Genomic DNA, 457,680 nt, shown 5'->3' with positions numbered 1-457,680 from the left:
GCTCGGCGACCTCGATCTGGGTGGCGTGCGCGCGCATCGCGGCGGCCTTCGCTGCCGCGAAGCCGGTGCCGTCGATCTCGGTGGTGACGATGGGGTCGTCCACCACTCCCGGCACATCGGTGACGCTCGCGGCCTGCCGGAACGGCAGCCGTCCGGGCTCGGCGAGGTCGCGGCGGAGCCGGCCGAAGCCCTCCAGGAGCACCCCGCGCGGCACCCGGTTCCAGTAGACCTTGTCGATGTCCCAGGGCGCGCCCAGGTCGGGGCGGAAGTCCGGGTCGGCGGTCAGTCCGGCGGCGCGCATGGCGACGCGGTGGGCCTGGATGTGGTCGGGGTGGCCGTATCCGCCGTTGGGGTCGTAGGTGACCAGGACCTGGGGGCGGACCTCGCGGATCACCTGGACCAGGTGGGCGGCGGCCTCGTCGACGTCGGCGGACCAGAAGGCACCGGGGCGCTCGTTCTGTTCGACGCCCATCATCCCGGAGTCGCGGTAGTGGCCGGGGCCGCCGAGGAAACGGTGGTCGGTGACGCCGAGTTCCTTCATGGCTCGGGCCAGCTCTGCCACCCGGTGCGGGCCGAGCGTGTCGTCACGGTCGGGCGCGAGGTGCGCGAGAGCGGACGGGATGACCTCGCCCTCCTCGCCGAGGGTGCAGGTCACCAGCGTCACCCGCGCTCCCTCGGCCGCGTACTTGGCCATGGTCGCGCCGTTGTTGATCGACTCGTCGTCCGGGTGCGCGTGCACCAGGAGCAGTCGGCGGGTGGGCAGATCCGTCATGGGGCCCACCCTACGAGGCCCGCGGACCGCGCCCGTGCCGGGCGCGGTCATTCACAGGAACGGCCGGACCTCGGCCGGAGGCGTCGGAGCTCTCAGAACTTGATGCTGCCGATCATGCCCGCGATGTTGGTCGTCAGCTCGCTGATCGTCGGCGCGATGGTCGAGGAGGCGAGGTAGAAACCGAGCAGGATGCAGATGATCGCGTGTGGTGCCTTCAGCCCTGACTTCTTGATCAGGATGAAGACGATGATCGCCAGCAGCACCACCGCCGAAATCGAGAGTGCCACGGCGGCTCACCTCCAAAAAGTTCCCTGGGACCTGGGGAGCGAAGCGGTTGTCGCAGTTGTCGAGGGCTGACGGCGGGGCCGTCGTCAACCGGTGACGTGGGTGACGCAGTTGTGAATCCATACAGCGGCCAGCAGGTTCATACCCACCCAGCGGTAGTGATCATAACTATCCATACGCGCGCATCGATCGGCGCACGGCCGCACAAGGGGGCGCATGGCCAATATGGTCGGAGCATGACGACCCAGCCCGAGTCCTTTCCTCGCCGACACGCCCGGACACAACGTTTCACCCTCGGCGCGCCACGGGCGTTCTCCGTCGCGCCGGACGGTTCCCACGTGGTGTTTCTGCGGTCCTCGTCCGGCTCCGAGCGGGCCAACAAGCTCTGGGTGCTGGACCTCCGGGACGGTACGGAACGGGTGGCGGCCGACCCGGGCGCGCTGCTCGCCGGCGCCTCGGAGGAGTTGTCGGCCGAGGAGCGCGCACGCCGTGAGCGCCTGCGCGAGGGCGGCGCCGGGATCGTCGGCTACGCCACCGACGCGACCGTGGAGTTGGCCTCTTTCGCCTTGTCAGGGCGGCTTTTCCTGGCCCAGCCGCGGGCCGGGACGGCACGTGAACTGCGTGTCCCCGGACCGGTGATCGACCCCCGCCCCTCCCCCGACGGCCGGTATGTCGCGTACGTGGCCGGAGGCGCGCTGCGGGTCGTCGAGGCGGAGGGCGGCGCGGACCTGGCGCTCACCGAGGCGGGCCCGGAGAACGTCACCCATGGTCTGGCCGAGTTCATCGCGGCCGAGGAGATGGGCCGTTCCCGTGGTTTCTGGTGGGCACCGGAGTCGGACCGGCTGCTGGTGACGCGCGTGGACGACACGCCGGTGCGCCGCTGGTGGATCTCGGACCCCGCACAGCCGGAAAGGGACCCGCAGCGGGTCGCGTATCCGGCCGCCGGGACCGCCAACGCGGATGTACGGCTCTTTGTGATCGACCTCTCCGGGACCCGCACGGAGGTGGTGTGGGACCGGGTCCGCTACCCGTATCTGGCGCATGTGCACTGGTCGGGGGCGGGTGCCCCGCTGATCCTGGTGCAGGCGCGGGACCAGCTCAGCCAGCTGTTCCTGGCCGTGGACCCGGACTCGGGGGCGACCCGGATGGTGCACGCCGACGAAGATCCACATTGGCTTGATCTTTTCCCCGGGGTGCCCACCTGGAGTCCGTCGGGGCAGCTCGTGCGTGTCGCGGACGAGGGCGGCGCGCGGGTGCTGGCGGTCGGCGAACGCCCGCTGACGGGCCCGCAGTTGCATGTCCGCGCGGTGCTCGACGTGTCCGACGCCGATGTCCTGGTCTCCGCGTCGGCCGGTGAGCGGGCCGCCGCCCCGGAGATCGGTGAGATCCACGTCTATCGGGTGAACGAGCTGGGGGTGGAGCGCGTCTCGCAGGAACCCGGCGTGCATTCGGCGGTGCGTGCCGGGGGCGTGACCGTGCTCGTATCGGCCGTACCGGAGCGGGCGGGCGCCCAGGTGCGGGTGCTGCGGGACGGCAAGTCCGTGGCCACCGTGGCGTCTTACGCGGAGGATCCCGGTATGTCACCGCGCGTGCGGTTTACACAGGGGGGCGCACGCCGCGTACCGTGCGCCCTGCTTATGCCGAGTGACTACGACGGGGTCACCCCCCTGCCCGTCCTGATGGACCCCTACGGCGGTCCGCACGGCCCCCGGGTGGTCGCGGCCCACAACGCCCACCTCACCTCGCAGTGGTTCGCCGACCAGGGCTTCGCGGTGGTGGTCGCCGACGGGCGCGGCACCCCCGGCCGCTCCCCCGCCTGGGAGAAGGAGATCGACGGCGACTTCACGCTCTCCCTGGACGACCAGGTGGACGCCCTGCACGACCTCGCGAAGTCCCATCCGCTGGACCTGTCCCGGGTGGCGATCCGCGGCTGGTCGTACGGCGGTTGGCTGGCGGCTCTCGCGGTGCTGCGCCGCCCGGACGTCTTCCACGCGGGCATCGCGGGCGCCCCGGTCACCGACTGGCGGCTGTACGACACGCACTACACCGAGCGGTACCTCGGCGATCCGGCGAAGGCTCCGGCGGCGTACGCGAGGAGTTCGCTGATCGCGGACGGCGCTCTGTCCGCGCCCGCCGAGCCGCACCGCCCGCTGATGATCGTGCACGGCACCGCCGACGACAACGTGGTCTTCGCCCACGCCCTGCGGCTGTCCTCCGCGCTCCTCGCGGCCGGCCGCCCGCACGAGGTGCTGCCGCTCTCCGGCGTCACCCACATCACCCCGCAGGAACAGGTCGCCGAGAACCTGCTGCTGCTCCAGGTGGACTTCCTGAAGCGCTCACTGGGGCCGAGCTAGCCGGCAACCCGCACCGGCACGGGCACAGGCACGGCAACGGGCCGGGGCTACATGGCGAGCCCCGGCCCGTTTACGGCACCCGCACGGCCGTACGCGTTTTAGATTCGCGCGTCCGTATATCGGAACGGCGACAGTCAAGTTGCCTGCGTGTTAACGCGGTTGGTGCGCATTTGTGCGCCTATTCCGCCCCATCCGTATGATCGTCCGTCGACCCGTCCGCCGGCACCACCCGCTTCTCCTCCGCGAAGTGGCAGGCCGAGTCATGGGCCGCCGGGCCGGTGGTGAGCCGGAACTCCGCCGGGACCGCGAGGAGCGGGACCTCCAGCGCGCAGCGCTCCTGGGCCTTCCAGCAGCGGGTGCGGAAGCGGCACCCGGACGGGATGTCGGTCGGCGAGGGCACATCGCCGAAGAGGATGATCCGCTCCCGGTGCTCGCGGGCCTCCGGGTCCGGGACGGGCACGGCGGACAGCAGCGCCTGGGTGTAGGGATGCGTCGGATGGTCGTAGATCTCGGCGTCGCGGCCGATCTCCACGATCCGTCCGAGGTACATCACCCCGACCCGGTCGGAGATGTGCCGCACGATCGACAGGTCGTGCGCGATGAAGACATAGCTCAGTCCGAACTCGCCCTGGAGCCGGTCCAGCAGGTTGATGACCTGGGCCTGGACGGAGACGTCGAGGGCGGAGACGGGTTCGTCGGCGACGATGATCTCGGGGCGCAGCGCCAACCCCCGGGCGATGCCGATGCGCTGGCGCTGGCCGCCGGAGAACTGGTGCGGATAGCGGTTGATGTACTCGGGGTTGAGGCCGACCACGTCGAGGAGTTCCTGCACCCGGCGCCGGCGGTCGCCCTTGGGCGCGACCTCGGGGTGGATGTCGTACGGCTCCCCGATGATGTCGCCCACGGTCATCCGGGGGTTGAGGGAGGTGTACGGGTCCTGGAAGACCATCTGGATGTTGCGGCGGACGGTCTTGAGGGCCTTGCCGGAGAGCTTGGTGATGTCCTCGCCCTTGTACTTGATCGACCCGGCCGTCGGCCGCTCCAGATTGACCAGCATCTTGGCGACCGTCGATTTGCCGCAGCCTGACTCGCCGACGATGCCGAGGGTCTCCCCCGGGCTCAGGGCGAAGTCGACGCCGTCGACGGCCCGCACCGCGCCGACCTGCTTCTTGAAGAGGATGCCCTGGGTGAGCGGGTAGTGCTTGACCAGGCCGCTGACCTCCAGAATCGGCTCGGCCTCAGCGGTCGTGGTCATCAAGGCACTCCCTCCAGAAATGGCAGGCGCTCGTCCGGATCCCGGCGGCCGGTTCCACGTCGTACAGCGGGGGTACGTCGGTGCGGCACAGGTCGCGGGCCATCGGGCAGCGGGGGTTGAAGGCGCAGCCGGGCGGGATGTTCATCAGGTTGGGCGGCAGGCCCTTGATCGCGTACAGCTCCTGGCCCTTCTGGTCCAGCCTCGGGATCGAGTCGAGCAGGCCGCGGGTGTACGGGTGGGCGGGGGCCTTGTAGATGTCGTGGACCGGGGCGGACTCGACGATCCGGCCCGCGTACATCACGGCGATCCGGTCGGCGACGTCCGCGACGACTCCGAGGTCGTGGGTGATGAGGACGAGACCCATACGCAGTTCGCGTTGCAGCTCGGCCAGCAGGTCCATGACCTGGGCCTGGACGGTGACGTCCAGCGCGGTCGTGGGTTCGTCGGCGATGATCAGCGCGGGCTCCAGGGCCAGCGCCATGGCGATCATGATGCGCTGGCGCATGCCGCCGGAGAACTGGTGCGGATAGTCCCGGACCCGCTCCTTGGCGGCCGGGATGCGGACCCGGTCCATCAGCTCGACGGCCCTGGCGCGGGCGTCCTTCTTCGACATGCCCCGGTGGACGACGAACATCTCGCCGAGCTGGTCGCCCACGGAGAGAACCGGGTTGAGGGAGGACAGGGCGTCCTGGAAGATCATCGCCATCTCGGCGCCGCGGATCTTCCTTCTCTCCTCCTCCTTGAGCTTCAGCAGGTCCTGGCCCTTGAAGAGGATCTCGCCGCCGGTGATCCGCCCGGGGGGCATGTCGAGGATGCCCATGACGGCCTGCGCGGTGACCGACTTCCCGGACCCCGACTCCCCGAGCACGGCCAGTGTCTGCCCCTCGTCCACCCCGTAGTCGACGCCGTTGACCGCCTTGGCGACCCCGTCCCGCGTCCGGAACTCCACATGCAGATCACGCACTTCGAGCAGCATGACGGCGGCTCACCTCAGCTTCGGGTCGAGGGCGTCGCGTACCGCGTCGCCGAGCATGATGAAGGCGAGGACGGTGATCGCCAGGGCGCCCGAGGGCCACAGGAGGGCGTGCGGGGCGTTACGGATGTAGGGGGACGCGGCGGAGATGTCGATGCCCCAGGAGACGCTGGGCGGCTTCAGCCCGACGCCCAGGTAGGACAGGGTCGCCTCCAGGGCGATGTACGTGCCGAGCGCGATGGTGGCGACGACGATGACCGGGGCGACCGCGTTCGGGGTGATGTGGCGCAGCAGCATGCGGGAGTTGGAGGCGCCGAGGGCGCGGGCGGCCTGGACGTAGTCGTTCTGTTTGGCGGTGATGACCGAGCCCCGGGCGATCCGGGAGATCTGCGGCCAGCCCAGGAGCACCATGAAGCCGATCACCGGCCAGATGGAGTTGCTGGTGACCACGGACAGCAGCACCAGACCGCCGAGGACCACCGGGATCGCGAAGAAGACATCGGTGATCCGGGACAGGAACGAGTCCGAGTAGCCGCCGAAGAACCCGGCGAGCCCGCCGAGCACCGACCCGAGGAGCGCCACCCCGAGCGTGGCGCAGACGCCGACGCCGATGGAGATCCGCGCCCCGTAGACGGTCCGGGTGTACACATCGCAGCCCTGTCCGTCGAATCCGAACGGATGGCCGGGCTGTGCGCCCTCCTGGGCCTTGGACAGGTCGCACTTGAGCGGGTTGCCGGAGGCGATCAGCGACGGCCAGAGGGAGATGACGACCAGGAAGAGGATCACCAGCGCCGAGAAGATGAAGACGGGGTTGCGGCGCAGATCGCGCCAGGCGTCGGACCAGAGGCTGCGGGCCTTGTCGGAGGAACCGGAGGCGTCGGGCGGGCCGCCGGCCACCAGGTCGTCGCCCAGTCGCTTCTCCAGGGTCTCCCCCTCGGTGGTGGCGAGATCCATGGTCCCGTCCAGGCCTGTCGCGGCGATCGCCCCGTCCTCGGGGGCGCGCTGGCCGCCCGAGACATGCGGCTCCTCGGGCTGCGGCTCAGGCATAGCGGATCCTCGGGTCGAGTACGGCGTAGAGGAGGTCGACGATCAGGTTGGCGGCCAGGAACACCAGGACAAGGACGGTCACGAAGCCGACGACGGTCTGGGTGTTCTGGCGGAGGATGCCCTGGTAGAGCTGGTAGCCGACGCCGTGGATGTTGAAGATCCGCTCGGTGACGATCGCGCCGCCCATCAGCGCGCCGATGTCGGTGCCGATGAAGGTGACCACGGGGATCAGCGAGTTCCGCAGCAGGTGTTTGCGGATGACGCGATGCCGGGGCAGGCCCTTGGCGACGGCGGTGCGGACGTAGTCGGCGCGGGTGTTCTCCGCGATGGACGTCCGGGTCAGCCGGGTGACGTAGGCGAGGGAGACGGAGGCGAGGACGAGCCCGGGGACGATCAGTTCGTCGAAGGGCGCCTCGGAGGAGACCGAGGGCCGGATCCATCCCCATTCCACGCCCAGCAGCAGCTGGAGCAGCAGACCGGTGACGAAGGTGGGGACGGAGATGACGACCAGGGTGACCACCAGCGCCCCGGTGTCGACGGGCCGCCCGCGCCGCAGCCCGGTGACGACACCGAGGGTGATACCGATGACGATCTCGAAGAGGATCGCGACGATCGTCAGCCGGATGGTGACCGGGAAGGCGGAGGCCATCAGCTCGGTGACCTCCTGCCCGTTGAACGCGGTGCCGAAGTCGCCGGTGAAGACATTGCCCATGTAGGTCAGGTATTGCTGCCAGACGGGCTTGTCGAGGCCGAACTCGTGGCGCAGCTGGGCGGCCGTCGCCGGATCGCACTCCCGGTCGCCGCAGAGGCCCGCGATGGGGTCGCCCATCACGTTCACCATCAGGAAGATCAGGAGGGTGGCGCCCACGAAGACCGGGATCATCTGGAGCAGGCGCCGGACGACGTACCGTCCCATACGGACTCCGGGGGTAGTGGGCGGGCGCCGGGAGCGCCCGACCCGGTCGGCTCAGCTGACCTTGATCTGGTCGTACACCGGCACGCTGAACGGGTTCAGGGAGACGTCGGAGAGCCGCTCCGAGTAGCCGGCGCTGCCGTTCTGGTACCAGAGCGGGATGGCGGCCATGTTGTCCCGCACGACCTCCTCGGCCTGCTGGAACGTCGACACGGCCTTCGCCGTGTCCGACTCGGCGTTGGCCTCGTCGACGAGCTTGTCGAACTGGGCGTTGGACCACTTGCCGTCGTTGGAGGAGGCGTTGGTGTAGTACAGCGGCTGCAGGAAGTTCTGGATGAGCGGGTAGTCCATCTGCCAGCCGGCCCGGAACGGACCGCTCATCTTGCGGTCGGTGATCTGGTTGCGGAAGTCGGCGAAGGTGCCGACCGGGTTGCCGACGCACGCCTTGTCGTTGTCGAGGGCGTTGTTGATGGAGTTGCAGACGGCGTCCACCCACTGCTTGTGGGAGCCGGTGTCCGCGTTGTACGTGATCTTGACCTGGCCGCCGGGGAGGCCGCCGCCCTCCTCCACCAGCTTCTTGGCCGCCGCCGCGTCGTACTCGCAGGCGTCACCGCACAGGCCCTCCTTGTAGCCGCCCTCCTCGCCGAGGACGGGGGAGGTCCAGTCGGTGGCGGGGGTGCGGGTCTTCTGGAAGATGGTGTCGGTGATCTGGTCGCGGTCGATGGCCCGGGACAGCCCCTCGCGGACCTTCTCCATGCCGTCCTTGCCCCACTCCTCGTCGTAGAACGGGAAGGACAGGGTCTGGATGATGCCGGCCGGGGTGTTGATGTACCGGTCGCCGAGGTCGGCCTCGACGTTCTTCAGCTGGGCGGCGGGGACGTCGTCGACGAGGTCGAGGTTGCCGGCCATCAGATCGGTGTAGGCGGTGTTGTTGTCGGTGTAGACCTTGAGATCCACTCCCCCGTTCTGTGCCTTGTCCTCACCCGGGTAGTCGTCCCACTTGCGCAGCGAGAGCTGGGAGCCCTTGGTGTAGGAGTCGACCTCGTACGGGCCGTTGCCGACCGGCTTGGCGACCCAGGCGTCGTGGTCGGTGAAGAACGACTGCGGCAGCGGGGCGTAGGCGTTGTAGCCGAGGGTGTCGGGGAAGGTCGAGAACTTCTGGGTGAGTTTGACGGTGAAGGTGTTGTCGCCGGTGACCTTCAGCCCGGAGAGGGTGTCGGCGGTCTGCTTGCCGCCGTCGTCCGGGTGCGTCTTGTCGTAGCCCTGGATGTACTCGAAGAAGTACGCGTTCTTCTGGTTGTTCTCCAGGCTCGCCCCGTAGTTCCAGGCGTCCACGAAGGACTTGGCGGTGACCTTCTCGCCGTTGCTGAAGGTCCAGCCGTCCTTGACGGTGATGGTGAAGTTCTGCGAGTCGCTCGTCTCGATGTCCTCGGCGAGCATGTCCTCGGCCTCGCCGGTCTTCGGGTCGTACTGCTTCAGCCCCCGGAAGATCATCGACAGCACCTTGCCGCCCTGCACCTCGTTGGTGTTGGCCGGCTCCAGCGGGTTCTGCGGGTCGCCCCATGAGGAGCTGAGCACCGCGCCGGTGTCACCGGTGCCGCTGCCGCCGTCGCCGTCGTCGTCGCCCCCGCCTCCGCAGGCGGTCGCGGCGAGAGCGACCGCCGCCGCGCCGGCGATCCATCGGGCGTGCGTGGCTCCACGCATGGGGGCCTCCTCGTCGTGCGTGCGCGATGTTCTTGTTACCGGACAATATCGGCGCGTTTCCGGCATAGCGCACATCTGGGGAGCCGTTCGGGGGTGCGTGTTCGGGCGCGGGTCCGGTGGGGGTTGCCCGCGCAGTTCCCCGCGCCCCTTAAGAGCACTGGGGCGCCCCGGATCTTTCAGGGACGCGGGGAACTGCGCGAGAAGCCCCACCGGCCCCGCACCCGCCAACAAACCCCCACCCCCCACCCCTCCCGCGCACCCACATCCCGAAGAGCCGGTAAGAGAAGAGGTTCGCCCCGGTAAGAGCCGGTTCGGCAGTCCCCCTCCTCTTGGTCAAGCCCTCCCCGAACGCATTGACCCACCCCCGGCACCGGTTGAAAGGTCACGTCATGGGGACCTCGCCACCACTCACCGCCACCCCCGTCGGGACGGCAGCCACCACCCTGCCCCGGCCCACCCGCACCAGCTCCCCAGGCCGCATCGCCTGGCGCCGGTTCCGCCGGGACCGCGCCGGGGTCGTATCGGCGTACGTCGTCCTGCTGTTCTTCGCCGCGGCGATCGCCGCGCCACTCATCGCGAAGGTCTACGGCAAGGACCCGTACACAACGTACGGGCAGAACCGGCCGGGTCTGCTGAACCAGTTCGGTTTCCCGATCGCGCCGAACGGCGGGGTGAGCGGCGACTTCTGGTTCGGCGTCGAGCCGCAGCTCGGCCGGGACGTCTTCACCCTCCTCCTCTACGGCATCCGCAACTCGCTGCTGATCGCCACGGTGACGACCCTGCTGGTCACGGCGCTCGGCATCGTGGTGGGGGTGACGGCGGGCTATCTCGGCGGCCGGATCGACAACGCCGTGGGCCGGATCGTCGACATCCTGCTGGCCTTCCCGTCCACGCTGTTCTTCATCGCGATGTGGCCGGTGATGATCTCGATCCTGGTCCCGCCGGACGAGAACACCCCGACCTGGCTGACGGTGGTGAGCCTGATCTCGGTGATGACGGCGTTCGGCTGGGCGCCCATCGCCCGGCTGCTGCGCGGTGAGGTACTGGCGCTGCGGGAGCGGGAGTTCGTGGAGGCGGCCAAGGTCACCGGCACCTCCGCGGCCCGGATCGTCTTCCGTGAGCTGCTCCCCAACCTGTGGACGCCGGTCCTCATCCAGGCGACCCTCGCGCTGCCCATGTACGTCACCACCGAGGCGGCCCTCGCCTTCCTCGGCGTCGGGCTCAGCGACCCCACCCCGGACTGGGGCGTGATGATCCAGCGCGGCGCGCAGGTCTACCAGAGCGACATCACGTACATGCTCTTCCCCGGCCTCTCGATGGTGATCTTCGTGATCGCCTTCAACCTCCTCGGCGACTCGGTCCGCGACGCGCTGGACCCGAAGACCAGACGCTGAGCCCGCTTCCCACGAGCGCCCCTCCTCCCCCGTGGCGGGGCCCCTTCTCCCTGATTCAGGCAGGACACCCATGTCGATCTCCCGCAGAAACTTCGTCATCGCGAGCTCCGTCGCCACGGCCGGCGGCTCCCTGCTCCTCGGCGCGTGCAGCAGCGGAGGAGGGGGCGGTGCGACGGGGGGCGGCGCGGCCTCCGGCTCCGCCGCCACTTACTCCAAGGTCGCGGTGGGCACCGCGGCGGACTCCACCGGGCCCGCGCCGGAGATCGCGGGCGCGCGCAAGGGCGGCGCGGTCCACCCGATCGGCCCGGACGACTTCTCCCACCTCGACCCGCAGCGGATCTACTTCGCCTGGAACTCCACGGTCGCCAACCTCTACGTCCGCTGTCTCACCGGCTACAAGATCGCCACCGACGGCTCGATGAAGCTCGTCGGCGACCTCGCCACCGACACCGGCACGATGTCCGACGACGGCAGGACCTGGACGTTCACCCTCAAGGACGGCCTGAAGTGGGAGGACGGCAGCGAGCTGACCGTCGACGACGTACGCCACGGCATCGAGCGCGGCTTCGCGAGCTTCACCACCGAGGGCGCCACCTACGTCCAGACCTGGCTGACCGGCTCGAACGACTTCCGCAAGCTCTACAAGGGCCCGTACGGCGGCAAGCACCTCTCCTCGGTCGTCACGGACACCGCGAAGAAGACCATCACGTTCCATCTGAAGACCGCCCGCCCGGACCTCAACTGGGCGCTGGCGATGCACTCCTACGGTGCCGTGCCGGTCGCGCGCGACACCAAGGAGAAGTACGACAAGGACCCGGTCTCCTGCGGCCCGTACCGCATCCGGCAGCACTCCGTCGACAAGTCCCTGACCCTGGTGCGCAACACCCACTGGGACCCGGCCACCGACCCGATCCGCAACGCCTACCCGGACTCCGTGGTCTTCGAGTTCGGCCCGGAGTCCCTCCAGGCCACCGACCGGCTGATCGCCGACTCCGGGACCGACCAGTACGCGGTGATGGCCTACAGCGGGGTGCCCGCCGAGCGCGTCCAGAAGGTGATCAGCGACTCCGCGCTGGAGTCCCGCACGATCGACGGCCTGCTGACCGGCCTGTACTACTACGCCATCAACTGCCGCCGCATCAAGGACGTCCGGGTCCGCCAGGCCCTCAACCACGCCTGGCCGCTGGAGCAGATCCGCTCCATCTACGGCGGCCCGTCGGCCGGTGACTACGCGACCACGATCCTCAGCCCGGACATCGCGGGCCGGGTGAAGTTCGACGTCTACGGCAAGCTGAAGAACCCGCGCGGCGACACGGCGAAGGCCAAGTCCCTGCTGAAGGAGGCCGGCAAGCTCGGCCAGAAGATCGTCTACACCTATCCGCAGGGCGCCAACGACGCCTACGACAAGACCAAGGTCGTCATCGTCAACGCCCTGAAGGAGGCGGGCTTCGACCCGGTCGTGAAGGCGGTGGAGTCGACGAGCTACTACGACCAGGTCGGCCAGATCGACAACCAGTTCGACGTGATGTGGTACGGCTGGTCCCCGGACTGGCCCGCCGCCTACACCCTCATCCAGCCTCTCTTCGACGGCACCACGATCGCCGACAACGCCCCCGACGTCTCCCAGCTGAACGTGGGTTGGGTCAACGCCGCGATCAAGAAGAACACGACCATCACGGACACCGCGAAGGAGGAGGCGGCCTGGGCCGCCCTGGACAAGGAGATCATGGCCAAGGAGGCGCCGATCATCCCGGAGACCTACCAGCGGCGCTACTACCTGTACGGCTCCAAGGTCGGCGGCGCCCAGTTCGACCCGCTGTTCTCGGCGTTCATCGTCTACAAGCTGTACGCCAAGGCCTGAGCCGGCCCGGGACCCCTGCCGCCATGCTCCGCTTCATCGCACGCCGAACGCTGAGCGCGCTGCTGATCCTCCTCATCATCAGCGCCATCACGTTCCTCCTCTTCTACGTCGCCCCGCGCGACCCCGCCCGCACGGCCTGCGGCAAGCTCTGCACCCCGCAGACGCTCGCCCTGGTCCGGCACAACCTCGGCATCGACGATCCGCTGCCCGTCCAGTACTGGCACTGGCTCGCGGGGGTCTTCACCGGCCGGGAGTACACCGGGCTCGGCCGGTGCCCGGCCCCCTGCCTCGGCTACTCCTTCACCAACCACGAGCCGGTCCTCGGCCTGATCACGGACCGCTTCCCGACCACGCTCTCGCTCGCCCTCGGCAGCACGGTCGTGTTCGTGGTGTTCGGCGTGGGCACCGGCATGATCGCGGCGGTGGCCCAGGGCCGCCCCCTGGACAAGATCGCGTCCTCGGCGTCCCTGGTCGGTTCGTCGCTCCAGATCTACATCATCGGTGTGGTGGCGATGTACTACCTCTCCGACCAGTGGGGCCTGCTCCCCCGCCCCTCGGACGCGGTCGGCCTGACCCAGGACCCGCTGGCCTGGTTCAAGGGCCTGCTCCTGCCCTGGCTGGTCCTGGCGATCATCTTCACCGCCAACTACACGAGGATGACCCGCTCCCAACTGGTCGAGACCCTTGCCGAGGACTATGTCCGCACGGCCCGCGCCAAGGGCATGTCCCGCTCCACGGTGTTCTTCCGCCACGCCTGGCGCGGCGCCATGGGCCCCATCGTCACGATCCTCGGCCTCGACCTCGGCTATCTCCTCGGCGGCGCCATCATCACCGAGGAGACCTTCGGTCTGCACGGCATCGGCGCCCTCTCCATCAAGGCCGTCCGCGACAACGACCTGCCCCTGCTCCTCGGGGTCGTCCTCGTCGCCGCGGCGGCGATCGTGGTGGCGAACATCGTGGTGGACGCGGTGTACGCGCTGATCGATCCCCGGGTGCGGCTGGCGTAGGACCGGAGGGGGCGGGCGGCCCTCGGGGTCAGCCCGACTCCCCCCGCTCCACGCAGAACTCGTTCCCCTCGGGGTCGGCCATCAGCACCCAGCCGCCGCCGTCGGGGCGGGTGTGGTCGGCGACCACCCGGGCGCCCAGCGCGAGCGCCCGCTCGACCTCCTCGGCGCGGGTGCGGCCGTGCGGCCTGAGGTCGAAGTGGATCCGATTCTTGGCCGACTTCCCCTCGGGCACCCGGACGAACAACAGCCGCGGCCCACCCGCCGGATCCGCTATCAGCGCCTCCGGATCACCGGGCTTGTCGTCGTCGTCCAGGGGCCGACCGAGCAACTCGCTCCAGAACAGCCCGAGGTCGTACGGGTCGCCGGTGCAGTCGAAGGTGAGGCTGTGGATGGCGGGGGGCGTGGGGTTCAACTGGGTCTCCGTCGTGAGTGGGTGTGCGGGGTGACTGTCCGTGCTTGTCTCAGCCGCGCACCAGGCTCTCGACCCTGACAGCGGCCCGCCACCGATTTCCTGACGGAGCCCCTGCGGCGTATCGCCATTGTGAACAACCACTCGCCGACGTCGACTTGAGGAAAGAATTGAGCATTGCAGCTTCCCCCGTTTGCATGACCCATGGCCGGTAGTAGTGAGACATACATCTCACTAGCGGGGAACAAAGGGAAGTAAACCGCCCCATACCCTCGGGCCGAGACTTCACCCCATCCCTTTTGGCCACTTTATTCATCCACGTCCAGGGCATATGAATGAGGCAAGAACTTCGGCGCGGCGCGCCCCACTTGCCTTTTCAACGGTGCGCCAGCCAATCTTCTGCCTACACCAGCACGGCCTGACGACCACGCAAACAGCGTCGCCTGCACCGGTGTTGACCATCTGAACGGGGGTTCTGATGAACGGTGTTCACCTTCACGGCGCTTTGCACAGGCACCGACAGGTTCGCGGCTGCCGACGCTGAAATTCCTGTCGCGAGAACCAAAAAGGTCCGCGAAGGCAGCTGCACCACGCACCCGGCATGGGGCCGTGCACCCTCGCTCACATCTTTCGATGCTCAGGCTAGCCATGCCCTAGGGCATGGCCTGCAGACGGGAATTCCATGAAGAGACTTGTAAGTTCCGCACTCACGTCCGCCGTTATGGCCGGCGGTCTCGTGGGTGTCACCGGATCGCCCGCCTCCGCCGCGTGCGCCCCGGAGCCGGTGCGGAAGTACGCCATTTCCAAGAAGTCCACGGTGTACAGGGGAACGAACCTGAAGAGCACGTGGATGGACATGCGCAGCGCTTCAGAGGTCACGGTCAGCTACAACAAGAGCAGCACGGCGACCGCGAGCGTCAGCGGTACCGCCGGCATCGAGGCCGAAGCCGGCGTGATCTTCACCAAGGCGAGTACGTCGTTCAGCGTGACCGTGGGCGGCGAATGGTCCAGTTCGAAGAGCTGGAACTACGAAATGAAGGCCAAGAAGGTCAAGGGCAAGAACCAGGTCCGTATGCGGCTCTACCACGAGGCCAAGAAGTTCAGGGTGGGCAAGAGCATCACCACCAACAAGCCCAACTGCAAGGGCAAGACCACCAAGCACGTGTGGAACAAGACCATCGTCGCGCCGACAAAGCGCAGCAGCAACGACTTCTGGCGCCTGGAGTACAGGAAGGTCTAGTAGAGGCGCCCTTGAGGGGACCCGGGCGAACCGGCTCCGGTCGGCGTGACCATAGGGCCTTCACCAAGGGCACCTGAGCAGACCAAGAACGAGGTGGGCCCGTCTGCCGAACCCCCGAACCGACAGTTCGGGGTCACCCGGCGACGGGCCCACTTGTCTGAAGTCGACCACGGGCAGGTCGATGACAAATGTTCGGTCAGTCCTTCTTGACCTTCGCTTCGGACTCGACGGCCGCACTGTCCTCCAGTGCCTTCAGCCCCGGGTCCAGCACGACGTCCTCGGCGCGGGCCTCGGTCGTCGGGTCCTCCGGGAAGTGGCAGGCCGTCAGATGGCCGTCCAGGTTGCCGGAGAGCTGGACCAACGGCGGCTCCTCGGAGGCGCACTTGTCCTGCGCCTTCCAGCAGCGCGTACGGAAACGGCAGCCGGACGGCGGCGCGATCGGCGAGGGCACGTCACCGGCGAGCCGGATCCGCTCCTTCACCTCCACCTCGTCGTCGATCGCGACCTCGGGCACCGCGGACAGCAGGGCATGCGTGTACGGGTGGCGGGGCCGGTTGTAGAGCGAGTCACGGTCGGCGACCTCGACGATCTTGCCGAGGTACATCACCGCGACGCGCTTCGAGAAGTGCCGGACGATGGCGAGGTCGTGGGCGATGAACAGGAACGCGATGCCCAGCTCGTCCTGGACCTTCTGGAGCAGGTTGACGACCTGCGCCTGGATCGACACGTCCAGCGCCGAGACCGGCTCGTCCGCGACGATCAGCTTCGGGTTCAGGGCGAGCGCGCGGGCGACCCCGATGCGCTGGCGCTGACCGCCGGAGAACTCGTGCGGGAAGCGGTTGTAGTGCTCGGGGTTGAGGCCGACCAGCTCCAGGAGTTCGCGGACCTTGTTCTCCCGGCCGCCCTCGGGGTTGATCCCGTTGACCTCCATCGGCGACTTGATGATCGTGCCGACCGTCTGCCGCGGGTTCAGGGAGGAGTACGGATCCTGGAAGATCATCTGGATCTCGGACCGAACCGGCGCCAGCTGCTTGCGCGAGGCGTGGGTGATGTCCTGGTCCTTGTAGGTGATCTTCCCGCCGGTGGGCTCCATCAGCTTCGTGATCAACCGACCGGTGGTCGACTTGCCACAGCCGGACTCACCGACGAGGCCGACGCTCTCGCCGACACCGACGGTCAGGTCGATGCCGTCCACCGCCTGGACGGCACCGACCTTGCGTTTGATCGGGAAGCCGCCGTAGATGGGGAAGTGCTTCGTCAGGCCCTCGACCCTGAGGAGTGTTTCGGCCGCGGTGTCCTGGGAGCCCTGCTGTGCGGGGAGGGTGAGGTTGTCGCTCATGATCTCGGTTCTCCCTAGCGCAGCCGGGGCTGGATCTTGTCGATGAAGATGGACTGCTTCTGGTCCGCCGTCAGATGGCAGGCAGAGGCGCGCCCCTCGCCGAGCGACGGCCGCTCGGTGCTGCACCGGTTGCCGGTGACCTCACCGGTGAACGCGCAGCGCGGGTGGAACGGGCAGCCGGTGGGCGGGTTGAGCAGGCTGGGCGGGGAGCCGGGGATCGGGGTGAGCGCCTGCGCGGTGTCGCCGCCGAGGCGGGGCATCGAGCTGAGCAGACCCCAGGTGTAGGGGTGTGTGGGGTTGCGCAGCACCTCACGGACGCTGCCGCGCTCCACGGCCCGGCCCGAGTACATCACCAGCAGGTCGTCGGCCATGTCGGAGATGACGCCGAGGTCGTGGGTGATGAAGATGATCGCGGAGCCGAACTCCTGCTGGAGGTCCTTGAGCAGGTCGAGGATCTGCGCCTGCACGGTCACGTCGAGCGCGGTGGTCGGCTCGTCCGCGATCAGCAGGTCGGGGTCGCAGACCAGGGCCATGGCGATCATGGCGCGCTGGCGCATACCGCCGGAGAACTGGTGCGGGTAGTCGTCCACCCGTGTCTGCGGGTGCGGGATGCCGACCTTGGCCAGCATCTCGATCGTCCGCTGCCGGGCCTCCTTCTTGGAGGCGCCAGTGTGCTTCATGAACGGCTCGGCGATCTGCCGGCCCACCGTGTAGTACGGCGAGAGCGCCGTCAGCGGGTCCTGGAAGATCATCGCCACCTTGTTGCCGCGGAGCTGCTCCAGCTCCTTCTCCTTGGCGGTGACGAGTTCCTTGCCGTCGAGGACGATCTCGCCCTCGACGGTGGTGGTCTTGGGGTTGTGCAGACCGAGGACGGTCAGGTTGGTCACGGACTTGCCGGAGCCCGACTCACCCACGATGCCCAGCGTCTTGCCGCGCTCGACGTCGAAGGAGAGCCCGTCGACGGCCTTGACTATGCCGTCCTCGGTGGAGAACCGCACCCGCAGGTCGCGGACCGAGAGGAAGGCCTCCGGCCCGGTCGGGGCCTTCTCACCTTCGGTCTTGGTCAGAGTGGTCACGGTATTTCTCCTAGCTGAGGCGCACGCGCGGGTCGATGTAGGCGTAGGCGATGTCCACGATGATGTTCAGCATCAGAATGAAGAACGCGCCGAACAGCATCACCCCCATCGTCACCGGGATGTCCTTGCCGAGCGAGGAATCGACCGAGAGACGCCCGAGACCAGCCAGGTCGAAGGTGAACTCCGTGACCACGGCGCCGGACAGCAGCGCGCTCAGGTCCATGCCGATGATGGTGACGATCGGGATGAGTGAACCACGCCAGGCATAACGGAAAAATACGTACCGCTGCTTCATGCCCTTGGCTCGGGCCGTGCGGACGTGTTCCTCCGACAGCTGCTCGATCATCGTCGAACGGGCCATACGCGTGTACTGGGCGGTGAAGATCGTGGCCATGACGGCCCAAGGGATCAGCATGCCCATGAACCAGCCGACCGGATCCTCGGTGATCGGAACGTACGAGGGACTCTCCATCCAACCGGTGCTGTAGACGAAGATGCCGAGGACGATCGGGCCGAGGAAGTAGATCTGGAACGAGCTGAGGACCATTGAGGCACCGCTGACGGCCTTGTCGACGGCGGTGCCGCGCTTCCAGGCGGCAAGCAGACCAGCGCCGAGGCCCAGCACCAGAAAGATGACCAGACCGCCAATGGTCAGCGACAAGGTGAGCGGGAAGCTGTCGACGATGGAGTCCCAGACGAACTCACCGCTCTGGAAGGACACGCCCAGGCAGGGCGCGGAGCAGTGACCCACCGGGAAGTCCCGGCCGAGGACGATGCCCGACATGAACTCCCAGAACTGCGTGGTGATGGGCTTGTCGAGACCGAGGTTCTCTCTGATGACCGCGATGTTCTCGGGGGAGCAGTTCTTGCCGCAGGACAGCTGCGCGAAGTCTTGGGGGATCGTATAGAACAGGAAGAACGTGAAGGCGCCGATCAGGAACATGATGACGAAGGCGCCGATCAGCCTGCGGATGAGGAACTGAAGCATGGCGGGTGGATGCTCTCTTCGAAAACGCGGCGGTCGGAGGGGGTGGAACCGACCGTGGGGGTGCGCTCCGCCTGGCGCACACCCCCACGGGTCAGCCGGACTGACGGATTACGGCTGCTTCAGGAACAGGTCGTTGATGTCGATGTAGCTCGACTCCGTGCTGTACCGGGCACCACCGATGTTCGATCCGAAGAGCTGGATCTGCTTCGAGTAGTAGACCGGGGCGGCCGGGTTGATCTCCTCCACGATGCGGTGGTGAGCCTCTTCCCACGTCTTGGCCGCGGCCTCGGGCTCCTCGGTCAGCGCCTTCTTGATGAGGGCGTCGACCTTGTCGTCCTTGATGTGCGAGTAGTTCGAGCCACCGTCGGCGACCAGGGTGCCGTCGTAGACGGGGGTGATGACCGTGGACGGGGAGGACCAGTCCTGGCCCCAGCCGGTCATGTAGATGTCGTACGGGTTGTCCAGCTTGCCGACCTGCTCGTAGAAGCTGGCCCGGTCGATCTCCTTGGCCTGGACGTCGAAGCCGATCTTGGCGAGCGCGTCCTTGATGATCACCTGCTGGGCCTGGCCGCGCGGGGTGTTGGAGTAGGCGTAGCTGAGCTTCGTGCCCTCCTTGACACCCGCCTCCTTCAGCAGCGCCTTGGCCTTGTCCAGGTCACCGTTGGGCTTCTTGGTCTTGCCGAACGGGTCGTAGGACGCGTCGTAGCCCGGCAGGGTCGGCGCCATCAGACCACCGGCGATCTCACCGCCGTAGCGGCCACCGTCGGCCTGGACCATGGCCTGGGACGGGATCGCGTAGGTGATCGCGTCGCGGACCTTCTTGTCCTTCACCGCGTCGGCGTCGAGGTTGAAGGTCAGCTGCCACACGTAGGGCTGGTAGCCCTGGATGGTGCGCTTCTTCGTCTCGGCGTTACCGATGACCGTCGACATCTGCGCCGGGTCAACAGAGTCCGTGAACTGGATGGCGTTCTTGGCCTCACCCTGGTCGGCGATCAGACGCTTGGTCTGGCTGGCCTGCTTGATGGTGGTGGTGAACTGGTAGCCGTCGACGTACTGGTGACGCACCGAATCCGTCTTCGGGTCCCACTGGTCGTTCTTGACCAGGGTCAGCGACTTGCCGGCCTTGTAGTCGGAGATCTTGTACGGGCCCAGGGCGGCCGGGGCCTTGTCGTACTTCTCCTTCGTGTCCTGCTTCTCGGGCACGATGGCGTAGCCGGCCATGGCGAGGGCCTGCGGGAGGTCCGGGCGCGGCTGGTCGAAGTGGAAGACGACCGTCTTGTCGTCCGGGGTCTCCAGCACGGAGTCCGGCAGGTGCTTGCCCTTGTACGGGCCGTCCGGCAGCGCCTTGCGGTAGTCGGAGCCCGACAGCCAGCTCTGGACGTACGTCGGGCCGTCGAAGATGACCTTGGAGTACTGACGCTCGATGGTGTGGCGGATGTCGGCCGAGGTGATGGCGTTGCCGTCCTCGTCCTTGATGCCGTCCTTCAGCGTGTACGTCCAGGTCTTGCCGCCATCGGAGGACGTGCCGGAGTCGGTGGCGATGTCACCGACGACCGTCAGGTTGCCCTTGTCGTCCTCCTGGTAGTTCGTCAGGCCGCGGTGGAGCAGGTTGGCGATCTGACCGGCGTCGGAGACGTAGATCTGGCCCGGGTCCAGGTGGGTCATGTCGGACTGCGCGTACACATTGATGACACCGCCGGACTTGGCGCCCTTGACCTCTTCGGCCGGACCGGTGGAGGCGGCGGCGTCGCCGTAGGCGACAGGCTTCGACTGCTCGGCGGCGTCTTCCTGGGACTTGGAGTTGTCCTTCGTGTTGCTCTTGCCGTTGTCCGAGCAGCCGGCGAGCGCCAGCGAGCCGGCCACGAGCGCCACAGCCACGGCGCGCGTGGTGCGGTTTCTGATGGGCTTCATGATGCCTATGCACCTACCTGTCGATAGTTGTCCACGAGTACTGCCTGACGGCCCGGGCGGACCCGGGTCGGGGGCGGCAGTCCCCCCACCCACCAATGGACGATTACCGTCCGGTCTTGGGGTCGAAAGCGTCCCGGACGGAGTCGCCGAGAAGGTTGAAGCAGAGCACGAAGACCACCATGGCCACGCCCGGGAAGAACATGAACATCGGGTCCTGCTCGTAGACATCGGCGCCGACGGCGAACATCCGGCCCCAGTCGGGGGTGGGCTCGGGGAAGCCGACGCCGACGAACGAGAGGAAGGCGATGGAGAGGATCGTGCTGGGCAGGATGTACGTGCCCTGCACCAGGATCGGGGTGACGATGTTCGGCAGGATCTCCTTGCGCACGATGCGCCAGGGCGAGGCCCCGGACACCTTGGCCGCCTCCACGAACTCACGCTCACGCAGGGAGAGCACCGAGCTGCGCACCAGACGGGCGAGGCCCATCCAGCCGAGGAACCACATCACCAGGACGATGGCCACGGCCCGCAGATAGGTCGGCGTCTCGTCACGCGGGTCGACGAAGAGCGCGGTGACGACCGGCATGAAGGCGATGAAGAACAGCTGCTGGGGGAAGCCCAGGAAGAAGTCGGTGATCCGGCCCACCCAGTAGTCGACACGACCGCCGAAGTAGCCGCCGATCATGCCGATGAGCACACCGGTGACCACGCTGAACACGGTGACGATGACCGCCATGTACAGCGACGTCCGCATGCCGTACAGCAGCATCGTGAACACGTCGCGGCCCAGCTTCGGCTCGACGCCGAACCAGAAGTCACCCGACATGCCACCGAAGGAACCGGTGGGCATCGCGAAGTCGTCGAGCAGGAACGGGAAGTCGGGCTCCTGCGCGTACAGCGTGTAGGGGTTCTTGCCGTACAGGCTCGCGATCACCGGCGCGAGCGCGGCGATGGCGAAGAAGAAAATCACTACGCACGCGGAGATGACTCCCGTACGGTCACGCTTGAACCGTTGCCACATCAACTGGCCGGGGGAACGACCCTCAAGCTTCTGTTCACCCTTGGCGACCTCGGCGGTCGCCTCGAGCTCGGGGTCCAAGGCGACCGTGGACCCGGAGCCCTCGGCCTTGGTTGGACTGGTCATGTCTGTTCTTCCCCCGGGGGGTTGGAGAGTTGAGCGCAGCACAGTTACCGGCAGGTTCTGTGGTTTGGGGGAACTTTCGCCAAATGGGTCAACGCGCGTCAAGGGCGGAAGGCATAGGGATCTCCCTACCGTCCATATTTTGAGCAAAAATTGCAAAGATTGACACCTGGTCGCGCTTGACAAGCGGTAAGAGAAACCGGCGAAGCGGACAATCGGGGTACGATTTTTGTTTACATGTCCGAAACTTGATCGCCGGGACACCGATATCCGAACAGCGCTTCACAGCTCGCAGACAGTCAACGGAACGGTGGATCCGCCCCCGTGCGGGCAGACCGGAAGCCCGGCCCTCCAGAGTACGGAGAACCGGGGCTTCACAGACAGGTGTTGACGGAACGTCAGGTACTTCGGGAACGTCAGGACGTCCGGTGGATCAGCCGTGCTTGGCGCGGCTCGCGGCCCGCGCGCGCTCCCGGGCGTCCAGGTTGACCTTGCGGATGCGTACGGCCTCCGGGGTCACCTCGACGCACTCGTCGTCGCGGCAGAACTCCAGGGACTGCTCCAGGGAGAGCTTGCGCGGCGGGACGATCGCCTCGAACGAGTCGGCCGAGGACGACCGCATGTTCGTGAGCTTCTTCTCCTTGGTGATGTTCACGTCCATGTCGTCGGAGCGCGAGTTCTCACCGACGATCATGCCCTCGTACACCTCGGTGCCGGGGTCGGTGAACAGCACACCGCGCTCCTGGAGATTCGTCATCGCGAACGCGGTGACGGCGCCGGAGCGGTCGGCGACGAGCGAGCCGTTGTTACGGGTCGTCAGCGTGCCGAACCACGGCTCGTGGCCCTCGTGGATGGAGTGGGCGATGCCCGTGCCGCGTGTGCCGGTCAGGAACTCCGTACGGAAGCCGATGAGGCCGCGGGACGGGACGACGAACTCCATGCGGACCCAGCCGGAGCCGTGGTTCGACATGTTGTCCATCCGGCCCTTGCGGACACCCATGAGCTGTGTGACCGCGCCCATGTGCTCCTCGGGCACGTCGATCGTCATGCGCTCGACGGGCTCGTGGACCTTGCCGTCGACGTCCTTGGTGACGACCTGCGGCTTGCCGATGGTCAGCTCGAAGCCCTCGCGGCGCATCTGCTCGACCAGGATGGCGAGCGCCAGCTCACCGCGGCCCTGCACCTCCCAGGCGTCGGGACGCTCGGTGTCGAGGACCCGGAGGCTGACGTTGCCGACCAGCTCGCGGTCGAGGCGGTCCTTGACCTGGCGGGCGGTGACCTTGCGGTCCTTGACCGCGGCCTTGTTCTCCGCGCCCTTGCCCGTGCCACCGCGGCCGACCAGCGGCGAGGTGTTCGTGCCGATAGTCATGGAGATCGCCGGCTCGTCGACCGTGATCAGCGGCAGCGCGATCGGGTTCTCGGGGTCGGCGAGGGTCTCGCCGATCATGATGTCCGGGATACCGGCGACGGCGCAGATGTCACCGGGGCCGGCCACCTCGGCGGGCTTGCGGGTGAGCGCCTCGGTCATCATCAGCTCGGTGATGCGGACGTTGGACATGGTGCCGTCGCGCTTGATCCAGGTGACGGTCTGGCCCTTGCGCAGCTCGCCCTGCTCGACGCGGAGCAGCGCGATACGGCCGAGGAAGTTGTCGGCGTCCAGGTTGGTGACGTGGGCCTGGAGCGGCGCCTCGATGTCGTACTTCGGGGCCGGGACGTGCGACAGGATCGTGGAGAAGAACGGCTCCAGGCTGTTGCTGTCGGCCGGGACGGTGCCGTCCGTCGGCTTGGTCAGCGAGGCGACACCGTCACGCGCACACGCGTAGACGATGGGGAACTCGATCTGGTCCTCGTCGGCGTCGAGGTCGAGGAAGAGGTCGTAGGTCTCGTTGACGACCTCGTCGATGCGCGAGTCCGCGCGGTCCGTCTTGTTGATGCACAGGATGACCGGCAGACGCTGCTGGAGGGCCTTGCGCAGCACGAAGCGGGTCTGCGGCAGCGGACCCTCGGAGGCGTCGACGAGCAGCACGACCGCGTCCACCATCGACAGACCGCGCTCGACCTCACCACCGAAGTCGGCGTGGCCGGGGGTGTCGATGATGTTGATGGTGATGACGTCGCCGCCATCCTTCGGGTGGTACTTCACCGCCGTGTTCTTGGCGAGGATCGTGATGCCCTTCTCACGCTCCAGGTCGTTCGAGTCCATCATGCGGTCGTCGAGCGACTCGGCGGCGTGCGCGGCGAAGGCACCGGCCTGCTTGAGCATGGCGTCGACCAGAGTGGTCTTGCCGTGGTCGACGTGGGCGACGATGGCGACGTTGCGGATGTCGTGACGCGTTTCGGTCACAGCCATAGTGAGGCGCTTCTCCCGGAGTGTGCGGACGGCCTGCGCTGACGTCTGTGCTGACATCTGTCGCGCGGACCCTGCCGGGCTGGACACGCCACGGCCTCACCCCATCGTACGGGGCCGCGGACGCGCGGGCTCCCCGGGCCGGTCCGGGACCGGCCCGGGACGGGCCCGGGACCGGCCCGGCCCCAGCTCGGCGGGTCCCCGGTGTGACTCAGACCTCCCCGGCCGCCGCCCGCGAACCGGCCGGACACAGCTTCTCGGCGGCCACCCGGCCGGCCTCGCCGTCCGGCGGGGTGTCGCAGGACAGGAACCCCTGACCGGCCTTCTCCCAGGTGCGGACATGGCCCCGCACCGGCTCGGCGTCCCCGCAGGTGTAGGCGAAATCGGCGTCGACGAACCCGATCTCCTGCCAGAGGTAGTACGCGCCCTCGAGTTCCCCGGCGTGCCAGCCGAAGGCCGTCTCCTCGGGCACTTCCTCCTCGTCCGGGCCCGCGAGCGGTTCCTCCGCCTTCAGATGCGCGCCCAGCGCCTTGATCACCCGGGCCGGAGCCACGCCCCGGGGCGCGCCGGTGACCGTGGGCCGGTGGACCGCCTCCGTGTCCAGGGGCTCCAGCCGGGTCTCGTAGGAGTCCGTCCCCTTCGCGAAGGTGACCGGCTCACCGAGCGCCGTCAGCCCTGTCCGCTGCCGGACACCGGACCAGGCGTACGCGCCGTCCGCACAGGACGACACGGCCCGTGCGCTCCCTTCGCCCCCGCCGGCCCCGTCACCGGACCCACCGGTGCAGGCCGTCGCCCCCACCGCCACCACCACCAACACAGCCGCCGCGCGACTCCGACCCACCGAGCCGTATCCCACCCGGTCCCTCCCCTCCCCGTACGTCGGCCGCCGCCCGCGTGGATACGGGGCGGCGGCCGAGGTCTCCGGGGAATGATCTCCTATTTCTCCGTCGGTCGCGCCGGGCCCTTCGCCCCCTTCTTCAGGAAGCCCATGTCCTCGTAGACGGGGGTCTGGAAGCCGAAGGCGCCCGCGTTGGCGAGGGTGGTGCGGGCGGCGACGAGCTGGGGCCGCTGGTAGAGGGGGATGGATCCGGCGGCGGCCCAGATACGGGCGTCCGCCTTGCGGATCAGGGAGCGGGTCTCGGACTCGTCGAGGCTGGCCACGGCCTGGTCGAAGAGCTGGTCGACCCGGTCCGTGCCGACGCGCGTGTAGTTCTGCTCCACGCTCAGCGAGCCGTCGGCCGCGGGCACCGGCTTGGCGTAGATCGGCCGGGCGTCGGTGGCGGGGTACGCGGAGGCCGGCCAGGAGTACAGCGCGAGGTCGTACTGCCCGTTCGCGATGTGGTCCTTGAAGTAGCTCTCGTCGGGGACCTTGGTGATCTCGGTCCGGATCCCGACGCGTTCCAGCATCGTCGCGATCCGCTGCCCGACGGCCCGCAGCGACTCCGTGCCCGGTCCCGACGGCAGGACGAACCGCAGCGTCAGCAGCTTGCCGTTCTTGGCGAGCGGCCCCCGCGCGGCGTCGGCGGGCGCCCGCGTCCCCTGCGGGGCGTACGCGCCGGGCGCACTGCCCGGCTTGAACTGCTTGCCGTCCTGCGCGAGGTTCTCGTCGCCGTCGTACGGCTTGTTGTCGTCACCGACGACGTACGTGCTCTCGTCCTCGGAACCGGAACCGGAACCGGAACCGGAACCGGAGCCGCGCTTCCCCTCGCCCTTCTCGTCCTGCTCGTCCTTCTCCCCTTCCGCGCCGGCCGCCTTCTTGCCCTCCGGGACGGGCTGGAGGGGGCCGCCGCGTTCCCAGCCGGCGTCGGCGAGGAGGGCGCGGGCCTCGTCGGTGTCCTGGCCGCCGAGGGCGCCGCTGTTGTCGGCGTAGGCGGCCTGCCCGGCGAGGGCGAGGTGGCTGCCGACGGGTTCCGCGGGCAGGCCGAGGGGCTCCAGGACGAGGGCGGCCAGCTTCTCCCGGTCGATGGCACGGGCCACCGCGCGGCGGACGCGCTCGTCGGAGAGAGGGCCCTCGGAGCCGTTCAGGGCGAGCTGGGTGAAGGCGGGCTCCAGGGACCGGCGGACGGCGAAGCCGCGCAGCGCGGACTGCTGGGCGGTGTACTCGGCGACCGCCGCGCGCCGCTTCTTCCGGGCGCCGGCCTCGTCGTCCGCGGCCTCCTCGTCGGAGCCGTGCGCGACGGCCCAGGACCGCATCGACTTCGCGGGGGTCAGACCGGCGTCGGGGCCGTGGGCGGCGGGGGTGCCGTCCTGGCCGAGAGGGCTGTCCTCGGAGAGCGGACCGGCGCCCTGCGACTTCTTCGCGGGGGCGGCGAGCATGATCCGCTCGGCCTGCTCCGAGTCGATCTCGGCGATGTCGACCTTGCCCTCGGCCAGCGCCTTCGCGCGCTCGGCACGCGGCACGGCACGCAGCACCAGCTCGGAGAGCTTGGCGGTGCGGCCCCACCAGCGGGGGTTGCGGGCGAGCGTGACCTCGCCGTCCTCGCGGTCGATCTCCTTCAGCGCGAAGGGACCGGCGGTGACCTTGAGCTTCTTGCGGGCGCCGTCGTTGAAGGCGTCGGGCGTGCCCATGACCTGCTTCGGGTACAGCGGCGAGAACAGCGACTTCCAGTCGGCGTACGGACGGGCGAAGGTGACCCGGACCTCCAGGTCGTTGTCACCGCGTTCGATCTTCTCGATGCGCTCGTACCCGGCGTTCCTGGCGGTCCAGTACGCGGAGTCCTTGCCGGACAGGGCCCGCCACTGCGCGGCGAAGTCGGCGGCGCCGATCTCCCGGCCGTCGCTCCACACCGCCTCCTGGTGGAGCTTGTAGAGGACGACCTGCCGGGGCTCGCGCTCGACGACCTTCGCGGACTCCAGATAGTCGGAGTTGATCTGCGGGCGCCCGCTGGTGTCGAGGCGGTACATCGACGGCAGCACGGCGCCGGCGATCCGTGACGTGGCCGGGTCGGCGTCCGCCTGGAAGGTGTTCAGCGTCTCCGGTACGGCGTCCACGGCCCAGCTCAGGGTGCCACCGTCGGCGACCAGGTTCCGTGCGGCGGGCGCGATGTCCTGCTCGGCGACGGGTCTGCCCGCCGGGTCCTCCTCACCGCATCCGCTCAGCAGGGGCATCGTGAGCGCGCCGACGGCCAGGAACGCGAGTGAGCGGCGCAGGGCGCGCGGTCGGACACGGTCGGGTCGGACGCGGTCGTGACGATCGCGGTCGTGGGGAATCGGCATCACTGCGACCTCCTCGCTCCGCGGTGGGAGAACGGGGACGGGGGTGGCTCTGATCACGTTCGGCGGTATATGGAGCTGATCAGACGGATGCGGCCCACTGAAGAGGACGGGGTCCCTGCGGGGTGGCCGACACGACGGGGGGTGCGGCGGAACCCACCCGTTTGGACGCGCCGCCCCTTCGGGTGGGCGCGGGTGGGGCGTACGTCGGGTGCGGGTGGGTCGTACGTCGGGTGCGGGTGGGTCGTACGTCGGGTGCGGGTGGGTGGGGGCTGGTCGCGCAGTTCCCCGCGCCCCTGAAAAGCAGGGGCTGCGCCCCCTGCTTTTCAGGCCCACCGCCGGTCGCCTTTCAGAGCCGCGGGGGCCTGGCTCTTTTAGGGCAAGGCCGTGAAGTTATGGGCTGATCGTCGGCGTCAAGATGTTGATGCTGAGGGTGGCTGTGTAGGTGCGTCGGTCGATATTGAGGCTTTTGTAGGCGTATCGGGACAGGGGTCGTTTCACTGCGCGGGGGCTGATGCGGAGGCGGCGGGCGGGCATGAGGTGTTCCAGGACGGTTCGGCCGATCGTCCCGACGAGGTCGATCGTGGTGCCGGCGATGATGCCCGCGGCCTGGACGATCTGGTCGCGGGCGCATCGCAGGGCAACGCTGAAGCTGGCCCGGTCCGGGTCTGTTCCGGGTGTGGCCCCGGTGGCGTCGGCGATAGCGATCCGCAGGGCCTGGTAGGCGCTCAGCAGGGCGTAGACCTCCTGGGCGATGCCGGGCGGAGTGGTGGAGCGCAGGACCCGCCGGCCCAGCATCGTTTTCTTGATCGCGAAGTAGGCGGACTCCACTTCCCACCGCTCGTGATACAGACTGACCAGGTCGGATGCCGGGTAGCGGTGGTGGTCCAGGAGGTTGGTGGCCAGCCGGTAGAGCCCGGTGCGGCGGCCCTGGCTGGTGGTGACGGTGATCTCGCATTCGATGATGCGGACCTCGAGGGCGCCGAAGCGGGAGAGGTGGGAGCCGTCGCCGAAGCGGGCCAGGACGGGAGGTTTGCGGGTGGCAGTGATGCGTGCGAGGAAGGAGGCTTCGGTGGCGGCGACGGCTGTCAGGAACGCGTTGCCCGAAAAGCCCCGGTCCAGCAGGACGATCATTCCGGCGTGCAGGGAGCGCATGAGCCGCCTGCCGTGTCCGGTCTCTCCCTGGGAGCGCGGTCCGAAGGCGGCATCCAGGATCGCCCGGGTGCCACAGGCCACCAGCGCGGTCAGGCAGATCTGCGGGTAGCCGGCAGTTCCGAACCGGTTGGACCCCTTGCCCAGACGGGCCCGGTGCGGCGGGCTGTCGGGAACGTCGAGGTAGGTGCCGTCGATCGCAACGGCCAGCAGGCCCTTGAAGCGGGCGCCGCGGGTGCGGATCACCGTGGCCGGCCCGCGCAGCAGATCGAACAGGGCCCGCATGGGCCGCACGCCCAGACGCCTGCGGGCGTCCCAGAGCCCCGCGCCGGTGATCTTCACGACCGGTATCGTCTCCAGCGCGGCGGTGAGCCTGCGCCAGACGGCCAGGTAGCCGCAGTCCTCGAACAGGGCCGCGGCCAGCAGCAGGTAGACCACCACCCGGGCGGGAATCTTCCGCAGCCGTTGCTGGACAGCACCGGTCTCGGCAAGGACCGCATCGACCATCTCGAACGGGATGATCCGGGTGAGTTCCCCCAGATGCCCCGGGGCGAACACGCCCTTGGCTACCGTGATTTCCCGCGTGATGACACACTGATCGGACAGCGGAGCCTCCGGTCCTGTGAACGGCTGTCTTGGTCGACTGCCAGTTCTACCGGGGCTCCGCTTCCCACGTTCCAAGAAGCCATAGAACCAGAGCGCACTTGCCAACGCTCCCAAAGCCCTAACTTCACGGCCTTGCCTTTTAGGGGCGCGGGGAACTGCGCGACCAGCCCCCACCCACCCGCACCCGCCCAGGAATCCGCCCCCCCCCGACCCCCCGGCGCAAAAGAAACCCGCACACCGCTTCCCACCGGCCGGTGTGACGCGCAACACTCGCAGGCGCATGAACGTTGCCGCCTTGGGGTCCCGAACCCCGTGAAAGCGAGGGCAAGTCATGTCCGTGCACGACGACTTGGCGTCGGTCCGGCGCTGCCTGGACGAACTGACCCGGTCCGTACGCCGCCTGGAACAGCAATTCGGCGGCAGCGGCCTGGAGATACGCCGCGTGCGAACCGACGCCGACCATCTGCGCGAGAGCATCGCGCTGCTCGGCGAGGCCGCCCCCGAACTGGCCAAGCCACGCCGCCCCGAACTCGTCCCCATCTCGGACACGCCGTACGACAGTTCCCTGTGGACGGACTCCGACGACGAGGGGCTCGGCTCCCGCGACCGCCGCGCTCCCTGACCGCCGCCACCGCCACCCCGGCAACCGAAACCAGAACCGACACCGAAACCAACCAACCGCCCGACCGGGAGTCCCCCGTTGGCCACTGGTACGGAACCACCCGCAACAGAACCCCATCCACAGCGCGGCGGCGTGCGGACCCGTACGCGCGCCGCGATCTCCGCCCCGCATCTGCGCACCGACCGCTGGTGGCTGGCCCCCGCGGCGACGGCCGCCGGACTGTTCGCCTTCATCGTGTACTCGACCTGGCGGGCCTTCGCGGACGAGCACTACTACGCGGCCCCGTACGTCTCGCCGTTCTACTCGCCCTGTCTGGCGGAACGCTGCGAGCCCATGCACGGCGGCCCCAACTGGGAGATCCTCGGCGGCTGGTGGGGGCTCTCACCGGCGATCATCATCCTGATCTTCCCGCTCGGCTTCCGCCTGACCTGCTACTACTACCGCAAGGCCTACTACCGCGGCTTCTGGGCCTCCCCGCCCGCCTGCGCGGTGGCCGAGCCGCACAAGAAGTACTCCGGCGAGACCCGCTTCCCGCTGATCCTGCAGAACCTCCACCGGTACTTCTTCTACGCGGCCCTGCTGGTCGCCGGCATCCTCACCTACGACACGGTCCTGGCCTTCCGCGACGAGCACTACGAGTGGGGCCACATGGGCCTCGGCACCCTCGTGTTCCTCGTCAACATCGTGCTGATCTGGGCGTACACCCTGTCCTGCCACTCGTGTCGGCACATCGTCGGCGGCAAGCTCAAGCACTTCTCCAAGCATCCCGTGCGCTACCGGATGTGGCAGTGGGTCGGGAAGCTGAACGCCCGCCATATGCAGCTGGCCTGGGCGTCGTTGGTGAGCGTGGGCCTCGCCGACTTCTATGTGTACCTGGTCGCGTCCGGCGCCTTCGACGATCCGAGGTTGTTCTGATGTCCGTGGTCGAACGACAGGAGTGGGACGTCGTCGTGATCGGCGCCGGCGGCGCCGGTCTGCGCGCCGCGATCGAGGCCCGTGAGCGGGGCGCGCGTACGGCCGTGATCTGCAAGTCCCTGTTCGGCAAGGCCCATACGGTGATGGCCGAGGGCGGCATCGCGGCGGCCATGGGCAACGTCAACTCCGGTGACAACTGGCAGGTCCACTTCCGCGACACCATGCGCGGCGGCAAGTTCCTCAACCAGTGGCGGATGGCCGAGCTGCACGCCCGCGAGGCCCCGGACCGGGTGTGGGAGCTGGAGACCTGGGGCGCCCTCTTCGACCGTACGAAGGACGGCCGTATCTCGCAGCGCAACTTCGGCGGCCACGAGTACCCGCGCCTCGCGCACGTGGGCGACCGTACGGGCCTGGAGCTGATCCGCACCCTCCAGCAGAAGATCGTCGCGCTGCAGCAGGAGGACCGCGAGGAGACCGGTGACTACGAATCCCGGCTGAAGGTCTTCCAGGAGTGCACGGTCACCCGGGTGTTGAAGGACGGCGAGCGGGTCTCGGGGGTCTTCGGCTACGAGCGCGAATCCGGGCGTTTCCTCGTCCTCGAAGCGCCCGCCGTCGTGATCGCCACCGGCGGCATCGGCAAGTCCTTCAAGGTGACGTCGAACTCGTGGGAGTACACGGGCGACGGGCACGCGCTGGCCCTGCTCGCGGGCGCGCCGCTGCTGAACATGGAGTTCGTGCAGTTCCATCCGACGGGCATGGTCTGGCCGCCGTCGGTGAAGGGCATCCTGGTCACGGAGTCGGTGCGCGGGGACGGCGGGGTGCTCCGGAACTCCGAGGGCAAGCGGTTCATGTTCGACTACATCCCGGACGTCTTCAAGGAGAAGTACGCGGAGTCCGAGGAGGAGGGCGACCGCTGGTACGAGGACCCGGACCACAACCGGCGTCCGCCGGAACTGCTGCCGCGTGACGAGGTGGCGCGGGCCATCAACGCCGAGGTGAAGGCGGGCCGCGGCTCGCCGCACGGCGGGGTCTTCCTGGACGTGTCCACCCGTATGCCGGCGGAGCGGATCCGACGCCGACTCCCGTCCATGTACCACCAGTTCAAGGAGCTGGCGGACGTCGACATCACGGCGGAGGCGATGGAGGTCGGGCCGACCTGTCACTACGTGATGGGCGGTATCGCGGTCGAGTCGGACACGGCGGCGGCCCGCGGGGTGCCCGGTCTGTTCGCGGCCGGTGAGGTGGCCGGCGGCATGCACGGCTCCAACCGGCTGGGCGGCAACTCCCTCTCCGATCTGCTGGTGTTCGGCCGCCGGGCGGGTCAACACGCGGCCGAGTACACGGCGGGCCTCACCGGCGCACGCCCCCCGGTGGACGACATCCAGATCGACACGGCCGCCGCCGAGGCGCTGCGCCCGTTCTCCGCCGAGGGCCCGGCGCCCGAACAGTCCGAAGGAGCTACGGGTCGGCCGCCGGAGAATCCGTACACCCTCCACCAGGAGCTCCAGCAGGCCATGAACGACCTGGTCGGCATCATCCGCCGCGAGGGCGAGATGGGGCAGGCGCTGGAGAAGCTGGCCGATCTGCGGGTACGGGCGCGCCGGGCGGGGGTGGAGGGGCACCGGCAGTTCAACCCCGGCTGGCACCTCGCCCTGGATCTGCGGAACATGCTGCTGGTCAGCGAGTGTGTGGCGAGGGCCGCGCTGGAGCGTACGGAGTCCCGTGGCGGCCACACGCGCGAGGACCATCCGACGATGGACCGCGACTGGCGCCGGATCAACCTGATCTGCCGGCTCGCCGACCCGATGGGCGGACCGGAGACCTGGGATCCCGTCGTCGGCCAGATCGCCCTCACCCGTGAGACCACCGAAGCCATCCGTCCCGACCTGCTCGCCCTCTTCGACAAGGAGGAGCTGGTCAAGTACCTCGCCGAAGAGGAGCTGTACGAGTGAGCAGCTACGAGGCCCGCTTCAAGGTGTGGCGGGGCGATGTCGAGGGCGGCGGCCTGAAGGACTTCAAGGTCGAGGTGAACGAGGGCGAGGTGGTCCTCGACATCATCCACCGCCTGCAGGCCACCCAGGCCCCCGATCTCGCCGTCCGCTGGAACTGCAAGGCGGGCAAGTGCGGTTCGTGCTCGGCGGAGATCAACGGGCGCCCCCGGCTGATGTGCATGACCCGGATGTCGGTGTTCGAACGGGACGACACGATCACCGTGACCCCGCTGCGGGCCTTCCCTGTGATCCGCGACCTGGTCACGGACGTCGGCTTCAACTACACGAAGGCGCGGGAGGTCCCGGCGTTCGTGCCGCCGGCGAAGCTCGGGCCCGGCGAGTACCGGATGATGCAGGAGGACGTGGACCGCCCGCAGGAGTTCCGGAAGTGCATCGAGTGCTTCCTGTGCCAGGACACCTGCCATGTCGTCCGCGACCACGAGGAGAACAAGCCAGCCTTCGCCGGCCCGCGCTTCCTGATGCGGGTCGCGGAACTCGACATGCACCCGCTGGACGCGGCCGAGGACACCGGCCTCGACCGCAAGAGGACGGCCCAGGAAGAACACGGCCTCGGCTACTGCAACATCACCAAGTGCTGCACGGAGGTGTGCCCCGAGGGCATCAAGATCACGGACAACGCGCTGATCCCCCTGAAGGAGCGCGCCGTCGACCGCAAGTACGACCCGCTGGTGTGGCTGGGCTCGAAGATCAGGAGGCGCACGTCGACGACGCCGGACCGGTGAGCCGAGGGTGAGGGTGAGGGTGAGGGTGCCGGTACCGCTGTTCGTCAGCGTGTCCCGCGTCCCACCTTCCCTCACCCTCACCCCCGTGCTCGTGCTCGTGCTCGCGAACGAGGCGATCACGACATGCCCCCGCCACCGTCACCAGCCTCCGTCTCCCCCGCTCTGCCCCATCCCGCTCGCGACCGTCCCACACCGGCCATACGCTCACAAATGTGACGTCGCGTCCGAGAAGAGGCCGAGCGCGAGGCGCCACGTCGCACATAACCGTGCGCCTGGCCCACACCGCGTTCGGCGGCCTCGCAGCCATCGCCTGGCTCCTGCTGCCCACAACGACCGAGCCGGCCGAGAGCCGACCCACCCCACCGCACCCCGCCGCACGCCCCGTGGCCCGCGTGGCCACGGAGACGGGCGGTCGCGCGGCGATTCCGGTCGGCCCGGCAGGGTCTGCGGCCCCGCCGGTGCCGTCGGCCCCGCAGGCCGTCGGTACGGGGTCCCTGGTCGCCTCGGACGGCGAGGCGGCTCCGGGGGACGGTGAATCCTCCGGGGTGGATCTGATCCTGCCGGTGGCCGCCGCCGGTGCGGCGGTGGCGGTGGCCGCGTACTCACTCGTACGGCGCCGACGCCGCGCCCGGCTGCGGACGACCCCGACCGGCGCCTTCGCACCACCGACCACCCCGCTCCCCGACCTCCACCACCGTGCCGAGCGCCTGCTGGTCGAGACCGACGACAGCATCCGCACGAGCATGGAGGAACTCCACTTCGCGGCGGCCGGACCGGGCCACGCGACGGTGCCCCTCGGCGACGGACCGTCGAACCCCACCGAGCCCCCCGAGGCAGGCCCCACCGCCGCACAGGGCACCCCCGAGCCACCCCCGAAGGAACCGGAACCTGCCGACGCCACCGAACCCCCCACCGCCGACGCCGAGCCCCCCACATCGGCCCCCACCGACCCCACCGAGGCGCCCCCGGGCGGAACCGCAGGGCCGCACCCCCGGCAGGCGGTCGGCGTGTCCCCGTACGGGCCCCTCCTGCTGGACCCCGCCAAACCCTTCGCGGAGACGCCCGCGGCGCGGGACGCGGTGCAGCCGTTCGTGGAGGCTCTGGCGGATGCGCGGGGGGAGTTGGGGGCGGCGTTCAGCGCGGGGCTGCGGCTGGACGAGGGGCGTGGCGCGCTCTCGGCCGACGAGGAACGCGCGTTGCTGGAGGAGATCCTCACCCGGTGCACGACGGCACAGCGGCGGCTCGACACCGCGACGCCCGCCTTCGATCAACTACGCGCCCTGGAAAGGGACATCACCCCCGCCCTGGAACACGCGGAGACCCGCTTTCGCGAGCTGACCGGCCGTACGGCCACCGCGGCCTCCACCCTCACCGCCCTGCGCGACACCTACGCCCCGGCCGTCTCCCTCCCCGTCACCGGACATGTCGAACAGGCCAAGGACCGCCTGGTCTTCGCCACCACCGAGCTGAACCGGGCCCGCCAGGCCGCCTACCCGGGCGACCTGGGCACCGCCGCCGTCCATCTGAGGGCCGCCGAGGGCGCGATCGACCAGGCGGACCTGTTCGTGACCGGCGTGGAACGGCTCGCCACCGAGCTGGCCCGCGCCACCACCGAGCGGGGCACCCCGCCCACCGGCCCGTACGACGACCCCGGCGACCCCCGCGACGCCCGTGGCGCCGTCCTCACCGCGGCCGACTTCGTCACCACGCACCGGGCGGCGGTGGGCGCCCAGGCCAGGACCCGGCTGTCGGAGGCGGAACGGCACTTGGCGCACGACCACACCGAGCGGGCCCACGCCCTCGCCCAAGAGGCCCGGAAACTCGCCGAGCAGGACGTCCGGGCGTACGGCAACCCGTACGGCGGCCCCGTCGGCGACGGTCTGGCCGGTGCCCTCCTGGGCGGCATCATCCTCGGCGAGCCGCCCGACGGCACCGGCCGAGCCGACCTGCGCGGCCCCGCCTGCTTCGGCGGCACGGCGACCCGAGCCCGCAGAACAGCGGGCGGCCAGTTCTGAGCGAACGGCTCCACCCGCTAGAACAGGCTCAGCAAAGCCTCCGCCGGATCCGTCAGCCCATGTTCCCCACCCGGCAGCGGCAGTTCGAACCACACCGTCTTGCCGCGAGGGGTCCGACGGGACCCCCACGCCGCCGAGAGCAGCCCGACGAGCTGCAGCCCGCGCCCGCCCTCGTCCGTGTCGCGGGCCCGGCGCCGGCGCGGCTGCACGAGCCCCGCGTCCCACACCTCGCAGACGAGTGTCCGGTCGAGGAGGAGCCGGAGCCGTATCTCGCCCTCGCCGTACCGCAGCGCGTTGGTGACCAGCTCGCTGACCAGCAGTTCCGCCGTGTCGATGAGGGGTTCGAGGTCCCAGGCCTGCAGGCGGGCGCGGGCGTACTCACGGGCGCGCCCCACACTGCGCGGCTCCCGTGGCAGCGTCCAGTCGCCGACGGAGTCCTCCGGCAGCCCCTGGACCCGGGCCATCAGCAGCGCGATGTCGTCCTCGCCGTGGTGGGTGTCGAGGGTGTTGAGGACGTGGTCGCAGACGTCCTCCAGCGACCGGGGTGTGTCGGAGCGCAGCGCGGTCGGCGGCTGGGCGGGGTCGGTGAGCGCGCCGACGAACGCCTGGAGGCCCTCGTCGAGGGGATGGTGGCGCGATTCGACCAGTCCATCCGTGTAGAGCGCCAACAGCGCGCCTTCGGGTAGTTCGACCTCCACCTCCTCGAACGGCTCGCCGCCGACCCCGAGCGGCATGCCGGGCGGCACGTCGAGCATGAGCGCGCTCTCGCCCGGTTCGACGAGCACCGGCGGCAGATGGCCGGCGTTGGCGAAGGTGCAGCGCCGAGTCACCGAGTCGTAGACGGCGTAGACGCAGGTGGCGAGGTAGACCTCGGAGAGGTCCTTGTCGCGGGGCCGGCCTGCGGTCGTCCGGGAGGCCGACTGGACACCGCCGGGGGTGCCCAGGCCCCGGGCGATCTCGTCGAGCGCCGAGAGGACCTCGGCGGGTTCGAGGTCCAACAGGGCCAACGTACGAACGGCCGTACGAAGTTCGCCCATCGCCACCGCTGCCCGCAGTCCGCGGCCCATCACGTCGCCGACGACGAGTGCCGTGCGGTGGCCGGGGAGTTCGATGACGTCGAACCAGTCGCCGCCGACCTCGGTGGCCGCGTTGCCCGGCAGATAGCGGCAGGCGATGTCGAGTCCGGAGGCCTCGGGGTCGCCCGGCGGCAGCAGGGAGCGCTGGAGGATGAGGGCGCGTTCGTGCTCACGGCGGTAGAGGCGCGCGTTGTCGATGCAGACGGCGGCGCGCGCGGCAAGTTCGACGGCGAGACCCCGGTCGCGCTCCCCGAACGGCTCGCTGCCCTTGGTGCGGGAGAACTGCACGAGTCCGACGACGGTGTCGTGCGCGACCATCGGCACGGCGAGCGTCGACTGGATCAGGCTGCCGTCCTCGGGCACTTGCTGGGGGCGGGCGGTGCGCAGGGCGTCCGCGCAGGGCGAGTTGAACGGGTAGTGGTGGACGGCGCCGACGCTCACGGGGGCGGGTCCGCCGACGAAGGGCGCGTCGGAGACGGCGCTGGCGAAGGCGACCCGGCGCAGTTCGGCGCTGCCGTCGGCGAGTCCCGGCGGGGTCTCGTCGCCGACCAGGAGTCCCTGGTAGAGGTCGACGGTGGCGAGGTCGCAGAAGCCGGGGACGACGACGTCGAGGAGTTCGCGGGCGGTGGTCTCCAGGTCGAGGGAGTTGCCGATGCGCGTCCCGGCCTCGTTGAGGAGTGCCAGATTCCGCCGGGCGGCAGCCGCCTCACGGGCGGCGGAGCGGCGGGCCGTGATGTCGGTGGCGAGCCAGGCGATACCGATGGGGCGGCCGGTGCCGCTGTGCACGCGGAAGAGGTTGATGGACCAGTGACGGCGCTCCTCGGAGCCGGGCACGAAGCCCGTGATGTGCATGTCCGTGATGGAGTCGCCGGTCTCCATGACCCGGCGCAGGGTCGCCTCGACCCGCTCGGCCTCCGGGGACCGGAGATAGTCGTGGACGCCCCGGCCGCGGTGGTCGTCGACCTCGCCGCCGTAGATGGAGGCGAAGCGCTGGTTGGCGCGCCTTACCCGAAGATCGGTGTCTATCAGAAGGAACCCGAAAGGAGATTGGCCGAAAATGGCCTGCGAAGCGGCAAGGTCGGTCTCTATCTGGCGCAGGGTCCGGACGTCCACGACGATGCACACGGCGGCCCGTTCGCCGCCCTCCACGGTGGTGGGCATCACATAGACCTCGGCGAGCCCCTCCACCCCCTCGGGGCCCGGCACCCGGAAGGGGACCACTCCGGTCCACTCCCGGCCGTCGAGGACCTCGGCCATCTTCCGCTGGCCCTCTTCACGCCGGTCGGGGTCGACGAACGCCTCGATGGGGTCCATCCCCACGGCCCGAGCCGCCGTGATGCCGAACAACTGCTCGGCCCGCAGACTCCACTGGTCGACGAGTCCGTCAGGACCGATCGAGAACGAAGCGACCTTGATGTAGTCGTACATGGACCCGGGCGGGCTGGTCTGCCACATCGAGTCACCGGTCCCGTGACCACCCATGACACCCGCGCCACCGGTCGAACGACCAGCCACGGCACCCGCGCCGCCGGCTCCCTGGCCACCCACGGCACTCGCGTCGCCGTCGGACACGCCGGCATCGCCACCGCGCGCTCCGGACACACGACTTCCGGGGGACCGGCTTCCTGAAGCCCGCCCCTCGGACGCGCGGCCCGTCGGGTCGCCGCCCGTTCTGTCGCGTGCGGCCCCGCTGTCGCGAGTGGCTCCGCCCAGGCCGGAATCTTCTGCGGCCTCGGGCCTCGCGCGGTCCGACGGGTTCTGGGAACCCGTGGACTTCGTGGCCTTCGCTGGTATCTCGCTCACGCGAACCGTCCCCTCCAGCTCACCGCGTCCGGCTTCGGTCACCAGGGGCGGCTGCCCGCAGTATCCAGCACTACGGCGCCGCACAACACGGTGTTCACGATCACAGCACGGTCCCGATCGTTTTTGGACCGGCCGGAACATACTCCCAAGTCTTCTAACCAGGCGATGCCCCCTCGAATCAAAGACTCCAGCCAGCGCTACTGGCTTGAACCAGTCGGTCGCACGCGCGCCCCGGGGAGCCGCCCCCTACCCCGCCCTTACGCCGTGGACTCCCGCCGTGCACCAGGACCTTCGCCCCGTACGCCCACCGGGCCGCTCAGCCGGGAACCGCCAGCTCGAACCAGACCGTTTTGCCCGACTCCCCGGGGCGGGTACCCCAGGCCCGGGAGGAGCAGGCCACCAACTGCAGACCCCTGCCGCTCTCGTCGTCGAGCTCGGCCGCGCGCTCCCGCGGTGGGTCGGGCAGCGGGTCGGAGACCTCGACCAGGAGTGCGCCCGAGGGGCCGGCGGGACGCACGAGCCGTACTCCGATGGGTCCCGTGGCGTGCCGCAGCGCGTTGGTCACCAACTCGCTCACCAACAGGGTGGTGATGTCCGCGAGCACGTCGAGCCCCCACGCACGCAGTTGCCCTCGCACCACCGCCCGAGCGCCCCGCACCGCCCCCGGCTCCGCCGGGAAGGTCCACTCGGCGCAGTCGTCTCCGCTGTCGGTCACGCCGATCACTTCCCAGTCCAGAAGCAGACCCTGTCCGGTTTCATGGGGTTAATGGGCACATACCCGATATCCCGCTCGAAGTACCGCGCACGAGGGCGCACTGTGGCACGAACGGCGTAGACAAGAGAAGAGCACAGCGCAAGAAATCACGAGATCCCACCGCCCGGACGGCACCCCCGCCCTCAAGGGGCACGGGGAACTGCGCGACCAGCCCCCACCGAACCCGCACCAGCCCACCCACCCGGAACCACCCGCGCGAAGCGCGACCGCGAAGCGCGAAGGGGGCGAAGGGGCGCAGCCCCTGGAGGATGGGACGGGTAGGGGCGGCGGGGGCGAAGAATCCAGGCGACCGGCGGCGGCACACCCACCCGCGCCCCACCCGTCAGCCCCCGTTCCCCCAGGCCATCCGCGCCGCCTCCATCACCGCCGGCACATCCTGGTCCAACCAGTCGACATCCCACACCTCGTCCACGGTCAGCCAGCGCAGCTCATCGTGATCCTCCAGCGGCCGAGGCTCACCGGACAGCAGATGCGCGATCCAGACCCGCAGCACATACCCCGGCCGTACCTCCCACTCACCGGGCACCCGCTCCGCGGACTTCGCCTCGACACCCAGCTCTTCCCGCAGCTCACGCACGAGCGCCTGTTCCGGCGGCTCACCGGGCTCCACCTTGCCGCCCGGCAGTTCCCAGCGTCCGGCAAGCTCAGGCGGTGCGCTGCGGCGCGCGGCGAGCAGTCGCCCGTCGTTCAGCAGAGCGGCTCCCACCACCACGATCGGTTCGGTCATGCGCGGGAGCCTACGGGAGCGGACACGGACGCCGGGCGGGGTGAATCAGTTACTCCCACTCTGCCCGTTCTGGCCGTTCTGCCCGACGCGTTCGACCCAATAGAGCTGCTTGTGGCCACGACTGTCGAGACTGTCCGCGATCTTCTGCGCCTCGGCACGCGTCGCGTACCTGCCGACCCGGTAGCGATTGCCGTTGTCGTCCTGCCTTACGACGAGCCAGGGAAGAGTGATCGTGCCGTCGTTCATCGACCCCCACCGCTCCTTCCCGCCCCGGCACGCCCAGGTCCCACCCCCGGATGCCGCCGCGCCCCGCCACCTAAGGAAACCGCAATCCGCATATGCCCGAGCGTACGCCTAACCTTTACGCAGCGAATCCGCCTTTTCACAAAGAGGTACGCAACCAGCCAAGACGAGGGGGGCGCACCCCGCCGAACGCGCCGTCGATCACTACTCGCGCGCCCCCCAGCGCTCCAACGAGCAGCGGCACAGCGCCGTTCGCACGAAACGGGCCGCTACCGGACGTCATGGTGACCTGGCGGCAAGAACGACCGAATTCGAACTACGTTCGGACGAAATCCCGAGGCTCCGACAAGTCCAACTTCCCTCCGGCAAGGGCCACTTGACCCATGCCCCCGTCATCGTCCCGTACACACGGAATCAGCCGGTTTCCGAACTTCCGGTAGTACGGGGTCACTTCACCGGCAGGTGGTACGCCACCTGATAGCGGTCCGCCGGGACCACCACGTCGGCCGTCTCCACCGGGCGGCCGGAGGCGAAGTACGTGCGGTGGACGACCAGGACGACATGGCCGGGGACGCCGCCGAGGGCGAGCAGTTCCTCGGCGAGGCCGGGGCGGGCGCCGACCTCCTCGGTGACGTTGTCGACGACGACGTCGATGGCCGCCATGCGCTCCACGACGCCCATGCCACCGAGGGGCCCCTCCTCGGGAAGCATCACAGGGGTGCGGCCGGTGACGGCGAGGGGCTCCCAGGAGGTGGAGAGCATCATCGCCTCCCCCGCGTCCCGGAAGGTGTACCGGGTGCACATCACACGGTCGCCGATCTGGATCGCGAGCCGCTCGGCGATCGTCCGGCCCGCCTCGACCTGCTCGCTGCGCGACTCCCAGGTGCCGCGCGCCGCGACGTCGGCCTGCTCCTGCCGGAAGGGCGTGGCACCACCGGCGGGCCGGAACCCGGAGCGGGAGACCCGACGCGGCACCGGCCGCTCCCGCACATACGTGCCCGAACCCGAGCGGCCCTCCACCAGCCCCTCGGCCATGAGCACCTTGCGGGCCTCCAGCGCGACCGTGTCCGAGACGCCGTACTCCTCGCGGATACGGGCCTGGGAAGGGAGACGGGTGTGCGGCGGCAGCGATCCGCTCACGATCTTCCTGCGGAGATCACCCGCGACACGCAAGTACGCCGGCTGCTCACCGAAAGTCACTGGCCGCTCCCATCTGGATGTACAGACAGCAACAGCGTGGCAACCGTGGGTTCAGCCGTGCAAGCAAAGGCCAGAGAATCACTCGATGTGATGACATGTGGCCGGTGAGGGCTTTACGCAGGCACTTTCTCCCCACTATGGGTGCCGTCACACCTGTGCGTCGGGCCCGTCCTCGCCGCCGCCCGCACCGGTGTCCTCGTCCTCGTAGACCGGTGCCTCGGTGGCCAGCCCCAGAGCCTCGCGCGCGGTGACCGCCTTCGGGCCGTCGGTCAGCCGGTGGGCCTTGTCCCAGTGGGCGGTGAAGTCGTCGGCGTCCCTCGCCCCGCTCGCCGCCTCCCACTCCTCGCGCGCCCGGTCCAGGGCGTCGGCGTAGTCGGTTACCTCCTGCTCGACGGCCGGCTCCCAGTCGTGCGCGCGCAACGCGGACGTCTGCCGCTCCAGGGCGCGGACCACCTGCGACGCCCACTCGCGGTGCCCGGTCAGGTCGTCCTCCACGTACTCCGTGTCGGGCATCGTGTCGAAGGCGTCGTTGAGGATCGCGTCGGCCTCCAGGAAGGCGAGCTGGTCCTCGTCGAGGGTCGTCCCGTCCTGGCGCAGCGAGCCGGTCAGGCTGCCCTCGGGGTCGACGTTGCCGAACATGCAGGTGACCTCGCGGTCGCCGTACCGCCAGCTCTGCCGGGTGGGCGTGAAGTAGTAGACGTCGACGTCGGCCGGGAGCGCCCAGGCGTCCATCGCGTACGCCTCCAGGAGCGTGTAGCACTCGTCGTCGGCGGCGTCGGTGACCGCGTCGTCGCCCGGGAAGGCGCCGTCCGGCATCGTGAAGTCGGCGAACACCTCCGCGTCGTGCGCACCGTCGCACGGCACGATGTCGACGTCGTAGGCGTATCCCTCCAGGGAGCCGCTCGGCGAGTCGAAGCACTCGCCCTCGGTCACCGAGAAGGTGCCGCCCGCGCCGTTCGCCGCGTCGCGGACGCCGTCCCACGCGTCGCGCGCGCCTCCCGTGGCGAACGCGAGCGCCAGCAGCAGCGCGCCGATCGTCGAGAGCACGATTCCGGCCACCGCCATACCCGTGCCGCGCTCCCCCTTCCGCCGGATCTGCACCAGCGCGAGGACCCCGAGCAGCAGCCCGACGCCCGGCAGGAAGCAGAGCAGCCCGAGCACGAGCGCGGCGATCGCGAGCCCGTTGACGGGCGCCGGCGGCGGCACCGCCGGATACGCCTGCCCCCAGGCCTGGCCCCAGTGCTGGTACGGCCGGGGCCCGAGGGGTGGGGGTGTGGCCACAGGTACGGACACTCCTTGCGCCGAGCAGAGTCGGAACCCACGGAGGCGGAACGCACAGGGGCGGAACCTACCGAGTGGGAACCCATGAAGTGGGAACTGACGTACGACTTGGCGCATCGTAAGCGGGTGAGGGGGGTGGGCGATACGTCCCGCCCGTCATGACGCACCGTCACCGACCGTCCCGGTCACCCCACCCGGCCCCACTAACCTTCGTCCATGACCCCTCTGCCGGATCGCTTCTGCCCGACGGACGGCACCCGCGTCCCCGCCGCCTCGCTCGCCTGGTGCTGCCCGGCCTGCCGCGGCCCCCTGGATCTGGACTTCGCGCCCACACCCGCGACGCTCAAGTCCCTGGCCGGCCGGGTGAACTCGCTCTGGCGCTACGCGGAATGCCTCCCCCTGGCGGCGCCCACGGTCTCCCTGGGCGAGGGCCGGACCCCGCTCGTCGAGCTGAAGGACGGCATCCGGGCCAAGCTCGACTTCCTCATGCCGACGCTCTCCTTCAAGGACCGGGGCGCGGTGCTCCTGGCCGAGCTGGCCCTGCGGCTCGGGCCCCGGCAGGTGGTCGCCGACAGCAGCGGCAACGCGGGCACGGCGGTCGCCGCGTACTGCGCCCGCGCCGCGCTGCCCTGCACGGTGTACGTCCCGCTCGGCACGTCGGACAAGAAGCTGGAGCAGATCCGGGCGCACGGCGCACAGCTCCGCGTCGTCGACGGCGACCGCGAGGCCACGGCCCGCGCGGCCCGGGAGGCGGCGGACGCGGACGGCGTCTTCTACGCCTCGCACGTCTACAACCCGTACTTCCTGCACGGCACCAAGACCTACGTCCACGAACTGTGGGAGGACCTGGGCGGCCGGCTCCCCGAGGTGATCGTCGTCCCCGTCGGCAACGGCACGCTGCTGCTGGGCGCGGCCCTCGCCGTCGCCGAACTGCACGCGGCGGGCCTCATCGACCGTCGGCCCGCCCTCTGCGCCGTCCAGTCCGCCGCCGTGGCACCCCTGGCCCACGCCTGGACCGAGGGCGCCGACGACCTCGTCGGGAACACGCCCGTGGCATCCACCTTCGCCGAGGGCATCGCCGTCCCCCGCCCGCCCCGGGCCCGCCAGATCCTCCGCGCCGTCCGCGACTCCGGCGGCACCTTCCTCACCGTGACCGAGGACCAGATCCGCCACGCCCAACTCGACCTGGCCTCCCGCGGCCTGTACGTCGAGTCCACGGGCGTGGCCTGCTGGGCGGCCGTACGGGAGGGGGCGCTCGGGGCGCGCACAGCGGTGGTGCCGTTGTGCGGCGCGGGGTTGAAGACGGGGTTGGCGGGGAGCTAGGCCCGTCTGGGCGTCAGTACGCCACGTACAGCATCAGCGCGAGAAACCCCGCGCCGACCGCCGTCAGCAGCATGCTGCTCCGCTTGTGCCCGACCCAGAGCAGCAGCGCTCCGGCGGCGACCGCCAGTACCCGGAACTCACCGTTGAACACGACGAGCACGCCGAATATCGCCAGTGCCACCCACATGTGCTCCCCCTTCCCCCGCCTGTCTCCCTGCCTGCTTCGCCCGCCTTTCCAAGGCTTCCCGCGCCGGGTGATCGACACCCCCGAAGCCACGCGTCCGTGTGGCTTGTCGACGCCATGGCGCGGACAAGCCACGGCACTTCGTTGCCGCGGCTTTCTCCCGTCTGCCACGTTGCTTGTCGTGCATCCCAGACCCCCCATCAGTTCATTCGCTGCGGAGGCGACAAGGTGATACCCCTTCGAAGAGCACGGGTCGTATGTGCGACGTCCTGTGCGGCGCTGGCGCTCGTCGTGGCGGCCTCCCCGCCCGCCTCACCCTCGACAACCGCGTCCCCCACGACGGCCGCACGGGCCGGTGACGCCGCCCAGACGCCGCGCGGCACCCTCCTGCCGAGGGCGGTGACGCTGATCACCGGGGACCGGATTCTCGTGGACGGCGACGGCGGCCTCGCCTCGGTCGTGCCTGCCGAGGGCCGTGCGGACATCGGCTTCCGGGTCGAGGAGTCCGGCGAGCACCTGTACGCGATCCCCGCGGACGCGGAGCGGTTGATCGCACAGGACAAGCTGGATCTTCGTCTGTTCGACCTCAGGGCACTGCTGGACGCCGGGTACGACGACACACGGCGCGCCGGCCTCCCGCTGATCCTCGGCGGGAACACCTCCACGTCCTTCTCGGCGTCCCGGCTGGGCGCACAGCCCGTTCCCGAGGGGACGGTCGTCAAGAAGAGGCTTCCGGCCGTCCAGGGTGCCGCCGTCGAGGTCAGCAAGAAGTCGGCGAACGAGCTGTGGGAGACCCTCACCCGCCCGAGCGGCTCCGCCGCGGCGGGCGAGCAGCGATCGGCGGCGTCCGGTATCCAGGGGATCTGGCTCGACGCCAAGGTGAAGGCGACACTGGACCGCAGCGTTCCGCAGATAGGGGCGCCGAGCGCGTGGGCGGCCGGTCACACCGGCAAGGGTGTCGAGGTGGCCGTCCTGGACACCGGCGTGGACAGCACCCACCCGGACCTGGCAGGCAAGATCGTCGAAGCGAGGAACTTCACCGCCAACGCCGACGCGGTCGACCACCACGGCCACGGAACCCACGTGGCGTCGACCATCACGGGCAGCGGCGCCGCGTCCGACGGCAAGTACAAGGGAGTCGCCCCCGACGTCGGCCTGCTGATCGGCAAGGTGCTCAGCGACCAGGGCGAGGGCACCTCCTCGGGCATCCTGGCGGGGATGCAGTGGGCGGTCGACCAGGGCGCGAAGGTCGTCAACATGAGCCTGGGCGGCGCGGACAGCCCTGGCACCGACCCCTTGGAAGCCGCGGTCAACCGGCTGTCCTCCCAGCACGGCACCCTGTTCGTCATCGCCGCGGGCAACGACGGCGCCAAGGGTGACGGTCTGGTCGGCAGCCCGGGCAGCGCGGACACCGCGCTGACGGTGGGCGCCGTCGACGACTCCGACACCCTGGCCACCTTCTCCAGCACGGGCCCCCGCACCGGCGACAACGCCGTCAAGCCCGACATCACCGCCCCCGGTGTGCACATCGCGGCGGCCCGCGCGGACGGCACCGCGCTGTGCGAGAACGCCTGTGTGCAGCCCGGCGACGGTCCGGTCGACGACCACCACACCGCGGCGTCGGGCACCTCCATGGCCACGCCGCATGTCGCCGGGGCGGCGGCGCTCCTGGCGAGCGCGCACCCCGACTGGTCCGGACAGCGGCTCAAGCGCGCGCTGATGGCCTCCGCCCGGCCCGGTGCCGGTCAGGGCGCGTTCCAGCAGGGCGCGGGCCGTGTCGACGTCGCCGCCGCGCTGGACGAGCGGGTGACCACCGAGCCGGCCTCCGTGTCGTTCGGCCTCGCCGTCTACCCGCACACCGACGACGCACCGGTCGGCAAGACCCTGACGTATCACAACGGCGGTGACGAGGACGTCGTCCTCGACCTGAACGCGTCGACGACCGACCGCTCCGGCCGGCCCGTCAACGAGGGCACCTTCACCGTCTCCCCGGAGCAGGTCACGGTCCCGGCCGGCGGCACCGCGGCCGTCAAGGTCGTCTCCGACACCCGGGTGGGCTCGGTCAACGGCCAGCTGTCCGGCACGGTCACCGCGTCGACGGGATCCACGGTGGTCGCCCGTACCCCGCTCGGTGTCGTCCGCGAGGACGAGGCCTACGATCTGACGCTGCGCCACATCGGGGCGGACGGAAACCTCCCGGTGACCGCGAACACGAGCGACACCCTGCTCGACGTCAACACCGGCAGGCAGTACACCGTCTTCCCGAAGGCGGACGGCACCTCGGTGGTGCACGCCCCCCTCGGCACCTACTACCTCAAGAGCAGCATCAGCACCCGCCGGCCGGACGGTTCGTACCAACGCGCGGTCCTCTACCGGCCCGAGTTGGTCATCGACAAGGAGACGACCCTGACGCTGGACGCCCGCGTCGCCGAACCGCTCAAGGTCACCCTGCCCGATCCGGAGGCCACGACGGCGTACGGCAGCCTGGCCGTCCGGAGGGTCATCGCCGACGGGCAGCGTAGCTGGACGACGTACTGGCCGGGCGCGTTCGACCGGATCTCGTTCGCCCAGATCGGCGACGGCCCCAGCGTCGGAACGCTCCAGGCGATGATCGGCGGCGTCTGGGCCAGCCCGGAGGCGGACACCGGCGGCACCCCTCCGCAGTACCACCTGGCGTACTCGCTGCCGACCAAGCCGTACGCCGGCCTCAGCCGCGACCTCGACAGCGACGACCTGGCGCGCGTCGACAGCACCCTCGGCGCCAGCATCGGCAGCAAGGCGGCGTACATCAACTCGGTTCCGTACGCGCCCGACGGCATGACCTCCGCGGGGGTCGCCATCCTCAACACCGCCGCCCTGCCTCGCGTACAGGTCGACTACGTCAACACGGACGACGCGGTCTCCTGGGGCTTCAGCGTGACGCACACCAGCACGTTCGGGCAGATCGAGGCCATGTACTACAGCCCGGAGCAGCGGTACCGGCCCGGCCGGACGTACCGGACCAGCTACGGAGTGGGCGTCTTCGGCCCCGGACTCGGCTCGTCCGACGGCCGCGGCAGCTTCGTCACCGGGGGCTGGGGGCTCTTCCGCACCGGGGACACACTCCGGATGAGCCTGCCCGCCTTCAACGACGGCTTCGACCACCCGGGCGTCACCATCGGCACCGCCCGCACCACGCTCGTGGCCGACGGCACCACCCTGGTCGACGCCCCCTATGTCCCGTCCTTCCGCGTCGGCGTCCCTGCCGGTGACGTCGGCTACACCCTGTCCACCGAACTGCGGCAGACCGGCATCCACGACGTCTCCACCCGGATCGCCTCCACCTGGACCTTCCGCTCCGCCACGGTCGCGGACGACACCCGGCGCATTCAGCTGCTGAACGTCCGTTACCGGCCGCGCCTCGCGGCGGACTCCAGCACGACGGCGGGCCGGCCGGTCCGGGTACCGGTCGCCGTCGAGGGGGCCCGTGGGGGCGTACGGTCCCTGACCGTCGACGTCTCGTACGACATGGGCAAGACCTGGCAGCGGGCGCACGTCCGCAAGGACCGGGCCCTCCTGCTGCGGCCCCCCGCCGACGCCGAGTCCGTGTCCCTGCGCGCCAAGGCGGTGGACCGCAAGGGGAACACGGCCGAGCAGACGATCATCCGCGCCTTCGGGATCACCCCGAACGACGACTGATCATCCCCGCACCCGCACCCGGCCCGGCCCGGCTCCTCCCCTCCCCGGAGTGGTGGGGCCGGGCCGAGCGCCGCCTCGCCCCGGCCGCCGGAGACCTATGCTGTGCTGATCGATCCGATGCTGGGCGGAAGGAGCACGGTCCCGATGCTGGCTGGTCTCGGCCTGGGCCCCGTCGAGGAGGACGTCTACCAGCACCTCGTGGACCGCGGCGAATCCACCACGGCGGCGCTGGGCGCGGCCCTCGATCACCCGGCGGACGCCATCGCCGAAGCACTCGTCGGCCTCGCCGGCCGGGGGCTGTTGACCACCACACCCGACGAACCCGACCGCTTCGTGGCGGGCCCGCCCATCGTCACCCTGGGCTCGCTGCTCGCCGCCCGGCGCGACGAGTTGCACCAGGTGGAACTGGCCATCACCGAGCTGGCGGAGCGTCACCGTGCCGCCGCCAACCGCGACATGGGCGGACTCATCGAGATCGTGACCGGTGTCCAGCCGATCAGCCGACGGCTGTTCCAGGTCCTGGAGTCGGCCGACCACGAGATATGCGGCTTCACCAAGTCCCCACCCGTCGCGGTCGGTCCGAGGGACAACCCCGCCGAATCCGTCGTCGCGGGACGGGGGCTGAGGATGCGCACGGTCATCGAGCAGTCGTATCTGGCCGACCCCGACTCCACGGCCGACATCGACCAGGCCCTCGGCCGCGGCCAGGAGATCGCGATCGCCGCGCAACTGCCCGTATCCATGATCATCGCGGACTCGGCCATCGCGCTGGTGCCACTCCTCGCCGGCCCGCAGGAGACCCCCCGGGCCGTCCTGATCAGCTCCAGCGGCCTGCTCAGCCCCCTGGTCACGCTCTTCGAGAAGACCTGGGGCGAGGCATATCCGCTGCGCCCCCGGGCCGAGAACGCCGACGCCGCGCACTACGCGGAGGGCGGCCCCGGCACGGCCCGGCTCTCCCCCCTCGACGCCGCGATCCTGGACCTCCTGCTGGCCGGGCTCACCGACCGTGCCGTGGCCAACAAGGTCGGGGTGTCCCTGCGCACCGTCACCCGCCGTATCCGGCACATGATGGATATCGCCGGCGCCGACAACCGCATCCAACTGGGCTGGCGCGCGGCACAACGCGGCTGGATCTGACCGCACGACAGATCACCCGCCACGCCCACAGCCCTTGCCGCGGCCCTTCCAGAAAACCCCTCCGGCTCCGTCCTGGTGGGCCGCGGAACCGACACGAACCCCGCCGTCCTCCACGCGGCGACCATCCGCCCTTTCGGCGATGTCGGGCTGCGCACAGCTGTCCTCGCCGCCGGCCACGCCGACGGCGTCCTGGTCGAGCCCTCCGCCCGGGCGTCATCGGCGTCACACATCGCCCGGACCCTCCTGCACGTACGGCACCGACTGCTGACGCCGAGCGGCGCGGAGGACCTGACCGAGGAGGAAATCGCTCGATCCGTCCGGGACTTCGCCAGATGACGACCCCGGATGCCCTACCACGGTCCCGCTCGCGGGGCACGGGAAGAACCGACGACTGATCCGGGCGGGCACGCTGCCGGTGGGCAGGGGGACACCGGTGGCCGCAGGGCGCGCCGAGGGACACCGGGGGACCCCTCATGCCGCCAGATCAGCTACGGGTTGGAGTTCACACGGTGAAACGGAACGTTCACGCCAGGGCTCCCACCTGCGAAAACGCCGACTTTGGCGATCGAATCCAGCACGCATCCAGCACCGTGGAAAAGCATCCGGCGCGGTAAGACTAACGAAACGTTGTGTACACATGGGACACTCGGTACCCTTGAGCGCATGACACAGCCGCTGCCCGTAGAGTCCATCCGCGATGTCCGCGCGCACCTGGCTGAAGTCGTGGAGCGGGCCGACCGCGACGACGTGCCCACGGTTATCACTCGCCGAGGTAAGGAGGTCGCCGCCGTGGTGTCCATCGAGGTGCTGCGGAAGTACCAGGAATGGGAAGAGCGCGAGATCAACCGGATCATCGACGAGCGCATGGCCAGCCAGGCGCCCGGCATCCCGATCGAGGACATCATGAGGGAGACGCTGGCGCGCAGTGAGTGAGTACCGCACCGTCTTCCGGCCGGAGGCCCAGTCCGAGCTCCGGAAGATCCCCCGGGACATGGCCCTCCGCGTTCTCGCCAAACTGACGGAACTGGAAAGCGACCCTCTCGGCTTCAACACCACCGCACTCGTGTCCCAGCCCGAGCGTCGCCGCCTGCGAGTCGGGGACTACCGGGTCGTCTACACCATCGACAACGGAGAACTGGTGGTGTGGGTCGTGCACGTCGGGCATCGCTCCACGGTTTACGACACCTGACCCTGCTGACCCCACGTCAGAATATCCAGCACTCATCCAGCACGGGCATGACGAAGGGGTCGGCTCCCGCAGGAGCCGACCCCTTCTGAGCTGCATGCCTGCCAGGTCAGCGACGTGGTGTTATTTCATCCGCTCACACGTTGAAGCGGAACTCGACGACGTCCCCGTCCTGCATGACGTAGTCCTTGCCCTCCATGCGGGCCTTGCCCTTGGCGCGGGCCTCGGCGACGGAGCCGGTTTCGACGAGGTCGGCGAAGGAGATGACCTCGGCCTTGATGAAGCCCTTCTGGAAGTCGGTGTGGATGACACCGGCCGCCTCGGGGGCCGTGGCGCCCTTCTTGATGGTCCAGGCGCGGGATTCCTTGGGGCCGGCCGTGAGGTAGGTCTGCAGGCCCAGGGTGTCGAAGCCGACGCGGGCGAGGGTGGCGAGGCCCGGCTCCTCGGCACCGACCGACTCCAGCAGCTCCATCGCGTCGGCCTCGTCCAGCTCGGCGAGGTCCTGCTCCAGCTTGGCGTTGAGGAAGATCGCCTCGGCGGGGGCGACGAGGGCGCGCTGCTCGTTCTTGAAGTCCTCGTCCGTCAGCTCGTCCTCGTCGACGTTGAAGACGTACAGGAACGGCTTGGTGGTGAGCAGGTGCAGGTCGTGGAGGAGTTCCTCGTTGCCCGAGCCCTGCACGATGCCCTGGGAGAAGAGGGTGTCGCCCTTCTCCAGGATCTCCTTGGCGGCCTCGACCGCGGCGACCTTCGGGGCGATGTCCTTCTTGATGCGCGACTCCTTCGCCAGGCGCGGCAGGACCTTCTCGATGGTCTGCAGATCGGCGAGGATCAGCTCGGTGTTGATCGTCTCGATGTCGTCCTTGGGCGAGACCTTGCCGTCGACGTGGACGACGTTCTCGTCCTGGAAGGCGCGGATGACCTGGCAGATCGCGTCCGACTCGCGGATGTTCGCGAGGAACTTGTTGCCGAGGCCCTCGCCCTCGCTGGCGCCGCGCACGATGCCCGCGATGTCGACGAAGTCGACGGTCGCCGGGAGGATCTTCTGCGAGCTGAAGATCTCGGCCAGCTTCGTCAGGCGCTCGTCCGGGACGCCCACGACGCCGACGTTCGGCTCGATCGTGGCGAACGGGTAGTTGGCCGCCAGCACGTCGTTCTTGGTCAGGGCGTTGAACAGGGTCGACTTGCCGACATTGGGCAGACCGACGATTCCGATCGTGAGCGACACGTTTGCGACTTCCCGTTGCGTAGGTGGGCCAGGCGGCCGGTCCCTCAGTTTACGGCGTGCCGACACCCGGCCCGGCGAGGTATCGAACGCTTGGCCAAGGTCCGCTCAACGGCGTGTCTGTGAACCCATTCGGCACATTAACCGACCTAAGTTGGACGAGTGGATCAGCAGCAGAGCGCGTACCTCCCTCGCACCGGGCCGCAGCGTGGCGTTCCGCCCCTTCCCCCGCAGGCGGGGAGAGGGAGCCGGGTTCCCGGCGCGGGCGGGCCGCGTCGTGCTCCGGTCGCGCGCGGGTCCGTACCGCTGCCGGTCCGAGCCGTGCGGAGCGCCGCGCGGGCCGTGCGCCGGATGCCGAACCCGCGTCTGACCGGGCTGGGCTGCGGGTTGTTCTGCGGGGTGTCGATGTTTGTGCTCGCCGGCCTCGACCGGCTGCTGTTCGGCGCCTCCGCCGCCCTGTACGGGGTGCTGTTCCTGCTGGTCAGCGCGTTGAGCGCGGTGTGGGTGCGGCGCGGTGACCTGGCGAGCGCGCCCGTGGTCGTACCGATCGCCTTCGCCGCCGGTCTGCCGCTGCTCGCCGAGGGCGAGGGCGGACTCGGCGGCCATCTGATGGCCCTGGTCACCGCCCTCGCCATGCAGGCGGGCTGGCTCTACGGCGGCACCCTCGTCGCCGGCGTCATCGTGACCGTACGCAAGCTCCGGCTGATGGCCCGCCGGGCGGCCGAACGGGAGTGGGAGAGGGAATGCGAACGGGAGAGGGCTGAGCGGGTCGGCCGGGTGCGGGTCGGCGGGCAGGGGCGGGGCGGGGCGGCCGGTGGCCGGCCGCGGCCTCCGGCCGAGCGCCGGGCGGCCGGGCCCCGGGCGCCGAGGCCTCCGGCCCAGCCCCGCCGCACCGTGCCCCGGGGGTAGTCGGCGCTCCGCGCCGAGGGCTGCGACAGGCCGTCGTTCAGCTGCGGCGTCGTCGTGGCCGGCCGCGCAGTGCCCCGCGCCCCTTCAGGGCCGCGGCCGATGCTTTCTAGCCGGCCTTCGCCGCCCTCATCGCCGCGCCGACGATGCCCGCGTTGTTCTGCAGCTGGGCGGGGACGATCTCCGCTCTGATGTCCTCGATGAGGTGGAGGAACTTCGCGGACTTGCGGCTGACGCCGCCGCCGATGATGAACAGCTCGGGCGAGAAGAGCATCTCGACATGGGCGAGGTACTTGGTGACGCGCTTGGCCCAGTGCTCCCACGTCAGCTCGTGGTCGTCCTTGGCCTTGGTGGAGGCGCGGGTCTCGGCGTCGTGGCCGTGCAGCTCCAGGTGGCCCAGCTCCGTGTTGGGGACGAGGACGCCGTCGGAGAAGACGGCGCTGCCGATGCCCGTGCCGAAGGTGAGCAGGATGACCGTGCCCTGACGGTCGCGCCCGGCGCCGAACTGGACCTCGGCGACACCCGCCGCGTCCGCGTCGTTCACCACGGTCACCGGCAGACCGCCGAGCCGGTCGCCGAGGAGAGCGCGCGCGTCGGTGTCGATCCAGCTCTTGTCGACATTGGCCGCCGTACGGATCGTGGCACCGCCGGTGACCACGCCGGGGAAGGTGATGCCGACCGGGCCGGTCCAGCCGAAGTGGTCCACGACCTCCTTGACCCCGTCGGCGACCGAGTCGGGCGTCGCGGGGTGCGGGGTCAGCACCTTGTACCGCTCGTCCGCCAGGTCGCCCAGGTCCAGGTCCACGGGAGCGCCCTTGATCCCGGAACCACCGATGTCCACGCCGAAGATGTGCATGGCCCTACGTTACGTCGTACGACTGACAGTCACGTTGTCGAGGTGCCCCACCGCCGCCGGGCGCCGCGATCCTCACGCGCCGCCACGCGTACGGCCCCGGAACCTTCACGTTCCGGGGCCGTACGGGGTGTCGGGTGTCCGGGGCGGTCAGGCGCTCCGGTCGGTGCGCTCGGCGACGAGCGACGCGGCCTCCTCGCGCAGGTCGCGGCGGAGTTCCTTGGGCAGGGAGAAGGTGATCGACTCCTCGGCGGCCTTGACCAGCTCGACGTCCTCGTAGCCGCGCTGGGAGAGCCACTCCAGGACCTCTTCGACGAGGACCTCCGGCACGGAGGCGCCGGAGGTGACGCCGACGGTCTCCACGCCCTCCAGCCAGGTCTCGTCGATCTCGCTCGCGTAGTCCACGAGGTACGCCTCGCGGGAGCCGGCGAGCTTGGCGACCTCGACGAGGCGGACCGAGTTGGAGGAGTTGCGGGAGCCGACCACGATGACCAGCTCCGCCTCGGCGCCCATCTGCTTCACGGCGAGCTGGCGGTTCTGGGTGGCGTAGCAGATGTCGTCGCTGGGCGGCGAGATGAGCAGCGGGAACTTGTCCTTGAGCGCGCCGACAGTCTCCATCGTCTCGTCGACGGAGAGCGTGGTCTGCGACAGCCAGACGATCTTCGAGGGGTCGCGGACCTCGACCTTGGCGACGTCCGCGGGGCCGTCGACCAGCTGGATGTGGTCCGGTGCCTCGCCCGAGGTGCCGATGACCTCTTCGTGGCCCTCGTGCCCGATCAGGAGGATGTCGAAGTCCTCCTTGGCGTACCGGATGGCTTCCTTGTGGACCTTGGTGACCAGGGGGCAGGTGGCGTCGATGGTGGCGAGCTTGCCGCGGGCGGCCTCGTCGTGGACGGTCGGGGCGACGCCGTGCGCCGAGAACATGACGATGTTGCCCTCGGGGACCTCCTCCGTCTGTTCGACGAAGATGGCGCCCTTCTTCTCCAGGGTCTGCACGACGTACTTGTTGTGGACGATCTCGTGACGGACGTAGATCGGGGCCCCGTACTGCTCCAGGGCCTTCTCGACGGCGATCACCGCGCGGTCCACACCCGCGCAGTAGCCGCGCGGGGCGGCGAGGAGGACACGGCGGCGGCCAGGCGAAGCGGTCATGTCTTCCATCGTAGGGGGTTCCCCTGCGGGGCCTTCGCCGACGGGGAGCGCGGGCGGCGGCTTCAGCGGTGGGGTGCGTCTTCGGGTGCGGGTCCGATGGGGCTTCTCGCGCGGTTCCCCGCGCCCCTGAAAGATCGGGGGCGCCCCCAGGTTTCAAGGGGCGCGGGGAACCGCGCGAGCGACCACCAACCACCCGCACCCGCCGACGCGCAGACACCCCCACCCCCTCCCGCGCTCGTCGGCGGCTTGGTCGGCGGCTCTGTCCGTGGCCCCCGCTACCCTCGCCGCATGGCACTCAACACGTCCGCCGAGTCCCCCCTCCCCGTCGGCGAGGTCTCCCGGCTCATCGGCGGCTGGATCGACCGGCTCGGCGCGGTGTGGGTCGAGGGGCAGATCACCCAGCTGTCGCGCCGGCCCGGCGCGGGCGTCGTGTTCCTCACGCTGCGGGACCCCTCGCACGACGTCTCCGTGGGAGTGACCTGCTACCGCCAGGTGTTCGACTCGGTGGCCGACGTGGTGAGCGAGGGCGCCCGGGTCGTCGTCCTGGCGAAGCCCGAGTGGTACGCGCCGCGTGGCCAGCTGTCGCTGCGGGCCACCGAGATAAAGCCGGTCGGGGTCGGTGAACTGCTGGCCCGGCTGGAGCAGTTGAAGAAGTCGCTGGCCGCGGAGGGGCTGTTCGCGCCGGAGCGGAAGAAGGCGCTGCCCTTTCTGCCGCAGCTCATCGGGCTGGTGTGCGGCCGGGCCTCGGCCGCCGAGCGGGACGTGCTGGAGAACGCCCGGCACCGCTGGCCGGCCGTCCGCTTCGAGGTGCGCAATGTCGCCGTGCAGGGAGTGCACGCGGTGCCGCAGGTCGTGCAGGCGGTGAAGGAACTGGACGCCATGGAGGGTGTGGACGTCATCGTCGTGGCACGCGGCGGCGGCAGCGTGGAGGACCTGCTGCCGTTCTCCGACGAGCAGCTCGTACGGGCCGTCGCGGCCTGTCGTACGCCGGTGGTGTCGGCGATCGGGCACGAGCCGGACACCCCGCTGCTGGACTATGTGGCGGACCTGCGCGCGTCCACGCCGACCGACGCGGCCAAGAAGGTCGTGCCGGACGTGGGCGAGGAGTACGAGCGGGTGCGGTGGCTGCGGGACCGGGCGCGGCGGTGTGTGGAGGCGTTCGTGGAGCGGGAGGAGCGGGGGCTCGCGCATGCGCTGGCGCGACCCTCGATAGAGGATCCGCACCGCATGATCGACGAGCGCGCCGACCATGTGGCCTCGCTGCTGGACCGGGGCAGGCGCTGTCTCGGGCACCATCTGGACCGTGCCGTCTCGGAGTTGACGCACACGCACGCGCGCGTGGTGGCCCTCTCCCCGGCGGCGACGCTCCAGCGGGGGTACGCGGTGCTGCAGAAGGCCGACGGGCATGTGGTCCGCGCGCCCGGCGAGGTCGGGCCGGAGGAGGCGCTGCGGGCGCGGGTGGCCGAGGGCGAGTTCGTCGTCCGGGTCGACGGGAACGGGACTGTCGGAGGGGACGCATAAGGTGGGCCGCATGACCAGCAACGTGAGCGAGGCCGACGGGACGACCGGGACCTCCGAGGCCGACCGCGCCCTCGGGTACGAGCAGGCGCGGGACGAGCTGATCGAGGTCGTCCGGCGGCTGGAGGCGGGGGGTACGACGCTGGAGGAGTCCCTCGCCCTGTGGGAGCGCGGCGAGGAGCTGGCCAAGGTCTGCCGCCGCTGGCTGGACGGCGCACGGGCACGGCTGGACGCGGCACTCGCGGAGGACGAGGACGGGACCGGGGGCGGCGACAAGGGCGCGGGCGCCTAGGTCGGCCGATCCGCGCCCACGGGCCCGTGCCGTCACTCCGTCCTGAGTGCCTCGGCCATCTTGGTCAGCTGGGCGAAGGACGCGGAACCGGCGACCACGGTCGTGGAGCCCTGGTTCTCCAGGACCAGGGCGTCGTAGCGCTCGCCCTCGTACCGGGTCCAGGTCTCGTCGTTGATCTCCTGCGTGGTCCCGGTCTTCTTGGCGTCCTGGGTGGCGTCCGCGATGAACCGGGACGGCTTCTCGGCGGACTGCTCGACGCCCACGTACTGACCGTCGGGGTCGTGGAACCCGAGGTGCCAGTGGTCGGACTCGTCGCCCCGGAAGCGGACGGAGGTCGCCTTCCAGGCGCTGGGCAGGCCCTCGGGCGCGGCCACCGCGTACGAGGCGGCGCGACGTGCCGTCAGCAGCTCGACCCGGTAGTCGACGCGCTTCAGCTCCTGCTCGGTCTCGTCATGCGGGATGAAGAGATAGATGACCCATGCCGCCAGCACGATGAGCCCCAGGGAGAGGACCATGTCCCGGACGGTCTGCTTGCCTTTCATACCTGCCACGCCCTCATCGTCGCAGGTGCACCGGTCCGCTCATCCGTGGGGTCCCCTGCTCATTTTGTCGGACTGACGATAGAGTCGGGCGGAACCCTCATCCGGCCGTCGCCGTATCAGAAAGGTGCGCTCCGATGACCGAGAATCACCATCTGCCGTCCGAGCTCGAAGTCCCCTCCGAGGCCCCCGACCGCAACCTCGCCCTGGAGCTCGTCCGGGTGACCGAGGCGGCGGCGATGGCCGCGGGCCGTTGGGTCGGCCGCGGGGACAAGAACGGGGCGGACGGAGCGGCCGTGCGCGCCATGCGGACCCTCGTCTCCACCGTGTCGATGAACGGTGTCGTCGTGATCGGGGAGGGCGAGAAGGACGAGGCCCCGATGCTCTTCAACGGCGAGCGCGTCGGTGACGGCACCGGCCCGGAGTGCGACATCGCCGTGGACCCGATCGACGGGACGACGCTCACCGCCAAGGGCATGACCAACGCGATCGCCGTGCTCGCGGCGGCCGACCGGGGCACGATGTTCGACCCGTCGGCCGTCTTCTACATGGACAAGCTGGTCACCGGGCCCGAGGCGGCCGACTTCGTCGACATCGACGCGCCCGTGTCGGTGAACATCCGCCGGGTCGCCAAGGCGAAGCGGACCGCGACCGAGGATGTGACCGTGGTCATCCTGGACCGGCCCCGGCACGCGGGGATCATCCAGGAGATCCGGGAGGCCGGCGCGCGGATCAAGCTGATCTCCGACGGGGATGTCGCGGGCTCGATCCTGGCGCTGCGCGAGGGCACGGGCGTCGATCTGCTGCTCGGCGTGGGCGGTACGCCCGAGGGCATCATCTCGGCCTGTGCGGTGAAGTGCCTCGGCGGCACGATCCAGGGCAAGTTGTGGCCGAAGGACGACGCGGAGCGGCAGCGGGCGGTCGACGCGGGGCACGATCTCGACCGGGTGCTGACGACGGACGACCTGGTGTCCGGGGAGAACGTGTTCTTCGTGGCGACGGGTATCACCGACGGCGAGTTGCTGCGGGGGGTGCGGTACCGGTCGGAGACCGCGACCACCGACTCGATCGTGATGCGGTCGAAGTCGGGGACGGTGCGGCGGATCGATTCGACACACCGGCTGAGCAAGCTGCGGGCCTACAGCTCGATCGACTTCGAAAAGCCCAAGTAGGCCGTGGGCCGGGGCGGTTCCCCGCGCCTCGGAAGGACCAGAGAGCAGGGGGCGCCCTCTTGTGCGGAGAGGGCGCCCTTTGGTCAGCCTGCCGCCGCTATCGGGCCGTTCGTCCGTGCCGTCTTCTTCAGTTCGAGGTCCCGGCGGCGCCTGCGGGCCAGCACCACTCGGCGTTCGGCCGCGGTCAGGCCGCCCCAGACTCCGTAGGGCTCGGGTTGCAGGAGTGCGTGTTCCCGGCACTCGACCATGACGGGACAGCGGGCGCAGACGCGCTTGGCGGCTTCCTCGCGGGAGAGGCGGGACGCGGTGGGTTCCTTGGAGGGGGCGAAGAACAGCCCGGCCTCGTCACGCCGGCACACGGCCTCCGTGTGCCACGGGGCGTCCTGATCCCTGTCTCGCACTGGCACCCGCTGGGGCGGAACGGCAGCGACCTGCAGGGACGAATGCGGCGGATGCAGCACGGTCTACTCCTGACGACGGCTTCGCGAGCGAGAGACGATGCAGCAAGGCCTACCCGCTGTGCGCGGGCCTATGCACTGAGTCCCGATCCGCTGGAATTCGCCGTCAACACCGCCTGGTCACAAGCGGATCAGATCCTTTCGGGTGGGGTGCGGGGGGAGTTCGGGCCCGGTCGGATTCACAGGCGTCAACGGTCCAGGCGTTTGCGCAAATGGCCGTACGCGCCATGGGACATGTGGTCGGCGACCCGGCCGAGGAGGTCGGCGATCGCCTTGCCGCGCTTGGGCCTCGCCTCGATGCTCCCGAGGACGGCGAATCCGTCCACATAGACCACGGGGGCGTCGGCCTCGCCCGAATCCAGCGCGTCCACCTCGAAGTTGCCGAGGACGCCGGCGCCGCTGCCGCGCAGCGAGACGTTCTCCGGGACGCGGATCTCGACACTACCGAAGACCGCGAACGCCTTGATCATCACCTGGCGGTGTTCGAAGAGGGCCTCGCTGAGGTCCATCTCGACGCTGCCGAATATCGCGTACGCGTGGATACGGCGGCCGGGCCGCCAGCGGCCCTTGCGCATGGAGGCGCTGAAGACGGCCATCAGACGGTCGTCGGGGTCGATGGGGATGGCGCCGGGGGTGGGGCGGCTGGGGGCGGACGAGACGGGCGCGTACGGCGCCCGGGAGGCGTGGGCGGCGGGCAGGTCCTGGATGAACACGTCCAGTTCGCCGACCGTCTTGGCGGCCAGCACGCCCTCGACCCGCTCGGCGTGCTCGTCTGCGGTGAGGCGCCCCTCGGCGAGAGCGTCGCGCAGGATGTCGGCGATGCGGTCACGGTCGGCGTCCGAGGCGCGCAGCTCGGCGACGGAGGCACGCGGTTCGGGCTGCTTCTGAAGGTCCACCGCAGCAGCGTACCGAAACACGATAGATCGCGATAGCCCCTCCTCGCGCCCTCCCGGATCGAACTGAGCCTTACCTCACAAGCCCGCCCCCTCGGGCAGGTCCTACGCTGGTGGACGCTGCCGATGGAGGCCAGCCGCGCTGTCTTGTCGAGTGAGGAATGGGCGACATGCCTGAGTTCGAGTACACCGATCTGCTCCCCATGGGAGAGGACACCACCCCGTACCGGCTGGTGACCTCCGAGGGTGTCTCCACCTTCGAGGCCGACGGGCGGACGTTCCTCAAGGTGGAGCCGGAGGCGCTGCGCAAGCTGGCCGCCGAGGCGATCCACGACATCCAGCACTATCTGCGCCCGGCGCACCTCGCGCAGCTCCGCCGGATCATCGACGACCCCGAGGCGTCGTCCAACGACAAGTTCGTCGCGCTCGACCTGCTGAAGAACGCGAACATCGCCGCCGCCGGCGTGCTGCCCATGTGCCAGGACACCGGCACGGCGATCGTCATGGGCAAACGCGGGCAGAACGTGCTCACGGAGGGCGGGGACGAGAAGGCCCTGTCGAAGGGCGTCTACGACGCGTACACCAAGCTGAACCTGCGCTACTCGCAGATGGCTCCGCTCACCATGTGGGACGAGAAGAACACCGGGTCGAACCTGCCGGCGCAGATCGAGCTGTACGCCACCGACGGCGGCGCGTACAAGTTCCTGTTCATGGCCAAGGGCGGCGGTTCGGCCAACAAGTCGTTCCTGTACCAGGAGACGAAGGCCGTCCTGAACGAGGCCTCCATGATGAAGTTCCTGGAGGCCAAGATCCGTTCGCTGGGTACGGCCGCCTGTCCGCCGTACCACCTCGCGATCGTGGTGGGCGGTACGAGCGCCGAGTACGCGCTGAAGACCGCGAAGTACGCCTCCGCGCACTACCTGGACGAGATCCCGGCCGAGGGGTCGCCGCTCGGGCACGGGTTCCGGGACAGGGACCTGGAGGAGAAGGTCTTCGAGCTGACGCAGAAGATCGGGATCGGGGCGCAGTTCGGCGGCAAGTACTTCTGCCACGACGTACGGGTGGTGCGGCTGCCGCGGCACGGCGCCTCGTGCCCCGTCGCGATCGCCGTGTCCTGCTCGGCCGACCGCCAGGCCGTCGCGAAGATCACGGCGGAGGGCGTCTTTCTGGAGCAGCTGGAGACCGACCCGGCGCGCTTCCTGCCGGAGACGACCGACGAGCACCTCGACGAGGCGTCGGACGTCGTGCGGATCGATCTCAACCAGCCGATGGACGACATCCTCGCGGAGCTGACGAAGTACCCGGTCAAGACCCGGCTGTCCCTCTCCGGGCCGCTGGTCGTGGCCCGGGACATCGCGCACGCCAAGATCAAGGAGCGGCTCGACGCGGGCGAGGGGATGCCGCAGTACCTGAAGGACCACCCGGTGTACTACGCGGGCCCGGCGAAGACCCCCGAGGGCTACGCGTCCGGCTCCTTCGGCCCGACCACGGCCGGGCGGATGGACTCCTACGTCGAGCAGTTCCAGGCGGCCGGCGGGTCCAAGGTGATGCTGGCGAAGGGCAACCGCTCGCAGCAGGTCACGGACGCGTGCGGCGCGCACGGCGGCTTCTACCTGGGCTCCATCGGCGGCCCGGCGGCGCGACTCGCGCAGGACTGCATCAAGAAGGTCGAGGTCGTCGAGTACGAGGAGCTGGGGATGGAGGCGGTGTGGAAGATCGAGGTCGAGGACTTCCCGGCGTTCATCGTGGTCGACGACAAGGGCAACGACTTCTTCCAGGACCCGGCACCGGCACCGACGTTCACGACGATTCCGGTGCGGGGGCCGGGGCTGGCGTAGCGGACCGACCCGGCCGTCGCGCTCACTCGCACGGGCGACGGCCGGGAACATCGCGCTCGGGCGGGACGCTGTACGGGGTATGAGTGACTACCGCGTCGAACACGACTCCATGGGTGAGGTCCGCGTGCCGGCGGACGCCAAGTGGCGGGCCCAGACCCAGCGGGCGGTCGAGAACTTCCCCGTCTCGGGGCAGCACATCGAGCGCGCCCATATCGAGGCCCTGGCCCGGATCAAGGGCGCCGCCGCCAAGGTGAACGCCGAACTGGGCGTGCTCGACAAGGACATCGCGGAGGCGATCCGGGACGCGGCCGAGGAGGTCGCCCAGGGGCGCTGGGACGCGCACTTCCCGGTGGACGTGTTCCAGACCGGGTCCGGGACCTCGTCGAACATGAACACCAACGAGGTCATCGCCACCCTGGCGAGCGAACGGCTCGGACGCGACGTGCATCCGAACGATCATGTCAACGCGTCCCAGTCGTCCAACGACGTCTTCCCGTCCTCCATCCACATCGCCGCCACCGCCGCCGTGACGCGTGAGCTGATCCCCGCCCTGGGGCATCTCGCCGACGCGCTCACCCGCAAGTCCGTGGAGTTCGCGGATGTCGTGAAGTCCGGTCGTACGCATCTCATGGACGCCACACCGGTCACTCTCGGCCAGGAGTTCGGCGGGTACGCGGCCCAGGTGCGGTACGGCGTCGAGCGGCTGGAGGCCTCCCTGCCCCGGCTCGCCGAACTCCCCCTGGGCGGCACGGCGGTGGGCACCGGCATCAACACGCCGCCCGGGTTCTCCGCCGCCGTCATCGAGGAGGTCGCGCGGACCACCGGGCTGCCGCTGACCGAGGCGCGGGACCACTTCGAGGCGCAGGGCGCGCGGGACGGGATCGTCGAGACGTCCGGGCAGCTGCGCACGATCGCCGTGTCGCTGACCAAGATCGCCAACGATCTGCGGTGGATGGCGTCGGGGCCCCGGACCGGTCTCGCGGAGATCTCCCTGCCGGACCTCCAGCCCGGCTCCTCGATCATGCCCGGCAAGGTCAACCCCGTGATCCCGGAGGCCGTGCTGATGGTCGCCGCGCAGGTCACGGGCAACGATGTGACGGTCACCACGGCGGGCGCGTCCGGCAACTTCGAGCTGAACGTCATGCTGCCGGTCATCGCCAAGAACGTCCTGGAGTCCGTCCGGCTGCTCGCCAACGTCTCCCGGCTGCTCGCCGACCGGACGGTGGACGGGATCGTCGCCCACCGGGAGCGGGCCCGTGAGTACGCCGAGTCCTCGCCGTCCGTGGTCACGCCGCTCAACAAGTACATCGGGTACGAGGAGGCCGCGAAGGTCGCCAAGAAGGCGCTGGCCGAGCGCAGGACCATCCGGGAGGTCGTCCTCGCGGGCGGATACGTGGAACGCGGCGCCCTCACCCTGGAGCAGCTGGACGAGGCGCTGGATGTCCTGCGGATGACGCGACCGTGACCGGACGGCGAGTTCCGGCCGTCCCAGGTGTCACCCGGGTAACCGATTCCCGCCAAGGCGTGAACCGTGAGCGGTACCGCAGCGTCATATGCGCATGACACCTAATATCTGCGCATGGGAGACGACGGAGTGGTGAGACGAGCGGAAGCGGGCGGGTCGACGGGGTTCTGGGAGCCGGGGAGTCAGATCCTGTGGCGCTACCGGGAGAACGGCGGCGAACGCTTCCATATCGCGCGCCCCGTCACGGTCGTACGCGACGACGAGGACCTGCTCGCCGTGTGGCTGGCGCCCGGCACCGAGTGCGTACGACCGGTACTGGCGGACGGCAGCTCGCTCAACTCGGAACCGCTGGACTCCCGGTACAAGAAGCCGCGCGGCGTACGGCTCGGCCGGTGGTCCGGCACCGGGGTGCTCAAGCTGGCGCGGCCGGGCGACCCGTGGTCGGTGTGGCTGTTCTGGGAGCAGGGTTGGCGTTTCAAGAACTGGTACGTCAACCTGGAGACTCCGCTTGCCCGTTGGGACGGCGGGGTGGACTCCGAGGACCACTTCCTGGACATCTCTGTGTACCCGGACCGGTCCTGGAACTGGCTCGACGAGGACGAGTTCGCGCAGGCCCAGCAGGACGGCCTGATGGACGCGTCGGCGGCCGACCGGGTACGGGAGGCGGGCCGGTCCGCGGCGGAGGTGATCCGCGCGTGGGGCCCGCCGTTCGCGGACGGCTGGCAGCACTGGCGCCCGAATCCGGCATGGGGAGTACCGTCTCTCCCGGACGACTGGGACCGTACGCCCGCGCACTTGTCCTCATGAGACTCTTGATACGCCCCCGGTCCGCAACCGTAGGATCGTCCTCCGCAATAGTTCACAGGGGCAACTCCCGCAGTTCGGGCAGGGCTTGACCGTACGTCACCGAGGGGCGGCAAGACGTGATCAAGGGGTACGAGGGTTACACCGGGACAAGCCGGAGACGGCCTGACGGACGGGCAGTACTGTCGTTCGACGAGCCCGCCGGTACCGTGTGTGGCACAGGAACTGCCTCTGACCACGCGGGAATTCCGTTCCCAGGACACGTAATCCGGGTATCGGCCTTTCTGCGGGACGAAGTATCGGGTTTGCGGGACGCACTGCGCACACGACGCGCAGTCCCGGACGGATGGATTCGACACGCGTGACGGAGCACCCCACCTCCCACGAGCGCCCTCAGAGCGGCGCCGGCCCCACGGACCCCCGCGGGGCGCTCCTGCGTACCCAGGAGCCGATGCGAGCCGCGCCCGCCGCGGCTTTACCGGCTCAGGCGCGCATGGGTGACGCCCCGGCCGAGCCGGGCACCGCGGCCTCGTGCGCGAAGAGCGGACAGGCCCCCTCGGAGCACGCCCAGCCGGCGGTCTCCGAGCACTCCCAGCCCGCGGCGACCGAGCCCGACCCGCACCGCCCGCGGCCCGCGCCGGAGACCATCCCGGCGCAGCCCGGCGGTGACCCGGACCGCTCCGGCGGCACCGGGAGCGGTCTGGAGCGGCGCAGCGGGCAGGGTGTGGCGCCGGGCGCCCCCATGCCCATGCGGCGCGACGGCGACCGGCTGCGCTTCGTGGGCGCCGCGACCCGGCGGATCGCCCGGGGCATCGACCTGGACGAGATCGTGATGGGTCTGTGCCGGGCCACCGTGCCGACGTTCTCGGACGCGATCCTCGTGTATCTGCGCGAGCCGCTGCCGGTCGGCGACGAGCGGCCCACCGGGCCCATGGTGCTGCGGCTGCGCCGCACCGACCGGATCCCCGAGGAACGGGACACCGAGAGCGGCTTCATGTCGGCCGCGCTCCAGCCCGAGCCCGTCGATCTGGCCGTGGTCACCGTCACCGCCGAGCAGTGCGAGGTGCGTCCCGGCGGGGCGCTCGCCGAGGTGCTGCGCGGCGTACGGCCGGTGTTCGCGGACGCGCCCGCCGCGCACGACGCGCTGCCGGAACTGCTCGGCCCGGAAGCCGAGTTGACCGTGCCGACCGGTCAGCGGGCGATCCTCGCCCCGCTGCGCGGCCGGCGCCGGGTGATCGGCGCGGCGGTCTTCCTGCGCCGCCCGGAGCGCGCGGCGTTCGAGCAGGACGATCTGCTGGTCGCCGCCCAGCTCGCCACCCACAGCGCGCTCGGCATCGACAAGGCGGTGCTCTACGGCCGCGAGGCGTACATCGCCGACGAACTGCAGCGCACGATGCTGCCGGAGGCGCTCCCGAAGTGCACCGGCGTACGGCTCGCGCACCGGTATCTGCCGGCCGCCGAGACCGCGCGGGTCGGCGGTGACTGGTACGACGCGATCCCCCTGCCGGGGAGCCGGGTCGCCCTGGTCGTGGGCGATGTGATGGGTCATTCGATGACCTCGGCCGCGATCATGGGGCAGCTGCGGACCACCGCGCAGACGCTGGCGGGCCTGGATCTGCCGCCGCAGGAGGTGCTGCACCACCTCGACGAGCAGGCGCAGCGGCTCGGCACGGACCGGATGGCGACCTGCCTGTACGCCGTGTACGACCCGGTCTCGCACCGGATCACCATCGCCAACGCCGGGCATCCGCCGCCGGTGCTGCTGCATCTCGGCGGACGTGCCGAGGTGCTGCGGGTGCCGCCGGGCGCGCCGATCGGTGTGGGCGGGGTGGACTTCGAGGCGGTCGAGCTGGACGCGCCGGCCGGGGGCACGCTGCTGCTGTACACCGACGGGCTCGTGGAGTCGCGCCTGCGGGATGTGTGGACCGGGATAGAGCAGTTGCGGGAGAAGCTGGCCGCGACCGCGCAGCTGACCGGGCCGGATCATCCGCCGCCGCTGGAGGCGCTGTGCGACGAGGTGCTCGACATGCTCGGTCCGGGGGACCGTGACGACGACATCGCGCTTCTTGCCGCGCGGTTCGATGGGATCGCTCCCAGCGATGTCGCGTACTGGTTCCTGGAACCGGAGGAGATGGCTCCGGGGCGGGCGCGGCGGTTGGCACGGCACGCGTTGTCCCGGTGGGGCCTGGAGGAGTTGACCGACTCGGTCGAGCTGCTCATCAGTGAGGTCGTCACCAACGCGGTGCGGTACGCGACCCGGCCGGTGACGCTGCGGTTGCTGCGGACCGATGTGCTGCGGTGCGAAGTCACCGATGACGTGCCGCAGTTGCCCCGGCTTCGGCAGGCCCGTGCGACGGACGAGGGGGGCCGTGGGCTCTACCTGGTCAATCGGCTGGCGAAGCGGTGGGGGGCTACTCGGTTGAGTGCGGGGAAGGTTGTGTGGTTCGAGCTGAACCAGGCGTGAGCGCTCCGCTGGGGTGCGCGCTCCGCTGGGGTGCGCCGATGAGAGCTCGGGGGCGGGTGTGCTCTGCGGGCTGCGGGTTCGTCGTGGCTGGTCGCGCAGTTCCCCGCGCCCCCTGAGGGGGCCTGCGGCCACCCTCAAGTGCGCGAAAGGGCGCCCGGTGAGTTCACCGGGCGCCCTTTGCTGTCGGCTGCGCTAGTCGTCCGCCTGTGGGTCGTTCGGGTCTGTCGGTAGTTCGATGCCGCCGTCGTCCGTCGGGGTTTCCTCGGGGGTCGTCTCCGGGGTGGTCTCCGGGGTCGTCTCCGGAGTCGTCTCCGGGGTGGTCTCCGGGGTCGTGGGGGCCTCGGTCGTCGGTTCCTCGGTGGTGGGGGTCTCCGACGGGGTCTCGGACGGGGAGGTCGAGGGGGTCGGGGACTCCGTGGGCGCGACCGCGGCACCCTGCTCGGTGTCCAGGTCGAACTTGGTGGTCTTGCCCATGACGCCGAAGGTGTAGGTGGCCCAGATCTGGGCGGGGAAGCCACCGCCGTTGACCCGGGGGACGCCGACGGCGCCGTACATCGGGACGTGCTTGCCGTTCTTGCTCATGTCCTCGCCGAAGAGGCCGACGGAGGTCACGAGGTTCGGGGTGTAGCCGGTGAACCAGGCGGAGCGGTTCTTGTCGGAGGTACCCGTCTTGCCGGCGACCTGCTGCCCGTCACGGGAGGGGTTGTCGCGGACCGACGTCTTCGCCGTACCGTCGTCGACCACACCGGTGAGGACCGAGGTGACCGTGTCGGCGGCCTCCTCGCTGATGACCCGCTCGCCGATCGGGTCGGCGAACTGGACTTCGTCGTCCCGGCGTTTGGCCTCGGCGATGATGGTCGGGGTGACCTTCTTGCCGTGGTTGTCGAGGGTGGCGTAGATGCCGGCCATCTCCAGTGGGCTGGCGCCCATGGAGCCGAGGGTCTGGGCGGGGACCGCCTCCATGCCCTCGGTGTCCATGCCGAGCTTCCCGGCGACCTCCATGACCTTCTCCATGCCCACGTCGACGCCCATCTGCGCGAAGACGGAGTTGATGGACTTGTTCATGGCGGTCTGCACGGTGACATCGCCGTAGTCGACGTTGTCCTCGTTCGGCGGGTTGAAGCCCACCGCGGTGCCGTCGTCCATGACCTTGTGGCCGCTGTCACCGTCGTAGACCGTGCTGGCGGTGATCGGGTCGCCGTCCTGGGTCTCGGCGGCCTCGTCGATGGCCGCGGCGAGGATGACCGGCTTGAAGGTCGAGGCGGGCTGGTAGTCCCGGCGGGTGGCGTTGTTGGTGAAGTGCTTCACGTAGTCGACACCGCCGTACAGGGCGACGACCTTGCCCGTCTTCGGGTCGACGGAGACGGCGCCGGCCTGGATGTACTTGTCGACCTTGCGATTCTTCGGCTCCAGCTTGCTGGTGAGGCGTTCCTTGACGGCCTTCTCCAGCGCGGCCTGCTTCTTCGGGTCGATGTTCAGCGTGATCGTCCAGCCGCGCAGGTCGATGAGCGCCTTGGCCTCCTCGGTGTTGTCCGCCTTGCCCGAGGCCACGAGCTGCTTGGCCAGTTGGTTGTTCGCGGCCTCGACCAGGTAGCCGTTCTGGCCGGCCATGCCGGCGGCGGCCTGGGGCTCCTTCGGCTTGGGGAGCTTCATGTCCGCCCGCTCCGAGGCGGTCAGCTTCTTCATCTCGACCATGTTGTCGAGCACGTAGTTCCAGCGTGCCGTGACCAGCTTCCTGCCGGTTTCGGTGGCGGTGGACAGGTCGTACTGACTGGGGGCCTGGAGCAACGCGGCCAGGTAGGCGCCCTCCTCGACGTCCAGGTCCTTGGCGTCCTTGCGGTAGTACGCCTGGGCGGCGGCCTGGATGCCCCAGGCGCCGCGGCCGTAGTAGCTGGTGTTGATGTAGCCGGCGAGGATGTAGTCCTTGGACTCCTCGCGCTCCAGCTTCAGGGAGATGACCAACTCGTTGAGCTTGCGGGTCACCGTCTGGTCTGACGTCAGGTAGTAGTTCTTGACATACTGCTGGGTGATGGTCGAACCACCCTGCTTGCCCTTGCCGGAGAGCGTGTTGATCACACCACGCGCCATGCCCTTGAAGTCGACGCCGGGGTCGTCGTAGAAGGTCTTGTTCTCAGCAGCGACGAAGGTCTGCTGAACCTTCTTGGGGACCTTGTCGAGTTCGATGATCTCCCGGTTGGTGTCGCCGGTGCGGGCGAAGATCTTGCCGTTGGAGTACCGGTAGACGTTGCTCTCCTGCGTCGCCTCGGGGTTCCCCTTGGGGATGTCGATCATCAGATAGAGCACGATGAACGCGCCCATACCGAGCAGGCAGACACCGAAGAACGTGCCGAGGATCTTCTTCCAGGTGAAGAGGCGGCGCAGGAAGCTCTTCTGCTGTGACTTCTTGCCACCGCCCTTGGCCGCCGCCCTGGCCGCCGCCCGGCCGCCGCCCTCGGGCGAGCCTATGACCGTGGTCGTCGCGCCCGCTTCGCCCCCGGACGAGCGCCCCGGCGCCGCGCGGCGACCGCCGCGCTGCCGCGCTCGTCTTTCATCCGCTCGTCCCATGGCTCCGGTCCGCTCCGCATTCTGCTCGGTCTCATACGTCACTCGCGTCTTGTCGGCTCAGCAAGCTAACACCGAGGACTATGACAAGAGGGACTCGGTCCGCCCTGTGGCGGCGTGACAAAGCGCACGCGAAGCGCGCGCCCATAGACCTCATCCCACCGGAACGGACGTTCCAGCAGGGCCGATGGTTGCCCCACCAGGCCCATGAGTTGCCGCCGCACCCCCGCCGTTCCCAGTGACAGAACCGTGACAATCGGCCCTGACCTGCGCCCCGTCCCCCTGCCACGGCCATCTATACACGGCATGTATACGTGCCGTGTATACCCCCTGTGTACAGTCGTGCTCATGTCCATCGGTCACACCCTCCTGGGACTCCTGGAGTCCGGGCCCCGTCACGGTTACGACCTGAAGCGGGCCTTCGACGAGAAGTTCGGTCACGACCGGCCGCTGCACTACGGCCAGGTCTACTCGACGATGTCGCGGCTGCTGAAGAACGGCCTCGTCGAGGTCGACGGCATCGAGCCCGGCGGCGGCCCCGAGCGCAAGCGGTACGCGATCACCGAGGCCGGCATCACGGATGTCCAGCGGTGGCTCGCGACGCCCGAGAAGCCCGAGCCGTATCTGCAGTCGACCCTCTACACGAAGGTCGTCCTCGCCCTGCTCACCGACCGGAACGCGGCCGACATCCTCGACACCCAGCGTTCCGAACACCTGCGCATGATGCGCATCCTCACCGACCGCAAGCGCAAGGGCGACCTGGCCGATCAGCTGATCTGCGACCACGCCCTGTTCCACCTGGAGGCCGATCTGCGATGGCTGGAGCTGACCGCCGCCCGACTGGGCAGACTGGCCGAGGCGGTGACCCGGTGACCGCGACTCCCCCCGCCGGCTCCCTGCTCGTCGCGACCGACCTGCGCAAGACGTACGGTCCGACCACCGCGCTGGACGGCGCCGGGTTCTCCATCCACCCGGGCGAGGTCGTCGCGGTGATGGGCCCCTCCGGCTCCGGCAAGTCGACGCTGCTGCACTGCCTCGCCGGGATCGTGCCGCCCGACTCCGGCTCGATCACGTACAACGGCCGTGAGATGGCCACCATGAACGACGCCCAGCGCAGCGCGCTCCGGCGCAGCGAGTTCGGGTTCGTCTTCCAGTTCGGCCAGCTGGTGCCGGAGCTGACCTGTGTGGAGAACGTCGCGCTGCCGCTGCGGCTGAACGGCGGCTCCCGCAAGCAGGCCGAGAAGACCGCCCTCGGCTGGATGGAGCGCCTGGAGGTCGACGACCTCGCGCGCAAGCGGCCCGGCGAGGTCTCCGGCGGTCAGGGCCAGCGGGTCGCCGTGGCACGGTCGCTGGTCACCAACCCCCGGCTGCTCTTCGCGGACGAGCCCACCGGAGCGCTCGACTCGCTCAACGGCGAGCGGGTCATGGAACTGCTCACCGAGGCCGCCCGGTCCACCAACGCCGCCGTCGTCCTGGTCACGCACGAGGCGCGGGTGGCCGCGTACTCGGACCGCGAGATCGTCGTACGGGACGGGAAGTCGCGGGACATGGAGCGCGTCGTATGAGCTCGGCCATGGTCCGCCAGTGGTACCGGGATCTGGCGTTGGGAGTGCGGTTCGCCTTCACCGGGGGCCGTGAGGGCTGGGTGCGGGCCGTGCTCACCGCGGTCGGTGTCGGCCTCGGGGTGGCGCTGCTGCTGCTCACCGCGGCGGTACCGAACGTGCTGACCACCCGGGACGCCCGGGAGGAGGCCCGGCAGGACCGGGGGATCGGCTATCTCGACGACAACGCCAACTCAAAGCCGACCGGCAAGAGCCTGATCGTCGCCGACACCGACACCGAGTACAAGCATCTGGAGATAAGGGGACGGCTCCTCGAACCCGAGGGCGCGGACGCGTCGCCGCCACCGGGGCTCGGGAAGTTCCCCGCGCCGGGCGAGATGGTCGTCTCCCCCGCCCTCGCCGAACTGTTGAGGTCCGACGCCGGGGAACTGCTGCGCGACCGGCTGCCGTACAAGGAGGTGGGCGGCGTCGGCGAGGCCGGGCTGATCGGCCCGGGGGAACTCGCCTACTACGCCGGTGCCGACGGGCTCGCCCAGCGGATCGACGGCTCGGTGGTGGCCCGGATCGAGGCGTTCGGGACCTCCACGGTCGATCAGCCCGAGGAGGAGCTGGACCCGATCCTGCTGCTGCTCATCCTGGTCGTCTTCGTGGTGCTGCTGATGCCGGTCGCCGTCTTCATCGCCACGGCCGTACGGTTCGGCGGCGAGCGGCGCGACCGCAGGCTGGCGGCGCTGCGGCTGGTCGGTTCCGACGGGCGGATGACACGCCGGATCGCGGCGGGCGAGGCGCTGGCGGGTGCCGTGCTGGGGCTGGCCTTCGGCACCGGGTTCTTCCTGCTGGGCAGGGAGATCGCCGGTTCGGTCGAGGTGCTCGGCGTCAGTGTCTTCCCGAGCTATCTGGACCCCTCCCCCGTTCTCGCGCTGCTGGTCGCGCTGACGGTGCCGGCCGCCGCCGTCCTCGTCACCCTGTTCGCGCTGCGCGGCGTCGTCATCGAACCGCTCGGCGTGGTCCGTACGGCCAAGCCCGCGCGCCGCAGGCTCTGGTGGCGGCTGCTGCTGCCGCTCGGCGGCCTCGCCCTGCTCTACCCGATGGTCGGCCAGGGGTCGGAGAACGGGGAGTTCAACGAGTACATGGTGACCGGCGGTGTCGTCCTGCTGCTCTGCGGCATCACCGCGCTGCTGCCGTGGGTCGTCGAGGCGTTCGTCGCCCGGCTGGGCTCCGGCGCGCTCTCCTGGCAACTGGCCGTCCGCAGGCTTCAGTTGAGCAGCGGCTCGGCGGCCCGCATGGTCAACGGCATCGCGGTGGCGGTGGCCGGCGCGATCGCGCTGCAGATGGTGTTCGCCGGGGTCGAGGGCAAGTTCACCGCGTCGACCGGACAGGACCCCACACGGGCCCAGCTGGAACTCGCCCTGCCGGTCGGCCTCCCGGTGAGCACCGCGGGCGAGGAGCTGAAGCGGGCCAAGGGAGCGGAATCCACCGCGGCGCTGTCCGACACGGAGGTCTCCTCCACCGCCAAGGACCCCGACGAGTGGGGGTACGTGACCGTCGGCGACTGCGCCGCGCTGCGCGAGCTCGTGAAGATCTCCTCCTGCCGTGACGGCGACGTCTTCACGGTGGGGGCCTCGGAGGACCCGGTCGCGGCGAAGCTCATGACCCCCGGGAAGACGCTGTACTTCGACGCGTCCTACAGCGGGGAGGAGCAGGGCGCCGAGATCGCCTGGAAGCTGCCGGAGACGGTACGGAAGGTGACCGAACGCACCGATTCGCTGCTGCCCGGGATGACGGGGATGCTGGCCACTCCGGGCGCCCTGCCCGCGGGGGCGGAGGACGAGCTCGACAGCACCGTCTACGTACGGACCGACCCCTCGGTGCCGAACGCGCTCGACGAGGTGCGCAACGCGGCCGTGGCGATCGATCCGCTCATCCGGACCTGGGAGTGGGAGTCGACCACGCGGGCCGACGAGTTCACGGACATCCGCACCGGTCTGCTGGTCGGCGCGTCCGCCGTGCTGGTCCTGATCGGCGCCAGCCTCCTCGTCTCCCAGCTGGAACAGCTCCGCGAACGCCGCAAGCTGCTGTCGGCGCTGGTCGCCTTCGGTACGCGGCGCCGCACACTGGGCCTGTCCGTGCTGTGGCAGACGACCATCCCGATCACGCTGGGCCTGATCCTCGCCTCCACGGTCGGACTGACGCTGGGCGCGGTCCTGCTGAAGATGACGAACGTGCCGGTGGGCGTGGACTGGCCGAGCGTGCTGTCGATGACCGGTATCGGCGCGGGCGTCGTCGTCCTGGTCACGGCGCTGAGCATGCCGCCGCTGGTGCGGATGATGCGGCCCGAGGGGTTGCGTACGGAGTAGCAGCCGCAGCGGTGCGGGGAGTAGCCGGTGCCGGGGAGTAGCCGGTGCCGGGGTGTTCCCGCGGCACCGGCCACACTGGACCGACCGACCCCGTCAGCCGCTCGCCCGGGAATGAGGACGCCATGTCGCTCGACACCTTGAGGTCCGCGATTCCGGACTACGCCAAGGACCTCCGCCGCAACCTGGACGCCGTCCTCGGCGACTCCTCCCTGTCGGAGCAGCAGCTGTGGGGGACGGTGCTGGTCACAGCGATCGCCTCGCGTTCGGCGATCGTGCTGCGGGGGCTGGGGCCGGAGGCCAGGGCGCGGTTGTCGCCGGAGGCGTACACCGCGGCGAAGTCCGCGGCGGCGGTGATGGCGATGAGCAACGTCTTCTTCCGTACGCGGCATCTGCTGTCCGATCACGCGTACGGGGAGCTGCGGACGGGGCTGCGGATGAACGTCATCGGTGATCCCGGGGTGGAGCGGGTCGACCACGAGTTGTGGGCGTTCGCCGTGTCGGCCCTCAATGGGTGCGGGGCGTGTCTGGACTCGCACGAACGGGCGCTGCGGGCGGCCGGCGTGAGCCGGGAGATCGCGCAGGAGGCGTTCCGGGTCGCTTCGGTGGTGCGGGCGGTGGGGGTCACGTTGGAGGCGGAGGCGATTCTCTCCGATTGAAGTGCTCTCCCGACTGAAGCCGGGAGATTTCTCCCGACTGAAGCCGGGAGATTCCTGCTTACCTCGCGGCAGCGGGCTTGACGCGCTTCGCGCGCCTGACGACTGCCCTCCCGGCAGCCGGGACGAGCGCGAGGCCCGTCCGGTACAGGTGCAGGACGTTCCGGGCCGCGTTGTGGTCGGCGTTGCCCGACCAGCCGCAGTCCGGTGTTCTTGCACACGAACACGGCCTGACTCTCCCGGCTGCCGAGCGTGGTGAAGCCGCACGCTGAGCGGCGTCGGGAGGTGCCGGGGGCAGGGACCTTGCGCAGGGTGCCGCCGAGCCGAGCGGTCTTGTACGCCAGCATGGTGACGGTGCGGCCCCATGCCTCCTGGCAGATGGAGCGGTTCAGCCCAGCCTTCTGGGCGACGTTCTTCCCCGGTTCCTCGATGGTTCCCCTGGCCGACTTGACCATGTTCGTGAGGGTGAGTGCTTCGACGACGACGGTGCCGTAGGTGCGAGCGATGGCGGTGGTCGTCCGGTGCTGCCAGTCCAGGGCCCGGCGCTTGGCTTTCGCGCGGAGTCCTGCGATCTGGTCGTAGGTGCGGTGCAGCCGGCGGCTGGTGCGCTCGCCGGGCCTGCGGTGCCGCTTGCGCCGTGCGGCGCGCTGCTCCAAGTGCAGGAGCCTGGCCTTCTCCTTCTCCGTCAGCCATTCGCCGTGCTCGTACGTTTCACCGTTCGAGAGGGCCAGGGGCACGGTGACGCCTACGTCGATGCCGGCGTCCGGCCCCTGGTGGGGATCGGGCTTGGCGTCCAGGGTCTGGACACGGAAGGCGATGCGCCAGCCGAGCGCGTCCTTGATCAGTCGTGCCCCGGTGATCCGGTTCTCAACGCCTGCACGCCTGCCGACCGGAAGGTCTTTCGTCCACCGGAAGCGGACCCGGCCCACCTTGGGAATGTTGACCATGCCCCAGCGGTGGTGCACGCGGGTGATGTTCAGGTCCCGGCCCTGCGGGATGTCCACGGACATCACCGTGCGGAAGCGGCCCTTGAAGTTCGGGGCGTCGGCGCGGCCCTCCCAGCAGTTCTTCCACGCCCGGAAGTACGTCTTGAGTACCGCTTGCGCGGCCTGGGCGGGCAGGGCGGCCAGGAAGTCGATGTCCTGGCGGGCCTGCCGGATCGCGGCGTCCGCGTTCGCGAGTGTCCGCTTCTCCTTCGGCGTCATCTGCCACCACGCGTGCAGCAGGTTCCACATCGTGCGGGCCGCGTGCGCCTGGTCGTCCGTCTTCAACACCTCGGCAGGCGACAGCGCGAGCCGGGCACGGTGCCCGAACTTCCGCTTGACCAGGGTGCTGTGACTCACAATCGAAAACCTAGCATTGGTTTATGTCACCGCGCTGGAACCCTAATCCCGATGTCAGAACCGGTCGCCATGTTGTCCACAGCCTGCATGCTCATTTGGTTTTTGTCACCAAGTACAGGCGGAATGCGCTCACCGACGCCATGCTGACCCGCACCGAAGAGATCATGCGGGAGGTCTGCACCGACTTCGAGGCCGAGCTGAAACAGTTCAACGGCGAGCAGGACCACGTCCACCTGCTCGTGCACTACCCGCCCAAGGTCCAGCTCTCCAAGCTGGTCAACTCCCTCAAGGGCGTCAGCTCCCGCAGGCTCCGCCAGGAGTACGCCAGCCACGTCCGCCGATACCTGTGGGGCGGACACTTCTGGTCCGGCTCCTACTTCGCAGGATCATGCGGCGGGGCACCCCTGACCGTCGTCAAGCAATACATCGAGAACCAGCAGCGCCTCGTCTGACCGCCGCCCCTGAGGCGCAGAGCACTCCGGCGCTTCGCCCTTCCGGGCCAAGGATGGCCTTCACCCCCGCCCTGAAGGGCGGAGCACTGGCCAAGATCAGAGGTAGGACGGGTCCGTGGGCGGCTGCGGGTGGTGTGTGGTTGCTCGCGCGGTTCGCCGCACCCCTGAAGGAGCCTGCGGCTCTTCAGAAAAGCCGTGGCGCGCCCCGGCCCGACCCCGGAAGACTTCCGCCCATGGCCTCCCTCCCTCCCCTCCCCTCCCCCTCCTTCGAAGAGCTCGTCACCGAAGGTGATGCCGTGCCCACCGAGGGGTGGGACTTCTCGTGGTTCGAGGGGCGGGCCACGGAGGCTCGGCCTTCATGGGGGTACGCGCGGGGGATGGCGGAACGGCTGGGGCGGGCCTCGGTGGCGCTGGACATCCAGACCGGGGGTGGGGAGGTGCTCGCCTCCGCCCCCCGCTTCCCGGCGGTGACCGTCGCCACGGAGGGCTGGCCGCCGAACGTCGCCAGGGCCACGGCTCTGCTGCGGCCTCGGGGCGCGCTGGTCGTGGCCAGTCCGGAGGACGCGCCGCTGCCGTTCGGGGACGCCGTGTTCGACCTGGTCACCAGCAGGCATCCGGTGCGGGCCCACTGGTCGGAGATCGCCCGGGTGCTCACGCCCGGCGGCACGTACTTCGCCCAGCACATCGGGCCGAGCAGTGTCTTCGAGCTGATCGAGCACTTCACCGGGCCGCTCCCGGAGGAGACCCGAAGCGGCCGCCACCCGGACCGCGAGCGCGCCGAGGCCGAGGCCGCCGGACTGGCGGTCGTGGATCTACGGGCCGAGCGCCTCCGCATGGAGTTCTACGACATCGCCGCCGTCGTCCACTTCCTCAAGAAGGTCGTCTGGATGGTGCCCGGGTTCACCGTCGACGCGTATATGCCGCAGCTTCGCTCGCTGCACGAGCAGATCGAGAGCGAGGGCCCCTTCGTCGCGCACAGCACCCGGCATCTTTTCGAGCTCCGCAGGCGGGACGGGCGGTGAGGTACTTGACGCCTTTGTCGGCGTCCACATCGTTATCGCCCTCGGCTTGGCTTCCACGGGTCTACTCGCGTAGGTTCGGACCAAGGTAATTCGCGTGAGCAAAGCTGCGCGGTGCGGCGTCGCGCGGTGGAGGGGGCTGCGCGAAGCCGCGCGCCGGGGTGGGGGCGTCAAGGGGGCGTTCCGGGTGGGGGTCACCCACACGGGGGCGTGGAGTCTCTCCTCCTCGGAAGTCGCAGGAACTCGCACAAGAATGCGCAAACCCCATATTCCACGCTGGATCTCTTCATTCTTCCTTGGAATCCGCCGGGATTCGGCCATGATCACCACTCGATCACACCCTGAATGAACGCTTCCGCACTCACCGCCACGCTGTCGCCCGGCTCCGGAGAGTAGTTGTGGCACGCCGATGCACGCAGCATCACTCACGAAGGGTTATGGTGGAAACCCCCCCTCGGGCCGGTCCGTCTCCCCCCCACGGACCGGCCCGTTTTTTCTGCCCGGAAGTCGACCCTCCGGCTGCCGGAAGCCGGCCCGGCGTCCGCCGGAAGCCGGTGTCGCAACCGCCGGAAGTTCGGCCCCCGGGGAGTCCGCCCCCTCGGCCCCGGGGCCGCCCCAACCCCGCACACCCCTTGGCGGAGTTGGCCTCCAGCCCCGGTAGGCTCTGCCAACCAAGGGGACTGCCACCGCATCGGAGGGGCTGGAACACGTGAACCTGCGCGACACACTGCGCGGCCTGTTGGTCAAGGTCTACGCACGCAGGGTCGAGGGTCACCTCGACCACGCCCAGGTGCCCAAGCACATCGGCGTCATCGTGGACGGCAGTCGACGCTGGGCGAAGGCCGCGGGCTCCACCACCATGGAGGGCCACCAGGCCGGCGCCCACAAGATCGAGGAGTTCCTCGGCTGGTGCACCGAGACGGACGTGAAGGTCGTCACGCTCTGGCTGCTCTCCACCGACAACTTCAACCGGCCCAAGGAAGAGCTCGTCCCGCTGCTGGGGATCATCGAGGACACCGTCCGCTCCCTCGCCGCCGACGGCCGCTGGCGGGTGCACCACGTGGGGGCGATGGACCTGCTGTCCCCCGGGATGCAGAGCGCGCTCAAGGAGGCCGAGGAGTCCACCTCGGACGTCGACGGGATACTGGTCAACGTCGCCATCGGGTACGGCGGACGCCAGGAGATCGCCGACGCGGTGCGTTCGATGCTCCTGGAGGCGCAGGACAAGGGCACCTCGATGGACGAGCTCGCCGAATCCGTCGACATCGACATGATCGGCCGGCACCTGTACACCGTGGACCAGCCCGACCCCGATCTGGTGATCCGCACGAGCGGCGAGCAGCGGCTGTCCGGATTCATGCTCTGGCAGACCGCCCACTCGGAGTACTACTTCTGCGACGTCTTCTGGCCGGCGTTCCGGAAGGTCGACTTCCTGCGCGCGATGCGCGACTACGCGGTGCGACACCGCCGCTACGGAGGCTGAAACTCCGCATTACGGGTGAGGTGCGCATCACCCCCATCGGGACAGAAGTAACGAGGAGTTCACCGGGACGCCGTCGTACCGCTTGGCATGGCGGCGCATGTTCGAGGGCATAAGCCAGTCAGGTCGACACCCGAACCACGGGTGTCGGATCTCAGCGGGCGGCTCGGGGCCGTCCGCCCGGGAGGCCCTTTGCACCAGCCCGATCGTGCGGTCACAGCACGGACGAAGCAGCGGAGGGCCGGTCATCGGCCCGTGCAACGGCGCCGACGACCGGCCCAGTTCGAACCCGTCGCTCCCCGACCTCATCCGAGGGGGTACGTCCTTCCGTGGTGACCAGCACAAAGCGCCGTATGCCAGACCGGCGCACCTACGTCCTCGACACCAGCGTCCTGCTGGCCGACCCGAACGCTTTGAGCCGCTTCGACGAGCACGAAGTCGTGCTGCCGATCGTCGTGGTGACGGAGCTGGAGGCGAAGAGGCACCATCCCGAACTCGGCTACTTCGCCCGGCAGGCCCTGCGCCTGCTCGACGAGTTCCGGGTCCGGCACGGCCGCCTCGACGCCCCCATCCCGATCGGGGAACTCGGCGGGACCGTGAGGGTCGAGCTCAATCACTCGGATCCCAGCGTGCTGCCGAGCGGCTACCGCCTGGGGGACAACGACTCCCGCATCCTGGCGGTCGCCCGCAATCTGCAGGCCGAGGGATTCGATGTCACCGTGGTGTCGAAGGACCTCCCGCTCAGGATCAAGGCGTCCTCCGTGGGTCTCCTCGCCGAGGAGTACCGCGCGGAGCTGGCCATCACGGACGCCTCCGGGTGGACCGGGATGTCCGAGCTGACCCTGCCGGGCGAGCAGGTCGACATCCTGTTCGAGGAAGGGTCGATCTATGTCCCCGAGGCGAGCACGCTGCCCGTGCACACCGGTCTGACGATCCAGTCGGAGCGCGGCAAGGCCCTCGGCCGGGTGACGCCCGACGGGAACATCCGCCTCGTGCGGGGCGACCGGGAGGCGTTCGGCATCAAGGGCCGCAGCGCGGAGCAGCGCATCGCGCTGGATCTGCTGCTCGACCCGGACGTGGGCATCCTGTCGATGGGCGGCCGGGCCGGCACCGGCAAGTCGGCGCTCGCGCTCTGCGCGGGCCTGGAAGCCGTGCTGGAGCGGCGCCAGCACCAGAAGGTGATGGTCTTCCGGCCGCTGTACGCGGTCGGCGGGCAGGAGCTGGGCTATCTGCCCGGCTCCGAGTCCGAGAAGATGAGCCCCTGGGCGCAGGCGGTCTTCGACACGCTCTCCGCGGTCACCAGCCGCGAGGTCATCGAGGAGGTCACCGCCCGCGGGATGCTCGAGGTCCTGCCGCTCACCCACATCCGCGGACGCTCGCTCCATGACGCGTTCGTGATCGTGGACGAGGCACAGTCACTGGAGCGGAACGTCCTGCTGACCGTGCTCTCCCGCATCGGCGCGAACTCCCGGGTGGTCCTCACCCATGACGTGGCCCAGCGCGACAACCTGCGCGTCGGCCGCTACGACGGGGTCGTCGCCGTGGTCGAGAAGCTGAAGGGCCATCCGCTCTTCGCCCACGTCACGTTGACGAGGTCCGAACGATCCCAGATCGCGGCCCTTGTGACCGAAATGCTGGAGGACGGGCAGATTTAGCCCACCCCGCGGCCCCAACCCCTGGGCGCCGTCCGGCAAAAGGTTCAGCAGCCTAGCCGGGCGGCGCCTTGGCGTGTGCGGCTTTCCTTGAATCTCTCGCGTCAAACGAGGTGTGAGCTTTCACACTCACCACTGAATTGCCTCGCGGTGTCGGGTTACGGCAGAGTCTCATTTCTGTCAGGCCCCGCATACGACATACCTGTACCCCTACACCTGTACCCCTGGGGGTACCGCCCACGCCCTTAAGGCAGTGGGGGAGGTACGGAACAACAGCAGTACCGGGCTCCGTCCGGATCAACTCCATAGCGTCGTCGTATGCCGCCCGAGCACCATGGGACGCTCCCCGCAAGGGAGTTGCCCATCGGGCCCGCGCCTCCGTGACCCCGCAGTTGGGAGGCCAGCGTCAGGGGCACGATTGCGTCCGCCAGGGTCACCGAGGCGGGTGATGCTGGAAGGAAACCGTGTGAGCCGGATTTCGGTCCGGGGATTCGCAGTGGCCTCGGCCACCGCGGTCACCGCAGTCGGCAGTGTCGTCGGAGTTGCCTCGGGCAGCACCGCCCAGACGACCGCTGACGACGCCGAGGCGGTCGCGAACGACACCACGTTGCTCGCCGACATACCCGTGGGCCAGCAGGCCCAGGTACAGGCCGCGTCCCTGACTACTCAGGCCGACGCCCAGGCCATCGCCGCCGACGCGAGCGCCCGCAAGAACGCCGAGGAGACCGCCCGCAAGAAGGCGGCCCGGGACGCGATCGACAAGCAGAAGGCCGCGGAGAAGGCCGAGCAGGAACGCAAGGCGAAGGAAGCGGCGGAGGCGGAAGCCGAGGCCAAGTCCGAAGCCGCCGGTTCGCTCGGTGACATCCCCATCCAGAGTTCGTACACCATCGCCGAGATCCAGGCGATGGCGAAGGCGGTCGTGGCCAGCGACCAGTGGACGTGTTTCAGCAACATCGTGAACCACGAGTCCACCTGGAACTACAAGGCCGTCAACCCCTCCTCGGGTGCCTACGGTCTCTTCCAGGCGCTGCCCGGCTCCAAGATGTCGTCCGCCGGTTCCGACTGGCAGACCAACCCGGCCACGCAGATCAAGTGGGGCCTCAACTACATGGAATCGCGCTACGGCAGCCCGTGCGAGGCCTGGTCGTTCTGGCAGGCCAACCACTGGTACTAGGCCGGTTCACCGCCGGGTGCCCGCCACTCGGCCGCTCAACCTTCCGAAGCCCTCCACCGTCCTTTGGTGGGGGGCTTCGGGCATGTACGGTCGGAGCCGCCGAGAGGAATCGCGGCCTCCGGGAGGAGTGGTGACCAGCAGGGGCGACGGGGGAAGAGGACGGATGATGTCGCGGGTTCCCGGGTGGCTCGGCCGGATCGGCGCCGGACTGAGCGGGTGGGGCGAGCGGTTGGAGCGGCGCCGGGCGGAGATCGAGTCGGAGGGGGCGGGGGCGGGGGCGGGCGACGGCCGGGAGGACGACGGTCGCAACTCCGGTGACGCCGGCTCCGGGGGCGCCGAGGAGACCGGGAGTGGGGACGGCGACGGCCACGGAGACGGCCACGGCGGCGGTGCGGGCGTCTCGCCGGGCTCCCCCGCCGGCGCGGCCCCGGCCCCGGCCCGTACGGACGCGCCCGTACTCCACACCCGGCCCGACCCCGCGACGGCCGTGCCGTGGGGGATGCGGGTCGCGGCGGAGGCCGGGTGGCGGCTGCTCGTTCTCGCGGGCACCGTCTGGGTGTTGATGCGGATCATCAGCTCCGTACAGCTGCTGGTGCTGTCGTTCACCACCGCGCTGCTCGTCACCGCCCTGCTCCAGCCGATGGTGGCCCGGCTGACCCGGTACGGCGTACCGCGCGGCCTCGCCACGGCCCTGTCGGCCGTCCTCGGCTTCGTCGTCATGGGGCTGATCGGCTGGTTCGTCACCTGGCAGGTCATGGAGAACATCGACGACCTCTCCGACCAGATCCAGGACGGCATCGACGAGTTGCAGCGCTGGCTGCTCGACAGCCCGTTCCATGTCACCGAGAACCAGATCAACGACATCGCCAAGAACCTCCGCGAGGCGATCAGCGACAACACGGACACCATCACCTCGGCCGGACTGGAGGGTGTGACCGTCATCGTCGAGGCGCTCACCGGCATCCTCCTGACGATGTTCTCCACGCTCTTCCTGCTGTACGACGGCAGGCGGATCTGGCAGTGGACGCTGAAGCTGGTGCCGGCGGCGGCCCGGCCGGGGGTCTCGGACGCCGGGCCGCGCGCCTGGCGGACGTTGACGGCGTATGTGCGCGGCACGGTGATAGTGGCGCTGATCGACGCGATCTTCATCGGCCTCGGGATCTACTTCCTTGATGTGCCGATGGCCGTCCCGCTGGCCGTGTTCATCTTCCTGTTCGCCTTCATCCCGCTGGTCGGCGCGGTCGTCTCGGGCGCGCTGGCGGTGGTCGTGGCGCTGGTGACGCAGGGCGTCTTCACGGCCGTGATGACACTGGTCGTGGTGCTCGCCGTCCAGCAGATCGAGGGGCACATCCTCCAGCCGTTCATCCTCGGCCGGGCCGTACGGGTACACCCCCTGGCAGTCGTCCTGGCGGTTGCCGCCGGTGGCATGATCGCGGGGATCGGGGGCGCGGTGGTGGCCGTGCCGCTGGTCGCGGTCACGAACACGGTGGTGGGGTCGTTGCGGGCGTACGCGGACGAACGAGAGCGGGAACGGGTGGCCTGAACGTGGCGCGCCTCGCGCAACCACGTTGCACGCGCAACGCGTTATGAGAAATCATGTTCGAAGATTCTCAGGCGCGTTGTGGGGGTGGGGCATGACGGGGTGGGACATCTCCTCGTCCGGCGTCCAGTTCGTGACCTCGCTGGTCGAGGACGCGATGGACGACCTGGCCAAGGACGTCAAGGCGTACGGCACGGACGTGGCGAGCGCCGCCGAGTCCGCCGGAACGATCAGCGGGGCGTACTGCGGGGCGCCGGAGACCGGGGCCGTCGGCGCGGCGCTGGCGTTGTTCGTGGAGGGGACCGCGAAGGACGTGCTGTTTCTCGGAGCGCGCGCGGCGAAGTCAGTGAGCGGGGCCCGGACCGCCACCGGATACTACGAGGGCGGAGCCCTGGAGATGGCGGCCACCGCACAGCGGAACGCGCTCGCGGCACCGAAGGTGGAGTTGCCGGGCAAGGGCAGCGGCGAGGGCCGAGAAGGCGGCGCCGAGTGATCGAGCCGGCCGGCATACCCCAGTTCACCGGCGACTTCGGGCAGTTGGAGAAGGACGTCACGGCGCTGCGGGTCGATGCCAGTGGCATCAGCAATGCCGGCGCGGACGTCCACTCCCGCTTCCAGGCGCTGGGGGCGTACTACATCGCGCCGGAGGCGGACGACCTGTTCGCCACCACGGAGCCGGTGATGAGCGGGGCGTCCTCCTTCGCGGAGCAGCTGGAGGACGTCGCCGACGCCCTGGAGACGTACTGCGCCGAGGCCCGGCCCCCGGCCGAACGGCTGGCCCGGCTCCAGCAGGACGCCTACGCGTTCGTCGAGAGCGTCGACGGCGACGACGAGTGGACGCACGACGAGGACAAGGTCGAGCGCCATCAGAAGCTGCTCGACGACGTGGCCGCGGCGGAGGCCGCCTTCCGCGCCGCCGAGCGCCGGACGGCCAGCACAATCTCGGCGCTGGTCGGCGGACCGAAGTTCGTCGCCGACGACGGCAGCCACACCGTCAACGGCCGGACGGTGATGTACGGCTACGACCTCGGCGCGCTGAGGCAGGCCGAGGAACTGCCCTGGGGCAGCCCTGTCGAGGAGTCCCACCACGCCTGGGAACTCGGGCACTGGGGCAAGACCCTGGTCTGGGACGGCATCTACAAGGACAACATCGAACCGGCCGTCACGGGTCTGTACGACCTTGCCACGTTCGACGGCGAGGCCTGGGGCGGCGTACGGGACGTATTGACCGGCATCGGTGTGTACACCATCACTCCGTACGACGCCTTCATGGACTGGGCGATCGGACCGGACGAGGAGAGCGCCGACGAGGTGCGGGGAAAGCAAGCGGCCAAGGAGTTCGCGAAGGGCCTGGTCGCCTGGGACACCTGGGAGGAGAACCCGGTCCGGGCCTCCGGCACGGTGATCTTCAACGCCTTCACCCTTGGGGCCGGTTCGTTCACCCGGCTGGCCAGGGGCGCGGAGGCCGGGAGTGGTGTGGCCAAAGGCGCGGGTGCGGCAGCGAAGATCGGCGAGTATCTCGACCCGGTCTCGGCCGCGCTCAAGGTCGGCGGCAAGACCGTGGACACCATCCCCCGGCTCTCCGACATCACGGCACGCCTCTCCACCAGCCTCGGCGCCTCGACGGGCTCCTCCCGCGCGACGAGCGTCCTCGAACTCGACGACGGCTCGAAGGTGCGCATCGAGGACGGTGAGTTCATCCATGTCGACAGGGACGGGAACGTCGTGTCGGACACGGGGCCGAGGGAAGAGTCGGCTGCTGAGCGGGGGGTTGCTGGGGAGACTGCGGAGCGGCAGCCCGAGTTCGCCGGAGTGGGCGGCGGAGGCTCGCACGAAGCCACCGGCCACGGCGGCGGGAATTCCGCGTCCGAGGCCCGCCACGGCCCGTCGCACAGTTCGGCGGCAGGCCGCGGAAACGACGATTCGAGCCCTGCGAGGAACACCGCCGGACACTCTTCGGACTCCGGAGATTCGTCAGGGAACAACCGGCACTCGGCTGTTCCGTCAGAAGGCGCCTCTCTCGGCTCGGAGAGGGGAGGCGGGAGCAACTCCGGTGCGGGGCAGGGCGATACGCCTTCGGGGGGCGGCACTCCTCCCCCGGCGAAGGAGTGGCAGGCGGGCGACGATGTCATCGGACCGGCCAGAGGAAAGACGCTTCTGTACCCTAATTCTCGACACGACCTCAGCGGTGTGCGCAGCGGCCGACCCGACACCGAAAACACCGTGATCCTCCCCGAAACGAAGGAAAAGGTCCGTCAGGACATAGCGGAAATCGCCGCAGGGCGCGCCCAGTTCGACCCGCACAGTCAGCGTTACGCCGTCAATGGCAGGCGCTATGTGGTCGAGCCGCACGGCCGCATATTCCCGGTGGACGGCCCCGGCCTCGTCCCGTTGAATCGCGTCGAGTACACGGCGCTCAAGTCCATCATGAGAGTCGATGGCGACATGAGTAAACTCCAGACCATGTTCAGCAAGGACCCCAAGTTCAGCCAGAATCCGCAGGCCATCGAGACGGCCCTTGCGCTGTACAGGAAGTACTACTCATGATGTACGGCTTCATGACCATCGGCAACGGGCTTCCAGAACGGCTGCCCGCGATTCTCGCGGAAGCCTTCGGAGCACAACTCGCCGAGATCGATGTGTCGGAAGCCTCCGAACTGGAGGACCGAAACTGGGACGCGACGCTCACCTGTGAGTACGAGCACCTCACGGGAGACCTGAACTGGTCTCTGAGCGTATACGCAGGCGATGAGGTGACGCATCAGCCTTCCGATGAGCAACTCGCCCTGCACTTCGCCCGCTGCCTCTCGGCCCCGGTTTTCTTCGAGTGGGACGGCGCACTCCCATGGATTCGGAAAGTCGCCTTGCCGTCGGGCACGACGACACTGGCACGAGTTCTCCAATCGGATTGCTCGGGATCGGATGCTTCCGTCGAGTCGGCAGAAGCACCCATCGCGGCGTTCCCTCATCTTTCCGTCCAACGATTCCCGGAAGTAGTGAGGGCTTTCAATATCCAAACGCCGTTGACCGACTCGGCAAGACTGACCGAACCCGACGAAAAGCCCGTTTCCATCAGAGCCCTCCTGGGGAACTGGGAGCGTCTCTGTGTACGTCTGCGCTCCGGCTGGCCGCCCGATGGCTGGTATTCAGCCGATCTCTACCAAGAGGATCTGGAATTCCGCGATCAGCTCGACTCTGCTGTCAGCGAGCTCTCTGAAACTGAGAGAAAAGCCGCCGAAGCCGCTGTGCGTGAACTCGACGCGGTCTACCGCGATCTAACGGTCGACGATCAAGGTCTCGCTTTGACGACCGCGGTGAAGCACGAGGTCGGCGACCTGAACGGCCGCGCCTGGTACTGGCATCGTCGGCCCACGGAGCTGCCGTGGGCCAGGGTCTAAGAATCAGATCGACTGGAAGAGGCCCAGAACCGTGACCAAGGACGTCATAGCCCTGACGCCGACGATGCCGGATGTGCGGACCGTGTTGGCGGGGCTCTACGCGGGCGGGCCCGGTCTCGGGGTGAAGGGGTCTGCTGAGGGGGCTGTCATGCAGCTCTGTGCGCCTGGTGGGCGGGCGTTGGTGTCGGTGGAGGTGCCGGTTCTGATTCAGGTGCCTGGGGAAGTCGGGCGGTTGCTGGGTTGTGAGGTGCCGGACGGGCCGGTGTGGTGGACCGAGGCGCGGGCGTCGACGGCTGTCGCCGAGGGGGAACGGCTGGCGGGCTCGTTCGCCGGGCGGCTCGCGGCCGTGCTCGGCGGGGTCGTCTGGCCGCCCGGAGCCGCCACCACCGAGGTCGTCCCGCTCACCACCGATGTCTCGGCCGTACCGGTACCGGACACCGCCGTCCCCGCCGTGGACGTCCTCACCACCTCCACTGCGGTGGTCATCCAGGACCGTCCGGTCGTCTCCATGACCACCTGGCTCTCCGACGCGCTGCGCGCCGCGACCGCCGCCGACCGGGCGCTGCAGATCGTCACCCCGCCCACCACCCGCCTGACCCTCGCCACGCGCACGGCCCTGCGAGGCCTGCCCAACCGGTGGGTCGTCCAGCATCCCGACCACGGCTACTACGATGGCTTGTCGGGTGCCGTGCTCCAGTGGCGGAACGGCACCTTCGGCCCCGTACGCGACGAGGACGGTACGACGCTCGCCGCCCGCGCCTTCAGTGACCCGGACGGCTCCGGTGAGCGGCAGCTCGTCGTCCAGCTGCGGTTGCGCCACGCCCCGGACGAACGCCTCGTGCTGGGCGGCGCGTTGGAGGCGGCCTGGCGGCGCCTCACCGGTGAGCCACCGGTCGGCTGGAGCACCGCCGAGCCGGTCAACCTTCCTTGGAACGCACGCCAGTTGACCGAGCTTGCCCGCTCCCGGGCTCCTCGACCCACGTGGCTGGTCGCCGTCGGACACCCGGACCGGCCGGCGATCGCCACCGTTCGCGTCAGCCGTACGCCCGCCGGGGTCGAGGAGGACGTCACCCTGACGCTCGGTCACGGGCCCGAGGAGACACCGCCTCTCGACGCCGTCGAGCCGCTTGCCGCGGCGCTCGCCGCCGGGCGCGGCCTCACGACCATGCTCGTCTCTCTGCGGGCGGGCCGTCGCGACCTGACCGTTCCGCCGCACGTCGCGGCTCCGCCGGTCCCCGTCTCCTTGACCGTCGGGGCGGAAGCCGTGCGGGAGGCCGGGCTGGCGAACGGTCGGCGTCCTACGGATTCGGGTCCGGGTCCGGCTTTGGCTCCGGTGGGCGTCCCGCCGGTCCCGTACGGGCCCTCGTCCGCCCCGGCGCTCCACTATCCGCTGGGCGACGGCAGCGATCCCGGGGCCTGGACGCGGTTCCAGGTGCTCGCCGACCGGCTCCGGAGCGTGGACGTGGGCGGGGGCTGATCAGAGTGTGACGCGCCCGCCCAGCCCGTTCATCCACGGCGGGGGGCCTGGCGGGCGGCGTTGCTTTGCGGGGTGCTCAGGCCCGCTGAGGCGAATGGTTCGGCACCTTGGACACGCGGCCTGGTGGAACGGCCCCGGCCTGTGGTTGCGCCTCGACAAGGTTGCGGGTGTCGTGTCCGGATCCGGAACACCCTGCGCGTCTCGGACAGGCTCCAGACCGAGTCACAGCGTGCCAGTCTCCAAGAGTTCACGGATCGTGTCGCTCTTTCGACGCACGATGATTCGGCCGTCCCCATCGCTGTACACGACGACGGCGGCCCCTGGTGACAGCCCAGCCTCCGCGAGTACCCCCAAAGGGATCTGGACGGTGCCGACTCCGGAGAGGGTGGCCTCTGCTGGTTCCCTGATCATTCGGTCAGTGTGTCATCAAATGTTCCGACCTCAATCCCATCCGCTCGATCATCCAGTCTCGATGGATCGGCTTCGATTTCCCCCACTGGCTCCGACTCAGGAACGGCACTGACGCGCTGCCCGTCTCGGTAGTACCGCCACGCGCTCCGATACGTGTCGGGCCTGTCGTCGTACATGATCACGTAGCCCATGAGGGCGACTACCTGCCACTTGTCCGTTATCTCGGCGGATACGAGCTGGAAGACCTCGTCGGCCGTCATTCCCGCTGCCGGAACGTGGACACGCCGGGTCGTGAAATCCGCCGTCTTCCCGTATCGGAAGTTGTACGGGAGCCCGCCCTTGATCGTCTCCAGGAGTGCGTGCAGCGTCATCTCGCCCGCCCTCAGTCCCTCGATCGGTCGGTCCAGGTCGATGGGGAAAGCGACGTCGAAGTGGTTCTGCTTCAGGACCGTGCTGTCCCGCTGACGGCCAGGGTCCTTGTTCCCGAAGCCGTTGTTGTTCCATGGGATGTTGCCCATGCCCTTGTGATGGCTGATCAGCAATTGTTCGGGGGCGAGGGCGGAAAAGTCCTCCGCCACGTACAGGCACGAGAAGGACATCTCCGCCAGAGAGATGTTGCGACGCCCGGAGATCTTGCGGAGGTGATGGCGAAGGCGAGCGGGCAGAGACTTGTCGGCCTTGCCGACGTAGACGAACGCGCCGTTCAGGTAGAGCTGGTAGACCCCGGGCTTCTCCTTGAGCCGCGCGATGCTTTCCTCTATGAGGGGAGCCCTGTCCAGGCCCTCAAGTGCGGCGGCCAGCTGGTCACCGAGCGCCTTGGTGATGCTCAGAGTGAAGTCCTTGTGGTACTGCGTCTCGTCGTCGGAATCCACCACCGGCGCCATCCGTCCCTCTCCCTTGGTCGACATGATCCCGGAAACCCTATCGGTGACTTGTGCACGCGGCCGAACCGTCAGCTCGAAGTGGCTTGAAGATCGACAACTCCGCGGTATGCTTTCGAAATGGCTGAACTGCACGAAGGATCAAAGAAGGACCGCACGGGTGTCGAGCTCTTCGCTGGCGCTGGCGGCCTGGCCATGGCCGTCCATCGCGCCGGGTTCCGTCCCTTGCTCTTCAACGAGTTCGCCAAGCGAGCCTGCGAGACCCTGGAAGCCAACGTGGCGCGGCGACTCCCCGACGACCAGAGGCCGACCAGCGCCCCCGGGCCCGGCGAGAGAGTGCCGCTCATCGCGGGCGATGTCCAGAACCTCGACATGGGATACCTGGCGGGCCAGGTCGACGTACTCGCTGGCGGCCCTCCTTGCCAGCCCTTCAGTCTCGGCGGTGTCGCCAAGGGCGACGAGGACAAGCGGAACATGTTTCCGCAGCTGTTCAGAGCTGTCCGTCAGATTCAGCCGAAGGCCGTGATCTGCGAGAACGTGCGCGGTTTGCTAAGGCCCTCTTTCAAGCGCTACTTCGACTACATCCAGCGCGAACTGGAACTTCCCTTCGAGGAGCGAGCCGAAGACACCAACTGGGAGCAGCACTACGAGTCCCTGCTGGAGCGGCGCGAGGAAGAGCCGGACGACCCCAAGAAGCGGTACGACATCGTCATGATGCCGGTGAACGCCGCCGACTACGGGGTGCCCCAGATCCGCCACCGCGTGATCATCGTCGCGTTCCGTCGCGACCTGAATGTCGATCGCGAGTTGTTCAAGGGGCTCGTGAAGAGGACGCACTCCGAGACGGCCCTTCTCCGTTCCATGGAGGAGGACGGGGACTACTGGAAGCGCTACCCCAGCGTCCCAGACCATGTGAGGGAGCGCGTCATCGCCCGTCTCCCGAAGACCATGCCGATAGACGACGGGCTACTCCCCTGGTACACCCTGCGCGACGCGATCGCCGGTATCGGCGACAACAAGCCCCTGCCGGATGTTCCAGACGAGTGGTTGGATCGCACCGAGCACTTCCTAGGCGGCTTCACGGAACACATCGGCTGGCCTGGAGCCCGCATTTACGACGGGCACACTCCCAATGAGCTTGATCGCCCGGCCAAGACCGTCAAGGCCGGCGTACACGGCGTGCCCGGCGGCGAGTCGGTCATGCTCCTCGACGAGTTGGTAGCTGATGAGGCCACCCCTGGAAGCGTCCGGTACAAGCACAGGTACATGACAGTCCGCGAGACCGCCCGTGTGATGACCTTCCCTGACACGTGGGAACTCAGGGGCCCACGAGGAGAGAAGATGCGCCAGCTCGGCAACGCCGTACCCGTCGCCCTTGGTGAGGTCTTCGCCAAAGCTGTCGCGGCCGTCCTGGACGAGGCGGAGGAGCGTCAGAAGTGACCAGCGACTCCGATAGGACGCAGAGCGGTTGGAGGCACGATGCGCCGCCGGATCGGGCATGGAAGGGACGCCCTGGCAGGAGCCGGAGCACCGCTGCGGCGGAACAGGACAGAGCAGCCGGTGGTCGCCACAAGCGTTCCGTGGATCTTGGCGGGGGGAGATTCGCCAGAGCCTCGGTGGAACTGAAGGTGCTACCTGACACTCGACGCATTCGCGCGTACCTACGCTGGTCCGACGGCGGCAAGTCCCCTGCCCGGTACCTCGGACAGGTCGAGCACGCGAACCGGGCCGCGAATCTCGCGGAGGGCTGGAAAATGGCCTGGGAGAAGGGACTTCTCACAGAAGAGCCACCGGCGGAAGGCTCGTGGGCTTCCTCCCCGGCGGTACGCGCCGCGATGCGAGCCAATCGGAACAGGGACACCCGGCCCGAGCTGCGGCTCCGGTCCCTACTGCATAAGCAGGGTCTTCGCTACCGCGTGGCGGCGCGGCCACTACCCGAACTGCGACGAACCGCCGATGTGCTTTTCCCCAAGTCGAAGGTCGCGGTCTTCGTCGATGGCTGCTACTGGCACGGATGCCCCGAGCACCTTCGGGAGTCACGCAAGAACGCCGAGTTCTGGCGCGACAAGATCGAGGGCAACCAGGCCAGGGACGCGGAGACGGACCGCCTCCTCCGAGAAGCCGGCTGGACGGTCGTGCGCGTCTGGGAGCACGAGGATCCCGACGCGGCAGCCGCGCAAGTCATCAGCGCTGTACGGACACTGGTTGACAAAACGGGATCAAGCGAAACATAACTTTTTCAGCATGGACGAATGGCGCATCTCATTTGCGATGCGCAAGCACCCAAGCCTGGCAGCACTTTGCGGGCTGAGTCAGCGGGTAAAATCTCCCGCATGATTCCCAGCCCCGATGGCGCGACGCCTCTGCAATTCAACCCGCTGGGTATTGACTTGCTCAGCCGCAATCTTCGAGAGGAGATGAACAGACGCCCGCGCACACCCTTGGACAAGGTCCAGACATTTCCGGGCGCAGGGCTATATGCGCTTTACTACAAGGGCGATCTCGACATCTATCACGGATTGAAGGGTTCCGATGTGCCCATCTACGTGGGGAAGGCTTCGGCCGGCGACAGCAATTACGGAGATCCGCCGAATCTGACCGAACCCAAACTTTTCAGCCGAATAAAAGATCATCGAAGAAGCATCAACGAGGCAGGTAATATCGACGCCTCGCATTTCGATGTCAGATATCTAACCCTCGATGATATCTGGATCGTTCTGGGAGAGCGGGCCCTTCTACGTAGCAATAGCCCTGTCCTCTGGAACACCATGATGACTGGCTTTGGAGGAAACCCGCCGGGCCAGGGACGGAGGAACGCCCGCTCGGTCTGGGATTCGATCCATCCGGGACGGAAGCGGGCAGCGGGACTCCTCTGCAACCGCAGTTACAGTAGTGCCGAAATGAGCAATCTCATCTCCGCAGCAATCAGCATCTCACTGATGCCAGCGGACGAGCTACGCGACAAGGAATTGAAGGAATTTCGCAACCATCCTGCGAAAATGATATGGCAGGAAGCGAAGGGCGCCGGGAACGAACCCAAGTCTCTCCTTGTCTTCCGGGAGGATGTGTTCCTGGAAGAGAATAACCGATTTGGAGTAGATCTCAGTACTGTTGAGTGGGAGTTGGCCGAAATACCAGAGCCGACCACAACAGAAATTGCCGCGCTCGACGCTCCCGAGGGATGAAGGTAGCGGAATTACTGAATGCCACAGAGCCGCGCGACGGACACTCACCGCAAGGGAGGGTCGGGGCACACCAGGCTTGTCCCGTTCACATGTGAACGGGACAGGCGGGAGTCCTGGCCGTGCGGGCCGACTGCCGTCAGGGCTGTCGGCGACGGGGTGGATCAGCGTCCGGTTCGGCACGGCTCTGGTCGGTTCGGCCGTCCGGTGGGACCCGGTAGACCCGGAGGGTCATTTCGGACGGCTTCCGGGCCGAGTCCAGGAACTCCAACGCGTCGGACGGTGGCGGATAGTGCGCCGCGCATTCCGGGCACGCGTAGACGGTGAAGCCCGGGCCCGTGGCGGCGTGTTCCTCGTGGACCACCACCGGAGCGCTCGTCATCTGTCGGCAGTGCACGCACATGCGGACCGGGATACGGCGGGTGGGGGGAGCGGGGTGGTGGCCGTCCTGCGTCATCGGGCCGCCCCTACTCGGATGCCGTGGATGTGGTCCGGGTCGGTGTCGATGCCGAGCGTGGCCAGGTAGAGGGCACGACGGCGTTCGCGTTGGCGGCGTCGCTCGTCCGGGGTGAGGAGGTAGGGGCGGACGAGGGGGGACGCGCTGCCGTCGATCAGGTCGATCGGGTTGGGCAGGCCGGTGAAGGCGAGTGCCACAGGGGCCGTGGGAGGTAGGCGATGGAGTGCGCTCGGGGTGACCGCGCGGTGACGGCCGGGTGGGGTCGACAGGAGGATGCTCAGCACCCACGCGAGGGCACGGACGGTAAGGTTCAGCACGCTGACGCTCCTTAGCGGCGTTGGCCATGCCCCGGGACGTTGCCTCGTCGCCGGGGTCTTTGACGCGATCAGCCTACATTGCTACGCATGTCAGTGCATAGCAGTATGTAGCTATGCGCCCATCAGTGCAGCTCAGGGCTGTTTTACGGTGGTGGCCATGGCAGCAGACCCGGGAGACTCACCGATCGACCCAACCAAGATCGCCTACGTATATATGCAGGTGGCCGACCACATCGCAGCGCAGATCGCATCGGGTGCGCTGCGTCCTGGAGCTCGGCTCCCCGGTGAACGCGATCTCGGCGCCGAGTACGGCGTCGCCTATCTGACCGCCCGCCGCGCCATCCGCGAACTACGCGAACGCGACCTCGTCGTCACGCTCCCCGCCAAGGGCACCTTCGTCGCGTACCCGCAGGAGCCCGAACCGGGCGCCGACGCCGGGATGGACGGCTGATCGACCGGGCCCTGTCAGGTCGTGCCTTCCCCCGCCGAGCCCGTCCTGGGGAAGGAGACCTCGACTCGGCGGTTCTTCTTGCGGCCCTCTTCCGTGGAGTTGTCGGCGATCGGGTAGTCCTCGCTGTAGCCGCGGACCTCGAAGGTGACGTTGCCGCCCAGGTCGCCGGCGAGGAGGTCGTGGACGGCCTCCGCGCGCTGCTTGGAGAGGGTCAGGCCGTGGGCGTAGGAGCCGAGGTTGTCCGTGAAGCCGAAGACGCGGACCGTGCCCGCGCTCTGCTTCTTGATCTCCTCCGCGATGGTCTGGATGCGGGAGCGGGCCTGGGGGTTGAGTTTCGAGCTGTTCTTCGGGAAGAGGACCTCCGCCTGGAGGGCGAACGTCACGTTCTCGTTGGTGTCCTCGCGGCGTTCCTCGCCGCCGAGGTCCTCCACGACCGACTTGATGTCCAGGACCTTGGCGGGGGCGAGCGTGGCTCCCTGGGCGAGCTTCAGGCCGGGGCTGTTGGCGTCGACCTCCGGGGGTGGGGAGGTGGTGACGGTGCCCGGGGGTTCGCTCGGGTCGTCCGCGGCGAGGGCGGGCGGGGTGACGAGGGTGAGGGTGGCCAGTACGGCCATGGCCACGCCCAGCGTGGCCCCGCCCTTCGTGACGGCTCGTGAGGTCAGGGCAGCCATGGTCACTCGTCCTCGGAGAGTTCGATCGTGGCGGGGGGCATGGAGCCGACCTGGAAGTCCACGGAGGTGGTGGAATCGGGGGGGGCGGGGAATTGGGCGAACCATTGGGCCGTTGCGCCCTCGTCGACGCCGCCGGTGAACTGTGTGCAGAGGCATCGGCCCGAGGTATCCCGCAGAACGAGGTACTTCTTCTTGCCCGCCTGGTCGACGAGGTTGGCACCGGCGATTGACGCCCCGTTCTTGGCCAGTTCCCTCTCATCGCCCAGCCAATTCGCCGGCACCCAGGCCTCGCCGGTGTTGTTGACGACGGTTCCCTCGACGGTGACGAAGCCTCCCGCGTCCCGCTGGGCGGACGTCACCGTGAGTGTGACCCCGTTCTCCCCCTTCACCTCCGCCAAGACCGAGGCGGTGGTGGGCGTTTGCGACTCCTGCTCGTCCGCGTTGCCGTCTCCCTTGGTGGACGGGGACGACGTTGAGCCGTTGTCGGACGCCTTGTCGTCGCTTCCTCCCCCGCCGCAACCGGCCACCGTGAGGACCAGACCGGTCGCGATCGCCACCGCTGTCCTGCGGCCCTTCATGGTGTGCCGAAGGTTCATCGGTACGGCTTCCTCTCACTCGGCCAGATACACAGAGAACATCACGGACGCGTCGGGAAGGTCGGCCGGATTGAAATTTCCGGGGTCGATGTCCACGGGCACGCCGTCGCAGTCCAGGGTGACGGGATCCATGGGGTTGGTGTTGACGTCGAAGTCGCAGCGCGGCTGGATGATGGCAACTGCCTGAGCCGTGGCCGTCATGTCCTCGGTGCCGGGGATGATCGAATCGCCGACGGTGTAGTCCGTCACCACGTCGACCTGGAAGCCCGGGGCTCCGTTCACCTCGGTGAGCTGAGCACCGCCCTGGACGGTCGAGTTGTTCTGGGCCGCCAGTTCCGCGGCCGCAGCGTCGGCCCCCTCCACAGGAATTCCTCCTGGCGGCAGATCGAGCCAGTCCAACCAGTCGCCGTTGCCTGCCTCGATGGCGTCCCCGAGGTCCAACAGCAGGTCGTCCCGTGCTTTCTGAGCCGCCGCCAACGCCGCTGCGTCCGCCGCGGACTGGGCACCGTTGCGGGCGGATGCGGCCTGAGCGAACACGAAGAAGGCCAATGCCGTGAAAAGCAGGATCGCTGTCAGCCAGATGTGGAGGGGGAGGGTCGAGCCTCGGTCGTCGGCCAGTCGCTCACGGATCAGCCGATGACGCTCTTCACCGCGTTGAGGATGGCTTGGGAGATCAACCCGTCCAACCCCAGCCCGTCGATCATCACGAAGATGCCCGCGACGATGATCATGATGCCCGCGTACTCCACGAACCCCGCGCCCGCGTCCCGGTCCTTCCCCCGCATGCGGGAGACGACCGTGGTCCTCCAGGTCTTGAAACGGTGCTTCACCTTCATGGCGGTTGCCTTCCCGCGCGATGCCGACACCAACCGGATCACCGTACGTGAGTCGGCACGTACGGGGGGTGGGTCCGGGGGCCCAACTTCCGGTTGGGGGGTGGGTCATCGGGGCCACCCCTCGGGGGTCGTGCCCAGCCAGTGGGCGATGGCTTCGCTGCGGGTCGAGGTGTGCAGTTTCGCGAAGATGTGGTTGATGTGGTTCTTGACGGTCTTCTCGCTGATGAAGCAGGTGGCGGCGATCTGGCGGTTGTTCATGCCGGACGCGATGAGGTCCATCACCTCCACCTCCCTTGAACTCAGGCCGAAGGACGGTCGGTTGGCGTGGTTGAGGATGCGGCGGCGCAGTCGTGGCACATAGCTGGGGCGGGTCTTTGACGACTGTGCCATAGATGGTTGCAGCTGCGAAGTACGGTCGTGACTTTCGTGTGAAGGTTCGTAGGAAACGCCGAGTGAAGTCGAGACAGTCGGGGAGATGGGCCCGTGGCCCTTCCTCAGGTTCCTCACCGCCTCGATCAGTTCGGGGGCCGTGAACTCGCCGTGGACCAGGTAGCCGGTCGCGCCCCGGCGCAACGCCTCCGTCACGACCTCGGGTTCCGTGCTGTAGGTCAGCATCATCACGGGGCAGAGCGCGGCCAGTTCGGGGAGGGCGGTGAGGCCGTCCGTGCCGGGCATGCGGACGTCCAGGAGGGCGACGTCCGGGCGGTGGCGGCGGGCCCTGTCCACCGCCTCCTCACCGTTGGTGGCCTGGGCGACCACCGTGATGTCGGGGTGGGTGTCCAGGAGGGCGGTGAGGCCGGCGCGGACCACCGGGTTGTCGTCCGCGACGAGTACGCGAAGGGGCCGGTCAGGCATGTGCGGCCTCCTGTCGGGGGGATTCGGGGAGGGAGTGTGGGAGGGGGAGGGGGAGGGTCAGGGTTACCTGCGTGCCTTTGGGGGGTGCCGTCAGGTGCAGGCGGGCTCCTGTGCGGGCCGCGCGTTCCCTCATGCCCAGGAGGCCGAAGTGGCCGGATCGTTGCGCTTCTTCGAGGGATTCGAGGGTGAGGGTGGGCGGGAGGCCCACGCCGTCGTCCTTGATCGTGAGGTGGAGGGTGTCCGGGGTGATGCTCAGGGACACCTCCGCCTTGGTCGCCTGTGCGTGGCGGTGGATGTTCTCCAGGGCCTCCGATGTGATGGCCAGGAGGTGGTGGGTCGTGTCGGGCGGGAGGGGTGGGGGGTCCGCGCCGGTGTGGGTGAAGTGGGTGGGGAGGGTGGTGCGCGATGCGAAGTCCGTTGCGCGGGTGGCGAGTTCGGACTTCAGGTCCGTGGGGGGTGTCGGTGTGGTGAGGTCTGTGTGGCGGCGTAGGTCCGTGAGCAGGTCTCGGGATTCCGCGGCGGCTCGGCGGGCGGCGGAGGCCACGAGGGTGGCCTGTTGTTTGAGGTGGGTGGGGTCGGGGGTGGGGTGGTCCGCCGTCGTCGCCAGGGCGTCCGCGGCGAGGGCGAGGCCGTGGAGGGTCTTGGCCACCGAGTCGTGGAGTTCGCGGGCGAGGCGGGCGCGTTCCGACTCCACGGCCTCCGCGACGGCTAGGCGGGACGTGGCTTCGGAGAGGGCCTGGGTGGCCGTGCCGAAGCGGAACATCAGGTTGCGGAGGGTTACGCCGATGATGCCGGCGGCGACGCAGAAGCCGGCGACGAGGAGGGTGCCGGCGCCTGCGCCGGGGCGGTGTTCCCAGGCGCGGTGGACGGTGAGCAGGACGGCCAGTTGGAGGCCGGTGAGGACGCCGGCGCCGCGCCAGCCGTAGAGGAGGCCGGAGAGGAGGGGGGTGCAGACCGTGGCGTAGGCGAGGGGGGAGGCGGGGGTGGCGGTGAGGAGGAGGACCGCGCCGAAGAGGAGGTCCAGGGCCATGAGGGTGGGGTGGGTGAGGAGGCGGGGGGCGAAGCGGGGCCAGTCCCTGAGCATGGCGTACGAGACGGTGATGCCGAGGACCGCGGCGATCAGTACGGCGTGGCTCTGGGGGCCGTCCGTGGTGTTGGCCATCGCGAAGGGGGTGCCGATGGTGAGGGCGACCAGGCGGACGGCGAAGGTCTGGCGGGCCAGGGACTGGAGGGCGTTGAGCTGGAGGCGGAGGGTGGCGGGGGGTGTGGCGTCGTCCTGGAGGTAGCCGGTCGTGGGGGTCGGGTGGTGGGGGTGGGTGCTTGTGTCGGGGGTGGGGAAGCGGCTCGGTGGCACCATTGCCCGGGGTGGGGTGTGGCGGGGTCGTCGGGGTTTCATCAGCGGCCCAGGATGTCGCCGAAGTTGGTGCCTGAGCCCAGGAACATGCCTGTCGCGATGAGGATCATCGTGGCGGGGAGCATGAAGATCAGGGTGACCAGGGTCGCCTTGGGGATCGTACGGGCGGCTCGGCGGCGGGCGTTCTGGGCGTCGGTGCGGCGCATGTCTGCGGCGAGTTGGATCAGGGTCTCCGCGATGGGGGAACCCAGTTCCTCGCCCTGTTGGAGCGCCGAGACGAACTGGGCCACCTGTTCGGACGTGTTGCGTCTGCGGAGTTCGTCGAAGGCCTGGCGGCGGCTCACGCCCATGTCCATCTGGCGGAGGGTGATACGGAGTTCGTCCGCCCAGGGACCCTCGTACTTCTCGGCGACCCGGTCCAGGGCCTGGCGGAAGCCGAGGCCCGCCGAGACGACCACGGCAAGGACGTCCAGGAAGTCCGGCAGCGTGCGGTCGATGACGTCCTTGCGGTCGCGGACGGCCTGCCAGATCGCCGCGTCGGCGGCGAGCAGACCGAAGGCGAAGGTGAACGCGGCGAAGAGCGGGCGGTCGCTGGTGAGGAAGACCAGGCCCATGAACGCGCCGAAGAAGCCGTAGACGGCCCGGCGGGCGGCGTAGCGGTTGAGGGTGAGGCCGCCGGGGTTGCCCGCCATGTCGATGCGGCGGCGTTTCGCCTCGACCCGGCGGGGGCCCATCAGACGCAGGACGAGCGGCGCGAAGCGCATACCCAGGCGGTCGACCGCCGAGCCGGTCTTCGAGACGCGGGTGGCGCCCACCTCCAGGGCGAGCGCCAAATCGCTGGGGAGTTTCGCGTCGGCGCGGATCATACGGATGCCGATGAGGACGCCCACGACGGAGACGGCCGTCAGGAGGGCCAGGAGAAGGGGGAGCGTCGATGTCGTCATGTCGGTCACGGGCCCCTTCTCATACTTCGATCTTGCCGAGGCGGCGGATGACGAAAAAGCCGACCGTGTACAGGCCGATCGAGATCAGGACCAGGGCCTGGCCCAGCGGGGAGCCGGTCACCCGGGCCAGGGCGCCGTCGTTCGAGGAGTTGATCAGGAGGAGGGAGCCGAGGCCGAGGAGGGGGACGGTGAACGCCGTCGCGTTGACCTCGGAGAGCATCGTGCGGACCTCGCGCCGGGTCTCCTTCCGGTCCTCCAGGGTCTGCGTGAGGTTGCGGAGGGAGCTGACCACCGAGCCGCCCGCCTTGTTGGACAGTACGAGGGTGGTGACGAGGACGATCAGTTCGCGGGACGGGAGGCGTTCCGCGAGTTCGCCGAGGGCGTCGTCGACCGAGCGGCCGAGCGCCAACTGGTCGGCGACCCGGGCCAGTTCCTCGCCCGCCGGGGCCTCCAGTTCCTCCGCCGCCATCGCCAGTGCCGTACGGAGCGCGAGGCCCGCCGCCGTGGCGTTGGCCAGGAGGCGGGCCACGTCGGGGAGTTGGTTGATGAAGGCCTCGATGCGTTTCTGGCGCTGCCAGTTGAGGAAGATGGCCGCCGCCCAGACGCCCACGGCCGCAGCGATCGGGCCGAAGAACGGGGCCAGGGTGGTCGCCGCGATCAGCCACAGCGCCACGACCGCCATGGTGACGTACGTCGCGAACTCGCCCGCCGTCAGGTCGAGTCCCGTCGTGGTCAGGCGGAGGTGGATCGCGCGGCCGAGGCGGGTGCGGCGCAGGCGGCGGTCCACGGCCGTGAAGCGGCGTACGCGGCCCGCCGCCGTGCGGAGCGGGCCGCCCTGGTGGCCGGCGAGACGGTCGACCAGGGCCTGGCGCTGGGCACGGCCCGAGGCGTACGCGTGCGCGCCCGCGACGGCGAGGGTGCCGCAGAGGATCGTGGCGCCGAGGGCCAGCAGGGTGGTGTTGTCCAGGTCCACGGAGGCCTGCGCCGCCTGGGTCGACACGGTCGACAGGGTTGTCATCGTCCTACCTCCTCGGGGCTAACCGATGGCCTGGCGGGTGTTGAGCGGGTCGATGGCCTCGGCCACGCCGTACGCGGGAGGCAGCGGCTCGTTGGCCACGTACAGCTTCTCCGCGATCGGGCGGGGTATCGGCAGGTGTTCGAAACGGCCGTGGACGACCCGGTCCGCGCCCAGCGGGTCCGGGGCGTAGCGGGATACCGTGGCGATACGGAACTGTTCGCGGCCGTGCGAGACGAGCAGGGCGATCTCGGTGACCTTGCGGGAGCCGTCCGCGAAGCGGGTGAGCTGGACGACCACGTCCACCGCCGAGTTGATCTGGTCCTTGAGCGCCTCGAAGGGGATGAGGACCTCGGACATCGAGCCCAGGGTCTGCAGCCGCATCAGGGCGTCCTCGGCGGAGTTGGCGTGGACCGTGGCGAGGGAGCCGTCGTGGCCCGTCGACATCGCCTGGAGCATGTCGAGGGTCTCGCCGCCGCGGACCTCGCCGACGATGATGCGGTCGGGGCGCATGCGGAGGGAGTTGCGGACCAGGTCGCGGATGGTGATCTGGCCCTTGCCCTCGATGTTGGGGGGCCTCGACTCCAGGCGGATGACGTGTTCCTGCTGGAGCTGGAGTTCCGCGGAGTCCTCGATGGTGATGATGCGTTCGCGGGGTGGGATCAGGCCGGAGAGCGCGTTGAGGAGGGTTGTCTTGCCGGTGCCCGTACCGCCGCTGACGATCACGTTGAAGCGGGCCCGGACGAAGGCGGCGAGCAGCATCAGCATCTGCTCGTCGAGGGAGCCCAGGTCGATGAGTTCGGGGAGGGTGTACGCGCGGGGGAAGCGGCGGATCGTGAGGGTGGGGCCGGTGAGGGCGAGCGGGGGGATGATCACGTTCACGCGTTCGCCGGTGGGGAGGCGGGCGTCGACCATCGGGTTCGACTCGTCCACGCGGCGGTTGACCGTGGAGACGATGCGTTCGATGGTCTGCATGAGCTGGTCGGTCGAGGCGAAGCGGAGGGGGAGTTGTTCTACTCGGCCGGCTCGTTCCACGAAGATCGCGTCCGGGCCGTTGACCATGATCTCGGTGACGGACGCGTCGGCGAGGAGGGGTTCGAGGACGCCCAGGCCGAGGGCCTCGTCGACGACCCTGCGGATCAGTTGGGAGCGCTCGGCGGAGGAGAGGACCGGGCCCTCTCGGCTGATGATGTGGCCGAGTACGCGTTCCAGGCGGGCGCGGCGGTCGGCGGCGGTGAGGGCCGACATCTCGGCCAGGTCGATCTCTTCGAGGAGCTTGGCGCGGTAGACGGCCACGAGGTGTCCGTCCTCTCGTCCGGCTCCTCCCTCGTCGGGGGCGGCGATACGGGATCGCAGGCTCATCCTCTGGTCAGCTCCTCTCGGGGGTCAGTTGTCCGTGTCGTTGGGCATGGTGGCTGTGCGTTCGACCGTGACCGGGTCGAAGAGGGGGACTACGGAGGGGACGGTGACCGTGACCGTGGCTGTGGTGGTGTCGGTGCCGGGGCCGACCTGGGGGGTCGGGTTCAGCCAGTCGCTCGCCGCGGCGACGCCTGCGGCTGCGCCTGTGCCGGTCTCCAGTGACTCGGCGCGGGCGGCGGCCCGGGCGGCCGAGCCTGCCTGGCTGATGCCGTAGCCGATGAGGCCCAGTTGGATCGCGGCCATGCCTACGAGGAGAAGGATCGGGAGGAAGCCGGCGAACTCCAGGATGGAGGAGCCTCGGTCGTTCCAGCGGGGGTGGTGGGTGCGGCTTCCGGTGGTGGGGGTGCGGGTGCGGCTTCCGGTGGTGGGGGGTGGGGCGCCTGTTCGGTGGGTCGGGGGTGGGGCGCCTGTTCGGTGGGTGGGTCGGGGGCGTGTCGGCGGGTGTCCGTCCTCGGAACGGCGCGGAATCGGTCGGCTGGGAGGTTGGGCGGGTTGACGTGCCGACCGCTGCGGGCGGACACCCCCCGACACGCCCCCTTCTCGCCGTACGCCCCTGACCCGCCGTCGGGGGGCCGTCACGGCCCCGGGCGCGGGTTCGCCGTCGGTGCGTGCCCGGTACGCCCGTCGTTGGGGTGCGGGTACGGGGTCGGCCGCTGGTTCGCCTTCGGTTCGGTGTTGGGGGTGGGGCGTGGGGTTCGTGGTTGTCATGGGGTGTCGCCCTCCAGGGCCGCTCCGGCCTCGCCGTTGACGGTCCAGCCGGCGTCGAAGCCCGGGAAGAAGAGGGGGACGTTGGCCTGGACCTCGGCTCGCATGACGGGGCCGGAGGGGGCGCAGTCGATGGCGGTGTCGTTCCATGCGCCGGGGAGGTTCTGGGTGCCGGCGGCTTCGCAGGCGGCGGCTATGTCGCCGTCCACGGCGTACGCGGCGGTGGCGGCGCGGGCGGCCTCGTCGGCGGCGTTGCCCGCGAGGGAGTAGGTGTAGCCGTAGAGGGCGGCCTGCCAGAGGATGGCCATGGTGATCAGGATCAGGGGGAACATTCCGGCGAATTCGAGGGTCGCCGAGCCCCGGTCGCCGCCCTTGCGGCGGAGGACGAGGGCGCCTCGGTCGGTGGAGGACCTGCGGCGTCGGCCGCCGGAGTGGTGGTGTTCCGCGACCAGTTCGAGTTCGCCCGCCAGTGCCCACAGGGCCTGTTTGACGACCGAGCGGGCGTCGAGGTCCTGGAGGCGGCCCGCGTCGACCACGGACTGGAGTTCCTTGAAGGCGGCGGGCACGGCGGCGCGGGCCACCTTCGTGCCGGTGATCTTCTCGACCAGGGACGGCTGGATCTCCGTACCGCGCGACAGGCGGTTGACGACCGTCACGGTCTCCTCGGCCTTGCGGATCTGGAGGCGGTCCCAGAGGCGGACCATGCGTTTGGCGGCGCGGATCGCGACCACGTCCGGGGTGACGAGGAGCAGGGCGTGGTCGGCCATCTCGACGGCCGCCGCCGTGGCCGCGTTCATCTGGGAGCCGCAGTCGACGATCACGACGTCGTGCCGGGAGCGGAGGGTCGCCACCACCTGGCGGGCCACGCGGTCCGTCACCTCCTCGCCGCGTTCGCCCTCGGCGGGGGCCAGGAGCAGGGCGATACCGGTGTCGTGGGTGTAGACCGCCTCCTGGAGGACGCGGGGGTTGATGTCCGTGATGCCGGCCAGGTCGGCGACCGAGCGGCGGAACTGTACGTCCAGGTACGAGGCGACGTCCCCGGACTGGAGGTCGAGGTCGAGGAGGGCCACCGTACGGCCGGACGCGCGGGCCGCGAGGGCGAGTTGGACGGCGGTGACCGTGGCGCCGACGCCGCCCTTGGCGCCGCTGACCGAGACGACGGTGCCGCCGGGGCCCGTGTACAGCTCGGGTGTGCCGCTGCCGAGGTGGCGGCGCATGCCCGCCGACCAGGCGGCGGCGGCCTGGACGCGTTCGGCGAGGGCCTCGTAGGCGAGGGGGAGGTTGACGATGCCCCGGGCGCCGGAGTCCATGGCGGCGGTGAGGACGCCGGTGCTGGTGTCGGAGGTGACGAGGACGACGCCGACCGCCGGGAAGCGCAGCACGAGGTCGCGGACCAGGTCCAACGCCGGTACCGGGCCGATCCGTTCGTGGACGAGGACGACTTCCGGGAGTTCCTCCAGGGAGTCTGCGGCCAGCCGCGCCAGGGTGTCCAGGAGGGCGGTGGAGTCGGAGACGGGGGGTGCCGGTTCCGCGTCGGCCAGCTGACCGAGCAGGGTGGTGAGGGCTCGGGCCGAGTCGACGTCCCCGGCGGCGGGGAGGATGCGGATGGTCATCGGTGGGTCCTCCCCGTTGCGCCGGTCGCGGATGCTCGCGGCACGGTGGTGCGCGTTCCGCCGGGCGCGGATGGGTGGAGTGCGGTGGTGCTCGTTCCGGCGTGCGTGGGTGGGTGGGGTGCGGTGGTGCTCGTTCCGCCGGGCGCGGATGGGTGGAGTGCGGTGGTGCGCGTTCCGCCGGGCGCGGATGGGTGGAGTGCGGTGGTGCTCGTTCCGCCGGGCGCGGATGGGTGGAGTGCGGTGGTGCGCGTTCCGCCGGGCGCGGATGGGTGGAGTGCGGTGGTGCTCGTTCCGGCGTGCGTGGGTGGGTGGGGTGCGTTCGGGCGTTCACACATGTGGGATGCGCGCGGCGCGTTCGTTCGTCGGGTCGTCTCCCTGAGCATGCCCGTCCTCCGCACGCCCAGGCGTAGCGGCGTTCGACGCAATTTCGTTCGGGGGGCCCTCGTGCGGACGTTCCGGACCGACCTCATCGCGGGGCCTCCTACTTGTCCTCGTCGAGGGTGTACGAACGGTCGTCCGGTACGACGACGGTGGCCTCGCCGCCCCCTACGAGGGCGAGACGGACGTGCTCGGCGAACGACTCGGCGAACGCCACGCGCTGGGCGTCGGCGGTGTCGAGCGCGAAGGTGATCGGGACCGCCTCGGTGGCCGTGCGCCGGCGGTCGCTGCTGGACTGGCCCGATTCGAGGGGGGTCAGCTTGCCGACGTCGATGACGCGGGCGTCGGCGACCATCAGCTTGGACGTGTCCTTGCCGGAGTCGCTGTCCTTCTCCTCGAAGGTGGCGTAGATGTTGACCCGCGAACCCGGGTTGATCTTGCCCGCCACACCGGTGGACGCGTCGATCAGGATCGCGATCTCCTGCTGCCCGGGGTCGAGTTCGGGCCGGTCGACGATCATGTCGGACTGGAGCAGGGAGCCCTTCTCCAGCTGGGTGACGGCGATCTTTCCGCGGATCTGGGCCAGATCGGTGACCGCCGTGGCGGACAGCCATCGCTCGGGCATCGTGATCTTCTCGAACTGGCCCGCCGACAGCTCCTTGTAGGGCGCGATGTCGCTCTTCAGCCGGTACGCCGTCACCTCGGGGCCGACCTTCGAGTTCACGTCCCGGATCACCGAGAGCACTCCGGCGAAGGCGGCCAGGGCGCACAGGGCCGACAGGACCAGCAGGATGACGCCGCGGCGCTGGCGTGAGTTCACTACTTCTCACCTCGTGGGGAAGTGCCGGGCAGTGGAGCGGGCCTGCTCTTCTGCTGGGGGTCCGGGGGTCGGCCCCTGGAGTGATGCAGCATGAGCCGAACAACCTCGATCGGGGGGAAGTGAGACGACTGACGGGGTCGTGCCTTCGCGGCCTACGGCCTGTTCAGTTGTCGTACGGCTGTCATGTGGCCCCCCGCGGCAGTGCGCGCACGGGTGGGGATTCCGGTTCCCGTAAAGGGGCCGCGCAGAACCCGCAGCGGTCGCCGATGAGTTCGAGGCCGCACCAGTGGCAGGTCTCGCGACGGACGGACGACACGAGCTGGTAGAGCACGGAGACGTCGGAGAGGCCGGCGGCGAACTCGACGAGCTTGCCGGTCCCCCACCAGCGCGTGGACCCCTCGGGCAGCGGCACCGGCAGCGAGCCCTGCACCTGCCAGGCGGGAGCGAGCGTCGCGGTGACCCAGTCGGACGGCGGCTGCGGTCCCTGTGCGACGAGCAGCCGGGTGCCGAACTCGGGCCCGGCCAGGGGCTCCTGGTCGGCGACGTTGAGGCGGACGAGCTGGGGCCGGGGGTTGGCCAGTACGGCGAACTGGGCGCCCGGTAGCCATGACTTGGCGTGCGACGTGAGGGTGACCGGCACCCGGTCGAGCTTGGTGACGGAGCCGAGGAGCGCGCCGGCGTAGATGTAGTGCGCGAGGAGGCGTACGGAGGAGGCGAGCACCCCGGGGCTGAAGTCGCACACCGACAGCTGGCGCAGTTGCTGGGCGAGCAGGGCGAGGCCGAGCGGCGGCAGGTCCACGCCGAGCAGGGCGATGCGGTCGCTCTCCAGCACCGAGCGGACGGTGTGCAGCCGGCGGGCGACGACCGTCTCGTCGGAGGTCGAGTGGAGGACGATGACATAGCCGTGCTGCTCGATGAGCGCGTGCATGCCGAACAGGGAGGCCTCAAGGGTCTTCTGCGGCTGTACGACTGCGGGCGGGGTCTGCCGGTCGTGCGGCGGGAGCACCAGACCGGAACTGGTGACGGCTATCGCGGTCGGCACGCTGCGTCTCCCTCGACGTCCCTCCTGCATCGTCTTGCATCAGCACCATATCCACGGCATGGCCCGATCAACACTGGATCCCCTTGATCAACTCACGGAAGGTACGGGCCGTATCCACACAGAGTGAGACGCATATGCCTCAACTCGACAGGCGGGGGCGGGTGTTGGGCCACCCTTACGGGCGAACGGGCCCCGTGCGCGAGTATTGACAACCGGATTGGTCTGGACCAACGTACGGAGCATGTTCAGACACAGGAACAGGGACAGGAACAGACACGGAAGTCGCATACGGATGCGGTGGGTCCGGTCCTGGGGCTTGGCCTCCGGTGCCCTCACCCTCTCCCTCGGTCTCACCCTCGTCGGCGCCGGACAGGCCTCCGCCGCGGACATCGACAACGCCAGGAACGCCGGATTCGAGTCGGGGCTCAGCGACTGGAACTGCTCGGCGGGCAGCGGCGAGACCGTCTCCTCCCCCGTGCACGGCGGCGCGTCCGCGCTGCGGGCCGGGCCGGCGGGGCAGGACAACGCCCGCTGCGCCCAGACCGTGGCGGTCAGGCCCGACGCGACGTACACGCTCAGCGCCTGGGTGCGGGGCGGGTACGCGTATCTGGGCGTGACCGGCACCGGTACGACGGACGTGTCCACCTGGACACCGGACGCGGCGAGTTGGAGACAACTGTCGACGACCTTCGGCACGGGCGCCTCGACGACCTCGGTGACGGTGTACACGCACGGCTGGTACGGGCAGGCCGCGTACTTCGTCGACGATGTGTCCGTGTTCGGTCCCGACGGCGGCGGGGGCGGCGACCAGCCGCCCACGGTCCCGTCCGCACCGGCCGGGGTGACGGTGTCGGGCACCACGTCCTCGTCGGTGTCGCTGGCCTGGAACCCGGTGTCGGGCGCCTCGGGGTACCACGTCCACCGGGGCGGTACGCGGGTCCAGTCGGTCACCGGCACCTCGGCGACCGTGACCGGGCTCGCCGCCTCCACCTCGTACGGCTTCCAGGTGACGGCGACCAACTCGGCCGGGGAGTCCGGCCGTTCGGCGACCGTGACGGGGACGACGACGGCGACTCCGGGCGGCGGCACGGGTGTGCCCAGGCACGCGGTGACCGGGTACTGGCAGAATTTCAACAACGGGGCGGCGGTGCGGCGGCTCGCCGATGTCCAGTCCCAGTACGACATCATCGCCGTCGCCTTCGCGGACGCCACAGCCGCACCGGGCGCGGTCGACTTCACCCTCGACTCGGCGGGGCTCGGCGGCTACACCGTCGACCGGTTCAAGGCGGACGTCCGGGCCAAGCAGGCGGCCGGCAAGAAGGTCATCGTGTCGGTCGGCGGTGAGCGCGGCACGGTCGCCGTCGACGACGCGGCCTCCGCGACGAACTTCGCGAACTCGGTGTACGCGCTGATGCGGACGTACGGCTTCGACGGCGTCGACATCGATCTGGAGAACGGGCTGAACGCCACCTATATGACACAGGCGTTGCGGGCGTTGTCGGCGAAGGCGGGCCCCTCGCTGATCATCACCATGGCGCCGCAGACCATCGACATGCAGTCGACGTCGAACGCGTACTTCCGGACGGCGCTGAACATCAAGGACATCCTGACCGTCGTCAACATGCAGTACTACAACAGCGGTTCCATGCTGGGCTGCGACGGCAAGGTCTACAGCCAGGGGTCGGTGGACTTCCTCACCGCCCTCGCCTGCGTCCAGCTGGAGAACGGGCTCGACCCGTCCCAGGTGGGGCTGGGGCTGCCGGCCTCGCCGCGGGGCGCGGGCAGCGGGTACGTGTCGCCGAGCGTGGTGAACAACGCGCTCGACTGTCTGGCCCGGGGCACGAACTGCGGCTCCTTCATGCCGCCGCGGACGTACCCCGATCTGCGGGGCGCGATGACCTGGTCGACCAACTGGGACGCCACCGCGGGCAACGCGTGGTCGAACGCGGTGGGGCCGCACGTGCACGGGCTGCCGTAGGCGGCGGCGAGGGGAGGCGTGGGGGGTCCGGGGTGTCGGTCAACGCCTTTCGAGCAGGATCGAAAGGCTTGTCCGGCGGGAGCGGTACGCGTGAGCATCGGTGCAAAACGCCGGTCCTTGCGGACACGGGTTGTCCGCAAGCCTTCCTACCTTGGACTCATGACAGACAACAGCGTGCGCAGCCACCGGATCGACATTCCTCAGGCCCAGCTGGACGATCTGCGCACCCGGCTGGACCTCACCCGCTGGCCGGACGAGCTTCCGGACGCGGACTGGGCGTACGGCGCCTCCCTGCCGTATCTCCGTGACCTCGCCACGTTCTGGCGTGGCGCCTACGACTGGCGGAAGCACGAGGCCGCCCTCAACGAGATCCCGCAGTACGTCACGGAGATCGACGGCGCGCGGGTGCACTTCCTGCAGGTGCGCTCGTCCGCGCCGGACGCGCTGCCGCTGATCCTCACGCACGGCTGGCCGGGCTCGATCGTGGAGTTCCTCGGGGTGATCGACCGCCTGAGCGACTTCCATCTGGTGATCCCGTCCATCCCCGGCTTCGGTTTCTCCGGGCCGACCCGCGAGCGGGGCTGGAACGTCTCCCGTGTCGCCCGCGCCTGGGCGGAGCTGATGCGCCGGCTCGGCTACGAGCGGTACGGCGCCCAGGGCGGCGACCTCGGCGCGCTGATCTCCCCCGCGCTGGCCCGGGTCGCCCCGGAGTCGGTGGTCGGCGTGCATGTGAACGCCGCGTCGGTCGGCTTCATCCCGCTCGGCCCGGTGGACGACGCCGAGCGGGAGGGCCTCACCGACCGGGAGCTGCGGAGCCTGGCCGACATCGCCGAGTTCACCACGGACGGCTTCGGCTACAACGCCCTCCAGTCGACCCGCCCGCAGACCCTGTCCTACGGCCTCACGGACTCCCCCGTCGGCCAGCTCGCCTGGATCATGGAGAAGTTCCAGGCGTGGACGCACTCCTCGGCCGCGCTGCCGGAGGACGCGGTCGACCGGGACACGCTGCTCACCAACGTGATGCTGTACTGGCTGACCGGTACGGCCGGTTCCGCGGCCCGGATGTACTACGAGAACAGCCATGTCGTCGACTGGTTCCCGGTGGCGACCTCCGGGGTGCCGACCGCCGTGGCCAACTTCGGCGAGGACGTGTCGATCCGCCGCTGGGCCGAGCGGGCCAACACCCTCGCGCGCTGGACGGAGTTCGACCGCGGCGGCCACTTCGCGGCCCTGGAGGTCCCGGACCTACTGGCCGGGGACGTACGGGAGTTCTTCGCCTCCCTGCGCTGACCCGACCCCGCGGGTGCCCGCCCCGCCCGCTCGCCCTCAGCCCATCGGGCGGTAGTGGCCCAGCACCTGGGCCAGATGCGCGAACCACTGGTGGAGGCGCTCGCGGGGCTTCGCCTCGACCGCGCACTCGAAGAAGCCGCCGTCGAGGTGGATGACGGCGACCATGAGCGCCTTGCCGTTGCCGCTGGCCTTGTAGTGGACGCTGCGGATCTCCTCCCAGGAGAAGTCGACGGAGACGCCGTGGTCCTCGAAGGCGACCCCGTTGATGTCGACGACGACCGAGTTGCGGCGGTCGACGGCCAGGAACTCCGGGCCCTGGACCGGAGTCGGCCCCGCCTGCGGCTGGGCGTAGGGGTGCGGGTGGGGCCGGGCGTACGGGTGGGGCTGGGGGTGGGGGTACGCGTAGGGGGCCTGTGGTGCGTACGGCGGGGGCGGGGGGCCGAAGCCCTGGGGGCCGCCCGGTGGTGTGCCGGGTGGCGGTGGTGGCTGGTGGCCCTGCTCAGGCTGGTCCATGGCGGTACGTCCCTCTGCCCCGTAGGTGTGACTCCCCGGCACGGTATCCCTCCCCCTTCCGTGAAACATTCCCCGGGTGCCACCGCGTCAAAGGAGTGAGGGGCGAGCGGGAAGAGAAAAGGCCACGCCCCGCACGAGCTCGTTCAGGGGGAGCCGGAGATGAGACAAGTCCGCGCGGACGGATACCAGGAGTTCGCGGCGGCCCGCGCGGGGCATCTGTACCGGTCCGCGTGTCTGCTCACCGGCGGGGACACCCATCTCGCCGAGGACCTCGTGCAGGAGACGCTCGGCCGGTTGTATGTGAAGTGGGGGCGGGTGCGGCGGGCGGACAACCCCGCCGGGTACGCGCAGACCGTGCTGACCAGGACCTTCCTCGCCCATCGGCGGCGGCTCAGCAGCCGGGAGCGGACCACCGACGTGTTCCCGGACGTGCCCGCCGCGCCCGGCACCGACTCGTCCCTGCGGCTCACCCTCGTCGAGGCGCTGGGCCAACTGCCGCCCAAGGACCGGGCCGTGATCGTCCTGCGCTACTGGGAGGACCGGTCCGTCGAGGAGACCGCCGCGGCGATGAACGCCTCCTCGGCGGCGGTCCGCACCCGGTGCGTCCGCGCCCTCGCCCGGCTGCGCGTCCTGCTCGGGGACGGCATCGGTGAGTACGCCACCCCCTGAGCCTCCCCCCGGCGCCCTCCCCCGGCCCTCGGCACTCCACAGACACAGTTCCCCTCCACTCGCGGAAACGGTGGTTCGTCATGCCCCTTGACCAGCACGAAGACCCGTTCGAGAGCCGGCTCGGCGACGCCCTGCGCCGGGCCGGCGGCACCTTCGAGACCGATGGAGGCGCGATGGTCGGCGGCGGGACCGTACGCGGTCGGCGGATGCTGTTCCGCCGCCGCGCCGCGATGTTGGGCGGGGTCGCCGGGATCGCGCTCGTGGGCGTGGGCGGGGCCCTGCTGCTGCCCGGGGGCGGCGGCGGGGGCGGGAAGCAGTCCGTCGCGGCGGAGCGGTCCGGTGGGGAGACGGTCAGGGACGACGACGGCGAGGTGTCCGGCGCCGAGATGGTCCAGCGGCTCAAGGACCTGATGCCGAAGGGGAGGTTCAGCGAGGAGTCGGCGCATGGCACGGACACGGAGACGGGGCCCTCCGCACATGTCGTGTACGACGACGGCAAGGGCGCGGCGGCCGTGGAGCTCGGGCTCGGGCGGATCGACCCCGACAGCGAGCACGCCCGGCAGCTGACGAAGTGCCCGGACAAGGAGACGGTCGCGTACGACTCCTGCGAGGAGATCACCCGGCCGGACGGCTCACGGCTGATGCTGTTCGAGGGGTACGAGTACCCGGACCGCCGCGTGGACACCAAGTACTGGTACGCGCAGGTGGTCGACCCGGAGGGGTTCGAAGTCGGCGTCATGGAATGGAACGCCGCGGCGCAGAAGGACGCGCCGGTCACTCGTGCCGAACCGCCGCTGCCCACCGCGTATCTGAGGGCGATCGTCACCGCCTCGGAGTGGCAGGAGGTTGTCGACGCCATTCCGGAGGCGGCGGAGAAGGAGGATCGGGCGGACAAGGAGAGCTCGTCGACGGAGCGGCCGGACGACCCCGCCGCACCCCCGCTGGTCAGCGGCGAAGCGATCCGGCAGACGCTCACCGGCCTCCTCCCCGAGAGTGTCGAGATCGTCGGCAAGGAGGAGGAGCCGGAGCCGGAGCCGGACTTCGCCTACGTCGTCGTCGACGACGGCAAGGGGAAGAGCCTGGTGCAGGTCAATGTGCAGCCGGGCATGGCGGACGTCGCGGACTCGCTGTTCGGCTCCGACGCCGAGACCCTGCCCGACGGCACGAAGGTCGTCACGCGGCAGGGCCCCGGGGAGAAGGGCGGCGAGGGGGGCGTCATGTGGACCGTGGACACGCTCCGCACGGACGGGCTGCGGGTCGTGATCAGCGCCTTCAACTCCGGCGCCCAGCACACGGCCGCGACCCGCGAGACCCCCGCGCTCACCATGGCGCAGCTGAGGGAGATCGCCACCAGCGGGAAGTGGAAGACGCTCGACGCCTCCTGACCGCGCCCGTGCGGTGGGGGTGGGGGTGGGGGTGGGGGTGTCCGTGGGGTCAGAAGAAGTCCGCCCACGGCTGGTCCCAGATCTGCTTCACGGCCAGGACCAGGAAGAGAAGGCCCGCGAGGGCGAGCATCCCGTTGCTGATGAGGCCGTTGCGCCATTCGCGGGGTGTGCGGGAGGAGTTGAGGAGCCAGAGGAGGGTGGCGGCCAGGAACGGGAGGAAGGCCGCGCCGAGGACGCCGTAGAGGATGATCAGACGGAACGGCTGGCCCTGGAAGAGCAGCACGATGGGCGGGAAGGTCAGCCAGAGCAGATACGCGCGGAACGGCCAGGACTTCTCGTGGCGGCCGGAGGCGACCGCCTCGCCGCCGGCCGCCGCCGCGCCCGCCGTCTCCCCCTTGCGGCGGAAGCGCGCCACGAAGTCCGCGAACATCAGGCTCACGCCGTGCCAGACGCCGATGAGCGAGGTGTACGAGGTGGCGAAGAAGCCGATCAGGAAGAACTTGGCGGTGGCCGTGCCGTACTCCTCGGCCAGGATGTCGCCGAGCTGGATCAGGCCCTTGTCGCCGCTGGCGATGGCCACGTTGGCGGAGTGCAGCAGCTCGGCACCGACGACGAGCATCGCGATCACGAAGATGCCGGTGGTGAGGTACGCGACCCGGTTGTCCAGGCGCATGATCCGCATCCAGCCGGTGTTGGTCCAGCCCTTGGCGTTGACCCAGTAGCCGTACGCGGCCAGCGTGATCGTGCCGCCGACGCCGCCGATCAGGCCGAGGGTGTTGAGGATCGAGTCCTTCTCGTCGGGCAGGACCGGCAGCAGGCCGGCGAAGGCGTCCGGGAGGTTCGGGGTGACCCTGATCGCCAGATAGACGGTCACCACGAACATGACGCCCACGAGGACCGTCATGACCTTCTCGAAGACCTCGTACTTGTTGAACCAGACGAAGACCAGACCGCTCAGGCCGCACAGGACGGCCCACCACTTCAGGTCCATGACGTCGGGGAACAGGGCCTGGAGGGGCAGGGCGCTGGACGACATCGCGGCGGCTCCGTACACGAAGCCCCAGATCACGACGTAGACGACGAAGAACCATGTCGTCCAGCGGCCGAGGCTCGCCCAGCCGTCGAAGAGGGTACGGCCGGTGGACAGATGCCAGCGGCCGGCGGCCTCGGCGAGCGAGATCTTGACGAGGCAGCCGAGGACAGCCGCCCACAGCAGGGTGTAGCCGAAGTTGCTGCCCGCGATCAGGGTCGCGACGAGGTCGCCGGCGCCGACACCGGTCGCGGCGACGACGATGCCGGGGCCGATGTACTTCCAACTGGATTTACGGGGTGGGGGGTTGATGTCGAATGTTGCCGGGGTGTCAGTGGGGTTTCCCGTGGTGTCCGCCATGAAGGTCAAGAAACCCCAAAGCCCACGGACAGACAAGAGGGCATGCGCCGCGCCCCGTCAGGGACGCGGGGAACCGCGCGACCAGTGACGACGGCGCGGCAGGCGGACGACGGCCCGACGGAGCTATCGGAGCCGACGGAGCTATCGGCCGCCGCAGCCCGCCACCTCGCACGTGCCCAGTTCGAACCAGACCGTCTTGCCCGGCCCGTCCTGGTGACAGCCCCAGCGCCCGGCCAGCGCGTCGACCAGGAACATCCCCCTGCCGCTCTCCGATATCTCCGTCGCCCGGCGGACCCGGGGCGGGCGGCCGTCCGTGTCCGACACCTCGCAGCGGAGCACACCGTGCGAGGCCGACAGTGTCAGCTTCAGTCGGCTCTCCGCGTGCACCAGCGCGTTGGTGACCAGCTCGCTCACCAACAGCTCCGCCGTGTCGGTCTGGTCGAGCAGTCCCCATCCCTCCAACTGCCTGCGCACCTGCGCGCGGGCCTGCGCGGCGGCGGTGGGACGGGGGTCGTACTCGACGCTCAAGTGGCCCGCACCCATGGGCGGTTGGGGGTACGAGGCGAAATGGGGGCCGGAATCCGGAAGGAGACCCCCGGAGAGTTGCAGCATGCTTCCAGGGTTGCCGTCGGCACGTACGCGGCACACGGGGAGGAATACCCGTTTCCTGCCGTGCATATACCTGTTTCCCGTCCAGGTACGTCCGCAATTGGGCAGGTAAGCGACCGATGGCGTGTACGCGGTCGTGTACGCGGTTGTGTACGGCTTGCGCACGCCGTGAACTCCCCCCTCACTCTTGACCTGGTCATGCCAGACCCGGACCATGAGCGCCACACCCGCACCGGGTCGTGTCCGCAAAGTCCCGTCGTCCGCCCGGAGGGCGGGCTCCGCGGCGTCCGGTGCGTGCTCTCGGCGTGCCGGGCGAAAGCCCTCGTACTGGAGTACTTGGGCTTTCGTCCGGTGCGTCGGGAGTGCGTGCCAGGCGTCGCGGAGCAGACGGGACTTCGCGGACACGGCCCAGGGTCTGCCGATCACCCCCACGGTCATCGGCCGGCCCAAGGCACGTCGCAAGGATCCACCCCCCGCTCCACTCCCCGTTTCCGGAGACCCCGGAATCCCTGGAGAAAATAGGAGACTTCATGCGACTCCGCATACGCGGCAGGGCGGCGGCGCCGGGCGCGCCCGGCTCCCCCGGCTCCCTCGGCTCACCCGGCCGCAGATCCCGCCGCCGCAGCGCCGGCCTCGCCACCGTGCTGGCGCTGGCGCTCGCCGCCCCGGTCGCCGCGACCACCACGGACGCGACCGCGACCAGCGCCGAGCGGCCCAAGGCCTCGGCGGACGACATCCGCCAGTACGAGGTCCATATGCACTCGGACAGCAAGTCCCGTACGGCGCTCCAGCAGGCCGGGGTGACCGTGGACGACGCCGACGACCACTCGGTGTTCGTCTCCGGCCGCGCGGACCAGATCAAGAAGCTGAAGCAGCAGGGCTACGAGATCACCCCGCTCGGCGCGGTCCCCGACCGCTCGAACGGCGAGGACGACGTCCGGCTCTTCGACTTCCCGTCCGCCGACTCCCGCTACCACAACTACGCGGAGATGACGACGGAGATCAACTCCGTGGTCGCGGCGAACAGTTCGATCGCCAGCCAGCGGGTCATCGGGACGACGTACCAGGGCCGGAACATCGTCGCCATCAAGATCAGCGACAACGTCGGCACCGACGAGGCCGAGCCCGAGGTGCTGTTCACCCACCACCAGCACGCCCGTGAGCACCTCACCGTCGAGATGGCGCTCTATCTCCTCAACGAGCTGACCTCCGACTACGGGACCGACTCCCGCGTCACCAACATGGTGAACAACCGCGAGATCTGGATCATCCCGGACGTCAACCCGGACGGCGGCGAGTACGACGTCGCCACCGGCTCGTACCGCTCGTGGCGCAAGAACCGGCAGCCCAACAGCGGTTCGACGGCCGTCGGCACCGACCTGAACCGCAACTGGAACTACCGCTGGGGCTGCTGCGGCGGTTCGTCCGGGTCGACGTCCTCGGACACCTACCGTGGTGCGTCGGCCGAGTCGGCGCCCGAGGTGAAGGTCGTCGCCAACTTCGTGCGCAGCCGGGTCGTCGGCGGGGTCCAGCAGATCAGGACCGGCATCGACTTCCACACGTACAGCGAGCTGGTGCTGTGGCCGTTCGGGTACACGACCGCCGACACGGCGACCGGGATGACGGCGGACGACCGGAACGCGTTCGCGACGGTCGGCGGGAAGATGGCCGCGAGCAACGGGTACACGCCCGAGCAGTCCAGTGACCTCTACATCACGGACGGGTCGATCGACGACTGGCTGTGGGGCAACCAGAAGATCTTCGGGTACACGTTCGAGATGTATCCGGGGTCGGCGTCCGGGGGCGGGTTCTATCCGCCCGACGAGGTGATCGCCCGGGAGACCGCGCGGAACCGGGACGCGGTGTTGCAGTTGCTGGAGAACTCGGACTGCATGTATCGGTCGATCGGCAAGGAAGCGCAGTACTGCGCGTAGGCTGCGCCGCTTGAGCCGGTGAGAGCTCGGGGACTTCTGTGGGGGGGGAACTGCGGGACCGTAGTGGCTGGTCGCGCAGTTCCCCGCGCCCCCTACGGGGCACTGTCCTCGGGCTCTTCCTTGTCGGCACCGTCGTCGAAGTACGCGTCCAGTACCTCGTCGATCTGCTTCTCCCAAGTCGCGTGTTCGGACTTGGCCTTGGCCTCGATCTCCAGGAAGTACCAGCGGCGGTCCGGGGTGTGGACGGTGATCGTGAAGCGCTTGCCGAAGCGGGGGGACTCCGTCTCGATCGCGCCGATCTCGTCCCAGGTGAACTCGCACTCCTGGTCGTCCAGACGCAGCCGTACGCCGTCGCTGTCCGCGGTGATCTTCGCGCGACGGTCGGAGGCCTCGAAGACGGGGGCGTCGGCGGGGGCGTCGGCGGGGGCTTCCGCGTCGGTGCCCTCGTCGGCTTCCGCGCCTGCTTCCGCGCCTGCTTCCGCGTCGGATTTGTCTTCGGCTTCGGCTTCGCCGTCGGGTTCCGCGTCGGTCTCGGCTTCGGCTTCGGCTTCACCGTCAGCTTCGGTCTCGGCTTCGGCTTCGGCTTCGGCTTCGGCTTCGGCTTCGGCTTCGGCTTCGGCTACACCGTCAGCTTCGGTCTCGGCTTCGCCATCGGCTTTGGCTTCGGCTTTCGCGTCGGATTCGGCGTCCGCTTCCGCTGCCGGTTCGGTGGATTCCGTGTCCTCCGGCTCCTCCTGCTTCTCCTTCTTCACGGACACCGGTGCCGTGAGTCCGGGGATGTGCGACGGGTCGACCGCCGCGGCGGCCAGGGGCTGGGTGTTCGAACCGATGCGCTGCTCCACAGCGGGCAGTATGGTCGACGATCCTGTGCCGGGAACAGTCGGGCCGGGCATATGTCCGTATCTGGGTTTCACGACGTTCAGACGAACACGCTCATACCTCCGCTGCCTCGAAGTCTGGTCGCTCGCGCAGTTCCCCGCGCCCCTGAGGGGCGCGGGTGTGAACCCTCAGTTGTCCAGGACCGCCAGTGCGTCGATCTCGATCAGCAGGCCGACCGGGAGGCCCACGTAGACGGTGGTGCGGGCGGCCGGGGCCGTGGTGAGGTGTTGTTCGAGGTACTCGTTGTAAAGCGCGTTCATCTCGGCGAAGTGGTCCACGTCCGTGAGGTAGACGCGGATCATCATCACGTCGTCCCAGGTGGCGCCGCCCTCTTCCAGGATCGCCTGGACGTTGGCAAGGGTCTGGAGGGTCTGTTCGCGGAGGGAGGGGCCGGCAAGGGTGGGGGGCTCACCCTCAACGGCGGGGAGGAAGCCGACCTGGCCCGCGACCTGGAGGAAGTTGCCCTTCCTGACTCCGTGGGAGAACTTCGCGGGGGGTGCGGTGTGGGTCTTCGGGGTGAGGGCGATCTTGTCGGCCATAAGGAGTCCTTGTCCGTCGTACGGGGTCTGCCGTGGGGTTTGGAGCTGATGTCGCTGGAGTGTGTTCAAGAACGTTGTGGGGAGTGGGAGTGAGTGCTGGAGGTCGGTGTCGTGTCCCGTGCCTCGGTCGTGGGGCCGGTTTCAGCTGGGAACTGACGTTCTCTCATCGAATGTGTGACCTACCTGGGTGGTGTTCGTTTGTCATGGCGGCAGGGTTCTTCGGTGGCATCGGGAGGGGGAGACGGGGTGGGTGGGCTGAGGAGTGCGGCGGAGCCGTTCGTCGCGTCCGGCCCCAGCGGTGTGGCTGTCCGGACCCGCCTCAAGCACCTGACGCCCGGCGATGAGCAGGTGCTGCATCTGGTGGGCGCGCACCTGGGGTCGCTGGCGGCGAAGGACCTCAAGGTGCGCTGCCGGGACGGCCTGGACCACTCCGGTGAGTCGTGGGCGGTGCGTAAGCGGGAGCTGACGCCGCTGTCGTCGTCGCGGTGGGCGGGCAGTATCACCAAGGCCACGCACGACCAGTGGGCACTGGCGCGGCGCTGCCATCTGGCGCACATCCAGAACCTGGAAGCCGGCGTCCGCACCATCGAGGACCGGCTGTCGCCGCCGGTCGGGCAGAAGGGGACGAGGAAGGCGCCCGGGGGTTACCGGTCCGCGCGGGAATGGCATGCCAAGTCGCGGCGCCTGCGGGTGCTGGAAGACCGGTTGACTGCCGCGCGGGCCGACCGCGAGGCCGGCATCGTGCACGTCGTACGTGGCGGCAAGCGCCTGGCCCGCACCCGGCACCACCTGGAGGCGGCCGGGCTGACCGAGTCCGCGTGGCGGGGGCGTTGGGAGGCGGAGCGCTGGTTCTGCCAGGCGGACGGGGAGTCCGGCAAGCGCTACGGCAACGAGACCATCCGCGTCAGCCCCGACGGCGAGGTGAGCATCAAACTGCCTGCCCCGCTCGCGCATCTGTCGAACGCCCCGCACGGCCGCTACGTCCTCGCCGACCGGGTCGCGTTCGCGCACCGGGGCGGCGAGTGGGCGGACCGCGTCGCGGCCGACCGGGCCGTCGCCTACCGCATCCACTACGACACCGGCCGCACCCGCTGGTACCTGACCGCCTCCTGGCAGATCCCGCCCACCCCCACCCTCCCGATCGAGACCGCGCTCGCGCACGGTGTGATCGGCGTCGACATGAACGCCGATCACCTTGCCGCCTGGCGCCTCGACACCCACGGCAACCCGACCGGCAGCCCGCGCCGCTTCTGCTACGACCTGACCGGCACCGCCGAACACCGTGACGCCCAGATCCGCCACGCCCTCACCCGCCTCCTGCACTGGGCCCACGCGTGCGGCGTCAAGGCGGTCGCGGTGGAGGACCTGGACTTCGCCGCCGAGAAGACCCGGGAGAAGCACGGACGACGTAAGCGGTTCCGGCAGCTTGTTTCCGGTATGCCCACCGGCAAGCTCCGCGCCAGACTGGCGTCGATGGCGGATCAGACGGGTATCGCGGTCATCGCCGTCGACCCCGCCCACACCAGCCGCTGGGGAGCCCAGCACTGGCAAAGGCCCCTCACCAGCACGACCCGCAAGACCACTCGCCACGATGCTGCCGCCGTGGCGATCGGAAGGCGCGCCCAAGGACACCCGATCCGGCGACGGACGACACCGCCCCCACAGCACCGGAGTGATGCGGTGGGGCATCGGACCGTCCAGGCCCGACCAGGAGCCCTTGGCCGTGAGGGAACCCGCCCCCGCGTCCCCGGACCACGGACACGATCCGTGCGCGCCGGACGCGGAGCGAACGCGGGCAACCAGAACGCCCAACACCGTCCGGGGCGTTCGGCCGAGCATGGGTTCTGGCAACAGGACTCACTCCCGCTCAGTCCTTAGGAACGGTTCTGCCGGAGTACTCGCCGCTGATCGCGTCCGCGGTGCGGCGGACCAGCGGGAGCAGGGTGAGGAGTTCGTCGGCGGTCACGACGACGTTGGGCGCGGAGACCGACATCGCGGCGACGACCCTGCCGTCGGTGCCCCGGATGGGGGCGGCGACGCAGTTGATGGACTCCTCGTGGCCGCCGAGGTCGGTGGCCCAGCCCTGTTCGCGGACCCTCGCCAGCTCTTTGAGGAAGGCGGGGGCGTTGGGGGTCGAACGGGGCGTGTACAGGGGGTAGTCGAGCTTCTCCGCGAGGGTGCGGCGCTCGGGTTCCGGGAGGTCGGCGAGCAGGAGCTTGGCGACCGCGGCGACCGTGATGGCGACCGGCTTGCCGATACGGGAGTACATGCGGACCGGGTAGCGGCTGTCCACCTTGTCGATGTACAGGACCTCGTTCTCCTCGTAGACGGCGAGGTGGACGGTGTGGCCGCAGTGTTCGTTGAGGCGGACCAGGTGGGGGTGGGCGATCTCGCGGATGTCGAGGTTCTCCACGGCCTCCTGGGCGAGGGCGAAGAGGCGGGCGCCGAGGCGGTAGCGCTGGTCGGACTGACGGTAGACCAGGCCGTGTTCGTGGAGGGTGCGCAGGAGGCGCAGGGCCGTGGACTTGTGGACGCCCAGGCGGTCGGCGACCTGGCCGAGGTCGGCGGGGCCCTCGGCGAGCAGCGGCAGGATGCTCAGCGCGCGGTCGACGGTCTGGCTCATGGGGTGCGTACCTCCTCGGGGGCCTGCTCGGCTTGCGTCCAGCCGGGGCCGAGTCGAAGTCTCCCCCACGTGTCGTCGTCCAGGGCCGCGAGGCGGTCGGCGTGGTCGCGGCGGGGTGGGGTGCCGAGGTCGCCGGGGACGGTGAGGGTGGCCGCGGCCATGAGGTGGCCGTGGCGGAGGCGGTCCCGGGCGGGGAGGGCGCGGAGGGTGGCGGAGAGGAAGCCGGCGGCGAAGGCGTCGCCGGCGCCGATCGCTGCCGCGACCTGGACCGTGGGGGCGGGGACGAACGTCGTGGTGTCCGTGGGCCGCGGGGGGTGCGGGGGCCGCGGGGGGTGCGGGGGCCGCGGGGGGTGCGGGGGGTGCGTCGCCTCGGGGGCGCCTGCGGTGGGGGTGGGGTCGGGGGCGTGCCGGGGGGTCTCCGTCCTCGGTCCGGCGGGCGCCGTCGGGTGGGGCAGTGCCCGGGAGCGGACGCCGGCCGCTGCGGGCGGACACCCCCCGGCACGCCCCCTTGCCGCCGTACGCGGCTGATCCGTACGCGGGCGATCCGTACGCGACGGGTCCGTGGGCGACAGGTCCGTGGGCGATTGGGCCGTGGGCGATTGGGCCGTGGGCGATTGGGCCGTACGCGATTGGTCCGCCGGGGCCTGAGGGCGTTCGAACAGGGTGGCTCCGTGGGCTCCCTGTTTCACCACGAGGGTGGTGGGCTCGGGGAGGAGGGTGCGGATGGCGTGTGGGCCGCCGGTCACCCCCCAGGCCTCGGCCGCCTCGTCCTCTCCCACGAAGACGATGTCGGCGGCGCGGGCCAGGTCGAGAAGGACGTGGGGGGCGTCGGCTTCGCGCCAGAGGGCGGGGCGGTGGTTGACGTCGAAGGAGATCAGGGGGCGGTGGGGGTGGGGGGCCGTCAGGGCGTGGAGGAGGCTGAGGCAGTCGGGGGAGAGGGCCGCCGTGATGCCGGAGAGGTGGAGGATGCGGCCGGCGCGTACCGCCGCGAGGTCCACGGTCCGCGGTGACATGGCCGAGGCTGCGGAACCGGTGCGGTAGTACGCGACCTCGTGCGCGTCCGTGGCCCGGTCCCCCGCCGTGCGGAAGTACACGCCCGTGGGGCGCGCCGGATCGCGCCGTACGGAGGTCACGTCGACGCCGTAGGAGCCGATCTCCTCGACGAGGTGGTCGCCGAAGCCGTCGGCCCCGACCCTGCTGACCCAGCGCACCGCGTGGCCGGCCGCCGCCAGTACGCAGGCCACGTTGGACTCCGCGCCGCCGATGGCCCGGTCGAAGGAGGGGACGTCGGCGAGGCGGCCGGGGCGGGTGGGGAGGAAGGTGACCATGGACTCGCCGAGCGCGACGACGTCGATGTCGGGGGAGCGGCGTCCGTCGGCGGTCACGATGGTGGGGCTCCTCGTCGCGTCTACTGGTGCGGTGCGGGCACCGTTGACCCGGCGCTGGCTGGGATGTTAGACAGCTGCAAGCGACATACGCAATGAATGTTGCAGGGAATGCAACGGCCCGCGTCAGGGAGGCCCCATGGGTGTCGAGAGTGTCGAAGCGGTGGCCCGGCTGGGCGCCGAGCGCGTCGATCACCGGTTCAAGGGGCTTCCGCCGGACGCCGACGGGCTGACGGTGGCGGAGCTGGCCGCGCAGCGCCGGAACCTGTTCACCGGCGGCTTCACCACTCCCGTGCTCGCCCTGTCCGCCGAGCGCCTGGAGCACAACCTCGCGCTGATGGAGACCTACGCCGAGCGCCACGGGCTGGCCTTCGCCCCGCACGGCAAGACGTCCATGGCTCCGGAGCTGTTCCGGCGGCAGATCGAGCGGGGGGCGTGGGGGATCACGCTGGCCGTGCCCCATCAGGCGCGGGTGGCGCGGGAGTTCGGGATCGAGCGGATCTTCCTCGCCAACGAGGTGGTGGACCGGGCCGCTCTGCGCTGGGTCGCCGGGGAACTGGCCGCCGATCCGGCTTTCCGGTTCGTCTGTTACGTCGACTCCGTGCGCGGGGTCGAGCTGATGGACGCGGCGCTCAGCGAGTCCGGGCCCGCCGCGCGCCCCGTGGACGTCGTCGTGGAGCTGGGCGCGGGCGAGGGGGCGCGTACGGGCGTGCGTACGGAGGCGGAGTGCGCGGCGGTCGCGGACGCGGTGGCCCGGGTCGGCACGCTGCGGCTCGTGGGGGTCGCCGGGTACGAGGGCGAGGTGCCGGACGCCGACCCGGAGCGGGTGGGGGCGTGGCTGCGCCGGCTCACCGCGCTGGCCGTCGACTTCGACAAGGCGGGGCGGTTCGCGGGGCTGGAGGAGGTGATCGTGAGCGCGGGCGGCAGCGCGTGGTTCGACGCGGTCGCCGAGGTGTTCGCGGAGCTGCCCGAACTGTCCGTGCCCGTGGTCAAGTTGCTGCGGTCGGGGGCGTATGTCTCGCACGACGCCGGGCACTATCGGCGGATCACGCCTTTCAACCGCGTTCCCGAGGAGGGCGCCCTGGAGCCCGCCTTCCGGCTCTGGGCCCAGGTCGTCTCCCGCCCCTCCCCCGGTCAGGCCTTCGCCAACGCGGGCAAGCGCGATGCGGCGTACGACCTCGATCTGCCGTCGGTGGAGGTGGTGCGGGACGCGGGCACGGGGGCGCTTCGCGATGCCGACGGGGTCACGGTGACCGGGCTGTCCGACCAGCACGCGTGGCTGCGGACTGAGGAGGGCGCGGAGCTGGAGGTCGGGGACTGGGTGGGGCTCGGCTTGTCACATCCGTGCACGTCGTTCGACAAGTGGAAGCTGGTCCCGGTGGTGGAGGGGGAGGGGGAGGGGACGGTGACGGGGTACGTCCGGACGTTCTTCTGAGGGTCCGGGGCTCCGCAAACCCGAGGGTCTGAGGGTTTGGGGGCCTGGGGGTCTGAGGGCCTGGGGCCTGGGGGTCTGGGGCCTGGGGGTCTGGGGCCTGGGGGTCTGGGGCCTGGGGGTCTGGGGCCTGGGGGTCTGGGGCCTGAGGGCCTGGGGCCTGAGGGCCTGGGGCCTGAGGGCCTGGGGCCTGAGGGCCTGGGGCCTGAGGGCCTGGGGCCTGAGGGCCTACGAGTCCGCGAGTCCGCGAGTCCGCGGGTCCGCGGGTCCGCGGGTCTACGGACCCGCGGGTCTGTTGCTGCCCGGCGGAGCCGGTTCCGGCCGAGCGAGTCGGGTGGAGTGGGTGGGCAAGGGCCGTGCGGAGCGCGGGAGGCTGGAGGGGTCGGGCGGAGCCCGGGAAGGTGGCCAGGATGGACGTGGTGTTCCGTGACGCCGAGGTCGTGGACGGGTCCGGTGAGCCCTCCTACCGGGCCGATGTGGCCGTGGGCGACGGCAGGATCACGTCCATCGTGAAAGAGGGCGCCGCGGCCGGATGCCAGCGGCCCAGGGGCGGGCGGGAGATCGACGCCGAGGGCCTCGTCCTGGCCCCCGGCTTCATCGACATGCACGCCCACAGCGACCTCGCCCTGCTGCGGGACCCCGAGCACACCGCGAAGGCGGCGCAGGGGGTGACCCTGGAGGTCATCGGCCAGGACGGGCTGTCGTACGCGCCCGTCGACGACCGCACCCTCGCGGAGGTCCGCCGCGCGATCACCGGCTGGAACGGCTACGGCGAGGACATCGACTTCACCTGGCGGTCCGTGGGTGAGTACCTGGACCGGCTCGACCACGGCTTCGGGGGCGAGGGCATCGCCGTCAACGCCGCGTATCTGATCCCCCAGGGCACGGTACGGATGCTCGCCGTGGGGTGGGAGGACCGGGCGGCCACGGCCCGGGAGCTGGACCGTATGCGGGAGTTGGTGGCGGCCGGGCTGCGCGAGGGCGCCGTCGGGATGTCGTCGGGGCTGACGTACACCCCGGGCATGTACGCCAAGGACGCCGAGCTGACGGAACTGTGCCGGGTGGTGGCGTCGTACGGCGGTTACTACTGCCCGCACCACCGCTCGTACGGGGCCGGCGCGCTCCGGGCGTACGAGGAGATGGTCGCCCTGACCCGGGAGGCCGGCTGCGCCCTCCATCTGGCCCACGCCACCATGAACTTCGGGGTGAACGAGGGACGGGCGCCCGAGCTGCTCAGCCTGCTGGACGACGCGCTCGCGTCCGGCGCGGACATCACCCTCGACACCTACCCGTACACCCCCGGCTGTACGACCCTCGTGGCGATGCTGCCGAGCTGGGCGAGCGAGGGCGGGCCGAAGGCGATCCTCGCGCGGCTGGAGGACGAGGAGACGGCCGGGCGTATCCGGCACCACATGGAGGTCCTGGGCACCGACGGCTGCCACGGCGTGCCCATCGAGTGGGACACGACAGAGATCTCCGGCGTCACCGACCCGGCGCTGTCGTCGTACGTGGGCCGGACGATCGCGCGGTCGGCCGAGATGCTCGGCGAGGAGCCCTGGGTGACCGCGCGCCGCCTGCTCGTCGAGGACCGGCTCGGGTCGACGATCCTTCAGCACGTCGGCCACGAGGAGAACGTACGGACGATCATGCGCCACCGGGTGCACACCGGCGGCTCCGACGGCATCCTGCGCGGCGACAAGCCGCATCCGCGCGCGTACGGGACGTTCCCGCACTATCTCGGCCGGTACGTACGGGAGTTGGGCGTGCTCTCCCTGGAGGAGTGCGTCGCCCATCTCACCGCACGTCCCGCCGCGCGGCTCCGCCTCGCGGACCGGGGACGCGTCCGCGAGGGGTACCGCGCCGACCTCGTCCTCTTCGATCCGGCGACCGTGGCCGCCGGATCGACGTACGAGGCCCCGCGCACCCTGCCCACCGGCATCCCGTACGTCCTGATCGACGGCCGCTTCGTCATCGAGGACGGCCGCAGGACGGACGCACTGGCGGGCCGCGCGATCCGGAGGGCCGCACCCCGTTAGGGGCGCGGCCCGTTAGCGGCGCGGCCCGTTAGCGGCGCGGGGAACCGCGCGAGAAGCCCCGCCGGCCCGCGGACGAAGAACTACCGATCACGGTTTGGGCAGGATGCAGCCGCTCGCGCTGAGGTCCAGCTTGTTGTCCACACCGAAGCACGCGGGGACGTGCCAGGTCTGCTGGGCGTAGTTGATGCCCTGCCGCACGGTCACGGTCCCGTTCGCGTCGACCTCACAGGGGTTGTTGACCGTGCAACGCTGCCCGCTCTCGTTGCCCGTGTTGTTGACCCCGACGACCTTGCCGGTGGCGTCGTTGAGGACCGGGGAGCCCGAGGTGCCGCCGATGGTCCGGCAGGCGGAGGTGTAGCGGATGGAGTCCTTCCAGGTCCAGTCCCCCTCCTTCAGCCGGTACGCGTACCCGTCGACGGCACAGCTGTACGTCCGCTTCCAGTACCCGGAGACGACGGTGATGGCCGTGCCGACGGTCGGGCGCGCGGTGTCGTAGACGAGCGCGTCGATGCCGTACGTGCTCTTGATCTGCGCGTACGTGGTGGTGAGCTGGTAGACCGCCATGTCCGTGTCGGTCATCGTGCCGTACGCGATCTTGCTGGCCCGGAGGGTGCCGACGCGGGTGCCGGCGGAGTTGAGCAGGCCGAAGGTGCGGGTGGAGGCCTGGTCGACGACGACCTCGCCGGCGTCCGGGAAGCCGCTCTCCAGACAGTGGCCGTTGGTCATCACCAGCGCCGGGTCGTTGTCCTCGGAGTCGGGCATGCGGACGACCGAGCCGGAACAGTTGCTGAGCGAGACGGTGCCGGCGAAGTTGACGGCCTGGACGGCCGGGGCCGCGAGGTCGGCCACGGTCTTGTTCGCCGTGTCTACGAGCGTCCCGACCGCCGTCTTCACGGGCGCCGCCGCCGGGTCCGGCGCCGCGACCGCCGGTGCCGCGCCCGCCCCGGTGATCACCAGGGCGAACAGCGAGGCAACGAGAGGCTTTCTCATGTGGGGGTCCCCTCTTGCTACGTGAGTTGCTGCATGGATTGCTGCATGGGTTGCCGCATCGGTGCTGCGGGGGTGACTTCGTGCGTGGCAGAAGATCTTCCGGCCCGCAGTTTGTCATGCGCATTGTGAAGGCGATGCGCAGGACGAGCAAGGAGTTGGTTCCGGCCGCGCGATCTTCGGCCAGGGAGCGGGAGATCGGGGGACGGAGAGGCAATTCGGGGTATAGAGGTCACCCCACGTGGCGGAAAACACGACCCGGAACGCGTTACCGGGCCGTAAGCTCACGGACATGCAGGTGATCCAGTCGACCAAGCTCGCCAACGTCTGTTACGAGATCCGGGGCCCGGTTCTTGAGGAGGCGATGCGCCTGGAGGCGGCCGGGCACCGCATCCTCAAGCTCAACACCGGCAACCCGGCGGCGTTCGGCTTCGAGTGCCCGCCCGAGATCCTGGAGGACATCCTCCGGAACGTCTCCAGCGCCCATGGCTACGGCGACGCGAAGGGCCTGCTGGCCGCCCGCCGCGCGGTGGTCATGCACAACCAGACCCTCGGCATCGAGACGGACGTCGAGCACGTCTTCATCGGCAACGGCGTCTCCGAGCTGATCGTCATGGCCATGCAGGGCCTGCTCGACGACGGCGACGAGGTGCTCGTACCGTCCCCGGACTACCCCCTGTGGACCGCGGCCGTCTCCCTGTCCGGCGGCACCGCCGTCCACTACCGCTGCGACGAGCAGTCCGACTGGATGCCCGACCTCGCGGACGTCGAGCGGAAGGTCACCGACCGCACCAAGGCGATCGTCATCATCAACCCGAACAACCCCACGGGCGCGGTGTACGACGAGGCGATGCTGCGCGGTCTGACGGACATCGCGCGCCGCCACAATCTGCTGGTCTGCTCGGACGAGATCTACGACAAGATCCTCTACGACGGCGCCACCCACACCCCGACCGCCTCGGTCGCCCCCGATCTGCTGACCCTCACCTTCAACGGCATGTCCAAGGCGTACCGGGTGGCCGGCTACCGGGTGGGCTGGGTCGCGATCTCCGGGCCGCGCGCGCACGCCGACTCCTATATCGAGGGCCTGACGATCCTCGCGAACATGCGGCTGTGCGCGAACATGCCGGGGCAGCACGGGGTGGTCGCCGCGCTCAGCGGGCGCCAGACGATCAACGAGCTGGTGCTGCCGGGTGGGCGGCTGAAGGAACAGCGGGACGTCGCGTACGAGCTGCTCACGCAGATCCCGGGCGTCTCGTGCGTGAAGCCGAAGGGGGCGCTGTATCTCTTCCCGCGCCTCGATCCGAACGTGTTCAAGATCAAGGACGACCGTCGGATGGTCCTCGATCTGCTCCGGCAGGAGAAGATCATGGTCGTCCAGGGCACCGGGTTCAACTGGGCCGAGCCCGATCACTTCCGGGTCGTCACCCTGCCGACCGTGGGCGATCTACGGTCCGCGATCACCCGGATCGGGAACTTCCTGGATGGATACGGGCAAGCGTAGCGTTCGGACCTCGCTCAACTTTAGACGGATTCTAAGATAGGCTGGCCTTCCGAGAGTGCTTGGAGGCCATCTCATGTACGAGCCGATCCGCACCAAGTCGGTCCACACGATGGCCGGCACGACCTCCTCCGATTTCCCTCACCGCTCGCGCGAGGAAGAGCTGGACATCCAGCTCGCGGGCCATCTGGCGGCGCTGCTGGCCGCCACCGACGAACTCCGCGCGCTGTCCCCCTCCGCCGACCTCGACATGGCCGCGGAGGCGCTGGCCGCGCGGGTGGCGTGGCTGCGGGGCGGACCGGCTCCCGTACGGTCCGTCTCCGTCTCCGTCTCCGACGGGGGCGCCTCCGGCGCGGACGACATCGCCGGTCTGCACCGGCGGGCGCACACGCTCGCCGGGCGCGCGCTCGTCGTCGCCGCGTCCCGGGCGGACACGGCGTCCGCGATCCTGGCGGCCGAGCGGATGGACGCGCACGCGGGTGTGCCGTTGAGCGCCTGACAGCTGAGCGCCTGACAGCTCGGGGATGACGGTGATCGGGCGACCGCGAGCGCGTCGTGGTCGCTCGCGCGGTTCCCCGCGCCCCTGAAAATCACGGGCTGCGCCCGGTGCTTTTCGGCCCGCAGGGGCCGTTGCCTTCAGGGGCGCGGGGAACCGCGCGGGAAGCCCCACCGGGCCGTCAGCCGAAATCGCGCTCTTGCGCACCGGACGTCCGTTGCGATCCGGGACCACCCGTTCACCGGCGGTTCACGCGGCCCCGTACGGAACGTTGGGTTCCGGGAGCACTCTCCCCGTGTGAGACGAATCGCAGGAATCGTCCTCGCGGTCCTGCTGATCGGCGGCGTGGTGGCAGCCGTCGTGGCAGGCCGGGAAACCGGGGACACGGGCACGGCAACGAAGACCGTGCGAGGCGTGATCGGGTCGGAGAAGGCGGAGTTCTTCGCCGACCCGAAGGTGGTGAAGGCCCTGGCCGCCAAGGGCTACACCGTGAAGACGGAGACATCGGGATCCTGGGCCATGGACGGCCTGGACCTGCGGGGGTACGACTTCGCGTTCCCGTCCAGCAAGGCACCCGCCGACGAGCTGGCCGCGAAGTACAACGTGCGCGAGCCGCTCCCCCGCCCCTTCTACTCGCCGCTCGTCGTGGTCGCCCACCGAGGCGCCGCCGAGGTGCTGCGGCAGAGCGGGCTCGCCACGCTCGACAAGAACCGGGGCGTCCTCGACATGGGCGCGTATCTCAAGGCCGCCGAGGCCGGCCGGACGTGGCAGGACCTCAAGGGGGCGGAGAAGTACGGGGAGTTGATGGGGCTCCTCTACATCGCCACCACCGACCCGACCACCTCCAACTCGGGCGCGCTCTACCTCGCCGCCACCTCCAACGTCGCCAACGGCGGCCGGGTGGTCGCGAGCAAGACGGATCTGGACAGGACCGCGCCGCTGATGCACGAACTGATCAGTGTCCAGGGCGCCCAGCAGCCCAGCACCGACGCGGCCTTCCGCGACTTCGTCAGCGGGGTCGGCAATCCGCTCGTACTGGTCTACGAGTCGCAGGTCGCCGCGCTGCTCACGGAGGGCCAGAGCATCGACGACCTGGTCGTCCTCTACCCGGACACCACCGTCTTCAGCGACCACACCGTCGTCCCGGTCACCGAGGAGGGCCGTGCGCTCGGCGAACTCCTCTCCACCGACCCGACGTTGCGCGAACTGGCCGCCCGGCACGGCTTCCGGCCGCAGGGCGCGGCCACCGAGTTCACCTCGGCGACCGCCGACCACACCACCTACCTCATGCAGAGGCTGACCGTCCGGCAGGCGCCCGTGCCCACCTCCGAGGTGCTGCACGAGATGGCGCGCCGCGCCCGGGGCCAGTAGGACGACGGGGGAACACGACACATGAGCATCGAGAACATCGACAACAGCGGTAGTGGCGACAACAGCGGTGGGGGCGGCGGCAGCGGTGGGGGCGACGGCGCCTTCACGCTCACCCCTCCCGAGCCGGTCGCGGCCGTGCCCCGGGAGAAGGCGGGCGGGCTGGTGCCGGTCGAGGAGTCCGTGCGGACGGACATGGCCCGCAAGGCCGAGGAGTACGTACGGGGGCTCGCCGCCCTCGACGCCCGCTCCCCGGAGTTCGCGGGCCGGGTCGGGGAGATCACCTCGCTCGGCGCGGGCGAGATGCGGACCGCCGCCGCGCAGTCCAACCGGATGCTGGAGCGGACCGTGCGCAGTCTGCCGGGCAAGGGCGGGGACGCGCAGTCGCAGGTCGCGGGCTCGCTCGTCGAACTCCGGCGGGTGGTCGAGGACTTGGACCCGCGTGATCTGCCGGCGAGCAAGGGCCGCAGGTTCCTGTCCCGGCTGCCGGGCGGCAACAAGCTGCGCGACCACGTCGCCAAGTACGCCTCCGCGCAAGGCACGTTGAACAAGATCGTGGGCTCCCTGCGCGGCGGGCAGGACGAACTGCGACGCGACAACGCCGCGTTGCAGACCGAGCGGGTCCGGCTGTGGGAGACCATGGGCAAGCTCCAGGAGTACGTCGTCCTGACGGAGTCCCTGGACACGGCCGTCGAGGCCCACATCCGGACGTACGACGACGGTCTCGGCGGGACCGACCCTCAGCGGGGCGACACCCTGCGCGCCGACGTGCTCTTCCCCGTCCGGCAGAAGCACCAGGACCTGCTCACCCAACTGGCCGTCTGCGCCCAGGGATACCTGGCCATGGACGTCGTACGGCGCAACAACGAGGAGCTGATCAAGGGCGTCGACCGGGCCGCCACGACCACGGTCTCGGCGCTGCGCATCTCCGTGATGCTGGCCTCCGCCCTCGACAACCAGAAGAAGGTCGTCGACCAGGTCAACGCGTTGCGCGGGACGACCGAGGATCTGATCCGGGGCAACGCGGAGATGCTCTCCACCCAGAGCGGCGAGATCCAGCGCATCGCCGCCGACCCGGCGGTCGGCGCGGAGACGCTCCGCTCGGCCTTCCAGCAGATCTACCGCACCCTCGACGCCATCGACACCTACAAGGTGCGGGCCACCGAGACCATGGCCGCGACCGTCGAGTCCCTGACCTCCGAACTCCAGAGCGCCACACGGTACTTGGAGAGGAGCCGGAACCAGGGAGCGCTGGAAGGGGGTGGCCTCGCATGAGAGTACGTACGACGGTGGGGATCGCCCTGACAGCCGTGGCCGCGCTGTTGGCCACCGCCTGCACCGCCGCGGACCAGGGGTCGTCGCCCGATCCGGCCGAGGCGACCAAGTACATCCCCGGCACGCTCCGGGTCCTCGCCTCCAGTGAACTCGCCGATATGAAGCCGGTGTTGGAACAGGTGGAGAAGGACACCGGGATCAAGGTGCGGCCCACCTACATGGGCACGCTGGACGCGGTGGACCTGCTCACCGAGTGGCGGACGAAGGGCTCGTACGACGCGGTGTGGCTGTCCTCCAACGACTATCTGCGGCTCCGCCCCGACGCGGCCAAGGAGGTCGTGTCGGAGACGCCGGTGATGTCCAGCCCGGTCGCGATCGGCGTACGGAACGAGACCGTGCGGAAGCTGGGCTGGAAGCCGGAGACCGTCACCTGGTCCGACATCGAGCGGGCCGTGGCGGACGGGAAGCTGACCTACGGCATGACCGACCCGTCCCGCTCCAACTCCGGTTTCTCCACGCTCGTCTCGGTCGCGTCGGGGCTGTCCCAGGCCCAGTCCGCGCTCACGGACGCGGATGTGGCGCGGGCGACTCCCCGGCTGAAGGAGTTCTTCGCCGGGCAGAAGCTGACCTCGGGGTCGTCGGGCTGGCTGGCGGCGGCGTACGACCGGCGCGGAGACGTCGACGCGCTGCTCAACTACGAGTCGGTGCTGAAGGGGAAGAAGGGGCTGACGGTGATCCGGCCGCGCGACGGCGTCGTCACCGCCGACTATCCGCTCTCCTCACTGGCGTCGACGAGCAAGGAGGTCCGCGACGACGTCCGCCGGCTCGGCGAGGCGCTGCGCACCCCGGACATCCAGCGGCTGATCACCGAGAAGACGCTGCGCCGCCCGGTCGTCGCCTCCGTGCCGCCCGCGGCCGGCCTCGACACCACGCGCCGCCGTGAACTCCCCTTCCCCGGCACCCGTTCCGTCGCCGACGGACTGCTCGACGCGTACGAGAACGAGCTGCGCCGCCCGTCGCGGACCGTATACGTCCTGGACACCTCGGGCTCGATGGAGGGCGACCGGCTCGCCCGGCTGAAGTCCTCCCTCACCGAGCTGACCGGCGACTTCCGGGACCGCGAGGAGGTCACGCTGATGCCGTTCGGGTCGACCGTGAAGAGCGTACGGACGCATGTCGTCCAGCCCGACGACCCGCGGACCGGGCTCGACGGCATCCGCGCCGACACCGAGGAACTGTCCGCGAGCGGCGACACCGCCATCTACACCTCGCTGCAGAAGGCGTACGAGCACCTCGGCGGCGCCGACCGGGACACCTTCACCTCGATCGTGCTGATGACGGACGGCGAGAACACGGAGGGTGCGAGCCCTGCCGACTTCGACGCGTTCTACGGCCGGCTGCCCGCCGCCGAGCAGCGGATCCCCGTCTTCCCGATCCTCTTCGGCGACTCCGACAAGGGCGAGCTGGAGCACATCGCCGACCTGACCGGCGGCCGTCTCTTCGACGCCCGACAGGGCTCACTGGACGGCGCCTTCGAGGAGATCCGTGGCTACCAGTAGATCCAAGGGCACGAGCAAGGCCAAGGGCACCAGTCGCTTCATGGCGTACATCGAGTCCCGGAAGAACCTCACCGGCAGCGCCCTCGGGGTCGCCGGGCTCGGGTTGACCTTCGCGGGTGTGGCGGGAGCGTACTGGCCGGTCGTGGTCGTCGGGCTGTACGGCGCGGGCGCGCTGATCGCTCCGCCGGAGCGTCCGCCGGTGCCGGACTTCCCGGACCCGTCCGCCCAACTGGACGAGCTGCGCGGTGACTTCGGGACGCTTCGGGAGTACCTGGCGGGTGTCGAGCTGCCGCCCGCCGTGGCCGGCCGGCTCACCGAGCTGACCGAACTGCTCACGGCCCTCCTCGACCCCGGCTGGGTCGCCGAGGTCCTGGTCCGCGACCCCGAGGGCGTCCACGCCCTCTCCCGGGCCGTCCGTCAGGACGTCCCCGAGGCGGTCGACACGTTCGTCCGTACGCGCTGGTGGACCCGGCTGACCCCCGGCACGGACCCGCCGGAGCGCCACCTCGAACGCCAACTCGGGCTTTTGCAGGAGGAGTTGAGTGGTGTGGCGGCAGCGCTGCGGGACGCGGAGGCCCGCCGCCAGGAGTCCCACACGCGGTACTTGGAGGACCGGTCGGGGTGAGGGGGGTTCGTCTGCCGGGTGCGGGTGCGGGTGCGGGTGCGTGGGGCGTGGGGCGTGGGGCGTGGGGCTTCTCGCGCAGTTCCCCGCGCCCCTAAAAGACCAGGCCCCGCGGGCCTGGAAGACGACGGCCGGGCGGGTTGAAAAGCGTGGGGCGCAGCCCCGGCTTTTCAGGGGCGCGGGGAACTGCGCGAGAAGCCCCACGCACCCGCACCCGCACCCGCACCCGCACCCGCACCCGACAACGAACCCCCTCACCCCACACTCGCCAGAATCACGATCAGCACCACCACTCCCACCACCACCGCCAACACCTTCAACGCCGCGTACGGAGACCCCGGCTGATCCGGCGGAACCACCGGAGGTGCAGGCACCGACGTGGCCCGGGGCCCGTTGAACACGTCGTGCCCGGTGACCGCGGCCCGCGTGCACCAGGGACACGTCGGCAGATGCGACCCGTACGTGTGCAGCGGTCGCACCGTGCACGCCCGCACCTCCCCCCGTTCCTTGTCGAGCGCCCGCAGCCACGCCTCGGCCCGCGGCCGGGCGTCGGGGTCCCGCACACCCGCCCCGAACGCCGCCTTCGCGAGCGTGAGGATCACGGTCGGCAGCACGGACGGGTCGATCGTGCCGCGCGGGATGGTGACCCGCTCGGGACGGACGACGTAACTGCAGCTCGCGGCGATGTTGTCCTTGACGGTCGACTCGGACGCGCTCTCGTGCGGCACCCCGCCGAAGGGATGGTTGCCGGCGGTGAGCAGCTGGTAGACGAGGACGGCGAGGGCGAAGTCGTCGCTCTGCCGGGTCGCGGGGCCGCCCGTCTGGCGCTCGGGGGACGAGTAGTCGGTGGTGTGCATCAGGCACGGGAAGAGCTCACCGGTGACCGGGTCGGTGAAGGCGATGGAGTCGCAGTCGAGGAAGGTGACGAAGCCGTTGGCGTCGACGACGACGTTGCTGCTGGAGAAGTCGCCGATGACGAGGTTGTCGTAGTGCATCCGGGCCGTCATGAAGGCGAGGTTCCAGGCGACGCCGAGCAGGAACCGCCAGTCGGCCCGGTCCGGGAAGAGCTTGAGGCGCTGGACGCGGGTGAACAGGCCGACCAGCTGGACGTGTTGGGGTTCCCCGAAGCGACGCATCGCGTAGCCGAGGAACTCGCCGTCGGCGCTCCGGGCGATCGCGGTGGGCCAGGCCAGCTCGGGCGGCTGGCTGGCGTCGGTGGGGCGGGCGGCCAGCGGGGACATGGTGAGCATGCGGGCCAGCCGCCGCTCCTGGTCCGGCCCGGGTGTGTCCCGGTAGATCTTGACGACGATCCCCGTGTCCCCCTCCACCGGGAACACGGCCGCCTGTCCACCGCCCTTCAACGGCAGTTCGGCCAGCGTGACCCGCCTGCCGTCGAGAAAGACCGTCCGGCCGCTCATGGTCCACCTCCGAAAGGGTCATCGCCGGTCCGTGCGGACGGCGCGCAGCAGGGTCTTGTCGTCGGCGTTGAGCGCGGTGAGCCGGTCGGAGCGCAGCAGGGCGGCCAGGTTGGAGTCGCGGTCGTCGTCGGCGGCGGTGTCCAGGGAGCGGAACACGGCGTCGGCGAACGAGGCGTTCGGGGACGGGGCGCCGTCCGCCGACCGGTTGACCATGGCCTGGGCCAGCCCGTCCGTGGACAGCAGCACCCCGTCCACCCCGTCGTCCGCGACACACTCGGTACGGGTCCAGCGCGCCACGTCCGGCGAGGTCAGGAACACCGTCTCGTTGCTGTACTCGCTCGCCGCGGGGGCCTGCGGCAGCAGATGGAACTGCCGTTCCCCGTCCTCCGTCCCGGCCCGTACGACGACGAGCCCGTCCCCGACGGTGAGGTGCCCGAGCCAGCCGGGCGCGAGCACCACCACCGTGAGCGTCGTGGCGAAGTCCTGCGCGTCGGCGCCGGTCCGGTCGAGGAAGTCCGTGGTCACGTCGTGCAGCGCGTCCCGCAGCAGTTCGTGCACGGCCTCCCCCGGCCCCACCTCCACAGCCGCCTCGGCCCGCCGTACGAAGTGGTCGGAGGCCAGTCGCACCGCGAGCCGCGCTCCCTCCTCCGAGCGGGGCCGGCTGCCGGCCCCGTCGGCGACGGCGAGGACGGCGACCAGGGGCGTCGCGGCGGCGGCGCACGCGTCCTGGCAGGGCAGGCCCTGGCGCCGGTGGCGGTAGCCCTCGACGCTCAGCCCGTGGATCCGCCAGGGCGGGGCGGCGGTCATCTCACGCCTCCCAGGCCGGGCGCTGTGTCTTGAACTGGCTGAAGATCTTCTCGAACACCTCGTCCCCCGCCCCCTTCTGCTCGGCGTTGGCGCTGGCGGACATCATCTGGAGCAGCTCCCGGAACGGGAACCCCTGCAGCCGGGCGTTGAACTTGGGTGCGAACGCCCGCAGCACCTGCTCTCCCATGTCCGTGATCCCGCCGACCCCGATCGCGTACAGCCGGAACCGGCGGGCGCTCTGCTCCTGCGCGAGGACGGGCACCAACCGGCGCCAGGACTCGGTGAGATGGCCGGTCGGGTCGGTGGGCAGTCCGTCCGTGACCAGGCAGATCTGCGGCCGGTAGTACTGCAGTCCGGACGCCCGCAGTTCGCTCTTGCGGGCCGCGACGATATGCATCGCCAGCTCCAGCGCCTCGGTCATCAGGGTGACCCCGGCGGCCGTGAGCTGCGGGGCCTGGAACGCGTGCGCGGGTATGAAGGGGCTCGTCCGGGTGCGCGGGTCCAGCAGCTGGGGCCCGCGCCAGGCGCCGACGCCCCGGCCGCCGAAGGTGACGAGGGCGACCTCCACGCTGTAGCTGAGGCTGACGTCGTCATGGAGTTCCCGGGTCCATTCGGCGAGCGCGTTGTTGAGCGTCTGGATCGGCTGGCCCGCCATGGAACTGGACGTGTCGAGACACAGCACGAGCGGCATGCGCTGCGCGTTGTTCTCGAACTCGATGTCGGCGTACTCGGCCGGCAGCGTGGGCGGGTAGTCGCTGTGCATGGTCCATCCCCCTGTGCTTCTGGTGTTGCTGATGCTTCTGGTGGTGCCGGTGTGCGTGCGTGGTGCCGGGGTCACCTGGGCGAGGTCACCTGGGCGGGGTCACCTGGGCGGGGTCACCTGGGCGGGGTCACCTGGGCGGGGTGCCCTTCGCGTGCCGGGCGGCGGTCGGCGGGAAGGCGTAGAGGACGTCGGAGTCCCGTTCCCGGGGGTCGGTGACGTCGACGAGGCTGCCGGGTGCGGGTGGTGGGCGTCCCGGCTCGGCCCAGACCGCCCGGCGCAGCACGCGGTCGACCTCCACGTATCCCTGCGGGTGGAGTTCGGTCCGTACGACCGCGGTCCGGGCGTGCGCCGGCCGGGCACCCACATGCCGCCCGTACCGGGGCGCCGCCGCGACCCGCAGCCGCGCGGTCCGCTCGTCCCCACCTCCGCCGACACCACCGTCCCTACCGGCGTCCCCACCTCCGCCGACACCACCGTCCCTACCGGCGTCCCTACCTCCGCCGACACCACCGTGGCCGCCATTGCCGGCGCCGTTGGCACCGCTGCCGCCCGCGCCGCCACCGCTGCCGCCCGCGCCGCCGCCGCGCGCCGCGTGCGCCGGAGCGGTACGCGCGGGTCCACCCCGCACGCCCCCACCGCCCGCCCGCCCGGAGGACGGCGCCCGATGTCCCACGGCGACGGGGCCCCTGGACCGCCGGATCACCACGACGAAGGCGAGGAGCAGGAGGGCGAGCAGCAGAGCCATCCAGAAGGCGGTCCAGGAGGCGGTGCTGTATCCGGATTCGGAGGCTTCGGGGCCGGCGGTCTCGGCTGCGCTGCCGGGCTCGCCGCTTTCGCTAGGAGGTTCGGTAGGAGTGGGGGTCGGGCGCTTCGAGACGGGCGCCACGGCGGCGAGGCGGGTGGACGCGTCGGCGACGACCTTCTCCTTGATGAGGTCCCTTCCCGTCAGCTGCGGCTTCCGCTCGCCCGTCTCGACGATCTGCTCGCACAGCGTCTGCGGTACGCAGGCCCCCACGGCCTCCAGCTTGTCGACGGTCCACTGCGGAATCCGGTCGATCCGGGCGTCGGGGTGGACCATCCGGCCCCCGGCCAGGACCAGCAGAGCCGTACCGCCCTCGCCCGTCCGGCCGCCCTTCGGCACCTCCACCACCAGCCGGTACCGGTCCTTGAACATGCCGTCCTTGAGCAGCTTGTCCTGCTGTCCCTCGGGTCCGGTCAGCGACAACTGCTTGTCGAGCAGGACGACGTAGGGCTTGCCCTCGCCGACGTCCGTCGTCCAGCACGCCAGCCATCGCGCGAGAGACTCCTCGCACGACTCCTCGGCCGAGGCGGAGCCCCCCGGAACCAACGCGACCAACAGCCCCACCAGCACGCCCAAAAGCGGCAGACGCCTGATCGCACCCATCGCACCAACCCCCCGTGGCCTGAAAGGCACGCCCCCGCGGCCCTGAAAAAGCCCATCCAATAGTGGAGCAGGCAGCAGGGTGGCCGGAAGGGTTTGGTGATTTCCGCCGATGGAATTACGGCGAGTTACGCCGACTTTCGATCAGTATGCTTTTCACTTCTACAACTTGAACACCTGATGGCAGCGACTGAACATCTGCCGCGCCCGCTCCACCCAATCATTGGCCAACGCATCGAAATCCGCCTGCGTGATCCGACACGTCAGCGGCAGATCGCAGACCCCGGCGAGACAGGGCCGCGGCCCCCGCACATCCCACACGGACAACATGGGGTTCAATTGTTCGGTATTCCACGCGTTCGACGCGGCGGCGGCAATGGCCAGCTGGTCCTGCCGCAGATAATTCCCGTCCGTCGCGAACGCCACGAGAAGCTTCTTGGTGGTCATGAATCTCACCGTGACCACCCGCCCCGCCTCCTGCAGATCGAATTGCAGCGAGACGGACACGGTGTCGTGGTCCGTGTGATAGTTCCGCCGCGCGACCCAGTTCCGCACCAACTGCCGCCAGTGCGTACCAAGGTCGTAGATCTCGGCGTTGCCCCCCGGATACGAGTCACGCCCCGCGTACGAATCACGGCCCGGGTACGAATCACGGCCCGGGTACGAATCACGGCCCGGGAAGGAGTCACGGCCCGGGAAGGAGTCAGGCGCCGTCACGGACCACCGCCTCCGCGACCATGGCGTCGGTCAGCCCGGCGTCCAGCAGCGCCTGCGCGTGCAGCAGCAGACAGGAGGGGACGGACTCGCTCGTCGTACGGTTCCGGTGCCGCTCCTTCAACTCCTCGTACCGCACCTCGATGGTCCGGGCCACCTGCGGCGGCGGCCACACCTCGGTCCGGACGGTCTGCCCCACCAACTCCGCCAGAATGTCGGCGAGTCGGGGCCGCGCCTCGGGCCGCTTGGCCAGACAGCGGGCTATGAGGGACCGCAGTCCGGGCGGTACGCCGTCGAGCCGGGGCTCTCCCCGTACGACCTCCACGCGCACGCCCTCCCCGCTGCCGTGCGGTGGGCGGCCGGTGAGCGCGTACACCAGGACCCCGCCCAGCGAGAACACATCGCTCGTCGGCCCGACCCGGTCGCCCCGGATCTGCTCGGGCGACATGAACGGCGGGGTGCCGACGACGACCCCGACGCGGGTGAGCCCGGGGGCGCCGTCGACGCGGGAGATGCCGAAGTCGATGACGCGGGGGCCGTCCTGGGCGAGCAGGACGTTCGCCGGCTTGAGGTCGCGGTGGACGACATGGGAGGCGTGGATGGCCTGCAACGCCTCGACGAGGCCGGCGCCGAGGGGGCGGACCTGGTCCTCGGGGAGGGGGCCGTCGGCGCGGACCGCCTCCGCGAGGGAGGGGCCGGGGACGTACATCGTGGCCAGCCACGGGAGTTCGGCGGTGGGGTCGGCGTCGACGACGGCGGCGGTGTAGGCGCCGCTGACCACGCGGGCGGCGGCGACCTCGCGGGCGAAGCGTTCGCGGAACTCGGGTTCGGCGGCGAGTTCGGGGCGGGCGACTTTCACGGCGACTTCTCGGCCGGCGGGTGAGCGGCCCAGGTAGACCCAGCCCATGCCGCCCGATCCCAGGCGGCCGACTATCTTGTACGGGCCGATCTTCAGGGGGTCACTTACGGGTGTACGCACCCCGCTCACCTCATTTCGGGGTTCGGTGCGGATGTCCCGAGTGTCCCGCGAATTCCCCTCCCCGGCAGCCCTTTTCGCCCCCTCCGCCCCTACCCGTCCCACCCCCAGGGGTGCGCTTTCGGGTGCGGGTTTGGTGGGGGCTTCTCGCGCAGTTCCCCGCGCCCCTTAAGGGCCTACGGCCCTTTCGGGCCGAAAAAGCAGGGGCGCAGCCCGCTTTTTCAGGGGCGCGAGGAACTGCGCGACCAGCCCCCACCAAACCCGCACCCGCCCACGAACCTCCACCTCCACCCCCACCCCCACCCCCTCGGGCGCAACAAAAAAATCCGCGACCGGCCAAGGCGAAATCGCTGGTCAGGGCAACCCCATACCCGGCCGGTCGCGGAGCTTCAAACGCAGGGCGTCAGCCCAGGCGACTCACCAACGCCCGGTACTCGTCCCACAGCTCCTTCGGCGTGTGATCACCGAAGGTGTTGAGGTGTTCGGGAACAAGCGCCGCCTCCTCCCGCCACACCTCCTTGTCCACGGTCAGCAGGAAGTCGAGGTCGGCGGAGGACAGGTCCAGCCCCTCCGTGTCGAGCGCCCCCGGCGCCGGCAGGATGCCGATCGCCGTCTCCACCCCGTCCGCCTTGCCGTCCAGCCGGTCCACGATCCACTTCAGGACCCGGCTGTTCTCGCCGAACCCGGGCCACACGAACTTGCCCGCGTCGTTCTTCCGGAACCAGTTGACGTAGTAGATCTTCGGCAGCTTCGCCTGGTCCTTGCCCTTGGCGACATCGACCCAGTGGCCCATGTAGTCGCCCATGTTGTAGCCGCAGAAGGGCAGCATCGCGAACGGGTCGCGGCGCAGCTCACCGACCTTGCCCTCGGCCGCCGCGGTCTTCTCGGACGCCACGTTCGCGCCCAGGAACACCCCGTGGTTCCAGTCGAAGGACTCGGTCACCAGCGGTACGGCCGTGGCGCGACGCCCGCCGAACAGGATCGCCGAGATCGGCACCCCCTTGGGGTTCTCCCACTCGGGCGCGATGATCGGGCACTGCGACGCGGGCACCGTGAAGCGGGCGTTGGGGTGGGCGGCGGGCGTGTCCGAGGACGACGGCGTCCAGTCGTTGCCCTTCCAGTCGGTGAGGTGCGCCGGAGTCTCCTCCGTCATCCCCTCCCACCACACGTCGCCGTCGTCCGTCAGCGCCACGTTGGTGAAGACGGAGTTGCCCCACAGCGTCTTCATCGCGTTGGCGTTGGTGTGCTCACCGGTGCCGGGCGCGACACCGAAGAACCCGGCCTCGGGATTGATGGCGTAGAGCTGTCCGTCCTCGCCGAAGCGCATCCACGCGATGTCGTCGCCGATGGTCTCGACGGTCCAGCCGGAGATCGTCGGCTCCAGCATCGCGAGGTTCGTCTTGCCGCAGGCCGACGGGAAGGCCGCCGCCACGTACTTCGACTCGCCCTGCGGCGGCGTCAGTTTGAGGATCAGCATGTGCTCGGCGAGCCAGCCCTCGTCGCGCGCCATGACCGACGCGATCCGCAGCGCGTAGCACTTCTTGCCGAGCAGCGCGTTGCCGCCGTACCCGGAGCCGTACGACCAGATCTCGCGGCTCTCGGGGAAGTGGGAGATGTACTTGGTGGAGTTGCACGGCCACGGGACGTCCGCCTCGCCCTCGGCGAGGGGCGCACCCAGCGTGTGCACGGCCTTCACGAAGAAGCCCTCGGAGCCGAGTTCGTCCAGCACCGGCTGTCCCATACGGGTCATCGTGCGCATGGAGACGGCGACGTACGCGGAGTCCGTGATCTCGACGCCGATGGCGGAGAGCGGCGAGCCGAGCGGGCCCATGCAGAACGGCACGACGTACATCGTGCGCCCGCGCATCGACCCGCGGAACAGGCCGCCCTTCTCGCCGTCCTCGCCCTGGAAGATCTCCCGCATCTCCGCGGGGGCCTTCCAGTGGTTGGTGGGGCCCGCGTCCTCCTCCTTCTCCGAGCAGATGAAGGTGCGGTCCTCGACCCGGGCGACATCGGTCGGGTCGGACGCGGCGTAGTAGGAGTTCGGGCGCTTGATCGGGTCGAGCTTCCGGAAGGTGCCCTTCTCGACGAGCTCCCCGCACAGGCGCTCGTACTCGGCCTCGGATCCATCGCACCAGACCACGTTGTCCGGCTCGGTCAGTTCGGCGATCTCGTTCACCCACGCCACGAGTTCTCGGTGGGTGGTCGGGACGGTTGAAGGGGGAGCCGCGATGTCGCGCGCCACGATTGCTCCTAAATGAGGGATTTTATGTTGGAGGCCCCGTGGGGGCTGCGACCCGGATGCTTCACGGATTCGATCACGGAATCGATCTATGGGCGCTCATCCGGTGCCGACCGCACTCATTTGATCATCCGACGGGAGTGCCCATATGTCCAGAGGGCCTCACACGTGAGCATCGTGACCATCGCCACTCACCGGTTTTCACCCGGCAGGTTTGCTTCCGCCTTCCTTCCGCCTTCCTTCCGCCCTCCTTCCGCCCTCCTTCCGCCCTCCTTCCGCCCTCCTTCCGTCACCACCGCTTCACCGCGGGTATCCGGATGTGCGCGCGAACAACGCCGTCGGCATCCGCCCGCGAGCCCCGCGTGAGAGGATGGCCACTTGTGGGAGCGCGAACAGCCCGCACGGTCCCGTAAGTTACGGCTCCGTAGGTACGATGCAAGGCATGACAGCGCCCGTCCCCGATGCACACACGGAGACGCCGGCCGACGGCCGCGATTCCGACACGCGATCCCTGCCTCATCAGATCGCCCACCAGATCACCGATGAGATCCACCAGATCACTGACGAGATCAAGCCCAAACTCCGGGGCTGGCTGCATCTCGGCATGTTCCCGGCCGTTCTCGTGGCCGGCCTGGTGCTCACCGCCCTCGCGGACTCCACCCGCGGACGTATCGCCTGCGGGATCTTCGCCCTCACGGCCTGCCTGCTGTTCGGTGTGAGCGCGCTGTACCACCGGGGCACCTGGACGCCGCGCATGGACGGCATCCTGCGCCGACTGGATCACGCCAATATCTTCCTGATCATCGCGGGCTCCTACACCCCGCTCACCATGCTGCTCCTGCCGGGCGCCAAGGGTCAGTGGCTGCTCTGGGGCATCTGGGGAGCGGCGGTCGCCGGTATCGCCTTCCGGGTCTTCTGGGTCGGCGCGCCGCGCTGGCTCTACACCCCCTGCTACATCGCGATGGGCTGGGCGGCCGTCTTCTTCCTGCCCGACTTCATGCGCACCGGCGGCATCGCCGTCCTCGTCCTGGTGATCGTCGGCGGTCTCCTCTACAGCGTCGGCGGCGTCATCTACGGCCTCAAGCGCCCCGATCCGTCACCGCGCTGGTTCGGCTTCCACGAGGTCTTCCACTCCTTCACCCTCGCCGCGTTCGTCGTGCACTACGTGGGGATCTCGATGGTGGCGTACCAGCACGCGTAACCCTCCGGGACGACCGGAACCCCCAGGACGACCGGAACCCCCGGGGCGACCCGACGCAGCGCCTCACGAAGTGGCCGTGGCTATCAAGCCGCGGCCACTTTCGCGTACCCGCCTCCGCCCCGCCCCGCCCCCGCCCACGGAATCGATCGACCCTCACAATTGACATTCACCACCTTTTGAGAGCTACTCTCATTTCATGGACACTGTCACTAGTACTGCTGTCGACCCTTCACAGGCCCGGCCCGACCCCCGCCGCTGGTGGGCCCTCGGCGCCCTCGTCGCGAGCATGCTGACGCTCGGCTTCGACATGACGATCCTCAACGTGGCGCTGCCGACCATGGCCGGGGAACTGGGCGCCACCACCGGTGAGCAGCAGTGGATGGCGGACGCGTACATCGTCGTCTTCGCGGCGCTGATGCTCCCGGCCGGACTGCTCGGCGACCGCTTCGGCAGGCGGCTGATGCTGATCGTCGGGCTGGGGATCTTCCTGGCCGGCTCGGTCGTGGGCGCGCTGGCCGGGGACGTGAACGCGGTGGTCGCGGCCCGCGCCGTCATGGGGATAGGCGCCGCGCTGGTCACCCCTCTGGCCCTCTCCGTCCTGCCCTCGCTCTTCACCCCGGCCGAGCGCACCAAGGCGGTCGGCATCGTCTCGGCGGGCTCCATGCTGGGCCTGCCGCTCGGCCCGATCATCGGCGGCTGGCTCCTCAACCACTACTGGTGGGGCTCGGTGTTCCTGATCAACGTGCCGATGGCGGCCCTCGGCATCGCCGCCTGCGTCTTCCTCCTCCCCGAGACCCGCGACCCCGCCTCCCCCCGCGTCGACGCCGTCTCCACCGCGCTCACCGCGGCGGGCCTCGGCTCCCTCATCTACGCGATCATCGAGGCGCCCACCCGAGGCTGGGCCGACCCGCTGGTCCTGGCCATGTTCGCGGCGGCCGGTGTACTCATCACCGCGCTGGTGCTCCGCGAACGACGGTCCGCGCGTCCCATGCTCGACATGGGCCTGCTGGCCCAGCGCGGCTTCCTCTTCAACACCCTCGCCGCGACCCTCGTCATGTTCGTCCTGTCCGGCCTGCTCTTCGTCCTGCCGCCCTACCTCCAGGCCGTCCTCGGCCACGACGCCCTGGGCACAGGCGTACGACTCCTGCCGCTGATGGGCGGCCTGCTGGTCGGCGCGCGGACCGCGCAGCCACTCGTCGCACGGCTCGGCGCCCGGTCGGTGGTGAGCGCGGGCCTGGTGGTGCTGGCCTTCGCCGCGCTCCTCGGCAGCCGTACGACGGTCGACTCCGGCTACGGCTTCACGGCGCTGTGGCTGTCGCTGGCCGGGGCCGGGTTCGGGCTGGCGATCGTGCCCGCGATGTCCGACGCGCTGGGCACCCTGCCCACGGACCGGGCCGGCAGCGGCTCGGGGCTGCTGATGACGCTGCGCCAGGTGGGCAGCGCGATCGGCATCGCCCTGCTCGGCAGCCTGCTCGCGGGCGTGCTCCGGGACCGCCTCGACGTCACCGGCCTGCCGAAGGCGGCGGCCGACACCGCCGGGGACTCGGTGGTGGCGGCACACCTGATCGCCGAACGCACGGGCGCGGACGCCCTCCTCACCTCCGCGAACTCCTCGTACGTCCACGGCATGGGCGTGGTCCTGCTGGTCTGCGGCGGCGCGTCCCTGGTGGCGGCACTACTGGCGGCGGCGTTCCTGCCGAGCGCGCCGACGGACGGGGACACGGGTGGCGAGGGCGGCGCCGGAAGCGGGCGGAGCACGGGCCCTGACCTGGCCACCTCCCCGGCCGATGCCCGACAATGACCCCATGACGGCCGCACACCCCACCACCCCCACCAACTCTTCCCCCTCCCCCTCCCCCTCCCCCTCTTCCTCCCCCTCTTCCTCCCCCTCTTCCTCCCCCTCTTCCTCCCCCTCTCCGCTGGGACTGCGGGAGCGGAAGAAGATCAAGACGCGCGAGGCGATCCGCGCCGCGACCTACGCGCTGGTCCGGGAGCAGGGCTACGACGCCACGACGATCGAGCAGATCGCCGACCGGGCGGAGGTGTCCCCGTCGACCGTCTTCCGCTACTTCCCGACCAAGGAGGACATCGTCCTCACCGACGAGTACGACCCGATCCTCCTGGAGGAACTGCGGTCCCGCCCGGCGGACGAACCCTGGCCGGACAGCATCCGCCACGTCATGCGCGAGGCCGTCCGCACGGGCGTCGAGGAGGACATGGAGGTGGCCCGCCTGCGGACCCATCTGATGGTCCAGGTCCCGGCCGTCCGCTCCCGCATGATGGAGAGCATGTCGGTCACCGGCCGCATGCTCTGCACGGCGATCGCCGAACGCACCGGCCGCGACCCGGACAGCCTGGAGGTCCGGGTCTGGGCGATGTCCCTGATGGGCGGCCTGATGGAGACATCCCTGTACTGGGCGGAGAACGACCACCGCGACGACCTGACCACCCTCGTCGACCGCACCCTGACCACCCTCCAACAGGGCCTCACCCCGGAAAACCCCTGAGCCCGCCCGCCTCCCCCATGCCATCCTGACCAGGTGAAACCCGTCGAGATCCACATCGAAGTCGCCCCCGAACTGGCCCTGTTCGTCCCCCACACCCGCCGAGGCCGCACGACCCCCCTGGCCACGGACGGCGTCTCGACACTGGGCCACGTCGTGGAGTCCCTGGGCGTCCCTCTGACGGAGGTGGGCGCGCTGCTGGTGGACGGCCGCGAGGTCCGGGTCTCTCACATCCCGACGAACGGCGAGTCGGTGACCGTACGTCCGATGCCCCGCCCCCAACACATCCCCGGCGCCCCTCTCCGCTTCCTCCTCGACGTCCACCTGGGCACCCTGGCCCGCCGCCTACGCCTCCTGGGCGTCGACGCGGCCTACGAGTCCACCGACCTCGGCGACCCGGCCCTGGCAACGCTCTCCGCCACCGAACAACGGGTAATGCTCAGCCGCGACCGAGGCCTGCTGCGCCGACGGGAACTGTGGGCGGGCGCCTACATCTACAGCACACACCCATCGGAACAACTCCGAGACGTCCTCGCCCGATTCGCCCCCGCCCTCCACCCCTGGACCCGCTGCACCGCCTGCAACGGCCCCCTCAGGCCGGCGACGAAGGAAGAGGTCGCGGACCGCTTGGAGGGCGGGACGGAGCGGTCGTACGACGTGTTCGCACAGTGCGGCGACTGCGGCCGGGCGTACTGGAAAGGCGCCCACCACGAACAGCTGGAGGCGATCGTGCGGGAGGCGCTGAGAATGCGTACGAGGTGATGCGGGGCTGGCTGCTGTAGTTGTGCTGACACCTACGAACCGCGTCTCAAGCCCCGTGCACTCCCCGCAATAGCCGCTTCTCCAAGCCGAACTGCATGCCCGTCAGGTCGGACGTGGACAGGCCACGGCCATTTTGGATGAGTCCGCAACCGTCACCCAAACCTGGAACGGATAGTTCGACGCGGATACTCCTTGAATGGAAAAACGTACCCCCTCACCCGGCAGCAATGTTCGACGGATGAGATCAGGAACCACCGGTCCAGGTAGGTTTTCAGACAGCAACGAAAGCTCGCGCAACGTTTCGCCACTAACGTTGCGCAATACGTACTCCTCCCCGCCCATGGACTCCACTTCGACAATGCGCCGCGCGAGTTCCGTCAACTCAAGAGCGCGTTTCGTGTACTTGGCCTGTCGACGCGTGTACCAGATGGCGATGCACGCCACAATGACTGCCGCCACAGTGGCGACCGCAGTGACGTCGTTGGCAGATGTGCTCACACCCAGTACAACGCTGGGCAAAGCTCAGGGTTACGTGCCGATCCCTCACTCCACGTCCTGAAGGTCCTTCTGAAGGTCCTTGCGTCCACGGATGGCCGACTTCGAGTTGGACACCTGCGCAACCTGAAGCGCCGCTTGAGCCACCTCCGCCGCCTGGCGGGCGGATTTCGCACTACGCGAAGCTGTTCTGAGCGCCACGACGCAGGCAGCGAAAGCTCCGATTGCTGCGCACAGAGTGAGGACACTGATGGTCGGGCTAGGGTGATCGATCATTGAGCGGGTCACCTTCCCTTGATTCGCTCACCGCTTTGCAACGTAAGCGTGTCATGTGAACTGCCCAAATGCAGAGGAACTCTGCAATGCGGCACGGTAGTTATGAACTGCTAACTTCTGCCACCGAGCTTGGGTCACGCCCTGCTTGGACAGCCATAACGAGCTGAGCCAGTACGGAGCACGGCATTTGGCCGTGTCGCTCCAGGTCAATGATGCCCCGCTCGCCACGACGAGCTCCCATTCACGTCTGTGTGGCAGGTCGCTGGATACACAGCCCGATGGCCGACCACCAACAGATGGGAACTCGCTGCCAGTAGCTCCGGGTGCGGCTCCGCCAGCCGCGCTGCCGTCAGGACCGACTCGAACAAAGGGGAGTCGGCAAGGGACTCACCAGTGTGACGTTCGGTGGCGGCCAGGAGAGACCAAGCCGGTCCCTCGACACCGTAGACCTGGGTGGTGGCGAACCCGGCAGTGACCGCCTCTTCGAGCAGTTGGGCGCCGCTGTGGAAGTACGCCTTCGTGAATGCCCTTTTGCCGTCGTGGATCTGGGTGGCGAGGATGTTGGTGATGCTGTCGCGCAGGGGCTCCTTGTGGAGGTGGGCGAAGGCGGTGTGTTCGAAGAGGGAGGCGTAGCGGTTGATGCCGGCCGCTGCGAGGAGGCCTCCCGGATTGAGGACGCGGTGGGCTTCGGCGAGGGCCCGGTCGCGGTCGGTGCGGTCGGGGAGGTGGTACAGGGGGCCGAGGAGGAGGACGACGTCGTACGAGGCGTCCGGGGCTGTGAGGTGGCGAGCGTCACCCAACTCCGCTGTGGCACCCACCCGTTCGGCCTGGGGCAAGTGACGGGGGATCGGGTCGATGACGTGGACTTCGTAGCCGTCGGCCACCAGCCAGCGGGCGTGCGCGCCGGGGCCGCCGCCGACGTCGAGGATGCGGGCGGGCGGGGGCGGCAGATGGCGGCGTAGCAACTCCTGGGTGCGGATCAGTTCCAGGTGTCCGTCCGCCGTCGTGGACAGCCGGTCGGACTCGTCGATCGTCTCCGTGTAGAACCTCACGATCTCCGGCACTACCTCAGGGCTTGTCATACGGGCATTCTGGTGGCGAACCGGTGGACCAGTCCAGTGATCGGATACGAGACCCATGCCGCAGCTGAAGTACGAGCAGATCGCCGAGGATCTACGCACTCGGATCGCGAACGGCGAGTTCGACCCCGGGGACTTGCTTCCGTCCGGCCGTGATCTGGCCGAGCAGTGGGGCGTGTCCAGAGCCACCGTCGTCAAGGCGTACGACGTTCTGCGCAACGACGGTCTTGTCAGTGCTCGGCAGGGTGCTGGGTTCGTCGTCGCCGAGACCCCCGTCGCCCGGCCCGCCGGTGGCCGCCGGGCCGACTCCACCCGAGTCACAGGTGGCGCCCCGTACCGGCGCGTCGGTGTCCCCGACCGTACGGTGCCGCCGCCCCACGTCGCGGCTGCGCTGGAATTGGAGTCGGGCGAGGAAGCGCTGCGGAGAATCCGGCTCGTGTTGCTCGACGACGGCTCCCCTCACACGCTCGTGACTGCCTGGTTTCCGGCAGCCATTGCCGACGCCGCCCCGCGTCTGGCTCTGAAGGGGCCCATCGCCGAGGGGACCACGCACTACGTGCGGCGCGAGACAGGCCGTATCCCGGTGGAGGGGACTGACACGACGACGGTGCGGCTGGCCGACAGCGATGAGGCCCGGTTGCTCGAAGTGGAGCAGCCGGCCGCGGTCGCCGTCGTACTGCACGTGGCCTTTGACCAGGACCATCGACCGCTCGTCTGCGAAGAAGGCGTGACGGCCTCTCATGTGTTCGAGCAGGTCGACAACTACCCCATGAGGTAGGGAAACTGGCGTTTCGCTTGACTGGACCGGTCCACCGGTCCAGTCTCTTTCTTGGGCCGCCGTCCCGCCCGCAACGGGCATGGCAGACCCCGGCAATCGCCCGCTCGGTCCCGGGGCATGGCCGATCCGACCTGACAAGGAGACCGACGATGCACCTTCTCTCACGGGCACTCGTACGGGTGAGGGCCGTAATCTTCAGGACGCCTCAGCCTGAAGACGACGGCGCGGCCCACGAATCCGACACCGCACCGACCCCCGCCCCAGACCTGACCCTCCCCCACCCCTCCCCCGAGATGTGGGCCGCCTTCCTCGCCAGCGCTCGGCGTCGCAGGGGCCGAACGCGAACCCGATGTCCGTGGCCCCGCACCGAACTGCCGGACATCACCGCCGAGGACATCGCCAGCACCCTCGTCGGCGCGTACATCCTGACTCCCGAGGTACGCCAACAGGTCAGGCAGGCACCGAAGTTCGCGGAGGCGAGCTGATGACCGGAGAACAGGGACAGGGACCGGGACGGGGACCGGGACGGGGACCGGGACGGGAACGGGAACAGGGACAGGTCCAGGCCGTCGCCCGGCGCGTCGAGATCCCCATGCTTCGCGCCTACCGGCTCTGGTTCGAGCACACCCGCAAGTGCGCCCATGGCTGCAAGGGCCGCCCCAAGGCCCAGGACGGGTGCGGTGAAGGGCGGCAGCTGTGGGGCACGTACCGCCTCGCCCGCATCGGCCGCATCGGGAAGGGCGAGGCAACGCCATGAGCTGGACCATCGAGCGCACCCCCGAGCGGCCGGTACGGCGTACCGGCGACGACCGTCTCGCCGTACCGCTACGGGTGACTCGTACCGGCGGAGACCCGGCGGACACCGAGCTGACCCTCACCCTCGCCGAAGCCGAGCACCTGCACGCCGCCCTCTGCCGCGCCCTCGACAGCCAGCCTCCGCCCCCGAACGCGCCTGACTGTCGCCGGCCCGTTCAAGCCTCGCCCAGCGTCGCGCGCATCGTCGGGCGCGCGTGACCGACACAGCCCCGCACCCGGCGGACAACCACCGGATACGGGGCCACATCAAGCGCACACCAAGCGCACATCAAGCGCGCCCACCCGCAGGCGTCGCAGGCGTCAGCCGCGCCTCACATCCCCTTTCCCGCAAGCCACACCATCGCGGTCCCGGTCCAGCTTCAGCGGGTCGTCCTTGCCGTTGACCTTCAGGCGGCCGTAGTCGTTCTCCTTCAGCCACTCGCAGCGGGCAGCGGTCGTGTTCTTGACCTCCGCCGGGAAGGCCGTCGGGACGCAGACGTTGGCCGTGCCGTAGTGGCGGTCGCAGCCGGAGATCGTCGGGCTGACCTTCTTCGACTTGGTCTTCTTCGCCGGGCCCGTGGTCTTGCCCTTCGGGGACTCGGCGAACTCGTGGACGTGGGCCGAGGGGGCCTCGCCGGAGGCTTCGGCGAGGGCGGAGGGGCCCTGGAGGTGGACCCATTCCGCCACCGACGGGATGCCGTTGGCGTCGACCGCGAAGAGCATGTACCAGCCGGGCGGGGCCAGGTTGGGGTTGCTCGTCACATTCAGGTCGACGTTGTTGCCGTCGACCGACAACGGCAGGTCCACGAAGCGCTGGTTGGGGTCGGAGGAGTGGGTCACGGCCGCGGGGCGGATCAGTTCCGCCTTCGCGATCGGGCGGTCCACCGTGATGCGTTGCGTGTCGCCGTACACCCACTCCTTGTCGATCACCGAGGTGATGTCAGGACGCGCGCCCTTCAGCAGATACGGCGGGGTGTAGATCGACACGTCGTGGTTCCAGGAGCCGTTGCCCGGGTTGTCGCCCGTGGTCATGACACGGCCGTCGGGGAGCAGGAACGCCGAGGAGTGGTAGCCGCGCTCCTCCGGGTCCGTCGCCACCGGGTCGAACGTGTTCGTCGCCGGGTCGTAGAGCGACGTCTCGTACACCGGGTCGGCGCGGTTGTGCAGGGCGCCGCCGGTCTCCAGGACCTTGCCGTCGGGCAGCAGCACCGCGGAGACGTACATCTTGCCCTGGTTCCCGGTCTGGGCGACCTTCCCGTTGCCCAGGTCCACCGTGCCCTGCGGGATCGGCGGGCCGGCGACGTACGCCGGGTTCGCGGCCTTGAGGTCGATGACGTCGGTGAGGCGGTTCGCCTCGGGGTTGGACTCGATGTTGCCGCCGCCGATCGTCAGGACCTTCTGGTCCTGGGCGGGCGGCAGCAGCACGCTCGCGGACTGGTCGCGCTGGTCCTTGTTCTGCAGGCCCGGGATCTGCGTGACCGTGTTGGCGTCGTAGTCGTAGATAGCCGAACCCGTGCCGGGGATGTTGTTGCCGAAGACATGGCTGCCGGAGTAGAAGAGGCGGCCGTCCTGCATCAGGATCATCGACGGGTACAGACCCCAGTACGACCAGGTCTGGTTGACCTTCCACAGCGGCTGCCACCGCTGCTCGGCGTCCGACCACAGCTCGGCCGTCACCGAACCCGTGGAGTCCTCGCGCAGACCGCCGAACGAGATGACGTCACCGTTGCCGAGGATCGTCGCCGACGGGTACCAGTGGCCGTCGTTCATGTCGTTGGTCTTGCCGTACGTCTCGGTCACCGGGTCGAAGATGTACGAGTCCTTGTAGCCCTCGTAGCCGTGCGAGCCGTCGGCCGCCGGGTACGCCTTGTTGCCGCTCATGACGAGGACCCGGCCGTCGTCCAGCTGGACATGGCCCGCGCAGAACATGTCGTCCGGCGTGGGGATCTGCTTGTACGTGCCGTTCACCGGGTCGTACACGGCCGAGGTGAACGTGCCCGCCTCGAACATCTGCTCGCTGTTGCCGGAGCCGGCGATCAGCAGCACCTTGCCGTTGTTGAGGACGACGGAGTGCATGGAGCGGACGGGGTTCTGGGTGGGCAGCACGTCCCAGCGGCCGTTCAGGCACTCGTCCGCCGTGCCCGTGCAGTCGGGTTCGGGGACGGGATCGGCGACCACGTCCATCGTGTAGTCGTCGGTGGTGAGGGAGCCGGTGCCGTAGACGGAGGCGCCCCAGGTGATCCGGTCGGTGCCCGCCGGGATCTCGGGGGTGCGGACCGTCGCCTCGGTCCAACTCCCGGCCATCTCCAGCGTCTTGAGGTCGGTCCAGTACTGCCAGCCCGCCGTGGTGTCGTGCCGGAAGACAGTGACGGACGTGTCCGGGGTCGTCGACTTGTACCAGAGGGACAGGTCGTACTGCTTGCCCACCGCGACCGACGGCGCGCAGGCCGCCGACTCGGTGATCAGGGCCTTGCGGTCGCCGGAGACCCGGCGGGTCAGCTCGACCTTCATGGCCTTGGAGCCGGTGTGGGCGTCGGACGTGGTGGTGAAGGTGAAGTCGTTGTCGCCCCAGCCCGACTTCTCCCAGCAGTACGGCATGTCGTCACCGCCGGCCGTCTCGAAGCCGGGGTTCTGGATGAGGTTGGCGGCGGACGCGGGCTGGGGTGAGACCAGGAGGAGGCCGGAGGCGAGGGCTCCGACCGCCAGCAGGGCGGTTCTGCGCCTGACCCTCGGTCTCGGTCTCGCTCCGAGGCTCGCTCCGGGTCTCGGTCTGGGGCCTGCCCAGACCGTCAGGCGGTTGATCAGGTGGTTCTTCACGCGGCTCTCCTTGCCGGTTCGGCTGCCTGCTCGGCTGCCTTCCTCGCCTCGCCCTTCTCCGCGCCGCGCTCCCCGCGGCGGGACTTGGTGCGGGGCAGATAGACGAGCGCCTCGGTCCCGACGAAGCGCAGGACGAACGTCGTCACCAGGGCGAGCGCGGTCGCGGGCAGCGCGCCCATCCCGAACTCGCCCACGAACAGGGCGATCAGCGGGATACGCAGCACCAGGTCGGCGTTGGCGAGCAACGCGAACCGGCCGACGCGGTCCCAACCCTTGCGGTACTGGCGCCGCTCGCGGAAGCAGAGGTGCTCGATGAGGAAGAAGTTCCAGAGCACCCCGAGCTGGTTGGCGAGGATCTCGGCGGGGACGTAGTGCATCCCGGCCGAGGTGAGGGCGTACAGGCCCGCGAGGTTCGGCAGGAAGCCGGTGACACCGATCAGCCCGAAGACCATCATGCGGGCCAGCGGTGACGCGGTGCGCAGTCCGACGAGGTGGCGCAGGAACCTGAGGCCCTCCTGCGCGGTCGACTTGGACTCGCCGGCGTACCGGTCCTGGAAGACGAAGGGCACCTCCGTGACCCGCCGGGGGCGGCTGCGCACGGCGAGTTCGAGGAGGATCTTGTAGCCGAGCGGCTGGAGGATCTCGGCGGTGACCGCGCTGCGGCGGATCGCGAAGAAGCCGCTCATCGGGTCGCTGATGCCGTGCAGCCGGCGTGGGAAGAGGGACTTGGTGAGCCAGGTCGCGCCGCGTGAGACGGCGACCCGGTAGCTGCCCGCGAGTCCGGCGCGGCTGCCGCCCTTGATGTAGCGGGAGGCGACCACCAGACCCGCCGCCGACCGCTCCCCGGTCGCCACCAGGTCCGGTACGAGGGACGGCGGGTGCTGGAGGTCGCCGTCCATGACGACGATCCAGTCGGAGGTGGCGGCCTTGATGCCCTCGACCACCGCGCCGCCGAGTCCGCCGACGGGTTCGTCGCGGTGCAGCACGGTCACCGGGAACGGGCAGTCCTGCGCGGCCTTGTCGATCACCTCGGGGGTGTCGTCGGTGGAGTCGTCCACGAAGACGACCTCGCAGGGCAGCCGCCCGGGGACGGTCTCGGTGATCCGGTGCAGCAACTCCCGTACGTTGGCGGACTCGTTGAAGGTCGGTACGACGATGGTGACGGCCCCGGGTTCCGGGACCTCCGCCCCGCGCGCGGCCGGATCGCCGAGTTTCCCGGGCGCGGTGGACTCATGACTTCCGCTGTTCATCGGTCGCCTCCAGCGGCCTCGATCTCGCGGATCTCGATGCGGTCCTCGCCGGTGCCGAAGGTGGCGACCGGTGTCGAGTTCTCGATCGCGCCCTTGACGTTGGGCAGGTCGACCGCGTCACGCCGTACGGTCGGGGAGGCGACCACGTAGTCGAGGTCGCGCCAGCCGCGTGGCATCGTCTTCGTCACCGCCGGGTCGAGGTCGGCCTTGTAGAACCAGATGACGCCGAGTCCGGGCTTGTAGCCCTCGTGGACGAGGTCGAGCCAGAGCGCGTCGTCGACGAGGACCCGGGTGCCCGCCGGGTCCTCGATCTCACTGCCGAGCCACTTCGCGGCCTGCTGGTAGGGCGCGTTGGCGTTGAAGGTCATCGCGGTGTGGTTGCCGTCGTACCAGCGGGGCACGACGTACACCGCCGCGGCGGCGGCCAGGGCGACGGCCACGCCGTGCCGGGCCCAGGTCAGGGCCCGCTTCTCGGTCGTGCTCCGCCACCGGCGCAGCACTCCGTGGGTGACGCTGGCCGTGCCGCCCGCGAGGACGAGGGCGAGGAAGGGCAGCGCCTGGAGGACGTACATGGCGGGCAGATAGCCGGGGCGCAGGGCCATCGCGGCGAGTATCGCGACGGCGAGCGCGGGTCCGGCGAGGGCGCGCGCGGTCACCGACCAGCGCCAGGTCACCAGCAGGAGCAGCGCGCCCGCGAGCCCGCCGAGCGGCAGCACCCGGTCGTAGTAGAGCCAGGACTGCAGGACGCCGTACGAGCCGGTGCCCTCGGTGAGGATGAAGCCGGAGCCGGGGCGGCTCATCTGGTAGACGATGCCGTCCCACAGCGACACATGCCCGGCGCCGGGCAGCAACTCGCCCTTGAGCAGGGCGAACAGCGGGTACGAGACGCCGATCAGGACGCAGGCGGTGAGGGCGCCGGTGAGGGCGAACTTCCGGGTGTCGCGGTGGCTGTGCCGCCACATGGTGAGCAGCACGGCGGGCAGGACGAGGAGCATCGTCTCCTTGGTGAGCACGGCCGCGGCGGCGGCGAGGCCGGCGCCGAAGTGGTGCCAGAGGTGACGGCTCGGTGAGGCGGCGAGGCAGAACGCGAGGAGCGTCCACATCACCGCGATGTTGTCGAGGAAGATCTCCCGCTGGAGCACCACCGACAGCGGCGACAGCCCGAAGAGGGCCATGCCGAGGCCGGCGGCCCAGCGGGGCAGGGAGAGACGGCGGCCGAGGACGTAGACGAGGACGGCGCTGATCGCGCTGATCAGCAGCATCACCGCGCGCATCGAACCGACGGTCATCGACTCGGGGGTGAGCTGGGCGGGGATCCAGGTGAGTACGGCGAGCTGGATCCAGCCGAGCGGCGGGTGGTCGTACCAGTAGGTGTAGTGGGCGAGTCCCCTGCCCTCCTGCACGGCCCAGGCCTGGGCGAGGTAGGTGCCCTCGTCGTCGCTGAGGGTCGGGTAGTCGGCGATGTTCCAGCCCTGCACGATCATGATCGCGACAAGGAGGAGACCGCAGAGCAGCAGGTCGGGGCGCGATCCGCGCAGCCGGCTCGGTGTCGGCGGAGTGACAGGGGACATGATTGTTCGACCGGTCGAACCGGTCGCGGGCACAGCTGTCCGCTGCGCGGGGACCTTGACTTCCGTCTTGGTCGCCGCGGGAAGGGTGGAGGTCACGCAGGAACGTCCTCTCGGTTCACGTTCGCGAGATGTGCGCCGACGTGACTGGTCAACTCCCAGTCGTTGCGGCCGCGTTGCTCACGCCAGACGGCGCGCACGGCGGCGAAGGCGAGGAGCACCTGATAGAAGGGGCCGCCCACGACGAGCTTGGCGTAGTGCACGAACCTGACGCGCAGGCCGTACTGCTTGCCGAAGTCGTGCAGTCCGACCAGCTCGAACACGAAGGTGACGAGGGCGGTGACGGCCGGCAGGAAGGTGATGAAGGCGACGCCGACGGGGACGTCGAGGAAGAGCGCGATGGCCACGTTGAGCGGGATGATCACGCCGGAGATCGCCTGGAGATACGGCGTCATCAGGGTGTAGCGGGCCAGCAACCGCTGCCGCAAGCCGGGCAGTTGCTTCCAGTCCTTCTTCCGGTAGACCTGGAGGAAGCCCTGGTTCCAGCGGGTGCGCTGCTTCATCAGGGACATCAGGCTGCCGGGGGTCTCCTCCCGGGTCACCATGTCGGAGTCGTAGGCGACGACGACCTTCTTGCCGACGCTGGACAGGCGTACGCCCAGGTCGCAGTCCTCGGCGAGGCAGTTGGGGTCCCAGCCGTCGGCCGTGCGCAGGACGTCGGTGCGGACGAAGACGGTGTTCCCGCCGAGCGGGATGAACCCCTTCTGGGCGTGCAGATGCAGCCGGGACCGGAACCAGAAGAAGTACTCCAGGCAGTTGCGCAGGCTGTACCAGCTGGAGTGGAAGTTGATCAGCTGCACTCCGCCCTGGACGACGTCCGCGCCGGTGGTGCGGAAGGCGTGGTCGACATGGGTGAGCAGCTCGGGATGGACCTGGTCCTCGGCGTCGAAGACCCCGACGACATCGCCGCGGCAGTGCGGCAGCGCCGTGTTCATGGCCTTCGGCTTGTTCTTCTTCTCGTGGTGGTCGACCACCACGCGGACCCTCGGATCGCGCTCCTCGGCGGCGCGGGCCACCTCGGTGGTCTCCGGGTCGTCGTGCCCGACGATCACGATGATCTCGAAGTCGTCGTGGCTGGATTCGAGCAGTCGTTGGATGGTGTGGTCCAGCACGGCCTGTTCATGGCGTGCCGGCAGCAGCAGTGAGAACGACACATGCTCGTCGCCGTCCGGTCTGCTGAAGCGGGTGGAGGCCAGCACTTCGGGCGTTCGCCACGCGTGCATCTGCCACCACAAGGTGAAAGCCGCCATCCAGAACAAGGCAAGCGAGACGACGGCTATGAAGACAGACGTCAGCAAAATAGATCCCCCCGGATCCCAATACCCCCTGTCGCGGCGGGAGTTACTCCCGACGCGTCACTGTGGAGAGACTAGGGGGAAACTGTGAACCCTGGGGACCCTTCCGATAAAAAGCGTGTTTCCGTTCGGTAGAACATCTAATCGGACGTGTCCACACACCATGCCGTTTCCGGTCAGTTGTGCACCCTTGCCCCGGTCCCTGACCGGCGACTTTCAGCCGGACGAAGCCGTTCCGAGGGTCGAACGCAACCGGTCGATATCGGTCGTCGGAGCATCACATGTGAAATTACGGCAGACATACGCGGTCGGTTCACCGCCGACGAGCGGACGGTCGGCCAGCAGCGGCAGCTCGTCACCGCCCGCGGGCCCGACGGCCACCACCGCACCCGGCGCGGTCCCCAGCAGCGCCGCCCGATGCAACTCCGCCGTCCCCGGGTGCCCCTCGGGTCCGACGACCGCCACCTCGCGCGGCCCGTCGAGCAGCGCCTCGGCGGTCGCGAGCCCCCACCCGATGAACCTCGGCGCACGCGGCCCCAGCGCCTTCACCACGCCCAACGCCCGCTCGGCGGCGCTCCGATGGGGCTCGGAGCCGGTGTGCGCGGCATAGCTCAGCAGCGCTCCCGCCGCCGCGCTCCACCCGGACGGCGTGGCGTTGTCGGTCGGATCCTGCGGGCGCCGGATCAGCTTCTCCGCGTCCACGGCCGTGTCGTAGAGCGCCCCGGACTCCTCGTCCACGAACCGGGCGAGCACATGGTCGAGCAGGAACCCGGCGAACTCCAGCCACACCCCCTCCCCTGTGACCGACGCCAGCGCCAGGAACCCCTCGGCGACGTCCGCGTAGTCCTCCAGCACCCCCGAGTTGGCCCCCACTCGCCCGTCCTTGCTGGTCCGCGCGAGCCGCGCCTTCTCGTCCAGATGCAGCCGTACGAGGAGGTCGGCGGCGGCGATGGCGGCGTCCACCAGGTCGGGGCGGTCGAAGTAGGCGCCGGTCTCGGCCAGCGCGGCGACGGCGAGCCCGTTCCAGGCGGCCACCACCTTGTCGTCCCGGCCGGGGGCGGGACGTCGCGAACGGGCCGCGTTCAGCCGCTCCTTGACCGACTCGATCCGCTCGGCGTCGAACACGCCCTCGTGCTGCGGCAGTTGCAGCACGGACGCGCCCTCCTCGAAGGTGCCCTCCTCCGTGACGCCGAAGTAGTGCGCGGCGAGCCGTGCGTCCTCCTCGCCGAGCACCTCGGTCAGCTGCTCGGGCGTCCAGACGTAGTAGGCGCCCTCGACATGCCTGCCGGAACCGCTCCCGTCATCACTGTCGGCGTCCAGCGCGGAGGCGAACCCGCCCTCGTTCGTGCGCAGTTCACGGACCATGAAGTCGGCGGTCTCCAGGGCCACGCGGCGGGCCGGCTCGGAGCCGGTGGCGCGCCAGAGGTGGGCGTAGACCCGGCAGAGCAGGGCGTTGTCGTAGAGCATCTTCTCGAAGTGGGGTACCAGAGGTCCATCGGTGCGCGCCAGGAGGACGTACCGGTGAAAGCCGCCCCCAACCTGGTCGTACAGACTCGAACGCGCCATCGCGCCGCACAGCCCTTCAGCCATTTCCCCCGCCGCCACGGAACCCGTTCGCGCGTGGTGGCGCAACAGGAATTCGACCACCATCGACGGGGGGAACTTGGTGTTCCCCTTGAACCAGCCGCTCGTGGAGTCGACGTCCCGGGTCAACTGCAGGAGCGCCTGAGACTGGGTCTCCCCGGAGGGCAATCCGTCAGACCCGGCGCCCAGCGCACGCTCAGCAAGATCCCTCGTGATCTTCACCGCCACGTCCGCCACCTCTTGCCGCCGACTCGACCACGCGTGATGGACGCCTTCGAGCACCTGACGGAAGGACGGCATGCCCTGACGAGGCCCGGGCGGGAAGTAGGTGCCGAAGTAGAACGGTTCCCCCTCCGGCGTCATGAACACCGACATGGGCCAGCCGCCCTGGCCGGTCGCGGCCTGCACGGCCTCCATATAGACAGCGTCCACATCAGGACGCTCCTCACGGTCGACCTTCACGCTGACGAAGTGCTCGTTCAGGTACGCGGCGGTGCCCTCGTCCTCGAAGGACTCCTTCGCCATGACGTGACACCAGTGGCAAGCGCTGTATCCCACGCTCAGGAAAACGGGAACATCACGCCGCCGAGCCTCCTCGAAGGCAGCGGGCTCCCACGGACGCCAGTCGACCGGGTTGTCCGCATGCTGGAGGAGGTACGGGGATGTGGCGTGCGCGAGTCGGTTGGACATGCCCTCATCCTTACGCACCCCGCAAGGCGCCGCCTACATGCCACGAGGAGGGCGCGCAACGGAGCCCTGCCAGAACCACAGCCGGTGGACCGTGACTCCATCGTGCCCCGCAGGGCTCGACCCACCACACAGGACCACTTGCAAAGAAAGCATTGCAACACTTTCTATGCAAAGCTATCTTTGCGTGTATGAACGAGGAGCAGGGCCCACAGGTTCACAGTCTCGACGCCCGCTCGTTGCGTGGGCTCGCACATCCGCTGCGCATGCGGCTACTGAAGGAACTGCGGCACGGCGGACCGGCCACCGCGTCGCAACTGGCGTCAAAGCTGGGCGAGTCCAGCGGTGCCACCAGCTACCACCTGCGCCAACTCGCCTCGCACGGCTTCGTTGAGGACGCTCCCGAGCACGGTAAGGGGCGGGAGCGGTGGTGGCGAGCGGTCCATATGGGCGTGCGTTTCGACGAGGCGCTGCTCAAGAACCAGAACCCCGAAGTACGCGGAGCCGCCGACCTGTTCCTGCACGAGGTCGCGAACCATCACACCCAGGAGCTGGCGACATGGCTCGGCACGCGCGACGACTGGTCCAAGGCGTGGAACCGCTCCTCGGACATGAGTGACTGGACGCTGAGCCTCACTCCCGACCTCGCCCTCGAACTCATCAACAAGATGCACGACCTCGTGGAGAGCTACCGCACGTCCTCTCCCGACAACAGCACCCCAAACACGGAGCAGGTGCGCGTTCACACACACGTCATCCCCACGCACACGGACTGAGAGGCCTCCGATGCACCCCGAGACCCACCTCGCCCTGCACCAAATCCGCGCAGCAGAATTACGTGCCGAAGCCGACGCATACCGTCTCGCCGCCAAAGTCCGGCGCCCCCAGGGCATGCGTACGCGACTTGGTTGGATACTCGTGAAGGTCGGCCTGCGCCTGGCAGCCGTCCCCAGGACAGTGGTCGAAGTTCCCAGTCCCCAGGGTGTGTGAACGTCCCCCACGGAACCCTCGCCGCGGCCCAACCGCCAGATGCACTCGTACACAGTCAGCCCACCAGAGGCGACCGCGTGCTGCTACGAGATCCAGTCGAACTCAAGCCGCTCAAGAATGGGCGTGTGATCCCCCCGTCGGGCTGCTGGCCCGACAGTGATGGCCTTCTCCCCAAGAGCGCACTGCAACAGCCTGCGCTTGTGCGCCGTGTCCGCCACCTCCCACGTTTCCCGCAGATTCTCGATCCCCAAGAGCGGGGCGAGATCGGCCTCAGCGTCCAGAGTCTCCAAAGCGGCGGTCGTGCTCTCGATGAAGGTACGTTGGCCGTCGCTCAGTACGTCGAAGCGACCTTCGTCCATCTTCCCGTAGACGTAGAAGTCCTCTTCGAGCTTCTTCACGCGCTCACGAGCAGCCTCAAGCGCCCTCAGAGCCTCTTCCTTCCTCGCTTGCCTCTCCGGATCCGCGAAGGCAAGCCATCGACGTGCCATCTCGATGACGACCGGGGAATCGGGCGCAAGGGCGGTGACGTGTTTGATCCACGCTTGCCCAACCGCGTGGTCGATGCGGTCCGCGAGGGTCACGACACCTTGACAAACCGACTTCCCACGCGTCTGTCGAACCTCACACCGGTAACGCCCCCCTCGGTGGCTCATCGGGCCACCGCACGGCTCCAATTCCCCCACGCCCTTCTTGTCCCGCATCCGACCGCACCGGTAGCTCCCCGTCCCCAGGTACTTCGCTGCCGGCTTGCCCTTCGCCCAGCGTTCATCGGTCCGCTCACCAATGAGTGCCTTGATCTTGAACCACTCGTCCGGGGCAACCACCCCCGTGCCGCACATGACGATCTCGCCCTGGTGGTCACGCAGAGGTTCTCCGTACCCCTCCCATCTGTCCAGGAGGTTGCCGTCTTCGTCCGTCTTGCGCCGCCGAACCGGGACCATGCCCGCGAAGAGCGGGGACTGAGCGAGCTTGCTCACCGCCGTGGGCGACCACGTGGCTCCGCTCCGGGTGCGATGTCCTTCCTCATTGAGCCTGTGCGCTGTGTCCTTGGTCGTCTTCATGTCGAGCATCAGGTCGGCGAGCCTGCGAGCCGTGGGGTACTCATCCGGGTGAGGTTCGACCTTGCCACTTCCCGGCTCACTGCGGAGGCCGAAAGGTGGTCTACCCGTTCCACGTCGACCTTCCGCCTTGTGCGAGTCATGGCCGCTCTTGACCCGCTTCGCGATGTCCTTCGCTTCGTCCCTGGCGCGTTCACTCAGGATGGCGAAGACGATACGTCCCCCCTGCGATGAGTCGAGCCCCTCGGAAACTGACACCAGCCGCGCTTGCCGACGGTCGAACTCGTCCAGGATTCGACCCACTGCCCCCATGCCACGTCGGTCGAAACGGTCGGCCCTCCACACACAGAGCGTCTTCACCTTGCCATCCATGACGGCTTGCGTGGCCTTCTCGAACTCCCGCCGACGTACATGGGTCTTCGACGCCGAGAGCTGTTCGAACCAGACGTGCCGGACCTGGAGTTCATTCGCCTGCGCCCAGCGCACCACGTCTCGCAAGTGCCCTCGGAGAGTAGTCAGGTCTTCCGTCTTGTTACTGCGTCGCAGGTAGGCGTCCACAAGTCCGGCCGGTTCGGCGGTCGCAGGCTTGTCCAGTCCCAGTATCACCAGTTCGTCCTGGCTGAGCCCCAGTCCGCCCAGTGTCGTGTGATCCTCGCGCACGCCAACTCCTTCCGGTTTCAGGGCAGATGCTACGGAATGAATAGACCTTTGTTATCTATTTTCCTCAAATGCAGCACGATCTACTGACTGTTGACCGAACAGCTGGCGGAGCCACCCCTAGCTGGTTGCAGATCCCGTGGCGCGCCATGGACTCGCAAGCGTCAGGCGGACCCATGGGCCGTCATGAACTCGAATGCGCCCGCGCATGCGCCCCCCGGCTGATCCACGCCCTCTCGCTAACGCGCCCCAATCGCTCCACACTGGCCGGGGAAAGCCGTTTCGGCGAAGGGGGACGTGTGATGCGGGACAGCCACCGGGCAGACGCCGAAGGGCTGTTGGTGCGGGCGGTCGAGGACGAGGTCCGCAGGTCCGGCGGTCGTACGGACGGCGTCGTCCTGCTCGGCCGCGCCCGCGCCGCCCTGGACACGATGGCGCAGAACGCCGCGGAGGAGTACGAGGCGTACACCCGCGCACTGGACGAGTCGGAGGCCGGCCGCCTCACCTTCGGCCAGCGCTACGCGAAGGAGGGCTCCGGAACCCCCCTGCTGGTCGCGGCCGTCGCCGCCGGCACGGCGGTCGTGGCCGACCTCTCCTTCGGCGTCGACACCGGCACCGCCGTGAGCACCGGTGTGATCGTCGGCGTCGCGAGCGCCGTGGCGACCGTCCTGAAGGTGACCGCCTCCCATGTCCCCGCGAACCACCACCGCGCGGGCGCCCTGGGCCAGCCCGGCGGCCCCGAACAACTGCGGCTGCAGTGGCTGACGGCGCTGGAGGTGCGCGGGATACGGCCGTTCCTGGACCAGCAACGGGTGCTGAACGCGTCCACCGCGAAGAAGAAGGCGCCCCAGCTGCGCGGCGCCGACAAGAGCGCGGCGGCCCGGCGGCGGAACGTGCTGGAGCAGTCGTTCACCCAACTCCCGGAGACGGACGACCGGTTCGCGGACCGCCGGGCGGAGCTGGGGAAGATCCGGCAGTGGGTGCAGGCGTCCCGCGCGGAGACCGAGACCCGGCCGACCGTCGTCGTGCTGCACGGCGCGCCCGGCTCCGGCCGTACCGCTCTCGCGGTGCGCGCGACCCATCAGCTGCGGGACTACTTCCGGGGCGCCTGCGTGGTCGATCTGCGCGCCGACAGCCCGGAGGAGACCCCGCTGCCCACCCGGGACGCGCTGATGCATCTGCTGAATCGTCTCGGCGCCCCCCGCGACCAGCTCCTCTTCCGTGAGCGCACCTCCCAGGACCAGCAGGTCAAACGGCTCAGCGAGCTGTACCACCAGCATCTGGCCGCCGTGCCGGTGACGATCGTCCTGGACGACGCCTCCGACCCCGAGCAGGTCCGCGCCCTCGTCCCCGAACGCTCCGACAGCCTCGTCCTGGTCACCACCCGCTCCCCGCTCGCCCTCCCCGCCGACCTGCCGGCCTGGGTCCACCAGCTGCCGGTCGAGGCGCTCGACGGGGACGGTACACACGAACTGCTGAGCACGGCCGCGCAGGACGGCTCGGTGCTGTCGGCAGGGTCGGCGGGGGCCTCGTCCGCGCGGGCGTCGACGGGCGCGGCCACGGGCGCCGCGGGGTCCTCGGCGGCAGCCTCCGGGGCCTCTTCACCGGGGGCGCGCTCCGGCTCGTACGACACCGAGTCCGTCGCCCGGATCCGGCAGCTGTGCGGGGGTCTGCCCCTCGCGCTGCGCATCGCCGGCTCCTCCCTCGGCCCGCGTACGCCGGGTCAACTGGCCACGGAACTGGGGGCGTACGGCCCGGTCGAGCCGGTCGAGCGGGCCCTGTGGCTGCGCTACACCGACCAGTCGGAGCCCTCGCGCCGGCTGTTGCGCCGGCTTGCGCTGGCGGGCCGCGCCTCCCTGGGCGCCGCCGCCGCGGCCTCCCTCCTCGCCACCGACGAGACGGAGGCGACCCGCCATCTCACCGCGCTCGCCCGCGCCGGCCTGATCGACCATGTCCACGGCAACCGCTACCGGCTGCACGACCTGGTCCGCGCCTTCGCCCACGCCCGGCTCCTCGACGAGGAGGAGGAGCGCGAGCGCACGGCCGCGCAGGAACGGCTGATCGTCACCTACGCCGACCTCGCCGACTCCGTGCTGCGCCTGGTCGACGGCAACATGTCGACCCGCTCGGACCGCTTCGGCCAGCACGGCTTCGTGTCGCTGGAGGAGGCGCTGCGCTGGCTGGACGACGAGACCAGCTTCATCACCTCCACGCTCCGGCACGCGGAGGGCGTGAACCAGGCGGCCGTCCTGAGCCTCCTCGGCGCCCTGTGCGACTACTGCCTGCTGCGCGGCGACCTCTACCGCCTGGGCGAGCTGAGCGAGCTGGCCCAGTCGGTGGACCAGGGGCTGCTGACCCGCTCGGTCCAGTGGCGTACGGGTATCGCGGCCCGTCAGCTGGGCGAGCTGGACAAGGCCCGTACGACGCTCGCCTCGGTCGTCGACCTCTACATGGAGACCAACCACGACGCGGGCGCCGCCCGCGCCCTGTGCTCCCTGGGCATCACCCTGCACCACCAGGGCAATCTGACCGAGGCGGCGACCAAGCTGCTGGAGGCGCTGCAGATGCAGTCGGTCCCCGGGCTGGCGGCCGACCGCGCGTGGACCATGCACGCCCTGGCGGCGGTGGAGCGCGACCGCTCCCATCTGGCCGACTCCCTGGACCTGCTGACCCGCGCCCTGGTCATCCACCGCCAGCAGGAGTCCCTGCACGGCGAGGGCTGGGCCTACTTCCAGCTGGGCCAACTGCTGCTGCGCATGGGCGAGATACAGCAGGCGGAGACCGAACTGCGCACCGCCCTGGACCTGTTCGGCCGTACCCGCGACGCCCGCGGTCAGGCCTGGTCCATGACCCAGCTGGCCCGCGCCCGGCTGGTCGCCGGCGACCCCTCGGCCGCCGTGGACGGGCTGCGGCAGGCCGTCTCCCGGCACCGCGACAACGAGGACGCCCGCGGCGAGGCCTGGTCCGGCTACTACCTGGGCCAGGCGCTGGAGGAGACCGGCAACCTCGACCAGGCGGTCCGTGAACTGGAACGCTCCCGGACGATGTTCTCCCGGATGCGGGACGTCTACGGGCTGGCCTGCGCCCGCCACCACTCGGCCCGTGTCACGCGTGACCAGCGGGCCGTGCAGACCGGCTCGCTGCGCAACTCCGGCTTCGCCCGTCAGCTCCTCGTCGACGCCCGCGCCGACTTCCAGCGCATCGGCGTCGCCCACGGCGAGGCCTGGACCTGCCTGGAACTGGCGGTCGTCGACGCGGGCAACACCCGCACCCCGCAGGCCCTCGCCCTGTGCGAGGAGGCGACCCACCTCTTCACGTCCTACGGCGACCGCCGCGGCGAGGACTGGGCCCGCTTCCTGAAGTGCACCCTGCTCCCCTACGCGGCCCCCGGAGGCGTCGAGATCGGCACCGCCGTCGCCCAGGAGGACCTGGCCCATCTCTCCCGCACCGCGCACCCCCTGCGCGACGAGAAACTCACCGAGTACATCGAGGCGTACGAGCTTCTGCTGGAACGCGGCATCAATCTGGAGACCGGCTGGCGGGCCTGGACCCTGGGCATGGTCCCGAACCGCCACGCGAGGGAGGTGATGGGGGTGCCGGTGCGCGGGGCGACGGCATGACGTGACGTGACGCTGTGACACCAGAGCGGTGCCACAGAGTCACGCCGTCGAGCCCGTCGAGCCCTCCGAGCCCGGCGGGGCCGGTGTGGCGGCGGTCAGCTCTTCGCCGGGGTCGTCTTCCCGGGCGCGTCCGTCGTCGTCTCCCCGACGGAGGCGTCCGTGTCCGGCGACTCCTTGAAGTCGACCTTGCCCATGTGCTTGTTCATGGACTTCATCAGGCCCCAGACGGCCAGGGCCATCACCGCGAAGACGATGAACCCGAGGACGCCGGGGGTGACCTTGTCCTCGTCCACCTCCTTGGCGAGGGGGACGAGGTGTGTGACTGCCAGGCTTACGCTCATGCCTGGCATTGTCCCCCAGGGCTAACGGATGCCCGCAAAGAGGTCGTCCTCGGGGAGCGAGGTGTCCACGAGGGACTTCGCCAGCTCGTACTCCTCGGTGGGCCAGACCTCCTTCTGCAGGTCCAGCGGGACCCGGAACCAGCCGCCGTCGGGGTCGATCTGCGTGGCGTGGGCGATGAGAGCCTTGTCACGGATCTCGTAGAACTCGGCGCAGGGGACGTGCGTGGTGAGGGTGCGGTCCTTGTGCTCGGACTCGTCCCACCGCTTCAGCCAGTCGCCGTACGGGGACTCCAGGCCGCGCGTGATCAGGGCGTTGTGCAGCGCCTCGGTGCGGGCGCGGTTGAAGCCCTGGTTGTAGTACAGCTTCCGCGGCTGGTACGCCGGGCCGTACTCGGCCTCGGGGTACTTCTCGGTGTCCGTCGCGCCCTCGAACGCCACCATGGAGATCTTGTGGGTCATGATGTGGTCGGGGTGCGGATAGCCGCCGTTCTCGTCGTAGGTGGTGATCACCTGGGGACGGAACGAGCGGATCTTCCGGACCAGCTCGCCGGCCGCCTTGTCGACGTCCTCCAGGGCGAAGCAGCCGTCGGGAAGGGGCGGGAGGGGGTCGCCCTCCGGAAGGCCGGAGTCGACGAAGCCGAGCCACTCCTGCCCGACGCCGAGGATCTCGCGGGCCTCGTCCATCTCCTTCTTGCGTACCTCGTGAATGTGCTCCTCGATGTACTTGTCGCCCTGCAGCTTCGGATTGAGGATGGAGCCGCGCTCCCCGCCCGTGCAGGTCACGACCAGCACGTCCACCCCCTCGGACACATACTTCGCCATGGTGGCCGCACCCTTGCTCGACTCGTCGTCGGGGTGCGCGTGCACGGCCATCAGTCGCAGCTGGTCAGTCAAGACTCATTCCCTCGTCACTCGGCGCCCGGCCTGAACTTCGGTGACTCGGCCCGGCGCGATCCGGAGAGTCCATACTGCCGTCCCGCTCGGACACCCGTGTGGGGCGGCCGTCAGGCCCTGGGCGGGGGGCTTCTATAGTGACGGCATCGGGGGGTGGGATATTCCCGGTCCAGAGCCTGGACACCGCTGCCCGACAGGACCCGGGAGGACGACCATGACGACGGCGAGCACGCGGCTTCCCGAGGGCCGCTACGGCCGCTCCGCGGACGAGCGCGCCGACCGCAAGCTCAAGGTCATCGGCAGCGTCCTCGGCGCGGCCCTCCTCGTCCTCATCGGCTGGTTCGCCTACCACTATGTGGCCGGTAACAGGATCAGCGTCGAGATCTACACCTTCGATACCTCGGCGAACTCAGTGAAGGTGCATCTGCGGGGCGACAAGGACGCCGGTGTCGAGGGCTACTGCACCGTGCGCTCGCAGGCCGAGGACGGCGCCGAGGTCGGCCGCGCCGACTTCCGCTTCGCCGCCGGGGTCACGGACATCGACGAGGTCTTCACCCTGAAGACGACCTCGCGCGGCACCACCGCCGAACTGCTGGGCTGTCACGCGAACTGACCCCCGGCTCTCCGGCAGCCAGGGCTGACCTGCGTGGACGTAATGCTTGTGGTTTATGTCCTCCCCCTTCCGCCGCTGAATTGTTAGGCTCGTGGTTTCGCCCACTCGTGAAGGAACATTCTTCTGGGTAGGGCGATGCTTTGTATTCCCAGTACCTACGAGGAGCACCTGTGACCCAGACCAGTGAGAACGTCACCTGGCTGACCCAGGAGGCGTACAACCAGCTCAGGGCCGAGCTGGAGTACCTGTCTGGTCCCGCGCGCACGGAGATCGCCGCCAAGATCGCGGCCGCGCGCGAGGAGGGCGACCTGCGCGAGAACGGCGGGTACCACGCGGCCAAGGAGGAGCAGGGCAAGCAGGAGCTCCGTGTGCGCCAGCTGACCCAGCTCCTGGAGAACGCGAAGGTCGGCGAGGCTCCGGCGTCGGCGGACGGCGCGGTGGCGCCCGGCATGGTCGTGACGATCGCCTTCGACGGCGACGAGGACGACACCGTGACGTTCCTTCTCGCCTCCCGTGAGTACGCCAGCTCCGACATCGAGACCTACTCGCCGCAGTCGCCGCTCGGCTCGGGCGTGACCGGCAAGAAGGTCGGCCAGGACGCGCAGTACGAGCTGCCGAACGGCAAGTTCGCCTCGGTGAAGATTCTCAATGCCGTGCCCTACCAGAGCTGAGCGCACCATCGTCGCTCGACCCGTGGCCCCCGGCGCCCTCGCGGTGCCGAGGGCCACGGTCATGCCCGGGGCCGGTCGCCGCTCGTGCTGCCGCTCATCCCGCCGCCGAGCGGTACTTCCGCACGGACAGGGTCCGGAATATGACGACGATCAGGACCGAGTAGATCAGCGAGGCGCAGACCGGGTACCGCATGGGCCAGGCGTCCGACGGTGACACCCCGGGGTTGCCGAACAGCTCGCGGCAGGCCTGGACGGTGGCACTGAACGGGTTCCAGTCGGCCACATGCTGCAGCCGGGGCGTCATCCGGCTGCAGTCCACGAACGCGTTCGAGATGAAGGTGACCGGGAAGAGCCAGATCAGCCCGCCGGAGGTGGCGGCCTCGGGGGTGCGCACCGAGAGGCCGATGAGCGCGCCGACCCGGGTGAACGCGTAGCCGAGCAGGAGCAGCAGCCCGAAGGCGCCGAGGACCTCATGACGGGCCGGATGAGCCCGAAAATTACCATTTCCGGGAAACATGTTCGGTCGTCTTCGTCTCGTTGCGACTGGAGTCGCATCCGCCCCGACCTGCACGTTCCGCCGTGTACTTCGGGTCGACGGAGCCGGTTACCTCCATCGGAGGCAGCACGTAAGAGGGAGGCGCAGGAACGCCCTCACAGGGCTCCAGAGCCTCTATGGCGCGCTCGCACTCCCCTGACCCGAACCAGTGCGTCACACGCCGGTAGAGGCTCCCATAGCCCCTCCCTTGGATGCGCGGGCTACCGCCGCACTCCTTCCAGGTCCGCCCCTCCCGCGACCTCTCCGACATCACTTCGAACCCGCCCCGGACGTCCCTGGCCGAAGAGGCCGACCGAGCGCCGTACGGCGTCGGGGTCCTTCAACACGTCGATGCCGGCGACCACGGCCCTGCCGCTGTCGGGGCGCAGCAGGGTGGTGAGGCATCGGACGGTCGTCGTCTTGCCCGCGCCGTTCGGCCCGAGCAGACCCAGGACGGTGCCCTCGGGGACGTCGAGGTCGACGCCGTCGAGGGCTCTTACGTCACCGAAGGTCTTCACCAGGCCTTCGGCATGGATGGATGGCGCCTGACATGTGGTCCCTCCACGTCTTTGCGGTTCTGCGCATTGTGGTTCTGCGCATTGTGGTTCTCAGCAGCGAACACGAGACACACCATAACGCGATGTATCGCGTCTCTCAATGGACTTTCCCGAACGAGTGACAAGCGACGACCGCGGGGCCTCCGGCCTCAGTCGATGACGGTGTAACCCGCCTCGCGGAGCGCGTGGTTGACCTCGGCGCAGTGCTTGGGGCCCCTCGTCTCCAGGTGCAGTTCGACCTCCACCTCCGTGAGTCCGAGCCGGGGGTCGGTCCGTACGTGACTCACATCCAGGACGTTGGCGTCGACCACTGACAACACTCCCAGAAGTGTCGCGAGGGCGCCGGGGCGGTCGGTCAGGCGGAGACGTACTTGCAGGTAGCGGCCACCGGCGGCCATGCCGTGGCGCAGGATGCGCTGCATCAGCAGCGGGTCGACGTTGCCTCCGGAGAGCACCGCGACCACCGGGCCCTCAAAGGACTCCGGTTCGCGCAGCAGGGCCGCGACGGGGCTGGCGCCGGCCGGTTCCACCACCAGCTTGGCCCGCTCCAGGCAGAGCAGCAGGGCGCTGGAGAGGTTGTACTCCGAGACCGTACGGACCTCGTCCACCAGGTCGGCGACGATCCGGAACGGCACGTCGCCGGGCCGTCCGACCTTGATGCCGTCGGCCATCGTCGCCGGGTTCTCCACGGCCACCGGCACCCCGGCGGCCAGCGACGCTGGATAGGCGGCGGCGCCCTCCGCCTGGACGCCGACGACCCGTACGTCCGGCCGCAGCGACTTCACCGCGACCGCGATCCCGGCCGCGAGCCCGCCACCGCCGATGCCGACGACGATCGTGCGCACCTCGGGGCACTGCTCCAGGATCTCCAGGCCGACCGTGCCCTGACCGGCGATGACGTCATGGTGGTCGAACGGGTGGATGAACACCGCGCCCGTCCGGTCCGCGTACTCCTGGGCGGCGGCCAGCGTCTCGTCGACCACCGTGCCGTGCAGCCGCACCTCGGCCCCGTACTCCTCGGTCGCGCTGATCTTCGGCAGCGGGGCGCCCTTCGGCATGAAGACCGTGGAGCGCACCCCGAGCAGCGAGGAGGCGAGGGCGACGCCCTGGGCGTGGTTGCCTGCGCTCGCGGCGACGACTCCGGCGGCGCGTTCCTCGGGCAGCAGGCCGGCGATCCGGACGTACGCGCCGCGCAGCTTGAACGAGCCCGTCCGTTGCAGGTTCTCGCACTTGAGGTGGACGGGGGCGCCGACGAGTTGCGACAGATGCCTGCTGCCCTCCATGGCGGTGACACGTGAAACGCCCGTAAGCATCTTCTGCGCGCCGCGCACGTCGTCGATCGTCACGCGAAAGGAGTCAGCCGTGCTGTAGCTCATGACCACCAGTCTCGCAGTTCACAGGGGCCGAACGCGGGTGTGACCAAGGGGCGGGACCGGGTTTCAGCGGCGCCCGTACACCCCACGCCCGGTCCGCGTACTCTGTCCCCCAACCCAGCGCCCCACGCATGAATTGAGCCTTTGGCCATGCCCACAACACCTGAAATGTCGATGGACATGACGACCGTCGGTGACAACGGTCTTCTCGACACGCTGCAGCACGAGGTCGCGGTGTTCGCGCGCCGTGCCGAACAGACCCGGCTCGGCGGTGTCGGGCAGGTGCGCAACTCCATGGACCGTGCCGCGTACCTGCTGCTCAACCGCCTCGACAACGAAGGCCCGATGGGCGTCAAGGCGCTCGCGGCGAGCATGGGGATCGACTCCTCGACGGTGACCCGTCAGGTGGCGCCGCTCGTGGACACCGGACTCGTCAAGCGCACGTCCCACCCGGAGGACGGCCGTGCCGTGGTGCTGCAGCTGTCGCCGCGCGGGCTGTCCCGCCTTGAGGAGGTACGTTCCTCCAGGCGTCAGTTGATGGCCGAACTCACCCAGGACTGGGACCCCGAGGAGCGCGAGGCCTTCTGCTCCCTCCTCACCCGCTTCAACACCGCGCTCTCGACCCGGATGGCGGCGGCGCCGGAGGCACCTTCCCCCTCCTGACCCTTGACCGCGCCCCCGCTCCTGGCCTCATATGAGACCGGGCCCTCCTGGGCCTCGTTCCCCTCGGAGTCGGCCTCGGACGGGAGGGCGTGATGCGAGAGCGGCATGTGGCCCGGGGTGCCCGCCGGGACCGGGAGTTCGAGGCGTTCGTCGCGGGTGCGGCGGGACGGCTGTCGCGGACCGCCACCCTGCTGACGGCGGAGCCGCCGGGCGCCAACCCGCGCGCGCGACGGCTGCTGACCCACGCCCTCGCCCACACGTACGCCGGCTGGGACCGGCTGCGCGGCGAGGATCCGTACGACCGTGCCCGGCAGCAGCTGGCCGTCCGCTTCGCGCGTGAGGCCTGGCACCATCACGCTCTCTTCGGCCACGCGCGCGGGGGCGTGCTGAGCGTCCTCAGCCCCCAGGAGCGGCTGATCCTCGTCCTGCGGCTCCACGAGGGGGTCGCGGAGGAGCAGACGGCGGCGCTGCTGGGGCTGCCCGTGGAGCGCGTACGGACGATCTGTCTGCGCGCGATGGCGACCGTGCTGCATCCGCCGCGCGAGGCCGCCCCGGGGACGAAGGTGGTGGAGGTGGCGCCGTCATGAGTCTGCGGGACCGTGAGGCCGCCGTACGGCGGATCCTGGAGGACGGGCCGGTGCGGGTGCCGTCCGATCTGTGCGCGGCGGCGGTGCGGCGCGGCGGGCGGATGCTGCGGCGCCGGACGGCGGCCCGGCGTCTGATGTGGCTGGTGCTGACGGCCGCCGTCGTCGCGTTCGTCGTGTGGGCGCTGACCGCCCGCCCCTGGGTGGAGCCGCCGTCGACGACGACCCCACCGATGACGGGCTGGTGAGCGCCCGGCCAGGGGCCCGTCGGGGTGTCTAGCCCGTGTCTAGCCCAGGGCCCGCTGGAGGTCCTCCAGGAGGTCGTCGACGTTCTCGATGCCCACGGAGAGGCGGACGAGGTCGGCGGGGACCTCCAGGGCCGAACCGGCCACCGAGGCGTGCGTCATACGGCCCGGGTGCTCGATCAGGGACTCGACGCCGCCCAGGGACTCGCCGAGGGTGAACACCTCGGCGCGGTTGCAGACCTCGACGGCCGCCGCCTCGCCGCCGGTGACCCGGAACGACACCATGCCGCCGAACGCCTTCATCTGCTTGGCGGCGACCTCGTGCCCGGGGTGCTCGGGCAGTCCCGGGTAGAGCACGCTCGACACGCGCGCGTGCCGGGTGAGCATGTCGGCGACCTTCGTGGCGTTCTCGCTGTGCCGGTCCATGCGGACGGCGAGCGTCTTGGTGCCGCGCAGCACCAGCCAGGAGTCGAAGGGTCCGGCGACCGCGCCCATCGCGTTCTGGTGGTACGCGAGTTCCTCGCCCAGCTCCTGGTCGCCGACGACCAGGGCGCCGCCGACGACGTCGGAGTGCCCGCCCATGTACTTGGTGAGCGAGTGCACGACGACGTCCGCGCCGAGCGCCAGCGGCTGCTGGAGGTAGGGGGTGGCGAAGGTGTTGTCGACGACCAGCTTCGCGCCGGCCTCACGGGCGATCTGGGCGACGGCCGGGATGTCGGTGATGCCGAGCAGCGGGTTGGAGGGGGTCTCCACCCAGACGACCTTCGTCTTCGGCGTGAGGGCGGCCCGGACGGCCGTGGGGTCGGAGGTGTCGGCCACCGACCAGTCGACGCCCCACCGGGAGACGACCTTCGCGAAGAGGCGGAACGTGCCGCCGTACGCGTCGTTGGGGATGACCACGTGGTCGCCGGGGCTGAGCAGCGTGCGCAGCAGGCAGTCCTCGGCGGCGAGCCCGGACGCGAACGCGAGGCCGCGTCGGCCGCCTTCGAGGGCGGCGAGGTTCTCCTCCAGCGCGGTGCGGGTGGGGTTGGCGCTCCGGCTGTACTCGTAGCCGCCGCGCAGGCCTCCTACGCCGTCCTGCTTGTAGGTCGAGACCTGGTAGATCGGCGGGACGACCGCGCCGGTGAGGGGATCCGCGGTGTTGCCCGCGTGGATCGCGAGGGTCTCGAAGTGTTGGCTGTGGTGGGTGTCGCTCATAGCTGCCGAGCCTAAGCGGTCGGAGGGGGGCAGGGCGCCTTCCGGGGAGGGGACCGAGGTTCGGGCCCCGACCGGGTTGGGCAATTGTCAGTGGCTTCTGGAACCCTTGTCGTATGGAGATTCTCTGGGTCCTGATGGCGATGCTCATGATCGGCTTTGTGGCGTGGCCGATCCTGGCGCGTCGGCGGGCCGGTATTCAGCAGGTCGAGGCGGGGCATCCGGACGCGGCGGACCCGGCGAGCTACGGGTTCGTGCGGCAGGAGCTGCTGGACGTGCGGATGCCGGGGCCGGACCAGGATCTGCTGGATGTGCTCGACGTGGTGCAGCGGTCGCACGACCACCGCGCGGCGAAGCAGCTGCTGGCGGGTACGGAGGCGGCCGGTGAGGTCCGGTGGCAGCGGGTGCAGGCGTTCGCGGGCGCGGCGGCGCTGGAGCTGGCGCAGCGGCCCGGCGGAGTGGGCGAGACGCCGGGCGGGCAGTGGCTGCGGGTGTGGCGCGCGGAGGCGCCCAAGGACGCGGGCGGCGCGGCGGTGCACGCGGAGTTCCTGGTGCAGCAGGCGTGGCGGACGTCGTCGCCGGGCACGGACGACTTCCGGATCATCATGGAGGAGGCCAGGTCGGCCTGCGGCGACGCGGCACTGCTGGCCCCGGGCGACCCGATCCCGTACATCGTCGAGCTGTCGGTGGCGCGGGGGCTCGCGTACTCCCGTGAGGAGTTCGAGCAGCTCTGGCTGAGGATCCTGGACCGGGCGCCGGAGCACATGGGCGCCCATCTCGCGGCCCTGCACTACTGGTGCGGGAAGTGGCACGGCTCGCGGGAGCTGGCGTACTCCTTCGCCGAGGCGGCGGCGGCCCGCGCGCCGCAGGGCTCGCTGCTGGCGGCCATGCCGCTCTTCGCGGTGTTCGAGCACCTGCCCGAGGTGAACCTGGTGCAGGGCTTCTACCAGAGCGAGGTCGTCACCAAGGCGATCCACGGTGCCCTGTTCGCGGTGCACGCGGCGCGGCCCGACGACCCGATGCTGGCCCATGTCCGCCATCTGCTGATCTTCTTCCTGGTCCGCTCCGAGCGCTGGTCCGAGGCCATGAACCAGCTCGTCCACGTCGACGGCCATGTGGGCGCCCTCCCCTGGACCCTCACCTCGGACCCGGCCGCCGACTACGCGATATACCGGGCCCTGGCGGTGGCGGGCTACGAGGCGAACGGCGGCACCCCGGCGACGCTGCCGCACTGAGGCCGAGGCGAGGCCCTCCGGGGGCGTCCGACACTCCCAGTAAGCCCTTGCGACCCCGTACATCCGTACGAAATACTCCGCCCCTCACACCACTTGGTCATGGACACGTCCGCGACCGTCCGATGTCATGGCATGAATGATCGTTCGCGATCTTTCCCGTGGGGGGACCACTGCCCAATGGGCGCGACCCTGCGCGCGCTGCGCGCCCTCGTGCTGCTCGCCGGCTTCCATCTGCTCGGCGTGACCCTGCTCGCGGCGCTCGCCGGCGCCGACTACCTCCTCCACCTGCACGCCCCGTGGGGCGTCGCCGTCAAGCTGTACGTGGTCTCCGCACTGCTCGCGGTCCCGCTGGTCCGCGGGCTGTTCATGCTGCGGACGCCGAAGGGCGAGGAGCCGCCGGGCCTGCCGGTGACGGAGGCCGAGGAACCCGGACTGTGGCGCGCGGTACGGGAGTCGGCCGACCGGGTCGGCACCCGGGCGCCCGCCCGGATCGTGCTGACCGCCGACGTCAACGCCGCCGTCGCCGAGGACGCCCGGCTGCTCGGCCTGCTGCCCGGCAGGCGCCGCCTCTACCTCGGCGTACCCCTGCTCCAGGGGCTGACCGAGGCGCAACTGCGCGCCGTCCTCGCCCATGAGCTGGGCCACTACTCCAACGCCGACACCCGGCACGCCGCGATCACCGTGCGCTGCCGGGCCCAAGTGCTGCGCGCCATCCGGCACTTCGAGGAGCTGGCGGACCGGAGCGCCGGACGCGAGCGGGCCCGGCAGGAGAAGAAGAACGCCAAGGCCGCGGCCAAGGGGAAGAAGACCGGGGAGATCGACACCCGGCACGTGGGCCTCACGTACCGCGCGCTGGCGAAGCTCTACATGGCCTACGCCAAGCTGTACATCCGCGCCACGCTCGCCGGTGCGCGCCGCCAGGAGTACGCCGCCGACGACGCCTCCGTCCACGTCGCCGGCCGGGACGCCACCGCGTCGGCGCTGCGCGAGATACCGGTGCTGGACACCGCGTACGACTTCTACATGAACAGCTACGCCACGCTCGGGGCCGAGGCCCGGCTGATGCCGCCGCGCGGCGAGTTCTTCGGCGGCTACGGACGGCTGCTCTCCGGCCGTCAGCTCGAACTGGTGGGCCTGCGCACCGAGTTGCCGACCGAGCCGGCCTCGCCGTACGACTCGCACCCGCCGATCGCCGACCGTGTCGCGCGGATCGAGGCGCTGCCCGCCGACGGCCGCGCGGACGAGGCCAGGGGCGCGGCGATCGGTCTGCTCGCCGACCCGGACCGTGTGCTGGTGGCGCTGGAGGACGCGGTGCTCACCGAGAACGTGCTGGGGTTCCGGCGCACCGCCGACTGGCCGGAGCTGCTCGACGGCTCGATGGACGCGCGTTTCGCCACCCTCGACACCCCGCTGCACCGGGCGCTGGCGAGGTACACGAAGGACCGGCCTTCGCTGGCCGCGCTGCTGAGGGTGATCGACGACGGTCAGCTGTGGCAGCTGGCGCGGCGGCTGCCGATGTCCGACGAGGCGGCCGAGGCGCGGGGGCGGGCGTTCCGCGAGTTCGTACGGCCCTCGCTGGCGGACGGGCTGGAGCGCATGGTGCTCGCCGAACTGCACGCGCACTCCCGGCTGAGCTGGGACTTCTCCTGGGCCGAGCCGGTCGTGGTGCGGCTGCCGCCCACGCCGGACGGCACGGAGACCGATCTCGACGCCGCGATCGCCGCGGCGGTCGCCGACCGTCCCGACACGGGCCCGCTGCGCACGCTGCTGCCCACACCGCAGGGCCCCGCCGCCCGAGAAACGGACGCACCGCGATGACCGTACTGCTGTGGACACTGGCCGTCCTGGCGGTGCCGACCGTGCTCTTCGGGCTCTGGATGGCCTGGGTCTTCCTCAAGGAGTTCTTCTTCCCCGGTGGCGACGCCGCCCAGGAGATCGCCGAGGCGATGGGGCTGCTGCCCGCCGAACGGCAGCACACCGGGCTCGCGGGCCCGCTCCCGGCCGGTACGGAATCGGCGCTGGCCGCCGTGCGCGGCGGCGACTGGAAGGCCGCCGCCAAGCTGATGCGGGACATCGGCCGGGACTGGGAGCGCCGGTCCTGGGCCGCGTATCTGCTGGGCGAGATCGCGGCGCGGGAGGACGACTGGCTGCTCGCCTGGGAGTCGGACCGGCCCGACGACCCGGACGCGGCCGTCGTACGGGCCCGCAGCACGGTCGTCCTGGCCTGGGAGCTGCGTGGCGGGAAGCCGGCCAGGCACACGACCGGTGAGCAGTTCGGGGGCTTCCACCGGATGCTGGAACGTTCCCGCGAGGAGATCGGCCGGGCGGCGGCGCTCCATCCGGACGACCCGACGCCGTACATCACCGAGATCTGGGTCGCGCTCGGGCTCGGCTATCCGCACTCCGAGATGGACAGGCTCTGGACGGAGATCACCGCGCGGGCGCCGCACCACTACGAGGCCCATTTCTCGGCGCTTCAGTACTGGTGTGCGAAGTGGCGGGGTTCGGAGAAGCTGGCGGTCGAGTTCGCCGAGCGGGCGGCGGCGCGGGCGCCGTTGGGCAGTCTGCTGACCGCGTTCCCGCTGATCGCGCACTTCGAGCACGACACCTCGGACGACAACGACGTGGACCGTACGCCGAGGATGATCGGCCGCGTGGACGCGGGCCTCGCGGACGCGGCGGCGGCCGATCCGGCCCACCCGCGTCTCCCGGAACTCCGGCACCTCCTCGCGTACTACCTCTCCCTCCAGGACCGCGACGAGGCCGCGCTCGAACAGTTCAAGCTGGTCGACGGGTACGTCGAAGCGCTGCCGTGGCGCTACCGGGGCGACGGCGAGGCGATGGCCGCGTTCTACTGCCGCATCCGGAACTCGTCGGCACAGGCGGTCGCGGCGACGGCGACGCGCTCGACAAACTGAGCGGGCGAGGCCGCGAGTACGGAACGCGCCCCGGGACGCTGCGCGAAACGCTGTGCGGAATGCGGGCGGTAGCCGGAACGTTCCTCAGGTACCGCCCGCTCTTTCCGAGCCCCAAGGAGGAGGAGTTCCCATGCTCTTCGGCCGCACGCCCCAGCTGCCCACCCCCGAGCAGGCTCTGCGTGGCCGCGCCGAGCTGCCGTTCACCGTCCCGGACCGGCACACCGTCCTCGGCACCCCGCTCCTCGGCCCCTACCCGGAGGGGTACGAGACGGCCGACTTCGGCCTCGGCTGCTTCTGGGGCGCCGAGCGGAAGTTCTGGCAGCTCCCGGCCGGTGTGTGGACGACCCTCGTCGGCTACCAGGGCGGCTACACGGAGAACCCCACCTACGAGGAGGTCTGCTCCGGCCTCACCGGCCACACGGAGGCGGTCCGCGTGGTCTACGACCCCGCCCTGATCTCCTACGAGCGTCTCCTCCAGGTCTTCTGGGAGGCCCACAACCCCACGCAGGGCTACCGGCAGGGCAATGACGTAGGCACTCAGTACCGCTCCGCCGTCTACACCCACACCCCGGCCCAGGCCAAGGCCGCCGAAGCCTCCCGCGAGGCCTACCAGCAGGTCCTGACCGCCGCCGGCCACGGCGACATCACCACCGAGATCCTCCCGGCGGAGGGCCGCACCTTCTACCCGGCCGAGCCCTACCACCAGCAGTACCTGGACAAGAACCCGGCGGGCTACTGCGGCATCGGCGGCACGGGCCTGTCCTGCCCGATCGGCGTGGCGAAGGCCGAGGGCTGAGGAACGTGCCGGACGACGGCTCTGCCATCAGACCGAGTGACGTTGCTGGCCAGCTGCGTTACAATGACGGTCAGCGGGGTCGCTCCCTGCGAAGAACTTAATTGACGTTGGATCATCTAGCCCGTCTAAATGATCAAACGGCAACCTCGGGACACAGCCGCAGCAACGCAACCGTCGTGGTGCTGGCAGGTGAAGTCCCCCTACGGGGTCTGACCGGTGCGGATTTCCGCAGAGGTCACGCGAGCCACTGCCAAGGCGCGGCAACGACATGTTTTCTTCTCGATAGCCCCCGATGGGGCTATCTCACTTTAGAGGGGCACATGTCATGACCGAACCTGAGCTGTCGAAGCAGAGAGAATCCGCCTTCGCGACGCTGGTCGACGTCGTACGGGAATGGCGGTCCGCCGGGCGTGTCACCACCAGCGCCGGCGTGAAGCCGGCGTTCGTCCAGGCGACGCAAGGCAAGAACGAGCAGGACTACGGCTTCGGAACGTGGCGCGAGTTCGTCGAGGCCGCCGCCGAAGCCGGCCACGTACGGACGGAGCGGCTGGCGACCAATCACACAGGCATCCTGCTGCCGGACGAGAACCTTGCGGTGACCACCGCGAAGCTGGAACAGGGTCACAAGCGCGACGATTCGAACACCTCCCTGGCGCGCAGCCGCTTCAAGTCCGATGTGTGGGCCGCGTTCGTCGAATGGCATGACGGACACCGGCGGCTCTGGGACTCCCGGACGTCCCGGGCGTTCGTCTACCCGGTGGACGAACACGACGAGCCCACCTGGGTCTCCCAACCGGATCGCTTTCGCGCGATCGAGCCGGTGACCCCGGAGGCACAGAAGGAATGGATGCGCGCATGGGCGCTCAGGCAGCCACCCGCCGACCGTGCCGCCTTGCTCGCCGCGCTGGCACCGGACGCGCCGCTGCGCTCCTTCCGGCATGTGCTGGACTCACGAGGGCTCGCCCTCGAGTGGCGTGCCGAACTGCAGAACAAGGTGGGCGCCCATGTGCGCGCCTGGGCGGATCAGCACGCCGTCGCCTGGCACGATCTCACCACCCCTCTGCCACCTGAGCGGTCGTCGGCATCGTCGAGTTCTCCGACGTACAGGGCTGCGAACAAGAACGTCAGGCCCGCGTCGACGTCCGAAACCCGGGACGCACGCGCGGCGGGCGGGAGCGATCTCGAAAGGCTGCGCGAGATCGTCCACCGCGCGATCGACCGTATGTCGTACGCGGAGCTGGCAGACATTCCCATCCGGGCCGAACACCTGCTCGGCGACCTCTAATCTCATACGGCATCCGGACATGGCTGCGAAAAGCGGCAGGGCCGCATGTAACCTCGCGCTGCTGATTCAGCGGGAAGGTGCCTACGAGGAGTTGACCGGCGATCCAGCCGATCTCATCCTCGGCGAGAGACGCGGGTACTCCCTCCTGCGCCAACACCTTGAACGCAGGAGTGGCTCAGGGTTCCTCAACGATGTGCTCAGCCAGCTCCGGCAAGGAGGCCTCTCCACCGGAACGGCGCTCGTCTGCGCGCGGGAAGTCGTCAACTCACCGGGCGTGGCACTGATGCGTAGGCGCGAAGACAACCTCCACGAGTTCTTGCAGGCATCTCTCGTCAGAGGAAAAGACGGCACAGACACATATTTCGTCTCGCTGCGGGTCGCCACTTCCGCGAGCAAACCGCCGGAGGTCGTGGAAGTACACACGGAATCGCTCCCCGTGGACATCGCCGAGGATGCCTGTGACGTGACGGAGTACCTGGAGATGTGGTGGAAGGAGTTCAACGTCCGCGAGATCACCCTGCCCGAACTCTCCAAGCCGAAGAATCTCCTGTGGCTCGGCGATCCCTCGGTTTCCGGATACATCGACGTGCCGGCTGACTGGCAGTCCCAGATTCGCACGGTCGCCTCGGTGCTCGGGATGCGCGCCCAATTCATCACGCGTACCACCCAGCTGCGCGCGCGAGGCCCTCAACTTCGCGACACGATCGATACGAAGATACGGCTGCGTGGCTGGCAGTCGTCCCAGAAGGTTGCGCACGAAAAGAGTGACGAGGTCACGGAATTGATCGTGGGCACCCCGGGTTCATCCTTCTCGAACCTGCTGACGCATACGCGGCAGACATTGATCCCTATCGCCCTTGACATGGATATCCATTCGCCGCACGAAAAGCGCGAACTGCAACCGGGGGAGATCGTGTATCACCGAAAGGTCGGCGACAGCACGAAGTACGACCATTTCGACGAGGGGTCGTCGAAGCCGTGCAGGTGCAACAAGACGTTCACACCCTTCAAATCCGCCCCCAAGGCATCAGGGGGAATGGCGAGGCGTTACACGAACTTCCACGACAAGGACGTTCAGCTCAAACACTGCCCGAGGTACCCCAACTGCAACATGTACGCTGTCGAGCGTCGCGGAACCGGTTCCGACGCCGACTGACCGGCCGGAGCCGGAGTCGGCGTCCTTGGCTCACCCAGCAGTGGGTGTCCGCTCGCTCAGATCGTCGACGTGTCGATCACGAACCGGTAGCGGACGTCGCTCGACAGCACCCGCTCGTACGCCTCGTTGATCTGGTCCGCGCGGATGAGTTCGATCTCGGCGCCGAGGCCGTGCTCGGCGCAGAAGTCGAGCATCTCCTGGGTCTCCTGGATGCCACCGATGCCGGACCCCGCCAGGGTCTTGCGGCCGGCGATGACGGAGAAGAGGTTGAGCGCGACGGGCTCCTCGGGCGCGCCGACGTTCACGAAGGCACCGTCGGTCTTCAGCAACGACAGGTACGCGTCGAGGTTCAGCGGAGCCGAGACCGTCGACAGGATGAGGTCGAACGTGCCCGCCAGCTCCTTGAACGTCGCCTCGTCGCTCGTGGCGTAGTAGTGCGTCGCGCCCAGCTTCAGACCGTCGTCCTTCTTGCGGAGGGACTGCGACAGGACGGTCACCTCGGCGCCCAGCGCGTTCGCGAGCTTGACGCCCATGTGGCCGAGGCCGCCGAGACCGACGACGGCGACCTTCTTGCCGGGGCCGGCGTTCCAGTGCCTGAGCGGGGAGTACGTGGTGATGCCGGCGCACAGCAGGGGCGCGGCCTCGTCGAGGGCGATGCCGTCGGGGATGCGTACGGTGAAGGCCTCGTCGACGACGATCTTCTCCGCGTAGCCGCCGTAGGTGGGCTCGCCGTCCTTGCCGACGGCGTTGTACGTGCCGACGCTGCCCTTCAGGCAGTACTGCTCCAGGCCCGCCCGGCAGTTCTCGCACTCGCGGCAGGAGTCGACCATGCAGCCGACGCCGACCTTGTCGCCGACGGCGAACTTGGTGACACCGGAGCCGACGGCCTCGACGACACCGGCGATCTCATGGCCGGGGACCATCGGGAAGATCGCCTCGCCCCAGCCCTCACGGGCCTGGTGGATGTCCGAGTGACAGATTCCGGCGTACTTGATGTCGATCAGAACGTCGTGCTCACCGACCTCGCGGCGCTCGATCGTGGTGCGCTCCAGCGGAGCCTTGGCGGCGGGCGCCGCGTAGGCGGCAACAGTGGTGGTCATGCCGGGGTTCTCCTGATCGTCGTCCCGCATCCGGTCTGCCTTCCGACCGGTTGCGAGGACCAGCCTGCCCGAGATCCCGGCGCTCACCCAGGCCACGGCTTTGCGTACGTCCGCCGGTCCTACCACTGGCGGGGTCAGGATCAGCGGCGTACACAGTCGTACGACCATGAATACTTGACGTATGGACGAACAGCCCGAAGCCGTACAGGAACCCCAGGACGGTGCGGCGCCCGGTGGGACCGCCGGTGCGCTGGACCGGCGTGCCGAGCTGAGCGAGTTCCTGCGCACCCGGCGGGCCCGGCTGCAGCCGGAGGACGTGGGGCTGTCGGCGTTCGGCCGGCACCGGCGGGTTCCCGGGCTGCGCCGGGAGGAGCTGGCACAGCTCGCCGGGGTGTCCGTGGCGTACTACACGCGCCTGGAGCAGGGCAACGGGCGCAATGTGTCGGCGGAGGTGCTCGACGCCATCGCGCGCGCCCTCCAGCTGACCGACGCGGAGCACGCCCATCTCACGCATCTCGCGAAGCCGAAGGCGCACAAGAAGAAGCGGTCGGCCCGTCCGCAGCAGGTGCGGGGCGCCCTGCGGCAGCTGATCGACACCCTGGACGGCATCCCCGCGTACGTCACCGGCCGACGCTCGGACATCCTCGTCTGGAACCGGATGGCGGCGGCGGTGTTCGGGGACTGGTCGGAGCTGCCGGCGCAGGAGCGGAACTGGGCGCGGATGGTGTTCCTGCGGCCCGACTACCGGGATCGGTACGTCGAGTGGGACCAGAAGGCGGCCGACATCGTCAGCTATCTGCGGATGGACGCGGGCTGCCATCCGGACGATCCGCTGCTGTCGGCGCTGGTGGGCGAGTTGTCGGTGAAGAGCGAGGAGTTCCGGCGGCTGTGGGCGACCCATGATGTGAAGGAGAAGGGCCACGGGGTGAAGCGCATGCGCCACCCCCTGGTCGGCGAACTCACCCTCTCCTTCGAGACGTTCCACCTCCCCGACGACCACGAGCAGAGCCTGATCACCTACCACGCCGAACCGGGCTCCCCCTCCGCCGACGCCCTCCGCCTCCTCGCCAGCTGGGGCACGGACGCGACCCGGGCGACGACGGCGAGGCCCTAGAGCGTGTTTCGGAAGTCCCTTCGTCGCCCGGAGGGCGGCTCCGCGGCGTCCGGTGCGGCGAGAGTACGTGCCGGGCGCCGCGGAGCAGAGGGGACTTCCGAAACACGCCCTAGACCAGCCCTGGACCGCGCCCGCGTCCGTCAGCTGCCGGAATACGCGTCGTGGAGGGTCAGCGTCGACTTGTTCCCCTTCTTGTCGGTCACCTCGGCGCGCAGGGACACGCTCTTCCCGGGCGCCGGGGTGCGGTGGGTGAACCTGCCCTTCTTCAGGGGGACCTCGGTCCACTTCTCGCCGTCGCCGGAGACGTACACGGCCAGCGACTTGAGGTTCTTCCCGGCCGCCGCGCCCTGCACGGTGACGCGGATCGTGCCCTGCGAACCGGCCGGGGCCGTGCTGTCGAGGCCCAGGAACGGGGCGCCGAAGCGGACCGTGGAGACCGGGAGTGCCGTGTCGGCCTTCGTCCGCTTCGACGTGAAGGTCCAGCTCGCGTCGATCCGGGACGAGGCCGTGGCCAGGGCGGCGGAGCGGGAGAGGGAGGTCGTCAGCCGGTAGGCGGCGAGGTCCGCCGGGACTTTGAACTGGCCCGACCCGTCCAGCGCGTCCTCGCCGGAGGCGAACTTCTCGCCGTTCCGGTACAGGGTCGTCGTGACCTTCTCGTAGAGGGACGACCCGGCGTGCCCCCGGCCGTCGGCGAACATCGGCAGCAGCCCGTAGAGCTGGTCCCCGTCGCGGCGGATGCCGTGGAGACCGGCGATCCGGGGGCCGAAGACACCGACGTTGAAGGTCTGTGCGTATGTCCGGCCCGCTTTGAGGGTGCGGCTGTCGCCGGTCGTGTAGTACGCCTCCAGGACCGGGAAGCCCTGCTCGTCCTCCGGGCCGTACTGCTCGAAGTCGACCGTCCACTTCACCCCGCCGACGGCGGACAGATACAGCGTGCGGGTGCCGGGCAGCGGGCGCGGGACGCCCAGGGCGGGTGAGCCGGAGCTGTCGGGGAGCGTGGCCCAGGGGGTGACGGTGCCCTTCCTGCCCGCGGCGGAGGAGCCTAGTCCGGCCTTGACCGTGGCCAGTTCGCCCTGCTTCCAGCGCTTGGTGAAGCCGGTCGCGAGCCTGTCGACCTCGCTCCCGGCGGCGACGGCGTACTGCGCGCCGTCCCCCTCGGTCCACTGTCCCGCCCAGCCCTGGCTGAGCCGGCCGCCGGTGACCTTGGGGCCGAGATGCGCCGTACGGAACCCTTCGTAGGTGTCGAGGAACCAGCCGAAGGTGTACCGGTTGCCGCCCGCCCGCAGGGTGAAGTCCGGTGCCGCGAAGGCCGGTTCGGCGGCGGTGCCGGGCACGGTGATGTCCACCGGTTCCGCCTTGCGGGCGTCCAGCGTGAGCCTGGTCCTTCTGTCGACGGTCAGCTCGGGCCGGGCGAGCCAGGCCGCGCCCTTGCCGTAGTCCTTGGGGTCCCCGACGATCCCGGCGTTGAAGACGTACGTCCCCGCGGGCACCCGCAGGTCGACCGTGCCGTCCTCGTCGTACGGCGTGAACCAGGTGCCCTCCGCGAGCCCGGAGATCCCGGTCAGGTCGAGCATGTGGTGCGCGGCCGGCCGTCCGTCCCGGTCGACCGCCTTCAGCGTGACGTCGTACGACTCCACCTCGCGCTCCACGGCCGCCGCCGTACGGACGCTCCGGCCGCCACCGGTGGCGGTGACGTACGCGGTGTAGTGGCCGTCGAGTTTCCCGCCGAGCCTGGTGTTCGCCACCAGGTCGACGGTGACCTTGCGGCCTCCCTTGACGGTGATCTTCTTGCCGCCGAGCTTGAAGAAACCGGGCGGGGCGGGCTTGCCGTTCGGGGCGGTGCCGGTCACGGAGAGTTCGAGGGTGACGGCCTTGGTGCCGAGGTTGCGGTAGGTGAGTTTCCTGGTCACCGGCTTGTCGTCGGTGTGCGGCCACTCCTGGACGCCGAAGTCGACCGAGACGGGGTCGGCGACGACGGTCTGCTTGATCGCCCGGTCCACGCGGATACGGCCCGACCCTTGCTGGAACGGTGTGTACGGCCCGCCCTTGGCGGATGCGACGAGGGCGGCCTTCAGTTCGGCGTACGTCCACTTCGGGTGCCGCTGCTTGAGGAGGGCGGCGGCGCCCGCGACATGCGGGGTCGCCATCGACGTACCGGAGATCGTCAGATAGCCCTCGGGCCTCTGCCCGACCTCCCGCTCGATGACGCTGCCCGGGGCCGCGGCGGCGGTGATGGCGACACCGGGCGCGGTCACATCGGGCTTGATCTGACCGTCCATACCGGGGCCCCGGCTGGAGAACGAGGCGAGCCTGTCCTTGTCGTCGACCGCGCCGACCGTGAGCGCGGCGGCGGCGCTGCCCGGCGAGCCGACCGTCCGCTCGCCCCAGTCGCCGTCGTTTCCGGCGGCGACGGCGAAGAGGATGCCCTTCTCGGCGGAGAGCTTGTTGATCTGCGCCTCCATCGGGTCGACCTCGGGGGTGTCGCCGCCGCCCAGGCTGAGGTTGACGATGTCGGCGCCCCGCTCGGCGGCCCAGTCCATGCCCGCGATGATCCCGGAGTCGTCGCCGTAGCCCTCGTCGCTCAGCACCTTGCCGTTGAGCAGGGCGGCGCCGGGCGCGACGCCCTTGAACCTCCCCTTGGACCTGGCCCCGGTGCCGGCCGCGATGGAGGCGACATGTGTGCCGTGGCCGTACCTGTCGGTGGTGTCGGGCGAGGCGGAGAAGTTCTTGGCGGCCGTCACCCGGCCCTTGAGGTCCGGGTGGGTGGCGTCGACGCCCGTGTCCAGTACGGCGATGGTGACGCCCTTGCCGTCGTAGCCGGCCTTCCAGGCCTTCGGGGCGCCGATCTGCGCGACGGACCTGTCGAGGCTGACCTTGCGCACGCCGTCCAGCCAGAGGTGCGCGATCCCGGTGGCGGTGGTGCCGTCGGTGTCGGTGACCGCCTTCCACAGCGCGGCGGCGTCCTCGCCGGGGGTGAGCACCGCCTCGGCGTTCAGGGTCTTCAGGGTGCGGCGGACCTCGGTGTCGCCCGCGTCCCGGACGTCGGCGCGGGCGTCGGCGGCGGTGCCCGTGTAGCCGACGATCAGCTTCAGGCCCTGCCGCTGGGAGGTGCGGGTCGCCGTCCGGTTCAGCACGGTGACGTCGAAGAGCCGCTTGTCGACCCGCCCGGTGGAGATGAGCCGGGCCGCGTCGGCGGGCAGGACATAGGTGTGGCCGTCGACCTGGCGAAGCCGCACCGGCACGTTCTCGCGGCCCTTCGCCCGCTCCAGGCCCCGTACGCGGCCGTCGGCGTCGACGAGGACACGGTCACCGGTGACCAGGGTGAGGCGGTGGCTCGCCCGGAGGTCGGCGGCGCGGGTCGCGAGGCCCGTCGGCCCGGTCGCGCCGGTCGCGCCGGTCGCGCCGGTCGCGCGCTCGGATATCGCGGACGCCGACGCCGGGCTGGTCGGGCCCGTCGTCAGTGCCACCGCGGACGCCATGGCCACGAGCGCGGCCGTGCGGGCGCTGTTCGTGTGTCTGCGCAAGACTCCCCCTCGATCCGGTTCATCCGGCCAGGGGACGTTCCGCACATATGCGCGTCAATTCCCCCGGTCTCCGCAGTATGACCGGGGGTCAACTCGTGTCACATACCTCGCGACTGGGCGCAAAGCGGCGAAGTCCGGGCCACGCGCGATCCGCACGCGCCCCGGACTCGGCACCGACGCGCCCCGCGCGAGGGGCGCTCGGGACGGCGGGAATCGGAAGTCGGAAGTTGGAAGTCGGGAGCCTGGAGCCTGGAGTCGGGAGCCGGGAGCCGGGAGCCTGGAGTCGGGAGCCGGGAGCCGGGAGTCGGGAGCCGGGAGCCGGGAGCCGGGAGCCTGGAGCCTGGAGTCGGGAGTCGGGAGTCGGGAGCCGGGAGCCGGGAGCCTGGAGTCGGGAGCCTGGAGTCGGGAGTTCAGGCCTTGGCGTTCTCCTTCACCGTGATCCGCCCCTTGCGGATCGTCGCGACCCGGGGGGCCTTCTTCGCGAGCGCCGAGTCGTGGGTGACCATGATGAAAGTGAGCCCGTGCTCCTTCCACAGGGTCTCCAGCACCTCCATGATCTCGTCGCGGGTGGACTCGTCGAGGTTGCCGGTGGGCTCGTCGGCGAGCAGCACCTTGGGGCGCTTCACCAACGCGCGGGCGATCGCGACGCGTTGCTGCTGTCCGCCGGAGAGTTCGGCCGGCAGATGCCCGAGCCGCTCCCCCAGACCCACCGACTCCAACGCCTCCGCGGCCCGCTGCCGCCGCTCCTTCGCCTTCACCCCGAGCGGCACGAGGGCCGTCTCGACGTTCTCCTGCGCGGTCAGTGTCGGGATGAGGTTGAAGCTCTGGAACACGAACCCGATGTTCTCGCTCCGCACCGTCGTGAGCTTCGCCTCCGACAGCTTCGCCAGATCGGTCCCGTCGAGTTCGATGCTCCCGTCGGACGGCTTGTCCAACCCCCCGAGCATCTGCAGCAACGTCGACTTGCCGCCCCCGGTGGGCCCTTGGATGACCAGCCGATCCCCATCGGCGATGGTGAGATCGACCCCGTCGAGCGCGGTGACGGTGTCCTTGCCGCGCGAGTACCGCTTGGTGACACCCGTGAGTACGTACATGTGCAACTCCTGAAGGAAGGGGGATCGAACCGCGGGCAGCCGTGCGCCGCCCTACTCCACGCGCCGCAACGCGTCCGCCGGTCGCAGCCGGGACGCCCGCCATCCGCCGAACGCCCCCGCGATCAGCCCACCCGCGACGGCGAGCCCCACCGCGACACCGATCGTCGTGACACTCACCGGCGCGGTGAGGGCGACTTCCAGCGCGTTGGAGGCCGTCTGCTGGGCACCACCGGGTCCGCCGCCACCGGGGAAGCCGCCACCGCCGGGAGCGCCACCACCGGGACCGCCGCCGAAGCCGCCGCCCGTCGCGCCGATCTCCGCCTGCAGCGACGGACTGATGGCCGTCACGAGGTACGCCCCGCCGAGCCCCAGCGCGATCCCGAGCGCGCCGCCCACGAGCCCGTTGACGACGGCCTCACCGACGACCTGCCGGGTCACCCGCCCCGACTTCCACCCGAGCGCCTTGAGCGTGCCGAACTCCCGTACCCGCCGCGACACGGCCGACGAGGTGAGCAGTCCGGCCACCAGGAACGCGGCCAGGAGCACCGCGATCGACAGCCACCTGCCGACGTTGGACGCCAGGGAGGAGGCGGTGGACAGCGACCCGGAGACCGTCTTGGCGAGGTCGGCGGAGGTGGTGACGGTCGTGCCGTCGATGTTCTTCTGGATGGCCGCCTTGACGCTGTCGATCCGCTGCGAGTCGCTCGCCTTGACGTAGATCGTGGTGACCTTGTCCTTGGAGTCGCTGAGGGTCTGCGCCTGCTTCAGCGGCATGTAGAGGTTGGCCGCCGCGTCCCCGCTGTCGGGCGTCGCGATGCCGATGACCTCGTACTTGACGCTGTTGACGGTGACGCTGTCCCCGACCTTCAGCTCCTTCTCCTTGGCGTACGACTTGTCCGCGACGACGACCTTGGCGTTCGTCTCGGACGTCTTGAACGTACGACCGCTGGTGATCTTCGAGGAGGTCAGCGGGCCCAGCGCGGGCTCGGTGACGTCCGTGCCGTACACCGAGTAGTTGTCGACGTCGAACTGGGCGCCGCCGCCCTCGACCCGGCCCCCGGGCTGCCCGGTGCCGCCACCGTTCTGGCCACCGCCGCCGGGACCGCCCTGCGGCTGGCCCCCGGCGCTCTCGTCCTGCTCGAACTGGCCGCGCCGGAACTGCCCGTCCACCTTGATGACCTGGAGGCTGAGACCGCCGACGGCCTCGGCGACGCCCGCCTGCTCACCCACCTCGGTGACGGTCGAACCGGCCAGCGTCTGGAAGCCCTGGACGCGGACGAGGTCGCTGCTCTGCTGCTCGTCGGAGTCGTTGTCCTGGGCGTCGAACTCGAACCGCGGGCGTTCGCCGCCGTTCTCGCCGGGCGCGGCGGCGGCCTTGGTGACGGTCATGTCCGTCCCCAGGCCGTACAGGGATTCGAGCACTTTCGCCTGCGCCTTCTCCATGCCCGAGGACACGGAACTGACCACGATGACCAGCGCGATGCCCAGGGCGAGGCCGGAGGCGACGACGAGGGCCGCCTTTCTGCGGCGGCGCAGTTCGCGCCTCAGGTAGGTGAAGAACATGGTGGCAAGCTAGGTACGCCGCGTGATGAAGGGATAAGCCCCCGCTGAGAGCCTGATGAGAACCCTGTGGGCAGCCCCGGAAACACCGATGCCGCCCCTGGGTGTCCAGGGGCGGCATCGAAGCCGTACCGCGGCCGGCGAACGGCCGACGCGGTGGATCAGACCGCCGAACCGGCCTTCCAGTCGGCCCAGTTCAGGTTCCAGCCGTTGAGGCCGTTGTCGGGGGCGACCGTCTTGTCACCGGTGTTCCGGATGTCGACGACGTCACCGACGATCGAGTTGTCGTAGAACCAGTAGCCGGCCGTGCCCTTGTCGTTGGCACCCTTGGTGTCGTTCAGACCGACACAGCCGTGGCTGGTGTTGACGCTGCCGAAGACCGAGTCGGCGCCCCAGTAGTTGCCGTGGATGAACGTCCCGGAGTTGGTGAGGCGGATGGCGTGCGGCACGTCCTTGATGTCGTACTCGCCCTTGCCGTCGTCGTCGGTGAAGCCCACGGTCGCGCCGTTCATGCGCGTCTCCTTGAACATCTCCGACATCACCATGACGCCCGCGTACGTCTTGTTCTCGGGCGAACCGGCGGAGATCGGGATGGTCTTGATGACCTTGCCGTCCTGGGTGACCTTCATCGTCTTGGTCTTGGCGTCGACGATCGAGACCTGGTTGCGGCCGATCTTGAAGGTCACGGTCTTCTGCTGCACACCGTAGACACCCTCGGCGCCCTCGACCCCGTCGAGCGCGAGCTTCAGGGTGACGGTGGAGTTGCCCTGCCAGTAGTCCTCGGGGCGGAAGTCGAGGCGGTTGGCGTTGAACCAGTGCCCGACGACCTCCTGGCCGGAGCTGCTGGAGACGGTGATCCCCTTCTGCACGGCGGCCTTGTTGGTGATCGCCTTGTCGAAGTTGATCGAGACCGGCATACCGACGCCGACGGTCGAGCCGTCCTCGGGCGTGAAGTTGCCGATGAAGCTGTTGGCCGGCGAGACCGTGGTGAACGCCGAGTTCTCGTGGGCCTCGCGCCCCTTGGAGTCCTGCGCGGCGGCCGCGATCTTGTAGCTGGTGGACCGCTCCAGCTGACCGCTGGGCGCCCAGCTCTTCTTGTCCTCGGATATCGCGCCCTCGACGGCGGTGCCCTCGGAGGTGGTCATCTTGACGTCCGTGAGCGTGCCCTTGCTCACGGTGACCTTGGCCGAGTTGTTGATGGAGGCGTTGTCGGAGCCGTCCTGCGGTGTGATCTTGATGTCGGCCTCGGAGGTCTTCTCGGCTGCCGCCTCGTCGACCTTGGCCTGCGAGGAGTCCCCGCCGTCGTTCCCGGACGCGTTGTCGCCGTCGCCTCCGCTGCACGCAGAGAGCACCAGCACCCCGCCGAGCAGTGCGGACGCGACCGTCAGGCCCCTGCGCCGCTTACTGTTCGTCATCACACGCTTCTCCATCGTTGCCGAATCCCCAAAACCCCGAAGATCCCCGTAAGCACTTAAACACCACTACGACTCCTGGCCGTTCCGCTCGCGCGGATATGTGGGATACGCCACTCCACCGCATCGGATCGTCGGCGACCCGGCGGTGCGCAAGTGACTGGTGCGCCCCATGAGACGAAAGAACCCCGGGCAGCGGTTGCCACCCGGGGCCATCAATTTCCCGAGCCGCTCAGCCGAGTCGGTCTTCCTCTTCGTCCTCCTGGTCATCATCCTCGCCGAGACCCCATTCCGGCGAATCGGGGTCGTAGTCGATTCCCTCACTGCTCCAGGAGGCCTGGGCGAGTTCGACCCCAGGCACCTCCCCGACCAGGTCGAACGGGTCGATCAGGTACGCGAGGGCCTCCGCCGTGTCCTCCGCGACCGCGCTCTCGGCGTGTACCCGTTCATCGGCGGGCATATCGGGGTCGTCCGCGATCCGTCGCAATGCGGCGCCGGTCACGGCCTCCACATCCTCGACCTCGACCACCAATTCAACGCGAAGCCGGACAAACTGTGATGTCTGCGTTGTACTCATGGTCCGGAGCGTACGGCTCACGGGTCACGCGACTTTCCCACGACCCGCGCCTTTCATTAGCATCGCTCCCTACGGCCAATTCGCCAGCGCCACAAGGGGATCGATATTCCGTGTCCGTCGCACGTCGCGCGTCGTCCACCGCCCGCCGATCGCTGCTGACCGCCACCGCCGCGGGCACCCTGCTGGGTGCCCTGTGGTTCGTGCCGTCCGCCAACGCGACGCAGGAGGCACCCATACGCGACCGGGCGACCACGACCGCCGACACAAGCACGAACACGACCACGAGCACGGGCGACGCCCGAGAACTCGCCGACACGGGCAGTCCCAACACCACGCCGTACGTCGTCGGCGGGACGACCATGCTGGGCCTGGGCGCGGCGTTCCTCGCGTACGCGATCCGCCGAGAACGCGAGGAGTTCGGGCCGGTGGGGGGCGCGTAGTCGTCTGCGGGTGGGTGGGGGCTGGTCGCGCAGTTCCCCGCACCCCTCAACGGCCTACGGCCCTTTCGGGCCGAAAAAGCAGGGGCGCAGCCCCGCTTTTTCAAGGGCGCGGGGAACTGCGCGGCCAGCCCCCACCGAACCCGCACCCGTCCGCTCACTCACCCACTCACCCACCCGAATCAGGCGAGCGGCCCGGTCACGGACTCGGCGGCTGCCACCAACCCCCCGTCCCGCACGAACCCTTCGGCCAACGCCAGGTCGGGCGCGAGGAACCGATCCGGCCCGGCCCCCTCCACCCCGGCCGCCCGCACCGCGTCCACCACGGCCCGCGTGGCCGGCGCGGCCACCAGCCCCTCCCGCAGCTCCAGCGCCCTCGTCCCCGCGTACAACTCCACGGCCAGCACCCGCGAAAGCCCCTCCACGGCGGTCCGCAGCTTCCGCGCCGCCGACCACCCCATCGACACATGGTCCTCCTGCATCGCGGAGGACGGAATCGAGTCCGCCGACGCCGGCACGGCCAGCCGCTTCAGCTCACTCACCAGCGCCGCCTGCGTGTACTGCGCGATCATCAGCCCGGAGTCCACCCCGGCGTCGTCCGCGAGGAACGGCGGCAGCCCGTGCGACCGGTTCTTGTCGAGCAACCGGTCCGTCCGCCGCTCCGCGATCGACGCGAGGTCGGCCACCGCGATGGCGAGGAAGTCGAGGACGTACGCGACGGGCGCGCCATGGAAGTTCCCGTTGGACTCCACCCGCCCTCCCCCACCCTCGGCTTCGCTCGAGCGGGAGGTGCCCCCAGGCAGCACCACGGGGTTGTCGACCGCCGCCGCCAGCTCCCGCTCGGCGACGAGCCGCGCGTGCGCGACGGTGTCCCGCCCGGCCCCGGCGACCTGCGGAGCGCACCGCACCGAGTACGCGTCCTGCACGCGGGGCGCGTCGTCCTGGTGATGGCCCGTGAGCCCCGAACCCTTCAGCACGGCGAGCATGTTGGCGGCGGAGGCGGCCTGCCCGGGGTGCGGGCGGATGGCGTGCAGCTCGGGCGCGAGGACCCGGTCGGTGCCGAGCAGCGCCTCCAGGGAGATCGCGGCGGTGATGTCGGCGGAGGTGTACAGCCGCTCCAGGTCGGCCAGCGCCATGACCAGCATGCCGAGCATGCCGTCGGTGCCGTTGAGGAGGGCCAGCCCCTCCTTCTCGCGCAGCTCGACGGGCGTGATGCCGTGCTCGGCGAGCAGTTCCCCGGCGGGCCGTACGACGCCGTCCGGGCCCTCCGCGTCGCCCTCGCCCATCAGGGTGAGCGCGCAGTGGGACAGCGGCGCCAGGTCGCCGGAGCAGCCGAGCGAGCCGTACTCGTGCACCACCGGCGTGATCCCGGCGTTGAGGACGTCGGCCATGGTCTGCGCGATCTCCGGCCGTACGCCGGTACGGCCGGAGCAGACGGTCTTCAGCCGCAGGAACATCAGCGCGCGTACGACCTCGCGCTCCACCCGCGGCCCCATGCCGGCCGCGTGCGAGCGGACGATGTTGCGCTGGAGCCGGGCCCGCAGCTCCGGGCTGATGTGGCGGGTGGCGAGGGCGCCGAAGCCGGTGGAGACCCCGTAGACGGGCTCCGGCTTGGCCGCCAGCGCGTCCACGATCTCGCGGGCCGCGGCGAGCGCCGCCACCGCCTCGCCGGAGAGCTCGATCCGGGCGCCGGCGCGCGCCACGGCGAGGACGTCGGCCGCGGTGACCCCGGACGTCCCGAGGACCACCGTGTCCACAGAGTGCATATCCATATTCAGGATCGTAGGGACTGAATCGCCGAATGTCACGACCGAACGCGGGAGGGACTCCTTACCCGCCCCACCCCGGAACCGCCCGCGAGCCGCCCGCGAGCTATCCGCGAGCTATCCGCGAGCTATCCGCGTAGATCAGAAACTCATCAGAAAACGATCCGAGATCGCTCCGAGGTTGATCAGAATGCGCAGGTCAGAGCAGGTTCGGCACCGGTACGCGAGTAAGGTCGAAGCACACCCCGAACAGGCCCACGGCCCCACTCCCCCCTTGGCCGTGGGCACCCCAGGGCCGCACGCCGACTCGACCCGGCGTGCGGCCCGCCCTAATACTGCAACCGCATCTGCGGGTTGTGGCCTCGGCGTTTGTAGTGGGAGCGGCGGGCACGGGCCTGGCTGCGTCGTCGGAAGCGTGACCAGTGCAGATGATGGTCGTTGCTGTGGTGGCGGGGCGTGACGATGATGTGGCCGATCAGTCGGCGGATCTCCGGGACGCTGAGGGGTATGAGGTCTTGCTCGTCGTCCGCTCCGCCCCTTTTGCGGCTTCTGCGGCGCGGACGGCGGTCAGGTAGGCGAGGGCGGCCATGGCCAGGGTGATGTGGCGGTACCAGGCCCGGTAGAGCCTCACCTGGTAGTGGTCCAGGCCGCACTCGCCCTTGGCGGTCTGGAAGCACTCCTCCACCGCCCACCTCGCGGCGGCTACCTTGACCAGGTCTTTCAGCCGGGAGGCCACCGATCCGTAGCAGACGTAGTAGGCGATCTCGGTGGGGTCGCTGATGCTGCGGCGGGCCAGAACCCAGTGCCCGAAGCCGTTCTCCCAGTACGGGCGGATGGCGACGCGGGCCCAGTCGTAGATCCGTTCGCCGTGCGCGCCCTGGCCCCCGGAAACCCGCTTCCACGCTTGCCTGGGCAGGGCGGCGACCAACTGGTCCACCCTGGCGTCGCCGCCGTCCGCCGTGGTCACGGTGTCGTTGACCTTGGTGGCCAGTACGTGCGCGATCCTGCGTTCCTCCAGCCATACCCGCAGGTGCTTGACCTGCCCGTATGCCTCGTCAGCGGTGACCCACGCGAACGGGATGCCTGCGTCGACGGCACGTTGCAGCATCCACTTGCAGTGCTCATTCTTGGTCGCGAAGGGGATCTCGTCGTCGATCCCGGCTGCGCGGCAGCGCTCACGGTCATCCGTCCAGGAAACGGGGATGTAGAGCTCACGGTCGATCAATGCCCGCCCCCTGGCGGAGGCGTAGGCCAGGAAGGTCCCGATCTGGCAGTTCTCCGTGCGGCCGGCGGTACCTGTGTACTGCCGCTGGACTCCGGCGGACTTGGTGCCCTTCTTCAGGAAACCGGTGTCGTCGCAGATCAGGACCGCGTTCTTGGCTCCGATGGTCTCCACGACGAAGTCGCGCACATCGTCGCGGACCGCGTTCTCGTCCCAGTCGGAGTGGTTGAGCAGGCGCTGGACGCCGTCCGGGCGGAGCTGCCCGACCTGCTCGGACAGCGTCCACCCGTTCTTCTTCTCCAGCGGCGCGACGAGTCCGTTCAGGTAGTCCAGCGCCCGCTCGCGGGGCTCCGACCTGCCGAAACGGTGGGCGAACCGGGCATGGAGCCCGGCCACCCCCTCGGACCACGACTCGACCTGCTCAACCGTCAGCGCATCAGCACACAGTCATACCAACGAGACCGCCGACCATCCGTCACGCCAGATGCGGTTGCAGTACTAAGGCCGGCGCCCACGAATGCGGCGTCGGTCTCCCGGGTGTGCGGGGTCGACGGGTGCGGGCGGGCGGTCGGCGAGGCTGACCACCGGGTCCTCGGCCCCCTCGCCCTCCCGCCCCGCGACGACCGGCTCGACGGAACCGGCGGCCTTGGCCCGGTACTGCGCCGCGTCGGCCAGCCGGAAGAGCCGCCGGGCCGAGCGCAGCGGCCCGATCGGATCCCCGGTGGACGCGACCCCGCAGGCGACGCCGTCGCCCGGCTCCAACTCCCGCGCCCGCACACACAGTTCCCCGGCGACCCGCACCACGTCGTCCGCCGACGGCCCCACCGCGAGCAGACAGAACTCGTCACCGCCGAGCCGCGCGACCAGCACACGGGGCAGCTCGGCCGCGCACCGCGACAACACCGACCCGAACCGTTCCAGCAGCTGATCCCCCATCGCGTGCCCGTAGGAGTCATTGACCTTCTTCAATCCATTGAGGTCGCAGACGACGAGGCTGATCACCGTGCCGTCGCGCCGGTGCGCCTCCATCGCCTCGTCGAGCCGGAGGTCGACGGCGCGCCGGTTGCCGAGTCCGGTCAGCGGGTCGGTGAAGGCCAGCCGCCGGGCCTCCTCCAGCCGCTCGGACTGTGCGAGCCCGGCCGCCACGACGGAGGCGAGCACGGTCGCGAACGCGGCGTCGTCACCGTGGAAGACGGGCTCCCCGGCGGGCCGCGCCACATACAGCTCGCCCCAGGCCCGGCCGTTCATCACGACCGGCGCGACGACGCAGCAGCCGCGTCCGCGCCGGCGCAGGGCGGCGACCCGCTGATGGCAGTAGCCGCCGGGCCGCCGCCCGGCGACCGGCCCGGCCGCCGTCTCCACCCAGGCGTTGGGCTCACCGCCCTCCAGCCACCGCTCGTGCAGGAACTCGGCGATCTCGGGGAACTCGTGCACCGGATACGTCTCGTCCTCCGGGAACTCCTCCTCGTCCCCCGCGCGGTTCCCCACATTGACAAGCACCCGCAGCAGCCCGCGCTCCCGCTCCCACACGGACAGCGCGGCGAAGCTCCCCGACAGGGCCCGACACGACCCGTCCGCAGCCGCCCACCACGTCTCCGGCGACGTGCGCGCCCCCGCCATCCCACGCGCCAACGCCACCACGGCCCTCAGCCGCCTGTCCTCTCCCATCACCCCAGGCTAGGGAGCTTTAACCCGATTTGAGACGTTGGCGGGGCGAACAGGGGTACGGGGTGGTCTACGGCCGGGGCAGCGAGCCCCAGGAAGGCCACGCGACGGAAGACCGGAGCTCGGGCGCCGGCCAGGCTCCGCGCGGTCACCCCCGAATCACCCCAGCCCCCACCCCAGCTCACTCCCCCGGCCACTCCGGCTTTCGCTTCTCGTTGAAGGCGGCGACGCCCTCCGCGCGGTCCCCCGAGAACGCCACCGAACGCCAGGCCGCGTCCTCGACCTCAAGCCCCGCCCGTAGATCGAGCCCGTGCCCGAGCCGCAGGGCACGCTTGGCCGCGCGGAGGCCGACCGGCGAGTTCGCGGCGATCCGGGCGGCCAGCGCGAGAGCCTCCGCCCGGTCCCGCCCCTCCTCCACCACCTGGTCCACGACCCCCAGCTCCCGCGCCTCCCCGGCCTCCAGCCGCCGTGCCGTGAAGATCAGCTCGGCGGCCCGCGCGGCCCCCACCCGACGCGGCAGCAACTGCGTCCCCCCACCCCCCGGGATCACCCCCACCGACACCTCGGGCAGCCCCACCACCGCCGTACGGTCGGCCACGATCAGGTCGCAGGACAGGGCGAGTTCGAAGCCACCGCCCAACGCGAAGCCGTGCACGGCGGCGATCGTGGGCATCGGCAGCTCCAGTACGCCGGTGTACGCCGCCCGCGCGACCGGCCGCTGCCGCACCAGATCGGCGTCACTGAACGAGTTCCGCTCCTTCAGATCCGCCCCCACACAGAACGCCCGCTCATGCGTCGACGTCACCACGACCACGCGCACGTCCCGGTCGTCACCGAGCGCCGCGCACGCCTCCGCGACGGACCGGGCCATGTCCGTCGACACGGCGTTCATGGCCTTGGGCCGGTCGAGCGCGAGTTCGGCGACATACCCATGCCTCCGTACGACAACGAACTCCCCGAACCGCCGCTCTCCGTCGCCCATGAAACCCTCCCGGTCAACGCCTGTTAGCTCCTGTCCCCCGATCATCGCAGCCACCCCGAACACCCACCCCAACGAGAGCCCAGCAGACCGCCTCCTTGACGATCTCGGGCGTCCTTTTCCCCGTACGAGTGACATCCGGACCTTCTCCGGCCACACCGCCCACTCCGGCGCATAATCTGCGCTCCGCCACAGGCGCACCGAGGACACCGGCGCGCAGGGGAGGGACGGACATGACGACGGACACGGTCACCAGGCCCACGCCGACCGCACAGGGAGCACCACGCGCGCCACAAGCACAGCTCTGGCGCCCATCGACGACCCCGTACCAGCCGACGCCCACACCCTCCTCCCCCCTCACGCCCGACCCCTCGGCACCCCTCGTGTCGGGTCCCTCGGACCGGGTCGGCAACCCCGAGCCCCGGCCGCGCGGGCGTCACCGGCGGCCCCGGCCCCGGAAGCTGCTGTTCGCGGTGGGCGGGATGGCGCTGGCGGCGGGCGCGCTGAGTCTCCTGCGGCTGACCTCGGACCCGACCGACGGCGGACCCGGTGCCGGTACGGCGGCGGGCCCGGCACCGACCGCGGCGGACGACGTCATGGACGAGGCGGCAGACGCCGGTACGACCGTGGGCGACGAGCCCTCGGCCGACGGGGGCACCCCCACCGCCGGCACCCCCATGGGCGGCGGCGACCCGCATTCGTCCCAGCCGCCGTCCCCGCCCCCGTCACAGCCGTCGCCACAGCCGTCGTCACCGGGAGCGACCGCCCCCACGCCGACCCCGTCGTCCTACTCGCCCGCCCACTCCATCGGCGTGCGGCTCCCCTCGGACACGGGCGCCCGCGGCCTCCCCAGGACCCCGCCCGCCCCGGACACACCCTCGACGGCCCGCACCCCGCAGGCCCCTCGCCCCACTCCGCCCACGCCCACCCAGCCACCAGCGGCGGCGGCCCCCGACGCCCAGAACCCCCCGACCACCCCGGGCGACACGACAAACCCCGCCAAACCCTCGAAGCCGAGCCTGTGCGTCCCCCTCGTCGGCCTCTGCGTCGACGACACCCCGGGCAGATGAACGATGAAACGATGAACGGAGAAGACCCGGCGGCAGAGGTCAGCACCCCCGCAGTCGCCCTCAGGCCTTCCCGGGCCTCCGCGTGAGCAGCCACGGCTGGACCACGCCCAGCCCGCGCACCGGGCGCTGCCACATCGGCTGGAGAGCGAAACGGTACGTAGGGGGCTCCTCGCCCTCCTTCTCCGCGGCGGCGGCGGCCTCGGCGGCCTCGGCCTCGGAGGCGGGCGCCTCGCCCGTGCGGGTCAGCTCCTCGGCGAAGGCGCCGTCGACGAGGACCGCGTCCTTCGGCGCTATCGAGGTGAGCCGACTGGCGAGGTTCACGGTCGAGCCGAAGACGTCGCCCATCCGCGTCGTCACCGTGCCGAAGGCCATGCCGACGCGCAGCTCGGGCATGCTCTCGTCGTTGGCCATGGTCTCGATGAGGCGCAGCGCGATCTCGGCGGCCACACCCGCGTCGTCCGTGGCGTACAGGACCTCGTCGCCCAGGGTCTTGATCAGCCGCCCGCCGTTCGCGGCGACCAGGTCCGCCGCCGTGGTCTCGAAGGCCTCGACGAGTTCGCCGAGCTCCTCCTCCTCCATACGACGGGTCAGCCGTGTGAAGCCGACGAGGTCGGCGAAGCAGACGGCGAGCCGCCGGTCGACCATCTCCTCGTCGTCCGCGGCCTGCACGACCCGCCCGGTGGCGGCGGCGAGCTGCCGTCGCCAGACGTAGACGAGGAACTCCTCCAGCTCCGGCAGCAGCAGCTCGATCAGCGGGTACGTCACCTCGGTCCGGGTCATGCCCGGCTCCGGCGGCTCGGTCAGCCCCTCCAGGAACGAGTCGATCTGCCACTCGGCGAGGCGTGCCGTGGTCTGCCCGGTCGAACGGGCCACCTGCACCGCCATGGCCTCGCTCAGCAGCCCCGCCTCCACGAGACCGGCGAGCCGTCGCAGCGCGAGGACGTCCGCCTCGGTCAGCGCCTTGGCCTGACCGATGTCCGCGAAGCCCATGGCCCGCCAGAAACGGGACGCCAGCTCCATGGACACACCGGCACTGCGCGCCGCCTGAAAGGGGGTGTACCGGCGCTCGGCCCCGAGGATCAACCCTTCGAGGCGCAGCGCCAGCGGGTCCTCCTCGTCGGCGTCCACGCCGTGGGGCTCGCCCCGCTCGAGCGAAGCCGAGAGAGGGGGCGGCTCCACGCGGTCATCCGCGTCCGTGCCGGAGCCCGTGTCCTCGACGCTCACTCCTGCTGCCCTTCCGATCTCCCGCGGTCACGTACTCGACCGGCCTCAACTCTACGGCAGGTGTGCGCCAGCTCACTCCGTCAGGTGGGCCGATGGGGGTTACCCGGAGTTCCCGACGCACCCCGCGCCGGGAGGAGCCCCTTCCACCTCCCTCCTTCTACGCGACGCTCACACGGCCCTCAAGTGCACGATGTCCCCGGCTCCCACCGGCTCCCGCACGCCCTCCCCGGTGGCGAGCACCAGCCGCCCGTCGCCGTCCACCGCCACGGCCTCCCCCACGACCGACCGGTCCCCGGGCAGCTCGGCGCGCACTTTCCGCCCCAAGGTCGCGCACCCGGCGGCGTAGGTCTCCTGGAGCCCGCTCACCGACGGGTCGCCCCCGGCCGCCCGCCACCGCCCGTACCAGTCCTCCAGCGACCGCAGCACGGCCCGCAGCAGCGGATCACGGTCCGTGGTCACGGCGCCGGCAAGCGCCAGGGACCCGGCCGCGGGCACCGGCAGCTCGTCCTCCCGGAGGCTGACGTTGATGCCGATACCGATGACCACGCCGTCCGCCCCCGCGCGCTCGGCGAGGATGCCGCCGGCCTTGCGCTCCTGCCCGTCGACGGTCACCAGCAGGTCGTTGGGCCACTTGAGTGCCGTATCGATCCCGGCGGTCCGGGACAGTCCGGTCGCCACGGCGACACCGGTGAGGAGCGGCAGCCAGCCCCAGCGCTCGACGGGCACCTCCGCCGGCTTGAGGAGGACGGAGAAGAACAGGCCGGAGCGCGCGGGCGCGGTCCAGATGCGGTCGAGCCGCCCGCGCCCCGCCCGCTGCTCCTCGGCGACGAGCACCGCGCCCTCGGGCAGACGGTCGGCGCGGGCCGCGAGGTCGGTGTTGGTGGAGTCGATGACCGGGACCACGTCCAGAGAGCTCCAGAGCCCCTCTTTCCGGACGAGGGCACGGCGCAGGGAGGCGGAGTCGAGGGGCGGCCGGTCGAGGTCGGACCATCGGTCCGACCTCGACTCACCCGGTCCGTCGGACGGGTCACCTTGTGCACCTGGTGGGATCGTCATGCGACCCACCCTAGGTTTGACATCCTCCGCCCCGCGAGAAGGGGACGGATTCCAGCCCTGAGGGGCTGAGGTTCACGGGCGCTCGATCACTCGCGTGATGTCGCCCCTCCGACGTGTCCCGCCGCGACGCTCCGACGGTACAAGCGGAAGGGGGCGGGAGTGTGGTAAACGCCGCACTGCCGAACGGTAGGCGCAGCACTACGCTACGGATGAGTAACCCCACACACTTCTGAGCACGCACCGAGCAGCAAGTACCGATCTCTCACGTCCCCATGAGCAGGCAGGGAGCCGCATCCCGATGTCCGAGCCGGTAGAGCCAGCACACATCGACATCCACACGACCGCGGGGAAGCTCGCGGACCTGGAGCGCCGTATCCACGAGGCGACGCACGCCGGCTCCGAGCGCGCGGTGGAGAAGCAGCACGCCAAGGGCAAGCTGACGGCCCGTGAGCGGATCGAACTGCTTCTCGACGAGGACTCCTTCGCCGAGTTCGACGAGTTCGCCCGCCACCGCTCCACCGACTTCGGCATGGAGCACAACCGCCCGTACGGTGACGGCGTCGTGACCGGCTACGGCACGGTCGACGGCCGCCCGGTCGCCGTGTTCTCCCAGGACTTCACGGTCCTCGGCGGCTCCCTCGGCGAGGTCTTCGGCCAGAAGATCATGAAGGTCATGGACTTCGCCCTGAAGACCGGCTGCCCCGTCATCGGCATCAACGACTCCGGCGGCGCCCGCATCCAGGAGGGCGTCATGGCCCTGGGCATGTACGGCGAGATCTTCCGCCGCAACACCCACGCGTCCGGTGTGATCCCGCAGATCAGCCTGGTCGTCGGCCCCTGCGCGGGCGGAGCGGTCTACTCCCCGGCGATCACCGACTTCACGGTCATGGTCGACCAGACCTCGCACATGTTCATCACCGGCCCCGACGTCATCAAGACGGTCACCGGCGAGGACGTCGGCTTCGAGGAACTCGGCGGCGCCCGCACCCACAACGCCACCTCGGGCGTGGCCCACCACATGGCGGGTGACGAGAAGGACGCCATCGAGTACGTCAAGCAGCTCCTCTCCTACCTCCCCTCCAACAACCTCAGCGAGCCCCCGGCCTTCCCCGAACAGGCGGACCTCACCCTCACCGCCGAGGACCGCGAACTCGACACCCTCGTCCCGGACAGCGCCAACCAGCCGTACGACATGCACACGGTGATCGAACACGTCCTGGACGACGCCGAGTTCTTCGAGACCCAGGCCCTGTTCGCGCCGAACATCCTCACCGGCTTCGGCCGCGTCGAGGGCCACCCGGTCGGCATCGTCGCCAACCAGCCCATGCAGTTCGCGGGCTGTCTGGACATCGACGCCTCCGAAAAAGCGGCCCGCTTCGTGCGCACCTGCGACGCCTTCAACGTCCCGGTCCTCACCTTCGTCGACGTCCCCGGCTTCCTCCCGGGCGTCGGCCAGGAACACGACGGCATCATCCGCCGCGGCGCCAAACTCATCTACGCCTACGCCGAGGCCACCGTCCCCCTCATCACCGTCATCACCCGCAAGGCCTTCGGCGGCGCCTACGACGTCATGGGCTCCAAGCACCTCGGCGCCGACCTCAACCTCGCCTGGCCCACCGCCCAGATCGCCGTCATGGGCGCCCAGGGCGCCGTCAACATCCTCCACCGCCGCACCATCGCCGCCGCCCCCGACGACGAACGAGAAGCGGTACGCGCCCGCCTCATCCAGGAGTACGAGGACACCCTCCTCAACCCCTACACAGCGGCCGAACGCGGCTACGTCGACGCCGTCATCACCCCCTCCCAAACCCGCCGCCACCTGGTCCGAGGCCTACGCCAACTCCGCACCAAGCGGGAATCCCTCCCCCCGAAGAAGCACGGAAACATCCCCCTCTAAAACCGCACCCACCCCCCTCCAGCCGGCCGGGAGCCGTCATGAACATCAAGGTCGTACGGGGCAACCCGACCCCGGAGGAACTGGCAGCCGCCCTCGCGGTGGTCAGAGCCCGCGCGGCGGCAGCCACCGAACAACCCCCCACCCCCACCCCCCGCGACACCTGGTCCGACCCGTCCCGCATCGCGGCCCGCCGCCTGCCGCTCCCGGGCCCCACCACCTGGAGCCGCACCTACTGGCCCGGCTGAGCGGAACCTCTCCTACCAACTTGAGTACGCGTACTCAGGCGCCGCCCCTCCCGGCGGCGCACCATCGCCTCATGCTCTGGTCCGACCCTGAGAACGAGCCGCCGAAGGAACTGCGCGACACGCAGGCCATGCTTCGGCGGCTCGGCGTACTCATGGCCCTGGCCATGGTCCTGGCGATGCTGGTCCTGGGCATCCTCTGAACCCACACGCACCCCGACGGCGGGTCGGTGGCGTACGCGAGAAGGGGGCGTGTCGGGGGGTGTCCGCCCGCAGCGGTCGGCGCGTCAACCCGCCCAACCTCCCAGCCGACCGATTCCGCGCCGTTCCGAGGACGGACCCCCCCGACACGCCCCCGACCCACCCACCGAACAGGCGCCCCACCCCCCACCACCGGAAGGCGCACCCGCACCCGCACCCGAAGAACGAGGCAATACCCTGACCCCATGACCGCCCCGAACCCCCGCCGCCGCCTGGTCCTCGCCTCCCAGTCCCCCGCCCGCCTGAACCTGCTCCGCCAGGCCGGCCTCACCCCCGAGGTGATCGTCAGCGGCGTGGACGAGGACGCCGTCACCGCCCCCACCCCCGCCGACCTCGCGCTGGCCCTGGCCGAGGCCAAGGCCTCCGTCGTGGCCGCGCGACCGGAGGTCAGGGGCGCCCTGGTCATCGGCTGCGACTCGGTCCTGGACCTCGACGGCCAGGCGCTAGGCAAGCCGGCCGACGCCGAGGAGGCCACCGCCCGCTGGAAGTCCATGCGCGGTCGCTCCGGCACGCTCCAGACCGGCCACTGCGTCTACGACACCACCACCGGCCGCCACACCTCCGCGACGGCCTCCACGGTCGTCCACTTCGGCGAGCCCACGGACGAGGAGATCGCCGCGTACGTCGCCTCCGGCGAACCCCTCCACGTGGCGGGCGCGTTCACCCTCGACGGCCGCTCGGCCCCGTTCATCGACGGCATCGAGGGCGACAACGGCAATGTCATCGGCATCAGCCTCCCCCTGCTCCGCCGTCTGCTGGCCCAGCTGGACGTCGGCATCACGGACCTGTGGGGGCGGTGACCCTCACGACACGCTGGGCGCCGGAGGAGCGGCCTGCTCCGACGGCCCCGCACCCGAACCACCGTTCTCACCCGGCACGGCATCGGCACCCCCACCCGACCCCCGCGCCTCCCGGTCGTACGTCATCAGCGTGAGCAGCACGATCCCGAGCACCACCATCATGAACGCGAAGGCACCCCACCCGACCAGCCCCACGGTGAGCGCGCCGAGCAGCCCGTGCACGACGGCCACGCTGATGAGCAGGATCTTCCCGAGCCCGGCGGCGGGCCGGTTGCGCAGCGCGACGAGCAGCGCGACCACACCGCAGAAGACGAAGTAGGCGCCGAACACGACACCCCCCGCCTTCGTGGAGACGGACATCGCGTCCGGATCCAGCCCGGCGAGGGACATCTTCTGCCGGTCGACGACCGTGCCGAGGAACCACTGGAGCCCGGCGATCCCGAGCCCTTCCACGAACAGCACGATCGCCGTGACCACCGCCACCGGTCTGCGGATCACCGGCCCCACCCACTTCCACTGTCGTCCTGCTGCTCTCAGCGCCTCGCACACCCGCGTCGTTACCCCAGGTAGGTGTTCGAGACATCGCGAACGCTACTAACGGGTAAACCCCGGGACAAGGGTTCTCGCGAGAGCAAAGAATCGTTGGGCCATTAGTAGGGACTCCACAAAGAAACCCAACCGGCCGCAGCACGGCCGCACAGAGACCTTGACCACATCAGAGGGCTAGGGTTTCCGCGTGGGGTCCTGCGCAATGCAGTGCGACAAGGGATTTCGCCGTTCGGGCGAGCCTCGTTTCACGCTCCGTGTGGGCAAGCTCACCATTGTGGACGGGTCGAAACGCCGTGTCGGCAGTCCCTAAACTCGGCTTGTTTCAAGGAGAGGGAGCCATCGTGCGCAAGGTGTTGATCGCCAACCGAGGCGAAATCGCTGTCCGCGTCGCCCGTGCGTGCCGGGACGCCGGGATCGCGAGCGTGGCCGTGTACGCCGATCCGGACCGGGACGCGCTGCATGTGCGGGCCGCGGACGAGGCGTTCGCCCTGGGCGGTGACACCCCCGCCACCAGCTACCTGGACATGGGCAAGGTGCTGCAGGCGGCCAAGGACGCCGGAGCGGACGCGGTCCACCCCGGCTACGGCTTCCTCTCGGAGAACGCGGAATTCGCGCAGGCGGTCCTGGACGCGGGCCTGATCTGGATCGGCCCGCCCCCGCAGGCCATCCGGGACCTGGGCGACAAGGTGGCGGCCCGTCACATCGCCCAGCGCGCCGGCGCCCCGCTCGTCGCGGGCACCCCGGACCCGGTCTCCGGCGCCGACGAGGTCGTGGCGTTCGCCGAGGAGCACGGTCTGCCGATCGCGATCAAGGCGGCCTTCGGCGGCGGCGGACGCGGTCTGAAGGTCGCCCGCACCCTCGAAGAGGTCCCGGAGCTGTACGACTCCGCCGTCCGCGAGGCGGTCGCGGCGTTCGGCCGGGGCGAGTGCTTCGTGGAGCGCTACCTCGACAAGCCCCGCCATGTCGAGACCCAGTGCCTGGCCGACTCCCACGGCAACGTGGTCGTGGTCTCCACCCGTGACTGCTCCCTGCAGCGCCGCCACCAGAAGCTGGTCGAGGAGGCCCCGGCCCCCTTCCTGTCCGAGGCGCAGAACGCCGAGCTGTACGCCGCCTCGAAGGCCATCCTCAAGGAGGCCGGCTACGTCGGCGCCGGCACCGTCGAGTTCCTCGTCGGTCTGGACGGCACGATCTCCTTCCTGGAGGTCAACACCCGCCTCCAGGTCGAGCACCCGGTGACCGAGGAGGTCACCGGCCTGGACCTGGTCCGCGAGATGTTCCGCATCGCCGACGGCGAGGAACTGGGCTACGACGACCCGCCGCTGCGCGGCCACTCCTTCGAGTTCCGCATCAACGGCGAGGACCCGGGCCGCAACTTCCTGCCCGCCCCCGGCACGGTCACCACGTTCGCCCCGCCCACCGGCCCCGGTGTCCGCCTGGACGCGGGCGTCGAGTCCGGCAGCGTCATCGGCCCCGCCTGGGACTCCCTCCTCGCCAAACTGATCGTCACCGGCGCCACCCGGCAGCAGGCCCTCCAGCGCGCCGCCCGCGCCCTGGAGGAATTCACCGTCGAGGGCATGGCCACCGCGATCCCGTTCCACCGCGCGGTCGTCAAGGACCCGGCGTTCGGCCCCGAACTCACCGGCTCCACCGACCCGTTCACGATCCACACCCGCTGGATCGAGACCGAGTTCGTCAACGACATCAAGCCCTTCGCGGCCCCCGCCGACACCGAGGCCGAGGACGACACCGACCGCGAGACGATCGTCGTCGAGGTCGGCGGCAAGCGCCTGGAGGTCTCCCTCCCCGCCGCGCTCGGCATGACCCTGGCCCGCACCGGTCTCGCCGCCGGAGCCAAGCCCAAGCGCCGCGCCGCCAAGAAGTCCGGCCCCGCCGCCTCCGGCGACACCCTCGCCTCCCCCATGCAGGGCACCATCGTCAAGGTCGCCGTCGAGGAGGGCCAGGAGGTCAAGGAGGGCGACCTCATCGTCGTCCTCGAAGCCATGAAGATGGAACAGCCCCTCAACGCCCACCGCTCCGGCACCGTCAAGGGCCTCAGCGCGGAAATCGGCGCCTCCATCACCTCCGGCGCCGCAATCTGCGAAATCAAGGACTGACCCACACGCAACAAACCTCCCCCGCGCCCCACGCTTTCAGGGGCGCGGGGCTGTATCGACATGCGGCTCCGCCGCGTGGGCGCGAGAAGCCCCACCCACCCGCACCCGCGCAACTACCCCCATTCACCCGAGCTCTTGGGCTGAAGACGCCCCCGCCGGAAGAGAGCAGGTGAAACCAGAGTGAGCCCCACACCCGTCAGGCCCCCCGCAGGGGGCCGGCCCATGCGCGCGGACGCCCGCCGCAATCACGACCGCCTGCTCACCGAGGCCCGCCTCGCCTTCGCGGCCCACGGCACCGCCGCCTCGCTCGAAGACATCGCCCGCCGCGCGGATGTCGGCATCGGCACCCTCTACCGCCACTTCCCCAACCGCCAGGCCCTCCTGAGCGCGGTCTTCGAGGAAGCCGTGGGCGACCTGCTGGCCCGAGCGCGGACCCAGCTCGAAGCGGACCGGCCCTGCACCGCGCTGGTCGCCTGGCTGCGCGACATCATCACTCGTGCGGGCGAATACCGAGGGCTGGCCCAGGCCCTGATGACGGTCTCGTACGCGGACTCCCGCGCCGCGGACGAGGACCCCTCGGACCTGGCCCGGTGCTGTGCCCCCATCCGGGAGGCCGGCACCACCCTGCTCCGGCGGGCGCAAAGCGCGCACGCCGTACGCGAGGACGTGTCCATCGGTGACCTGCTCCAGCTCACCCACGCGATCGCGCTGGCGGCCGAGGAAACCCCGGACGACCCGGAGTTGGCCGACCGCCTGCTGACACTGACCCTGCGCGGCCTGAAGCCGTAGCCGTGGCCGTAGCCGTGGCCGGACTGCTCGGCGCCGCTACCGGCGGCGCAGATCCGCGACCCGGGCCGCCCGCTCCCGCTCCCGTTCGCCGGCCGGCGGCTGGTCGCCCAGGACCGTGGCGGTGCGCAACTGGGGCGCGGTGCCGTGGACCTGGTTGCGGCGGGGTCCCGGAAGGGGCACGTCCCGGCGCGACGGGCGCGCCGGGACGGGATCGCCTCCCGTACCACCGCCGCCCGACGCCCCGGCCACGGAGATCTGCACGCCCTGATCGGCCAGGGCCTGCAACTCGGTGACCGCGCGGTCGTCGTGACCGGGCGGGTCGTCGGTGACCAGCCGGGTGATGACATCGGTCGGCACCGTCTGGAACATGGTGTCGGTGCCGAGTTTGGTGTGGTCGGCGAGGACAACGACCTCGGCGGCGGCCTGGACCAGCGCGCGGTCCACGGACGCCGACAGCATGTTGGACGTGGACAGGCCGCGCTCGGCGGTCAGTCCGCTCCCGGAGAGGAAGGCCTTGGAGACGCGCAGCCCCTGGAGGGACTGCTCGGCACCGGAGCCGACCAGGGCGTAGTTGGAACCGCGCAGGGTGCCGCCGGTCATCACGACCTCCACACGGTTGGCATGGGCCAACGCCTGGGCCACCAGCAGGGAGTTGGTGACGACGGTCAGCCCGGGGACCCGCGCGAGCCGGCGTGCCAGCTCCTGCGTGGTGGTCCCCGCCCCGACCACGATGGCCTCGCCCTCTTCGACGAAGCTCGCGGCGAGGTCGGCGATGGCCGTCTTCTCGGCGGTCGCGAGATGAGATTTCTGCGGAAAGCCGGACTCCCGCGTGAACCCGCCCGGCAATACCGCACCGCCGTGCCGGCGGTCGAGGAGTCCTTCTGCCTCCAGAGCGCGCACGTCCCGCCGTACGGTCACTTCGGAGGTCTGGACGACGCGGGCGAGCTCACGGAGCGACACGGCTCCATTGGCCCGCACCATTTCGAGGATCAATTGACGACGTTCTGCAGCGAACACGAAACTGACAGTAACGCCAACGACCATCTGCTTTCAGCAGTTTGCGCCGAATAGCAGAAGTTGTTCGCAGGGTGGGGCAAGAAGTGATATAGGGGCCGGACCGTGCGCCGACCGTGGACCAGTGGACTAGGGCCTGCCGTTTGGATCACGCCGGCTTCGGGCCACGGTGCCTGGTGACCGCCGGTGAGCGGGGCTTGGCGTGATCCAAACGACAGGCCCTAGACGCCCTCGCCCGACTTGCGGGTGTGGAGCTGGCGCGCGACCTCGGCGATCGAACCCGACAGGGACGGGTACACCGTGAAGGCGTTCGCGATCTGCTCGACGGTCAGGTTGTTGTCGACCGCGATCGAGATGGGGTGGATCAGCTCCGAGGCGCGCGGGGAGACCACGACACCGCCCACCACGATGCCGGTGCCCGGCCGGCAGAAGATCTTGACGAAGCCGTCCCGGATGCCCTGCATCTTGGCGCGCGGGTTGCGCAGCAGCGGCAGCTTCACCCCGACGGCGTCGATGACCTTGGCGTCCACGTCGGCCTGGGAGTAGCCGACGGTGGCGATCTCGGGGTCGGTGAAGACGTTGGAGGAGACGGTCTTCAGGTTCAGCGGGGCCACGGCGTCGCCGAGGAAGTGGTACATGGCGATCCGGCCCTGCATGGCGGCCACGGAGGCGAGCGCGAAGACACCGGTGACGTCGCCCGCGGCGTACACGCCGGGCGCACTCGTCCGGGAGACCTTGTCGGTCCAGATGTGCCCGGACTCCTTGACCTTGACCCCGGCCTCCTCCAGGCCCATCCCCGCGCTGTTGGGGATGGCGCCGACGGCCATCAGACAGTGCGAGCCGCTGATGACCCGGCCGTCCGCGAGCGTGACCTCGACCCGGTCGCCGACCCGCTTGGCGGACTGGGCCCGCGAGCGCGCCATGACGTTCATCCCGCGCCGCCGGAACACGTCCTCCAGGACGGCGGCGGCGTCCGGGTCCTCGCCCGGCAGCACGCGGTCCCGGCTGGAGACGAGCGTGACGCGCGATCCGAGCGCCTGGTAGGCGCCGGCGAACTCGGCACCGGTGACACCGGATCCGACGACGATCAGCTCTTCGGGCAGCTCGTCGAGGTCGTAGACCTGCGTCCAGTTGAGGATCCGCTCGCCGTCGGGCTGTGCGTCGGGCACCTCGCGCGGGTGCGCGCCGGTGGCGATGAGCACCGCGTCGGCGGTCAGGGTCTCCTCGGACCCGTCGGCGGCGCGCACCACGACCTTCCGCGACCCGTCGAGGTCCTGCTGCCCCTGCAGCCGCCCGCGCCCGCGCATGACCCGCGCCCCGGCGCGCGTCACGGAGGCGGTGATGTCGTGAGACTGCGCCAGCGCGAGCCGCTTCACACGCCGGTTGACCTTGCCGAGGTCCACGCCCACGACACGCGCGGGCGTGTCGACGTGCGGGGTGTCGTCGGCGACGATGATCCCCAGCTCCTCGTACGAGGAGTCGAAGGTCGTCATCACCTCGGCCGTCGCGATGAGGGTCTTCGACGGCACGCAGTCGGTCAGCACCGACGCCCCGCCCAGACCGTCGCAGTCCACGACGGTCACCTCCGCGCCGAGCTGCGCGGCCACCAGCGCCGCTTCATATCCGCCGGGTCCGCCACCGATGATCACGATCCGAGTCACATGCCCCATTGTCCCGTACGAGCACGGGTGCCAACGAGTCGGGGTGTGCGGGACGGGGTGATCGGCCCGCAGGGCCATCACCAGGGGCGCGGGGAACTGCGCGACCAGCCACAACCCATCCGCACCCGCCGAACAACCGAACCCCCACCCCATCAGGCGCCCCAGCCCCAAGCGGAGCGCTCCCGTACTCTCCTCCCATGTCGCTCTACGCCGCCTACGCCGGCAACATGGACTCCCGCCTGATGTCCCGCCGCGCCCCCCACTCCCCGCTGCGCGCAACCGGCTGGCTGAACGACTGGCGGCTGACCTTCGGCGGTGAGCACATGGGCTGGGAGGGCGCCCTGGCAACCGTCGTCGAGGCCCCCCGCTCGCAGGTCTTCGTGGCGCTGTACGACATCGCCCCCATGGACGAGGAGGCGATGGACCGCTGGGTCGGCGTCGGCCTGGACATATACCGCCGGATGCGGGTCCGCGTACACACGCTGGACGGCGAGGAGGCGGCCTGGGTCTACGTGCTCAACGGCTACGAGGGCGGTCTGCCCTCGGCCCGCTACCTCGGCGAGGTGGCGGACGCGGCGGAGTCGGCGGGCGCGCCCCACGACTATGTGATGGAACTCCGCAAACGCCCCTGCTGACGCCCGGCCGAAGCCGCCGGCCGGCGCATGCGGTTGGAAACGACAAGACAACGATCGCGATCCGGTGAGCCTCGTCATCTACGCGCGTAGGCCAGGACCGGATACCCTCGTCGCGTGAACGCATCTCTTCTTCCGGACGACACCCAGGGCGACCCGTACGCCGCCGCCGACGCCGCCGCCGCGCGCCTGCGCGAGCTGACGGGCGCCGAGACCCACGACGTCGCTCTTGTGATGGGCTCCGGCTGGGCCCCGGCCGTGGACGCGCTCGGCGCCCCCGAGGCCGAGTTCCAGGTCACCGAGCTGCCCGGCTTCCCGCCGCCGGCGGTCGAGGGCCACGGCGGCAAGGTCCGCTCGTACAAGATCGGTGACAAGCGCGCGCTCGTGTTCCTGGGCCGCACCCACTACTACGAGGGCCGTGGCGTCGCCGCCGTCGCGCACGGTGTCCGTACCGCCGTCGCGGCCGGTGTGAAGACGATCGTCCTCACCAACGGCTGCGGCGGTCTCCGTGAGGGGATGCGTCCCGGCCAGCCGGTCCTGATCAGCGATCACCTGAACCTGACGGCGACGTCGCCGATCGTCGGCGCGAACTTCGTCGATCTCACGGACCTCTACTCCCCGCGGCTGCGCGCCCTGTGCAAGGAGATCGACCCCTCCCTCGAAGAGGGTGTCTACGCGCAGTTCACGGGCCCGCACTACGAGACGCCCGCGGAGATCCGGATGGCCCGCGTGATCGGCGCGGACCTGGTCGGCATGTCCACGGTGCTGGAGGCCATCGCCGCGCGCGAGGCGGGTGCGGAGGTGCTGGGCATCTCCCTCGTCACCAACCTGGCCGCCGGGATGACGGGTGAGCCGCTCAACCACGAAGAGGTCCTCCAGGCGGGGCGGGACTCGGCGACGCGGATGGGTGAGCTGCTGACGCGGGTCCTGGGCCGGCTGTAACGCGCGGGGGCATTGTCCGGTGCGTTGTCGGCTGCGGGTGGGTGGGGGCTGGTCGCGCAGCTCCCCGCGCCCCCAAAGGATTCAGGCCCCTGCGGGCCTGAAAGACCACGGCCCCGCGGGCCTGAAGAGCAAGGGGCGCAGCGCCTGCTTTTCAGGCCCGCGGGGAACTGTGCGAGAAGCCCCACCGGACCCGCAGACGAGATCGCACCCCCTCAACACATCTCGACGCATCCACAGACAAAGAACGAGAGGTTGCCCCCCGTGCACGACGACGACCTGATCGCCCGCGCCAAGGCGTGGCTGGCCGAGGACCCCGACCCGGACACCCGGGCCGAACTCGGCGCGCTGATCGACGCGGCGGACACGGCGGAACTGACCGCCCGTTTCTCCGGCACCCTCCAGTTCGGCACCGCCGGCCTGCGCGGCGAACTCGGCGCCGGCCCCCAGCGCATGAACCGCTCGGTCGTCATCCGCGCCGCCGCCGGCCTCGCCGCGTATCTGAACAGGAACGGCGACACCGGCGGCCTCGTCGTCATCGGCTACGACGCCCGCCACAAGTCCGCCGACTTCGCCCGTGACACGGCCGCCGTGATGACCGGCGCGGGCCTGCGCGCGGCCGTCCTCCCGCGCCCCCTCCCCACGCCCGTCCTGGCGTTCGCCATAAGGCACCTGGGCGCGGTCGCGGGCGTGGAGGTCACGGCCAGCCACAACCCGCCGCGCGACAACGGCTACAAGGTCTACCTGGGCGACGGCTCCCAGATCGTGCCCCCGGCCGACGCCGGGATCGCGGCCGAGATCGCCGCCGTACGCTCCCTCGACGACGTCCCCCGCCCCGAGGCCGGCTGGGACACCCTCGACGACGGTGTCCTGGACGCCTATCTGGCCCGTACGGACGCGGTCCTCGCGCCCGGCTCCCCCCGCACCGCCCGCACGGTCTACACGGCCCTGCACGGCGTCGGCAGGGACACCCTGCTCGCGGCGTTCGCCCGCGCCGGTTTCCCGGAGCCCGTGCTCGTCGCCGAGCAGGCGGACCCGGACCCGGAGTTCCCGACGGTCGCCTTCCCCAACCCGGAGGAGCCGGGGGCGATGGACCTCGCCTTCGCGAAGGCCCGGGAGACGGACCCCGATCTGATCGTCGCGAACGACCCCGACGCCGACCGCTGCGCCGTGGCCGTGAAGGACGGCGCCGACTGGCGGATGCTGCGCGGGGACGAGGTCGGCGCGCTGCTCGCCACCCATCTGGTCGCGCGCGGGGCGCGGGGCACCTTCGCCGAGTCGATCGTCTCCTCCTCCCTGCTCGGCCGGATCGCCGGGAAGGCGGGCCTCCCCTACGAGGAGACCCTCACCGGCTTCAAGTGGATCGCCCGCGTCGACGGCCTGCGCTACGGCTACGAGGAGGCCCTCGGCTACTGCGTCGACCCCGAGGGCGTCCGGGACAAGGACGGCATCACGGCGGCCCTGCTCGTCACGGAACTCGCCTCGGGTCTCAAGGAGGAGGGCCGCACCCTCCTGGACCTGCTGGACGACATCGCCGTGGAGCACGGTCTGCACGCCACCGACCAGCTCTCGGTCCGGGTCGAGGACCTCTCGCTGATCGCCCGCGCGATGGAACGGCTCCGCGAGCGGCCGCCGACCGCGCTGGCCGGCCTGGCCGTCACCAGGGCCGAGGACCTGACGCGCGGCACGGACCGGCTCCCGCCCACGGACGGCCTGCGCTACACGCTCGACGGCGCCCGTGTCATCGTCCGCCCCAGCGGCACCGAGCCCAAGCTGAAGTGCTATCTGGAGGTCGTGGTGCCGGTCGCCGACCACGCCGGTCTCCCGGCGGCCCACGAGAAGGCGGCCGTTCTGCTGGCCGGGATCAAGCGGGACCTGTCGGCGGCGGCCGGTATCTGACCCGGCCGTCGTCCCCAGAAGTGGCGGGGCCCCGACCGGATCACCGGTCGGGGCCTCGCCGCGTTCGGGGCGGGGTGCCTCACGGCACCAGGACCAGCACCGCCGCCCACACCACGGCCAGCAGCACGCTCAGCGGCCACAGCGGCAGGTCCCGGCCCCCGTGCTCCCCCTCGGGCCGCAGCGCGGGCTCCCGCCACAGGGCGGTGATCTCGGCGGCGGCCCGCTCGTAAGGGTGGACCAGGCGCAGCTTCCGCTCCAGCCAACGCCAGCGCTCCGACCGCACGGACCAGGTCGAGAACGAGGCCCGGTGGCTGTCCAGCGTCAGCACGGACCCGGCGCACCGCACGGTCATGAGGTCGTCCCACGCGATGTGCCCGGTCCGGCGCCAGCCCCGCAGCCACAGCCCCGAGCGGTCGGCCGTGATCCGCCAGGCGAGCATCGTGGGCAGCGTCAGCACTCCGAAGACGCCGAGCAGGCCGCCGAGGACGTACCGCGTCGTCCCGTCCGGGTACAGCCCGATGGCCGCGATGCTGACGATCATGAAGAGGGCGGAGGCCCAGTCGGCCCAGCCCGCCCGCCAGCGCCGTACGGGCACCGGCTCGTCGCCCAGTCGCGCCCTGCTCTCGGTGACGGCCGCGGCCCGCAGTTCCTCGTGGACCGTGTGCCGGCGCGCACCGGCCAGCTGCGCGACGGCGCGACGCCGTACGGCCCGGTCGGACAGCGGGCGCACCGGGCCGGTCGAGGACTCGACGACCAGCTCGGCGGACGTGTCGCGCACGTCCTCGACCCCGTCCGCGCCCCCGTCCTCGACCCCGTCCGCGCCGCCAGGCCTTTCCGACCCCTCCGGCCCCGCCCCCTCCAGAGTCTTCGCGTCCTCCGGCGCCCCGGGCGTATCCCGTGCCTCAGGTATCTCGGATGGCTCGGGGGTCACGGGTGTCTCGGGCTTCTCCGCCGCGCTGACGATCACGATCTCGGCGCCGTCGTGGGGCAGGCCGTAGAGCACGGCCTCGCGCAGGGGGCCGGGCTGCTCGTCGTCGTCCTCGACGCTCTGGAGGGCGTCGAGGAGTTCGTCCCGTGCCTCGGCCTCCTCCGGCCCCTCCGTCGCCTCGATCCCCTCCGGCTCCTCCGTCCCTTCTGTCTCCTCCAGCTCCTCCAGCTCCTCGTCGCTGTCGTCGTACCACTCCTCGGTCGAGACGGTGAACAGCGGGCGCAGGGCGGTCACGTCGTCGGCGGCGAAGATCTCGGCGTCCCCGTCGGCGCCGTCGCGTACGAGGACCCGGAGCACCGGTACGGGAGCCCGGCGCAGCGCGGCGGCCCGGCGGCGGCCCAGCCACCCGGAGAGCACCGAGGTGAGGCCCCAGCCGACCACGAACCAGCCGACGAGGGCGACCTCGTGCCGGTCGGTGGTGAGGTTCCAGCCGGAGGCGAGGGAGAGCAGTCCCGCGCCGAGCAGGGTCAGCAGGGAGCCGAGGCCCATGAGGAACCGGCCGCGGCGCAGGGGTCCCGCCTCGCCGGGGACCGTGGCGGTCGCGCCCCCGGCGGCCGACAGGGCCCACTGCCGCTGGAGCCTGCCCTTGCTCAGCCGGATCTCGGCCGCGGCCCAGGTGAAGGTCACGGCGAGGAGACCCAGCAGGGTCGGCACATCGTGCGATCCGCCGAACCAGCCCAGCAGGGCCATGAGCACGGGCGCGGAGAACCGTACGACCTCGGGCCTGACCAGGGTCCACACCAGTTGCAGCGGGACCAGCGCGGCGAGGGCGGCGGGCACCTCCGCGAAGTTGGCCAGCCAGAAGCCGATGATCAGGCCGCCCGGGACCACGGCGAGGAGGTGCAGGGGGCGGGTGCGGGCCGGGACCCACAGGGGCGGCCGGGTGCGCGCCCAGGCCTCCAGCTTCTCCCCGCTCCAGGCGACGCAGCCCTCGGGCACGGCGGACACGGGCAGTGGACTCGGCGGTAGGGGCCCCTGGGACGGGGACTCGAGTTCGGTACTCATCGTTCTGTGGACACTCCGGCCGCCGTCGTGGTTGCGCCCCTCGTCGCCTGCGAGGCGACGCGATCCGAGCGATCCGAGCGGACCGAGCGGACCGAGCGGTGAGGAAGGGACGCACAGGCATGTTCTGGTCCAACCCGCTCCGATTCACGGACAGTTGGGCACACCTCTGCCTCCCGGAAGTCCGGTCCGGGGCATTTCCGCCACCATAGAACAGGCGTCCGGAACTCCGCCCATGAGAAGTGCCCGGCGGAGCGAGGTCACCCGACGGCGATCAGCACCAGCAACAGCACGGCCCCCGCCACCGCCGGCCCCACGATCTCCCAGGCCCACCGCACGCTCGGCTCCCCCTGCGACCCGGCCGCCTTGGCCCGCGCCTCGCACAGCTCCCGCAGATCGGCCATGACCTGATCGGTCTCCGCCCGCACCGGCCGCCCGTCCGGGGCCGTACGACCGCCCCCACCCGCCTTGGCCGCACGATGCGCCTCACGGGCCTGATGCCGGGCCGCCTTCTTCCGCCCGCGCAGCGAGACGGGAATCGCCCAGAGCTGATACTTGGCGCCGCTCTCGTCGATCACCTCATTGGTGTAGCCCGACCGCAGCGAGACGACGCTCGCCCAGGGCAGTTCGATCACCCGGAAGGGATTGCGCACCCGCAGCCGGTCGTCGTTGGCGAACACCGCCGGCCGCACCGAGAAGGCGACCACCAGCGGCACGGCCACCAGCATCGAGGCCAGCGCCAGCCAGGGCGTACGCCCCTCCCCCGACACCACCGCGTCCCCGCCGAGCCAGCCGAACAGCCCGAGCAGCAGCACCCCGCCCACCAGCCCGGCGGGCGACCGATACGCCCGGTCCCTGTACACGGGCTTGTCGGCTTTCCCGGGCTTGTCGGCTTTCCCGGGCTTGTCGGCTTTCCCGGGCTTACCGGGCTTCCCGGCTTCACCGGGCGTCGACGCGGAGGCCTGATCCGAGGTGCTCATACGTCCGATTCTGCCCGACGCCCCACACCGACCCGCTCAAGCCCTCTCACCAACCCGTCCGACCAATCCGAGGGCTGTACACCCGCTACGCGCGTAGATATGCTCGTCTGGTGACCATGTCCACAGCTGCACCCCACGCTCTCGCCGACGTCACCGCGTCCGACAGCACGCTGCGCCGCTTCCTCCACGGGCTGCCCGGCGTCGACCCGGTCGGACTGGAGGCGCGCGCCGCCTCGCTCGGCACCCGTTCCATCAAGACGACCGCCAAGGCGTACGCCATCGACCTGGCCATCTCCATGGTCGATCTGACGACCCTGGAAGGCGCGGACACCCCGGGCAAGGTCCGGTCGCTCGGCGCCAAGGCGGTCCTCCCCGACCCGACCGACCGCACCACGCCCGCCACGGCCGCGGTCTGCGTCTACCCCGACATGGTGCCCGCCGCCAAGGCGGCCGTCGCCGGCTCCACCGTCAAGGTCGCCTCCGTCGCCACCGCCTTCCCGGCCGGCCGCGCGCCCCTCGCCGTGAAGCTGGCCGACGTCCGCGAGGCCGTCTCCGCCGGGGCCGACGAGATCGACATGGTCATCGACCGCGGCGCGTTCCTCGCGGGGAACTACCTCAAGGTCCACGAGGAGATCACCGCCGTGAAGGAGGCCTGCGGCTCCGCGGCCCGCCTCAAGGTCATCTTCGAGACCGGCGAGCTCTCGACGTACGACAACATCCGCCGCGCCAGCTGGCTCGGCATGCTCGCGGGCGCCGACTTCATCAAGACCTCGACCGGCAAGGTCGCGGTGAACGCCACCCCCGCCAACACCCTGCTCATGCTGGAGGCCGTCCGCGACTTCCGCGCCCAGACCGGCGTCCAGGTGGGCGTGAAGCCCGCCGGCGGCATCCGCACCACCAAGGACGCGATCAAGTTCCTCGTCCTGGTCAACGAGACCGTGGGCGAGGACTGGCTGGACAACCGCTGGTTCCGCTTCGGCGCGTCCTCGCTCCTCAACGACCTGCTGATGCAGCGCCAGAAGCTGGCCACCGGCCGCTACTCCGGCCCCGACTACGTGACGGTGGACTGATCGCCATGGCTTCCGCATTCGAGTACGCACCGGCCCCCGAGTCCCGGGCGGTCGTCGACATCGCCCCCTCCTACGGCCTGTTCATCGACGGCGAGTTCACCGAGGCCGCCGACGGCAGGGTCTTCAAGACGGTCAGCCCCGCCTCCGAGGAGGTCCTCTCCGAGATCGCCCAGGCGGGCGAGGCGGATGTCGACCGCGCGGTGAAGGCGGCCCGCAAGGCCTTCGAGAAGTGGTCCGCGCTGCCCGGCACGGAACGCGCGAAGTACCTGTTCCGCATCGCCCGTATCGTCCAGGAGCGCTCCCGCGAGCTGGCCGTCCTCGAAACCCTCGACAACGGCAAGCCCATCAAGGAGACCCGCGACGCGGACCTCCCCCTGGTCGCCGCGCACTTCTTCTACTACGCGGGCTGGGCAGACAAGCTCGACCACGCGGGCTTCGGCGCGAACCCCCGCCCCCTCGGCGTGGCGGGCCAGGTCATCCCCTGGAACTTCCCGCTCCTGATGCTGGCGTGGAAGATCGCCCCGGCCCTGGCGACCGGCAACACGGTCGTCCTGAAGCCGGCGGAGACCACCCCCCTCTCGGCGCTGTTCTTCGCGGACATCTGCCGCCAGGCGGGCCTGCCCAAGGGCGTCGTCAACATCCTCCCGGGATACGGCGACACGGGCGCGGCCCTGGTCGCGCACCCGGACGTCAACAAGGTCGCCTTCACGGGCTCCACGGCGGTCGGCAAGCAGATCGCGAAGACGGTCGCGGGCACCCGCAAGAAGCTCACGCTCGAACTGGGCGGCAAGGGCGCGAACATCGTCTTCGACGACGCGCCCATCGACCAGGCCGTCGAGGGCATCGTGAACGGCATCTTCTTCAACCAGGGCCAGGTCTGCTGCGCGGGCTCCCGCCTCCTGGTCCAGGAGTCGATCCAGGACGAGCTGCTGGACTCCCTGAAGCGCAGGCTCTCCACACTCCGCCTCGGCGACCCGCTGGACAAGAACACGGACATCGGCGCGATCAACTCCGAGGAGCAGCTCACCCGGATCACCTCGCTCGTCGAGCGCGGCGAGGCGGAGGGCGCCGAGCGCTGGTCCCCGGCCTGCGAACTGCCCACCTCGGGCTACTGGTTCGCCCCGACGCTGTTCACCAACGTCACCCAGGCGCACACCATCGCCCGTGACGAGATCTTCGGCCCGGTCCTGTCCGTCCTCAGCTTCCGCACCCCGGACGAGGCCGTCGCCAAGGCCAACAACACCCAGTACGGCCTGTCGGCGGGCATCTGGACCGAGAAGGGCTCCCGGATCCTGGCCGTCGCGAACAAGCTCCGCGCGGGCGTCGTCTGGTCCAACACGTTCAACAAGTTCGACCCCACGTCGCCGTTCGGCGGCTACAAGGAGTCGGGCTTCGGCCGCGAGGGCGGCCGTCACGGCCTGGAGGCGTACCTCGATGTCTGACCGCCTGTCTGTTTTCAAGACCTACAAGCTGTACGTCGGCGGGAAGTTCCCGCGTTCCGAGAGCGGCCGGGTGTACGAGGTGACGACGAGGACATCAGCCGCTGGCGCGGCGGGCAAGGACAAGTGGCTGGCGAACGCCCCGCTCTCCTCCCGCAAGGACGCCCGTGACGCGGTGGTCGCCGCCCGCAAGGCGTTCGGCGGCTGGTCCGGTGCGACGGCGTACAACCGCGGCCAGGTCCTCTACCGCGTCGCCGAGATGCTGGAGGGCCGCAAGGGCCAGTTCGTACGGGAGGTCGCCGACGCGGAGGGCCTGTCGAAGTCGAAGGCGGCGGCCGAGGTGGAGGCCACGATCGACCGCTGGGTCTGGTACGCGGGCTGGACCGACAAGATCGCCCAGGTGGTCGGCGGCGGAAACCCGGTCGCGGGCCCGTACTTCAACCTCTCCTCCCCCGAACCGACGGGTGTGGTCGCGGTCCTGGCCCCCCAGGAGTCGTCGTTCCTGGGCCTGGTCTCGGTCCTCGCCCCGGTGATCGCCACGGGCAACACGGCGATCGTGATCGCGAGCGAGAAGTCCCCTCTCCCGGCCCTCTCCCTCGGCGAGGTGCTCGCCACCTCCGACGTCCCCGGCGGTGTCGTCAACGTCCTCTCCGGCCGTACGGCGGAGATCGCGGCGCCCCTCGCCGCCCACCAGGACGTCAACGCGATCGACCTGGCCGGCGCGGACGACGTCCTCGCCAAGGAGTTGGAGATCGCCGCCGCCGACAACCTCAAGCGTGTCCTGCGTCCACAGCCTGTGGACGACTGGACGGCCACGCCCGGCATCGACCGCATGACGGCGTTCCTGGAGACGAAGACGGTCTGGCACCCGACGGGGTCGCTGGGCGCGTCGGGGTCGGCGTACTGAGGAGGAGTGCCCCGTAAGGGGCGCGGGGAACTGCGCGACCAGCCACGGACGGCCCGCACCGTCCCCACGGACCGCGCAGTTCCCGGAAACCCTCCGCTTCCGTCAACCCTTCAATCCGCCCACCACCGGCCCCACCACGGGAATGCTCCCCACCGACGGCGCCTGCGCCACCGGCCCGGTGAGGGCGGTGGACGTCAGCGGCTTGAAGTCGGCCAGCTGCGTCCCCACCCCGTTGTCGAGAGGATCGACCCCCGTGCCCGCCAGCGGGTTGGGCTTGAGCCCCGCGACCGGCCCGGTGACGTAACCGACCGTGCCGGTCAGGGCCTGGAGGCCCGCCTGCGGGTCGACCTTGCCGAGCGACGTGGGCCGGGTGCGCATCACGTCGACGACCGGGGCCGCGCCGTCGGCCGCCGCTGCCGCACCGGCGCCCGCGCCGAGCGCGACCCCCGCGGTCGTGACGGCCAGCAACGCGCGCCGGGCGGTGGGGTTCTGGGAAGCCGAGAGTCGAGCCATCAGCGGTGCCACCTTCTCCTGTGCGTTTACCTTGCGGAAAGTAATCATAGAGACACGTACGGTAGTTGAGGTGTGATGTGCGCTCCAAGGACGACCCGCCGTCTCGGCGGGAGCCGCGTGATGCCTCACACTGGACTCTCGTGAGTTCGCATCCGCCGCATCCCTCGATACCGACCCGAGTGGTCCTGCTGTCCGGTCCGTCCGGCTCGGGCAAGTCCCTCCTCGCCGCCCGCTCCGGCCTGCCCGTGCTGCGGCTCGACGACTTCTACAAGGAGGGCGACGACCCGACGCTGCCGCAGGTGGAGGGCAGCGCGGACATCGACTGGGACCACCCGCTGTCGTGGGACGCGGACAGCGCCGTAGCGGCGATCGAGGAGTTGTGCCGCACGGGCCGTACGACCGTCCCGGCGTACGACATCTCGCTCAGCGCGCGTACCGGCGCGGAGGCGCTGCGCATCGGGCGGACGCCGGTGTTCATCGCCGAGGGCATCTTCGCCGCCGAAATCGTCGGGCGCTGCCGTGAACTCGGGCTGCTGGCGGACGCGCTGTGTCTGACGCGTGGTCCGGTGAAGACCTTCCGCCGCCGCTTCCTTCGCGATCTGAGGGAGGGCCGTAAGTCGGTGCCGTTCCTGCTGCGGCGCGGCTGGCGGCTGATGCGGCTGGAGCGCTCGATCGTGGCCCGGCAGACGGAGTCGGGCGCCCATCCCTGCGACCGGGACGAGGCGCTCGGCCGGCTGGCGGCGGCAGCGGCGGGCCGTGTCGCGAAGGCGCCGGCCTGAGCGCGCGGGGCGCACATCCGACCCAGGGGTCGGCCCGCGGGCGGACATGAAAGCGGGACTGGACGGACCCCCCGGCCCTCCAGTCCCGCTTCCCCCGTGCCCCCCCCCTGCTGTCCCCCGCTTTTCCCCCGTGGTGCGCCGGCGTGGTCCCCCCGGACCCCGTCGGCTTTCCCCCCGGCCGTCGCGCCGGCGCTCCCCCGCGCCACCGTGACGTCCCCCGTACCCCCGTACCCCCGTTTCCCCCGTGCTCCCCCGTTACTTACTCCCCCCACAGACCTTCAGGCGACAAGCTCCCCGAAGGACTCCTCCTCGTCACGGCCGAAGCTGAGGACCTCGTCCTCGCGCAGGCGGCGCAGCGACCGCCAGATGCTGGACTTCACCGTGCCGACACTGATGTCGAGGATCTCCGCGATCTCCGGGTCGGTGCGGCCCTCGTAGTAGCGGAGGACCAGCATCGTGCGCTGGAGTTCGGGGAGCCGGGCGAGCGCCTGCCACAGGACGGCGCGCAGTTCGGTGCCGCGCATCGCGTCCGTGTCGCCGGCGGTCTCCGGCAGCTCCTCGGTCGGGTACTCGTTCAGCTTGCGGCGGCGCCACGCGCTGATGTGCAGATTGGTCATGGTGCGGCGGAGGTAGCCCCCGACCGCGGCCTTGTCACTGATCCGGTCCCAGGCCCGGTAGGTCGAGAACAGCGCGCTCTGCAGCAGGTCCTCGGCCTCGAAGCGGTCTCCGGTCAGGTGGTAGGCGGTTGCGTACAGGGAGGCACGACGCTCCTGGACGTAGGCGGTGAACTCCGCCTCCGACACAGAACGGCGTTCCCCCGTGCCCTCCCCGTACGCGGTCCCCGTTCCCCCGTGGGCGACCCCCGTCACCCCCGTGGTGCTTCCCCCCACGTGTGCGTCAACCACCGACATGAACGTGGTGTGCTGACGCCCGGTGCCGCGAGCGCACCCCCGCCCGCTCACGGCACCGGACTTCTCCGCGTTCCGGACGACATCGTGGAGCCGCGTGACAACTGCGCCAGTGCTGGTGCTGTGCAGCGTGTTCATCTCGCGCCCCCCGTCGTGGAGTTCCGGTCTTCGGCATGCTTTCTTGCCTGTGCCGAAAAGATTGCCCGTTCACCTTCATGGCTCTGTCCGCCGACTGTCACAGACCTGTCACAGGGGCCGGTCCTGGGGCGGGGCCCAGTCGGGGCACAGGTCGATCACAGAGAAGAGTCGTACGGCTACACGAACGGCACGATCGTGTGCGGGTGTCGGGTGGGGGCGCTCCAACGGTCGATTCGGCGCCATGCCATGGGCCAGAATGAGCCCGTGCCTTCCCTGTTGCTGATCGAGGACGACGACGCCATCCGCACGGCCCTGGAGCTCTCACTGACGCGCCAGGGGCACCGTGTCGCCACCGCCGCCACCGGCGAGGATGGTCTCAAGCTGCTGCGCGAACAGCGGCCGGATCTGATCGTTTTGGACGTGATGCTGCCTGGCATCGACGGCTTCGAGGTGTGCCGGCGGATCCGGCGCACCGATCAGCTGCCGATCATCCTGCTGACGGCGCGCAGTGACGACATCGACGTCGTGGTGGGCCTGGAGTCCGGCGCGGACGACTATGTGGTCAAGCCCGTGCAGGGGCGGGTCCTGGACGCCCGGATCCGCGCGGTGCTGCGCCGCGGTGAGCGCGAGGCCAACGACGCGGCGACGTTCGGCTCCCTCGTGATCGACCGCGCGGCGATGACCGTGACGAAGAACGGCGAGGACCTCCAGCTGACGCCCACCGAGCTGCGGCTGCTGCTGGAGCTGAGCCGCCGTCCCGGACAGGCCCTGTCCCGGCAGCAGTTGCTGCGTCTGGTGTGGGAGCACGACTATCTGGGCGACTCCCGCCTGGTGGACGCGTGTGTGCAGCGGCTGCGCGCCAAGGTCGAGGACGTGCCGTCGTCGCCGACCCTGATCCGTACCGTGCGCGGCGTGGGCTACCGGTTGGACACGCCTCAGTGACGAAGGCCCGAGGGGGGATCCGCGGCTGGGCCGCGGCTCGCAGGAAAGTGCAGTCCCGGATCCGTTTCACCAGTCTGCGGCTGCGTCTGGTGGTCGTCTTCGGCCTGGTGGCGCTCACGGCCGCCGTGTCGGCGTCCGGTATCGCGTACTGGCTCAACCGCGAGGCCGTGCAGACGCGCGCGCAGGACGCGGCGCTGAACGACTTCGAGCGGGAGATGCAGAGCCATGTGAGCACCCTGCGCCCGAACCCGACGCAGGACCAACTGCGCGTCGCGGCACGGAAGATGGCGGACGGCGGCGAGCGCTCCAGTGTGCTGCTCATCGCCGAGGGCGCCGACGGCGAGGCGGTCTCCGGCTCCTCGACCGACAACGCGCTCACCGGTTTCTCGCTGGCGGACGTGCCCGCGTCCCTGCAGAAGGCCGTCAACAAGCGGCAGAAGCTCACGTCCGGCAACAAGCACGCGTACCACGTGTACTGGCAGCGGGTCATCGACGGCGACACCCCGTACCTCGTGGGCGGCGCGAGGATGATCGGCGGCGGGCCGACCGGCTACATGCGCAAGTCCCTCGCGGAGGAGGCGAAGGACCTCAACTCGCTGGCCTGGTCGCTCGGTATCGCCACGGGCCTGTCGCTGATCGGCTCGGCGCTGCTCGCGCAGGCCGCCGCGACGACCGTACTGAAGCCGGTGCAGCGCCTCGGCGTGGCCGCCCGGCGCCTCGGCGAGGGCAAGCTCGACACCCGGCTGCGCGTCTCCGGCACGGACGAACTGGCCGACCTCTCAAGGACGTTCAACCTCGCGGCGGAGTCGCTGGAGAAGAAGGTCGACGACATGAGCGCCCGCGAGGAGGCCTCCCGCCGCTTCGTCGCCGACATGTCCCATGAACTCCGTACGCCGCTGACCGCGATCACCGCCGTCACGGAGGTGCTGGAGGAGGAGCTGGACGCCGACACGGGCAGCCTCGACCCGATGATCGAACCGGCGGTACGGCTCGTCGTCAGCGAGACCCGGCGGCTGAACGACCTGGTGGAGAACCTGATGGAGGTCACCCGCTTCGACGCGGGCACGGCCCGTCTGGTCCTCGACGACGTGGACATCGCCGACCAGATCACCGCCTGTATCGACGCCCGCGCCTGGCTGGACGCGGTGGACCTGGACGCCGAGCGCGGCATCATCACCAACCTCGACCCGCGCCGTCTGGACGTGATCCTGGCGAACCTGATCGGCAACGCGCTCAAGCACGGCGGCTCCCCGGTGCGCGTCTCGGTGCGCACGGAGGGCGAGAACCTGTTCATCGAGGTGCAGGACCACGGCCCCGGCATCCCCGAGGACGTCCTCCCGCACGTCTTCGACCGGTTCTACAAGGCGAGCGCCTCCCGCCCCCGCTCCGAGGGCAGCGGTCTCGGTCTGTCCATCGCCCTGGAGAACGCCCATATCCACGGCGGCGAGATCACCGCCGCCAACTCCCCCAAGGGCGGCGCGGTCTTCACCCTCCGCCTGCCCCGCGACGCGTCCTCGCTGCTCGCGGAGGAACGGGACGACGACCAGGGCGACGCCGGCCCGGCTGCCACCGAGGGGGACGGCCAGTGACGATACGAGGCGTACGAGGCGTACGGCTCCTGGCGGCGACCGGGGCGCTGGCCGCCCTCCTCGCGGGCTGCGGCATCCGGGCCACCCAGGTGCCGACGGACTTCGGTCCGGCGCCCTCGATGGTGCCGTGCGAGCTGTCGGTGTCGGACATCGCGACCCAGGCGACCCCCTCCGGTATGCCGGTCGAGGTGTTCCTGCTCTGCTCCGGGGCGCTCGTGCGGGTCAACCGCTCGGTGGAGGCGGCCCAGAGCACCGAGGAGGCCCAGCGGCGCGTCGTCGTCGCCCAGGGCCTGCTGGACGCCCTGGCGGGCGACCCCAGCGACGTCGAGGACGAGGCCGGCTACAGCACCGCCGTGCCGCCCGGCCTCACGGTGACGGGCCCGGCCCCCGACGACCCGGAGGACACCCTCCGCCTGTCCACCGCCCCCGACTCCCTCCCCCGGTACGCCCTCGCCCAGATCGTCTGCACCTTCGCCGACTCCGCCGCCGCCGGCGACAACGGCTCGGTGGTCCTGGGCAGCACGAGCGCGGACTCCCTGCGCCGCTACGAGTGCACCCAGAAGACCCAGTCGTCTCCGGGAGAGGGCAACCCGCCTTCCGAGGAAATCAACGGCTCCTGAGTCCGGGTGCCTCGTCGTCGAGGGCCCGCTGTCACGGGTTCGCAGGCGGGTGCCTGTCCGCCGACAGCCCCTTGGCAGGCCCGCCGCAACAGGGGTCGGCGAGTGAGCCGAAGGGGCGCGCCTGTGTCGAGAGCGCGAGCGCGCGGAGGCCCCGACGAAGGAGGGGTCGAGCACGGTCACGCTCTCGACACAGGCTTCTGCGTCCCGGAGGCGAACCGAGCCCTCAAAAAAATCCTGCAACCGATCGTGCCGGGGGGCGCGTCTTGGGGGGCGTGCAGCCTCAAGGTACGAACGGCCGTAGCGCCGGGATCCGTGTCCGTGCGGCGGGGGGTGTTCTCCTCGTCGCGCATCTCGCGGTCGTTGCCTGGATCACGCTGCGTCCGCTGGACGTCACCTGGATGAGTCCCGCGAATCTGCGGCCGTTCGCCGGGATCAGAGCGGATCTGGCCCTGGGCTGGCCGGAGGCGGCCCGCCGCATCGGTGAGGGGCTGGCGCTGCTCGCCCCGCTGGGTGTCCTGCTGCCGATGACGCACGGCAGGCTCGCCGTGTCGCCGCTCGCCTCGCTGGCCCGGTCGGTCGCGGCCGGGGCGCTGTTGTCGCTGGCCGTCGAGCTGTTGCAGACCGGGGTGCCGGGGCAGGTCGTCGACATCGACTCGATCCTGCTGAACTCGGTCGGTGTGGGTCTCGCCCATCTCGCGGTGGTTCCGATGGTCAGGGCGGCGCTGCGGCGAAGGGCCGAGACCCGGGTCAGGGCGGCGGCGCGGTTGCGCCGTGAGGAGCTGTCTCAGGGTCGGACCCCGACGATTCCCAGGGTCGGGATGGCTCCGTAGAGGGACGCTTCGTCCGCTTCGTCACCGTAGCGTCGATGGTGTGGAAAAGAGAGCGATGGCCACAGGGAGGCCTCGCCCCCACCGTCGGCCGCGGCCGACGTCCTACGCCGACGAAGGAGCCGTCATGAGTCGCCTTGCCCGCCCCACCGAAGGCCGGATGATCGGCGGAGTGTGCGCCGCGCTGGCACGGCGCTTCGGCACCTCCGCCACCACGATGCGTGTGATCTTCCTGGTGTCGTGTCTGCTTCCGGGCCCGCAGTTCCTGCTCTACATAGCCCTCTGGATCCTGTTCCCCTCGGAGGGCAAGGCCCGCGCGGCCTGGTGACACACCGACGGGGCGCGCCCTTCGCGGTGCGCGCCCCGTGCGGGTGTCGTGTCGAGGTGGCTGCCGCTCAGGCGGCGCCGCCGCCGAGGGGCAGGCCGTTGACGCCGAGGCCCTTGGCGGGAAGGGTCTTGCCGACGGGGAGGCCGCCGAGCAGCCCGGCGACGGGGGCGGTGGGGCCCTCGGCGAGGACGTTGGCGGCGGCGGGCTGCGCGGCCTCCAGACCGGTGCCGAGCGCGCTCTGCCCCTGGGCGAGCGCGTCGGTGGCGACCGGCAGCGCCTTCGAGACGTTCTCCACGGGCAGCGCCTGGGTGACGGTGCCCAGGGCCTGGGAGGCCTCGGGGGCGCTCGGGGCGGCGTTCGCGGCGCTCGCGCCCGCAGCGGCGATGGCGGCACCGACGACGGCGACACCGAGGGTCTTGGCAGCAGACTGCTTCATGTTGAATGCGTCCTTGGAATGCGTTTGACGGGTGGTGAGCGGTGCCGAAACGTAAACACCAAAGTCCCGCCGGAGGCAAACATCGAAAAGCGGCCGCGTCGCCCCGCGCGTGACCGCTTCCCGAAGTCGCCGTTCAGCTCTGTTCGTCGACAGAACCGCTGGTGGAGGCCGTTTGCCGGAACAGCCATTCGGATTTCAACTCGGCGTATCCGGGCTTGATCACGTCATTGATCATGGCCAGTCGTTCATCGAAAGGAATGAATGCTGACTTCATAGCATTGACCGAGAACCACTGCATGTCGTCGAGCGTGTAACCGAAGGCATCGACAAGGTGCTCGAATTCACGGCTCATGCTCGTGTGCGACATCAGCCGGTTGTCGGTGTTCACGGTGGCCCGGAAGTGCAGTCGCCTGAGCAGCCCGATGGGGTGTTCGGCGTACGAACGGGCGGCACCGGTCTGGAGGTTGGAGCTGGGGCACAGCTCCAGCGGGATGCGCTTGTCGCGGACGTAGGAGGCGAGGCGGCCGAGCTTCACCGAGCCGTCCTCGTGGACCTGGATGTCGTCGATGATGCGGACGCCGTGCCCGAGCCGGTCGGCCCCGCACCACTGCAACGCCTGCCAGATGGACGGGAGTCCGAAGGCCTCCCCGGCGTGGATGGTGAAGTGGTTGTTCTCGCGCTTGAGGAACTCGAAGGCGTCGAGGTGGCGGGTGGGCGGGTAGCCGGCCTCGGCGCCCGCGATGTCGAATCCGACGACACCGAGGTCGCGGTAGCGGTTGGCGAGTTCGGCGATCTCCAGGGCGCGGGCGGCGTGCCGCATGGCGGTGAGCAGGGCTCCGACGCGGATGCGGTTGCCGTCGGCCCTGGCCCGCCGCTCACCCTCCCGGAAGCCCTCGTTGACGGCCTCGACGACCTCTTCGAGGCCGAGCCCGCCTTCGAGGTGCTGTTCGGGGGCGTAGCGGATCTCGGCGTAGACGACGCCGTCGGCGGCGAGGTCCTCGGCGCACTCGGCGGCGACCCGGAGCAGCGCGTCGCGGGTCTGCATGACGCCGACGGTGTGCGAGAAGGTCTCCAGGTACCGCTCCAGCGAGCCGGAGTCGGCGGCGTCGCGGAACCAGCCGCCGAGCCGGTCGGGGTCGGTCTCCGGGAGCTGGGAGTAGCCGCTGTCGCGGGCGAGTTCGACGATGGTTCCGGGGCGCAGGCCGCCGTCGAGGTGGTCGTGCAGCAGAACCTTGGGCGCCCGGCGGATCTGGTCCGAGTCCGGGGTGCCACCGGTCGGGTCGGTCTGGTTCGTCATTTTCGCACGATAACGCCTACGCGCGTAGAGCGCCTGTCGGGCGAGGGGGTCGATACCCAAAGGTGACCCACAGGACGGGTGGCGTACACCATCTCTTCTGACACTGTTCTGTCATGGCGCAGCAAGCAATGCCGGTCCGTACGCCCCGACTTGGGCGGACGATCGGCCCGGAGCCGAGCACGGTCAGCGCAGTGGTCCTGCTGCTTCCGGCCGGTGACGAGGCATCCACCCGCAGACCCTCCCCCATGATGGCCACGGCCTCCGTGCGCTCCCTCGGCCGCCGGCTGGCCCGCGCGGGCCGTACGGAGGGGCTGGCGGCCCATGTCGTGCACTACCGCTACCGGGGCTGGAACGGCACGGAGGCGCGGCTCGCGCGGGACGCCGAGTGGGCCGTGGACGAGGTGGTCCGGCGCTACGGGGACGTGCCCGTATGTCTCACCGGGCTGCACATGGGGGCGCGGGCGGCGCTGCACACGGGCGGGCACGAGGCCGTCAACTCCGTGCTGGCGATCGCCCCCTGGCTGCCGGAGGAGGATGTGGCGACGCCGCCCGAACCGGTGAAACAGCTGGCCGGGCGGCGGGTGTTGATCGTGCACGGGACGAACGACGAGCGGGTGGATCCCGAACTGTCGTTCCGCTACGCGGCGCGGGCGAAGAAGACGAACCCCGACATCTGCCGGTTCGAGGTGCACGCGGACCGGCACGGGCTGACGCAGTACCGGGACGAGGTGCACGCGTTGGCGTCGGACTTCGTGATGGGGGCGCTGTTCGGGCGGGCGTTCGCCCGGCCGGTGGAGGACGCGCTCGCGGCGCCGCCGCCGTTGGGGTTGCGGATGCCGCTTGCCTCCGGCTTCGGCCGGCAACGCTCGCATCAGGGTGGTTGATGTCGTCTCGCGGCTGCGGGCCGTGTGGAGCTTGTCGCGCAGTTCCCCGCGCCCCTTCCTGGCGCGGCTGCGGCTCGCGTCAGTCGTGGAGGAGGTGGCCCCTTCTCGACAGCAGGAACTTCTTGAAGGCCGCCACCGGGGGTGTGTCGGGGTGGCCGTCGAGCCAGGCCACGCCGATTTCGCGGGCCGCTCGCGGGGCGGTGACCGTCAGTTCGACGACGCCCGGCCGGGGGACGGCCGGGGGCGGTAGGAGGGCCACGCCCAGGCCCGCCGCCACCAGGCCCCGCAGTGTTTCCGCCTCCTCTCCCTCGAAGGCGATACGGGGCTTGAAGCCGGCCTCCTTGCAGAGGTCGTCGGTGATGCGGCGCATGCCGTAGCCGGGTTCGAGGGTGACGAAGGTTTCGTCGGCGGCCTCGGCGAGGCGGACGCGTTTGCGGGCGGCGAGGCGGTGGTCGGCGGGGACGACCAGGCGGAGCTTCTGTTCGTCGAGGCGGCGGGCCACCAGATCGGGGGCGTCCGGGACGGGTGAGGTGAGGCAGAGGTCGAGTTCGCCGGCGCGCAGGCGTTCGAGCATGGCCTCGCCGTAGTTCTGGACGAGGCTGAAGCGGACGCGGGGGTGTTCGGCGCGGAAGGCCTGGAGAAGGCCTGGGACGGTCTCGGCGCCCATGGTGTGCAGGAAGCCGAAGGCGACCTTGCCGGTGGCGGGGTCGGCGTCGGCGCGGACCTCGTCGGCGGCGCGCTCGATCTCGGCGAGGGCGCGTTCCACGGAGGCGTGGAAGGTGCGGCCGGCGTGCGTCAGGGAGACCGTGCGCCCCCGGCGGGCGAACAGGTCGACGCCCAGGTCCTGTTCGAGGCGGACCATGGCCCGCGACAGCGTCGACTGCGGGACCCGCATCTCGCGCGCGGCCCCGGTGACGTGCTCGGTGCGGGCGACGCCGGCGAAATAGGCGAGACGGGGCGCGAGGCGCAGGACGATGTCGTCGATATCCCCACTGTCCCCACTGTCGCCGCTGTCGCCTCTCCTGCCGGTGCCGTCGATGTCTTCTGTGTCACCGGACGGTGACAGGCGCGGCCCTGACCTCTGCTGATGCGTCACGGGAACGATTATGGGCGATCCATGCATTGGACGGATGAGCGGCGCCGTACGTAGTTTCGAGGCATGCCTTCCGCCAGTACCGAGGCGTCCACCACCGTGGGCGCCGTATCCGCCACGTCCGACCGTTCGCCCCGTTCCCCCCGTCCGGCCGTCGTCGACTCCCGGGTGACCCCCGGTGGGCCCGGCTACCGCCGGATGAGTCTGGCGCTGTTCCTCGCGGGTGTCGCGACCTTCGCCCTCCTCTACTCCACACAGGCGCTGCTGCCGCTGATCTCGGACGGCTTCGGGACGACGGCGAGCGCGGCGAGCTGGACGGTGTCGGCGGCGACCGGTGCGCTGGCGCTGTTCGTGCTGCCGATGAGCGCGCTGTCGGAGCGGTTCGGGCGGCGTACGGTGATGACGGCGTCGCTGGCGGTCGCGGTGACGGTCGGGCTGCTGATCCCCTTCGCGCCCTCCCTGGGCGCGCTGGTCGTACTGCGGGCCGTGCAGGGCGCGGCACTGGCCGGGGTGCCGGCCTCCGCGACCGCGTATCTCGCCGAGGAGGTCCGCCCCAAGGCGCTGATCACCGCGATCGGGCTCTTCGTCGCCGGCAACAGCGTCGGCGGGATGAGCGGGCGGGTCCTCACCGGGTGGGTCGCCCAGGAGTGGGGCTGGCGGGTCGCGCTGGCCGTGCTCGGAGTGATCGCGGTGGGCTGCGCGGTGGCCTTCCGGCTGCTGCTGCCGGCGCCCAGGCACTTCGTGGCGGGGTCGCTGCGGCCCCGGGTGCTGGGGCGTACGGTCCGGGCGCATCTCTCGAACCCGTTGCTGCGGCGGCTGTACGCGATCGGCGCGCTGTTCATGACGGTCTTCGGCGGCGTCTACACGGTGATCGGCTACCGGCTGGCCGACGCACCGTTCTCGCTCCCCCAGGGTGTCATCGGGACGATCTTCCTCGTGTACCTGGTGGGTACGGTGTCCGCGTCGACCGCCGGGAGGCTGGCGGGGCGGCTCGGGCGGCGGGGCGCGCTGTATCTCGCGGGCGGTACGACGACCGCCGGGCTGCTGTTCTCGCTCTCCGACTCGCTGGTGCTGGTGCTGGTGGGGCTGGTGCTGATCACCGCCGGGTTCTTCGCGGGGCATGCCGTCGCCTCGTCGTCGGTGAGTCACACGGCGAAGGAGGGGCGGGCGCAGGCGTCCGCGCTGTACCAGTCGGCGTACTACGTGGGGTCCAGTGCGGGGAGCACGCTCGGGGCGGTGGCGTTCCACGCGGGTGGTTGGGGTGGGACCGTCTCGCTGGGGCTGCTGGCCGTGCTGGGGGTCGTGGGGATCACCGTGGTGGGGTCCCATGCGGCCCGGCGCGGGCCGGTGCCGGTTCACTGACCTTCTTTTTCGCCCCCGCCGCCCCTACCCGTCCCATCGCCAGGGGCTGCGCCCCTTCGACCCCCATCCGCGGGTCCGGTGGGGGCTGGTCGCGCGGTTCCCCGCGCCCCTGAAAAAGCAGGGCCTGCGCCCCATGCTTTTTCGGCCCGAAAGGGCCGCAGGCCCGTCAGGGGCGCGGGGAACCGCGCGAGAAGCCCCACCGGGCCCGCGGACGACACACGACCCCCCTGACCTGCCCCTTCATCCCTTCCACGAGCCATTGTCAGTGGGCTGCGGTAGCTTCCGAGGTGTTGGTACGCACAGGGATGGCACAGGGGTGGGTTGGCCATGGGTGACGGTACGGCGACGGCGACGGCGGATCTGGATGTCCGGCTGGAGAGGCACCGGGTCGAGTTGACCGGGTACTGCTATCGGATGCTCGGCTCGTCCTTCGAGGCGGAGGACGCCGTGCAGGACACGATGATCCGTGCCTGGCGGAGTTACGAGAAGTTCGAGGGGCGGTCGAGCCTGCGGTCCTGGCTGTACCGGATCGCCACGAACGTGTGTCTGGACATGCTGACCGCCGGGAACAAGAGGGCCCGTCCCATGGATCTCACCGAGTCGACACCGCTCGCCCAGGCCGCCCTCTCGCCCCGGCCGGACAACACCTGGCTGGAGCCGGTGCCGGACGCCCGGGTGCTGCCCGCCACCGCCGACCCGGCGGAGGCCGCCGTCGCCAAGGAGTCCGTGCGGCTGGCGTTCGTGGCCGCGCTGCAGCGGCTGCCGTCGAAGCAGCGCGCGGTGCTCATCCTGCGCGAGGTGCTGGCGTGGAAGGCAAGCGAGGTCGCCGAGTTGCTCGACACCTCCGTCGCCTCGGTGAACAGCGCCCTGCAGCGGGCCCGCGCGACCCTCGCCGAGGGCGGCGGACAGGGCGCCGCGGCCGATGTCTCCGATCCGCTGGACGAGGAGCAGCGCAAGCTCCTCGACCGCTATGTGGCCGCCTTCGAGGGGTACGACATGGCGGCGCTGACGGCCCTGCTGCACGAGGACGCGGTCATGACGATGCCGCCGTTCGACCTGTGGCTGACCGGGACCGGCGACATCACCGGCTTCATGACCACGCTCGGTGCGGCCTGTGCCGGATCGCATCTGGTACCGGTCGCGGTGAACGGCCTGCCGGGCTTCGCGCAGTACAAGCCGGACCCGGAGAAGGGCGGTTTCAGCGCCTGGGCCGTGCAGGTGCTGGAGATCTCAGAGGGCCGGATCGCCGGATTCCACTGCTTCCTCGACACCGCCCGCTGGTTCCCCCTCTTCGGCCTGCCCCTCCACATCGAAGGCAAGCCCGACGAAGCCCAGTAGCGCGCTCAGCGCCGGGTCGGGGTCCCGCAGCCGTATCCGGCCCCCGGCCCGCCGCGCGGCGAGCTGCAACCGGGCCAGTACGTCGACGGCGGCCAGGCCCGGTGGGCCGATACCGGCGACATCGCAGACCAGTACCCCTCCGCCGGGCCGGCCCCCGGTCCCCTCCAGTCTCGCGCGTACCTCGGCACAGAGCCCAGGCACCTCGTCCCGGGTCACGGGGCCTGGCAGCACGAGTACGGCGGGTGTCGTCGCGTCCACGATCTGTAGACCGGGCGGGATACCGGAACTCATCGCGACGCACCCGTGAGGGCGACCACACCCGCCGTGAGCCGCCATGAGCTGCCCGGACACACGTCCGGGCAGCCGCGCGGCCGTGCCTCAGGAGATCCGGTCCAGCACGATCGGGGTCGCGCTGAACGCCGTGCCCGGGGCCGCGATGTCGTACGAGCCCTCCACCGCCTCCAGGGCGTAGCCGAAGCGCTCGGGAGTGTCGGTGTGCAGGGTCAGCAGGGGCTGGCCCTCGGTCACCGTGTCGCCGGGCTTGGCGTGCATCTCGACGCCCGCGGCGGCCTGCACCGGGTCCTCCTTGCGGGCGCGTCCGGCGCCGAGCCGCCAGGCGGCGATACCGATGTCGTAGGCGTCCAGGCGGGTCAGGACGCCCGAGGCGGTCGCCTTCACCACGTGCTGCTCGCGGGAGGTCGGGAGCGCGGCGTCGGGGTCGCCGCCCTGGGCCGCGATCATGCGGCGCCAGGCGTCCATCGCCGAGCCGTCGGCCAGGGCCTTCGCCGGGTCGGCGTCCTTCACCCCGGCGGCGTCGAGCATCTCCCGGGCCAGCGCGATCGTCAGTTCCACGACGTCCGCCGGGCCGCCGCCCGCCAGGACCTCGACCGACTCGCGGACCTCCAGCGCGTTGCCGGCGGTGAGGCCGAGGGGGGTCGACATGTCCGTCAGGAGGGCGACCGTCTTGACGCCGTGGTCGGTGCCGAGGCCGACCATCGTGGACGCCAGTTCCCGCGCGTCCTCCAGCGTCTTCATGAAGGCCCCGCTGCCCACCTTCACGTCCAGGACCAGGGAGCCCGTACCCTCGGCGATCTTCTTCGACATGATCGAGGAGGCGATCAGGGGGATGGTTTCCACGGTGCCCGTGACGTCCCGCAGGGCGTAGAGCTTCTTGTCGGCCGGGGCCAGGCCGTCGCCCGCCGCGCAGATCACCGCGCCCACCTCGTCCAGGACGTTCAGCATCTCCTCGTTCGACAGCAGCGCCCGCCAGCCGGGGATGGACTCCAGCTTGTCGAGGGTGCCGCCGGTGTGGCCGAGGCCCCGGCCGGAGAGCTGGGGGACGGCCGCGCCGCAGGCCGCGACCAGGGGGGCGAGGGGGAGGGTGATCTTGTCGCCGACGCCGCCGGTGGAGTGCTTGTCGGCGGTGGGGCGGGACAGGGACGAGAAGTCCATGCGCTCGCCGGAGGCGATCATCGCGGCCGTCCAGCGGGCGATCTCGCGGCGGTCCATGCCGTTGAGGAGGATCGCCATGTTGAGGGCGGCCATCTGGTAGTCGGCGACCTCGCCGCGGGTGTACGCGTCGATGACCCAGTCGATCTGCTCGTCACTGAGTTCACCGCGGTCCCGCTTGGTGCGGATGACGGAGACGGCGTCCATCGACAAAGACGGCAGAGAGGTCATGGCGTTCCTTTCCAGGGTCCGAAAGCGTGCGGCCCCTCCGACCGTTCGTCAGGAGGGGCCGCACGGGAGTCACTTGGTGAGATGGTCCGGGCCGAAGGCCTGGGGCAGCATCTCCGAGAGGGGCAGGATTCCCGCCGGGGTCTCCAGCAGGAGGTCCGGGCCGCCGAACTCGTGGAGGAGCTGACGGCAGCGACCGCACGGGACGAGGATGTCGCCCTTGCCGTCCACACAGGTGAAGTGGGTGAGCCGGCCGCCGCCGCTGTTCTGCAGCGCCGAGACCAGACCGCACTCCGCGCACAGACCGAGGCCGTAACTGGCGTTCTCGACGTTGCAGCCGGAGACGATTCGGCCGTCGTCGACGAGGGCGGCCACCCCGACCGGGTAGCCGGAGTACGGGGCGTACGCCCGGGACATGGCGTCCCGGGCCACCGACCGCAGCTTCTCCCAGTCGACGTCCGCGGCGGCGGCCCGGACGGCGGTCACTTGCCCTGGCCCTTCCGGTACGGCAGTCCGTCCGCCTTCGGCATGCGCAGGCGTTGGGCGGAGAGCGCGAGGACGATCAGGGTGATGACGTACGGCGTGGCGGCGACGACCTGGTTGGGGACCTCGTTGGTGGTCGCGTACCAGGTGAAGACCAGGGCGCCGATGACGAAGGTGATCGCGGCGGCCACGTACTTCTTGCGGACGGCCTGCCAGATCGCTCCGATGATCAGCAGCAGGGCGCCGAGGAGCAGCAGGGCGTGGACGTTCTCGGAGCCGCCGCGCAGGTTGAGGCTGTCGGTGTAGCCGAAGAGGCCGGCGCCGAGGGCGAGTCCGCCCGGCATCCAGTTGCCGAAGATCATCGCGGCGAGGCCGATGTAGCCGCGTCCGCTGGTCTGGCCCTCCAGGTAGAAGGGGTTGGCGACGATGGAGAGGAAGGCGCCGCCGAGGCCGGCCAGTCCGCCGGAGATGATCACGGCGAGGTACTTGTACTTGTAGACGTTGACGCCGAGGGACTCGGCGGCGACCGGGTTCTCACCGCAGGAGCGCAGCCGCAGACCGAAGGCGGTGCGCCACAGGATCCACCAGGTGGCGGGGATCAGGGCGACGGCGACGAGGGTCAGCCAGGAGACGTTGGTGACCAGGCCGCCGAGCAGGCCGGCGAGGTCGGAGACGAAGAACCAGCCCTTCTCGTTGAGGGTCTGGAGCGCGTCCGACAGGCCGGGGACGGTGAAGTCGCCGAGGGAGTCGACGGGCGGGGACTGCTTGGCGGAGCCGCCCTGGTGGCCCTCGAAGGCGAGGGGGGCGAGATAGCGGGTGGCGCCGAGGGCGAGGATGTTGATGGCCACACCGGAGACGATGTGGTTGACGTTGAAGGTGACGGTGACGAAGGCGTGCAGCAGACCGCCGAGGGCGCCGCCGGCGATGCCGACCAGGACACCGGTCCAGGGGCCGTACTGGAAACCGGCCCAGGCGCCGAACCAGGTGCCGAGGATCATCATGCCTTCGAGGCCGATGTTGACGACGCCCGCGCGCTCGGCCCACAGACCGCCGAGACCGGCGAGGCCGATCGGGACGGCCAGTTCCAGCGCGGTGGACATCTGGCTGACGTTGGTGATGCCGTCGGCGCCGGTGATGATGCGGACGATCGAGGTGAGTGCCAGGACGCCGGAGATGACCAGCAGCAGCACGGGCAGCGACAGCTTGCGGCCGGTCGGGGCGGTCGGCTCCAGCGAGGGCTGGTTGAGGTCGGTCGCGGTGGTGCTCGTGGTCATCGGCCCGACACCTCCTTCTTGACGTCGTTGTTGTCGGAGGCGTCCGCGCCGAGGACATGCCCGGCGGCCAGTTCGGCGCCGACCCGGCGCTGCTGGCGGCGCAGACCCCACTCGCGCACGGTCTCGTAGGAGACGACGACCGAGAGCACGATCAGGCCCTGCATGATGACCGCGATCTCCTTGTCGTAGCCGTGGAAGTCCAGCTCCGGGGAGGCCTTGTCGAGCCAGGCCCACAGCAGGGCGGCGAAGGCGATGCCGACGGGGCCGTTACGGCCGAGGAGGGCGATGCCGATACCGAGGAAGCCGATGCCGGTGGGGAAGTTGAGGCTGTACGTGTGGGTGTCGCCGAGGAGGATCGGCAGGCCCGCGAGGCCCGCGACACCGCCGGAGATCAGCATGGCGGTGAGGATCATGCGCTTGGGGTCGACACCGCTGGCCGCGGCGGCCGACTCCGAGGCGCCGGAGGCGCGCAGGTCGAAGCCGAAGCGGGTGCGGTTGATGACGATCCAGTAGCCGATGCCGAGGAGGACGGCGAGCAGGACCAGGCCGTAGATCTCGCCGGCCTTGCCCATGTCGATGCCGGGGACCCAGCCGGACTCGGCCATCTCGCCGGTGGTGTTGTTGTTGCCGACCTTGACGCCGAAGACGTTCGGCAGCCAGAGGTAGCCGATGACGGAGGTGGCGATCGCGTTCAGCATGATCGAGGCGACGACCTCGCTGACGCCCCGGGTGACCTTGAGGACACCGACGATGCCGGCCCAGAAGGCGCCGGTGAGGATCGCGGTGAGCATCAGCAGCGGGATCTGCAGGACCGCGGGCAGGTCGACATGGGCGCCGACGATCGCGGTGATCATGGCCCCGAGGAGGTACTGGCCGTCGACACCGATGTTGAACAGGTTCATCCGGAAGCCGATGGCCACCGCGAGGGCCGCGACGTAGTACAGCGAGGCCTGGTTGATGATCCGGACCTGGATGTCGGAGAACGTGGCCTGCTCGAACATGATCGTGAACGGCTCGACCGGGTTCTTGCCGGAGGCGAGCAGCACGATCGCGGTGAGGGCGAAGGCCACGGCGAGCGCGAGGACCGGGCCGGCGACGGCGAGGAGCACCCGCTCCTTGTCGAACTTCTTCATCAGTTGGCCTCGTCTTCCGGAGACTCGCCGGCCTCGGGGGCCTTGCGCGGGTCGGGAGTCTCGGGGGTCTCTTCGTGTGCGAGGTGGCCGGTGGCGGCGCCGGTCATGGCCGAGCCCAGCTCCTCGGGGGTGATGGTGGCCGGGTCGGCGTCGGCGACCAGCTTGCCGTTGTAGATGACCCGGAGGGTGTCGGACAGACCGATCAGCTCGTCCAGGTCGGCGGAGATCAGCAGCACGGCCAGGCCCTCGCGGCGGGCCTCACGGATCTGGTCCCAGATCTGGGCCTGCGCCCCGACGTCCACACCGCGGGTGGGGTGGGCGGCGATCAGGAAGCGCGGCTTGTGGCTCATCTCGCGGCCGACGATCAGCTTCTGCTGGTTGCCGCCGGAGAGGGAGGCGGCGGTGACGTCGATGCCGGGGGTGCGGACGTCGTACTCGGCGACGATCCGGCGGGTGTCCTCCTGGGCGGCCTTCGGGTCGAGCCAGACGCCCTTGGCGTTGGGCCGCTCGGTCACATGGCCGAGGATACGGTTCTCCCAGAGGGGGGCCTCCAGCAGCAGACCGTGCCGGTGGCGGTCCTCGGGGATGTAGCCGATGCCCTGCTCGCGGCGCTTGCGGGTGGCCCAGGTGGTGATCTCGTCGTCGGCGAGCGCGATCGTGCCGGAGTCGGCGGACTTCAGGCCGATGAGCGCGTCGACCAGCTCGGTCTGGCCGTTGCCCTCGACACCGGCGAGGCCGAGGACCTCGCCCGCGTGGATGGTGAAGGTGATGTCGTCGAGCAGCGCCTTGCCGCCGACGGCCTCCAGGCGCAGGTCCTTGACGGTGAGGACGGGGCGGTCGGTGACCGTGGACTCGGCCGTCTCGGGGGTGGGCAGTTCGCTGCCGACCATCAGCTCGGCGAGCTGGCGCGGAGTGGTCTCGGCGGGGACGGCCGTGCCGACGGTCGTACCGCGCCGGATGACGGTGATCTCGTCGGCGACCGACAGCACCTCGCCCAGCTTGTGCGAGATGAAGATGACCGCGAGGCCCTGCGCCTTCAGTTCGCGCAGGTTGGTGAAGAGGGCCTCGACCTCCTGGGGCACGAGCACGGCGGTCGGCTCGTCCAGGATCAGGGTGCGGGCGCCGCGGTAGAGGACCTTGAGGATCTCCACGCGCTGGCGCTCGGCGACGCCGAGTTCCTCGACCAGGACGTCGGGGCGCACCCCGAAGCCGTACCGGTCGGAGATCTCCTTGATCTTGCGGCGGGCCTTGCCGCTGATGCCGTACAGCTTCTCGCTGCCGAGGACCACGTTCTCCAGGACCGTGAGGTTGTCGGCGAGCATGAAGTGCTGGTGCACCATGCCGATGCCGCGCACGATGGCGTCGGCCGGGGACGAGAACGAGACCTGCTCGCCGTCGACCGCGATGGTGCCCTCGTCCGGCTTCTGCATGCCGTAGAGGATCTTCATCAGGGTCGACTTGCCGGCGCCGTTCTCTCCGACGAGGGCGTGGACGGTGCCCTTGCGCACGGTGAGGTGGATGTCGTGGTTGGCCACGACGCCGGGGAATCGCTTGGTGATCCCGGCGAGTTCTACGGCGGTCACCGTGTCGTTGACCGCCGCGTCGGCCGGAGGGCTGCTGGACGCGTTGATGGCGCACTCTCCTGGGAAAGGGGGTCGTCTACGCGCGTAGCGCCCCTACGGCATCGGAAGCGGGCGGCGACGTACTTAGACAACGGGGTACAGGGAGCGATGCTCCCCGTACCCCGTTGAGCGCACGTAACCCCGCGGTTACCGGCGGCTCCGGGAGTGCGGTGCCTCGGTGGTGTCCGAGACTCCCCCGGCAGCCGCCCGGCTGCTCATGGTGTGACTGGGTCAGCGGATCTCGACCTCGATCAGCTGGTCCTGACCTTGATCTCGCCGCTGATGATCTTCTCCTTGGCCGTGGTGATGGCCTCCTGGAGTTCGGTGTCGTTCTTGAACTTCGGGTTGGAGTCCGCGAGGCCGACCTCGCCCGTCTTCAGATCGCCCCTGACGATACCGGTCCCGGGCTTGCCGTCCTCGACCGACTTCGCCAGGTTGTACACCGCCTTGGCGACGTCCTTCGTCGCCGAGGTCAGGATGGAGTCCTTGTACTTCGCGAGGGCTTCCTGCCGGTACTGGTCGGAGTCGACGCCGATCGCCCAGATCCTGTTCGCGGCGGCGGCCTCGATCACACCCTGGCCGGACAGACCGGCCGCCGCGTACACGACGTCGGCCTTCTTCTCGATCTGGCCCTCGGCGGCCGTCTTGCCCTTGTCGGGGCTGGAGAAGCCGCCCTCCTCGGCCGTCTGGGTCAGGTACTGGGTGAGCACCTTCGCCTTCGGGTTGGTGTCCTTGACGCCCTGCTCGAAACCGGCCTGGAACTTGTGGATCAGCGGGATGTCCACACCGCCCACGAAGCCGACCGTGTTCGTCTCGGTGGCCCTGGCCGCCGCGACGCCCGCGAGGTACGAGGCCTGCTCCTCGGAGAAGACCAGGTCCGCGACGTTGTCCAGCTGGACCGTGGAGTCGTCGACGATGCCGAAGGTGGTGTCCGGGTACTGCTCGGCGGCGGCCTTCACGGCCGTCGCGTACGCGTAGCCGACGCCGACGACCGGGTTGTAGCCCTGCTTGGCCAGGGAGACCAGGCGCTGCTCCTTGTCCGCGTCCGTCTCGCCCTCGGTGGGCTCGATGTCCTGCGTCTTGTACCCGAACTCCTTCTTCGCCTGCTCCAGGCCCGCGTAGGCCGCGTCGTTGAAGGACTGGTCGCCCTTGCCGCCGACGTCGTACGCGATGGCGAGGCCCAGGTCGCCCTTGGAGTCGGCGGAGGACGAGGCCTCCGACGAGGTACCGCCGCAGGCGGAGAGGGCGAGGGCGAGGGAGGCGGTCGCTGCGCCTGCGACCGCGAGGCGGGAAACCCGGCGCATGTGTGGTGCTCCTGTCGTACAGCGCCGGAGGGTACGGATCAGGGTACTGATCAGTAATGCTTCGCAGCATCGGCGCCTTATATAGCTTTCGCCGCAGAGTAACGCGCGTAGACCCTCCGGGTGAAGGGTGGTGGACCACGTTGTTATGGGGCCGTGTTTTTAGGGTGCCCGGGGGTGGTGTGGGGGTTCGGGGGTCGCGTTTCGGGTGCGGGTGCGTTGTGGCTGGTCGCGCCCACGCGGCGGAGCCGCATATCGATACAGCCTCGCGCCCCTTTGGGGCCCGCTGCCCCTCACCGGCGTACGAATACGGGAAGCGGGCGGGTGTACACGTACACCCGCCCGCTGTCGGCGCTCATCGCGGATACGGACCTACTCGGTCTTCACCTTGATCGTGCCGTCGATGATGCCCGCCTTGGCCTTGGCGATCGCGTCGGTGAGGCCGGCGATCTCGCCCATCTTCGGGTTGGAGTCGGCGAGGCCGACGCCGTCCACCTTCAGGTCGAAGGTCTGGACGCCCGTGAGGGGCTTGCCGTCCTCGACGGACTTGGCGAGGGAGTAGACCGCGCCGCCGACGTCCTTCAGGGCGGAGGTGAGGATGTACTCCTTGTAGGGGGCCAGGGCCTCCTGGTTGTACTGGTCGGAGTCGACGCCGATCGCCCAGACCTTGGCCTTGGCGGCGGCCTCGATGACACCCTGGCCGGACAGACCGGCGGCCTGGTACAGGACGTCGGCGTCCTTCTCGATCTGGCCCTCGGCGGCGGCCTTGCCCTTGTCGGGGCTGGAGAAGCCACCCTCCTCGGCCGTCTGGGTCAGGTACTGCGAGAGGACCTTGACCTTGGAGTTGGTGTCCTCGACGCCCTGCTTGTAGCCGGCCTCGAACTTGTGGATCAGCGGAATGTCCACACCGCCGATGAAGCCGACCGTGTTCGTCTTGGTGGCCTTGGCCGCCGCGACACCGGCGAGGTACGAGGCCTCCTGCTCGGCGAAGACGAGGGACGCGACGTTGTCGCCCTCGACGACCGAGTCGACGATGCCGAAGGAGGTGTCCGGGTACGCCTTGGCGGCGGCCTCCATGGCGGGGCCGTAGGCGAAGCCGACGCCGATGACCGGGTTGTAGCCCTGCTTGGCCAGGGACTCCAGACGCTGCTGCTTGTCGGCGTCCGTCTCGCCCTCGGTGGGCTCGATGTCCTCGGTCTGGTAGTCGAACTCCTTCTGAGCCTTCTCCAGGCCCGCGTACGCCGCGTCGTTGAAGGACTGGTCGCCCTTGCCGCCGATGTCGTACGCGATCGCGAGACCCTTTTCGCTCTTGCTGGTCTCGCTGTCGCTGCCGCTGCTCTCGCTGCTGGTGCCACCACAGGCCGTGGCGGCGAGTGCCAGCGACGCGACCCCCACCGCGACGCGGGTCAGTTTGGAAATCCGACGCATTTTGAAGTTCCCCATCTTCTCCACAGCCCCGCGACCGGGTGCTCAGTTCGGCGCACATTAACGCGCGTAGACACTCCTGGGAACGGGGTTTCGACTGGCCGTTATCCATTCGTGCCGATGGCCGGTTACGTCCTCGTGAACCATGGGATCGAAAGGGATGTGTGGGGCAGAGCGCCTCTCACACCCCTCGCGTTCCGTGTACGTGGGGTGACTTCAGCGTGAAGGTGCGCGGTCCGTACGGGGGTCGTACGGGCACGCGCACCAGGCTGCCGCGAGGGTGGGCGGGCCGCAACCCGGGGAGGGCGGGGCCCCGGGCGGGCCCTACCGGCCGGCCGTGTCCAGGGCGCGCATCCGGGCGTCCAGGAGGGCGGCGGCGGTGAAGAGTTCGACGCCCACGGTGATGGCGTGCTCGTCGGCGTCGAAGTCGCCCTGGTGGAGGTCGCGGACGGTGAGGTCGCCCGGACGGCGGACGCCCAGGCGGGCCATGGCGCCGGGGACGTGCTCCAGGTACCAGGAGAAGTCCTCGCCGCCGAGGCTCTGCTCGGTGTCCTCGACGGACTTGACGCCGCGGCGGGCCACCATCGAGTCGTGGAGGAGTTCGGTGACCACGGGATCGTTGACGACCGGCGGGACGCCCCGGATGTAGTTGATCTCGGGCTTGGCGCGGTGCATGGTCGCGACCTCGTGGACCGCCTCGTGGATGAGGTCGGGGGCCTGCCGCCAGGCGTTGATGTCCAGGCAGCGGACGGTGCCGGACAGCTCCGCGTGCTGCGGGATGACATTCGGGGCGTGGCCCGACTCGATACGGCCCCAGGTCACGACGAGCCCGGCGCGGGCGTCGAACCGGCGGCCGACCAGCGCGGGCACGTCGGTGACGACGCGGGCGGCGGCGGTGACCAGGTCGGTGGTGAGGTGGGGGCGCGCGGTGTGGCCGCCGGGGCCGTCGAGGGACAGCTCCAGCCGGTCGCAGGCCGAGGTGATGGGGCCGTGGCGGAGGCCGATGAAACCGGCGTCGACCCTGGGGTCGCAGTGCACGGCGATGATCCGGCCCACGCCGTCGAGGGCGCCGGTCTTGATCACGTCGGCGGCGCCGCCGGGCAGGACCTCCTCGGCGGGCTGGAAGATCAGCCGGACCGGGCGGGGCAGCCGGCCCTCGCGGTGCAGTTCGGCGAGGACCAGGCCGGCGCCGAGGACGACGGTGGTGTGCACGTCGTGGCCGCATGCGTGGGCGCGGTCCGGGACGGTGGAGCGGTAGTCGCAGTCCACCTTGGTGTCCGGGATGGGGAGGGCGTCGATGTCCGCGCGCAGGGCGAGGGCGGAGCTGTCGGTGCCGTTCCAGACGCCGATGTCACAGATGAGTCCGGTGCCGCTGGGGAGCACGCGCGGGTGCAGGCCTGCCTTCTCCAGGCGGGCCTTGATCGCGGCGGTCGTGCGGAACTCCTGGTTGCCGAGCTCCGGGTGCATGTGCAAGTCGCGGCGGAAGGCGACGAGTTCGGCACGCAGGGCTTCCGGCAACGTGCCGGGGAGCGACGCTTCGGCTTCCCCTGGCTGATCGGCCTCGGACTCTCGGGACATCAGTTGGTTCACCCTCTGAAGGGTAGGGCGATCGGGCGACCTTCTCACCCTCGATCAACAAAAAATCAGCCCGCGAGGGGGAGATTTCCGGTCGCACAACGCATACGAATGGGCAGGGATGGGTATACCCGGCCGCCTCTTCGCGGGCAGGTGGACCTCGGGGACTCTGAGGAAGGAGCGCCGGGGTTGCCCGCGAATCTCTTCGTCTAAACGTCCGGGGGTGTCCGGACGATTCCCACACTCCACGGATACCACGTCCGCGCCGCCCCACCGTCCCGGAACCGTCTCCGCCGCGCGCCGGTTCGGTTACGCCGTGTGTGCGAAGGGGTCCCCCCGGGAGGCGTCGCAGTCGGGAAGACGAGTGCCCCGGGACGCCGTTGGCCTGCGGTTGCGCGGGGCGTGCGGGGCGCGGGGGCCGTGCGGGGCGATCGGGTGGCGCGAGGGTGGCGCACGGGTGGCGTTGGTGACGGGGATCACGGAAGCGACAGGGGGCGCGAGCCCATCCCAAGAACAACCGGCGCACGAACCTCACCACCCGCCCAGCCGGAGCCCACCGAAGCGCCGCCCCCGGCCGACCCGTCCGCCCACACGGCGACCGAGGCCGGCCGATCCACCCCTTCCGGCCCGCTGGCCCGCCTGCGCAACCGAGGTCGACCGACCCGCCAGGCTGACCCGCGGCCGACCGGCTCGCCCAACCTCGACTCGGCTGCGCAATTCGGCTGAGCAGCAGGGACCCGCTGGAAAAGCCGCACCGGCCACCGCGTCATCGCAGGTCGCGGTCCGGGCGGCGGAGGCTCCCTGGAATTGCGCAGCAGAGTCAACCTCACGGCCAAAGCCACCAAACGCCCCCCGGCAGACAGGTCCGCTCACCCGCCCGAGGCCGGCCGACCCACCGCTCCCGACCCACCGGCCCGCCGTCTCACCAACCGCCGACCACTCCTCTCCCTACCCCCTCGGCCACCCCCATCGCCTCGCCCTGCCGCCGAGCCCCCGCCCCTCATCCCGCCTCCCGACCGGCTCACCCCTCGCCCCACCTCCAACCGGCCCACCCCACCCCCCGCAGCTGACCCGCCCACCCCTCAGTCGGCAGCCGGTGGCTGGAATGGGGTCTCGGGGGTTGTGGGCCGGGCTGGGTGGGTGTGCAGGAGGAGTACGGCGGTGATCGTGGCGGTCAGGGCGGCGAGGGCGGCGAGGGCTGGGATGTGGGGGATCAGGGGGCCCGCTGCCACGCAGGCCGTGCCGGTGGCGAGGAGGGCCGGGGTGGGGCGGCCCGTGGTGCGGAGCAGGATCGCGGCGGCGGCGAGGAGGAAGAGGCCCGTGCCGCCCGGCAGGGCCCAGGCGGGCATCCCGTGGAGGGGCTCGGCCAGGCCGTAGTGGTCCGTGTCGGCGACCTGGTGGAGGGTCTTCTTCATGCCGAGGGCGGTGATCACGACACCGGCCACCAGCGGCAGGTGGAGGAAGGTGTAGACGTCGCGGGCCAGGACCGTGCGGTCGTCGCCGGTCAGTTCGGCGAGGCGGTGCTCGGCCGGCTCGGCGACACCGTGGAAGTACAGCCGCCAGAGGGCCGCGACGGCCAGCAGGCCGAGGGCGGCGGCGGCCACCACCGGGACGGACACCGGATGGCCGGTGACACCGACGCCGATCGCGACGATGGACTCGCCCAGCGCGATGATGACGATCAGGCCGTGGCGTTCGGAGAAGTGGGCGGGGGAGGCCAGGCGCCAGCCCGATCTCCCGGTGATGAAGATGCCCGCGTAGTCGATGATCACCGCGGCCAGCCAGATCAGGATCCGGGTGACGCCGTCGAAGGCCGCGCCCACCAGCAGCAGGGTGAACGGCGGGAGCACCGAGAGCAGGGCGGTACGGCGCAGGGTGGCGCGCAGGGCCGTGTCGTCGGAGGCGGAGAGCCAGTAGGTCACCAGGTGCAGCACGCGGACCGCGCCGTAGCAGGCCACGAAGAGCAGGGGCGCGTCCAGGCCGCCCGGGGCGTCGTCGTAGACCTCGGGGACCGTGAGCGAGACCACCAGGACGACCGCCATCACCGCGACCAGGACGGCGAACATGCCGCCGGAGTCGGCGCGGACGACGTTGCCGAGCCAGGCGAAGCAGCACCAGCACCACCACAGGAGGGCGAGGACGACCATGCCGCCCAGCAGCCGCAGGGCGGTGGGGTCGGCGGCCATCAGGGCGGTGACCTGGGTGATCGCGTAGACGAAGACGAGGTCGAAGAAGAGTTCGGCGGGGGTGACCCTGTGGTCGTCCGCCGTGGGTGTCAGCCGGGTGCGTTCGCCGTGTGTCGTCACAACTCCCCCTTGCGGGGCGGCACTTCACCGTCCCCGGTCTCGCGGCACGATAGGCCTGCGCCGACCGGGGAAGCGACAGCTCCGGATACCCCCGCAGCGAACACGCGGGGTGGGGTCAGACCGACGCCACCGACGACAGCCGGTGGACGTCCCGGGCCGTGCCGGTGACCCCGGACAGGAAGCCCTGGGCGCGGGGGGAGGCGTTCCGGGTGAGCCAGGTGGGGTCGATGTCGCAGACGGCCACACGGACGTCCGTTCCGGCCAGCGCCAGCGGCAGGGTGTGGACCACGGTGGACGGGAAGCTCAGGATCGTACGGCCGATGGGGCCGCGCCGGGCGATGAGTTCGAGGGGGAGGTCGGGGCGGACGATCTCCAGGCCCGTCTCCGCGGCGAGGGTGTGGAGTTTCTCGGCGCTCTCGCGGCGGTGGGCGAAGTAGCGGGTGGCGCCGTGGGCCTTGGCGAGGGAGCGGACGGCTTCGAGGTAGCGCTCGCCGTCGACCACACCGGTCTCCACGAGGGAGGTGCCGACGAGGTCGGCGCCCTTGGTGATGCGGGGCGGGCCGAAGCGGGACCGGGTCCAGGAGAAGTCGTTGGCCGTGACGGAGACACCCTCGGGGGTCTCGTCGATCGGCATGGAGGAGAAGACCTCGACGCGCCTGCCGGCCTTCGGGGTGAGGCGTTTGCGGGCCTTGGAGGAGACCGGGGCGAAGAGCAGGTCGCGGGGGCCGGGCCGGCCGCCCTTGCGGTGCCAGCGGACGAGGCGTTCGCCGCGGGCCAGCTGGGAGACGAACTCCATGGTCGCGGTGCCGTCGTCGACGACGACCACGTCCGGTGCCCGGGTGATGGTCAGCAGGAGCTGGACGTAACGCGAGAAGGGGTCGCCCAGCACGATGCGGCGCGCGGTGCGCAGCAGAGGGGCGAGGCCGCCGACGGTGCGGAAGGGGGCGGCGGTACCGCCGCGCGCCTCCTCCCAGCGCACGTCGTGGCCCTCGTCCCGGGCCAGCTCCGCCATCCGGCGCAACTGGCCCCGGGTCATGGGGTCGTTGGGCGACAGGACCACCAGGGTGAGCCCCGCGCCGCCTGTTCCGAAGGGCCCCGCGCCGGGGTCATCGGGCGTGCCGAGGGCGTGGGCGTGCGCCCACTCCAGCACGTTCAGCAGCTGTACCGGACTCTCGACGAAGGCGAGAGTGTGGGGGCCGGCGGTTCCGGCGCGGGGGCTCATCGACGTACTACCGTCGCTTCCCTTGATGGGTGGGGTGGTGGTGTCAGACGCCGACCGGCTCGCCCGCCGCCGCCGCGATCTCCGCCTCGGCGACGACGCCGGTGACCCGGCGCAGCTTCTTCATCGGGCCCAGCTCGGAGTCGTAGACCTTCTTGACGCCGTCGCCGAGGGAGGCCTCGATGGTGCGGATGTCGCGGACCAGGCGGGTCAGGCCCTGGGGCTCGACGGAGGCGGCCTGGTCGGAGCCCCACATCGCGCGGTCGAGGGTGATGTGGCGCTCGACGAAGGTGGCGCCGAGGGCGACGGCGGCGAGCGTGGTCTGCAGGCCCGTCTCGTGGCCGGAGTAGCCGATCGGGACGTTCGGGTACTCGGCCTGGAGGGTGTTGATGACGCGGAGGTTCAGCTCCTCCGCCTGCGCCGGGTACGTGGAAGTGGCGTGGCAGAGCAGGATGTTGTCCGAGCCGAGGATCTCGACCGCGTGGCGGATCTGCTTCGGCGTCGACATGCCGGTGGAGAGGATGATCGTGCGGCCGGTGCCGCGCAGGGAGCGCAGCAGCTCGTCGTCGGTCAGGGAGGCGGAGGCCACCTTGTGGGCGGGGACGTCGAACTTCTCCAGGAAGGCGACGGCCTCGGTGTCCCACGGGGAGGCGAACCAGTCGATGTTCTTGCTCTTGGCGTAGTCGTCGATCTGGCGGTACTCGTCCTCACCGAACTCCACGCGGTGGCGGTAGTCGATGTAGGTCATCCGGCCCCAGGGGGTGTCGCGCTCGATGTCCCACTGGTCGCGGGGGGTGCAGATCTCGGGGGTGCGCTTCTGGAACTTGACGGCGTCGCAGCCGGCCTCGGCGGCGGCGTCGATCAGCTTGAAGGCGTTCTCCAGCTCACCGTTGTGGTTGATGCCGATCTCGCCGACCACGTAGACGGGGTGGCCGGGGCCGGCGGTCTTCGAACCGAACGTGCGCAGACGGGAGTTGGTGCTCATGACCTTGATTTCCTTAACTGGTGAGGGAGTCGAGAGAGTCGAGGGAGGGGCCGAGGATCCAGCCGGCGATCTCCCGGATCGCGCCTTCGCCACCGGGGACGGTGGTGATCGCGCGTGCGGCGCCGCGTACGACGTCGTGGGCGCTGCCGACCGCCACGGGCCAGCCCACGAGGGCGAAGCACGGGAGGTCGTTGACGTCGTTGCCGACGTAGAGCACGCGCTCCGGCGCGATGCCCTGCTCCTCGCACCACTGCTTCAGTGCGAGGTCTTTCCGGTCGATGCCGTGGAGGACCGGGATCTGCAGCTTCCGGGCCCGTGCGGCGACGACCGGGTTCTTCTCCGAGGACAGGATCAGCATCGTGAGGCCGCTCTTGCGGAGGGCCGCGATACCGAGTCCGTCGCCGCGGTGCACGGAGACGAACTCCCGTCCCTCGGAGTCGATCAGCACCCTGTCGTCGGTCTGGGTGCCGTCGAAGTCGAGGACGACCGCGTCGATGTCGGCGGCGGTCGGGAGGGCGCCGGGGCGGTCCGCGTCGAAGAGCGGCGCGAGTGCCTGGGCGCGGGCGAGGTCGTGCGGGTCGTCGATCTCCAGGACCCGGGCGGGGTCGGTGCGGACGAGTTCCGTACGGCCGAAGAAGCGGTGCTGGTGCTTGCGCAGTCCGGCCGCGTCCATGGCGTAGGCGGCGCCGGTCTCCAGCAGGTCCTGCGGGCGGTCCTGGCGGCGGGGGCGGAACGACTTGTCGTGGTTGACGCCGTAGCCGCCCTCCGACTCCGTGCCGTCGACCGGTCCGGTGCCGTCGACCGGTCCGGTGCCGTCGATCGACGCGCCGTCCGCGGCTCCCGTGCGGGCGGCTTCGGCGATCTGGGGCTCGTCGGCGGTGTCCCGCCAGATGAAGCCGTGGAAGGGGGCGACGGTGAGGGCGGTGTCGGCGCCGTGTTCCACGACGGCGCGGGCCACGCCGTCGATGTCCTCGCGGAGGATGAACGGGCTGGTGCACTGCACGAGCAGGACGACGTCGACCGGCGAGCCGTGCAGGGCCTCGTGGGCGTCCAGGGCGTGCAGGACAGCGGCCTCGGAGGTGGCGGTGTCACCGGCGATGGCGGCGGGCCGCAGGACGACCTCGGCGCCGGAGACCCGGGCGGCGGCGGCGATGGCGTGGTCGTCGGTGGAGACGACGACATCGGTCACCAGCCGGGCGCCGAGGCACTCGCGCACCGCGCGGGCCACCAGCGGAACACCGCCGACGGGGGCGAGGTTCTTGGCGGGGACGCCCTTGGAGCCGCCGCGCGCGGGGATCACGGCGAGGACGCGGCGGACGGAAGGCGCCGGTTCCGCTTCCGGGTTGGACATGGGCTGAACTCCTTGCGGTGCGTGCGAAGGGGTCGATCGGCGGCTCACAGCTCCCCCATCCGGCGGATGACGGGGGCCACGCGCTGCACTCCGTGGCGGTAGGCGCCGCGCGCCGCCCGGCGCACGATCTGCCGTACGGGCCCGGCCTGCTTGTCGGCGGCGGGCGCCCCGGGCAGCGGGTCGCCGTCGGGGCCGAGGTGGTGGCGGGCGAGGATGCCGGGCAGATAGCCGGGCGCGGTGACGGGTGTGTAGTAGGGCTCCAGCGGCGGCAGCCGGTCGGCCGCGACCAGCTTGGCGATGCGGTCGCGGGCCGCGTCGAAGGCGGTCGCGTAGGACCCGTCGGCGACGACACCCTGCCGGGCCACCCACTCCGGGTCCGGCGCCGGCTCGTACCCGGCGTCCAGCTGGTCCCAGGAGGCGAGGCAGCCGGAGCCCACGAAGTGGTGGTTGCCGAGGGTCTCGCGGATGCCGAGGTCGGTGAGGACGACGGTGGGGATCCGGCGGTGCAGCGACTCCAGGGCGGCCGTGGAGCTGATGGTGACCAGCAGGTCGGTGGTGTCGAGGACCTCGCCCATGTTCCCGTACGCGAGCCGGAAGTTGGCCGGCAGACCGCCGGGCAGCTTCTCCGCCAGCTTCTGGTACGGCAGTTCCTCGATGTGCGTGGTGTGCTCGCCCGGCTTGGAGCGCAGCTTCAGCAGCACCTCGCGGTCCGGGTGCAGCTTCGCGTGCCTCACGAGCCGGTTCAGCAGGTACGTACGGTCCCTGCGGTTGTCCGGGACGGACGGCTGTACGGCGAAGACGACCGTGTAGGGCCTGCGCCCTTGCTCCGCAGACGGGTCCTCGGCGCCGGCGTAGGGCCTGCCGCCCAGGAAGGGCAGCGCGACCTCGGTGACCGAGCCGGCGTCGGCGCCCACGCCCTCGTACACCGCCCGGAAGCGGTCCGCGTCCTGGCGGGAGTTGGCGAGGACCAGGTCCGCGCCGTGCCGCAGCAGCAGACCGTCGGCGAGCTTCTCGTAGACGACCCCGACATAGCCGGTGACGACCACGGGCCGCTTCCGGCGCCCGGCCCAGGCCCGGCGCAGGCCGTGCAGCATGGCCTGGACGCCCCCGCCGACGAGGGAGAGCAGGACGACGTCGTACGGCTGCTCGTCCGTGTCCTCCTTGCCCTCCTCCTTGTCCTCCTTCGTGTCCTCCTTCACGGCGCGCAGGAATTCGAGGCCGGTCACCTCGCGCAGGGAGTCGGGGCTGACCCCGACCTCCTGCAGCTGACGGGCCGTCGGGGTGGCTCGGCCGCGCAGGAGGAAGCCGTCGAGGCGGAGGTCCGAGCCTTCCGGAGCGAGACGGTGCGCGGTGAGCGCGCCCCATTTCCACCGGGTGTCGGAGTCCGCGAGTACGGCGACTCGCAGGGCGTTCGTTGCACTTGCTGGCACATCGAAGACGCTAGGAAGCGATTCCGTTCAACGGCCCAACCCAAATACAACAAAGGGTTAACAGCACATCGACGAACGGCGAATCGGGGCATGAAAGGCACAGGAAAGTGTCTGGTTCACGGTTCCGCCACGCGTCGTTCACCTGACATCAAGCAGGTGGTCAAGACGAATGCCGGAGGGCCCCCTAACGTCACGGGGGTGGTCAAGCTCTCCGTCATCGTGCCGTTCTACAACGTGCAGCAATACGCGCCCGACACCCTGAAGAGTCTCAGAGCCAACGCTCGTGACGACTTCGAATTCATTCTCGTCGACGACTGCTCCCGCGACGAGACACCGGACATCCTCGCGCGCGCGGAGCGCGAGCTGCCGGGGGCGGTGTATGTCAGACACGAGAAGAACGGAGGACTGGCGACCGCGCGCAACACGGGCATCGACAAGGCCCGCGGTCAGTACCTGACGTTCCTCGACGGGGACGACTGGCTCGCCCCCGGCTACTACTCCCGACTGCTGGGCGCCATCGAGGACCTGGGCTGCGACTTCGTGCGTACGGACCATGTCCAGTGCACCGCGCGGGCCCGTTCCGTCCACCGGGTTCCCAACGGCCGGCGGGGCGTGGTGATGAACCCGCGGGACGCGATCCTGCCCGCCGACCGCTCCACCTCCGTCGACTACGCGTTCGCCTGGGCGGGCATCTACCACCGCCGGCTGGTCGACAAGGGTGTGTTGCACTTCACTCACGGGCTGCGCACGGCCGAGGACCGGCCGTGGATCTGGAAACTCCACCGGGAGGCCGATTCCTTCGCCACGGTGGGGCTGCTCGGCGTCTTCTACCGACGCGGTGTGGCATCGTCCCTGACCCAGATCGGCGACGTACGCCAGCTCGATTTCATTCGCGCATTCGACCAGGTCATCGCGGAAACGGCGAAGGACCGGGACGCCGACAAACTACTCCCCAAGGCCGTGCGCACATATTGCGCGATTATCTCCCACCATTTGGGATCCATCGAAAGGTTCGAGCCGGCGGTGGCACGGAAACTGAAGTCGATGAGCGCGGTCGCGCTGCGCCGAATGCCGCAGGACGTGCTGGACGAGGCCCTCGACTCGATGGACGTCCAGCGCGCCACCCGGCTGCGCCGGCTGCGCCGCCGTCCCGCCGCCGCGGGGGTAGCCGCGTGACCACGCAGATCTTCATGGCGTCCACGCTGTACGGCACGGCGACGCTGGCCGCGGCCCTGGACACCGAGTGCTTCCGCCCCGCGTCCCGGCGCATCCTGCTGATCTCCAACAACGCGGCCACGCCCGAGACGGCGCCCGCCCTGGACGAGATGCCCGGCTTCGAGCGGCTGCGCGGCCGGTTCGACGAGGTGATCTCCTGGAACGAGACCATCTCCCCGTTCCACCCGGGCGGCTGGTCCCCGCGCCTGGACGACGTCCCGCTGTGGGAGCGGCATCTGCGGCTGCTGTGGAACCTGGGCGACGACGACGTCGAGCTGGCCGTGGAGTCCATCCAGGTCCACCCGGCGCTCGGCTTCACCCAGATCTTCACCGGCGCCCCGGTGACCGTGTACGCGGACGGCCTGATGAGCTACGGCCCCACCCGCAACAAGATCGACCCGCTGGTCGGCACCCGTATCGACCGGCTCCTCCACCTGGACCTGGTGCCGGACCTGAGGCCGATACTGCTCACCGAGTTCGGCGTCGGGGCGGAGATCGTGCCCACGGACGCCTTCGTGAAGGTGCTGGCGGAACTGGTCGACACCGGTGACACGCTGCCGGTGATCGAGGAGCCGGCGCTGCTGCTCGGCCAGTACCTCTCCGCGCTCAACATCCTCACCGCCGAGGAGGAGGAAGAACTCCACGTCACGATGTTGAAGGGCGCGGTCGCGCTCGGGCACACCCGCGTGGTGTTCAAGCCGCACCCGAGCGCCCCGGCGCGCTGGTCGCGCGGTCTGGAGAAGGAGGCGGAGCGGCTCGGCGCCGAGCTGACCGTGCTGGACACGCCGGTCCTCGCCGAGGTGCTCTACCAGCGGATGCGTCCGGCCCTCGTCGTCGGCTGCTTCTCCACGGCCCTGCTCACCGCCTCCGCGCTGTACGGCCTGCCGGTCGCCCGCGTCGGCACGGGCACCCTGCTGGACCGGCTCGCCCCGTACGAGAACAGCAACCGGGTGCCCGTCACGATCGTGGACGCGCTGCTGCCGGAGCTGAGCGACCGGGAGGCGGTCACCTCGCAGCGGCCGGGCACGAAGGTGGCGGACCTCGACGGGCTGGTGCGGGCGGTGGGGTTCGCGATGCAGTCGAAGATCTACCCCTCGCTGCGCGCGGAGACCGCCGCGTATCTGACGAAGCATCTGAGCCCGCACACCCTGCGGTACTTCAAGCGGCGACGGCTGACCTCGCTGGGGTTGCCCGGTGGGATTCCGGTGCAGCTGGCCTTCATTCCGCGCAACGCGACCGTGCGAAGAGTCGCGCGGCGGGCCCGGTCCCTCAAGCGAGCCACTCTGGGGTGAGCCCCGAGTGACTTCGAAGAGTTCGACCATTGCTTCGACGACCGTTGATGGGTCTCAGTCTCGGCCGCGGGTCAGTGGGGGCTGGTCGCGCAGTTCCCCGCGCCCCTTTCGGGGCGCGGCAGTTCAACCGCGTCTCTACGCGCTCGACGGGCTGCGGTTGCTCGCGGCTCTCTCCGTCGCCGCCTATCACTACGGGGGGCGGGACGGGGAGATCGGGAAGGCTTGGGGGGCTTCGCCCTCCGTGCAGTTTCCGACCGCGCACAGTTGGCTGGCGTACGGGTGGGCCGGGGTTCAGGCCTTCTTCGTGATCAGTGGGTTCGTGATCTGTGCGAGTGGCTGGGGCCGTTCGGTGCAGTCGTTCATGGCCTCCCGCGCGGCCCGGCTGTTCCCGGCGTACTGGGCGGCGGTGATCCTGGTGGCGGCGGTCTTCGCCCTGCCGGGCATCGCCTTCGCGCGGGTGTCCGCCAGTGAGTTCCTGGTCAATCTGACGATGCTGCAGATGCCGCTGGGCGCGGACCGGGTGCTGGGTGTGTGCTGGACGCTGTGGGCGGAGGTCCGCTTCTACGTCCTGTTCGCGCTGTGCGTGGTCCTGCCCGGGGTGACCCGCAGACGGGTGATCTGGTTCTGCGGCGGCTGGACACTGGCCTCGGTGCTCGCGGGGGCCGCGCGGGAACCGCTGCTGGACACGGTCCTGATGCCGGAGTACGCGTCCCTGTTCATCGGCGGTATGGGCCTCTATCTGGTGCACCGGGACCGCCGGGACACCGCGGCCTGGCTGATCGTGGTGTTCAGCCTGCTGCTGAGCCAGTACCACACGGTCGAGGCCATGTGGCACGCCCCGAACCCCGACTTCTTCTCCTACCGTTCCCAGCTCGGTATCGTCCTCGCCGTCACCGTCGGCTTCGTGGCCGTCGGGGCAGTGGCGCTGGGCCTGCTGGACCGCGTGAACTGGCCCTGGCTGACCACCGCGGGTGCCCTGACGTACCCCTTCTATCTCGTGCACGAGCATCTGGGCTGGCCGGTGGTCCGGGCGCTGCACCAGGGCCTCGGCATCCCGTCCTCCGTCACCCTCGTGCTCACCGTGGCGCTGATGCTGACGCTGGCCCGGCTGCTGCACCACTGGGTCGAACGCCCGCTCGGGCCCCTGCTGCGGAAGTCACTCGGCGGACGCCGCGGCTGAACCGTCCCTGAACCTGAAATTGGCTCACTGTTCATCCGACCCGAGGATTCGAGAACGCCTCCACGGAGAGGCTCCGCAGCATCCTTGACCGGGCCAAAGGCATCTCATAGGTTCCAGGCCCGTTCGCCTGTTCGCCTCGTCGACGCAAGAGAGTCTTCTGTCCTCATGGCATCTGAAATGACCTCTGGAAAGACCACGGAACAAGGCACCATCCGGCTTCCCCGGGAACTCGACGACGTCCCCGGCTGGTTTCCGGTGCTCGACCAACTGCTCTTCGACTGGTTCCTGAACCGACAGGAGGCCGCGGACGCCAGGGGCGACCTTCTGGAGGTCGGCGTCTACATGGGCAAGAGCGCCATCTTCCTCGGCAGCCACCTCCAGGAGGGCGAGGCCTACACGGTCTGCGACCTCTTCGAGAGCGACGCACCGGACGACGCCAACGCGGCGGAGGCCACCAAGTCGTACCGCAGCACGCTCACCCGCCGGGCCTTCGAGGCGAACTACCTCTCCTTCCACGACGAGCTGCCCCGCGTGCTGCAGGGCCCCAGCTCGATCGTGCCCGGCGAGGTCAAGCCGCGGTCCTGCCGTTTCGTGCACATCGACGCCTCGCACCTGTACGAGCACGTCGAGGCCGACATCACCGCCGCCCGGGACATACTCCTCCCCGGCGGCCTGGTCGTCCTGGACGACTTCCGCTCGGAGCACACCCCCGGTGTCTCCATCGCCGCGTGGGAGGCGGTCCTCAACCGGGGCCTCAACCCGATCTGTCTCAGCACGCAGAAGCTCTACGGCACCTGGGACGACCCGGAGCCCGTCCAGGAGGCGCTGCTGGAGATGGTCGCCGGGCGGGACGACTGCCACCTCAGCAACCAGCGGGCGGCCGGCCACCGCATCATCCGCCTCAAGTCCAAGGGCATGAAGGCCCCGGCGTTCCCGAAGTCCCGCCACTGGACGGCACCCCCGCCGCCGGCCCCCGCAGCCCCCAAGCCCCAGCCCCCGGCCCGCCCGCGCCCGTCCCGGCCCCCGCAGAGCGGCGCCCGCAAGCTCGCCGTGGACCTGCTGCCCCCGGTCGTGACCAGGGCCCTCAGGAAGGCGAAGAAGGCAAGGGCGGCGAAGTAACCCTGGCGACGCCGGACCGCGCGTTCCCCGTGCCTCGGGGGTGCGACCTCGCCCGGGGCGGGCGCCCTTGACGGGGCGCAGCCCCGAAAGGGGCGCGGGGAACTGCGCGACCAGCCACATCGAACCCGCAGCCGCCCAAAACACCCGCATCCCCGAGCCAACAGGCGCCGCACCCGCACCCCCGAGCTATGAGGCGCCCCCGCCCCCACCCCCCCGCAGCGTCACAGCGATCCCCGCCAACACCGCCCCCAGCCCCACCTCGAACCCCCGCTCCTGATCCCGGAACATCTCCCACCCCGCCGCCACGGCCAACGGATACTCCGCCAACCGCTCAGCCCGCGCGGCAAGGTCGTACCCCTCCCCACCCGCCACCGGATCCGGCCCCATCGACTGCTCCTCGATCACATATCCGATCGTGTAGCTGTACGCCGTGAACCAGGCCCGCGCGGCCCCCGCCGCCGTGAACCCCGCGGCCGTGAGCATGCGCAGATTCGCCTCCATCGGCGCCGCGTACGACAGATCCGTGAAGTGCGTCCCGCTGTACACCTTCGCGCCGTCGCGGTACCGCAGCAGATGCCCGCGCAGCATCCGCATCCGCTCCCGGAAGACCTCCTCCCAGCCGACGCCCTCCGCCGCCGCCGGCATCGCGGCCCAGTCCGCCGCCATGCGCCGCGTCATCTCGGTCGCCGTCTCGTCCAGCAGGTCCTGTTTGTTCTTGAAGTGCCAGTAGAGCGCGGGCGCCTGGACGTCCAGCTCCTTGGCGATCAGCCGGAGGCTCAGCCCCTCCAGACCGACCTCGTTCAGCAACCGCAGGGCCGCCTCGGCGACCTGCGCCTTGTCCAGCTTCGGGGATTTCCTGGGAACCACGTTGACAGCTTAACGGCGTTAAGCGCATGCTGCCGCACAGAGCTACTTAACACCGTTAAGGAGAGTCGCGCCGATGAGCGACACCGTCCACACCCCTGTCCTGATCGTCGGCGCCGGCCCCACCGGCCTCGCCCTCGCCGTCGACCTGGCCCGACGCGGCACCCCCGCCCTGGTCGTGGAGCGGGCCGACAGCCCGTTCCCCGGCCCGCCCGTCCTTCAGCCGGTCGGTCAGCCCGTCCGCCAGCCCGTCGGCCCGGTGCGCGGCGGCCGTCAGAACGTGTCGCTCGGGACGTACGTCCCCCACACCTCGCGCAGTGCGCCGCACACCTCGCCCACCGTGGTGCGGGCCCGGAGCGCGGTCTTCATCGGGTACAGCACGTTGTCCTCGCCCTCGGCCGCCTTCCTCAGCGCGGCCAGGGCGGAGTCCACCGCCCGCTGGTCGCGCCCGGCCCGCAGTCTCGCCAGCCGCTCGGTCTGCTGGGCCTCGATGGCCGGGTCCACCCGCAGCGGCTCGTACGGCTCCTCGGCGTCGAGCCGGAAACGGTTGACGCCGACCACGACCCGCTCGCCGGAGTCGGTCTCCTGGGCGACGCGGTACGCGCTGCGCTCGATCTCGCCCTTCTGGAAGCCGTGTTCGATGGCGGCCACGGCCCCACCGAGGTCCTCGACCTTCCGCATCAGCCCGACCGCCGCCGCCTCCACGTCGTCGGTCATCCGCTCGATGACGTACGAGCCCGCGAAGGGGTCGACCGTCGCCGTCACATCCGTCTCGTACGCCAGCACCTGCTGTGTGCGCAGGGCGAGACGGGCGCTCTTGTCGGTGGGGAGGGCGATCGCCTCGTCGAAGGAGTTGGTGTGCAGGGACTGGGTGCCGCCCAGCACCGCCGCCAGGCCCTGCACGGCGACCCGGACGAGGTTCACCTCGGGCTGCTGCGCGGTCAGTTGGACCCCGGCCGTCTGGGTGTGGAACCGCAGCATCAGGGACTTGGGGTTCCGCGCGCCGAACTCCTCCCGCATCACCCGGGCCCAGATCCTGCGCGCCGCGCGGAACTTGGCGACCTCCTCCAGGAGCGTCGTCCGGGCCACGAAGAAGAACGACAGCCGGGGGGCGAACTCGTCGACGTCCATGCCGGCCGCGAGCGCCGTACGGACGTACTCGACACCGTCCGCGAGGGTGAACGCGATCTCCTGCGCGGGCGAGGCGCCCGCCTCGGCCATGTGGTAGCCGGAGATCGAGATCGTGTTCCACTTCGGGATCTCGGCCCCGCAGTACCTGAAGGTGTCGGCGATCAGCCGGAGCGAGGGCTTGGGCGGGAAGATGTACGTCCCGCGCGCGATGTACTCCTTCAGCACGTCGTTCTGGATCGTGCCGGTAAGCCGGCCCGCCGGTACGCCCTGCTCCTCGCCGACCAGTTCGTACATCAGCAGCAGCAGGGCCGCCGGCGCGTTGATCGTCATCGACGTCGAGACCTTGTCCAGCGGGATGCCGTCGAACAGCACCCGCATGTCCTCGACGGAGTCGATCGCCACGCCCACCTTGCCGACCTCGCCGTGGGCGATCGGGGCGTCGGAGTCGTACCCCATCTGGGTGGGCAGGTCGAAGGCGACGGACAGACCCGTCGTGCCGTGGGCGATGAGCTGCCGGTAGCGGGCGTTGGACTCCACGGCCGTACCGAAACCGGCGTACTGGCGCATGGTCCAGGGGCGGCCGGTGTACATCGACGGGTAGACACCGCGGGTGAACGGATAGCCGCCGGGCGTGCCCAGTCTCTCGGCCGGGTCCCAGCCTTCCAGTGCCTCCGGCCCGTACACCGGCTCGATGGGCAGTCCGGACTCCGACTCGCGCGCCATGGCGTGTTCCTCCGTCCCGATCGGTCGCCCCACTGCCCGGCACCCGGCGGGTCGGCACCCGATGGAGTGCGCCTGGCTGGGACCTTGCTCACAACCATGCCTGTTTGTTCGCGACGGGTCACGTCCGGGAAACCTGTCCGGGAGAACGGCCGGACGCGGCGGATCATGAGACGACGGGGGCCCTGATGCGTACCAAGGACATGCGGAGATCGGTGGCCGCGCTCGCGGCACTCGCCATGGCCGGCGCCTGCACGGCCCAGGGGATCGAGGTGCACGGCGGCCAGCGCCAGCCCGTGCGCGTCGACACGACCGGCACGCCCGGCGCCACCCCGAGCCCCACCCCGAGCGACGTCCCGAGCGGCATCCCCAAGCAGGACGGCGGGGACGGCGGGGACGGCAAGGGCGGGCGCGGGACGGCCGCGACGACCCCACCGCCCACCCCCACGCCCCCGCCGAGCCCCACGCCCGCCCCCAAGGTGCTCTGGTCCCAGGGTGACGAAGGGCTGGACGTACGCGAGTTGCAGGCCCGGCTGCGGCAGATCGCCTGGCTCTTCGCCGGGCCCACGGGGACGTACGACGAGCCGACGGTCCGGGCCGTCAGGGGCTTCCAGGGCAAGCGCGGGCTGCCGCAGACCGGGAAGACGGACAGCGTCACCTGGGCGCGGCTGCTGAACATGACGCGGGAGCCCGGCAAGTGGGACCTGTACGCGTACGGCGGGCAGCCCGCCGCGTCACCCGATCCGCGCTGTCTGACGGGCCGGGTGCTGTGCATCAGCAAGACGAGCCGCACACTGCGCTGGATGGTGGACGGCCGGACGCTGAGGACGGTCGAGGTGCGGTTCGGCTCGGAGGGCACCCCCACCCGCGAGGGCGTCTTCCAGGTCTACTTCAAATCCCGCGACCACTGGTCGACCCTCTACGACACTCCCATGCCGTACGCCATGTTCTTCAGCGGCGGCCAGGCCGTCCACTACTCGGCCGACTTCGCGGCCCGTGGCTACTACGGCGCCTCGCACGGCTGCGTCAACGTCCGGGACGAGGCGGCGATCGCCCAGCTGTTCGCGCAGGTCAGGAACGGCGACAAGGTCGTCGTGTACTGGTGAAGCGGAGAACCGCGGAGTGACGTGCGCCACATCGTGCATAGCGGGAGGGGGGCCGCCGCGTCAGGGGGAGTACGGGGTCACGGGGGACCACGGGGGAAACACGGGGGTTATGGGGCGCGGGCGGGACCGGGGGAACGTGTCCCGCCCGCGCCGAGGTGCACGAGCCGCAGGTACGGGGGGAACCCCGGCTCTGTGCGACGGCCGATGACCAGTCGGCTCACTCATTACTGCGCCGGGGCCGCCGAAAGTGTTACCCGTTCCGCGAAAGAAGTTCTGACGGCTACGAAAGCGCAGGTCAGGAGAGGGTGACGCGGGCGGTGGCGTCGACGGGGGTCAGCGCCGCGAGCCGGTCACGGCGACCGTCGCCGCCACCGTTCCCCTTCCCGCCCTTGTTGTTCTTGCCGCCCTTGTTCTTGCCGTCGCCGCTCCAGGAGCCGTTTCCCTGGCCCTTGCCGTTGCCGTCGCGGTTCTTACCGTCGCGGTTCTTACCGTTGCCGTTGCCCTTGCCGTTGCCGTTGCCCTTGCGGCCTTTGCCGTGGTCCGAGTCGTCGTCCTCGTCGGAGTCGTTGCCGGATCGGGCGTTCTTGTCACCGCCGCCCGCGGGGCCGCTGGAGCCGCCGGAGTCCGACGTGCCGGCGCCGGCGCCCTTGTCCGACCCGGTTCCCGTCGCCGGACGCTTCGCGTTGCCGGGGTTGCCGAAGCCGCCGGCCAGGACGCCTTCGCAGAACCGCTTCAGCTGCCCCTTGCCCTTGCCGCCCGCCGCATCCTCCAGGCCGCGTCGGCGTTCGGCGTCCAGTTCCCTGCCGTCGCGCATGTCACGGCAGGCGGAGAGCACGCCGCTCCAGCTCTCCCGCGTGGTGTCCTCGTCCTTCGCGGAGTCGTCGGACCGCTCGTCCTCGTCGGTGCCGCCGGTGCCGCCGGTGCCGCCGGTGCCGCCGGTGCCGCCGGTGCCGTCGCCCGAGGGGGCGTCGCCCTTCGAGGAGGCGTCCGGCGTGGATTCGGGTGTCGCCCCGCCCCACGCCCCGCGTCCGCCGTCGCCCTGCTCGGTGTTCGGCGTCGGCGACATCAGCGGCCGGTCCGGCGAGCGGGCGGCGGTGAGGGAGGCGGAGGGTTCCGGTTCCTCGTCGCGGAACGCGCTCAGCGCGCCGCCGCCGGTCACCGCCGTGACCCCGCCGAGCATCCCGGCGGCCAGGGCCGCGACCAGCCCGTACCGCACCGGCCGGCCCCAGCGGGCCCGGCGCCCGTCCGGCACCGCGCGCGGCCTCGACGGGCGTCCGAGGTGGACGAGCCCCGCGTCGGCGGCGGGTGTCGCGGTGGAGTGCGGCGCCGGACGACCTCCCCTGCCGGGCTCGGCGTCCGGGCCGCCCTCATCGGCGGGGGCGGCGAGGCCGGAGCGGGCCGTGCGCCGCATGTCCCCCGTACGCGCCGCGCGCTCCGTACGCTCCGTACGCTCCGTACGCTCCGTACGAGCGGTGCGGAAGGCGGCCAACGCGGCGGCCTCGCCCGGGAGTTCAGGATTCTGTGGCGGGATCGGCGCGGCCTCGGCGGCCAGGGCGTCCAGCGCTTCGGCGAGCCGGTCGGCACGGGCGCGGGTGTCGGCGTCGACGGCTTCGAGCGGCTCCCCACGCAGCAGCCGCTCCGCGGCGTCGCGGTTCAGCCACCTGTACTGCTCGTCGGCCATCACACATCCTTCTGCGTCCGCGAACGCGTATGCGTCACACCGGCGGACGTGGCCGCGCGTACCCGCGCGCCTCTCGGTGGGGGGACGGCGTCCAGCGGGTCGCCGGAATCCGGGTCGGCATCCGAAGCCGTCTCCGGATTCTCCCCGATCAGTTCGGCGAGCCGTTTCAACCCCCGGTGCGCGGCCGTCCGTACGGCTCCCGCGCGCTTGCCCAGGGTCTGGGCCGCGGTCTTGGCGTCGAGGCCGACGACGACCCGCAGGACGACCGCCTCGGCCTGGTCCTGGGGCAGCTGGGCGATGAGCGACAGGGTGCGGCCGGTCGCCAGGGCCTCCATCGCCTCGCCGGCCGTGTCGGACTCGGCGGCCTTGCCGGTCAGCTCGGTCTCGTCGCCGACGGTCGCGGGCCTGCGCCCCCGCATACGTATGTGGTCGAGGGCCCGGTTGCGGGCGATCCGCGCGGCCCAACCGCGGAACCGGTCGGCGTCTCCGCTGAAGCGCTCCAGGTCACGGGCTATCTGGAGCCAGGACTCGGAGGTGACGTCCTCCGCGTCCGGGTCGCCGACCAGCGTCCGCACGTACCCGAGCAGCCGTGGGTGCACCGCGCGGTACACAGTCCGGAACGCGGTCTCGTCCCCGTCCTGTGCCGCAAGCACCGCGGCGGTCAGCTCCGCGTCGTCCCCCAGCACCCACGCGCCCCTCTGCGCCTCAGCCGGTACCGCTGTCGCGGACCGGGTTCTCGCCGTTGTGGTTTCTCGCTCGATGGTCGCGGCCCAGGTACCGCTGTGGTTGCGGTGGTCTTCCGCCAACCGCGATCCGGCGCGAATGGCACGTTACGGCCTGAAACCGCTGACCGTCCATGTCCGTAGAACATGCAACTAACTCGTGATGCGGAGAGCGACACGGAGAGGTGTGACAGAAAACGCGGTCGCGGCGCTGTAGGGAGTACGGGTCGCCGCGCGGCCCGTGCCGCGCGACGGTCGGGGCCTCTCCTGTGGGGGGTGGCGGCCCCGACCGTTGCCATCGGCGGAGTCGGCCGGGTGTCTTGCGAGTACGGGGGTCTTGCGAGCACGCCGGCCTCACTTCGTTCTCCCGGCCCCTTGCTCCGCCCCTCGGGCCCCGTCTCCGCCCGCGTCCGCCGGCCCGCCGACGGCCCCGCCGCCGGACCCGCCGGGGCGACCCGGCTCGTTCGACGCCCTCGGCTCACCCGACGCGTTCGGCGCGCCCGGTCGGGGGGACTGCCCTGACCGGTCATCGGTATCGGCGCCGGGACCGGGACCGGGGGCGGTATCGGTGCGCGCCCCGGAAGAGGGGCGATCACCGCCGTCACCGCGCTGGTCATCGTCGTTGCCGCTGTCGCCGGCGTCGCCGTCGGTCCGGCGGTCGGTCTTCTGCGGCTGGGGGGAGGTGGCGGGGTCCTCGGTCGTCGAGGGGTTCGGGCGTGGGGTGGTGGAGGTGGGCGGGCCGGGGCGGGCGGGGGCGCTCTCGGTGGTGCGGGGGCGCGGCTCCCGGTCTCCGTGACCGCCGGAGCCCTCGCCCGCGCCCTCGTCGTCGCGCGTGGCGGAGCCGATCGCCGCGAAGGCGACGCCGCCGAGGGTGAGGCTGGCCAGCAGTACGGCCAGGGTGGTGCGTATCGACAGCTGCACGCGGCGCCGCGGGTTCGGCCGCCAGTCGTCCCGCCGCCGGGTACGGGCCGCCCGCGTCCCCTTCTCCCGCGCCGCCCGGAACGCGGCCACCGCCCGCGCCTCCCCGGCGCTGCCGGCCGAGGCGCCACCGCGTACGGCGGCGGCGAGCAGCGAGTCGACGGAGGGGGTGACGCCGTCGGACGGGACGGGGAGTACGGGGGCGCCGGTCGCCGACGCGGCGGCGGTGTCGAGTAGGGCCGTGTCGCGGACGTGGTCGGCGCCGGCGGTGGCGTCGTCGTCCTTCACACCCCGGCGGGCGGCGCCGGCGGTGGCGTCGTCGTCCTTCACACCCCGGCGGGCGGGGCCGGCGGTGGCGTCGTCGTCCTTCACACCCCGGCGGTCGGGGCCGGCGGTGGCGTCGTCGTCCTTCACACCCCGGCGGTCGGGGCCGGCGGTGGCGTCGTCGTCCTTCACACCCCGGCGGGCGGGGCCGACGTGCAGCTCTCCGGCGCCGCGCTCGCCACCGTCACGGCCGTCGCGACCGTCGCGGCCACCCCGGCCGTCCCCACGCTCTCCCCCGTCGCGCCCTTCGTCCCTGTCCGGATCCGTCCTGCCCGACGGCATCTCGCACCCTTCCCTCTCGCCGTGCGTCCCGCTCCCGCTGGTGTCATGGCCGCAGGGGTCGCGTTCAGGGCCGAGGCCGGCGCCGCTGTCGGTCATCTCGACTCCCCCAGCGTGTGGGGACCGTCATCCGTCACACCCTCGCTCCGGAGGAGCAGGGCGAGGCGCTTCAGTCCCCGGTGGGTGGCGGTGCGGACCGCGCCGGGCCGTTTGCCGAGGACGCGGGCGGCGGCGGGGCCGTCGAGGCCGACGACCACCCGCAGCAGTACGGCCTCGGCCTGGTCGCGCGGCAGCCGGGCGACCAGCGCGAGGGCCTGGTCGGTGGAGAGGGCCTCCAGCGCCTGGTCCTGGGTGCTGTACGCGCCCGGCAGTTCCAGCAGATCGTTCTCCAGCGCGGTCGCCCGGGGTCTGACCTTCTGGCGCCGCAGATGGTCCAGGGCCCGGTGCCGGGCGATGGTCGCGCTCCAGCCCCGGAAGCCCGCGCCGTCGCCCTTGAACCGCCCGAGGTCCCGCGCGATCTCCAGCCAGGCGTCCGAGGCGACGTCCTCCGCGTCGTCCCCGACGATGCCGCGCAGATACCCCAGCAGTCCGGGCTGCACGAGCCGGTACGCCACCGCGAAGGCGGCCTCGTCACCGGCCTGGGCCCGCGCGACGGCCGCGCCCAGCTCCCCGTCGTACGCCTGCACGCGCCGAGGTTCCCCTCCCTGGCCCCAACTGTCCGAGACAGCGCCAAGTCAGTGCCGGGATCGCCTTCCCGGGGACCGTCCCGACCGCCGCCAAGCCCCCACGGACCTCTGCGTCGCGCTCCGCGGAAGTGTCACAGTGCGGCGGGGGTGGTGACGGGTGCGTCGTCGGGTACCGGTCCGGTGGGGCTTCTCGCGCAGTTCCCCGCGCCCGGCGAAAAGCAGGGCTGCGCCCCATGCTTTTCGCCCTGAGTGGCCGAAGGCCCTCAGGGGGCGCGGGGAACTGCGCGAGAAGCCCCCACCGGACCCGCACCCGACAACGCACCCAAAAGCCACCCCACCCCACCCCTCACCCCGCCCTCAGCCGGAGGCCATCGCGTCGCGGCACAGCAGCCGCAGCGACCCCTCCCCCACGAAGCACCGCCGGGCCTCGTCGAGCGGATCCCAGAAGCGGCCGTCGAGCGTCCGCACCCAGAACCCCCCGCCCGACTCGACCCACTCACCCCCGGCCCACCGCACGACGACCTCACCCCCGTACGCCCCGAACCCGCGCAACGCGCCCTCCGCGGCGGCATACGGCACCCCTTCCTGCCGTATCTCCTCGATCATGCGGTCCACCCGCCACAGACTCTGCGTCGAGTAGTCGAGACGCAGCCGCGCCCCTTCCCGCATCACCGCCACCGCGTCGGCCGCCCACCGGAGGGGTTTCCCCGCGCTCCCGGACCGGGACCGATCACCGCCCGAACCACCGCCCGAACCACCGCCCGAACCACCGCGCCGATAACCGCCCGATGCACCACCCGGGCCACCGCCCGAGTCACCGTTCGCATCACGGCCCGAACCGAATATCTGCTGTGCGCTCACACTCGGGAAAGCGCCCGCCCCGCGCGGGACGTTTCGCGATTTCGGCGTGTGCGCGACACCGGCGCAGGACCGCCACACCCGGCCCCAGGACGCCCACAGGACCCACCAGGAAACCGAGGTTTACGGCCGCGACGCATGCGGAGGTCACGCGGAGGTCTACCGCCGCGCGCCGCGCGCCCGCCGTGACACCACCGCCCGCAGCACGCGCCGTCCCTCCGTGGCCGCGCCGAGCGCCTGTCGTACCCCCGCCGCCCCGTGCTGCGCGAGCAGTTCCAGCACCACGACCTGGCGGCGCAGTTCGGCGGCGACCAGATGGGAGGCGCCCTCGGTGCGGCCCGCCCGGCAGGCCGCCACGGAGTCGTCGCCCCCGGCGTCCAGCGGGTCGAGCAGCTGATGGATCCGCAGGGCCGACACCGAACACACCTCGGCCCACTCCCGCAGCCCGTCCCCGGACCGCTCCGCGGGGACCGCGTCGAGCATCCCCCGGGCGAGCACGACGATCTCCTCGCCCCCGTCGGCGGCGGCCGGAGCCACGGCCTCCAGCTCACCGCGCGCCTTGGTGACCTTCTCGCCCCACCCCTCGCCGTCGTCCACCAGTCCCGCCCACAGCGGACGCAGCACCTCGTCGTCGCCCCCGAGAAGCGGTACGCAACGGTCCAAACAAGCCAACCCGCTTGCCGCCAGACCGCGTTCGTCGGCCTGGGCCAACAGCTCCACCAGGCTCATCGCGCCTCCCCTGGATCCCACAGATCCCCTAGATCCCGCTCGACCGCGGCCCGGTTATACGGAGCCCGCACTTCCCCTTACTGCGTGCGACGACTCGGGAGTGTCACAGAGGGACGACCCCGAGCCGGTCGAGCAACCGGAACAGAATGTTTTCAGCCAGGGGGTCCGCCGGTCCAGGCTCCGAGGTGAACACATCGACCAACGACCGCTCGACGACGGCCCGTCCCGCCTCCGCCGCCCAGGCGACGGCACGCTCGGCGGCGTCGCGCGGTTCGAGGAAGTAGTCCTCGACGGCATGCCCCTCCCCGTCACCCAGATACCTGGCCATGGCCCGCCGCGCGAGACAGGCCGTCCACGCCCCGCTCTCCGGTCCGGCGGCCTCGACGACCACGCACTCGCTGTCCATGACATAGCCGAACAGCGCGGGCGCCCCCGTCTCCCGGGCGAGCGTGTTCATGTTCCCGACGTCACCGGTGCCGGCGGCGGTCTCGGCACCGGGCGCGCCCGTCGGACGCGCCCAGACCTGCCAGCCGCCGTCCGCCGTCACGCACAGCGTCATCCCCGCGGCCCCGCCCAGCGCGCCCAGCTCCACGAGCCGCCGCTCGCTTCTGCCCACGACGTAGTACCCCCAGTACCCCATACCGGGAATACACCACACACGTACGACGCTTCGCCCCCGGAATCGGGCAATCCGCACATGTGCGCGGGCCGGACGCGGGCCGGACGGCGGCCGGGCCTCAGCTCACCTTCGCCGACAGCTCCCGGAACTCCGCCCAGCCGAGCGCCGGCTTCCCCGGGTCCCACAGCTTCTGCGACAGCGCCCGCAGCGGCATCCGGACACCCGCCGCGACCTGCGCCTCGGTCTGCCGGTTCGCGAGGTCGCACCAGACGGCGAAGACACCGCCGAGGATCTGATCGTCGTACTGGGCCGGGACGGCGGTCGTGCCGCGCAGCACCCTCGGGGTCCAGGACTCGTAGATGCGCTGCCCGGTCGGGTAGACGAACTGGTTGGGCTCGCCGAGGACGTAGTACAGATACTCGTCGTTGTAGTTGATCACCTGTCGTCCGGCGCTCAGATACTCGATCGGCGGCCGGGCCCCGATCTCCTTGCCCGTCCAGTACGCGACCTGGATCGACGTGTCCGGCTGGACCGACCCGCCCCGGAAGAACCCGTCGTTCCAGGCCCGCACGGTCCGGTCGTGGCCGCGCATCACCTTCGCGCGGTCGTTCAGCCAGCCGGTCGCGAGGTCGGCGACGGTCGCCCCGGCGCCGTACTTCTGCCGCGCGGCGGCGGCCAGCTGCGGATAGGACGCCTCCGGGTTCGACACCATCAGCGCCCGGTACTCGTCGGCGCCCAGATGCCAGTACGCGCCCTTGAAGAGGTCGGCGTACTCGTCGAGCAGCTCGTCCACGACCTCGGCCGACTCCGGATCGGCGATGTCGACGGCCCCGCTCGCGGCCACGCCCTGCGCGTTCCTCAGCTGCAGCTCCGGATTGGCCGCGATCACGGCGCCCAGATGCCCGGGTGAGTCGATCTCCGGTACGACCGTGATGTGCCGGCTCTCCGCGAGGTCCAGGATCTTCCGCACCTGGGCCTTGGTGAGGTGCTGCTCCGACACCACCTCGGGGTGGCTCGTGGACTCGATCCGGAAGCCCTGGTCGTCGGAGAAGTGCAGGCCGAGCTGGTTGTACTTGAGGTCGCCCAGCTCACGGACGCGGTCCTCGATCCAGCCCGCCGTGAAGTGCTTGCGCGCGATGTCGAGCATGAATCCGCGCTGCGGCTTGGCCGGCTCGTCCTTCACGACGCCCTCCGGCGCCGTACCGCCGCCGCGCACCTCCTGCTTCAGGGTGCGCGTCCCGTAGAAGACCCCCGCCTCGGCGGGCGCGGCTATCCGCACCCGGCCGTCCCCGACGGTCAGCGTGTACGCCTCCGAAGCGGACTTCCCCGATCCGGTCAGCGCCAGCTCCACGTCCCCGTCGCGCGGCTTCGCCTCCCCCGCGTAGTCGAGCCCCAGCTCCCCGGCGGTCAGCCGCCCCTCGTCGGCCAGCGCCGCGTTCCGTACGACGACCCGGCCGCCGTCGGCGGGCTTCCAGCCGGGGCCCCGGGCGGCCTCGTGCTCCCGTACGGCGGGAACGGTCCGCGGCTCCTCGGACAGCGGATAGGTGCGCGACGGCGACGGTGACGCGGAGGGCGGGGTCGCGGCGGCGCCCACGGAGGTCCGCTCCGGAGTCGATCCCGCCCCGGCCGGTGTCCGCTTCCCCTCGCCCGGCCACACGGTCACGGCCGCCGCGACCGCGCCGCCCGCAAGCACGACTCCCGCGCCGACGAGCAACCCTTTCGACGTGATCGCCGTCTTCCTGCGGGGTGCCCTGCGCCGGCCTCGGTTCACGACACGCCCCCGGTCTTTGCCCTCCCAGTCCCGGTCACCGTCCACGACATCTCACACACCTCTCGCCACGCTTCGCCCCCGGTCTCGCTTCCACTCACTCCCGGCTCTCCACCGGGTCCCTTCTCGAACCTACGACGTCCCATCCCCCGATCCGTCCACCACAGGTTCCGAAACTCTCCCGTTCGGGTGAATTTCGGGCATCGAACGGACAGCCCATGAACCGCCTCGATAACGTGGTGGCACCTCTCGCACAGCCTGCCCAGCCGACCCCTACGCACCGCCGAGGATCCACGCTGCCTCCGCACCGTCTCCCCCGTCTCCCCGGCCAGGTCGCCATACCGGAGCAGGTCCACACCGCCGGCCCGTCGGCCCTGGAGCGGTTCAACCGCGCGCCCGCCGACACGGCCCGGGAGACCCTCCTCACCTGTCTGCGCAGCCTGCGCTGGGCGCACCGCCTCACCGACCACCGCCCCTATCCCGACCTGGACGCGCTGTTCGCCGCGTCGGACGAGGCCGCGTACGACCTCACGGCATCCGACCTCGCCGAGGCCCTGGCCGGCGAGACGCTCCCCGCCCTCCCCGACGACACGTACGGCGTGGCCCACACCGCGCTGAACGCCGCGCACGCCGCCTACGAGGCCCGCTTCGGCCACGTCTTCGTCATCTCCCTCACCACCACCCACCCCGACGAACTCCTCGACCACACCCTGGAGGGCATCCGCTCCCGCCTCTCCAACGACCCCGAGGAAGAGCGAGTGGTGGTAGCCGAACAACTCCGCCACCTGGCCAAATCCCGCCTCACCACCCACCTCGGAAGAACCGCGGGAACCCGCGCGACCTTTTGAGGGCGCAGCCCTGAAGGGGCGCAGCCCTGAAGGGGCGCAGCCCTGAAGGGGCGCAGCCCTGAAGGGGCGCAGCTCTCAAGGGGCACAGCTCTCAAGGGGCACAGCTCTCAAGGGGCGCGGGGAACTGCGCGACCAGCCACAACGAGCCCGCACCCGGCAACGCACCGAACCCCCCGCCCCGGATGCCGCCCAGTACTCACCCTTACGTGCACCTTTGTATGCCAGTTTGATCACACCAACCCTCCCGGCTCAATCCAAGTGCAACGGCATCGCTACCATGGCCGGGGCCGGTGGACCGTACCCGGCCGGGTCAGACCGACAAGCAAGCCGGCCGGCCCCAATCCCCGCTCCCGGAGGGTTCTTCCGTGCCGGCTGGAACGCTGTACCGCGGCCGGGAAGGAATGTGGTCCTGGGTGGCTCATCGAGTCACCGGCGTCCTCATCTTCTTCTTCCTGTTCGTACACGTGCTGGACACCGCTCTCGTCCGTGTCTCCCCCGACGCCTACGACAAGGTCGTGGCCACGTACAAGACGCCGATCGTCGCGCTGCTGGAGTACGGCCTCGTCGCCGCCATCCTCTTCCACGCGCTCAACGGTCTTCGGGTCATCGCCGTCGACTTCTGGTCGAACGGCCCCCGTCACCAGAAGACGATGCTCTGGTCCGTCGTCGGCATCTGGGTCGTCCTGATGATCGGGGCCCTGTACCCCGTCCTCGGCCACGCCGCTCGTGAAGTCTTCGGGAGCTGAGGCAGATGTCCACCACTGAAACCACCGCATCCGGCATCGGCCCCGTCGAGGGCGCCGGGGCACTGTCGGGCTACAGCCCAGACAACCCGGCCCCCGTCATCGAGCCGCCCCGCAAGCGCACCAAGAAGACCCCGAAGTCGACCCGCGGCAACTTCGAGATGGTCGCGTGGCTCTTCATGCGGCTGTCCGGCATCGTCCTGGTCGTCCTGGTCATCGGCCACCTGCTGATCCAGCTCGTCCTCGACGGCGGCGTCTCCAAGATCGGCTTCGCGTTCGTCGCGGGCCGCTGGGCCTCGCCGTTCTGGCAGACCTGGGACCTGCTGATGCTGTGGCTCGCGATGCTGCACGGCGCGAACGGCCTGCGTACCGTCATCAACGACTACGCGGAGCGCGCGAACACCCGGCTGTGGCTCAAGGGCCTGCTCTACACCGCCACGGTGTTCACCATCCTGCTGGGCACGCTGGTGATCTTCACCTTCGACCCGAACATCCGCTAGGCACGGGGCTGAGGCAACCGATCATGAAGATCCACAAGTACGACACCGTCATCGTCGGCGCCGGCGGCGCCGGAATGCGCGCGGCCATCGAGTCCACGCAGCGCAGCCGCACCGCCGTGCTGACCAAGCTGTATCCCACCCGCTCCCACACGGGCGCCGCGCAGGGCGGTATGGCCGCCGCGCTCGCCAACGTGGAGGAGGACAACTGGGAGTGGCACACCTTCGACACGGTCAAGGGCGGTGACTACCTGGTCGACCAGGACGCCGCCGAGATCCTGGCGAAGGAGGCCATCGACTCCGTCCTCGACCTGGAGAAGATGGGCCTGCCGTTCAACCGGACGCCCAACGGCACGATCGACCAGCGCCGCTTCGGCGGTCACAGCCGGAACCACGGCGAGGCCCCGGTCCGCCGCTCCTGCTACGCGGCCGACCGCACCGGCCACATGATCCTCCAGACGCTGTACCAGAACTGCGTCAAGCACGGCGTGGAGTTCTTCAACGAGTTCTACGTCCTGGACCAGCTGATCACCGAGGTCGACGGCGTCAAGAAGTCGGCCGGTGTCGTGGCGTACGAACTCGCCACCGGTGAGATCCACATCTTCCAGGCGAAGGCCGTGATCTACGCGTCCGGCGGCTGCGGCAAGTTCTTCAAGGTGACGTCGAACGCGCACACGCTGACCGGTGACGGCCAGGCCGCCGTCTACCGTCGCGGACTGCCGCTGGAGGACATGGAGTTCTTCCAGTTCCACCCGACCGGCATCTGGCGCATGGGCATCCTGCTGACGGAGGGCGCCCGCGGTGAGGGCGGCATCCTCCGCAACAAGGACGGCGAGCGCTTCATGGAGAAGTACGCGCCGGTCATGAAGGACCTCGCGTCCCGTGACGTCGTGTCCCGCTCCATCTACACGGAGATCCGTGAGGGCCGCGGCTGCGGTCCCGAGGGCGACCACGTCTACCTCGACCTCACCCACCTCCCGCCGGAGCAGCTCGACGCCAAGCTCCCGGACATCACCGAGTTCGCGCGGACGTACCTCGGTATCGAGCCCTACACGGACCCGATCCCGATCCAGCCGACCGCGCACTACGCCATGGGCGGCATCCCGACGAACGTCGAGGGTGAGGTCCTGATCGACAACACCACCGTCGTCCCGGGTCTGTACGCCGCCGGCGAGGTCGCCTGTGTCTCCGTGCACGGCGCCAACCGTCTCGGCACCAACTCGCTGCTCGACATCAACGTCTTCGGGCGCCGGGCCGGCATCGCCGCCGCCGACTACTCCCAGCAGGCCGACTTCGTCGAGCTGCCGGAGAACCCGGAGTCGCTGGTCGTCGAGCAGATCGAGCGGCTGCGCGACTCCACGGGCAACGAGCGCGTGGCGGAGCTGCGGCGCGAGCTGCAGGAGACCATGGACGCCAACGTCATGGTGTTCCGCACCGAGCAGACGATCAAGACGGCCGTAGAGAAGATCGCCGAGCTGCGCGCCCGCTACAAGAACGTGGCGATCCAGGACAAGGGCCGGCGGTTCAACACCGACCTCCTGGAGGCCGTCGAGCTGGGCAACCTGCTCGATCTGGCCGAGGTCATGGCCGTGTCGGCGCTCGCGCGCAAGGAGTCCCGCGGCGGTCACTACCGCGAGGACTACCCGAACCGCGACGACGTCAACTTCATGCGTCACACCATGGCGTACCGCGAGGTCGGCGACGACGGCTCCGAGACCGTCCGCCTCGACTACAAGCCGGTCGTCCAGACCCGCTACCAGCCGATGGAGCGTAAGTACTGATGGCAACCCCGACCCTGGAGAAGGCGGACGCGGCAGGCAGCCCCGAGCCCGGCTTCGCCGACTCCCCGTACATCACGGTCACCTTCCGTGTCCGTCGCTTCAACTCCGAAGTCTCGGCCGAGGCGACCTGGGAAGACTTCCAGCTGGAGATCGACCCCAAGGAGCGCGTCCTCGACGGTCTGCACAAGATCAAGTGGGATGTGGACGGCACCCTGACCTTCCGCCGTTCCTGCGCCCACGGCATCTGCGGTTCGGACGCCATGCGGATCAACGGCAAGAACCGGCTGGCCTGCAAGACGCTGATCAAGGACATCAACCCCGAGAAGCCGATCACGGTCGAGCCCATCAAGGGCCTCACGGTCCTCAAGGACCTGGTCGTGGACATGGAGCCGTTCTTCCAGGCGTACCGGGACGTGATGCCCTTCCTGATCACGAAGGACACCAACGAGCCGACGCGGGAGCGTTTCCAGACCGCCGAGGACCGTGAGCGCTTCGACGACACCACCAAGTGCATCCTGTGCGCCGCGTGCACGTCCTCGTGCCCGGTGTTCTGGAACGACGGCCAGTACTTCGGTCCGGCCGCGATCGTCAACGCCCACCGCTTCATCTTCGACTCGCGCGACGAGGCCGGTGAGCAGCGGCTGGAGATCCTCAACGACCGTGACGGCGTGTGGCGTTGCCGTACGACGTTCAACTGCACGGACGCCTGCCCGCGCGGTATCGAGGTCACCAAGGCGATCCAGGAGGTGAAGCGGGCGCTCATCACGCGCCGCTTCTAGGCCTGCGAGCCGTACGACGCTGAGGGCCCCGCTCCGATCCCGGAGCGGGGCCCTCAAGCGGTGTGGTGCCGAGCTCAGCCGCGCAGGACACGGCCCTGGGCGTCGGTGCGGTCGTTGCTCGTGAGGAACAGGATGCCGTCGATCAGGGCCCAGAAGCCCAGACCGCCGCAGGTGAGGAGCTGGGCGACGCCCACGCCGACGGAACCGACGTAGAAGCGACCGATGCCGAGCGTACCGAGGAAGAGCTGCAGAATGCCGGCGACGATCTTCGACTTGTCGGAGTACGGGCGCCCCTGCGGGTCGTGGCCGAAGGGAGCGTCAGGGGTGGGGACGGTCATGGAAACAACTCCTGGATGAACTGACTGAATAACCGAAGCGGTTGGCTCCGGGGGGATCCCAGGAGAGAAGGCGCGGCAAAAACCGGCAGCGATCGGGCACGACGAATACCGGCCAACGATCGAGCACGACGTAATCCCCCGTCATCCCCCCTGCAGCCGTTGCAGCGTAGTGAGACACAAGGGGCGCACGGGAGGGGAGTCGAGCGATCGTTCCGATTCCGTGATCCGATTCCGGCCAACTTGCGACAACTGAGCAACATAAAGCGGGCGTAAGGGATTTACGGGGTTCAGCAGGGGGAAGGAACCCGGATTCGGCCGTGACCACTCGGTGCTCTGACCACTCAGCGCTCTGACCACTCAGTGAAGGTTGCGGACGATCGTCCACGTCACCGCGATGCCCAGGATCAAGGCCTGGGTACGGGGCTTCAGTTGGGGGCGCCAGCGGCGGCCCCGCAGGCCCTCGACGGCCCAGCGGCCGAGCAGGACGAGCGCGAAGGGCGCGGCGAGCAGCAGCACCCGGTTGTCGTGCCAGGCGGCGGTGAACTGGCCGTGCATCAGGTCGTACACCATGCGGGTGCCACCGCAGGCGGGGCAGAGCAGCCCCGTGACATAGCGGAACGGGCACTGGGGCAGCAGTCGGCCGGGTTCGTGCGGGTCGGTGCCGTACAGGTACGCGGCGCCCGCCAGCCCGGCGGCGGCCACCGCGAAGGGTGCCGCCGCCGGATGCCGGAGGGTGCTGAGGCCGCGCTCAGCCACGCAGGACACGCCCGTTGGAGTCCGTGGTGTTGCTGCCGGTCAGCAGGATGATGCCGTCGACCAGGGCCCAGATGCCGAGGCCACCGCAGGTGAGCAGCTGCGCGATACCGAGGCCGACATGGCCGATGTAGAAGCGGCCGACGCCGAAGGAGCCCAGGAACAGCGAGAGGATGCCCGCGACGATCTTGGACTTGTCGGAGTACGGGCGGCCGTAGGGGTCGTAGCCGTACGGGGCGTTGGGGTCGCCGGTGTACGCGCCGCCCGGCGTGGGCGGCGCCTGGTAGCCGCCCTGATAGCCGCCGCCCTGGGGGTAACCGCCCTGCTGCGGGTAGCCGTAGCCGGGCTGGCCCGCGCCCGGCTGCTGGTAGCCGCCCTGCGGAGCACCATAGGGGTCACCGGCCCCCGGAGCCCCGTACGGGTTGGCGCCCGGCTGGCCGGGGGCGGCGCCCGGGTACCCGTATCCGGGCTGCGGGGGCTGAGCGGGCTGCTGAGGCTGCTCGGTCACGGTACTGACTCCTGCGTGTTGTTTGCTTGAGCGGCTGGATGGCGCAATGAACGCACTATGGGCTGTCCGTCATATTGCAGGAGGGAAGGGCCCGGAGAGAAGTTGTTACTCCGGCCGCGCCCGGCCCGGCTCCCGCATGTGGGCGGAGTCACAGTCCCCCGTCCCAGCCGACGGTCAGAGTTGGCTGAGGATCGTCGGATCCGCGATCTCCGTGTCCTTGGCGAGCAGCATCGCCTTGCTGAGGATGACGAGGATGACAGCGAGCATACGGTCGCCCTCGCAGAGGAGATGGCCGATGCGCGCCGTTCGGTTCCCGCCGCCGACAGCCGACTTGGAGACCGACCGGATCGTGGCCGCCCTTCCCCTCCCTCTCACCGTGGGCCCGCACGAGCCCCACTCGCCGTCTCGCCGTCTCGCCGTCTCGCCGTCTCGCCGACGAACGTCACCGTTGCCATGGAGGGGACAGTAGGGGGTGGCTCTGACATCAGTCAGCTCGTGCCCATGTCCTCCGCCATGAGCCGGTGCTCCTCCCACCACTCGGGGTCCATCTCCACGGAGTCGAGCAGTTCGTCGAACGCCGCCCGGTCGTAGAGAACACCGGAGTACATCTCGCGCACCCGCTTCCCGTTGATGACGGCGGTGGGCGTGCCGGGCCCGCGCGGGTCGGACCCCGCCCGCTCATAGGCTTTCTGGGACCGGCTCACGAAGTCGTGGTATTTCATGGTCTTGACGGCGGAATCGAACGCGGGCCCGCGCAGCCCCTCCACCTCGGCGGCGAGTTCGAGCAGATACGCGTCGGTGAAGCCGTCGACGATCTCCTCGGGCTGGTTCTGGTAGAGCACGGCGTGGTACTCGGCGAACCTGCCCTCCTCCAGCGCGGCGCGCAGGGCGTTGACGGCCTTCTTCGAGCCGCTGCCGCCCACTCTGTCGTCCAGGAAGGAGGCGAGGGTGTACTCGGTGACCACGGTGCGCCGCAACGTCCGTTCCCGCGCGGCCGGGCCGCCGCCGGTCTGCTCGTACTCCTCGCAGTAGGGGCAGCGCGGGTCCTCGTAGAGACGGAGGGTGACCGGCGCGTTCGGGTCGCCGACGCGGATCGTCGTGCCGTCGTCGTCCAGTTCCTCGGGCAGCTCCCGCAGGGAGGCGTACAGGGACTGCCCCTCCACCAAGCCGGCCCGCTGACCGCATCCACCGAGCAACAACCCCAGCGCCACGGCCACCCCGGCCACCCCGGCCGTCATCCGTCGTCTCCGCGCACCCACCATCGCGAACACCCTCCTCCGCTCACCGAAGGGCCGGATCACAGCCTGCGCGGCTCACCTCCCTCGACACCCTCGCCCTCGCCCACGCCCTCGCCGTAGCCCGGAAGACCCGAGGGGCCTGACATGTCCGCGTACTGTACGACGCGGGGCAGCGACCAGGCACTTCGAATCAGAACCCTCCCGTGCCGCACCACCCCGCCAGCTCGCCACCAGCCCTCGCCGTCTGGCTGGATCGCGTCCAACTCCCGTGACGGATAGGGCGCTTGATCACACACTGCTGCCATGACCCACTTGAGGAAAGCCACGGCCGCACTTTCGGCCGCGGCCGCGATCCTGATCGCGACACCCCCCACCGCCTCGGCAACGCCCGCCCCGCACGCCCCCTCCAACCACACGTACGGCGGCACACTCGCCTGGGAGAACTTCGACCGCCTCCCCCTCGGCCCGGTGACCGAGGGCCGGGGCTGGACCACCGACACGTCCAACGGCACCCTGACCGTCGAGCCCAGCTCCACCGGCCACGGCCGCGAACTCCACCTCCACACCGAGGGCAACGGCCACGCCTTCATGGTCCTGTCCGACCTCGCCCCGCCCGGCAACAGCTTCTGGGCCCGCGTCCGCCTCCGCGTCACCGAGTTCCCCACGGCCCCCGACTGGGCCCACTGGACCCTCGCCGAAGCCTCCGGCCCCGACTCCCCCACCCTCGTCCGCCCCCTCGGCGGCCAGTACGCCCCCACCGACACAGGCAACTTCTGGGGCGTCGGCTCAGACCTGGGGCCGACCGGCGACTGGACCAACTGGAAGACCTCGGCTCCGGCGGTCGCGGGTAAGTGGCAGTGCGTGGAATTCCGCCTGGACGCCACGGACAACCGCGTCATGGTCTACCTGGACGGCACGGCCCAGCCCGACCTGACCGTCTCCACGAAGAACCACGGCGGCACGACGGACGACTTCGTCTTCCCCACCTTCGACAAACTGAAGCTGGGCTGGCAGCTCTACCAGTCGAACCCGGCGCCCACCGCGTTCGACATGCGGATGGACGACATCGCGGTGAGCAGCCGACGGGTGGGCGGCTGCGAGACCTGACCGAGAGGGCCGCACCGCGCTCCTGCTGCCCTCGAAGCCAGCGCTGCTCCCGAGGGGGCCACCCGTTCTCCGTGAACGGGTGGCCCCCACCTATACGCCCGGGAAACGCCACTCCGCCCGCACCTCCTTACCACCGCCGCCGTTCCGCCCGTTGACGACGAGGTGCTGCCCCCACTCGTCAGCACACACCCTCGACAGCCACAGCCCTCGCCCACTTTCGGCATCGAGCCCCGGCCCCGGCCTCTCGCGCGGCAGACACGGGTTGCTGTCCCACACGCTCAGCCGGAGACGCCCATCGGCACGCAGGAGCCGTACAGGGGTACGGAGATCGTCGCGCCCACGAGCTACTGGAAGACCCGGATCGCCATCGGCTGACCACGGCTCGGCATGGGGAAGGGCCGACCGCGCAGGTTCGCGGTCGACCCTTCCCCATGCCCGTGTCCACCGCTGTCCCGACCGCGCCACTGCGTGTGCTGTCGCTCCCGCGGCTACGCCGACCCAAGCTCTAATCTGACGACATGTCAGACAATGAGTCACATCAGCTGCATGAGTCACATCAGTCGCATCAGTCGCACGAGTCGGATGAGCTGCATGAGTCGCGCGAGCTGCTCGGCTTCGACAACGTCCTGCTTCCCGTCGGTGATCTCGGTGAGGCCGTCTCCTTCTATGAGCGGGCCGGGTTCGATGTGGGGTTTCGGCTGGACGAGGCCGGGATCGCGGGGCTGAAGGTGGGCAAGGAGACGCCGGGGCTGCTGCTGCGGCTGGAGGAGGAGCTGCGGCATCGGCCGCCCGTGTGGGCGGCGGCTCGGGTGTGGCTTGAGGTGCGGGACGCCCGGGAGGCCGCGCGGGCGCTCGCGGCGGCGGGGGTGCCGGCCCTGGACGCGCCCTTCTCCGTCGCCACCGGGTGGACCGTCGAGTTCGCCGACCCCTGGGGCAACGTCATCGGGCTCACGGACTACAGCAAGCGGCCGGAGTTGGCCCGCACCGGATGAGCTCCGCTCCATGAGGGACATCGGGACATCGGGACATCGGGACACCCCTCGCTTGAACACGTTCAAAAACAGGGCTAGAGTCTCGCTCAGAACATTTGAACGTGTTCAAGAGATCCCGGAAGGGGTGGGGGCATGGACCTCACGGTCGTCGCGTATGTCATCTATCTGCTGGTCAGCGTGGGGCTGACGGTGTGGGTGGCGCGGACGTTGAGCAGGAACGGGCGGATCTTTCTCGCGGATGTGCTGCGAGGGAACGAGAACCTCGCCGACGCGGTGAACCACCTGCTCGTGGTCGGGTTCTATCTCGTGAACCTGGGCTTCGTGGCGCTGTATCTGAACGAGGACGGCGCCGTCGGCAGCCCCCGTGAGGTGTTCGAGGCGGTGTCGGCGAAGCTCGGTGTGGTGCTGCTCGTGCTCGGGGCGCTGCACCTGGGGAACGTGTTCGTGCTGAACAAGTTCCGGCGCCGGGGAATCATGGAGCGGGAGCAGATGCCGCCGGTCCCGCCGCAGGGCTGGATCGCTCCGGCGGGGCGGGTATGACCGCCGAGGCCGGGACGGACACCACGGCTGACACGGCCACCACGGCTGACACGGCCGGGACGGCCGGGACGGCCACCGCGGACCGGGGCGCCGAGCGCGTCCCGGTCCGCGGGCTCACCGTCCTGTACGACGCCGGGTGCGGACTGTGCGCCTTCCTGCGGGAGTGGCTCGGCAGACAGCGGCAGTTGGTGCCGCTGCGGTTCGTGGCGGCGGGGTCCGAGGAGGCCGGGCGGCTGTTTCCGTCGCTCGACCACGGGGCGACGCTGGAGGAGATCACGATCGTGGGGGACGGCGGACAGGTGTACCGGGGGGCCGCCGCCTGGATCGTGTGTCTGTGGGCGCTGCGCGAGCACCGGCCGCTCGCCCACCGGCTGAGCACCCCGGCGGGGGCCCGGCTCGCGCGCACCGCCGTCCTCACCGCCGCGAAGTGGCGGGGCGCCCACCGGCAGCCCGGCTCGGGGTGCGGGAGCGGCGGGGCCGAGCTGACGGGATGGGCGTACGACCGGCGGTACGGGTGGGTGTACCGGCCTCCCGGTGGCTGCGACACCGGTACCCGCGCGACTCGTTAGGCTCTGCCCGTGGCCGCACTGAACGACAACCCCAGCCCAGAGCCCGGCGCCGACCAGCCCGACTCGGGGGCGGTCGGCCCCCGGGACCCGGCGGAGCAGCCCGGCCCCAAGGGCACCGCCAAGTCCGAGCAGACCCGCGCGCTGATCCTGGAGACCGCGCTGCGGCTCTTCCAGGAGCGCGGGTACGACAAGACGACGATGCGGGTCATCGCGAAGGAGGCCGGGGTCTCCGTCGGGAACGCGTACTACTACTTCGCCGGCAAGGAACACCTGATCCAGGGGTTCTACGACCGGATCGGCGCGGAGCACCTGGCGGCGGTGCGGCCCGTGCTGGAGCGGGAGAAGGATCTGGAGGCGCGGATCGCCGGGGTGCTGAAGGCCTGGCTGGACGTGGCGGAGCCGTACCACGAGTTCGCGGCGCAGTTCTTCAAGAACGCGGCCGATCCGGAGAGCCCGCTCAGCCCCTTCGCCCCCGAGTCGGAGGGGCCGCGCGAGGAGTCCATCGCCATCCACCGCGAGGTCCTCGCCGGGTCCAAGGCCAAGGTCCCGGACGAACTCCGGGACATCCTCCCCGAGTTGATGTGGCTCTCCCTGATGGGGCTCGTCCTGTACTGGGTGTTCGACCGCAGCGAGGGGCGCGCGCGCAGCTACCGGCTCGCCGAGCGCGGGGCCCGGCTGACCACCCGGGGCGTCTCGCTGGCCCGCTTCCGGGCGCTGCGACCGCTGGTCCGCGAGGTGCACGAGCTGTTCACGGACTTCCTGCCGGGGATGACGAAGGTCCTGCCGGACCCGGGGGTCAAGGGGCGCGCGGCTGAGTGATCGCTTTCGGGTGAACGGGGCCGAACGGGACACCTGGTCCCGCTCCTGCCTACGATGATGACCTCGACACCAGCCCACAGGAGGCACGTGATGTCCACAGCATCCGTCGAGCGGCCCCATGGAGACCGTCCGCTGATCGCGGAGGCGAACCAGGTCATGGACCGCCTTCCGGGGTATCGCGTCGAGATCATCGGAGGCACGATCGTCGTGACGCCGCCCGCCAACTTCGCCCACGCCCGTGCTCTGTCCAGGTTGCGGAGTCCATTCATCGCCGCAGGACTGGGGGGCGGGGATTCCGAGGTGACCGAGGGGGTCGGACTCTGGCTTCCGGGCGGTGCCGAGGACTACGCGATCCCCGACCTCGTGGTTGTCGACGCCGACATTGAAGATCACCTTGTCGAGAACAACTGCTACGACCCGATCGCCTTCCGTCTCGTTCTTGAGGTCACCTCCAGCAACTATCAAAACGACCTCCGCGCCAAGGTCACTGCGTATGCCCAAGCAAAGATCCCGGTCTACGTCATCGTCAACCGCCAGCACCAGCGTCTCCACGTTCTCACCGACCCCGCCGGGGACACGTACGCCAGCCACCGCGTACACGCCCCCGGCGAGACCGTCACCCTGCCCGAGTCCATCGGCGCCAAGGTCAACCTGGACGTCGAGGTGATCCTCAAGGCCGGTCAGACAAAAGCTAATTGACCGCGTCCACCTCCCCCTCGGCCACCCCCGCCAGCTCCACGTCGTACACCAGCGGCCCCTCCCCCACGACCACCTGACGCGCACGCGAGGCGGACGACGGTGAAGTCGTCGCCAGGAGGTAGGGCCCCGGGCCCGGCACCGCGACGATGTACGAGCCGTCCGCCAGGGACGTCACCCGGTCCAGCTGACGGCCGCCCCGTGTCAGCAGGGTCACCTCGGCGCCCTCGACCGGTTCCCCGTCCTCCGTGCTGACGAAGCCGTGGATCACGGAGGCCGGGCCGCCGCCCTCCAGGAGCGGGTCCCGCACCGACGGGCGCTCCTCAGCCGGGCGCTCCTCAGCCGGCTCCACCGCCAGATGCGGCAATCGCCTCTCCAGGCCCGCCGGCAACCACCAGTTCGCCCTGCCGAGCAGATGCATCGCGGCCGGTACCAGGGCCGTACGGAGGATGAAGGCGTCCAGGGCGACGGCCGCCGCCAGACCGATACCGGCCATCGCCGCCTCCAGTTCGCCGCTCAGCACGAACGCGCTGAAGACGCACATCATGATCAGGGCCGCGCAGTTGATGACCCGGCTGGTCTCGGCGAGACCGACGCGGACCGCGCGGGCGTTGTCCTTGGTGTGGACCCACTCCTCGTGCATCCGGCTGACCAGGAAGACCTGGTAGTCCATGGAGAGGCCGAAGAGGAGCGAGAGCATGATGACGGGGAGGAAGGCCGCGATGGGGCCCTCCTCGCCGATGCCGAGGAGTTCCGTCCCCCAGCCCCATTGGAAGACCGCCACCAGCACGCCGAAGGACGCCGCCGCCGCGACGAGGTTCATCAGCGCGGCCGTCAGCGGCACCAGCAGGGAGCGGAAGGCGACCATCAGAAGCAGAAAGCCCAGCGCGATGATCGTGGCGATGAAGTAGGGCAGGCGTTCTCCCGTCACCGACGCGAAGTCCTTCGACACCGCCGTCACCCCGCCGACATGGGCCTCCACCCCGGACGCCGGGACGACGTCCTCGCGCAGCCGGTCGATCAGGCGGTCCGTCTCCTCGGCCTGCGGGGACGTCGTCGGGACCACCTGGATCACCGTCACACCGTTCGCGGGCGGTACGGCGGCCACCCGCGCCACCCCCCGCGTGGACTCGATGCGCGAGACCAGCGCGTCGGTGTCGGTGCCGTCCACGACCACCTGGAGGGGGCCGTTGAAGCCGGGGCCGAAGGCCTCCGCGAGCAGGTCGTAGGCCTGGCGGGTGGTCGTGGTGTCGCGGTGGTTGCCCTGGTCGGAGGTGCCGAGGCGGATCGACAGGACGGGGATCGCGAGGATCAGCATGACGACGAGGGCGAGGACGGCCGTGGAGCGCGGGCGGCGCTCGACGTACGCGGACCAGCGGGCCGCGAGGCCGCTCGTCAACTCCGGCTCGGGGCCGGTGACGGCGAGGCGCCGGCGCTGGCGGCGGCCGAGGACACGCGGGCCGAGCACCCCGAGGAGGGCCGGCAACAGGGTGACCGCCGCGAGGACGCTCAGTACGACGGTCAGCGAGGTCGCGATGACGACACCGCCCAGGAAGCGGAGGTTCATCACCAGCATCCCGGCGAGCGCGATACAGACCGTGCCGCCCGCGAACAGCACCGCGCGCCCGGAGGTGTCGAGCGCGGTGACGGCCGCCTCCTCCGGCTTCGACCCGCGCAGGATGCCGCGCCGGTGCCGGGTGACGATGAACAGGGCGTAGTCGATGCCGACGCCGAGGCCGATGAGCGAGCCGAGCAGCGGGGCCACGTCCGGGATGTTCGTGACATGGCTCAGCAGGGCCGTGGCCATCATGCCGGTGCCGACCCCGGCGACCGCCACGACGATCGGCAGCAGCATCGCGAAGAGCGAGCCGAAGGCGAGGAAGAGGACGACCGCCGCCGCCAGGATGCCGACCGCCTCGGACGTGCCCTGCGAGGCCTCCTGCGCCCGCGCGATCGCCTGGCCGCCCAACTCGACCTGAAGACCGCCCTGTTCGGCGCCCTGCGCGGTGTCGATGACATCGTCGATGAGTGCCTTGGGCACGGCGTTCGCCTGCTCGGTGAAGGTCACCTGGGCGTAGGCGATCGTCCCGTCCCGGCCGACGCCGGCGCCGCCGTGCTCGTCGTCGAGGACGAGCCGAGCATCACGGACGTCCTCGCCATCGCCCTGCGCTACCACCGCTTCGAGGTGATGACGGCCGGTACGGTCCGTGAGGCGCTCGCGCTCGCCGAGCGCACCCGGCCGGACGCGGCCCTGCTGGACGTGATGCTCCCGGACGGCGACGGCCGCGCCCTGGGCCGTGAACTGCGCACCCGGCGGCCGGAGTTGGCGATCGTGTACCTGACCGCCCGGGACGCGCCCGCCGAGATCGTGGGCGCCCTCGGCTTCGGCGACGACTACATCACCAAGCCGTTCGACATCGAGGTGGTCGTCGCCCGGCTGACCGCCGTGCTGCGCCGCACCCGGCGTACGGACGTCCTCCCGCAGCGCCCGCCGCTGCGCTACGGCGACCTGGAGCCGGACGAGACGACGTACTCGGTGCACCGGGCGGGCCGCACGGTGGAGCTGACGCCCACCGAGTACGCGCTGCTGCGGTTCCTGGTGCGCAACGGCGGCCGGATCGTGCCGAAGGAGCAACTCCTGCGCCACGTATGGCAGTACGAGCACACGCCTGCCGAGTCGACCGTCGTCGAGACGTACATCGGCTATCTGCGGCGCAAGCTGGACGCGCTCGGCCCGCCGGTGATCACCACGCGCCGGGGTGTCGGATACGGGCTGGCATGAGGCGTCCGCGTCGTTTCGTGGCGCTGCCGCTCCGCAAGGGCGGCCTCTACTCCCTGCGCGCCAAGCTGACCCTCGCGAACGTCGTGCCGCTCGCCGTGGGCGTGATCGCGGCGACGGCGTTCAGCGCGATGGGCATGCGGCTGTATCTGCTCGACAGCGTCGACCGGGAGCTGATGACCACCCGGGACTCGATCGGGGCCTCGCGGGTCAGCATGGAGCAGATCGACGCGCTGAGCGCGCTGGTCGCGCTCAGCGACCGGGCCTCCGGCGGGCACGGCACCGAGGAGGCCGACTCCCTCGTGCAGGGCGCCGTCTTCACCGCGCTCGACGACACGGGCGAGCCGCTGACCATCGCCGGGTTCCCGCCCACCGAGAGCCAGCGGGACCTCGCCGCGGCGGTGGGCGACCCGGCCGCCCTGGTCGCGGACGACGAGCCGTACGACGTCGATGTGGCGGGCTCCCCGCACCGGGTGACCGCGGCCCGGATGGACGACGGGACGACCGTCCTCCTCGCCACCTCCACCGAGTCGCTGCACAACGTCATCGCCAAGGCCCTCAAGCTGGACTTCGCCGTCGGCGGGCTGCTCCTCGCGACGCTCGCCTGTCTGACCCTGTTCAGCGTGCGCCGCCGGATGCGGCCCCTGGAGGACATGGTCGAGACCTCGTCGGCGATCGCCGAGGGCGATCTCACCCGCCGCGTCCCCTCCAGCAGCGAGGCCACCCTGGAGGTCGAACAGCTCCGGCTCGCCCTCAACTCCATGCTCCAGCAGGTCGAGACGGCCTACCGGACCCGCGAACGCAGTACCGCCCAGCTGCGCCGCTTCGTCGGCGACGCCTCCCACGAACTGCGTACGCCGCTGTCCGCGATCCGCGGCTACCTCCAGCTCCACGACAAGGGCATGCTCACCGACCCCGACGAGCGCCGTCGCTCCTGGGACCGGATGCACGACGAGGTCGACCGCATGGGCCGCCTCGTCGACGAACTCCTCACCCTCGCCCGCCTCGACCAGCGCCCCGAACTCCGCCTCAGGAACGTCGACCTCAGCCGCCTGGTCCGGGACGCCGCCGCCGACCTCCGCGCCCAGCAGCCGGACCGCCCGGTCACCGTCCACGCGGACGGCGCCCTGCTGGTCCGGGCCGACGAGTCGAGCCTCCGGCAGGTCCTGGGCAATCTGGTGAGCAACGTCCGCACCCACACCCCGGCGGACGCCCCGGCGCGCCTCGGCGTCGCACGGGAGGACGGCGTCGTACGGCTGTACGTGGCGGACGAGGGGCCCGGTCTGCCGGAGGAGGACGTGGCGCGCGTCTTCGACCGCTTCTTCCGCGCGGGGGGAGGCAAGGGCAGCGGCTTGGGCATGGCGATCGTGCAGGGAGTGGTGGACGCCCACCGCGGCGAGGTCACGGTGACCACGGCCCCGGGCGATGGCCTGAAAGTGACGGTCACGCTGGGGGCACTCCCACCAGCGCCCAGACCGTCTTCCCGTGCCGTCCCCGGCTCCACACCCCCCATGTCGCCGCGATGTGCTCCACCAGCCGCAGCCCCCGCCCCGCCTCGTCCCACTCCGCCGCTTCCCTGATCCGGGGCGCGGCCATCCCCTCGTCGGACACCTCGACGAAGCAGGACCCGTCCGCCAGCGCGGTCACCGCGACCTCGAACTCCCGCTCCAGCAAAGGGCCGTGGCGTACGACGTTGGTGGCCAGCTCGGAGACGACGAGCACGATGTCGTCCAGGGCCGGGGAGCCCTCGCCGTGCCCCCAGTCGACCAGATGTTCCCGTACGCGGCGCCGGGCGAGCCCCACGGACGCCGGATGGCGGGGCAGCCGGAAGGAGTTGCGTCTCAACACGTTTGCCCCTCACCCCGATCACATCCCCGACACAGAAGATGCGTTGGGCGAGCGCGTCCTGTCACTCCCGCGAACGTCCGGCCCGCGAGTTCGCGTCAGCTGTCACGCGGCGTCTGTCATATCCATTCCAGCCGCCACAGCCGGAAGACCCCGGTGCCGTCGGACAGGTACTGCGCGCCGCCGACGTCCTCGTCGCTGAGCACGTACTCCTTGCGCTGCCACAGCGGGATCAGCGGCACGTCCTGGGCGACGACGTCCTGCAACTCCTTGAAGTCGGCCGCGGCCCGGCTGCGGTCCTCGTAGCGCCGGCTGTCCTTGATGAGCCGGTCGGCCTGCGCGCTGCCGTAGCCGTTGTTCAGAGAGCCGCCGGTGCCGACGAGGGGCCCGCTGAAGGTGTCGGGGTCGGGGTAGTCGGCGACCCAGCCCACCCCGTAGGCGTCCAACTTGCCGTCGGCGTAACGCTGTTGGAAGGCGGCCCACTCGTACGCCTTGGTCGTCACATAGAACAGCCCGCTCGCCTCCAGCTGTTCCTTCAGCTCGGCGGCCTCGGCGGCGGAGGAGCCCCGGCCCTCGGCGTAGCCGTAGGTGAAGCGCACGGGCATGCTGACGCCGGCCTCGTCGAGGAGTCTGCGGGCCCGCTGCGGGTCGGGCTTGGGGTTGGCGTCGAAGAACGAGGTGGTGTGGCCCGTGATGCCGGCCGGGATGAGCGAGTAGAGCGGGTCGGTGGTGCCCTGGTAGACATCGGCGACCAGCTTCTCGCGGTTGATCAGCGCGGCCAGCGCCTGCCGCACCCGGCGGTCGTGGAACGGCGAGTCGACGCGCACGTTGAGGACGAGGTTGCGGGTCTCGGTGCTGTCGGCCTCGGTGACCCGCTGGTCGAGGTCGCTGGGCGACAGCGCGGCGAGCGCGGCGGGCGGCAGGGTGCGGGTGACGACGTCGACCCGCCGTGCCTTCCACGCCTTCTGCAGCGCCGCCGAGTCCTTGTAGTAGCGCATGAGGACGGGGCTGCCGGTGCCCCGGGCGGCGCCCCGGTAGTCGGCGTTCGGGGTCAGCCGGGCCTGTTCGTCCGTGTACGAGGTCAGGGTGTAGGGCCCGCTGCCGTCGGCGCCGTCGTCCGTGCGCAGCCGGTTCGTCGGGTACTTGGTGCGGTCGACGATCGCCCCGGCGCCGGTGGCCACCTTGAACGGGAAGGTGGCGTCCGGCGAGGAGAGGCGGAAGCTGACGGACAGCCCGTCCGCGGTCACCGACTGCAGGGTGGCGAAGAGCGCGGCGGGGCCGACGTCCGCGTTGATGCGCCTGACCCGGTCGAAGGAGTACTTGACGTCCTTGCCGGTGACCTCGCGTCCGCTGGGGAACCTCAGGCCCTGGCGCAGGGTGCAGCGGTAGACGGTGAGCGCGTTGCCGACGAACTCACAGCTCTCGGCCGCGTCCGGGACGGGTGCGGCGGCGCCCGGTTCGAAGGTCAGCAGCGACTGGAACACATTGCTGAACAGGGCCCAGGAGCCTGCGTCGTAGGCGCCGGCCGGGTCGAGCGAGGTGACCGAGTCGGTCGTGCCGACGGCGATCGTCCTGTTCTCGTCGCGCTGGGCCGGCAGCAGCTGCCAGCCGCCGATCGCCGCGATCGCCAGTACCAGCAGCGCCGCGAGAATCCGCCAGCGAACCGACCGCATCGGCGCCCCTCCCAAGGACCCGCACCCGGCCCACTACGCACAGTGGTTCCTCGGTGGCGCGGATCACCTAACCACAGTCGCCTGTGTTGACGGAAGGCGGGTTTTGTTGAGTTGAGAAAGAACTTAGTAAGTGTGGTGCCCACATGTTTCCGAAAGGCCCTCGAAGCGGTTACAGAAGGCCTTCTGACGGCCTGTCACGCCTGCTTGGACGCCAGCTCCACCACGGTGATGTCCGACGGCGCCCCGACCCGCACCGGCGGCCCCCAGGCGCCCGCGCCGCGCGTGACGTAGAGCTGGGTGTCGCCGTAGCGCTCCAGGCCCGCGAGGGTGGGGTTGGCGGCCTGGGCGACATAGGTCATGGGCCACATCTGGCCACCGTGGGTGTGCCCGGAGAGCTGGAGGTCGACGCCGTGGTCGACGGCGTCGTGGATCTGCACCGGCTGGTGCGCCATGAGCACCACGGCCCGTGAGGTGTCCCGGTCGCCGAGCGCCTTGGCGAAGTCGGGGCCCTGTCCCTCGTCCTCGCCCGCGATGTCGTTCACCCCGGCGAGATCGAGATACGGCAGCTCGCGGCGGGCGTTCTCCAGCGGGGTCAGGCCCAGCCGCCGCACCTCCTCGACCCACTGCTCGGCGCCGGAGATGTACTCGTGGTTGCCGGTGACGAAGTAGCTGCCGTGGCGCGCCTTCAGACCGGCGAGCGGCGCCGCCGCCGGGCCGAGGTCCGCCACGTCGCCGTCGACCAGGTCGCCGACCACCGCGATCAGATCGGGCTGCGTCGAGTTGATCGTGTCGACGACCTTCTGCGCGAAGCCCCGGCCCAGCATCGGCGAGAGATGGATGTCGCTGACCACCGCGATCCGGAAACCGTGGGCCGCGCGCGGGAGTCTGGCCAGCGGCACCGTGACCCGCTTGAGCCTGGGGCCGCGTACGACGCCGTAGGTGCCGTAGCCGACGGTGCCGACGGCCGCGGCGGCGACCGCCCCGCCGACGACCCGGGAGACGAAGAGCCGGCGGGAGGGGTCCGCCGAGGGCGCGGGGGCGTCGGGGGTGGTGGAGCCGGGCGGACCCGGGGGTTCCGTCGCGGCGGGTGCGGCGGACTGTCCGGCCTCGGTGACCTCGGCGGCTTCGGCGGCCTCCGCGGGCCGGCCGCCCGCCGGGACCGGCTGCGGTTCGGGCTCGCGCACCGGCTCCTGGTCCGGCTCGGGCGTGGGCGCGGGGGCGCGCCGCGCCACCAGGCGGAGCGCGAGGGGCCGTACGAGCTCCCCCACCAGCAGGGCCAGCAGCAGATACAGCGCGAGGGCGAGCCACATGAAGCCCGGCCAGGTCAGCGTCTGCTGGAGCCAGAACGGGGCGCCGGTGCGCTCGGCCGTGAACCCGCCGACCATCAGCAGCGGCCCGGCGACGAACACGCCCGTGCCCACGCGTCTGGCGAGACCCGGCCCGCGTGTCGTGTCGCGCACCAGACGGCGCCAGGCGTACCAGTGCAGAGCCCCGAAGGCGCTGAACACCAGCAGGGCGACGAGGACAAAGACAGCGATCATCACGTCGTACTCCCGGTCACACGGTCCCGGCGGAGGGCGCGCACCCCGCGCAACCCGATGACCCCGATGGCCGTCCCCAGAGCAAAGGAGACGACGGCGAGCGTCAGATGCACCCAGAAGTACGCCGTCGGATCGCCCGCGTCGTCGAACGCGAGCCCGCTGCCGTCCTTCCACAGATTCTTGATGAAAGTGATCCATACGCAACTACCCACTACCCCCGAGATCAGGGCGCAGGACAGCCGGTCGGATACTGGCAGGGCACGGTTCCCCGCCAGCAGAGGACGCCACTCCATGAAGCTCAGCCGCCCCATTTCTTGGTTCTTGCTCGCCTTCGGCATCTGGTCTTGGGTGATCTGGGTGACCTTCGCGCGGAACCTCTTCAAGGACGCCAGCGGTCTTGCCTTCGAGGACGGCAGTCCGACCGCTTACCTGTGGGTCCACCTAGCGTTGGCCATCACTTCGTTCATCCTAGGCACGGCTGTGGGCGTGATCGGCTTTCGGGGCTTGCGTGCACGTGAAGGAGCCCCGCCCATGCCTCAGGGGGAAGAGGCAGAGACGGGGCAGTCAGCCCGCTGAGTCTTACGGGGCAGTCTTCAGAGGGTCACCATGAGGGGAATGTGGTCAGCCCGCAGGCACACACCATCACGTCGCCTTGGCGCTGGGGTCGGTGCTGGCCATCGGCGTAATACGAGCACATTCTGAGATCACTCGTCCCGAGTCACGCGAGCATGGTCAGTCACGACACGGCGGAAAAGGTCGTGGCCAGTGCGCCCGGCATGCCGAAGGCACCAGTCCTGCGCGTCTTCCTGTTCGCCCTGGGGTCCCGACTGTTCGCCGCACTCGTCAGTGAGGCAGGCCGCTTCAAAGGTGACCGGCTTCGCTGGCTCATGCCGAATGGAGTGCGGGACGAAGCGCATCACTGTTCGGCTCATGCGGTCGCCTCAGCCGGCTGCGGAAGTCGGGCGCCACGGCTCTCTGCGACGCGATGGACGTCAGTCAGACATTCGGTGAGCTGCAACGCCAACAGGTGCAGTTGCCCAGCCGTCCACTGGCGTCCGTCGAGAATGCCTCTCGCCTCTTTGACGAGATCAGCGGCAAGGCCAAGCTGTACGGATTCCATGTTGTCCGCGAGCCGTGACAGGTACCCGCTTCCACTGCTGTCCGCTGCGAGATAACAAGGTTTTCCGCCATCGGTGACCCAGGGCAGCAACCTGGGCGCGCGCCCTGTCATCACGTCCGGCCGGTCGGCCTCCACCTTGTCCATGGCTGAGCCCCTCACTGTTGCAGGTAAGGGGACCGTATGAGTGCACAGAGCACCAATCCACATGCGCAGAACGGCAGTTGCCCGGCGCAATGTGCCGAACTATCGCGCTCCGCAGTAGTTACCCGGCGACGCCAAGGTGTGCTGCCATGCTGCGCATGTCTTTCGTCAGCGTCCGCTTACGGGTTTTGAGGACGTCAGCCATCACGCGCCGGGCCATCGGCTGATGGGTCAGCCATTCGCCGGACGTGCGCCGTAGCTGCATGAGTTCGTCCATGCCGTCCTGGTGGGACCCCAGGGCAATGTGCGCGTGGGCGACGTCCAGCCGATGGCGGCCCCAGTTGTTCGGGCTGAGCTTGCCGTAATTGCGGACAGCCTTGCCGCTGAGCGGTCCGTCATCAGCGCGACGAAGCACACCACGCGCATCACCAACAAGTGCAAGATCCTCGACAGCCTTCGCCTCAGCCGTGACCGGCCCGAAGGCGCCCCAGTGGGACGGGAAGTCGAGATGCTCTCCGTCCATGGCGCCCCCGGCGGTACGTGCCATGCGGCGCGCTTCCTGGGCCACGTCCAGCCGGTTGTTCCGCACAGCAGCCGCTGAGACTCGCAGCCAGAGTTCGCCCCACACAGCGAGTCGAGCCGGCGAAGCCTCAGACATGCGCGGTTCGATCTCCGTTGCCGTCTGCGCCCCGAGCTGTTCGGCTTCGTCGAATCGGTCCTGCCGCAGCAGCAGCCAGCACAGCCCCACAACTCCCGTTGCCGCCAACTGAGTTTGACCGGTTTCACGGGCAAGCCGGATAGCCTCGACCAGCGCGAAGTACGCAGCGTCGTACTGGCGAACCTGGGTCAGGTATTTACCGGTCAGCAGCAGCGCGTGAGCCCGAGCGATCATGGCGTGCTGCTGCTCTTCGCCTTCGAGGGCGGTTACCGCAGCTTCGGACGAACGGAGCAAGCCAGGAAGCTTCCGCGCCACGGACGTATAGCGGTCCGCCTGATAGAGCGCGTGACCGTCCTGCACGCCCTGCCTGATCCCAGACAGCTCCCCAGCCTCACCAGGCTCCGACAGAGGCGCTGAGAGCCCCACAGCGGGCATGAGGGCGCGTCGCAGCTCTGCCATGTTCCGGCGGTTCGCTTCGTCCTGCGGGCTGAGCACGGACTGCGGAGCCTCAGTGGCGAACAGCGCGGAAGTCGAGACGCCCAGCGCGCGAGCAAGGGCAGCAAGGGACTCCATGCTCACGTGTCCGCCTTGCTCAGCTTTGCGGACCGTGCTCAGCGACAGAGCGGCCTCGTCGGCTAGCGCTTCCTGAGAGAGCCCAGCCGTGCGCCGGAGCTTACGGACGTTATCTGCCAGACCTGTAGACATCGACACTCACCTCACCAACCAGCGTAGCCCTCGCCATAGCTGAGCGGCGCCGATCGGTCAAGCACCGTTGCCTGACGAACCGTCAGCGGAATGCAGAACGCCCCTGCACCCACCGCCGGATGTGGCAGCGAATGCAGGGGCGTAGGTCATGTGGTTGCGGCGAGTGCGCTGCGGATGCGCTGAGCGCGCGACTGGCCGATACGGAAATGCGACTGGAGTTCGCGGAGCGAAGGAGACTTGCCGGTTGCGCTGCGCATCCGGGTCACGTACTCGCGCACGTCCGGCAACAGCGGGTCATGCTGCGGCGCTGGCTGCGCATCTGCCGGGCGTTCAGGCTTCGCGGGCCCGGGGAGCTACCGGCGATGCCCGCGGGGCGCTCAGGGGCTTGTGCAGCGCGTGCACTCGGTACAGCACCAGGGGCGCGATTGCGCTGACTGCGACCACCAGCGGAACGGATACCGGGATGAGCCCCGCACTCACCAGATGCGCCGCCGCATTCACCAGCACCAGCGCAACCACAGCCGCAGGGACGTCCCGCCGGACCTTGAATGCACGGATGCACCAGATATCGAGTGCGGCCGGAATGCATGCCGCTGTGAACTCCCCGAACCCAACTGCGCGCGCCAACTCGTATTCCGCTGAGCGCGTTGTGGCAAAGGGAGTCCCTGTTCGATGAGCAGGGGCTTCTTCGTGCGCGGGGCATGATCGCGACAGGGTAGGGGCAGGCAGCGGGCGGCTTGTTGTGGATCGAGGAGGTCGCGATGCCGTCGGTGCTGGGGTTGATGGAACAGCGTGAGGCGCGGGCGAGGCAGGATCTGGAGTCCTGGACGGAGGTCCTGCAGCAGGCTCAGGCGGAGGTGGATGCCGCGCGGGAGCGGGTCGAGCGGGCCCGGGTGGGGCGTGAGGAGCTTGTGTCGGTGCTGGCCGGGGAGAGCCCGGTGAATACGCCGGTTCCGGTGCCGTCTGATGGTGAGATGGCTGCCGCCGTGGGATCGGGCGGCCCCGGCGCGGGGCATGGTGAGCGGCCGCCGGTGTGGCGCTCGGGCATGGGCGAGGAGGTGCTCGGCGGCCTGTATCGGGAGGTGTTCGCCGCGGTGGTGGCCGCTTCGGGGCCGGTGAACGGGGTGGAGCTGACGCGGGCGGTGGGCCGGGAAGCGGAGATCAAGAACGAGGTGGAGAAGATCCGGCACCGTGCCTATGTGCTGGAGAAGCGGGGCTGGCTGGTGCGGGCGAAGGACGGACGGTTCATGCCCGAGCCCGGAGTAGTCGGCCGGGACGCTTCTCCGGCCGGCGCGGAGCGTCTGCGGCCAGGCGCCGGGACAGTCTGATCACGGCGGCCCACCACACCATCTGGGCGTGGTGGTCGGGGCGGCGTTCGTGGTCGCGGTTGAGGCGGCGTGAGCGGGAGAGCCAGCTCAGCGTGCGCTCCACGACCCACCTGCGGGCCAGTACGACAAATCCGCGTTGGCCGTCGGAGCGGCGCACGACCTCGGTCCGGACTCCGTGGCGGGCGAACGCTTTCGCCAGCGCCGGACCCTGGTAGGCGCTGTCGACCCACACCAGTTGCAGCAGCCGTCCCGGCTGGTCCATGAACGTCTCCAGCAGTGCGGGGGCGGCCTTGGAGTCGTGTACATCGGCCGTGGTCACGGTGACCTCGAGGAGCAGGCCCTCGGTATCGGTCAGGATGTGACGCTTGCGCCCGTCACGTGACTTCCCGCCGTCGTATCCGCGACTGTCCTCGCCGACGGTCTCGGAGGCGTCCACCGACTGACTGTCGATGACTCCGGCACTGGGCTCGGCGTTGCGCCCTGAGCGTTCCCTCGCCGAACGTCGCAGGCGTTCGTACAGCTCACGCACGTAGTCGTAGGTCCGCCAGCGGCGGAAGAAGTCGTAGACCGCCCGCCAGTACGGGAAGTCGACCGGCATGGCCATCCACTTCATACCGTTGTCGACCAGATAGCGCACCGCGTCGAGCATCTCGCGGTGGCAGTACGCCTCCGGACGCCCGCCCTGCTTGAGCAGCCAGGCCGGCACTGGCACCGCGGAGCGGACCTCGGCCCACTCCGCATCCGTCATGTCACTCGGACAGCAGCCTGCCCGCTGTCCCGGAGCGATCGAACCGAACCTGTGCACGTAGCAGTCACACTCCGGGGTGACCGTGGTGGACGCGGGTACAGCAGGGATGGTCAACTCGTCGGACAACGGGTCTCCTTGCTCGTGACCGGCCTCAACAACCACGTCACTACCAAGGGGCCCGTTTCTTCATGCCCACGACCACACTGGCATCTCTGTCCGAATGATCACCCGCACCGCAGGCTTCGAACGAGATCCGGTTTGCCACAACGCACTCAGAGCGGATGCAGGGGATGCGGTTCCGGCCGATAGCCGGGCCATCCTCGAACCCAGGCTTGCGTGCGCCGCATATGTCAGCCATCTGCGCGCTCCAACAGCATCTCAACGGCGGGGTCGCCCATGTCGACAGCTTCGGCCTCAGCCAGCAGTCGGCGCGCTCGGGCAACGGTGGCCCTGTCAGCTTGCTCACGGATTGCCCTGCCAACGTCCCGGGCAGCGGTGCCGTACAGGGGGTGGATTGTTTCTGACATCATGGTGCCTTCCCTTGATGGGACACCAGCCCGGTCTATCCGCCAAGATCCGGCCGGGCTGGCGCCTTTGGTTCAGAGTGCCGCTAGGGCCTCTTCGTCTTCGTCGTCCTGATTCGTTGGGAGCGGGCGCCAGTCCAGCGCGATTCGGTCCTCAACCGGGATGAACTTCTTGGTCTCGGGGTCACGCCCCAGTCCGACCGAAACCCCGGTCAGGAACAGATCGAGGAATTCCCGTCGCGCGTAGACGTCCCACGACCCCCAGACGGAATTCGGACCGATCGGGTCATCCCCCGGCTCAGACCACTCAGAGGGAATCTGCACTGTGGCCGCTGTCTTCTCGGTCAGTTCTGCGATCCGAGCAACACACTGGTCTTCGTAGGCCCGGTACTGCTCCATGGTGGCTCGCCATGTGGCCAACTCACCACGCCCCCGGTACAGCCCTGCCTTACGGTCTGCCTGTAGCTCGGTGATGGACTGCCGTACGTGTTCGAGGTGCGCTTCGGTTTCCCGCTGCTCTTCCTGTACGCCGGCCAAGTCCGTCTGTGCAGCGAACCGAAGGGCAGCAGCAGCAACCCATTCCCTGTCTTCGGGGTTATCCATGTCAGCGTTGGCCAGCCGACCCCAGACCACGCGGGCAACGTATTCATCTGCATCCGTGCGCTTGATGCTCAGTCCGCCGTGCCCCTTCGGATTGGCGCACTGGTAGTAATCCTGACCGCCGTTGTTCTTGCTCTGCCCCATTGAGCCAGCGCAGATTCCGCACCCCAGGAATCGCCATCCGCTGAGCAGCGTAGGTGCCACGTCCGCGCCTGGCTGCCTGTGGCTCTTGCTGCGCTTTTTCCGTCGCTCTTGCAGTTCGAGCCACTTGGCGCCGGTGATGATCCCCCTGTGCGGTGTCAGCGGTGCGCCTGACTCGTCTCGCGCGATGACGTTGACGTGTGCTTTTCCTCGCGGGACTCGATCGCTGGCGAATCCGCCAATTGCGGGGTGGTTGAGGATCCAACGCACAGTCTGCGCGCGCCAACCAATCGGGCTTTCCTCGTCGGACACTCGGCGCTTCTTGATCGAGGCAAGGCGCTTTTCGGTGGCGCGACGCTCAGCAGTGCCAGGCGCGGGAATCTGTTCACTGTCAAAGGTGGTGGCGATCTTGTTGTCAGAGACTCCCTCCCAGCTCATCTCAACCATGCGTTCCACGATTGCCACGTGGTCCGGGTTGTCTTCGTCGGGCTCAAGGACTGACACGACGAGATTTCCGATCTTCTCGCGTACAGCGTGCATGCCGTACGGCGCAGAACTGGAATGCCGACCGCCAAGAGCCTTGATTTCATCCTTTGCACCCCGAAGACGCTCAGCTTTGATGTCGCTGTCCTGCTTCGCCAGCGCGGCAATCAGCGCGAAGATGGCAACGCCGATCGGGTTGGACGTGTCCAAGAACGGCTCAAGCACTGACACGAAACGGACGCCGTACTTCTTGAACTCGCTGTCGATCTCAAGCGCGTCATGCGCACCCTTACGCGTCAGCCGAGACAGTTCGTTGACTACCACCACGTCAACTTGCCCAGCGCGCACAGCCGTCATGAGGTCTTCGAAACCTGGGCGGACCGCTTTTGGATCCCAACCCGATCGACCGACGTCCTTGAAGGTATGACGGACTTCCCACCCTCTGCTCGCTGCCAGCGCCTCGCCTGCGTTCACCTGTGCTTCCGGGGATGCCTCTGATGAGTCGGGCCGTGCCTTCGACTGTCGGGCGTAAACCGCTACGCGAACTGTGTCCAGTGCCTCACTTGCCGAGAGGGACACGAAGGGTGTCATGTGCTCTCACCTGCTGTTTTCGTCCTGATCTCGCTGTAGTGGTTAGTTTCGCATGAAAGGTGGTCCAGATGACCCAGCTCCACACCCCGAAGGCGAGCAGGAACCAGGAGAGGGGGCGGCTGAGCTTCATGGGTTCAGTATCGCCGTCGGCCGCGGGGTCCTCGCGCCGGGGTGCGAGCGGGGGCGTGAGCGGCGGCGGGGAAGCCATGGGGCGCTGCGGTGGGATTTACCGGTCGGAGCCATGTACTTTCTCGATCGTGCCCGCCTCCAAGAAGACCGCCAGGCGCCCCCTGCTGGTCACCTCAGCCACCCTGCTGTCCCTCTCGCTGACCTCGCTGTCGACGCTCACGGCCGGCCCGGCCTTCGCGGCCTTCGGTGCGAAGCCGTCACCCAGTCCGAGCGCCTCCCCGTCCGCGACTCCCCCGGCGAACATGTCGACCGTCGGCGGCGAAACGCTGGGCGAACCGGGTACCCAGGCCAGTCTCGGCAGTGACGCGCCGGTGCTGCCCAAGGGCATCAGCGCCCGTTCCTGGATCGTCGCGGACGCCGAGTCGGGCGAGGTGCTGGCCGCGCACAACGCGCACTGGCGGCTGGCCCCGGCGAGCACGCTGAAGATGCTGTTCGCGGACACGCTGCTGCCGAAGTTCAACAAGGACGACGCGCACAAGGTCGCCCCGGCCGATCTCGCGGGCGTCGGCGCGGGCTCCAGCATGGTCGGCATAAAGGAGGACGAGACGTACACCGTCCACGATCTGTGGCTCGGTGTCTTCCTTCGCTCCGGCAATGACGCGGTACATGTCCTGTCGGCCATGAACGGCGGGGTGAAGCAGACCGTCGCGGACATGAACGCGCACGCCGAGGAACTCCAGGCCCTCGACACGCACGCGGTCAGCCCGGACGGCTACGACGCCAAGGGGCAGGTGTCGTCCGCGTACGACCTGACACTGATCGCCAGGTCGGGGCTGCAGAAGAAGGACTTCCGGGAGTACTGCTCCACCGTGCGGGCGAAGTTCCCGGGCGAGACGAAGAAGGGGAAGAACGGCAAGAAGAGCCGTTCGTCCTTCGAGATCCAGAACACCAACCGGCTGCTCACCGGGGACAGCGGCCTCGACTCCTATCAGGGCATCGCGGGTGTGAAGAACGGCAACACCACGAACGCGGGCGCGACCTTCACGGGGGTCGCCGAGCGGGACGGGCGGGTCCTCCTGGTCACCGTCATGCATCCGGAGAAGGACGAGCACAACCAGGTCTACAAGGAGACCGCGAGCCTGTTCGACTGGGGGTTCAAGGCGGCGGGCAAGGTGACGCCGGTGGGGGAGCTGGTCCCGCCGAAGGGCGCGGAGACCACCGGTGGGGATGCCGAGCCGAGTGCGCGGGCGGGGGCCACGGCTTCGGCGTCCGCCTCGGGTGGGGCGGGGGGCAAGTCGGTCGCCGCGGGGGCCTCCGGCGGGGGTGGGGGTGTCGGGGTCGCCCTCGGGATCGTGGGGGGTGTGCTGGTGTTGGTGGCCGGTGGGGGGTTCCTGGTGAATCGGAAGTGGCCTCTGCGGGGGAAGAAGGGAGGCGGTTCCGGGGAGGGGTTGCCTGGTTGATGTCCGATGCGGGGTGCGGGTGCGTGGGGGCTTGTCGCGCCCGCGCGGCGGAGCCGCATATCGGCACAGCCCCGCGCCCCTTACGGGGCGCTGTCCTCGGCCCGAAGCTCCAGGTCCGCCGCCTCCCCACTCTCCTTCGTGCCCTCTGCCGTCCAAGCCGCGCAGTACAGCAGGAGTTTGCTCGTGAAGTTGATCCAGAGGAGCAGGGCGATGGGGACGCCGAAGGCGCCGTACATGCTCTTGGCGGCGACGCCCTGCATGTAGCCGCTGAGGAGGAGCTTGAGGAGTTCGAAGCCGATGGCTCCTATGAGGGCGGCCACGACGAGGCGGCGGCGGGGCGGCTGGACGCCGGGCAGCAGGGTGAGGACGTAGAGCAGGAGCAGGAAGTCGGCCAGGACGGCGACGGCGAACGCGGCGACGCGCAGCAGGATGCCGCCCCAGCCGTCACGGTCGATGCCGAGCTGGTCGGCGAACCGGCCGACGGCCCAGGACGCGGAGGTGGAGGCGGCCAGGGAGACCAGGACCGCGCCTCCGAGACCGAGCAAGGCGCCCGTGTCCTTGGCCTTGGCGAGGAAGAAGTTCTCGTCGTCGTCCGGCTTCTCCCAGACCACGCGCAGACAGCCGCGCATCTCGCCGACCCAGCCGATGCCGGTGAACAGCAGCAGCGCGCCGGCGATGACCCCGATCGTGCCCGCGTTGGCGACGAGGCCAGCGATGTCGAGCTGGTCGGCGATGCCGGGCACCTGCTCGGCGAGCCGGTCCTCCAGATCCCGCTGTCCGTCCTTGCCGAGGGCCGCCGCGGCGATCGCGGCGGCCACGGTGAGCAGCGGGAACAGCGCCAGGAAGCTGATGAAGGTCATCGCCGCGGCCAGCCGGGTCCACCTCACCCGCTCCAGCCGCTCGTACGACCGCCACGCGTGCGTCGTCGTCAGACGCTCCACCAGGGGACCGATCCCGGGGAGCTTTTTCAGCCAGTCCATGATCCGAACTCTGCCCCACTCGTCGCCGACCGATACCGGGTACCCCCTAGGGCCCTTCTGATGGATCTCCGTGGGAAAAGGAGCGGCGTCCGGTGCGGCGAGAGTGCGTGCCGGGCGTCGCGACGCCACGGAGATCCATCAGAAGGGCCCTGAGGGCGCCGGGTCACCAGTCCGCCACCGCGAGCGCGTACATCGTCATCCAGGCCGCCACGACGAGGGTGAGCGGGCGGTCGTGCAGGACGACGTCCTCGGGCTCGCCCGCCGTGCCCCGGTCGGCGAAGACGGCGTAGCGCAGGACGCCCAGGACGAAGGCGACCATGGAGAGTTGACGCCAGGGCAGGACGCCGGTGTTCGGTACGCCGCCCTCCTCCAGGGCCCAGAGGCAGTAGCCGAGGACGGCGACCCCGGCGGCCAGCTGCCAGACGAAGCGCAGATAGCCGGCCGTGTACTCGGTGAGCAGCGCCCGGGTCGCGCCGGGCCGGTCGGCCATCTGCACGGCCTCGGAGTACCGCTTGGCGGCGACCATGAACAGCGCGCCGAACCCGGTGGTGATCAGGAACCAGCGTGACAGCGGGATGCCCAGCGCGAGTCCGCCGCTCATCGCCCGCATCAGGAACCCGGTGGTGACGACCGCGAGATCGACGACCAGGACGTGCTTGAGGCTGACGCAGTAGGCGAGTTGGAGGCCGAGGTACGCGAGCAGCAACAGGGAGACGTACGGCGGGCAGAGCCAGGCGGCGGCCAGGGGCGCGAGCACGGCCAGGGCGCCCCCGACGGCGTACGCGACCGGTACGGGCACCTGTCCGGCGGCGACCGGGCGGTGGCGCTTGACCGGGTGCGCGCGGTCCGCCTCGGCGTCCCGGGCGTCGTTGACGAGGTACACGGCGGCGGCGCAGGCCGTGAAGAGGACGAAGACGAGGGGGAGCCGGGTGAGCGCGCGGGGTGTGAGGAGTTCCCCGGCCGCCGCGGGCGCGGCGACGACCAGGATGTTCTTGATCCACTGGCGGGGGCGCGCGGTGCGCAGGAGGCCGAGGGCGAGGCCTGCCCTCAGGGGCGCCCGCCCGGGGAGCGTCCGGCGCTCCAGGACCACCGTGCGCTCAGCCATGGCCGTTCACCACCCAGTGCGCGCCGAGCCGGGCCGTGAGCGCCCCGAGGGCGACGCCCGCCGCCACGTCCGACGGGTAGTGCACCCCGGCCACCAGCCGGGAGAGGCACATCGCGGCGGCGAGCGGGGCGGCGGCGGGGAGCAGCAGCGGGCCGCCCAGCGCGCCGTGGGCCACGACGGCCACCGCCGCCGTGGCCGAACTCGCGTGCGAGCTGGGGAAGGAGTGCCGTCCGGCGGTGCGGACGAGGGGCTCGACATGCGCGGGGCGGGGCCGTCGTACGGCCCGCTTGACGCCCATGCTGGCCAGATGCGCCCCGGCGGTCAGCGCCGTGCCGCGCAGCCAGACAGCGCGCCGCTCCCGGTCGACGGCGGCCCCGGCCAGTCCGGCCGCGAGCCACAGCAGGCCGTGCTCCCCCACCCAGGACAGCCCGCGCGCGGCGGTGGCCACGCGGGGGTCGGCGGCACGGGCGTGGAGCGCGGAGAGCAGCCGCCGGTCCAGGCCGCGCACAGCGTCGACGACGTCAACTTCATCCATGCCGTGTCACTCTTCTAGGCGGCCGTCCCAGAATTACGGCAATCTTGAACGACATCCCCTTGATCACCCGTTAATCACCCATTTCGGTGAGGCGGCAGAGCGGCCGGGCCGAAGCGCCCGATTCCTCCGCACACGCGGCGATACGGTCGCGGTCATGCCAGCCGACGCCGCCCCAGCCCCTCCGGCTCCCGCACCCCCCGCCCCCGGTCCTGCCGCCGCCCCGGGCCGCACGGCCCCCGTCACCGGCTGGGGCCGTACCGCCCCGACCACCGCCCTGCTGCTCCGCCCGCGTACGTACGACGAGGCCGCGACCGCCGTACGGGCGTGCGGGGCGCGCGGCGGGATCGCCCGGGGGCTCGGGCGGGCGTACGGGGACGCGGCGCAGAACGCGGGCGGGACCGTCCTCGACATGACGGGCCTCGACCGGATCCACGCCATCGACGCGGACGGCGGCACGGTCCTGTGCGACGCGGGGGTCTCGCTGCACCGGCTGATGGAGGTGCTGCTCCCGCTGGGCTGGTTCGTGCCGGTGACGCCCGGGACCCGTCAGGTGACCGTCGGCGGTGCCGTCGCGGCCGACATCCACGGCAAGAACCACCATGTGTCCGGGTCGTTCGCCCGCCATGTCCTGTCCCTCGATCTGCTGACGGCGGACGGCGAGATCCGCACGGTCGTCCCCGGCACCCCGCTCTTCGACGCCACGGCCGGAGGTATGGGCCTGACCGGTGTCATCCTCACCGCGACGGTCCGTCTCCTGCCCGTCGAGACGTCCTGGATGTCCGTCGACACCGAACGCGCCCGCGACCTCGACGACCTCCTCGCCCGGCTCACGGCCGGCGACCGCCACCACCGCTACTCCGTCGCCTGGATCGACCTCCTCGCCAGGGGCGCGTCGACCGGCCGCGCGGTCCTGACCCGCGGCGACCACGCCCCCCTGGAGGCGCTGCGCGGCCCTCTCGGCAGGCCGTTGGAGTTCCGGACCCGGCGGCTCCCGGCCGCCCCCGCCCATCTCCCGGACGGCCTCCTCGGCCGTACGGCCGTGGGCCTCTTCAACGAGCTGTGGTACCGCCGCGCACCCCGCTCCCGCACGGGCGAGCCGCAGCGGATCTCCTCCTTCTTCCACCCCCTCGACGGGGTCCCGCACTGGAACCGGATCTACGGCCGGTCCGGCTTCGTCCAGTACCAGTTCGTCGTCGGGTACGGCCAGGAGGAGGCCCTGCGCCGGATCGTGGACCGGGTCTCGGCGCGCCGCTGCGCCTCCTTCCTCGCCGTCCTGAAGCGGTTCGGCGAGGGCGACCCCGGCTGGCTGTCCTTCCCGATGCCGGGCTGGACCCTCGCCCTGGACATCCCGGCGGGCCTGCCCGGACTCGGCGCCTTCCTGGACACGCTCGACGAGGAGGTCGCCGGCGCCGCCGGCCGCGTCTATCTGGCGAAGGACGCCCGGCTGCGCCCCGAACTGCTGGCCGCGATGTATCCCCGGCTGCCCGAATTCCGCGCGCTGCGGCGGGAGTTGGACCCGGCCGGGGTCTTCGTGTCGGACCTGGCCCGCCGTCTGGGCCTGTAGCGGCCCACGACACCGGTGGCCCCCGGAACCCCCTGTCCCCACCCCCACACCCAGGAGCTGTCATGAAGGACGCCTTCGGCACCCCCCAGTCCCTGCTGATCCTCGGCGGTACGTCGGACATCGCGCTCGCCACGGCCCGTCGGCTGATCGCCCGCCGCACCCGCACGGTGTGGCTGGCGGGGCGCCCCTCGCAGGATCTGGAGAACGCGGCCGGTCATCTGCGCGGACTCGGCGCGGAGACCCACACGATCTCCTTCGACGCGCTCGACCCGGAGTCCCACGAGGCGATCCTCGGCAAGGTCTTCGCCGAGGGCGACATCGACATGGTCCTGCTCGCCTTCGGTGTCCTCGGCGACCAGGCGAACGACGAGCGCGACCCGGTGGCCGCCGCGCGGGTCGCCCAGACCAACTACACGGGCGCCGTCTCGTCGGCACTGGTCTGCGGGCGGGCCCTCCAGGCACAGGGGCACGGCTCCCTCGTCGTCCTGTCCTCCGTCGCCGCCGAGCGCGCCCGCCGCTCCAACTTCATCTACGGCTCCAGCAAGGCCGGCCTGGACACCTTCACCCAGGGCCTCGGCGACGCCCTCCACGGCACCGGCGCGCATGTGATGCTGGTCCGCCCCGGCTTCGTCCGCACCAGCATGACCGCGGGCCTCCCGGAATCACCGCTGGCCACGACCCCGGAGGCGGTGGCCGCCGCCATCGAGCTGGGCCTGCGCCGCCGCTCGGAGACGGTCTGGGTACCGGGTGCGCTGCGTCTGGTCATGGCGGCACTGAGGCACGTACCGAGGGCGGTGTTCCGCCGCCTGCCGCTGTAGCGGGAGGGTCAGCGGGTCGGGAGTGTCGTGTCCCCCACGGGTGCGCCCGCCTGTGGCGGCACGACGGACCCGCCGAACGCGAACTCGCGCAGCTTGCGCCAGACGCCGTCGGGTCCCTGTTCGTAGAGCGCGAAGCCGGTGCAGGGCCACTGGGCCTCGTACCCGGCGAGTTCCTCGAACGCCCGGTCCATCGCCTCCTCGGCGATGCCGTGCGCCACGGTGACATGCGGGTGGTACGGGAAGTTCAGCTCGCGGGCCACCGGCCCGGAGGCGTCCCGGACCTGCTTCTGCAGCCAGGTGCAGGCCTCGGCGCCCTCGACGACCCGTACGAACACGACGGGTGACAGCGGGCGGAAGGTGCCCGTGCCGGACAGCCGCATCGGGAAGGGCCGGCCGGTCGACGCGACCTCGGCGAGGTGCGCCTCGACGGCCGGCAGCTCGACGGCCCCGACCTCTGTCGGCGGGAGCAGCGTGACATGCGTGGGGATGCCGTGAGCAGCGGCGTCGCCGAAGCCCGCGCGCCGCTCCTGGAGCTGGCTGCCGTGGGGCTCCGGGACCGCGATCGACACACCGATCGTTACGGTCCCCACGTCGTCTCCTGTCGTCGTGTCATGCGAGTTGTCGTAGTCCTTGTCGGCCGCGCCCCGTCGCACCGGCCTTCGACCGCACCGGCTATCGACTGTACGGCCATGGCGGTGTTCCGGGCAGGCGCAGCGGGAGTGATGTGCGGCGCTGTCGGTGGTGCGACCGGTGGTGCGACCGGTGGTGCGATCGGGCGCTCGGGGCAGAGGTGGTGCGGCTCAGTGCTTGGCGGGCAGGAAGCCCACCCTGTCGTACGCCTGGGAGAGCGTCTCCGCGGCGACCGCGCGCGCCTTCTCGGCCCCCTTGGCCAGGAGCGAGTCGAGCGTCTCCGGGTCGTCCAGATACTGCTGGGTGCGCTCCCGGAACGGCGTCACGAACTCGACCATGGCCTCGGCGAGGTCCGTCTTCAGCGCACCGTAGCCCTTGCCGACGTACTTCTCCTCCAGTTCCGCGATACCCGCCCCCGTGAGGGTCGAGTAGATGGTGAGCAGGTTGCTGACGCCCGGCTTCTCCGCGGTGTCGAAGCGGATCACCGTGTCCGTGTCGGTGACCGCGCTCTTGACCTTCTTCGCGGTGATCTTCGGGTCGTCGAGCAGGTTGATCAACCCCTTCGGGGTCGACGCCGACTTGCTCATCTTGATCGCGGGGTCCTGAAGGTCGTAGATCTTCGCCGTCTCCTTCAGGATGTACGGCTTCGGGATCGTGAAGGTCTCGCCGAAGCGGCCGTTGAAGCGCTCGGCGAGGTCGCGGGTCAGCTCGATGTGCTGGCGCTGGTCCTCGCCGACCGGCACCTCGTTCGCCTGGTACAGCAGGATGTCGGCGACCTGGAGGATCGGGTACGTGAAGAGGCCGACGCTCGCGCGGTCGGCGCCCTGCTTGGCGGACTTGTCCTTGAACTGGGTCATCCGGGAGGCCTCGCCGAAGCCGGTGAGGCAGTTCATGACCCAGCCGAGCTGCGCGTGCTCGGGGACGTGGCTCTGGACGAAGAGCGTGCAGCGCTCCGGGTCGAGACCGGCGGCGAGGAGCTGCGCGGCGGCGAGCCGGGTGTTGGCGCGCAGGTCCGCGGGGTCCTGCGCCACGGTGATCGCGTGCAGGTCGACGACCATGTAGAAGGCGTCGTGGGACTCCTGCAGCGCCACCCACTGGCGGACGGCGCCGAGGTAGTTGCCGAGGTGGAACGAGCCGGCGGTGGGCTGGATGCCGGAGAGCACGCGGGGTCGGTCAGAGGCCATGCTCACCATTCTCTCAGGTGTCGGGGACCGTTCCGGAACCGACCGGAAACAGATGTGACACGGCTGGGAACCGAGCAGGCTCGGACGTGAGCGGACCGACCTTGACCGTTGTCGATCACGGTCGATCACCGTCGATGAGACGAGGAACACAGTACGGCTGACGGAGGTGGACGGCGGGGCGCGGGCGGCGCGCCGGGCCTGGCCCCCGGGGGGCAGCCGCCTGGGGCCAGGGCCGGGGGTGGGGTCAGCCGAGGTCGATCTCGGGGTAGAGCGGGAAGCCGGCGACGAGGTCGGTGGCGCGGCGGGAGATCTCGTCGGCGACCTTCGCGTCGAGGACGTGCTGCGCCTTGGAGGGGGCGCCCGACTTGGTGGTGCCGGACTCGGTGGTGGTGAGGACGCGGTCGATGAGACCGGCGACCTCGTCCATCTCGGCGGTGCCCAGACCCCGCGTGGTCAGCGCGGGCGTGCCGATACGGATGCCGGAGGTGTACCAGGCGCCGTTCGGGTCGGCCGGGATGGCGTTGCGGTTGGTGACGATGCCGGAGTCGAGCAGCGCGGCCTCGGCCTGGCGGCCGGTGAGACCGTAGGAGGTGGCGACGTCGATCAGGTTGAGGTGGTTGTCGGTGCCGCCGGTCACGAGGGTCGCGCCGCGGCGCGTCAGGCCCTCCGCCAGTGCGCGGGCGTTGTCGACGATGCGCTGGGCGTAGTCCTGGAAGGCGGGCTGCCGGGCCTCGGCGAGGGCGACGGCCTTCGCTGCCATGACGTGCGGGAGCGGGCCGCCGAGGACCATCGGGCAGCCGCGGTCGACCTGGTCCTTGAGGGAGTCGTCGCACAGGACCATGCCGCCGCGCGGGCCGCGCAGCGACTTGTGCGTGGTCGTGGTGACGATCTGGGCGTGCGGGACCGGGTCGAAGTCGCCGGTCAGGACCTTGCCCGCGACGAGGCCCGCGAAGTGCGCCATGTCCACCATGAGCGTGGCGCCGACCTCGTCGGCGATCTCGCGCATGATCCGGAAGTTCACCAGACGGGGGTAGGCGGAGTAGCCGGCGACGATGATCAGCGGCTTGAAGTCACGGGCGGACGCGCGCAGGGCCTCGTAGTCGATGAGGCCGGTGGCCGGGTCGGTGCCGTAGGAGCGCTGGTCGAACATCTTGCCGGAGATGTTCGGGCGGAAGCCGTGGGTGAGGTGACCGCCGGCGTCCAGGGACATCCCGAGCATGCGCTGGTTGCCGAAGGCCTGGCGGAGTTCGGCCCAGTCGGCCTCGGAGAGGTCGTTGACCTGGCGGGCGCCGGCCTTCGCCAGGAACGGCACCTCGACCCGGTCGGCGAGGACGGACCAGAAGGCGACGAGGTTGGCGTCGATGCCGGAGTGCGGCTGGACGTAGGCGTGCCGGGCGCCGAACAGCTCGCGCGCGTGCTCGGCGGCGAGGGACTCGACGGTGTCGACGTTGCGACAGCCGGCGTAGAAGCGGCGGCCGATGGTGCCCTCGGCGTACTTGTCGCTGAACCAGTTGCCCATGGCCAGGAGGGTGGCCGGGGAGGCGTAGTTCTCGGAGGCGATCAGTTTGAGCATCTCGCGCTGGTCGGTGACCTCCTGACCGATGGCGTCGGCCACGCGCGGCTCGACGGCGCGGATCACATCGAGGGCGGCACGGAAGGCGGTGGACTCGTGGGAGAGGGGCTCGGCTGACATGGGGACCTCCGGACGTTGCGTTCAGCGTTCACGGTACGGCCCAGGCGCACGGCACTCATCCATCCCGGGCCGCTCCCCGATGGTCCGTCCCATCCCAGCGCGCCAGTCACGACCCGTCGGCCACCCTATCGGGCACCGGGGACGCCGGAACCCCGACGTCCACCATACGAACGACGGCGCGCTGTCCCGTTCGGGGGCGCACTCGGTCTAGAGGATCACGTGGGGCAGGAAGCGGGCGTACTCGTCGGTGACCGGGCCGGACGACTCTCGGATGCCGAGGCCCGCCGACTCGTTCTCGACGACCCAGGCGCCGAGGACGACATGGTTGGCGTCGAAGGCTGGCAGGACGGCCAACTCCTGGTAGCAGCAGGGCTCTTCGCGGAGGACGGGGTCCGCGCCCGGCCGGTGGAGGGTGACGCCGGCGCCCTCGCGGCCGAGGAGGGGTTTGGCTGCGTAGCCGGTGGCGTCGGCGAGTTCGCGCGGGCCGTCGAGGTAGGCGGGGAGCAGGTTGGGGTGGCCCGGGTACAGCTCCCAGAGGACGGCGAGGAGGGCCTTGTTGCTGAGGAGCATCTTCCAGGCGGGCTCGATCCACATCGTGGTCCCGGTGCCGCCGCCGTTGTCGAGGGTGGCGAGGACGTGCGGGGCGAAGCGGTCGGTGGTGAGCCACTCCCAGGGGTAGAGCTTGAAGACGCTGCGGATGAAACGGAGTTTCCTGTCGACGAAGCGGCCGGAGAGGCGGTCCCAGCCGATGTCCTCCATGGAGATCCAGTCGGTGTCCAGTCCGGCCTGTTCGGCGGTCTCCTTCAGATAGGCGACCGTCATCAGGTCCTCGCCCAGCTCGTCCCCGGCGGAGTGCGCGAAGTAGAGGGGGCTGCCCGGCGGAAGGAGGTGTGCCTGCTTCTTCCAGGCGTCGACGAGGCGTTCGTGGAGGGAGTTCCACTGGTCGGCGCCCGGGAAGCGTTCCTCCATCCAGAACCACTGGGGGCCTGCCGCCTCGACGAGCGAGGTCGGGGTGTCCGCGTTGTACTCCAGCAGCTTGGCGGGGCCGGTCCCGTCGTAGCAGAGGTCGAAGCGCCCGTAGACGGACGGCAGTTCGGCCCGCCGGCGCCACGCCTCGGCGACGAGGTCGGCGAGGCGTGGGTCGGTGATCCCGAGGTCGGCGAAGCGGTCCTCGGCGACGATGTGCTCGGCCGCCGCCAGACACATGCCGTGGAGTTCCTCGACGACCTCCTCCAGCGCCTCGACCTCGGGCAGCGAGAAGACGTAGTACGCGCTCTCGTCCCAGTAGGGGCGCAGGGAGTCGTCCGGGTGGCGGGTCAGCGGGTAGATGAGCCCCTGTTCCTCGACGGTCTCCTGCCAGCCGGGCCGGGGTTCGATGGTGCGGCGTTCCATGGTTCTGCCTCGTCCGCCTCGTCCGCCTCGTCGGTTCTGCCTGGTCCGCCCTCGTCCGCCGGTCAGCCGCCGCCGGAGCCGGAGCCGTCACCGTCGCCCGAGCAGCCGAAGCCGTCCCGGTCGACGGCCTCGCTGCGGCTGAACGTGCCGTAGTCGGCCCAGCCGGCGCTGACGTCGGCGTCGTAGTACCAGGCGGCGTCGACCGAATCGCCCTGGCCGCGGTTGCCGCTGCTGTTGCTCTTGCGGTTCTTGCCGTACGACGACGAGGAACCGGAGCCGGAGTTGCAGTTCTTGTCGGCGATGATCTTGTAGCCGTTGGCGTAGTCGTAGCTGTCACGGTCCACGCAGCGGCGGTCCGGATCGGAACCGCAGGAGGTCAGGGCCGCCGCGACGACGCCCATCCCACCGAGTACGACCGTGCTGGACCGCAGCCGCCTGCGCTGTTCTCCCATGTGTGCTCCCCCGTCGGGCCCGAGGCCCCTGCCGTATCGGGGCCGGTTCGCGATGCGATGAACACGATGAGCGAGAACCGGCCGCCGTCTTATGCGCGCTTTATCGGCGCTCAGACTAGTGATCGACTCCTCGCCGGGGCCAACCGGGGGCCGGTGCACGGTCTCACCCTCGTACGCAGGTCGCCCCCGTCGGGCACAGGGTCGTGGTCGCCATGGTGATCGTCTCGCGGAGGTCGGTGAGCGGGGCCGACTCGGGGGCGCTGAGGCGGGCTCCGTAGATCTGGCCGTCGGCTGTGCGGAAGCGGTGGTCGATGACCTGGCGGGGGCCCGCGCCGTCCTCGCCGTCGAAGCGGTAGACGACCTCGGAGAAGCTGTCGTCGGCGGCGGAACGGTCCAGGACGCGGTAGCCGGGGAGGCGGGCGAAGCCGTAGTTCTCGTTCTCGGCCAGGTCCATGGACTCGGCGGGGGTGTCCTCGCTGATCTGGAAGAGCTGGAGGGTGCGGGTGCCGTCCGGGGAGTCGTAGGTGACGACCGTGGGCTTGCCTGCCGGTGTCTTCGCGGTGCGGTCCCAGTCGGAGGGGACGTCGACGGTGAAGCCGGCCGGGTCGTCGGAGCTGACGTAACCGGGGGCGGCGCCCTGGTCGGAGTACTGGTCGGCGTCCGGGTCGGAGGCCGCGTCCGAGGACTCCGAGGACTTCGAGGACTTCGGCGTGGCCGGGTCCGTGTTCCCGTCGCTTCCGTCCGTGTCGCCGCCGTCGTCGCTGTTCGGGGCCGCCGCCGAGGCGGAGGGTGTGGGTGTCGACGGGGAGCTGCTCGTGGAGGTCGTACGGGTCGTGCCGTCGTCGCGGAACAGTGTCCACACCCCGAAGCCGGCGCCGCCGCCGAGTAACACGGCGAGAGCGATGACGGCGGCCGTGCGCGCCCACGGGCCGCCGCCTCCGGGAGGGTCGTCCACCCAGCGTCCTTGGTGCGGGTCCCAGCGCGTCATCGTGTCCCCCTCGATGTCCCCCGCGCACCGTCGGTGTTCTCACGACGTGCGTCAGACGACGACGATAGCGGCGAACACGCCGAACAGGCCCCGTCCTGGTCGAAACCGGGACAGGGCCTGCGTGGGTGAGCTATGTGGGCGACGAGCTATGTGGGCGACGAGCTATGTGGGCGACGACTCCGGGACGGCTCAGATCAGGCCGAGGGCGCGGACCGCGTCGCGCTCCTCCGTCAGCTCCTGGACCGAGGCGTCGATCCGGGCGCGGGAGAACTCGTTGATCTCCAGGCCCTGGACGATCTCGTACTTGCCGTCCTTGACGGTGACCGGGAAGGAGGAGATCAGGCCCTCGGCCACGCCGTACGAACCGTCGGACGGGATGCCCATGGAGGCCCAGTCGCCGTCGGCCGTGCCGTTGACCCAGGTGTGGATGTGGTCGATGGCGGCGTTGGCGGCGGAGGCGGCCGACGAGGCGCCACGGGCCTCGATGATCGCGGCGCCGCGCTTGGCGACGGTCGGGATGAAGTCCTCGGCGAGCCACTTCTCGTCGCTGACGACCTCGGCGGCGTTCTTGCCGGCGACCGTGGCGTGGAAGATGTCCGGGTACTGGGTCGCGGAGTGGTTGCCCCAGATCGTGAGCTTCTTGATCTCGGAGACCGGGACGCCCGTCTTCTTCGACAGCTGGGTCAGCGCGCGGTTGTGGTCCAGGCGGGTCATCGCGGTGAAGCGCTCGGCCGGGACGTCCGGCGCGGCGGCCTGGGCGATGAGGGCGTTGGTGTTGGCCGGGTTGCCGACGACGAGGACCTTGATGTCGTCGGCGGCGTTGTCGTTGATGGCCTTGCCCTGCGGCTTGAAGATGCCGCCGTTGGCCTCCAGGAGGTCACCGCGCTCCATGCCCTTGGTGCGGGGGCGTGCGCCTACGAGCAGACCCACGTTGGCGCCGTCGAAGGCCACGTTCGGGTCGTCCGTGATGTCGATGCCCTGGAGGAGGGGGAAGGCGCAGTCGTCCAGCTCCATGGCGGTGCCCTCGGCGGCCTTGAGCGCCGGGGTGATCTCCAGGAGGCGGAGCTTGACCGGCACGTCCGCGCCGAGCAGCTGGCCGGAGGCGATGCGGAAGAGCAGGGCGTAACCGATCTGGCCGGCCGCGCCGGTGACGGTGACGTTCACGGGAGTGCGGGTCATGGCGTTCTCCGTATGACAGCTGGCGGTGGGGCGTCCCTGCCCCTGTGGGACGTACTGCGTGCTACTACGTACTGACGTACAAATGATCGATCTCTTGGTATCAAGAGAGATCGGTGGTCAGGCTATCGCGCATCCGCGATCCCGGACGGCCGGGGTTCGTGTGGCCCACCCCACAAGTCGCCGCGCGGGCCGGGCGGCACGAAAAGGCGGCCGCCCGGTCCGGGGGGAGGGACCGGGCGACCGCCTTGTGGGGTGCCGGGCCGGAAGGGGGGATCGATCTCCCGGGTGGGCCGGACTCCCGTGGGGGTACTGTCCGCATGCCCCGGAGTCCGGCGGGCATTCCACTTGTGCCGTGAATACTTTTCCGGTGGGGGCGATCACGGTGCGTGGACCAGCCGACCGCCGGTGGGGCTTGTCGCACCCACGCGGCGGAGCCGCTCACCGACACGGCCCCCGCGCCCCCCTCGGGGCCCTCTACCCCGTGCAGCCCTTCTGGCCCGACGCCAGCGTCGCGCAGGCCGTGGCCTCGCCCGCGTCCTTCACAGAGATCATCTGGGTGTAGGCGATGTTGTCGCCGGCCGCCTCGATGGCGGCGGTCTGCTTCTTCGTGCCGACCGCGACCTGCACCTCGTCGCCCTGGGCGGCGCCGGTGATCCGGGCCCAGGCGGCCTGGCAGGTCTTGCTGTAGCGGACCTCGACCCGCGTGGTGCCGATCGTGGCCTCGTCGGTGGTCCGCACGAGGTTGCCGATGCACCCCATGGTCTCCGGGTCCTTGCCCTCGCAGTCCTCGCCGCTGCACTTCACCCCGGCCGGGAGGTCGCGGTTCTTGCCGATCGAGGTCGACGGGGAGGCGGACGGCCTGTCCTGGGCCTGGTCCTTCCCGTCACCGTCGGTGAGGAGGAAGGCCGCCGCGATCACGACGAGCGCGCCGACGGCTCCCGCGAGGAACATCGTCACCCGCCGCTTCGGCCGGGAGTCGCCGTCGTCGGAACGGCCGCCACCGCTACCGCCCGGCGGCGGACCGAAGACACCGGACGGCGTCGAGACACCACCGGAGGCCTGCGCACCGCCCGACGCCTGCCCGCCACCACCGAACGCCTGGGCACCGCCGGGAACCGAGGTGCCGGCCGGGACGCGGGACGAGGACGCCGACGACACGGAGGGCGAGGACGGCGCGGGCGACTGCGGTGAAGCGGACGGTGACGACGGCGACGAGGTCGACGGCGTGGCGCCCCAACTGACGCGCGGCGCGCCGCCGGAGATCGCTCCCGCTCCCCCGCCGTACGGCGAGGCGGACGAGGGCGAGGAGGGTGAGGAGGGTGAGGAGGACGGTGACGAGGTGGCCGGTGACGAGGTGGCCGGTGTGATCGAACCCCCGTACGGCGGGCGCGAGTTGCGGTCGTCGCCGGAGGAGCGCGGCTGCGGCGGGACGGTCGGTGAGACGCCCGCCGGGCCGGCCACGCCCGGGGTCGCGGTGGCGCTGCGGCCCGCCCTGCCGGTCCTGCCGCCGCCCTTGACGGTGGACTGACCGCCCGTCTCGCCCAGGGCGGCGCGCGCCTGGGAGATACGGATCGCTTCCATGGTCATGTCGTGGCGCATCTCCGAACGGCTCCACGCGCGTTCGGCCAGCTCCCACATGGTGGTCAGATGGACGGGATCGGTGCCGGTGACCTCGGCCAACGCGACGATCGCGCCCTTCGGCGCGAGCAGTCTGCCGTTGAGATACCGCTCCCAGGACGTCTTGCTGTAGCCCGTGCGGTCGGCCACCGCGGCGATGCTCAGCCCACCGCGGTCGACGAGCCGGCGCAACTGGCCCGCGAACTCCCTGACCTGTGGATCGAGTTCATCCGGCAAGGCCCTCCAACGAGGCATTGCTTCCCCCCTCTTCCCCCCGTACGGATCTCCGTACGCGTCTCCGTACGACTCTGGATTTTCCCCCCGCGCCCGCCGTGCCTATCTCCGTGCCGCGCATGAAACCCTCGCTGAATCCTGGTCCGGGATCTGGTCCGAGGCCCGCTCAGGAGCCTCTTTCCGGCCTACCCATGGGGATGCGTCCGGCCGGGATGTCAGTTCCCCGGAAAGGGGCGTGCGGGAGCATTTCGGGCCGCACCGCGCACCGCCGCGCGCCCCCCAACGGTCCGCGGTCCAGTGTCCCACCGGCGCCCCGCCGATATCCCGTCGATATCCCGAACATCCGGGCGGAATCGCAGGTCCCCGCACGGGACGTCCCGGACCGCCCCAAATGCTCACTTTAGCCCTGGTGTTGAGCGAGTCCAGGGCAAATCCTCGAACTTGTCAATACATCGACACACCGACCACACAATCAGGGGGATCACCTGCGACTCAAGGACTGGCGCGGCTGAGGAGTGCGCCGCTGGGGACCGTCACCGCAGGGTGACGGCCCCCAGGAGCGCGGCGCAGACGAGGGCCAGGGCGACCAGGACGGCGAGGGCGGCGTAGAGGGCGACACGGCCGGGCGGACGGGGTTGCGGCTCGCCGGCCGGGGTGTCCCACCAAGGGCGCGTGGGCTCGTCCTCGTACGCCCCCTCGTCCGCCTCCTCGCTCGCCCCCTCGCCCGACTTCTCGTACGCGTACGGGGGCACGGTCTGGGGTGCCGGGCGCGGCCAGACCCGTACGGCCAGCTCCCAGCGCGCGCCGAAGCGGTCGGCGTCCTCCCCGGCGACCCGGCACAGGGCGACGACCGCCTGGCGGGGCGGGGGCTGGCTGCCGTTGAGGTAGCGCTGCCAGGAGGACTTGCTGTACGCGGTGCGTGCGCCGAGCGCGACGAGGCTGAGGCCCGTGCGGTCCTTCAGCAGGCGCAACTGCTCGACGAAGTGCTGTACCTCCGGGGGGAGTTCGTCCGGCAGCGGCTGCCAGGCGCTCATCAGCTGACTCCTCGGCTCACGGGGCGGGTCTGAGCGGGTGACGACGGTCGCGGGTGCACCGGTTCCCACCTGTACGGACGTCGGTGCGGAGGCGTTCGGACAGTACGAGGCCCGGTGTGGCAGGTCCCGATGACGTCCGGGTGCCGTCGTCGTGGCCCAGTGCGGACACCTTGGCGGAATGGTCACTTCCGTGCCACAGCGGGCTGACAGGTGTTGAACGGGGCGTTCGTCGTGCAGGAACGTGGAACGCGAGACGGCGGTCCGTCCTTACTCGGGGGAGGGGACGGGCCGCCGTCGTGTGTGCTCGGGCCGGGGCGGGGCGGGGCGGGGCGGGGCGAGGGAAGGGCCTCAGCCCGCCTCGTCGCCCACCGTGAAGTGCAGGGTGTCCTTGAGGAACGGGATCTCCAGCAGCGGCTTCGGCTGGGCCATCAGCGCGAGGAGCACGATGGCGGTGCCGAGCACGATGTACGTGGCCATGTCGGTGAACCGGGAGCGGACGGCGAGCATGCCGACGTCCCGGACGGCCCAGCGCAGCACCGCGCCGGCGAGCAGCGCGGCACCGATCAGGATCGTGCCGACCCGGAACGCGTCGAGCGCGGTGAGCAGCAGACCGAGCCCCACGGAGGACAGCACGGCGAGGATCGGCCACTGGCGGACGGGCGCGGGCGCCTCGCGCGGCGCCGCCCGGCCACCGCCCTCGGGCCGCGCGGTGTCCTTGGTGAACATCGGGAACCGCCGGGTGCCGCGCACGGGCCTGCCCTCGGCATCGGGCACGCTGATGTGGTCCCGCACCGCGATCTCGTCATCCACCGAAGCATCGGACACGGACGACACGACCGACTCGGCCGGCCCCGGCTCCGGCTCCGGCTCCGGCTCCGGCTCCGGCTCCGGCTCCGGCTCCGGCTCCGGCTCCGGCTCCGGCGAGTCTGCCGACTTGGCCGCGTCTGCCGACTTGGCAGCGCTGGGCGGTTCGGCGGCCCTGGTCGACTCGGCGGCCCCGGCCGGCTCAGTCGCCTCGGCCGACCCGGGCTTCTCAGCCGACCCGGACTCCTCAGGCACCTCGCTCACCTCGGTCGGTTCCGTCGCCTCAGCAGGCGCGGCCACCTCGACCGTCTCAGGCACCTCGACCGTCTCAGGCACCTCGGCCGCCCCAGGCACCCCACCCGCTTCCGCGCCCCCGGCCACCTCAGCCGTTTCCGTCGCCCCAGCCGTCCCCGCCGACCCCGACATCCGTACCCTCTCCGCCGCCGTCTCCCCGGATCCGCCGTCAGCCGACACTGCGCTCCGCCGCCTCGACCACGTTGACGAGCAGCTGGGCCCGGGTCATCGGGCCGACGCCGCCGGGGTTGGGGGAGATCCAGCCGGCGACCTCCGCGACGCCGGGGTGGACGTCGCCGACGATCTTGCCCTCGGCGGAGCGGGAGACACCGACGTCGAGGACGGCGGCGCCCGGCTTCACGTCCTCGGGCCGGATCAGGTGGGCGGAGCCGGCCGCCGCGACGATGATGTCCGCCTTCCTGAGGTGCGCGGCCAGATCACGCGTACCGGTGTGGCACTGGGTCACCGTGGCGTTCTCGCTGCGCCGGGTGAGCAGCAGCGGCATCGGGCGGCCGATGGTGACACCGCGGCCGACGACCACGACCTCGGCGCCCTTGATCTCGACGCCGTACCGACGCAGGAGGGTGAGGACACCGTTCGGGGTGCAGGGCAGCGGCGCGGGCTCGTTGAGGACGAGGCGCCCGAGGTTCATCGGGTGCAGTCCGTCCGCGTCCTTGTCGGGGTCCATCAGTTCGAGGATGCGGTTCTCGTCGATGCCCTTGGGCAGCGGCAGCTGCACGATGTAACCGGTGCACGCGGGGTCCTCGTTCAGCTCCCGCACCACCGCCTCGATCTCCTCCTGGGTGGCGGTCGCGGGCAGTTCACGCTGGATGGAGGCGATGCCGACCTGCGCGCAGTCGCGGTGTTTGCCCGCGACGTACTTCTGACTGCCGGGGTCCTCACCGACCAGGATCGTGCCGAGTCCGGGCGTGACGCCCTTCTCCTTCAGCACCGCCACGCGGGCGGTCAGATCGGACTTGATCGCGGCTGCGGTGGCCTTGCCATCGAGAATCTGGGCGCTCATGGCCCCAATCTTCGCGGATGACCGGCACCGGGTTCCAATCCGGTCACCTGGCGGACGCCCGCCCACCCCTTCCCACAAGATCGGATGTGTTGCACTTGCACAACACCCGCTGAATCTCCCTGGACATCCGGACGGGCATATAAAACGATTGGGACACAGTGCCGCGGGCACTGCCGGGGGGCGTGACCATTTCAGAAGACTCAGGGCATTCCTCCGAACCGTGCCGCGCGTCCCCGCACCAGGCAACGGAGGAAACCCCGCCATGAGTTTCGGCGACCCGAACAACCCGTACGGCCAGCCCCAGCAGCAGCCGCCCGCCCAGCCCTACGGCTACCCGCAGCAGACCCCGCCCCAGCAGCCGGGCTACGGCGGCTACCCGGCCGCCCCGCCGGTCTCGCAGGGCTACGGCGGTTACCCGAACGCGCCCGAGACCATACCCAGCACGGTCAACGCGGCCCGCATCATGCTCTGGGTCATCGTCGGCCTCCAGGTGATCGGTGTGCTGCTGTACGGCATCGGCGCGATCGGTGTGGCCGCGGCCAGCGACAGCACCGAGGACCCGGCTCTCGCGGAGGCGCTCGGCAACATCCCCACCGGCCAGATGGTGGCGATCGCGATCTTCGCGGTCGCCTGGCTGGTCTACGCGATCATGCTGGCGGTGAAGTTCAAGTCCGGTGGCAACGGCGTACGCGTCGCCGCCCTGGTCTTCGGCATCATCACCGCCGTCCTCGGCGTCTTCCCGTTCTTCCTGATCGGCCTGGTCCACCTGGTCCTGGGCATCCTGATAGCCGTCTTCGTCGGCAACGCGAACGGCAAGGCGTGGTTCAACCGCCCGCGTTACTGAGCCAGGCTGCGTCACTGGGGCCGCCCGCGTCACCGAGACCGGCCGCGTCACCGAGGCAGGCCGCCGAGCGCCACGAAGGGCCGTACCCCACCTGCGGGGTACGGCCCTTCGGCGTGCCGTGCCCGGCTCCGCCCGCGCGGTACTCTCTCTCAACTCGCGTTGCCCATGGGACGGTTGAGGCGACGCACGACCAGAGAGAACACCACCCGGGGGACCCATGTCAGACGAGCGGCCCGCACCGCCGCCGCACTCCCCCGCCCCGGACGCCACCGCGCTGGAGCGGGCGGGCGCGACCCCGCTGAGGCCGTCGGACCCCCGGCGCCTCGGACCGTACGTACCGCTGGGGCTGCTCGGCAGCGGCGGGATGGGCCGGGTGTATCTGGCGCGGCACGCCGACGGCGGCCCGGGGCTCGCCGCGGTGAAGGTGATCCGGCCGGAGTACGCGGAGGACACCGAGTTCCGGCGCCGGTTCCAGCGGGAGGCGGGGGTGCACGACCGGGTCCGCACGCCGTACGCACCCCGTCTGCTCGGCACCGGTTTCGAACCCGAGGACGAGTACGGGCGCGAACTGCTCTGGATGGCCACGGAGTATCTGCCGGGACTCAACCTCTCCGACGCGGTGCGCGACTGCGGCACGCTGCCGCCCTCGGGAGCCTGGCGGCTGATCGGCGAACTGGGCCGGGCGCTGGCCGCCCTCGCCGAGGCCGGGGTGGTCCACCGCGACCTCAAACCGTCCAACGTCCTGCTCGCGCGCGACAGCGTCCACGTCATCGACTTCGGTATCTCGCAGGCCGTGGACAGCAGCGCGATCACGACGACCGGAAGCCGGGTGGGCACGCCCGCGTACATGTCGCCCGAGTATCTCCACGACGGCCGCTGCGACTCCGCGTCGGACGTGTTCTCCCTCGCCGGGACCCTGGTGTACGCCGTCACCGGCCACGCGCCCTTCGGTGACGGCACCGGGGTCGATGTGATGCACCGGGTCGCCTTCGAGGAGCCCAAGCGGGCCCTGATGTCCGAACTGGCCTCGGCGGACCCGGCCTTGGCCGCCCTCCTCACCACCTGTCTCACCAAGAACCCGACGGACCGCCCCACCCCGGCACAGCTCGTCGAGGCCGCCACCGACACCGACCGCCCCTGGCCCGCCTCCCTCGACGCCCGCCTCCGCACCCGCCATGAGGCGTACACCGCCCTGACCGACGCCACGGCCGTCGAGACGAGCCACCACCACGATCCGGCCACGCCCCCGGCCACACCGCCGGCAGCGGGCGCGCGGGGAGTGCCCTCGCCGCCGGGGGTCTACGGAGCGCCGACACCACCGGGGGCCTCCGCGCCACCCGGGATGTACGGCGCGCCCACGCCCCCCGGCACGTACGGCGCGCCCACTCCGCCCGGGGTCTACGGCGGGTCCGTCGCACCGGGGGCCTATGGGATGCCCGTGCCCCCGGCCGGGGCGTACGGCCCGCCCACGCGGGCTGCCGTGGGCCATGGGGTGCCGGTGGCCGCAGGTGAGGGGCGGGGGACCGTCCCCGTGGCCTTGGGATCCCGGCGGCGGAGGGCGCCGTACTTCGTCGTCGTGGCCGTGCTGGCGGTGTGCGCGGTGGGGATGGGGGCGTACTTCGCGACGCGCCCGGCAGCCGAGGAGTCCGTGTCCGCCGGGCCGACGGCCGGTGCCACGACGGCGCCCGACGGGGAGGCGGCGGGCCCGCTGCCGGGGTCCTCGGAGTCGCCCTCGCCCTCCGCCGACAAGGAGAAGAAGGAGGCCGAGGACAGCCCGTCCGCCGAACCCACGCGGGACACGGCCGACGCCACGCCCAGCGGCGCCACCGCCTCCCCGTCCGACAGCGCCCCGGCCACGTCCCCCACCCCCACGCCCACGCCCACCGAGGCCGCGACGAGACCCGCCACCCCGGCCTGGATCTCCCAGTGCACCTACTACTCCGGCACCGAACTCACCGACCGCGGCGACGAGGGCCAGCGCGTCGTACAGGTGCAGTGCATGCTCGACCGGCGCGGCTACAGCGTCGGCGGCACGGGCGTGGACGGCAAGTTCGGCAAGAACACCGAGTCGGCGGTCAAGCGGTTCCAGAGGGCGAAGGGACTGGAGGTCGACGGCCAGGTCGGCCCCAACACCTGGGCGGCACTGCGCGCCACGACGTAGAACGCGGCCCGCCCCCGACCCCGTACGGACCTCGGACCCGTACGGAGTTCACGCGTACGAACTCCGTACGGGATCAGTGGCGCGGCTCAGTGGCGCGGCTCAGTGGAAGAAGTGCCGCGTCCCCGTGAAGTACATCGTCACGCCGGCCTTCCGCGCGGCCTCGACGACCAGCTCGTCACGGACCGAACCGCCCGGCTGCACGACGGCCTTGACGCCGGCCGCGGTGAGGATCTCCAGCGCGTCCGGGAAGGGGAAGAACGCGTCGGAGGCGGCGTACGCGCCCCGCGCGCGCTCCTCACCGGCGCGCTCGACGGCGAGCTTCGCGGAGTCGACACGGTTGACCTGCCCCATGCCGACGCCGACGGAGGCGCCGCTCTTGGCGAGGAGGATCGCGTTGGACTTGACGGCCCGGCAGGCCTTCCAGGCGAAGGACAGCTCGGCGAGCTCGTCGGCGGAGAGCGCGTCCCCGGTCGCGAGGGTCCAGTGCGCGGGGTCGTCGCCGTCGGCCTGGAGCCGGTCGGTCACCTGGAGGAGCGCGCCACCGTCGACGGGCTTGAGCTCGCCCGGCGCGCCGGGCGCGCCCGGGGCCTTCAGCACCCGGATGTTCTTCTTCTTGGCGAGGGCCTCCAGGGCCCCCTCCTCGTAGTCGGGCGCGACGATGACCTCGGTGAAGATCTCGGCTACCTGCTCCGCCATCTCCTTGCTGACCGGCCGGTTGACGGCGATCACACCGCCGTACGCCGACAGCGGGTCGCACGCGTGCGCCTTGCGGTGCGCCTCGGCGACATCCGCGCCGACGGCGATCCCGCACGGGTTCGCGTGCTTGATGATCGCGACGGCCGGCTCGTCGTGGTCGTACGCGGCACGGCGGGCGGCGTCCGTGTCCGTGTAGTTGTTGTACGACATCTCCTTGCCGTGCAGCTGCTCGGCCTCGGCGAGACCGCCGCTCCCGGAGACGTACAGCGCGGCGGGCTGGTGCGGGTTCTCGCCGTACCGCAGGGTGTGCGCGCGCTCCCAGGTCGCCCCGAGGAAGTCGGGGAACCGCGACTCGTCGACGGGGGCGTACGAGGACGCGAACCAGGAGGCCACGGCGACGTCGTACGCGGCCGTGTGCTGGAAGGCCTCGGCCGCGAGCCGCTTGCGGGTGGCGAGGTCGAAACCGCCGTCCTGGACGGCCTTCAGGACATCGGCGTACCGGGCCGGGCTGGTGACGACGGCCACCGACGGGTGGTTCTTCGCCGCGGCGCGGACCATCGACGGCCCGCCGATGTCGATCTGCTCGACGCACTCGTCCGGGGTGGCCCCCGAGGCGACCGTCTCGCGGAACGGGTACAGGTTGACGACGACGAGGTCGAAGGGGGCCACGCCCAGTTCGTCGAGCTGCTGCCGGTGGCTGTCCAGGCGCAGGTCGGCGAGGATGCCCGCGTGCACCTTGGGGTGCAGGGTCTTGACCCGGCCGTCCAGGCACTCGGGGAAGCCGGTCAGCTCCTCGACCTTGGTGACGGGGACATCGGCGGCGGCGATCCTCGCGGCCGTGGAGCCGGTGGAGACCAGCTCGACACCGGCCGCGTGCAGCCCGCGCGCGAGCTCCTCCAGCCCGGTCTTGTCGTAGACGCTGACGAGCGCCCGGCGAAGGGGCCGCTTGTTGGTGTCGGCGGTCACTGGATAACTACCTTTCGTCCCTCAATGCGATAGCCGTTGCGGGCGAGCCGCCCCACGACATCGACGAGCAGCCTTCGCTCGACTTCCTTGATGCGCTCGTGCAGAGCGCTCTCGTCGTCCTCGTCCCGGACCTCCACCACGCCCTGCGCGATGATCGGCCCGGTGTCGACGCCGTCGTCGACGAAGTGGACGGTGCAGCCGGTGACCCGGGCGCCGTACGCGAGCGCGTCCCGCACCCCGTGGGCCCCCGGGAAACTGGGGAGGAGCGCCGGGTGGGTGTTGACGAACCGCCCGCCGAACCGGGCCAGGAACTCCTTGCCCACGATCTTCATGAACCCGGCGGAGACGACGAGATCGGGCTCGTACGCGTCGACGGCCTCGGCGAGCGCCGCGTCCCACTCGTCACGTGTCTCGTGGTCCTTGACCCGGCAGACGAAGGTCGGCAGTCCGGCGCGCTCGGCACGGGCGAGCCCCTCGATGCCACCGCGGTCGGCTCCGACGGCCACGATCTCGGCGCCGTAGGCCTCGACGCCGGTGGTCTCGATGCCGTCCAGCAGCGCCTGGAGGTTGGTGCCGGATCCGGAGACCAGCACGACGAGGCGCTTGGCCACGGGCTTGGCGGCCACGGTGGGGCCCTTTCTACGGGTACGGGTACTGATCTACGGGTACTGACGAGGGGTTCACTTGTATGTTCATACGAATGCTTCGCGTCCCCCGATACGGGGAAGTCTACGAAGCGGCCGACCGTCAGCAACGATACCGGCACACCGGACGGCCCCCGTGGGACGGGGGCGTGGCCGGAAGGTAGCGTCTGCGAGGAGTGGGCTCGGGAACGCGGTCGGTACGCGGGGCGTTCACGGAGTGACAGCTCATGCGCCACCAGTAGATTTCACCGCCTTAGTCACTGCCTTAGTCACTGCTGTAATCACCTCCGTTGTTCACCGCCGTATTCACCAAGGGGAAGACGCACTCCTGATGCCGGACCGCAGCCTCCGCATTCCTTCGCTCCTGCTGCGCGAGCGGAGTTCCTCGCCCACGCCTCCGCGCGAGAGCGAGGACGCCCCCGAGCAGTCCGGGCAGCCCGGACAGCCCGGAGGGGGCCGGAGCGCGGGCTCTTCGGACGACAATCCGTTCGCCCCGCCGCCCGAGGGCACGCCCGACCGGCCGTGGCAGCCGCGCCGGCCCGACGGCCAGGGTTCCGACGACGGAGCGGGTCGCGGTGGTGGTCACTCGCCGTGGGGCAGTCAGTGGAGCGACCGGCAGCCCGGCCGCTCCTCCGGCGGACCCTTCGGTGAGCGTCCCGGTGGCCAGGGCGGGCCTGGAGGAGCGGGTGGGCCGGGTGGTTCCGGCCAGGGTTCCGGGGGCGGTCCCGGGGGCGGGCTGCGCTGGGACCCGACGGATCCCGCCCAGCGCCGTGCGCGGTACTCACTGCTCTGCGGTATGTGGGCCTTCTTCTTCGCCCTCTTCGCCTGGCCGTACGTCGCGCTGCTGCTCGGCTCGCTGGCCGTGTACTGGGCCGTCAGCGCGCTGCGGGCCAAGCCGCAGACGCCGGACCCGTCCCGGTCGGCGGCGCCCGAGCCGGGCGGTCGCCCGCAGCGGACGGCGGCCATCAGCGGCCTGGTGACCTCCACGATCGCCCTGGCCATCGTCGCGATCACCTTCACGGCCCAGTTCGTCTACCGCGACTACTACACCTGCGTCAACGACTCCCTCACCACCGTCTCCGCGAAGTCCTGCAAGGACCTCCTCCCCGAGGGCCCGCTCCGGGAGATCCTGGGCGCGCAGTAGCCTGCGGCGCCTTCACACCATCAGGGGGCTTCGCCGGGGCTGGAGTCAGGGCTGGAGTCGGGAGTGACTTCGGGGCCGTGGGCCGAGGTGGGGGCGGGGCCCGTGCCGGGGCGCGAGGGATGGTGTTCGGGTCGCTCGTCCGTCGAGGCCGCCTCACGCAAGGCCGCCCAGCGGGCCGCACGGGAGCCCGTGTCCCAGCGGGGCGGGGGTGTGGGAGCGGTCGCGGCGGACTTGTAGGCGTACGGGTCGAGGGCGTCGTACGGGGCAAGGGCGTCGGTGGGGTCGGGGCCGGTGCTTGGCCCGGAAGCGGTACTGGCACTGGTGCTGACGGCGGCGGTATCGGTGGACGTGGACGTGGATGTGGATGTGGATGTGGGGTCCCCGGAGGCCGCCGGAGTTGGATGGTCGGGACGGCCGGCCGGGCCTCGCTTCGCTCCGGAGAGCCAGGCCGGGAAACGGCGTGTGCGTTTCGGGGCACTCGGGGCGCTCGGGGCGGGCGGAGACTGCGCCACGGTGGTCGGGGTTGGAGTCGGGGTCGAGGCTGAGGTCGCTGTCGATGCCGAGGTCGTCTTCGGGCGCTCGGTGGCTCGGGGCCCCGTTCTGGGTCCACCCGACGTGCGCCCCGACGTAGCCCCCTGCCCGCCCGAGCCGCCCGGCACGGACACGGCGGCGGTCGCCCTCGGGCCTGCCGAGGCCTCCCCACTCGCGTCCCCCTTCACCTCGCGCCGGAAGACCCTGGCCACGATCGACCTCTTCCGCCGCCGACCGGCCTCCTCACCTGCGGGCGCCCCCGACCGCCGCCCCTGCCCAGGCACCCCGGCCGTGTTCGTCCGCCCGCCCCCATCCGCTCCCTTCCGAACCTGAGCCCGTACCCGACCCTGAGCCCGAACCCGACCCTGAAGCCGAACCCGCCCCTGAAGCCGGACCCGATTCCGCGCCCGGACCCGTCCCCAGCGCGCCGCCAGCGCCACCGGCACCCCCACCGCGCTCACCCACGCCCAGGTCGCGCCGCCCGCCTGCCACCACACCGGTCCGAAATCGGCGAGGGCGGCGGTGCCGAGGGGCCCGCCGGAGAGGAGGGCGAGAAGGGCGAAGGCCATGGCACACAGGAGCGCCGCGAGGAGGGCCGCGCCGACCGTCCGCCCCGCCGGCCACGGCGCCACCCGGTCACCCGCCGCCCGCGCCGCGACGAACCACCCGACCGTCATCCCCGCCGCCAGCGGCACCGCGCCCACCGCCCAGTACACCGGCGCGCCCCCGCCCTCCGGGACGGCCGCGAGCAGCGGAAACGGGGGCAGGAGGACGGCCATGCCCTGAGCCGCCGAGTCCAGCGGCGCGACGGTGTGCCCGGCGCCCAGCACGAACCCGGGGCCGAGCCCGTACGCCGCCGCCCACAGCGCCGCGTTCGGCACGAGGGCGAGGCAGAGCAGCAGTACGGCGAACCGCCCGGACAGCGCCTCGGTGAGCTGGAGGAAGGAGTCGCGGGCCGCGCCGCCGTGCCAGACCAGGGACACGGCCACCAGCAGCGCGCCACCGCCGGCCAGCATGAGCACCCCCGCCGCGGCGGCCCGTCCGGCGGCGGCCACGAGATGGCGTCGCCACACCGTCTCCGGGGCGCCCCCGAGGAGCGCGGGCAGGGGCAGCCGGGGGCGCCCGCGCCCCGCCCACACCCCCGTACCCGCCGCGAGCGCCGCCAGCAGCGGTACACACAGCGCGGCCCACAACCACCGAGGTCGCAGCACGCCGCCCGAGGCGTACAGGGTGACCACCGCGCCGACCGCCGCGTAACCGATGACGAGCCCGGCCCACATCGCGCGGGCGCTCACCCCGGAGCCGTCGCCCGCGTGGTCCCGGGCCGACCGGTGCAGCAGCACCGCCGGCAGGGCGAGCAGGAAGAGGGGGACGAGGCCGACCGGGGCGGGGACGCCGGAGAGCGTGTCGGTGCGGACGAGTTCCACGCCGTGCGAGAGCAGCCACAGCGCCGCCGCCACGTGCAGCGCCCCACCGGGCCCGCTGTCCGGGTACGGCGAACTGATCCACAGCATCGTCACCAGGGCGACGAACGCCCCGACCCCGAGCCCCGCCGCCAGGGCCCCGCCCAGCACCCCGGCGACGAGCTTGGACGACCGTCGGCGCGCCCGCCTGAGCAGCGGCGACAGTGGAGACCGCGGCGACGACGTGTACAGGGAGGCCGTCGGCGCCATGGGCCTCATGGGCGCCCCGGCCGCTGTGGGGAAGGCCTGCCGGCCGTGGTCGGCGGGGTACGGGCCCCGCCCGGCGGTCGGCTGGTTCGGCTCGTTCGGGTCGGTCGCGTGGGTCACGTCGGCCATGCTCCCAACGACACGCGCTTTACCGGCGTAACGATGGATTCATGCACGTGTCGCCCAATATGTGCTTATGTGCTTTTTCGTACGAGGGTTGCTCCGACAGAGGTCGCTACGGCGGGAGGCGATCCGGTGACCGGGCCCGGGACGGGGGCCCAGGCCGGGACGGGGGCCGAAAGCGGGACCGAGTGGTATCAGCAGCCCCCCGGCACGGACGCCGGCCCCGGCACGGACGCCGGCCCCGCCCCCGGCGCCGACGATCCGGCCCCACCACGCCCCCCGGACCCCCTGACCCCCGCTCAGGCCTTCGACGCCCTCTACGCGTACTGCGCCCCCACCCTCGTCCAGCAGACCTATCTGCTCACCGGACGACGCCGTCTCGCGCGCGAGGCGGTGGAGCGCGCCTTCCAACTCGCCTGGCACCGCTGGCCCGAGGTGGCCGTCGACCGCGACCCGGCGGGCTGGGTGCGGGCCGCCGCCCACGACTACGCCCTCTCCCCCTGGCACCGGCTGCGCCCCCGGCAACAGCCCGAACCCCAGCCGACCGACCCCACCGGCCGCGCCCTGCTGACCGCGCTGCTGGAACTGCCGCCCCCGTACCGCCGCACCCTGCTCCTCTACGACGGTGTCGGCCTCGATCTCCCCGACACGGCCGCCGAGACGGAGGCCAGCACACCGGCCGCCGCGGGCCGTCTCCTCTACGCCCGCGCGACCGTCACCGCACGCCTCCCGGAGCCGGTCGCCCCCGACGACCTCAACCGTCTCCTGGCCACACTCCCCTCCGGCGTCCGCCCGGGACCCACGAAACCCCCCGCCCTCCGGGCCCGCGCCGACCTGCGCGCCCGCCGCTGGATCCACGCCGCCATCGCCTTCACCACCCTCCTCCTCACCACCACCGCCCTCACTCTCCACACCGCCCCCGACCACTACGAACCCCCGGTCCCCCCGGGCGCCCCCGTCCAGGGCGTCCCCCCGAAGGCGGCCCCCGGCCCCCTCTCCAGGACCGAACAGAAACTCCGCGCCAAACTCAGATCGGCGACAGCCGCAGGCCCGGAACGCCTCCACCCGGAGGCCCACTGAGCCGACAGTCCTGCATGGCTGCGCCCCTGCGGAGGGTCCCCACAGGCCACCGCGCGCCCCCAACCCCGTACCCCCGAGAACGCCAGCGGGCCCGCACCCCGGTCAGGGGTGCGGGCCCGCAAAGGCTCAGCAGAGCTGAAGAGATCAGCCGTTGAGGATCTCGCGCGCGAGCTTCGCCGTCTCGGTGGGCGTCTTGCCGACCTTGACACCGGCGGCCTCAAGGGCCTCCTTCTTCGCGGCGGCCGTACCGGAGGACCCGGAGACGATGGCACCGGCGTGGCCCATGGTCTTGCCCTCGGGCGCGGTGAACCCGGCGACGTAACCGACGACCGGCTTCTTCACGTTCTTCGCGATGAAGTCCGCGGCCCGCTCCTCCGCGTCGCCACCGATCTCACCGATCATCACGATCAGGTCGGTGTCGGGGTCGGCCTCGAACGCGGCGAGCGCGTCGATGTGCGTGGTGCCGATGACGGGGTCGCCACCGATACCGACGGCCGACGAGAAGCCGATGTCCCGCAGCTCGTACATCATCTGGTACGTCAGCGTGCCGGACTTCGAGACGAGACCGATACGGCCCGGCTTGGTGATGTCACCGGGGATGATGCCGGCGTTCGACTGACCGGGAGTGATCAGACCCGGGCAGTTCGGACCGATGATGCGCGTCTTGTTGCCCTGCGAGACCGCGTACGCGTAGAAAGCGGCCGAGTCGTGGACCGCGATGCCCTCGGTGATGACGACCGCGAGCGGGATCTCGGCGTCGATGGCCTCGACGACGGCGGCCTTGGCGAAGGCCGGCGGTACGAAGAGGACGGATACGTTGGCGCCCGTCTTCTCGATCGCCTCGGCGACGGTGCCGAAGACCGGGATCTCGGTACCGTCGACGTCGACGGACGTGCCCGCCTTGCGCGGGTTGACGCCACCGACGATGTTCGTGCCGTCGGCCAGCATGAGCTTGGTGTGCTTCATGCCCGTGGCACCGGTCATGCCCTGGACGATGACCTTGCTGTCCTTGTTGAGGAAGATAGCCATGGCGGTTGTTTCCCTCGTCCCTTACTTCGCAGCCGCGAGCTCGGCGGCCTTGTCGGCCGCGCCGTCCATGGTGTCCACGCGCTGGACCAGCGGGTGGTTGGCGTCGGAGAGGATCTTGCGACCCAGCTCGGCGTTGTTGCCGTCCAGCCGGACGACCAGCGGCTTGGTGACTTCCTCGCCCTTGTCGGCGAGCAGCTGCAGCGCCTGCACGATGCCGTTGGCGACCTCGTCACAGGCGGTGATGCCACCGAAGACGTTGACGAAGACCGACTTGACGTCGGGGTCGCCGAGGATGATCTCCAGGCCGTTCGCCATGACGGCGGCGGAGGCGCCACCGCCGATGTCGAGGAAGTTGGCCGGCTTGACGCCACCGTGGTTCTCACCGGCGTACGCGACGACGTCGAGGGTGCTCATGACGAGACCCGCGCCGTTGCCGATGATGCCGACCTCACCGTCGAGCTTGACGTAGTTGAGGTTCTTCTCCTTGGCGGCGGCCTCAAGGGGGTTCGCGGCGGCGTGGTCGACGAGCTCCTCGTGGTCGGGGTGGCGGAAGTCCGCGTTCTCGTCCAGGGAGACCTTGCCGTCGAGGGCCAGGACATCGCCGGAGGCGACCTTCGCCAACGGGTTGACCTCGACGAGAAGGGCGTCCTCCTCGATGAAGGTCTTCCACAGGGTGACGAGGATGTCGGCGACCTTGTCGGCGACCTCGGCCGGGAAGTTCGCGGCCTCGACGATGCCGCGCGCGATCTCGGGGGTCACCCCCACGTTGGCGTCGATGGGCGTCTTGGCGACGGCCTCGGGGCGGGTGGCCGCCACCTCCTCGATCTCCATGCCGCCCTCGACGGAGGCGATGGAGAGGAAGGTGCGGTTGGTGCGGTCGAGGAGGTAGGAGACGTAGTACTCCTCGACGATTTCCGGAGCGGTCTCGGCGATCATCACCTTGTGGACCGTGTGGCCCTTGATGTCCATCCCGAGAATGTCCGTCGAACGGGCGACAGCCTCGTCCGGGGTGGCGGCGAGCTTGACGCCGCCGGCCTTGCCTCGACCACCGACCTTCACCTGAGCCTTGACGACAGACTTGCCGCCCAGCCGCTCGGTGATCTCGCGCGCCGCCTCAGGCGTGTCGATGACTTCACCGGCCAGCACCGGTACACCGTGCTTGGCGAAGAGGTCCCTCGCCTGGTACTCGAACAGGTCCACGCGCTTCCGTCCCTATCAGTGATCGCGGTTCGTTGGATGCGTGGGCGTGCCGCGAAGGGCAACGTGACGTCCGCCGAGAGTCACAAGGGAGGCGCACACGGTGTCCGAGCGCGCGGCATGTCCGTCTCGCAGGTTATCGCTGCTTCCCGGAGGCCCCTAAATCGCGGGTCACACCTGAGCGGTGATACCTGTCACATGATGCCGCCCTCACTGGCACCGCGTGCCGCGCGTGCGGGACCTCACCGGACGGGGGTACGTCCGGTGAGGTCCCTCCGAGGCCCTTCACCCACTCCGAAGGGCCCCTCGACGGGTGATCCCCTCCCCATGGGGGACCACCCGCCACCACCCCCGGCATCCACCCGGACCAGGCCGACGGCTTCGGCCGTCCGGGTTTCCACCGATGGGTCGGCTGTCCTGCACCGCTCCCGGGGTCAGGGCCCACGAGCGGCGTGCACGACGGCCGGCACGGGGGAACGGCGGGGGTTGTTGTTCATGCGCGCGTCAGTTCCTTGGGGGATGCGGGTGGTGTTCCTGCGGGTGGAGTTCTTTGAGGGAGTTCTTCGGGGGAGTTCTTCGGGGGCCGGGGGCGCGGCTCCGGCACTCGGAAGCTGCTGGGGTCGGGCCTCCGCGAGCAGCGCCTCTGTATGAGGGAGGCGCAGCCGGACGGCGGGCAGGCCTGTCCCACCCCCGCGCGACAGTTCGGCGGGGTCGGAGGGACGGGTGTCAGCCGGGGAACTCCGGGATGTCCCGGTGGCGGTCCCGGGTTCCGTCCGGGACGTCGGCCACGGGAGTGCCGAGCAGGACGCTCAGCGGCGCCCGGTCGAAGGAGGCCACGGCGTGCGGCTCGGCGTGCCGGGGCCCGTTGTTGTCGACGGCGGAGTGGCGGCCGAGGGCGCCGGTCGGAAGACCGTGGGGGTTCTGCCGCGCGGGCACCCGTAAGACGGACGGGCCTCCGACGCCTGAGTCCCGCCGCGGGGCCGATACGACCGGCGCCGCACCGCCGTCCACGGCATACGGCCCATACGTTTCGGCGGCCGGCCCGGAAGCCCGCTCACCGTCGCGTCGGCCGTCGCCGTCCACGGGCGGGCCCGGCCTCTCGGCCTCCGCCCGCCCCGGCTCCAGCGGCGTCGCCACCACGGGCGGCGTCTCCACCGGCGAGGTGTTCCACCCGGGCATTTCCGGCAACTGCGGCAGCCCCGGCACCTCGGGCAGCGACGGCAATCCGCTCACCGGCGGAAGCTGCGAGGACACCCCACCGAGCCCCTCGGTCACCGACTCCACGAGATCCCCGACCGGCACGACGACATGCTCGGTGACCGGCCGCACGACCTTCTCGGTCACCGGACGTACGACGTCCTCCTTGACCGGACGTACGACGTTCCCCTTGACCGGACGTACGACGTTCCCCTTGACCGGACGTACGACGTTCTCCTTGACCGGTCGCACGACGTTCTCCTTGACCGGTCGCACGATGTCCCCGGCGACCGTAGGTACGACGCCGGTGACTCCGGTGGCCGTGTCGGTGACGGCGGGCAGGAGCGGTGACGAGGTCGGTGTGCCCTCCGCCGCGTTCGCGCGCGTCCCGCACAGGACGCCCAGCACGAACAGTCCGCCCACCAACAGCGCCACGCGCAGCGAACGGCGCCCGGCGGCCACGCGCACCACGCGCAGGACGGCACCGGCACCGGGAAGCGCGGCGGCTGGGGTCAGGGCGGGCAAGACGGGGAGAACCCTCCCGTGCGACGGAACGGCGGAGTACGGGGTGAGGATGCGCGAGATGCGAACACCCGTGTGAAGGGTGTGAAGCGTTGCCGATCCTCGCACGGGACTCCCGCCGTCGCGCAAGCCCCACGTCACCGATGCGCGGTCATCTCCCCTTTTCAACCTGCCCTGTCCGGTAGCCGACTGCCGACGCGGTCGCGGTCGCGGTCAGGGGCAGGGGCAGGGGCACGGCAATCCGCGCCGCGCCCGAACACGCCTCCTCCACCCGCCCCTTCGCACCCGGTCCGTCACACCTGCCCCTGCACACCCGCCCCTTCACACCCGGTCCGGTATCGGCAACGGCCGCTTCTCGATCGCCGCCGCCATCACCTCCGGGAAGAGGTCGGGCGTGCAGGCGAACGCCGGTGCGCCGAGCGCCGCGAGGGCCGCCGCGTGCTCGCGGTCGTACGCCGGCGCCCCTTCGTCGGAGAGCGCGAGCAACGTCACGAACTGCACCCCCGACGCCTTCATCGCCGCCACCCGCTTCAGCATCTCGTCCCGTATCCCGCCCTCGTAGAGGTCGCTGATCAGCACGACCACGGTGTCCGCGGGCCGGGTGATCTGCGACTGGCAGTACGCGAGCGCCCGGTTGATGTCCGTGCCGCCGCCGAGCTGGGTGCCGAAGAGGACGTCGACCGGGTCGTCGAGCTGGTCGGTGAGGTCGACGACCGCCGTGTCGAAGACGACGAGCCGGGTGTTGATCGACCGCATGGACGCCAGCACCGCCCCGAACACGGACGCGTAGACCACGGACGCCGCCATCGACCCCGACTGGTCGATACAGAGGACGACCTCCTTCTTCACCGACTGCGAGGCCCGCCCGTACCCGATGAGCCGCTCGGGCACGACCGTCCGGTACTCCGGCAGATAGTTCTTGAGGTTGGCCGCGATCGTGCGGTTCCAGTCGATGTCGTGGTGGCGCGGCCGGTTGACGCGGGCGCTGCGGTCGAGGGCGCCGGTGAGGGTGGCGCGGGTGCGGGTCGCGAGCCGTTTCTCCAGGTCCTCGACGACCTTCCGTACGACGGCTCGCGCGGTCTCCTTCGTCGTCTCCGGCATCGCCTTGTTGAGGGAGAGCAGGGTGCCGACGAGGTGGACGTCCGCCTCCACCGCCTCCAGCATCTCCGGCTCCAGGAGCAGCGCGGAGAGCCCGAGCCGGTCGATGGCGTCCCGTTGCATGACCTGGACGACGGAGGAGGGGAAGTACGTCCGGATGTCGCCCAGCCATCGCGCGACGGACGGCGCCGACGCCCCGAGCCCCGCCGAACGGTCCTGTCCCGCCCGCGACTTGCCCCCCTTCCCGTTCCCGTACAGCGCGCCCAGCGCCTGGTCCATCGCCGCGTCCCGCCCGCCGAGCGCGCACCCGGTGCCGTCCGCCGCGTCCCCGCCGAGCACCAGCCGCCAGCGCCGCAGCCGCTCGTCGGCGTCCCCGCCCGCGTCCGTCTCCGCCACCGTCTCCACCCGCGTCGTCATCCGCGCACCCCCGCCCGAGGCCGGGCCCAGAGGGGCATCACCGTCACGGTCTTCGGGCGGTCGCCCGGCCGCGCCACACGTCCACGCACCGGCCCGCCCCCGGCGTCCATCGCCTCGCCGGCCCGCCCCGACTCACGCGATCGCAGTCCGTCGGTCGTCATCCCGCCACCCCCACAAGGTCGTTGTCATCGACGGCCGTCCGCCGGTCACCCTCCGGTCCGTCGCCGTCCAGGCCCAGCAGCAGCCGCACCACCGGCAGCACCGCGTCCGCGCGGTCGCCGTCGAGGTCGTCGGCGAAGCCGGGTATGCCGCCGGACCCGACGCCCGCCGCACTCGCCCTTCGCCCCGGCCCGCGCCGCACCAGCTCGCCGAGCGTCCGCCGCACACCCGCCTCGTACGCCGAGAACGTCCGCCGCAGCAGCGGCAGTACGTCCGTGAACGCGTCCCCCGGCACCCCGGTGAGCCAGGCGTCCACCAGGCCGAGGAGCCGTTCGTCGTGGACGAGCAGCATCCCGCCGCCGGAGCCGCCGCCGACGAACCCCTCGATCCACGCCGCCGCGTCCGCCGGTGCCGTACCCGGCGACAGCACGAGCCCCATGAGCCGCGCCGCCTCGTCCTGCGCCAGCTCCCCGTCGTCCAGCAGGAGTCGCACGGCCCGCCCCCGGATCACCCCCGGCACCGTGTCCCGCCCGGAGAGGACGTGGAGCACCGAGTGCCAGCGGCCCCGTATCCCACGCCCGCCCCTGGTGCCCTGCCCCTTCCCGACACCCTCCCCCGTCCCCGCCCCGGTCTCGCCTAGCAGGCCCACCGCTCCGTGCACGGCGTCCACATGGCGGCGCATCTCCTGTGCCGCCTCCGCGTCGAGCGCGGCGCACGCGGGCGGCAGCCCGACGAAGACGCGCTCCGCGAGGCCTGCGGCGACCTCGGCCAGCGCGCGGGTGTCGGTGGCGCGGACGTCGCCGTAGCGGAGGGAGCGGACGAGGGCCGGGAGTGCCTGGGCGAGGTGGCCGACGTCGGCGTCGAGGGCGGCTCGGTCGGCGAGCACCCGCATCACCACGGGCAGGGCGGCGGGGAGTTCGGCGAGGAGACAGCGCTCGGCGAGGCCGGTGATGTCGGCGAGCGAGCGAGCCGTGACGGCGTCAGCCTCGGCCTTGGCGGTCGCCGCGGAGAGCACGGTGGTCCCCCAGACGCCGGCCTCGGCGACCCGCACCGACAGCTCCGGCTCCCAGCGCAGCCGCCAGGTCTCCCGGAAGGTGCCCGTGCTGCCGCGCGAGGCCGTCGGCTCGCCCCACTCGACGCCGAGCAGCCGCAGCCGGTGCAGCAGCCGGCTGCGCTCCGCGTCGTTCTCCCTGCGCAGGTCAAGCTCCATCTCCCGCTCCAGCGCCTCCGGCTTGAGCCGCAGCCGCCGCTGGAGCCGGGTGAGGTCCCGCTGCAGGGGCACCGCCGGCGCCGCCTCGGGCACCTCCCCCAGGACGTCGCCGACCACCAGCCGGTCCCGCACCAGCGACAGCGGTACGTCCGAGCCGTCGCACATCACCGCCCGTACGGCGTCGGTGGTCTCGGTGAGGCCCGGCAGCGGGCGCCCGCGCATCGCGGCGAGCGTCTCGGCCAGCCGTACCGCCTCGATGACATGGGCGGAGGAGACGATCCGGTCCTCCTCGCGCAGCAGGCCCGCCACCTTGGTCAGCCAGCGCTCCACGGGACGGTCGGGCGCGCCGAACAGATGCCCGTACCAGCCCGGCGAGTCGATGCCCGCGCCGTAGCCACCGGCACGGGCGAGCCTCCGGTTGGTCCATGGCACCCAGGTCATGTCGGTCCTGACCTTGGGCAGCCCCTTCAGCAGCGCCCGGTCGGCGGCCACGGTCGGCTTCTCCCGCAGCGCGGGCACATGCCAGGCGCCGCACACCACGGCCACGCCGTCGTCCCCGAACTCCTTCTGCGCGGACCGCAGTTGCAAGCGCATGTACGCCTCGCGCACCGGATCCCGGTCGCGCCCGCCGGTCCCGTACACCTCCCGGAGCGCGCCCATGGCCTCCTCCAGCACGGTGAACGGCGCGAAGACGTCCCCGCCCGTCCGCCGGTGCTCGACCACGTCCTCCCACCATCGCTCGGCGTCGTCGTAACCGGCGGCTTCGGCGAGCGCGGCGAGCGGATCGCCCCGGACCGCCTCCTCAGCCGCCGTCTCCTCGTCCCTCCCCCAGGCCAGCGTGTGGGTGGCCGGCAGGTCGATGAAGCGGGCCGGGACACCGTGGGCGAGGGCCCACTTGACGGCCACCCACTCCGGGGAGAACTCGGCGAACGGCCAGAAGGAGGACCGCCCGGGTTCGTCGACCGCGTGGGCGAGCAGCGCGACCGGGGGCCGCATGTCCTCGTCGGCGGCCAGCGCGATCAGTCCGTCCGCCTCCGGTGGCCCCTCGATCAGCACGACCCGGGGCCGAGCCGCCTCCAGCACGGCCCGCACCGCCCGCGCCGACCCGGGCCCGTGATGCCGTACCCCGAGCAGCAACGGGCCACCACCGGGCGGTCGTACGTCCCCGGCCTCCCCCCACCCCCTCACGCGCTCACCTCACGGCAGGCGCGGTAGAAGTCGGTCCAGCCGTCGCGTTCGCGGACGACCGCCTCCAGGTACTCCTGCCAGACGACGCGGTCGGCGGCCGGGTCGCGGACGACTGCGCCGAGGATGCCGGCGGCAACGTCGGAAGGGCGCAGGACGCCGTCGCCGAAGTGGGCGGCGAGGGCGAGCCCACCGGTGACGACGGAGATCGCCTCGGCGGTGGACAGGGTGCCGCTGGGCGACTTCAGCTTCGTACGGCCGTCCGTCGTGACGCCGTCGCGCAGTTCACGGAAGACCGTGACGACGCGGCGGATCTCGTCGACGCCGTCGGGCACGGCCGGCAGGTCGAGGGAGCGGCCGATCTGGTCGACGCGGCGCGAGACGATGTCGACCTCGGCGTCGGCGCTCTCCGGCAGCGGCAGCACCACGGTGTTGAAACGGCGGCGCAGCGCGCTCGACAGGTCGTTCACCCCGCGGTCGCGGTCGTTGGCCGTGGCGATGAGGTTGAAGCCGCGGACGGCCTGGGTCTCCTGCCCCAACTCCGGTATCGGCAGCGTCTTCTCGGAGAGGATCGTGATCAGTGTGTCCTGGACGTCGGCCGGGATACGGGTCAGCTCCTCGACGCGGGCCGTCATGCCCTCCGCCATGGCCCGCATGACGGGGCTGGGCACGAGCGCGTCGCGGCTGGGGCCGTGGGCCAGCAGCTGCGCGTAGTTCCAGCCGTACCGGATCGCCTCCTCCGGGGTGCCCGCCGTGCCCTGCACGAGCAGGGTGGAGTCGCCGCTGACGGCCGCCGCGAGATGCTCGGACACCCAGGTCTTGGCGGTGCCCGGCACGCCGAGCAGCAGCAGGGCGCGGTCGGTGGCGAGGGTGGTGACGGCGACCTCGACGATGCGGCGCGGCCCGACGTACTTGGGTGTGATCACCGTGCCGTCCGGGAGCGTGCCACCGAGCAGATAGGTGGCGACGGCCCACGGCGAGAGCTTCCAGCGGGCCGGCCGGGGCCGGTCGTCCTGCGCGGCCAGCGCGGCCAGTTCGTCGGCGAAGGCGTGCTCGGCGTGCGCCCGGAGCACGTCACCGCCCGTGCGCGCGCTCTCACCACCTGTACGGGTGTTCGCGGGCGCGGACTGGTTGTGGCTCGGGTCGACAGTGGTCGTTCCAACGGACGCAGGCATGGCTGAGTCCCCCTCCAGCTCGGCCGGTTCGGATCTGATGACCACCCTGCACCACCCCACTGACAATCCAGTCTGACCTGCGGAAATTGGATCGCGCAAGCCAATTGTCAGTGGTGGGATCTACCTTCAGAACATGACTCAGCAGGGGGTGCGCTGGACGGCTGAGCAGGTGCTGGCATTGGCACCTGACGCAGCGTCGCGCAAAGCCGGAAGCAAACTCGCCGTGGCAGGGCCGTGGTCGAGTGCTGGCAGTTCGGACGAGGGGACGGTGTGGGGACTGTGCAAAGGAAGTGGCAGCAAGCCGTATCAGACGATCATCGACGTGGCGGACTCCTCCGGGCCTGCCTACAAGTGCAGTTGTCCGAGCAGGAAGTTCCCGTGCAAGCATGCGCTGGGGCTGCTCCTGCTCTGGGCGGGCGACGACGCCGCGGTGCCGTCCGGGGCGGCGCCGGACTGGGCGGAGCAGTGGCTGTCCGGCCGCCGCACGCGCGCAGCGGAGAGGACGACGAGGACGGACGCGGCATCTGGGGCCACGTCCGCTGATCCGGAGGCGGCGCGTCGCCGAGCAGAGCGGCGCGCCGACCGGATCACCGCGGGCGCGGCGGAGCTCGAACAGCGTCTGACCGACCTGTTCCGCGGCGGCCTGGCCGCCGCGGAACAGGCGGGGTACGGGCTGTGGGAGGAGACGGCGGCCCGTATGGTCGACGCCCAGGCCCCCGGACTGGCGGCCCGGGTGAGGGAGTTGGGCGCGATACCGGGCTCGGGACCGGGCTGGCCGGTCCGCCTCCTTGAGGAGTGCGCGCTCCTCCATCTCCTCGACCGGGGCTGGCTGCGCCGCGATCTCCTCCCGGACGGTCTCGCGGCCACGGTCCGCTCCCGGATCGGCCTGTCCGGTTCCCCGGACGGCCCACCGGTCCGCGACCGCTGGCTGGCCCTCGCCCAGTACGACACGTCCGACTCCCACCTCACCACCCGCCGCATCTGGCTGCACGGCACCGAGTCGGGCCGTACGGCGCTGCTCCTCTCCTATGGAGCCGCCGGCCGCGCACCCGAGCTGTCACTGCCGGTCGGGCTGGCGTTCGAGGCCGAGGTGTCGGCGTATGCGAGCGCGGGACAGCCGCGCGTGGCCCTCGGCGAGCGTTTCACCGCGCCCGAGCCCACCGCCGTACGACCGCCGGGGATCACTCCGGCCGAGGCGGCGGCCCGTTACGGCGCGGCCCTCCGGGACGACCCCTGGCTGGACTCCTCCCCGGTCACCCTCACCCGCGTCGTCCCCACCCCGGACGGCGACTCCTGGCAACTGGCCGACGCCGACGGCGACACGGCCCTCCCCCTCACCGCCACCGCCCTCTCCCGCCCCGGCCTGTGGCGCCTCATAGCCCTCTCCGGCGGCACACCGGTCACCGTCTTCGGCGAGTGCGGCCACCGCGGCTTCACCCCGCTCACGGCATGGGCGGAGGAGCAGTCGGAGGACGCACGGGGACACGCGGTGGCGCTGTGCTGAGGGCCAACGCGATCGGGGACGGCGGCGGAAGCAGCGATCCCGAACGCGGCGGTCACGGCGGAGGCGGTCGCGGCGGAAGCGGTCGCGGAAGCGGCAGTCAAAGAAACAACGGTCACAGAAACAGCGGCCACAGAAACAGCCGTCGCGGCGACCGTGGTTCGCGGCATCGGGGAGGGACCTCATGACCAGCACCTCAGAGGCTTCGGCGGGGCTCTCCTGGGAGGAGTTGGTCACGACCGCGCTGCTCGGCACGGACCGTCGTACGCCCCCGGGGGCCGTGCCGGGCCGGGAGGCGCCGGTGGCGTTGCTGGACGCGGCGGCCGTGGAGACCGTGCGGCGCCGGGCGGGGATCCGGCCCGTGCGGGCGGCGGCCCGACCGCAGCCGGCGGCACCGGACCGACGTCCCCCGCTGCCGCCCGCCGCGACACGACGGCTGACGACCTTGCTGGCCGACCGGCCGGGCACCGGCGGCGGACGCCGGGGCACGGCACCCGATCTGATGGAACTGCTGCCCCAATGGCTGGCCTTGGCCAACGCACACGGTTACGCGGCTCCCCCGGAGGCCCTGCCCGCGCTGCTGGACGCGGCGCGCGGCCGTACGGATCTGCGGCCCGCCGTGCTGGCCTTCGCGGGCGCGCGGGCGCTGTGGCTGGCCCGGCTCAACACGGACTGGCGTTTCGCGCTGCGGGCCGCACCCGGCGGCGGTGCGTCGCTGCCGGGCCCGGACGAACCCGAGGGCGTGCGACGGCTGTGGCGGGAGGGCCTGTTCGCGGAGCGCGTCGCCCTGCTCACGGCGATACGGGCCGGGGATGCCGCCGCGGCCCGTGAGTTGCTGTCGTCCACATGGCCGACGGAGCGCGCCGAGGACCGGCTGATGTTCCTCGACACCTTGCGTACGGGGCTGGCGGCGGCCGACGAACCCTTCCTGGAGGCCGCGTTGACCGACCGCAGTCGCAATGTGCGGGCCACGGCGGCGGAGTTGCTGTCCGCGCTGCCCGACTCGGCGCTCGCGCGGCGGATGGCGAAGCGTGCGACGGCGTGCGTGGCCGTCGATCACATGGGCGGCACGTCTTCGGGAACCGGAGCGCCCGCGATCGTCGTCGAGGCCCCCCACGAGTGCGACCCGGGCATGGAGCGCGACGGTGTGCTGCCCAAGGCCCCGGCCGGGCGGGGTGAACGGTCGTGGTGGCTGGGCCAGTTGGTGGAGGCGGCGCCGCTCGGGGCCTGGTCGGGGCGGTTCGGGGGGCGTACGCCGGAGGAGATCGTGGCGCTGCCGGTCGCGGACGACTGGCAGAGCGAGTTGCACGGGGCGTGGTGCCGGGCGGCGGTGCGGCAGCGGGATCCCGGGTGGTCGCGGGCGCTGCTGGGGGCGCCCTCCACACCGGAGGCCGGTGGGCCGGGAGCCGCGTCCCTGGCCGAACGGGCGAAGCTGCTGGCGACCTTGGAGGGCGGGAAGCGGGCCGAGTGGGTGGCGGGGTTCATCGCCACGCACGGGTTGTCGGAGGCGTTCCAGCTGCTCGGGGTGTGCGCGGTGCCGTGGGCTCCGCCGCTGGGGAGGGCCGTGGTGGACGCGCTCGACATCGCGCGGGACGCCGGGAGTTACCCCTGGAGTTTCAGTGGGGTGATGGGGTTGGCGGAGCGGTGCCTGGATCCGGGGGAGGCGGTGCGGCTCCAGCCGTTGACGGCTACGCCGGAGGACGCGGAGGATGCGGCGCCCGGAGCGGGTGGGTACTGGGCCGAGGCGTTTCAGCGGCTCGCGACGACGTTGCGGTTGCGGGCGACGATGCGGGCCGAGCTGGAGCCGCCGGGCGCGTGATGGCTGGGGGCGCGGAGGGGCTCGGGGGTGCGGGTTCGGTCGGCGGGCGCGGGCGCGGGCGCGGGTGCGGGCGCGGGTGCGGGCGCGGGTGCGGGTGCGGGCGCGGGTGCGTGGGGCTTCTCGCGCAGTTCCCCGCGCCCCTGAAAAGCAGGGGCCTGATCTTCTAGGGGCGCGGGGAACTGCGCGAGCAACCACGAACGACCCGCACCCGCCGACCGAACCCGCACCCCCGAGCCACTACGCACCCGCCCCCTGCCGCGCATGCCCCCGTACCCACTCCACGATCGACGCCGTCGTCGCCCCGGGCGTGAAGATCTCGGCGACTCCCTTGTCCTTGAGGGGCGCGATGTCCGCCTCGGGGATGATCCCTCCGCCGAAGACGAGGATGTCCTCGGCGTCGCGCTCCTTGAGGAGTGCGATGACCGCGGCGAAGAGCGTGTTGTGGGCGCCGGAGAGGATGGAGAGACCGATCGCGTCGGCGTCCTCCTGGATCGCGGTGTCGACGATCTGCTCGGGGGTCTGGTGGAGGCCCGTGTAGATGACCTCCATACCGGCGTCGCGCAGCGCCCGCGCGATCACCTTGGCCCCGCGATCGTGGCCGTCGAGTCCCGGCTTGGCCACCACCACGCGGATCGGGCCGGCTGCCACACCCATCACTGCCTCCATGCCTCCGTGAAACAACTGCACCAGGCATAGCGGAACACGGCAGTACATGTATCGCGAATCACGCGAACCCACACACATCACGAAACCACGCACATCACGACTCGGGGTCCGTGGAACACCCCTCCACCCCGCGCTCCGGGAAGTGAACGAACGTTGTCTCCAGCATCGCGCAACCGTCCGTTTCACGGTGCCGGGCGAGGGGGAAATCACACGGTGGGACACGTTCGCCGCGCACTGCTCCCGGTTTCCGCGGCTCACGCGTCGCGGGGACCGAGGTGATCACGGAGGTGATCGCGGCATCCGGAGCGTTTCCGGGCCGCCGGCCGGAGGCTCCCGTGGCGTGCGCGCCACGGGGAAGCGTGCGCAAGGAGAGCCGTCGGAAGGATGCCGCACCGACCCACCGCCCGAGGGAGGCCAGGGCGACGGAGCGGATCGGCACCGGCAGACGGCGGAGGGCAGGGCAGCGGGGAGTCAGGAGGGCCGGGCCCCCGCCGCGTGATCGACACCTCGTACGTCGCGCACGCACCGCACGTCACGCACGCCACACGCACCGCGTCACGTCGCATCGCCCGACCGTCCGTCGTCGGCACGCGCGGCTCTTCACTAGGGCACACGGGGGACAGAGGCGTCCACCCGTCTGCCGACGGGAGGTCGGGCATGAAGGTCACCAGGGCGGTCTCGCCCCTTGTTCCGCTCTGCGAGCGGTTCCTGCCCACCCAGCTGCCGGGTCTGTCGATGGCCCTTCTCAAGGCGACCGCCCTGGAGTTGGCGATCCTCGCGGGGCATCTGCTGCTCTATCCGTCCGGGATGACACAGGAGCGCCGGGCCGTGCCCGCGCCGCCGCCGCCGTCCGACACACCCCGGCTCCCGACCGAGGAGAAGCCCCCGGTCGTCCTGCTGCACGGCTTCATCGACAACCGCTCGGTCTTCGTCCTGCTGCGCCGCTCCCTCGCGCAAGACGGCGGCCGGCACCTCGAATCGCTCAACTACTCGCCCCTCACCTGCGACATCCGCACCGCCGCCGAGCTGCTCGGCCGGCACATCGAGGACATCTGCGAGCGCACCGGCCAGGAGCGGGTGGACATCGTCGGGCACAGCCTCGGCGGACTGATAGCCCGGTACTACGTGCAGCGGCAGGGCGGTGACCACCGGGTCCGTACCCTCGTCACCCTCGGCACCCCGCACGGCGGCACCCGGGCCGTGCCGCTGGCCGACGCGCACCCGATCGTCCGCCAGATGCGGCCGGGGTCGGAGCTGCTGGAGGAGCTGCGGGAGCCGGCGCCGGGCTGTCGTACGCACTTCGTGGCGTTCTGGAGCGACTTCGACCAGGTGATGGCTCCGCTGGAGACGGCCTGCGTCGACCATCCGGACCTGATGGCACAGAACATCCGGGTCACCGGCATCGGCCACCTGGCCCTGCCCGTGCACCCCGCCGTCGCCACCGGAATACGGGAGGCCCTGGACGCCTCACGGACGGGCGCCCGCGTCACCGCCCGCCCCGGCGGCCTGACCGTGGCCTGAGCCCAAGCCCCCAAGAGCGGTGACGTGCGCCACAGGACGCCGAAACGGGACGTACGGCGGTAAACGCGGCGCACGCCCACACGCCCCCATCACACACCCGACGCGCGACACCCCACCCGACGGCATCAACGCGCCCCCGCGCGACGCGCCGCCACCCGGCGAAACGTCTCGCCCCCGGTGGCACGGGCGTCCCACACCCCTCACACAGCGAGCCGTTTTCGAACAGGCTTCGAACGCAAGGCCAAAGTCGTGCCCACAGACCGCCGAAAGACGCTCGAATGCCCGTTTCCTGCGCGCGTGAAACCCGTTGAAGATTGTCGCGCCCGCATACCGCCGGGTACAGTCACCGCACTGCTCTGCCAGCCCCTGTCGTCGAGGCGAAAGAGAAGTTGGTGAACGATCGTCACCCGTCGGGGACCGCAACACCCCCGGCTCCGGCTTCCGAAGCCGACCCGGCGCACTACGCGTCGTACGGCCACCAGGAAGCCGCCTACGGTGACTTCACCACGTACGGCGACTACCCCGCCACAGGTTTCGACTCCGGCGCCGACGCCCACGCGACCACCACCGGGACCTTCGCCGTCGATCCCCTCTTCGGTGACCTGCCGGGCAATGACACCGGCACCGGCACCTACGACGCCTCCCAGTGGGCCACGGGCAGCCACCAGACGCTGAACTACGACCCGTACGCCGCGCAGCACCAGGCCGCGTACGACACGGGCAGCTACGACTCGACGTCCTGGTCGGCCGGTTACGAGCATCTGGCCCAGGTCCCGACGCAGTCGACGAGCCCCGACGCGAGCGGACAGTGGGACGCGAGCGGCTGGCTGCAGGCCGAACAGTCCGACGAGTCGGCCCGGTTGGGGCAGTCCGACCAGACCCAGCAGTGGGTCGGCACCCAGCACTTCGACACCGGCGCGTTCGACGCCACGCAGTGGAACAGCGACGGCACCCCCGTGGGTGACGAGCACGGCGCCGCCGCCGAGGCGTACGACGCGCACGAGCACCCGCAGACCGTGATGGTGGACCTGTCGGCCGTGGACCTCTCGGCCGAGGCCGCCGACTTCCACCAGCAGGCGACCGCCACGTTCGAGCAGATCGCCCCGTACGACCAGGACGAACACCTCTCCGCGGACGGCGAGTTCGAGAGCGACGACGCGGACCGCGACACCGTGCTCCTCGACGGCGAGGAGGAGGTCACCCCGGCCGCCACCAGGAGCGCGAGCCCCGGCCGGGCGGCCACCCGCGCGGCCTCGCGGTCGCGCCGGAAGGCTCCGGCCAAACGTTCCGCCCTGCTGACCGTGGCCGTTCCGTCGGCCTGTGTCATGGGGGTCGCGGGGATCGCGGCGGCCTCGGTCGGCGCGACGTCGGACGACACGGAGACGACGGCGTCCATCAAGTCGGACGCCACCGCCGTGAAGCCGTCCACCGCCAACAACCAGCTCGACACCCAGCTGGAGAGCCTCTCCGCCGAGGCCGACGACTTCGCCGACCGGGCCAGCCGGACGCAGGAGCGCATCGACCTCAAGGCCCAGCAGGAGTTGGAGCAGAAGAAGGCGGCGGCCGAGGCGGCCCGCAAGGAGCGACTGCGGCCGAAGTTCGCGCTGCCGGTCGCCAAGCACGGACTCAGCGCGTACTACGGGCAGTCCGGCGTCAACTGGATGTCCCTGCACACCGGTATCGACTTCCCCGTCTCGTACGGCACCGCGGTGATGGCCGCGACCGACGGCACCGTGCGCACCCAGTGGAACGCCGCCTACGGCAACATGGTCATCGTGACGGCCAAGGACGGCACCGAGACCTGGTACTGCCACCTCTCCACGTACAAGGTCGCCTCCGGTACGACCGTCAAGGCCGGCGACACCATCGCCTACTCCGGCAACTCGGGCAACTCCACCGGCCCGCACCTGCACTTCGAGGTCCACCCGGCGGGCGGCTCCGCGATCGACCCCCTGCCGTGGCTGCGCAGCCACGGGTTGGATCCGACGTAAGCGCGACGGACACAGGACGACAAAGGAAGACGAAGACCGGGCCCCTGCTCAGCAGGGGCCCGAGTCATGTCGCCTCACCGGACGACCGTCGGCTACAGCTTCTCCACCGGCGCGTACCTCAGCAGCAGCCGCTTCGGCTTGGCGTCACCGAAGTCGATCGTGGCCTCCGCGTTGGCGCCCGCGCCCCCGACACCGACGACCGTGCCGAGGCCGAACTGGTCATGGGTGACGCGGTCGCCCACCGCGAGCGAGACCACCGGCTTCTCGTTGCCTCGGCGGGTCGCGAAGCCGGACGCGCCGGAGGCCGAGGAACGGGAGCGGGACGAGGACAGCGAGGACACGACCCCGGCGGCCGGCCCCGAGGAGACCGGCGCGGAGGCACCCGTGCGCTTCCACTCCAGATGCGTCGCCGGGATCTCCTCCAGGAAGCGGGACGGCGGGTTGTACGAGGGCTGGCCCCAGGCGCTGCGTAGCGAGGACCGGGTGAGGTAGAGCCGTTCCCGTGCGCGGGTGATGCCGACGTACGCGAGCCGGCGCTCCTCCTCCAGCTCCTTGGTCTGGCCGAGGGCACGCATGTGCGGGAAGACGCCGTCCTCCATGCCGGTGAGGAAGACGACCGGGAACTCCAGGCCCTTGGCGGTGTGGAGGGTCATGAGCGTGATGACGCCCGAGCCGTCCTCCTCCTCGTCGGGGATCTGGTCGGAGTCGGCGACGAGGGCGACCCGCTCCAGGAAGGCGGAGAGCCCGGCGGGCGTCGCGACGGCCTCGCCCTCGCCCTCGCCCTCTCCCTCGCCTGCCGCGGCCCCGGACTCCTGCTCGAACTCCAGGGCGACGGCGGCGAGTTCCTGGAGGTTCTCGATACGGGTCTCGTCCTGGGGGTCGGTGGAGGCCTGCAACTCGGCGAGATAGCCGGTGCGTTCGAGGACCGCCTCCAGGATGGTCGCCGGTCCTGCGCCGGAGTCGACGACGGTCCGCAGGTCCTCCATCAGCGTGTTGAACCGCTTGACGGCGTTGGTCGAGCGGGACGCCATGCCGTACGCCTCGTCGACGCGCTTCAGGGCCTGCGGGAAGCTGATCTTCTCGCGCTGCGAGAGGGCGTCGATCATCGCCTCGGCGCGGTCCCCGATGCCGCGCTTGGGCACGTTGAGGATGCGGCGCAGCGGGACGGAGTCCTCCGGGTTGGCGAGAACGCGCAGGTAGGCGAGGACGTCCCGGACCTCCTTGCGCTCGTAGAAGCGGACGCCGCCGACGACCTTGTAGGGCAGGCCGACGCGGATGAAGATCTCTTCGAAGACACGGGACTGGGCGTTGGTCCGGTAGAAGACGGCGACGTCTCCGGCCTTCGCGTCGCCCGCGTCCGTCAGTCGGTCTATCTCGTCGGCGACGAACTGGGCCTCGTCGTGCTCGGTGTCGGCGACATAGCCGGTGATCTGGGCGCCCGCGCCCGCGTTGGTCCACAGGTTCTTGGGGCGGCGGGACTCGTTGCGCTCGATGACCGCGTTGGCCGCGCTCAGAATCGTCTGCGTGGAGCGGTAGTTCTGCTCCAGCAGGATCGTCGTCGCGTCCGGGTAGTCCTCCTCGAACTGGAGGATGTTGCGGATGGTCGCACCGCGGAAGGCGTAGATCGACTGGTCGGCGTCACCCACGACGCACAGCTCGGCGGGCGGTACGTCCCACTCGTTGGGCGGGACGTCGACCGGGTGCTCGGAGGTGCCGACCAGCACTCTGACCAGGGCGTACTGGGCATGGTTGGTGTCCTGGTACTCGTCGACGAGGACATGCCGGAAGCGGCGGCGGTAGTGCTCGGCGACGTCCGGGAAGGCGCGCAGCAGATTGACCGTCGTCATGATCAGGTCGTCGAAGTCCAGCGCGTTCGCCTCGCGGAGGCGGGACTGGTACATCGCGTAGGCCTGGGCGAGGGTCTTCTCGAAGCCGTCGGAGGCCTGGGCGGCGAAGTCCTCCTCGTCGATCAGCTCGTTCTTCAGGTTCGAGATCTTGGCGCTGAAGGACTTGGGCGGGAAGCGCTTCGGGTCGAGGTCCAGATCACGGCAGACGAGCGCCATCAGCCGCTTGCTGTCGGCGGCGTCGTAGATGGAGAAGGAGGAGGTGAAGCCGAGCTTCTTGCTCTCCCGGCGCAGGATCCGTACGCACGCGCTGTGGAAGGTCATGACCCACATGGCGTTGGCGCGCGGGCCGACGAGCTGCTCGACGCGCTCCTTCATCTCACCGGCGGCCTTGTTGGTGAAGGTGATCGCGAGGATCTGGCCGGGATGGACCCGCCGCTCGCCCAGCAGATGGGCGATGCGATGGGTGAGCACCCGGGTCTTGCCCGAGCCGGCGCCGGCGACGATGAGCAGGGGGGACCCGGCATGCACCACGGCCGCGCGCTGGTTCTCGTTCAGCCCGTCCAGGAGCGCCGCCGCGTCGATCGCGGGGCGGGGGGCGCCGTCGCGGTAGTACGCGTCCCGGTCCGGTGGCGCGTCGAACTTCCCGCCGAACAGATCGTCCGGAAGCGGCTCCGGTACGTGATCGTCCTCGGGCGGCGGCGGGGGTTCCTCCGCGTGGCCGCGGGGGGCCTGGAGGTCCGCCAGAAAGCTGTCGTCAAAGAGGCTGCTCATCGCTCTCCGAGTCTAGGCGCCCCCACTGACAGCGGGAGGCCGCCCCGGGAAGTTCACAACCGTACACACTCGCCACGCACCGCGACCGCCGCGCGACGGTGAGCGATCGATCCTACCGTCTGTCGCGCCGAAGAGGCTAAGGTCACGAAAACGTATCAGGCATATCGAACATCAACCTTCACACGGGCCACACGAGTTGGCTAGCTTTTTCCCTAGGACCGTACGACCCAACCGGCGAACGTCGCCGGGCCGCACGGCCTCCGCCGAGTCCGGTACGCCTTCCGTCGGCGCCGGAGCCGGGGACCCACCGACCTCTGGGGTGAATCGACCCGACCGCCGCACGCGGCAAGGGTCGTAGGGCAAACCTTCCGAAGCTTGCGCCCGAACCCGACAGCTAACTCGGTAGGCGGACAACGGAAGGAGACGCCGAACCATGGCGCCGCACCGCAAGCCGCGTCCGGCCGGCCGGACGCGCGCGGGCATCCGCACCCCCGCTCTCGCCACCGCCGCCCTCACCTCCGTGGCCCTGCTCTCGCAGACGGCCACGGCCGCGCCGTCGACCGACGACAGGCCGAGCCTGGAGGAAGTCGAGAAGAAGGTCGACGACCTCTACCGCCAGGCCGGGTCGGCGACCGAGAACTACAACGCGGCCAAGGAGAAGACGACCAAGCAGAAGAAGCAGGTCGACACCCTCCTCGAAACCGTCGCCAAGCGCACGGAGAAGCTCAACGAGGCGCGGGAGGAGCTGGGTTCGTTCGCCGCGGCCCAGTACCGCAACGGCGCGGCCGCCCCCGACCAGGCCTCGCTGCTCCTGGCGGACAACCCGCAGGACTACTTCGACCAGAACCAGCTGATGGACCGGTTGACGGACCGTCAGAAGGACGCCGTCGACTCGTACGTCACCGAGCAGGCCGAGGCGACGGAGCAGCGCCAGGAGGCGAGCGACAGCCTCGAACAGCTCACCGAGTCACAGAACGCCCTCAAGACCAGCAAGGCCAAGGTCCAGGCGAAGCTGGCCGAGGCCCGTGAACTGCTCTCCAGCCTCACCGCCGAGGAGAAGGCCCGGCTCGCCGCGATCGAGAAGCGCGAGCAGGAGGAGGCCGACCGCAAGGCGGAGGAACTCACCCGGCAGCAGACGGCGACAGCCCAGCCGACCCAGAACACCCAGGGGAGCCAGGAGACTCAGGGAACCCAGGGAACGGTCCAGGAGGAGGCCTCCGCCGGCACGGAGACATCCACCGAGACCGCCGCCCCGGCCGAGGACTCCACCTACGCCTCGAAGGCCGCCAAGGCCCTCGCCCGCGCCCGCGCACAGATCGGCAAGCCGTACGTCTGGGGCGCCACCGGCCCCGGCTCCTACGACTGCTCCGGCCTCACCCAGGCCGCCTGGAAGGCCGCCGGCGTCGACCTCCCCCGCACCACCTACGACCAGGTCAACACGGGCACCACCGTCTCCCTGTCGAACGCCAGGCCCGGCGACCTGATCTTCTTCTACGACAACATCGGCCACGTCGGCCTCTACATCGGCAACGGCATGATGATCCACGCCCCCAAGCCGGGCACATACGTCCGCGAGGAGTCGGTCTTCTACGACGGCGAGTCCTCGATCCACAGCGTGGTGCGACCGGCGTGACGGCAGGGCGACAGCCCGGTCAGGTCCGTCCGGGCAGCTCCAGCATGCGGGGTATCTCGCGCCGATAGCGGTTCACCGCCGCCCACGCCGCGTCGGGTTCCGCGGCGAGCTTGGCGCGGGCGGTGGTGAGCCGGCCCAGGGGCCCGGGACCGGCGGACCGCAGCCAGTCGAGGCGCTGCGCGAGATCGGAGGCGTCGCTGTCGGTGAAGGTGCGCAGAAGGGTCGCGCCCAGGGCGAGATAGGACCGGACCTGGTCCGCGGCCCGGCGGGTCTCGTACTCGTCCGAGGGAATCGCGGGCATCGTATAGATCAGTTGTTCCCATTCGACGGCGTCCACGGGCGCCTGTGAGACCTCGCCGATCCAGCGCGCGGCCGCAGGCGCGTGGTCACCGGCCAGGGTCGCCGCGTAGCGGGACTGCGCGGACAGTACGGCGTACGCGTCCTCGGTGATCAGTTCCCTGGCCAGAGGCGCGAGTTCACCGACATCACGCAGGGCCTTGGCACCGGCGAGGCTCATCACGGCACGCAGCAGATCGCGCGGCAGCCCGCCGGAGAGCACCTGGCACAGCCACAGGTAGGGCTCGGGCAACCAGACACCGCGCAGTTCCAGCAGGCTGCGGGCCTGTGCCAGGTCGAGCGGCGGCACGGCCACGACCTTGTCGAAGGCACTGTCGAACGCGGTCCGCACGTCGAGCACATGCCGCCCGAACGCGGTGAGCGCGTCCTCGGAGACGGCGACCAGGAAATGGCATCCCTGAATACCGAAGACGACCTTGAGGTCGTTCAGGAACCGCTCGGCCTCCTCGGCGCTGCCGAGTTTGTCCAGTTCGTCGATCCCGATCACGACCCGGCCGCCGAGCGGGCGCCGTTCCAGCGCGACGAGATCGAGCAACGCCCGGAACCGTGCGACCAGTTCGGGATAGGTCAACACCTGTTCCGTGTGCTGGACCTGCCGCGCGTCGGCGAGTTGGAGGCCGGCGGGGAGCGCGAGCTGGTTGGTCCGGGTGCGCATGACGGTCAGTTGGTAGTGGAGGGTGCGCAGATGGCGCAGGGCAGCGGCTTCCGCGGCTCCGGTGCGTCGTTCGTGCCTGCGCGTGGAACGCCCTGAGAGCACCAGGGCCCACCCGATACCGACGACCGCGGTCACGGCTCCGCCGATTCCGACGAGCAGCGGCCGATCCACGGACCACGACTGCCCGAGTTCGGTGAGCTGCGGCCACAGGAACGCCCCGACGCAGGTGAGCACCCCGGCGACCACGGCGAAGGCCGCCCCGATCCGCTGCGCCCGTGCCTTCCAGCGGGTCGGCTCGGTCCCGGGCGGCCCGTCATCGGCCGCCTCCACTCCGGTGATCCTGCGGCACACCTCCGCGAAGAGGTGGATCAGGAACTCCCGCGGGTCGTACGACGTCGGGGCGGGCACCAGCACGAGCAGGTCGTCGGCGGCGGTCGCCGCGTCGGGTGCGCAGAACCGTTGCATGAGACTGCTCTTGCCGGCCCCGCGTGGCCCGCTCACTCCGAGGCTGGCGCTCTCCAGTTGCCTCAGGTGGTACTCGGTCTGCCGCGCCGCCTCAGTGGCCACGAACTGGTCGGAGCGGCGGATTCCGGTGAGGCGGGAGGGGTCGATCGTGGGAAAGCTGAGGCTCTGGTGGCCGCGACCCACCGGCAGTCGGCCCCGCAGGAGCGGCATCACACCGTCCCGGGCGAGGGCCGCCAGCCAGTCACGCCTTGCCTGGACCGCGGCGTCCCGGGAACGGGTGGCGGGGAGTTCGGGCCAACGCGTGGGGTCTTCGAGGCGGAGAGCGCGGTGGGTGGCGGCGTGCGGGCGGGCGTAGAGGTAGACGGGGAGGGTGAGTGCGGTCAGCACGGCGGAGACCATCGCGACGGCGGGAAGGCGATCGGGGGCGACGCCCGTCAGAACCGACAGCACGACGAGGGGGCCGAAGGCCGGCGCCGGTGAAATCACCCAACGCCTGTGCCAGGCGGCGGCCGACGTCGGCCACTGCCGGAATCCGAGCCAGACGAGAGCCGCCCCGAACCATGCCAGGGCCACCTCGTCCAGGGCCATCCCCATCAGGCCCACGGCGTTCAGCAGGAAGATCACGCCGAGGCCGGCGATCGTGCCGTACACGAAGGTGAGCACCGGTCCCGCCCACCAGGGCTTGCGCTGTACCGCGAGCATGCTGCGGTGTGCCTGCTGGAAACGCCCGTACGCCTCCGCTCCGGCATCGGCGATGGTCTGCAGGTCGTCGTCGAGCGCTCTCTCGGTCAACGAGACGATGTGTTCCGCCGCCCGTTGTTCGGCCGCCGAGTCCCCATCCGCCGTGTAGGCGATGTAGGCGACGGCCTCCGGCTGTGCGAGTGTCTCGTCCACGATCTCCTGGCGCACGTGTCGGACAGCGTCCTGGTGGGGGTCGTCACCGCCGCCGCTCGCCACGAGTGCGTCACGCACCCGTTCGTGCCGGTAGGCGTGGCAGCCCTCTCCGTATCCGTCCGGACTGGTCAGCAGCCCTTCCGCGGCGGCCCGGTCGAGAAACGCCTGCAATCGCCACGGCAGTTCCCCGGCGACGGCCAGCCGGGCGTGGGCCAGCCGGTAGCGGCCCCACGCGCTGCCGAGGAGAAGCACCGTCACGAACCAGAGCACACAGGCACCCGCCAGGGAGAACCCGTCCTGCGCGGACAGCGTGTCCCGCCATCCGTAGCCGATCGGGAGGCCGATGAGAACCGTGACGGAGGCCGCCTTCAGCAGTGCCGCGCGCCTGTCCTGGACGAGGTCGCCGACGCGACGGTCGGCGGAGGGAACGGCATCGATCTCCCGCACGCCGAGAGCCAGCGCGAGGCCGAATCCGGCCAGCAGACAGACGAGCACCACGGTCAGCCCCACCGCGACCGGTGCCGCCTCCGGAGCGACCGCGCCACCCCCGCCGGATCCGGCAGTGCTCGACAGCGCCGTCGCCGCGCACGCGGCGACGGCCCCCGCCGTGCCCCCCAGCGCCCATCGCACCCACCGCCTGGGCCCCGACCGCTCGGCACTCCAGCCGCCGACCCGCCGGGGCACCTCGCCCTCCAGCGACACGGTGATCGACTGCGCCAGCACGCAGCCGACCAGGACTCCGAAAGCGGCCCGGGACGAGCCGGTGGCGAGGACGGCCGACGCCGACAGGACGATCAACAGCGACCGCGCCGCCGGCACCATCCACCACAGCGCCGACGCCCCCGCCATGCGCCACCACAGCAGCAGCTCGTCGTCGGCGCTGCCCATGACTCGGGTCAGGACCTCCAGCCAGCGCCTTCGGTCCCCGGGACGCCGCCGACGTCCGTCGTCGTCACGCCAGAGTTCGAAGTTCGCGGTCGGATCGGCGTTCTCAAGGACGCGCCGGGTGATCTCGTCCACCCCGGGGAAGCGTGCGCGGTCGAGGAGTTCGGCAGGGTCTCGGCGTTCGTACGCGCTCAGTGCCAGTACCAGGATCAACGGCGAGGACAGTGCCTGGGCCAGTGGGCCGCCGGGATCGGCCTCGACCGCCCGCGCCACGGGCGCCCACCGCTGCGCCTCGTCGGGACCGCTCCAGCCGTCGTCCGTCAGGATCGTCCGCGGGTCCAGCGGCAGCAGCCGGACGACTCGGCCGAGCCGGCCGGCGCGGTGGGCGGCGAACTCCTCCTCGTAGACCTGGGTGCGGCAGGTCATCACATATCCGCCGCCCGAGGTCCGGGCCCACCTCGACCTCGTCAACTGCTCGACGAACACGGCGCGATGGGGCGCCGAGAGCTCGTCCAGTCCGTCGAGGACCGGCAGTACCCGCCGGCCCGACACCAGTTCCAGTGCCGCTTCCCGGGGGAGGCCGAACTCCTCGTACAACCGGCCGGCCAGCCACCTGTCGATGAGCCCCGCCTCCGGGGTCCACGTGGCGACCGACACCGGCACCGGAACAGGCGCGTCCGGCGTACGGTCCTGCACGAGGCCGAGGACCAGGGTGTGCGCCATTCTCGTCTTGCCCGAACCGGGATCACCGATGATGATCAGTCGCTTGTCGTGCGATGTTCTGTACATCGGGAGCAGTTGGTGCTCCGGACTCGCCCCCGGAGGGCCGCCGAGGTCGGGCTCTGTCCTGGCCCAGCGCAGGGGCGGCAGGCTCAGCCTGGATCGCGGTACTTGAAGTCGGGTGCGGACAACCCTTCGGACCGAGGCGGCGAGGACGGCGACAGGCTCCTCCCTGGGCTGCCCGCGGCCGGCGCCGGGGCCCCAGCTGATCCACGCGACGGCCGCCAGGGCGAGTCCGATACCGCCCGGCAGAACAATGGGAACCGCGGCGAAGAAGTCGTCGCCCACATCTCGGCTGTCCATGAGGTCCGTGTGCCGCCACAACCAGCCCGACAGCCACAGCCCTCCCGCAGCCGAGCACACCCCCGATACGATCGCGAGCACCCGGTACACCATGTGCCTCTCCCCCGACTCAGCCATGACCGCATCATTCCGGACTCATCTCGGGGCCTGCTTCGCTATATCCACAGGACCGCGATGAAAATATTCACGGTGGTCAGCGCGCCCACCAGGGCGAACAGGGGCTTCTCCACCGTCTCGTCGTCGCGTTTCACGTAGACCAGCCCCAGGATCACGATCAGCAGGGCGAGTTTGACGCCGATCTTGATGTTGTTCACGGGCTGGTCGTCGGCCTGGTTGAGGCCGACGAGGAGGGCACCGGTGATCAGCATGGTGAGGGCGCCGTGGAGCATGGCCGGGACGAAGCGGGCGGTGCCCTGCCCCATGGCCTTCATCTGGGTGAGGAAACCGCCCAGCAGGGAGGCGATGCCGATGATGTGGAGGGCGACGAGGATGTGGATGAGGACGTCCATTGGTAGTTGGAGGCGCGGTGCCCTTGCGGGCCCGTTTCCTCCGTCCCCTTTCAATCCGTGCGTGCGGTTTTCCCGCACACGGCTTACCGATGATCTTCTTGACAAGGTTACGCAGCCTTCGGATAGCGAATGGTGCCACGCAGTCGATACAGGCCGTGCCCGCTGAACCACTCTTCCGTCCATTCCTGCCACTGCCCACGCCGCAAGTTGCGCCCTCGCTTCTTGACCATCAGTCTGCGAAGTCGCCACACCACGTATCGGTCAGCGTTCTGGAATTTATCGGCGGCATTCCCGGTTCTGAAGTAATTGCCCCAGCCGCGCAGGACCGGATTCAGATCCGCGATCACATCACGGATATCCCATCCCGACCGACGGCGGTCGGTCCGTTCCCGGACCTTGTCTCGGAGTCTCTTCATCGCCGCTTTCGAAGGCCAGCGGTGCAGGTAGAAGCGGACTGTTCCGTACTTCTCCCACGACCTTCCGGGTGGCGAGCAGGCCCGCGAACGCGGCGAAGTCGCCGGTCACCTTGCCGCGGCCGATGCCGGCCTCGTTGTCCCAGACCAGCATCCGCGGGACCGCCCTCCAGCCGGTCAGCAGCTTCCAGTGTCCGTCGATCAGGTCGCCGGTGGTGCGGGTGGGCAGCATCATCGCCGTGATGATCCGCGAGTAGCCCGAGACCATCACGAGCACCGGCGGCCGGCCGGACTGGCCGTAGCCGAGCGGGTTGTCGACGCGGGCGGGAACCACAGGTCGCACTGGGCCAGCTCGCCGGGCTGATAGGTGGTGCGTGAGACCGGATCGACGGGCAGATAGGCGGGCCGCAGCTCGCGCACGCGTTCCTTGAGGACAGTCATGCCGCGGTCCCAGCCGATCCGCTCGGCGATCACCGTCGCCGGCATCGTCGGGGTCTGCTTCAACAGCTCCCGGATCTGCGGCTCGACCACGTCGACCGCCGAGCCCTTGGCCGGCCGGGAGTAGACCGGCGGCCGGTTCGTGGCCAGGGCCCGCTTCACGGTGTTCTTCGAGATGCCCAGCTGCCGGGCGATCGCCCGGATCGGCATCTGCTCGGCCCGGTGCAGCCTGCGGATCTCTGCCCAGTCCTCCACGGAAATCACCCTCTTCTCCTGACCTTCGATCAAGATCAGGTTGGTCAGAAGACCACGAAGTGGGTCAGTTTTGATCCGCCGTCAGAGGGTCACGATCCAGAACCACGATTCACCCGTCGCCGACACAAAGTTCGCTTCACGCTACGGCCCGCGCGCTTGCTCCCTCCAAAGAGGCTCTTGACATCCCGCTCAGCCCGCCGGATCTCTCCGACGAACCGGGACCAGCTACCGGGCACTCCGGTGCCTACCCGGACGGGACTTCCACCCGCGAGCCTGAGCCAGCTTTCAGGACGCAACATGCGCGGAGCCTAATGAGAGGCCCGCGTTCCGCCGGGCACCGGGGCGGCCGAGGCGCATCGACGGTCTTGCATATATGCGCCGCATAGCACCGCCTCGCCACCGCCCGGTCCGAAATCGCCGCATCGGTCATCGCACAGCGTGAAGTCGGTGGCGCCAGGGCGGGATCGCGGTCACATACGGTCACCTCGTGGTCGGTGCGCGCCACTTCCGTACAACGCGTTACCGTGCCCTCACAGCCAGGTTTAGCGTCCTCCCTCAGGTGACCGGCTCCCCACCGCCGCCCGGACCAGGGGCGGCAGTCGGCCACCACCGCCGAGAAGGTCCGGCGGCGTCCCGCTCCCCCTGTGCGGGCCGCCGCCGGACGTGTAACCGCTCCCCCCAGGCGGTCCGTACGGACAGACGATGTTCGTACTGCGGACGGCGGTCGTACGGAGAGGACACGCACTCCACGTGGCAGCGCACCGCAAGCCCAGACAGCGCTCACTCGGCGGCCATACGGTCCGCACGGCCGCGACCTTCGCCCTCGCGGGCGCGGCGACCGCGACCGGTTTCGACGGCACCGGACACGCCGATCCACAGCTCACGCCTGACCAGGTCAAGGCGAAGGTGGACAGGCTCTACCAAGAGGCCGAGGTCGCCACCGAGAAGTACAACGGCGCGAAGGAGAAGGCCGACAAGGCGCAGGAGAACCTGGAGGAGCTGCGCGACCAGGCCGCCCGCCGCACCGACCGGCTCAACTCGGCCCGCGACGAACTCGGTTCGGTGGCCGCGGCGCAGTACCGGGGCGGGGGCCTGGATCCCTCCTGGCAGCTCGCGCTCTCCGCCGACCCTGACCAGTACCTGGACGGCGCCGCCCTCGCCGAGCGCGTCGGCAGCCGGCACTCGGCCGATGTGGCGAGCGTACGGAAGCAGTTGCTGGAGATCGAACGGCTGCGCGGCGCAGCCCGCGTCGAACTCGGCACCCTCAAGACCCGGCAGACGGAACTGAAGCGGCACAAGAAGACCGTCACCTCGAAACTCACCGACGCACGGCAACTGCTCGACCGGCTCACCACCGAGGACCGCGCCCGGCTCGACACCCCGGGGGGCACCACCGGCACCGGGCACGCCTCGCGCTCCTCCGCCTCGGCCCGCCCCGACCTCACCGGCCCCGTCTCCCCGGCCGCCGCGTCCACCGACGCCCCCAACTCCCGTGCCGCCGCGGCCGTCTCCTACGCCTACTCCAAGCTCGGCAGCCCGTACGTCTGGGGCGCCACCGGCCCCAACGCCTTCGACTGCTCCGGCCTCACCCTGGCGGCCTACCGCGCCGCCGGTGTCTCCCTCCCCCGCACCACCTACTCCCAGATCGACGCCGGCCGCCGCGTCGCCCGCTCCGAACTCCGCCCCGGCGACCTCGTCTTCTTCTACTCCGGCATCAGCCACGTGGGCATCTACATCGGCAACGGCCAGATGATCCACGCCCCGAACCCGTCGGCCCCGGTACGCGTGGCACCTCTCGACGAGATGCCGTACGCGGGGGCCACACGGGTGGCCTGAGCCGGGCGGCGTGGGCTGGGCAGCCTGGGCTGGGCCTCGCGGGCCCGGTGGCGTGGGCCGGGCGGCGTCGGCCGGTCAGGGGATCGATCTGGCGGGCGGGCGGCGCCCAACCGGCCGCCCGGCTCTCAGACCAGGCGCCGTGCCGTCGCCCATCTCGTCAGTTCATGCCGGTTGGACAGCTGCAACTTCCGCAGTACGGCCGAGACATGGGACTCCACCGTCTTCACCGAGATGTAGAGCTGCTTGGCGATCTCCTTGTACGCATAGCCACGGGCGATGAGACGCAGCACTTCGCGCTCACGCTGGGTGAGCCGGTCGAGATCCTCGTCGACGGGCGGGGCGTCGGTGGAGGCGAAGGCGTCCAGAACGAAGCCGGCCAGGCGCGGGGAGAAGACCGCGTCGCCCTCCTGGACCCGGAAGATGGAGTTGACCAGATCGGAGCCGGTGATCGTCTTGGTGACATAGCCGCGCGCACCACCCCGGATCACACCGATCACATCCTCCGCCGCGTCCGACACGGACAGCGCGAGGAACCGCACGGGCTGCTCGGCGTCCGCCATCAACGCCGAGCAGCGCCGCAGCACTTCGACCCCACCGCCACCGGGCAGATGCACATCGAGGAGCACCACCTCGGGCCGCGTACTCGTGATCACCGATACCGCCTGGTCGACATCGGGCGCCTCTCCGACGACCTCCACGCCCGTACGGTCCGTCTCCCCGATCTCGGCCTGGACTCCCGTCCGGAACATCCGGTGATCGTCCACCAGCACGACCCGGACATGCCGACCGGACCCGGCGGCGGTCACGCCGGAACCGGCGGACGCGGTGGTCCGCCCGGATTCACCGGGCCGACCGGTCTCGTCGGGCCGGCCGGACTCGTCGACCCCGCCCTCGGCCGCATCCGTACCCCGCGCGGCCGGACCTCCCTGGTCCCCTTCCGGCCCAGTGCCCGAACCGCCCTGTGCGGCAGTGTCGTTCGGTCCGTTCGCGTCACTCATGACGTCGTCTCCGCCCTCTCCATCTCCAGCTCGACCTCCGTGCCGCCGTCCGGTACGGCGCGGAGCCGTGCCGTACCCCCGTTGCGCTCCATGCGGCCGATGATCGATTCTCTGACGCCCATGCGGTCGGCGGGTATCGCGTCGAGGTCGAAGCCGGGACCTCGGTCACGGACGGACACGAAGACCGTCCTTCCCTCGACCTCGGCGAAGACCTGCACGGCACCGCCCTCGCCACCGTACTTGGCGGCGTTCACCATCGCCTCGCGCGCGGCCTGCGTCTGCGCGGTCAGTCCTTCGTCGAGGGGGCAGTCACCGACGACGACCACCTCTATGGGGACACCGTGCTTGTCCTCGACCTCCGCCGCGTTCCGCCGCACGGCCTCGGCGAGGGTGTCCGGCTCGTCGGCCTCGTCCTTTCCTGTGCCCTCGGGTTTGTACAGCCAGTTCCGAAGGTCGCGTTCCTGGGCGCGGGCGAGGCGGCGCACCTCGTTCGGGCTGTCCGCGTTGCGCTGTATCAGTGTCAGTGTGTGCAGCACCGAGTCGTGGACATGGGCGGCGACCTCCGCGCGCTCCTGGGCACGGATACGCATCAGGCGCTCCTCGGAGAGGTCCTGGGTCATACGGACGAGGTACGGGCCGGCCAGCAGCGCTATGCCGACGAGCACCGCGAGCGCGGCCTCCAGCACCGAGCCGAGGTGGGCGGCCGAGCCCTGCAGCACGAATATCCCGGAGACACCCGTGGTGACCAGCAGGACACCGGCCACGGAGCGGAGCAGCGTGATCGTGCGCCGACGGCGGCCGACCTCGGCCCAGCGGGCCCGCCGCGCGTTGTCCGCCTGACGCCAGACCAGGGCGACGCCGGCCGCGACGAGCACGGTCGGCCACAGATACGCCCTGGCACCCTCCCCCAGGTTCACATTTCCGACGAAGACCATGGCCACGACGACCATGAGGAGGAGGGCGACTATCTGGCCGCGGTCGGGCTTGCGGGCCACGAGTCTGCGGCGGCCGTCGGGGGAGGTCTCGGTGGCGATGGCCGGTGGCCGCTGGTTGTCGACGCCGCCCACGCCGAGCGGGACGAAGAACCAGAACGCCGCGTAGACCAGAGCGCCGAGGCCGTCCGCCAGGAAGAGGCCGACGAACACGAGCCGCACCCAGGTCACGGGCAGGCCGAGATGTCCGGCGAGCCCTCGCGCCACGCCTCCGAGCCAGCGTCCGTCGCTGCTGCGGTAGAGCTTGCGCGGGGGCCGCGGAGTGTCGACTGGCAGTGCTGCGGCTTCCGGCATGCCATCGATGTTCACACGCACGGCGTATCGAGGCATCAGGGTCGACCCCCGAGACGCCCCTGATCTTCGGCCTCACCGTGATCGAACGCATCCCCGGGCGGATATCAGGGTTCGACCAGGGTCATCCCGACTGCCGTCGGACGGGCTCGGCGGTCACGATGGACGCATGACGGATCACCAGCACGCGGCAGCGGAGCCGGGCCCCGGCTCGGGTCCGGACGCCCTGCGGCCCACCACCGAGCCACAGGACGCCGTGCCCCCACCGGGCACCGGGGCGGAAAAGCCGCGCGCGCACGGGGACGCGGGCCCAGACCCGCAGGCGGACGCGGGCTCGCGGGCGGGCGGACGCACGCACACAGGCGCGGGCGCGGATACGCACACGGGCACGCGGGCGGGCGCGGGCGCACCCGCGGATCAAGCGGTCACCGCCGGTCCTGACGGGGCCACCACCGACCCTGGCGGAGCCACCGCTGGAGGTTCCGGAGCCGCCGGAGGTACCGGAAGTACCGGAAGTACCGGAGGTGCCGGAAGTGCGGAAGGTGCCGCGTCTCCCGAAGCTGCCGAATCTCCGGGAGCTGCCGGCCGCCCCTCTCCCGACGCGGCTGGGCCATCCGCCTCCGCCCAGTCCACCCCCGGCCCGTCCACCCCCGGCTCGGCAGGGCAGCCCGCCCCGGACGATCCGGCCGGTGGCCCCGCCGCCCCGCACAAGTTCCGTCGGGATCGCCGGTACAAGATGCTGGGCGGTGTCTGCTCCGGGCTCGGGCGGCAGTGCGACATGGATCCGGTGATCTTCCGGGTGGTGCTCGCGGTCCTCGCCGCGACCGGCGGCCTCGGCCTGATCTTCTACGGCTTCGCCTGGCTGTTCGTGCCGTACGACGACGAGGAGGAGAACGAGGTACGCAAGCTGCTGACCGGCCGGGTCGACGGCCATGCGCTCACCGCCGTACTCTTCGCGCTGGTCGGCTGCGGTGTCTTCCTCACCATGCTGAGCAACACGAGCGTGCTGACCTTCTCCGTGGTCCTCTCCCTGCTCCTGGCCGGCGCGGGGTACTGGTCGCAGCACCGCGGCGCCCCCGACCCCGACCCGCTCGCCGCGCAGGCCGTCGCCGACGCGCCGCCGGAGGCCCAGGCGCCGCCCGTGGCCTCCGCCTACCCCTCCTGGTGGCGCGACCCGATAGTCAAGGACGGGACGCATGAGGGCGGCACGGGCTATCTGTGGGGGCCGTGGGGGACTCATGACCGGGACATGGCGGCGGCGTTCAACATCGCCCAGGGCGTGCCGCCCTCACGCCAGGACATACGCACCCCGCGCCCGCCGAAGCCACGAGGTCCGCGCTGGACGGGAGGATGGATATTCCTGCTCGCGCTGCTCGCCGGCGGTATCGGCACCGGTGCGACCTGGGAGGACCGCGCTCTGGCCGCCAGCCTGCAGACCGGCCTGGCCTGCGCGCTGACCGTGTTCGGCCTGGGCATAGCCCTGAGCGCCTTCCTGGGCCGTACGGGAGCGGGGTCGATCTTCCTGGCCTTGGTCACGGCCGGACTCCTGGCGTGCACGGCGGCGCTCCCGAGCAACATCACCACCGACTGGGTCCGTACGGAGTGGGCCCCGCGGAACGCGGAGAGCGTGGCGGCCCGCTACGAACTGGGGACGGGTGTGGGCACGCTGGACCTGTCCGAGATTGATCTACGGAAGGGGGACACGCTGACCACGAGCGTGGAGGTGGGCGCGGGCAAGGTGAAAGTGGTGGTTCCACCGGACGTCACCGTGCGGCTCGATGTCGAAGTGGGCCTCGGTGACATCCAGTTGCCGGGTGACGACAAGGAGGACGTGGACGTGGCACCGGACAAGAGCGAGCGGCTGACGCTGGCCCCCGAGAAGGGCTCGGCCGACGGCGGCACACTCACCATCGACCTCGAAGTCGGTCTGGGACAGGCGGAGGTGGCCCGTGCTGCGGCATGAGTTCCGCCCCGGAAAGCTGGTCGCAGGCCTCGTCCTCACCGCCGCCGGTGTCGTCTACCTCGGCGACGCGGGAGATGCCTGGGAGACACCGTGGTTCGTGGTGATCCCGCTCGTCGTCGGAGGGCTCTGTCTGGCGGGAGCGGTGGGGTTTCTGGATCACGCGATACGGGAGTGGCGGGGCGCCGGGCGGGCGGGTCCGAGAGGTTCTGCGGGACCGACGGGACCGACAGGCGGAGCCGGGCCGACCGGGGAGACCGGGCCGACTAGGGAGACCGGATCAGCGGGTGGGGCTGGGACAGCAGGTACGGCAGATGGGGAGAGGGACGCAGGGCCGAGAGGGTCGGTGGGGTGAGCGGATGCCGCAGAGGCTGCGGAGAAGGGAGGGCAGAGAGGCGAGATGCGGCGGGTTCGGCCGGACGGGCCAGCCAGGCCAGACGAGGGCGCCTCGCCAGTGAGGAACGGCTGGGCGTCGTGGAGAAGCTCCAAGGGCCATCCCCCGAGTGAGCGGAGGGCCGAAGTCGGAGATAGCGGCCGGACCAGGAGGGCAAGGGCAGGGCCAGGGACAGCGAGGGCCGGGCGGGGCCAGGAGGGTGAGGGCCAGACCAAGGTGCGGTCAGTGCGGGTGGTGGCCGGAGTCTGCCGTAGACCCGCCGGTGCGCTGCGGCGCGGGCAGAGGCGAGCCTTGGTGGCGGTCGCGGGCAGGGATCGGCACCAGGTGGGACGGGTCGGCCTTGATCTCGGGCCCGATGCCCAGGGAAGGCCGAGACCTCCGGCGCGGGCGGCTCGCCCAGCGCGGCTCACCCCGCGCGGCTGAGCCGCAGTGGCGGACCTGTGGCCGACGGACGGTGACCGGCGGACCTGTGGCTGGAAGAGCTGTGGCCGACGGACCTGTGGCCGGAAGAGCCGTAGTGGAAAGGCCGTGGCCGAAGGCTGTGGGCGCAGGCTGTGGCCGAAGGCTGTGCTCGAAGGATGTGGGCGAAGGCACCGTAGGGCTCAGTGGTAATTGCCCGCGCGGTGCCTGCTGCCGCCGCCGTGGCGGCGGGAGCGGATGGCCGCGTCCACGGAGAGGACCGGGGCGCCGGCGAGGATGAGGGGGATCCAGGCCATGAGGTAGGGGAGGTCGTTGCCGTAGTAGTACGGGGACGCGGACCAGCTGACTGTCAGCCAGAGGCTGAGGGAGATCAGGGCGCCGCCGACCGCGGCCAGACGGGTGAGGAAGCCGAGGAGGGTACCGATACCGACGGCCAGTTCGCCGATGGCGATGGCGTAGCCGAAGCCGACAGGGTTGTTGAGGGCCATGTCGATCATGGCTGGGATGGCGGAGGAGTCTCGGGCGGCGCTCATCATGTCGCCGATGGAGCCGGAGCCGGAGTCCGCCATGAACGCGCTGTCGGTGAGTTTGTCCAGGCCGGCGTAGATGAAGGTGACGGCGAGGAAGAGGCGTAGGGGTAGCAGGGCGTAGCGGGTGGCGGAGTCCCGCCAGTCCGGGCCGCCGTTGAGGTAGGGGGTGTGGGAGTCCGAGCGAATGTCGTGAGTCATGGTCTGCGCCGCCTCTTGTCCGCCGTGCCGTTGACCCCTCAACAGACGATACGTTCGAAGGGGTGGGGGTGCTCAATAGTTCAAGCGCGTTTTTCCGAGTCCCAGTGTCTTGTCGGGGGTCGGGTCGCCCAAGGGCTGCGCCCCTGCACCCTCACCGCGTCACGCCTCGCGGCAGCCCAGCCGTACAGGCTCCCGCGCGCGCCGACCCCGTCCCCACGTCGCGCCGGGCCCCGCCAGTCAGGCCCCGAACCCGTTCCTTTCCCGCCGCACACCCAAGAAGAGGCCTCGCCCAGACCCCACCAGGGGCGCTGCCACCCCGGTCCGACCGCAGCCACACAACCCTGCCAGGGCGGGCCAGCGTCCCCCCACCCTCCAGGCCCTGGTCCCCTAGGCCCCCGCACCCCGGGGCCCATACTCTCTGCACCCCTGCACCCCTGCACCCCTGCACCCCTGCACCCCTGCACCCCTGCACCCCTGCACCCCTGCACCCCTGCACCCCTGCACCCCAGGGCCCCAAGACCCCAGGGCCCCAGGGCCCCAGGGCCCCAAGACCCCATAGCTCCCGGTCAGGGCATGGTTCTCCGCTCGGCGGTTGGTCAGTCCGCTGAGACGTCGATCGTGTAGCGGTTGGTTTCGACGCCGGCGGCTGTGACGACCTGGACCTCGACCTTGCCGGGTTCGACGTCGGCGGGGACGGGGGCCGTGAGGACGGGGTCGGTGGGGTTGCTGAAGCCGCCGGTGACGGGGACGAGGGGGACATGGACGTGGACGGGGCCGATGCGGACGACCATGCGGGAGAGGTGGTCGGCGGTCTGGGCGCCGGGCGGGACGAAGCCGGAGCCGCGGATCTCGATGTCGTCGCCGTTGCGGATGGGGGCGTCGAGGTCGCCGGCCTCGCGGGCGCGGACCACGGAGAGGATGACGGGCCGGCCTCCCTCGGCGTACTTGCCGGCGACGTAGGTGGCGGCGGAGACCAGGACGAGGAGGGCGAGGCCCCAGGGGAGGTCGGGGAGTTGGTCGGGGCGGCGGGCGAGGCGGACCGCCGCGAAGGCGAGGGCGACGGCGCAGACGATGACGTACTGGATGTCCGTGAAGCTGCCGCGGCCCGAGTCGTCGGTGAGGAGGTCGGCGGCGCGGGGGCGGTGGGCGCGGACCTTCTGGAGGCGTTGGGACAGGACGCGCAGGCCGACCACGCGGCGGACCAGGACCGCGATGCCGCAGACGACGGCCAGGACGGTCACGATGCCCGCGCCACGGGCGAGGTCGAGGCCGGCGATGAGGGAGTCGCGTTCGCGGTGGTCGGAGGCGGCGGCGAGACGGCCGACGAGGACGAGGACCGCGAAGACGACGAAGAGGACCCAGCCGGCGGCGATCGCGCGGGAGGTGGAGAGACGGTTGTCCTCGCCGATGACCGGGGCGAGGGCGCCGCCGCGGGCGCGGTGCAGATATCCGGCGCCCGTCAGGGCCGCGCCCACCAGCAGGGCGGCGAGCAGACCGGCGGTGCGGGCGACCGTCCAGCCCGCGCCGATCGCGGTGAGGGACTGGACCAGGAGGAGGGTGACGACGGCGGCCCAGACCACGATCGCCGTGCGCAGCCACAGCCGGGCGAGCCAGGCCTCGCCCTCGACCCGACCGCGTTCGGCGACGAGGGCCGCGGACTGGGTGAGTTCGTCGGAGACCCACTGCCGGGAGGCGGACGCCGAGTGCGCGACGGCCGCCGGCAGCCCCTGCCCTGACGCGAACTCCTCCCGCTTCAGCAGGAACGCGGCCACCGCGCGCCGGTGTCCCGCGCGCGCCCCGTGCGGGCAGTCCCCGCATGTGCACCCGCCTTCATGGGCGCCCGCGCCCATGCCCCCTCTCGCCTCCTGCACCGCCACGCCCGAGCCCGCCTTCCCGCGCCGCGGGCGCCTGCGCGTCCGCGTCTCCCGGCATTCGCCGTCATCGTCATTACTGTTGAGTCGTACTGTCGAATTCACTGGTGCCGACGTCATCACTGCCGACGTCATCACTGTCGGCTTCAGTACCGCCGACGTCAGTGCCGCCGACGTCATGTTGCCGACGTCATGTTGTCGACGTCGGCGCCCGTGTCGGCGACTTCGTCGGGGCCGTCGTCGGACGTCGTACGTACGTCCGCTCACTACCACAGCCGTGCGGCCGTGCAACTGCCCCGTGATGACAGCGAATTGTGCCGTACGGAACACGGCCCGCGTCCGGCAGGTCCACTCCGTGCAAGGGAGGCGCGGGGTGAAGTCCCGGTGTCCGTGTTGACCCGGCTGGGAGAATCTCCCCATGGCCGAGATCATCCAGCGGGACGGGGCCTGGGCCTTCGACGGCAGCACGGTCCGGATCACGCCGGGCCTGCACCGTTCCGTGGCGCTGTTCCACCAGACGTACGGGGAGATCGCGGTGCCGCTGGAGGCGGTGGCCGGTGTCGTCCACGAGCCCGAACGCAAGCGCGGGCGGCTCCGGTTGCGGCTGCGCGAGGGCAGTGATCCGCTGCTCCAGGCCACCGGGGGACGGCTGCCGGACGCGGCCGACCCGTACCGGCTGACGGTCGATCTCGACCGTTCCGGGATCGCCGAGTACGTGGCGGAGGAGATACGGCAGTCGATGCTGCTGGAGCAGACGCCGAAGGAGCCCGCCGGGGCCTATCTCCTGCCGGGGCCGCCCGTGCCGGTGTCGGTGCGGTCCAGCGACGGGACGGCCTCGTTCGACGGGACGCGGGTGCGGATCGACTGGAGCGACACCTCGGACCGGGTGAAGCGCGCGACCGGTCCGCGGATCATCGACATCGGTGAGCTGGTGCGGGTCGAGTGGCTGCCCAACTCCGGTTACGAGGACGGGTTCCTGCGGTTCGTGACCCGGGAGACCGTGCACTCCAAGCTGCCGCCGGAGCGGGACCCGTTCGCGCTCGACCTGTGGGGCAGCACGCGTCGGGACCTGCTCACGGCGCTCGTCGCGACGGCGGTGACGGCACGGCTGCCGCATCCGTCGACGCGGGGTGCCGCCGGCGGTTCGGATGTGCCCCGGCCCGCGAGGCCCGCCGGCCCCGACCCCGACCCCGACCCCGACCCCGACCCCGACCCCGACCATCATGATGTCCTCCTTCGTCGCCTCCGTGAGTTGGGCGAACTCCACCGTGATGGTGTCCTGACGGTCGAGGAGTTCGCCGTCACGAAGGCGGCCGTACTCCGCGACTTCTGAGGGGCCTTCGCGAGGCCACCGTTCCCTCACGGTCGTCAGGCGTCCACAGGCGTCCACAGGTGTCTCGTTCTCGTGGCTGGTCGGGCGGTCCCCCGCGTCCCTGAAGGGGCGCTCCGGCTCAGCTCAGCAGGTCCGGCTCGCTACGGCTGATGTCCTGCCACAGCGGCTGGTAGTTGATCCAGGCCACGAGGTCGCCGCCGGCCTGTTCCCGGGTCGCCGCGGCCAGCCGGTGTTCGATGAGCAGCGGGCGGCCCGCGGCCTTCGCGGTCAGTTGCACCTGGGCCGAGCGTTCCATGGACAGGAACCACCAGGCCGCCGCGTCGACGGAGTCGCCGACCGTCAGCAGGCCGTGGTTGCGGAGCACCAGCGCCTTGCGGCTGCCGAGCACGGAGGCGATACGGCGGCCCTCGTCCGCGTCCACCGCGACGCCCGTGTAGTGGTCGTAGAGCGCCTGGTCCTCGTAGAACGCGCAGGACTCCTGGGTGATCGGGTCGAGCAGATCGCCGAGCGCGGCCAGCGCGCGGCCGTGCACGGAGTGACAGTGGGCGACCGCGACGACGTCGGGGCGGGCGGCGTGCACCTGGGCGTGGACGGTGAAGGCGGCCTGGTTCACGTGGTAGCGGCCCTCGATCACCTGGCCGTCCTGGTTGGCGAGGACCAGATCACTCACCGTGACGTGCTTGAACGGCATCCCGAACGGATTGACCCAGAAGCAGTCGCTGAACTCCGGGTCGCGCGCGGTGATGTGCCCCGAGACGCCCTCCTCGAACCCCAGTCGCCCGAAGATGCGCAGGGCCCCGGCCAGCCGTTCCTTGCGGTGCCGCCGCTCGTCCTCCGCCGACTCGTGCATCGGCGGCATGGCGAACCTGAGCTGGTCGGTGGGTAGGGGCAGGGGCGGTGTGGGCCCGTGCATGTGTCCTCCAGAGTGACTTCCTTTACGAACCGGAAGTTACCGTCGGTCCCCGGCGCAGAACAGGTCCGTCCGGTGAAGAGAGTGCGCAACCGTTACGCAAGTCACGGAAGCGAGTCAGGTGACCTGCCGCCGGGGTGGGCCTCCGGGTGCCCGGAGGGCCCTGTACATCGCTCGGGGTAACCGGACAGTGGATGTCGGGTATCCGCGCGAGACTCGACGTATGCCGGAAAATCATTCGAACTGGGGCGCGTTCGTCGCCGCCGAACCCGAGCTCGCACAGACGGTCGAGGCGCGTTTCGGCGCCTTCACCCATCACATCCTCGCCACCCTCCGCCGGGACGGCTCTCCTCGGACGACCGGGCTGGAGGTCCGGTTCGTGCACGGGGAACTGTGGCTGGGGATGATGCCCGACTCCCTCAAGGCGCTCGATCTGCGCCGCGACCCCCGCTTCGCGCTGCAGGCCAACCCCGGGCCCGGTACGGAGATGGGCGGCGGTGACGTACGGGTGAGCGGGCGGGCGGTCGAGGTCGACGATCCGGCGGTGAAGGCGGCGTACGGCGAAGAGGTGGAACCGCCGGAGCCGTTCCACCTCTTCCGCACCGAGCTGACGGAGGTCGTACGGACCTACGTCGAGGACGACAAGTATCTGGTCGTCCAGGTCTGGAAGCCCGGAGAGCCGGTGCGCACCCTCAAGCGGACCTGAACATCAACCTGAGCATCAACCTGAACATCGACCTGAACATCAAGTGAGGTGCGATCCCGTGGGATCTACTCCCACTCGATCGTCCCCGGCGGCTTGCTCGTCACGTCGAGGACGACGCGGTTGACGTCGGCGACCTCGTTGGTGATCCGGGTGGAGATCTTCGCGAGGACGTCGTACGGCAGTCGCGACCAGTCGGCGGTCATGGCGTCCTCGCTGGACACCGGGCGCAGGACGATGGGGTGGCCGTAGGTGCGGCCGTCGCCCTGGACGCCTACGGAGCGGACGTCGGCCAGGAGCACCACGGGGCACTGCCAGATGTCGCGGTCGAGGCCGGCGGCCGTCAGCTCCTCGCGGGCGATGGCGTCGGCCTCGCGGAGCAGGTCGAGGCGGTCCTTGGTGACCTCGCCGACGATCCGGATGCCGAGGCCGGGGCCGGGGAACGGCTGGCGCTGGACGATCTCCTCCGGGAGCCCCAGCTCCTGGCCGACCATCCGGACCTCGTCCTTGAAGAGCTTGCGGAGCGGCTCGATCAGCTTGAATTCGAGGTCTTCCGGCAGGCCGCCGACGTTGTGGTGGGACTTGATGTTCGCGGTGCCCGTGCCGCCGCCGGACTCGACGACGTCCGGGTACAGCGTGCCCTGGACGAGGAACGCGACCTCGGGGCCCTCGTCGGCGATGATCTCCGCCTGGGCCTGCTCGAACACGCGAATGAACTCGCGGCCGATGATCTTCCGCTTCTGCTCGGGGTCGGAGACCCCGGCGAGCGCCTTCAGGAACCGCTCCTCCGCGTCGACGACCTTCAACTGTACGCCGGTCGCGGCGACGAAGTCCTTCTCGACCTGCTCGGTCTCGTTCTTGCGCATCAGGCCGTGGTCGACGTACACGCAGGTCAGCTGGGAGCCGATGGCCTTCTGGACGAGGGCCGCGGCGACCGCGGAGTCCACTCCGCCGGAGAGGCCGCAGATCGCGCGCTTGTCGCCGACCAGCTCGCGGATGGCCTCGACCTGCTCCTCGATGACGTTGCCGGTGGTCCAGCTGGGGGTGATGCCCGCGCCACGGTAGAGGAAGTGCTCCAGCACCTGCTGGCCGTGCGTGGAGTGCATGACCTCCGGGTGGTACTGGACGCCGTACAGCTTCTTCTCGTCGTTCTCGAAGGCGGCGACCGGTACGACGTCGGTGGCGGCCGTGACGGTGAAGCCCTCGGGGGCGGCGGAGCAGGCGTCGCCGTGGGACATCCAGACGGACTGCTCGTCCGGGGTGCCCTCGAAGAGGGTCGAGCCCGACTTCGACACACGGAGGGGCGTACGGCCGTACTCGCGCGCCCCGGTGTTGTCGACGGTGCCGCCGAGGCTGGTGGCCATCAGCTGGAAGCCGTAGCACATGCCGAAGACGGGGACGCCGGCCTCGAAGAGCGCGCGGTCGAGGCGGGGGGCGCCCTCGGCGTAGACCGAGGAGGGGCCGCCGGAGAGGATGATCGCCGCCGGGTTCTTGGCGAGCATCTCCGCGACCGGCATGGTGCTCGGCACGATCTCGCTGTAGACCCGGGCCTCGCGGACCCGACGGGCGATGAGCTGGGCGTACTGGGCGCCGAAGTCGACGACCAGGACGGTGTCGGGGGCGGCGGCAGCGGGGTTCGCTGATGACACGGGGTGCCTTCCGGCGGTTGGGCGGGGGTCTGTGGTTGCCGAGTCTACCGGGGCGCCGTCACCCGAACCGGCCCACCGGTGGCTCCGCCCCGCACCCCCGCACCCCCGCACCCGGCCCCCGGCCCCCGGCCCCCGGCCCACCCACCACCCGACTCGGCCCGGCCGGAGCGGGATGAGTCCGGCCCGCCCGGCCGGGGGATGGGTCGGCTCACCCGGAGGGAACGGGGCCCAGCCCGACCGGAGCAGGACCTGGTCCGCCGAGAGGGGACATGGGCGGCCCGGTCGGAGGAGGACATGGTCGACCCGGTCGCAGCGAGAAGTGGGCCCGCCCGCAGCGCGGAGTCGCCCCGCCCGCAGCACCGAGTCGGCCCAGCCGCAGCGCGGAGTCGCCCCGCCCGCAGCGCCGAGCCAGCCCGGCCGCAGCCGCAGCCGCAGCCAAGCGTCGGTCCGGCCGCGGCGCGGAAGTCGCCCCAGCCCAGCCGAGCGTCGCCCCAGCCGCAGCCGAGCGTCGCCCGAGCCGCGGCGAAGCGTCGGTCCGGCTCGGTCCAGCCCGAGCGGCTGCCCCTCGGGCCGGTCCGAGGGGCAGCGCCGTCCGCCCCGGGCCCGGACCCGGACTCGGAAGCGCTGCCGTCGTCACTCGGCATACGTGTCATGCCATACTGACCCCCATGCTCACGCACCCGACCTTCCTCTTTACCTATGGCAACCGGCCCACCGGCTGCCATGGTCGTGCTGCTTGAGCCACTGACAAGCGACTTCCCCAGGCGCCCCGGGCCGACAAGGTCCGGGGCGTCTGGCGTTTCCGGGACTTGTCGCTTCGGGGAGTCCGTTTCGACTTCCGACGAGGAGCCCAGAGATGACCGTCACCTCCACCGAGAAGACCGGCGCCCGTACGTCCGAGGCCGCCGATGTGATCACCGGTGCCCGTGAGCGCATCGACACACTGGACGACCGGATCATCGGCCTGATCCAGGAACGCGTGGCGGTCTCCGCCGTGATCCAGGAGGCCCGCATCGAGTCCGGCGGCAGGCGCGTGAACCTGTCCCGCGAGATGGAGATCCTGGCCCACTACAGGGACGCCCTCGGCAAGCCCGGCACCGCGCTCGCCATGACCCTGCTGGAGCTGTGCCGGGGCCGCGTCTGACCGGCGCACGACGGCGGCGCACTCGCGGCGCACGTACGTACGCCTGCCTTCTCACCCGTACGGCGCGTGACCGTCGTCCGACACGCTTCGTTGGTGTCGGTGTCCGTGCCAGCCAGGTCCGGGCCCGAAAGAACCACGCGTGGCTCCGCTGGAGCGATGAGGCGTACGGATCGTGCCGTGCGCCGTGGGACCTCGCTCCAGGGTTGTGACCGGACGGCAGGGGACAGCAGCCCGGTCACCCAAGAGAACGGTCGGCTCCGGGGACGCCCGGGGCCGGCCGGCGGGATCCGTTCCAGGCGGGCGGACGGTTGCGGAGGCCGTTCCCCCCTCACGATGCGGAACGGACCGCCGCCTCCCCCTCGCCCCCAGATCCACCGCCTCACAGAACCACCATCCGAGCCGGCGGCGCACTCCCCCGGCGCCGCTCCCCGGCATCGACGACGCCCTGACGTCGGTGCTGACGCAGAAGGGCCCCGCGGTTCCAGCCGTCCCGCGGGGCCCTTCGTCATGTCGTGTTGCCGTGTCCGCTCGGCCGACGACTCGGCGCGCGGCTCAGCCGGCCACCTTCTCCAACTTCGCGACCTGCGCCTCCAGGATCTCGGCCGGCACCTCGGCCTTGTCCGCGTCGAGCATGTTCATCGAGGAGAACGTGACGAGCGTCGAGCCGCTGCGCACCACCGTGAAGGACATCGGGATCTTCGCGCCCTCGATGTCGCCCTTCAGCTTGTACGAGACGGCCTCGTCGCCCTGCTTCGGAGCGGTGAGGACCTCGATGTCGGTGTACTTGTTGCCGACCTGCTCGTACCCGTCGCAGCTCTCCGCGGCCTTGCGCAGATCGGCGATCACCTTCTCGGCGTCGCTCTGCTCGTGCGAGGCGAGGGCGAGGGCCATGACGGTGGCGGAGATGTCGCTCACCGAGGTGACCCTGCGTCCGGCCCGGTCCTTCGCCTGCGGGTCGGAGGTGAAGTAGAACATGTCCGCGAGGGGCTGGCAGGCGGCCGGCTCCGCGGGAACGGGTACGGCGGGCATCTCGTCCGCCGGCATCTCGGAGATCGTGTACCCCTTGACGTCCCCCTTCGCGAGGGCCGCCTCCTTCAGCTGGGCCTCGGTCAGCGCGGGCTTGCCGGCCGCGTCCTGCCCGTCCTTCGCGTCCCCGGCCGCCGTCGCGCTGCCGCTGGCCGAGGACTTCGCGTCCTCGTCACCGCCCCCACCGCACGCCGCCGTGAATCCCAGCGTGGCCGCGACCGAGACGGCCACCGCCATCCGCGAGATCTTCGGCTTTCCCAGCTTCGTCGACTTCATGTCCCCCACCTCAACGACTGTCCATACATGCCTCACAGAGGCCTCACGGGGCACATCAGATCATGTGTGCGACCACGCGCCACAACTGGTTTCCCTTAACACTTCAGCCCCAGCGGAATGTGACTCACGTCACACGAAAAACTGTTATCCCAAGGGCAACCCTTCACCCCACTCGCAGGTCACACCTGGCACACGAGAGAAGGACCCGCGCTCGGAGGGGGGTGCGGGTCCTTCTCCGTTGTCTTGCGACCTACGACGTGTGACATACGAGTTGCGAGATGCGAGATGCGAGATGCGACTACCGCTTCTTCGGCGGCACCGTCGGCACCGGTACGAGCGGCAGCCGCAGCGCGCCGAACGCGTCCGCCGGGACCGCCGGGTGCCGGGGCTCCACCGGAGCGAGGCGTTCGTAGGCCGCGCCGGGGGCCGGGCGGTGGTCGGGCTCGCCGTTGTTGGGCCAGTACGACATCGCGCGCTCGGCCTGGGCGGTGATCGTCAGGGACGGGTTGACGCCCAGGTTCGCGGAGACGGCGGCGCCGTCGACGACGGAGATACCGGGGTGGCCGTACAGCCGGTGGTACGGGTCGATCACACCGTCGGCCGCCGTGGCGCCGATGGGGCAGCCGCCGAGGAAGTGCGCGGTGAGCGGGGTGCCCATCAGCTCGCCCACGTTGCTGCCGGCGAAACCGTTGATCTCGGCGGCGATCGTCGAGGCGGCGGTCGAAGCGGCCTCGATCTGCCTGGGGTTGGGCGCGCCGTGACCCTGACGTGCCGTCAACAGGCCCTTGCCCGGCCCCTTCGGCTTCAGATGGGTCGACAGGGAGTTGTCCAGGGACTGCATCACCAGGCCGATGATGGTCCGCTCCGACCAGCGGCGGTTGGAGAGCGAACGGGCCACCAGCAGCGGGTGCTTGGCCGCGTACGCCAGCCAGCCGAGGACCCGTGTGGTCCCGGACGCGGTGCCGCCCGCGTAGGGGACCTGGAGGATCGACAGGCCGCCCATCGCGTTGGAGCCCCTGCCGTAGCGGACGGGCTCGATATGGGTGTTCTCGTCGGGGTGGATGGAGGAGGTGATCGCCACGCCCCGGGTGAAGTCGACCTCGGGCACGCCGTGCGCCTTGCGGTAGCGGCGGTTGTCGGTCTGGGCGCCGACCAGGGCCTCGGAGTTGGTGCGGGTCAGCATGCCCAACCGGTCCGAGAGGTGCGGGAGTTGGCCGTTCGCCTTCATCCGGTGCAGCAGGGTCTGGGTGCCGTAGGTGCCGGCCGCGAGGACGACCCGGCGGGCCTTCAGGACCCGGGACTCGCCCTTTCTCCGGTTGTCGGTCGGCAGCGTCGTCACGGCGTAGCCGCCCCGCGAGTCCTCCGTCACGGCCACGACCGTGGTCATCGGGTGGACGACCGCGCCCTCCTTCTCGGCGAGGTGCAGGTAGTTCTCGTTGAGGGTGTTCTTCGCGCCGTGGCGGCAGCCGGTCATGCACTCGCCGCACTCGGTGCAGGCGTTGCGGGCGGGGCCCGCGCCGCCGAAGTAGGGGTCCGCGACCCGGTCGCCGGGGGCGGCCTTGGCCGTGCCGTCGGCGTCCTCGCCGTCACCGAAGAAGACGCCGACCGGGGCGAGGTGGAAGCTGTCGCCGACGCCCATCCGCTCGGCGGCGGCCTTGAGGTGCACGTCGGAGGGGGTCATCGTCGGGTTGAGCCGTACGCCGAGCATGCGGCGGGCCTGGTCGTAGTACGGCTTCAGCTCCTCCTGCCAGTCGGTGATGTCCTTCCACTGCGGGTCCTCGAAGAACGGCTTCGGCGGGACGTAGAGGGTGTTGGCGTAGTTGAGGGAGCCGCCGCCCACGCCGGCTCCGGCCAGCACCATGACGTTGCCGAGCAGATGGATGCGCTGGATGCCGTAGAGCCCGAGTCCGGGCGCCCAGAGGTAGTTCTTGAGGTCCCAGGAGTTCTTGGGGAGGGTGGCGCGGGTGAAGCGGCGGCCCGCTTCGAGCACGCCGACGCGGTAGCCCTTCTCGGTCAGGCGCAGGGCGGTGACCGAACCGCCGAAGCCGGAGCCGACGACGATGACGTCGTAGTCGTACGACACGTGCTCTCCTCGTTGGGAACGGTGGGCGGGCCGGAAGACCTAGCGGAGCCGGAGCGCCTTCATCGCCCTCAGGCTGCGGCTCATGAACTGGGCGTACTTCTCGTCGTCCATGCCGAGGGACGGGGCCATGGGCAGCAGGCGCTGCTGGGCGACCGTCTGGGCCTCGGTGTACTTGAGGATGCCCTCGGAGCCGTGGCGGCGGCCGAGGCCGGAGTCCTTCATGCCGCCCATGGGGGACTGGACGGAACCGTAGGCGGAGGCGTAGCCCTCGTTGACGTTGACCGTGCCGGCGCGGACGCGGGAGGCGACCTCGCGGCCCCGGCGGCCGTCCTTGGTCCAGACGGAGGCGTTGAGGCCGTACGCCGTGGAGTTGGCCTCCTCGATCGCCGCGTCCTCGTCCTTGAAGCGGTAGATGGAGACGACCGGGCCGAAGGTCTCCTCCGTGCACACGGACATGGGTTCCGTGACGCCGTCGAGGATGGTCGGCTCGTAGAAGTAGGGGCCGATGTCGGGGCGGGCCACACCGCCCGCGACCAGCTTCGCGCCCTTCTCCACGGCCTCGTCGACATGGCGGGTGACGGTCTCCAGCTGGCGTTCGCCGACGAGGGAGCCCATCTCGGCGCCGTACGCGAGGGACTTGCCGAGGCGCATGGCCTTCGTGCGGGCGGCGAAGCGCTCCAGGAAGGCGTCGGCGATGGACTCGTGGACGTACAACCGCTCGATGGAGATGCAGAGTTGGCCGGCCGAGCTGAAGCAGGCGCGGACGGCGCCCGCGGCGGCCTTCTCTATGTCGGCGTCCTGAAGGACCAGCATCGCGTTCTTGCCGCCGAGTTCGAGGGAGACGCCGACGAGCCGGGCGGCGGCGCCCTGGGCGACCTCGCGGCCGGTGCGGGTGGAGCCGGTGAAGGAGACGTAGTCGGCGTGCTTGACGACCTCGGGGCCGATGACCGGGCCCTCGCCGAGGACGACCTGGAAGACATCGGCGGGCAGACCGGCCTCGATGAGCAGGTCACGGGCCCACAGGGCGGTGAGGCAGGTCTCGGTGTCCGGCTTCATGACCACCGCGTTGCCGGCCACGAAGGCGGGGATGGCGTCGCCGACGGAGAGTTCGAGCGGGTAGTTCCAGGGGGCGATCTGGCCGATGACCCCGCGCGGGTGGCGGAGTTCGGTGACCTTGGTGAGGGTCGGTACGGCGCCGGTGTGCCGCTTCGGCTTGAGGTAGAACGGGGCCTTGCGGCCGTAGTGGCGGGCGGCGACCGCGACGGCCTGGACCTCCTCGTGGGCGTGCAGACGGGCCTTGCCGGTCTCCAGCTGGATGAGGTCGAGGACCTCGGCCTGGCGTTCGAGGACCAGGTCGTGGAAGCGGAGGAGGACGGCGGCGCGTTCGCGCACGGGACGCTGGGCCCAGACGGCCTGGGCGGCGCGGGCCCGCTCGTAGGCCTTCTCCACGTCCTCGGGCGTGGACTCCGGCAGGTCGGCCAGCTTCTCGCCGGTGAACGGCGTGTGGTTGGCGGTCCGGCCGGAGCCGACCACGCCCTTGGTGAGCTGGGCGACCAGTTCGGGGGTGACCACGTCGGCGGCGGTACGGGCGCCCTGCGGCGCCGCCGCGAGGGGGTTGGTGCCGGTCGTCCGTGCCGTGCCGGTCGTTCCCGTGGTGGTCGTGCCGGTCTTTTCGGGGGCCTGCGAGTCCGTCATGACGCGCAGGGTATTCCGGACCGGACGACTTTGGGTACCCGGCGGTAACAGGGTTTCACCGGGCGCACACACCACGCCAGTGATCGCTGGCAACGAAGTCGCTGATCAGCGGGTCGGGGCGTACGGTGCGGGCGCGAATGCGGCGTGGATCACGCCGTTCGCGTCACCGGCGCACCGGTACGGCCCCGCCCCCGGCTATCGCCCCCAGCGCCGCCGTCACCTCGTCGGCGCCGGGCCGGGCCGTCGGGTTCCTGGCGAGGAGGCGGCGGAGCAGCGGGGCGAGCGGGCCCGCGTGTTCGGGGGGTGGCGGGTCGGCGGCGAGGATCGCGGCGAGGGTGGACTCCGGGGTCGTACGGCGGAACGGGGACCGGCCCTCGACGGCGGTGTGGAGGAGGACGCCGAGGGACCACAGGTCGGAGGGCGGACCGGCGGTACGGCCGGACACGCGCTCGGGGGCGACGAAGTCGAGCGGGCCGGCGAAGTCCCCGCCCGCGGTGAAGGCCTCCTCGCCCTGGACCTGGGCCATGCCGAAGTCGGTGAGGACGACGCGTCCGTGCGGGCCGAGGAGGACGTTGGCCGGTTTGACGTCACGGTGGACGATGCCGACGCTGTGCGCGGCGTGCAGCGCGCCGACGACGGCGAGGCCGATCCGCGCGGTCTCGGCGGGGCCGAGCCTGCCGCGCCGGAACACCTCGTGGAGGGACTCGCCGCGGACCCACTCCATGACGATCCAGGGCCGGTCGTCCTCGATCACTACATCGTGGATGGTGACGGCGGACGGATGGTCGACGCGGGCGGCGGCGCGCGCCTCGTGGTAGAGGCGGTGGGCGGCCCGCCGCCGCACCTCGCACTCGGGGTCGTCCGGCCAGTCCGACCCATCCGGCCCGTCCGACCCATCCGGCCCGTCCGGCCTGTCCATGGGCGGCACGGAACCGACCGGGACTCCCGGGTACCTCGAACCACCCGGTGACCGGGGCTGTTTGACGGCGACCTCACGCTCGACGAACTCGTCGACGGCCCTCCACACCGTGCCGCCACCCCCGTCCCCGTCCCCGTCCCCGCCCCCGCCCCCGCCCCTGGAGCCGATCCGCTCGGTGAGCCGGTAGCGCCCGGCGATCAACCGGCCGCCGTCGCCCCTTTCCGGACCGGGGTCGGCACACCGAAGCGTGCCGTACCGACGTGCGCCATTCAGATGTTCGACGTCGTCGCTCATGCCTCATCACTACCACCATCATCACCACCCGGCGGAACGGGCGGCTAACGCCACCGGTCCCACAACTGCTGGGCCCAGCCGTACCGTTCGCGATGCTTGGGCAGGGCCGTGCGGCCGACCGCGGCGGCGAGCTTGCGCAGTCGGCGCCAGTCGAGCGGCGGCTTGGGCTCGGGGACCCCGGGCCGGTCGCGGGGCACGCGCACACGCAGGGCCTTCGGTGAGACCCGGCAGTGGACGGGGGTCGGCAGGACGAGCGCCTCGCCGTCGACGCCGACCTCGATCTCCGGCTGGTCGGCCTCGACGACGATCTCGTCCGCGACGAGAAGGCTGAGGCCGGGGGCGTTCGGGCCGAGGACCATTCCGGCGGCCTCGGCGGCGCTGTCGACGCGGACGCCGACGACACCCAGCACCCCGGCGTCCAGCCGCTCCCGGCGGCCGAGGCCGACGAGGTCGTCGCTGCGGTACACGTTGTTGCTGACGAGCACGGCCTGGGGCGCGTCGATGACGGCCTCCCCGATCCGGGCGGTCAGGCGCGGCCCCCGCTGGTGCGTGAGCAGTTCGGGCAGCAGCTCCAGGGTGGTGCGGACCTTGTCGTCGCGGTAGGCGGGGCTCTGCACGACGGCGGCGTACGCGCCGAAGGAGGCGTTGTTCACGAAGGGGTGGCCGCTGGCGTAGCCGAGGTCGACATGGAGTTCGACGCCCTTGTCCGTGAGGGCGTCGAGGCAGGCGGCCGGGTTGTCGCGGTCGAGGCCGAGGTCCATCGCGAAGTGGTTGCGGGTGCCCGCCGAGATGACGAGGAGCGGCACGTCGTACGCCGCCGCGATCGCCGCGACCTGGGCCTGGGTCCCGTCGCCACCGGCCACGCCGAGCAGGTCGGCGCCGTTCCTGACGGCGTCCCGGGCCAGTATGGCGACGTCCTCGTGGTGCGCGGGGTCGAGGAGATGGACGGTGGCGCCGAGGCGTTCGGCCCGCTCCCTCAGCCGGAAGCGCTCGACCTTTCCGCCCCCGGACTTGGGGTTCATGATCAGGAAGGGGCGGGTGGGGGCCGGGGTGCGGTGCTCGGGCACCTGGACCACATGGGACTTGGTGCTGCTGAGGGCGAACTTGCCGGACCAGACGGCGACGGCCCACAGGGCGGCCGAGACGATCACGACCCACAGCAGATTGACGGCGGCGAACCACCAGATGACCCCGACCGGCGCGGCCACGGCCAGCACGCCCGCCGCGACGCGGACGGCGCCGCGATGGACGAGCACCCACCACAGCGCGGCCACGGTGAGACCGGCGCCGAGTACGACCCCGGCGACGAGCAGCAGGCTCGCCCCGCGCGCGTAGCCGAGCGGCAGCAGGACGGCGAGGACCGCGCAGCCGAGTGCGGCCCTGGCCGCCCAGCGCTGTCTCGCGTGAGCCCGCACGTCCAGATGTTCGATGCCCACGCTCGCTCGCCTCTCGCGCCGATCATGCACTTGACACGGCATGTTAGGGGCAAGAGGCCGGACAAAGCGATGGCCCCCGGACTCCGGCCGCGTCACCCCTCGACGGTCCCCGCCGAAAGACACCGCAGGACGCCGCAGGACGCCGCAAGACACCGAAGGACACCGAAGGACACCGAAGGACACCGAAGGACGCGGCGGCCTGCCCGCTTGGCATCGGTTCGAGCGGGCCGCCTATAGTCCGATGACCCGAAGGCAACGGTCGCCTGCGGTCAGGACGTTCGAAGGGCAGGTGGCCGTGCGTCGGCTCTGGGGTTGTCTGGTTCTCTGTTCCGCTGCCGTCGCCACGCTCCTCGTCTGGGACATGCGCGACAGCGTGGCGGCGGCCCGCAACGAGGCCACGTACTCCTACGGTTCGCACACCCGGCAGACCCTCGACGCCTACTGGAACGCCGCCGGTGAGGAGCGCGCGGGCAGGCAGCCCGGCATCCTGATCCTGCACGGCGGCCAGTGGTCGAGGGACACCGGCTGGACCACCTGGTCGCGCGCCTTCGCGGACGCCGGGTACGCCGTCTTCGACATCGACTACCGGCTGAACGCCGACGCCCCCTGGCCCGCCCAGCGCACCGACGCCCTCTCCGCGCTCGACTGGATCCGCGACCACGCCGCCGACTTCGACCTGGACACCAGCCGGCTGGTGCTCCTGGGCTCCTCCTCCGGCGGCCAGACAGCCACGTCCGTCGCGACCTACCGCTCCGGCGCCTACCGCCTCGACGGCGTGGTGGCCCTGTCCCCGGTGGCCTCCCCGTACCGCGCCTGGCAGGACGGCAACGCCGGCACCGCGACCGACTGGCAGCGCGGACTGCGCGACAACGCCGTCCTCCTGGCCCGCTGCTCCCCGACGGAAACGTCCGCCCCCACCCCCGCCTCCACTCCCACTCCCGCGCCCTCCGCGCAGCCCGGTTGCCGGGACGTCTGGGACGACATGGCCGCCAAGAGCCGTGCCTCCGGCGCCGACGACGCGCCCATGTTCCTGCTCCACTCCGAGGGCGACCCCGTGCCCGTCCGGCACTCGCGCGACCTCGAAGCGGCCGAGGAGACCGATCACAACATGCCCGCCAATGGGGTCACGGTGGAGACGGTGCCCGGTTCCTCGCACGGCGGAGCACTGTTGGACGAGCCGGGAGTGGCCGACCGGGTCCTGGGCTGGATCGCGGAGAGGACACACTGAGAGGACACACAACGCCCTATGAAGATCGCCTTCCTGCTCCACAACGCCTACGCCATCGGCGGCACCGTCCGCTCCACCCTCAACCTGGCCGGTGCCCTGGCGGCCCGCCACGAGGTCGAGATCGTCTCGGTGTTACGCACCGCCGACCGCCCCCTGCTCGCCGCGAGCGGCAAGGTCCGCCTGGTCCCGCTCGTCGACGAACGCCCCGAGGCCGACACGTACGACGGCGGCCACGAGCTGATGTCCCGGCCCTCCGCCCTCGTGCCGCCCACCGAGGTCCTGGCCCACCGCTACAACGCGCTCACCGACGAACGTCTGCGCGCCTTCCTCGACACCACCGACGCGGACGTCCTCATCGCGACCCGCCCGGCCCTCGTCGTCCTCCTCGCCGAACACGGACCGCGCCACGCCGTACGCATCGGGCAGGAGCATCTGTCGTACGACAATCACGTGCCCGGCGTGCGCGAGGCGCAGAACGCGGCGATCGGGCGCCTGGACGCGTTCGTCACCGTCTCCGCACGGGACGCCGCCGACCACCGCCACCATCTGCCGGGACTGCGGACCCGGATCACGAACATCGGCAACGCCGCGCCCCGCTCGAAGGCCGAACCCTCCGATCTGCGCGTCCCGTTGGTGGTCGCCGCCGGACGACTGTTCCCGGTCAAGCGCTACGACCTGCTCATCGAGGCCTTCGCCAAGGTCGTCGCCGAACGCCCCGAGTGGCGGCTGCGGATCTACGGCAAGGGCCCGGAGCGCGCGAACCTGCGTACCGCGATCGACACCATGGGCCTCAACGACCATGTCTTCCTCATGGGCCCCTACGCGACCCTGGAGGCCGAGTGGTCGAAGGCGTCCGTCGCGGTGGTCAGCTCCGAGTGGGAGTCGTTCGGCATGACCATCCTGGAGGCCATGCACGCCGGGGTCCCGATGGTCGCCACCGACTGCCCGCACGGCCCCCGCGAGATCATCACCGACGGCACCGACGGCCTCCTCGTCCCCCCGTCCGACCCGAACGCCCTCGCCTCGGGCCTGCTCCGCGTGATCGACGACCCCCGGCTGCGGCAGAGCCTCGGCACCGCCGGCCGCACCACCGTCCAGCGGTACGCGCCGCGCCTGATCGCCACCGAGTACGAGGAGTTGATCGCCGAACTCCGGGAGGCGCGCACACCGGCCGCCGTGAAGCTGCGGCGCCGGGTACGACGGGCCCTGGGAGCGCTGCTGCCGGGTACCGCGCGGCCCTCCGCCGCCGCCCCGCCCGAGACGGCGGCACCCCCGAAATCCTCCGCCGAGAGCGCCGGGCCGCGCCCTCTGCGTCCGAAGGCCGGCTGCCGGGTCGACGCGCGCGGCGGTGTACGGATCTCGGTCGCCGCGTCCGGGGTGCCTGTAGTACCTGGGGTGTCCGAGGTGTCCAGGGAATCCGGGGTGTCCGACACGCCCGGCCACGGCCTCACGCTCGTCCTCCGCCGGCGCCACGGTGACGACGGCGAGGTCGTCCGTGTCCCCCTGGAGCGGGAGGCCCCGGACGAGGCGAAGAGCCCCTGGACGGCCACGCTGGACCGGGCCGCCCCGACCCTCGCGGAGGGCCGCTGGGATCTGCACGTCGAGCGGGACGAGGACGGGGCACGGCGGCGGCTGCGGGCCGGACTGGTCGAGCAGCGGGGCCTGTTGACCGCCGGGATCCCGGACGGGACACCGGTCGCCTGGCGGATCCCGTACGAGACCAAGGACGGCTTTCTCGCCCTGCGCGCCTTCCACCGCCCCGCGCACGCCGAGGTCACCGCACTGCCCGGGGGCGACGGCTCGATCGCGGTGGAGGGCGTCCTGCACGGGGCCGAACTCGGCGCGGACGCGGCACTGGTGGGCGTGGCCCGGGGCGAGGACCTGCCGGACTTCGAGGAACCGGCGGCACGCACGGAAGAGGGACACGCCGGAGAAGGACGTGCGGTGCGTGGAAGCCGCGCCCGGGGCGGCGGGCGCGGCTTCCACGCGCAGCTGACGTCTCTTCCCGATCCCGCCGGGCCGGACAAGGCGATCTGGGACCTCTTCCTGCGCCCCGCCCCCGACGCCGAACTGATCCGCCTCGGCCGGTTGTTCGACGACATCGTGGACCGAAAGGACACCGACAGGTACCCGGCGGTCGCCCTGACCACGCCGAACGGCGCCTCCCCGCAGGCCCGTTTCTTCTTCACGGTCACCAACGACCTGGCCGTCGCCCTCTCCTGAGGCGGCGGCCCGGGGGGGGCTACATCCGGTCGATCTTCAGATTCGCGACGACCGTACGGGCGATCTCGCGACCCTGCTCGGTGAAGTGCCCCTTGCCCGGATAGTCGATCCAGAGCCGGTACATGTCACCGTTGCCGGCCTTGTAGTACAGGACCCGGGCCTCTCGCAGCCTTGGGGCCTGGGTGTCCGTGGTCGTGTACACGATGGTGTTCTCGGCGGCCTCGTGGTCCTGGAACCTCGTCTCCTGGGGCCGCCCCTTCGGCGCGGGGTCGTCCGCGATGTCCAGGGTGTACTCGCCGTCCTTGACCGACTCCCAGTCGGCGTACGCCTTGTCCAGCGCGACGCCCGGGATCTCGTTCTCCTTGTCGTCCTTCTTGACGTCCCGGTCGACGTTGATCCGGATCAGCCCGCTCGGGTCGCTGTACTGCGCGAACGTCCCGTCGGTCTCGTCCGGCCCGAACCGGTCCTTCACGAAGTCCCCGGGCACGCCGAGGCTCGCGGCGACCTTCGTCCCGAGGTCCCGCTGCTTCCAGCCGTCCGGCAGCGGCCCCGCGAAGGGGTCGGCGATCACCAGGTACGCCGTCACAGCCGCCGCGACGACCACCGCGCCGAGCCCGGCGAGGGTCTTGGCCCCGACCCGGATGCCCTTGCCCTGCGGGGCCGGAGGCGCGGCGAGGTGCTGAACGACCTGGGTGGGCGCGGGCGCCGGCGGGTCGGCGGCCGTCTCCAGCAGTTCGCGGACGCGGGCGGCGCTCGGGCGGCGCGCCGGGTCCTTCTGCAGCAGGCCGTTGATGGCCTCGGCGAGCGGTCCGGTGGCCGAGGCGGGCGCCGCGGGCGTGGCGTTGAGCACGGACTGCAGGGTCGCCGGCGTGTTGCTGCGCCGGAACGGCGACACGCCCTCGGTGGCGGCGTAGAGGACGACACCGAGCGACCAGAGGTCGGAGGCCGGGCCGGGGCGCTGCCCCAACACCCGCTCGGGGGCGATGTACTCGGGCGAGCCGACGAAGCCGCCGGTGTCCGTCAGATTCGTCTCGCCCTCGATCTGGGCGATGCCGAAGTCGGTGAGGACCACCCGGTCGTGGCGGCCGAGGAGGACGTTGTCCGGTTTGACGTCCCGGTGCAGGATGCCCGCCGCGTGCGCGGCCTCCAGCGCGCCGAGCACGTCGAGGCCGATTCTCGCCGCGTCACGCACCCCGAGGGTGCCCTCCTGGAGCGCGTCGCCCAGCGAACGCCCCCGCACCAGCTCCATCACGATCCACGGCTTACCGTCCACGACCGCCACGTCATGCACGTTCACGACCGACGGATGGTCGAGCCTGGCCGCCGCACGGGCCTCGCGCCGCATCCGCTCGAAGGCGTTGGCCCGTTCACGGTCGGGAAGATGATCCGGTACGCGGGGCTCCTTGACGGCGACCTCGCGATCCACCGTCTCGTCCTGCGCCCGCCACACCGTGCCCATACCGCCATGGCCGAGCTTGGCGAGCAGCCGGTAACGCCCGGCGATCAGCCGCCCGGTGCCAGGGTCCGTCCCGGTGCCGGGGTCCGGCGAGGGCGGGGCCGACGGTGCCGCCACCCGGGTCGGCGGCGCGTACGGGTTCCCCGGGTACGGCACGCTCGGCCGCGGCGGTTGCAGTCCGAAACTCGTCGGTTCGTCGGGTCCATGGCCGGACCCCTGCCCGGATCCGTAAGGGGCGCCCCCGTTGCTGCTCATACGTTCATCTGTATCGCGGCAAGCGCTTCGGCAGCCACCCCCGTCGCTTTCCGGTCACAGACCCGTGACGCGGAACGCCGCTTATCACCGCTTTGGTCACGTACGCGGGAGCCCACGCTTCGGCTGCGTTTGAAGCTGTCCACACTTCAGCCACGTACGAGAATGTCCACGCTTCAGCCACGGACGAACGTGTCCACCGCCACGTCGAAGTACTCCTTCGCCTCGCTCACCTTCCCGACCGGCGCCGACACCCATACGTCGTACAGCCGGCCGTCCCGCTCCCAGCACAGGTCGTACGTGTGGCGGGGCCCCTCCGCGACGCTGAAGCCGTCCCAGGTGAACTCCCAGAGCGCGGCGGGCCACCCGTCGTGAGTGGTCTCGGTGACCCGGCCGTCGCGGTAGCCGGGGTTCGTCGAGGGCCCCTTCTCGTGGGCGCGCCGCATCACCCCGGCCGGGCCGCCCGCCGCCGGGTCGTCGAACTTGATGCCGATACGGATCGCCCGCCCCGGGGACATGTAGAAGACCCGCTCTCCCTGCGGCTCCCGGGTGAAGTCGTCCGGCACGGCGAGGCTGAAGCCCTGGTCGTCCTCGGCGAGCCGGTACCCCGAGGGCACGGTCGGCGCGGTGGCCGCCCGTGAGCGTGTGACGGTGGGCGTGGCGTCGCCGGTTCCCGACCCGCCCGGGGAACTCGGCGCACCCGACGTACCGGGCGAACCCGAGGCACCCGATGTACTCGGTGAGGCCGACCCACCGGACTGCCCGGACTGGCCCGGCCGACCCGGCTCGCCGGGACGGCCCGACTCGCCCGCCGTACTCGACGCGCCCGGCGTCTCCGGTGCCGAACTGCCCGGTGTGCCGCCCCCCGCACCCCCTTCGCGCATCAGCAGCGCGGCAGCCGAGACGCCCGCCCCGGCCATCGCCGCCACCAGCGCGGCGGCGACCAGCACACTCCGGGTGGAGTACTGCTGCCGCTGCCGAGCGGGCTGTTCCGGCAGAGCCACGGCCGGGCCGGAAGCGTCCGGCCCCGATCCCGACCCCGACCCCGACCCCGCTCCCGATGCCGCCCCCGACCGTCCGCCCGCCTCCACCGCGTCCTGCGCGGCGGCGGCCGTACGCTGCGCGTCCCGCCGCGGGCGCGGCAGGTCCCGCCGGGTCGGCGTGTACCCGGTCGACGTCCTCGGGTGCTTCGCCGTGCGCGGTGTCCGGCCGGTCTCCCGGAAGGCCCGCAGCAGCCGCTCCGCCTCCACCGCGTCGAGCCGCCGGTCCGGGTCCCGCTCCAACAGCCCCCGTACGACGGGGAGCAGCGGCGCGGCCTGCGGGGGCGGCCGGATCTCGTCGAAGACGACGGCGTGCAGGATGCCGCCCAACGAGTCGCGCCGGAACGGCGATTCGCCGCTGAGCACGGCGCACAGCAGCGCGCCCAGCGACCACAGGTCGGACTCCGGCCCGGTGCGGACCCCGGACATCCGCTCCGGGGCGGTGTACTCGGGCGAGCCGACGAAGGACCCGCTCTCGGTCAGCGTGGTCGCGCCGGCGACCTGGGCGATACCGAAGTCGGTGAGGACGACCCGGTCGGTACCGGACTCCATCAGGACGTTGGCGGGCTTGAGATCGCGGTGCAGCACGCCGGCGTCGTGCGCCCGCCGCAGCGCGCCCAGCAGATCGATGCCGATCCGCGCGGCCTCGCGCGCGTCGACGGGCCCGTCCGCCGCGATCCGCTCGGCGAGGGAGCCGCCGTCGATCAACTCCATGACGATGTAAGGGCGTTCGTCCTGTTCGACGACGTCGTGCACGACGATGATGTGCGGGTGGCCGAGCCGGGCGACCGCCCGCGCCTCCCGCAGGGTGCGCTCACGGCGCTGCCGGGACCGCTCCTCCGGGAGCGAGTCGTCGAGGGACAGTTCCTTGACCGCCACCTGCCGGCCGAGGAGTTGATCGGTGGCCCGCCACACGATCCCCATACCGCCCCGGCCGATCCTGGCTTCCAGCCGGTAACGCCCGGCTATGACACGGACGTTCTCCCCCTCGGTCCCCATGAGCCCCATCATGCCGCACCGGACCGAAACCCTCCGGTGCCGCGCGAGCGCCTGGCCGACAACCGCCCTCCCCGCGCCTCGCAAAGCAGGGGCTGGCCTTTCAGGGGCGCGGGGAACCGCGCGACCAGCCCCCACGCACCCGCACCCGGCGACGCTAGCCGCCCCCCGGCCTCACCCCTGCGGCGCCCGCCAGCTGCGCAGCACCGCGTAGAACTGCTCTTCCGCCGTCTTCCAGTCGGCCGTGGGCGAGGACATGTAGATCGTGTACTCGACACCGTCCCGGGAGAGATACATCTGCTCGATCGCCCGGCGCGGGCCGGGGAACTCCGAGTCCTTCTCCCGCGCGGTCCAGGTGAAGTCCCACAGCGCGCCCGGCCGGTCGCGGTAGACGTTCTCCTTCAGACTCACCCGCCAGTAGTCGGTCCGCGTCCTCACCTGCTCCTCCAGGTCGAGCTGGTGGTGGTACGGGCTGTCGAAGTCCGGCGAGTCGTCCACGGCGACCCGGAGGAAGTGCTCACCGCCGTCGGGCGTGTAGTCGATCTGCGTACCCTCCACCTGCCGCTTCCACCCCTTGGGCAGAGCAAGGCTGAAACCCTCCGGGTCCTCGACCCGCTCCCACCCCTCGGGCACCCCGTCGGCCGGCTGATCCCCGTCCGCCCCGTCCGCGGTGGATCCGCCCCCCGCGCTCCACCCGTCCGCGTAGTGCAGCGCGACGGCACCACCACCGCCGACCAACGCGGCCAGCAGGAGGACCACCGCGACCCTACGACCCCAGCCGCGCCGCCCGGCGGTACGCGCCCCGGGCCCGGCGGACGCCACGGAGGCAGGCGGATGAGCGCCCGGTATCGGCACGACCGGGGTGCCGCCGGAACCCCCACCGAAGACGGCGGACGCCTGCGCCCCGCCCGAGACCGCCCCCACGCTGGAACGCCCCGACCCCCACTCCCCCGAACCACCCACCGCACTCGGCTCTACGTGAGTTCCCCCGCCCCCCACACCATCCGAACCACGTGCTCCATAAGAGCCACGCGAACCCTCAGACCCATCCGAACCAGCTGAACCGGCCGAACCGGCCGAACCGGCCACACCACCCGGTCCGCCCGCACCACCCGGTCCCCCCGAACCACCCGGCCCCCCAGCCGCCCACTCCGTGGCCACGAACGCCTGTGCCGCCCGAGGCCGTCGCCCCTCCGCCGCCTCCGCGAGCATCTGTTCGGCCTCGTCGGGGCCGGGCCGTACGGCCGGGTCCTTGCACAGCAGCGCGGTGATGACGGGCCCCAACGGCCCGGCCGCCACGGGCTCCGCCGCCTCCTCGCTCACCACGGCCTGCATGGTGGTGAGCGGCGTGGTGCGCCGGAACGGCGACTTCCCCTCGACCGCCGTGTACAGCGTCGCACCCAGCGACCACAGATCGGACGCGGGCCCGGGTTCCTGTCCACGCACCCGCTCGGGGGCGATGTAGTCGACGGAACCGACGATCTCGCCGGTCCGGGTGATCGTCGTGTCGCCCTCGACCTGCGCGATACCGAAGTCGGTCAGCATGACCCGCCCGTCCTCGGCGAGCAGCACGTTCCCCGGCTTCACATCGCGGTGCAGCACCCCGGCCCGGTGGGCGGCCCGCAGCGCGCGCAGCACCCACATCCCGATCCGCGCCGCCTCACGCGCCTCGACACGCCCCCGGTCCCGGACCGCGTCGGCCAGCGAGACGCCCTCGACCAACTCCATGACGATCCACGGCCGGTTGTCGTGCTCCAGCACGTCGTGCACGGTGACGACGGCCGAGTGGTTGATCCGCGCCGCCGCCCGCGCCTCGGCCCGGGTCCGCCGCAACAGGATGGCCTGCTCGTTCTCCGAGACATAGAGAGCGGCCGTCAACTCCTTGATGGCGACGGCCCGGTGCAACACCTCGTCGTGCGCACGCCAGACACGGCCCATACCGCCGCTGCCGATGGTGTCGACGAGCCGGTAGCGCTCCGCGAGGAGCCGGCCCTGCATCTGATTCACGTTGCCCCGCAATATTCTTGACAGGGTCACATTAGGGAGCGGCCCGCGACCCGGGGAACCGGCCCGGCCGCACAGAGACAGCACTGTGACGGTTCTCGCTTCCGCGACCGGAGCACAACCTTCCGCCGCCGACCCGAACAGCCGCCGGCCGGCCGGCCGGCGGCTAGCCGGTCACCTTGTACGTGGCCGCGGCCTGCGCGTACAGCCGCGTGACCTCGTCCCGCTCCGCCTCCGGCCCGCGCAACTGCACCACGTGGTACCGCCCGTCGAGGAGGATCGCGAGGTTCCGTACGTAGACACCGCGCCCCTCGGAGTCCTGCCAGGTGAACTGCCCCTCGGCCGAGGTCACTCCGCCCACCTCGATCAGCCGCATCCCGGTGGACGTGGCCCAGGACGAGTCCCGGAACGGCTGCAGCTCGCGCTCGCCCTCCCGCTGGTACTTCAGCGGATCACTGCCGTACGTGCCCGTGCCGTCCCGCCCGGGGACGACTATCAGCTCGAAGTCGCCCTGGGAGTAGACGATCTGGCCGCGCCCGTTCTTCGCGCTGCGGTCCCAGCCGCTGGCGACGGCGACCTGGAACCCCTCGGGGTCCTTGCGCAGGGTGAACCCCTGGGCGACCTCGGGGTCCCCGGTCTGGGTCTGTGTGGAGCCGGACGACTCCGAGGGCGACGGGCTCGACTCGCTCTGGCCCTCCTCGCCGCCGTCGGGCGAGTTCGCGTTCTGGTCGGGCCGGGACTCACTGCTCGCCTCCGGCGCCGTACTCGGCTCCCCGGCGCTCTCCGTACGGCTGCCGGTGTCGCCGCCCTCGCTGCTCGGCGTGGTCTTCGGCATGAACACCATGGCGTACGTGATCGCCGCCACCAGCGCGAGCAGGATCAACAGCAGCAGGTTCCGGCCCAGCTTGCGGGGCTGCGGGGCCTTCGCCCGGGTGCGCTTGTGGCGGGCGTGCGCGCTGGTCGCGGGCAGCCCGGCCCGGCGCCTGCGGACGAGTTCGCCCCGTCGCCGTACGATCGGCAGCCGGCTGGCGTTCACGGGCGGCGCGGGCACGACATGCGTACCGGCCTCGGGTTCGGGCGCCGACCGGACCAGGGAGCGCAGCCAGCCGCGCAGCTCCTCGAAGTCCAGCCGCTCGGTGGGGTCCTGCCGCAGCAGCGACTCCACGACCGGCCGCAGCGGCCCGCACTCCTCGGCGAACGCGGGCGGCTCCGCGCACACCATCTGCACCAGCTCGGCGGTGTTCTCCTCCGGGTAGGGGGCGTGTCCCTGCACGGCCCGGAAGAGCAGCGCCCCGAGCGCCCACAGGTCCGTCGCCGGCCCGATCGGCGCCGCCAGCTGCCAGTTCTCGTGCACCGGGCCGGCCTGCTCCGGCGCCCAGCGCTCGGTGACCGGACCCACCACGGCCATCCGGGCCTGCCGCGCCCGCTCGGCGGCGAGCGCGGTCGCGGGCCCTCGCCGAGGAGCGTGCCCGGCCCCGCCACCGTCCCAGGGGGCGGCGTCCGCCACACCGCCGGGGACCGCCGCACCAGCGCCGCGAGGGGCGTCGACGGGGACCGGGGCACCGGTGCCGGGCGTGCCGCCGCCGCGCACGAGATCCCGGTGGACACCCGTCCCCTGCGCCCTTCCACCATTGCCGTGCCCGGAGTCACCGGGTCCGGAGCCGTCGTGTCGGAAGCCACCGTGTCCGGAGTCGCCGTATCCCGCGCCGACTTGGGCACCACGGGTCGACGCCTCGTGCGGGGCGTACCCGCCGCCGTCGATCGCACTGCTGTCGCCGCCGGCGGGCGTGGCCGTCCCGCCGCGCGGCAGCGCGCCGTGCCAGGCGCTGGTGGCACCACCGTTGGCGAGGACACCGTAGGGGTCGGCGATCTGGTGCAGCGGCACCGGGCGCGTCGCCCCGCCGGATGTCGTGTCGCCGCCCCGCCCCGCCCCGGCGGCCGTGCCCGTACCGTCCTGCGGCGCCGGCCGCTGCGCGGGCAACCCCGCGCCGGGCCCGCCCCGTTGGTCGTCCTGCACCCGGGCGGCGGCCCGTGCGCCCGCGCGGTACGCCGCGATCGCCCCGGCCCGCGCGGCACGGGCGTCGCCGCCACCGGACTCCAGCGCGCGCTGTGTCCCGGAGGGGTCCGTGCCCGGAGCGGCGGAGCTTCCCGCCCTCGCTTCTATCGCGGCTCGCCGAGCGGCCTCGGGATCCTCGACCGCGCCACCGGGCTCGCCACCGCGGGCTCCGCCGAACGTGCCGCCACCCGTGCCTCCGGGCGCCGACACTCCACGCGCGCCGGGAACGGCGACCCCACCGGGCGGCACCGGTTCCCGCCGCGCGACCTGCGCTCCGCCGGGCCCCACGGCTGCCGCCGCCGTACCCGCTCTCGCACCGCCGCCGGGTACCGGAGGCGGCGGCCTGTCCTCGAACTCCCGCGCGGGCACCGGGTCATAGCCGCACAGCGCTTCCTCCGCCGCCCCGGCCGCGAGCCCGGTCAGCATCACCCGGCCGTCGTCGCAGACCAGCACCGTACGCGCGGTGATGTTCCGGTGGACCCAGCCGTGGGCGTGCAGCGCGCGCAGCGCGGTGAGCACGTCCGCGGCGACCTCGGCCGCGCGGTACGGGCTCAGCGGCTGCTCCACGAGCAGCGCCTCCAGCGTCCGGGCGGACACCAGTTCGCTCACTATCCACAGCGAACCGCCCTCGGCGAACACGTCGAAGACCTGGTCGAGCCGTGGATGATCGGGGATCTGCGCGGCGGCCTGAGCGGCCTCGATGGCCCGTCGTACGGCCGGATCCGTGGACCGGCGGGTGGCCCGCGCCGCACCCCGGCGTCCTGCGCCGTCGCGCGCCACATACCCCTCGGGCAGTCCGTCGGCGTCGAGCACCTCCGCCTCGACGACCTCGGGCAACGGCACCTGCCGTACCAGGACTTCCTGCCCGCTGTAGGTGTCGAAGGCGCGGATCTCGGGGGCGATCTCGTACTCGTCTGAGGGCGGCAGCGGCAGGCGATAGCGGTCGGCGAGCACTCGCCCCGCGTATTCGTCCACAATGCCCTCCCCCGGCCGCCCGGTTGGTCAACTCCGCTCGCCCCGCGACCCGTTCCGTTCTGGCTGCGTACGATCCGCAGCCCTTCACGATACGTGCCGGAGGCAACTCACATTGACTCGATGCGATATCTCGTCCGTCTCGAATGCGCTCGAACGCATCCGATCTTCCCCGGATGACCCTTCCCCGAACTCACCCGGCGGGCACAACTCCCGAAGCCGAGCTCATATCGAGGGCGCTCACCCCGACCCGCGCCCCCGCACGCCCCCGTACGGCACCCCGAGCTGAGGCACGAAACCGCACACGGTCAGGGCCTCGAACGCACCGGCGCACAACACTCACCGTCACGCGCCCCTGCGCACACCGCCTCACGACTTCGGTTCGAACGTCCCCGTGAACGTCTTCCAGGTGTCCTTGCGCAGCTCACCGCTCCACTTCGACGCCTTCGCCGTGTACATCAGCGCGTATCCCTGCTGTGAGTCGACGACGAATCCACGGTCGATCGACCGGTTCTTCGTGCCGCTCTCCACATAGGTGAACTCCCAGTCGGCCGCGTTCCAGCCCCGGTAGTCCACCGCCTCTATTCGAATCCGCTTGTACTGCGAGCGCGTCATGTACCGCTCTTGGTTCTTCCAGTCCGCGACCGGGTCGTTCTTCGGGGTGGTCGTCCACCCGACGAGCAGCCGCTGTCCGTCGGGACCGGAGAACCGGGCGCCCGCCGCGTCCGTGGACTGGTACTTCCATCCGTCGGGCAGCCCGATGGAGAACCCCTGACCGCTCTTGTACGTCTCGGTCGCGATGTCCCCCGAGGCACCGGAGCCGTCACCGCTGACCGAGCCGTTCGACCCGCCCGAGGGGCTCGGCGAGCTGCCCCCGGACCCGCCCGAACCGCCGGCCTCGTCCGTGGTGTCCCCGTCCGGACTGGGGTCGGAGCCCTTGTCCGTGCCCGTGTCCTTGTCCGTGTCGTCGCCCGCGTCCTTGCTGTCGGCGTCGCTCCCCGACGCCGCACCGCTGGACGCTGCCGCCTTGGTGTCGGCGCCCTTGCTGTCGTTCGAACCGCTGTCGTCGCCACCGAGGGTGAGCGCCAGGACGGTGCCGAGGACGGCCAGCACCACGGCCACCGCGATGACGGCCAGCGTCCGCCGCGAGACCACGTCCGTGATGGGCGCCTTGGGCACCGGCCGCGGCGGCAGATCCGGCGGCGGCATCTCCGGCCACCCGGAAGTCCGCCCCGCCGAGGCGGAGTTCCCCGCACCGACGCCCGCGCCACCACCGGCGCCACGCGGACCGGGCACCCCGGCCGCCGGCTTGCCCGCGGTCCGCCCCGAACCAGCACCGGCCTTCGCGGCATCGGCACCCGACGCCACGCCGACGGAGGCGGACCGGGTGGTCACGACCGCCGGGGCGCCGGCCGCCGAAGCCTTCGCACCCCCCGCACCGGAACCGGAAGATCCGACACCGGAACCGGAACCGACAGCCCCGGACGCGACGGACCCCGACCCGACGGCCGCGCCGCCGACACCGGCACCCGCCCCGGCCGCCCCCTTCCGCATGGACCACCGAGGCGCCCGCGCCCGCTCACCGCCCTTGCTTTCGGAACCGGAACCCGAACCCGAACCGCCCCCGGAACCACCCTTCTTCGGACGCTCCTCCGGCACCGGCACCGGCGGCAACGGCACGACCCGCGTCGCGTCGACCGGATCGACGTCCTTGGGGTCGGGCGCGTGGATGACGGTGTTGAGCATCGCCCGCGCGCCGGAGTCGTCGAGCCGCCGCTCGGGGTCCTTGGTCAGCAGCCCGAAGATGACGTCCTTCAACTGCCCGGCGCGCTTGGGCTCCGGCACCGGCTCGGTCATCACCGCGGTCAGTGTCGCTATGGCCGACCCCTTGTCGTAGGGCGGCACCCCCTCGACCGCCGCGTAGAGCAGACCGCCGAGCGACCACAGGTCGGCCGCGGGGCCGGGCTTGTGCCCGCGCGCCCGCTCCGGCGAGATGTACGAGGGCGCGCCCACGAGCATGCCGGTCGAGGTGATGGAGGGGTCGCCCTCGACCTGGGCGATACCGAAGTCGGTGAGGACGACCCGTCCGTCGTGCTTGTCGATGAGCACGTTCGACGGCTTCACGTCCCGGTGCAGGATGCCCTCGCGGTGCGCGGCGCGCAGCACGTCGAGAATGGCGAGCCCCACCTCGGCGGCCCGCCTCGGTTCGAGCACCCCGTCCTCACGGATGACCTCGGCGAGCGACTTGCCCTCGACGAGTTCCATCACGATCCACGGCCGGTCGTCCTCGTGCACGACGTCGAACACCGTCACCGCGGCGTTGTTACGGATCCGGGCGATCGCCTTGGCCTCGCGCAGCGTGCGTGTGATCAGCCGCCGCTTCTCGTCCGCGTCGATGCTCGACGGGAACCTCAACTCCTTGACGGCGACCGTACGGCCCAACGTCTCGTCCTCGGCACGCCACACCGTGCCCATGCCGCCGCGACCGAGCACCCCTCCCAGCCGGTACCGCCCGGCGAGGAGACGTGCGTCCTTGTCCTGACGGGAATCCCCAGCCCGCTCCGCCTCCGACATGCGTCCCCTCATACAACCCGCCCTGACAGAGCCTCCATTGTCACCCACCCGACAACCACCCCACGCCCTGGGCCCCCTCAACCAGCCACGGCCCATCACAATCCGGCCGCGCCCAGCCCATTTCGGCCCGTCCGGCGTCGGAGGACGGGCCCGAAGGGCGACGAGCGGGGGCTACAACGGCACGATGTCCGGCGCCCCCAACCGGGCCGCGTCCGCCGTCAGATCGTCCGGCTGCCGCTGCGACTCCCGCTCCGCCTCCACCCTCTTCTCATAGTGCTGCACCTCCCGCTCGATCTGGTCCGCGTCCCACCCGAGCACCGGAGCCATCAACTCCGCGGCCTCCCGCGCACTCCGCGTCCCCCGGTCGAACGTCTCGATCGAGATCCGGGTCCGCCGCGTCAGCACGTCGTCGAGATGCCGCGCCCCCTCGTGCGAGGCCGCGTACACCACCTCGGCCCGCAGATAGTCGTCGGCCGCCCGCAACGGCTCCCCCATCGACGGATCGGCCGCGATCAGATCGAGCACCTCCTCGGTCGCCGACCCGTACCGGTTCAACAGATGCTCCACGCGCACCACATGAAGCCCCGTACTCGCCGCGATCCGCGCCCGCGCGTTCCACAGCGCCCGGTATCCCTCCGCTCCCAGCAGCGGCACATCCTCGGTGACACACTCCGCGACCCGCTGATCCAGCCCGTGCACGGCCGCGTCCACCGCGTCCTTGGCCATGACCCGGTACGTCGTGTACTTGCCGCCGGCCACCACCACCAGCCCCGGCACCGGATGCGCCACGATGTGCTCCCGCGAGAGCTTGCTCGTGGCGTCCGACTCACCGGCCAGCAACGGCCGCAGCCCGGCGTACACCCCCTGCACGTCGTCCCGCGTCAACGGCACCGCCAGCACCGAGTTCACATGCTCCAGCAGATAGTCGATGTCCGCGCTGGACGCCGCCGGGTGCGCCTTGTCGAGATCCCAGTCGGTGTCCGTGGTCCCCACGATCCAGTGCCGCCCCCAGGGGATCACGAACAGCACGGACTTCTCGGTGCGCAGGATCAGCCCGGACGTGGAGTGGATCCGGTCCTTCGGTACGACCAGATGGATGCCTTTGGAGGCCCGGACGTGGAACTGCCCGCGCTCGCCGACCATCGCCTGGGTGTCGTCGGTCCACACCCCGGTCGCGTTCACCACCTGCCGGGCGCGGATCTCGTACTCCCCGCCGCCCTCGACGTCCTGCACCCTGGCCCCGACGACCCGCTCGCCCTCCCGCAGGAACCCGGTCACCCGCGCGCGGTTGGCGACCTTCGCCCCGTAGGACGCGGCCGTGCGCACCATGGTCGCCACGTACCGCGCGTCGTCCATCTGGGCGTCGTAGTACTGCAGCGCCCCGACCAGCGCGTCCTTCTTCAGGCAGGGCGCGATCCGCAGGGCGTGGTGGCGGCTCAGATGACGGTGGACCGGCAGCCCCCGCCCGTGCCCGCGCGCCATGGACATCGCGTCGTACATCGCGACGCCCGAGCCCGCGTACCACCGCTCCCAGCCCTTGTGCTGCAGGGGATAGAGGAACGGCACGGGCTTCACCAGATGCGGCGCCAGACGCTCCAGCAGCAGCCCGCGCTCCTTCAACGCCTCGCGGACGAGGGCGAAGTCGAGCATCTCCAGATAGCGCAGCCCGCCGTGGATCAGTTTGCTGGACCGGCTGGAGGTGCCCGACGCCCAGTCACGCGCCTCGACCAGCCCCGTGGACAGACCGCGGGTCACGGCGTCCAGAGCCGTGCCCGCGCCGACCACGCCACCACCCACGACCAGCACGTCCAGCTCGCGCTCGGCCATACCCGCCAGTGACTCGGCTCGTTGCGCCGGTCCCAGTGCCGCTGTCCTCACCGCTGCCTCCCGCTGTCCGTCGCACCGACCCCATCCGTCTCCCCTGCCCAGAATTCTGACCGTGTTGCCCGACTTCGGCCACCACCCGCCCGCAGCTTGTGGATAACTCCGCAGGACGCGCACAGAAAAAGAATTTCGCAATCCCGCATATCGGTCATATTTACTCCTAGTGTGACATTGCGCTCGCTCATCCAGTCCACCGGGCTTGCGCGCCTGTCCCGCTTCGGTTATTGGGAAGGACGGCCACACGCCATGCCCGCAGATCTCGCCGTCATCGGACTCGGCCAATTGGGGCTGCCGCTGGCCCAGGCCGCCGTCGCCGCCGGCATCCCCACGCTCGGTTACCGCACCGGCCCCGACTCCGGCTCCCTCACCCCCGGCGAACTGCGCCGCATGCTGGCCCGCGGCTTCAAGCCCACCACCAGCCCCGCCGAACTCGGCCGGGTCCGTACGGCGGTCATCTGCGCCCCCACCTCTCCGGGCGCCGACGGCTCGCCCGACCTCACCCAGGTCGAGGAGGCCGCCCGCACCCTGGCCGCCCGGCTGCGCCCGCACACCACGGTCATCCTGGAGTCCCCGGTCCCCCCGGGCACCACCGAGGAACTCCTGCGCCCCCTCCTCGAAGAGGGCTCGGGGCTCCGCGCGGGCCGCGACTTCCACCTCGCGTACTCCCCCGCGCGCGTGGACCCCGGCAACCGCGACTTCGGCCCCGCCAACACCCCCAAGGTGATCGGCGGCCTCACCTCCGCCTGCACGGAATCGGCGGCGGCCTTCTACGGCCGCCTCACCGACAAGGTGGTACGCGCGCGTGGCCTGCGCGAGGCGGAGACCGTCCACCTCCTGGAGACCAACTACCGCCATGTCAACATCGCCCTGGTCAACGAGATGGCCGCCCTCTGCCACGACCTGAACGTCGACCTCTGGGACGTCATCCGCTGCGCCGAGACGAAACCCTTCGGCTTCCAGGCCTTCCGCCCCGGCCCCGGCGTCGGAGGCCACGCCCTCCCCCAGGACCTCTCAGGCCACGCGCCCCGCTCGCTGCGCATGGTCGAACTGGCCCAGCGGGTCAACCACCGCATGCCCCAGTACGTCGTCCAGCGCGCCGCCACCCTCCTCAACGAGCACGGCAAGTCGGCCCGTGGCGCCCGCGTCCTGCTCCTCGGCGTCACCTACAAGCCCGACGTCCCCGACCAACAGGGCACCCCCGCCGACGAGATCGCCCGCCGCCTCATCGAACTCGGCGCCCACGTCAGCTACCACGACCCGCACGTCCCCACCTGGAGCGTCCTCGACCGCCCCATCCCCCGCGCCGACTCCCTCTACGAGGCCACCGCCGACGCCGACCTGACGATCCTCCTCCAGCAACACCGCACGTACGACCTCCAGGGCCTGTCGGTGAAGGCACAACTCCTGCTGGACACGCGGGGGGCCACACCCACGGGGGCGGCGCACAGGTTGTGAGAGGGGGCGCGCGACACAGCCCCGGCCTCCGGGGCTGGTGGCAGACGGCGCCCCACCCCGGTACCGTACGGAACAGGTGAAGCCCACCGTAGTAGGCCCTGCGGCAGGCTCCTGGATGGATCACGGAGTGTCCGCCCCTAGTCCGTATGGGGACGGCCGCTCAACATCTCACCAACAAGGTGGAGCCCACCGCAGGGGGTACTGCGGCAGGCTCCTGGATGGTTCACGGAGTGTCCGCCCCTAGTTGGTATAGGGGCGGACACTCACCATCCGAAAAGCCGCAAAATCCACCTCCTCCGGCACTTCACCATCCGAAGACGGACTCGGTCCCAGCGGGTGGGCTTGCGGTGACGTCCCATGGGCGCCCCCTTCCACGACACCGCCCATTGACCCGGTAGGCGGTCCGTCGGAATCGGGCCGGGCCCCGAGGGCGGGGTCCGGACCAGGTCCTTGGAAGGGGGCTCCCAGCCGAACTGGGGCGCCGGACACGAACGCTATCGCCCGGCTACGCCCATTCGGCCCACATTCGTCCCCAACACCCCCACGCGCCCCCACGCCCACAACTCACGCCCCCACCACCCCACTTGGGCACACAAAAGGGCCCGGTCACCCGAAGGCGACCGAGCCCCGAACCCCGCTCAAGCCGAGCGCGGCGTCACGTCACCGCATGTGCTGCGAGTCCGCCACCGTGACCTCGACCCGCTGGAACTCCTTCAGTTCGCTGTACCCGGTCGTGGCCATCGCCCGCCGCAGCGCGCCGAAGAGGTTCATGGAGCCGTCGGGCGTGTGGGAGGGCCCGGTGAGGACCTCCTCGATCGTCCCCACAGTCCCCAGGTCGACCTTCTTGCCGCGCGGCAGCTCCTCGTTCACCGCTTCCATGCCCCAGTGGTTGCCCTTGCCGGGCGCGTCCGTGGCGCGGGCCAGCGGGGAGCCCATCATCACCGCGTCCGCGCCGCAGGCGATCGCCTTGGGGATGTCGCCGGACCAGCCGACACCGCCGTCCGCGATGACGTGGACGTACCGGCCGCCGGACTCGTCCATGTAGTCCCGGCGGGCGGCGGCGACATCGGCCACCGCGGTCGCCATCGGGACCCGGATGCCGAGGACGTTGCGCGTGGTGTGCGCCGCGCCGCCGCCGAAGCCGACGAGGACACCGGCCGCGCCGGTGCGCATCAGGTGCAGGGCGGCCGTGTAGGTGGCGCAGCCGCCGACGATCACGGGGACGTCCAGCTCGTAGATGAACTGCTTCAGGTTCAGCGGCTCGTGCGAACCGGAGACATGCTCCGCCGACACGGTCGTACCCCGGATGACGAAGATGTCGACGCCCGCGTCCACGACGGCCTTGGAGAACTGGGCGGTGCGCTGCGGCGAGAGCGCGGCGGCGGTCACGACGCCCGAGTCGCGCACCTCCTTGATGCGCTGCCCGATCAGCTCCTCCTTGATGGGAGCGGCGTAGATCTCCTGGAGGCGGCGGGTCGCGGCCTCGTCGGGCAGCCCGGTGATCTCGTCGAGCAGCGGCTGCGGGTCCTCGTACCGCGTCCACAGCCCTTCGAGGTTGAGGACGCCGAGGCCGCCCAGCTCGCCGATGCGGATCGCGGTGGCCGGGGAGACGACCGAGTCCATCGGGGCGGCCAGGAACGGCAGCTCGAAGCGGTAGGCGTCGATCTGCCAGGCGATCGAGACCTCCTTCGGGTCCCGCGTACGGCGGCTGGGGACGACGGCGATGTCGTCGAAGGCGTACGCCCGGCGGCCGCGCTTGCCGCGCCCGATCTCGATCTCAGTCACGTCTGTGGCCTTTCCCTGATGCGTTCAGCGTCTACCAGTATCGCCGACGGGCACGCCGAGGGCGGTTCCGGAGTCCCCGGAACCGCCCTGGAGCAGTGTGCCGACTACCTGCGACTGTTACTCGCGGCTGTTACTTACGGCTGTAGTTCGGCGCCTCGACGGTCATCTGGATGTCGTGCGGGTGGCTCTCCTTGAGCCCCGCGGAGGTGATCCGGACGAACCGGCCATGGGCCTGGAGGTCCGGGACGGTACGGCCGCCGACGTAGAACATCGACTGGCGCAGGCCGCCGACGAGCTGGTGGACGACCGAGGAGAGCGGGCCGCGGTAGGGCACCTGGCCCTCGATGCCCTCGGGGACGAGCTGCTCGTCGGAGGCGACGCCCTCCTGGAAGTAGCGGTCCTTGGAGAACGACTTGCGGTCGCCGCGCGACTGCATGGCGCCCAGGGAGCCCATGCCGCGGTACGACTTGAACTGCTTGCCGTTGATGAACAGCAGCTCGCCCGGCGACTCGGCGCAGCCGGCGAGCAGCGAGCCCAGCATCACGGTGTCGGCGCCCGCGACCAGGGCCTTGGCGATGTCGCCGGAGTACTGCAGGCCACCGTCGCCGATGACCGGGATACCGGCCTCCTTGGCGGCGAGGGAGGCCTCGTAGATGGCGGTGACCTGCGGGACGCCGATACCGGCGACGACCCGGGTGGTACAGATGGAGCCGGGGCCGACGCCGACCTTGATGCCGTCCACACCGGAGTCGATCAGGGCCTGGGCGCCGTCGCGCGTGGCGATGTTGCCGCCGATGACGTCGACGCCCGAGGAGTTCGACTTGATCTTGGCGACCATGTCGCCGACCAGCCGGGAGTGGCCGTGGGCGGTGTCGACGACGATGAAGTCGACGCCGACCTCGATGAGTGCCTGGGCGCGCTCGAAGGCGTCACCGGCGACACCGACGGCCGCGCCGACGAGGAGCCGGCCCTCGCCGTCCTTCGCGGCGTTCGGGTACTTCTCGGCCTTGACGAAGTCCTTGACCGTGATGAGGCCCTTGAGGATGCCCGCGTCGTCGACCAGCGGAAGCTTCTCGATCTTGTGCTTGCGCAGCAGCTCCATGGCCTCGACGCCGGAGATGCCGACCTTGCCGGTGACCAGCGGCATCGGCGTCATGACCTCGCGGACCTGACGCGAGCGGTCGGACTCGAAGGCCATGTCGCGGTTGGTGACGATGCCGAGCAGCTTCTTGTTGCCGTCGGTCACGGGCACACCGCTGATGCGGAACTTGGCGCACAGCGCGTCGGCCTCGCCGAGCGTGGCGTCCGGATGCACGGTGATCGGGTCGGCGACCATGCCGGACTCGGAGCGCTTCACCAGGTCGACCTGGTTGGCCTGGTCCTCGATGGAGAGGTTGCGGTGCAGCACGCCGACGCCACCCTGCCGGGCCATGGCGATGGCCATGCGGGACTCGGTGACCTTGTCCATCGCGGCCGACAGGAGCGGGATGTTCACCCGCACGTTCCTGGAGACGTACGAGGCGGTGTCGATCTCGTCGGGTGCCATGTCCGACGCGCCCGGCAACAGCAGCACGTCGTCGTAGGTCAGCCCGAGCATCGCGAATTTGTCGGGCACTCCGTCGACGTTGGCAGTCATGACACCTTCCCCAAATGGCCTTGATCGGTGCGGATGTCCATGCTAACGGGAAGCACGGGGCACACATTCCACGGTACGAAGTACGGCCGGGCTTCGTATGTTCGTACGGAAAAGGCGCCCCGCCTGTTCACGCGGGGCGCCCTGTGGAGCCGTGGGGCTGGTGCGGCTACTGCTCCGCCAGCGCCCGGAGTCTGCTGAGCGCCCGGTGCTGGGCGACCCGGACCGCGCCCGGTGACATGCCCAGCATCTGTCCGGTCTCCTCGGCGGTGAGCCCCACCGCGATACGCAGCAGCAGCAGCTCCCGCTGGTTCTCGGGGAGGTTGGCCAGGAGTTTCTTGGCCCACTCGGCGTCGCTGCTGAGCAGGGCGCGTTCCTCGGGGCCCAGGGAGTCGTCGGGGCGCTCCGGCATCTCGTCGGAGGGCACTGCCGTCGACCCGGGGTGGCGCATCGCGGCGCGCTGCAGGTCGGCGACCTTGTGGCCGGCGATGGCGAAGACGAACGCCTCGAACGGCCGGCCGGTGTCCTTGTAGCGCGGCAGCGCGAGGAGAACGGCGACACAGACCTCCTGCGCCAGGTCCTCCACGAAGTGCCGTGCGCCGCCGGGCAGCCGGGACAGCCGGGTGCGGCAGTAGCGCAGCGCCAGGGGGTGGACATGGGCGAGCAGATCGTGCGTGGCCTGCTCGTCCCCGTCGACCGCGCGATGCACGAGCGCACCGATCACTGTCGTCTCGTCGTCGCGCATCGGTCCATGGTGCCTTGCGGCCGTCCGGTCCGTGGCGCCACGTCCATGGTTGTGCACCGAAGCGTTATGAGCAGGCGCGCCGGAAGTCATCTCCTGCGCCCTCCCCTCCCGCTCGTTCGACTGCTCCCCGAGGAACTCCACACCTCAAGGATGCGGCATCCGCGGCGAAACGAGCAGCGGGCACCCGCGCGGGCGCGCTCACCCCGGCGTGAGCACCCCGGCTCACCTGGCGGTAAGCGCCCCCGCCCGCCTCGCGGCAGGCGGGGATTCCCGAACCCCCGTCGCGGCTCACCTAGCGAACCAGGCCCCAGCGGAAGCCGAGCGCCACCGCGTGCGCGCGGTCCGAGGCGCCGAGCTTCTTGAACAGGCGCCGGGCGTGGGTCTTGACGGTGTCCTCGGAGAGGAACAGCTCGCGACCGATCTCGGCGTTGGAACGCCCGTGGCTCATGCCCTCCAGCACCTGGATCTCGCGCGCGGTGAGCGTGGGCGCGGCGCCCATCTCGGCGGAGCGCAACCGGCGCGGGGCGAGTCGCCAGGTCGGGTCGGCGAGGGCCTGCGTCACCGTGGCCCGCAGCTCCGCGCGGGAGGCGTCCTTGTGCAGATAGCCCCGGGCGCCGGCGGCGACCGCGAGGGCCACACCGTCCAGGTCCTCGGCGACGGTGAGCATGATGATGCGTGCCCCGGGGTCGGCCGAGAGCAGCCGCCGTACGGTCTCGACGCCGCCCAGACCGGGCATGCGTACGTCCATCAGAATCAGGTCCGAGCGGTCGGCCCCCCAGCGGCGGAGGACTTCCTCGCCGTTGGCCGCCGTGGTCACGCGCTCGACGCCGGGCACGGTGGCCACCGCGCGGCGCAGCGCCTCTCGGGCAAGCGGGGAGTCGTCGCAGACGAGGACGGATGTCATGGCCGCCCTCCGCAGCTGATGCGCGTCACCTTGAGCCTCCAGGCTGGTACGAAATCGTCACCTGTGCGGTCGACACTCACGAGCGGACACGAACGCCTGCCCGAGCGCTTGTTCTTTCAACCGCCTCCGCCCGTCTCAACGACGGTCACTCGAAAGAGTTACGGGATGGCTGGTCACCTTCGGCACTCTACGTGAGGGCGCGCACACGGTGCAGACATGCACAACGGACCCTCAACGTTTCACCACAACCTATGCCCCATTCAGCCGTTTTTCTTCCCATTTGTTGGTGTCTGAGGCTAGATTCGCAATGAGTCATATTTTCATCTCCTTAGATAGTCGATGTACGGTCATGGGCAACATCTCCTACCAGAACGGCAACAAGGGGACACGTAATGGCAGATTTCTCCCGCCTTCCCGGTCCGAACGCTGATCTGTGGGACTGGCAGCTCCTCGCGGCCTGCCGCGGGGTGGACAGCTCACTCTTCTTCCACCCCGAAGGAGAACGCGGTGCGGCACGGAGCGCTCGTGAGAACTCGGCCAAAGAGGTCTGCATGAGATGCCCGGTCCGCGCGCAGTGCGCGGCCCACGCCCTCGCGGTGCGCGAGCCGTACGGCGTGTGGGGCGGGCTGACCGAGGACGAGCGCGAGGAACTCATGGGCAGGGCGCGCCACCGGCTGGTGACGGCGTCCGCGTCCGCACCGGGGGGCGACACCGGTTCGAACACCTGAAGGAACGTTTTTTCTGAGGCGGGCGTGCGCGCCGCCGCGCTACCGCTCGGCCGCTCCGGCCAGCCGGTCCAGCGTCGCCGCGACCGCCGGCACCAGAGCCAGGTCCGGCAGCGTGAGCGCCACGATCTCCCGGCGCACCGCCGGCTCGACCGCCACCGTCCGCACCCCCTCGGTGCGTACGGACCCGATGGCCAGCTCCGGCAGGACGGCGACGCCGAGGCCCGCGCCCACCAGACCGACCACCGCCGGGTAGTCGTCGGTCGCGAAGTCGATACGGGGCGTGAAGCCCGCGCTCTCGCACACTCGCACCAATTGCCCCCGGCAGCGCGGGCAGCCGGCGATCCAGGGTTCCCCGGCGAGTTCCCCGATGCCGACGGACGCCGTACGCGCCAGCCGGTGCCCCTCGGGTACGAGGCCGACGAGCCGGTCCATGAGCAGCGGACGCACGACCAGCTCGTCCCACTCCCCCACCTTCCCCTTCTCCCTCTTCTCCCCCTTCCGCTCCTTCTCCCCCTTCCCCTCCTTCTCCTCCGCGCCCTCGTAGCGGAAGGCGAGCGCGATGTCGCAGTCGCCCTCGCGGAGGAGTTCGACCGAGCGCGGGGGTTCGGCCTCCTCCAGGGAGACCCGGGTGCCGGGGTGGTCGGCGCGCAGGGCGGCCAGGGCGGTGGGGACGAGGGTGGAACTGCCGCTGGGGAAGGAGACCAGACGGACCCGCCCGGCGCGCAGCCCGGCGATGGCGGCGACCTCCTCCTCGGCCGCGGTGAGTCCGGCGAGGATCCCGGCCGCGTGCCGCACCAGGGCCTCGCCCGCCTGGGTCAGCCGCATCTCCCGGGCGCCGCGGACCAGCAGCGGGGTGCCGACGGAGGATTCGAGCGCCTTGATCTGCTGGCTGACGGCGGGCTGGGTGCAGCCGAGTTCGCGTCCGGCCGCCGAGAAGGAGCCGGTGGCGGCGACGGCGCGCAGGACACGGAGATGGCGGGCCTCGATCACGGGACCGAGCATAAGCGGAGCTTGGACACCGTTCCGAATATCGCGTCGACGCTTTGACCCTCGGCCGCCTACCGTGCCCGTATGAAGCTTCTGTCACTGAATGTGGGACGCCCCAAGGCCGTCGACGTCGTGGTGGAGTCGAAGCGGTTCACGGGCATCGACAAGCGGCCGGTGGACGGGCCGGTGCGGGTGTTCGCGCCTGGGCCGAAGGGGGTCGGCGCGAGCGGGGTGGCCGGGGACGCGGTGTGCAACACCGAGCACCACGGCGGCGACGACCAGGCGGTCTACGCCTTCGCCCGCGAGGACCTGGACGGCTGGGAGCGCGAACTGGAGCGTGCGCTGCCGAACGGGGCCTTCGGCGAGAACCTCACCACCGAGGGCGTCGATGTCTCCGGCGCGCTCATCGGCGAGCGCTGGCGGATCGGCTCCGAGGTGATCCTGGAGATCACCTCCGGCCGCGTCCCGTGTCTCACCTTCCAGCAGCATCTGGGTGAGCCGGGCTGGGTCAAGCGCTTCACTCAGCAGGGCGCGCCGGGAGCGTATCTGCGGGTGATCCGGGCGGGCGAGATCCGCGCGGGCGATCCGATCGAGATCGTCCACCGCCCCGACCACGACATCACCGTGGCTCTCTCGTTCCGCGCCACGATGAACCAACGCAGCCTGCTGCCAAGGCTGTTGGAGGCGGGTGAGGCACTGCATCCGGAGCTGCGGGAGATCGCGCGGAAGTACGTGGCGGCACAGGGGTGACGGGCCGGTCGGGGAGAGGGGCGTGTGAAGCCGCCGTGCCGGTGCGGGTGTTCGGGGAGAGGTCCCCGAAGCCGCTGGTGAACGTGCGGTGGAGCAAACGGATGCGCACAGTCCCGGTCACTACGCTTGCGCCATGACAACGGCTCTGATTACGGGATCGACCGCGGGGATCGGTGCCGCGTTCGCGCGGCGGCTGGCGGCGGACGGGCACAACCTGGTGCTGGTGGCGCGCGACACCAAGCGGCTGCGGGAGCAGGCGACCGAACTGCACGACCGGCACGGCATCGAGGCGGAGGTGCTGACGGCCGACCTCGCGACGGACGACGGCATCGAGGCGGTGGCGGGGCGGCTGGCCGACCGCAGGAACCCGGTCGATCTGCTGATCAACAACGCCGGCTTCGGCAACAAGGGCCGCTATCTCGATGTCTCCATGGCCGATGAGCTGCGAATGCTCAAGGTGCACTGCGAGGCGGTGCTGCGTCTGACGTCGGCGGCGACGGAGGCCATGCGGGAGCGGGGCCGGGGCGGTGTGGTGAACGTGGCGTCGGTCGCGGCGTTCGTGCCGCGCGGCACGTACGGGGCGTCGAAGGCTTGGGTCGTGCAGTTCACCCAGGGCGCGGCGCGTGATCTGGCCGGCACCGGGGTCCGTCTCATGGCCCTGTGCCCCGGCTTCGTCCGCACCGAGTTCCACGACCGGGCCGGCATGGGCACCGACAACATCCCGTCCTGGATGTGGCTCGACGCCGACAAACTCGTCACCGCCGCCCTCACCGACCTCTCCCGCGGCAGAACCGTCTCCATCCCCGACCCCCGCTACAAGGCCCTGATGGGCGTGGTGAAGGTGGTACCGCGCGGGCTGCTGGGCGGGATCAGCTCGAAGACGGGGCGGAAGTACGGGCCGCAGTAGCCGTGGTCGCGGCGTCGGCGGGTGAGGCGGAGGGCGTCGCGGGACAATGGAGTCGTTCATCCGGACCCAGGGGGGTCGGAGGCGGCGCATCATGACATTCATGCAGCTCATCGACTGCAGGACCAGTCGGTTCGATGAGATGAACCGGCTGATGGAGAACTGGGTCGAGCAGACCAGGGGCAGGCGGACGGCGACGCACAGTGTGATCGGGAAGGACCGGTCGGACGGGGCGCACTTCGTGGAGATCGTGGAGTTTCCGTCGTACGAGGAGGCGATGCGGAACTCCAAGCTGCCGGAGACGGACCGGATCTTCCAGGAGATGGTGGCGCTGTGCGACGAGGTGCCCACGTTCACGGATCTGGACGTGGTGCGCGACGAGCAGTTGTACGCGGCCACCGCGCGGCGGTTCCTGGCGACCATCGCCTCGGAGGGCGAACTGCCGCCGCTCGACGATCTGCTCGTGGAGGACTATCACGACCACGTTCCCTCCGACGAGCCGGACGCGATCGGGATGGACGCGTTCCGGCGGACCGTCGAGATGTGGCGGGGCGGGTTCGACTTCGAGTTCACCGTGGAGGACCAGATCGCCCAGGGTGACCGGGTCTGCACGAGGTGGACCTGGAACGCGACCCACCACGGGGACTTCCTCGGAATTCCGGGCAGTGGGCGGAGGGTCCGGATGACGGGGACGTACGTGCAGCGGTGCTCTTCCGAAGGGAAGATCGTCGAGGGCTGGTGGGAGTACGACCGGCTGGGGCTGATGGGGCAGTTGGGCGCGCTCGACGACCTGGAGAAGTAGCCCCACCGAAGCAGCCGGGGACGCGGGAAGGCCCGGCACCCCCGAGGGGTGCCGGGCCTCACCTACGGCTCACCGACGTCGTACGTGAGGTCGTACGTACGTCAGGTCGTCGTTCGTCGTCAGTGGGAGTGGCCGTGGCCGTGGCCCGCGTCGGCCGGCTCCTCTTCCTTCTTCTCGACGACCAGGGTCTCGGTCGTGAGGAGGAGGGAGGCGATGGAGGCGGCGTTCTCCAGGGCGGAGCGGGTGACCTTGACCGGGTCGATGACGCCCTGCTTGACCAGGTCGCCGTACTCGCCGGTGGCGGCGTTGAAGCCCTGGCCCTTGTCCAGCTCGGCTACCTTGGAGGTGATGACGTAGCCCTCCAGGCCGGCGTTCTCCGCGATCCAGCGCAGCGGCTCGACGGCGGCCTTGCGGACGACCGCGACACCCGTGGCCTCGTCGCCGGTCTTGCCGAGGTTGCTCTCCAGGACCTTCACGGCGTGGACGAGCGCGGAGCCACCACCGGAGACGATGCCCTCCTCGACCGCGGCGCGGGTCGCGGAGATGGCGTCCTCCAGACGGTGCTTCTTCTCCTTCAGCTCCACCTCGGTGGCGGCGCCGACCTTGATCACGCACACGCCGCCGGCCAGCTTCGCGAGACGCTCCTGGAGCTTCTCGCGGTCCCAGTCGGAGTCCGTGTTCTCGATCTCGGCCTTGATCTGGGAGATACGGCCCTGGACGGCACCGGATTCACCGGCGCCGTCGACGATCGTGGTGTCGTCCTTGGTGACGGTGACGCGGCGGGCGGAGCCGAGCACGTCCAGGCCGACCTGGTCGAGCTTGAGGCCGACCTCCTCGGAGATGACCTCGGCGCCGGTCAGCGTCGCCATGTCCTGCAGCATCGCCTTGCGGCGGTCGCCGAAGCCGGGAGCCTTGACGGCGACCGCGTTGAAGATCGCACGGATCTTGTTCACGATCAGGGTCGACAGGGCCTCGCCCTCGACGTCCTCGGCGATGATCAGCAGCGGCCGGGAGGAGTTGGTCTGGATGATCTTCTCCAGCAGCGGCAGCAGGTCCTGGATGGAGCTGATCTTGCCCTGGTGGATGAGGATGTACGGGTCGTCGAGGACGGCCTCCATACGCTCCTGGTCGGTGACGAAGTACGGCGACAGGTAGCCCTTGTCGAAGGCCATGCCCTCGGTGAAGTCCAGCTCCAGACCGAAGGTGTTGGACTCCTCGACGGTGATGACACCGTCCTTGCCGACCTTGTCCATCGCCTCGGCGATCAGCTCGCCGACCTGCTGGTCCTGGGCGGACAGACCGGCGACGGCGGCGATGTCGGACTTCTCGTCGATCGGGCGGGCGGTCGCGAGGAGCTCCTCGGACACGGCCTTGACCGCGGCGTCGATGCCCTTCTTCAGGGCGGCCGGGGAAGCACCCGCGGCGACGTTCTTCAGGCCCTCGCGCACGAGCGCCTGGGCGAGCACGGTGGCGGTGGTGGTGCCGTCGCCCGCGATGTCGTTGGTCTTGGTCGCCACCTCCTTCACCAGCTGGACACCGAGGTTCTCGTACGGGTCGTCGACCTCGACCTCGCGGGCGATGGTGACACCGTCGTTGGTGATGGTGGGGGCGCCGAACTTCTTGTCGATGACGACGTTGCGGCCACGTGGGCCGATCGTCACCTTGACCGTGTCGGCAAGCTTGTTGACGCCGCGCTCGAGGGCGCGACGGGCGTCCTCGTCGAACTTCAGGATCTTCGCCATGGGAGCGGTTCAGCCCTCTCGGAAAACGTGGGTGAAACGAACTGCGCCCCCAACGCCCGGCTTCATAGGTCGCGGGGGCCAGGGGCGCAGCTCAAAGCGGTGTGCTTCGGTGAGGAAGCGGGTGAACTACTTCTCGATGATCGCGAGCACGTCGCGAGCCGAGAGGACGAGGTACTCCTCGCCGCTGTACTTCACCTCGGTGCCGCCGTACTTGCTGTACAGCACGATGTCGCCGGTCTTGACGTCGAGCGGCAGGCGCTCGCCGTTCTCGAAGCGCCCCGGGCCCACGGCCAGGACGACGCCCTCCTGGGGCTTCTCCTTGGCGGTGTCCGGGATGACCAGGCCAGAGGCCGTGGTCTGCTCGGCGTCGAGCGGCTGGACCACGATGCGGTCCTCGAGCGGCTTGATGGCAACCTTGGAGCTGGTGGTCGTCACGATCCGACCTCCCCCTTCGGAGATCTCACGGGGTTAACTGTCTGAGGTGGCGACCAGGTGGATCCGTCGTCGCGGGTGCCGGACCTGCCCGTCGCGTAGTTGGCACTCTCCAGTGGGGAGTGCCAGACCTGAGACTATGACCGCGATTAGCACTCGGTCAAGCGGACTGCTAATTCCGTGGAGCGCGGCGGGGAGTCGCGGGGGTCAGAGGTAGTCCTCCAGGCGTCCGACCGTCAGGCCCTGTTGCTGGATACGGCGCAGGAGTCGCGTCGTCATCTCCGTGAGCGTGGTGCCGTTCAGCTGCTCCGGGCCCCGGAAGTGGGCGAGGACGATGTCGCCGGGGCGGAGGCGGTCGCCGACCGCGTAACGGAGATCGTTGATCTGCATGGACGCGCGCCACAGGACGACGGCCGTGATGCCGCAGTCGGCGGCGGCGCGGAGCGTGGTGGTGTCGTAGACGCCGTAGGGCGGGCGGAAGAGGGTCGGCCGGACGCCGAAGCGCTGCCGCAGCTTGTTCTGCTGGCCGCAGATCTCGGCGCGCTGTCCGGCGTACGGCAGGCCGCGCAGGCCGGTGTGGTCGAGGGTGTGGTTCTGTACGGTCGCGCCGACCGCCCGCAGCCGTGCGAAGTGGCCGTATCCCGGCCCCACGACGCTGTCCGTCAGGAACATGCTCACCGGCAGCCGCAGTTCCCTGACCATGTCGACGAACCGGGGGTCCTTCTCGGCCCCGTCGTCGTACGTCAGGAACACCACCTTGTCGCGCGTCCGCACCCGGTCGACGACGGGCGGCAGCCCCGGGCCCGCCGTACGGGGCGTGGGCGGCCGATCGGGCTTCTCGGGCGCGGGAGCGAGGGGGGCGGGGAGGCCCCAGCGGCGGTAAGGGGGTGTGTGGGGGTGGTGGGGAGCGGTGGGGAGCGGGGCGCCTGCGCCGGGGTGCGGAACGGCGGGGCCCTGGCCCCCGGGGTGCGTGGTCGGGGGCGAGGGCGCGGCGAGCGGCGGCGCCGGAGAGCGGGCCGATTCCGGGGTCCCGGCCAGCGCGGGCGCCGCCGCTTCGGCCCGGTCCGCCCGGTCGGCGGGATCGGCCGCGCACCCGGCGAGGAACAGGACGGCGAGGGCCGTGAGGGCGGAGAGGGCCGGGCGTGCGGAAGGGCCGGCCGAGGCACGGGCGAGCGGCGTACCGACTGTCGACGCGCATGGGTCCGGCGTACGAGCTGTCGCGCCGCACGCCCCATGGCGCGGCGCAGACGCCCGGCGACGCGGCGCGCGCGCTTCCCCGGCGCCACCGCCCACCCAGCGCGCCACCCACGCCACCCACCTGCCCGGCGCCAGACGCCCTCCCCACACCGCACGCCCCCTCCGCCCCGCCCTCCCCCCTCCCCGGGGCTGGGCTCCTCCCCTCCCCCGGCTCCCCCCGGTGCCCCTCACAGGTAGTCCTCCAGCCTCGCCACCGCGTAGCCCTCGGTGGTGGCGTGGTTCAGGAAGCGGCGGATCATGTCGGGCATGGTGCCGTTCCAGTCGGACTTGCCGCGGAAGTGGGTGAGGACGATGTCGCCGGGGCGGAGTCGGCGGTCGGATTCGCGGTAGTCCCAGCGGTCGACGAAGACCTCCTCGTTCCAGAGCGGGACGGCCGCGATGCCGCAGGCCTTGGCGGCGCGCAGGGTGTCCCGGTCGTAGTTGCCGTACGGCGGCCGGAAGAGCGTCGGCCGCTTGCCGTACCGCTTCTCGATCACGTCCTGCATGCCGCAGATCTCGCGCTTCTGGGCGTCGTAGGAGAGGGAGGGGAGGTGGCGGTGGTTGAGGGTGTGGTTGTTGAGGGCGACGCCCTTGTCCCGCATCCGCTCGAAGTAGCCGTAGTCCTCCTTGACCAGGTAGTCGCTGAGGAAGGCGGTGTAGGGGACGTCCAGTTCGCTCATCATGCGCAGGAACTCGGGGTCCTTCTCGGCGCCGTCGTCGATGGTGAGGAAGAGGACCTTGTCGCGGGTGGGGACGGTGGTGAAGACCGGCGGGAGTCCGTCCTCCTGGTGGCCGTCGACCTCGAACCCCTCGCGTGTCCCAGGCACGGGTTTCCGCGCGGGAGGCGCGGGCGCGAGCAGGGGTACCTCGGCCAGCCCCCAGCGCTTCGCGGCGGCGACCCGCGCGGCGTCGAAGCGCCGTTGCCCACGCTCCTGGCCGGTCTCCTGCCCGGTCTCCTGCCCATTCCCTTGCCCGCGCTCATGCACATTCCCCTGGCCGCGCTCCTGGCCGTGGGCCGGGCCTGCGGTGCCGGGGGCGGCCCCGGACGAGCCCCGCTCCGACGCCTCCCGGCCGCCTTCGCCGCCGGCCCCGCCTCCACCTCCGCACCCGGACGCGATGACCGCCGCGGCGAGTACGGCGAGGCCACCCCGTACGCCGCCACGGCCGCCACCACCACGGCCCCGGCCGCCGCCCCTCCGGCTCAGGAAGCCCGCCCACTTCGCACTCTTTACATCATTTTGTCGTACGAATCGCATGGCGCTGCATCCTCGCAGGACACCCCGTCCGCACCGCCCCGACACCGCCACCGGGCCCCGACCATCCACCGAGTGGCCCACACACCCCCTCCCCCGACCGCATGACCGACAATGACCCGGTGAACGACCTCGACCCCGCCACCTACCTCACCCCCCTCCTCACCCCCGAGGGGGCCGCCCTCCTCGACGAGGTGCGTGGAGTCGAACCGGCGCGGGAGCTGGCCGTGGCGACCCGGCTGCGCCGCGACCACCCGGCGGACCTGGTCTCGGCGGCCCTCGGGCAGGCCCGGCTGCGGCAGCGGGCGGTCGTGAAGTTCGGGGCGGCGGACGCGGACCGGATGTTCTTCACGCCGAACGGGGTCGAACAGTCGACGCGGACGAGCGTGGCGACGTACCGGGCGGAGCGGATGCGCGCGCTCGGCGTGACCTCCGTCGCCGACCTGTGCTGCGGCATCGGCGGCGACGCGATCGCCCTCGCGCGCGCCGGGATCCGCGTGCTGGCCGTCGACCGCGACCCGCTGACGGCGGCGGTGGCCCGCGCCAACGCCGACGCGCTCGGCCTCGCCGAACTGATCGAGGTGCGCGAGGCGGATGTGACGGAGGTGGAGACGGCCGGGTACGACGCCGTGTTCGTCGACCCGGCCCGGCGCTCCTCCGGCCGCGGCCGGATCTTCGACCCCGAGGCGTACTCCCCGCCGCTCTCCTGGGCCGTCGCCACCGCGCTCAAGGCCCCGCGCGCCGCCCTGAAGATCGCCCCGGGCATCCCGCACCAGGCGATCCCCGCCGAGGCCGAGGCCGAGTGGATCTCCGACGGCGGCGATGTGAAGGAGGCGGTGCTCTGGTTCGGGACGGGGGAGGCGGGTGCGGTGCGGGCGACGCTGCTGCCCGGACCCCGGAGCCTGCGTGGGCGGGGGCTGCCGGATCCCGAAGTCCGGGCCGTGGGGCGGTACTTGTACGAGCCCGACGGTGCGGTCATCCGGGCCCATCTGGTGGCCGAGGTCGCCGAGGAGTTGGCCGGTGGGCTGGTCGACCCCACGATCGCGTACGTCACGGCCGACGAGCACCGGGGCACGCCGTATGCGACCGCCTATGAGATCACCGATCAACTGCCCTTCAATGTGAAGAAGTTGAAGGCGCTGCTGCGGGAGCGGGGGGTTGGGATCCTGACCGTGAAGAAGCGGGGGTCGGCTGTCGAGCCGGAGGAACTGCGGAGGAAGGTCAAGCCGCAGGGGCGGGGGGCGGCGACGGTGTTTCTGACGCGGGTGGCGGGGGCGCCGACGATGTTGATCGGGCGCCCTGTGTGAGTGAGGGCCGTCGTTCGGGTGCGGCGGCGTCGTGGCTGGTCGCGCAGTTCCCCGCGCCCCTGAAAGGCGGCTCCGCCGCCCCTTCAGGGCTCAGCTCGGCTCCCCCTCCCCGGCCTCCTCCGCCCTCGCCCGCAGCAGTGCCCGTTCCCGTTCGTTGCGGGCCAGGCCGGCCGCTCGTTCGAACTCGGTGCGGGCCTCCTGCGTACGGCCGAGGCGGAGCAGTAGGTCGCCTCGGACGCTCGGGAGCAAGTGGTAGTCGCGGAGGGCGGGTTCCGTGGCGAGGCGGTCGACGATCTCCAGGGCGGGGGCGGGGCCCTCGGCCATGGAGACGGCGACGGCGCGGTTGAGTTCGACCACGGGGGACGGGGTGCGGGCGGCCAGCAGGGCGTAGAGGGTGGCGATGCGGGGCCAGTCCGTCTCCTCGTACGTGTGAGCCCGGGCGTGGCACGCGGCGATGGCGGCCTGGAGCGCGTACGGGCCGGGGGCGCCGCTCGCGGCGGCCGTGGCGCGGCCGAGGGCGGTGAAGCCGCGGGCGATGAGGAGGCGGTTCCAGCGGCGGCGGTCCTGGTCCTTCAGCAGGACCGGCTCCCCGGAGGGCCCCGTGCGGCCGACGGCCCGTGACTCCTGGAGCTCCAGCAGCGCCACCAGGCCGTGCACCTCGGGTTCCCTGGGCATCAACTGGGCCAGCACGCGCGCCAGCCGGAGGGCGTCCTCGCAGAGCGCGGGGCGCAGCAGGTCGTCGCCGGCGGTGGCCGCGTACCCCTCGTTGAAGATCAGGTAGATGACCTCGAGGACAGAGTCGAGGCGGGCCTCGCGGTCGGGGCCGTACGGCACCTCGAAGGCGACGTTCTTCGTCGCGAGCGTGCGCTTGGCGCGGACGATCCGCTGGGCGACGGTCGCCTCGGGGGCCAGGAAGGCGCGGGCGATCTCGGGGGTGGTGAGGCCGCCGAGGAGGCGGAGGGTGAGGGCGATCCGGGCCTCGGCGGAGAGCACCGGGTGGCAGGCCGTGAAGACGAGGCGGAGCAGGTCGTCGTCGATGTCGTCCGGGTCGGACGGCCGGTCGAGATACGGTCCCGCCGTCTCCAGGTCCCGCCCCACCTCGGCGAGCTTGCGCGCGTACCGCTCCCGGCGGCGTACGAGATCGATCGCCCGGTGCTTGGCCGTGGCCGTCAGCCAGGCTCCCGGGTTGTCCGGCACCCCGTCGCGCGGCCACTGCTCCAGCGCGGCGACCAGAGCGTCCTGGGCCAGCTCCTCCGCGATCCCGACGTCCCGCACGATCCGCGCGACCCCGGCGATGATCCGGGGCGACTCGATCCGGAACACGGTCTCGACGGTCGTCTTCAGGTCCGCGGTGGGCTGTGAGGTCACAGCCCACCATCAGACACCCGGAGGACGGCCCCGCCAAACAGGCCGCCGGGGGGACTCAGCCCTCCGCGACCTCCCGCACCTCACAGCTGACGGTCCACTCCTCCCCGTGCACCTTCAGGAACCGCTTGGTCCACTCGATCGCCTCGGCCATGTCCTTGCACTGCATCAGCGCGTAGCCGCCGACGACCTCCTTGGACTCGGTGAACGGCCCGTCCGTGACGGAGATCTTCCCGCCCTCCCAGTGCACCCGTGTCCCCTGTGCGGACGGCGTCAGCCCGGCGGTGTCGAGCATGACCCCGGCCTTGGTGATCTCCTCCAGCAGCTCGCCCATCCGCTGCATCAGCTCGGGGCTGGGTCCCTCGGCGGGGGCGGTCTTCTCGTCGATCTGGACCAGTGACAGATAGCGCGGCATGGTGACTCCCAACGCATCGGCGAGCGGGGCCTGTCCCCGACTCTCACCCATGCGTCGAACGGCCGCACGCCGGATCGACACGGCCGCCGGGATTTCCCGGAAACTCTTTCCACCGCAGCTTCGGCTACTTGAGCGACTCCCACAGCTCGCTCGCCTCCGGCTCGTCCGCGACGACCCGGTTGCGGTCGTAGGAGGCCGTGACCACCGGCATCATGACGGTCTTCGTGGCGGTCGACGACAGGCCCTGCAGGCTTTCGCCGAGGGTGACCAGTTCGGTGAGGGAGTCGAGGCCGGTGTCGGTGGTGAGGCTGCCGGTGACGGCGTCGGCGGCGCGGTAGAGCTGGGCGGGGTTGGTGAGGAGGTCGGTCGAGGAGATCTGGTCCAGCAGGGACTTGACCAGTTTCTGCTGGAGACCGATGCGGCCGAGGTCGCTGCCGTCGCCGATGCCGTGGCGGGTGCGGGCGAGGGCGAGGGCCTGCTCGCCGTCCAGGTGGTGGGTGCCCGCCTCCAGGGTCAGATGCGAATCCTCGTCGTCGATGTCCTCGTCCGTCGTCACCGTGACGCCGCCGAGCGCGTCGACCAGCTTCGCGAAGCCGGCGAAGTCGATCTCGATGTAGTGGTCCATGCGGACGTCCGTCATCGACTCGACGGTCTTGACCGCGCAGACCGGACCGCCGACCGCGTACGCCGTGTTGAACATGACGTTGTACGCGACCGCCGTCGAACCGCCCGACTCCAGCGGGCAGGACGGGCGGGTGACGAGCGTGTCGCGGGGGATGCTGACGACCGTCGCCCCGGTGCGGCCCTCGTCGATGTGGACGACCATCGCGGTGTCCGAGCGGGCGCCCGAACTCTCGCCACCGCCGCCGAGTTCGGCGTTCTCCTTGCCGCTGCGGGAGTCGGAGCCGAGGACGAGGATGTTCAGGGCGCCGCTCGGCAGCGGCGAGGCGGAGGCCGACGTGGAGGGCTCGGCGGAGGACTGGGCCTTCGCGGGGCGGTTGTCGCCGAGCGCGCTGTTGATGTCTACGCTCCTGATGTTGTCGTTGAGCCGCCAGAACGCCCAGCCCGCCCCGCCCGCGCCGAGTACGAGGGCGCCGGCGAGCGCGCAACCGGCGATCTTCAGCCAGCGCCGCCGCTGTCCGCCCGCGCCCCCGCTGTTGTCCTCGGCGTCCCCGAACGCGCTTTCTTCACCATTCACGCACAGGAACTTACGTCCGAATTGTTACGGGCAGAACCTCCTGGCGGCATTCCTTCGGGAATTCTCAGACTTCTCAGCCCAGCGTCACGGTCGGGAGCGGATTGCTTCCGGTCCAGGTGCCGTTGAAGCCGAAGCTCACCGAACCGCCGCTCGGTACACCGCCGTTCCAGGAGGCGTTGGCGCAGCTGACGGCCGCGCCGGTCTGGGTGCAGGTCGCGTTCCAGGCCTGCCCGACCTGCTGCCCCGCTCCGAACGTCCAGGTGACCCGCCAGGAGGAGAGCGAGGAGCCGGCCGCGCAGCTGATCGTGACGTTGCCGGTGAAGCCGGTGTTCCACTGGTTCGGGACGCTGTACGCCGCCGAGCACCCGGCCGGGACCGGTGGCTCGGTGACAGTGCCGCCGAGTGCCGTCACGATGCCGTAGTACGCGGGTTTCGGCGCGTAGTTCTCGTCGTACGGGGTGGCCGCGCCCTGTCCCGGGAACGTGTCCGGGATCCAGGAGTCGGAGTCGGTGAAGCCCCAGACGGTGACGCCGGTGCAGCGGGTCACGGCCACGCAGGCCTTGACCACGGCGTCGTACTCGGTGCGCTGCTGCGCCAACTTGGCCGCGGTGGAGGGGAGTTGCATACGGATGTCGAGTTCCGTGATGGCGACGTCCACGCCCAGGTCGGCGAAGCGCTGGATGTTCTGCTGGAGGGTGGAGGGGACCTGGCCGAGGATCAGATGGGCCTGGAGGCCGACGCCGTCGATGGGGACGCCGCGTGCCTTGAGGTCGCGGACCAGGTTGTAGAGGGCCGTGCTCTTCGCGTTGACGCCCTCCACGTTGTAGTCGTTGATGTAGAGCCTGGCGGCCGGGTCGGCGGCGCGGGCGGCGGTCAGTGCCTGGGCGATGTAGTCGGCGCCGAGGCCGTTGTACCAGACGGTCTGGCGGTAGGTGCCGTCCTCGTTGAAGGGTTCGTTGACCACGTCCCAGGCGGCCAGGCGGCCCTTGTAGCGGCCGACTTCGAGCGCGATGTGGTCGTTCATCAGGGTGCCGAGCTGGGCGGGCGTCCAGGTGCCGTTGGTCAGCCAGCTCGGGTTCTGGCTGTGCCAGACCAGGGTGTGGCCGCGTACGTCCTGGTCGTGGGCCTCGGCGAAGGCGACGATCTGGTCGGCCTCGGTCCAGTTGAAGTTGCCCCGGGTGGGTTCGACCGAGCCCCACTTCATGGCGTTGCCGGGGGTGAGCCAGTTGAACTCCCCGGCCGCGATGTCGCCGTAGGTGCCGGTGAGCTTGGAGCCGGTGACGGCGGTGCCGATCGCCTTGCCCTTGGCCGCGGCGAGGTCGCGCAGGGGTGGGTCGGCGGCGTGGGCGGTGGGGGCGGTGACCAGCAGGGCGGCGAGGGCCGCGATGCCGGTGAGCAGGGTACTCAGGGAGGGTCTCATTGCGGGTGCCTCCGAAAGTTTCGGTGGTGCAACCGATTGACTTCGGAGGAGTGTGGAGGGGGTTGCGTCAACCGTCAATACATCAACATCCGGACACGCGTCTGCCGGGATCGGTTCGTGGCCGGCTGACCCGTTCGTCGTGGCTTGTCGCGCCCACGCGGCGGAGCCGCACATCGACACAGCCCCGCGCCCCTTCAGAGCGCGCCCCTAAAGGGGCACGGCCCCCGTACTGCTCCGCACCACCAAGCTCGTCGCCAGCTCCACCCGCGTCGCCGTCGAAGGCCCCCCGTCCTGGCGGCCGAGGTCCAGCACCAGGCGGGCCGCCGCCTCGGCCATCTCCATCAGGGGCTGGCGTACGGTCGTCAAGGGCGGGCCGACCCAGCGGGCCACCGGGAGGTCGTCGAAGCCGACGACGCTGAGGTCCTCGGGGATGCGCAGGCCCAGTTCGCGGGCGGCCTCGTAGAGGCCGAGGGCCTGGAGGTCGTTGCCCGCGAAGACCGCAGTCGGACGGTCGGGGCGGCGCAGCAGATCGAGCCCGAGGCGGTAGCCGGTCTCGTGGTGGAAGTCCCCGGCCTTGATCAGATCGTCGGCGACCGGCAGCCCGGCCGTCTCCAGCGCGGCCCGGTAGCCGTCGACGCGGGCACGGCCGCACATCATCCGTGAGGGTCCGCTGATGGCGCCGATCCGCCGGTGGCCCAGCTCGACCAGGTGCCGGGTGGCGGCGAGGCCGCCCTGCCAGTTGGTGGCGCCGATCGAGGGCACGTCGTCGCCGGGGTCGCCCGCCGGGTCCATCACCACGAACGGGATGGAGCGGCTGGTGAGCAGCGCGCGCTGGGACTCGTCCAGCCCCGACAGGACGAGCACGACGCCGTGCGGGCGGCGGGCCGCGACCTGGTCGGCCCAGGTGCGGCCGGGGGTGAGCCGCCCCGCGCTCTCGGAGAGGACGACGCTCAGGCCCTCCTCCCGCGCGATGTTCTCCACGCCCCGGATGACCTCCATCGCCCAGGCGCTCTCCAGCTCGTGGAAGACCAGGTCGATGAGGGGGGACCGGGTCGCCTCGGCGCGCCGGCGGCGGTAGCCGTACTCGCGCAGCAGCTCCTCGACACGGGTGCGGGTGGCGGGCGCGACGTCCGCGCGGCCGTTGAGCACCTTCGAAACAGTCGGAGCCGAGACGCCGGCCTGGCGGGCGATCTCGGCGAGCGTCGCGGTCTGTGTGGACTGCGAGACGCGCGCTCTTGTCTGGGTTTCCTCGGGCTTCGCGGGCTTCATGAGCGGGATCGTATCCCTGCGCGACCTCTTGACGAACCCTTTCGACGGTCATACGTTCCCGGAACATTCGAAGTCCCATCCGAAACATTCGCACGCCCGCATGTACACGTCGAACATTCGCGAAGGGTGCTCCCATGGAGTCGAGTAGAGGCCAGGTCCCCGGCGGCGGTACCAGCGGCGGCGGGGGCGCCCACCCCCTCAGCAGGCGCCGCTTCCTCGGCGCCGGTTCCGCCTCGCTGCTCACCGTCGGTCTCGCCGGTCTCGGTACCGGCCTCACCGCCTGCGGCTCCGGCGGTGGCGCGGGCGGCGGGGACGGCAAGACGCTCACCGCGTTCGTGTACGGCGACGACGCGGTGAAGGTCCAGCAGGCGGGCGTCGACCGGTACAACAAGTCGGCCGCCGCGAAGAAGGCCGGCGGCACCGTCAAGCTGCAGAAGGTCCCCGGCTCCGACTACTCCCCCAAGCTGCGCACGGCGATGGGCTCCCCGAGCGCCCCGGACATCTTCTTCAACTGGGGCGGCGGTTCCATCAAGCCGTACGAGGAGGCGGGCAAGCTCGTCGACCTCACCGACATCATCGAGGGCGACCCGGTCCTCAAGGACGGCTTCCTGCCCTCGGTGCTCGCGGCCGGTGATCTCAAGGGCCGCCACTACGGCATCCCGATGCGCGGCATGCAGCCCGTGATCCTCTTCTACAACAAGACCGTCTTCGCCGAGCACAAGCTCCAGCCGCCCACCACCTGGGACCAACTCCTCGACATCAACGCCAAGTTGAAGAAGGCGAAGATCACCCCCTTCGCGCTCGGCGGCTCCGACGTCTGGCCCGAGCTGATGTGGCTGGAGTACCTGGTCGACCGGATCGGCGGCCCCGAGGTCTTCAAACGCATCCAGGACGGCGACGCCGAGGGCTGGGGCGACCCGACCGTCCTCAAGGCCGCCGAGCTGGTCAAGGAACTCATCGACGACGGCGCCTTCGGCTCCAAGTTCACCTCGGTGTCGTACGTCAACGGCGGCGCCCCGGCGGTCTTCGCGCGCGGCAAGGCGGCCATGCATCTGATGGGCTCCTGGGAGTACTCCACGCAGCTCGGCAAGTTCCCGGACTTCGCCAGGAGCAACCTGGGCTGGGCCGCCTTCCCGACGGTCGAGGGCGGCACGGGCGACGTCCGCAATGTCGTCGGCAACCCCACCAACTACTGGTCGATCAACGCCCGTACGAAGAACAAGGATCTGGCGGTCGGCTTCCTGAAGGACTGCGCGTCGGAGGCGTACGCCCAGGCCCTCATCGACAACGGCGACGTCCCGACCACCTCCAACGCGGCCGATCTCCTCTCCTCCGCGCCCAACCCGGAGTACGCGAAGTTCCAGTACGACATGGTCCAGCAGGCCCCCGCCTTCACGCTCTCCTGGGACCAGGCGCTCGGTGACGGCCTCGGCACCAAGATGCACACGGAGATAGGCAAGCTGTTCGCGGGCCAGTCCTCGCCGGCCGACTTCGTGACGGCATGCAAGGGGCTGAAGTGACCGTCGCGGTCGAGAAGGCCCCGACGGCGGAGAAGCGGGAGGGGAGGCGGGAGAAGCGCCCGGCGCACCACGCGCACCGGGCCGGGCGCCCGCACGCCGCCTGGGCGCTCCCCGGTGTCCTCTTCTTCACCTTCTTCGCGGTCGTCCCGATGGCCCTCGCCCTCTATCTCTCCTTCACCAGCTGGGACGGCCTCGGCGACCCCGTGCCCGTGGGTCTCGACAACTGGCGGAAACTGCTCGACGACCCCCGGATGACCCAGTCCCTGTGGCTGACGGTCGTCCTGACGGCCGCCAGCTGGGTCTTCCAGACGGTGATCGCCCTGCTCCTGGGCGTCTGGGCGGCGGGCCGGCAGCGCAATCGCGCGGTCCTCTCCGCGATCTTCTTCGTCCCGTTCCTGCTCTCCTCCACCGCCATCGCGATCCTGTTCTACGCCCTCCTCGACCCGAACTTCGGCATCATCCAGCGGGACACCCTGGGCTCGCAGAGCGGCGCGTTCCTCGCGATCGTCTTCGTCGGCGGCTGGCAGTTCATCCCCTTCCACACCCTGATCTACCAGGGCGGGGCCCGCCAGATCCCGGACGTCCTGTACCAGGCGGCGGCCATCGACGGCGCCGGCCGCTACCGCCAGTTCTTCTCGATCACGCTCCCGCAGCTGCGCCACACGATCACGACCTCGACCGTCCTGATGGTGGTCGGCTCCCTGACGTACTTCGAGACGGTCCTGATCCTCACCAAGGGCGGCCCCGGCACGGACACGGCGATCCTGCCGTACCTGATGTACGAGGCGGGCTTCAAGACGTACGACTTCGGCTACGCCAGCGCCATCGCGTCCTCCCTGGTCATCGCCGCGACGGGCCTGTCGCTCGTCCTGGTCCGGCTGACCGGCTTCGGCACGATGCGCAGTACCCGCGAAGGGATGTGACGGCACGGAATGTCACACGACACACTGGCGGCGCCCCCGAGAAAGACGAATGAGCCCGCGCGTGAGCCGGTGCGCGCGCCCCGCCGCGCACGCCACTGGAGCAGGCGCGCCAACCCGGTCGCGGGCCTGGGCGCGTTCGTCTGGCTGGTCATCGTCCTGATCCCGATCTACGCGATGCTGTCGGCGTCCCTGACGGGCGCGGACAAGGCCCTCACCGGCAACCCCCTCAAGCCCCCCGCCGACCCGACCCTGGACAACTACAACACCGTCCTGACCAGCGGCTTCGGCCACTTGCTCAGTAACACGGCGATCGTCGCGGTCTCGGTCGTCGGCATCGTCCTGGCCCTCTCCATCCCCCTCGCCTACGTCACCGTCCGCACCCGCGACCGCTGGTCGAACGCGGCCTTCCGCCTGTTCCTCCTGGGCGTGGCGATCCCGGCGCAGGCGGTCGTCGTGCCGCTGTATCTGCTGATCGCGAAGCTCGACCTCTACGACACCCTCCTGGCCGTCATCCTCCCGACGGCGGCCTTCGCGATGCCCGTCTCGGTCCTGGTCCTGGTAGGCACACTGCGGGATGTGTCGGAAGACCTCTACGAGGCGATGGCCCTGGACGGCGCGTCACCCCTGCGCATGCTGTTCCAGCTCACGGTCCCCCTGGCCAAGGGCGGCATCAGCACGGTCGTCATCTTCTCCGCGCTCCAGGCCTGGAACGGCTTCCTCTTCCCGCTGATCTTCACGCAGTCCGACGGCCCCCGGGTCCTCACCCTCGGACTGTTCAACTACGTCAGCCAGTTCGGCGTCAACATCCCCGCCCTGCTCGCCTCGGTCGTCCTCTCCGGCATCCCGATCTTCACCGTGTACCTGGTGGCGCGACGGGCGCTGATAGGCGGGTTGATGGGTGTGGGCGGCAAGTGAGCCCGCTTCGCATCGTTGCCACGGAAACTCACCGACCCCTGACAGTCCTGACAGGAGTTTCATGACCACCCCTTGGCGTGACCCGGCCCTGTCCGCAGCGGCCCGGGTCGAGGATCTGCTCTCCCGGATGACCCTGGAGGAGAAGACCGCCCAGCTGTACGGCGTGTGGGTGAAGGCCGACTCGAACGGCGAGGACATCGCTCCCGACGAGGAGGAGATGCGGGAGGCGTTCGACTTCGACGAGCTGATCACCCGGGGCCTCGGCCAGCTCACCCGCACCTTCGGCACGGCCCCCGTGGACCCGGCGCTGGGCGCGCGTGCCCTGGCCCGCGCCCAGCGCCGCATCATGGCCGCGAACCGTTTCGGCATCCCGGCGATCGCCCACGAGGAGTGCCTCGCCGGCTTCACCGCCTGGCGCGCGACCGCGTACCCGGTCCCGCTGGCCTGGGGCGCGACCTACGACCCCGCGCTCGTGGAGGAGATGGCCCGCCACATCGGCCGCGACCTCGCCTCGGTCGGCATCCACCAGGGCCTGTCCCCGGTGCTCGACGTGGTCCGCGACCCGCGCTGGGGACGGGTCGAGGAGACGATCGGCGAGGACCCGTATCTGGTGGGTACGGTCGGCACGGCGTACGTCCGTGGCCTGGAGTCGGCCGGGATCGTCGCCACGCTCAAGCACTTCGCCGGGTACGCGGCGTCCGTGGGCGCCCGCAACCACGCGCCGGTACGGGCGGGTGTACGGGAGTTCGCGGACGTGACCCTCCCCCCGTTCGAGATGGCGTTGCGCGAGGGCGGCGCGCGCTCGGTGATGGCGGCGTACACGGAGACGGACGGCGTCCCGGTCTCGGCGGACCCGCACCTGCTGACCGAACTCCTGCGCGACGACTGGGGTTTCACCGGCACCGTCGTCTCCGACTACTTCGGCGTCGGCTTCCTGGAGACGAACCACCGCGTGGCGGGCGACCGCGCGCAGGCCGCGCACGCGGCGCTCGCGGCGGGCGTGGACGTGGAACTCCCCACCCTGCGCTGCTACGGCGAGCCCCTGGTGGAGGCCGTGCGCGCGGGCGCGATCCCCGAGGCGCTGGTGGATCGGGCCGTACGCCGGGTTCTGTCACAGAAGTGCGAGCTGGGTCTGCTGGACGAGGACTGGGCCCCGGAGGTGGCCTCTGCCACCGGCCCGGGTCGGATCGACCTCGACTCGCCGGCGAACCGCGCCCTGGCCCGCCGCCTGGCCGAGGAGTCGATCGTGCTCCTGGACAACCCGGACGCGGTGCTGCCGTTGGCCCCCGACATCCGTATCGCGGTCGTGGGCCCCCGCGCGGACGACCCCCTCGCCATGCTGGGCTGCTACTCGTTCCCCTCCCACGTCCTCCCGGCCCACCCCGGCACCCCGCTGGGTATCGAGATCCCCACGGTCCTGGACTCCCTCCGCACCGAACTCCCCGACGCGAAGATCACCTACGCGGCCGGCAGCGACGTCGACGGCGACGACACCGGCGGCTTCCCCGAGGCGGTCGCACGGGCGTCCGAGGCGGATGTCTGCGTAGCGGTACTGGGCGACCGGGCGGGTCTGTTCGGCAGGGGTACGTCGGGCGAGGGCTGCGACGCGGAGGACCTCCGGTTGCCGGGGGCGCAGGCGGAGTTGCTGGACGCGCTCATCGCCACGGGTACGCCGGTGGTGGCGCTCCTGCTCACCGGGCGCCCGTACGCGCTCGGCCGCTGGCACGGGCAACTGGCGGGCGTGGTCCAGGCGTTCTTCCCCGGGGAGGAGGGCGGCCCGGCTGTGGCGGGAGTGCTGTCGGGCCGCGTCTCCCCGTCCGGCCGTCTCCCGGTGAGCGTCCCGAGCCGCCCCGGGGGCCAGCCGTGGACGTACCTCCAGCCGCCGCTGGGCCTGGTCGGCGCGGCGAGCAATCTCGACCCGACCCCGCTGTATCCCTTCGGGTACGGCCGCTCGTACACGACGTTCGCGTGGACGGACTTCGAGGACGGCGGTGGGGAGGGAGAGGTGTCGGTGACCGTCCGCAACACGGGAGAGCGGGCGGGGGCGGAGGTCGTCCAGCTGTACCTGCACGACCCGGTGGCCTCGGTGACCCGCCCGGACGTACGCCTGATCGCCTACCAGCGGCTGGAGTTGGAGCCGGGGGCCGCGTCCCGCGTGACGTTCCGCTTCCACCCCGACGTCTCGTCGTTCACGGGGCGCACGGGACGGCGTGTGGTCGAACCGGGTGCCCTGGAACTGCGGTTGGGCGCGTCGAGTGTCGATGTGCGCCACCGGGTTCAGCTGACGCTGACGGGGCCGGTACGCGAGGTGGGCCCGGACCGCCGGTTGCACTGTGAGACGACGGTCCGGGTGGCCGAGCGCTGACGGTCAGTCCGCCTGGGCTGCCGCGTGCGTGACGAAGGTGGCCCAGGCGGGGGGGCCGAGGGCGAAGTGGGGGCGTGTGGTGTCTTTGAGTCGCGGATGTGGATGGTGGCGGGGTGGCGGCGACCTCTATGCAGTTGTCGCCCTGGGTGCCGCTGTACGTGGACTTGCGCCAGTCCAGGCCGACTTCTATGCAGCTGTCACCTTGGTCCGTGCTGTAGCTGGACTTGAACCACCCCGGTTCGGTGATGCTCATCACGCTCCTCTGATCCGCTCCAGCAGGCTCAGGAAGTCCAGGGGACTCAGGGCGCGTATCGAGTTGTGATCACTGGGTGGTCCGGGTGAGATCTCTGATCCAGATCATTGAGGCACGCAGGTGGAGACCGGCGAGGTAGCTGTCGGGGGTCTTGTCGTACCGGGTGGCGATGCCTCGACGTGCCTTGAGCTTGTTGATCAGGCGCTCGACGGTATCCCTCTCCTTGCAGGGGTCGGCGTCATGGCTGACGGGCCGGCCTCCTCATGGGCCCTTCTTCCGGTTGGCGGCCTGATCCCTCTTCTCCGGGATGACCGCCTTGATCCGGCGTTTGCGCAGGTGGGAGCGGTTTCCGCGGGACGAGTACGCCTTGTCCCCGGCGACCGCGTCCGGCCGGGTGCGGGGGCAGCCGACGGGCCCGCGCACCCGCACCTTCTTCAGGACCGGGATGGACTGCGGGCTGTCCGCTGCCTGGCCCGCAGTCAGGACGGACGCCGGCGGGGGGCACTTCCGGCCGGCAGCGAGGTGAACCTTGCCGGTCTCCCGCCCTCTGGGGCGTCCGAGGAGAGTGGCCTTCAGCCGGAGTTTCCGCCGTCGCCGGAGGCGTCGTCGTTGTTCCCGCGCGGGATCGTCTTCAACATGAGCATCACCAGACCTCGGTGAGCGTGGCCCGGTGTGGCGGCCTGGCGGGCGTGCACCAGGCACACGCACAGAGGGTCTCGGCGGGTGAGATGAAGGCCGCGGGCGACGTCGTTCGTGGCAAGGGCGTCGGCGGGACGGGTGCGTGCCGACGACGCGGACGTCGTGTTCGCCGTCTACGGCGGCGAGACGGCGACCGAGCGTCCTTGACCGAGCCTTCGGCCCTCGCCCCCTCGACGAGGTCCGACCCGGGCCGGTGAAGCGACGACGGCCGACCCGCGCACGGAGTGCGTGACCCGGGCCGTCGTCGAACGCGGGACAGGCATCGTCGTCCGGTCGCCCGGCCGGCCTGGGCCCGCATCAGCCCGCCGGAGGCACGGTGGGCTTCGCGCCGCGTCCCGCTTCCTGGGGATCCGGTCACGGAGGCGAGAGCGAGCCCGGTAAGGCGACTACTTCAACGAGAACCAGTAGTTCGTGGTCGTCAGGTTGTCGGGAACGGTCCTACTGCGGGCAGACCCGGAAATCATGAAGCCATCACACTCCTTGTAGCTCTGGGTGTACACAGAGCTACCGGAGGTCACGCTGACACCGGCGTTCTTGTCCTTGCCCGCCTGAACGGGGAGGCAGCGGAGTGTGACCTCAGCACCAACCCATACCCTGACATAATTGGTACCGGACGGGACGTTCGTGATCATCAGATTATGCCTCGTGGCCGCCTGTGCCGGAGTGGCCGCGGTCAGGCCGATGAGGGCACCACTCACGACCGCAGCCGCGACGAGGCGCCCCGCACGGCCGCGCTGGATCGCCTGAATCGTCTTCTTCATTCCCATACCTCTCACGTCAACTTCCGCCCGCTTCGCGGGCTGCGGCGACCGGAGGGCGGCCCGGGAGGGCCGCCGCTCGGGGTCGCCGCGAGCCGCGCGAGAGTGAAGTTTCAAGTATCTCGCCAGCAGAACGTCCTGACGCCATCAGGCTAGACGACTTTCCTGACAGGTGTCAAGTTCCTCTCTCGACGGTTGACCGGCCGAATCGGCGGCTCGCGGCGGCAACAGGACGCACCATCAGAACCGCCCCGGCGGGTGACGGCCCGATGCCGGGCAGGGAGGGCCTCCGGCCGGGATTCTTGGGCGGGCCCGTCAGAACCGGCCTTCGACAGGAAGGCCGACCCCGCCCACAACAGTGAGGTCCGTGCGGTGCGGTGGGGCCGGCAACGGGGCGAGGACGTCGTTCGTGCGGTGGCCGAGCCGACCGGTTCGGCACTGGACCCTGACGTCACGGGCCCAGGCAACCAGCCGCTGACGAGGCGGTCACCACGACCCGCTCCGAGCGCTCGGCCGCCCGCAACCCGCCGGCCCACGACCTCGACCGGCCACACGCCCGGGTTCGACGTAATACAGCGGTTTGGAGCGGCGAATCCGGGGGCTGAGCCTGGGGGACCCGCGTGGCCTCCCCGAGGGCGTTTCCCTCGGGGATCGGAGGCGGGCGTCGGATGCGCGGGGCCGGCACCGACACCCCGGTCAGCGGCGGGGCGGCGATACGACCGATCGGCCCCCCATTCGCGTCCGCGAGGCCGTCGGTGCGGGCATGCTCAGGTTCGGGTTCCCTTCGCATGCCGGACGACGCTGCCGCATGCGAAAGGAACCTGTCTGCTCAGATTTCCTCGAGCGTGCCGGTGTGGAGTTCGCCGACCCGGCCGTCCGGGGTCTCGTACGTCCAGAACGCATGGACGGTCTTGGTGTTGAGGTTCATCGCATGGGTGACGGTCATGCCCGACTGCTCCACCCAGCCCACGATGAACACACCCGCGCTCACCTCGGCGGCGTGCAGACGCACGTCCTCGACCGCGCCCTTCGTCGGCCCGGCGACCGTCTCGTAGCGCAGACCAGTGCCGTCGGCGGCGTAGGTGTTGTGAAAGACGACGCCGTTGTCGACGCCGAAGCGGAAGGTCTTCCCCGCGTAGGTCGGGTCACTCATGATTCTTCACCCACCACTTCAGAACAGGCCGTTGGCGTGCGGCAGTTCGTCCGGGACCTCGGCGATCACGTCCCAGTGCTCCACGATCTTCCCGTCCGCCACGCGGAACAGATCCCAGTAGGCCACCGGTACCCCGAACTCGCCCTCGGACTGCAGCAGTACCAGATCCCCCATGCTGTCCGACGACTCGGGCTCACCACCCGGCCCCTGCGCAGCCCACTCCACACCGCGCATCATCAACCCAGAGTGACGGCCCGATCGCCATACTGTCCGCCGAACACCACGTACTCCCCCCTCAGTACGCGCGCAGCGACCCCCTTACCCCACGTTCACAGAACCGGGCTATAACAACCCGATGAGCAACGGAACAGAGCGCGAGTACCGAAGACGGCGCGGCATACACCCCGCCTCCCTCGCCCTGCTGGCCGCGGCGGCACTGATCACCGCCATGTCGGTCGGCTCGATGGCGACGATCGGCCCGTCGACCGGGGACGCGCTGGCCGTGACGGCCTGGCTGACCGTCGCCGGCCGAGTCGCGCTGGAGCAGTTCAGGTCGCGTACGTCGGTCACCGCCGAAGGCGTCACCGTACGCGGAGCGATCCGCACCCGCAGTTGGGCCTGGTCCGAGATCTACGGCATCCGGGTCGAGGACATCAAGTGGGGCAGTCCCCGCTGGTCGGGATACCTCTACACCACCGCCGGAGGCAGGGTCCGCCTCCCGCACGTCGACGAGTACCAACTCACCGACCCCATCGCCGAGATCGCCGACCTGGGCGCCACCGCCCTGCGACTGGGTCTGACCTCACTGGACACGCGACCGGACGTGGAGGACCGCATCGCACGCGGAAAGCGGCGCCGCACTGCTTGGCTGCGGGCGGCCGTCGCGAGCGCGGTGCTCATGGTCGCCCTGCTGGTCGTCGACTTCGCGCTGGTCTTCACCGACCAGCCGACGCACACCTACCCGCTGCTCCTGGGCGTCCCCCTGGCCTGCGCCCCCGTCCTCTTCCTGGCCCTGGACCGCATCGGCGAACGTCAGCACCGACGCGGCCTCACGCCCCCTGCTCCACCGACTCGAACCGCCACCGGTGGACAGGCCGAGTGACCAACTCGCCCTCCGGCTCCGGCAGTTCCGGCAACTCCGCGTCGTACGCAGCGTCCCACCACGTGATGACCAGCACCCGGTCCCCCGGCGCCCGGAACGTCTCGCGCCGCAGCGGCCTTACCGACAACCCCTGATCCCGAGCCCAGGCGAGAAGCTCCTCCCCCCGCCCGGCCACCGCCCGCGCCTCCCACATCAACGCGACCGTCACGAGTACAGGTTCTCCTTGCTGACCTCGTGAACGTGGTCGTGTCCGTGGCCGTGGTCGTGGGAGTGCCCCGGCACATGCGGGTCCGTCACCGGCAGCGACGAGTCCGCCGACAGATCCCAGTCGGACGCGGCGCGCCCCCGCGCGACCATTTCCGCGCCCAGCGCGGCGACCATCGCGCCGTTGTCCGTGCACAGCTTGGGCCGGGGGACCCGGAGCCGGATGCCGACGGCCTCGCAGCGCTCCTGGGCGAGCACGCGCAGCCGGGAGTTGGCGGCGACCCCGCCACCGATCATCAGATGATCGACACCCTGGTCCTTGCAGGCCCGTACCGCCTTGCGGGTCAGCACATCCACCACCGCCTCCTGGAAGGAAGCGGCGACGTCCCGCACCGGAACGTCCTCCCCGGCCGCCCGCTTGGCCTCGATCCAGCGGGCCACGGCGGTCTTGAGGCCGGAGAAGGAGAAGTCGTAGGCGGGATCGCGGGGCCCGGTCAGCCCGCGCGGGAAGGCGATGGCGGTCGGGTCCCCCTCCTTCGCGTACCGGTCGATGACGGGCCCGCCCGGGAACCCGAGGTTCAGCACGCGGGCGATCTTGTCGAAGGCCTCGCCCGCCGCGTCGTCGATGGTGGCCCCCATGGGCCGTACGTCCGACGTGATGTCCGTCGACAGCAGCAGCGAGGAGTGCCCGCCGCTCACCAGCAGCGCCATCGTCGGCTCGGGCAGTGCCCCGTGCTCCAGCTGGTCGACGCAGATGTGGGAGGCGAGGTGGTTGACGCCGTACAGCGGCTTGCCGAGCGCGTAGGCGTACGCCTTGGCCGCCGAGACACCGACGAGCAGCGCGCCCGCGAGACCGGGCCCGGCCGTGACGGCGATCCCGTCCAGATCCCTCGCGCTCACCCCCGCCTCCTTGAGCGCCCGGTCGATGGTCGGGACCATCGCCTCCAGGTGCGCGCGGGAGGCCACCTCGGGCACCACCCCGCCGAACCGGGCGTGCTCGTCGACGCTGGACGCGATCGCGTCCGCCAGCAGGGTGGTCCCCCGCACGACACCGACACCGGTCTCGTCGCAGGAGGTCTCGATCCCCAGGACCAGGGGTTCGTCAGCCATTGATCTCGGTTCCTTGTGCGGATACGGAAGTGGAGGGGTCGTTGAGGCGCATGACCAGCGCGTCCACGTTCCCCGGCTGGTAGTAGCCCCGGCGGAAGCCGATCGCCTCGAAGCCGAAGCGCTCGTAGAGCTTCTGGGCGCGGACGTTGTCGACCCGGCACTCCAGCAGCACCTGGGCGCACTCGAAGGTGGTGGCGGCCCGCAGCAGCGCGGTGAGGAGCAGCGCGCCGAGGCCGGTGCCCCAGTGCTCACGGGCGACGGCGATGGTCTGCACGTCGGCGGTGTCCCCGGCGGAGGCGAGGCCGCCGTAGCCGATGATCCGCCCGTCGCCGCCGGCCTCCTCCGCCACGTAGTAGCGGCGGGTGGCGTTGGGCCCCCGCGCGTGGGCGAGGTCCGACCAGAACATGCCCCGGGACCAGGCGTCCTCGGGAAAGAGGTCCTTCTCCAGCTCCAGGACGGGCTCGATGTCCCACCAGCGCATCTCGCGCAGCACCGGGGTCGTCACTTCGGGGTGACCACCTTGTAGTTCTTGGGCACCTGGGCGTCGGGCCGGCGCAGATACAGCGGCCGGGGCGCCTCCAACTCCTCGCCCGCCGCGAGCCGTTCGGCGGCGAGCGCGGCGAGCGCGGCGGCGGAGACGTGCTCGGGCGCGCGGGCGTCGGGGAAGGTGTCGGGGTAGAGGACCGCCCCGGCCCCGACCGCGGGCAGCCCCGCCACCAGCTCGGCGATCTCGGCGGGCCGGTCGACGGCCGGTGCGGTCACCCGCGCGCGGGGGCTGTCGTATCTCGCCCAGTACACCTCTTTGCGCCGGGCGTCGGTGGCCACCACGAACGGTCCGTCCACCTCGCCCTCCGCCTCGTACGCGAGGCCGTCGAGGGTGCACAGGCCGTGGACGGGGACCCCGAGGGCGAGGCCGAAGGTGTCGGCGGTCATGAGGCCGACGCGCAGCCCGGTGTACGGGCCGGGACCGATGCCCACGACGATGCCCGTGACGGCGTCGAGGCGGGTGCCCGCCTCGGCGAGGACCCGGTCGACGGCGGGCAGCAGCAGTTCCCCGTGGCGCCGCGCGTCCACCTGGCTCGACGCGGCGACGACGTCGCTCCCGTCGTGCAGCGCGACGGTGACGGCGGGGGTGGCGGTATCCAGAGCGAGCAAGAGCACGCAAACAGCCTACGGCGCTTCGGCCGGGCAGACTGCCGACCCGGTGCACGTCCCCTCTGCTGCTACCGTCACAGCACAGACGTATTTCACAGGCGTACATGGGTACGAGAGGTGGGCTCAGAAGGTGGCGAGTAGCAGCTCGGTAGTCGTGGCCGGGCTCACCGCGGCGGCCATCGCCGCAGTCGGTTTCCTCACCTATCAGGCGTCGGCGAACGTGCCCGACGACCTGGGGAAGCCGTCCCCCTCCAAGTCCTCGGCACTCCCGAAGTCCAAGACCCCGGCGGAACGGGAGAAGGACACGGAGGAGGCCCTCCCCGACGACTCGGGCACCGGCGAGCGCGTCGTCTACTCCCTCGACGACGACCGCGTCTGGCTGGTCGGCGCGAACGAGAAGGTCACCCGCACGTTCGAGGTCACGCCGAGCACGGTCGACCCGACCCCCGCCAGCTACACGGTCTCGTCCCGCTCGGCCGCCGTCACCGGCTCCGACGGCACGCCCATCGAGAACGTCGTCCGCTTCGCCTCCGTCGACGGCGTCTCCATCGGCTTCAGCGCGGCCGTCGACGGCTCCACCCCCGAGCCCGACCCCACCACCAAGACCGGCGGCATCCGCGAGTCCCGCAAGGACGGCAAGGCCATGTGGGAATTCGCGGGCATCGGCACGAAGGTGGTCGTGGTCGAGTAGGGGGTGCGTTCTTCGGGTGCGGGTCCGGTGGGGGCTGGTCGCGCAGTTCCCCGCGCCCCTGAAAGACACAGGCCCCTGCGGGCCTCGGCCGCGACACGACCGCGAACACCCCTCCCGGAGCGCTACGCAGCCTTGGGACGCCGCACTTCCACCTTCACCGTCACCGGAGGCGCAGGCGCAGGCGGAGGCGTGGAGATCACCTTCGCCGCCGCACACGAAGCCAGAAGGTCGCGCATCGATACCCCGCCCACCCCGGAGGGCGTACGTTCCGCTGTCGCCATGGACGCCTCCCGATCACAACCGGCGGACCAAGTTAGGCACACCTAACCAAGGACTGGTTACCATGTGACCACGCCCAAGACACCCGACGCAACATTTTCCCGACACGTTGTCGGAACAGACGACAGACCGACAGACAGCGCGCTCGGCGCTACGCCGACAACGCCCCCAACTCCACGGAAGCCCACCGCTCCCCCAGCCCGGTGACCGTCACGTGCCGCACCTCGTCCGTCGTGTCCCCGACCGCCCGGTGGATGACCACGTTCAGCCGGTCGTCGGTCAGCTCCTCGACCTTCCCCTCGCCCCACTCCACGACGATCACCGACCCCGGCAGCGAGACATCGAGATCGAGGTCCTCCATCTCGTCCAGCCCGCCGCCCAGGCGATACGCGTCGACATGGACGAGCGGCGGCCCCTGGACGAGGGACGGATGCACCCGGGCGATGACGAAGGTCGGCGAGGTGACCGCCCCCCGCACCCCCAGCCCCTCCCCGAGCCCCCGGGTGAGGGTGGTCTTCCCGGCGCCCAACTCCCCGTTGAGCATGACAAGATCCCCCGCCCGCACCAGCTTCGCCAGGCGACGGCCCAGCTCAAGCATCTGGTCGGGTGAGGTGACGGTGATCTGAAGTGAGACCCGGGGCGAGTCCTGAGCCTCCCCGGACTCACCCGGGCCGTGCGGTGCTGCTGGCGCTTCCATAACCACTAACCGTAGCCCCCGCCGGCACGGCCCCCGCCCGGGTGAGCAGGTCGGCGAGCCGGTCGGTCACCACCTCGGGGTGCTCCAGCATCACCAGATGCCCGGCGTCCGGTACGAGCACCAGCTCCGCGTCCGGCAGCAGATCGGCGATCGCCTCGCTGTGCCCGCTCGGTGTGACAAGGTCCTTGACCCCGGCCAGCACGAGCACCGGCAGTTCGGCGAACTCCGCGAGCGCCTCGGTCTTGTCGTGCTCGGTGAACGCCGGATAGAACTCGGCGACGACGTCGATCGGCGTGCTCTCGATCATCCGTTCGGCGAATCGCGCGACCGCCGGATCGACGTCCCGTGACGCGAACGAGTACCGCTTGATGATCCCGGCGAAGAGATCGGCGGTCGCCCGCCGCCCCCGCTCCACCAGCGCGGCCTGCTGCCCCAGCGCCTTCAGCACCCCGGGCAGCACCCGCCGTACCGCGTTGACGCCCGCGACCGGGAGCCCGAAGTTGACCTCGCCGAGCCGCCCCGACGACGTACCGATCAGCGCGACGGCGACGACCCGCTCACGGATCAGCTCCGGGAAGTGCGCGGCCAGCGCCATCACGGTCATCCCGCCCATGGAGTGCCCGACGAGCACGATGGGCCCCTCGGGGACCGCCGCGTCGATGACGGCCTTGAGGTCGCGTCCGAGCTGGTCGATGGTGACCGGCAGCCCGTCCTGCGCCTGGGCCACACCCCGCCCGGAGCGGCCGTGGCTGCGCTGGTCCCAGTGCACGGTCCGTACGACACCGCGCAGCGCGGCCCGCTGGAAGTGCCAGGAGTCCTGGTTGAGGCAGTAGCCGTGGCTGAAGACGACGGTGACCGGAGCCGGGGCCTTGCGGCCGAAGAGCCGCCGTCTGCGGGGCGAGAGACCGGCCTCCGGCTCGATGTCGTCGACCTCGTAGTACAGCTCGCTGCCGTCGTCGGCGTACGCCTTGGCGGGGGTGCCGCGCAGCGCCCCGTACGGGCCGGTGGAGTCGAGCGCGAGGCGGGCCTTCCTGCGCATGCCGCGTCCGACGGTGAGCCGCTCTATGGCGACACCGGCCGCCGCGCCCGCCGCGACGACACCTATCGCCGCCCCCGCGACCCCGGCCCGGCGCCAGATCCCGTCGCCGGACGCGGCCGAGGCAGCGGCCGCGCTCACGACGGCCTCCACGGCCTCCGCGCTGCTCTCGCTCACGTCCCGCTCCTCTTCGCCGGCCTGCCCGGTCCCGCCCCGTACGCCCGTACGGAGTTACCCGTCTCGTTCGTCTTTCACTTACTCGTGCGCCTGCTCATGATCGGGTGCCCGGGGTCACATCCTCACGGGCCCCGGTCGGATACGCCCGCTCACTCACCCGTATCGCCCTTGTCGAGGTAGACGCGCGGGACGCGGGTTCCGATGCGCGTCACGATCTCGTACGCGATGGTTCCGGCCGCCTGCGCCCAGTCCTCGGCGGTCGGCTCGCCCCCGTCACCGGCCCCGAACAGCACGACCTCGTCCCCGGCGGCGGGTTCGTCCCCGCCGAGGTCGACGACGAACTGGTCCATGGCGACCCGGCCCGCGACCGTCCGCCACTTGCCGCCGACCAGGACGGGCCCGGTCCCGGAGGCGTGCCGGGGGATGCCGTCCGCGTAACCGACGGGGACCAGCCCGAGGGTGGTGGCGCCGGGGGTGACGTAATGGTGCCCGTAGCTGACGCCGTGGCCCCCGGAGACGTGCTTGACCAGCGCGAGCGAGGCGCTCAGCCGCATCACCGGCCGCAGCCCGAGATCGGCCGCGCTGCCCAGCTCCGGGCTGGGCGAGATGCCGTAGACCGCGATGCCCGTGCGGACGAGGTCGAGGTGCGCGTCCGGGCGGGTGAGGGTGGCCGGCGAGTTGGCGATGTGCCGCACCTCGGGGCGGACGCCCTGCCTCTCGGCGTACGCGATCATGTCGCGGAAGCGGGTGAGCTGGGCGTCGATGGAGGGGTGCCCCGGTTCGTCGGCGCACGCGAGGTGCGACCAGAGCCCGGTGACCTTCACCAGCCCCTCGGCCTCCGCGCGCAGCGCCTCGGCGACGAGTTCCGGCCAGTCGTCGGGCTGGCAGCCGTTGCGCCCGAGCCCGGTGTCGGCCTTCAACTGCACACGCGCGCGCGCACCGGCCGCACGGGCGGCGTCGGTGACCTCCCGCAGCGCCCACATCCCGCTGACCGCGACATCGAGATCCGCCTCGACGGCCTCCCGCCAGGGCCCGCCCGGCGCCCACAGCCAGCACATCAGCCGCCCGGACAGCCCCGCCGCGCGCAGCGCCAGCGCCTCCTCGGGCGTGGCCGTCCCCAGCCAGGTCGCCCCCGCCTCGACCGCGGCCCGCGCACACCGCACCGCGCCATGGCCGTACGCGTCCGACTTGACCACGGCCATCAGCTCGGCACCCGGCGCCAGAGCACGCAGGGTCCGCACATTGGCCCGCAGGGCATCCAGATCGATCTCGGCACGGGCCCGAAGGGGCGCGCTCCGCACAGGTGCTGTCTCACTCATGTCAGCCCCAGTCTCTCAGAGCCACCGCAAGCGCCCCGTAGGGGCGCGGGGCTGTATCACTATGCGGCTCCGCCGCGTGGGCGCGACAAGCCACGACGCGCGATCAGCCCGCATCCGGCAGAACCGCCCACCCCGAACCCGATTCACCAACCCAGGAGCACAATGTCACGTACAGTCACATCCGGCACACGACAGGTCGCGAACGACACGACACAGGGGTTGCTATGTGCGGAATCGTGGGATACATCGGCTCGCAGTCCGCGCTGGACGTCGTCCTCGCCGGCCTCAAGCGGCTGGAATACCGAGGCTACGACTCCGCCGGCGTGGCGGTCCTCGCCGACGGCGGCCTCGCCGCCGCCAGGAAGGCCGGAAAACTGGTGAACCTGGAGAAGGAACTGGTCGGCCGCCCACTGCCGACCGGCACGACCGGCCTCGGCCACACCCGCTGGGCCACCCACGGCGGCCCCACGGACGCCAACGCCCACCCGCACCTCGACAACGCGGGCCGCGTCGCCGTCGTCCACAACGGCATCATCGAGAACTTCGCCACGCTGCGCGCCGAACTGACCGAGCGCGGCCACGACCTGACCTCCGAGACGGACACCGAGGTCGTCGCCCACCTGCTCGCCGAGGAGTTCTCGTCCTGCGACGACCTCGCGGAGGCGATGCGGCTGGTGTGCCGCCGCCTGGAGGGCGCGTTCACGCTGGTCGCGGTGCACGCGGACGCGCCGGACGTGGTCGTGGGCGCCCGCCGCAACTCCCCCCTCGTGGTCGGTGTCGGCGAGGGCGAGGCCTTCCTCGCCTCGGACGTAGCCGCGTTCATCGCGCACACGCGCTCGGCGATCGAGCTGGGCCAGGACCAGGTGGTCGAACTGCGCCGCGACGGCGTGACGGTGACGACGTTCGACGGCCGGCCCGCCGAGGTCCGCTCGTACCACGTCGACTGGGACGCGTCGGCGGCGGAGAAGGGCGGCTACGACTACTTCATGCTCAAGGAGATCGCCGAGCAGCCGAAGGCGGTCGCGGACACGCTCCTCGGCCGGATCGACGCGGCGGGCACGCTCTCCCTGGACGAGGTCCGCATCCCCGACTCCGAGTTGCGCGAGCTGGACAAGGTGGTCATCGTCGCGTGCGGTACGGCGTTCCACGCGGGCCTCATCGCCAAGTACGCCATCGAGCACTGGACCCGGATCCCGTGCGAGGTGGAGCTGGCCAGCGAGTTCCGCTACCGGGACCCGATCCTCGGCCCGCGCACCCTCGCCATCGCCATCTCCCAGTCCGGCGAGACCATGGACACGCTGATGGCGCTGCGGCACGCCCGTGAACAGGGCGCCCGGGTCCTCGCCATCTGCAACACCAACGGCTCGACGATCCCCCGCGAGTCCGACGCGGTCCTCTACACCCACGCGGGCCCGGAGGTGGCGGTCGCCTCGACGAAGGCGTTCCTGACACAGCTGGTGGCCTGCTACCTCGTCGCCCTCTATCTCGGCCAGGTACGCGGCACCAAGTGGGGCGACGAGATCCGGGCCGTGGTCCGCGACCTCTCCCGGATCTCCCACGAGGTGGAGCGGGTCCTCGAAACGATGGAGCCGGTACGGGAGTTGGCGCGCACGCTGGCCGACAAGAACACGGTGCTGTTCCTGGGGCGGCATGTGGGCTACCCGGTGGCGTTGGAAGGCGCCCTGAAACTCAAGGAGTTGGCCTATATGCACGCGGAGGGGTTCGCGGCGGGCGAGCTGAAGCACGGGCCGATCGCGCTGATCGAGGAGGACCTCCCGGTGGTGGTCGTGGTCCCGTCCCCGGCGGGCCGCTCCCTCCTCCACGACAAGATCGTGTCCAACATCCAGGAGATCCGTGCGCGCGGTGCCCGGACGATCGTCATCGCGGAGGAGGGCGACGAGGCGGTGGCCCCCTACGCCGACCACCTCATCCGCGTCCCCGCCACCCCCACCCTGCTCCAGCCCCTGGTCGCCACGGTCCCCCTCCAGGTCTTCGCCTGCGAACTGGCCACGGCCCGAGGCAACGAGGTGGACCAGCCGCGGAACTTGGCGAAGTCGGTGACTGTGGAGTGAGCGGGGAGGCTCCGCCCCGGGCCGGGGAGGTGTCCGCCCCGGCCCGGAGGTGGGGGCGTGGCGGGGGCGGGGGCGGGGGCCGACCGAGGGCGAGGCGGGGGCTGTTTGGAGGCGGGGTGGCGTTCGGCTGGGGCTAGGGTGCGGATCATGCCCATCATCGGAGTCGGCATCGACGTCGCCGAGATCGACCGCTTCCGTGCCTCGCTGGAACGCACACCCAGCATGGCCGACCGCCTCTTCCTCCCCAGCGAGCTGCTCCTCCCCAGCGGGGAGCGCCGGGGCGTCGCCTCCCTCGCGGCCCGCTTCGCCGCGAAGGAGGCGCTCGCGAAGGCCCTGGGCGCCCCCAGCGGCCTGCGCTGGACCGACGCCGAGGTCTATGTCGAGCCCTCCGGCCAACCCCGCCTCCGAGTAACCGGCACGGTCGCGTCCCGCGCCTCCGAACTGGGCGTCCAGTCCTGGCACATCTCCCTGAGCCATGACGCGGGGGTGGCCTCGGCGGTGGTGATCGCGGAGGGGTGAGGGCGCCTTGTAGCTCGGGAGTGCGGGTCGTAGAGCTACCGCGGGCCGTGCGTGGCTGATCGCGCGGTTCCCCGCGCCCGCAAAAAGCAGGGGCTTCGCCCCTGCCCCCACCCCCTCCGCTCCCCTCCCCTCCGCTCCCCTCCCCCTGCGGGCAATCGTGCCGCTGGGGCGGCACGGGTGGGCGCAGGCGGCACCTCGTCACCGCCGAGCAGCGGAACCCACCCCGCCCAGCGACAGCCCAGGCGCACCCAGGAACCGCCGGCCCACCCCCAACCGCCCCCAACCCCCAAAGCAAGGCAGACTCGTCCCCATGCGCTCAGCCCACCGCGTAGAAACCGTCCGCACAGCCGAACGCACCCTGATGGCCCGCCTCCCCGCCGGCGCCCTCATGCAACGCGCCGCCGCAGGCCTCGCCGCGGCCTGCGCGGACGCCCTCCCCCGCGTCTACGGCAGCCGGGTCACCCTCCTCACCGGCAGCGGAGACAACGGCGCCGACACCCTCTACGCCGGGGCCCGCCTGGCCAGGCGCGGCGCCTCGGTGACCGCCGTCCTCCTCGCCCCCGACCGCACCCACCCCGAGGCCCTCAAGACGCTCCTCCGAGCAGGCGGCACCACTGCGACCGCGACCGACGCGGCCCCCCTGCTCCAGCACGCCGACCTCGTCCTGGACGGCATCGTCGGCATCGGCGGCAAGGGCGGCCTCCGCCCCGAGGCCACCCACCTCGCCGGACTCCTCGCCGCCTCCCCCGCCACGGTCGTCGCCGTGGACCTCCCGAGCGGCATCGAACCGGACACCGGCGAGGTGCACGGCACAGCCGTCCGCGCCGACCTCACCATCACCTTCGGCACCCACAAACCGGGCCTCCTCATCGACCCGGCCCGCGCCTACGCCGGCTCGGTCCGCCTGATCGACATCGGCCTGGCCGCCACGCTCCCGCACACCCCGGCCCTGGAGTCCCTCCAGCACGCCGACATCGCCGCCCTCCTCCCCCGCCCCACCGGCGAGAGCGACAAGTACCGCCGGGGAGTCGTGGGCATCGCGGCGGGCTCGACCCGCTACCCGGGCGCGGCGGTCCTCGCGGTCGCGGGCGCCCTGCGCGGCGGCGCGGGCGCCGTCCGCTACGTCGGCGCGGCCACGGACGCGGTCCTGGCCCGCTTCCCCGAGACCCTGATCTCGCACACGGGCCCGAAGAAGGCGGGACGGGTCCAGGCCTGGGTCGCGGGCCCCGGGGCCGCCGACGACCCCGCCCCCGTCGCCGAGGCCCTCGCCACCGACGTACCCGTCCTCCTGGACGCCGACGGCCTCCGCCTCGCCGACCGCGACACGGTCCGCACCCGTAAGGCCCCCACCCTGCTGACCCCGCACGCCGGGGAGGCGGCGGCCCTCCTGGGCATCTCCCGCGAGGAGGTCGAGGCGGCACGCCTGACGGCCGTACGGGAACTCGCGCGCCGCTACGACGCCACCGTCCTCCTCAAGGGCTCCACCACCCTGATCGCCGCCCCGGACCCCGACACCCCGGTCCGCGTCAACGCCACCGGCACCCCCTGGCTGGCGACGGCCGGCAGCGGCGACGTCCTCTCGGGCCTCGCGGGCTCGCTCCTGGCGGCCGGCCTCTCCCCCCTGGACGCGGCGAGCGCGGCGGCGTACCTCCACGGCCTCGCGGGCCGCTACGCCGCCGACGGCGCCCCGACGAGCGCCCACGACGTGGCGGAGGCGATCCCGAGGGCCTGGCGGGACATCACCACGTGAGACGCGGCATCACCACCTGAGAAGAGCCCCTCAAGCGGTGCGCAGCACCGTGAACGTGGTCGCGGCGACCAGGAACAGGGCGGCCTCGGCCACTCCCCACGCCGGCCGATCCGGTTGAGCTCGTCGTAGGTGAAGCACTCGCTCTGCTCCGTGACCCCGTCCGTGGCACCGGTGATGTGGCCACCGAGGTTGCGCACGAAGGAGTCGTCCTGAGCGGTCGTGGTCGTGCCGCCGGCGGTCACCGTCGTCTTGATGCCGGACAGCAGCCCCGTGCCGTCGGCGTCGTGGTAGGCGTAGGCCCGGCTGACCGTCGCGTCGGTCCCGCTCGCCCCGTAGGTACGGGCGTTGACACGGCCCAGCCGGTCGAAGCCGATCGACGACTGATACGTGGCCAGCGGGCTGGAGACCTTCTCCGGCATGCCTTGCGCGGAGTAGGCGGTGGTGACCGTCTCGGCCGGGAGCCCGCCGATCGCGGGGTATGTCACCGAGGTGAGATGGTCGGCCAGGTCGTAGCCGTAGCCGTAGCCGTAGCCGTAGCCGATGGTGTAGGTCCCGGCCAGGCCCGTGCCGTCGTCTGGCACGGTCAGCCGGCGCTGCGTCACCCTGCTCCGCGAGTCGTAGGCGACCGCCGTCTGCCGGTACGCCTTGCCGTTCGCGTAGGAGGTGGCCGACGCGAGCTGCCCCTTGCCACCGGTCGCGCTGTCGTAGGTCCACAGTGACAGCGCGGTCGTCCCCTGCTTGATGGCCGTCGGCCGCTGGAGGGCGTCGTAGTCGTAGGTCAGCGTGCCGGTCGGGTCGGTGGTCGTGGCGACCTTGCCGTTCCCGTCGTAGGCGCTCGTCGAGACACCGGCGTCAACTGGAACACCGGCACCGTCGTCCAGCAGGAACTCAGCCGGGCCGGCTACTCGCTCCCCTACCGGGAGCCCGAGGGCATGGCCATCCAGGTCCCCGACCCCGCCAACCCGCAGGCCGTCCGCCTGTGCAGCGGCTTCGGCTCGGTGACATCCGACACCGACAGCCGCAAGAAGGCCAGCATCTACTACAAGGATCTGCTGGTCTGAGGACGGAGTCACCTGGTCCGAGGGTGCCGCCGGGTGGACGGAGCGTGGACGGAGCGGGGGCAGGCGCGTGGACGCCCCCTCACTCCCCCTCCTCGATCCGGTCGATGGCCTCCCGCACCAGCCCCAGATACTCGACCTCCTCGCACCGGGGCTTGCTCCCCATCCGGTACATGTCGATCGCGTCGTCGAGACACTCACCGACATCCTCGTCCGGCAGATCGGCCGCAAGCTCACTGCACACCCGCCCGACCAGCTCCCTGTCCCGCTCGCGGTCCCGCCCCCGCGCCCCGTCACCGCGCGTAGATCCACTCCGTACGACGCTCCGTAAGCGCGCACGCATGCCAAAACCCATCAGAAGTCCCCCCATTCCCCCCGCCCGACCGGGAAGCGGCTCCCTCCCGACCGCCCGGACGCTAGTCCCCCCTCCACCCCAGGTCCACACCTTCGCCACAGTTCACGCACAGTGAGGGCGGAGCCCGCGCGAGCGTGACGGACCCCACCCGGCCCCCACCCCGCCACCCCGTTCAAACTCCGTTAACAATGGACTGTGATCTCACCGGTCTCCTCGTTGCCGCGGAGCGCCCACCGGCCCAGGCCGGAGGCGACTCCCTACGTCGACCTCACCCGCCCCGAGTGGAGCGCGCTGCGCGAAAAGACGCCGCTGCCACTGAACGCCGAGGAGGTCGAGAAGCTGCGCGGTCTGGGCGATGTCATCGACCTCGACGAGGTCCGGGACATCTACCTCCCGCTGTCCCGGCTCCTCAACCTCTACGTCGGCGCCACCGACGGTCTGCGCGGCGCCCTGAACACGTTCCTGGGCGAGCAGGGCTCCCAGTCCGGCACCCCGTTCGTGATAGGCGTCGCCGGTTCCGTGGCCGTGGGCAAGTCGACCGTCGCCCGTCTCCTCCAGGCGCTCCTGGCCCGCTGGCCCGAACACCCACGCGTGGAACTGGTCACCACCGACGGCTTCCTGCTCCCCATGAAGGACCTCCAGGAACGCGGCCTGGTCTCCCGCAAGGGCTTCCCCGAGTCGTACGACCGCCGGGCCCTGACCCGTTTCGTCGCCGACATCAAGGCCGGCAAGAACGAGGTGACGGCCCCCGTCTACTCCCACCTCATCTACGACATCGTGCCCGACCAGCGGCTGACGGTCCGCCGCCCCGACATCCTCATCGTCGAGGGCCTCAACGTCCTGCAGCCCGCCCTCCCGGGCAGCGACGGCCGTACCCGTGTCGGTCTCGCCGACTACTTCGACTTCAGCGTGTACGTCGACGCCGCCGCCGACGACATCGAGCGCTGGTACCTCAACCGGTTCAGAAAGCTCCGCCAGACCGCCTTCCAGAAGCCCGACTCGTACTTCCGCAAGTACACCCAGGTCTCCGAGGACGAGGCGGTCGACTACGCCCGCACCCTCTGGCGCACCATCAACAGGCCCAACCTGGTCGAGAACATCGCCCCCACCCGGGGCCGCGCCACCCTCATCATCCGCAAGGGCCCCGACCACAAGGTCCGCCGCCTCAGCCTGCGCAAGCTGTAGCCACGACAGGGCCGGTTACCCTGCGGACATGCTGCATCTCCGCCTGATCACCCCGTCCGAGAAGACGGACGAGGTGGTGCGCCTGATCGAGGGGACGGTCGGGACCACCCATCTCGTCGTCATGACGGGCGCTGCCCGCGACCCCGCCGGGGACGTCGTCATGTGCGACGTGGCCCGTGAGGCGGGCGACGAACTGATCGGCGCGCTGAGGGCGTTGGACCTGGACGAGACCGGGTCGATCGCGGTCGAGAACATCGACCTGTCCCTCTCCAAACGCGCCGACAGGGCCGAGAAGGACGCGCCCGGCGAGGGCGCGGACGCGGTCCTCTGGGAACACCTGACGGACGCGACCCACGAGGAGTCGACGCTCTCCGTCACCTACGTCGCCTTCCTCACCATCGCCACCATGCTCGCGGCCTGCGGTGTGGTCCTGGACAACGCGGTCCTGATCGTCGGCGCGATGGCGGTGGGCCCGGAGTTCGGCCCTCTCGCGGGCATCAGCACCTCCATCGTGCAACGCCACCCGCGCCTCGCCCTGCGCTCCCTGATCGCGCTCCTCGTGGGCTTCGCGGTGGCCATGGCGGCGACGGTCGTCTTCAGCCTCTTCATGGACGCGCTCGACCTGTTCAGCCAGGAGCAACTGGCCGCCGAACGCCCCAACACGGCCTTCGTCTACGCCCCCGACGCCTTCTCCGTGGTCGTCGCCGTCCTCGCCGGCATCGCCGGCACCCTCTCCCTGACCTCGGCCAAGTCGGGCGCCCTGGTCGGCGTGGCCATCTCGGTCACCACGGTCCCGGCAGCGGCCAACGCGGCGGTAGCCCTCAGCTACGGCGACACGGCCCAGACCATCGGCTCCACCAACCAACTCCTGCTCAACCTCTTGAGCATCGTCGCGGCAGGCACCCTGACCCTGCTCTTCCAGAAGTGGCTATGGTCCAAGCCCCGCCCCTGAAGGAGCAAGGGGCGCAGCCCCGGCTCCTTCAGGGGCGCGGGGCTCTGTTGAATTTGCGGCTACCGCCGCGTGGGCGCGACAAGCCACGACGAACCCGCAGCCCGCCACGCACAGAACCCCACACCCCTGCCCGGCAATTCAGCCTCAGCCGAGCGCCGACTTAACCGCGTCGGCCAACCGCCCCGCCACAGCCCGAGCCTGCTCGATATCCGCCGCCTCCACCATCACCCGCACCAGCGGCTCGGTCCCGGACGGCCGCAACAACACCCGCCCCGTAGAACCCAGTTCGGCCTCGGCCTCCCCCACCGCCGTAGCCAGCTCGGCGGACGTCCCGACCCGCGACCGATCCACGTCCGGCACATTGACGAGCACCTGCGGCAGCCGCTCCATCACCCCGGCGAGATCCCGCAGCGTACGCCCGGTCCGCGCGACCCGCGCCGCCAGCAGCAGCCCCGTCAGCGTGCCGTCACCCGTCGTCGCGTGGTCGGAGATGATCACATGCCCGGACTGCTCGCCGCCGAGCGCGTACCCGTGCTCCTTCATCTCCTCCAGCACATACCGGTCGCCGACCCCGGTCTGCACCAGCTTGAGCCCCTCCCGCTCCAGCGCCAGCTTGAAGCCGAGGTTGGACATCACGGTCGCGACCACGGTGTCCGAGCGAAGCTCACCACGCTCACGCATCGCCAGCGCGAGCACCGCGAGGATCTGGTCCCCGTCGACCTCGTCGCCCGCGTGGTCCACGGCGAGGCACCGGTCCGCGTCCCCGTCGTGCGCGATCCCGAGGTGCGCGCCGTGCTCGACGACGGCGGCCTTCAGCTTCCCGAGGTGGGTCGACCCGCAGCCGTCGTTGATGTTGAGCCCGTCCGGCTCGGCCCCGATCGTGACGATCTCGGCCCCGGCCCGGGTGAACACCTCCGGCGAGACCCCGGCGGCGGCACCGTGCGCCTCGTCGAGGACGACCTTCAGCCCGTCGAGCCGGTTGGGCAGCACGGCGAGCAGATGCTCGACATACCGCCCGAAGCCCTCGTCGTACGAGCGGATACGCCCGACGCCCGCTCCGGTCGGCCGGTCCCAGGGGGCGCCCGTGCGGTGTTCCTCGTACACGCCCTCGATCCGGTTCTCCAGATCGTCGGCGAGCTTGTGGCCGCCGCGCGCGAAGAACTTGATGCCGTTGTCGGGCATGGCGTTGTGGCTGGCGGAGAGCATCACACCGAGGTCGGCGCCCAGCTCGCCGGTGAGGAACGCCACCGCGGGGGTGGGCAGCACACCGACACGCAGCACGTCGACGCCCGCGCTGGCGAGGCCGGCCACGACGGCCGCCTCCAGGAACTCTCCGGACGCCCGCGGATCCCGTCCGACCACCGCCACCGGCTTGTGGCCCTCGAACGTTCCCGCCTCGGCGAGTACATGTGCCGCCGCGACGGAGAGTCCGAGCGCGAGCTCGGCCGTCAGATCCGCGTTGGCGACACCGCGCACGCCGTCCGTGCCGAAGAGTCGTCCCACTGTGGTGTCCTCCGAATTGCTGAGAATGTGCGGCTCGTACCAGGTGTCCACGAGTAGTCACGAGTGTCCCGGCACTCCGTGGACCAAGTACATCCCCTGAGACTGTCCTCCCCCTGTAGGGGTTGTACCGACACTCTGTGCTTAAGCCTGCGACAAGCGATAGATCCTGCTAAGCAGACCGCCCCGACGGCACAGGAACGTGCCGCCGGGGCGATGCGCGTGGTGCTGCGAGCGCGGAATTTAGCGCTTGCTGTACTGCGGGGCCTTACGGGCCTTCTTCAGACCGGCCTTCTTGCGCTCGACCGCACGGTCGTCGCGGCGGAGGAAGCCGGCCTTCTTGAGGGCGCCGCGGTTGTTGTCGACGTCGGCCTCGTTCAGCGCGCGGGCGACACCGAGACGGAGCGCACCGGCCTGACCGGAGACACCGCCACCGGAGATACGGGCGATGACGTCGTAACGGCCTTCGAGCTCAAGAACCTTGAACGGCTCGTTGACCTCCTGCTGGTGCACCTTGTTGGGGAAGTAGTCCTCAAGGGTGCGGCCGTTGATCTTCCACTTGCCGGTGCCCGGGACGATCCGGACGCGGGCGATGGCGTTCTTGCGACGGCCCAGGCCGGCGGCCGGCTGCGGGTCGCCGAAGCGGCCCGCGAGCGACTCCGAGGTGTACTCGCCCTCGACGGGCACCTCGGACTCGGTGGTGTAGCTGTCAATGTCGACGAGCTCGGTCTCGGTCTCTTCGACCGGCTGCTCAACGGTGGTCTCGGCCACGGTTCTCCTCAGATCTTTTCTGTTTGGGGGTGTGGCCGGAACTACTGCGCGACCTGGGTGATCTCGAACGGCACCGGCTGCTGGGCAGCGTGGGGGTGCTGGTCGCCCGAGTAGACCTTCAGCTTCGAGAGCATCTGACGGCCCAGGGTGTTCTTGGGGATCATGCCCTTGATGGCCTTCTCGACGGCCTTCTCGGGGTTCTTCGCCAGCAGCTCGTCGTAACGGACGGAGCGCAGACCACCCGGGTAGCCGGAGTGGCGGTACGCCAGCTTCTGGGTCTTCTTGTTGCCGGACAGGTGAACCTTGTCGGCGTTGATGATGATGACGAAGTCGCCCATGTCCATGTGCGGGGCATAGGTCGGCTTGTGCTTGCCGCGGAGGAGGTTCGCGGCAGTGGTAGCCAGACGGCCCAGGACGATGTCCTGAGCGTCAATGACGTGCCACTGGCGAGTCACATCGCCGGGCTTGGGGCTGTACGTACGCACTTCGCAGCCTTCTTCTTCAGTGGATGGGTGCTGACACATGGCATCACTGAAGCGATCGTGCAGCTGGGGACGACAGTGCCGGGAACGCTGCCCGTATGCCGCCCACTGGTAACTGCTCCAGGGAACCTACGCAAGGGCCTCTCGCCTGAGAGCGACCAAGCCAATACGCATAACAAGCGGCAAGCCTACTCGCGCTGCCCCGGACGGGTCAAAACGGCCCCGGGACAGGGACCCCCGGACCCCCTTGATCCACTTCACGCACGAGTTCGATACGCTCCGGCACCACGTGCCGCGAGGCACGTGATTCAGTCATGCAAGCTGCAAACAACGGGGTTCACGTACGAAGTCTCGCAAGAGCGTTGCCGCCGCGATCGTGGCGGCCGGTGTCGCGCTGACGCTGGGCACGGCCGGGACGGCGTCCGCGTCGACCTACTACTCGGTGCCCGGCGGCCAGGTGAAGTTCACGTCCGCGGGCGAGGTCCTGAAGGTCTGGGACACCAAGGCGGGCTCGACCGGCATCCTCGTCACCGTGGACGACCTGTCTTCGAAGAACCCGAAGATGGACACGTGCGGCGTCAAGGACAAGGGCAAGGGCAAGACCTGCGACATGAAGTTCACCAACGGCCACAGGCTGCAGATCGACGTCTTCTCCTACACGAAGCTCAGCGACCACAGCACACGCAAGCTCGTGGCCGGCTGGAAGGACAAGGCGTAAGCCGCAACCGCGACAAGCCACGCCCCAGCCGGATCCGGCGTGACCCATAACTGAAGAAGGCCTCCCCTCGCCCGTCTAAACTGCGCCCCATGAGCTTTGGGCAGGGGGGGTCTCAGTGGAGCCCCGGGGGTTCCCACAATCCGTGGGACAATCAGTGGAATTCCACCAGTAACCAGACCCCGGACTGGGCGTCACTCGCCGAGCAGTCCGAAACACGCAACAGGCGCCGCAGACTCCTGCTGATCGTCGGCGGCGCCCTCGCCACGGTCGGCATAGGTGTCGCCGTGGCCGTCGCCGTCGTCAACACCGACAACGGCAACGGCAACGGCAACGGCAACGGCAACACCACGGCGAACGGCCCGAACGACCTCCCGGCCACGGCGGACATACCGAGCGCCAGCGCCAAGACGGCCCCGTCGTTCGCACCGACCACGGCACCGCCACCGCTGGACCCGAAGGAGTTCATCTCCAGCTCGGGCAAGGACAAGGCGCCGATCAGCCCGGACATCCTCTTCCCGGGCTCCCAGCTGACCAAGCGCGAGGGCGTCGTCTACCGCAAGGGCGCGACAGCCTCGACGAAGGACTGCGCCTCGGCCGTCCAGGGCACCCTCGACAAGCTGCTGACCGGCAACGACTGCACCCGCTTCATGCGTGTGACCTACGTCCGGGAGAAGGTCGCGGTCACGGTCGGCGTCGCCCTGTTCGACACCGAGGCGAAGGCGACCAAGGTCAAGGAGGACTGGGACAAGAAGAGCACCATCGTCTCCCTCTCCGGTGACGGCGTCCCCACCTTCTGCCGGACGACGGTGTGCCGTACGACCGCCAACTCCTACGGCCGCTACGCCTACTTCACCCTCTCCGGCTTCACCGACGGCAAGGACGTGACCGAGAAGGACAAGGCCGTCTTCACCGCCGGCGACGACCTCGGCGGGTCCACCTACGAACAGATCCACCGCCGGGGCGAGACCCAGGCGGCAGCCGCGGCCAACGGCCAGTAGCCCGCGTCCCTCCCCGACCCGGGGTCAGCAGCAGCCGGCCCCGGGTGCCCCCGGCAGACTCCGTCGGTTCCGCGCCTCCTTGTTCCGCGCGGCCAGCAGTTCGTCGGCCGGGTACCCGACCTCCTCCAGGGTCAGCCCGTGCGGCCGTACGACATGCACGGCGGAGTCCCGCACCCCGGCGGCCAGCACCTTCCCGGGCCACTCGGGCCCCCGGTGCCCGTCCCCCACGAACAGCAGCGCCCCGATCAGCGACCGCACCATGTTGTGGCAGAACGCGTCGGCCCGCACGGTCGCGGTGATCACCCCGTCGTCCCCGCGCACCAGGCTCAGCTCCTGGAGCGTACGGATGGTGGTGGCCCCCTCCCGCCGCTTGCAGTAGGCCGCGAAGTCGTGCTCCCCGAGCAACCGCTCGGCGGCCTCGTTCATGGCGTCCACGTCGAGCGGCCAGTCGTGCCACAGCACATGACCGCGCAGCAACGGATCGACGCCCCCGGGGTTGTCCGTCACCCGGTACGCGTACCGCCGCCAGACGGCCGAGAACCGGGCGTCGAAGCCACTGGGCGCCTCCCGCAGGGCCCAGACCCGTACGTCCCTGGAGAGCCGCCCGGCGAGCCGCTTGAGCAGCTTCCCGTGGTGCTCGTCCCAGACCTCCCGAGGCAGGTCGACATGCGCCACCTGCCCCCGCGCGTGCACCCCCGCGTCGGTCCGCCCCGCCACGGTCAGCTCATACGTCTCCCGCGACCGCGTCACGGTCCGCAGCGCGTCCTCGATCTCCCCCTGCACGGTCCGCCGTCCCCCGGCCTGCTTGGCCCACCCGGAGAACTCGCTCCCGTCGTACGACAGATCCAACCGGACACGAACATGCCCGTCCGCCGCTTCCTCACTCACGCACAAATCCTCTCAGGTACAGAAAAGCGGGCCCGCTCCTCGAAAGGAACGGGCCCGCTTCAGAACGCTTACGCGTCCTTCGACTCCTCGGCAGCCTCATCGGCGGCGTCGTCAGCCTTGGTGGTGTCGACCTTGGTCTCGGCGACCTCGGCGGCATCCTGCGCGGCACGCTTGGTGGCGGCCTCGGCCTCACCCGTGGCCTGCTGCGCGACCGTCAGCGCCTCGACCAGCTCGATGACAGCCATGGGCGCGTTGTCGCCACGACGGTTACCGATCTTGGTGATACGGGTGTAGCCACCCGGACGGTTCTCGTACCGCGGGCCGATCTCGGTGAAGAGCGTGTGCACGACGCTCTTGTCCGTGATGACCTGGAGCACCTGGCGGCGGTTGTGAAGGTCGCCCCTCTTCGCCTTGGTGACCAGACGCTCGGCGTACGGCCGCAGACGACGGGCCTTCGCCTCGGTGGTGGTGATGCGACCGTGCTCGAAGAGGCTCTTCGCGAGGTTCGCGAGCAGCAGCTTCTCGTGCGCGGCACTGCCGCCCAGACGGGCACCCTTGGTGGGCTTCGGCATGGTGTTTCTCCTAGGTGTCTGCCCCGGCCGTATCAGGTACCGGGGTCAGTATCCGAGCGGGCGGATGCCCGTCGAAGATCCGGAGCCCTTTCCGACTCCGGAAAACCCGCGCCCCGTAAGGGGCGCGGGGAACTGCGCGACCAGCCACACACGGCCCGCGGTCAAGATCCTGCAGTCGAACCCGAGCTCTTAGTACTGCTCGGTCTCGACGAAGCCCGCGTCCGCGTCGTCATCGGCCCCGAACGCATCGGCGGCAGCCGTGGGGTCGAATCCGGGCGGGCTGTCCTTCAGGGCCAGGCCCATGCCGGCCAGCTTCGCCTTGACCTCGTCGATCGACTTCGCACCGAAGTTACGAATGTCGAGCAGGTCCGCCTCGGAGCGCGCGACCAGCTCACCCACGGAGTGGATGCCCTCACGCTTGAGGCAGTTGTACGACCGAACGGTGAGCTCCAGCTCCTCGATCGGCAGCGCCAGATCGGCGGCGAGCGCGGCGTCCGTCGGGGACGGACCCATGTCGATGCCCTCGGCGTCGATGTTCAGCTCACGGGCGAGACCGAACAGCTCGACCAGCGTCTTACCGGCGGAGGCCATGGCGTCACGGGGACGCATCGCCTGCTTGGTCTCGACGTCGACGATCAGCTTGTCGAAGTCGGTGCGCTGCTCGACACGCGTGGCCTCGACCTTGTACGTGACCTTGAGAACCGGCGAGTAGATCGAGTCGACCGGGATGCGCCCGATCTCCTGACCGACCTGCTTGTTCTGCACGGCGGAGACATAACCGCGGCCACGCTCGACCGTCAGCTCCATCTCCAGCTTGCCCTTGCCGTTGAGCGTGGCGAGGACGAGGTCGGGGTTGTGCACCTCGACACCGGCCGGGGGCGCGATGTCGGCGGCGGTGACCAGACCCGGACCCTGCTTGCGCAGGTACATGACCACAGGCTCGTCGTGCTCACTGCTCACGACCAGCTGCTTGATGTTGAGGATCAGGTCGGTGACGTCCTCCTTGACGCCCGGCACGGTGGTGAACTCGTGCAGGACACCGTCGATCCGGATGCTGGTGACGGCGGCACCGGGGATCGACGACAGGAGCGTACGACGGAGGCTGTTGCCGAGGGTGTAACCGAAGCCCGGCTCCAGCGGCTCGATCACGAACCGGGAGCGGAATTCGTCGACGACCTCTTCGGTCAACGAGGGACGCTGAGCGATCAGCATGTGGTGAGTCCTTCAGTCATGGGCACCCACTATTTGATGCCCTTGAGTACTACCAAGGGTACGGGCGGTACGCCCCGTAAGAGCCGTACCGCCCGAAAACCTCAGACCAAGCGGCCTGCGTCGGAGATCTGTGGAAGATCAGACGCGGCGGCGCTTGGGCGGACGGCAGCCGTTGTGCGGGGTGGGCGTGACGTCCTGGATGGAGCCGACCTCGAGACCGGTCGCCTGGAGCGAACGGATGGCCGTCTCACGACCCGAACCCGGGCCCTTGACGAACACGTCGACCTTGCGCATGCCGTGCTCCTGCGCGCGACGGGCGGCCGACTCGGCGGCCATCTGCGCGGCGAACGGCGTGGACTTCCGGGAGCCCTTGAAGCCGACGTGGCCGGCGGAGGCCCAGGAGATCACGTTGCCCGAGGGGTCCGTGATCGACACGATGGTGTTGTTGAACGTGCTCTTGATGTGCGCGTGGCCGTGAGCGACGTTCTTCTTTTCCTTGCGGCGCACCTTCTTGGCAGCGCCCTGACGACCCTTGGGGGGCATCTACAAACTCCTACGGGGAGGTGGTCGGTCCTACAGCGAAGACCGCTGATGAAGCGTTGTCCGCTGAGGACTACTTCTTGCCCGGCTTCTTCTTACCGGCGATGGCGCGACGCGGGCCCTTGCGGGTGCGGGCGTTCGTGCTGGTGCGCTGACCGCGGACGGGCAGACCACGACGGTGACGGAGACCCTGGTAGCAGCCGATCTCCACCTTGCGGCGGATGTCGGCCTGGACCTCGCGACGGAGGTCACCCTCGGTCTTGATGTTGTTGTCCACGTACTCGCGGATCGCGACGAGCTGCTCCTCGGAGAGGTCGCGGACGCGGGTGTCGGGGTTGACGCCGGTCGCTGCCAGCGTCTCCTGGGAGAGGGTCCGGCCGATGCCGAACACGTAGGTGAGGGCGACCTCCACGCGCTTGTCGCGCGGGATGTCAACACCGGAAACGCGTGCCATTCAATGGCTCCTGGTGATTGTCGGAGGTCTTCCACAGAACCGCCCCCCGGCCGCCGTACCAGGTACGAACCGGGTCCCCGGCCTCCGAGCCGGGGGTGTCAGGCACGCGAGAAGAACGTGCCTGGGTCCTGCGTATGAACAAATTCAGCTCGCGTCGCGCGAATCTCTGCGATGTCGATGCAGAGGGAGTGGTCGAACGTGCGTCAGCCCTGGCGCTGCTTGTGGCGCGGGTTCTCGCAGATGACCATGACCCGACCGTGACGGCGGATCACCCTGCACTTGTCGCAGATCTTCTTGACGCTCGGCTTGACCTTCATGGGATCGAGGTTCTCCGGGTCAGAGGGATCTACTTGTAGCGGTAGACGATCCGGCCACGGGTCAGGTCGTACGGAGACAACTCCACCACGACCCGGTCGTCAGGGAGGATGCGGATGTAGTGCATACGCATCTTGCCGCTGATGTGTGCCAGGACCTGGTGGCCGTTCTGGAGCTCGACCTTGAACATGGCGTTCGGAAGAGACTCGACGACAGTGCCCTCGATCTCGATGGCACCTTGCTTCTTGGCCACGCTTCGCCCTTCGAATCGACTACCTTGATCGACTCCGGGTAACCGAATGAGGACATACGGAAACACGAGAGCCGACGAGTCAGTCTACGTCAGGGCCCCCAGAAACACGAATTCGGTATGCATGCCCAAGGCTGAAGATCCTTACGCCGCCCCGCAGGAGCGCCCTGAAAGGGGCGCGGGGAACTGCGCGACCAGCCCCCACCGAACCCGCACCCGGCAACGAACCCTCAGCCCACCGGATCAGGAGCCGCGGCGATCCCGAACTCCGCCAGCTTGGCCTTGCCCCCATCAGGCGCGGTGAGCACCAACGGCCCCGCCTCGGTCAACGCCACCGAGTGCTCCCAGTGCGAGGACCACGTCCCGTCCGTGCTCACCACGGTCCAGTCGTCCGCGAGGACCTCGGTCTTCGGCGTCCCCAGGGACACCATCGGCTCGATCGCGAGGCAGAACCCGGGCACCAGCTTCGGCCCCTTGCCCCGGCGCCGCTCGACGTAGTTCAGCAGATGCGGGTCCATGTGCATCTCGGTCCCGATGCCGTGGCCGCCGTAGTCCTCGACGATCCCGTACTTCCCGCCGCCCGGCTTCGGCTGCCGGCGGATGTACGTCTCGATGGCCCGCGACACGTCGACCAGGCGGTTGCCGACCTTCATGGCGGCGATCCCGGCCCACATGGACTCCTCGGTCACCCGGGACAGCTCGATCAGCTCCGGAGCGTGACCGGACCCCACGAACGCGGTGTAGGCGGCGTCGCCGTGCCAGCCGTCGATGATCGCGCCGCAGTCGATGGAGATGATGTCGCCGTCCTTCAGGACGACCTCGTCGCTCGGGATCCCATGGACCACGACCTCGTTCACCGACGTGCAGATCGTCGCCGGGAAGCCGCCGTACCCGAGGAAGTTCGACTTCGCCCCGTGCTCCGCGAGCACCTTGCGGGCGACCTCGTCGAGATCCTTCGTGGAGGCGCCCGGCACGGCGGCCTCCCGGGTGGCCGCGTGAATCGCGGCGACGACCAGCCCCGCCTCGCGCATCTTGGCGATCTGCTCGGGGCTCTTGATCTGCACCATGGGGGCCTGCGCTCTCCGTCTTCCGTGACTGCGTACTCGAAAACTGCCTACACAACAGTACGGCCGCGGCACCCTTCCCGGGCACCGCGGCCTACGTACCGACCGACGACCTACTTGTCGTCGTCCTCGCGCTTGAGCGCCTCCATGGCGCGCGTGGTGACTTCCTCCACCGGGCCGAGCGCCGAGATCGTCACCACGAGGCCCTGCGCCTTGTAGTAGTCGATGATCGGCTCGGTCTGGGTGTGGTAGACCTCCAGGCGCTTGCGCACGGTCTCCTCGGAGTCGTCGTCACGCTGGTACAGCTCGCCGCCGCAGACGTCGCAGACGCCCTCCTGCTTCGGCTTCTTGTACGTGACGTGGAAGACGTGGGCGGAGTCGTTCCGGCAGATGCGCCGGCCCGCGATCCGCTTGACGACCTCCTCCTCGGGGACCTCCAGGTCCAGCACCGCGTCCAGGTTCATGGACTCTTCCTGGAGCGTGACGTCCAACGCCTCGGCCTGCGAGACGTTGCGCGGGAAGCCGTCGAGCAGGAAGCCGTGTTCGGCGTCCGGCTGCTCCATGCGGTCCTTGGCCATCGCGATCGTGACCTCGTCCGGCACCAGCTCGCCCTTGTCCATGTAGGACTTCGCGAGTTTGCCGAGCTCCGTCTGCTTGCTGATGTTGGCCCGGAACAGGTCGCCCGTGGAGATGTGCGGGATCGACAGGTTCTGGGCGAGGAACGCGGCCTGCGTTCCCTTACCGGCACCCGGCGGCCCGACGAGGACGATACGCATCAGCGGAGGAACCCTTCGTAATTGCGCTGCTGGAGCTGGCTCTCGATCTGCTTCACCGTCTCCAGTCCCACACCCACGATGATCAGGATGCTGGTACCGCCGAACGGGAAGTTCTGGTTCGCCCCGAGGGGCGCCAACGCCATTGTCGGTACGAGAGCGATCAGACCCAGGTACAGCGAACCCGGCCAGGTGATCCGGTTGAGTACGTAGCTCAGGTACTCAGCGGTCGGTCGGCCAGCCCGGATGCCCGGGATGAAGCCACCATACTTCTTCATGTTGTCCGCGACTTCCTCGGGGTTGAACGAGATGGCCACGTAGAAGAAAGCGAAGAAGATGATGAGGAAGAAGTAGATCGTGATATGCGCCGGTGCGTCCGTGGGGACCAGGTTTGAGTTGATCCAACTCGCCCAGCCCGCCGTGGAGTTGGAGAACTGCACGATAAGTGCCGGAATGTAGAGCAGCGACGAGGCGAAGATCACAGGGATGATGCCCGCCTGGTTGACCTTCAACGGAATGTAGGTCGAAGTGCCACCGTAGGACCGGCGGCCGATCATCCGCTTCGCGTACTGGACCGGGATGCGGCGCTGGGCCTGCTCGACGAAGACCACCAGAGCGACCATGACCAGGCCGACGGCGATGACAATGGCGAACTCGATCCAGCCGCCCGCCAGGTCGCCCTGCTCCTTGATCGCCCACAGCGCGGACGGGAAGGTGGCGGCGATCGAGATGAACATCAGGATCGACATGCCGTTGCCGATGCCGCGGTCGGTGATCAGCTCACCGAGCCACATGACGACGGCCGTACCGGCGGTCATGGTGACGACCATGACCATGGTAGTGAAGATCGACTGGTCGGGGACGATCAGGCCGGCCTGCGCACAGCCGCTGAACAGCGAGCCGCTGCGGGCGGTGGCGACGAGACCGGTGCCCTGAAGGACAGCCAGGGCAACCGTCAGATAACGCGTGTACTGAGTGATCTTCGCCGTACCGGCCTGCCCCTCCTTCTTCAGGGCTTCCAGACGCGGGATCACCACGGTCAGCAGCTGCAGAATGATGCTCGCCGTGATGTACGGCATGATGCCGAGCGCGAAGATCGTGATCTGCAGCAACGCGCCACCGCTGAACATGTTGACCAGACCGAAGAGACCCGAGTTGGTCTGGGCCTGATCGATGCAGAACTGGACGGCGGTGTAGTCGACACCCGGAATCGGCACATGCGTACCGATTCGATAGATCACGATGATGCCGAGCGTGAAGAGCAGCTTCTTGCGCAGGTCGGGCGTCTTGAACGCCCGGGCGAACGCGGTGAGCACGGTGCCTCCTGCGACCCCCGCGCTACTGCGTCAAGGGTGACGGTTTTGAGATTCTGATGAGGACGACTTACGTAACGTTTAACTGCCGCGTCGAGTGCCCCGTTCGGGGTCCCCTGTGAAAACGGACAGTGCAGGCCACCTTACCGGCGGGACTGCCTCCCTAGGAACGACCAACCGGGGATACCCCATTTGTGGGGTATCCCCGGTCGGGATCGCTCAAGTCATCGAGACACCTGGTGTGTTCAGACGAGCTCGGTGACAGTACCGCCGGCGGCGGTGATCTTCTCCTTGGCGGAGCCGGAGACGGCGTCGACCGTCACCTGCAGCGCCACGGAGATCTCGCCCTGGCCGAGGACCTTGACGAGGCTGTTCTTGCGGACGGCACCCTTGGCGACCAGGTCGGCAACGGTGACCTCCCCACCCTCGGGGTAGAGGGCGGCGAGCTTGTCCAGGTTCACCACCTGGAACTCCGTCTTGAAGGGGTTCTTGAAGCCCTTCAGCTTCGGGAGACGCATGTGGAGGGGCATCTGGCCACCCTCGAAGCGCTCCGGAACCTGGTAGCGGGCCTTCGTACCCTTGGTACCACGACCGGCCGTCTTACCCTTCGACGCCTCACCACGACCGACACGGGTCTTCGCGGTCTTGGCACCGGGGGCGGGACGAAGGTTGTGGATCTTGAGCGGGTTGTTCTCCGCCATGATCAGTCGACCTCCTCGACCGTCACGAGGTGGCGGACGGTGTGCACCATGCCGCGGAACTCGGGGCGGTCCTCCTTGACGACCTGCGTGTTGATGCCCTTGAGACCAAGGGAACGCAGGGTGTCACGGTGGTTCTGCTTGCTGCCGATGTAGGACTTGACCTGCGTAATCTTGAGCTGCGCCATGATTACGCACCCGCCCCGGCACGTGCACGGAGAAGAGCCGCGGGAGCGACGTCCTCGAGGGGCAGACCGCGGCGGGCCGCGATCTCCTCGGGACGCTGCAGACCCTTCAGGGCCGCCACGGTCGCGTGCACGATGTTGATCGCGTTGTCGGAGCCGAGCGACTTCGACAGCACGTCGTGGATACCGGCGCACTCGAGCACGGCACGCACCGGGCCACCGGCGATAACACCGGTACCGGGGGACGCGGGCTTGAGCAGAACGACGCCGGCAGCCTTCTCACCCTGGATCGGGTGCGGGATGGTGCCCTGGATACGGGGGACCTTGAAGAAGTGCTTCTTGGCCTCTTCAACACCCTTGGCGATCGCGGCCGGCACCTCCTTGGCCTTGCCGTAGCCGACACCGACGGTGCCATCGCCATCGCCCACCACGACGAGCGCAGTGAAGCTGAAGCGACGACCACCCTTCACAACCTTGGCGACGCGGTTGATCGCGACTACGCGCTCAACGTACGCGGTCTTCTCGGCGGCAGCTGCGCCGCCGTCACGGCCCTTCCGGTCCCGCCGCTCGCCGCCACCGGCACCGCCACCGCGGCGCTGGGGTCCAGCCATTGGATTTACCTCTCTCTTTCCGCTAGCTACGCAGCGAGCTCAGAACTTGAGCCCGGCCTCGCGGGCGGCGTCGGCCAGGGCCGCGATGCGACCCGCATACCGGTTACCACCACGGTCGAACACGACGGCCTCGACACCGGCGGCCTTGGCACGCTCGGCGACCAGGGCGCCGACCTTGCCGGCCTGCGCCGACTTGTCTTCCGAAGCACCACGGATCGACGAGTCCAGGGTGGACGCCGACGCAAGGGTGTGCCCCTTGAGGTCGTCGATCACCTGGGCCACGATGTGGCGGTTCGAGCGGGTCACGACCAGGCGGGGACGCTCAGCCGTACCGTTGACCTTCTTACGGATCCGGATGTGGCGACGCTTGATGGCAGCACGCTTGTAAGCGTCGCCCTTAGCGATCTTCGTACCGTATGCCATGGCTTACTTACCCGCCTTTCCGACCTTGCGGCGGATGACTTCGCCCTCGTACTTGACGCCCTTGGCCTTGTACGGGTCGGGCTTGCGCAGCTTGCGGATGTTGGCCGCAACCTCGCCGACCTTCTGCTTGTCGATGCCCTCGACCGAGAACCGGGTGGGGTTCTCCACCTTGAAGGTGATGCCCTCGGGCGCCTCGACGGTGATCGGGTGGCTGTAGCCGAGCGCGAACTCGAGGTTCGAGCCCTTGGCCTGTACGCGGTAACCGACACCGCTGATTTCGAGCTTCTTCACGTAACCCGTGGTCACGCCGGTGATCATGTTCGCCACCAGCGTGCGGGACAGGCCGTGCAGGGCCTTGTTCTGACGCTCGTCGTTGGGGCGGGTGACGTTGAGAACGCCGTCCTCACCCTTGGCGATGTCGATCGGCGAAGCGACGGTGTGGGTCAGCGAGCCCTTGGGGCCCTTGACCAAAACCGTACGGCCGTCGATGGTGACGTCCACGCCGGCGGGAACCGTGATGGGGAGCTTGCCAATGCGCGACATAGCTGTTTCCTCCGTTCCCTTCCGCTACCAGACGTAGGCGAGAACTTCTCCGCCTACGCCCTTCTTGCCGGCCTGCTTGTCGGTGAGGAGCCCGTGGGACGTGGAGATGATCGCCACGCCGAGGCCGCCCAGCACCTTGGGCAGGGAGGTGGACTTCGCGTAAACCCGGAGACCGGGCTTGGAGATCCGCTTGATGCCCGCGATGGAGCGCTCACGGTTCGGGCCGAACTTCAGCTCGAGGACGAGGTTCTTGCCGACCTCGGCGTCCTCGACCTTCCAGCCCGTGATGAAGCCCTCCTGCTGGAGGATCTCCGCGATGTGAGACTTGATCTTCGATGCCGGCATCGTCACGGAGTCGTGGTATGCCGAGTTCGCGTTCCGCAGACGCGTAAGCATGTCTGCGATCGGATCAGTCATGGTCATGAATTGGCCTTCGGCCTCTCTCGCCGGGGTTTCCTGTATGCGCCATCCCTCTCCCCACTCGGTGGCGGGACGGGTGCGGTGCGGGGACCTACGGCGTAGTAAGTCGTACGGGCTACCGTCAGGCGCCCAACCCTCCAAGCCTAAGCCATGGATGGGTGGGCGCCTGACACGCCCAGTGCTTACCGAGAGCTTCGGGAGTCCCTGAAGTGGGGACTACCAGGAGCTCTTGGTCACGCCCGGCAGCTCGCCACGGTGAGCCATCTCACGAAGGCACACGCGGCACAGGCCGAACTTGCGGTACACGGAGTGGGGACGGCCGCAGCGCTGGCAGCGCGTGTAGCCACGCACACCGAACTTGGGCTTGCGAGCAGCCTTCGCGATCAGAGCCTTCTTCGCCATCTCGCTCACGCCTCCTTGAAGGGGAAGCCGAGGTGACGGAGGAGCGCGCGGCCCTCAGCGTCGTTGGTCGCCGTGGTCACCACGGTGATGTCCATGCCCCGGGTACGGTCGATCTTGTCCTGGTCGATCTCGTGGAACATGACCTGCTCGGTGAGACCGAAGGTGTAGTTGCCACGGCCGTCGAACTGCTTGGGGGACAGACCGCGGAAGTCGCGGATGCGCGGAAGCGCGAGCGACAGGGTGCGGTCGAGGAACTCCCACATGCGGTCGCCACGAAGCGTGACGTGGGCACCGATCGGCTGGCCCTCACGCAGCTTGAACTGCGCGATGGACTTACGGGCCTTGGTGACGGCCGGCTTCTGACCGGTGATCGTGGTGAGGTCGCGGATGGCGCCCTCGATCAGCTTGGAGTCGCGGGCGGCGTCGCCCACACCCATGTTGACCACGATCTTGACGAGGCCCGGGGTCTGCATGACGTTCTCGTAGGAGAACTCCTCCTGCAGCTTGCCCGCGATCTCCTCGCGGTACTTCGTCTTGAGACGCGGAGTCGTGGTGGTAGCCATCAGATGTCCTCACCCGTCCGCTTGGCAACGCGAACCTTGTTGCCCTCGTCGTCGAAGCGGTAGCCGACACGCGTGACGACCTTCTTGCCGTCCTTCTCCACGACCAGCTGGACGTTGGAGACGTGGATCGGCGCCTCGACGGTGACGATGCCACCGGCCTGCGAACCCTTGGCGGTCGGGCCGGCCTTGGTGTGCTTCTTGACCCGGTTGACACCCTCGACCAGGACGCGGTCCTCACGGGGGAAGGCCGCGATGACCTTGCCCTGCTTGCCCTTGTCCTTACCGGTGATGACCTGGACCAGGTCGCCCTTCTTGATCTTCATGCTTACAGCACCTCCGGCGCGAGCGAGATGATCTTCATGAACTTCTTCTCGCGCAGCTCCCGGCCCACCGGGCCGAAGATACGGGTGCCACGAGGGTCGCCGTCGTTCTTGAGAATGACGGCGGCGTTCTCGTCGAAGCGGATGTACGAGCCGTCCGGACGGCGGCGCTCCTTGACGGTGCGAACGATGACCGCCTTGATGACGTCACCCTTCTTCACGTTGCCGCCGGGGATCGCGTCCTTGACGGTGGCGACGATGACGTCACCGATGCCCGCGTAGCGGCGACCGGAGCCACCGAGCACACGGATGCAAAGGATCTCCTTCGCACCAGTGTTGTCGGCGACACGCAGTCGCGACTCCTGCTGGATCACGTCTATCTCCTGATTGTCTGCCGGTTCCCGGCAGGGGCCTCATGTACGAGGCCCCTGCCGAGCCTGGCGGAACTGACCTGCGGATGTACCCCGCAGGAATTACTTGGCCTTCTCGAGGATCTCGACGATGCGCCAGTGCTTCGTGGCGGACAGCGGCCGGGTCTCCATGAGGAGGACACGGTCGCCGACGCCGGCGGCGTTCTGCTCGTCGTGCGCCTTGAGCTTGCTCGTGCTGCGGATGACCTTGCCGTACAGGGCGTGCTTCTTGCGGTCCTCGACGGCGACGACGACGGTCTTGTCCATCTTGTCGCTGACGACGATGCCCTCACGGGTCTTGCGGAATCCGCGCGCCTCGGTGTTGGTCTCAGTCACGTTGTTCTCGCTCATCAGGCGTTCTCCACCGTCTCGATGCCCAGCTCACGCTCGCGCATCAGGGTGTAGATCCGCGCGATGTCCTTGCGGACCGCCTTCAGACGGCCATGGTTCTCAAGCTGTCCGGTCGCCGCCTGGAAGCGGAGATTGAACAGCTCTTCCTTGGCCTCGCGGAGCTTGTTCAGAAGCTCCTCGTTGCCCAGCTCGCGCAGCTCGGACGCCTTGGTACCGGCCGACATCACGCTTCACCTGCCTCGCGCTTGACGATCCGGCACTTCATCGGCAGCTTGTGAGCGGCGCGAGTCAGAGCCTCACGGGCGATCTTCTCGTTCGGGTAGGACAGCTCGAACATCACCCGACCCGGGTGAACGTTCGCGATCCACCACTCCGGCGAACCCTTACCGGAACCCATGCGGGTCTCGGCAGGCTTCTTCGTGAGCGGGCGGTCCGGGTAGATGTTGATCCAGACCTTGCCGCCACGCTTGATGTGGCGGGTCATGGCGATACGGGCCGCCTCGATCTGGCGGTTGGTCACGTACGCCGGCGTGAGGGCCTGAATGCCGTACTCGCCGAACGCGACCGTCGTGCCGCCCTTGGCCTGGCCACGGCGCTTCGGGTGGTGCTGCTTGCGGTGCTTGACCCTACGGGGGATCAGCATGTCCCTCAGGCCTCCGTTCCGGTGCTCTCAGCCGGAGCCGACGCGGCAGCGGCGCCCGAAGACTCAGTCTTGGGGGCCTCGGCGCCGGCAGCCTGCTGCGGCTTACGACCGCGACCGCCACGCTCGCCACCGCGGCCACCACGGCCGGCCGGGCGGTCAGCGCCGCCACGGGCCGGGCGGTTGCCGGCGCGGGCAGCGGCGTTCTCGGCGCGGACCTCGGCGATGTTCTTGACGTCGCCCTTGTAGATCCAGACCTTCACACCGATGCGGCCGAAGGTCGTCTTGGCCTCGAAGAAGCCGTAGTCGACGTTCGCGCGGAGCGTGTGCAGGGGCACACGGCCCTCGCGGTAGAACTCCGAGCGGGACATCTCGGCGCCACCGAGGCGGCCACCGCACTGGATCTTGATGCCCTTGGCGCCGGCCTTCATGGCGGACTGCATGCTCTTGCGCATGGCCCGACGGAAGGAGACGCGGGAGGACAGCTGCTCGGCGACGGCCTGGGCCACCAGCTGAGCGTCCGTCTCCGGGTTCTTGACCTCGAGGATGTTGAGCTGGACCTGCTTGCCGGTCAGCTTCTCCAGGTCGCCGCGGATACGGTCGGCCTCGGCGCCGCGGCGGCCGATGACGATGCCCGGACGCGCGGTGTGGATGTCGACGCGGACGCGGTCACGGGTGCGCTCGATCTCCACCTTGGAGATACCGGCGCGCTCCATGCCGGACGTCATCATCCGACGGATGGCGACGTCTTCCTTGACGTAGTCCTTGTACAGCTTGTCGGCGTACCAACGCGACTTGAAGTCGGTCGTGACACCGAGCCGGAACCCATGCGGGTTTACCTTCTGGCCCATTACCGGGTTCCTTCCTTGCTGCTGACGACCACGGTGATGTGGCTGGTCCGCTTGCGGATCCGGTAGGCACGGCCCTGAGCACGCGGACGGAACCGCTTCAGGGTCGGACCCTCGTCGACGTACGCCTCGCTGATGAACAGCGAAGTGGCGTCCGTGTGGTCGTAGTTGTGCGCGGCGTTGGCGATGGCGCTGTCAAGCACCTTGCCGACCGGCACGCTCGCGGCCTGCGGGGCGAAACGCAGGACCGCCTGAGCCTCCGTGGCGTCGAGGCCACGGATGAGGTCCACCACGCGGCGGGCCTTCATGGGCGTGACGCGGATGTACCGCGCCTGGGCCCTGGCTTCCATGGTTGTCCTTCCAGTGTCTGTCATGGTCATTCCACCCCGCGTTAGCGGCGCTTCGACTTCCGGTCGTCCTTGACGTGACCCCGGAAGGTGCGCGTCGGCGAGAACTCGCCGAGCTTGTGGCCGACCATCGACTCGGTGACGAACACCGGAATGTGGGTCTTGCCGTTGTGCACCGCGATCGTGTGGCCGAGCATGGCCGGGATGATCATCGAGCGACGGGACCAGGTCTTGATGACGTTCTTGGTGCCGGCTTCGTTCTGTACGTCCACCTTCTTGATGAGGTGTCCGTCGACGAAGGGCCCCTTCTTGAGACTGCGCGGCATCTAAACCCGCTCCTAGCGCTTCTTGTTCGTCTTGCGGCGGCGGACGATGTACTTGCTCGAAGCCTTCTTCGGCGAGCGAGTACGACCCTCCTTCTGACCCCAGGGGCTGACCGGGTGGCGACCACCGGAGGTCTTGCCCTCACCACCACCGTGGGGGTGGTCAACCGGGTTCATCGCCACACCGCGAACGGTCGGGCGGACGCCCAGCCAGCGCTTGCGGCCGGCCTTGCCCCAGTTGATGTTGCTCTGCTCGGCGTTGCCGACCTCGCCGACGGTGGCGCGGCAGCGCACGTCGACCAGGCGGATCTCACCGGACGGCATGCGGAGGTGGGCGTAGGCGCCCTCCTTCGCGAGCAGCTGCACGGAGGTACCGGCGGAGCGGGCGAACTTGGCGCCGCCACCGGGACGGAGCTCGATCGCGTGGATCGTGGTACCGACCGGGATGTTGCGGAGCGCCAGGTTGTTGCCCGGCTTGATGTCGGCCCCGGGACCGTTCTCCACGCGGTCGCCCTGCTGCAGGTTGCGCGGGGCGAGGATGTAGCGCTTCTCGCCGTCCGCGTAGTGCAGCAGCGCGATGCGCGCGGTGCGGTTGGGGTCGTACTCGATGTGCGCGACCTTCGCCGGCACGCCGTCCTTGTCGTGACGACGGAAGTCGATGACACGGTAGGCGCGCTTGTGTCCGCCACCCTGGTGGCGAACGGTCACACGACCGGCGTTGTTACGGCCGCCCTTGCTGTGCAGCGGGCGGACCAGCGACTTCTCCGGCGTGGACCGCGTGATCTCGACGAAGTCGGCGACGCTGGAGCCACGACGGCCCGGCGTAGTCGGCTTGTACTTGCGGATTCCCATTTCTCAGTCCTCGTCCGATATCGGACGATCCGACCCGCTTACGCGGTCGGACCGCCGAAGATGTCGATACGGTCGCCCTCGGCAAGGGTCACGATGGCGCGCTTGGAGCCGGCACGCTGACCGAAACCGGTCTTGGTGCGCTTGCGCTTGCCGATGCGGTTGATCGTGTTGACCCCGGTGACCTTGACCGAGAAGACCGCCTGGACGGCCTGCTTGATCTGGGTCTTGTTGGCGCCGGGGGCGACGATGAAGGTGTACTTGCCCTCGTCGAGGAGCGCGTAGCTCTTCTCCGACACGACCGGCTTCAGCAGCACGTCACGGGGGTCCGTGAACGCCTTGCTGGGCGCGGTGACGACGGTGTTCTTGCCCTCGGTGGCGTGGCGCTTCGCCTTGGCGACGCGCGCGGCCTTGGCGGCCTTGGCCGCCTTGGAGGCGATGCTCGGGTGACGCGTAGCCATCAGGCCTCGCTCCCTTCGGTGTCGTTGGCCTTGTTCGGGCCGGACACGAAGGACTCCAGGGCACCCTGGGTGAAGACCACATCGTCGGAGACGATCACGTCGTACGTGTTCAGCTGGCCCGGCTCCAGGATGTGCACCTGGGGCAGGTTGCGGGCGGAGAGCCACGCGGCCTCGTCGGCGCGCTCGACGACCAGGAGCAGGTTCTTGCGCTCCGAGATCTTGCCGAACAGCGACTTGGCGGCCTTGGTGGAGGGGTTCTCGCCCTCGATCACGCCGGAGACGACGTGGATGCGGTTGTGACGGGCCCGGTCGGTGAGGGCGTGGCGCAGGGCCGCGGCCTTCATCTTCTTCGGGGTCCGCTGCGAGTAGTCACGCGGCTGCGGGCCGTGGACGACGCCACCGCCGGCGAACTGGGGCGCGCGGGTCGAGCCCTGACGGGCGCGGCCGGTGCCCTTCTGCCGGTAAGGCTTCTTACCGCCACCACGGACTTCGCCGCGGGTCTTGGTCTTGTGCGTGCCCTGACGGGCAGCCGCGTTCTGCGCGACGACGACCTGGTGGATCAGCGGGATGCTGACCTTCTCCACGCCGAAGATCTCCGCGGGGAGCTCGACGCTTCCGGTCTTCTCGCCTGCAGGCGAAAGGATGTCAACAGTGCTCATCGGTACCTCAGGCCCCCTTGGCCGCGGTGCGGACCAGGACGAGGCCGCCGTTCGGACCGGGGACGGCGCCCTTGATGAGCAGCAGACCCTTCTCCGCGTCAACGGCGTGGACGGTCAGGTTCTGGGTGGTGACCCGCTCGTTGCCCATGCGGCCCGCCATGCGGAGGCCCTTGAACACACGGCCCGGGGTGGCGCAGCCACCGATGGAACCGGGGGAGCGGTGCTTGCGCTGGGTGCCGTGACCGGCGCCGAGGCCCTTGAAGTTGTGACGCTTCATGACACCGGCGAAGCCCTTGCCCTTGCTCTTGCCGGTCACGTCCACCTTGACGCCGGCCTCGAAGACCTCGGCGGAGATCTCCTGGCCCAGCGTGTACTCGGAGGCGTCCGCGGTGCGGATCTCGACGAGGTGACGGCGGGGGGTGACGTCGGCCTTGGCGAAGTGACCCTTGAGGGGCTTGTTCACCTTGCGCGGGTCGATCTCGCCGAAGGCGATCTGGACCGACTCGTAGCCGTCGACATCGTTCGTACGGACCTGGGTCACGACGTTGGGGCCGGCCTTGACGACGGTGACCGGAACAACACGGTTGTTCTCGTCCCACACCTGCGTCATGCCGAGCTTCTCGCCCAGGATTCCCTTGATCTGCTTAGCCATTCTCAGATCACCGATCCCTAGAGCTTGATCTCGATGTCGACACCGGCCGGGAGGTCGAGTCGCATCAGAGAGTCAACGGTCTTGGGGGTCGGGTCGAGGATGTCGATCAGGCGCTTGTGCGTGCGCATCTCGAAGTGCTCGCGCGAGTCCTTGTACTTGTGCGGCGACTTGATGACGCAGTACACGTTCTTCTCAGTGGGCAGCGGCACCGGGCCCGCGACCGACGCACCAGTGCGGGTCACCGTCTCGACGATCTTCTTCGCCGAGGAGTCGATGACCTCGTGGTCGTAGGCCTTGAGCCGGATGCGGATCTTCTGTCCCGCCATGGCTACTCAGTAGTCCTTTGTCTCGTAACGCTCTGGAACCCGGTGTTCCTGACGTCTCACTCCGACCCACGCGGTCGGGCGTGTCGCGCTTTCACTGACACAGATGTCCCTTGTTCGAACATCCCTTGCCTGAGAAAGAGACTCACCGGGCGCCTGGTCTGTGCCGCACCTTGCTTCCCGAAAGATTCCCGTACGTCCGCCCCAGCGCTGCCATCTGACAGTTGGGGCGACGAGTACTGTGGGACTCGCTTCCGGTCCTCCCGGCGGGAGGCGCGCAGCATCAACACTCGACCGAGCAACCCCGCTAGTCTGCCATACGGCCCACCGGCTCCGCCAATCGAGCCGGAGAGATTACCCCGAGAGTGACGGAGGTCAAACCCGGCACTCGGGGGCGGGTGACCGCTCGGCTCCTCAGCCCGGCTCCGACGTACGCCGTCGCGGCGCCGCCCAGTGGGCCGTGCCCAGGAGCAGCACCAGCAGGGCGGGGAGCAGCAGGACGACCGCCGGGTGCACGTCCTCGTGGAGGAGCCAGGCGCCCAGCAGGCCTCCCGCGAACATCGCGCCGACCGAGGCGAGGCGGCGGCCCTCGTCGCCGGAGCGTGCCCCGACGCGGGTGTCGGGGAGCGGGGGCAGGCCGCTGAGGAAGGCGGTGAGGGCGCGGGTGGAGACCGTGGTGGGGACGTCCGCGACACGCGCCCGCAGGGTGGTGACATTGCGGACCCCCATGGCCGCGGCGACCAGGGCGACCACGGCGTAGTGCGGGTCCTCCGCCGGGAAGCCGGACATGTCGACGCCGCCGCGCCAGGCGACCAGGCCGCCGAGCCCCAGCAGCAGCGCCTCGACGATCAGCGCGGGCCCGAACCAGTCGCGGCCGTACGCGTCCACGCCCGACTCGAACCGGGAGCCGAGCACCGCGCCGACCGCGAACGCGGCGAACGAGACACCGGCAGCGGCCGGGGAGAGACCGGCGGCGCCGGTGAGCGCGAAGGAGAGGAAGAGCAGGTTCCCGGTCTGCACGGCGGTGAACACCGGTCCGAGCACGAGAAAGCTGACGGCCTCGATCATGCCGGTCGTCAGCGTGAGCGCCACCATGACCGAGGTGAGCCCGACGCCCGCTCTGGGCTTCATACCGGGACCCTAAGCGCCGGGTAATCCGCTCGCCCGTCACCGGCCCGCGCTCCTACGCTGATCAGGTTCGTCGGCTGTTCGGGTACGCCGGCCGGCACGGGGGACGTTCACGATGGGCACGACGCGTACGCACTATCCGCGGACCAGGCATCTGCCGTGGTCCCCGGGCGCCACCGCCGACGATCTGCGGGTCACCGATCTGTCCGGCCTGCGCGGTCGCGAGGTCGTGGTGACGGAGAAGCTCGACGGCGAGAACACCACGCTGTACGCCGACGGCGTGCACGCCCGCTCACTCGACTCCGCGCACCACCCCTCCCGTACCTGGGTCAAGGCGCTCCAGGCCCGTGTCGGCCACGCCGTGCCGGCGGGCTGGCGGGTGTGCGGGGAGAACATGTTCGCCCGGCACTCGCTCGCCTACGACGACCTGGACAGCTGGTTCTACGGCTTCTCGGTGTGGGACGGGGAGCGCCGCTGCCTGGACTGGGACCGGACGGTGGCCTTTCTGCGCGGTCTCGGGGTGCCCGTGCCGCGTGTGCTGTGGCGGGGCGTGTTCGACGAGCGGGCGCTGCGCGCGCTGCGGCTGGATCTCGGCCGCCAGGAGGGGTACGTCGTCCGGGTCGTGGACGGCTTCGACGCGCGGGAGTTCGGCGCGCGCGTCGCGAAGTGGGTGCGGGCCGGGCACGTACGGACGGACACGCACTGGATGCACGCGCCCGTGGTGGAGAACGGGCTGGGCGCGCGGGCGCCGCTGTGGGCCGTGCGCTCCGGCGCGCCCGCCGACGCCGACGCGCTGGCGGGGGCCGTGGGGCTGCCCGGGGAGGGCGACCGGGAAGCCGTGGCCCGCTTCGATCCGGCGGGGGCGACCGGGGACGACCGGCTCGTCGGTGTCCTGGCCGCGCTGCTGCACGGCCATGGCCGGGACGGCGGCCAGGGTGGCCGGCGGGCGCGGCTCGCGGCGCGGCTGGCCGGGGTCGTGGGCATGCCGCTCGCGCGCCGGGTCGCCGATCTGGTGGGGCTGCACCCCATGCTGCACCGGCCGTATCCGGACGAGGACCGCCGGGCGG

At 70.4% G+C, this 457,680-nt stretch carries 401 protein-coding genes, 11 pseudogenes and 2 riboswitches (2 of these 414 running past the window's edge); of the genes and pseudogenes, 163 read left to right on the top strand and 249 right to left on the bottom strand.

Going from position 1 to position 457,680, the window contains the following annotated elements; genetic code table 11:
* Positions 1-772, bottom strand: the 5' portion of a protein-coding gene (mshB, locus tag F9278_RS32685) for an N-acetyl-1-D-myo-inositol-2-amino-2-deoxy-alpha-D-glucopyranoside deacetylase (protein WP_193241734.1). It extends 179 nt beyond the left edge of the window; 772 of the gene's 951 nt are visible here — the first part of the coding sequence; the start codon lies at positions 770-772; the stop codon falls past the left edge of the window.
* 92 nt (positions 773-864) lie between these two features.
* A complete protein-coding gene (locus F9278_RS32680) occupies positions 865-1,059 on the bottom strand; it encodes a hypothetical protein (protein ID WP_005480627.1) in 195 nt (64 codons plus the stop codon).
* A 234-nt stretch (positions 1,060-1,293) separates the two neighbouring features.
* Between F9278_RS32680 and F9278_RS32675 the strand changes: the two genes are divergently transcribed.
* Positions 1,294-3,411: a S9 family peptidase gene (locus tag F9278_RS32675; protein WP_152171510.1), complete on the top strand. Its 2,118-nt coding sequence runs from the start codon at positions 1,294-1,296 to the stop codon at positions 3,409-3,411.
* Positions 3,412-3,589: 178 nt separating this feature from the next.
* On the opposite strand, the gene F9278_RS32670 is transcribed toward F9278_RS32675, so the two are convergent.
* From F9278_RS32670 to F9278_RS32650, 5 genes are read right to left on the bottom strand one after another with little or no spacing between them, the layout of a single operon-like run.
* Positions 3,590-4,666 (bottom strand): ABC transporter ATP-binding protein, encoded by a 1,077-nt coding sequence (locus F9278_RS32670; RefSeq protein ID WP_152171509.1) that lies wholly within the window; start codon positions 4,664-4,666, stop codon positions 3,590-3,592.
* On the bottom strand, positions 4,650-5,642 hold the full coding sequence (locus tag F9278_RS32665; protein ID WP_152171508.1) for an ABC transporter ATP-binding protein: 993 nt from the start codon (positions 5,640-5,642) through the stop codon (positions 4,650-4,652). Before F9278_RS32665 ends, F9278_RS32670 begins: the two co-directional genes overlap by 17 nt.
* A gap of 9 nt (positions 5,643-5,651) precedes the next feature.
* Positions 5,652-6,686: an ABC transporter permease gene (locus F9278_RS32660; RefSeq protein ID WP_152171507.1), complete on the bottom strand. Its 1,035-nt coding sequence runs from the start codon at positions 6,684-6,686 to the stop codon at positions 5,652-5,654.
* Entirely contained in the window at positions 6,679-7,602 is a 924-nt protein-coding gene (locus F9278_RS32655) for an ABC transporter permease (protein ID WP_152171506.1), read from the bottom strand. The genes F9278_RS32660 and F9278_RS32655 overlap by 8 nt, the downstream gene beginning before the upstream one ends.
* Before the next feature lie 51 nt (positions 7,603-7,653).
* The gene (locus F9278_RS32650) at positions 7,654-9,303 is read right to left on the bottom strand and encodes a peptide ABC transporter substrate-binding protein (protein ID WP_152171505.1); all 1,650 of its coding nucleotides are present in this window, start codon (positions 9,301-9,303) and stop codon (positions 7,654-7,656) included.
* Between the two features lie 389 nt (positions 9,304-9,692).
* Here F9278_RS32650 and F9278_RS32645 point away from each other — a divergent pair, with 389 nt between their 5' ends.
* From F9278_RS32645 to F9278_RS32635, 3 genes are all read left to right on the top strand, one after another.
* A complete protein-coding gene (locus tag F9278_RS32645) occupies positions 9,693-10,697 on the top strand; it encodes an ABC transporter permease (protein WP_193241733.1) in 1,005 nt (334 codons plus the stop codon).
* 70 nt (positions 10,698-10,767) lie between these two features.
* Positions 10,768-12,558: an ABC transporter substrate-binding protein gene (locus F9278_RS32640; RefSeq protein WP_152171504.1), complete on the top strand. Its 1,791-nt coding sequence runs from the start codon at positions 10,768-10,770 to the stop codon at positions 12,556-12,558.
* 23 nt (positions 12,559-12,581) lie between these two features.
* The gene (locus F9278_RS32635) at positions 12,582-13,565 is read left to right on the top strand and encodes an ABC transporter permease (protein ID WP_152171503.1); all 984 of its coding nucleotides are present in this window, start codon (positions 12,582-12,584) and stop codon (positions 13,563-13,565) included.
* A 28-nt stretch (positions 13,566-13,593) separates the two neighbouring features.
* Here F9278_RS32635 and F9278_RS32630 read toward each other — a convergent pair whose 3' ends face one another.
* Positions 13,594-13,977 (bottom strand): VOC family protein, encoded by a 384-nt coding sequence (locus tag F9278_RS32630; protein ID WP_152171502.1) that lies wholly within the window; start codon positions 13,975-13,977, stop codon positions 13,594-13,596.
* Between the two features lie 853 nt (positions 13,978-14,830).
* On the opposite strand from F9278_RS32630, the gene F9278_RS32625 reads away from it, so the two are divergent.
* Positions 14,831-15,214 (top strand): hypothetical protein, encoded by a 384-nt coding sequence (locus tag F9278_RS32625; RefSeq protein ID WP_226967059.1) that lies wholly within the window; start codon positions 14,831-14,833, stop codon positions 15,212-15,214.
* Between the two features lie 196 nt (positions 15,215-15,410).
* Here the strand turns inward: F9278_RS32625 and F9278_RS32620 are convergent, their stop codons facing one another.
* The 7 genes from F9278_RS32620 to F9278_RS32590 all read right to left on the bottom strand — a co-directional run bounded on the left by F9278_RS32620 (position 15,411) and on the right by F9278_RS32590 (position 24,746).
* Positions 15,411-16,553, bottom strand: coding sequence for an ABC transporter ATP-binding protein (locus F9278_RS32620; RefSeq protein WP_152171500.1), 1,143 nt, complete (start codon positions 16,551-16,553; stop codon positions 15,411-15,413).
* Between the two features lie 14 nt (positions 16,554-16,567).
* Positions 16,568-17,629, bottom strand: a complete 1,062-nt coding sequence (locus F9278_RS32615; protein WP_152171499.1) for an ABC transporter ATP-binding protein — start codon at positions 17,627-17,629, stop codon at positions 16,568-16,570.
* A gap of 10 nt (positions 17,630-17,639) precedes the next feature.
* Positions 17,640-18,617, bottom strand: coding sequence for an ABC transporter permease (locus F9278_RS32610; protein ID WP_152171498.1), 978 nt, complete (start codon positions 18,615-18,617; stop codon positions 17,640-17,642).
* A gap of 108 nt (positions 18,618-18,725) precedes the next feature.
* On the bottom strand, positions 18,726-20,528 hold the full coding sequence (locus tag F9278_RS32605) for an ABC transporter substrate-binding protein (RefSeq protein ID WP_152171497.1): 1,803 nt from the start codon (positions 20,526-20,528) through the stop codon (positions 18,726-18,728).
* Between the two features lie 103 nt (positions 20,529-20,631).
* Entirely contained in the window at positions 20,632-21,672 is a 1,041-nt protein-coding gene (locus F9278_RS32600; protein ID WP_152171496.1) for an ABC transporter permease, read from the bottom strand.
* Between the two features lie 430 nt (positions 21,673-22,102).
* Positions 22,103-24,019, bottom strand: coding sequence for a translational GTPase TypA (gene typA, locus F9278_RS32595; RefSeq protein WP_152171495.1), 1,917 nt, complete (start codon positions 24,017-24,019; stop codon positions 22,103-22,105).
* A gap of 208 nt (positions 24,020-24,227) precedes the next feature.
* Entirely contained in the window at positions 24,228-24,746 is a 519-nt protein-coding gene (locus tag F9278_RS32590; RefSeq protein ID WP_152171494.1) for a hypothetical protein, read from the bottom strand.
* Between the two features lie 49 nt (positions 24,747-24,795).
* Here F9278_RS32590 and F9278_RS46420 point away from each other — a divergent pair, with 49 nt between their 5' ends.
* Positions 24,796-24,948: a hypothetical protein gene (locus F9278_RS46420; RefSeq protein ID WP_193241732.1), complete on the top strand. Its 153-nt coding sequence runs from the start codon at positions 24,796-24,798 to the stop codon at positions 24,946-24,948.
* Between the two features lie 4 nt (positions 24,949-24,952).
* On the opposite strand, the gene F9278_RS32585 is transcribed toward F9278_RS46420, so the two are convergent.
* Together F9278_RS32585 and F9278_RS32580 are read right to left on the bottom strand one after the other, a co-directional pair.
* A complete protein-coding gene (locus tag F9278_RS32585) occupies positions 24,953-27,232 on the bottom strand; it encodes an ABC transporter family substrate-binding protein (protein ID WP_152171493.1) in 2,280 nt (759 codons plus the stop codon).
* Between the two features lie 390 nt (positions 27,233-27,622).
* Positions 27,623-28,939 carry an IS4 family transposase gene (locus F9278_RS32580; RefSeq protein WP_193241414.1) on the bottom strand — a complete coding sequence of 439 codons (1,317 nt, stop codon included), beginning with the start codon at positions 28,937-28,939 and terminating at the stop codon, positions 27,623-27,625.
* Between the two features lie 379 nt (positions 28,940-29,318).
* Between F9278_RS32580 and F9278_RS32575 the strand changes: the two genes are divergently transcribed.
* The 5 genes from F9278_RS32575 to F9278_RS32555 all read left to right on the top strand — a co-directional run bounded on the left by F9278_RS32575 (position 29,319) and on the right by F9278_RS32555 (position 35,273).
* On the top strand, positions 29,319-29,609 hold the full coding sequence (locus tag F9278_RS32575; RefSeq protein WP_152171492.1) for a hypothetical protein: 291 nt from the start codon (positions 29,319-29,321) through the stop codon (positions 29,607-29,609).
* 78 nt (positions 29,610-29,687) lie between these two features.
* Positions 29,688-30,524: a hypothetical protein gene (locus F9278_RS32570; RefSeq protein WP_152171491.1), complete on the top strand. Its 837-nt coding sequence runs from the start codon at positions 29,688-29,690 to the stop codon at positions 30,522-30,524.
* Complete coding sequence (locus F9278_RS32565; RefSeq protein ID WP_152171490.1) at positions 30,524-32,476, top strand: fumarate reductase/succinate dehydrogenase flavoprotein subunit; 1,953 nt, start codon at positions 30,524-30,526, stop codon at positions 32,474-32,476. Before F9278_RS32570 ends, F9278_RS32565 begins: the two co-directional genes overlap by 1 nt.
* Positions 32,473-33,258 (top strand): succinate dehydrogenase/fumarate reductase iron-sulfur subunit, encoded by a 786-nt coding sequence (locus F9278_RS32560; RefSeq protein ID WP_152171489.1) that lies wholly within the window; start codon positions 32,473-32,475, stop codon positions 33,256-33,258. Before F9278_RS32565 ends, F9278_RS32560 begins: the two co-directional genes overlap by 4 nt.
* A gap of 266 nt (positions 33,259-33,524) precedes the next feature.
* Positions 33,525-35,273: a hypothetical protein gene (locus F9278_RS32555; RefSeq protein ID WP_152171488.1), complete on the top strand. Its 1,749-nt coding sequence runs from the start codon at positions 33,525-33,527 to the stop codon at positions 35,271-35,273.
* 17 nt (positions 35,274-35,290) lie between these two features.
* Here F9278_RS32555 and F9278_RS32550 read toward each other — a convergent pair whose 3' ends face one another.
* The 6 genes from F9278_RS32550 to F9278_RS32525 form a co-directional block, all read right to left on the bottom strand.
* The gene (locus tag F9278_RS32550) at positions 35,291-38,152 is read right to left on the bottom strand and encodes a SpoIIE family protein phosphatase (protein WP_404818962.1); all 2,862 of its coding nucleotides are present in this window, start codon (positions 38,150-38,152) and stop codon (positions 35,291-35,293) included.
* A gap of 316 nt (positions 38,153-38,468) precedes the next feature.
* Positions 38,469-38,876, bottom strand: a complete 408-nt coding sequence (locus F9278_RS32545) for an ATP-binding protein (RefSeq protein ID WP_152171486.1) — start codon at positions 38,874-38,876, stop codon at positions 38,469-38,471.
* 373 nt (positions 38,877-39,249) lie between these two features.
* On the bottom strand, positions 39,250-39,654 hold the full coding sequence (locus tag F9278_RS32540) for a (deoxy)nucleoside triphosphate pyrophosphohydrolase (RefSeq protein ID WP_152171485.1): 405 nt from the start codon (positions 39,652-39,654) through the stop codon (positions 39,250-39,252).
* Between the two features lie 45 nt (positions 39,655-39,699).
* Positions 39,700-39,900, bottom strand: a complete 201-nt coding sequence (locus F9278_RS32535) for an SPOR domain-containing protein (RefSeq protein WP_152171484.1) — start codon at positions 39,898-39,900, stop codon at positions 39,700-39,702.
* 444 nt (positions 39,901-40,344) lie between these two features.
* On the bottom strand, positions 40,345-41,097 hold the full coding sequence (locus tag F9278_RS32530; protein ID WP_152171483.1) for a GntR family transcriptional regulator: 753 nt from the start codon (positions 41,095-41,097) through the stop codon (positions 40,345-40,347).
* 147 nt (positions 41,098-41,244) lie between these two features.
* Positions 41,245-42,378, bottom strand: coding sequence for a DUF4190 domain-containing protein (locus F9278_RS32525; protein WP_226967058.1), 1,134 nt, complete (start codon positions 42,376-42,378; stop codon positions 41,245-41,247).
* 216 nt (positions 42,379-42,594) lie between these two features.
* On the opposite strand from F9278_RS32525, the gene F9278_RS32520 reads away from it, so the two are divergent.
* Positions 42,595-43,701 (top strand): pyridoxal-phosphate dependent enzyme, encoded by a 1,107-nt coding sequence (locus F9278_RS32520; RefSeq protein ID WP_152171482.1) that lies wholly within the window; start codon positions 42,595-42,597, stop codon positions 43,699-43,701.
* Between the two features lie 13 nt (positions 43,702-43,714).
* Here the strand turns inward: F9278_RS32520 and F9278_RS46415 are convergent, their stop codons facing one another.
* The gene (locus tag F9278_RS46415; protein WP_193242118.1) at positions 43,715-43,882 is read right to left on the bottom strand and encodes a hypothetical protein; all 168 of its coding nucleotides are present in this window, start codon (positions 43,880-43,882) and stop codon (positions 43,715-43,717) included.
* Positions 43,883-44,176: 294 nt separating this feature from the next.
* On the opposite strand from F9278_RS46415, the gene F9278_RS32515 reads away from it, so the two are divergent.
* The 5 genes from F9278_RS32515 (at position 44,177) to F9278_RS32495 (ending at position 49,889) form a co-directional block, all read left to right on the top strand.
* Complete coding sequence (locus F9278_RS32515; RefSeq protein ID WP_193241730.1) at positions 44,177-47,563, top strand: S8 family serine peptidase; 3,387 nt, start codon at positions 44,177-44,179, stop codon at positions 47,561-47,563.
* A 144-nt stretch (positions 47,564-47,707) separates the two neighbouring features.
* On the top strand, positions 47,708-48,700 hold the full coding sequence (locus F9278_RS32510) for a helix-turn-helix domain-containing protein (RefSeq protein ID WP_193241729.1): 993 nt from the start codon (positions 47,708-47,710) through the stop codon (positions 48,698-48,700).
* A gap of 75 nt (positions 48,701-48,775) precedes the next feature.
* On the top strand, positions 48,776-49,036 hold the full coding sequence (locus F9278_RS32505) for a hypothetical protein (protein ID WP_152171479.1): 261 nt from the start codon (positions 48,776-48,778) through the stop codon (positions 49,034-49,036).
* Positions 49,037-49,363: 327 nt separating this feature from the next.
* A complete protein-coding gene (locus tag F9278_RS32500) occupies positions 49,364-49,633 on the top strand; it encodes a type II toxin-antitoxin system Phd/YefM family antitoxin (RefSeq protein WP_152171478.1) in 270 nt (89 codons plus the stop codon).
* Complete coding sequence (locus F9278_RS32495) at positions 49,626-49,889, top strand: type II toxin-antitoxin system RelE family toxin (RefSeq protein WP_152171477.1); 264 nt, start codon at positions 49,626-49,628, stop codon at positions 49,887-49,889. Before F9278_RS32500 ends, F9278_RS32495 begins: the two co-directional genes overlap by 8 nt.
* 133 nt (positions 49,890-50,022) lie before the next feature.
* Here the strand turns inward: F9278_RS32495 and ychF are convergent, their stop codons facing one another.
* Positions 50,023-51,111, bottom strand: a complete 1,089-nt coding sequence (ychF, locus tag F9278_RS32490; protein ID WP_152171476.1) for a redox-regulated ATPase YchF — start codon at positions 51,109-51,111, stop codon at positions 50,023-50,025.
* Between the two features lie 348 nt (positions 51,112-51,459).
* Between ychF and F9278_RS32485 the strand changes: the two genes are divergently transcribed.
* Positions 51,460-52,017, top strand: a complete 558-nt coding sequence (locus F9278_RS32485; RefSeq protein WP_152171475.1) for a DUF6542 domain-containing protein — start codon at positions 51,460-51,462, stop codon at positions 52,015-52,017.
* A gap of 106 nt (positions 52,018-52,123) precedes the next feature.
* Here the strand turns inward: F9278_RS32485 and ppgK are convergent, their stop codons facing one another.
* The gene (ppgK, locus tag F9278_RS32480) at positions 52,124-52,870 is read right to left on the bottom strand and encodes a polyphosphate--glucose phosphotransferase (RefSeq protein ID WP_152171474.1); all 747 of its coding nucleotides are present in this window, start codon (positions 52,868-52,870) and stop codon (positions 52,124-52,126) included.
* 147 nt (positions 52,871-53,017) lie between these two features.
* Positions 53,018-54,028, bottom strand: a complete 1,011-nt coding sequence (locus F9278_RS32475; RefSeq protein ID WP_152171473.1) for a 4-hydroxy-3-methylbut-2-enyl diphosphate reductase — start codon at positions 54,026-54,028, stop codon at positions 53,018-53,020.
* A 279-nt stretch (positions 54,029-54,307) separates the two neighbouring features.
* Between F9278_RS32475 and xseA the strand changes: the two genes are divergently transcribed.
* Together xseA and F9278_RS32465 are read left to right on the top strand one after the other, a co-directional pair.
* The gene (gene xseA / locus F9278_RS32470; protein WP_152171472.1) at positions 54,308-55,540 is read left to right on the top strand and encodes an exodeoxyribonuclease VII large subunit; all 1,233 of its coding nucleotides are present in this window, start codon (positions 54,308-54,310) and stop codon (positions 55,538-55,540) included.
* 10 nt (positions 55,541-55,550) lie between these two features.
* Complete coding sequence (locus F9278_RS32465; RefSeq protein ID WP_152171471.1) at positions 55,551-55,829, top strand: exodeoxyribonuclease VII small subunit; 279 nt, start codon at positions 55,551-55,553, stop codon at positions 55,827-55,829.
* 32 nt (positions 55,830-55,861) lie between these two features.
* Here F9278_RS32465 and F9278_RS32460 read toward each other — a convergent pair whose 3' ends face one another.
* Entirely contained in the window at positions 55,862-56,371 is a 510-nt protein-coding gene (locus F9278_RS32460) for a DUF4245 domain-containing protein (protein WP_152174268.1), read from the bottom strand.
* A 134-nt stretch (positions 56,372-56,505) separates the two neighbouring features.
* Here F9278_RS32460 and glpX point away from each other — a divergent pair, with 134 nt between their 5' ends.
* Positions 56,506-57,540 carry a class II fructose-bisphosphatase gene (glpX, locus tag F9278_RS32455; protein ID WP_152171470.1) on the top strand — a complete coding sequence of 345 codons (1,035 nt, stop codon included), beginning with the start codon at positions 56,506-56,508 and terminating at the stop codon, positions 57,538-57,540.
* 83 nt (positions 57,541-57,623) lie between these two features.
* Here glpX and F9278_RS32450 read toward each other — a convergent pair whose 3' ends face one another.
* Positions 57,624-58,001 carry a WhiB family transcriptional regulator gene (locus F9278_RS32450; protein ID WP_152171469.1) on the bottom strand — a complete coding sequence of 126 codons (378 nt, stop codon included), beginning with the start codon at positions 57,999-58,001 and terminating at the stop codon, positions 57,624-57,626.
* A gap of 185 nt (positions 58,002-58,186) precedes the next feature.
* Positions 58,187-58,894, bottom strand: coding sequence for a DUF1707 SHOCT-like domain-containing protein (locus tag F9278_RS32445; RefSeq protein WP_152171468.1), 708 nt, complete (start codon positions 58,892-58,894; stop codon positions 58,187-58,189).
* A 167-nt stretch (positions 58,895-59,061) separates the two neighbouring features.
* Between F9278_RS32445 and F9278_RS32440 the strand changes: the two genes are divergently transcribed.
* The 4 genes from F9278_RS32440 to F9278_RS32425 all read left to right on the top strand — a co-directional run bounded on the left by F9278_RS32440 (position 59,062) and on the right by F9278_RS32425 (position 65,462).
* The gene (locus tag F9278_RS32440; protein WP_193241728.1) at positions 59,062-60,729 is read left to right on the top strand and encodes a fumarate hydratase; all 1,668 of its coding nucleotides are present in this window, start codon (positions 59,062-59,064) and stop codon (positions 60,727-60,729) included.
* A gap of 79 nt (positions 60,730-60,808) precedes the next feature.
* On the top strand, positions 60,809-62,194 hold the full coding sequence (locus F9278_RS32435) for a class II fumarate hydratase (protein WP_152171466.1): 1,386 nt from the start codon (positions 60,809-60,811) through the stop codon (positions 62,192-62,194).
* A gap of 114 nt (positions 62,195-62,308) precedes the next feature.
* Positions 62,309-63,001, top strand: coding sequence for a cytidylyl-2-hydroxypropylphosphonate hydrolase (gene fomD, locus F9278_RS32430; RefSeq protein WP_152171465.1), 693 nt, complete (start codon positions 62,309-62,311; stop codon positions 62,999-63,001).
* Positions 63,002-63,344: 343 nt separating this feature from the next.
* The gene (locus F9278_RS32425) at positions 63,345-65,462 is read left to right on the top strand and encodes a SpoIIE family protein phosphatase (protein WP_193241727.1); all 2,118 of its coding nucleotides are present in this window, start codon (positions 63,345-63,347) and stop codon (positions 65,460-65,462) included.
* 192 nt (positions 65,463-65,654) lie between these two features.
* Here F9278_RS32425 and F9278_RS32415 read toward each other — a convergent pair whose 3' ends face one another.
* Positions 65,655-68,027 (bottom strand): transglycosylase domain-containing protein, encoded by a 2,373-nt coding sequence (locus F9278_RS32415; protein WP_193241726.1) that lies wholly within the window; start codon positions 68,025-68,027, stop codon positions 65,655-65,657.
* 345 nt (positions 68,028-68,372) lie between these two features.
* On the opposite strand from F9278_RS32415, the gene F9278_RS32410 reads away from it, so the two are divergent.
* The 4 genes from F9278_RS32410 to F9278_RS32395 all read left to right on the top strand — a co-directional run bounded on the left by F9278_RS32410 (position 68,373) and on the right by F9278_RS32395 (position 72,599).
* Positions 68,373-68,897, top strand: coding sequence for a PadR family transcriptional regulator (locus F9278_RS32410; protein WP_152171462.1), 525 nt, complete (start codon positions 68,373-68,375; stop codon positions 68,895-68,897).
* On the top strand, positions 68,894-69,589 hold the full coding sequence (locus F9278_RS32405; protein WP_152171461.1) for an ABC transporter ATP-binding protein: 696 nt from the start codon (positions 68,894-68,896) through the stop codon (positions 69,587-69,589). The genes F9278_RS32410 and F9278_RS32405 overlap by 4 nt, the downstream gene beginning before the upstream one ends.
* Entirely contained in the window at positions 69,586-71,943 is a 2,358-nt protein-coding gene (locus F9278_RS32400; protein WP_152171460.1) for an ABC transporter permease, read from the top strand. The genes F9278_RS32405 and F9278_RS32400 overlap by 4 nt, the downstream gene beginning before the upstream one ends.
* A 122-nt stretch (positions 71,944-72,065) precedes the next feature.
* Positions 72,066-72,599 carry a carboxymuconolactone decarboxylase family protein gene (locus F9278_RS32395; protein ID WP_152171459.1) on the top strand — a complete coding sequence of 178 codons (534 nt, stop codon included), beginning with the start codon at positions 72,066-72,068 and terminating at the stop codon, positions 72,597-72,599.
* 58 nt (positions 72,600-72,657) lie between these two features.
* On the opposite strand, the pseudogene F9278_RS32390 reads toward F9278_RS32395, so the two are convergent.
* Positions 72,658-73,885, bottom strand: a pseudogene (locus F9278_RS32390) (RNA-guided endonuclease InsQ/TnpB family protein).
* 77 nt (positions 73,886-73,962) lie between these two features.
* On the opposite strand from F9278_RS32390, the gene tnpA reads away from it, so the two are divergent.
* From tnpA to F9278_RS32335, 10 genes are all read left to right on the top strand, one after another.
* Positions 73,963-74,391 carry an IS200/IS605 family transposase gene (gene tnpA / locus F9278_RS32385; RefSeq protein WP_152171458.1) on the top strand — a complete coding sequence of 143 codons (429 nt, stop codon included), beginning with the start codon at positions 73,963-73,965 and terminating at the stop codon, positions 74,389-74,391.
* 233 nt (positions 74,392-74,624) lie between these two features.
* Positions 74,625-75,413: a class I SAM-dependent methyltransferase gene (locus tag F9278_RS32380; protein WP_152171457.1), complete on the top strand. Its 789-nt coding sequence runs from the start codon at positions 74,625-74,627 to the stop codon at positions 75,411-75,413.
* Between the two features lie 706 nt (positions 75,414-76,119).
* Positions 76,120-76,893 carry an isoprenyl transferase gene (locus F9278_RS32375; RefSeq protein ID WP_152171456.1) on the top strand — a complete coding sequence of 258 codons (774 nt, stop codon included), beginning with the start codon at positions 76,120-76,122 and terminating at the stop codon, positions 76,891-76,893.
* A 326-nt stretch (positions 76,894-77,219) separates the two neighbouring features.
* Entirely contained in the window at positions 77,220-78,545 is a 1,326-nt protein-coding gene (locus F9278_RS32365; protein WP_152171454.1) for a PhoH family protein, read from the top strand.
* Positions 78,546-78,990: 445 nt separating this feature from the next.
* Positions 78,991-79,716, top strand: coding sequence for an aggregation-promoting factor C-terminal-like domain-containing protein (locus F9278_RS32360; RefSeq protein WP_193241725.1), 726 nt, complete (start codon positions 78,991-78,993; stop codon positions 79,714-79,716).
* Positions 79,717-79,882: 166 nt separating this feature from the next.
* Entirely contained in the window at positions 79,883-81,259 is a 1,377-nt protein-coding gene (locus tag F9278_RS32355) for an AI-2E family transporter (protein WP_152174266.1), read from the top strand.
* A gap of 91 nt (positions 81,260-81,350) precedes the next feature.
* Complete coding sequence (locus F9278_RS32350) at positions 81,351-81,749, top strand: DUF6507 family protein (RefSeq protein WP_152171453.1); 399 nt, start codon at positions 81,351-81,353, stop codon at positions 81,747-81,749.
* Positions 81,746-83,803, top strand: coding sequence for a hypothetical protein (locus F9278_RS32345; RefSeq protein WP_152171452.1), 2,058 nt, complete (start codon positions 81,746-81,748; stop codon positions 83,801-83,803). The genes F9278_RS32350 and F9278_RS32345 overlap by 4 nt, the downstream gene beginning before the upstream one ends.
* An 11-nt stretch (positions 83,804-83,814) precedes the next feature.
* On the top strand, positions 83,815-84,654 hold the full coding sequence (locus tag F9278_RS32340) for a hypothetical protein (RefSeq protein WP_193241724.1): 840 nt from the start codon (positions 83,815-83,817) through the stop codon (positions 84,652-84,654).
* Between the two features lie 31 nt (positions 84,655-84,685).
* A complete protein-coding gene (locus tag F9278_RS32335; RefSeq protein ID WP_152171450.1) occupies positions 84,686-86,131 on the top strand; it encodes a DUF6177 family protein in 1,446 nt (481 codons plus the stop codon).
* Between the two features lie 407 nt (positions 86,132-86,538).
* Here the strand turns inward: F9278_RS32335 and F9278_RS32325 are convergent, their stop codons facing one another.
* Positions 86,539-87,450 (bottom strand): Eco29kI family restriction endonuclease, encoded by a 912-nt coding sequence (locus tag F9278_RS32325; RefSeq protein WP_226967057.1) that lies wholly within the window; start codon positions 87,448-87,450, stop codon positions 86,539-86,541.
* Positions 87,451-87,543: 93 nt separating this feature from the next.
* Here F9278_RS32325 and F9278_RS32320 point away from each other — a divergent pair, with 93 nt between their 5' ends.
* The 3 genes from F9278_RS32320 (at position 87,544) to F9278_RS32305 (ending at position 90,608) form a co-directional block, all read left to right on the top strand.
* Positions 87,544-88,863, top strand: coding sequence for a DNA cytosine methyltransferase (locus tag F9278_RS32320; RefSeq protein WP_152171448.1), 1,320 nt, complete (start codon positions 87,544-87,546; stop codon positions 88,861-88,863).
* A gap of 176 nt (positions 88,864-89,039) precedes the next feature.
* A complete protein-coding gene (locus tag F9278_RS32315) occupies positions 89,040-89,657 on the top strand; it encodes a very short patch repair endonuclease (RefSeq protein ID WP_226967056.1) in 618 nt (205 codons plus the stop codon).
* Between the two features lie 18 nt (positions 89,658-89,675).
* On the top strand, positions 89,676-90,608 hold the full coding sequence (locus F9278_RS32305; protein WP_152171447.1) for an Eco29kI family restriction endonuclease: 933 nt from the start codon (positions 89,676-89,678) through the stop codon (positions 90,606-90,608).
* A 136-nt stretch (positions 90,609-90,744) separates the two neighbouring features.
* Here F9278_RS32305 and F9278_RS32300 read toward each other — a convergent pair whose 3' ends face one another.
* Positions 90,745-91,062 (bottom strand): hypothetical protein, encoded by a 318-nt coding sequence (locus F9278_RS32300; protein ID WP_152171446.1) that lies wholly within the window; start codon positions 91,060-91,062, stop codon positions 90,745-90,747.
* Positions 91,059-91,379 carry a hypothetical protein gene (locus F9278_RS32295; RefSeq protein ID WP_152171445.1) on the bottom strand — a complete coding sequence of 107 codons (321 nt, stop codon included), beginning with the start codon at positions 91,377-91,379 and terminating at the stop codon, positions 91,059-91,061. Before F9278_RS32295 ends, F9278_RS32300 begins: the two co-directional genes overlap by 4 nt.
* Positions 91,380-91,536: 157 nt before the next feature.
* On the opposite strand from F9278_RS32295, the gene F9278_RS32290 reads away from it, so the two are divergent.
* A complete protein-coding gene (locus F9278_RS32290) occupies positions 91,537-91,830 on the top strand; it encodes a winged helix-turn-helix domain-containing protein (protein ID WP_152171444.1) in 294 nt (97 codons plus the stop codon).
* A gap of 14 nt (positions 91,831-91,844) precedes the next feature.
* Here the strand turns inward: F9278_RS32290 and F9278_RS32285 are convergent, their stop codons facing one another.
* The 13 genes from F9278_RS32285 to F9278_RS32225 all read right to left on the bottom strand — a co-directional run bounded on the left by F9278_RS32285 (position 91,845) and on the right by F9278_RS32225 (position 104,108).
* Positions 91,845-92,501 carry an OmpA family protein gene (locus F9278_RS32285; RefSeq protein WP_152171443.1) on the bottom strand — a complete coding sequence of 219 codons (657 nt, stop codon included), beginning with the start codon at positions 92,499-92,501 and terminating at the stop codon, positions 91,845-91,847.
* Between the two features lie 2 nt (positions 92,502-92,503).
* On the bottom strand, positions 92,504-93,097 hold the full coding sequence (locus tag F9278_RS32280) for a hypothetical protein (protein ID WP_152171442.1): 594 nt from the start codon (positions 93,095-93,097) through the stop codon (positions 92,504-92,506).
* Positions 93,098-93,112: 15 nt separating this feature from the next.
* Positions 93,113-93,661, bottom strand: coding sequence for a pilus assembly protein TadG-related protein (locus F9278_RS32275; RefSeq protein WP_226967348.1), 549 nt, complete (start codon positions 93,659-93,661; stop codon positions 93,113-93,115).
* 65 nt (positions 93,662-93,726) lie between these two features.
* Positions 93,727-93,933: a hypothetical protein gene (locus tag F9278_RS32270; RefSeq protein ID WP_152174261.1), complete on the bottom strand. Its 207-nt coding sequence runs from the start codon at positions 93,931-93,933 to the stop codon at positions 93,727-93,729.
* A 105-nt stretch (positions 93,934-94,038) separates the two neighbouring features.
* Positions 94,039-94,788: a response regulator transcription factor gene (locus F9278_RS32265; protein ID WP_152171441.1), complete on the bottom strand. Its 750-nt coding sequence runs from the start codon at positions 94,786-94,788 to the stop codon at positions 94,039-94,041.
* Positions 94,781-96,145, bottom strand: coding sequence for a sensor histidine kinase (locus tag F9278_RS32260; RefSeq protein ID WP_152171440.1), 1,365 nt, complete (start codon positions 96,143-96,145; stop codon positions 94,781-94,783). The genes F9278_RS32265 and F9278_RS32260 overlap by 8 nt, the downstream gene beginning before the upstream one ends.
* Positions 96,146-96,183: 38 nt before the next feature.
* Positions 96,184-97,086: a DUF5936 domain-containing protein gene (locus tag F9278_RS32255; protein ID WP_152171439.1), complete on the bottom strand. Its 903-nt coding sequence runs from the start codon at positions 97,084-97,086 to the stop codon at positions 96,184-96,186.
* 19 nt (positions 97,087-97,105) lie between these two features.
* A complete protein-coding gene (locus F9278_RS32250) occupies positions 97,106-98,104 on the bottom strand; it encodes a type II secretion system F family protein (protein WP_152171438.1) in 999 nt (332 codons plus the stop codon).
* An 18-nt stretch (positions 98,105-98,122) separates the two neighbouring features.
* Entirely contained in the window at positions 98,123-99,463 is a 1,341-nt protein-coding gene (locus F9278_RS32245) for a CpaF family protein (RefSeq protein ID WP_152171437.1), read from the bottom strand.
* A 24-nt stretch (positions 99,464-99,487) separates the two neighbouring features.
* The gene (locus F9278_RS32240; RefSeq protein ID WP_319023148.1) at positions 99,488-99,805 is read right to left on the bottom strand and encodes a TadE/TadG family type IV pilus assembly protein; all 318 of its coding nucleotides are present in this window, start codon (positions 99,803-99,805) and stop codon (positions 99,488-99,490) included.
* A 419-nt stretch (positions 99,806-100,224) separates the two neighbouring features.
* The gene (locus tag F9278_RS32235) at positions 100,225-101,838 is read right to left on the bottom strand and encodes an AAA family ATPase (RefSeq protein WP_152171436.1); all 1,614 of its coding nucleotides are present in this window, start codon (positions 101,836-101,838) and stop codon (positions 100,225-100,227) included.
* Between the two features lie 481 nt (positions 101,839-102,319).
* Complete coding sequence (gene cpaB, locus F9278_RS32230) at positions 102,320-103,036, bottom strand: Flp pilus assembly protein CpaB (protein ID WP_152171435.1); 717 nt, start codon at positions 103,034-103,036, stop codon at positions 102,320-102,322.
* A gap of 181 nt (positions 103,037-103,217) precedes the next feature.
* Positions 103,218-104,108, bottom strand: coding sequence for a hypothetical protein (locus F9278_RS32225; RefSeq protein WP_152171434.1), 891 nt, complete (start codon positions 104,106-104,108; stop codon positions 103,218-103,220).
* A gap of 262 nt (positions 104,109-104,370) precedes the next feature.
* Here F9278_RS32225 and F9278_RS32220 point away from each other — a divergent pair, with 262 nt between their 5' ends.
* Together F9278_RS32220 and F9278_RS32215 are read left to right on the top strand one after the other, a co-directional pair.
* Positions 104,371-106,056, top strand: coding sequence for a chitinase (locus F9278_RS32220; protein ID WP_226967055.1), 1,686 nt, complete (start codon positions 104,371-104,373; stop codon positions 106,054-106,056).
* A 159-nt stretch (positions 106,057-106,215) separates the two neighbouring features.
* Complete coding sequence (locus tag F9278_RS32215) at positions 106,216-107,346, top strand: epoxide hydrolase family protein (protein WP_152171432.1); 1,131 nt, start codon at positions 106,216-106,218, stop codon at positions 107,344-107,346.
* A 36-nt stretch (positions 107,347-107,382) separates the two neighbouring features.
* On the opposite strand, the gene F9278_RS47565 is transcribed toward F9278_RS32215, so the two are convergent.
* Positions 107,383-107,859 carry a hypothetical protein gene (locus F9278_RS47565; RefSeq protein WP_226967054.1) on the bottom strand — a complete coding sequence of 159 codons (477 nt, stop codon included), beginning with the start codon at positions 107,857-107,859 and terminating at the stop codon, positions 107,383-107,385.
* A 159-nt stretch (positions 107,860-108,018) separates the two neighbouring features.
* Between F9278_RS47565 and F9278_RS32205 the strand changes: the two genes are divergently transcribed.
* Together F9278_RS32205 and F9278_RS32200 are read left to right on the top strand one after the other, a co-directional pair.
* On the top strand, positions 108,019-108,528 hold the full coding sequence (locus F9278_RS32205; protein WP_152171431.1) for a SigE family RNA polymerase sigma factor: 510 nt from the start codon (positions 108,019-108,021) through the stop codon (positions 108,526-108,528).
* A gap of 80 nt (positions 108,529-108,608) precedes the next feature.
* The gene (locus tag F9278_RS32200) at positions 108,609-109,913 is read left to right on the top strand and encodes a hypothetical protein (protein ID WP_152171430.1); all 1,305 of its coding nucleotides are present in this window, start codon (positions 108,609-108,611) and stop codon (positions 109,911-109,913) included.
* A 49-nt stretch (positions 109,914-109,962) separates the two neighbouring features.
* Here the strand turns inward: F9278_RS32200 and F9278_RS32195 are convergent, their stop codons facing one another.
* Both F9278_RS32195 and F9278_RS32190 read right to left on the bottom strand, forming a co-directional pair.
* Positions 109,963-111,303: an Nramp family divalent metal transporter gene (locus F9278_RS32195; RefSeq protein WP_152171429.1), complete on the bottom strand. Its 1,341-nt coding sequence runs from the start codon at positions 111,301-111,303 to the stop codon at positions 109,963-109,965.
* 141 nt (positions 111,304-111,444) lie between these two features.
* On the bottom strand, positions 111,445-111,846 hold the full coding sequence (locus F9278_RS32190) for an ATP-binding protein (RefSeq protein ID WP_152171428.1): 402 nt from the start codon (positions 111,844-111,846) through the stop codon (positions 111,445-111,447).
* A gap of 596 nt (positions 111,847-112,442) precedes the next feature.
* Between F9278_RS32190 and F9278_RS32180 the strand changes: the two genes are divergently transcribed.
* Positions 112,443-113,846, top strand: a complete 1,404-nt coding sequence (locus F9278_RS32180) for a M14 family metallopeptidase (RefSeq protein WP_152171427.1) — start codon at positions 112,443-112,445, stop codon at positions 113,844-113,846.
* Positions 113,847-113,938: 92 nt separating this feature from the next.
* Here F9278_RS32180 and F9278_RS46410 read toward each other — a convergent pair whose 3' ends face one another.
* Together F9278_RS46410 and F9278_RS32165 are read right to left on the bottom strand one after the other, a co-directional pair.
* Positions 113,939-114,688, bottom strand: a complete 750-nt coding sequence (locus F9278_RS46410; RefSeq protein WP_226967053.1) for a hypothetical protein — start codon at positions 114,686-114,688, stop codon at positions 113,939-113,941.
* 165 nt (positions 114,689-114,853) lie between these two features.
* The gene (locus tag F9278_RS32165) at positions 114,854-115,264 is read right to left on the bottom strand and encodes a RidA family protein (RefSeq protein ID WP_152171426.1); all 411 of its coding nucleotides are present in this window, start codon (positions 115,262-115,264) and stop codon (positions 114,854-114,856) included.
* A gap of 246 nt (positions 115,265-115,510) precedes the next feature.
* Here F9278_RS32165 and F9278_RS32160 point away from each other — a divergent pair, with 246 nt between their 5' ends.
* Positions 115,511-117,142, top strand: coding sequence for a transposase (locus tag F9278_RS32160; RefSeq protein WP_152171425.1), 1,632 nt, complete (start codon positions 115,511-115,513; stop codon positions 117,140-117,142).
* On the opposite strand, the gene F9278_RS32155 is transcribed toward F9278_RS32160, so the two are convergent.
* Together F9278_RS32155 and F9278_RS47560 are read right to left on the bottom strand one after the other, a co-directional pair.
* A complete protein-coding gene (locus F9278_RS32155) occupies positions 117,132-117,887 on the bottom strand; it encodes an IclR family transcriptional regulator (RefSeq protein ID WP_152171424.1) in 756 nt (251 codons plus the stop codon). The two genes, F9278_RS32160 and F9278_RS32155, sit on opposite strands and share 11 nt — an antisense overlap.
* The gene (locus tag F9278_RS47560) at positions 117,884-119,215 is read right to left on the bottom strand and encodes a PfkB family carbohydrate kinase (protein ID WP_264300222.1); all 1,332 of its coding nucleotides are present in this window, start codon (positions 119,213-119,215) and stop codon (positions 117,884-117,886) included. The genes F9278_RS32155 and F9278_RS47560 overlap by 4 nt, the downstream gene beginning before the upstream one ends.
* A 196-nt stretch (positions 119,216-119,411) precedes the next feature.
* Here F9278_RS47560 and F9278_RS32140 point away from each other — a divergent pair, with 196 nt between their 5' ends.
* Both F9278_RS32140 and F9278_RS32130 read left to right on the top strand, forming a co-directional pair.
* Positions 119,412-120,707, top strand: a complete 1,296-nt coding sequence (locus tag F9278_RS32140) for an amino acid deaminase (protein ID WP_152171423.1) — start codon at positions 119,412-119,414, stop codon at positions 120,705-120,707.
* A gap of 407 nt (positions 120,708-121,114) precedes the next feature.
* Entirely contained in the window at positions 121,115-122,740 is a 1,626-nt protein-coding gene (locus F9278_RS32130; protein WP_152171422.1) for an N-acyl-D-amino-acid deacylase family protein, read from the top strand.
* Between the two features lie 87 nt (positions 122,741-122,827).
* On the opposite strand, the gene F9278_RS32125 is transcribed toward F9278_RS32130, so the two are convergent.
* A complete protein-coding gene (locus F9278_RS32125) occupies positions 122,828-123,730 on the bottom strand; it encodes a S1 family peptidase (RefSeq protein WP_152171421.1) in 903 nt (300 codons plus the stop codon).
* Positions 123,731-124,019: 289 nt separating this feature from the next.
* On the opposite strand from F9278_RS32125, the gene F9278_RS32120 reads away from it, so the two are divergent.
* The 6 genes from F9278_RS32120 (at position 124,020) to F9278_RS32095 (ending at position 130,551) form a co-directional block, all read left to right on the top strand.
* On the top strand, positions 124,020-125,231 hold the full coding sequence (locus F9278_RS32120; RefSeq protein ID WP_152171420.1) for a pyridoxal phosphate-dependent aminotransferase: 1,212 nt from the start codon (positions 124,020-124,022) through the stop codon (positions 125,229-125,231).
* A 73-nt stretch (positions 125,232-125,304) separates the two neighbouring features.
* Positions 125,305-125,727: an SCO4983 family protein gene (locus F9278_RS32115; RefSeq protein ID WP_152171419.1), complete on the top strand. Its 423-nt coding sequence runs from the start codon at positions 125,305-125,307 to the stop codon at positions 125,725-125,727.
* Positions 125,728-126,021: 294 nt separating this feature from the next.
* Positions 126,022-127,095, top strand: a complete 1,074-nt coding sequence (locus F9278_RS32110; RefSeq protein ID WP_152171418.1) for a substrate-binding domain-containing protein — start codon at positions 126,022-126,024, stop codon at positions 127,093-127,095.
* A 21-nt stretch (positions 127,096-127,116) separates the two neighbouring features.
* Entirely contained in the window at positions 127,117-128,367 is a 1,251-nt protein-coding gene (locus F9278_RS32105) for a toxic anion resistance protein (RefSeq protein ID WP_226967051.1), read from the top strand.
* Positions 128,364-129,926 carry a substrate-binding and vWA domain-containing protein gene (locus tag F9278_RS32100; RefSeq protein ID WP_152171417.1) on the top strand — a complete coding sequence of 521 codons (1,563 nt, stop codon included), beginning with the start codon at positions 128,364-128,366 and terminating at the stop codon, positions 129,924-129,926. The genes F9278_RS32105 and F9278_RS32100 overlap by 4 nt, the downstream gene beginning before the upstream one ends.
* A 40-nt stretch (positions 129,927-129,966) precedes the next feature.
* The gene (locus F9278_RS32095) at positions 129,967-130,551 is read left to right on the top strand and encodes a hypothetical protein (RefSeq protein WP_152174257.1); all 585 of its coding nucleotides are present in this window, start codon (positions 129,967-129,969) and stop codon (positions 130,549-130,551) included.
* A 251-nt stretch (positions 130,552-130,802) separates the two neighbouring features.
* Here F9278_RS32095 and F9278_RS32090 read toward each other — a convergent pair whose 3' ends face one another.
* From F9278_RS32090 to F9278_RS32060, 7 genes are all read right to left on the bottom strand, one after another.
* Positions 130,803-131,966, bottom strand: a complete 1,164-nt coding sequence (locus F9278_RS32090) for a hypothetical protein (protein ID WP_152171416.1) — start codon at positions 131,964-131,966, stop codon at positions 130,803-130,805.
* Between the two features lie 18 nt (positions 131,967-131,984).
* Complete coding sequence (locus F9278_RS32085; RefSeq protein ID WP_152171415.1) at positions 131,985-132,773, bottom strand: PP2C family serine/threonine-protein phosphatase; 789 nt, start codon at positions 132,771-132,773, stop codon at positions 131,985-131,987.
* Between the two features lies 1 nt (position 132,774).
* Positions 132,775-133,536, bottom strand: a complete 762-nt coding sequence (locus F9278_RS32080; protein ID WP_152171414.1) for a vWA domain-containing protein — start codon at positions 133,534-133,536, stop codon at positions 132,775-132,777.
* A gap of 127 nt (positions 133,537-133,663) precedes the next feature.
* Positions 133,664-134,941, bottom strand: a complete 1,278-nt coding sequence (locus F9278_RS32075) for a hypothetical protein (RefSeq protein WP_152171413.1) — start codon at positions 134,939-134,941, stop codon at positions 133,664-133,666.
* A 159-nt stretch (positions 134,942-135,100) separates the two neighbouring features.
* Positions 135,101-135,445 (bottom strand): hypothetical protein, encoded by a 345-nt coding sequence (locus F9278_RS47555; protein WP_226967050.1) that lies wholly within the window; start codon positions 135,443-135,445, stop codon positions 135,101-135,103.
* 196 nt (positions 135,446-135,641) lie between these two features.
* Positions 135,642-136,631, bottom strand: a complete 990-nt coding sequence (locus F9278_RS32065; protein WP_152171412.1) for a serine/threonine-protein kinase — start codon at positions 136,629-136,631, stop codon at positions 135,642-135,644.
* A gap of 400 nt (positions 136,632-137,031) precedes the next feature.
* Positions 137,032-138,873, bottom strand: coding sequence for a phosphoenolpyruvate carboxykinase (GTP) (locus tag F9278_RS32060; RefSeq protein WP_152171411.1), 1,842 nt, complete (start codon positions 138,871-138,873; stop codon positions 137,032-137,034).
* Between the two features lie 439 nt (positions 138,874-139,312).
* On the opposite strand from F9278_RS32060, the gene trhA reads away from it, so the two are divergent.
* The 4 genes from trhA to F9278_RS32035 all read left to right on the top strand — a co-directional run bounded on the left by trhA (position 139,313) and on the right by F9278_RS32035 (position 143,337).
* A complete protein-coding gene (gene trhA, locus F9278_RS32055; RefSeq protein ID WP_152171410.1) occupies positions 139,313-140,071 on the top strand; it encodes a PAQR family membrane homeostasis protein TrhA in 759 nt (252 codons plus the stop codon).
* 196 nt (positions 140,072-140,267) lie between these two features.
* Complete coding sequence (locus F9278_RS32050; protein WP_152171409.1) at positions 140,268-141,872, top strand: DHA2 family efflux MFS transporter permease subunit; 1,605 nt, start codon at positions 140,268-140,270, stop codon at positions 141,870-141,872.
* 4 nt (positions 141,873-141,876) lie between these two features.
* Positions 141,877-142,578, top strand: a complete 702-nt coding sequence (locus tag F9278_RS32040) for a TetR/AcrR family transcriptional regulator (RefSeq protein WP_193241720.1) — start codon at positions 141,877-141,879, stop codon at positions 142,576-142,578.
* A 33-nt stretch (positions 142,579-142,611) separates the two neighbouring features.
* Positions 142,612-143,337, top strand: coding sequence for a Mut7-C RNAse domain-containing protein (locus tag F9278_RS32035; protein ID WP_152171408.1), 726 nt, complete (start codon positions 142,612-142,614; stop codon positions 143,335-143,337).
* A gap of 102 nt (positions 143,338-143,439) precedes the next feature.
* Here the strand turns inward: F9278_RS32035 and F9278_RS32030 are convergent, their stop codons facing one another.
* A complete protein-coding gene (locus F9278_RS32030) occupies positions 143,440-143,835 on the bottom strand; it encodes a hypothetical protein (protein WP_152171407.1) in 396 nt (131 codons plus the stop codon).
* A 479-nt stretch (positions 143,836-144,314) separates the two neighbouring features.
* The gene (locus F9278_RS32025; protein ID WP_152171406.1) at positions 144,315-145,190 is read right to left on the bottom strand and encodes a class I SAM-dependent methyltransferase; all 876 of its coding nucleotides are present in this window, start codon (positions 145,188-145,190) and stop codon (positions 144,315-144,317) included.
* Positions 145,191-145,245: 55 nt separating this feature from the next.
* On the opposite strand from F9278_RS32025, the gene F9278_RS32020 reads away from it, so the two are divergent.
* From F9278_RS32020 to F9278_RS32005, 4 genes are all read left to right on the top strand, one after another.
* Positions 145,246-145,965: a GntR family transcriptional regulator gene (locus tag F9278_RS32020; RefSeq protein ID WP_152171405.1), complete on the top strand. Its 720-nt coding sequence runs from the start codon at positions 145,246-145,248 to the stop codon at positions 145,963-145,965.
* 149 nt (positions 145,966-146,114) lie between these two features.
* Positions 146,115-146,450, top strand: coding sequence for a hypothetical protein (locus tag F9278_RS47550; RefSeq protein ID WP_226967049.1), 336 nt, complete (start codon positions 146,115-146,117; stop codon positions 146,448-146,450).
* Positions 146,450-146,722, top strand: coding sequence for a hypothetical protein (locus F9278_RS32010; RefSeq protein WP_152171404.1), 273 nt, complete (start codon positions 146,450-146,452; stop codon positions 146,720-146,722). Before F9278_RS47550 ends, F9278_RS32010 begins: the two co-directional genes overlap by 1 nt.
* A complete protein-coding gene (locus F9278_RS32005) occupies positions 146,719-146,979 on the top strand; it encodes a hypothetical protein (RefSeq protein ID WP_152171403.1) in 261 nt (86 codons plus the stop codon). Before F9278_RS32010 ends, F9278_RS32005 begins: the two co-directional genes overlap by 4 nt.
* Before the next feature lie 102 nt (positions 146,980-147,081).
* On the opposite strand, the gene F9278_RS32000 is transcribed toward F9278_RS32005, so the two are convergent.
* The 5 genes from F9278_RS32000 to F9278_RS31980 form a co-directional block, all read right to left on the bottom strand.
* Complete coding sequence (locus F9278_RS32000) at positions 147,082-149,577, bottom strand: galactose oxidase-like domain-containing protein (protein ID WP_152171402.1); 2,496 nt, start codon at positions 149,575-149,577, stop codon at positions 147,082-147,084.
* The gene (locus F9278_RS31995; RefSeq protein ID WP_152171401.1) at positions 149,574-150,827 is read right to left on the bottom strand and encodes a glycosyltransferase; all 1,254 of its coding nucleotides are present in this window, start codon (positions 150,825-150,827) and stop codon (positions 149,574-149,576) included. The genes F9278_RS32000 and F9278_RS31995 overlap by 4 nt, the downstream gene beginning before the upstream one ends.
* Positions 150,824-152,494 carry an ArnT family glycosyltransferase gene (locus tag F9278_RS31990; protein WP_152171400.1) on the bottom strand — a complete coding sequence of 557 codons (1,671 nt, stop codon included), beginning with the start codon at positions 152,492-152,494 and terminating at the stop codon, positions 150,824-150,826. Before F9278_RS31990 ends, F9278_RS31995 begins: the two co-directional genes overlap by 4 nt.
* Complete coding sequence (locus F9278_RS31985; RefSeq protein WP_152171399.1) at positions 152,491-153,753, bottom strand: glycosyltransferase; 1,263 nt, start codon at positions 153,751-153,753, stop codon at positions 152,491-152,493. The genes F9278_RS31990 and F9278_RS31985 overlap by 4 nt, the downstream gene beginning before the upstream one ends.
* Before the next feature lie 213 nt (positions 153,754-153,966).
* Positions 153,967-156,024 carry a thioredoxin domain-containing protein gene (locus tag F9278_RS31980; RefSeq protein ID WP_193241719.1) on the bottom strand — a complete coding sequence of 686 codons (2,058 nt, stop codon included), beginning with the start codon at positions 156,022-156,024 and terminating at the stop codon, positions 153,967-153,969.
* A gap of 188 nt (positions 156,025-156,212) precedes the next feature.
* On the opposite strand from F9278_RS31980, the gene F9278_RS31975 reads away from it, so the two are divergent.
* Positions 156,213-156,797 (top strand): ArsR/SmtB family transcription factor, encoded by a 585-nt coding sequence (locus F9278_RS31975; RefSeq protein ID WP_152171397.1) that lies wholly within the window; start codon positions 156,213-156,215, stop codon positions 156,795-156,797.
* Positions 156,798-156,807: 10 nt separating this feature from the next.
* The gene (locus tag F9278_RS47545; protein ID WP_152171396.1) at positions 156,808-157,011 is read left to right on the top strand and encodes a hypothetical protein; all 204 of its coding nucleotides are present in this window, start codon (positions 156,808-156,810) and stop codon (positions 157,009-157,011) included.
* An 83-nt stretch (positions 157,012-157,094) separates the two neighbouring features.
* Here the strand turns inward: F9278_RS47545 and F9278_RS31965 are convergent, their stop codons facing one another.
* Positions 157,095-158,729, bottom strand: coding sequence for a recombinase family protein (locus F9278_RS31965; protein WP_152171395.1), 1,635 nt, complete (start codon positions 158,727-158,729; stop codon positions 157,095-157,097).
* A 299-nt stretch (positions 158,730-159,028) separates the two neighbouring features.
* On the opposite strand from F9278_RS31965, the gene F9278_RS31960 reads away from it, so the two are divergent.
* Complete coding sequence (locus tag F9278_RS31960; RefSeq protein WP_152171394.1) at positions 159,029-162,346, top strand: tetratricopeptide repeat protein; 3,318 nt, start codon at positions 159,029-159,031, stop codon at positions 162,344-162,346.
* Between the two features lie 95 nt (positions 162,347-162,441).
* Here F9278_RS31960 and F9278_RS31955 read toward each other — a convergent pair whose 3' ends face one another.
* Both F9278_RS31955 and mca read right to left on the bottom strand, forming a co-directional pair.
* Positions 162,442-162,687, bottom strand: coding sequence for a hypothetical protein (locus F9278_RS31955; protein ID WP_152171393.1), 246 nt, complete (start codon positions 162,685-162,687; stop codon positions 162,442-162,444).
* 21 nt (positions 162,688-162,708) lie between these two features.
* Positions 162,709-163,560 carry a mycothiol conjugate amidase Mca gene (gene mca / locus F9278_RS31950; RefSeq protein ID WP_193242053.1) on the bottom strand — a complete coding sequence of 284 codons (852 nt, stop codon included), beginning with the start codon at positions 163,558-163,560 and terminating at the stop codon, positions 162,709-162,711.
* 235 nt (positions 163,561-163,795) lie between these two features.
* Between mca and F9278_RS31945 the strand changes: the two genes are divergently transcribed.
* Positions 163,796-164,194, top strand: a complete 399-nt coding sequence (locus F9278_RS31945; RefSeq protein ID WP_152171391.1) for a DUF4307 domain-containing protein — start codon at positions 163,796-163,798, stop codon at positions 164,192-164,194.
* Between the two features lie 170 nt (positions 164,195-164,364).
* Positions 164,365-164,865 carry a transcription elongation factor GreA gene (gene greA / locus F9278_RS31940; protein WP_152171390.1) on the top strand — a complete coding sequence of 167 codons (501 nt, stop codon included), beginning with the start codon at positions 164,365-164,367 and terminating at the stop codon, positions 164,863-164,865.
* A gap of 94 nt (positions 164,866-164,959) precedes the next feature.
* Here the strand turns inward: greA and F9278_RS31935 are convergent.
* The 3 genes and pseudogenes from F9278_RS31935 to ilvA form a co-directional block, all read right to left on the bottom strand.
* Positions 164,960-165,337, bottom strand: a pseudogene (locus F9278_RS31935) (ABC transporter permease); the annotation flags it as partial.
* A 359-nt stretch (positions 165,338-165,696) separates the two neighbouring features.
* Positions 165,697-165,936: pseudogene (locus tag F9278_RS31930) on the bottom strand (ATP-binding cassette domain-containing protein); the annotation flags it as partial.
* A 170-nt stretch (positions 165,937-166,106) separates the two neighbouring features.
* Positions 166,107-167,333 carry a threonine ammonia-lyase gene (gene ilvA, locus F9278_RS31925; protein WP_152171389.1) on the bottom strand — a complete coding sequence of 409 codons (1,227 nt, stop codon included), beginning with the start codon at positions 167,331-167,333 and terminating at the stop codon, positions 166,107-166,109.
* A 165-nt stretch (positions 167,334-167,498) separates the two neighbouring features.
* Here ilvA and F9278_RS31920 point away from each other — a divergent pair, with 165 nt between their 5' ends.
* The 3 genes from F9278_RS31920 to F9278_RS47540 all read left to right on the top strand — a co-directional run bounded on the left by F9278_RS31920 (position 167,499) and on the right by F9278_RS47540 (position 168,825).
* Positions 167,499-167,993: a MarR family winged helix-turn-helix transcriptional regulator gene (locus F9278_RS31920; protein ID WP_193242052.1), complete on the top strand. Its 495-nt coding sequence runs from the start codon at positions 167,499-167,501 to the stop codon at positions 167,991-167,993.
* Between the two features lie 92 nt (positions 167,994-168,085).
* Positions 168,086-168,580: a sigma factor-like helix-turn-helix DNA-binding protein gene (locus F9278_RS31915; RefSeq protein ID WP_226967048.1), complete on the top strand. Its 495-nt coding sequence runs from the start codon at positions 168,086-168,088 to the stop codon at positions 168,578-168,580.
* Positions 168,577-168,825 (top strand): hypothetical protein, encoded by a 249-nt coding sequence (locus tag F9278_RS47540; protein ID WP_226967047.1) that lies wholly within the window; start codon positions 168,577-168,579, stop codon positions 168,823-168,825. Before F9278_RS31915 ends, F9278_RS47540 begins: the two co-directional genes overlap by 4 nt.
* A gap of 39 nt (positions 168,826-168,864) precedes the next feature.
* Here F9278_RS47540 and F9278_RS31910 read toward each other — a convergent pair whose 3' ends face one another.
* A complete protein-coding gene (locus F9278_RS31910) occupies positions 168,865-170,019 on the bottom strand; it encodes a cystathionine gamma-synthase (protein ID WP_152171388.1) in 1,155 nt (384 codons plus the stop codon).
* Between the two features lie 113 nt (positions 170,020-170,132).
* On the opposite strand from F9278_RS31910, the gene F9278_RS31905 reads away from it, so the two are divergent.
* The 6 genes from F9278_RS31905 to F9278_RS31880 all read left to right on the top strand — a co-directional run bounded on the left by F9278_RS31905 (position 170,133) and on the right by F9278_RS31880 (position 177,406).
* Complete coding sequence (locus F9278_RS31905) at positions 170,133-171,251, top strand: hypothetical protein (protein WP_152171387.1); 1,119 nt, start codon at positions 170,133-170,135, stop codon at positions 171,249-171,251.
* A gap of 177 nt (positions 171,252-171,428) precedes the next feature.
* Entirely contained in the window at positions 171,429-173,069 is a 1,641-nt protein-coding gene (locus F9278_RS31900) for a M48 family metalloprotease (protein ID WP_152171386.1), read from the top strand.
* A complete protein-coding gene (locus tag F9278_RS31895; RefSeq protein WP_152171385.1) occupies positions 173,066-174,169 on the top strand; it encodes a hypothetical protein in 1,104 nt (367 codons plus the stop codon). The genes F9278_RS31900 and F9278_RS31895 overlap by 4 nt, the downstream gene beginning before the upstream one ends.
* A 130-nt stretch (positions 174,170-174,299) precedes the next feature.
* The gene (gene msrA, locus F9278_RS31890; RefSeq protein WP_152171384.1) at positions 174,300-174,965 is read left to right on the top strand and encodes a peptide-methionine (S)-S-oxide reductase MsrA; all 666 of its coding nucleotides are present in this window, start codon (positions 174,300-174,302) and stop codon (positions 174,963-174,965) included.
* Between the two features lie 325 nt (positions 174,966-175,290).
* A complete protein-coding gene (locus tag F9278_RS31885; protein WP_152171383.1) occupies positions 175,291-176,250 on the top strand; it encodes a hypothetical protein in 960 nt (319 codons plus the stop codon).
* A gap of 19 nt (positions 176,251-176,269) precedes the next feature.
* Positions 176,270-177,406: a hypothetical protein gene (locus F9278_RS31880; protein WP_152171382.1), complete on the top strand. Its 1,137-nt coding sequence runs from the start codon at positions 176,270-176,272 to the stop codon at positions 177,404-177,406.
* Positions 177,407-177,462: 56 nt separating this feature from the next.
* On the opposite strand, the gene F9278_RS31875 is transcribed toward F9278_RS31880, so the two are convergent.
* Positions 177,463-178,506: an NAD(P)-dependent alcohol dehydrogenase gene (locus F9278_RS31875; protein ID WP_152171381.1), complete on the bottom strand. Its 1,044-nt coding sequence runs from the start codon at positions 178,504-178,506 to the stop codon at positions 177,463-177,465.
* A 181-nt stretch (positions 178,507-178,687) separates the two neighbouring features.
* Between F9278_RS31875 and F9278_RS31870 the strand changes: the two genes are divergently transcribed.
* Complete coding sequence (locus tag F9278_RS31870; RefSeq protein ID WP_152171380.1) at positions 178,688-179,620, top strand: helix-turn-helix domain-containing protein; 933 nt, start codon at positions 178,688-178,690, stop codon at positions 179,618-179,620.
* A 140-nt stretch (positions 179,621-179,760) separates the two neighbouring features.
* On the opposite strand, the gene F9278_RS31865 is transcribed toward F9278_RS31870, so the two are convergent.
* The 5 genes from F9278_RS31865 to F9278_RS31845 form a co-directional block, all read right to left on the bottom strand.
* On the bottom strand, positions 179,761-183,144 hold the full coding sequence (locus F9278_RS31865; protein WP_152171379.1) for a S8 family peptidase: 3,384 nt from the start codon (positions 183,142-183,144) through the stop codon (positions 179,761-179,763).
* 410 nt (positions 183,145-183,554) lie between these two features.
* Entirely contained in the window at positions 183,555-184,238 is a 684-nt protein-coding gene (locus F9278_RS31860; RefSeq protein WP_152171378.1) for an ABC transporter ATP-binding protein, read from the bottom strand.
* Between the two features lie 51 nt (positions 184,239-184,289).
* Positions 184,290-185,801: an ABC transporter permease gene (locus F9278_RS31855; RefSeq protein ID WP_152171377.1), complete on the bottom strand. Its 1,512-nt coding sequence runs from the start codon at positions 185,799-185,801 to the stop codon at positions 184,290-184,292.
* Between the two features lie 158 nt (positions 185,802-185,959).
* A complete protein-coding gene (locus F9278_RS31850; RefSeq protein WP_152171376.1) occupies positions 185,960-187,228 on the bottom strand; it encodes a L,D-transpeptidase in 1,269 nt (422 codons plus the stop codon).
* A 214-nt stretch (positions 187,229-187,442) separates the two neighbouring features.
* On the bottom strand, positions 187,443-187,787 hold the full coding sequence (locus F9278_RS31845) for a hypothetical protein (protein WP_152171375.1): 345 nt from the start codon (positions 187,785-187,787) through the stop codon (positions 187,443-187,445).
* Between the two features lie 110 nt (positions 187,788-187,897).
* Here F9278_RS31845 and F9278_RS31840 point away from each other — a divergent pair, with 110 nt between their 5' ends.
* Positions 187,898-188,227, top strand: coding sequence for a hypothetical protein (locus F9278_RS31840; protein ID WP_193241718.1), 330 nt, complete (start codon positions 187,898-187,900; stop codon positions 188,225-188,227).
* Positions 188,228-188,406: 179 nt separating this feature from the next.
* Here F9278_RS31840 and hutH read toward each other — a convergent pair whose 3' ends face one another.
* The 4 genes from hutH to F9278_RS31820 form a co-directional block, all read right to left on the bottom strand.
* Positions 188,407-189,981 carry a histidine ammonia-lyase gene (gene hutH, locus F9278_RS31835; protein ID WP_152174251.1) on the bottom strand — a complete coding sequence of 525 codons (1,575 nt, stop codon included), beginning with the start codon at positions 189,979-189,981 and terminating at the stop codon, positions 188,407-188,409.
* 484 nt (positions 189,982-190,465) lie between these two features.
* Entirely contained in the window at positions 190,466-191,644 is a 1,179-nt protein-coding gene (locus F9278_RS31830) for an IS701 family transposase (RefSeq protein ID WP_152166950.1), read from the bottom strand.
* 66 nt (positions 191,645-191,710) lie between these two features.
* Complete coding sequence (locus F9278_RS31825) at positions 191,711-192,880, bottom strand: GGDEF domain-containing protein (RefSeq protein ID WP_152171374.1); 1,170 nt, start codon at positions 192,878-192,880, stop codon at positions 191,711-191,713.
* 178 nt (positions 192,881-193,058) lie between these two features.
* Positions 193,059-193,859 (bottom strand): enoyl-CoA hydratase/isomerase family protein, encoded by an 801-nt coding sequence (locus tag F9278_RS31820; RefSeq protein WP_152171373.1) that lies wholly within the window; start codon positions 193,857-193,859, stop codon positions 193,059-193,061.
* A gap of 230 nt (positions 193,860-194,089) precedes the next feature.
* On the opposite strand from F9278_RS31820, the gene F9278_RS31815 reads away from it, so the two are divergent.
* Entirely contained in the window at positions 194,090-194,926 is an 837-nt protein-coding gene (locus tag F9278_RS31815) for a hypothetical protein (RefSeq protein WP_152171372.1), read from the top strand.
* A gap of 60 nt (positions 194,927-194,986) precedes the next feature.
* Here the strand turns inward: F9278_RS31815 and F9278_RS31810 are convergent, their stop codons facing one another.
* Both F9278_RS31810 and F9278_RS31805 read right to left on the bottom strand, forming a co-directional pair.
* Positions 194,987-196,150, bottom strand: coding sequence for an adenylate/guanylate cyclase domain-containing protein (locus F9278_RS31810; protein ID WP_152171371.1), 1,164 nt, complete (start codon positions 196,148-196,150; stop codon positions 194,987-194,989).
* 168 nt (positions 196,151-196,318) lie between these two features.
* The gene (locus tag F9278_RS31805) at positions 196,319-197,206 is read right to left on the bottom strand and encodes a biotin--[acetyl-CoA-carboxylase] ligase (RefSeq protein ID WP_152171370.1); all 888 of its coding nucleotides are present in this window, start codon (positions 197,204-197,206) and stop codon (positions 196,319-196,321) included.
* A 298-nt stretch (positions 197,207-197,504) separates the two neighbouring features.
* On the opposite strand from F9278_RS31805, the gene F9278_RS31800 reads away from it, so the two are divergent.
* The 4 genes from F9278_RS31800 (at position 197,505) to F9278_RS31790 (ending at position 200,406) form a co-directional block, all read left to right on the top strand.
* The gene (locus tag F9278_RS31800; RefSeq protein ID WP_152171369.1) at positions 197,505-199,103 is read left to right on the top strand and encodes an acyl-CoA carboxylase subunit beta; all 1,599 of its coding nucleotides are present in this window, start codon (positions 197,505-197,507) and stop codon (positions 199,101-199,103) included.
* Between the two features lie 38 nt (positions 199,104-199,141).
* On the top strand, positions 199,142-199,348 hold the full coding sequence (locus F9278_RS31795; RefSeq protein ID WP_152171368.1) for an acyl-CoA carboxylase subunit epsilon: 207 nt from the start codon (positions 199,142-199,144) through the stop codon (positions 199,346-199,348).
* A 71-nt stretch (positions 199,349-199,419) separates the two neighbouring features.
* A complete protein-coding gene (gene mmpB, locus F9278_RS48285; RefSeq protein WP_149827765.1) occupies positions 199,420-199,548 on the top strand; it encodes a morphogenic membrane protein MmpB in 129 nt (42 codons plus the stop codon).
* Positions 199,549-199,791: 243 nt separating this feature from the next.
* Positions 199,792-200,406: a Maf family protein gene (locus F9278_RS31790; protein ID WP_152171367.1), complete on the top strand. Its 615-nt coding sequence runs from the start codon at positions 199,792-199,794 to the stop codon at positions 200,404-200,406.
* Positions 200,407-200,409: 3 nt separating this feature from the next.
* On the opposite strand, the gene F9278_RS31785 is transcribed toward F9278_RS31790, so the two are convergent.
* Positions 200,410-200,904 carry a hypothetical protein gene (locus F9278_RS31785; RefSeq protein ID WP_193241717.1) on the bottom strand — a complete coding sequence of 165 codons (495 nt, stop codon included), beginning with the start codon at positions 200,902-200,904 and terminating at the stop codon, positions 200,410-200,412.
* A 392-nt stretch (positions 200,905-201,296) separates the two neighbouring features.
* Here F9278_RS31785 and F9278_RS31780 point away from each other — a divergent pair, with 392 nt between their 5' ends.
* Complete coding sequence (locus tag F9278_RS31780) at positions 201,297-203,069, top strand: acetyl/propionyl/methylcrotonyl-CoA carboxylase subunit alpha (RefSeq protein ID WP_152171365.1); 1,773 nt, start codon at positions 201,297-201,299, stop codon at positions 203,067-203,069.
* 222 nt (positions 203,070-203,291) lie between these two features.
* The gene (locus tag F9278_RS31775; RefSeq protein ID WP_152171364.1) at positions 203,292-203,858 is read left to right on the top strand and encodes a TetR/AcrR family transcriptional regulator; all 567 of its coding nucleotides are present in this window, start codon (positions 203,292-203,294) and stop codon (positions 203,856-203,858) included.
* 36 nt (positions 203,859-203,894) lie between these two features.
* Here F9278_RS31775 and F9278_RS31770 read toward each other — a convergent pair whose 3' ends face one another.
* Both F9278_RS31770 and F9278_RS31765 read right to left on the bottom strand, forming a co-directional pair.
* Positions 203,895-204,902: a DeoR/GlpR family DNA-binding transcription regulator gene (locus F9278_RS31770; protein WP_086762927.1), complete on the bottom strand. Its 1,008-nt coding sequence runs from the start codon at positions 204,900-204,902 to the stop codon at positions 203,895-203,897.
* Between the two features lie 191 nt (positions 204,903-205,093).
* On the bottom strand, positions 205,094-206,542 hold the full coding sequence (locus F9278_RS31765; protein WP_152171363.1) for an NAD(P)H-quinone dehydrogenase: 1,449 nt from the start codon (positions 206,540-206,542) through the stop codon (positions 205,094-205,096).
* A gap of 188 nt (positions 206,543-206,730) precedes the next feature.
* On the opposite strand from F9278_RS31765, the gene F9278_RS31760 reads away from it, so the two are divergent.
* The 3 genes from F9278_RS31760 (at position 206,731) to F9278_RS31750 (ending at position 210,003) form a co-directional block, all read left to right on the top strand.
* The gene (locus F9278_RS31760) at positions 206,731-207,168 is read left to right on the top strand and encodes a gamma-glutamylcyclotransferase (RefSeq protein ID WP_152171362.1); all 438 of its coding nucleotides are present in this window, start codon (positions 206,731-206,733) and stop codon (positions 207,166-207,168) included.
* Positions 207,169-207,282: 114 nt separating this feature from the next.
* Positions 207,283-208,107, top strand: a complete 825-nt coding sequence (locus F9278_RS31755) for a purine-nucleoside phosphorylase (protein WP_152171361.1) — start codon at positions 207,283-207,285, stop codon at positions 208,105-208,107.
* Positions 208,108-208,359: 252 nt separating this feature from the next.
* Positions 208,360-210,003 (top strand): phospho-sugar mutase, encoded by a 1,644-nt coding sequence (locus F9278_RS31750; protein ID WP_404818961.1) that lies wholly within the window; start codon positions 208,360-208,362, stop codon positions 210,001-210,003.
* A gap of 79 nt (positions 210,004-210,082) precedes the next feature.
* On the opposite strand, the gene F9278_RS31745 is transcribed toward F9278_RS31750, so the two are convergent.
* Entirely contained in the window at positions 210,083-211,996 is a 1,914-nt protein-coding gene (locus F9278_RS31745; protein WP_152171359.1) for an ICP22 family protein, read from the bottom strand.
* Positions 211,997-212,253: 257 nt separating this feature from the next.
* Positions 212,254-212,973 carry a PH domain-containing protein gene (locus F9278_RS31740; protein WP_226967046.1) on the bottom strand — a complete coding sequence of 240 codons (720 nt, stop codon included), beginning with the start codon at positions 212,971-212,973 and terminating at the stop codon, positions 212,254-212,256.
* 116 nt (positions 212,974-213,089) lie between these two features.
* On the opposite strand from F9278_RS31740, the gene deoC reads away from it, so the two are divergent.
* From deoC to F9278_RS31725, 3 genes are read left to right on the top strand one after another with little or no spacing between them, the layout of a single operon-like run.
* Entirely contained in the window at positions 213,090-214,043 is a 954-nt protein-coding gene (deoC, locus tag F9278_RS31735) for a deoxyribose-phosphate aldolase (RefSeq protein WP_152174249.1), read from the top strand.
* Between the two features lie 5 nt (positions 214,044-214,048).
* On the top strand, positions 214,049-215,485 hold the full coding sequence (locus tag F9278_RS31730; RefSeq protein ID WP_152171358.1) for an aldehyde dehydrogenase family protein: 1,437 nt from the start codon (positions 214,049-214,051) through the stop codon (positions 215,483-215,485).
* Positions 215,478-216,389 (top strand): aldehyde dehydrogenase family protein, encoded by a 912-nt coding sequence (locus F9278_RS31725; protein WP_152171357.1) that lies wholly within the window; start codon positions 215,478-215,480, stop codon positions 216,387-216,389. Before F9278_RS31730 ends, F9278_RS31725 begins: the two co-directional genes overlap by 8 nt.
* Positions 216,390-216,491: 102 nt before the next feature.
* Here F9278_RS31725 and F9278_RS31720 read toward each other — a convergent pair whose 3' ends face one another.
* Positions 216,492-216,902 carry a hypothetical protein gene (locus tag F9278_RS31720; protein ID WP_152171356.1) on the bottom strand — a complete coding sequence of 137 codons (411 nt, stop codon included), beginning with the start codon at positions 216,900-216,902 and terminating at the stop codon, positions 216,492-216,494.
* A 140-nt stretch (positions 216,903-217,042) separates the two neighbouring features.
* On the opposite strand from F9278_RS31720, the gene F9278_RS31715 reads away from it, so the two are divergent.
* Entirely contained in the window at positions 217,043-217,681 is a 639-nt protein-coding gene (locus F9278_RS31715; protein WP_152171355.1) for a uridine kinase family protein, read from the top strand.
* A gap of 278 nt (positions 217,682-217,959) precedes the next feature.
* Here the strand turns inward: F9278_RS31715 and F9278_RS31710 are convergent, their stop codons facing one another.
* Positions 217,960-218,727 (bottom strand): SigE family RNA polymerase sigma factor, encoded by a 768-nt coding sequence (locus F9278_RS31710; RefSeq protein WP_152171354.1) that lies wholly within the window; start codon positions 218,725-218,727, stop codon positions 217,960-217,962.
* Between the two features lie 264 nt (positions 218,728-218,991).
* Between F9278_RS31710 and afsQ1 the strand changes: the two genes are divergently transcribed.
* The 5 genes from afsQ1 (at position 218,992) to F9278_RS31685 (ending at position 223,033) form a co-directional block, all read left to right on the top strand.
* Positions 218,992-219,669, top strand: a complete 678-nt coding sequence (gene afsQ1 / locus F9278_RS31705; protein ID WP_013001223.1) for a two-component system response regulator AfsQ1 — start codon at positions 218,992-218,994, stop codon at positions 219,667-219,669.
* Positions 219,670-219,716: 47 nt separating this feature from the next.
* Positions 219,717-221,258, top strand: coding sequence for a sensor histidine kinase (locus F9278_RS31700; RefSeq protein ID WP_152171353.1), 1,542 nt, complete (start codon positions 219,717-219,719; stop codon positions 221,256-221,258).
* Positions 221,255-221,878, top strand: a complete 624-nt coding sequence (locus F9278_RS31695) for a hypothetical protein (RefSeq protein WP_226967045.1) — start codon at positions 221,255-221,257, stop codon at positions 221,876-221,878. The genes F9278_RS31700 and F9278_RS31695 overlap by 4 nt, the downstream gene beginning before the upstream one ends.
* 272 nt (positions 221,879-222,150) lie before the next feature.
* Entirely contained in the window at positions 222,151-222,708 is a 558-nt protein-coding gene (locus F9278_RS31690; RefSeq protein WP_152171352.1) for a VanZ family protein, read from the top strand.
* 124 nt (positions 222,709-222,832) lie between these two features.
* Positions 222,833-223,033, top strand: coding sequence for a PspC domain-containing protein (locus tag F9278_RS31685; protein WP_086760136.1), 201 nt, complete (start codon positions 222,833-222,835; stop codon positions 223,031-223,033).
* Between the two features lie 67 nt (positions 223,034-223,100).
* On the opposite strand, the gene F9278_RS31680 is transcribed toward F9278_RS31685, so the two are convergent.
* Together F9278_RS31680 and F9278_RS31675 are read right to left on the bottom strand one after the other, a co-directional pair.
* Positions 223,101-223,469 carry an ATP-binding protein gene (locus tag F9278_RS31680; protein WP_152171351.1) on the bottom strand — a complete coding sequence of 123 codons (369 nt, stop codon included), beginning with the start codon at positions 223,467-223,469 and terminating at the stop codon, positions 223,101-223,103.
* A gap of 133 nt (positions 223,470-223,602) precedes the next feature.
* Complete coding sequence (locus F9278_RS31675) at positions 223,603-224,766, bottom strand: adenosine deaminase (RefSeq protein ID WP_152171350.1); 1,164 nt, start codon at positions 224,764-224,766, stop codon at positions 223,603-223,605.
* Positions 224,767-224,879: 113 nt separating this feature from the next.
* Between F9278_RS31675 and F9278_RS31670 the strand changes: the two genes are divergently transcribed.
* Positions 224,880-225,650: an alpha/beta hydrolase gene (locus tag F9278_RS31670; protein WP_152171349.1), complete on the top strand. Its 771-nt coding sequence runs from the start codon at positions 224,880-224,882 to the stop codon at positions 225,648-225,650.
* Positions 225,651-225,729: 79 nt separating this feature from the next.
* Here the strand turns inward: F9278_RS31670 and F9278_RS31665 are convergent, their stop codons facing one another.
* Positions 225,730-226,746, bottom strand: a complete 1,017-nt coding sequence (locus tag F9278_RS31665) for a LysR family transcriptional regulator (RefSeq protein WP_193241715.1) — start codon at positions 226,744-226,746, stop codon at positions 225,730-225,732.
* 63 nt (positions 226,747-226,809) lie between these two features.
* On the opposite strand from F9278_RS31665, the gene F9278_RS31660 reads away from it, so the two are divergent.
* Both F9278_RS31660 and F9278_RS31655 read left to right on the top strand, forming a co-directional pair.
* On the top strand, positions 226,810-228,105 hold the full coding sequence (locus F9278_RS31660; protein WP_152171347.1) for an MFS transporter: 1,296 nt from the start codon (positions 226,810-226,812) through the stop codon (positions 228,103-228,105).
* 327 nt (positions 228,106-228,432) lie between these two features.
* Positions 228,433-229,443 (top strand): sigma-70 family RNA polymerase sigma factor, encoded by a 1,011-nt coding sequence (locus tag F9278_RS31655; protein WP_152171346.1) that lies wholly within the window; start codon positions 228,433-228,435, stop codon positions 229,441-229,443.
* Here the strand turns inward: F9278_RS31655 and F9278_RS31650 are convergent.
* From F9278_RS31650 to F9278_RS31585, 14 genes are all read right to left on the bottom strand, one after another.
* Positions 229,336-229,734, bottom strand: coding sequence for an STAS domain-containing protein (locus tag F9278_RS31650; RefSeq protein ID WP_152171345.1), 399 nt, complete (start codon positions 229,732-229,734; stop codon positions 229,336-229,338). The two genes, F9278_RS31655 and F9278_RS31650, sit on opposite strands and share 108 nt — an antisense overlap.
* Before the next feature lie 87 nt (positions 229,735-229,821).
* Positions 229,822-231,105: a thymidine phosphorylase gene (locus tag F9278_RS31645; protein ID WP_152174247.1), complete on the bottom strand. Its 1,284-nt coding sequence runs from the start codon at positions 231,103-231,105 to the stop codon at positions 229,822-229,824.
* Between the two features lie 87 nt (positions 231,106-231,192).
* Complete coding sequence (locus F9278_RS31640) at positions 231,193-231,606, bottom strand: cytidine deaminase (RefSeq protein ID WP_152171344.1); 414 nt, start codon at positions 231,604-231,606, stop codon at positions 231,193-231,195.
* Complete coding sequence (locus tag F9278_RS31635; RefSeq protein WP_152171343.1) at positions 231,603-232,877, bottom strand: ABC transporter permease; 1,275 nt, start codon at positions 232,875-232,877, stop codon at positions 231,603-231,605. The genes F9278_RS31640 and F9278_RS31635 overlap by 4 nt, the downstream gene beginning before the upstream one ends.
* Positions 232,874-234,010 carry an ABC transporter permease gene (locus F9278_RS31630; RefSeq protein WP_152171342.1) on the bottom strand — a complete coding sequence of 379 codons (1,137 nt, stop codon included), beginning with the start codon at positions 234,008-234,010 and terminating at the stop codon, positions 232,874-232,876. Before F9278_RS31630 ends, F9278_RS31635 begins: the two co-directional genes overlap by 4 nt.
* Entirely contained in the window at positions 234,010-235,593 is a 1,584-nt protein-coding gene (locus tag F9278_RS31625) for an ABC transporter ATP-binding protein (RefSeq protein WP_152171341.1), read from the bottom strand. Before F9278_RS31625 ends, F9278_RS31630 begins: the two co-directional genes overlap by 1 nt.
* Before the next feature lie 290 nt (positions 235,594-235,883).
* Positions 235,884-236,936, bottom strand: a complete 1,053-nt coding sequence (locus F9278_RS31620; RefSeq protein WP_152171340.1) for a BMP family lipoprotein — start codon at positions 236,934-236,936, stop codon at positions 235,884-235,886.
* A gap of 369 nt (positions 236,937-237,305) precedes the next feature.
* Positions 237,306-238,361 carry a BMP family lipoprotein gene (locus F9278_RS31615; RefSeq protein WP_193241714.1) on the bottom strand — a complete coding sequence of 352 codons (1,056 nt, stop codon included), beginning with the start codon at positions 238,359-238,361 and terminating at the stop codon, positions 237,306-237,308.
* 321 nt (positions 238,362-238,682) lie between these two features.
* The gene (locus F9278_RS31610) at positions 238,683-239,936 is read right to left on the bottom strand and encodes an amidohydrolase (protein ID WP_152171338.1); all 1,254 of its coding nucleotides are present in this window, start codon (positions 239,934-239,936) and stop codon (positions 238,683-238,685) included.
* Between the two features lie 1,079 nt (positions 239,937-241,015).
* The gene (locus F9278_RS31605) at positions 241,016-242,239 is read right to left on the bottom strand and encodes a low temperature requirement protein A (RefSeq protein WP_152171337.1); all 1,224 of its coding nucleotides are present in this window, start codon (positions 242,237-242,239) and stop codon (positions 241,016-241,018) included.
* A 115-nt stretch (positions 242,240-242,354) separates the two neighbouring features.
* Positions 242,355-243,461, bottom strand: a complete 1,107-nt coding sequence (locus F9278_RS31600; protein WP_152171336.1) for a hypothetical protein — start codon at positions 243,459-243,461, stop codon at positions 242,355-242,357.
* Positions 243,462-243,504: 43 nt separating this feature from the next.
* Positions 243,505-244,443, bottom strand: coding sequence for an N-acetylneuraminate synthase family protein (locus tag F9278_RS31595; RefSeq protein ID WP_152171335.1), 939 nt, complete (start codon positions 244,441-244,443; stop codon positions 243,505-243,507).
* Positions 244,444-244,456: 13 nt separating this feature from the next.
* Positions 244,457-245,794, bottom strand: a complete 1,338-nt coding sequence (locus tag F9278_RS31590; RefSeq protein ID WP_152171334.1) for an N-acylneuraminate cytidylyltransferase — start codon at positions 245,792-245,794, stop codon at positions 244,457-244,459.
* A 44-nt stretch (positions 245,795-245,838) separates the two neighbouring features.
* On the bottom strand, positions 245,839-247,224 hold the full coding sequence (locus F9278_RS31585) for a DUF6716 putative glycosyltransferase (RefSeq protein ID WP_152171333.1): 1,386 nt from the start codon (positions 247,222-247,224) through the stop codon (positions 245,839-245,841).
* Between the two features lie 198 nt (positions 247,225-247,422).
* On the opposite strand from F9278_RS31585, the gene F9278_RS31580 reads away from it, so the two are divergent.
* The 4 genes from F9278_RS31580 to F9278_RS31565 all read left to right on the top strand — a co-directional run bounded on the left by F9278_RS31580 (position 247,423) and on the right by F9278_RS31565 (position 252,030).
* The gene (locus F9278_RS31580) at positions 247,423-248,400 is read left to right on the top strand and encodes a glycosyltransferase family 2 protein (protein WP_152171332.1); all 978 of its coding nucleotides are present in this window, start codon (positions 247,423-247,425) and stop codon (positions 248,398-248,400) included.
* Positions 248,397-249,731, top strand: coding sequence for an alpha-2,8-polysialyltransferase family protein (locus F9278_RS31575; protein WP_152171331.1), 1,335 nt, complete (start codon positions 248,397-248,399; stop codon positions 249,729-249,731). The genes F9278_RS31580 and F9278_RS31575 overlap by 4 nt, the downstream gene beginning before the upstream one ends.
* A 7-nt stretch (positions 249,732-249,738) precedes the next feature.
* Entirely contained in the window at positions 249,739-250,911 is a 1,173-nt protein-coding gene (locus F9278_RS31570) for an acyltransferase family protein (protein WP_152171330.1), read from the top strand.
* 177 nt (positions 250,912-251,088) lie between these two features.
* Entirely contained in the window at positions 251,089-252,030 is a 942-nt protein-coding gene (locus F9278_RS31565; protein ID WP_152171329.1) for a class I SAM-dependent methyltransferase, read from the top strand.
* A 186-nt stretch (positions 252,031-252,216) separates the two neighbouring features.
* On the opposite strand, the gene F9278_RS31560 is transcribed toward F9278_RS31565, so the two are convergent.
* On the bottom strand, positions 252,217-252,897 hold the full coding sequence (locus F9278_RS31560) for a TetR/AcrR family transcriptional regulator C-terminal domain-containing protein (RefSeq protein ID WP_152171328.1): 681 nt from the start codon (positions 252,895-252,897) through the stop codon (positions 252,217-252,219).
* 73 nt (positions 252,898-252,970) lie between these two features.
* Here F9278_RS31560 and F9278_RS31555 point away from each other — a divergent pair.
* A pseudogene (locus F9278_RS31555) lies at positions 252,971-253,102 on the top strand (FAD-dependent oxidoreductase); the annotation flags it as partial.
* Positions 253,103-253,167: 65 nt separating this feature from the next.
* Here the strand turns inward: F9278_RS31555 and F9278_RS31550 are convergent.
* Positions 253,168-254,748, bottom strand: a complete 1,581-nt coding sequence (locus tag F9278_RS31550) for an acyl-CoA mutase large subunit family protein (RefSeq protein ID WP_152171327.1) — start codon at positions 254,746-254,748, stop codon at positions 253,168-253,170.
* 185 nt (positions 254,749-254,933) lie between these two features.
* On the opposite strand from F9278_RS31550, the gene F9278_RS31545 reads away from it, so the two are divergent.
* Positions 254,934-255,851 carry a L,D-transpeptidase family protein gene (locus F9278_RS31545; protein WP_193241713.1) on the top strand — a complete coding sequence of 306 codons (918 nt, stop codon included), beginning with the start codon at positions 254,934-254,936 and terminating at the stop codon, positions 255,849-255,851.
* Positions 255,852-256,146: 295 nt separating this feature from the next.
* Here F9278_RS31545 and F9278_RS31540 read toward each other — a convergent pair whose 3' ends face one another.
* The 8 genes from F9278_RS31540 to F9278_RS31505 form a co-directional block, all read right to left on the bottom strand.
* On the bottom strand, positions 256,147-257,532 hold the full coding sequence (locus F9278_RS31540; protein ID WP_152171326.1) for a hypothetical protein: 1,386 nt from the start codon (positions 257,530-257,532) through the stop codon (positions 256,147-256,149).
* Complete coding sequence (locus F9278_RS31535) at positions 257,532-258,218, bottom strand: RNA polymerase sigma factor (protein ID WP_152171325.1); 687 nt, start codon at positions 258,216-258,218, stop codon at positions 257,532-257,534. The genes F9278_RS31540 and F9278_RS31535 overlap by 1 nt, the downstream gene beginning before the upstream one ends.
* 390 nt (positions 258,219-258,608) lie before the next feature.
* On the bottom strand, positions 258,609-259,874 hold the full coding sequence (locus tag F9278_RS31530; RefSeq protein WP_152171324.1) for a hypothetical protein: 1,266 nt from the start codon (positions 259,872-259,874) through the stop codon (positions 258,609-258,611).
* Positions 259,871-260,461, bottom strand: a complete 591-nt coding sequence (locus F9278_RS31525; RefSeq protein ID WP_152171323.1) for an RNA polymerase sigma factor — start codon at positions 260,459-260,461, stop codon at positions 259,871-259,873. Before F9278_RS31525 ends, F9278_RS31530 begins: the two co-directional genes overlap by 4 nt.
* 357 nt (positions 260,462-260,818) lie before the next feature.
* Complete coding sequence (locus F9278_RS31520; RefSeq protein WP_226967044.1) at positions 260,819-261,130, bottom strand: hypothetical protein; 312 nt, start codon at positions 261,128-261,130, stop codon at positions 260,819-260,821.
* A gap of 348 nt (positions 261,131-261,478) precedes the next feature.
* Positions 261,479-262,048, bottom strand: a complete 570-nt coding sequence (locus F9278_RS31515) for a hypothetical protein (protein WP_152171321.1) — start codon at positions 262,046-262,048, stop codon at positions 261,479-261,481.
* A gap of 103 nt (positions 262,049-262,151) precedes the next feature.
* Positions 262,152-262,688 carry a hypothetical protein gene (locus F9278_RS31510; protein WP_152171320.1) on the bottom strand — a complete coding sequence of 179 codons (537 nt, stop codon included), beginning with the start codon at positions 262,686-262,688 and terminating at the stop codon, positions 262,152-262,154.
* Between the two features lie 97 nt (positions 262,689-262,785).
* Positions 262,786-264,483, bottom strand: a complete 1,698-nt coding sequence (locus F9278_RS31505) for a beta-N-acetylhexosaminidase (protein ID WP_450372761.1) — start codon at positions 264,481-264,483, stop codon at positions 262,786-262,788.
* A gap of 170 nt (positions 264,484-264,653) precedes the next feature.
* Here F9278_RS31505 and F9278_RS31500 point away from each other — a divergent pair, with 170 nt between their 5' ends.
* The 5 genes from F9278_RS31500 to F9278_RS31480 all read left to right on the top strand — a co-directional run bounded on the left by F9278_RS31500 (position 264,654) and on the right by F9278_RS31480 (position 269,083).
* Positions 264,654-265,283, top strand: coding sequence for a 2-oxo-4-hydroxy-4-carboxy-5-ureidoimidazoline decarboxylase (locus F9278_RS31500; RefSeq protein WP_152171319.1), 630 nt, complete (start codon positions 264,654-264,656; stop codon positions 265,281-265,283).
* 365 nt (positions 265,284-265,648) lie between these two features.
* A complete protein-coding gene (gene sdhC / locus F9278_RS31495; RefSeq protein WP_152171318.1) occupies positions 265,649-266,029 on the top strand; it encodes a succinate dehydrogenase, cytochrome b556 subunit in 381 nt (126 codons plus the stop codon).
* Between the two features lie 5 nt (positions 266,030-266,034).
* The gene (locus F9278_RS31490) at positions 266,035-266,526 is read left to right on the top strand and encodes a succinate dehydrogenase hydrophobic membrane anchor subunit (protein WP_152171317.1); all 492 of its coding nucleotides are present in this window, start codon (positions 266,035-266,037) and stop codon (positions 266,524-266,526) included.
* A gap of 23 nt (positions 266,527-266,549) precedes the next feature.
* Positions 266,550-268,304, top strand: coding sequence for a succinate dehydrogenase flavoprotein subunit (gene sdhA / locus F9278_RS31485; protein WP_152171316.1), 1,755 nt, complete (start codon positions 266,550-266,552; stop codon positions 268,302-268,304).
* The gene (locus F9278_RS31480) at positions 268,304-269,083 is read left to right on the top strand and encodes a succinate dehydrogenase iron-sulfur subunit (RefSeq protein WP_152171315.1); all 780 of its coding nucleotides are present in this window, start codon (positions 268,304-268,306) and stop codon (positions 269,081-269,083) included. Before sdhA ends, F9278_RS31480 begins: the two co-directional genes overlap by 1 nt.
* A 74-nt stretch (positions 269,084-269,157) precedes the next feature.
* On the opposite strand, the gene F9278_RS31475 is transcribed toward F9278_RS31480, so the two are convergent.
* The 5 genes from F9278_RS31475 to F9278_RS31455 all read right to left on the bottom strand — a co-directional run bounded on the left by F9278_RS31475 (position 269,158) and on the right by F9278_RS31455 (position 271,920).
* Positions 269,158-269,421, bottom strand: coding sequence for a TM2 domain-containing protein (locus F9278_RS31475; RefSeq protein WP_152171314.1), 264 nt, complete (start codon positions 269,419-269,421; stop codon positions 269,158-269,160).
* A 357-nt stretch (positions 269,422-269,778) separates the two neighbouring features.
* Positions 269,779-270,177 carry a DUF2752 domain-containing protein gene (locus F9278_RS31470; protein ID WP_152171313.1) on the bottom strand — a complete coding sequence of 133 codons (399 nt, stop codon included), beginning with the start codon at positions 270,175-270,177 and terminating at the stop codon, positions 269,779-269,781.
* Positions 270,170-270,682 carry a TM2 domain-containing protein gene (locus F9278_RS31465; protein ID WP_152171312.1) on the bottom strand — a complete coding sequence of 171 codons (513 nt, stop codon included), beginning with the start codon at positions 270,680-270,682 and terminating at the stop codon, positions 270,170-270,172. The genes F9278_RS31470 and F9278_RS31465 overlap by 8 nt, the downstream gene beginning before the upstream one ends.
* Before the next feature lie 174 nt (positions 270,683-270,856).
* The gene (locus tag F9278_RS49080; protein ID WP_450372758.1) at positions 270,857-270,949 is read right to left on the bottom strand and encodes a DUF7737 domain-containing protein; all 93 of its coding nucleotides are present in this window, start codon (positions 270,947-270,949) and stop codon (positions 270,857-270,859) included.
* A 221-nt stretch (positions 270,950-271,170) separates the two neighbouring features.
* Positions 271,171-271,920, bottom strand: a complete 750-nt coding sequence (locus F9278_RS31455; protein ID WP_226967043.1) for a DsbA family protein — start codon at positions 271,918-271,920, stop codon at positions 271,171-271,173.
* A 303-nt stretch (positions 271,921-272,223) separates the two neighbouring features.
* Here F9278_RS31455 and F9278_RS31450 point away from each other — a divergent pair, with 303 nt between their 5' ends.
* From F9278_RS31450 to F9278_RS31420, 6 genes are all read left to right on the top strand, one after another.
* A complete protein-coding gene (locus F9278_RS31450; RefSeq protein WP_152171309.1) occupies positions 272,224-273,027 on the top strand; it encodes a hypothetical protein in 804 nt (267 codons plus the stop codon).
* Between the two features lie 518 nt (positions 273,028-273,545).
* Positions 273,546-274,019 carry a VOC family protein gene (locus F9278_RS31440; RefSeq protein ID WP_152171308.1) on the top strand — a complete coding sequence of 158 codons (474 nt, stop codon included), beginning with the start codon at positions 273,546-273,548 and terminating at the stop codon, positions 274,017-274,019.
* 132 nt (positions 274,020-274,151) lie between these two features.
* Complete coding sequence (locus F9278_RS31435) at positions 274,152-274,559, top strand: hypothetical protein (protein ID WP_152171307.1); 408 nt, start codon at positions 274,152-274,154, stop codon at positions 274,557-274,559.
* Positions 274,556-275,128, top strand: coding sequence for a thiol-disulfide oxidoreductase DCC family protein (locus tag F9278_RS31430; protein WP_226967042.1), 573 nt, complete (start codon positions 274,556-274,558; stop codon positions 275,126-275,128). The genes F9278_RS31435 and F9278_RS31430 overlap by 4 nt, the downstream gene beginning before the upstream one ends.
* 141 nt (positions 275,129-275,269) lie before the next feature.
* The gene (locus F9278_RS31425; protein ID WP_226967347.1) at positions 275,270-275,947 is read left to right on the top strand and encodes a TetR family transcriptional regulator; all 678 of its coding nucleotides are present in this window, start codon (positions 275,270-275,272) and stop codon (positions 275,945-275,947) included.
* 90 nt (positions 275,948-276,037) lie between these two features.
* The gene (locus F9278_RS31420) at positions 276,038-276,646 is read left to right on the top strand and encodes a Uma2 family endonuclease (RefSeq protein ID WP_152171306.1); all 609 of its coding nucleotides are present in this window, start codon (positions 276,038-276,040) and stop codon (positions 276,644-276,646) included.
* Here the strand turns inward: F9278_RS31420 and F9278_RS31415 are convergent.
* Positions 276,639-278,819, bottom strand: a complete 2,181-nt coding sequence (locus F9278_RS31415) for an MMPL family transporter (protein ID WP_226967041.1) — start codon at positions 278,817-278,819, stop codon at positions 276,639-276,641. The two genes, F9278_RS31420 and F9278_RS31415, sit on opposite strands and share 8 nt — an antisense overlap.
* On the opposite strand from F9278_RS31415, the gene F9278_RS31410 reads away from it, so the two are divergent.
* Complete coding sequence (locus tag F9278_RS31410) at positions 278,757-279,425, top strand: response regulator transcription factor (protein ID WP_152171305.1); 669 nt, start codon at positions 278,757-278,759, stop codon at positions 279,423-279,425. The genes F9278_RS31415 and F9278_RS31410 overlap by 63 nt on opposite strands.
* Positions 279,422-280,873 (top strand): annotated as a pseudogene (locus F9278_RS31405) (ATP-binding protein); the annotation flags it as partial. The gene F9278_RS31410 and the pseudogene F9278_RS31405, both read left to right, overlap by 4 nt.
* On the opposite strand, the gene F9278_RS31400 reads toward F9278_RS31405, so the two are convergent.
* The 4 genes from F9278_RS31400 to F9278_RS31385 all read right to left on the bottom strand — a co-directional run bounded on the left by F9278_RS31400 (position 280,866) and on the right by F9278_RS31385 (position 284,774).
* The gene (locus tag F9278_RS31400) at positions 280,866-281,270 is read right to left on the bottom strand and encodes an ATP-binding protein (RefSeq protein WP_152171304.1); all 405 of its coding nucleotides are present in this window, start codon (positions 281,268-281,270) and stop codon (positions 280,866-280,868) included. The pseudogene F9278_RS31405 and the gene F9278_RS31400 sit on opposite strands and share 8 nt — an antisense overlap.
* Positions 281,271-281,386: 116 nt before the next feature.
* Positions 281,387-282,940: an ABC transporter substrate-binding protein gene (locus tag F9278_RS31395; RefSeq protein WP_152171303.1), complete on the bottom strand. Its 1,554-nt coding sequence runs from the start codon at positions 282,938-282,940 to the stop codon at positions 281,387-281,389.
* A gap of 194 nt (positions 282,941-283,134) precedes the next feature.
* Positions 283,135-284,481 (bottom strand): metallophosphoesterase, encoded by a 1,347-nt coding sequence (locus tag F9278_RS31390; protein WP_152171302.1) that lies wholly within the window; start codon positions 284,479-284,481, stop codon positions 283,135-283,137.
* Complete coding sequence (locus F9278_RS31385; RefSeq protein WP_404818960.1) at positions 284,481-284,774, bottom strand: SCO4848 family membrane protein; 294 nt, start codon at positions 284,772-284,774, stop codon at positions 284,481-284,483. Before F9278_RS31385 ends, F9278_RS31390 begins: the two co-directional genes overlap by 1 nt.
* Here F9278_RS31385 and F9278_RS31380 point away from each other — a divergent pair.
* On the top strand, positions 284,773-285,057 hold the full coding sequence (locus F9278_RS31380) for an SCO4848 family membrane protein (protein ID WP_152171301.1): 285 nt from the start codon (positions 284,773-284,775) through the stop codon (positions 285,055-285,057). The two genes, F9278_RS31385 and F9278_RS31380, sit on opposite strands and share 2 nt — an antisense overlap.
* Positions 285,058-285,185: 128 nt before the next feature.
* Here F9278_RS31380 and F9278_RS49075 read toward each other — a convergent pair whose 3' ends face one another.
* The 3 genes from F9278_RS49075 to F9278_RS31365 all read right to left on the bottom strand — a co-directional run bounded on the left by F9278_RS49075 (position 285,186) and on the right by F9278_RS31365 (position 287,105).
* On the bottom strand, positions 285,186-285,398 hold the full coding sequence (locus F9278_RS49075) for a DUF7848 domain-containing protein (protein ID WP_450373571.1): 213 nt from the start codon (positions 285,396-285,398) through the stop codon (positions 285,186-285,188).
* An 11-nt stretch (positions 285,399-285,409) separates the two neighbouring features.
* Positions 285,410-285,745 (bottom strand): hypothetical protein, encoded by a 336-nt coding sequence (locus F9278_RS31370; protein ID WP_226967039.1) that lies wholly within the window; start codon positions 285,743-285,745, stop codon positions 285,410-285,412.
* 118 nt (positions 285,746-285,863) lie between these two features.
* Complete coding sequence (locus F9278_RS31365) at positions 285,864-287,105, bottom strand: helix-turn-helix domain-containing protein (RefSeq protein WP_152171299.1); 1,242 nt, start codon at positions 287,103-287,105, stop codon at positions 285,864-285,866.
* 761 nt (positions 287,106-287,866) lie between these two features.
* Here F9278_RS31365 and F9278_RS31360 point away from each other — a divergent pair.
* Positions 287,867-288,433 carry a BAR domain-containing protein gene (locus F9278_RS31360; RefSeq protein ID WP_226967038.1) on the top strand — a complete coding sequence of 189 codons (567 nt, stop codon included), beginning with the start codon at positions 287,867-287,869 and terminating at the stop codon, positions 288,431-288,433.
* Here F9278_RS31360 and F9278_RS31355 read toward each other — a convergent pair.
* From F9278_RS31355 to F9278_RS49070, 3 genes and pseudogenes are all read right to left on the bottom strand, one after another.
* Entirely contained in the window at positions 288,351-289,181 is an 831-nt protein-coding gene (locus tag F9278_RS31355) for an IS5 family transposase (RefSeq protein WP_226967037.1), read from the bottom strand. The genes F9278_RS31360 and F9278_RS31355 overlap by 83 nt on opposite strands.
* A 599-nt stretch (positions 289,182-289,780) precedes the next feature.
* Complete coding sequence (locus F9278_RS31350) at positions 289,781-291,520, bottom strand: recombinase family protein (RefSeq protein WP_152171296.1); 1,740 nt, start codon at positions 291,518-291,520, stop codon at positions 289,781-289,783.
* Between the two features lie 55 nt (positions 291,521-291,575).
* Positions 291,576-291,650, bottom strand: a pseudogene (locus tag F9278_RS49070) (SCO4848 family membrane protein); the annotation flags it as partial.
* A 127-nt stretch (positions 291,651-291,777) separates the two neighbouring features.
* Between F9278_RS49070 and F9278_RS31345 the strand changes: the two are divergent.
* Positions 291,778-293,109 carry a D-alanyl-D-alanine carboxypeptidase family protein gene (locus F9278_RS31345; protein ID WP_404818959.1) on the top strand — a complete coding sequence of 444 codons (1,332 nt, stop codon included), beginning with the start codon at positions 291,778-291,780 and terminating at the stop codon, positions 293,107-293,109.
* An 80-nt stretch (positions 293,110-293,189) separates the two neighbouring features.
* Here F9278_RS31345 and F9278_RS31340 read toward each other — a convergent pair whose 3' ends face one another.
* The 3 genes from F9278_RS31340 to F9278_RS31330 all read right to left on the bottom strand — a co-directional run bounded on the left by F9278_RS31340 (position 293,190) and on the right by F9278_RS31330 (position 295,729).
* Positions 293,190-294,089 (bottom strand): YihY/virulence factor BrkB family protein, encoded by a 900-nt coding sequence (locus F9278_RS31340; protein ID WP_152171294.1) that lies wholly within the window; start codon positions 294,087-294,089, stop codon positions 293,190-293,192.
* A 163-nt stretch (positions 294,090-294,252) separates the two neighbouring features.
* Entirely contained in the window at positions 294,253-295,194 is a 942-nt protein-coding gene (locus F9278_RS31335; protein WP_152171293.1) for a decaprenyl-phosphate phosphoribosyltransferase, read from the bottom strand.
* Positions 295,187-295,729 (bottom strand): phosphatase PAP2 family protein, encoded by a 543-nt coding sequence (locus F9278_RS31330; protein ID WP_152171292.1) that lies wholly within the window; start codon positions 295,727-295,729, stop codon positions 295,187-295,189. Before F9278_RS31330 ends, F9278_RS31335 begins: the two co-directional genes overlap by 8 nt.
* A gap of 154 nt (positions 295,730-295,883) precedes the next feature.
* Here F9278_RS31330 and F9278_RS31325 point away from each other — a divergent pair, with 154 nt between their 5' ends.
* Together F9278_RS31325 and F9278_RS31320 are read left to right on the top strand one after the other, a co-directional pair.
* Entirely contained in the window at positions 295,884-297,293 is a 1,410-nt protein-coding gene (locus tag F9278_RS31325; RefSeq protein ID WP_152171291.1) for an FAD-binding oxidoreductase, read from the top strand.
* A gap of 62 nt (positions 297,294-297,355) precedes the next feature.
* Complete coding sequence (locus tag F9278_RS31320) at positions 297,356-298,111, top strand: decaprenylphospho-beta-D-erythro-pentofuranosid-2-ulose 2-reductase (RefSeq protein WP_152171290.1); 756 nt, start codon at positions 297,356-297,358, stop codon at positions 298,109-298,111.
* An 8-nt stretch (positions 298,112-298,119) separates the two neighbouring features.
* Here F9278_RS31320 and F9278_RS31315 read toward each other — a convergent pair whose 3' ends face one another.
* The 11 genes from F9278_RS31315 to F9278_RS31265 all read right to left on the bottom strand — a co-directional run bounded on the left by F9278_RS31315 (position 298,120) and on the right by F9278_RS31265 (position 310,636).
* On the bottom strand, positions 298,120-298,701 hold the full coding sequence (locus F9278_RS31315) for a 2'-5' RNA ligase family protein (RefSeq protein ID WP_152171289.1): 582 nt from the start codon (positions 298,699-298,701) through the stop codon (positions 298,120-298,122).
* 210 nt (positions 298,702-298,911) lie between these two features.
* A complete protein-coding gene (trpS, locus tag F9278_RS31310; RefSeq protein ID WP_152171288.1) occupies positions 298,912-299,925 on the bottom strand; it encodes a tryptophan--tRNA ligase in 1,014 nt (337 codons plus the stop codon).
* Between the two features lie 244 nt (positions 299,926-300,169).
* Positions 300,170-301,618, bottom strand: a complete 1,449-nt coding sequence (locus tag F9278_RS31305; RefSeq protein WP_152171287.1) for a glycine hydroxymethyltransferase — start codon at positions 301,616-301,618, stop codon at positions 300,170-300,172.
* Between the two features lie 31 nt (positions 301,619-301,649).
* A riboswitch (ZMP/ZTP riboswitch) is annotated at positions 301,650-301,738 on the bottom strand.
* An 87-nt stretch (positions 301,739-301,825) separates the two neighbouring features.
* Positions 301,826-303,010 carry a glutathionylspermidine synthase family protein gene (locus tag F9278_RS31300; protein ID WP_152171286.1) on the bottom strand — a complete coding sequence of 395 codons (1,185 nt, stop codon included), beginning with the start codon at positions 303,008-303,010 and terminating at the stop codon, positions 301,826-301,828.
* 62 nt (positions 303,011-303,072) lie between these two features.
* Entirely contained in the window at positions 303,073-303,462 is a 390-nt protein-coding gene (locus tag F9278_RS31295; RefSeq protein ID WP_152171285.1) for a hypothetical protein, read from the bottom strand.
* Between the two features lie 163 nt (positions 303,463-303,625).
* Positions 303,626-304,417 carry a hypothetical protein gene (locus F9278_RS31290; protein WP_226967036.1) on the bottom strand — a complete coding sequence of 264 codons (792 nt, stop codon included), beginning with the start codon at positions 304,415-304,417 and terminating at the stop codon, positions 303,626-303,628.
* Positions 304,418-304,639: 222 nt separating this feature from the next.
* Positions 304,640-305,629, bottom strand: a complete 990-nt coding sequence (locus tag F9278_RS31285; RefSeq protein ID WP_152171283.1) for a malate dehydrogenase — start codon at positions 305,627-305,629, stop codon at positions 304,640-304,642.
* A gap of 474 nt (positions 305,630-306,103) precedes the next feature.
* The gene (locus tag F9278_RS31280) at positions 306,104-307,483 is read right to left on the bottom strand and encodes a helix-turn-helix domain-containing protein (RefSeq protein ID WP_152171282.1); all 1,380 of its coding nucleotides are present in this window, start codon (positions 307,481-307,483) and stop codon (positions 306,104-306,106) included.
* Between the two features lie 530 nt (positions 307,484-308,013).
* On the bottom strand, positions 308,014-308,514 hold the full coding sequence (locus tag F9278_RS31275) for a helix-turn-helix domain-containing protein (protein WP_152171281.1): 501 nt from the start codon (positions 308,512-308,514) through the stop codon (positions 308,014-308,016).
* Between the two features lie 348 nt (positions 308,515-308,862).
* On the bottom strand, positions 308,863-309,348 hold the full coding sequence (locus F9278_RS31270; RefSeq protein ID WP_152174240.1) for a DUF3017 domain-containing protein: 486 nt from the start codon (positions 309,346-309,348) through the stop codon (positions 308,863-308,865).
* Positions 309,349-309,781: 433 nt separating this feature from the next.
* Positions 309,782-310,636, bottom strand: a complete 855-nt coding sequence (locus tag F9278_RS31265) for a bifunctional methylenetetrahydrofolate dehydrogenase/methenyltetrahydrofolate cyclohydrolase (protein WP_152171280.1) — start codon at positions 310,634-310,636, stop codon at positions 309,782-309,784.
* Positions 310,637-310,898: 262 nt separating this feature from the next.
* Here F9278_RS31265 and F9278_RS31260 point away from each other — a divergent pair, with 262 nt between their 5' ends.
* Together F9278_RS31260 and F9278_RS31255 are read left to right on the top strand one after the other, a co-directional pair.
* On the top strand, positions 310,899-311,480 hold the full coding sequence (locus F9278_RS31260) for a hypothetical protein (protein WP_152171279.1): 582 nt from the start codon (positions 310,899-310,901) through the stop codon (positions 311,478-311,480).
* A gap of 217 nt (positions 311,481-311,697) precedes the next feature.
* Positions 311,698-313,641: a serine/threonine-protein kinase gene (locus F9278_RS31255; RefSeq protein WP_152171278.1), complete on the top strand. Its 1,944-nt coding sequence runs from the start codon at positions 311,698-311,700 to the stop codon at positions 313,639-313,641.
* A 99-nt stretch (positions 313,642-313,740) separates the two neighbouring features.
* On the opposite strand, the gene purH is transcribed toward F9278_RS31255, so the two are convergent.
* Both purH and purN read right to left on the bottom strand, forming a co-directional pair.
* Positions 313,741-315,303 carry a bifunctional phosphoribosylaminoimidazolecarboxamide formyltransferase/IMP cyclohydrolase gene (gene purH / locus F9278_RS31250; protein WP_152171277.1) on the bottom strand — a complete coding sequence of 521 codons (1,563 nt, stop codon included), beginning with the start codon at positions 315,301-315,303 and terminating at the stop codon, positions 313,741-313,743.
* Positions 315,300-315,929 (bottom strand): phosphoribosylglycinamide formyltransferase, encoded by a 630-nt coding sequence (gene purN, locus F9278_RS31245; RefSeq protein WP_152171276.1) that lies wholly within the window; start codon positions 315,927-315,929, stop codon positions 315,300-315,302. The genes purH and purN overlap by 4 nt, the downstream gene beginning before the upstream one ends.
* Before the next feature lie 349 nt (positions 315,930-316,278).
* Here purN and F9278_RS31240 point away from each other — a divergent pair, with 349 nt between their 5' ends.
* A complete protein-coding gene (locus tag F9278_RS31240; protein ID WP_152171275.1) occupies positions 316,279-317,091 on the top strand; it encodes a hypothetical protein in 813 nt (270 codons plus the stop codon).
* Positions 317,092-317,111: 20 nt separating this feature from the next.
* On the opposite strand, the gene F9278_RS48510 is transcribed toward F9278_RS31240, so the two are convergent.
* Complete coding sequence (locus tag F9278_RS48510) at positions 317,112-319,421, bottom strand: cell division protein PerM (RefSeq protein WP_319023119.1); 2,310 nt, start codon at positions 319,419-319,421, stop codon at positions 317,112-317,114.
* A 126-nt stretch (positions 319,422-319,547) separates the two neighbouring features.
* On the opposite strand from F9278_RS48510, the gene F9278_RS31230 reads away from it, so the two are divergent.
* The gene (locus F9278_RS31230) at positions 319,548-320,495 is read left to right on the top strand and encodes an RNA polymerase sigma factor (protein ID WP_319023118.1); all 948 of its coding nucleotides are present in this window, start codon (positions 319,548-319,550) and stop codon (positions 320,493-320,495) included.
* Positions 320,496-320,639: 144 nt separating this feature from the next.
* Here F9278_RS31230 and sucD read toward each other — a convergent pair whose 3' ends face one another.
* From sucD to F9278_RS31200, 6 genes are all read right to left on the bottom strand, one after another.
* Positions 320,640-321,524, bottom strand: coding sequence for a succinate--CoA ligase subunit alpha (sucD, locus tag F9278_RS31225; protein WP_152171273.1), 885 nt, complete (start codon positions 321,522-321,524; stop codon positions 320,640-320,642).
* 21 nt (positions 321,525-321,545) lie between these two features.
* Complete coding sequence (gene sucC / locus F9278_RS31220) at positions 321,546-322,724, bottom strand: ADP-forming succinate--CoA ligase subunit beta (RefSeq protein ID WP_152171272.1); 1,179 nt, start codon at positions 322,722-322,724, stop codon at positions 321,546-321,548.
* Between the two features lie 723 nt (positions 322,725-323,447).
* Positions 323,448-324,443, bottom strand: a complete 996-nt coding sequence (locus F9278_RS31215; protein WP_226967035.1) for a hypothetical protein — start codon at positions 324,441-324,443, stop codon at positions 323,448-323,450.
* Between the two features lie 318 nt (positions 324,444-324,761).
* Positions 324,762-325,955: a VWA domain-containing protein gene (locus F9278_RS31210; RefSeq protein WP_152171271.1), complete on the bottom strand. Its 1,194-nt coding sequence runs from the start codon at positions 325,953-325,955 to the stop codon at positions 324,762-324,764.
* 157 nt (positions 325,956-326,112) lie between these two features.
* On the bottom strand, positions 326,113-328,512 hold the full coding sequence (locus F9278_RS31205; protein ID WP_152171270.1) for a DUF5682 family protein: 2,400 nt from the start codon (positions 328,510-328,512) through the stop codon (positions 326,113-326,115).
* Positions 328,509-329,684 (bottom strand): ATP-binding protein, encoded by a 1,176-nt coding sequence (locus F9278_RS31200; protein WP_193241710.1) that lies wholly within the window; start codon positions 329,682-329,684, stop codon positions 328,509-328,511. Before F9278_RS31200 ends, F9278_RS31205 begins: the two co-directional genes overlap by 4 nt.
* A 133-nt stretch (positions 329,685-329,817) precedes the next feature.
* On the opposite strand from F9278_RS31200, the gene F9278_RS31195 reads away from it, so the two are divergent.
* Together F9278_RS31195 and F9278_RS31190 are read left to right on the top strand one after the other, a co-directional pair.
* On the top strand, positions 329,818-331,188 hold the full coding sequence (locus F9278_RS31195; protein ID WP_152171269.1) for an SWIM zinc finger family protein: 1,371 nt from the start codon (positions 329,818-329,820) through the stop codon (positions 331,186-331,188).
* A 181-nt stretch (positions 331,189-331,369) separates the two neighbouring features.
* Entirely contained in the window at positions 331,370-333,004 is a 1,635-nt protein-coding gene (locus tag F9278_RS31190) for a DUF5691 domain-containing protein (RefSeq protein ID WP_152171268.1), read from the top strand.
* 237 nt (positions 333,005-333,241) lie between these two features.
* Here the strand turns inward: F9278_RS31190 and F9278_RS31185 are convergent, their stop codons facing one another.
* On the bottom strand, positions 333,242-333,658 hold the full coding sequence (locus F9278_RS31185; RefSeq protein WP_152171267.1) for a cobalamin B12-binding domain-containing protein: 417 nt from the start codon (positions 333,656-333,658) through the stop codon (positions 333,242-333,244).
* Between the two features lie 669 nt (positions 333,659-334,327).
* Here F9278_RS31185 and F9278_RS31180 point away from each other — a divergent pair.
* Both F9278_RS31180 and F9278_RS31175 read left to right on the top strand, forming a co-directional pair.
* Complete coding sequence (locus F9278_RS31180) at positions 334,328-335,191, top strand: lipase family alpha/beta hydrolase (RefSeq protein ID WP_152171266.1); 864 nt, start codon at positions 334,328-334,330, stop codon at positions 335,189-335,191.
* A gap of 392 nt (positions 335,192-335,583) precedes the next feature.
* Positions 335,584-337,182, top strand: a complete 1,599-nt coding sequence (locus tag F9278_RS31175; RefSeq protein WP_152171265.1) for a M23 family metallopeptidase — start codon at positions 335,584-335,586, stop codon at positions 337,180-337,182.
* A 92-nt stretch (positions 337,183-337,274) separates the two neighbouring features.
* Here the strand turns inward: F9278_RS31175 and pcrA are convergent, their stop codons facing one another.
* Positions 337,275-339,800, bottom strand: a complete 2,526-nt coding sequence (gene pcrA / locus F9278_RS31170) for a DNA helicase PcrA (protein ID WP_152171264.1) — start codon at positions 339,798-339,800, stop codon at positions 337,275-337,277.
* A 251-nt stretch (positions 339,801-340,051) separates the two neighbouring features.
* Positions 340,052-340,224: riboswitch (cyclic di-AMP (ydaO/yuaA leader) on the top strand.
* Between the two features lie 9 nt (positions 340,225-340,233).
* Here pcrA and F9278_RS31165 point away from each other — a divergent pair.
* The gene (locus tag F9278_RS31165; RefSeq protein WP_152171263.1) at positions 340,234-341,433 is read left to right on the top strand and encodes a C40 family peptidase; all 1,200 of its coding nucleotides are present in this window, start codon (positions 340,234-340,236) and stop codon (positions 341,431-341,433) included.
* Positions 341,434-341,452: 19 nt separating this feature from the next.
* On the opposite strand, the gene F9278_RS31160 is transcribed toward F9278_RS31165, so the two are convergent.
* The 4 genes and pseudogenes from F9278_RS31160 to F9278_RS31145 form a co-directional block, all read right to left on the bottom strand.
* Positions 341,453-345,889 carry an NACHT domain-containing protein gene (locus F9278_RS31160; protein ID WP_152171262.1) on the bottom strand — a complete coding sequence of 1,479 codons (4,437 nt, stop codon included), beginning with the start codon at positions 345,887-345,889 and terminating at the stop codon, positions 341,453-341,455.
* A gap of 38 nt (positions 345,890-345,927) precedes the next feature.
* Entirely contained in the window at positions 345,928-346,281 is a 354-nt protein-coding gene (locus F9278_RS31155; protein WP_152171261.1) for a hypothetical protein, read from the bottom strand.
* 107 nt (positions 346,282-346,388) lie between these two features.
* The gene (locus F9278_RS31150; RefSeq protein ID WP_226967034.1) at positions 346,389-346,697 is read right to left on the bottom strand and encodes a group II intron maturase-specific domain-containing protein; all 309 of its coding nucleotides are present in this window, start codon (positions 346,695-346,697) and stop codon (positions 346,389-346,391) included.
* Between the two features lie 55 nt (positions 346,698-346,752).
* Positions 346,753-347,396, bottom strand: a pseudogene (locus tag F9278_RS31145) (helix-turn-helix domain-containing protein); the annotation flags it as partial.
* Positions 347,397-348,137: 741 nt separating this feature from the next.
* Between F9278_RS31145 and F9278_RS31140 the strand changes: the two are divergent.
* Positions 348,138-349,223, top strand: a complete 1,086-nt coding sequence (locus F9278_RS31140) for a C40 family peptidase (RefSeq protein ID WP_152171260.1) — start codon at positions 348,138-348,140, stop codon at positions 349,221-349,223.
* A gap of 125 nt (positions 349,224-349,348) precedes the next feature.
* On the opposite strand, the gene F9278_RS31135 is transcribed toward F9278_RS31140, so the two are convergent.
* On the bottom strand, positions 349,349-350,221 hold the full coding sequence (locus tag F9278_RS31135) for a response regulator transcription factor (protein WP_319023117.1): 873 nt from the start codon (positions 350,219-350,221) through the stop codon (positions 349,349-349,351).
* Positions 350,218-351,543 carry an ATP-binding protein gene (locus F9278_RS31130; RefSeq protein WP_152171259.1) on the bottom strand — a complete coding sequence of 442 codons (1,326 nt, stop codon included), beginning with the start codon at positions 351,541-351,543 and terminating at the stop codon, positions 350,218-350,220. The genes F9278_RS31135 and F9278_RS31130 overlap by 4 nt, the downstream gene beginning before the upstream one ends.
* Before the next feature lie 520 nt (positions 351,544-352,063).
* Between F9278_RS31130 and F9278_RS31125 the strand changes: the two are divergent.
* A pseudogene (locus tag F9278_RS31125) lies at positions 352,064-353,467 on the top strand (PspC domain-containing protein); the annotation flags it as partial.
* A 993-nt stretch (positions 353,468-354,460) separates the two neighbouring features.
* Here the strand turns inward: F9278_RS31125 and F9278_RS31115 are convergent.
* Together F9278_RS31115 and F9278_RS31110 are read right to left on the bottom strand one after the other, a co-directional pair.
* Positions 354,461-355,006 (bottom strand): DoxX family protein, encoded by a 546-nt coding sequence (locus F9278_RS31115; RefSeq protein ID WP_152171256.1) that lies wholly within the window; start codon positions 355,004-355,006, stop codon positions 354,461-354,463.
* Between the two features lie 596 nt (positions 355,007-355,602).
* On the bottom strand, positions 355,603-356,856 hold the full coding sequence (locus F9278_RS31110) for a hypothetical protein (RefSeq protein WP_152174236.1): 1,254 nt from the start codon (positions 356,854-356,856) through the stop codon (positions 355,603-355,605).
* Between the two features lie 439 nt (positions 356,857-357,295).
* Here F9278_RS31110 and F9278_RS31105 point away from each other — a divergent pair, with 439 nt between their 5' ends.
* On the top strand, positions 357,296-358,210 hold the full coding sequence (locus tag F9278_RS31105) for a DUF4429 domain-containing protein (protein ID WP_152171255.1): 915 nt from the start codon (positions 357,296-357,298) through the stop codon (positions 358,208-358,210).
* A gap of 118 nt (positions 358,211-358,328) precedes the next feature.
* Here the strand turns inward: F9278_RS31105 and F9278_RS31100 are convergent, their stop codons facing one another.
* A complete protein-coding gene (locus F9278_RS31100) occupies positions 358,329-359,123 on the bottom strand; it encodes a class II aldolase/adducin family protein (protein ID WP_152171254.1) in 795 nt (264 codons plus the stop codon).
* A gap of 220 nt (positions 359,124-359,343) precedes the next feature.
* Here F9278_RS31100 and F9278_RS31095 point away from each other — a divergent pair, with 220 nt between their 5' ends.
* Positions 359,344-359,826, top strand: a complete 483-nt coding sequence (locus F9278_RS31095) for a pyridoxamine 5'-phosphate oxidase family protein (RefSeq protein ID WP_152171253.1) — start codon at positions 359,344-359,346, stop codon at positions 359,824-359,826.
* A gap of 65 nt (positions 359,827-359,891) precedes the next feature.
* Here the strand turns inward: F9278_RS31095 and guaA are convergent, their stop codons facing one another.
* Positions 359,892-361,472 carry a glutamine-hydrolyzing GMP synthase gene (gene guaA / locus F9278_RS31090; protein ID WP_152171252.1) on the bottom strand — a complete coding sequence of 527 codons (1,581 nt, stop codon included), beginning with the start codon at positions 361,470-361,472 and terminating at the stop codon, positions 359,892-359,894.
* Positions 361,473-362,328: 856 nt separating this feature from the next.
* Here guaA and F9278_RS31085 point away from each other — a divergent pair.
* Positions 362,329-362,616 carry a chorismate mutase gene (locus tag F9278_RS31085; protein ID WP_152171251.1) on the top strand — a complete coding sequence of 96 codons (288 nt, stop codon included), beginning with the start codon at positions 362,329-362,331 and terminating at the stop codon, positions 362,614-362,616.
* 552 nt (positions 362,617-363,168) lie between these two features.
* Here the strand turns inward: F9278_RS31085 and F9278_RS31080 are convergent.
* From F9278_RS31080 to F9278_RS31060, 5 genes and pseudogenes are all read right to left on the bottom strand, one after another.
* On the bottom strand, positions 363,169-363,918 hold the full coding sequence (locus F9278_RS31080) for a hypothetical protein (protein WP_152171250.1): 750 nt from the start codon (positions 363,916-363,918) through the stop codon (positions 363,169-363,171).
* Positions 363,919-364,216: 298 nt separating this feature from the next.
* Positions 364,217-366,001 (bottom strand): GMC family oxidoreductase N-terminal domain-containing protein, encoded by a 1,785-nt coding sequence (locus tag F9278_RS31075; RefSeq protein ID WP_152171249.1) that lies wholly within the window; start codon positions 365,999-366,001, stop codon positions 364,217-364,219.
* 39 nt (positions 366,002-366,040) lie between these two features.
* Positions 366,041-367,696 (bottom strand): succinic semialdehyde dehydrogenase, encoded by a 1,656-nt coding sequence (locus F9278_RS31070; RefSeq protein WP_152171248.1) that lies wholly within the window; start codon positions 367,694-367,696, stop codon positions 366,041-366,043.
* A 175-nt stretch (positions 367,697-367,871) separates the two neighbouring features.
* Positions 367,872-368,909, bottom strand: a pseudogene (locus tag F9278_RS31065) (serine/threonine-protein kinase); the annotation flags it as partial.
* 44 nt (positions 368,910-368,953) lie between these two features.
* A complete protein-coding gene (locus tag F9278_RS31060) occupies positions 368,954-370,345 on the bottom strand; it encodes a diacylglycerol/lipid kinase family protein (RefSeq protein ID WP_152171247.1) in 1,392 nt (463 codons plus the stop codon).
* Between the two features lie 361 nt (positions 370,346-370,706).
* Between F9278_RS31060 and F9278_RS31055 the strand changes: the two genes are divergently transcribed.
* Both F9278_RS31055 and F9278_RS31050 read left to right on the top strand, forming a co-directional pair.
* Complete coding sequence (locus F9278_RS31055) at positions 370,707-371,573, top strand: alpha/beta hydrolase (RefSeq protein WP_226967033.1); 867 nt, start codon at positions 370,707-370,709, stop codon at positions 371,571-371,573.
* An 18-nt stretch (positions 371,574-371,591) separates the two neighbouring features.
* A complete protein-coding gene (locus F9278_RS31050; protein ID WP_152171246.1) occupies positions 371,592-373,796 on the top strand; it encodes a glycosyltransferase family 4 protein in 2,205 nt (734 codons plus the stop codon).
* Between the two features lie 19 nt (positions 373,797-373,815).
* Here F9278_RS31050 and F9278_RS31045 read toward each other — a convergent pair whose 3' ends face one another.
* From F9278_RS31045 to F9278_RS31020, 6 genes are all read right to left on the bottom strand, one after another.
* Positions 373,816-375,507, bottom strand: a complete 1,692-nt coding sequence (locus tag F9278_RS31045; RefSeq protein ID WP_152171245.1) for a serine/threonine-protein kinase — start codon at positions 375,505-375,507, stop codon at positions 373,816-373,818.
* Between the two features lie 173 nt (positions 375,508-375,680).
* A complete protein-coding gene (locus F9278_RS31040) occupies positions 375,681-377,543 on the bottom strand; it encodes a protein kinase domain-containing protein (RefSeq protein ID WP_152171244.1) in 1,863 nt (620 codons plus the stop codon).
* 171 nt (positions 377,544-377,714) lie between these two features.
* Complete coding sequence (locus tag F9278_RS31035; RefSeq protein ID WP_152174234.1) at positions 377,715-379,538, bottom strand: serine/threonine-protein kinase; 1,824 nt, start codon at positions 379,536-379,538, stop codon at positions 377,715-377,717.
* Positions 379,539-379,710: 172 nt separating this feature from the next.
* Entirely contained in the window at positions 379,711-382,575 is a 2,865-nt protein-coding gene (locus F9278_RS31030) for a protein kinase (protein ID WP_152171243.1), read from the bottom strand.
* 366 nt (positions 382,576-382,941) lie between these two features.
* Positions 382,942-385,146: a serine/threonine-protein kinase gene (locus F9278_RS31025; RefSeq protein ID WP_152171242.1), complete on the bottom strand. Its 2,205-nt coding sequence runs from the start codon at positions 385,144-385,146 to the stop codon at positions 382,942-382,944.
* 171 nt (positions 385,147-385,317) lie between these two features.
* Entirely contained in the window at positions 385,318-387,024 is a 1,707-nt protein-coding gene (locus F9278_RS31020) for a glycerol-3-phosphate dehydrogenase/oxidase (protein WP_152171241.1), read from the bottom strand.
* A 252-nt stretch (positions 387,025-387,276) separates the two neighbouring features.
* Here F9278_RS31020 and F9278_RS31015 point away from each other — a divergent pair, with 252 nt between their 5' ends.
* Positions 387,277-388,485 carry a nucleotide sugar dehydrogenase gene (locus tag F9278_RS31015; protein WP_152171240.1) on the top strand — a complete coding sequence of 403 codons (1,209 nt, stop codon included), beginning with the start codon at positions 387,277-387,279 and terminating at the stop codon, positions 388,483-388,485.
* A gap of 660 nt (positions 388,486-389,145) precedes the next feature.
* Here the strand turns inward: F9278_RS31015 and F9278_RS31010 are convergent.
* From F9278_RS31010 to F9278_RS30995, 4 genes are all read right to left on the bottom strand, one after another.
* Positions 389,146-390,270, bottom strand: coding sequence for a GuaB3 family IMP dehydrogenase-related protein (locus tag F9278_RS31010; protein ID WP_060883593.1), 1,125 nt, complete (start codon positions 390,268-390,270; stop codon positions 389,146-389,148).
* 130 nt (positions 390,271-390,400) lie between these two features.
* On the bottom strand, positions 390,401-391,906 hold the full coding sequence (guaB, locus tag F9278_RS31005) for an IMP dehydrogenase (protein WP_152171239.1): 1,506 nt from the start codon (positions 391,904-391,906) through the stop codon (positions 390,401-390,403).
* Between the two features lie 166 nt (positions 391,907-392,072).
* Positions 392,073-392,648: a sigma-70 family RNA polymerase sigma factor gene (locus tag F9278_RS31000; protein ID WP_152171238.1), complete on the bottom strand. Its 576-nt coding sequence runs from the start codon at positions 392,646-392,648 to the stop codon at positions 392,073-392,075.
* A 292-nt stretch (positions 392,649-392,940) separates the two neighbouring features.
* Positions 392,941-393,552 (bottom strand): response regulator transcription factor, encoded by a 612-nt coding sequence (locus F9278_RS30995; protein ID WP_003948568.1) that lies wholly within the window; start codon positions 393,550-393,552, stop codon positions 392,941-392,943.
* A 392-nt stretch (positions 393,553-393,944) separates the two neighbouring features.
* Between F9278_RS30995 and F9278_RS30990 the strand changes: the two genes are divergently transcribed.
* Complete coding sequence (locus F9278_RS30990) at positions 393,945-394,280, top strand: WhiB family transcriptional regulator (RefSeq protein WP_152171237.1); 336 nt, start codon at positions 393,945-393,947, stop codon at positions 394,278-394,280.
* 39 nt (positions 394,281-394,319) lie between these two features.
* On the opposite strand, the gene F9278_RS30985 is transcribed toward F9278_RS30990, so the two are convergent.
* Positions 394,320-395,270 (bottom strand): LysR family transcriptional regulator, encoded by a 951-nt coding sequence (locus tag F9278_RS30985; protein WP_152171236.1) that lies wholly within the window; start codon positions 395,268-395,270, stop codon positions 394,320-394,322.
* A gap of 81 nt (positions 395,271-395,351) precedes the next feature.
* Between F9278_RS30985 and F9278_RS30980 the strand changes: the two genes are divergently transcribed.
* The 3 genes from F9278_RS30980 to F9278_RS30970 all read left to right on the top strand — a co-directional run bounded on the left by F9278_RS30980 (position 395,352) and on the right by F9278_RS30970 (position 397,723).
* Positions 395,352-396,017: an MOSC domain-containing protein gene (locus F9278_RS30980; protein WP_193241709.1), complete on the top strand. Its 666-nt coding sequence runs from the start codon at positions 395,352-395,354 to the stop codon at positions 396,015-396,017.
* 133 nt (positions 396,018-396,150) lie between these two features.
* On the top strand, positions 396,151-396,924 hold the full coding sequence (locus F9278_RS30975; RefSeq protein WP_152171235.1) for an SDR family NAD(P)-dependent oxidoreductase: 774 nt from the start codon (positions 396,151-396,153) through the stop codon (positions 396,922-396,924).
* Positions 396,925-397,015: 91 nt separating this feature from the next.
* Positions 397,016-397,723: an ester cyclase gene (locus F9278_RS30970; RefSeq protein WP_152171234.1), complete on the top strand. Its 708-nt coding sequence runs from the start codon at positions 397,016-397,018 to the stop codon at positions 397,721-397,723.
* Between the two features lie 119 nt (positions 397,724-397,842).
* On the opposite strand, the gene groL is transcribed toward F9278_RS30970, so the two are convergent.
* The 4 genes from groL to F9278_RS30950 form a co-directional block, all read right to left on the bottom strand.
* The gene (gene groL, locus F9278_RS30965; RefSeq protein WP_152171233.1) at positions 397,843-399,465 is read right to left on the bottom strand and encodes a chaperonin GroEL; all 1,623 of its coding nucleotides are present in this window, start codon (positions 399,463-399,465) and stop codon (positions 397,843-397,845) included.
* Between the two features lie 126 nt (positions 399,466-399,591).
* Positions 399,592-399,900, bottom strand: coding sequence for a co-chaperone GroES (gene groES / locus F9278_RS30960; RefSeq protein ID WP_019066754.1), 309 nt, complete (start codon positions 399,898-399,900; stop codon positions 399,592-399,594).
* 204 nt (positions 399,901-400,104) lie between these two features.
* Positions 400,105-401,004 carry a polysaccharide deacetylase family protein gene (locus tag F9278_RS30955; RefSeq protein ID WP_152174232.1) on the bottom strand — a complete coding sequence of 300 codons (900 nt, stop codon included), beginning with the start codon at positions 401,002-401,004 and terminating at the stop codon, positions 400,105-400,107.
* 317 nt (positions 401,005-401,321) lie between these two features.
* On the bottom strand, positions 401,322-402,389 hold the full coding sequence (locus tag F9278_RS30950; protein ID WP_152171232.1) for a polysaccharide deacetylase family protein: 1,068 nt from the start codon (positions 402,387-402,389) through the stop codon (positions 401,322-401,324).
* Between the two features lie 101 nt (positions 402,390-402,490).
* On the opposite strand from F9278_RS30950, the gene F9278_RS30945 reads away from it, so the two are divergent.
* Positions 402,491-403,693, top strand: a complete 1,203-nt coding sequence (locus tag F9278_RS30945; RefSeq protein ID WP_152171231.1) for a class I SAM-dependent methyltransferase — start codon at positions 402,491-402,493, stop codon at positions 403,691-403,693.
* Positions 403,694-403,783: 90 nt separating this feature from the next.
* On the opposite strand, the gene F9278_RS30940 is transcribed toward F9278_RS30945, so the two are convergent.
* From F9278_RS30940 to F9278_RS30920, 5 genes are all read right to left on the bottom strand, one after another.
* Positions 403,784-405,061, bottom strand: a complete 1,278-nt coding sequence (locus tag F9278_RS30940) for an RNA polymerase sigma factor (RefSeq protein WP_152171230.1) — start codon at positions 405,059-405,061, stop codon at positions 403,784-403,786.
* A 55-nt stretch (positions 405,062-405,116) separates the two neighbouring features.
* Positions 405,117-405,473 (bottom strand): YciI family protein, encoded by a 357-nt coding sequence (locus tag F9278_RS30935; protein ID WP_152174231.1) that lies wholly within the window; start codon positions 405,471-405,473, stop codon positions 405,117-405,119.
* Positions 405,474-405,597: 124 nt separating this feature from the next.
* Positions 405,598-406,671: an LCP family protein gene (locus F9278_RS30930; RefSeq protein ID WP_226967032.1), complete on the bottom strand. Its 1,074-nt coding sequence runs from the start codon at positions 406,669-406,671 to the stop codon at positions 405,598-405,600.
* Positions 406,672-406,744: 73 nt separating this feature from the next.
* The gene (locus F9278_RS30925; RefSeq protein ID WP_152171228.1) at positions 406,745-408,091 is read right to left on the bottom strand and encodes an endo-1,4-beta-xylanase; all 1,347 of its coding nucleotides are present in this window, start codon (positions 408,089-408,091) and stop codon (positions 406,745-406,747) included.
* A gap of 207 nt (positions 408,092-408,298) precedes the next feature.
* A complete protein-coding gene (locus F9278_RS30920; protein WP_152171227.1) occupies positions 408,299-409,360 on the bottom strand; it encodes a LacI family DNA-binding transcriptional regulator in 1,062 nt (353 codons plus the stop codon).
* 134 nt (positions 409,361-409,494) lie between these two features.
* On the opposite strand from F9278_RS30920, the gene F9278_RS30915 reads away from it, so the two are divergent.
* From F9278_RS30915 to F9278_RS30900, 4 genes are all read left to right on the top strand, one after another.
* A complete protein-coding gene (locus F9278_RS30915; RefSeq protein WP_152171226.1) occupies positions 409,495-410,880 on the top strand; it encodes an ABC transporter substrate-binding protein in 1,386 nt (461 codons plus the stop codon).
* The gene (locus F9278_RS30910; protein WP_226967031.1) at positions 410,877-411,803 is read left to right on the top strand and encodes a carbohydrate ABC transporter permease; all 927 of its coding nucleotides are present in this window, start codon (positions 410,877-410,879) and stop codon (positions 411,801-411,803) included. Before F9278_RS30915 ends, F9278_RS30910 begins: the two co-directional genes overlap by 4 nt.
* 9 nt (positions 411,804-411,812) lie before the next feature.
* Positions 411,813-412,718, top strand: coding sequence for a carbohydrate ABC transporter permease (locus F9278_RS30905; RefSeq protein ID WP_226967030.1), 906 nt, complete (start codon positions 411,813-411,815; stop codon positions 412,716-412,718).
* 61 nt (positions 412,719-412,779) lie between these two features.
* Positions 412,780-415,083 (top strand): beta-xylosidase/alpha-l-arabinosidase, encoded by a 2,304-nt coding sequence (locus F9278_RS30900; protein WP_152171225.1) that lies wholly within the window; start codon positions 412,780-412,782, stop codon positions 415,081-415,083.
* A gap of 136 nt (positions 415,084-415,219) precedes the next feature.
* Here F9278_RS30900 and F9278_RS48860 read toward each other — a convergent pair.
* The 6 genes and pseudogenes from F9278_RS48860 to F9278_RS30875 all read right to left on the bottom strand — a co-directional run.
* A pseudogene (locus F9278_RS48860) lies at positions 415,220-415,336 on the bottom strand (DUF397 domain-containing protein); the annotation flags it as partial.
* A gap of 69 nt (positions 415,337-415,405) precedes the next feature.
* Positions 415,406-415,945 (bottom strand): annotated as a pseudogene (locus tag F9278_RS30890) (transposase); the annotation flags it as partial.
* Positions 415,909-416,040, bottom strand: coding sequence for a hypothetical protein (locus tag F9278_RS48280; RefSeq protein WP_264300232.1), 132 nt, complete (start codon positions 416,038-416,040; stop codon positions 415,909-415,911). The pseudogene F9278_RS30890 and the gene F9278_RS48280, both read right to left, overlap by 37 nt.
* A gap of 381 nt (positions 416,041-416,421) precedes the next feature.
* Positions 416,422-416,796, bottom strand: coding sequence for a hypothetical protein (locus tag F9278_RS30885; RefSeq protein ID WP_152171224.1), 375 nt, complete (start codon positions 416,794-416,796; stop codon positions 416,422-416,424).
* Between the two features lie 826 nt (positions 416,797-417,622).
* The gene (locus F9278_RS30880; protein ID WP_152171223.1) at positions 417,623-417,946 is read right to left on the bottom strand and encodes a MoaF-related domain-containing protein; all 324 of its coding nucleotides are present in this window, start codon (positions 417,944-417,946) and stop codon (positions 417,623-417,625) included.
* Positions 417,947-417,964: 18 nt separating this feature from the next.
* Complete coding sequence (locus tag F9278_RS30875) at positions 417,965-418,171, bottom strand: nuclear transport factor 2 family protein (RefSeq protein ID WP_152171222.1); 207 nt, start codon at positions 418,169-418,171, stop codon at positions 417,965-417,967.
* A gap of 130 nt (positions 418,172-418,301) precedes the next feature.
* Between F9278_RS30875 and F9278_RS30870 the strand changes: the two genes are divergently transcribed.
* Positions 418,302-419,048 carry a PH domain-containing protein gene (locus F9278_RS30870; protein ID WP_152171221.1) on the top strand — a complete coding sequence of 249 codons (747 nt, stop codon included), beginning with the start codon at positions 418,302-418,304 and terminating at the stop codon, positions 419,046-419,048.
* Here the strand turns inward: F9278_RS30870 and F9278_RS30865 are convergent.
* The 4 genes from F9278_RS30865 to tsaB are packed head-to-tail and all read right to left on the bottom strand — an operon-like array spanning position 418,996 to position 421,523.
* The gene (locus tag F9278_RS30865) at positions 418,996-419,256 is read right to left on the bottom strand and encodes a hypothetical protein (protein ID WP_152171220.1); all 261 of its coding nucleotides are present in this window, start codon (positions 419,254-419,256) and stop codon (positions 418,996-418,998) included. The two genes, F9278_RS30870 and F9278_RS30865, sit on opposite strands and share 53 nt — an antisense overlap.
* Positions 419,253-420,362: a tRNA (adenosine(37)-N6)-threonylcarbamoyltransferase complex transferase subunit TsaD gene (tsaD, locus tag F9278_RS30860; RefSeq protein WP_152171219.1), complete on the bottom strand. Its 1,110-nt coding sequence runs from the start codon at positions 420,360-420,362 to the stop codon at positions 419,253-419,255. The genes F9278_RS30865 and tsaD overlap by 4 nt, the downstream gene beginning before the upstream one ends.
* Positions 420,355-420,867 (bottom strand): ribosomal protein S18-alanine N-acetyltransferase, encoded by a 513-nt coding sequence (rimI, locus tag F9278_RS30855; protein WP_152171218.1) that lies wholly within the window; start codon positions 420,865-420,867, stop codon positions 420,355-420,357. The genes tsaD and rimI overlap by 8 nt, the downstream gene beginning before the upstream one ends.
* Complete coding sequence (gene tsaB, locus F9278_RS30850; RefSeq protein ID WP_152171217.1) at positions 420,864-421,523, bottom strand: tRNA (adenosine(37)-N6)-threonylcarbamoyltransferase complex dimerization subunit type 1 TsaB; 660 nt, start codon at positions 421,521-421,523, stop codon at positions 420,864-420,866. The genes rimI and tsaB overlap by 4 nt, the downstream gene beginning before the upstream one ends.
* Positions 421,524-421,647: 124 nt before the next feature.
* Between tsaB and F9278_RS30845 the strand changes: the two genes are divergently transcribed.
* Entirely contained in the window at positions 421,648-422,208 is a 561-nt protein-coding gene (locus tag F9278_RS30845; protein ID WP_193241708.1) for a L,D-transpeptidase, read from the top strand.
* A 430-nt stretch (positions 422,209-422,638) separates the two neighbouring features.
* Here the strand turns inward: F9278_RS30845 and tsaE are convergent, their stop codons facing one another.
* From tsaE to alr, 3 genes are all read right to left on the bottom strand, one after another.
* Positions 422,639-423,184 carry a tRNA (adenosine(37)-N6)-threonylcarbamoyltransferase complex ATPase subunit type 1 TsaE gene (gene tsaE / locus F9278_RS30840; RefSeq protein ID WP_152171216.1) on the bottom strand — a complete coding sequence of 182 codons (546 nt, stop codon included), beginning with the start codon at positions 423,182-423,184 and terminating at the stop codon, positions 422,639-422,641.
* Positions 423,150-424,397, bottom strand: a complete 1,248-nt coding sequence (locus tag F9278_RS30835) for an alpha/beta fold hydrolase (protein WP_152171215.1) — start codon at positions 424,395-424,397, stop codon at positions 423,150-423,152. Before F9278_RS30835 ends, tsaE begins: the two co-directional genes overlap by 35 nt.
* A gap of 149 nt (positions 424,398-424,546) precedes the next feature.
* Positions 424,547-425,716, bottom strand: coding sequence for an alanine racemase (alr, locus tag F9278_RS30830; RefSeq protein ID WP_152171214.1), 1,170 nt, complete (start codon positions 425,714-425,716; stop codon positions 424,547-424,549).
* A 224-nt stretch (positions 425,717-425,940) separates the two neighbouring features.
* Between alr and glmS the strand changes: the two genes are divergently transcribed.
* The 3 genes from glmS to F9278_RS30815 all read left to right on the top strand — a co-directional run bounded on the left by glmS (position 425,941) and on the right by F9278_RS30815 (position 430,057).
* The gene (gene glmS, locus F9278_RS30825) at positions 425,941-427,788 is read left to right on the top strand and encodes a glutamine--fructose-6-phosphate transaminase (isomerizing) (RefSeq protein ID WP_152171213.1); all 1,848 of its coding nucleotides are present in this window, start codon (positions 425,941-425,943) and stop codon (positions 427,786-427,788) included.
* A 147-nt stretch (positions 427,789-427,935) separates the two neighbouring features.
* Entirely contained in the window at positions 427,936-428,307 is a 372-nt protein-coding gene (locus F9278_RS30820; RefSeq protein WP_152171212.1) for a holo-ACP synthase, read from the top strand.
* Positions 428,308-428,617: 310 nt separating this feature from the next.
* The gene (locus F9278_RS30815; protein ID WP_193241707.1) at positions 428,618-430,057 is read left to right on the top strand and encodes an NAD(P)H-hydrate dehydratase; all 1,440 of its coding nucleotides are present in this window, start codon (positions 428,618-428,620) and stop codon (positions 430,055-430,057) included.
* Here the strand turns inward: F9278_RS30815 and F9278_RS30810 are convergent.
* A complete protein-coding gene (locus F9278_RS30810) occupies positions 429,976-431,130 on the bottom strand; it encodes a hypothetical protein (RefSeq protein ID WP_152171211.1) in 1,155 nt (384 codons plus the stop codon). The two genes, F9278_RS30815 and F9278_RS30810, sit on opposite strands and share 82 nt — an antisense overlap.
* Before the next feature lie 67 nt (positions 431,131-431,197).
* A complete protein-coding gene (locus tag F9278_RS46405) occupies positions 431,198-431,359 on the bottom strand; it encodes a hypothetical protein (RefSeq protein WP_193241706.1) in 162 nt (53 codons plus the stop codon).
* A 306-nt stretch (positions 431,360-431,665) separates the two neighbouring features.
* Here F9278_RS46405 and coaA point away from each other — a divergent pair, with 306 nt between their 5' ends.
* Positions 431,666-432,655 carry a type I pantothenate kinase gene (coaA, locus tag F9278_RS30800; protein WP_152171209.1) on the top strand — a complete coding sequence of 330 codons (990 nt, stop codon included), beginning with the start codon at positions 431,666-431,668 and terminating at the stop codon, positions 432,653-432,655.
* A gap of 28 nt (positions 432,656-432,683) precedes the next feature.
* Positions 432,684-433,607 carry a DUF389 domain-containing protein gene (locus F9278_RS30795; protein ID WP_152171208.1) on the top strand — a complete coding sequence of 308 codons (924 nt, stop codon included), beginning with the start codon at positions 432,684-432,686 and terminating at the stop codon, positions 433,605-433,607.
* A 144-nt stretch (positions 433,608-433,751) separates the two neighbouring features.
* On the opposite strand, the gene glmM is transcribed toward F9278_RS30795, so the two are convergent.
* From glmM to rplM, 3 genes are all read right to left on the bottom strand, one after another.
* Positions 433,752-435,110 (bottom strand): phosphoglucosamine mutase, encoded by a 1,359-nt coding sequence (gene glmM, locus F9278_RS30790; protein ID WP_152171207.1) that lies wholly within the window; start codon positions 435,108-435,110, stop codon positions 433,752-433,754.
* Positions 435,111-435,350: 240 nt separating this feature from the next.
* Positions 435,351-435,878: a 30S ribosomal protein S9 gene (gene rpsI / locus F9278_RS30785; protein ID WP_152171206.1), complete on the bottom strand. Its 528-nt coding sequence runs from the start codon at positions 435,876-435,878 to the stop codon at positions 435,351-435,353.
* Between the two features lie 41 nt (positions 435,879-435,919).
* Entirely contained in the window at positions 435,920-436,363 is a 444-nt protein-coding gene (gene rplM / locus F9278_RS30780; RefSeq protein WP_045559465.1) for a 50S ribosomal protein L13, read from the bottom strand.
* Between the two features lie 373 nt (positions 436,364-436,736).
* On the opposite strand from rplM, the gene F9278_RS30775 reads away from it, so the two are divergent.
* Both F9278_RS30775 and F9278_RS30770 read left to right on the top strand, forming a co-directional pair.
* Positions 436,737-437,078 (top strand): hypothetical protein, encoded by a 342-nt coding sequence (locus tag F9278_RS30775; protein ID WP_226967029.1) that lies wholly within the window; start codon positions 436,737-436,739, stop codon positions 437,076-437,078.
* An 89-nt stretch (positions 437,079-437,167) separates the two neighbouring features.
* Complete coding sequence (locus F9278_RS30770; RefSeq protein WP_193241705.1) at positions 437,168-438,076, top strand: hypothetical protein; 909 nt, start codon at positions 437,168-437,170, stop codon at positions 438,074-438,076.
* Between the two features lie 24 nt (positions 438,077-438,100).
* On the opposite strand, the gene truA is transcribed toward F9278_RS30770, so the two are convergent.
* The 32 genes from truA to F9278_RS30605 form a co-directional block, all read right to left on the bottom strand.
* A complete protein-coding gene (gene truA, locus F9278_RS30765) occupies positions 438,101-438,964 on the bottom strand; it encodes a tRNA pseudouridine(38-40) synthase TruA (protein ID WP_152171204.1) in 864 nt (287 codons plus the stop codon).
* A 68-nt stretch (positions 438,965-439,032) separates the two neighbouring features.
* The gene (gene rplQ, locus F9278_RS30760; RefSeq protein WP_152171203.1) at positions 439,033-439,536 is read right to left on the bottom strand and encodes a 50S ribosomal protein L17; all 504 of its coding nucleotides are present in this window, start codon (positions 439,534-439,536) and stop codon (positions 439,033-439,035) included.
* Positions 439,537-439,725: 189 nt separating this feature from the next.
* On the bottom strand, positions 439,726-440,748 hold the full coding sequence (locus F9278_RS30755; RefSeq protein WP_003966937.1) for a DNA-directed RNA polymerase subunit alpha: 1,023 nt from the start codon (positions 440,746-440,748) through the stop codon (positions 439,726-439,728).
* Between the two features lie 138 nt (positions 440,749-440,886).
* Positions 440,887-441,291: a 30S ribosomal protein S11 gene (gene rpsK, locus F9278_RS30750; protein WP_003956432.1), complete on the bottom strand. Its 405-nt coding sequence runs from the start codon at positions 441,289-441,291 to the stop codon at positions 440,887-440,889.
* Positions 441,292-441,361: 70 nt separating this feature from the next.
* Positions 441,362-441,742: a 30S ribosomal protein S13 gene (gene rpsM, locus F9278_RS30745; RefSeq protein ID WP_005481202.1), complete on the bottom strand. Its 381-nt coding sequence runs from the start codon at positions 441,740-441,742 to the stop codon at positions 441,362-441,364.
* Between the two features lie 203 nt (positions 441,743-441,945).
* Complete coding sequence (gene rpmJ, locus F9278_RS30740; protein ID WP_003998809.1) at positions 441,946-442,059, bottom strand: 50S ribosomal protein L36; 114 nt, start codon at positions 442,057-442,059, stop codon at positions 441,946-441,948.
* Between the two features lie 29 nt (positions 442,060-442,088).
* The gene (gene infA / locus F9278_RS30735) at positions 442,089-442,310 is read right to left on the bottom strand and encodes a translation initiation factor IF-1 (RefSeq protein WP_003948620.1); all 222 of its coding nucleotides are present in this window, start codon (positions 442,308-442,310) and stop codon (positions 442,089-442,091) included.
* 227 nt (positions 442,311-442,537) lie between these two features.
* A complete protein-coding gene (map, locus tag F9278_RS30730) occupies positions 442,538-443,374 on the bottom strand; it encodes a type I methionyl aminopeptidase (protein ID WP_152171202.1) in 837 nt (278 codons plus the stop codon).
* Positions 443,375-443,484: 110 nt separating this feature from the next.
* Positions 443,485-444,147 (bottom strand): adenylate kinase, encoded by a 663-nt coding sequence (locus F9278_RS30725; protein ID WP_152171201.1) that lies wholly within the window; start codon positions 444,145-444,147, stop codon positions 443,485-443,487.
* Positions 444,147-445,460 (bottom strand): preprotein translocase subunit SecY, encoded by a 1,314-nt coding sequence (gene secY, locus F9278_RS30720; RefSeq protein WP_152171200.1) that lies wholly within the window; start codon positions 445,458-445,460, stop codon positions 444,147-444,149. Before secY ends, F9278_RS30725 begins: the two co-directional genes overlap by 1 nt.
* Before the next feature lie 242 nt (positions 445,461-445,702).
* Positions 445,703-446,158 (bottom strand): 50S ribosomal protein L15, encoded by a 456-nt coding sequence (rplO, locus tag F9278_RS30715; protein ID WP_059079051.1) that lies wholly within the window; start codon positions 446,156-446,158, stop codon positions 445,703-445,705.
* 2 nt (positions 446,159-446,160) lie between these two features.
* Entirely contained in the window at positions 446,161-446,343 is a 183-nt protein-coding gene (gene rpmD, locus F9278_RS30710) for a 50S ribosomal protein L30 (protein WP_003974250.1), read from the bottom strand.
* A 2-nt stretch (positions 446,344-446,345) separates the two neighbouring features.
* On the bottom strand, positions 446,346-446,951 hold the full coding sequence (gene rpsE / locus F9278_RS30705; RefSeq protein ID WP_003992370.1) for a 30S ribosomal protein S5: 606 nt from the start codon (positions 446,949-446,951) through the stop codon (positions 446,346-446,348).
* 39 nt (positions 446,952-446,990) lie between these two features.
* The gene (rplR, locus tag F9278_RS30700) at positions 446,991-447,374 is read right to left on the bottom strand and encodes a 50S ribosomal protein L18 (protein ID WP_005481210.1); all 384 of its coding nucleotides are present in this window, start codon (positions 447,372-447,374) and stop codon (positions 446,991-446,993) included.
* Positions 447,375-447,377: 3 nt separating this feature from the next.
* Complete coding sequence (gene rplF / locus F9278_RS30695; RefSeq protein ID WP_152171199.1) at positions 447,378-447,917, bottom strand: 50S ribosomal protein L6; 540 nt, start codon at positions 447,915-447,917, stop codon at positions 447,378-447,380.
* Positions 447,918-447,941: 24 nt separating this feature from the next.
* A complete protein-coding gene (gene rpsH / locus F9278_RS30690) occupies positions 447,942-448,340 on the bottom strand; it encodes a 30S ribosomal protein S8 (RefSeq protein ID WP_013001411.1) in 399 nt (132 codons plus the stop codon).
* Between the two features lie 213 nt (positions 448,341-448,553).
* Complete coding sequence (locus F9278_RS30680; protein WP_003948630.1) at positions 448,554-448,739, bottom strand: type Z 30S ribosomal protein S14; 186 nt, start codon at positions 448,737-448,739, stop codon at positions 448,554-448,556.
* A 5-nt stretch (positions 448,740-448,744) separates the two neighbouring features.
* The gene (rplE, locus tag F9278_RS30675; RefSeq protein WP_005481216.1) at positions 448,745-449,302 is read right to left on the bottom strand and encodes a 50S ribosomal protein L5; all 558 of its coding nucleotides are present in this window, start codon (positions 449,300-449,302) and stop codon (positions 448,745-448,747) included.
* Complete coding sequence (gene rplX / locus F9278_RS30670) at positions 449,302-449,625, bottom strand: 50S ribosomal protein L24 (protein ID WP_013001412.1); 324 nt, start codon at positions 449,623-449,625, stop codon at positions 449,302-449,304. Before rplX ends, rplE begins: the two co-directional genes overlap by 1 nt.
* 2 nt (positions 449,626-449,627) lie before the next feature.
* Positions 449,628-449,996, bottom strand: coding sequence for a 50S ribosomal protein L14 (gene rplN / locus F9278_RS30665; RefSeq protein ID WP_003992364.1), 369 nt, complete (start codon positions 449,994-449,996; stop codon positions 449,628-449,630).
* A 99-nt stretch (positions 449,997-450,095) separates the two neighbouring features.
* Positions 450,096-450,383: a 30S ribosomal protein S17 gene (gene rpsQ / locus F9278_RS30660; protein WP_023587024.1), complete on the bottom strand. Its 288-nt coding sequence runs from the start codon at positions 450,381-450,383 to the stop codon at positions 450,096-450,098.
* A complete protein-coding gene (gene rpmC, locus F9278_RS30655) occupies positions 450,383-450,607 on the bottom strand; it encodes a 50S ribosomal protein L29 (RefSeq protein WP_059079052.1) in 225 nt (74 codons plus the stop codon). Before rpmC ends, rpsQ begins: the two co-directional genes overlap by 1 nt.
* Positions 450,607-451,026: a 50S ribosomal protein L16 gene (rplP, locus tag F9278_RS30650; RefSeq protein WP_004927269.1), complete on the bottom strand. Its 420-nt coding sequence runs from the start codon at positions 451,024-451,026 to the stop codon at positions 450,607-450,609. The genes rpmC and rplP overlap by 1 nt, the downstream gene beginning before the upstream one ends.
* Before the next feature lie 5 nt (positions 451,027-451,031).
* Complete coding sequence (gene rpsC / locus F9278_RS30645; RefSeq protein ID WP_152171198.1) at positions 451,032-451,874, bottom strand: 30S ribosomal protein S3; 843 nt, start codon at positions 451,872-451,874, stop codon at positions 451,032-451,034.
* Complete coding sequence (gene rplV / locus F9278_RS30640) at positions 451,874-452,221, bottom strand: 50S ribosomal protein L22 (protein ID WP_152171197.1); 348 nt, start codon at positions 452,219-452,221, stop codon at positions 451,874-451,876. Before rplV ends, rpsC begins: the two co-directional genes overlap by 1 nt.
* Before the next feature lie 41 nt (positions 452,222-452,262).
* Positions 452,263-452,544, bottom strand: coding sequence for a 30S ribosomal protein S19 (rpsS, locus tag F9278_RS30635; RefSeq protein WP_013001415.1), 282 nt, complete (start codon positions 452,542-452,544; stop codon positions 452,263-452,265).
* A gap of 12 nt (positions 452,545-452,556) precedes the next feature.
* A complete protein-coding gene (rplB, locus tag F9278_RS30630; RefSeq protein WP_152171196.1) occupies positions 452,557-453,393 on the bottom strand; it encodes a 50S ribosomal protein L2 in 837 nt (278 codons plus the stop codon).
* A 38-nt stretch (positions 453,394-453,431) separates the two neighbouring features.
* Positions 453,432-453,851, bottom strand: a complete 420-nt coding sequence (gene rplW / locus F9278_RS30625; protein WP_152171195.1) for a 50S ribosomal protein L23 — start codon at positions 453,849-453,851, stop codon at positions 453,432-453,434.
* The gene (gene rplD, locus F9278_RS30620) at positions 453,851-454,510 is read right to left on the bottom strand and encodes a 50S ribosomal protein L4 (RefSeq protein WP_152171194.1); all 660 of its coding nucleotides are present in this window, start codon (positions 454,508-454,510) and stop codon (positions 453,851-453,853) included. The genes rplW and rplD overlap by 1 nt, the downstream gene beginning before the upstream one ends.
* Positions 454,511-454,517: 7 nt before the next feature.
* Complete coding sequence (rplC, locus tag F9278_RS30615; RefSeq protein WP_005481233.1) at positions 454,518-455,162, bottom strand: 50S ribosomal protein L3; 645 nt, start codon at positions 455,160-455,162, stop codon at positions 454,518-454,520.
* 17 nt (positions 455,163-455,179) lie between these two features.
* Positions 455,180-455,488 (bottom strand): 30S ribosomal protein S10, encoded by a 309-nt coding sequence (rpsJ, locus tag F9278_RS30610; RefSeq protein WP_003948644.1) that lies wholly within the window; start codon positions 455,486-455,488, stop codon positions 455,180-455,182.
* Positions 455,489-455,899: 411 nt separating this feature from the next.
* Complete coding sequence (locus F9278_RS30605; RefSeq protein WP_152171193.1) at positions 455,900-456,616, bottom strand: YoaK family protein; 717 nt, start codon at positions 456,614-456,616, stop codon at positions 455,900-455,902.
* A 112-nt stretch (positions 456,617-456,728) separates the two neighbouring features.
* Here F9278_RS30605 and F9278_RS30600 point away from each other — a divergent pair, with 112 nt between their 5' ends.
* On the top strand, positions 456,729-457,680 hold the 5' portion of the coding sequence (locus F9278_RS30600; protein ID WP_152171192.1) for an RNA ligase family protein. It continues 743 nt past the right edge of the window; the window shows 952 of its 1,695 coding nt (coding positions 1-952); the start codon lies at positions 456,729-456,731; its stop codon lies beyond the right edge, outside the window.

Origin of the sequence: Streptomyces phaeolivaceus (assembly GCF_009184865.1) — a bacterium.
Taxonomy (GTDB): Bacteria; Actinomycetota; Actinomycetes; order Streptomycetales; family Streptomycetaceae; genus Streptomyces; species Streptomyces phaeolivaceus.
Note: the sequence above shows the minus strand (reverse complement) of the source record. Positions and strands in the feature narration are given on the sequence as shown.

What these genes read in the sequence shown, in the direction of transcription:
- F9278_RS32350 (WP_152171453.1), top strand. Translation starts at nt 81,351, where the DNA reads ATGACGGGGTGGGACATCTCCTCGTCCGGCGTCCAGTTCGTGACCTCG.
- F9278_RS31885 (WP_152171383.1), top strand. Translation starts at nt 175,291, where the DNA reads ATGACCGAACCTGAGCTGTCGAAGCAGAGAGAATCCGCCTTCGCGACG.
- F9278_RS31135 (WP_319023117.1), bottom strand. Translation starts at nt 350,221, where the DNA reads ATGAGTGACGCGAACGGACCGAACGACACTGCCGCACAGGGCGGTTCG.
- F9278_RS31330 (WP_152171292.1), bottom strand. Translation starts at nt 295,729, where the DNA reads ATGGATGAAGTTGACGTCGTCGACGCTGTGCGCGGCCTGGACCGGCGG.
- F9278_RS31980 (WP_193241719.1), bottom strand. Translation starts at nt 156,024, where the DNA reads ATGTCCAACCGACTCGCGCACGCCACATCCCCGTACCTCCTCCAGCAT.
- rpsH (WP_013001411.1), bottom strand. Translation starts at nt 448,340, where the DNA reads ATGACCATGACTGATCCGATCGCAGACATGCTTACGCGTCTGCGGAAC.
- F9278_RS30935 (WP_152174231.1), bottom strand. Translation starts at nt 405,473, where the DNA reads ATGCCGCGCTATCTGTCACTGGTCCAGATCGACGAGAAGACCGCCCCC.
- F9278_RS32080 (WP_152171414.1), bottom strand. Translation starts at nt 133,536, where the DNA reads ATGCACAGCGACTACCCGCCCACGCTGCCGGCCGAGTACGCCGACATC.
- F9278_RS31615 (WP_193241714.1), bottom strand. Translation starts at nt 238,361, where the DNA reads ATGCGTCGGATTTCCAAACTGACCCGCGTCGCGGTGGGGGTCGCGTCG.
- groL (WP_152171233.1), bottom strand. Translation starts at nt 399,465, where the DNA reads ATGGCGAAGATCCTGAAGTTCGACGAGGACGCCCGTCGCGCCCTCGAG.
- F9278_RS31295 (WP_152171285.1), bottom strand. Translation starts at nt 303,462, where the DNA reads ATGGGAGAACAGCGCAGGCGGCTGCGGTCCAGCACGGTCGTACTCGGT.
- F9278_RS32625 (WP_226967059.1), top strand. Translation starts at nt 14,831, where the DNA reads ATGCGCAGCGCTTCAGAGGTCACGGTCAGCTACAACAAGAGCAGCACG.
- F9278_RS31860 (WP_152171378.1), bottom strand. Translation starts at nt 184,238, where the DNA reads ATGTACGTACTCACGGGTGTCACCAAGCGGTACTCGCGCGGCAAGGAC.
- F9278_RS30990 (WP_152171237.1), top strand. Translation starts at nt 393,945, where the DNA reads ATGGCAGATTTCTCCCGCCTTCCCGGTCCGAACGCTGATCTGTGGGAC.
- F9278_RS31385 (WP_404818960.1), bottom strand. Translation starts at nt 284,774, where the DNA reads ATGGAGTGGCGTCCTCTGCTGGCGGGGAACCGTGCCCTGCCAGTATCC.
- fomD (WP_152171465.1), top strand. Translation starts at nt 62,309, where the DNA reads ATGGGAGACGACGGAGTGGTGAGACGAGCGGAAGCGGGCGGGTCGACG.
- F9278_RS31325 (WP_152171291.1), top strand. Translation starts at nt 295,884, where the DNA reads ATGCCAGCCGACGCCGCCCCAGCCCCTCCGGCTCCCGCACCCCCCGCC.
- F9278_RS31015 (WP_152171240.1), top strand. Translation starts at nt 387,277, where the DNA reads ATGCCCGCAGATCTCGCCGTCATCGGACTCGGCCAATTGGGGCTGCCG.
- F9278_RS31720 (WP_152171356.1), bottom strand. Translation starts at nt 216,902, where the DNA reads ATGGCTCGACTCTCGGCTTCCCAGAACCCCACCGCCCGGCGCGCGTTG.
- F9278_RS31265 (WP_152171280.1), bottom strand. Translation starts at nt 310,636, where the DNA reads ATGAGCGCCCAGATTCTCGATGGCAAGGCCACCGCAGCCGCGATCAAG.
- F9278_RS31770 (WP_086762927.1), bottom strand. Translation starts at nt 204,902, where the DNA reads ATGGTCGTTGGCGTTACTGTCAGTTTCGTGTTCGCTGCAGAACGTCGT.
- F9278_RS47565 (WP_226967054.1), bottom strand. Translation starts at nt 107,859, where the DNA reads ATGGACCAGCCTGAGCAGGGCCACCAGCCACCACCGCCACCCGGCACA.
- rpsS (WP_013001415.1), bottom strand. Translation starts at nt 452,544, where the DNA reads ATGCCGCGCAGTCTCAAGAAGGGGCCCTTCGTCGACGGACACCTCATC.
- rplV (WP_152171197.1), bottom strand. Translation starts at nt 452,221, where the DNA reads ATGGAAGCCAGGGCCCAGGCGCGGTACATCCGCGTCACGCCCATGAAG.
- F9278_RS32665 (WP_152171508.1), bottom strand. Translation starts at nt 5,642, where the DNA reads ATGCTGCTCGAAGTGCGTGATCTGCATGTGGAGTTCCGGACGCGGGAC.
- rplP (WP_004927269.1), bottom strand. Translation starts at nt 451,026, where the DNA reads ATGCTGATCCCCCGTAGGGTCAAGCACCGCAAGCAGCACCACCCGAAG.
- xseA (WP_152171472.1), top strand. Translation starts at nt 54,308, where the DNA reads ATGGCACTCAACACGTCCGCCGAGTCCCCCCTCCCCGTCGGCGAGGTC.
- F9278_RS31765 (WP_152171363.1), bottom strand. Translation starts at nt 206,542, where the DNA reads ATGGGGCATGTGACTCGGATCGTGATCATCGGTGGCGGACCCGGCGGA.
- F9278_RS31160 (WP_152171262.1), bottom strand. Translation starts at nt 345,889, where the DNA reads ATGGCTGAGTCGGGGGAGAGGCACATGGTGTACCGGGTGCTCGCGATC.
- F9278_RS31255 (WP_152171278.1), top strand. Translation starts at nt 311,698, where the DNA reads ATGTCAGACGAGCGGCCCGCACCGCCGCCGCACTCCCCCGCCCCGGAC.
- F9278_RS31355 (WP_226967037.1), bottom strand. Translation starts at nt 289,181, where the DNA reads ATGACGGATGCGGAGTGGGCCGAGGTCCGCTCCGCGGTGCCAGTGCCG.
- F9278_RS31180 (WP_152171266.1), top strand. Translation starts at nt 334,328, where the DNA reads ATGAAGGTCACCAGGGCGGTCTCGCCCCTTGTTCCGCTCTGCGAGCGG.
- F9278_RS31380 (WP_152171301.1), top strand. Translation starts at nt 284,773, where the DNA reads ATGAAGCTCAGCCGCCCCATTTCTTGGTTCTTGCTCGCCTTCGGCATC.
- F9278_RS31210 (WP_152171271.1), bottom strand. Translation starts at nt 325,955, where the DNA reads ATGACGACGCGGGTGGAGACGGTGGCGGAGACGGACGCGGGCGGGGAC.
- F9278_RS31150 (WP_226967034.1), bottom strand. Translation starts at nt 346,697, where the DNA reads ATGAAGAGACTCCGAGACAAGGTCCGGGAACGGACCGACCGCCGTCGG.
- F9278_RS32440 (WP_193241728.1), top strand. Translation starts at nt 59,062, where the DNA reads ATGCCTGAGTTCGAGTACACCGATCTGCTCCCCATGGGAGAGGACACC.
- F9278_RS31590 (WP_152171334.1), bottom strand. Translation starts at nt 245,794, where the DNA reads ATGTCCAACCCGGAAGCGGAACCGGCGCCTTCCGTCCGCCGCGTCCTC.
- F9278_RS31800 (WP_152171369.1), top strand. Translation starts at nt 197,505, where the DNA reads ATGTCCGAGCCGGTAGAGCCAGCACACATCGACATCCACACGACCGCG.
- F9278_RS32260 (WP_152171440.1), bottom strand. Translation starts at nt 96,145, where the DNA reads ATGGTGCCACCGAGCCGCTTCCCCACCCCCGACACAAGCACCCACCCC.
- F9278_RS49080 (WP_450372758.1), bottom strand. Translation starts at nt 270,949, where the DNA reads ATGCTCGCTGTCATCCTCGTCATCCTCAGCAAGGCGATGCTGCTCGCC.
- F9278_RS30950 (WP_152171232.1), bottom strand. Translation starts at nt 402,389, where the DNA reads ATGCGATTCGTACGACAAAATGATGTAAAGAGTGCGAAGTGGGCGGGC.
- F9278_RS30770 (WP_193241705.1), top strand. Translation starts at nt 437,168, where the DNA reads ATGAGCTTTGGGCAGGGGGGGTCTCAGTGGAGCCCCGGGGGTTCCCAC.
- F9278_RS32250 (WP_152171438.1), bottom strand. Translation starts at nt 98,104, where the DNA reads ATGACAACCCTGTCGACCGTGTCGACCCAGGCGGCGCAGGCCTCCGTG.
- F9278_RS32040 (WP_193241720.1), top strand. Translation starts at nt 141,877, where the DNA reads ATGACGGCCGCACACCCCACCACCCCCACCAACTCTTCCCCCTCCCCC.
- rpsQ (WP_023587024.1), bottom strand. Translation starts at nt 450,383, where the DNA reads ATGAGCGAGAACAACGTGACTGAGACCAACACCGAGGCGCGCGGATTC.
- F9278_RS31655 (WP_152171346.1), top strand. Translation starts at nt 228,433, where the DNA reads ATGGGTGACGGTACGGCGACGGCGACGGCGGATCTGGATGTCCGGCTG.
- F9278_RS32050 (WP_152171409.1), top strand. Translation starts at nt 140,268, where the DNA reads ATGGACACTGTCACTAGTACTGCTGTCGACCCTTCACAGGCCCGGCCC.
- F9278_RS32620 (WP_152171500.1), bottom strand. Translation starts at nt 16,553, where the DNA reads ATGAGCGACAACCTCACCCTCCCCGCACAGCAGGGCTCCCAGGACACC.
- F9278_RS31370 (WP_226967039.1), bottom strand. Translation starts at nt 285,745, where the DNA reads ATGGACAAGGTGGAGGCCGACCGGCCGGACGTGATGACAGGGCGCGCG.
- F9278_RS31725 (WP_152171357.1), top strand. Translation starts at nt 215,478, where the DNA reads ATGTCTGACCGCCTGTCTGTTTTCAAGACCTACAAGCTGTACGTCGGC.
- F9278_RS31745 (WP_152171359.1), bottom strand. Translation starts at nt 211,996, where the DNA reads ATGAGTACCGAACTCGAGTCCCCGTCCCAGGGGCCCCTACCGCCGAGT.
- rplO (WP_059079051.1), bottom strand. Translation starts at nt 446,158, where the DNA reads ATGGCGGAGAACAACCCGCTCAAGATCCACAACCTTCGTCCCGCCCCC.
- F9278_RS32285 (WP_152171443.1), bottom strand. Translation starts at nt 92,501, where the DNA reads ATGGCTGCCCTGACCTCACGAGCCGTCACGAAGGGCGGGGCCACGCTG.
- F9278_RS31095 (WP_152171253.1), top strand. Translation starts at nt 359,344, where the DNA reads ATGCCGGAAAATCATTCGAACTGGGGCGCGTTCGTCGCCGCCGAACCC.
- F9278_RS31995 (WP_152171401.1), bottom strand. Translation starts at nt 150,827, where the DNA reads ATGAACAGCGGAAGTCATGAGTCCACCGCGCCCGGGAAACTCGGCGAT.
- F9278_RS31335 (WP_152171293.1), bottom strand. Translation starts at nt 295,194, where the DNA reads ATGGCTGAGCGCACGGTGGTCCTGGAGCGCCGGACGCTCCCCGGGCGG.
- F9278_RS31910 (WP_152171388.1), bottom strand. Translation starts at nt 170,019, where the DNA reads ATGAGCGACACCCACCACAGCCAACACTTCGAGACCCTCGCGATCCAC.
- F9278_RS32130 (WP_152171422.1), top strand. Translation starts at nt 121,115, where the DNA reads ATGGACGTGGTGTTCCGTGACGCCGAGGTCGTGGACGGGTCCGGTGAG.
- F9278_RS32535 (WP_152171484.1), bottom strand. Translation starts at nt 39,900, where the DNA reads ATGAACGACGGCACGATCACTCTTCCCTGGCTCGTCGTAAGGCAGGAC.
- F9278_RS32650 (WP_152171505.1), bottom strand. Translation starts at nt 9,303, where the DNA reads ATGCGTGGAGCCACGCACGCCCGATGGATCGCCGGCGCGGCGGCGGTC.
- F9278_RS48510 (WP_319023119.1), bottom strand. Translation starts at nt 319,421, where the DNA reads ATGGCCGACGTGACCCACGCGACCGACCCGAACGAGCCGAACCAGCCG.
- F9278_RS30980 (WP_193241709.1), top strand. Translation starts at nt 395,352, where the DNA reads ATGAAGCTTCTGTCACTGAATGTGGGACGCCCCAAGGCCGTCGACGTC.
- F9278_RS31130 (WP_152171259.1), bottom strand. Translation starts at nt 351,543, where the DNA reads ATGCCTCGATACGCCGTGCGTGTGAACATCGATGGCATGCCGGAAGCC.
- F9278_RS31340 (WP_152171294.1), bottom strand. Translation starts at nt 294,089, where the DNA reads ATGGACTGGCTGAAAAAGCTCCCCGGGATCGGTCCCCTGGTGGAGCGT.
- F9278_RS31395 (WP_152171303.1), bottom strand. Translation starts at nt 282,940, where the DNA reads ATGCGGTCGGTTCGCTGGCGGATTCTCGCGGCGCTGCTGGTACTGGCG.
- rplD (WP_152171194.1), bottom strand. Translation starts at nt 454,510, where the DNA reads ATGAGCACTGTTGACATCCTTTCGCCTGCAGGCGAGAAGACCGGAAGC.
- F9278_RS31055 (WP_226967033.1), top strand. Translation starts at nt 370,707, where the DNA reads ATGCGCGACAGCGTGGCGGCGGCCCGCAACGAGGCCACGTACTCCTAC.
- F9278_RS32355 (WP_152174266.1), top strand. Translation starts at nt 79,883, where the DNA reads ATGTCGCGGGTTCCCGGGTGGCTCGGCCGGATCGGCGCCGGACTGAGC.
- F9278_RS32475 (WP_152171473.1), bottom strand. Translation starts at nt 54,028, where the DNA reads ATGGAAGACATGACCGCTTCGCCTGGCCGCCGCCGTGTCCTCCTCGCC.
- F9278_RS31085 (WP_152171251.1), top strand. Translation starts at nt 362,329, where the DNA reads ATGACCGTCACCTCCACCGAGAAGACCGGCGCCCGTACGTCCGAGGCC.
- F9278_RS31185 (WP_152171267.1), bottom strand. Translation starts at nt 333,658, where the DNA reads ATGGGTGTGGCAGCCGGCCCGATCCGCGTGGTGGTGGCCAAGCCGGGA.
- F9278_RS31670 (WP_152171349.1), top strand. Translation starts at nt 224,880, where the DNA reads ATGGCGCAGCAAGCAATGCCGGTCCGTACGCCCCGACTTGGGCGGACG.
- F9278_RS31510 (WP_152171320.1), bottom strand. Translation starts at nt 262,688, where the DNA reads ATGGGGTACTGGGGGTACTACGTCGTGGGCAGAAGCGAGCGGCGGCTC.
- F9278_RS32460 (WP_152174268.1), bottom strand. Translation starts at nt 56,371, where the DNA reads ATGAAAGGCAAGCAGACCGTCCGGGACATGGTCCTCTCCCTGGGGCTC.
- F9278_RS30795 (WP_152171208.1), top strand. Translation starts at nt 432,684, where the DNA reads ATGCTGCATCTCCGCCTGATCACCCCGTCCGAGAAGACGGACGAGGTG.
- rpsE (WP_003992370.1), bottom strand. Translation starts at nt 446,951, where the DNA reads ATGGCTGGACCCCAGCGCCGCGGTGGCGGTGCCGGTGGCGGCGAGCGG.
- F9278_RS31900 (WP_152171386.1), top strand. Translation starts at nt 171,429, where the DNA reads ATGGGCGCGACCCTGCGCGCGCTGCGCGCCCTCGTGCTGCTCGCCGGC.
- F9278_RS32585 (WP_152171493.1), bottom strand. Translation starts at nt 27,232, where the DNA reads ATGCCGATTCCCCACGACCGCGATCGTCACGACCGCGTCCGACCCGAC.
- rplX (WP_013001412.1), bottom strand. Translation starts at nt 449,625, where the DNA reads ATGAAGATCAAGAAGGGCGACCTGGTCCAGGTCATCACCGGTAAGGAC.
- F9278_RS30900 (WP_152171225.1), top strand. Translation starts at nt 412,780, where the DNA reads ATGACCACCCCTTGGCGTGACCCGGCCCTGTCCGCAGCGGCCCGGGTC.
- F9278_RS31795 (WP_152171368.1), top strand. Translation starts at nt 199,142, where the DNA reads ATGAACATCAAGGTCGTACGGGGCAACCCGACCCCGGAGGAACTGGCA.
- F9278_RS31000 (WP_152171238.1), bottom strand. Translation starts at nt 392,648, where the DNA reads ATGCGCGACGACGAGACGACAGTGATCGGTGCGCTCGTGCATCGCGCG.
- F9278_RS32655 (WP_152171506.1), bottom strand. Translation starts at nt 7,602, where the DNA reads ATGGGACGGTACGTCGTCCGGCGCCTGCTCCAGATGATCCCGGTCTTC.
- F9278_RS31360 (WP_226967038.1), top strand. Translation starts at nt 287,867, where the DNA reads ATGCCGTCGGTGCTGGGGTTGATGGAACAGCGTGAGGCGCGGGCGAGG.
- F9278_RS31550 (WP_152171327.1), bottom strand. Translation starts at nt 254,748, where the DNA reads ATGGCGCGCGAGTCGGAGTCCGGACTGCCCATCGAGCCGGTGTACGGG.
- F9278_RS30970 (WP_152171234.1), top strand. Translation starts at nt 397,016, where the DNA reads ATGACATTCATGCAGCTCATCGACTGCAGGACCAGTCGGTTCGATGAG.
- rpmJ (WP_003998809.1), bottom strand. Translation starts at nt 442,059, where the DNA reads ATGAAGGTCAAGCCGAGCGTCAAGAAGATCTGCGACAAGTGCAGGGTG.
- F9278_RS32225 (WP_152171434.1), bottom strand. Translation starts at nt 104,108, where the DNA reads ATGCAGGAGGGACGTCGAGGGAGACGCAGCGTGCCGACCGCGATAGCC.
- F9278_RS31080 (WP_152171250.1), bottom strand. Translation starts at nt 363,918, where the DNA reads ATGAAGTCGACGAAGCTGGGAAAGCCGAAGATCTCGCGGATGGCGGTG.
- F9278_RS32290 (WP_152171444.1), top strand. Translation starts at nt 91,537, where the DNA reads ATGGCAGCAGACCCGGGAGACTCACCGATCGACCCAACCAAGATCGCC.
- F9278_RS32435 (WP_152171466.1), top strand. Translation starts at nt 60,809, where the DNA reads ATGAGTGACTACCGCGTCGAACACGACTCCATGGGTGAGGTCCGCGTG.
- sdhA (WP_152171316.1), top strand. Translation starts at nt 266,550, where the DNA reads ATGAAGATCCACAAGTACGACACCGTCATCGTCGGCGCCGGCGGCGCC.
- F9278_RS31285 (WP_152171283.1), bottom strand. Translation starts at nt 305,629, where the DNA reads ATGACCCGCACTCCCGTGAACGTCACCGTCACCGGCGCGGCCGGCCAG.
- F9278_RS32095 (WP_152174257.1), top strand. Translation starts at nt 129,967, where the DNA reads ATGGCGTACATCGAGTCCCGGAAGAACCTCACCGGCAGCGCCCTCGGG.
- F9278_RS31545 (WP_193241713.1), top strand. Translation starts at nt 254,934, where the DNA reads ATGCGTACCAAGGACATGCGGAGATCGGTGGCCGCGCTCGCGGCACTC.
- F9278_RS49075 (WP_450373571.1), bottom strand. Translation starts at nt 285,398, where the DNA reads ATGCGCTTCGTCCCGCACTCCATTCGGCATGAGCCAGCGAAGCCGGTC.
- F9278_RS47550 (WP_226967049.1), top strand. Translation starts at nt 146,115, where the DNA reads ATGCACCTTCTCTCACGGGCACTCGTACGGGTGAGGGCCGTAATCTTC.
- F9278_RS31915 (WP_226967048.1), top strand. Translation starts at nt 168,086, where the DNA reads ATGCGAGAGCGGCATGTGGCCCGGGGTGCCCGCCGGGACCGGGAGTTC.
- F9278_RS31710 (WP_152171354.1), bottom strand. Translation starts at nt 218,727, where the DNA reads ATGAACACGCTGCACAGCACCAGCACTGGCGCAGTTGTCACGCGGCTC.
- F9278_RS32085 (WP_152171415.1), bottom strand. Translation starts at nt 132,773, where the DNA reads ATGACCGCCGCCCCGCCCTGGCGGATCCACGGGCTGAGCGTCGAGGGC.
- F9278_RS32540 (WP_152171485.1), bottom strand. Translation starts at nt 39,654, where the DNA reads ATGACCGAACCGATCGTGGTGGTGGGAGCCGCTCTGCTGAACGACGGG.
- F9278_RS32200 (WP_152171430.1), top strand. Translation starts at nt 108,609, where the DNA reads ATGCCCCTTGACCAGCACGAAGACCCGTTCGAGAGCCGGCTCGGCGAC.
- glpX (WP_152171470.1), top strand. Translation starts at nt 56,506, where the DNA reads ATGACCGAGAATCACCATCTGCCGTCCGAGCTCGAAGTCCCCTCCGAG.
- F9278_RS30885 (WP_152171224.1), bottom strand. Translation starts at nt 416,796, where the DNA reads ATGAAGAAGACGATTCAGGCGATCCAGCGCGGCCGTGCGGGGCGCCTC.
- guaB (WP_152171239.1), bottom strand. Translation starts at nt 391,906, where the DNA reads ATGACTGCCAACGTCGACGGAGTGCCCGACAAATTCGCGATGCTCGGG.
- F9278_RS32510 (WP_193241729.1), top strand. Translation starts at nt 47,708, where the DNA reads ATGCTGGCTGGTCTCGGCCTGGGCCCCGTCGAGGAGGACGTCTACCAG.
- F9278_RS30915 (WP_152171226.1), top strand. Translation starts at nt 409,495, where the DNA reads ATGGAGTCGAGTAGAGGCCAGGTCCCCGGCGGCGGTACCAGCGGCGGC.
- rpsM (WP_005481202.1), bottom strand. Translation starts at nt 441,742, where the DNA reads ATGGCACGCGTTTCCGGTGTTGACATCCCGCGCGACAAGCGCGTGGAG.
- F9278_RS32410 (WP_152171462.1), top strand. Translation starts at nt 68,373, where the DNA reads ATGTCCATCGGTCACACCCTCCTGGGACTCCTGGAGTCCGGGCCCCGT.
- F9278_RS31680 (WP_152171351.1), bottom strand. Translation starts at nt 223,469, where the DNA reads ATGAAGCAGTCTGCTGCCAAGACCCTCGGTGTCGCCGTCGTCGGTGCC.
- F9278_RS32010 (WP_152171404.1), top strand. Translation starts at nt 146,450, where the DNA reads ATGACCGGAGAACAGGGACAGGGACCGGGACGGGGACCGGGACGGGGA.
- F9278_RS31420 (WP_152171306.1), top strand. Translation starts at nt 276,038, where the DNA reads ATGTCCACAGCATCCGTCGAGCGGCCCCATGGAGACCGTCCGCTGATC.
- F9278_RS31600 (WP_152171336.1), bottom strand. Translation starts at nt 243,461, where the DNA reads ATGAGCCCCCGCGCCGGAACCGCCGGCCCCCACACTCTCGCCTTCGTC.
- ilvA (WP_152171389.1), bottom strand. Translation starts at nt 167,333, where the DNA reads ATGAGCTACAGCACGGCTGACTCCTTTCGCGTGACGATCGACGACGTG.
- F9278_RS32100 (WP_152171417.1), top strand. Translation starts at nt 128,364, where the DNA reads ATGAGAGTACGTACGACGGTGGGGATCGCCCTGACAGCCGTGGCCGCG.
- F9278_RS31515 (WP_152171321.1), bottom strand. Translation starts at nt 262,048, where the DNA reads ATGAGCCTGGTGGAGCTGTTGGCCCAGGCCGACGAACGCGGTCTGGCG.
- F9278_RS30945 (WP_152171231.1), top strand. Translation starts at nt 402,491, where the DNA reads ATGACCGACAATGACCCGGTGAACGACCTCGACCCCGCCACCTACCTC.
- F9278_RS32465 (WP_152171471.1), top strand. Translation starts at nt 55,551, where the DNA reads ATGACCAGCAACGTGAGCGAGGCCGACGGGACGACCGGGACCTCCGAG.
- tnpA (WP_152171458.1), top strand. Translation starts at nt 73,963, where the DNA reads ATGTCACCGCGCTGGAACCCTAATCCCGATGTCAGAACCGGTCGCCAT.
- F9278_RS31880 (WP_152171382.1), top strand. Translation starts at nt 176,270, where the DNA reads ATGGCTGCGAAAAGCGGCAGGGCCGCATGTAACCTCGCGCTGCTGATT.
- rplR (WP_005481210.1), bottom strand. Translation starts at nt 447,374, where the DNA reads ATGGCATACGGTACGAAGATCGCTAAGGGCGACGCTTACAAGCGTGCT.
- F9278_RS30755 (WP_003966937.1), bottom strand. Translation starts at nt 440,748, where the DNA reads ATGCTGATCGCTCAGCGTCCCTCGTTGACCGAAGAGGTCGTCGACGAA.
- F9278_RS32270 (WP_152174261.1), bottom strand. Translation starts at nt 93,933, where the DNA reads ATGAAGGTGAAGCACCGTTTCAAGACCTGGAGGACCACGGTCGTCTCC.
- F9278_RS32380 (WP_152171457.1), top strand. Translation starts at nt 74,625, where the DNA reads ATGGCCTCCCTCCCTCCCCTCCCCTCCCCCTCCTTCGAAGAGCTCGTC.
- pcrA (WP_152171264.1), bottom strand. Translation starts at nt 339,800, where the DNA reads ATGAGCAGCCTCTTTGACGACAGCTTTCTGGCGGACCTCCAGGCCCCC.
- F9278_RS32195 (WP_152171429.1), bottom strand. Translation starts at nt 111,303, where the DNA reads ATGGCGGACACCACGGGAAACCCCACTGACACCCCGGCAACATTCGAC.
- F9278_RS32635 (WP_152171503.1), top strand. Translation starts at nt 12,582, where the DNA reads ATGCTCCGCTTCATCGCACGCCGAACGCTGAGCGCGCTGCTGATCCTC.
- F9278_RS30995 (WP_003948568.1), bottom strand. Translation starts at nt 393,552, where the DNA reads ATGACATCCGTCCTCGTCTGCGACGACTCCCCGCTTGCCCGAGAGGCG.
- F9278_RS31520 (WP_226967044.1), bottom strand. Translation starts at nt 261,130, where the DNA reads ATGCGGGAAGGGGCGCGGCTGCGTCTCGACTACTCGACGCAGAGTCTG.
- F9278_RS31240 (WP_152171275.1), top strand. Translation starts at nt 316,279, where the DNA reads ATGCCGGACCGCAGCCTCCGCATTCCTTCGCTCCTGCTGCGCGAGCGG.
- deoC (WP_152174249.1), top strand. Translation starts at nt 213,090, where the DNA reads ATGTCCACAGCTGCACCCCACGCTCTCGCCGACGTCACCGCGTCCGAC.
- F9278_RS31500 (WP_152171319.1), top strand. Translation starts at nt 264,654, where the DNA reads ATGAACCGCCTCGATAACGTGGTGGCACCTCTCGCACAGCCTGCCCAG.
- F9278_RS31955 (WP_152171393.1), bottom strand. Translation starts at nt 162,687, where the DNA reads ATGAGCGTAAGCCTGGCAGTCACACACCTCGTCCCCCTCGCCAAGGAG.
- F9278_RS32520 (WP_152171482.1), top strand. Translation starts at nt 42,595, where the DNA reads ATGACCCCTCTGCCGGATCGCTTCTGCCCGACGGACGGCACCCGCGTC.
- F9278_RS32485 (WP_152171475.1), top strand. Translation starts at nt 51,460, where the DNA reads ATGCCGAACCCGCGTCTGACCGGGCTGGGCTGCGGGTTGTTCTGCGGG.
- F9278_RS31320 (WP_152171290.1), top strand. Translation starts at nt 297,356, where the DNA reads ATGAAGGACGCCTTCGGCACCCCCCAGTCCCTGCTGATCCTCGGCGGT.
- F9278_RS32265 (WP_152171441.1), bottom strand. Translation starts at nt 94,788, where the DNA reads ATGCCTGACCGGCCCCTTCGCGTACTCGTCGCGGACGACAACCCGGTG.
- F9278_RS31740 (WP_226967046.1), bottom strand. Translation starts at nt 212,973, where the DNA reads ATGAGCACCTCGGATCAGGCCTCCGCGTCGACGCCCGGTGAAGCCGGG.
- F9278_RS31435 (WP_152171307.1), top strand. Translation starts at nt 274,152, where the DNA reads ATGGACCTCACGGTCGTCGCGTATGTCATCTATCTGCTGGTCAGCGTG.
- F9278_RS31045 (WP_152171245.1), bottom strand. Translation starts at nt 375,507, where the DNA reads ATGAGCAGCAACGGGGGCGCCCCTTACGGATCCGGGCAGGGGTCCGGC.
- mca (WP_193242053.1), bottom strand. Translation starts at nt 163,560, where the DNA reads ATGGCCGTGCACGCGCACCCCGACGACGAGTCGAGCAAGGGTGCGGCC.
- F9278_RS31455 (WP_226967043.1), bottom strand. Translation starts at nt 271,920, where the DNA reads ATGACGGCCGGGGTGGCCGGGGTGGCCGTGGCGCTGGGGTTGTTGCTC.
- F9278_RS31650 (WP_152171345.1), bottom strand. Translation starts at nt 229,734, where the DNA reads ATGAGTTCCGGTATCCCGCCCGGTCTACAGATCGTGGACGCGACGACA.
- F9278_RS31595 (WP_152171335.1), bottom strand. Translation starts at nt 244,443, where the DNA reads ATGAGCACCAACTCCCGTCTGCGCACGTTCGGTTCGAAGACCGCCGGC.
- F9278_RS32255 (WP_152171439.1), bottom strand. Translation starts at nt 97,086, where the DNA reads ATGACGACATCGACGCTCCCCCTTCTCCTGGCCCTCCTGACGGCCGTC.
- F9278_RS32300 (WP_152171446.1), bottom strand. Translation starts at nt 91,062, where the DNA reads ATGACGCAGGACGGCCACCACCCCGCTCCCCCCACCCGCCGTATCCCG.
- F9278_RS30920 (WP_152171227.1), bottom strand. Translation starts at nt 409,360, where the DNA reads ATGAAGCCCGCGAAGCCCGAGGAAACCCAGACAAGAGCGCGCGTCTCG.
- F9278_RS31870 (WP_152171380.1), top strand. Translation starts at nt 178,688, where the DNA reads ATGGACGAACAGCCCGAAGCCGTACAGGAACCCCAGGACGGTGCGGCG.
- F9278_RS32660 (WP_152171507.1), bottom strand. Translation starts at nt 6,686, where the DNA reads ATGCCTGAGCCGCAGCCCGAGGAGCCGCATGTCTCGGGCGGCCAGCGC.
- rplB (WP_152171196.1), bottom strand. Translation starts at nt 453,393, where the DNA reads ATGGGAATCCGCAAGTACAAGCCGACTACGCCGGGCCGTCGTGGCTCC.
- F9278_RS32400 (WP_152171460.1), top strand. Translation starts at nt 69,586, where the DNA reads ATGAGCTCGGCCATGGTCCGCCAGTGGTACCGGGATCTGGCGTTGGGA.
- F9278_RS31760 (WP_152171362.1), top strand. Translation starts at nt 206,731, where the DNA reads ATGTCGCTCTACGCCGCCTACGCCGGCAACATGGACTCCCGCCTGATG.
- F9278_RS32205 (WP_152171431.1), top strand. Translation starts at nt 108,019, where the DNA reads ATGAGACAAGTCCGCGCGGACGGATACCAGGAGTTCGCGGCGGCCCGC.
- F9278_RS31815 (WP_152171372.1), top strand. Translation starts at nt 194,090, where the DNA reads ATGACGACGGACACGGTCACCAGGCCCACGCCGACCGCACAGGGAGCA.
- rplF (WP_152171199.1), bottom strand. Translation starts at nt 447,917, where the DNA reads ATGTCGCGCATTGGCAAGCTCCCCATCACGGTTCCCGCCGGCGTGGAC.
- F9278_RS32180 (WP_152171427.1), top strand. Translation starts at nt 112,443, where the DNA reads ATGCGACTCCGCATACGCGGCAGGGCGGCGGCGCCGGGCGCGCCCGGC.
- F9278_RS31805 (WP_152171370.1), bottom strand. Translation starts at nt 197,206, where the DNA reads ATGACGATCCCACCAGGTGCACAAGGTGACCCGTCCGACGGACCGGGT.
- F9278_RS32645 (WP_193241733.1), top strand. Translation starts at nt 9,693, where the DNA reads ATGGGGACCTCGCCACCACTCACCGCCACCCCCGTCGGGACGGCAGCC.
- F9278_RS31790 (WP_152171367.1), top strand. Translation starts at nt 199,792, where the DNA reads ATGACCGCCCCGAACCCCCGCCGCCGCCTGGTCCTCGCCTCCCAGTCC.
- F9278_RS31945 (WP_152171391.1), top strand. Translation starts at nt 163,796, where the DNA reads ATGACGACGGCGAGCACGCGGCTTCCCGAGGGCCGCTACGGCCGCTCC.
- typA (WP_152171495.1), bottom strand. Translation starts at nt 24,019, where the DNA reads ATGGCTGTGACCGAAACGCGTCACGACATCCGCAACGTCGCCATCGTC.
- map (WP_152171202.1), bottom strand. Translation starts at nt 443,374, where the DNA reads ATGGTGCAGATCAAGAGCCCCGAGCAGATCGCCAAGATGCGCGAGGCG.
- mmpB (WP_149827765.1), top strand. Translation starts at nt 199,420, where the DNA reads ATGCTCTGGTCCGACCCTGAGAACGAGCCGCCGAAGGAACTGCGCGAC.
- alr (WP_152171214.1), bottom strand. Translation starts at nt 425,716, where the DNA reads ATGAGTGAGACAGCACCTGTGCGGAGCGCGCCCCTTCGGGCCCGTGCC.
- F9278_RS31855 (WP_152171377.1), bottom strand. Translation starts at nt 185,801, where the DNA reads ATGTTCTTCACCTACCTGAGGCGCGAACTGCGCCGCCGCAGAAAGGCG.
- rplC (WP_005481233.1), bottom strand. Translation starts at nt 455,162, where the DNA reads ATGGCTAAGCAGATCAAGGGAATCCTGGGCGAGAAGCTCGGCATGACG.
- ppgK (WP_152171474.1), bottom strand. Translation starts at nt 52,870, where the DNA reads ATGCACATCTTCGGCGTGGACATCGGTGGTTCCGGGATCAAGGGCGCT.
- tsaE (WP_152171216.1), bottom strand. Translation starts at nt 423,184, where the DNA reads ATGGAAGCGCCAGCAGCACCGCACGGCCCGGGTGAGTCCGGGGAGGCT.
- F9278_RS32090 (WP_152171416.1), bottom strand. Translation starts at nt 131,966, where the DNA reads ATGAGCGGCCGGACGGTCTTTCTCGACGGCAGGCGGGTCACGCTGGCC.
- F9278_RS32340 (WP_193241724.1), top strand. Translation starts at nt 83,815, where the DNA reads ATGACCATCGGCAACGGGCTTCCAGAACGGCTGCCCGCGATTCTCGCG.
- F9278_RS31035 (WP_152174234.1), bottom strand. Translation starts at nt 379,538, where the DNA reads ATGCAGGGCCGGCTCCTCGCGGAGCGCTACCGGCTCGTCGACACCATC.
- F9278_RS31260 (WP_152171279.1), top strand. Translation starts at nt 310,899, where the DNA reads ATGAGTTTCGGCGACCCGAACAACCCGTACGGCCAGCCCCAGCAGCAG.
- tsaD (WP_152171219.1), bottom strand. Translation starts at nt 420,362, where the DNA reads ATGGCTGACGAACCCCTGGTCCTGGGGATCGAGACCTCCTGCGACGAG.
- F9278_RS32670 (WP_152171509.1), bottom strand. Translation starts at nt 4,666, where the DNA reads ATGACCACGACCGCTGAGGCCGAGCCGATTCTGGAGGTCAGCGGCCTG.
- F9278_RS32500 (WP_152171478.1), top strand. Translation starts at nt 49,364, where the DNA reads ATGACACAGCCGCTGCCCGTAGAGTCCATCCGCGATGTCCGCGCGCAC.
- F9278_RS32245 (WP_152171437.1), bottom strand. Translation starts at nt 99,463, where the DNA reads ATGAGCCTGCGATCCCGTATCGCCGCCCCCGACGAGGGAGGAGCCGGA.
- F9278_RS31905 (WP_152171387.1), top strand. Translation starts at nt 170,133, where the DNA reads ATGGAGATTCTCTGGGTCCTGATGGCGATGCTCATGATCGGCTTTGTG.
- F9278_RS30605 (WP_152171193.1), bottom strand. Translation starts at nt 456,616, where the DNA reads ATGAAGCCCAGAGCGGGCGTCGGGCTCACCTCGGTCATGGTGGCGCTC.
- F9278_RS47545 (WP_152171396.1), top strand. Translation starts at nt 156,808, where the DNA reads ATGCACCCCGAGACCCACCTCGCCCTGCACCAAATCCGCGCAGCAGAA.
- F9278_RS30975 (WP_152171235.1), top strand. Translation starts at nt 396,151, where the DNA reads ATGACAACGGCTCTGATTACGGGATCGACCGCGGGGATCGGTGCCGCG.
- F9278_RS32600 (WP_152171496.1), bottom strand. Translation starts at nt 21,672, where the DNA reads ATGACCAGTCCAACCAAGGCCGAGGGCTCCGGGTCCACGGTCGCCTTG.
- F9278_RS31100 (WP_152171254.1), bottom strand. Translation starts at nt 359,123, where the DNA reads ATGCACGGGCCCACACCGCCCCTGCCCCTACCCACCGACCAGCTCAGG.
- F9278_RS31050 (WP_152171246.1), top strand. Translation starts at nt 371,592, where the DNA reads ATGAAGATCGCCTTCCTGCTCCACAACGCCTACGCCATCGGCGGCACC.
- rpmC (WP_059079052.1), bottom strand. Translation starts at nt 450,607, where the DNA reads ATGTCGGCCGGTACCAAGGCGTCCGAGCTGCGCGAGCTGGGCAACGAG.
- F9278_RS31350 (WP_152171296.1), bottom strand. Translation starts at nt 291,520, where the DNA reads ATGACACCCTTCGTGTCCCTCTCGGCAAGTGAGGCACTGGACACAGTT.
- F9278_RS32025 (WP_152171406.1), bottom strand. Translation starts at nt 145,190, where the DNA reads ATGACAAGCCCTGAGGTAGTGCCGGAGATCGTGAGGTTCTACACGGAG.
- F9278_RS31845 (WP_152171375.1), bottom strand. Translation starts at nt 187,787, where the DNA reads ATGAGTACAACGCAGACATCACAGTTTGTCCGGCTTCGCGTTGAATTG.
- F9278_RS32155 (WP_152171424.1), bottom strand. Translation starts at nt 117,887, where the DNA reads ATGAGCCAGACCGTCGACCGCGCGCTGAGCATCCTGCCGCTGCTCGCC.
- glmS (WP_152171213.1), top strand. Translation starts at nt 425,941, where the DNA reads ATGTGCGGAATCGTGGGATACATCGGCTCGCAGTCCGCGCTGGACGTC.
- F9278_RS30725 (WP_152171201.1), bottom strand. Translation starts at nt 444,147, where the DNA reads ATGCGTATCGTCCTCGTCGGGCCGCCGGGTGCCGGTAAGGGAACGCAG.
- F9278_RS31820 (WP_152171373.1), bottom strand. Translation starts at nt 193,859, where the DNA reads ATGGGCGACGGAGAGCGGCGGTTCGGGGAGTTCGTTGTCGTACGGAGG.
- F9278_RS30905 (WP_226967030.1), top strand. Translation starts at nt 411,813, where the DNA reads ATGTCACACGACACACTGGCGGCGCCCCCGAGAAAGACGAATGAGCCC.
- F9278_RS31305 (WP_152171287.1), bottom strand. Translation starts at nt 301,618, where the DNA reads ATGTCAGCCGAGCCCCTCTCCCACGAGTCCACCGCCTTCCGTGCCGCC.
- msrA (WP_152171384.1), top strand. Translation starts at nt 174,300, where the DNA reads ATGCTCTTCGGCCGCACGCCCCAGCTGCCCACCCCCGAGCAGGCTCTG.
- F9278_RS31300 (WP_152171286.1), bottom strand. Translation starts at nt 303,010, where the DNA reads ATGGAACGCCGCACCATCGAACCCCGGCCCGGCTGGCAGGAGACCGTC.
- F9278_RS31200 (WP_193241710.1), bottom strand. Translation starts at nt 329,684, where the DNA reads ATGCCTGCGTCCGTTGGAACGACCACTGTCGACCCGAGCCACAACCAG.
- F9278_RS32140 (WP_152171423.1), top strand. Translation starts at nt 119,412, where the DNA reads ATGGGTGTCGAGAGTGTCGAAGCGGTGGCCCGGCTGGGCGCCGAGCGC.
- F9278_RS32575 (WP_152171492.1), top strand. Translation starts at nt 29,319, where the DNA reads ATGTCCGTGCACGACGACTTGGCGTCGGTCCGGCGCTGCCTGGACGAA.
- F9278_RS31165 (WP_152171263.1), top strand. Translation starts at nt 340,234, where the DNA reads ATGGCGCCGCACCGCAAGCCGCGTCCGGCCGGCCGGACGCGCGCGGGC.
- F9278_RS31430 (WP_226967042.1), top strand. Translation starts at nt 274,556, where the DNA reads ATGACCGCCGAGGCCGGGACGGACACCACGGCTGACACGGCCACCACG.
- F9278_RS31040 (WP_152171244.1), bottom strand. Translation starts at nt 377,543, where the DNA reads ATGGGGACCGAGGGGGAGAACGTCCGTGTCATAGCCGGGCGTTACCGG.
- F9278_RS31190 (WP_152171268.1), top strand. Translation starts at nt 331,370, where the DNA reads ATGACCAGCACCTCAGAGGCTTCGGCGGGGCTCTCCTGGGAGGAGTTG.
- sucD (WP_152171273.1), bottom strand. Translation starts at nt 321,524, where the DNA reads ATGGCTATCTTCCTCAACAAGGACAGCAAGGTCATCGTCCAGGGCATG.
- F9278_RS32220 (WP_226967055.1), top strand. Translation starts at nt 104,371, where the DNA reads ATGCGGTGGGTCCGGTCCTGGGGCTTGGCCTCCGGTGCCCTCACCCTC.
- F9278_RS32190 (WP_152171428.1), bottom strand. Translation starts at nt 111,846, where the DNA reads ATGGGTGCGGGCCACTTGAGCGTCGAGTACGACCCCCGTCCCACCGCC.
- trpS (WP_152171288.1), bottom strand. Translation starts at nt 299,925, where the DNA reads ATGGCCTCTGACCGACCCCGCGTGCTCTCCGGCATCCAGCCCACCGCC.
- F9278_RS31155 (WP_152171261.1), bottom strand. Translation starts at nt 346,281, where the DNA reads ATGGACGTCCTCATCCACATCCTCGTCGCCCTCCACATCATCGGCATC.
- F9278_RS31115 (WP_152171256.1), bottom strand. Translation starts at nt 355,006, where the DNA reads ATGACTCACGACATTCGCTCGGACTCCCACACCCCCTACCTCAACGGC.
- F9278_RS32120 (WP_152171420.1), top strand. Translation starts at nt 124,020, where the DNA reads ATGCAGGTGATCCAGTCGACCAAGCTCGCCAACGTCTGTTACGAGATC.
- F9278_RS31825 (WP_152171374.1), bottom strand. Translation starts at nt 192,880, where the DNA reads ATGGGAGAGGACAGGCGGCTGAGGGCCGTGGTGGCGTTGGCGCGTGGG.
- F9278_RS32565 (WP_152171490.1), top strand. Translation starts at nt 30,524, where the DNA reads ATGTCCGTGGTCGAACGACAGGAGTGGGACGTCGTCGTGATCGGCGCC.
- rpsC (WP_152171198.1), bottom strand. Translation starts at nt 451,874, where the DNA reads ATGGGCCAGAAGGTAAACCCGCATGGGTTCCGGCTCGGTGTCACGACC.
- F9278_RS32105 (WP_226967051.1), top strand. Translation starts at nt 127,117, where the DNA reads ATGAGCATCGAGAACATCGACAACAGCGGTAGTGGCGACAACAGCGGT.
- F9278_RS31920 (WP_193242052.1), top strand. Translation starts at nt 167,499, where the DNA reads ATGTCGATGGACATGACGACCGTCGGTGACAACGGTCTTCTCGACACG.
- F9278_RS30880 (WP_152171223.1), bottom strand. Translation starts at nt 417,946, where the DNA reads ATGAGTGACCCGACCTACGCGGGGAAGACCTTCCGCTTCGGCGTCGAC.
- rplE (WP_005481216.1), bottom strand. Translation starts at nt 449,302, where the DNA reads ATGGCTACCACCACGACTCCGCGTCTCAAGACGAAGTACCGCGAGGAG.
- F9278_RS31275 (WP_152171281.1), bottom strand. Translation starts at nt 308,514, where the DNA reads ATGAGCGCCTGGCAGCCGCTGCCGGACGAACTCCCCCCGGAGGTACAG.
- F9278_RS31365 (WP_152171299.1), bottom strand. Translation starts at nt 287,105, where the DNA reads ATGTCTACAGGTCTGGCAGATAACGTCCGTAAGCTCCGGCGCACGGCT.
- F9278_RS47540 (WP_226967047.1), top strand. Translation starts at nt 168,577, where the DNA reads ATGAGTCTGCGGGACCGTGAGGCCGCCGTACGGCGGATCCTGGAGGAC.
- F9278_RS31660 (WP_152171347.1), top strand. Translation starts at nt 226,810, where the DNA reads ATGCCTTCCGCCAGTACCGAGGCGTCCACCACCGTGGGCGCCGTATCC.
- F9278_RS32215 (WP_152171432.1), top strand. Translation starts at nt 106,216, where the DNA reads ATGACAGACAACAGCGTGCGCAGCCACCGGATCGACATTCCTCAGGCC.
- F9278_RS32020 (WP_152171405.1), top strand. Translation starts at nt 145,246, where the DNA reads ATGCCGCAGCTGAAGTACGAGCAGATCGCCGAGGATCTACGCACTCGG.
- rpsK (WP_003956432.1), bottom strand. Translation starts at nt 441,291, where the DNA reads ATGCCCCCCAAGGGTCGTCAGGGCGCTGCCAAGAAGGTGCGCCGCAAG.
- F9278_RS31110 (WP_152174236.1), bottom strand. Translation starts at nt 356,856, where the DNA reads ATGGGCGCGGGCGCCCATGAAGGCGGGTGCACATGCGGGGACTGCCCG.
- F9278_RS31850 (WP_152171376.1), bottom strand. Translation starts at nt 187,228, where the DNA reads ATGGAGAAGCGTGTGATGACGAACAGTAAGCGGCGCAGGGGCCTGACG.
- F9278_RS31610 (WP_152171338.1), bottom strand. Translation starts at nt 239,936, where the DNA reads ATGTCCCGAGAGTCCGAGGCCGATCAGCCAGGGGAAGCCGAAGCGTCG.
- F9278_RS32610 (WP_152171498.1), bottom strand. Translation starts at nt 18,617, where the DNA reads ATGCTTCAGTTCCTCATCCGCAGGCTGATCGGCGCCTTCGTCATCATG.
- F9278_RS30820 (WP_152171212.1), top strand. Translation starts at nt 427,936, where the DNA reads ATGCCCATCATCGGAGTCGGCATCGACGTCGCCGAGATCGACCGCTTC.
- F9278_RS31475 (WP_152171314.1), bottom strand. Translation starts at nt 269,421, where the DNA reads ATGACCGTCCCCACCCCTGACGCTCCCTTCGGCCACGACCCGCAGGGG.
- F9278_RS32640 (WP_152171504.1), top strand. Translation starts at nt 10,768, where the DNA reads ATGTCGATCTCCCGCAGAAACTTCGTCATCGCGAGCTCCGTCGCCACG.
- trhA (WP_152171410.1), top strand. Translation starts at nt 139,313, where the DNA reads ATGACAGCGCCCGTCCCCGATGCACACACGGAGACGCCGGCCGACGGC.
- F9278_RS32005 (WP_152171403.1), top strand. Translation starts at nt 146,719, where the DNA reads ATGAGCTGGACCATCGAGCGCACCCCCGAGCGGCCGGTACGGCGTACC.
- F9278_RS31480 (WP_152171315.1), top strand. Translation starts at nt 268,304, where the DNA reads ATGGCAACCCCGACCCTGGAGAAGGCGGACGCGGCAGGCAGCCCCGAG.
- F9278_RS30680 (WP_003948630.1), bottom strand. Translation starts at nt 448,739, where the DNA reads ATGGCGAAGAAGGCTCTGATCGCGAAGGCTGCTCGCAAGCCCAAGTTC.
- F9278_RS31975 (WP_152171397.1), top strand. Translation starts at nt 156,213, where the DNA reads ATGAACGAGGAGCAGGGCCCACAGGTTCACAGTCTCGACGCCCGCTCG.
- F9278_RS32425 (WP_193241727.1), top strand. Translation starts at nt 63,345, where the DNA reads ATGGATTCGACACGCGTGACGGAGCACCCCACCTCCCACGAGCGCCCT.
- F9278_RS31675 (WP_152171350.1), bottom strand. Translation starts at nt 224,766, where the DNA reads ATGACGAACCAGACCGACCCGACCGGTGGCACCCCGGACTCGGACCAG.
- F9278_RS31895 (WP_152171385.1), top strand. Translation starts at nt 173,066, where the DNA reads ATGACCGTACTGCTGTGGACACTGGCCGTCCTGGCGGTGCCGACCGTG.
- rpsJ (WP_003948644.1), bottom strand. Translation starts at nt 455,488, where the DNA reads ATGGCGGGACAGAAGATCCGCATCCGGCTCAAGGCCTACGACCACGAG.
- F9278_RS31390 (WP_152171302.1), bottom strand. Translation starts at nt 284,481, where the DNA reads ATGATCGCTGTCTTTGTCCTCGTCGCCCTGCTGGTGTTCAGCGCCTTC.
- rpmD (WP_003974250.1), bottom strand. Translation starts at nt 446,343, where the DNA reads ATGGCGCAGCTCAAGATTACGCAGGTCAAGTCCTACATCGGCAGCAAG.
- F9278_RS31070 (WP_152171248.1), bottom strand. Translation starts at nt 367,696, where the DNA reads ATGACGGACTCGCAGGCCCCCGAAAAGACCGGCACGACCACCACGGGA.
- F9278_RS32125 (WP_152171421.1), bottom strand. Translation starts at nt 123,730, where the DNA reads ATGAGAAAGCCTCTCGTTGCCTCGCTGTTCGCCCTGGTGATCACCGGG.
- F9278_RS31875 (WP_152171381.1), bottom strand. Translation starts at nt 178,506, where the DNA reads ATGACCACCACTGTTGCCGCCTACGCGGCGCCCGCCGCCAAGGCTCCG.
- F9278_RS32115 (WP_152171419.1), top strand. Translation starts at nt 125,305, where the DNA reads ATGTACGAGCCGATCCGCACCAAGTCGGTCCACACGATGGCCGGCACG.
- F9278_RS32415 (WP_193241726.1), bottom strand. Translation starts at nt 68,027, where the DNA reads ATGGGACGAGCGGATGAAAGACGAGCGCGGCAGCGCGGCGGTCGCCGC.
- F9278_RS31635 (WP_152171343.1), bottom strand. Translation starts at nt 232,877, where the DNA reads ATGACCACGAGCACCACCGCGACCGACCTCAACCAGCCCTCGCTGGAG.
- F9278_RS32360 (WP_193241725.1), top strand. Translation starts at nt 78,991, where the DNA reads ATGCTGGAAGGAAACCGTGTGAGCCGGATTTCGGTCCGGGGATTCGCA.
- F9278_RS32605 (WP_152171497.1), bottom strand. Translation starts at nt 20,528, where the DNA reads ATGAAGCCCATCAGAAACCGCACCACGCGCGCCGTGGCTGTGGCGCTC.
- F9278_RS31105 (WP_152171255.1), top strand. Translation starts at nt 357,296, where the DNA reads ATGGCCGAGATCATCCAGCGGGACGGGGCCTGGGCCTTCGACGGCAGC.
- F9278_RS31025 (WP_152171242.1), bottom strand. Translation starts at nt 385,146, where the DNA reads ATGTCGGAGGCGGAGCGGGCTGGGGATTCCCGTCAGGACAAGGACGCA.
- F9278_RS32305 (WP_152171447.1), top strand. Translation starts at nt 89,676, where the DNA reads ATGGCGCATCTCATTTGCGATGCGCAAGCACCCAAGCCTGGCAGCACT.
- F9278_RS32325 (WP_226967057.1), bottom strand. Translation starts at nt 87,450, where the DNA reads ATGTCGACCAAGGGAGAGGGACGGATGGCGCCGGTGGTGGATTCCGAC.
- F9278_RS31450 (WP_152171309.1), top strand. Translation starts at nt 272,224, where the DNA reads ATGACCCACTTGAGGAAAGCCACGGCCGCACTTTCGGCCGCGGCCGCG.
- rplQ (WP_152171203.1), bottom strand. Translation starts at nt 439,536, where the DNA reads ATGCCGAAGCCCACCAAGGGTGCCCGTCTGGGCGGCAGTGCCGCGCAC.
- F9278_RS31530 (WP_152171324.1), bottom strand. Translation starts at nt 259,874, where the DNA reads ATGACCGACAGCGGCGCCGGCCTCGGCCCTGAACGCGACCCCTGCGGC.
- F9278_RS32280 (WP_152171442.1), bottom strand. Translation starts at nt 93,097, where the DNA reads ATGAACCTTCGGCACACCATGAAGGGCCGCAGGACAGCGGTGGCGATC.
- F9278_RS31195 (WP_152171269.1), top strand. Translation starts at nt 329,818, where the DNA reads ATGACTCAGCAGGGGGTGCGCTGGACGGCTGAGCAGGTGCTGGCATTG.
- F9278_RS31565 (WP_152171329.1), top strand. Translation starts at nt 251,089, where the DNA reads ATGACCTCTGGAAAGACCACGGAACAAGGCACCATCCGGCTTCCCCGG.
- F9278_RS32675 (WP_152171510.1), top strand. Translation starts at nt 1,294, where the DNA reads ATGACGACCCAGCCCGAGTCCTTTCCTCGCCGACACGCCCGGACACAA.
- F9278_RS31730 (WP_152171358.1), top strand. Translation starts at nt 214,049, where the DNA reads ATGGCTTCCGCATTCGAGTACGCACCGGCCCCCGAGTCCCGGGCGGTC.
- F9278_RS31490 (WP_152171317.1), top strand. Translation starts at nt 266,035, where the DNA reads ATGTCCACCACTGAAACCACCGCATCCGGCATCGGCCCCGTCGAGGGC.
- F9278_RS30870 (WP_152171221.1), top strand. Translation starts at nt 418,302, where the DNA reads ATGAGCAACGGAACAGAGCGCGAGTACCGAAGACGGCGCGGCATACAC.
- F9278_RS31620 (WP_152171340.1), bottom strand. Translation starts at nt 236,936, where the DNA reads ATGCGCCGGGTTTCCCGCCTCGCGGTCGCAGGCGCAGCGACCGCCTCC.
- F9278_RS31540 (WP_152171326.1), bottom strand. Translation starts at nt 257,532, where the DNA reads ATGGCCGACGAGCAGTACAGGTGGCTGAACCGCGACGCCGCGGAGCGG.
- F9278_RS32165 (WP_152171426.1), bottom strand. Translation starts at nt 115,264, where the DNA reads ATGGCCGACAAGATCGCCCTCACCCCGAAGACCCACACCGCACCCCCC.
- F9278_RS30815 (WP_193241707.1), top strand. Translation starts at nt 428,618, where the DNA reads ATGCGCTCAGCCCACCGCGTAGAAACCGTCCGCACAGCCGAACGCACC.
- F9278_RS31960 (WP_152171394.1), top strand. Translation starts at nt 159,029, where the DNA reads ATGCGGGACAGCCACCGGGCAGACGCCGAAGGGCTGTTGGTGCGGGCG.
- F9278_RS31775 (WP_152171364.1), top strand. Translation starts at nt 203,292, where the DNA reads ATGCGCGCGGACGCCCGCCGCAATCACGACCGCCTGCTCACCGAGGCC.
- F9278_RS31685 (WP_086760136.1), top strand. Translation starts at nt 222,833, where the DNA reads ATGAGTCGCCTTGCCCGCCCCACCGAAGGCCGGATGATCGGCGGAGTG.
- F9278_RS32395 (WP_152171459.1), top strand. Translation starts at nt 72,066, where the DNA reads ATGTCGCTCGACACCTTGAGGTCCGCGATTCCGGACTACGCCAAGGAC.
- F9278_RS30925 (WP_152171228.1), bottom strand. Translation starts at nt 408,091, where the DNA reads ATGAGACCCTCCCTGAGTACCCTGCTCACCGGCATCGCGGCCCTCGCC.
- F9278_RS32075 (WP_152171413.1), bottom strand. Translation starts at nt 134,941, where the DNA reads ATGGGTGCGATCAGGCGTCTGCCGCTTTTGGGCGTGCTGGTGGGGCTG.
- rplW (WP_152171195.1), bottom strand. Translation starts at nt 453,851, where the DNA reads ATGGCTACGCGTCACCCGAGCATCGCCTCCAAGGCGGCCAAGGCCGCC.
- F9278_RS31630 (WP_152171342.1), bottom strand. Translation starts at nt 234,010, where the DNA reads ATGAAGAAGTTCGACAAGGAGCGGGTGCTCCTCGCCGTCGCCGGCCCG.
- F9278_RS31440 (WP_152171308.1), top strand. Translation starts at nt 273,546, where the DNA reads ATGTCAGACAATGAGTCACATCAGCTGCATGAGTCACATCAGTCGCAT.
- F9278_RS32320 (WP_152171448.1), top strand. Translation starts at nt 87,544, where the DNA reads ATGGCTGAACTGCACGAAGGATCAAAGAAGGACCGCACGGGTGTCGAG.
- F9278_RS47560 (WP_264300222.1), bottom strand. Translation starts at nt 119,215, where the DNA reads ATGGTCACCTTCCTCCCCACCCGCCCCGGCCGCCTCGCCGACGTCCCC.
- F9278_RS32235 (WP_152171436.1), bottom strand. Translation starts at nt 101,838, where the DNA reads ATGACCATCCGCATCCTCCCCGCCGCCGGGGACGTCGACTCGGCCCGA.